At 64.8% G+C, this 461,373-nt stretch carries 417 protein-coding genes, 4 tRNA genes, 7 pseudogenes and 1 riboswitch (2 of these 429 only partly in view); of the genes and pseudogenes, 170 read left to right on the forward strand and 258 right to left on the reverse strand.

What is annotated here, in order from left to right:
- A protein-coding gene (locus tag LJ362_RS12565; RefSeq protein WP_264799387.1) for a glycosyltransferase family 4 protein crosses the window boundary here: on the forward strand, window positions 1-1,143 show its 3' portion. Its footprint begins 39 nt before the window's first position; the window shows 1,143 of its 1,182 coding nt (coding positions 40-1,182); the start codon falls outside the window, past its left edge; its stop codon occupies window positions 1,141-1,143.
- A gap of 33 nt (window positions 1,144-1,176) precedes the next feature.
- Here LJ362_RS12565 and LJ362_RS12570 read toward each other — a convergent pair whose 3' ends face one another.
- The 9 genes from LJ362_RS12570 to LJ362_RS12610 all read right to left on the reverse strand — a co-directional run bounded on the left by LJ362_RS12570 (window position 1,177) and on the right by LJ362_RS12610 (window position 9,457).
- A complete protein-coding gene (locus LJ362_RS12570) occupies window positions 1,177-1,743 on the reverse strand; it encodes a cysteine hydrolase family protein (protein WP_167198327.1) in 567 nt (188 codons plus the stop codon).
- 195 nt (window positions 1,744-1,938) lie between these two features.
- A complete protein-coding gene (locus tag LJ362_RS12575) occupies window positions 1,939-2,589 on the reverse strand; it encodes an energy-coupling factor transporter transmembrane component T family protein (protein ID WP_264799390.1) in 651 nt (216 codons plus the stop codon).
- The gene (locus tag LJ362_RS12580) at window positions 2,586-3,314 is read right to left on the reverse strand and encodes an energy-coupling factor ABC transporter ATP-binding protein (RefSeq protein WP_413774209.1); all 729 of its coding nucleotides are present in this window, start codon (window positions 3,312-3,314) and stop codon (window positions 2,586-2,588) included. The genes LJ362_RS12575 and LJ362_RS12580 overlap by 4 nt, the downstream gene beginning before the upstream one ends.
- The gene (locus LJ362_RS12585) at window positions 3,311-3,967 is read right to left on the reverse strand and encodes a biotin transporter BioY (RefSeq protein ID WP_167198333.1); all 657 of its coding nucleotides are present in this window, start codon (window positions 3,965-3,967) and stop codon (window positions 3,311-3,313) included. The genes LJ362_RS12580 and LJ362_RS12585 overlap by 4 nt, the downstream gene beginning before the upstream one ends.
- A gap of 183 nt (window positions 3,968-4,150) precedes the next feature.
- A complete protein-coding gene (gene guaA / locus LJ362_RS12590; RefSeq protein ID WP_264799393.1) occupies window positions 4,151-5,734 on the reverse strand; it encodes a glutamine-hydrolyzing GMP synthase in 1,584 nt (527 codons plus the stop codon).
- 108 nt (window positions 5,735-5,842) lie between these two features.
- On the reverse strand, window positions 5,843-6,280 hold the full coding sequence (locus tag LJ362_RS12595; RefSeq protein WP_264799394.1) for a DUF3817 domain-containing protein: 438 nt from the start codon (window positions 6,278-6,280) through the stop codon (window positions 5,843-5,845).
- A gap of 2 nt (window positions 6,281-6,282) precedes the next feature.
- A complete protein-coding gene (locus LJ362_RS12600) occupies window positions 6,283-7,227 on the reverse strand; it encodes an SURF1 family protein (RefSeq protein WP_264799395.1) in 945 nt (314 codons plus the stop codon).
- Between the two features lie 55 nt (window positions 7,228-7,282).
- Entirely contained in the window at window positions 7,283-8,416 is a 1,134-nt protein-coding gene (locus LJ362_RS12605; protein ID WP_264799396.1) for a GuaB3 family IMP dehydrogenase-related protein, read from the reverse strand.
- 135 nt (window positions 8,417-8,551) lie between these two features.
- Entirely contained in the window at window positions 8,552-9,457 is a 906-nt protein-coding gene (locus LJ362_RS12610) for a LysR family transcriptional regulator (protein ID WP_264799397.1), read from the reverse strand.
- Between the two features lie 190 nt (window positions 9,458-9,647).
- On the opposite strand from LJ362_RS12610, the gene LJ362_RS12615 reads away from it, so the two are divergent.
- The gene (locus LJ362_RS12615; RefSeq protein ID WP_264799398.1) at window positions 9,648-10,373 is read left to right on the forward strand and encodes a LysE family translocator; all 726 of its coding nucleotides are present in this window, start codon (window positions 9,648-9,650) and stop codon (window positions 10,371-10,373) included.
- Between the two features lie 74 nt (window positions 10,374-10,447).
- Here the strand turns inward: LJ362_RS12615 and panC are convergent, their stop codons facing one another.
- Together panC and panB are read right to left on the reverse strand one after the other, a co-directional pair.
- Window positions 10,448-11,359, reverse strand: coding sequence for a pantoate--beta-alanine ligase (gene panC / locus LJ362_RS12620; RefSeq protein ID WP_264799399.1), 912 nt, complete (start codon window positions 11,357-11,359; stop codon window positions 10,448-10,450).
- On the reverse strand, window positions 11,359-12,309 hold the full coding sequence (gene panB / locus LJ362_RS12625; RefSeq protein ID WP_264799400.1) for a 3-methyl-2-oxobutanoate hydroxymethyltransferase: 951 nt from the start codon (window positions 12,307-12,309) through the stop codon (window positions 11,359-11,361). The genes panC and panB overlap by 1 nt, the downstream gene beginning before the upstream one ends.
- 316 nt (window positions 12,310-12,625) lie before the next feature.
- Here panB and nadA point away from each other — a divergent pair, with 316 nt between their 5' ends.
- The 5 genes from nadA to LJ362_RS12650 all read left to right on the forward strand — a co-directional run bounded on the left by nadA (window position 12,626) and on the right by LJ362_RS12650 (window position 18,008).
- A complete protein-coding gene (nadA, locus tag LJ362_RS12630; protein ID WP_264799401.1) occupies window positions 12,626-13,909 on the forward strand; it encodes a quinolinate synthase NadA in 1,284 nt (427 codons plus the stop codon).
- On the forward strand, window positions 13,909-15,600 hold the full coding sequence (gene nadB / locus LJ362_RS12635; protein ID WP_264799403.1) for an L-aspartate oxidase: 1,692 nt from the start codon (window positions 13,909-13,911) through the stop codon (window positions 15,598-15,600). Before nadA ends, nadB begins: the two co-directional genes overlap by 1 nt.
- Window positions 15,594-16,445 carry a carboxylating nicotinate-nucleotide diphosphorylase gene (nadC, locus tag LJ362_RS12640; RefSeq protein WP_264799404.1) on the forward strand — a complete coding sequence of 284 codons (852 nt, stop codon included), beginning with the start codon at window positions 15,594-15,596 and terminating at the stop codon, window positions 16,443-16,445. Before nadB ends, nadC begins: the two co-directional genes overlap by 7 nt.
- A gap of 1 nt (window position 16,446) precedes the next feature.
- Window positions 16,447-17,664 carry a cysteine desulfurase family protein gene (locus LJ362_RS12645; RefSeq protein ID WP_264799405.1) on the forward strand — a complete coding sequence of 406 codons (1,218 nt, stop codon included), beginning with the start codon at window positions 16,447-16,449 and terminating at the stop codon, window positions 17,662-17,664.
- Window positions 17,665-17,792: 128 nt separating this feature from the next.
- On the forward strand, window positions 17,793-18,008 hold the full coding sequence (locus LJ362_RS12650) for a hypothetical protein (RefSeq protein ID WP_264799406.1): 216 nt from the start codon (window positions 17,793-17,795) through the stop codon (window positions 18,006-18,008).
- Window positions 18,009-18,093: 85 nt separating this feature from the next.
- On the opposite strand, the gene LJ362_RS12655 is transcribed toward LJ362_RS12650, so the two are convergent.
- From LJ362_RS12655 to LJ362_RS12725, 16 genes are all read right to left on the reverse strand, one after another.
- Window positions 18,094-18,834 carry a TenA family protein gene (locus LJ362_RS12655; protein ID WP_264799407.1) on the reverse strand — a complete coding sequence of 247 codons (741 nt, stop codon included), beginning with the start codon at window positions 18,832-18,834 and terminating at the stop codon, window positions 18,094-18,096.
- A gap of 101 nt (window positions 18,835-18,935) precedes the next feature.
- Window positions 18,936-19,805 carry a bifunctional hydroxymethylpyrimidine kinase/phosphomethylpyrimidine kinase gene (gene thiD / locus LJ362_RS12660; RefSeq protein WP_264799408.1) on the reverse strand — a complete coding sequence of 290 codons (870 nt, stop codon included), beginning with the start codon at window positions 19,803-19,805 and terminating at the stop codon, window positions 18,936-18,938.
- Entirely contained in the window at window positions 19,802-20,560 is a 759-nt protein-coding gene (thiE, locus tag LJ362_RS12665) for a thiamine phosphate synthase (RefSeq protein WP_264799409.1), read from the reverse strand. Before thiE ends, thiD begins: the two co-directional genes overlap by 4 nt.
- Window positions 20,557-21,471 carry a hydroxyethylthiazole kinase gene (locus LJ362_RS12670; RefSeq protein ID WP_264799410.1) on the reverse strand — a complete coding sequence of 305 codons (915 nt, stop codon included), beginning with the start codon at window positions 21,469-21,471 and terminating at the stop codon, window positions 20,557-20,559. Before LJ362_RS12670 ends, thiE begins: the two co-directional genes overlap by 4 nt.
- Window positions 21,459-21,577, reverse strand: a riboswitch (TPP riboswitch). It overlaps the preceding gene by 13 nt.
- A gap of 137 nt (window positions 21,578-21,714) precedes the next feature.
- Window positions 21,715-22,926 carry a sugar ABC transporter permease gene (locus LJ362_RS12675; RefSeq protein WP_264799412.1) on the reverse strand — a complete coding sequence of 404 codons (1,212 nt, stop codon included), beginning with the start codon at window positions 22,924-22,926 and terminating at the stop codon, window positions 21,715-21,717.
- Window positions 22,923-23,747: an ATP-binding cassette domain-containing protein gene (locus LJ362_RS12680; protein ID WP_264799414.1), complete on the reverse strand. Its 825-nt coding sequence runs from the start codon at window positions 23,745-23,747 to the stop codon at window positions 22,923-22,925. The genes LJ362_RS12675 and LJ362_RS12680 overlap by 4 nt, the downstream gene beginning before the upstream one ends.
- Window positions 23,748-23,850: 103 nt before the next feature.
- Window positions 23,851-24,939 carry a substrate-binding domain-containing protein gene (locus LJ362_RS12685; protein WP_413774210.1) on the reverse strand — a complete coding sequence of 363 codons (1,089 nt, stop codon included), beginning with the start codon at window positions 24,937-24,939 and terminating at the stop codon, window positions 23,851-23,853.
- A gap of 92 nt (window positions 24,940-25,031) precedes the next feature.
- Complete coding sequence (locus LJ362_RS12690; protein WP_264799415.1) at window positions 25,032-26,150, reverse strand: LacI family DNA-binding transcriptional regulator; 1,119 nt, start codon at window positions 26,148-26,150, stop codon at window positions 25,032-25,034.
- Window positions 26,151-26,260: 110 nt separating this feature from the next.
- Window positions 26,261-26,662: a hypothetical protein gene (locus LJ362_RS12695; protein ID WP_264799416.1), complete on the reverse strand. Its 402-nt coding sequence runs from the start codon at window positions 26,660-26,662 to the stop codon at window positions 26,261-26,263.
- Window positions 26,663-27,032: 370 nt separating this feature from the next.
- On the reverse strand, window positions 27,033-28,100 hold the full coding sequence (locus LJ362_RS16965) for an IucA/IucC family protein (protein ID WP_320109124.1): 1,068 nt from the start codon (window positions 28,098-28,100) through the stop codon (window positions 27,033-27,035).
- Window positions 28,016-29,662 (reverse strand): GNAT family N-acetyltransferase, encoded by a 1,647-nt coding sequence (locus LJ362_RS16970; protein WP_320109125.1) that lies wholly within the window; start codon window positions 29,660-29,662, stop codon window positions 28,016-28,018. Before LJ362_RS16970 ends, LJ362_RS16965 begins: the two co-directional genes overlap by 85 nt.
- Window positions 29,659-31,092: a lysine N(6)-hydroxylase/L-ornithine N(5)-oxygenase family protein gene (locus tag LJ362_RS12705; RefSeq protein WP_264799417.1), complete on the reverse strand. Its 1,434-nt coding sequence runs from the start codon at window positions 31,090-31,092 to the stop codon at window positions 29,659-29,661. The genes LJ362_RS16970 and LJ362_RS12705 overlap by 4 nt, the downstream gene beginning before the upstream one ends.
- On the reverse strand, window positions 31,089-32,741 hold the full coding sequence (locus tag LJ362_RS12710; RefSeq protein WP_413774211.1) for a pyridoxal phosphate-dependent decarboxylase family protein: 1,653 nt from the start codon (window positions 32,739-32,741) through the stop codon (window positions 31,089-31,091). Before LJ362_RS12710 ends, LJ362_RS12705 begins: the two co-directional genes overlap by 4 nt.
- Before the next feature lie 499 nt (window positions 32,742-33,240).
- Window positions 33,241-34,767 carry an IMP dehydrogenase gene (guaB, locus tag LJ362_RS12715; protein ID WP_264799418.1) on the reverse strand — a complete coding sequence of 509 codons (1,527 nt, stop codon included), beginning with the start codon at window positions 34,765-34,767 and terminating at the stop codon, window positions 33,241-33,243.
- A 134-nt stretch (window positions 34,768-34,901) separates the two neighbouring features.
- Window positions 34,902-35,564, reverse strand: a complete 663-nt coding sequence (locus tag LJ362_RS12720; protein ID WP_025776861.1) for a GntR family transcriptional regulator — start codon at window positions 35,562-35,564, stop codon at window positions 34,902-34,904.
- 9 nt (window positions 35,565-35,573) lie between these two features.
- Window positions 35,574-36,680, reverse strand: coding sequence for a pseudouridine synthase (locus LJ362_RS12725; protein ID WP_264799420.1), 1,107 nt, complete (start codon window positions 36,678-36,680; stop codon window positions 35,574-35,576).
- A 210-nt stretch (window positions 36,681-36,890) separates the two neighbouring features.
- Between LJ362_RS12725 and LJ362_RS12730 the strand changes: the two genes are divergently transcribed.
- Window positions 36,891-37,343: a hypothetical protein gene (locus LJ362_RS12730; protein ID WP_264799421.1), complete on the forward strand. Its 453-nt coding sequence runs from the start codon at window positions 36,891-36,893 to the stop codon at window positions 37,341-37,343.
- Window positions 37,344-37,487: 144 nt separating this feature from the next.
- Here LJ362_RS12730 and LJ362_RS12735 read toward each other — a convergent pair whose 3' ends face one another.
- Together LJ362_RS12735 and LJ362_RS12740 are read right to left on the reverse strand one after the other, a co-directional pair.
- A complete protein-coding gene (locus tag LJ362_RS12735) occupies window positions 37,488-39,209 on the reverse strand; it encodes an acyl-CoA dehydrogenase family protein (protein WP_264799422.1) in 1,722 nt (573 codons plus the stop codon).
- Window positions 39,206-39,808: a TetR/AcrR family transcriptional regulator gene (locus LJ362_RS12740; RefSeq protein ID WP_264799423.1), complete on the reverse strand. Its 603-nt coding sequence runs from the start codon at window positions 39,806-39,808 to the stop codon at window positions 39,206-39,208. Before LJ362_RS12740 ends, LJ362_RS12735 begins: the two co-directional genes overlap by 4 nt.
- 183 nt (window positions 39,809-39,991) lie before the next feature.
- Here LJ362_RS12740 and LJ362_RS12745 point away from each other — a divergent pair, with 183 nt between their 5' ends.
- The 3 genes from LJ362_RS12745 (at window position 39,992) to LJ362_RS12755 (ending at window position 45,689) form a co-directional block, all read left to right on the forward strand.
- Window positions 39,992-41,509 (forward strand): class I adenylate-forming enzyme family protein, encoded by a 1,518-nt coding sequence (locus LJ362_RS12745; RefSeq protein ID WP_264799425.1) that lies wholly within the window; start codon window positions 39,992-39,994, stop codon window positions 41,507-41,509.
- A 102-nt stretch (window positions 41,510-41,611) separates the two neighbouring features.
- A complete protein-coding gene (locus LJ362_RS12750) occupies window positions 41,612-42,826 on the forward strand; it encodes a hypothetical protein (protein ID WP_264799426.1) in 1,215 nt (404 codons plus the stop codon).
- Window positions 42,827-42,935: 109 nt separating this feature from the next.
- Window positions 42,936-45,689 carry a PEP/pyruvate-binding domain-containing protein gene (locus tag LJ362_RS12755; protein WP_264799427.1) on the forward strand — a complete coding sequence of 918 codons (2,754 nt, stop codon included), beginning with the start codon at window positions 42,936-42,938 and terminating at the stop codon, window positions 45,687-45,689.
- A gap of 168 nt (window positions 45,690-45,857) precedes the next feature.
- On the opposite strand, the gene LJ362_RS12760 is transcribed toward LJ362_RS12755, so the two are convergent.
- Complete coding sequence (locus LJ362_RS12760; RefSeq protein WP_264799429.1) at window positions 45,858-47,279, reverse strand: FtsX-like permease family protein; 1,422 nt, start codon at window positions 47,277-47,279, stop codon at window positions 45,858-45,860.
- Window positions 47,276-48,052: an ABC transporter ATP-binding protein gene (locus LJ362_RS12765; RefSeq protein ID WP_264799431.1), complete on the reverse strand. Its 777-nt coding sequence runs from the start codon at window positions 48,050-48,052 to the stop codon at window positions 47,276-47,278. The genes LJ362_RS12760 and LJ362_RS12765 overlap by 4 nt, the downstream gene beginning before the upstream one ends.
- Before the next feature lie 209 nt (window positions 48,053-48,261).
- On the opposite strand from LJ362_RS12765, the gene LJ362_RS12770 reads away from it, so the two are divergent.
- Entirely contained in the window at window positions 48,262-48,687 is a 426-nt protein-coding gene (locus LJ362_RS12770; protein ID WP_264799432.1) for an SRPBCC family protein, read from the forward strand.
- Window positions 48,688-48,836: 149 nt separating this feature from the next.
- Here LJ362_RS12770 and groL (LJ362_RS12775) read toward each other — a convergent pair whose 3' ends face one another.
- The 10 genes from groL (LJ362_RS12775) to LJ362_RS12820 all read right to left on the reverse strand — a co-directional run bounded on the left by groL (LJ362_RS12775) (window position 48,837) and on the right by LJ362_RS12820 (window position 59,855).
- Window positions 48,837-50,429, reverse strand: a complete 1,593-nt coding sequence (gene groL / locus LJ362_RS12775; protein WP_264799433.1) for a chaperonin GroEL — start codon at window positions 50,427-50,429, stop codon at window positions 48,837-48,839.
- Window positions 50,430-50,465: 36 nt separating this feature from the next.
- Window positions 50,466-50,759 (reverse strand): co-chaperone GroES, encoded by a 294-nt coding sequence (gene groES / locus LJ362_RS12780; protein ID WP_039209993.1) that lies wholly within the window; start codon window positions 50,757-50,759, stop codon window positions 50,466-50,468.
- Between the two features lie 389 nt (window positions 50,760-51,148).
- On the reverse strand, window positions 51,149-52,387 hold the full coding sequence (locus tag LJ362_RS12785; protein ID WP_264799435.1) for a resuscitation-promoting factor: 1,239 nt from the start codon (window positions 52,385-52,387) through the stop codon (window positions 51,149-51,151).
- Between the two features lie 245 nt (window positions 52,388-52,632).
- The gene (locus LJ362_RS12790; RefSeq protein WP_264799436.1) at window positions 52,633-53,634 is read right to left on the reverse strand and encodes a TatD family hydrolase; all 1,002 of its coding nucleotides are present in this window, start codon (window positions 53,632-53,634) and stop codon (window positions 52,633-52,635) included.
- Window positions 53,634-55,349 (reverse strand): methionine--tRNA ligase, encoded by a 1,716-nt coding sequence (metG, locus tag LJ362_RS12795; RefSeq protein ID WP_264799437.1) that lies wholly within the window; start codon window positions 55,347-55,349, stop codon window positions 53,634-53,636. The genes LJ362_RS12790 and metG overlap by 1 nt, the downstream gene beginning before the upstream one ends.
- A gap of 194 nt (window positions 55,350-55,543) precedes the next feature.
- A complete protein-coding gene (locus LJ362_RS12800) occupies window positions 55,544-56,644 on the reverse strand; it encodes a hypothetical protein (protein ID WP_264799439.1) in 1,101 nt (366 codons plus the stop codon).
- Between the two features lie 271 nt (window positions 56,645-56,915).
- Window positions 56,916-57,917, reverse strand: coding sequence for a 16S rRNA (cytidine(1402)-2'-O)-methyltransferase (rsmI, locus tag LJ362_RS12805; protein ID WP_413774254.1), 1,002 nt, complete (start codon window positions 57,915-57,917; stop codon window positions 56,916-56,918).
- Window positions 57,917-58,348: a DUF4190 domain-containing protein gene (locus LJ362_RS12810; RefSeq protein WP_264799440.1), complete on the reverse strand. Its 432-nt coding sequence runs from the start codon at window positions 58,346-58,348 to the stop codon at window positions 57,917-57,919. The genes rsmI and LJ362_RS12810 overlap by 1 nt, the downstream gene beginning before the upstream one ends.
- Window positions 58,349-58,504: 156 nt before the next feature.
- Complete coding sequence (locus tag LJ362_RS12815) at window positions 58,505-58,948, reverse strand: DUF4190 domain-containing protein (protein ID WP_264799441.1); 444 nt, start codon at window positions 58,946-58,948, stop codon at window positions 58,505-58,507.
- A gap of 223 nt (window positions 58,949-59,171) precedes the next feature.
- The gene (locus tag LJ362_RS12820; protein WP_264799443.1) at window positions 59,172-59,855 is read right to left on the reverse strand and encodes a DUF4190 domain-containing protein; all 684 of its coding nucleotides are present in this window, start codon (window positions 59,853-59,855) and stop codon (window positions 59,172-59,174) included.
- Between the two features lie 186 nt (window positions 59,856-60,041).
- Here LJ362_RS12820 and LJ362_RS12825 point away from each other — a divergent pair, with 186 nt between their 5' ends.
- The 3 genes from LJ362_RS12825 to LJ362_RS12835 all read left to right on the forward strand — a co-directional run bounded on the left by LJ362_RS12825 (window position 60,042) and on the right by LJ362_RS12835 (window position 64,706).
- Window positions 60,042-61,952, forward strand: a complete 1,911-nt coding sequence (locus LJ362_RS12825; protein ID WP_264799444.1) for a dolichyl-phosphate-mannose--protein mannosyltransferase — start codon at window positions 60,042-60,044, stop codon at window positions 61,950-61,952.
- A 355-nt stretch (window positions 61,953-62,307) separates the two neighbouring features.
- Window positions 62,308-63,822, forward strand: coding sequence for an acylneuraminate cytidylyltransferase (locus tag LJ362_RS12830; protein ID WP_264799445.1), 1,515 nt, complete (start codon window positions 62,308-62,310; stop codon window positions 63,820-63,822).
- Window positions 63,819-64,706: an N-acetylneuraminate synthase family protein gene (locus LJ362_RS12835; protein ID WP_264799446.1), complete on the forward strand. Its 888-nt coding sequence runs from the start codon at window positions 63,819-63,821 to the stop codon at window positions 64,704-64,706. Before LJ362_RS12830 ends, LJ362_RS12835 begins: the two co-directional genes overlap by 4 nt.
- Window positions 64,707-64,844: 138 nt before the next feature.
- Here LJ362_RS12835 and LJ362_RS12840 read toward each other — a convergent pair whose 3' ends face one another.
- Entirely contained in the window at window positions 64,845-66,554 is a 1,710-nt protein-coding gene (locus LJ362_RS12840; protein ID WP_264799447.1) for a polysaccharide pyruvyl transferase family protein, read from the reverse strand.
- A 143-nt stretch (window positions 66,555-66,697) separates the two neighbouring features.
- On the opposite strand from LJ362_RS12840, the gene LJ362_RS12845 reads away from it, so the two are divergent.
- From LJ362_RS12845 to LJ362_RS12860, 4 genes are read left to right on the forward strand one after another with little or no spacing between them, the layout of a single operon-like run.
- Entirely contained in the window at window positions 66,698-67,669 is a 972-nt protein-coding gene (locus tag LJ362_RS12845) for a glycosyltransferase family 2 protein (protein WP_264799449.1), read from the forward strand.
- Window positions 67,669-69,123, forward strand: coding sequence for an alpha-2,8-polysialyltransferase family protein (locus LJ362_RS12850; RefSeq protein WP_264799450.1), 1,455 nt, complete (start codon window positions 67,669-67,671; stop codon window positions 69,121-69,123). The genes LJ362_RS12845 and LJ362_RS12850 overlap by 1 nt, the downstream gene beginning before the upstream one ends.
- Window positions 69,116-70,231, forward strand: coding sequence for an alpha-2,8-polysialyltransferase family protein (locus tag LJ362_RS12855; RefSeq protein ID WP_264799451.1), 1,116 nt, complete (start codon window positions 69,116-69,118; stop codon window positions 70,229-70,231). The genes LJ362_RS12850 and LJ362_RS12855 overlap by 8 nt, the downstream gene beginning before the upstream one ends.
- A gap of 31 nt (window positions 70,232-70,262) precedes the next feature.
- Complete coding sequence (locus LJ362_RS12860; protein ID WP_264799453.1) at window positions 70,263-71,588, forward strand: DUF6716 putative glycosyltransferase; 1,326 nt, start codon at window positions 70,263-70,265, stop codon at window positions 71,586-71,588.
- Window positions 71,589-71,917: 329 nt separating this feature from the next.
- Here the strand turns inward: LJ362_RS12860 and LJ362_RS12865 are convergent, their stop codons facing one another.
- Genes LJ362_RS12865 through LJ362_RS12875 form a run of 3 tightly spaced genes read right to left on the reverse strand, consistent with a single transcriptional unit; the run spans window position 71,918 to window position 75,096 of the window.
- Window positions 71,918-72,430: a GtrA family protein gene (locus tag LJ362_RS12865; protein WP_264799454.1), complete on the reverse strand. Its 513-nt coding sequence runs from the start codon at window positions 72,428-72,430 to the stop codon at window positions 71,918-71,920.
- Window positions 72,431-72,451: 21 nt separating this feature from the next.
- The gene (locus LJ362_RS12870) at window positions 72,452-74,029 is read right to left on the reverse strand and encodes a hypothetical protein (protein WP_264799455.1); all 1,578 of its coding nucleotides are present in this window, start codon (window positions 74,027-74,029) and stop codon (window positions 72,452-72,454) included.
- Window positions 74,026-75,096, reverse strand: a complete 1,071-nt coding sequence (locus LJ362_RS12875) for a glycosyltransferase (protein ID WP_264799456.1) — start codon at window positions 75,094-75,096, stop codon at window positions 74,026-74,028. Before LJ362_RS12875 ends, LJ362_RS12870 begins: the two co-directional genes overlap by 4 nt.
- 385 nt (window positions 75,097-75,481) lie before the next feature.
- Here LJ362_RS12875 and LJ362_RS12880 point away from each other — a divergent pair, with 385 nt between their 5' ends.
- From LJ362_RS12880 to LJ362_RS12900, 5 genes are all read left to right on the forward strand, one after another.
- Window positions 75,482-76,450: a methionine ABC transporter ATP-binding protein gene (locus tag LJ362_RS12880; protein ID WP_264799457.1), complete on the forward strand. Its 969-nt coding sequence runs from the start codon at window positions 75,482-75,484 to the stop codon at window positions 76,448-76,450.
- Complete coding sequence (locus tag LJ362_RS12885) at window positions 76,450-77,124, forward strand: methionine ABC transporter permease (RefSeq protein WP_264799458.1); 675 nt, start codon at window positions 76,450-76,452, stop codon at window positions 77,122-77,124. Before LJ362_RS12880 ends, LJ362_RS12885 begins: the two co-directional genes overlap by 1 nt.
- A 161-nt stretch (window positions 77,125-77,285) precedes the next feature.
- Complete coding sequence (locus LJ362_RS12890; RefSeq protein ID WP_264799459.1) at window positions 77,286-78,122, forward strand: MetQ/NlpA family ABC transporter substrate-binding protein; 837 nt, start codon at window positions 77,286-77,288, stop codon at window positions 78,120-78,122.
- Window positions 78,123-78,377: 255 nt separating this feature from the next.
- Window positions 78,378-79,178 carry an NAD(P)-binding domain-containing protein gene (locus LJ362_RS12895; RefSeq protein WP_264799460.1) on the forward strand — a complete coding sequence of 267 codons (801 nt, stop codon included), beginning with the start codon at window positions 78,378-78,380 and terminating at the stop codon, window positions 79,176-79,178.
- Window positions 79,179-79,240: 62 nt separating this feature from the next.
- Window positions 79,241-79,804 carry an antibiotic biosynthesis monooxygenase gene (locus LJ362_RS12900; protein ID WP_264799462.1) on the forward strand — a complete coding sequence of 188 codons (564 nt, stop codon included), beginning with the start codon at window positions 79,241-79,243 and terminating at the stop codon, window positions 79,802-79,804.
- Window positions 79,805-79,901: 97 nt separating this feature from the next.
- Here LJ362_RS12900 and LJ362_RS12905 read toward each other — a convergent pair whose 3' ends face one another.
- The gene (locus tag LJ362_RS12905) at window positions 79,902-81,671 is read right to left on the reverse strand and encodes a formate--tetrahydrofolate ligase (RefSeq protein ID WP_264799463.1); all 1,770 of its coding nucleotides are present in this window, start codon (window positions 81,669-81,671) and stop codon (window positions 79,902-79,904) included.
- A gap of 159 nt (window positions 81,672-81,830) precedes the next feature.
- Here LJ362_RS12905 and LJ362_RS12910 point away from each other — a divergent pair, with 159 nt between their 5' ends.
- On the forward strand, window positions 81,831-82,580 hold the full coding sequence (locus LJ362_RS12910) for a class I SAM-dependent methyltransferase (RefSeq protein WP_264799464.1): 750 nt from the start codon (window positions 81,831-81,833) through the stop codon (window positions 82,578-82,580).
- Window positions 82,581-82,626: 46 nt separating this feature from the next.
- Here the strand turns inward: LJ362_RS12910 and LJ362_RS12915 are convergent, their stop codons facing one another.
- Window positions 82,627-83,775: an FAD-dependent oxidoreductase gene (locus tag LJ362_RS12915; protein WP_264799466.1), complete on the reverse strand. Its 1,149-nt coding sequence runs from the start codon at window positions 83,773-83,775 to the stop codon at window positions 82,627-82,629.
- 51 nt (window positions 83,776-83,826) lie between these two features.
- A complete protein-coding gene (locus LJ362_RS12920) occupies window positions 83,827-84,489 on the reverse strand; it encodes a CueP family metal-binding protein (RefSeq protein WP_264799467.1) in 663 nt (220 codons plus the stop codon).
- Between the two features lie 117 nt (window positions 84,490-84,606).
- Here LJ362_RS12920 and LJ362_RS12925 point away from each other — a divergent pair, with 117 nt between their 5' ends.
- Window positions 84,607-85,251: a YdhK family protein gene (locus tag LJ362_RS12925; protein ID WP_264799468.1), complete on the forward strand. Its 645-nt coding sequence runs from the start codon at window positions 84,607-84,609 to the stop codon at window positions 85,249-85,251.
- 6 nt (window positions 85,252-85,257) lie between these two features.
- Here the strand turns inward: LJ362_RS12925 and galE are convergent, their stop codons facing one another.
- Window positions 85,258-86,250 carry a UDP-glucose 4-epimerase GalE gene (gene galE, locus LJ362_RS12930; RefSeq protein WP_264799469.1) on the reverse strand — a complete coding sequence of 331 codons (993 nt, stop codon included), beginning with the start codon at window positions 86,248-86,250 and terminating at the stop codon, window positions 85,258-85,260.
- A 266-nt stretch (window positions 86,251-86,516) separates the two neighbouring features.
- Here galE and LJ362_RS12935 point away from each other — a divergent pair, with 266 nt between their 5' ends.
- Both LJ362_RS12935 and LJ362_RS12940 read left to right on the forward strand, forming a co-directional pair.
- Window positions 86,517-86,657: a hypothetical protein gene (locus LJ362_RS12935; RefSeq protein WP_264799470.1), complete on the forward strand. Its 141-nt coding sequence runs from the start codon at window positions 86,517-86,519 to the stop codon at window positions 86,655-86,657.
- An 86-nt stretch (window positions 86,658-86,743) separates the two neighbouring features.
- Entirely contained in the window at window positions 86,744-87,268 is a 525-nt protein-coding gene (locus LJ362_RS12940; RefSeq protein WP_264799471.1) for a Dps family protein, read from the forward strand.
- 96 nt (window positions 87,269-87,364) lie between these two features.
- On the opposite strand, the gene lhgO is transcribed toward LJ362_RS12940, so the two are convergent.
- On the reverse strand, window positions 87,365-88,576 hold the full coding sequence (gene lhgO / locus LJ362_RS12945) for an L-2-hydroxyglutarate oxidase (protein ID WP_264799472.1): 1,212 nt from the start codon (window positions 88,574-88,576) through the stop codon (window positions 87,365-87,367).
- A 478-nt stretch (window positions 88,577-89,054) separates the two neighbouring features.
- Here lhgO and LJ362_RS12950 point away from each other — a divergent pair, with 478 nt between their 5' ends.
- Window positions 89,055-92,759, forward strand: a complete 3,705-nt coding sequence (locus tag LJ362_RS12950) for a choice-of-anchor G family protein (protein WP_264799473.1) — start codon at window positions 89,055-89,057, stop codon at window positions 92,757-92,759.
- A 165-nt stretch (window positions 92,760-92,924) separates the two neighbouring features.
- Here the strand turns inward: LJ362_RS12950 and LJ362_RS12955 are convergent, their stop codons facing one another.
- Complete coding sequence (locus LJ362_RS12955; protein WP_264799474.1) at window positions 92,925-94,454, reverse strand: deoxyguanosinetriphosphate triphosphohydrolase family protein; 1,530 nt, start codon at window positions 94,452-94,454, stop codon at window positions 92,925-92,927.
- A 165-nt stretch (window positions 94,455-94,619) separates the two neighbouring features.
- Here LJ362_RS12955 and LJ362_RS12960 point away from each other — a divergent pair, with 165 nt between their 5' ends.
- Window positions 94,620-94,799 carry a hypothetical protein gene (locus LJ362_RS12960; protein WP_264799475.1) on the forward strand — a complete coding sequence of 60 codons (180 nt, stop codon included), beginning with the start codon at window positions 94,620-94,622 and terminating at the stop codon, window positions 94,797-94,799.
- A gap of 93 nt (window positions 94,800-94,892) precedes the next feature.
- Here the strand turns inward: LJ362_RS12960 and LJ362_RS12965 are convergent, their stop codons facing one another.
- Window positions 94,893-95,582 carry a peptidyl-tRNA hydrolase gene (locus LJ362_RS12965; RefSeq protein WP_264799476.1) on the reverse strand — a complete coding sequence of 230 codons (690 nt, stop codon included), beginning with the start codon at window positions 95,580-95,582 and terminating at the stop codon, window positions 94,893-94,895.
- A gap of 182 nt (window positions 95,583-95,764) precedes the next feature.
- Here LJ362_RS12965 and LJ362_RS12970 point away from each other — a divergent pair, with 182 nt between their 5' ends.
- Window positions 95,765-96,826 (forward strand): alpha/beta hydrolase fold domain-containing protein, encoded by a 1,062-nt coding sequence (locus LJ362_RS12970; protein ID WP_264799477.1) that lies wholly within the window; start codon window positions 95,765-95,767, stop codon window positions 96,824-96,826.
- Window positions 96,827-96,872: 46 nt separating this feature from the next.
- On the opposite strand, the gene LJ362_RS12975 is transcribed toward LJ362_RS12970, so the two are convergent.
- Window positions 96,873-97,856: a YihY/virulence factor BrkB family protein gene (locus LJ362_RS12975; RefSeq protein ID WP_264799478.1), complete on the reverse strand. Its 984-nt coding sequence runs from the start codon at window positions 97,854-97,856 to the stop codon at window positions 96,873-96,875.
- Between the two features lie 26 nt (window positions 97,857-97,882).
- The gene (locus LJ362_RS12980; RefSeq protein WP_264799479.1) at window positions 97,883-98,968 is read right to left on the reverse strand and encodes an AI-2E family transporter; all 1,086 of its coding nucleotides are present in this window, start codon (window positions 98,966-98,968) and stop codon (window positions 97,883-97,885) included.
- A gap of 142 nt (window positions 98,969-99,110) precedes the next feature.
- Between LJ362_RS12980 and LJ362_RS12985 the strand changes: the two genes are divergently transcribed.
- The 4 genes from LJ362_RS12985 (at window position 99,111) to LJ362_RS13000 (ending at window position 104,543) form a co-directional block, all read left to right on the forward strand.
- Window positions 99,111-100,196 (forward strand): phosphatase PAP2 family protein, encoded by a 1,086-nt coding sequence (locus tag LJ362_RS12985; RefSeq protein ID WP_264799480.1) that lies wholly within the window; start codon window positions 99,111-99,113, stop codon window positions 100,194-100,196.
- 130 nt (window positions 100,197-100,326) lie between these two features.
- Window positions 100,327-102,126, forward strand: coding sequence for a DEAD/DEAH box helicase (locus LJ362_RS12990; RefSeq protein ID WP_264799481.1), 1,800 nt, complete (start codon window positions 100,327-100,329; stop codon window positions 102,124-102,126).
- A gap of 87 nt (window positions 102,127-102,213) precedes the next feature.
- Window positions 102,214-103,680, forward strand: coding sequence for a cryptochrome/photolyase family protein (locus tag LJ362_RS12995; protein WP_264799482.1), 1,467 nt, complete (start codon window positions 102,214-102,216; stop codon window positions 103,678-103,680).
- Complete coding sequence (locus tag LJ362_RS13000) at window positions 103,677-104,543, forward strand: hypothetical protein (RefSeq protein ID WP_039206977.1); 867 nt, start codon at window positions 103,677-103,679, stop codon at window positions 104,541-104,543. Before LJ362_RS12995 ends, LJ362_RS13000 begins: the two co-directional genes overlap by 4 nt.
- A 22-nt stretch (window positions 104,544-104,565) precedes the next feature.
- Here the strand turns inward: LJ362_RS13000 and LJ362_RS13005 are convergent, their stop codons facing one another.
- Together LJ362_RS13005 and LJ362_RS13010 are read right to left on the reverse strand one after the other, a co-directional pair.
- Window positions 104,566-106,110, reverse strand: coding sequence for an SDR family oxidoreductase (locus LJ362_RS13005; RefSeq protein WP_264799483.1), 1,545 nt, complete (start codon window positions 106,108-106,110; stop codon window positions 104,566-104,568).
- 94 nt (window positions 106,111-106,204) lie between these two features.
- Window positions 106,205-107,245 carry a Vms1/Ankzf1 family peptidyl-tRNA hydrolase gene (locus tag LJ362_RS13010; RefSeq protein ID WP_264799484.1) on the reverse strand — a complete coding sequence of 347 codons (1,041 nt, stop codon included), beginning with the start codon at window positions 107,243-107,245 and terminating at the stop codon, window positions 106,205-106,207.
- Between the two features lie 181 nt (window positions 107,246-107,426).
- Here LJ362_RS13010 and LJ362_RS13015 point away from each other — a divergent pair, with 181 nt between their 5' ends.
- Window positions 107,427-108,392: an NADP-dependent oxidoreductase gene (locus LJ362_RS13015; protein ID WP_264799485.1), complete on the forward strand. Its 966-nt coding sequence runs from the start codon at window positions 107,427-107,429 to the stop codon at window positions 108,390-108,392.
- Window positions 108,393-108,499: 107 nt separating this feature from the next.
- On the opposite strand, the gene LJ362_RS13020 is transcribed toward LJ362_RS13015, so the two are convergent.
- Window positions 108,500-108,673 carry a hypothetical protein gene (locus LJ362_RS13020; protein WP_264799486.1) on the reverse strand — a complete coding sequence of 58 codons (174 nt, stop codon included), beginning with the start codon at window positions 108,671-108,673 and terminating at the stop codon, window positions 108,500-108,502.
- 167 nt (window positions 108,674-108,840) lie between these two features.
- Here LJ362_RS13020 and LJ362_RS13025 point away from each other — a divergent pair, with 167 nt between their 5' ends.
- Window positions 108,841-109,071, forward strand: a complete 231-nt coding sequence (locus LJ362_RS13025; protein WP_264799487.1) for a hypothetical protein — start codon at window positions 108,841-108,843, stop codon at window positions 109,069-109,071.
- 94 nt (window positions 109,072-109,165) lie between these two features.
- Here the strand turns inward: LJ362_RS13025 and LJ362_RS13030 are convergent, their stop codons facing one another.
- The 5 genes from LJ362_RS13030 to LJ362_RS13050 are packed head-to-tail and all read right to left on the reverse strand — an operon-like array spanning window position 109,166 to window position 115,414.
- Complete coding sequence (locus tag LJ362_RS13030) at window positions 109,166-110,953, reverse strand: ABC transporter ATP-binding protein (RefSeq protein WP_264799488.1); 1,788 nt, start codon at window positions 110,951-110,953, stop codon at window positions 109,166-109,168.
- Window positions 110,953-111,870 carry an ABC transporter permease gene (locus LJ362_RS13035; RefSeq protein ID WP_264799489.1) on the reverse strand — a complete coding sequence of 306 codons (918 nt, stop codon included), beginning with the start codon at window positions 111,868-111,870 and terminating at the stop codon, window positions 110,953-110,955. Before LJ362_RS13035 ends, LJ362_RS13030 begins: the two co-directional genes overlap by 1 nt.
- Window positions 111,867-112,820 (reverse strand): ABC transporter permease, encoded by a 954-nt coding sequence (locus tag LJ362_RS13040; RefSeq protein WP_264799490.1) that lies wholly within the window; start codon window positions 112,818-112,820, stop codon window positions 111,867-111,869. Before LJ362_RS13040 ends, LJ362_RS13035 begins: the two co-directional genes overlap by 4 nt.
- Window positions 112,821-112,862: 42 nt before the next feature.
- Window positions 112,863-114,368, reverse strand: a complete 1,506-nt coding sequence (locus LJ362_RS13045) for an ABC transporter substrate-binding protein (RefSeq protein ID WP_264799491.1) — start codon at window positions 114,366-114,368, stop codon at window positions 112,863-112,865.
- 11 nt (window positions 114,369-114,379) lie between these two features.
- A complete protein-coding gene (locus LJ362_RS13050) occupies window positions 114,380-115,414 on the reverse strand; it encodes a TetR/AcrR family transcriptional regulator (protein WP_264799492.1) in 1,035 nt (344 codons plus the stop codon).
- A 232-nt stretch (window positions 115,415-115,646) separates the two neighbouring features.
- Here LJ362_RS13050 and LJ362_RS13055 point away from each other — a divergent pair, with 232 nt between their 5' ends.
- From LJ362_RS13055 to LJ362_RS13075, 5 genes and pseudogenes are all read left to right on the forward strand, one after another.
- Window positions 115,647-117,464 (forward strand): glycosyltransferase family 2 protein, encoded by a 1,818-nt coding sequence (locus tag LJ362_RS13055; protein ID WP_264799493.1) that lies wholly within the window; start codon window positions 115,647-115,649, stop codon window positions 117,462-117,464.
- A gap of 396 nt (window positions 117,465-117,860) precedes the next feature.
- Window positions 117,861-118,471, forward strand: a pseudogene (locus LJ362_RS13060) (ISL3 family transposase); the annotation flags it as partial.
- Between the two features lie 158 nt (window positions 118,472-118,629).
- Window positions 118,630-120,183: an IS21 family transposase gene (gene istA / locus LJ362_RS13065; protein ID WP_264798992.1), complete on the forward strand. Its 1,554-nt coding sequence runs from the start codon at window positions 118,630-118,632 to the stop codon at window positions 120,181-120,183.
- Window positions 120,180-120,926: an ATP-binding protein gene (locus LJ362_RS13070; protein ID WP_283255771.1), complete on the forward strand. Its 747-nt coding sequence runs from the start codon at window positions 120,180-120,182 to the stop codon at window positions 120,924-120,926. Before istA ends, LJ362_RS13070 begins: the two co-directional genes overlap by 4 nt.
- A 115-nt stretch (window positions 120,927-121,041) precedes the next feature.
- Window positions 121,042-121,782, forward strand: a pseudogene (locus tag LJ362_RS13075) (ISL3 family transposase); the annotation flags it as partial.
- A 3-nt stretch (window positions 121,783-121,785) separates the two neighbouring features.
- Here the strand turns inward: LJ362_RS13075 and LJ362_RS13080 are convergent.
- From LJ362_RS13080 to rfbA, 5 genes are all read right to left on the reverse strand, one after another.
- The gene (locus tag LJ362_RS13080) at window positions 121,786-122,052 is read right to left on the reverse strand and encodes a hypothetical protein (RefSeq protein WP_264799494.1); all 267 of its coding nucleotides are present in this window, start codon (window positions 122,050-122,052) and stop codon (window positions 121,786-121,788) included.
- A 510-nt stretch (window positions 122,053-122,562) separates the two neighbouring features.
- Window positions 122,563-124,449 carry a glycosyltransferase family 2 protein gene (locus LJ362_RS13085; protein ID WP_264799495.1) on the reverse strand — a complete coding sequence of 629 codons (1,887 nt, stop codon included), beginning with the start codon at window positions 124,447-124,449 and terminating at the stop codon, window positions 122,563-122,565.
- A gap of 29 nt (window positions 124,450-124,478) precedes the next feature.
- A complete protein-coding gene (locus tag LJ362_RS13090; RefSeq protein WP_413774255.1) occupies window positions 124,479-125,834 on the reverse strand; it encodes a sugar nucleotide-binding protein in 1,356 nt (451 codons plus the stop codon).
- A 62-nt stretch (window positions 125,835-125,896) separates the two neighbouring features.
- Window positions 125,897-126,898, reverse strand: coding sequence for a dTDP-glucose 4,6-dehydratase (gene rfbB / locus LJ362_RS13095; protein ID WP_264799497.1), 1,002 nt, complete (start codon window positions 126,896-126,898; stop codon window positions 125,897-125,899).
- 97 nt (window positions 126,899-126,995) lie between these two features.
- Window positions 126,996-127,859 carry a glucose-1-phosphate thymidylyltransferase RfbA gene (gene rfbA, locus LJ362_RS13100; RefSeq protein ID WP_264799498.1) on the reverse strand — a complete coding sequence of 288 codons (864 nt, stop codon included), beginning with the start codon at window positions 127,857-127,859 and terminating at the stop codon, window positions 126,996-126,998.
- Window positions 127,860-128,097: 238 nt separating this feature from the next.
- Between rfbA and LJ362_RS13105 the strand changes: the two genes are divergently transcribed.
- The 5 genes from LJ362_RS13105 (at window position 128,098) to LJ362_RS13125 (ending at window position 134,880) form a co-directional block, all read left to right on the forward strand.
- Entirely contained in the window at window positions 128,098-129,798 is a 1,701-nt protein-coding gene (locus LJ362_RS13105) for a CDP-glycerol glycerophosphotransferase family protein (RefSeq protein ID WP_264799499.1), read from the forward strand.
- Window positions 129,780-130,502 carry an IspD/TarI family cytidylyltransferase gene (locus LJ362_RS13110; RefSeq protein WP_101595632.1) on the forward strand — a complete coding sequence of 241 codons (723 nt, stop codon included), beginning with the start codon at window positions 129,780-129,782 and terminating at the stop codon, window positions 130,500-130,502. Before LJ362_RS13105 ends, LJ362_RS13110 begins: the two co-directional genes overlap by 19 nt.
- Window positions 130,492-131,553 carry an NAD-dependent epimerase/dehydratase family protein gene (locus LJ362_RS13115; protein WP_264799500.1) on the forward strand — a complete coding sequence of 354 codons (1,062 nt, stop codon included), beginning with the start codon at window positions 130,492-130,494 and terminating at the stop codon, window positions 131,551-131,553. Before LJ362_RS13110 ends, LJ362_RS13115 begins: the two co-directional genes overlap by 11 nt.
- Window positions 131,554-131,561: 8 nt before the next feature.
- Window positions 131,562-132,941 carry a polysaccharide pyruvyl transferase family protein gene (locus LJ362_RS13120; RefSeq protein ID WP_264799501.1) on the forward strand — a complete coding sequence of 460 codons (1,380 nt, stop codon included), beginning with the start codon at window positions 131,562-131,564 and terminating at the stop codon, window positions 132,939-132,941.
- A 661-nt stretch (window positions 132,942-133,602) separates the two neighbouring features.
- On the forward strand, window positions 133,603-134,880 hold the full coding sequence (locus tag LJ362_RS13125; protein ID WP_264799502.1) for a CDP-glycerol glycerophosphotransferase family protein: 1,278 nt from the start codon (window positions 133,603-133,605) through the stop codon (window positions 134,878-134,880).
- Window positions 134,881-134,956: 76 nt separating this feature from the next.
- Here LJ362_RS13125 and LJ362_RS13130 read toward each other — a convergent pair whose 3' ends face one another.
- From LJ362_RS13130 to LJ362_RS13180, 11 genes are all read right to left on the reverse strand, one after another.
- Complete coding sequence (locus LJ362_RS13130; protein WP_264799503.1) at window positions 134,957-136,486, reverse strand: glycosyltransferase; 1,530 nt, start codon at window positions 136,484-136,486, stop codon at window positions 134,957-134,959.
- A gap of 397 nt (window positions 136,487-136,883) precedes the next feature.
- A complete protein-coding gene (locus LJ362_RS13135; RefSeq protein WP_264799504.1) occupies window positions 136,884-139,535 on the reverse strand; it encodes a polysaccharide pyruvyl transferase family protein in 2,652 nt (883 codons plus the stop codon).
- A 130-nt stretch (window positions 139,536-139,665) separates the two neighbouring features.
- Window positions 139,666-141,786 carry an acyltransferase family protein gene (locus LJ362_RS13140; RefSeq protein ID WP_264799505.1) on the reverse strand — a complete coding sequence of 707 codons (2,121 nt, stop codon included), beginning with the start codon at window positions 141,784-141,786 and terminating at the stop codon, window positions 139,666-139,668.
- Window positions 141,787-141,891: 105 nt separating this feature from the next.
- Window positions 141,892-142,815: a glycosyltransferase family 2 protein gene (locus LJ362_RS13145; protein ID WP_264799506.1), complete on the reverse strand. Its 924-nt coding sequence runs from the start codon at window positions 142,813-142,815 to the stop codon at window positions 141,892-141,894.
- A complete protein-coding gene (locus LJ362_RS13150) occupies window positions 142,812-143,663 on the reverse strand; it encodes a CDP-alcohol phosphatidyltransferase family protein (protein ID WP_264799507.1) in 852 nt (283 codons plus the stop codon). Before LJ362_RS13150 ends, LJ362_RS13145 begins: the two co-directional genes overlap by 4 nt.
- A gap of 44 nt (window positions 143,664-143,707) precedes the next feature.
- Window positions 143,708-144,097, reverse strand: coding sequence for a glycerol-3-phosphate cytidylyltransferase (tagD, locus tag LJ362_RS13155; protein ID WP_264799508.1), 390 nt, complete (start codon window positions 144,095-144,097; stop codon window positions 143,708-143,710).
- 103 nt (window positions 144,098-144,200) lie between these two features.
- Entirely contained in the window at window positions 144,201-145,469 is a 1,269-nt protein-coding gene (locus LJ362_RS13160) for a CDP-glycerol glycerophosphotransferase family protein (RefSeq protein ID WP_264799509.1), read from the reverse strand.
- A 166-nt stretch (window positions 145,470-145,635) separates the two neighbouring features.
- A complete protein-coding gene (locus tag LJ362_RS13165) occupies window positions 145,636-146,019 on the reverse strand; it encodes a DUF2267 domain-containing protein (protein ID WP_264799510.1) in 384 nt (127 codons plus the stop codon).
- Window positions 146,020-146,079: 60 nt separating this feature from the next.
- On the reverse strand, window positions 146,080-146,304 hold the full coding sequence (locus LJ362_RS13170; RefSeq protein WP_127364806.1) for a DUF2795 domain-containing protein: 225 nt from the start codon (window positions 146,302-146,304) through the stop codon (window positions 146,080-146,082).
- Window positions 146,305-146,317: 13 nt separating this feature from the next.
- Window positions 146,318-146,497, reverse strand: coding sequence for an aldo/keto reductase (locus LJ362_RS13175; RefSeq protein ID WP_264799511.1), 180 nt, complete (start codon window positions 146,495-146,497; stop codon window positions 146,318-146,320).
- 53 nt (window positions 146,498-146,550) lie between these two features.
- Entirely contained in the window at window positions 146,551-147,744 is a 1,194-nt protein-coding gene (locus LJ362_RS13180; protein ID WP_264801848.1) for a dicarboxylate/amino acid:cation symporter, read from the reverse strand.
- A gap of 292 nt (window positions 147,745-148,036) precedes the next feature.
- Between LJ362_RS13180 and LJ362_RS13185 the strand changes: the two genes are divergently transcribed.
- From LJ362_RS13185 to LJ362_RS13210, 6 genes are all read left to right on the forward strand, one after another.
- Complete coding sequence (locus LJ362_RS13185) at window positions 148,037-149,167, forward strand: magnesium and cobalt transport protein CorA (RefSeq protein ID WP_264799512.1); 1,131 nt, start codon at window positions 148,037-148,039, stop codon at window positions 149,165-149,167.
- Window positions 149,168-149,280: 113 nt separating this feature from the next.
- Entirely contained in the window at window positions 149,281-149,886 is a 606-nt protein-coding gene (locus LJ362_RS13190; protein WP_264799513.1) for an HdeD family acid-resistance protein, read from the forward strand.
- A 162-nt stretch (window positions 149,887-150,048) separates the two neighbouring features.
- A complete protein-coding gene (locus LJ362_RS13195) occupies window positions 150,049-150,924 on the forward strand; it encodes a glycerophosphodiester phosphodiesterase (protein WP_264799514.1) in 876 nt (291 codons plus the stop codon).
- Between the two features lie 91 nt (window positions 150,925-151,015).
- Entirely contained in the window at window positions 151,016-151,777 is a 762-nt protein-coding gene (locus tag LJ362_RS13200) for a pyrimidine reductase family protein (protein ID WP_264799515.1), read from the forward strand.
- Window positions 151,774-152,283, forward strand: coding sequence for a flavin reductase family protein (locus LJ362_RS13205; RefSeq protein ID WP_264799516.1), 510 nt, complete (start codon window positions 151,774-151,776; stop codon window positions 152,281-152,283). The genes LJ362_RS13200 and LJ362_RS13205 overlap by 4 nt, the downstream gene beginning before the upstream one ends.
- A 341-nt stretch (window positions 152,284-152,624) precedes the next feature.
- Window positions 152,625-154,073 (forward strand): MFS transporter, encoded by a 1,449-nt coding sequence (locus LJ362_RS13210; protein ID WP_264799517.1) that lies wholly within the window; start codon window positions 152,625-152,627, stop codon window positions 154,071-154,073.
- Window positions 154,074-154,142: 69 nt separating this feature from the next.
- On the opposite strand, the gene LJ362_RS13215 is transcribed toward LJ362_RS13210, so the two are convergent.
- Window positions 154,143-156,683, reverse strand: a complete 2,541-nt coding sequence (locus LJ362_RS13215; protein WP_264799518.1) for an ATP-dependent DNA ligase — start codon at window positions 156,681-156,683, stop codon at window positions 154,143-154,145.
- 183 nt (window positions 156,684-156,866) lie between these two features.
- Here LJ362_RS13215 and LJ362_RS13220 point away from each other — a divergent pair, with 183 nt between their 5' ends.
- The 4 genes from LJ362_RS13220 to LJ362_RS13235 are packed head-to-tail and all read left to right on the forward strand — an operon-like array spanning window position 156,867 to window position 161,131.
- On the forward strand, window positions 156,867-157,379 hold the full coding sequence (locus LJ362_RS13220) for a (2Fe-2S)-binding protein (RefSeq protein WP_082819431.1): 513 nt from the start codon (window positions 156,867-156,869) through the stop codon (window positions 157,377-157,379).
- Window positions 157,376-158,410, forward strand: coding sequence for an FAD binding domain-containing protein (locus LJ362_RS13225; RefSeq protein WP_264799519.1), 1,035 nt, complete (start codon window positions 157,376-157,378; stop codon window positions 158,408-158,410). The genes LJ362_RS13220 and LJ362_RS13225 overlap by 4 nt, the downstream gene beginning before the upstream one ends.
- Window positions 158,403-160,475, forward strand: a complete 2,073-nt coding sequence (locus LJ362_RS13230) for a xanthine dehydrogenase family protein molybdopterin-binding subunit (RefSeq protein ID WP_264799520.1) — start codon at window positions 158,403-158,405, stop codon at window positions 160,473-160,475. Before LJ362_RS13225 ends, LJ362_RS13230 begins: the two co-directional genes overlap by 8 nt.
- Window positions 160,472-161,131 carry an NTP transferase domain-containing protein gene (locus LJ362_RS13235; RefSeq protein WP_264799521.1) on the forward strand — a complete coding sequence of 220 codons (660 nt, stop codon included), beginning with the start codon at window positions 160,472-160,474 and terminating at the stop codon, window positions 161,129-161,131. Before LJ362_RS13230 ends, LJ362_RS13235 begins: the two co-directional genes overlap by 4 nt.
- Window positions 161,132-161,194: 63 nt before the next feature.
- On the opposite strand, the gene LJ362_RS13240 is transcribed toward LJ362_RS13235, so the two are convergent.
- From LJ362_RS13240 to LJ362_RS13255, 4 genes are read right to left on the reverse strand one after another with little or no spacing between them, the layout of a single operon-like run.
- On the reverse strand, window positions 161,195-161,893 hold the full coding sequence (locus LJ362_RS13240; protein WP_264799522.1) for a glycosyltransferase: 699 nt from the start codon (window positions 161,891-161,893) through the stop codon (window positions 161,195-161,197).
- An 8-nt stretch (window positions 161,894-161,901) separates the two neighbouring features.
- Complete coding sequence (locus tag LJ362_RS13245; RefSeq protein WP_264799523.1) at window positions 161,902-163,332, reverse strand: bifunctional PIG-L family deacetylase/class I SAM-dependent methyltransferase; 1,431 nt, start codon at window positions 163,330-163,332, stop codon at window positions 161,902-161,904.
- Entirely contained in the window at window positions 163,304-164,362 is a 1,059-nt protein-coding gene (locus tag LJ362_RS13250) for a hypothetical protein (RefSeq protein WP_264799524.1), read from the reverse strand. Before LJ362_RS13250 ends, LJ362_RS13245 begins: the two co-directional genes overlap by 29 nt.
- A gap of 56 nt (window positions 164,363-164,418) precedes the next feature.
- On the reverse strand, window positions 164,419-165,507 hold the full coding sequence (locus LJ362_RS13255) for a hypothetical protein (protein WP_264799525.1): 1,089 nt from the start codon (window positions 165,505-165,507) through the stop codon (window positions 164,419-164,421).
- Window positions 165,508-165,751: 244 nt separating this feature from the next.
- On the opposite strand from LJ362_RS13255, the gene LJ362_RS13260 reads away from it, so the two are divergent.
- Window positions 165,752-166,030 (forward strand): DUF3263 domain-containing protein, encoded by a 279-nt coding sequence (locus LJ362_RS13260; RefSeq protein ID WP_039207045.1) that lies wholly within the window; start codon window positions 165,752-165,754, stop codon window positions 166,028-166,030.
- 33 nt (window positions 166,031-166,063) lie between these two features.
- Here LJ362_RS13260 and LJ362_RS13265 read toward each other — a convergent pair whose 3' ends face one another.
- Together LJ362_RS13265 and LJ362_RS13270 are read right to left on the reverse strand one after the other, a co-directional pair.
- The gene (locus LJ362_RS13265; protein WP_062862288.1) at window positions 166,064-166,258 is read right to left on the reverse strand and encodes a hypothetical protein; all 195 of its coding nucleotides are present in this window, start codon (window positions 166,256-166,258) and stop codon (window positions 166,064-166,066) included.
- A complete protein-coding gene (locus LJ362_RS13270) occupies window positions 166,255-166,551 on the reverse strand; it encodes a MerR family transcriptional regulator (protein WP_052239733.1) in 297 nt (98 codons plus the stop codon). The genes LJ362_RS13265 and LJ362_RS13270 overlap by 4 nt, the downstream gene beginning before the upstream one ends.
- A 121-nt stretch (window positions 166,552-166,672) precedes the next feature.
- On the opposite strand from LJ362_RS13270, the gene LJ362_RS13275 reads away from it, so the two are divergent.
- Window positions 166,673-167,104: an Hsp20/alpha crystallin family protein gene (locus tag LJ362_RS13275; protein ID WP_264801849.1), complete on the forward strand. Its 432-nt coding sequence runs from the start codon at window positions 166,673-166,675 to the stop codon at window positions 167,102-167,104.
- 813 nt (window positions 167,105-167,917) lie between these two features.
- Here LJ362_RS13275 and LJ362_RS13280 read toward each other — a convergent pair.
- From LJ362_RS13280 to LJ362_RS13295, 4 genes are all read right to left on the reverse strand, one after another.
- Entirely contained in the window at window positions 167,918-169,057 is a 1,140-nt protein-coding gene (locus tag LJ362_RS13280; protein WP_264799526.1) for an XdhC family protein, read from the reverse strand.
- 54 nt (window positions 169,058-169,111) lie between these two features.
- Entirely contained in the window at window positions 169,112-169,522 is a 411-nt protein-coding gene (locus tag LJ362_RS13285; protein ID WP_264799527.1) for a DUF3224 domain-containing protein, read from the reverse strand.
- Window positions 169,523-169,625: 103 nt separating this feature from the next.
- Window positions 169,626-170,882: a phospholipase D-like domain-containing protein gene (locus LJ362_RS13290; protein ID WP_264799528.1), complete on the reverse strand. Its 1,257-nt coding sequence runs from the start codon at window positions 170,880-170,882 to the stop codon at window positions 169,626-169,628.
- Between the two features lie 36 nt (window positions 170,883-170,918).
- The gene (locus tag LJ362_RS13295) at window positions 170,919-171,062 is read right to left on the reverse strand and encodes a GPGG-motif small membrane protein (protein WP_162835617.1); all 144 of its coding nucleotides are present in this window, start codon (window positions 171,060-171,062) and stop codon (window positions 170,919-170,921) included.
- Between the two features lie 266 nt (window positions 171,063-171,328).
- Here LJ362_RS13295 and LJ362_RS13300 point away from each other — a divergent pair, with 266 nt between their 5' ends.
- From LJ362_RS13300 to LJ362_RS13310, 3 genes are all read left to right on the forward strand, one after another.
- A complete protein-coding gene (locus LJ362_RS13300) occupies window positions 171,329-172,204 on the forward strand; it encodes a Ku protein (RefSeq protein ID WP_264799529.1) in 876 nt (291 codons plus the stop codon).
- 118 nt (window positions 172,205-172,322) lie between these two features.
- The gene (locus tag LJ362_RS13305) at window positions 172,323-172,739 is read left to right on the forward strand and encodes a ChaB family protein (protein ID WP_139468251.1); all 417 of its coding nucleotides are present in this window, start codon (window positions 172,323-172,325) and stop codon (window positions 172,737-172,739) included.
- A 61-nt stretch (window positions 172,740-172,800) separates the two neighbouring features.
- On the forward strand, window positions 172,801-173,694 hold the full coding sequence (locus LJ362_RS13310) for an SDR family oxidoreductase (protein ID WP_264799530.1): 894 nt from the start codon (window positions 172,801-172,803) through the stop codon (window positions 173,692-173,694).
- A 65-nt stretch (window positions 173,695-173,759) separates the two neighbouring features.
- Here LJ362_RS13310 and LJ362_RS13315 read toward each other — a convergent pair whose 3' ends face one another.
- Complete coding sequence (locus tag LJ362_RS13315; protein ID WP_264799531.1) at window positions 173,760-174,335, reverse strand: MarR family winged helix-turn-helix transcriptional regulator; 576 nt, start codon at window positions 174,333-174,335, stop codon at window positions 173,760-173,762.
- A gap of 53 nt (window positions 174,336-174,388) precedes the next feature.
- Here LJ362_RS13315 and LJ362_RS13320 point away from each other — a divergent pair, with 53 nt between their 5' ends.
- From LJ362_RS13320 to LJ362_RS13340, 5 genes are read left to right on the forward strand one after another with little or no spacing between them, the layout of a single operon-like run.
- The gene (locus LJ362_RS13320; protein ID WP_264799532.1) at window positions 174,389-175,429 is read left to right on the forward strand and encodes a polyprenyl synthetase family protein; all 1,041 of its coding nucleotides are present in this window, start codon (window positions 174,389-174,391) and stop codon (window positions 175,427-175,429) included.
- Window positions 175,426-176,676 carry a cytochrome P450 gene (locus LJ362_RS13325; RefSeq protein WP_264799533.1) on the forward strand — a complete coding sequence of 417 codons (1,251 nt, stop codon included), beginning with the start codon at window positions 175,426-175,428 and terminating at the stop codon, window positions 176,674-176,676. The genes LJ362_RS13320 and LJ362_RS13325 overlap by 4 nt, the downstream gene beginning before the upstream one ends.
- Complete coding sequence (locus LJ362_RS13330) at window positions 176,673-177,104, forward strand: lycopene cyclase domain-containing protein (protein WP_264799534.1); 432 nt, start codon at window positions 176,673-176,675, stop codon at window positions 177,102-177,104. The genes LJ362_RS13325 and LJ362_RS13330 overlap by 4 nt, the downstream gene beginning before the upstream one ends.
- Window positions 177,101-177,448 carry a lycopene cyclase domain-containing protein gene (locus LJ362_RS13335; protein WP_264799535.1) on the forward strand — a complete coding sequence of 116 codons (348 nt, stop codon included), beginning with the start codon at window positions 177,101-177,103 and terminating at the stop codon, window positions 177,446-177,448. The genes LJ362_RS13330 and LJ362_RS13335 overlap by 4 nt, the downstream gene beginning before the upstream one ends.
- A complete protein-coding gene (locus LJ362_RS13340; RefSeq protein ID WP_264799536.1) occupies window positions 177,445-179,115 on the forward strand; it encodes an FAD-dependent oxidoreductase in 1,671 nt (556 codons plus the stop codon). Before LJ362_RS13335 ends, LJ362_RS13340 begins: the two co-directional genes overlap by 4 nt.
- A gap of 28 nt (window positions 179,116-179,143) precedes the next feature.
- Here LJ362_RS13340 and crtI read toward each other — a convergent pair whose 3' ends face one another.
- Window positions 179,144-180,802, reverse strand: coding sequence for a phytoene desaturase family protein (gene crtI, locus LJ362_RS13345; protein ID WP_264799537.1), 1,659 nt, complete (start codon window positions 180,800-180,802; stop codon window positions 179,144-179,146).
- Window positions 180,799-181,731, reverse strand: coding sequence for a phytoene/squalene synthase family protein (locus tag LJ362_RS13350; RefSeq protein WP_264799538.1), 933 nt, complete (start codon window positions 181,729-181,731; stop codon window positions 180,799-180,801). Before LJ362_RS13350 ends, crtI begins: the two co-directional genes overlap by 4 nt.
- Window positions 181,732-181,954: 223 nt before the next feature.
- Here LJ362_RS13350 and LJ362_RS13355 point away from each other — a divergent pair, with 223 nt between their 5' ends.
- The 7 genes from LJ362_RS13355 to LJ362_RS13385 all read left to right on the forward strand — a co-directional run bounded on the left by LJ362_RS13355 (window position 181,955) and on the right by LJ362_RS13385 (window position 189,310).
- Window positions 181,955-183,091, forward strand: coding sequence for a hypothetical protein (locus tag LJ362_RS13355; protein ID WP_264799539.1), 1,137 nt, complete (start codon window positions 181,955-181,957; stop codon window positions 183,089-183,091).
- A gap of 140 nt (window positions 183,092-183,231) precedes the next feature.
- Window positions 183,232-183,651: an ANTAR domain-containing protein gene (locus LJ362_RS13360; RefSeq protein WP_264799540.1), complete on the forward strand. Its 420-nt coding sequence runs from the start codon at window positions 183,232-183,234 to the stop codon at window positions 183,649-183,651.
- Window positions 183,652-184,105: 454 nt separating this feature from the next.
- Window positions 184,106-184,252, forward strand: a complete 147-nt coding sequence (locus LJ362_RS13365; RefSeq protein ID WP_264799541.1) for a hypothetical protein — start codon at window positions 184,106-184,108, stop codon at window positions 184,250-184,252.
- A gap of 247 nt (window positions 184,253-184,499) precedes the next feature.
- Window positions 184,500-185,603 carry an iron-containing redox enzyme family protein gene (locus LJ362_RS13370; RefSeq protein WP_264799542.1) on the forward strand — a complete coding sequence of 368 codons (1,104 nt, stop codon included), beginning with the start codon at window positions 184,500-184,502 and terminating at the stop codon, window positions 185,601-185,603.
- Window positions 185,596-185,826 carry a CDGSH iron-sulfur domain-containing protein gene (locus LJ362_RS13375; RefSeq protein WP_264799543.1) on the forward strand — a complete coding sequence of 77 codons (231 nt, stop codon included), beginning with the start codon at window positions 185,596-185,598 and terminating at the stop codon, window positions 185,824-185,826. The genes LJ362_RS13370 and LJ362_RS13375 overlap by 8 nt, the downstream gene beginning before the upstream one ends.
- Before the next feature lie 45 nt (window positions 185,827-185,871).
- The gene (locus LJ362_RS13380; protein ID WP_264799544.1) at window positions 185,872-187,056 is read left to right on the forward strand and encodes a zinc-dependent alcohol dehydrogenase; all 1,185 of its coding nucleotides are present in this window, start codon (window positions 185,872-185,874) and stop codon (window positions 187,054-187,056) included.
- A gap of 106 nt (window positions 187,057-187,162) precedes the next feature.
- Entirely contained in the window at window positions 187,163-189,310 is a 2,148-nt protein-coding gene (locus LJ362_RS13385) for a catalase (protein ID WP_264799545.1), read from the forward strand.
- A 120-nt stretch (window positions 189,311-189,430) separates the two neighbouring features.
- On the opposite strand, the gene LJ362_RS13390 is transcribed toward LJ362_RS13385, so the two are convergent.
- From LJ362_RS13390 to LJ362_RS13445, 12 genes are all read right to left on the reverse strand, one after another.
- On the reverse strand, window positions 189,431-191,077 hold the full coding sequence (locus LJ362_RS13390) for an NAD-dependent epimerase/dehydratase family protein (protein WP_264799546.1): 1,647 nt from the start codon (window positions 191,075-191,077) through the stop codon (window positions 189,431-189,433).
- On the reverse strand, window positions 191,074-191,922 hold the full coding sequence (locus LJ362_RS13395) for a GvpL/GvpF family gas vesicle protein (protein ID WP_264799547.1): 849 nt from the start codon (window positions 191,920-191,922) through the stop codon (window positions 191,074-191,076). Before LJ362_RS13395 ends, LJ362_RS13390 begins: the two co-directional genes overlap by 4 nt.
- Entirely contained in the window at window positions 191,919-192,242 is a 324-nt protein-coding gene (locus LJ362_RS13400) for a gas vesicle protein K (RefSeq protein WP_039206888.1), read from the reverse strand. The genes LJ362_RS13395 and LJ362_RS13400 overlap by 4 nt, the downstream gene beginning before the upstream one ends.
- On the reverse strand, window positions 192,233-193,234 hold the full coding sequence (locus LJ362_RS13405) for a gas vesicle protein (protein WP_264799548.1): 1,002 nt from the start codon (window positions 193,232-193,234) through the stop codon (window positions 192,233-192,235). The genes LJ362_RS13400 and LJ362_RS13405 overlap by 10 nt, the downstream gene beginning before the upstream one ends.
- A gap of 7 nt (window positions 193,235-193,241) precedes the next feature.
- On the reverse strand, window positions 193,242-193,640 hold the full coding sequence (locus LJ362_RS16975; protein ID WP_320109127.1) for a gas vesicle protein: 399 nt from the start codon (window positions 193,638-193,640) through the stop codon (window positions 193,242-193,244).
- Between the two features lie 22 nt (window positions 193,641-193,662).
- The gene (locus LJ362_RS13415; protein ID WP_264799549.1) at window positions 193,663-194,175 is read right to left on the reverse strand and encodes a gas vesicle protein; all 513 of its coding nucleotides are present in this window, start codon (window positions 194,173-194,175) and stop codon (window positions 193,663-193,665) included.
- On the reverse strand, window positions 194,172-194,423 hold the full coding sequence (locus LJ362_RS13420; RefSeq protein ID WP_039206887.1) for a gas vesicle protein GvpG: 252 nt from the start codon (window positions 194,421-194,423) through the stop codon (window positions 194,172-194,174). The genes LJ362_RS13415 and LJ362_RS13420 overlap by 4 nt, the downstream gene beginning before the upstream one ends.
- Window positions 194,424-194,431: 8 nt before the next feature.
- Complete coding sequence (locus LJ362_RS13425) at window positions 194,432-195,184, reverse strand: GvpL/GvpF family gas vesicle protein (protein WP_264799550.1); 753 nt, start codon at window positions 195,182-195,184, stop codon at window positions 194,432-194,434.
- Window positions 195,181-195,615, reverse strand: a complete 435-nt coding sequence (gene gvpJ / locus LJ362_RS13430) for a gas vesicle protein GvpJ (RefSeq protein ID WP_264799551.1) — start codon at window positions 195,613-195,615, stop codon at window positions 195,181-195,183. Before gvpJ ends, LJ362_RS13425 begins: the two co-directional genes overlap by 4 nt.
- Before the next feature lie 31 nt (window positions 195,616-195,646).
- The gene (locus LJ362_RS13435; protein ID WP_264799552.1) at window positions 195,647-196,747 is read right to left on the reverse strand and encodes an SRPBCC family protein; all 1,101 of its coding nucleotides are present in this window, start codon (window positions 196,745-196,747) and stop codon (window positions 195,647-195,649) included.
- Entirely contained in the window at window positions 196,740-197,420 is a 681-nt protein-coding gene (locus LJ362_RS13440; protein ID WP_264799553.1) for a hypothetical protein, read from the reverse strand. Before LJ362_RS13440 ends, LJ362_RS13435 begins: the two co-directional genes overlap by 8 nt.
- A gap of 293 nt (window positions 197,421-197,713) precedes the next feature.
- Complete coding sequence (locus tag LJ362_RS13445) at window positions 197,714-198,832, reverse strand: YbdK family carboxylate-amine ligase (RefSeq protein ID WP_264799554.1); 1,119 nt, start codon at window positions 198,830-198,832, stop codon at window positions 197,714-197,716.
- 307 nt (window positions 198,833-199,139) lie between these two features.
- Between LJ362_RS13445 and LJ362_RS13450 the strand changes: the two genes are divergently transcribed.
- Window positions 199,140-199,448 (forward strand): hypothetical protein, encoded by a 309-nt coding sequence (locus LJ362_RS13450; protein WP_264799555.1) that lies wholly within the window; start codon window positions 199,140-199,142, stop codon window positions 199,446-199,448.
- On the opposite strand, the gene LJ362_RS13455 is transcribed toward LJ362_RS13450, so the two are convergent.
- From LJ362_RS13455 to LJ362_RS13480, 6 genes are all read right to left on the reverse strand, one after another.
- Window positions 199,443-201,266 carry an MFS transporter gene (locus LJ362_RS13455; protein ID WP_264799556.1) on the reverse strand — a complete coding sequence of 608 codons (1,824 nt, stop codon included), beginning with the start codon at window positions 201,264-201,266 and terminating at the stop codon, window positions 199,443-199,445. The genes LJ362_RS13450 and LJ362_RS13455 overlap by 6 nt on opposite strands.
- Window positions 201,267-201,388: 122 nt before the next feature.
- Window positions 201,389-201,829, reverse strand: coding sequence for an aldehyde dehydrogenase family protein (locus tag LJ362_RS13460; RefSeq protein ID WP_264799557.1), 441 nt, complete (start codon window positions 201,827-201,829; stop codon window positions 201,389-201,391).
- Window positions 201,830-202,029: 200 nt separating this feature from the next.
- The gene (locus LJ362_RS13465; protein ID WP_264799558.1) at window positions 202,030-202,389 is read right to left on the reverse strand and encodes a hypothetical protein; all 360 of its coding nucleotides are present in this window, start codon (window positions 202,387-202,389) and stop codon (window positions 202,030-202,032) included.
- Window positions 202,390-202,523: 134 nt separating this feature from the next.
- Complete coding sequence (locus tag LJ362_RS13470; RefSeq protein ID WP_264799559.1) at window positions 202,524-203,819, reverse strand: MFS transporter; 1,296 nt, start codon at window positions 203,817-203,819, stop codon at window positions 202,524-202,526.
- 97 nt (window positions 203,820-203,916) lie between these two features.
- The gene (fdhD, locus tag LJ362_RS13475) at window positions 203,917-204,798 is read right to left on the reverse strand and encodes a formate dehydrogenase accessory sulfurtransferase FdhD (RefSeq protein WP_264799560.1); all 882 of its coding nucleotides are present in this window, start codon (window positions 204,796-204,798) and stop codon (window positions 203,917-203,919) included.
- Window positions 204,799-204,813: 15 nt separating this feature from the next.
- Window positions 204,814-205,347, reverse strand: coding sequence for a MogA/MoaB family molybdenum cofactor biosynthesis protein (locus LJ362_RS13480; RefSeq protein ID WP_264799561.1), 534 nt, complete (start codon window positions 205,345-205,347; stop codon window positions 204,814-204,816).
- 331 nt (window positions 205,348-205,678) lie between these two features.
- On the opposite strand from LJ362_RS13480, the gene LJ362_RS13485 reads away from it, so the two are divergent.
- From LJ362_RS13485 to LJ362_RS13500, 4 genes are all read left to right on the forward strand, one after another.
- Window positions 205,679-206,125 (forward strand): MarR family winged helix-turn-helix transcriptional regulator, encoded by a 447-nt coding sequence (locus LJ362_RS13485; protein ID WP_264799562.1) that lies wholly within the window; start codon window positions 205,679-205,681, stop codon window positions 206,123-206,125.
- Window positions 206,126-206,187: 62 nt separating this feature from the next.
- A complete protein-coding gene (locus LJ362_RS13490; RefSeq protein ID WP_264799563.1) occupies window positions 206,188-207,414 on the forward strand; it encodes an LLM class flavin-dependent oxidoreductase in 1,227 nt (408 codons plus the stop codon).
- Window positions 207,411-207,977 carry an NADPH-dependent FMN reductase gene (locus LJ362_RS13495; protein WP_264799564.1) on the forward strand — a complete coding sequence of 189 codons (567 nt, stop codon included), beginning with the start codon at window positions 207,411-207,413 and terminating at the stop codon, window positions 207,975-207,977. Before LJ362_RS13490 ends, LJ362_RS13495 begins: the two co-directional genes overlap by 4 nt.
- A gap of 252 nt (window positions 207,978-208,229) precedes the next feature.
- Window positions 208,230-209,459, forward strand: coding sequence for a calcium:proton antiporter (locus LJ362_RS13500; protein ID WP_264799565.1), 1,230 nt, complete (start codon window positions 208,230-208,232; stop codon window positions 209,457-209,459).
- A 156-nt stretch (window positions 209,460-209,615) separates the two neighbouring features.
- On the opposite strand, the gene LJ362_RS13505 is transcribed toward LJ362_RS13500, so the two are convergent.
- Window positions 209,616-211,217 carry an AMP-binding protein gene (locus LJ362_RS13505; protein WP_264799566.1) on the reverse strand — a complete coding sequence of 534 codons (1,602 nt, stop codon included), beginning with the start codon at window positions 211,215-211,217 and terminating at the stop codon, window positions 209,616-209,618.
- A gap of 185 nt (window positions 211,218-211,402) precedes the next feature.
- Window positions 211,403-212,500, reverse strand: coding sequence for a DUF1524 domain-containing protein (locus LJ362_RS13510; protein ID WP_264799567.1), 1,098 nt, complete (start codon window positions 212,498-212,500; stop codon window positions 211,403-211,405).
- A gap of 318 nt (window positions 212,501-212,818) precedes the next feature.
- Here LJ362_RS13510 and LJ362_RS13515 point away from each other — a divergent pair, with 318 nt between their 5' ends.
- A complete protein-coding gene (locus tag LJ362_RS13515) occupies window positions 212,819-213,022 on the forward strand; it encodes a DUF5808 domain-containing protein (protein WP_264799568.1) in 204 nt (67 codons plus the stop codon).
- A gap of 153 nt (window positions 213,023-213,175) precedes the next feature.
- Window positions 213,176-213,856 carry a hypothetical protein gene (locus LJ362_RS13520; RefSeq protein ID WP_264799569.1) on the forward strand — a complete coding sequence of 227 codons (681 nt, stop codon included), beginning with the start codon at window positions 213,176-213,178 and terminating at the stop codon, window positions 213,854-213,856.
- Between the two features lie 216 nt (window positions 213,857-214,072).
- Here LJ362_RS13520 and LJ362_RS13525 read toward each other — a convergent pair whose 3' ends face one another.
- From LJ362_RS13525 to LJ362_RS13540, 4 genes are all read right to left on the reverse strand, one after another.
- A complete protein-coding gene (locus LJ362_RS13525) occupies window positions 214,073-214,828 on the reverse strand; it encodes a sulfite exporter TauE/SafE family protein (protein WP_264799570.1) in 756 nt (251 codons plus the stop codon).
- Window positions 214,829-214,840: 12 nt separating this feature from the next.
- A complete protein-coding gene (locus LJ362_RS13530) occupies window positions 214,841-215,647 on the reverse strand; it encodes a thioesterase family protein (RefSeq protein WP_264799571.1) in 807 nt (268 codons plus the stop codon).
- A gap of 33 nt (window positions 215,648-215,680) precedes the next feature.
- Window positions 215,681-215,857: a hypothetical protein gene (locus tag LJ362_RS13535; RefSeq protein ID WP_264799572.1), complete on the reverse strand. Its 177-nt coding sequence runs from the start codon at window positions 215,855-215,857 to the stop codon at window positions 215,681-215,683.
- A 190-nt stretch (window positions 215,858-216,047) separates the two neighbouring features.
- On the reverse strand, window positions 216,048-216,149 hold the full coding sequence (locus LJ362_RS13540; protein ID WP_264799573.1) for a hypothetical protein: 102 nt from the start codon (window positions 216,147-216,149) through the stop codon (window positions 216,048-216,050).
- Between the two features lie 285 nt (window positions 216,150-216,434).
- Here LJ362_RS13540 and LJ362_RS13545 point away from each other — a divergent pair, with 285 nt between their 5' ends.
- The 4 genes from LJ362_RS13545 to LJ362_RS13560 all read left to right on the forward strand — a co-directional run bounded on the left by LJ362_RS13545 (window position 216,435) and on the right by LJ362_RS13560 (window position 221,452).
- Complete coding sequence (locus tag LJ362_RS13545) at window positions 216,435-217,853, forward strand: MFS transporter (protein WP_264799574.1); 1,419 nt, start codon at window positions 216,435-216,437, stop codon at window positions 217,851-217,853.
- Window positions 217,850-218,491, forward strand: a complete 642-nt coding sequence (locus LJ362_RS13550) for a GntR family transcriptional regulator (protein ID WP_264799575.1) — start codon at window positions 217,850-217,852, stop codon at window positions 218,489-218,491. The genes LJ362_RS13545 and LJ362_RS13550 overlap by 4 nt, the downstream gene beginning before the upstream one ends.
- Window positions 218,492-218,694: 203 nt before the next feature.
- The gene (locus tag LJ362_RS13555) at window positions 218,695-219,702 is read left to right on the forward strand and encodes an aldo/keto reductase family protein (protein WP_264799576.1); all 1,008 of its coding nucleotides are present in this window, start codon (window positions 218,695-218,697) and stop codon (window positions 219,700-219,702) included.
- Between the two features lie 304 nt (window positions 219,703-220,006).
- Complete coding sequence (locus tag LJ362_RS13560; RefSeq protein WP_264799577.1) at window positions 220,007-221,452, forward strand: MDR family MFS transporter; 1,446 nt, start codon at window positions 220,007-220,009, stop codon at window positions 221,450-221,452.
- A gap of 67 nt (window positions 221,453-221,519) precedes the next feature.
- Here LJ362_RS13560 and LJ362_RS13565 read toward each other — a convergent pair whose 3' ends face one another.
- Entirely contained in the window at window positions 221,520-222,752 is a 1,233-nt protein-coding gene (locus LJ362_RS13565) for an MFS transporter (RefSeq protein WP_264799578.1), read from the reverse strand.
- Between the two features lie 110 nt (window positions 222,753-222,862).
- Between LJ362_RS13565 and LJ362_RS13570 the strand changes: the two genes are divergently transcribed.
- Entirely contained in the window at window positions 222,863-223,426 is a 564-nt protein-coding gene (locus tag LJ362_RS13570) for a hypothetical protein (protein ID WP_264799579.1), read from the forward strand.
- Here LJ362_RS13570 and LJ362_RS13575 read toward each other — a convergent pair.
- Window positions 223,395-223,877 (reverse strand): NUDIX hydrolase, encoded by a 483-nt coding sequence (locus tag LJ362_RS13575; protein ID WP_264799580.1) that lies wholly within the window; start codon window positions 223,875-223,877, stop codon window positions 223,395-223,397. The two genes, LJ362_RS13570 and LJ362_RS13575, sit on opposite strands and share 32 nt — an antisense overlap.
- The gene (locus LJ362_RS13580; protein WP_264799581.1) at window positions 223,874-224,494 is read right to left on the reverse strand and encodes a DNA-3-methyladenine glycosylase I; all 621 of its coding nucleotides are present in this window, start codon (window positions 224,492-224,494) and stop codon (window positions 223,874-223,876) included. The genes LJ362_RS13575 and LJ362_RS13580 overlap by 4 nt, the downstream gene beginning before the upstream one ends.
- A 117-nt stretch (window positions 224,495-224,611) precedes the next feature.
- On the opposite strand from LJ362_RS13580, the gene LJ362_RS13585 reads away from it, so the two are divergent.
- Together LJ362_RS13585 and LJ362_RS13590 are read left to right on the forward strand one after the other, a co-directional pair.
- Complete coding sequence (locus LJ362_RS13585; RefSeq protein WP_264799582.1) at window positions 224,612-225,022, forward strand: hypothetical protein; 411 nt, start codon at window positions 224,612-224,614, stop codon at window positions 225,020-225,022.
- Window positions 225,019-225,570 carry an aspartate dehydrogenase domain-containing protein gene (locus LJ362_RS13590; protein ID WP_264799583.1) on the forward strand — a complete coding sequence of 184 codons (552 nt, stop codon included), beginning with the start codon at window positions 225,019-225,021 and terminating at the stop codon, window positions 225,568-225,570. Before LJ362_RS13585 ends, LJ362_RS13590 begins: the two co-directional genes overlap by 4 nt.
- Window positions 225,571-225,713: 143 nt before the next feature.
- Here LJ362_RS13590 and LJ362_RS13595 read toward each other — a convergent pair whose 3' ends face one another.
- The 5 genes from LJ362_RS13595 to aztD form a co-directional block, all read right to left on the reverse strand.
- Entirely contained in the window at window positions 225,714-227,012 is a 1,299-nt protein-coding gene (locus tag LJ362_RS13595) for a BCCT family transporter (RefSeq protein WP_264799584.1), read from the reverse strand.
- Window positions 226,940-227,794, reverse strand: a complete 855-nt coding sequence (locus LJ362_RS13600; RefSeq protein ID WP_264799585.1) for a BCCT family transporter — start codon at window positions 227,792-227,794, stop codon at window positions 226,940-226,942. The genes LJ362_RS13595 and LJ362_RS13600 overlap by 73 nt, the downstream gene beginning before the upstream one ends.
- Before the next feature lie 220 nt (window positions 227,795-228,014).
- Window positions 228,015-229,394, reverse strand: coding sequence for a short-chain fatty acid transporter (locus tag LJ362_RS13605; protein WP_264799586.1), 1,380 nt, complete (start codon window positions 229,392-229,394; stop codon window positions 228,015-228,017).
- 205 nt (window positions 229,395-229,599) lie between these two features.
- Window positions 229,600-230,979 (reverse strand): NAD-dependent succinate-semialdehyde dehydrogenase, encoded by a 1,380-nt coding sequence (locus tag LJ362_RS13610; protein WP_264799587.1) that lies wholly within the window; start codon window positions 230,977-230,979, stop codon window positions 229,600-229,602.
- Window positions 230,980-231,248: 269 nt separating this feature from the next.
- Entirely contained in the window at window positions 231,249-232,508 is a 1,260-nt protein-coding gene (gene aztD, locus LJ362_RS13615) for a zinc metallochaperone AztD (RefSeq protein WP_264799588.1), read from the reverse strand.
- A 203-nt stretch (window positions 232,509-232,711) separates the two neighbouring features.
- On the opposite strand from aztD, the gene LJ362_RS13620 reads away from it, so the two are divergent.
- The gene (locus LJ362_RS13620; protein WP_264799589.1) at window positions 232,712-233,065 is read left to right on the forward strand and encodes a nuclear transport factor 2 family protein; all 354 of its coding nucleotides are present in this window, start codon (window positions 232,712-232,714) and stop codon (window positions 233,063-233,065) included.
- 89 nt (window positions 233,066-233,154) lie between these two features.
- On the opposite strand, the gene LJ362_RS13625 is transcribed toward LJ362_RS13620, so the two are convergent.
- Complete coding sequence (locus tag LJ362_RS13625) at window positions 233,155-234,075, reverse strand: 3-hydroxyacyl-CoA dehydrogenase NAD-binding domain-containing protein (RefSeq protein ID WP_264799590.1); 921 nt, start codon at window positions 234,073-234,075, stop codon at window positions 233,155-233,157.
- A gap of 164 nt (window positions 234,076-234,239) precedes the next feature.
- Between LJ362_RS13625 and LJ362_RS13630 the strand changes: the two genes are divergently transcribed.
- Both LJ362_RS13630 and chrA read left to right on the forward strand, forming a co-directional pair.
- Window positions 234,240-235,103, forward strand: coding sequence for a hypothetical protein (locus tag LJ362_RS13630; protein WP_264799591.1), 864 nt, complete (start codon window positions 234,240-234,242; stop codon window positions 235,101-235,103).
- A gap of 109 nt (window positions 235,104-235,212) precedes the next feature.
- Window positions 235,213-236,553 carry a chromate efflux transporter gene (gene chrA, locus LJ362_RS13635; RefSeq protein ID WP_264799592.1) on the forward strand — a complete coding sequence of 447 codons (1,341 nt, stop codon included), beginning with the start codon at window positions 235,213-235,215 and terminating at the stop codon, window positions 236,551-236,553.
- A gap of 49 nt (window positions 236,554-236,602) precedes the next feature.
- Here chrA and LJ362_RS13640 read toward each other — a convergent pair whose 3' ends face one another.
- The 5 genes from LJ362_RS13640 to LJ362_RS13660 all read right to left on the reverse strand — a co-directional run bounded on the left by LJ362_RS13640 (window position 236,603) and on the right by LJ362_RS13660 (window position 241,941).
- On the reverse strand, window positions 236,603-238,234 hold the full coding sequence (locus LJ362_RS13640) for a long-chain-fatty-acid--CoA ligase (RefSeq protein ID WP_264799593.1): 1,632 nt from the start codon (window positions 238,232-238,234) through the stop codon (window positions 236,603-236,605).
- Window positions 238,235-238,419: 185 nt separating this feature from the next.
- The gene (locus tag LJ362_RS13645) at window positions 238,420-239,181 is read right to left on the reverse strand and encodes an enoyl-CoA hydratase-related protein (RefSeq protein WP_264799594.1); all 762 of its coding nucleotides are present in this window, start codon (window positions 239,179-239,181) and stop codon (window positions 238,420-238,422) included.
- Between the two features lie 257 nt (window positions 239,182-239,438).
- A complete protein-coding gene (locus LJ362_RS13650; protein ID WP_264799595.1) occupies window positions 239,439-239,645 on the reverse strand; it encodes a hypothetical protein in 207 nt (68 codons plus the stop codon).
- Window positions 239,645-240,889, reverse strand: coding sequence for a trans-sulfuration enzyme family protein (locus LJ362_RS13655; RefSeq protein ID WP_264799596.1), 1,245 nt, complete (start codon window positions 240,887-240,889; stop codon window positions 239,645-239,647). The genes LJ362_RS13650 and LJ362_RS13655 overlap by 1 nt, the downstream gene beginning before the upstream one ends.
- Window positions 240,890-241,023: 134 nt before the next feature.
- Entirely contained in the window at window positions 241,024-241,941 is a 918-nt protein-coding gene (locus LJ362_RS13660; protein WP_264799597.1) for a LysR family transcriptional regulator, read from the reverse strand.
- 86 nt (window positions 241,942-242,027) lie between these two features.
- Here LJ362_RS13660 and LJ362_RS13665 point away from each other — a divergent pair, with 86 nt between their 5' ends.
- Entirely contained in the window at window positions 242,028-243,164 is a 1,137-nt protein-coding gene (locus LJ362_RS13665; protein WP_264799598.1) for a YeiH family protein, read from the forward strand.
- A 217-nt stretch (window positions 243,165-243,381) separates the two neighbouring features.
- Window positions 243,382-244,755: an SLC13 family permease gene (locus tag LJ362_RS13670; RefSeq protein ID WP_264799599.1), complete on the forward strand. Its 1,374-nt coding sequence runs from the start codon at window positions 243,382-243,384 to the stop codon at window positions 244,753-244,755.
- A gap of 165 nt (window positions 244,756-244,920) precedes the next feature.
- On the opposite strand, the gene LJ362_RS13675 is transcribed toward LJ362_RS13670, so the two are convergent.
- Complete coding sequence (locus LJ362_RS13675) at window positions 244,921-245,508, reverse strand: GNAT family N-acetyltransferase (protein ID WP_264799600.1); 588 nt, start codon at window positions 245,506-245,508, stop codon at window positions 244,921-244,923.
- A gap of 165 nt (window positions 245,509-245,673) precedes the next feature.
- Here LJ362_RS13675 and LJ362_RS13680 point away from each other — a divergent pair, with 165 nt between their 5' ends.
- On the forward strand, window positions 245,674-246,000 hold the full coding sequence (locus LJ362_RS13680; RefSeq protein WP_264799601.1) for a GNAT family N-acetyltransferase: 327 nt from the start codon (window positions 245,674-245,676) through the stop codon (window positions 245,998-246,000).
- A gap of 173 nt (window positions 246,001-246,173) precedes the next feature.
- On the opposite strand, the gene shiA is transcribed toward LJ362_RS13680, so the two are convergent.
- Window positions 246,174-247,499, reverse strand: coding sequence for a shikimate transporter (gene shiA, locus LJ362_RS13685; protein ID WP_264799602.1), 1,326 nt, complete (start codon window positions 247,497-247,499; stop codon window positions 246,174-246,176).
- 285 nt (window positions 247,500-247,784) lie between these two features.
- Here shiA and LJ362_RS13690 point away from each other — a divergent pair, with 285 nt between their 5' ends.
- Window positions 247,785-248,264, forward strand: coding sequence for a putative immunity protein (locus LJ362_RS13690; RefSeq protein WP_264799603.1), 480 nt, complete (start codon window positions 247,785-247,787; stop codon window positions 248,262-248,264).
- Between the two features lie 193 nt (window positions 248,265-248,457).
- Here the strand turns inward: LJ362_RS13690 and LJ362_RS13695 are convergent, their stop codons facing one another.
- The 3 genes from LJ362_RS13695 to galU all read right to left on the reverse strand — a co-directional run bounded on the left by LJ362_RS13695 (window position 248,458) and on the right by galU (window position 252,256).
- Window positions 248,458-250,557: a hypothetical protein gene (locus tag LJ362_RS13695; RefSeq protein WP_264799604.1), complete on the reverse strand. Its 2,100-nt coding sequence runs from the start codon at window positions 250,555-250,557 to the stop codon at window positions 248,458-248,460.
- Between the two features lie 116 nt (window positions 250,558-250,673).
- Complete coding sequence (locus LJ362_RS13700; RefSeq protein ID WP_264801850.1) at window positions 250,674-251,270, reverse strand: GNAT family N-acetyltransferase; 597 nt, start codon at window positions 251,268-251,270, stop codon at window positions 250,674-250,676.
- Between the two features lie 83 nt (window positions 251,271-251,353).
- Entirely contained in the window at window positions 251,354-252,256 is a 903-nt protein-coding gene (gene galU / locus LJ362_RS13705) for a UTP--glucose-1-phosphate uridylyltransferase GalU (RefSeq protein WP_264799605.1), read from the reverse strand.
- Between the two features lie 45 nt (window positions 252,257-252,301).
- Here galU and LJ362_RS13710 point away from each other — a divergent pair, with 45 nt between their 5' ends.
- From LJ362_RS13710 to mscL, 4 genes are all read left to right on the forward strand, one after another.
- Window positions 252,302-253,045 carry a 5-formyltetrahydrofolate cyclo-ligase gene (locus LJ362_RS13710; RefSeq protein ID WP_264799606.1) on the forward strand — a complete coding sequence of 248 codons (744 nt, stop codon included), beginning with the start codon at window positions 252,302-252,304 and terminating at the stop codon, window positions 253,043-253,045.
- Between the two features lie 123 nt (window positions 253,046-253,168).
- Entirely contained in the window at window positions 253,169-253,486 is a 318-nt protein-coding gene (locus LJ362_RS13715; RefSeq protein WP_264801852.1) for an FmdB family zinc ribbon protein, read from the forward strand.
- Between the two features lie 205 nt (window positions 253,487-253,691).
- Window positions 253,692-254,321, forward strand: a complete 630-nt coding sequence (locus LJ362_RS13720; RefSeq protein WP_264799607.1) for an SAF domain-containing protein — start codon at window positions 253,692-253,694, stop codon at window positions 254,319-254,321.
- Between the two features lie 249 nt (window positions 254,322-254,570).
- Window positions 254,571-255,032 carry a large conductance mechanosensitive channel protein MscL gene (gene mscL / locus LJ362_RS13725; protein ID WP_264799608.1) on the forward strand — a complete coding sequence of 154 codons (462 nt, stop codon included), beginning with the start codon at window positions 254,571-254,573 and terminating at the stop codon, window positions 255,030-255,032.
- Window positions 255,033-255,505: 473 nt separating this feature from the next.
- Here mscL and LJ362_RS13730 read toward each other — a convergent pair whose 3' ends face one another.
- Entirely contained in the window at window positions 255,506-260,488 is a 4,983-nt protein-coding gene (locus tag LJ362_RS13730) for a DUF4011 domain-containing protein (protein ID WP_264799609.1), read from the reverse strand.
- 107 nt (window positions 260,489-260,595) lie between these two features.
- Between LJ362_RS13730 and LJ362_RS13735 the strand changes: the two genes are divergently transcribed.
- A tRNA-Arg gene (locus tag LJ362_RS13735) sits at window positions 260,596-260,668 on the forward strand.
- Window positions 260,669-260,823: 155 nt separating this feature from the next.
- Here LJ362_RS13735 and LJ362_RS13740 read toward each other — a convergent pair.
- The 7 genes from LJ362_RS13740 to LJ362_RS13770 all read right to left on the reverse strand — a co-directional run bounded on the left by LJ362_RS13740 (window position 260,824) and on the right by LJ362_RS13770 (window position 267,573).
- Window positions 260,824-261,888: a universal stress protein gene (locus LJ362_RS13740; protein ID WP_264799610.1), complete on the reverse strand. Its 1,065-nt coding sequence runs from the start codon at window positions 261,886-261,888 to the stop codon at window positions 260,824-260,826.
- A 182-nt stretch (window positions 261,889-262,070) separates the two neighbouring features.
- Entirely contained in the window at window positions 262,071-262,571 is a 501-nt protein-coding gene (locus tag LJ362_RS13745; protein ID WP_139468172.1) for an HNH endonuclease, read from the reverse strand.
- A gap of 271 nt (window positions 262,572-262,842) precedes the next feature.
- Window positions 262,843-263,877: a C40 family peptidase gene (locus LJ362_RS13750; protein ID WP_264799611.1), complete on the reverse strand. Its 1,035-nt coding sequence runs from the start codon at window positions 263,875-263,877 to the stop codon at window positions 262,843-262,845.
- Between the two features lie 459 nt (window positions 263,878-264,336).
- The gene (locus tag LJ362_RS13755; RefSeq protein WP_139908932.1) at window positions 264,337-265,023 is read right to left on the reverse strand and encodes a metal-dependent transcriptional regulator; all 687 of its coding nucleotides are present in this window, start codon (window positions 265,021-265,023) and stop codon (window positions 264,337-264,339) included.
- 263 nt (window positions 265,024-265,286) lie between these two features.
- A complete protein-coding gene (locus LJ362_RS13760) occupies window positions 265,287-266,759 on the reverse strand; it encodes an aldehyde dehydrogenase family protein (RefSeq protein WP_264799612.1) in 1,473 nt (490 codons plus the stop codon).
- Between the two features lie 143 nt (window positions 266,760-266,902).
- On the reverse strand, window positions 266,903-267,271 hold the full coding sequence (locus LJ362_RS13765; protein ID WP_264799613.1) for a pyridoxal 5'-phosphate synthase: 369 nt from the start codon (window positions 267,269-267,271) through the stop codon (window positions 266,903-266,905).
- A gap of 17 nt (window positions 267,272-267,288) precedes the next feature.
- On the reverse strand, window positions 267,289-267,573 hold the full coding sequence (locus LJ362_RS13770) for a pyridoxamine 5'-phosphate oxidase family protein (protein ID WP_264799614.1): 285 nt from the start codon (window positions 267,571-267,573) through the stop codon (window positions 267,289-267,291).
- A 177-nt stretch (window positions 267,574-267,750) separates the two neighbouring features.
- Between LJ362_RS13770 and serC the strand changes: the two genes are divergently transcribed.
- Together serC and LJ362_RS13780 are read left to right on the forward strand one after the other, a co-directional pair.
- Entirely contained in the window at window positions 267,751-268,932 is a 1,182-nt protein-coding gene (gene serC, locus LJ362_RS13775) for a phosphoserine transaminase (RefSeq protein ID WP_264799615.1), read from the forward strand.
- Window positions 268,933-268,942: 10 nt separating this feature from the next.
- Complete coding sequence (locus LJ362_RS13780; RefSeq protein WP_025780337.1) at window positions 268,943-270,073, forward strand: NAD(P)/FAD-dependent oxidoreductase; 1,131 nt, start codon at window positions 268,943-268,945, stop codon at window positions 270,071-270,073.
- 40 nt (window positions 270,074-270,113) lie between these two features.
- Here the strand turns inward: LJ362_RS13780 and LJ362_RS13785 are convergent, their stop codons facing one another.
- From LJ362_RS13785 to LJ362_RS13805, 5 genes are all read right to left on the reverse strand, one after another.
- Window positions 270,114-270,611, reverse strand: coding sequence for a DUF456 domain-containing protein (locus tag LJ362_RS13785; protein WP_264799616.1), 498 nt, complete (start codon window positions 270,609-270,611; stop codon window positions 270,114-270,116).
- A 111-nt stretch (window positions 270,612-270,722) separates the two neighbouring features.
- Window positions 270,723-272,000 (reverse strand): MFS transporter, encoded by a 1,278-nt coding sequence (locus LJ362_RS13790; protein ID WP_264799617.1) that lies wholly within the window; start codon window positions 271,998-272,000, stop codon window positions 270,723-270,725.
- An 8-nt stretch (window positions 272,001-272,008) separates the two neighbouring features.
- Window positions 272,009-272,968, reverse strand: a complete 960-nt coding sequence (locus LJ362_RS13795; protein WP_264799618.1) for a DUF3027 domain-containing protein — start codon at window positions 272,966-272,968, stop codon at window positions 272,009-272,011.
- A complete protein-coding gene (locus LJ362_RS13800; protein WP_101543626.1) occupies window positions 272,968-273,348 on the reverse strand; it encodes a cold-shock protein in 381 nt (126 codons plus the stop codon). The genes LJ362_RS13795 and LJ362_RS13800 overlap by 1 nt, the downstream gene beginning before the upstream one ends.
- Window positions 273,349-273,753: 405 nt before the next feature.
- On the reverse strand, window positions 273,754-273,984 hold the full coding sequence (locus LJ362_RS13805) for a hypothetical protein (protein WP_101543627.1): 231 nt from the start codon (window positions 273,982-273,984) through the stop codon (window positions 273,754-273,756).
- A gap of 73 nt (window positions 273,985-274,057) precedes the next feature.
- Here LJ362_RS13805 and LJ362_RS13810 point away from each other — a divergent pair, with 73 nt between their 5' ends.
- Window positions 274,058-276,139, forward strand: coding sequence for a helicase-associated domain-containing protein (locus tag LJ362_RS13810; protein ID WP_264799619.1), 2,082 nt, complete (start codon window positions 274,058-274,060; stop codon window positions 276,137-276,139).
- A gap of 136 nt (window positions 276,140-276,275) precedes the next feature.
- On the forward strand, window positions 276,276-277,910 hold the full coding sequence (locus tag LJ362_RS13815; RefSeq protein ID WP_264799620.1) for a DNA repair helicase XPB: 1,635 nt from the start codon (window positions 276,276-276,278) through the stop codon (window positions 277,908-277,910).
- A gap of 63 nt (window positions 277,911-277,973) precedes the next feature.
- Here LJ362_RS13815 and LJ362_RS13820 read toward each other — a convergent pair whose 3' ends face one another.
- Window positions 277,974-278,945 (reverse strand): EamA family transporter, encoded by a 972-nt coding sequence (locus LJ362_RS13820; protein ID WP_264799621.1) that lies wholly within the window; start codon window positions 278,943-278,945, stop codon window positions 277,974-277,976.
- Between the two features lie 260 nt (window positions 278,946-279,205).
- Between LJ362_RS13820 and LJ362_RS13825 the strand changes: the two genes are divergently transcribed.
- From LJ362_RS13825 to pspAB, 10 genes are all read left to right on the forward strand, one after another.
- Complete coding sequence (locus tag LJ362_RS13825) at window positions 279,206-279,805, forward strand: CGNR zinc finger domain-containing protein (protein ID WP_264799622.1); 600 nt, start codon at window positions 279,206-279,208, stop codon at window positions 279,803-279,805.
- 15 nt (window positions 279,806-279,820) lie between these two features.
- Window positions 279,821-280,597: a hypothetical protein gene (locus tag LJ362_RS13830; protein ID WP_264799623.1), complete on the forward strand. Its 777-nt coding sequence runs from the start codon at window positions 279,821-279,823 to the stop codon at window positions 280,595-280,597.
- Window positions 280,598-280,813: 216 nt separating this feature from the next.
- Complete coding sequence (locus LJ362_RS13835; RefSeq protein ID WP_101543636.1) at window positions 280,814-281,572, forward strand: response regulator transcription factor; 759 nt, start codon at window positions 280,814-280,816, stop codon at window positions 281,570-281,572.
- A 30-nt stretch (window positions 281,573-281,602) separates the two neighbouring features.
- On the forward strand, window positions 281,603-283,681 hold the full coding sequence (locus LJ362_RS13840; RefSeq protein WP_264799624.1) for a sensor histidine kinase: 2,079 nt from the start codon (window positions 281,603-281,605) through the stop codon (window positions 283,679-283,681).
- Window positions 283,678-285,879 (forward strand): trypsin-like peptidase domain-containing protein, encoded by a 2,202-nt coding sequence (locus LJ362_RS13845; protein WP_264799625.1) that lies wholly within the window; start codon window positions 283,678-283,680, stop codon window positions 285,877-285,879. Before LJ362_RS13840 ends, LJ362_RS13845 begins: the two co-directional genes overlap by 4 nt.
- A gap of 228 nt (window positions 285,880-286,107) precedes the next feature.
- Window positions 286,108-286,395, forward strand: coding sequence for a WXG100 family type VII secretion target (locus tag LJ362_RS13850; protein ID WP_035321190.1), 288 nt, complete (start codon window positions 286,108-286,110; stop codon window positions 286,393-286,395).
- Between the two features lie 222 nt (window positions 286,396-286,617).
- Window positions 286,618-287,367 carry a PspA/IM30 family protein gene (locus tag LJ362_RS13855; RefSeq protein ID WP_039208503.1) on the forward strand — a complete coding sequence of 250 codons (750 nt, stop codon included), beginning with the start codon at window positions 286,618-286,620 and terminating at the stop codon, window positions 287,365-287,367.
- A complete protein-coding gene (gene pspAA / locus LJ362_RS13860) occupies window positions 287,364-287,648 on the forward strand; it encodes a PspA-associated protein PspAA (RefSeq protein WP_264799626.1) in 285 nt (94 codons plus the stop codon). The genes LJ362_RS13855 and pspAA overlap by 4 nt, the downstream gene beginning before the upstream one ends.
- A 79-nt stretch (window positions 287,649-287,727) precedes the next feature.
- Entirely contained in the window at window positions 287,728-288,639 is a 912-nt protein-coding gene (htpX, locus tag LJ362_RS13865; RefSeq protein WP_264799627.1) for a zinc metalloprotease HtpX, read from the forward strand.
- Window positions 288,640-288,686: 47 nt separating this feature from the next.
- Window positions 288,687-289,277: a PspA-associated protein PspAB gene (gene pspAB / locus LJ362_RS13870; RefSeq protein ID WP_264799628.1), complete on the forward strand. Its 591-nt coding sequence runs from the start codon at window positions 288,687-288,689 to the stop codon at window positions 289,275-289,277.
- Between the two features lie 123 nt (window positions 289,278-289,400).
- Here the strand turns inward: pspAB and LJ362_RS13875 are convergent, their stop codons facing one another.
- From LJ362_RS13875 to LJ362_RS13885, 3 genes are all read right to left on the reverse strand, one after another.
- Window positions 289,401-289,619, reverse strand: a complete 219-nt coding sequence (locus LJ362_RS13875) for an RNA-binding S4 domain-containing protein (protein WP_264799629.1) — start codon at window positions 289,617-289,619, stop codon at window positions 289,401-289,403.
- Window positions 289,619-290,428, reverse strand: a complete 810-nt coding sequence (locus LJ362_RS13880; protein WP_264799630.1) for a hypothetical protein — start codon at window positions 290,426-290,428, stop codon at window positions 289,619-289,621. The genes LJ362_RS13875 and LJ362_RS13880 overlap by 1 nt, the downstream gene beginning before the upstream one ends.
- Before the next feature lie 228 nt (window positions 290,429-290,656).
- Entirely contained in the window at window positions 290,657-291,406 is a 750-nt protein-coding gene (locus LJ362_RS13885) for a sulfite exporter TauE/SafE family protein (RefSeq protein ID WP_264799631.1), read from the reverse strand.
- 76 nt (window positions 291,407-291,482) lie between these two features.
- On the opposite strand from LJ362_RS13885, the gene LJ362_RS13890 reads away from it, so the two are divergent.
- Window positions 291,483-292,337 (forward strand): DUF1707 domain-containing protein, encoded by an 855-nt coding sequence (locus LJ362_RS13890; RefSeq protein WP_264799632.1) that lies wholly within the window; start codon window positions 291,483-291,485, stop codon window positions 292,335-292,337.
- Here the strand turns inward: LJ362_RS13890 and LJ362_RS13895 are convergent.
- From LJ362_RS13895 to LJ362_RS13920, 6 genes are all read right to left on the reverse strand, one after another.
- On the reverse strand, window positions 292,285-292,662 hold the full coding sequence (locus tag LJ362_RS13895) for a hypothetical protein (protein WP_264799633.1): 378 nt from the start codon (window positions 292,660-292,662) through the stop codon (window positions 292,285-292,287). The two genes, LJ362_RS13890 and LJ362_RS13895, sit on opposite strands and share 53 nt — an antisense overlap.
- Window positions 292,663-292,864: 202 nt before the next feature.
- Window positions 292,865-294,499, reverse strand: coding sequence for a chaperonin GroEL (groL, locus tag LJ362_RS13900; RefSeq protein WP_264799634.1), 1,635 nt, complete (start codon window positions 294,497-294,499; stop codon window positions 292,865-292,867).
- Between the two features lie 493 nt (window positions 294,500-294,992).
- Window positions 294,993-295,196 (reverse strand): cold-shock protein, encoded by a 204-nt coding sequence (locus LJ362_RS13905; protein ID WP_025780447.1) that lies wholly within the window; start codon window positions 295,194-295,196, stop codon window positions 294,993-294,995.
- Window positions 295,197-295,645: 449 nt separating this feature from the next.
- Complete coding sequence (locus tag LJ362_RS13910; RefSeq protein WP_264799635.1) at window positions 295,646-296,209, reverse strand: LytR C-terminal domain-containing protein; 564 nt, start codon at window positions 296,207-296,209, stop codon at window positions 295,646-295,648.
- Between the two features lie 2 nt (window positions 296,210-296,211).
- Window positions 296,212-296,478: a DUF3263 domain-containing protein gene (locus tag LJ362_RS13915; RefSeq protein WP_025780444.1), complete on the reverse strand. Its 267-nt coding sequence runs from the start codon at window positions 296,476-296,478 to the stop codon at window positions 296,212-296,214.
- Window positions 296,479-296,808: 330 nt separating this feature from the next.
- Window positions 296,809-298,275, reverse strand: a complete 1,467-nt coding sequence (locus LJ362_RS13920; protein ID WP_264799636.1) for an aldehyde dehydrogenase family protein — start codon at window positions 298,273-298,275, stop codon at window positions 296,809-296,811.
- A 462-nt stretch (window positions 298,276-298,737) separates the two neighbouring features.
- On the opposite strand from LJ362_RS13920, the gene LJ362_RS13925 reads away from it, so the two are divergent.
- On the forward strand, window positions 298,738-299,439 hold the full coding sequence (locus LJ362_RS13925) for a uracil-DNA glycosylase (RefSeq protein WP_264799637.1): 702 nt from the start codon (window positions 298,738-298,740) through the stop codon (window positions 299,437-299,439).
- Window positions 299,440-299,497: 58 nt separating this feature from the next.
- On the opposite strand, the gene LJ362_RS13930 is transcribed toward LJ362_RS13925, so the two are convergent.
- Window positions 299,498-301,435 carry a threonine/serine ThrE exporter family protein gene (locus tag LJ362_RS13930; RefSeq protein WP_264799638.1) on the reverse strand — a complete coding sequence of 646 codons (1,938 nt, stop codon included), beginning with the start codon at window positions 301,433-301,435 and terminating at the stop codon, window positions 299,498-299,500.
- The gene (locus tag LJ362_RS13935; protein WP_264799639.1) at window positions 301,432-302,712 is read right to left on the reverse strand and encodes an amidohydrolase; all 1,281 of its coding nucleotides are present in this window, start codon (window positions 302,710-302,712) and stop codon (window positions 301,432-301,434) included. Before LJ362_RS13935 ends, LJ362_RS13930 begins: the two co-directional genes overlap by 4 nt.
- A gap of 286 nt (window positions 302,713-302,998) precedes the next feature.
- Here LJ362_RS13935 and LJ362_RS13940 point away from each other — a divergent pair, with 286 nt between their 5' ends.
- Both LJ362_RS13940 and LJ362_RS13945 read left to right on the forward strand, forming a co-directional pair.
- Window positions 302,999-303,961 carry an SGNH/GDSL hydrolase family protein gene (locus tag LJ362_RS13940; RefSeq protein WP_264799640.1) on the forward strand — a complete coding sequence of 321 codons (963 nt, stop codon included), beginning with the start codon at window positions 302,999-303,001 and terminating at the stop codon, window positions 303,959-303,961.
- On the forward strand, window positions 303,958-304,722 hold the full coding sequence (locus LJ362_RS13945) for an alpha/beta hydrolase (RefSeq protein WP_264799641.1): 765 nt from the start codon (window positions 303,958-303,960) through the stop codon (window positions 304,720-304,722). Before LJ362_RS13940 ends, LJ362_RS13945 begins: the two co-directional genes overlap by 4 nt.
- A gap of 9 nt (window positions 304,723-304,731) precedes the next feature.
- Here LJ362_RS13945 and LJ362_RS13950 read toward each other — a convergent pair whose 3' ends face one another.
- Genes LJ362_RS13950 through LJ362_RS13960 form a run of 3 tightly spaced genes read right to left on the reverse strand, consistent with a single transcriptional unit; the run spans window position 304,732 to window position 307,117 of the window.
- Window positions 304,732-305,652 (reverse strand): tryptophan 2,3-dioxygenase, encoded by a 921-nt coding sequence (locus LJ362_RS13950; protein ID WP_264799642.1) that lies wholly within the window; start codon window positions 305,650-305,652, stop codon window positions 304,732-304,734.
- A gap of 17 nt (window positions 305,653-305,669) precedes the next feature.
- A complete protein-coding gene (locus LJ362_RS13955; protein ID WP_264799643.1) occupies window positions 305,670-305,996 on the reverse strand; it encodes a protealysin inhibitor emfourin in 327 nt (108 codons plus the stop codon).
- The gene (locus LJ362_RS13960) at window positions 305,993-307,117 is read right to left on the reverse strand and encodes a M4 family metallopeptidase (RefSeq protein WP_264799644.1); all 1,125 of its coding nucleotides are present in this window, start codon (window positions 307,115-307,117) and stop codon (window positions 305,993-305,995) included. The genes LJ362_RS13955 and LJ362_RS13960 overlap by 4 nt, the downstream gene beginning before the upstream one ends.
- 92 nt (window positions 307,118-307,209) lie before the next feature.
- Between LJ362_RS13960 and LJ362_RS13965 the strand changes: the two genes are divergently transcribed.
- The 4 genes from LJ362_RS13965 (at window position 307,210) to LJ362_RS13980 (ending at window position 311,546) form a co-directional block, all read left to right on the forward strand.
- Window positions 307,210-308,292, forward strand: a complete 1,083-nt coding sequence (locus tag LJ362_RS13965; RefSeq protein WP_264799645.1) for an MFS transporter — start codon at window positions 307,210-307,212, stop codon at window positions 308,290-308,292.
- Window positions 308,211-308,528 carry a hypothetical protein gene (locus LJ362_RS13970; protein WP_264799646.1) on the forward strand — a complete coding sequence of 106 codons (318 nt, stop codon included), beginning with the start codon at window positions 308,211-308,213 and terminating at the stop codon, window positions 308,526-308,528. Before LJ362_RS13965 ends, LJ362_RS13970 begins: the two co-directional genes overlap by 82 nt.
- A gap of 155 nt (window positions 308,529-308,683) precedes the next feature.
- Window positions 308,684-309,277 (forward strand): hypothetical protein, encoded by a 594-nt coding sequence (locus LJ362_RS13975; RefSeq protein ID WP_264799647.1) that lies wholly within the window; start codon window positions 308,684-308,686, stop codon window positions 309,275-309,277.
- Window positions 309,278-309,533: 256 nt separating this feature from the next.
- A complete protein-coding gene (locus tag LJ362_RS13980; RefSeq protein ID WP_264799648.1) occupies window positions 309,534-311,546 on the forward strand; it encodes an ABC1 kinase family protein in 2,013 nt (670 codons plus the stop codon).
- Window positions 311,547-311,811: 265 nt separating this feature from the next.
- Here LJ362_RS13980 and LJ362_RS13985 read toward each other — a convergent pair.
- The 3 genes from LJ362_RS13985 to LJ362_RS13995 all read right to left on the reverse strand — a co-directional run bounded on the left by LJ362_RS13985 (window position 311,812) and on the right by LJ362_RS13995 (window position 315,300).
- Window positions 311,812-311,887, reverse strand: a tRNA-Thr gene (locus LJ362_RS13985).
- 146 nt (window positions 311,888-312,033) lie between these two features.
- Window positions 312,034-312,894, reverse strand: a complete 861-nt coding sequence (locus LJ362_RS13990; protein WP_264799649.1) for a DsbA family protein — start codon at window positions 312,892-312,894, stop codon at window positions 312,034-312,036.
- 300 nt (window positions 312,895-313,194) lie between these two features.
- Window positions 313,195-315,300 carry a serine/threonine-protein kinase gene (locus LJ362_RS13995; protein WP_264801853.1) on the reverse strand — a complete coding sequence of 702 codons (2,106 nt, stop codon included), beginning with the start codon at window positions 315,298-315,300 and terminating at the stop codon, window positions 313,195-313,197.
- 65 nt (window positions 315,301-315,365) lie between these two features.
- Here LJ362_RS13995 and LJ362_RS14000 point away from each other — a divergent pair, with 65 nt between their 5' ends.
- A complete protein-coding gene (locus LJ362_RS14000; RefSeq protein ID WP_264799650.1) occupies window positions 315,366-316,955 on the forward strand; it encodes an alpha,alpha-trehalose-phosphate synthase (UDP-forming) in 1,590 nt (529 codons plus the stop codon).
- 10 nt (window positions 316,956-316,965) lie between these two features.
- Window positions 316,966-317,946 (forward strand): trehalose-phosphatase, encoded by a 981-nt coding sequence (locus LJ362_RS14005; protein WP_264799651.1) that lies wholly within the window; start codon window positions 316,966-316,968, stop codon window positions 317,944-317,946.
- 143 nt (window positions 317,947-318,089) lie between these two features.
- Here LJ362_RS14005 and LJ362_RS14010 read toward each other — a convergent pair whose 3' ends face one another.
- Genes LJ362_RS14010 through LJ362_RS14020 form a run of 3 tightly spaced genes read right to left on the reverse strand, consistent with a single transcriptional unit; the run spans window position 318,090 to window position 320,160 of the window.
- Window positions 318,090-319,181: a LacI family DNA-binding transcriptional regulator gene (locus LJ362_RS14010; RefSeq protein WP_264799652.1), complete on the reverse strand. Its 1,092-nt coding sequence runs from the start codon at window positions 319,179-319,181 to the stop codon at window positions 318,090-318,092.
- On the reverse strand, window positions 319,178-319,810 hold the full coding sequence (locus tag LJ362_RS14015; RefSeq protein WP_264799653.1) for a substrate-binding domain-containing protein: 633 nt from the start codon (window positions 319,808-319,810) through the stop codon (window positions 319,178-319,180). Before LJ362_RS14015 ends, LJ362_RS14010 begins: the two co-directional genes overlap by 4 nt.
- 8 nt (window positions 319,811-319,818) lie before the next feature.
- Window positions 319,819-320,160: a LacI family DNA-binding transcriptional regulator gene (locus LJ362_RS14020; protein WP_264799654.1), complete on the reverse strand. Its 342-nt coding sequence runs from the start codon at window positions 320,158-320,160 to the stop codon at window positions 319,819-319,821.
- A 227-nt stretch (window positions 320,161-320,387) separates the two neighbouring features.
- Between LJ362_RS14020 and LJ362_RS14025 the strand changes: the two genes are divergently transcribed.
- The 4 genes from LJ362_RS14025 (at window position 320,388) to LJ362_RS14040 (ending at window position 325,115) form a co-directional block, all read left to right on the forward strand.
- On the forward strand, window positions 320,388-321,095 hold the full coding sequence (locus LJ362_RS14025; protein ID WP_264799655.1) for an ABC transporter ATP-binding protein: 708 nt from the start codon (window positions 320,388-320,390) through the stop codon (window positions 321,093-321,095).
- Between the two features lie 3 nt (window positions 321,096-321,098).
- Entirely contained in the window at window positions 321,099-322,499 is a 1,401-nt protein-coding gene (locus tag LJ362_RS14030; protein ID WP_264799656.1) for a DUF4032 domain-containing protein, read from the forward strand.
- A gap of 59 nt (window positions 322,500-322,558) precedes the next feature.
- Window positions 322,559-323,446 carry an SDR family NAD(P)-dependent oxidoreductase gene (locus tag LJ362_RS14035; RefSeq protein WP_264799657.1) on the forward strand — a complete coding sequence of 296 codons (888 nt, stop codon included), beginning with the start codon at window positions 322,559-322,561 and terminating at the stop codon, window positions 323,444-323,446.
- Between the two features lie 169 nt (window positions 323,447-323,615).
- Complete coding sequence (locus LJ362_RS14040) at window positions 323,616-325,115, forward strand: amino acid permease (protein WP_264799658.1); 1,500 nt, start codon at window positions 323,616-323,618, stop codon at window positions 325,113-325,115.
- Window positions 325,116-325,183: 68 nt separating this feature from the next.
- Here LJ362_RS14040 and rlmB read toward each other — a convergent pair whose 3' ends face one another.
- Together rlmB and cysS are read right to left on the reverse strand one after the other, a co-directional pair.
- Entirely contained in the window at window positions 325,184-326,122 is a 939-nt protein-coding gene (rlmB, locus tag LJ362_RS14045) for a 23S rRNA (guanosine(2251)-2'-O)-methyltransferase RlmB (RefSeq protein WP_264799659.1), read from the reverse strand.
- A gap of 60 nt (window positions 326,123-326,182) precedes the next feature.
- Window positions 326,183-327,634, reverse strand: coding sequence for a cysteine--tRNA ligase (gene cysS / locus LJ362_RS14050; RefSeq protein ID WP_264799660.1), 1,452 nt, complete (start codon window positions 327,632-327,634; stop codon window positions 326,183-326,185).
- A 248-nt stretch (window positions 327,635-327,882) separates the two neighbouring features.
- Here cysS and LJ362_RS14055 point away from each other — a divergent pair, with 248 nt between their 5' ends.
- The 6 genes and pseudogenes from LJ362_RS14055 to LJ362_RS14080 all read left to right on the forward strand — a co-directional run bounded on the left by LJ362_RS14055 (window position 327,883) and on the right by LJ362_RS14080 (window position 333,230).
- Entirely contained in the window at window positions 327,883-329,442 is a 1,560-nt protein-coding gene (locus tag LJ362_RS14055; protein WP_264799661.1) for a sodium-dependent transporter, read from the forward strand.
- 1 nt (window position 329,443) lies between these two features.
- Window positions 329,444-329,557 carry a methionine/alanine import family NSS transporter small subunit gene (locus tag LJ362_RS14060; RefSeq protein WP_264799662.1) on the forward strand — a complete coding sequence of 38 codons (114 nt, stop codon included), beginning with the start codon at window positions 329,444-329,446 and terminating at the stop codon, window positions 329,555-329,557.
- 309 nt (window positions 329,558-329,866) lie between these two features.
- Window positions 329,867-330,958: an S-(hydroxymethyl)mycothiol dehydrogenase gene (locus LJ362_RS14065; protein ID WP_264799663.1), complete on the forward strand. Its 1,092-nt coding sequence runs from the start codon at window positions 329,867-329,869 to the stop codon at window positions 330,956-330,958.
- Window positions 330,958-331,625 (forward strand): annotated as a pseudogene (locus LJ362_RS14070) (MBL fold metallo-hydrolase). Before LJ362_RS14065 ends, LJ362_RS14070 begins: the two are co-directional and overlap by 1 nt.
- Before the next feature lie 193 nt (window positions 331,626-331,818).
- Entirely contained in the window at window positions 331,819-333,105 is a 1,287-nt protein-coding gene (locus LJ362_RS14075) for an amino acid permease (protein WP_264799664.1), read from the forward strand.
- Complete coding sequence (locus LJ362_RS14080) at window positions 333,102-333,230, forward strand: hypothetical protein (protein WP_264799665.1); 129 nt, start codon at window positions 333,102-333,104, stop codon at window positions 333,228-333,230. The genes LJ362_RS14075 and LJ362_RS14080 overlap by 4 nt, the downstream gene beginning before the upstream one ends.
- A gap of 194 nt (window positions 333,231-333,424) precedes the next feature.
- Here LJ362_RS14080 and LJ362_RS14085 read toward each other — a convergent pair whose 3' ends face one another.
- The 4 genes from LJ362_RS14085 to LJ362_RS14100 form a co-directional block, all read right to left on the reverse strand.
- Window positions 333,425-334,546, reverse strand: a complete 1,122-nt coding sequence (locus LJ362_RS14085; RefSeq protein WP_264799666.1) for a hypothetical protein — start codon at window positions 334,544-334,546, stop codon at window positions 333,425-333,427.
- 100 nt (window positions 334,547-334,646) lie between these two features.
- On the reverse strand, window positions 334,647-335,132 hold the full coding sequence (gene ispF, locus LJ362_RS14090; protein WP_264799667.1) for a 2-C-methyl-D-erythritol 2,4-cyclodiphosphate synthase: 486 nt from the start codon (window positions 335,130-335,132) through the stop codon (window positions 334,647-334,649).
- On the reverse strand, window positions 335,129-336,148 hold the full coding sequence (locus LJ362_RS14095; RefSeq protein WP_320109176.1) for an IspD/TarI family cytidylyltransferase: 1,020 nt from the start codon (window positions 336,146-336,148) through the stop codon (window positions 335,129-335,131). The genes ispF and LJ362_RS14095 overlap by 4 nt, the downstream gene beginning before the upstream one ends.
- The gene (locus LJ362_RS14100) at window positions 336,142-336,624 is read right to left on the reverse strand and encodes a CarD family transcriptional regulator (protein ID WP_264799668.1); all 483 of its coding nucleotides are present in this window, start codon (window positions 336,622-336,624) and stop codon (window positions 336,142-336,144) included. The genes LJ362_RS14095 and LJ362_RS14100 overlap by 7 nt, the downstream gene beginning before the upstream one ends.
- Before the next feature lie 351 nt (window positions 336,625-336,975).
- On the opposite strand from LJ362_RS14100, the gene LJ362_RS14105 reads away from it, so the two are divergent.
- Entirely contained in the window at window positions 336,976-337,539 is a 564-nt protein-coding gene (locus LJ362_RS14105; RefSeq protein WP_264799669.1) for a hypothetical protein, read from the forward strand.
- Window positions 337,540-337,753: 214 nt separating this feature from the next.
- On the opposite strand, the gene LJ362_RS14110 is transcribed toward LJ362_RS14105, so the two are convergent.
- Window positions 337,754-338,437, reverse strand: a complete 684-nt coding sequence (locus tag LJ362_RS14110) for a response regulator transcription factor (RefSeq protein WP_264799670.1) — start codon at window positions 338,435-338,437, stop codon at window positions 337,754-337,756.
- A 31-nt stretch (window positions 338,438-338,468) separates the two neighbouring features.
- The gene (locus tag LJ362_RS14115; protein WP_264799671.1) at window positions 338,469-339,791 is read right to left on the reverse strand and encodes a sensor histidine kinase; all 1,323 of its coding nucleotides are present in this window, start codon (window positions 339,789-339,791) and stop codon (window positions 338,469-338,471) included.
- Window positions 339,792-340,058: 267 nt separating this feature from the next.
- Between LJ362_RS14115 and phoU the strand changes: the two genes are divergently transcribed.
- Window positions 340,059-340,721 (forward strand): phosphate signaling complex protein PhoU, encoded by a 663-nt coding sequence (gene phoU / locus LJ362_RS14120; protein WP_264799672.1) that lies wholly within the window; start codon window positions 340,059-340,061, stop codon window positions 340,719-340,721.
- A 61-nt stretch (window positions 340,722-340,782) separates the two neighbouring features.
- Here phoU and LJ362_RS14125 read toward each other — a convergent pair whose 3' ends face one another.
- On the reverse strand, window positions 340,783-341,319 hold the full coding sequence (locus tag LJ362_RS14125) for an EamA family transporter (RefSeq protein WP_413774256.1): 537 nt from the start codon (window positions 341,317-341,319) through the stop codon (window positions 340,783-340,785).
- Between LJ362_RS14125 and LJ362_RS14130 the strand changes: the two are divergent.
- A pseudogene (locus LJ362_RS14130) lies at window positions 341,242-341,979 on the forward strand (LysR substrate-binding domain-containing protein). The gene LJ362_RS14125 and the pseudogene LJ362_RS14130 overlap by 78 nt on opposite strands.
- Window positions 341,980-342,062: 83 nt before the next feature.
- Here LJ362_RS14130 and LJ362_RS14135 read toward each other — a convergent pair.
- Window positions 342,063-342,806, reverse strand: a complete 744-nt coding sequence (locus LJ362_RS14135; RefSeq protein ID WP_139468119.1) for a phosphoglyceromutase — start codon at window positions 342,804-342,806, stop codon at window positions 342,063-342,065.
- Between the two features lie 167 nt (window positions 342,807-342,973).
- Between LJ362_RS14135 and LJ362_RS14140 the strand changes: the two genes are divergently transcribed.
- Window positions 342,974-344,017, forward strand: coding sequence for a bile acid:sodium symporter family protein (locus tag LJ362_RS14140; protein WP_264799674.1), 1,044 nt, complete (start codon window positions 342,974-342,976; stop codon window positions 344,015-344,017).
- Window positions 344,014-344,754 carry a GNAT family N-acetyltransferase gene (locus LJ362_RS14145; protein WP_264799675.1) on the forward strand — a complete coding sequence of 247 codons (741 nt, stop codon included), beginning with the start codon at window positions 344,014-344,016 and terminating at the stop codon, window positions 344,752-344,754. The genes LJ362_RS14140 and LJ362_RS14145 overlap by 4 nt, the downstream gene beginning before the upstream one ends.
- A 13-nt stretch (window positions 344,755-344,767) precedes the next feature.
- On the opposite strand, the gene LJ362_RS14150 is transcribed toward LJ362_RS14145, so the two are convergent.
- The 7 genes from LJ362_RS14150 to LJ362_RS14180 all read right to left on the reverse strand — a co-directional run bounded on the left by LJ362_RS14150 (window position 344,768) and on the right by LJ362_RS14180 (window position 349,973).
- Window positions 344,768-345,148, reverse strand: coding sequence for an iron chaperone (locus LJ362_RS14150; RefSeq protein WP_264799676.1), 381 nt, complete (start codon window positions 345,146-345,148; stop codon window positions 344,768-344,770).
- Window positions 345,145-345,726, reverse strand: coding sequence for a YbjN domain-containing protein (locus LJ362_RS14155; protein WP_264799677.1), 582 nt, complete (start codon window positions 345,724-345,726; stop codon window positions 345,145-345,147). The genes LJ362_RS14150 and LJ362_RS14155 overlap by 4 nt, the downstream gene beginning before the upstream one ends.
- Window positions 345,727-345,776: 50 nt before the next feature.
- Window positions 345,777-347,213 (reverse strand): glycosyltransferase, encoded by a 1,437-nt coding sequence (locus LJ362_RS14160; protein WP_264799678.1) that lies wholly within the window; start codon window positions 347,211-347,213, stop codon window positions 345,777-345,779.
- Between the two features lie 119 nt (window positions 347,214-347,332).
- The gene (locus LJ362_RS14165; RefSeq protein WP_264799679.1) at window positions 347,333-348,142 is read right to left on the reverse strand and encodes an alpha/beta fold hydrolase; all 810 of its coding nucleotides are present in this window, start codon (window positions 348,140-348,142) and stop codon (window positions 347,333-347,335) included.
- A gap of 73 nt (window positions 348,143-348,215) precedes the next feature.
- The gene (locus LJ362_RS14170) at window positions 348,216-348,527 is read right to left on the reverse strand and encodes a DUF2516 family protein (protein ID WP_092010787.1); all 312 of its coding nucleotides are present in this window, start codon (window positions 348,525-348,527) and stop codon (window positions 348,216-348,218) included.
- A gap of 190 nt (window positions 348,528-348,717) precedes the next feature.
- Entirely contained in the window at window positions 348,718-349,200 is a 483-nt protein-coding gene (locus LJ362_RS14175; protein ID WP_264799680.1) for an AzlD domain-containing protein, read from the reverse strand.
- Window positions 349,197-349,973 carry an AzlC family ABC transporter permease gene (locus LJ362_RS14180; protein WP_264799681.1) on the reverse strand — a complete coding sequence of 259 codons (777 nt, stop codon included), beginning with the start codon at window positions 349,971-349,973 and terminating at the stop codon, window positions 349,197-349,199. Before LJ362_RS14180 ends, LJ362_RS14175 begins: the two co-directional genes overlap by 4 nt.
- A gap of 66 nt (window positions 349,974-350,039) precedes the next feature.
- Between LJ362_RS14180 and LJ362_RS14185 the strand changes: the two genes are divergently transcribed.
- The gene (locus tag LJ362_RS14185; RefSeq protein ID WP_264799682.1) at window positions 350,040-350,735 is read left to right on the forward strand and encodes a helix-turn-helix domain-containing protein; all 696 of its coding nucleotides are present in this window, start codon (window positions 350,040-350,042) and stop codon (window positions 350,733-350,735) included.
- Between the two features lie 74 nt (window positions 350,736-350,809).
- On the opposite strand, the gene LJ362_RS14190 is transcribed toward LJ362_RS14185, so the two are convergent.
- Window positions 350,810-351,958, reverse strand: coding sequence for an FUSC family protein (locus LJ362_RS14190; RefSeq protein ID WP_264799683.1), 1,149 nt, complete (start codon window positions 351,956-351,958; stop codon window positions 350,810-350,812).
- Window positions 351,959-352,043: 85 nt separating this feature from the next.
- On the opposite strand from LJ362_RS14190, the gene pepN reads away from it, so the two are divergent.
- Entirely contained in the window at window positions 352,044-355,154 is a 3,111-nt protein-coding gene (pepN, locus tag LJ362_RS14195; protein WP_264799684.1) for an aminopeptidase N, read from the forward strand.
- Window positions 355,155-355,510: 356 nt separating this feature from the next.
- On the opposite strand, the gene LJ362_RS14200 is transcribed toward pepN, so the two are convergent.
- From LJ362_RS14200 to LJ362_RS14215, 4 genes are all read right to left on the reverse strand, one after another.
- The gene (locus LJ362_RS14200; protein ID WP_264799685.1) at window positions 355,511-356,599 is read right to left on the reverse strand and encodes a C40 family peptidase; all 1,089 of its coding nucleotides are present in this window, start codon (window positions 356,597-356,599) and stop codon (window positions 355,511-355,513) included.
- 318 nt (window positions 356,600-356,917) lie between these two features.
- Complete coding sequence (locus LJ362_RS14205; protein WP_264799686.1) at window positions 356,918-358,033, reverse strand: LLM class flavin-dependent oxidoreductase; 1,116 nt, start codon at window positions 358,031-358,033, stop codon at window positions 356,918-356,920.
- Between the two features lie 163 nt (window positions 358,034-358,196).
- Window positions 358,197-359,675, reverse strand: a complete 1,479-nt coding sequence (locus LJ362_RS14210; protein ID WP_264799687.1) for an HNH endonuclease signature motif containing protein — start codon at window positions 359,673-359,675, stop codon at window positions 358,197-358,199.
- 23 nt (window positions 359,676-359,698) lie between these two features.
- Complete coding sequence (locus tag LJ362_RS14215) at window positions 359,699-360,148, reverse strand: hypothetical protein (protein ID WP_264799688.1); 450 nt, start codon at window positions 360,146-360,148, stop codon at window positions 359,699-359,701.
- 90 nt (window positions 360,149-360,238) lie between these two features.
- Between LJ362_RS14215 and LJ362_RS14220 the strand changes: the two genes are divergently transcribed.
- Window positions 360,239-360,511 carry a hypothetical protein gene (locus tag LJ362_RS14220; RefSeq protein WP_264799689.1) on the forward strand — a complete coding sequence of 91 codons (273 nt, stop codon included), beginning with the start codon at window positions 360,239-360,241 and terminating at the stop codon, window positions 360,509-360,511.
- Between the two features lie 491 nt (window positions 360,512-361,002).
- Here LJ362_RS14220 and LJ362_RS14225 read toward each other — a convergent pair whose 3' ends face one another.
- Window positions 361,003-361,662 (reverse strand): helix-turn-helix domain-containing protein, encoded by a 660-nt coding sequence (locus tag LJ362_RS14225; protein ID WP_229663978.1) that lies wholly within the window; start codon window positions 361,660-361,662, stop codon window positions 361,003-361,005.
- A 109-nt stretch (window positions 361,663-361,771) separates the two neighbouring features.
- On the opposite strand from LJ362_RS14225, the gene LJ362_RS14230 reads away from it, so the two are divergent.
- The gene (locus LJ362_RS14230; protein ID WP_264799690.1) at window positions 361,772-362,800 is read left to right on the forward strand and encodes an NAD(P)/FAD-dependent oxidoreductase; all 1,029 of its coding nucleotides are present in this window, start codon (window positions 361,772-361,774) and stop codon (window positions 362,798-362,800) included.
- A 301-nt stretch (window positions 362,801-363,101) separates the two neighbouring features.
- Here the strand turns inward: LJ362_RS14230 and LJ362_RS14235 are convergent, their stop codons facing one another.
- The 21 genes from LJ362_RS14235 to LJ362_RS14335 form a co-directional block, all read right to left on the reverse strand.
- Window positions 363,102-363,497: a universal stress protein gene (locus LJ362_RS14235; protein ID WP_101543775.1), complete on the reverse strand. Its 396-nt coding sequence runs from the start codon at window positions 363,495-363,497 to the stop codon at window positions 363,102-363,104.
- 133 nt (window positions 363,498-363,630) lie between these two features.
- Window positions 363,631-365,064 carry an APC family permease gene (locus LJ362_RS14240; RefSeq protein ID WP_264799691.1) on the reverse strand — a complete coding sequence of 478 codons (1,434 nt, stop codon included), beginning with the start codon at window positions 365,062-365,064 and terminating at the stop codon, window positions 363,631-363,633.
- Between the two features lie 105 nt (window positions 365,065-365,169).
- Complete coding sequence (locus LJ362_RS14245; RefSeq protein WP_264799692.1) at window positions 365,170-365,871, reverse strand: type 1 glutamine amidotransferase; 702 nt, start codon at window positions 365,869-365,871, stop codon at window positions 365,170-365,172.
- Entirely contained in the window at window positions 365,868-367,073 is a 1,206-nt protein-coding gene (locus LJ362_RS14250; RefSeq protein ID WP_264799693.1) for a dipeptidase, read from the reverse strand. The genes LJ362_RS14245 and LJ362_RS14250 overlap by 4 nt, the downstream gene beginning before the upstream one ends.
- 114 nt (window positions 367,074-367,187) lie before the next feature.
- On the reverse strand, window positions 367,188-368,345 hold the full coding sequence (locus LJ362_RS14255) for a DUF819 domain-containing protein (protein ID WP_264801857.1): 1,158 nt from the start codon (window positions 368,343-368,345) through the stop codon (window positions 367,188-367,190).
- Between the two features lie 220 nt (window positions 368,346-368,565).
- The gene (locus LJ362_RS14260; protein WP_139468103.1) at window positions 368,566-368,874 is read right to left on the reverse strand and encodes a DUF3870 domain-containing protein; all 309 of its coding nucleotides are present in this window, start codon (window positions 368,872-368,874) and stop codon (window positions 368,566-368,568) included.
- Between the two features lie 58 nt (window positions 368,875-368,932).
- Window positions 368,933-369,733 carry a serine hydrolase gene (locus LJ362_RS14265; protein WP_264799694.1) on the reverse strand — a complete coding sequence of 267 codons (801 nt, stop codon included), beginning with the start codon at window positions 369,731-369,733 and terminating at the stop codon, window positions 368,933-368,935.
- Between the two features lie 28 nt (window positions 369,734-369,761).
- Window positions 369,762-370,772, reverse strand: coding sequence for a S66 peptidase family protein (locus tag LJ362_RS14270; RefSeq protein WP_264799695.1), 1,011 nt, complete (start codon window positions 370,770-370,772; stop codon window positions 369,762-369,764).
- Window positions 370,765-372,420 (reverse strand): ATP-binding cassette domain-containing protein, encoded by a 1,656-nt coding sequence (locus LJ362_RS14275; protein WP_264799696.1) that lies wholly within the window; start codon window positions 372,418-372,420, stop codon window positions 370,765-370,767. The genes LJ362_RS14270 and LJ362_RS14275 overlap by 8 nt, the downstream gene beginning before the upstream one ends.
- Complete coding sequence (locus LJ362_RS14280) at window positions 372,420-373,403, reverse strand: ABC transporter permease (RefSeq protein ID WP_264799697.1); 984 nt, start codon at window positions 373,401-373,403, stop codon at window positions 372,420-372,422. Before LJ362_RS14280 ends, LJ362_RS14275 begins: the two co-directional genes overlap by 1 nt.
- Window positions 373,403-374,563: an ABC transporter permease gene (locus tag LJ362_RS14285; protein WP_264799698.1), complete on the reverse strand. Its 1,161-nt coding sequence runs from the start codon at window positions 374,561-374,563 to the stop codon at window positions 373,403-373,405. The genes LJ362_RS14280 and LJ362_RS14285 overlap by 1 nt, the downstream gene beginning before the upstream one ends.
- Before the next feature lie 90 nt (window positions 374,564-374,653).
- A complete protein-coding gene (locus LJ362_RS14290; protein ID WP_264799699.1) occupies window positions 374,654-376,474 on the reverse strand; it encodes an ABC transporter substrate-binding protein in 1,821 nt (606 codons plus the stop codon).
- A 183-nt stretch (window positions 376,475-376,657) separates the two neighbouring features.
- The gene (locus tag LJ362_RS14295; RefSeq protein WP_264801858.1) at window positions 376,658-377,560 is read right to left on the reverse strand and encodes a hypothetical protein; all 903 of its coding nucleotides are present in this window, start codon (window positions 377,558-377,560) and stop codon (window positions 376,658-376,660) included.
- Complete coding sequence (locus LJ362_RS14300) at window positions 377,530-378,210, reverse strand: hypothetical protein (RefSeq protein WP_264799700.1); 681 nt, start codon at window positions 378,208-378,210, stop codon at window positions 377,530-377,532. The genes LJ362_RS14295 and LJ362_RS14300 overlap by 31 nt, the downstream gene beginning before the upstream one ends.
- A 167-nt stretch (window positions 378,211-378,377) precedes the next feature.
- Complete coding sequence (locus tag LJ362_RS14305; RefSeq protein ID WP_264799701.1) at window positions 378,378-380,198, reverse strand: PucR family transcriptional regulator; 1,821 nt, start codon at window positions 380,196-380,198, stop codon at window positions 378,378-378,380.
- Window positions 380,199-380,347: 149 nt separating this feature from the next.
- Window positions 380,348-381,106, reverse strand: a complete 759-nt coding sequence (locus LJ362_RS14310; protein WP_264799702.1) for a response regulator transcription factor — start codon at window positions 381,104-381,106, stop codon at window positions 380,348-380,350.
- Window positions 381,106-382,566, reverse strand: coding sequence for a histidine kinase (locus LJ362_RS14315; RefSeq protein WP_264799703.1), 1,461 nt, complete (start codon window positions 382,564-382,566; stop codon window positions 381,106-381,108). The genes LJ362_RS14310 and LJ362_RS14315 overlap by 1 nt, the downstream gene beginning before the upstream one ends.
- Before the next feature lie 104 nt (window positions 382,567-382,670).
- The gene (gabT, locus tag LJ362_RS14320) at window positions 382,671-384,035 is read right to left on the reverse strand and encodes a 4-aminobutyrate--2-oxoglutarate transaminase (RefSeq protein WP_173151177.1); all 1,365 of its coding nucleotides are present in this window, start codon (window positions 384,033-384,035) and stop codon (window positions 382,671-382,673) included.
- Between the two features lie 207 nt (window positions 384,036-384,242).
- Window positions 384,243-385,454, reverse strand: a complete 1,212-nt coding sequence (locus LJ362_RS14325) for a YgfZ/GcvT domain-containing protein (RefSeq protein WP_264799704.1) — start codon at window positions 385,452-385,454, stop codon at window positions 384,243-384,245.
- 1 nt (window position 385,455) lies between these two features.
- Complete coding sequence (locus LJ362_RS14330) at window positions 385,456-386,055, reverse strand: FABP family protein (protein ID WP_264801860.1); 600 nt, start codon at window positions 386,053-386,055, stop codon at window positions 385,456-385,458.
- A gap of 173 nt (window positions 386,056-386,228) precedes the next feature.
- A complete protein-coding gene (locus LJ362_RS14335; RefSeq protein WP_264799705.1) occupies window positions 386,229-387,032 on the reverse strand; it encodes an ammonia permease in 804 nt (267 codons plus the stop codon).
- Between the two features lie 130 nt (window positions 387,033-387,162).
- Between LJ362_RS14335 and LJ362_RS16980 the strand changes: the two genes are divergently transcribed.
- The 8 genes from LJ362_RS16980 (at window position 387,163) to pstB (ending at window position 396,690) form a co-directional block, all read left to right on the forward strand.
- A complete protein-coding gene (locus LJ362_RS16980; RefSeq protein WP_320109129.1) occupies window positions 387,163-388,068 on the forward strand; it encodes a winged helix-turn-helix domain-containing protein in 906 nt (301 codons plus the stop codon).
- Entirely contained in the window at window positions 388,065-389,039 is a 975-nt protein-coding gene (gene mshD / locus LJ362_RS14345; protein ID WP_264799706.1) for a mycothiol synthase, read from the forward strand. Before LJ362_RS16980 ends, mshD begins: the two co-directional genes overlap by 4 nt.
- Window positions 389,040-389,043: 4 nt before the next feature.
- Window positions 389,044-391,188: an RNA degradosome polyphosphate kinase gene (locus LJ362_RS14350; protein ID WP_264799707.1), complete on the forward strand. Its 2,145-nt coding sequence runs from the start codon at window positions 389,044-389,046 to the stop codon at window positions 391,186-391,188.
- Window positions 391,185-392,159: an NUDIX hydrolase gene (locus LJ362_RS14355; protein ID WP_264799708.1), complete on the forward strand. Its 975-nt coding sequence runs from the start codon at window positions 391,185-391,187 to the stop codon at window positions 392,157-392,159. Before LJ362_RS14350 ends, LJ362_RS14355 begins: the two co-directional genes overlap by 4 nt.
- A 306-nt stretch (window positions 392,160-392,465) precedes the next feature.
- Window positions 392,466-393,566, forward strand: coding sequence for a phosphate ABC transporter substrate-binding protein PstS (gene pstS / locus LJ362_RS14360; RefSeq protein WP_413774257.1), 1,101 nt, complete (start codon window positions 392,466-392,468; stop codon window positions 393,564-393,566).
- 244 nt (window positions 393,567-393,810) lie between these two features.
- A complete protein-coding gene (gene pstC / locus LJ362_RS14365; RefSeq protein WP_264801861.1) occupies window positions 393,811-394,701 on the forward strand; it encodes a phosphate ABC transporter permease subunit PstC in 891 nt (296 codons plus the stop codon).
- Between the two features lie 5 nt (window positions 394,702-394,706).
- Window positions 394,707-395,855, forward strand: coding sequence for a phosphate ABC transporter permease PstA (pstA, locus tag LJ362_RS14370; RefSeq protein WP_264799711.1), 1,149 nt, complete (start codon window positions 394,707-394,709; stop codon window positions 395,853-395,855).
- Window positions 395,856-395,910: 55 nt separating this feature from the next.
- Window positions 395,911-396,690 carry a phosphate ABC transporter ATP-binding protein PstB gene (pstB, locus tag LJ362_RS14375; protein WP_264799712.1) on the forward strand — a complete coding sequence of 260 codons (780 nt, stop codon included), beginning with the start codon at window positions 395,911-395,913 and terminating at the stop codon, window positions 396,688-396,690.
- A 347-nt stretch (window positions 396,691-397,037) separates the two neighbouring features.
- On the opposite strand, the gene LJ362_RS14380 is transcribed toward pstB, so the two are convergent.
- Complete coding sequence (locus tag LJ362_RS14380; protein ID WP_264799713.1) at window positions 397,038-397,691, reverse strand: winged helix-turn-helix transcriptional regulator; 654 nt, start codon at window positions 397,689-397,691, stop codon at window positions 397,038-397,040.
- Between the two features lie 165 nt (window positions 397,692-397,856).
- Here LJ362_RS14380 and LJ362_RS14385 point away from each other — a divergent pair, with 165 nt between their 5' ends.
- Entirely contained in the window at window positions 397,857-398,417 is a 561-nt protein-coding gene (locus LJ362_RS14385; protein ID WP_264799714.1) for a dihydrofolate reductase family protein, read from the forward strand.
- Between the two features lie 182 nt (window positions 398,418-398,599).
- Entirely contained in the window at window positions 398,600-399,058 is a 459-nt protein-coding gene (locus LJ362_RS14390; RefSeq protein WP_264799715.1) for a DUF4383 domain-containing protein, read from the forward strand.
- A 4-nt stretch (window positions 399,059-399,062) separates the two neighbouring features.
- Here LJ362_RS14390 and LJ362_RS14395 read toward each other — a convergent pair whose 3' ends face one another.
- The 3 genes from LJ362_RS14395 to LJ362_RS14405 form a co-directional block, all read right to left on the reverse strand.
- Window positions 399,063-400,076: an inorganic phosphate transporter gene (locus LJ362_RS14395; RefSeq protein WP_264799716.1), complete on the reverse strand. Its 1,014-nt coding sequence runs from the start codon at window positions 400,074-400,076 to the stop codon at window positions 399,063-399,065.
- A gap of 3 nt (window positions 400,077-400,079) precedes the next feature.
- Complete coding sequence (locus LJ362_RS14400) at window positions 400,080-400,700, reverse strand: DUF47 domain-containing protein (RefSeq protein ID WP_101543807.1); 621 nt, start codon at window positions 400,698-400,700, stop codon at window positions 400,080-400,082.
- A gap of 340 nt (window positions 400,701-401,040) precedes the next feature.
- Entirely contained in the window at window positions 401,041-401,628 is a 588-nt protein-coding gene (locus tag LJ362_RS14405; protein ID WP_264799717.1) for a hypothetical protein, read from the reverse strand.
- Between the two features lie 175 nt (window positions 401,629-401,803).
- On the opposite strand from LJ362_RS14405, the gene LJ362_RS14410 reads away from it, so the two are divergent.
- Both LJ362_RS14410 and LJ362_RS14415 read left to right on the forward strand, forming a co-directional pair.
- A complete protein-coding gene (locus LJ362_RS14410) occupies window positions 401,804-402,742 on the forward strand; it encodes a hypothetical protein (RefSeq protein WP_264799718.1) in 939 nt (312 codons plus the stop codon).
- A 142-nt stretch (window positions 402,743-402,884) separates the two neighbouring features.
- Window positions 402,885-402,957: transfer RNA gene (locus LJ362_RS14415), tRNA-Lys, on the forward strand.
- A 410-nt stretch (window positions 402,958-403,367) separates the two neighbouring features.
- Here LJ362_RS14415 and LJ362_RS16985 read toward each other — a convergent pair.
- A complete protein-coding gene (locus tag LJ362_RS16985; RefSeq protein ID WP_320109177.1) occupies window positions 403,368-403,604 on the reverse strand; it encodes an LOG family protein in 237 nt (78 codons plus the stop codon).
- A gap of 583 nt (window positions 403,605-404,187) precedes the next feature.
- Between LJ362_RS16985 and LJ362_RS14420 the strand changes: the two genes are divergently transcribed.
- Window positions 404,188-404,457, forward strand: a complete 270-nt coding sequence (locus tag LJ362_RS14420) for a hypothetical protein (RefSeq protein ID WP_264799719.1) — start codon at window positions 404,188-404,190, stop codon at window positions 404,455-404,457.
- Window positions 404,458-404,666: 209 nt separating this feature from the next.
- Complete coding sequence (locus LJ362_RS14425) at window positions 404,667-405,146, forward strand: RDD family protein (RefSeq protein WP_264799720.1); 480 nt, start codon at window positions 404,667-404,669, stop codon at window positions 405,144-405,146.
- 198 nt (window positions 405,147-405,344) lie between these two features.
- On the opposite strand, the gene LJ362_RS14430 is transcribed toward LJ362_RS14425, so the two are convergent.
- The 4 genes from LJ362_RS14430 to LJ362_RS14445 form a co-directional block, all read right to left on the reverse strand.
- Window positions 405,345-405,596 carry a PspC domain-containing protein gene (locus LJ362_RS14430; protein WP_264799721.1) on the reverse strand — a complete coding sequence of 84 codons (252 nt, stop codon included), beginning with the start codon at window positions 405,594-405,596 and terminating at the stop codon, window positions 405,345-405,347.
- A 10-nt stretch (window positions 405,597-405,606) separates the two neighbouring features.
- Window positions 405,607-406,113: a GNAT family N-acetyltransferase gene (locus tag LJ362_RS16990; protein ID WP_320109130.1), complete on the reverse strand. Its 507-nt coding sequence runs from the start codon at window positions 406,111-406,113 to the stop codon at window positions 405,607-405,609.
- Window positions 406,114-406,173: 60 nt separating this feature from the next.
- Window positions 406,174-407,451 (reverse strand): FAD-dependent oxidoreductase, encoded by a 1,278-nt coding sequence (locus LJ362_RS14440; RefSeq protein ID WP_264799723.1) that lies wholly within the window; start codon window positions 407,449-407,451, stop codon window positions 406,174-406,176.
- A 156-nt stretch (window positions 407,452-407,607) separates the two neighbouring features.
- Window positions 407,608-409,251 (reverse strand): hypothetical protein, encoded by a 1,644-nt coding sequence (locus LJ362_RS14445; RefSeq protein WP_264799724.1) that lies wholly within the window; start codon window positions 409,249-409,251, stop codon window positions 407,608-407,610.
- A gap of 244 nt (window positions 409,252-409,495) precedes the next feature.
- Between LJ362_RS14445 and LJ362_RS14450 the strand changes: the two genes are divergently transcribed.
- On the forward strand, window positions 409,496-410,053 hold the full coding sequence (locus tag LJ362_RS14450) for a GNAT family N-acetyltransferase (RefSeq protein WP_264799725.1): 558 nt from the start codon (window positions 409,496-409,498) through the stop codon (window positions 410,051-410,053).
- 80 nt (window positions 410,054-410,133) lie between these two features.
- Here LJ362_RS14450 and LJ362_RS14455 read toward each other — a convergent pair whose 3' ends face one another.
- The 5 genes from LJ362_RS14455 to LJ362_RS14475 all read right to left on the reverse strand — a co-directional run bounded on the left by LJ362_RS14455 (window position 410,134) and on the right by LJ362_RS14475 (window position 415,863).
- On the reverse strand, window positions 410,134-411,228 hold the full coding sequence (locus tag LJ362_RS14455; RefSeq protein ID WP_264799726.1) for a BadF/BadG/BcrA/BcrD ATPase family protein: 1,095 nt from the start codon (window positions 411,226-411,228) through the stop codon (window positions 410,134-410,136).
- Window positions 411,225-412,259 (reverse strand): N-acetylmuramic acid 6-phosphate etherase, encoded by a 1,035-nt coding sequence (gene murQ / locus LJ362_RS14460; protein WP_264799727.1) that lies wholly within the window; start codon window positions 412,257-412,259, stop codon window positions 411,225-411,227. The genes LJ362_RS14455 and murQ overlap by 4 nt, the downstream gene beginning before the upstream one ends.
- Window positions 412,256-413,764 carry a sodium:solute symporter gene (locus LJ362_RS14465; RefSeq protein WP_264799728.1) on the reverse strand — a complete coding sequence of 503 codons (1,509 nt, stop codon included), beginning with the start codon at window positions 413,762-413,764 and terminating at the stop codon, window positions 412,256-412,258. Before LJ362_RS14465 ends, murQ begins: the two co-directional genes overlap by 4 nt.
- A 102-nt stretch (window positions 413,765-413,866) precedes the next feature.
- Window positions 413,867-415,090 carry an anhydro-N-acetylmuramic acid kinase gene (locus LJ362_RS14470; protein ID WP_264799729.1) on the reverse strand — a complete coding sequence of 408 codons (1,224 nt, stop codon included), beginning with the start codon at window positions 415,088-415,090 and terminating at the stop codon, window positions 413,867-413,869.
- The gene (locus LJ362_RS14475) at window positions 415,087-415,863 is read right to left on the reverse strand and encodes a GntR family transcriptional regulator (protein ID WP_264799730.1); all 777 of its coding nucleotides are present in this window, start codon (window positions 415,861-415,863) and stop codon (window positions 415,087-415,089) included. The genes LJ362_RS14470 and LJ362_RS14475 overlap by 4 nt, the downstream gene beginning before the upstream one ends.
- Window positions 415,864-416,164: 301 nt before the next feature.
- On the opposite strand from LJ362_RS14475, the gene LJ362_RS14480 reads away from it, so the two are divergent.
- Together LJ362_RS14480 and mgrA are read left to right on the forward strand one after the other, a co-directional pair.
- On the forward strand, window positions 416,165-416,827 hold the full coding sequence (locus LJ362_RS14480) for a VOC family protein (protein ID WP_264799731.1): 663 nt from the start codon (window positions 416,165-416,167) through the stop codon (window positions 416,825-416,827).
- Between the two features lie 41 nt (window positions 416,828-416,868).
- On the forward strand, window positions 416,869-417,909 hold the full coding sequence (gene mgrA / locus LJ362_RS14485; RefSeq protein WP_264799732.1) for an L-glyceraldehyde 3-phosphate reductase: 1,041 nt from the start codon (window positions 416,869-416,871) through the stop codon (window positions 417,907-417,909).
- A 2-nt stretch (window positions 417,910-417,911) separates the two neighbouring features.
- Here mgrA and LJ362_RS14490 read toward each other — a convergent pair whose 3' ends face one another.
- From LJ362_RS14490 to LJ362_RS14535, 10 genes are all read right to left on the reverse strand, one after another.
- Complete coding sequence (locus LJ362_RS14490) at window positions 417,912-419,015, reverse strand: phosphotransferase (protein WP_264799733.1); 1,104 nt, start codon at window positions 419,013-419,015, stop codon at window positions 417,912-417,914.
- 17 nt (window positions 419,016-419,032) lie between these two features.
- Complete coding sequence (locus LJ362_RS14495) at window positions 419,033-419,782, reverse strand: phosphotransferase (RefSeq protein ID WP_264799734.1); 750 nt, start codon at window positions 419,780-419,782, stop codon at window positions 419,033-419,035.
- Complete coding sequence (locus LJ362_RS14500; RefSeq protein WP_264799735.1) at window positions 419,689-420,327, reverse strand: hypothetical protein; 639 nt, start codon at window positions 420,325-420,327, stop codon at window positions 419,689-419,691. The genes LJ362_RS14495 and LJ362_RS14500 overlap by 94 nt, the downstream gene beginning before the upstream one ends.
- A complete protein-coding gene (locus LJ362_RS14505; protein ID WP_264799736.1) occupies window positions 420,324-422,249 on the reverse strand; it encodes an ABC transporter ATP-binding protein in 1,926 nt (641 codons plus the stop codon). The genes LJ362_RS14500 and LJ362_RS14505 overlap by 4 nt, the downstream gene beginning before the upstream one ends.
- Window positions 422,246-423,565 (reverse strand): glycosyltransferase family 4 protein, encoded by a 1,320-nt coding sequence (locus tag LJ362_RS14510; protein WP_264799737.1) that lies wholly within the window; start codon window positions 423,563-423,565, stop codon window positions 422,246-422,248. The genes LJ362_RS14505 and LJ362_RS14510 overlap by 4 nt, the downstream gene beginning before the upstream one ends.
- On the reverse strand, window positions 423,562-425,013 hold the full coding sequence (locus LJ362_RS14515) for a glycosyltransferase family 4 protein (protein ID WP_264799738.1): 1,452 nt from the start codon (window positions 425,011-425,013) through the stop codon (window positions 423,562-423,564). Before LJ362_RS14515 ends, LJ362_RS14510 begins: the two co-directional genes overlap by 4 nt.
- Window positions 425,003-426,316: a glycosyltransferase family protein gene (locus LJ362_RS14520; protein WP_264799739.1), complete on the reverse strand. Its 1,314-nt coding sequence runs from the start codon at window positions 426,314-426,316 to the stop codon at window positions 425,003-425,005. Before LJ362_RS14520 ends, LJ362_RS14515 begins: the two co-directional genes overlap by 11 nt.
- A gap of 75 nt (window positions 426,317-426,391) precedes the next feature.
- On the reverse strand, window positions 426,392-427,051 hold the full coding sequence (locus LJ362_RS14525; protein WP_264799740.1) for a response regulator transcription factor: 660 nt from the start codon (window positions 427,049-427,051) through the stop codon (window positions 426,392-426,394).
- Window positions 427,048-428,628, reverse strand: coding sequence for a sensor histidine kinase (locus tag LJ362_RS14530; RefSeq protein ID WP_264799741.1), 1,581 nt, complete (start codon window positions 428,626-428,628; stop codon window positions 427,048-427,050). Before LJ362_RS14530 ends, LJ362_RS14525 begins: the two co-directional genes overlap by 4 nt.
- Complete coding sequence (locus LJ362_RS14535) at window positions 428,537-428,950, reverse strand: hypothetical protein (RefSeq protein ID WP_264799742.1); 414 nt, start codon at window positions 428,948-428,950, stop codon at window positions 428,537-428,539. The genes LJ362_RS14530 and LJ362_RS14535 overlap by 92 nt, the downstream gene beginning before the upstream one ends.
- A gap of 129 nt (window positions 428,951-429,079) precedes the next feature.
- On the opposite strand from LJ362_RS14535, the gene LJ362_RS14540 reads away from it, so the two are divergent.
- Window positions 429,080-429,910 carry a DedA family protein gene (locus LJ362_RS14540; RefSeq protein WP_264799743.1) on the forward strand — a complete coding sequence of 277 codons (831 nt, stop codon included), beginning with the start codon at window positions 429,080-429,082 and terminating at the stop codon, window positions 429,908-429,910.
- Between the two features lie 3 nt (window positions 429,911-429,913).
- On the opposite strand, the gene LJ362_RS14545 is transcribed toward LJ362_RS14540, so the two are convergent.
- The 3 genes from LJ362_RS14545 to LJ362_RS14555 are packed head-to-tail and all read right to left on the reverse strand — an operon-like array spanning window position 429,914 to window position 431,993.
- On the reverse strand, window positions 429,914-430,774 hold the full coding sequence (locus LJ362_RS14545) for a shikimate dehydrogenase (RefSeq protein ID WP_264799744.1): 861 nt from the start codon (window positions 430,772-430,774) through the stop codon (window positions 429,914-429,916).
- Window positions 430,771-431,241, reverse strand: a complete 471-nt coding sequence (gene aroQ / locus LJ362_RS14550; protein WP_264799745.1) for a type II 3-dehydroquinate dehydratase — start codon at window positions 431,239-431,241, stop codon at window positions 430,771-430,773. The genes LJ362_RS14545 and aroQ overlap by 4 nt, the downstream gene beginning before the upstream one ends.
- Window positions 431,242-431,243: 2 nt before the next feature.
- Window positions 431,244-431,993, reverse strand: a complete 750-nt coding sequence (locus tag LJ362_RS14555) for an IclR family transcriptional regulator (protein WP_264799746.1) — start codon at window positions 431,991-431,993, stop codon at window positions 431,244-431,246.
- A gap of 243 nt (window positions 431,994-432,236) precedes the next feature.
- On the opposite strand from LJ362_RS14555, the gene LJ362_RS14560 reads away from it, so the two are divergent.
- Together LJ362_RS14560 and LJ362_RS14565 are read left to right on the forward strand one after the other, a co-directional pair.
- On the forward strand, window positions 432,237-433,562 hold the full coding sequence (locus tag LJ362_RS14560) for an MFS transporter (protein ID WP_264799747.1): 1,326 nt from the start codon (window positions 432,237-432,239) through the stop codon (window positions 433,560-433,562).
- Window positions 433,559-435,499 carry a bifunctional sugar phosphate isomerase/epimerase/4-hydroxyphenylpyruvate dioxygenase family protein gene (locus LJ362_RS14565; RefSeq protein WP_264799748.1) on the forward strand — a complete coding sequence of 647 codons (1,941 nt, stop codon included), beginning with the start codon at window positions 433,559-433,561 and terminating at the stop codon, window positions 435,497-435,499. The genes LJ362_RS14560 and LJ362_RS14565 overlap by 4 nt, the downstream gene beginning before the upstream one ends.
- Window positions 435,500-435,504: 5 nt before the next feature.
- Here the strand turns inward: LJ362_RS14565 and LJ362_RS14570 are convergent, their stop codons facing one another.
- Entirely contained in the window at window positions 435,505-436,365 is an 861-nt protein-coding gene (locus LJ362_RS14570) for a hypothetical protein (RefSeq protein ID WP_264799749.1), read from the reverse strand.
- Between the two features lie 258 nt (window positions 436,366-436,623).
- Between LJ362_RS14570 and LJ362_RS14575 the strand changes: the two genes are divergently transcribed.
- Window positions 436,624-436,941 (forward strand): XRE family transcriptional regulator, encoded by a 318-nt coding sequence (locus tag LJ362_RS14575; protein WP_264799750.1) that lies wholly within the window; start codon window positions 436,624-436,626, stop codon window positions 436,939-436,941.
- Between the two features lie 213 nt (window positions 436,942-437,154).
- On the opposite strand, the gene gap is transcribed toward LJ362_RS14575, so the two are convergent.
- The 11 genes from gap to LJ362_RS14630 form a co-directional block, all read right to left on the reverse strand.
- Window positions 437,155-438,150, reverse strand: coding sequence for a type I glyceraldehyde-3-phosphate dehydrogenase (gene gap, locus LJ362_RS14580; protein WP_264799751.1), 996 nt, complete (start codon window positions 438,148-438,150; stop codon window positions 437,155-437,157).
- Window positions 438,151-438,395: 245 nt separating this feature from the next.
- Window positions 438,396-439,493 (reverse strand): GlxA family transcriptional regulator, encoded by a 1,098-nt coding sequence (locus LJ362_RS14585; RefSeq protein WP_264799752.1) that lies wholly within the window; start codon window positions 439,491-439,493, stop codon window positions 438,396-438,398.
- Between the two features lie 38 nt (window positions 439,494-439,531).
- Window positions 439,532-439,873: a carboxymuconolactone decarboxylase family protein gene (locus tag LJ362_RS14590; RefSeq protein ID WP_264799753.1), complete on the reverse strand. Its 342-nt coding sequence runs from the start codon at window positions 439,871-439,873 to the stop codon at window positions 439,532-439,534.
- Window positions 439,874-440,089: 216 nt separating this feature from the next.
- Complete coding sequence (locus LJ362_RS14595) at window positions 440,090-442,039, reverse strand: serine hydrolase domain-containing protein (protein WP_264799754.1); 1,950 nt, start codon at window positions 442,037-442,039, stop codon at window positions 440,090-440,092.
- 188 nt (window positions 442,040-442,227) lie between these two features.
- Complete coding sequence (locus LJ362_RS14600; RefSeq protein ID WP_264799755.1) at window positions 442,228-443,769, reverse strand: hypothetical protein; 1,542 nt, start codon at window positions 443,767-443,769, stop codon at window positions 442,228-442,230.
- Between the two features lie 194 nt (window positions 443,770-443,963).
- Window positions 443,964-444,584, reverse strand: coding sequence for a response regulator (locus LJ362_RS14605; RefSeq protein WP_264799756.1), 621 nt, complete (start codon window positions 444,582-444,584; stop codon window positions 443,964-443,966).
- A complete protein-coding gene (locus tag LJ362_RS14610; RefSeq protein WP_264799757.1) occupies window positions 444,581-445,957 on the reverse strand; it encodes a sensor histidine kinase in 1,377 nt (458 codons plus the stop codon). The genes LJ362_RS14605 and LJ362_RS14610 overlap by 4 nt, the downstream gene beginning before the upstream one ends.
- 177 nt (window positions 445,958-446,134) lie before the next feature.
- A complete protein-coding gene (locus tag LJ362_RS14615; RefSeq protein WP_264799758.1) occupies window positions 446,135-448,516 on the reverse strand; it encodes an MMPL family transporter in 2,382 nt (793 codons plus the stop codon).
- Window positions 448,517-448,654: 138 nt separating this feature from the next.
- Window positions 448,655-449,221, reverse strand: a complete 567-nt coding sequence (locus tag LJ362_RS14620; protein ID WP_264799759.1) for an isochorismatase family protein — start codon at window positions 449,219-449,221, stop codon at window positions 448,655-448,657.
- Window positions 449,222-449,409: 188 nt separating this feature from the next.
- Complete coding sequence (locus LJ362_RS14625; RefSeq protein ID WP_264799760.1) at window positions 449,410-449,874, reverse strand: DoxX family protein; 465 nt, start codon at window positions 449,872-449,874, stop codon at window positions 449,410-449,412.
- A gap of 75 nt (window positions 449,875-449,949) precedes the next feature.
- Window positions 449,950-451,107 carry a CPBP family intramembrane glutamic endopeptidase gene (locus LJ362_RS14630; RefSeq protein WP_264799761.1) on the reverse strand — a complete coding sequence of 386 codons (1,158 nt, stop codon included), beginning with the start codon at window positions 451,105-451,107 and terminating at the stop codon, window positions 449,950-449,952.
- A 256-nt stretch (window positions 451,108-451,363) separates the two neighbouring features.
- On the opposite strand from LJ362_RS14630, the gene LJ362_RS14635 reads away from it, so the two are divergent.
- A complete protein-coding gene (locus tag LJ362_RS14635; RefSeq protein WP_264799762.1) occupies window positions 451,364-452,911 on the forward strand; it encodes an APC family permease in 1,548 nt (515 codons plus the stop codon).
- 60 nt (window positions 452,912-452,971) lie between these two features.
- Here LJ362_RS14635 and LJ362_RS14640 read toward each other — a convergent pair whose 3' ends face one another.
- A complete protein-coding gene (locus LJ362_RS14640) occupies window positions 452,972-453,424 on the reverse strand; it encodes a GNAT family N-acetyltransferase (RefSeq protein WP_264799763.1) in 453 nt (150 codons plus the stop codon).
- Between the two features lie 111 nt (window positions 453,425-453,535).
- Here LJ362_RS14640 and argG point away from each other — a divergent pair, with 111 nt between their 5' ends.
- The 4 genes and pseudogenes from argG (at window position 453,536) to LJ362_RS17125 (ending at window position 456,019) form a co-directional block, all read left to right on the forward strand.
- Window positions 453,536-454,957: an argininosuccinate synthase gene (gene argG / locus LJ362_RS14645; protein ID WP_264799764.1), complete on the forward strand. Its 1,422-nt coding sequence runs from the start codon at window positions 453,536-453,538 to the stop codon at window positions 454,955-454,957.
- 253 nt (window positions 454,958-455,210) lie between these two features.
- Window positions 455,211-455,381: pseudogene (locus LJ362_RS17115) on the forward strand (DNA alkylation repair protein); the annotation flags it as partial.
- A 169-nt stretch (window positions 455,382-455,550) separates the two neighbouring features.
- Window positions 455,551-455,796, forward strand: a pseudogene (locus LJ362_RS17120) (DNA alkylation repair protein); the annotation flags it as partial.
- A gap of 25 nt (window positions 455,797-455,821) precedes the next feature.
- Window positions 455,822-456,019 carry a DNA alkylation repair protein gene (locus LJ362_RS17125; protein ID WP_413774258.1) on the forward strand — a complete coding sequence of 66 codons (198 nt, stop codon included), beginning with the start codon at window positions 455,822-455,824 and terminating at the stop codon, window positions 456,017-456,019.
- Window positions 456,020-456,053: 34 nt separating this feature from the next.
- Here LJ362_RS17125 and LJ362_RS14655 read toward each other — a convergent pair whose 3' ends face one another.
- Window positions 456,054-456,767: a hypothetical protein gene (locus LJ362_RS14655; protein ID WP_264799766.1), complete on the reverse strand. Its 714-nt coding sequence runs from the start codon at window positions 456,765-456,767 to the stop codon at window positions 456,054-456,056.
- 113 nt (window positions 456,768-456,880) lie between these two features.
- Window positions 456,881-456,953, reverse strand: a tRNA-Arg gene (locus LJ362_RS14660).
- A gap of 374 nt (window positions 456,954-457,327) precedes the next feature.
- Here LJ362_RS14660 and LJ362_RS14665 point away from each other — a divergent pair.
- Window positions 457,328-459,160, forward strand: coding sequence for a phosphoenolpyruvate carboxykinase (GTP) (locus tag LJ362_RS14665; RefSeq protein ID WP_264799767.1), 1,833 nt, complete (start codon window positions 457,328-457,330; stop codon window positions 459,158-459,160).
- Window positions 459,161-459,362: 202 nt separating this feature from the next.
- Here the strand turns inward: LJ362_RS14665 and LJ362_RS14670 are convergent, their stop codons facing one another.
- The 3 genes and pseudogenes from LJ362_RS14670 to LJ362_RS14680 form a co-directional block, all read right to left on the reverse strand.
- Window positions 459,363-460,025, reverse strand: a complete 663-nt coding sequence (locus LJ362_RS14670) for a hypothetical protein (RefSeq protein ID WP_264799768.1) — start codon at window positions 460,023-460,025, stop codon at window positions 459,363-459,365.
- A gap of 467 nt (window positions 460,026-460,492) precedes the next feature.
- Window positions 460,493-460,726 (reverse strand): hypothetical protein, encoded by a 234-nt coding sequence (locus LJ362_RS14675; RefSeq protein ID WP_101554535.1) that lies wholly within the window; start codon window positions 460,724-460,726, stop codon window positions 460,493-460,495.
- Window positions 460,723-461,373 (reverse strand): annotated as a pseudogene (locus LJ362_RS14680) (inorganic phosphate transporter); it runs 776 nt beyond the window's last position. The gene LJ362_RS14675 and the pseudogene LJ362_RS14680 overlap by 4 nt, the downstream one beginning before the upstream one ends.

A 461,373-nucleotide genomic window follows, 5' to 3' on the forward strand; every position in this document is an offset into this window, starting at 1 on the left:
ATGAATGGGGTCACCCACTCACTCCTGCGGGTCCTCGACCATCTGGCCGACCGCGGCGACGAGGTCCTCGTCATCGCTCCGGGCACGCGCAGGGACGGTCCGAAGGAGGTCGCCGGCGCCCGCATCGTCCGGGTCCCCTCGATCGCCTTGCCGAAGTATCGGCGCATCCGAGTCGCTCCCGGCGGCGTCACCCGGATCCGCCGGCTGCTGCAGCGCTTCGCCCCGGACGTCGTCCATCTGGCCAGCCCGTTCGTCCTCGGTTGGCGCGGGGTCCTCGCCGCCCAGGCACTCAATCTGCCGACCGTGGCGATCTACCAGACCGAGGTTCCCGCTTATGCCGCCCGGTACGGAATGCACGGCATCGAGGCCATGCTGTGGAACCACGTCCGCAATATCCACCAGCATTCCTCCCTGACGCTTGCCCCATCGTCGTACACGATCGATCAGCTGCAGGGACTCGGTGTCGCCGAGGTGGCCCTGTGGGCCCGTGGGGTCGATTCCTCCCGCTTCGACCCGGGTCACCGTTCGGAGGCCTGGCGTCGAAGCGTTGCCCCGAATGGCGAGAAGATCATCGGCTTCGTCGGCAGGTTGGCCGCGGAGAAGCAGGTCGAAGACCTGGCCGCGCTCACCGATCTGCCCGGGGCGAAGGTCGTCATCGTCGGCGACGGTCCCTGGCGGACACGTCTGCAGCGGCTGCTGCCGGAGGCTCACTTCACCGGGTTCCTCGGCGGGGATGCCCTGGCACAGGCGGTGGCGAGCTTCGACCTCATGGTCGCCCCTGGTGAGCTCGAGACCTTCTGTCAGACGATTCAGGAGGCCATGGCCTCCGAGGTGCCGGTCATCGCTCCCGCCCGAGGCGGCCCGCTCGACCTCGTCGACTCCTCACGCACCGGGTGGCTCTACACCCCGAAGGACCTCGGTGCCATGCGAGCGCACGCGGCAGACCTCCTCGGCGACGAGGCGAAACGGCGGGCCTTCGGAGTCGCCGGTCGTGAGCAGGTGCAGGCCAGGAGCTGGAAGAGCGTGTGCTCACAGCTCGTCGGCCACTATTCGCGGGCGATCGAGAATCCCGCCCCGCAGGTGCTCGGCCGCGGATTCAGCTCGATGGTCAGCTCCGGACTGGAGAATCCACTCCCCTACTGAGGTGACGGCACGGCCGCGACCGCGCTGCCGGACTCAGGCGAGGCTTGTCGTCCAGTCGGCGACAGTGAGCACTGTCGCCTGCTTGGGGAACACTTTCTCGGTGAGCACGGTGTGCACTTCGGGGTCGCGGTCGGCGCAGGCGTCGGAGAGCACCGTGAGTTCGAAGTCGAGGTCAGCGGCCTGACGCACCGTCGAGAGCACGACTCCGCTCGTGGCGACTCCGGCGAGCACGAGAGACGATGCCCCATAGCCGCGCAGCAGCACTTCGAGGTCGCTGCCGGTGAAGGCGCTGATGCGACGCTTGGTCACGATCGGCTCGCCCTGATGGCGGTCGAGGGTTTCATGGATGCTCGTCGAGGCGTGGGTCTCGTCGACGTCGCCATGAGCGGCGATCTGCGCGAACGATGCCGTTGCGGCCAGTTCCGGATGACCTTCGCGCAGGGCCACTCGCACCCAGACGACGGGGATGTCGTGGCTGCGGGCTGCGGCGACGGCGTCACGCGCGCGTTCGAGCACACCGGTCGAGGCGAAGGCGTCGTCTCCGGCGATGCCGTTCTGGAAGTCCATGGCCAACAGGACTGTATTCTCGGTGCCGGTCATCATGTCTCCTTCGATTCGGGCAGGGTTGGTCCCCTCTGTCGCCGAGGCTACTCCTCTCACCAGTTGTTCCGCTGAGTCCCGGCTCACAACCGGCTCAGACTCTCGGAATCGAATCGCCGACCGCTCACGTCAGCGTCGCCGCATCAAGCTATGCGATGAGCGATCGACGGCAACTCGAGCGGTCGATCGAGACGGTCAGTCCACGATGCCGCGGGCGTCGAGTGCCCGGCCGGTGTCCTGTGCGTACTTGACCGACCGAAGGATCGCCGGGACGACCCGAGCCTTGATGCTCGAGTCGAGTCCCCTGGCCCGCGCGGCACGTTCAGCCTCCCCGAGCAGGCCGGAGATATGCGAGATCGCCCGGACCATGAGGCCCGCGGTCAACGCGATCGCTTCCGTATTCACCCCGAAGAACCGCAGCGGTGAGACGATCACGGTGAACGCGTCGAGCAGCTGCCCCACCGAGGTGGTCAGAGTGAGCATCAACGCCGCCTGCACACACGCGAAGATGGTCCCAGCGACCGCCAGGCCCGAGCCCGTGGATCCGAAGAAGAACTGCAGCCCCATGATGAGCGCCACGAGCACCGCGACGTAGATCCACGTGAGCAGGAAGTTTCGGAGCCGCAGCCGAGCCGTGAATCCGATGACGACGAGGACTGCGAACATCGACCAGTTGACCGTCGCGTCCCGGAATATGAGCGCCACGATGCCGATGATCCCGATCACCGACAGTTTCACCCCGGTCGGCACATCATGCAGCCATCCCCGAGGATGGGCCACCTTTCCGAAGAGCTGCGGGCGGGATTTGATGCCCGCCTTCTTCCGCCACGCCTCCTGCTGGGTCATGGCGTATCGCTCATGATGATGTTCCGGTAGATGGCGACCGCCTCGGCGGGGGTGGAATCGGCTGCGATTCGACCGTCTTCGACGACGACGGCGCGCTGGGCGATCTGTGCGAACTCCAGATCATGGGTGGTGAGGATGATCCGCACTCCGCGCCGCGTGACGAGTTCCTGCAGATGGAGGCGCAGGCGCTCCTTGTTGCGCAGATCGAGCAGAGTCGTCGGCTCGTCGAGGACGAGGATCTGCGGGTCGACGGCGAGCACAGCGGCCAAGGCCACGAGCTGCCGCTGACCGCCGGAGAGTTCGTAGACACTGCGATCGGCGAGGTCGGCGATGCCGAGCTCATCGAGGACCGCCAGCGCCGCGGCCCGACGTTCCCTCTTGGGCACAGATTTGCGCAGGGACAGTTCGATGTCCTCGATCGCGGTCGGCATGACCAACTGCGCGGCCGGATCGGTGAAGACGAAACCGACGCGCGATCGCACCTTCGCTGCCTGGCGGCGCGGGTCGAAGCCGTCGACGAGGACTTCGCCCGCATTCGCTGTGACCAGACCGTTGAACAGCTGCAGCAGGGTCGACTTGCCCGAGCCGTTCGCGCCGATGACGGCGACGATGTCTTCGGTGAGGGTGAGGTTGACGTCTTGGAGAATCGGGCGCACGACATCGCCGTCGGGTCCTTCGTCGAGGACTCCGACGCCGACGTCGTTCAGCCGGATCTCCCGTGTCACTTGGCGTCCTGCTCCTGACGCACCGACACCGATTCCACGCTGACGCCGCGACGACGCAGGATGTCCGGGAACGCACGGTGGATGAGCAGAGCCACCGAGGCGGCCAGGATGTTCTTCACAATGTCACCGGGCCAGTAGATGAGGTCCGCGGCCGCTGCCGCACTCAGCGGCAGGTCGCCGTTGATCGACATGCCGAGGATGCCCAGGGGGTGGTTGAGCAGGATGCTGCCGCCGAATCCGCCGACGAACAGTGCCACGCCGAGCCTCATCCCCTTGAAGCGACGCACGGCCCAGTGAGCGGCAAGTCCGGCGACGAGGGCGTAGAGGGCGAACGAGACGATGTAGCCGGCGCTCGGCCCGGCGAGGATGCCGATTCCGCCGCGCATCCCCGAGAAGATCGGCAGGCCGACGAGCCCGAGCACAACGTAGAGCAGGGTGGCCGCGAATCCGCGCCACGGCCCGAGCACCATTCCACACAGAGCGATCGAGAAGGTCTGCAGAGTGATCGGCACACCGAGGGGCCCGACCGGGACCGGGGGCATCATCGCAAAGGCCGCGATCAGCGCAGCGAAGACCGCAATGAGAGCGATATCCGTGCCGGCAGAGCGGGGGCGGGTGATTCCCGCCGAGGTTGTGCTGTGAGTCGGTGTCATGAGTACTCCATTGTTCGTGGTTCGTCCGGCTCCGGACCGGGGAACGCTCGAGGCGGCCTCGAGCGCCCCTCAACTGTAGCTGAACGGTGTTCAGGAGCGGTATTCGGGGTCGCGGTCGAGGCCGCCTCGGTGAGGGTGTCCCCACGTTTCCGTGCGCAGGAGCCCCTCAACGGTCGCGGAGGATCACTCCCATTCGATGGTGCCCGGAGGCTTCGAAGTGACGTCGAGGACGACGCGGTTGATGTCGTCGACCTCGTTGGTGATGCGGTTGGAGATCACGGAGAGGACGTCATAGGGGATGCGCGTCCAGTCCGCGGTCATCGCGTCCTCGCTCGAGACCGGGCGCAGCACGACGGGGTGGCCGTAGGTGCGGCCGTCGCCCTGGACGCCGACGGAGCGGACGTCGGCCAGGAGCACGACCGGGCACTGCCAGATCTCTCCGTCGAGGCCGGCCTTCGTCAGCTCTTCGCGGGCGATCGCATCGGCCTGGCGCAGGATGTTCAGGCGCTCCTCGGTGACCTCGCCGATGATGCGGATGCCGAGCCCCGGTCCGGGGAACGGCTGGCGGGAGACGATGACCTCGGGCACGCCGAGTTCGCGGCCGATGGCGCGGACTTCGTCCTTGAACAGGGCGCGCAGGGGTTCGATGAGCTGGAACTGGATGTCATCGGGCAGGCCGCCGACGTTGTGGTGGCTCTTGATGTTCGCGGTGCCCGATCCGCCACCGGATTCAACGACGTCCGGGTAGAGGGTGCCCTGGACGAGGAACGCGATCTCTTCGCCCTCGCCTTCCTGAGCCTCGAGCACGAGGTCGGCGGCAGCGGTCTCGAAGGTGCGGATGAACTCGCGCCCGATGATCTTGCGCTTCTCCTCCGGGTCGGTGACCCCGGCGAGCTGAGAGAGGAACTGCTCACGCGCATCGACGGTGACCAGGCGGACGCCGATCGAGTCGACGTAGTCCTTCTCGACCTGGACGCGTTCGTCCTGGCGCAACAGCCCATGATCGACGAACACGCAGGTGAGCTGGTCGCCGATGGCCTTGTGGACGAGAGCTGCGGCCACGGAGGAGTCGACTCCGCCGGAGAGGCCGCAGATGACCTTCTTGTTCCCGACGCGGGCGCGGATGAGTTCGACCTGCTCGTCGATGACGGATTCGTTCGTCCAGTCGGCGGTGAGGCCGGCGACGTTGAACAGGAAGTTCTCGAGGATCTTCTGCCCGTTCTCCGAGTGGAGGACCTCGGGGTGCCACTGCACGCCGGCGAACTTCTTCGCTGCGCACTCGAAGGCGGCGACCGGGGTGTCCGGGGTGGAGGCGAGGACGTCGAAGCCTGCGGGTGCTTCGGCCACGGAGTCCCCGTGGGACATCCAGACTTTGTAGGCCTCAGGGGTGTCGGCGAGCAGCGAGCCGGTCTGGGACACGGAGACCGGGGTCGACCCGTATTCGCGCTTGTCGGTCTTGGCCACGCGGCCGCCGAGTGCGGTCGACATGAGCTGGAAGCCGTAGCAGATGCCCATCGTCGGCACGCCGAGATCGAACACGGACGTGTCGAAGCTCGGGGCCGCGGCGTCGTTGACGCTCGAGGGTCCGCCGGAGAGCACGATGGCCAAGGGGTTCTTCGCGGCGAACTCGGACGCCGGGGCGTCGTGGGCGATGATCTCTGAGTACAGGCCGGCTTCGCGGATGCGGCGCGCGATGAGCTGGGCGTACTGGGCGCCGAAATCGACGACGAGGACAGGGGGCACCTGCGTGCTCTGGGTTTGCGTCATGCTCCAATTCTATGCGTCGGCGACGAGAGCCTCGAATCGGCCCACCCGACCGCGAGGGGACGGGTGCGCACGGACCGTGCGGCCGCCTCGGGGAGGGTGGGTTCTGTCTTAGGACTTGGGGGCGACGACGACGGCGGCTTCGAGCTCCGCGTCAACCTGGCGGTGGATGCGGCGCTCGAGGATGAACGACATCACGGGCACGACGCCGGCGAGCGCGAGGATGAGGTAGCGGCCGAGCGTCCAGCGCATCTGCTGGTTGAGCCAGAAGCAGCCGATGAGGTAGACGACGTAGCACCAGCCGTGGCAGATCGCGATGGCCGCGGCGAGGTTGAAGCCGCCGAAGTTCAGGGCCGTGGACGGGTCGGCGGCGATGAGGTACTTGTAGATCATCTCGACCGTGAGGATGAGCAGCATCGTGCCGGTGATGGACGCCATCACGCGGTAGAACTTCAGCGCGTTGCGTGCGGAGGTGAAGCGTTTGACGCTCCACACGTTGTTCTCGTCGAAGTCGGGGCGGGAGTCCAAGGACTCGTGTTCTTCGCTCACGCTCAGTTTCCTCCGGTCGTGGAAGTGTCGGTCGGTTCGGATGTCTTTCCGGGCGTGTTCCCGGCCTTCTTTCCGGGTGTCTTCCCCGGCTTCTTCCCACCGTGACGATGGGCCGGCAGTCCGGTCAGTCCGGACATCACCTCGGGGTCGATGGTCGCATCACCGGCGGGTTTGACGACAACATACTCGACGCGCTTCTCCGAATCCTGGGAGTCCTCGTCGAGGCGGCGCCGGACGAAGTCGTCACGCAGCAGCTGGAACCACATGTAGAGGGCCATGGCTGCGAAGATGATCCATTCGAGGGCGTAGACCGCCGATTGCAGATCGAATCCGCCCTCATCGCGCGTGGTCGTCGTCGGTACCTGTTCGAGGCCGTCGGTGCCCACCGAGGCGGCCGCGCCGTCGGCGGTTTCGGGGATGAGGAATCCGGAGTAGGTGAGCAGGTCGGGGAACAGGTTGATGATCTGCGAGGTCGAGACCGTGTGCACCTGCCCCTCGGGCAGGTCATTGCCCTCGACGGGGCCTTCGATGGGTCCGATCCGCGCGGTCAGTTCGACCTGACCGTCCCGGGCCTCGGAGGTCATCGCCGTATCCTCGTCGGTGGTGAAACCGCGGACGACGGGGATCGCGATCGTCTTCTCATCGGCGTTCGCGACCTTGACACCCTCACCGAGGTGGCCCCCGTCCGGGGCGAACATCGTCACGACCCAATATCCGGAGTCCCCGTCCTGGACGCGTCCGGGGATGACCACCTGAGCGTCGGGGATCCAGTGTCCTGACAGGCTGACCCGCTGGTCGGCGAGGATGCCGGGCATCGGGGCCTGGGCGTCCATGACGTCGTTGAAGTCCTTGAACTCATCGACTTCAGCGGATTCCGTGACGTCGTTCTTGTGCTGGGCTCGGTCGACCTGCCACGCGGAGAGTCCGACGAAGCAGGTGACGAGCACCAGGACGAGGAGCAGGGACCCCAGCCATTTGGGGGTCAGTGCCAGGCGGAACAGATCAGACCACCGAACCAGTCTGGTAGGGCGAGACGGTGACGTCGACGCGTTGGAATTCCTTGAGGTCGAGATAGCCGGTGGTGGCCAGCGCCCGACGCAGTGCGCCAGCGAGGTTGAGTTCGCCGATCGCGGTGCGGCCGGGGCCGAAGAGCACCTGCTCGAGGCTGCCGACGGTGCCCAGTTCCACGCGGTGGCCGCGCGGCAGATCCGGGTGATGAGCTTCGGCGCCCCAGTGCATTCCGCGACCGGGAGCTTCGGTCGACCGGGCCAGGGCGGTGCCGAGCATGACGGCGTCGGCGCCGACGCCGAAGGCCTTGACGATGTCGCCGCTGGTGCCGAGTCCGCCATCGGCGATGACATGGACGTAGCGGCCGCCGGATTCGTCCATGTAATCCCGCCGGGCGGCGTGGACGTCGGCGACGGCGGTGGCCATCGGGGCGTGGATGCCCAGGGTCTTCCGCGTCGTGGCCGCCGCTCCCCCGCCGAAGCCGACGAGGACGCCGGCGGCACCGGTGCGCATGAGATGCAGGGCCGCGGTGTAGGTGGCGGCTCCGCCGACGATGACGGGCACATCGAGTTCGTAGATGAACTGCTTGAGGTTGAGCGGTTCGGTGTGGGTCGAGACGTGCTCGGCCGAGACCGTGGTGCCGCGGATGACGAAGATGTCGACTCCGGCGTCGATGACGGTCTTGTAGAACTCCTGAGTCCGCTGCGGAGTCAGGGCACCTGCCACGGTGACTCCGGCTTCACGGATCTGCTCGAGGCGAGCGGTGATGAGTTCGGCTTGGATGGGTGCGGAGTAGAGCTCCTGCATCCGGGAGGTCGCCATCTCGGCCGGCAGCTGGGCGATTTCGGCCAGCTGCGGGGTGGGGTCCTCGTACCGGGTCCACAGTCCTTCGAGGTCGAGGACGCCTAGGCCGCCGAACTTGCCGAGCGAAATGACGGTCTCCGGCGACATGGCCGAGTCCATGGGGGCGCCGATGAACGGCAGCTCGAACTGGTAGGCGTCGATCTGCCAGGTCAGGGACACGTCTTCGGGGTCGCGGGTGCGCCGAGCGGGGACGATGGCGATGTCGTCGAGCGAATAGGCGCGACGGCCGCGCTTGCCTCTGCCGATTTCGATTTCAGAACTCACCCCAACAGCCTATCCCACCACCGTTCTCCACTGGTCTCAGCCCACTATGAGGAACGGCGCATCTCCCCTCCCAGGACTACCCGACGGCGGCCCAGCAACCTGGCGCCAGGTTGCTGGGCCGCCGTCGGGTAGCAATTAGGGGTGGGTGAGGTGGGTTGCTACTGCCTCCTCCGCTGCGGTGGCGAAGGCGCGGACGTGCGGGAGGTGGGCGTCCTTCTCCCGGACGTGCATGACGACTCGGCGCTGGGGGACGGGGTCGGTGAGGTCGACAGCGACGAGGCCGGGCGGCAGCTGCAGAGTCGAGAGCCGCGGGAGGACCGTGATGCCCATACCCGAGGCGACGAGAGCCAGTGCCGCGAAGTCGTCCTCACAGGCGGCGAAGCTCCTGCGTTCGAATCCGGCCGCGGCACACGCATGGTCGACGACCTTGCTCGAGGGTCCGGCCCACATGTCGTAGTCGACCCAGTGCTCGTCCTCGAGGTCGATGAATGGCACGGACTCACGGTCTGCGAACCGGTGCCCCTCGGGGACCACGACCCGATAGTCATCATCGAAGAGCGGGATGCGCGTCATCTCCGGCAGATGGTTCTCCCCGTCCTGCGGAGCCTCGGCGCGGATCTCGATGAGGCAGTGCCCGCGGCGGTTCTTCGCCGGTTCGTTGAGCTGGATGTCGAAACGCAGATCCGGGTGATCCAGGGCCACAGCATCGATGATGCCCGGCAGCAGACGGGCATTGAACGAAGTGAACGCCGCGATCCGCAGCCGGGGTCTGCTGACATTGCGGAAGCCCTCGACCAGATCGTCGAGGCGGCCGACCGCGGTGAATACCTCCGCCGAATCCTCGGCCAGACGCCGGCCGAGCTCGGTGATCTCAATGCCGCGCCCCGACCGCCGGTAGAGCGGCGCCCCGACGGCCTTCTGCAGGGTGGTGATGTGCTGACTGACGGTCGCCGGAGTGTAGTTGAGGTTCTTCGCCGCGGCGACCACGGAACCGGTGGCCGCGACGGCCCGCCAGACCCGCAGACGATTGAGATCCCACATACCCTCAAGAATAGCCCCCGGCCACCCGACAAATCATCAGGCACTGCCTGATGATCATTCGTGATCAATTGCTTTTCACGATTGATCTGTTCCGGCAGAATGGTGTTCGTTCCCGATGCCATCGAACGATGCCCCGACTTCCCTGTGCACCATCCCCGCTGACCGTTCCCATCACCCCCGAAGGAGTGCCGTGACCGGACCCGAGATCCTCACCATCACCGGAGCTGCGGCCGCGCTTGCCGTCACCCCCGGACCCGAGACGATCCTGACGATCCGCCTGTCCTCGCTGCGCCGCAAAGCCGGACTCGTCTATGCACTCGGCACAGCCACGGGCACCGTGATCTGGATGGTCCTCGCGCTCACCGGCGTCTCCGCACTGCTGACCGTCTATCCGGCTGCCGTGCAGGTGCTCAAGATCGGCGGGGGCCTCTATCTGTGCCTCCTCGGCGTCCTCGCCGGTCGGCAGGCGCTTCGCCTGCGCCGGGAGCTGAAGGCCGCCGAGGCGACCGACGGCCCCACCGCGAACGCCACCCCCACCCCATCGACCGCCCCCGATTTCCCAGACGGGCCCGTGACCGAGATCGCCCACGTCATGGAGTCGACCTCGTGGGGCCACTTGCGCTCGTTCGTTTCCTATCGCCGCGGCATCATCTCTTCGCTGTCCAACCCGAAGGTCGGCCTGTTCTTCCTCGCGATCCTGCCGACCCTCGTCCCCGCATCCCCGACCGGCACCGACTACACTTTGCTCGTCGCGCTGATCCTCGGCGTGCTCCTGTCGTACCAGCTTGTCCTCGCATGCCTGGCCAGCCTCGCAGCGTCGGCGATGGCCCACCGCAGCGCTGATTTCTTCATCGAGGCCGCCTCCACGCTCATCCTGCTCATCATCGGCATCGCCGTCATCGCGATCCCCATCTGAGCCACTCCGAACAACGAAAGGCCGGATGCCGAGGCTGATCGTCGCCCGGTGCGTTCAGAGGCGCACCTGCGTGATCAGAATTCCAGCGGCAGATTGTCGATGAGATGAGTCCCACCGACCGTCGCGGAGACGAGCAGCAGAGCCGGTCCCGTGAAGTCCGGTGGGCACGGCCGAAGGGTCGCGGCCTCGACGAGGCTGCAGTAGACGATCTCGAGATCCCCACGTTCAGCGGCCGGCTCCAACTCGGCGAGCGCGGCCGCCTCGACGGCAGCGGGCAAGCCAGCAGAAACATCACTGGTGCCGGCCCCAGAGTCAGAACTGCCACCGATGCCGGACTCCGCCGTCTCACGGCCTCGCTCGGCCACCTCGGAGGCGGCCGTGAGAGCCCGCGGAATCGCCAGAGCACGGGCACGGTCGTCCGGCGCCAGGTAGGAGTTGCGGCTCGACATGGCCAAACCGTCGGCATCCCGGACGACGGGCAGGCCGATGAGTTCGATATCGAAGTTGAGGTCGGCGATCATGCGTTTGACCAGGACGAACTGCTGAATGTCCTTGAGCCCGAATACCGTGACGTCGGGGGCGATGAGGGTGAAGAGCTTCGCCACGACGGTGAGCACGCCGTCGAAGTGCCCGGGCCTGGCCGCGCCTTCGAACACGGCCCCCATGCGCCCGGCGACGACCCGCACTTCGGGTGCGGACGGGTACATCTCGGCCAGCGCCGGGGCGAAGACGAAGTCGACGCCGGCCTCTTCGCACTTCCTCAGATCCTCTTCGATAGGCCGCGGGTACTGGACGAAGTCCTCGTCGGCACCGAACTGGAGAGGATTGACGAAGATCGAGGCCACGACGAGATCGGACTCTGCGCGGACACGCGTCATCAGCGCCTGATGCCCGGAGTGCAGGGCGCCCATCGTCGGGACGAGACCGACACGGCCCGACTGCTCGGCCCGCCACCGGCGCAGTGCCTGGATGCCTCCGACCTCCATCAGTCGAAGCTCCTCTCAGGTTCGGGGAAGACCCCGGACTTCACTTCGTCGACATAGGTGCCGACCGCCTCGGTGAGCACGGAATGCAGGTCGGCGTAGCGCTTGACGAAGCGCGGGGCCCTCCCGGTGCGCAGGCCGGCCATGTCCTGCCATACGAGGACCTGGGCGTCGCAGTCCGCACCGGCGCCGATTCCGACGGTGGGGATCGTCAGTTCGGATGTGACCTGGCCGGCCAGCCCGGAGGGCACCATCTCCATGACCACGGAGAAGGCCCCGGCTTCGGCCACGGCGCGGGCATCGTCGAGCAGGGCGCTGCCTGCGTCGCCGCGGCCCTGGACCTTGTAACCGCCGAGGTTGTGCTCGGCCTGCGGGGTGAAGCCGATGTGCGCCATGACCGGGATCCCCGCCGTCGTGATCGCCTTGATCCGCGAGGCCATCCGCGCCCCGCCTTCGAGTTTGACCGCGTGGACTCCGGCTTCCTTCATGAACCGCACGGCCGTGGCCACGGCCTGTTCATCGGAGATCTCGTAGCTGCCGAATGGAAGGTCTGCGACGATGAGTGCCCGGCTCGTCGCCGAGGCGACGGCCCGGGCCAGCGGGATGAGTTCGTCGACGGTGACCGGCAGGGTGGTCGCGTGGCCATAGACATTGTTCGCCGCCGAATCGCCGACGAGCAGGGCCTCGACACCGGCCTGTTCGAACAGGGCCGACGTGTACTGGTCGTAGCTGGTCAGCATCGCCCACCGCCGGCCTTCGGCCTTGGCCTTGATGAGGTCGAGGGTCCGGATTCGCCGAGGCGGCGCTGCCGGTTCGGACACCGGACCGCCGTACGGGGCCGGTTGTTCCGCCGAGGCGGCCCCCGCCGTGGCGTTGCCACCGCCAGTGCCGTTGTCGGGTGCGTTGGTGCTGGAAGTAGACGTGAACTGGTTCGAGTGTGCCGCTTCGGGCATGAGAATCCTTCGGATTTGCGATGTCGTCGGTGCCGGCGCGGGCGGGGCGAGACCGACGCTCCGGTCTGAAGCCTCGGCGTCTCTCACGGGGCGCCCACCGCAGTGCGCATCGACTCGGATTGCGAGCCAGACCACAGCCTATTGCATCTCGTGGGCGCAGAGCCATCGCCGGCGAGTTGTACATTGCCCACCCTCGGGATTAAGCTCAAATCTGCGCAAAGAAATAAACGCACAACTGCGTAAAAGATTTCGGGCGGCTCTCACCACATGCGAGGCACTTCAGGCACGGGTCCCGCCCACCGAGCGAAGGACGACGATGACCACAACAGCTTCGATCGAACTCACCCTCAAGGACATCTCTGCCTCGGGAGCGAACGACGATATGTGCTCGACGGACCTCCTCGATGCCCCGTGGGACGTCGACGAACGCCCCGGCTACGGTCCCGGTTCCTCGATGGCCGACCCGATTCCGGTCGCTGCCCCGCGTCAGGGCGATATCCCCGAGGAGTACAAGCAGGCCGCCCCTGAAGAGCTCGATGCCCGCATCCGGGCTGCCAAGGCCACCCTCGGCAATCGTGTCGTCATGCTCGGCCACCACTACCAGCGAGTCGAGGTCGTCGAACACGCCGACTACATCGGCGACTCGTTCATGCTCGCCCAGGCCGCCCAGAAGCATCCGGAGGCCGAGGCCATCGTCTTCTGCGGCGTTCACTTCATGGCCGAGACCGCCGACCTGCTGTCGAAGCCGGAGCAGTCGGTCATCCTCCCCAACCTCGCCGCTGGCTGTTCGATGGCCGATATGGCCAGCATCGATCAGGTCGAGGACTGCTGGGAGCAGCTCGCCGAGGTCTTCGGCACCGAAGCCGACGCCGACGGTCGCGTCCCGGTCATCCCCGTCACCTACATGAACTCCTCGGCCGCGATCAAGGGCTTCTGCGGTCGCAACGGCGGAATCGTGTGCACCTCGTCGAACGCCGAGGTGGTTCTGGAATGGGCGTTCGAACGCGGGCAGCGGGTCCTCTTCTTCCCCGACCAGCACCTGGGCCGCAACACCGCGGTGAACATGGGCATCGGTCTGGACGAGATGCCGCTGTGGAACCCCGCCAGGCCGCTGGGCAACAACGACGAGCAGACTCTGCGTGATGCTCGGGTCATCCTGTGGCAGGGATTCTGCTCCGTGCACAAGCGCTTCACCCCCGCCCAGATCGACAAGGCCCGAGCTGAACACTCCGACGTGCGCGTGATCGTTCACCCCGAATGCCCGCGTGAGACCGTCGAGACCGCCGATGAGGCTGGGTCGACCGCCTACATCACGAAGGCCATCGCCGAGGCGACCGAGCCGACAACGTTCGCCATTGGCACCGAGATCAACCTCGTCCAGCGGCTGGCCGCCGAGCATCCGCAGCACGAGATCTTCTGCCTCGACCCCGTCATCTGCCCGTGCTCGACGATGTACCGCATCCACCCCGGCTACATCGCATGGGTTCTCGAATCGCTCATAGACGGTCAGGTCGTCAATCAGATCTCCGTCGACGCCGAGGTGGCCGAACCTGCCCGCGTGTCCCTGGAGCGGATGCTCGCCGCGAAGCCGCGGATCTGATGAGCCGCGTCATCGTCGCAGGCTCCGGGATCGCGGGGCTGACTGCGGCACTGCGCCTGTCCGGCCGTCACTCGGTGACCCTCGTGACGAAGGGCCGCCTCGGCGAGTCGAACACCGAGTGGGCGCAGGGCGGCATCGCCGGTGTCATCGGCCCCGACGACACGGTCGATTCCCATATCGCCGATACGCTCACCGCTGGCGCCGGGCACTGTGATCAGGAGGCCGTGCGCACCCTGTGCGAAGCCGGTGAGGACGCGATCGTCTCCCTCACCGAGGCGGGGGTGGACTTCGACACAGATCCGACCGGAACCTGGGTCAGGGGTATGGAAGGGGCACATTCCTATCCGCGCATCTTCCATTCCGGAGGGGATGCGACCGGCCGGGCGATCAGCACCTCCCTGGCGCAGAAGCTGCGCACCGAGGTCGCCGCAGGACGAGTCACCCTGATCGAGGACACGATGCTCGTCGACATCCTCACCGACACCCGCGATCGTCGACCGGCTCGAGCCACCGCCCTCGCCGAAGCCACCGGAGTCACCGTGCTCCGCGACGGCCGCGTCGAGGCTCTGCCTGCCGATGCGATCGTGTTGGCCACCGGCGGAGCTGGCCAGCTCTTCGCGCACACGACGAACCCGCAGGCTGCCACCGGTGACGGACTGGCCGCTTCCATCCGCGCTGGCGCCGAAGTCTCCGACCTCGAGTTCTTCCAGTTCCATCCCACGGCCCTGGTGGGGCCCGGCTTCCTCATCTCCGAGGCCGTCCGCGGGGCCGGTGCCCTCCTCCTCGACGAGTCGGGCCACCGGTTCATGACTGACATCGACGATCGCGCCGAGCTCGCCTCCCGTGACGTCGTCGCCCTCGCGCTGCACCGCCGCCAAGCGGCTCAGGACGGACGTCCCTGCTTCCTCGATGCACGGGCCGTGCCGGATGCGGCGGCGAAGTTCCCGAGCATCACCGCGGGGCTTGCTGCTCGCGGCCTCGATCTGTCCCGAGACCTCATTCCCGTCACCCCAGCCGCCCACTACTTCATGGGCGGGGTGGCCACGGATCGCGATGGTCGCACGAGCATCGCGGGGCTCTTCGCCGTCGGCGAAGTCGCGTGCACCGGAGTGCATGGAGCCAATCGGCTGGCCTCGAATTCGCTGCTCGAGGGCGCGGTCTTCGCCGCCCGCGCCGCGGCAGCGATCGACGCACTGCCGGCCGACGCATCCGCAGCCGGCCTCTCCGCACACCGTGCAGACCTCGCCGTCGAGGATTCGAATCCAGTGAGTCATGACCTCCCACTCCCCCAGTTCGGTTCATTCCACCAGACGGCACTGACACGAACCGAGCTGCAGGCTCTGACCTGGGCTCATCTGGGTGTGGAGCGCACGGCCGAGGGCCTGCGGACTCTGCTCGACCGCCTCGACGACGGTGCCCACACACACGCCGCCCACGACGACGGCTCCACCGGCGACCTCACCAATGACGAGGAATTCAACGCCGACCATTCCGTACCCGGCATCAAGCCACTCGAGACCGCGAATCTCGCTCTCATCGCCGAACACATGGCTCGGCATGCGTTGGCCCGGGAGCACAGCCTCGGCGCGCATACCCGCACCGACACCGCCGCCGACGACCGCACCGACGTTCGCACCGCCACCGCGCTCACTTCGCCCACCGCTCTGCTTCAGGAGGCCACCGCATGCTGACCGCTTCAACCATCGATTCCGCACTGCGCACAGCCCTCGACGAAGACGCTCCCTGGGGCGATCTCACCGGCGAAGTCTTCATCCCCGCCGCAGCCTCGGCGACGGCCGATCTGCGTGCCCGCGAAGACGGGGTGCTCGCCGGGATCGAGGTCTTCGCCCGTGCCTTCACACTCGTCGACCAGAGCGTCACGGTCGACCTCGCCGCCGCCGACGGAGACGCTTTCACTGCAGGTCAGGTGCTTGCCACGGTCGCCGGCCCCGCTCGGGCGGTGCTGCAGGCCGAACGGATCGCGTTGAACTTCTGCCAGCGCATGAGCGGAATCGCCACTCAGACTCACGCCTTTGTCGAGGCCGCCGCCGGGCGGGCACGCATCGTCGACACCCGCAAGACGACTCCAGGGCTGCGCGCGTTCGAGAAGCATGCCGTGGTCTGCGGCGGCGGACACAACCACCGCCTGGGCCTCTCCGACGCGGTCATGGCCAAGGACAATCACCTCGCCGTGCTCACCGCTGCCGGATTCAGCGTCGCCGAGGCAATCCGCACCGCCCGTGCCCGTCTGCCGCATACGACGACGATCGAGGTCGAAGTCGACCGTCTCGACCAGGTGCCCGCGGTGCTCGACGGCGGCGCCGATATCATCATGCTCGACAACTTCACCCCGGCTCAACTGCGCGAAGGCGTCGAACTCGTGGGCGGCCGCGCCGTCGTCGAAGCCAGCGGCAACGTCACCCTGGAGACGATTCCGGAGATCGCCGCCACCGGCGTCGACGTCATCTCCTCGGGCGCGCTGACCCACAGTGTCCGTGCTATCGACCTCGGTCTCGACCTCTCCCTCGAGGCCTGAGATGACCGGGCGCCTCTACTTCGACACCGCGGCCGCGGCCCCCGTGCGCAGGGAAGCCCTCGAGGCCGCTTGGCCGTATCTGGCAGGGGCGTTCGGCAACCCGTCGAGCCACCACGAATTCGGGCGCGGACCCGCCGAAGCCCTCGCCGATGCCCGTGCTCGCGTGGCGAAGGTGCTCGGCATGCGCGCCACGGACATCACGTTCACCAGCGGAGGCACCGAGGCGGACAACCTCGCAATCATCGGCATGGCCCTCGGCGCTCGGACTCAGAGTCGAGCTCAGGCCCAGGGCCGGGCTGGGACCGTGGCGCCGCCTCGGCGACATATCGTCACTTCCCCCATCGAACACGAAGCCGTACTCGCCTCGGTGGAGTTCCTGACCCGCGTCCACGGTTTCACCGTCACCGAGGTGGCCCCGGCCTCCGATGGGACAGTGACCCCCGAAGCCCTCACAGCGGCAATCCGGGCCGACACCGTGCTCGTGAGCTTGGGATATGCGAACAATGAGATCGGCACCGTTGCGGACATTCCGACCCTGGCCGGACTCGCCCATGAGGACGGTGTCCTCTTCCATACAGACGCCGTGCAGGCGGCCGGGTGGCTGCCGCTGAGCGGGTTGGGCGTCGATGCGCTCAGCCTGGCCGGGCACAAGGTCGGAGCGCCGAAAGGCATCGGTGTGGCCGCGATCCGCGCCCGCGTCCCCGTCGAACCGCTCATCCACGGTGGCGGTCAGGAGTCGGGCCGACGCTCGGGCACGGAGAACGTGGCGTTGGCCGTCGCATTCGCCACGGCCCTCGAACTCGTCGAGGCGGAGCGGCATGAGGCCGCCGATCGTGTCCGGGCCATCCGTGATGAGTTCATCGCCACGGTGCTCAGCCACGTCCCCGGGGCGTTTCTGACCGGCGCGGCGGGCACGGCCGGCCCGGATGGCCGGACGACGCGGACTCCGAATCACGCGTCGTTCTGCTTCTCGAACGCCTCCGGCGAGGCAGTTCTGCTCGAGCTCGAACGACTCGGGGTGACGGCCTCGAGCGGTTCGGCCTGCGCGGTCGGCTCCGATGAGCCCTCCCATGTGCTCACAGCCTTAGGAGTCGCGGCCGAGGTCGCCCAGACGAGTGTGCGCTTCACCTTCCCGTCCTCGATCAGCTACGACCAGGGACGCGCGGCCGCCCGGGCCGTCATCAGCGCTGCCGAGAGCCTCGCTTCGTCCTTTGCGTGAACGGCGTCTCACGCCCGAGTTGATTTTGATCACCTTCACGCTCGCCAGGTGGGATAGCCCTATCTTTCTCTGTATTTTGGGGCGAGACTGAAAGAGAGGCATTCGTATCAGGGTGTGAGGGGGCCGCCATGGATCTGCTGATTCTGTTCATGATCGCAGTGATGTTCGCAACGATCGTCTTCTTCGTGGGACGATTCGCCTGCCCGAAGCATGACCGGGTGCCCCTCATCGAGGTCGATCACGTCCTCCTGTGGACCACCCTGCGCCGTGGCTGGCATGCGCTCGGATCGTTCGGTCCGCTCACTCATTACCCGGATGGTCCATCCGGAGCGTCTCGCGCCTGAGGCGGGAACGCTTCCGCCCGCCGACCGAGGTGACCGACTCAAGGTCAGGGCCACCTCGGCGAGGGGGATCCGATGCTCCCTGGAATCAGACGGTGACTACCTGGGGCAGGAACACGGAGACGTCCCAGTTCTGCATGGCGTGGGCAGAGGCCCAGAAGTGGAGTTCGAAGACGCAGGCCTGTTCGAAGGCCGCGCGCATGCGGGCGGCTTCCTCGCTCGGGGCCTTCGCGAGTTCCTGTTCGAGGATCTGCACGGCCTGGCGGGTCGATTCGTCGAAGTCGGGAGAGTCGTAGGTCTGCACCCAGGTGCGGTAGGGGTGGTCGTCGGCCATCTGCCCGGCCCGGTCGACAAGCACCTTGCCCATATGGGCGTACACCCAGAAGCACGGCAGCACTGAGGCCACGCCTTCGCCGTAGGATCGGCTGGCGGCGTTGGCGACGAGGAAGGACACGTATCCCAGCGTCGTCGGGGAGGCCTCGAAACGGGAGCCTTCCGCGGTGAGTTCTTCCAGCGCCGAGGCGAGTCGGGCGTCGGCGAGCAGCTCTGCGTGCATCTCCTCTTCGACGGTGATCGCCTCGGCGGCAGATCCGGCCCAGAATCGGGATTCGTCACGGTCGACGGTCTTCGCGGCCAGGAACGACATGGCTTTGGCATATCCGTTCAGGTAGAGGCTGTCCTGCGAGATGTAATTGACGAAGGCCTTCGGATCGAGGCTGCCGTCGGCGAGCTGGGCGAGGAACGGCAGCTCTTCTATCTGCTTGACGATGGGACCGACGCGGTCCCACAGCTGGGTGGTCAGTGGGCCGGCGGTAAAGGTGACGGTCATGGGAACTCCTTTGTGCTGGTGTGACGTGGTGATTCGTATGATGTGGTGGTTCGAGTGAGTTGGCGGTTGCGGTGAGGTGGTGGTCAGACGGGCTGGATACCTCAGGAGTGTCGACCGCGGACGATGTCGACCTGGTGGTCGACCGGTCCGTGGGCGCCCTCCGGATCTAGGCTCAGCTGCCAGTCCGCAGCCGAGGTGAGAGCGCGAGCAAGATAGTCGAGGGCATTGCCGACGGCCTCGCCGAGGATGTCCGATCCGATCTCTGTGTGTTCGCGGCCGAGGACGGCCACCTCGGCGGTGATCGCGGCTGACAGGGTGCACCCAGTTCCGTGCGTGTTCATCGTCGCCACGCGGGGGTGGGTGAACTCGCGAACCTGGCCGTCGGCGGTGGCGAGGATATCGATGACTTCGTCATCGCTGCCGTGTCCGCCCTTGAGCAGGACCGCTCCGGGCCCGCGTTCGAGCAGGCGCCGGGCCTGGTCACGCATGGCTTCAGTCGTCTGCGCTTCAGGTTCGTCGTCGGAGATCAGCAGGGCCGCCTCGGGGAGGTTGGGGGTGATGAGGTCGGCGACGGGCAGCAGGTGGGTGCGCACGGCGTCGACGGCATCGGTCTCGAGGAGGCGGTGGCCGGAGGTCGCGATCATCACAGGGTCGACGGTATAGAAGCCGAGCCGACCTTCGGCGGCGCGATCGACGACGAGTTCGACGAGGTCACGGCTGCCGAGCATTCCCGATTTCGTCGCATCGACGGGCAGGTCGCCGAGCACGGACTCGAACTGATCGGCGACGAAATCGACGTCGATCGGATAGACCCGGGACACACCGTGCGTGTTCTGCGCGACGAGAGCAGTGATGACGGTCGTGCCCATGGTCTTCCGCGCGGTGAAGGTCTTGAGGTCGGCATGGATTCCGGCGCCGCCCGAGGGATCGGTGCCGGCGATGGACAGGGTGATCGGCGGGCGGGTCGTCACTGTGCACTCCCGGTGAAAGCGGCGAGCAGCTCCTCGGCCGCAGTCTTCGGATCGTCAGCCATGCAGATCGCCGAGACCACGCAGATCCCGATCAGCCCACGTCCCTTCAGGTCAGGGGCACGATCGGCGTTGATGCCGCCGATCGCGACCGCGGGGATGCCCGCTTCTGCCACCAGTTCGCGGAGATGGTCCGGTCCGATTCCGTCGGGGGCGTCTGCTTTCGTGGAAGTGTCAAAGACCGGCCCGATGCCGACGAGGTCGACGACTCCGGAGTCGCGGGCGGCGGCGAATTCGTCGCTGTTCGCGGCCGAGAGACCGATGAGCGGTTCCGCACCCAGGGCGGCGCGCACCTCGGCGACGGTGGTGTCAGTTTGGCCGACGTGGATGTGCACGTTCTCGCCTTCGTCGATGAGGCGGCGGGCCACCTCGACGCGGTCGTTGAGGACGACGGGAACCGTGCGGTCGGTGTCGCGGGCGGCGGCTTCGACGGCGGCGATGACTTGGCGGGTGAGCGAGTAGAAGTCACCGTCGTCGATGTCTTTGTCGCGGACCTGGACGATGCCCACTCCCCCGGCGACGGCGGCCTGCACGGTCTCGGCGACGCTGCGACCGGCGGCCTCGCATTGCGCCGAGTCGGTGACTAGGTAGAGGCGCGTGTCGATTCCGGCGAAGCGGTCGGTCGAGCCGTCTCGGTCGTTCACGGTCGCGCCGTCGTCGGCCGAGTTGTCAGCGATGTGGGCGGATCCGGCGGTCATGCCTGGACGCCTTCGCCGGCGGTGAGCGTGTCGAGGCCGATTCTCGCCTGCGCGAGTCGGTCACCGTCGACGGTGTGGAGCGCGTCGAGGAAGTTCACCGAGTAGCTGCCCGGACCCTTCGCACCATCGGCGGCGAGTTCCCCGGCGACCGCGAAGTGGGCGTGGGCGGCGACGACGGCTTCGAACTTCGCCGAGGCGGCCCCTCCGTTCGCGGACTGCTCGGGGGCGCTGATTGCTGAGACGTCGGCGTCGGGGTCGGCCAGTCCGGCACGGGCGGCGGCCAGGTATGCGACGGTGACGGCGCCGAGTGAGCAGCCGGTGCCGATGACCAGCGGCATGAATTCGTGTCCGCCGGAGATCCGGGCGACGTGATCGGTGCCGTCGATGTGGGCGACGACGGCGTCGGTGGGTCCGGAGACCGCGACGATTGCGCCGGTCTTTCGCGACAGTTGAGCCGCGGCGGGAAGGACGGCATCGACTTCATCGGTGGATTCGACTCCACGACCACCGAGTCCGACTCCGGCGAGTGCTGCGATCTCGGAGGCGTTGCCGCGGATGGCAGTCGGTTGATCGGCGGCGGCACGGCGGATGCGGGCGGTGCGGAAGTCGACGGCGCCGACGCTCACGGGGTCGAGGACCCAGGGCTTGCTGGCGGCGTTCGCGACGTCGATGGCTGCGTCGGCGGCGAGCAGCTGATGGTTCGAGGCGGTTCCGAAGTTGACGAGGATTCCGCTGGCGATTCCGGCGAACTGTCCGGCGTCGGCTTCGTGGTCGAGCATCGCCGGGGAGGCGCCGATGGCCAGGAGCACGTTCGCGCTGAACTGCTGCACCACGGTGTTCGTGATGCACTGGATGAGTGGATTGCTTGCGCGCAGTCGCGCATTGGCAGAACGCAGGTCGAAGTCAACCATGACGATCCCTTCGCTAGTATGGCCCAGATCAGGTTCGATGGGTGTCCTCTCAGCCTCGCCGATCTCCGCCTGAGCGGATCGTCATGAGGCACCCCATGTCATTGGCTCCGACTGTATCAGCCCGGTCGGACACGGGCGACTCCTCCATCCAGCAGAACCGCCGAGCGGACCCCGTCGCGGCGAAACCACCTCCGGTTCAGGGTGGTTTCGCCGCAACGGGGTCCGCTGAGGGAAGAGCAGCCGCTACCCCCGCCCGACGTACCTCTGGCCGCGGCGGCTCAGCGCATCGATGACGACGGCGGTGAGCAAGACGAGTGCGGTGATGATCTGCTGTGCATCGGAGTTGAAGCCGATGAGGTAGAGACCGTTGTTGATCGCACCGACGACCAGGGCACCGAGCACGGCTGCCCAAGCAGTACCGCGACCGCCGAACAACGAGGTGCCGCCGATGACCGCCGCGGCGATCGCATTGAGCAGATCCTGCGTGCTCACCAGCGTCGATCCCGCGTTCGTCGTCACACCGGTCTTGATGAAACCGAACAGCGCGGCCAACACACCTGCGGCCATGAACACGCTGATGCGCACCCAGGTCACGCGGATACCGGCTCGCCGGGCGGCCTCGACCTTGCCGCCGACGGCGTAGATCGAACGACCGTAGCGGGTCTTGCGCAACACGAGGTCGATGACGATCGCGATGACGATCATGAGGAAGAACGGCATCGCCAGACCGAAGTCCTGGTTGACGAGGATGAGGAAGCCGAACACGATCGCGGCCAGCAGCACGATGCGCACGATCACCGACGCCCAGCTCGGGGCGCTGAGGCCTTCGCGGTGGCGACGCATCTTCGAATAGATGATGCCGCCGCCGAAGCCGATGATCGCGACGGCACCGAAGATGTAGGCCCAGATCGCCGGGAAGTAGAAGCTCGCGAAGTCGAAGGCGAAGGTGTCCGACATCGACAGGTTCTTCTGCGTGCCGAGAGTCGTCAGGGTCAGACCGGTGAACGCGAGCAGACCGGCCAAGGTGACGACGAACGCCGGGATGCCGACGACGGCGAAGAACCAACCTTGGATCGCGCCGACGACCAGGCCGAGCAGCAGCATGATGATCAGCGCCAGGGCCGGCGGCACACCTTGTCTCACCACCAGAACTCCGAGCAGCGAGGCAGCCAGACCTCCCAACTGCGCCAGAGACAGATCGATCTCGCCGAGGAGCAGGATGAGGTTGATGCCGAGAGCCAGGATCGCGAGGAACGCGACCTGAGTGGAGAGATTGACGAGGTTGGCCGGAGAGATGAAGTTCGAGTCGGCCGACTGGAACACGATGACGATGACGATGAGGGCGAGGATGACCGGGAACGACCCCAACTGCCCCTCTTTGACCCGGCGGACGAAGGTGCCGATGACGCCTTCGGACGAGATCCGCTCATCGGTGATGAAGGAATTGCGGGTCATCGGCGCTCACCCCTCCGTGCGGCGCGTTTGGTCACGACGTTGTCGCTGGCTCCGGTGATCGCGGCGACCAGCACGTCGGTGCGCTCGTCACCAGGGAAGTCACCGGCATCCTTGCCCAGTCGCAGCACGTGCACGCGGTCGCACACCGCCTGCACATCGGCCATATTGTGGCTGACGAGCAGCACCCCGAGGTCGCGCTCCTTGAGCCGTTCGATGAGGTTGAGCACCTCGGCCGTCTGGGCGACGCCGAGCGCCGCCGTCGGTTCGTCGAGCATGACCAGTGATGGTTCGCCGAGGAGGGACCGGGCGATCGCGACCGTCTGACGCTGACCGCCGGACAGGGCCGCGATCGGTACGCGCACGCTCGGGATCTTTGCCGAGAGGCTGCGCAGCAGCTCCCAGGATTTGGCTTCCATCGTCACTTCGTCGAGGACGCCGCCGCGGGTCTTCTCGTGTCCGAGGAACAGGTTGGCCACCACGTCGAGGTTCTCGCACAGGGACAGATCCTGGAACACTGTGGCCACTCCGGCTTTCTGGGCATCCTTCGGGGAGGAGAATCTCTGCGCCGTGCCGTTCATGATGAGTTCGCCGTCATCGGCGGCGTGGACTCCGGCGATGACCTTGATCAGGGTCGATTTGCCGGCGCCGTTGTCGCCGACGAGGCCGACGACTTCGCCGCGGCCGACGCTGAGATGGATGTCGGTCAGGGCTTGGACTGCACCGAACCGTTTGTTGATTCCGCGCAGTTCGAGCACCGGCTCGCTGTCGCTGCCCGGCGTCCACGTCGTTGCGGGTGCCGGGTCGGGTGTCTCTGGTGTCATCTGTTCCTACTTGTCACAGTCGTTGACCCCGGCAGCCGGCGACCGGTGGTGGTCGCCGGCTAGAGGTCGGTCACGTCAGATTGTGAACGCCCACGCGCTCACTTCACGCCGGCATCGGCACAGAGCTTCTCCACCTTGCCGGTGCAGATGTCCTCGGCCTTGATCTGGTCACCGACGATGTCTTTGATGGTGTCGGTGGTGACGACCTTGGCTTCGACGAAGTCCGTGGGGGTGTCCTTGTAGGTCGTCCCTGCATCGACGTCCTCGCCTGCGGCCAGAGCCACGGCGGCCTTGGCGGCGAACTCGGCCTGCGGCGGGATCGACTTGTAGATAGTGGCGTACTGGTCACCCTTGAGGATGTTCTGCAGTCCGTCGACCTCGGCGTCCTGACCGGTGACGACGGGTTCGACCTTGGCTTTCTTCGTCGCAGCGATGACACCGCCGGCGTGCCGTCGTTGGCCGAGTAGATCGCGATCGGCTTCTCGCCCTTGCCCTGCAGCTGACCTTCGACCCACTGGCGGGCGTCGTCGGGGTTCCAGTCCAGGGTGTCGTGGCTGGCGGCGATGTCGACGCCTGCGCCCTTGAGGGTCTCTTCCGCGCCGGCCTTGAAGTCCGCGGCGTTCGGGTCCTTCGGGTCGCCGTTGACCATCCAGACAGGTCCCGACTTCGGGTCGACTCCGGCGTCCTTGAGTCCGTCGAGGACGGCCTGGCCCTGCAGGTTGCCGATCTTCTTGTTGTCGAACGAAGTGTAGTAGTCGGCACCTTCGAAGAAGCGGTCGTAGGAGATGACCGGGATCTTCTTCGACTCGGCCTTCGACAGCGCGGAGGAGACTGCGGAAGCGTCGACGGGGTCGAGGACGATGGCGTCGACGCCTTCGGTCACGGCCGCCTCGACCTGTTGCTGCTGCTGAGTCGCGTCCTGATTGGCGTTGCGGTATTCGACCTTCGCGTCTGGGTTGGCCTCTTTGACGTACTTCTCGAAGTTCGGCTTGTCGAGCGACTCGTACCGGGTGGTCTTCGACTCGGGCAGCAGCAGTGCGATCGTGACATCTCCGTCACCGCCGGATCCGCTGTCGGCCTCGTCGTTTCCCTGGCCTTTCTGGTTGCCGCAGCCGCTGAGTGCAAGAGCACCGATCGCGACCGAGGCACCGAGGAGCGCCAGCTTCTTGTGGGACTTAAGGTTGTGCCTCATTGTGAACCTTTCAATCTTTCTGACAACGTTGTCAGGCTGTTGAATATGATTCGCCGAACGTCGCCTGCTGTCAACTGTTTCGTCAAAAGTTTTCAGTGGGTGTCGGGAGGCTCTTCGCCGCTGCCCCGAGCGATGACGCACACTGCATTGTCGAAATCCGGCCCCTTGCCACCGTTATTGCCGTCCCTTGCAGTCACGTTCTCACCAGGATGTGTCCCCTCGCCGAGGCGGCCCCCACCGTCCCCGGAAATGCTGGGTCGGCCCCCGGAGACGCTGGAATCCGCGCTGGCACGGAGTCGTCGGACCGCCTCGGCGGCGAGGGATTCGACGTTGCGATCGACGACGGTGACATCGAGGAGTTCGGCCGTGGGGAAATCGTCGATGCCGACCAGTGCCGGCCATTCGCCGAGGCGGCGGCAGGCGTCGATGGCACCTTGGGTCACTGTGGCGGACAGGGTGATGAGGGCTCCGGGTGCGCTGCGGGAACCGAGCCAGGCGGCGACGACGTTCTTCGCGCTGGCTTCGTCGTGGGCGTCTTCGCGCATATAGGCGCGCCAGCCGACGCCGCGGCGGCCGGCGATGGCGTCCTGGATTCCCTGCAGTCGGCGGGTGGTGATGAGGCTGGGCGAATGGTCGCCGATGACGCCGAGTGCCATGTGCCCGTGAGCGAGCAGCTGTTCGGCCGCGAGGCGTCCCGCCTCACGATCGTCGCCTGCGACGATGCTGATTCCAGGGCCTTCGACCGCTGGGTCGAGGGAGACGATTCGAGTGCCCGGCGCCGAGGCGGCTCGTGCGTAGGTCTCGGCCGCCTCGGGGTGGGCGCGGATGACGATGAGCCCGGTCAGGTCGTTGGCGAGGCATTCGTCGAGGAAGGCTTCCTCCCGGTCGGGGTCGTCTCCGACCACGGTCACCACCGGGCGCAGGTCGAGGGTTGCGAGCTCGGCTTCCACTGCTGCGAACGCACGGGCTTGGAAGGCATCACCGGCGTCGGAGAGGACGACGCCGATATAGGGTGAACGGCCTCCGGCACGCAAGCGCCTGGCCGTGGGGTTGAGGCGGAATCCGAGCTCTTCGGCGGCAGCTTCGACCTTCTCCGCCGTCGAGGCGGCAACGTGCTTTTCGCCGTTGAGGACGCGGGAGGCGGTTTTGATGCTCACGCCGGCACGCGCAGCGACCGTGGCCAGGGTCGGCCGATCGTTCTGCTTCGCCATGCGCACACCTTTGAGTCTGAGAACCGGTTCGTGAATCTGCGCATCGGCGCACAGGCAACCGTTGGAATGATACTAACCGCTCGCGCGGCGGACTCAGTTGTGCTGGCCTGTCACCGCCCGGTCGCCTTGGATGTGACAAGTTCAGCGACCAGTGTGCCCAATGCCACCAGAACGGCGGCCACCGACAAGAGGCCGAGCATGGGCAACCCGAACATGACGGTGATGATTCCGAGATAGCCCGAGTCATCGGAATACGGAATCGACCAGGCGGCCACGGCTATCGACAGACCGACGACAAGGGCAAGGCCCCCTGTTGACTTTACAGCAACGCTCGCCGCTGATATCTGAGGCAGTGCCGCAATGATGAGCGTGCTGGCGATCAATGCGAAAGCCGCGCACATCGAATGGTAGGAGTTGACGGTTCCGGCCTCGAAATCGGAGCTGTCGAACAGAACATAGGCAGCATAGACGGCACCGCCCGAGGCGAGGGCCGCACTCAGTCTGAGCATCATCGTCACCTTCTTGCATGCGCACGAAGTACCGTACTAAAGGACTGTCTGAATGGACTGACCGACGCCGCAGTTGACCGACAGAATCGGGCTGTTCCTCTGGTTACTCTAAGCGCGTTCTCCCTGTTTCCACAGATGCGCACTGCAACGATCAGGTCTCAATACGCATCGCCGAGGCGGGACCCCTTTCCGGAGCCCCGCCTCGGCGAGTGGCGTGTTCCGCTGCGTCGATTCATCGACAGCACAGCGCAGCGGCGAGCGCACGCACTGGCTCAGTCATCCTTCACTGAGCGCTCGAGTTGCCGTCGCTGTATCAAGTTATGCGACGAGCGGTCGGCGCTGAGGTGAGCGGTCGGCGTGGCCCCCCTATGGCTCAGCGGGCCACGGGGTTGGGCATAGTGCCCGCATAGAGGAGCGATCCGGCTTGGTTGCCGATGTCGACCATCTGCTTCGTGTTCTTCAGCTGCAGCCGGTTGAGGCACGAATGGGCGAAGTGTTCGCCACGCAGGTCCACGTCGCCGCTGACACCGTGCGCCGCATCCGGGTGTTCTGCTTCGTAGTCGTCTAGGGTCTCGGCGACGATCGCCCAGAACCTCTCGGCCGGCAGCAGTCCGTCGCCGTCGAGGATGCCCGACAGGTGCCGCAGGACCCCATCGAACATATCGGTGAACACCGACAGCGCCTTCTCCTCCCCCGGCACTACGGCGCGGATGCGTTCGACGTCGGCGGGCAGTTCGCGATGGCCGAGCACGGCGACCTCCTCACCGATGTCCTTCATGAATGCCCCTGTCACCACATGTTCGTCGAGAACGAGGATGAGGTTCTCCCCGTGCGGCATGAACACGAGATCGTGGGCGAGCAGCGCATGCACAAGTGGTTTCAGGTAGGCCCGCAGGTAGCTGCGCACCCATGCCCCGGAACCCAAGCCAGATGCGCTGATGAGCTCGCTGGCCAGCGACACCCCTTGGTGATCCCGGTGCAGCAGGGCTGCCATGGTGACGAGCTTCTGACCTGGTTCGATCTGCTCGACAGGGTTCTCCCGCCACAGGGCAGCCAGCATCTTCCGGTGTGGGTTCGTCTCCTTCGTCTGGTGGTAGACGTCCCCCGTGTAGCCGAGCGCGGCACGCTCCCGCAGCACTCGGAATCCCGCCTCGGCGAAGGTCGGGTCGGATCCGACCAAGCCAGCGACCCAGTCGTTGATAGCCGGGGTGTCACGCATGTACTTCGGCGACAGGCCACGCAGGAATCCCATGTTCTGCACGGCGAGCGCAACCTTCACATACGGAGCTCCGGCCCGCGAATGGTTGAAGAACGTCCGCAGGGACTGCTGCGCCTGGTGCTTGTCGAGTCCAACACCTAACGGCAGAAGATCACCTCGGGCGATATCCGCAGCGAAGGTGATCGGCAGCCGGTGGTCGGCCTGCCAGGGGTGGATCGGCATGAGGTGGAAGTCAGCCGGGTCCTGTCCGGCCGCCGGATCCGGGCGCCGAAGAGGTCCCGTTCGGCTTCGCTGAGCGCCTCACCGAGGTGGCTCTCCTCGTCGAGTCCATCGCCTAGGGAGAGATGGCTGAGTTCGCGCCTCACCGCTACCCATTCGATGCGGTTCAACTCGCCGTTCTCCGGTGCCCACTTGCGGAAGTCTCTGAGGCCGAAGCCGATGCGACCGTTGTTAGCGAGGAACCCCGGGTGCCCCTCGGTCATGGCCGCCTCGGTGGTCTGGAAATCCGCCTCGACGAGTGCACGTGCATCGGGTCTGCGTCCGACTCGAGCGTCTTCGAGTTTGAACGCGGCCCCGGCCAGGGTCGAGGCGAGTTCCTCGAGGTAGGTGGAGATGAGGTCCTCCGGGATGGAGAGTGCGTCTTGGAGTTCGACGACGAGTTCCTGCGCGTCGAGCGGAACCTCGGTACCGTCGCGCCACCGGGTGATGCTGGCCTCGCCGATGACCCAGTGCTCGAGCGGCAGCACGCGCGCGGTGAATGTGTACCGGCTGGCCCCGTCGATGCTCAGTTCCCAGGTTTGGCCTTCACCATTCGCCGAGGCGACTCCCCCATTCACATCGGCACTGCCGTTCGCGGCGGCTCGCTCGCCTTCGCCCACGTTCACCGGTCCGATGAGTCGTTCGTGGGCGAATTCGGACAGGGCTTTGGCGACGAGGTGGCGCTGCACGACGGCGAACGCATCCCCGTTGAGGTGGGCGTACGGTGCTGGTGGGGTTGCGAATGTCCGGACTGTGCGTGATTTGGTGGACCTCCGGTCACTGTCCGACTCGCCGGTCTCAGCCACGCGCGACTCCCGAGCACCGGCCGTGACGAACGGAGCCAGCGCGCTGGCCTCGAAATCCGAGCGAAGGCACACACTGACGAGCGCCGGTTTCTCGATCTCGCCCATCATGATGGTCGCCTCGGTGATGGGGGTGAAACCAGCAGCTCGGTTCTTCTCTATGATCGCGTCGTTCCTGGCATCGGGTTCGACGACGACACGTTCACCTCCGCGTCCTCCCTGGTCAACCGGCTTCAGGCAGAAGTCGATGACCTCCGCCATGATGCGGTCGGTGAGGCCATGCACGGCCGGTCCTGCCGGCGGTGCGACGAGCAGGTGCATCCCGATGTCGCCGGGCCCGGTGGCCAGAACGTTCTGCGGGATGAGGGTGTCCGGAGTGTAGGTCTCGACGTAGAAGCAGTCGGTGCCGTCGACGGAGCCAACCCAACCGGCGTCGTCCGCGGAGTCGCGAATGCCATCCAAGTAGGTCCGGACCTCGTTCTCGTCGAGGTCGGTCATCATCCAGTAGTGAGCGCGCGGGTGGGTCAGCCACTCGTGGATCCGGGCGGTGTCCCGGTCGACGTCGAGCGGACGGATGGTCACTGTCGCCGAGGCGGCCGTGAGCTTCACGTCCGAACCGCGGTCCGTGCGCATACAGGTGGCGTTCGCATCAACCGCAGAATCGGTCGGATCGGTTTCGTCCGCCTCGGTGGTGGTCAGGCTGGTGATGAGTTCGGTGGTCATGCGTGTGACATCTCCTTGGAGTCGTCGAGTGCGAGGGCGGCATCGGGCACGGCATCGGATTCGTCGGCCGGCACCCCGAAGGTCTGGAAGGCGATGGTCCGTTCGATCGGATAGGGTTCCCGGCCGGTCACTGCGGCCAGCACCACCGAGGCCCGCCACGGGCCGAAGCCGAGGTCAGGTGCGGTCACGCCGTGGGTGTGCTCTTCGCCGCCTAGGACGTGGATGGTTCCTTCGTCGTTGATCGTGTAGTGGCGGCTGACGTCGAGACGGCCTCGGGAGTCCAGTCGGATGTCGTCGCCGAGGGGGCTGAGGAAGTCGGGGACCTGCGATTTGTATCCGGTGGCGGCGACCACGGACCCGGATCTCCTGGTGAACGTCTTGTCCAGTGCCGTGTTGCGGAAGCCGAGCAGATATTCGCCGCTGATCGGATCGATCTCGGCGGTTTCGAGTTCGGCTTCGGAGACGAGGTTCGTTTGCAGCTGCCGCCCGCCGCGGCTGAGCCGGTAGAGAGTGTCGTGGATGTCGTCGACGAGGTCCGCGGAAATGCCCTTGTACAGCGTGCGCTGTTCCCGGCCGACGCGTTCGCGCAGCTCATCGGGCAGAGCCCGGAAGTGGTCGGTGTACTCCGGGGAGGTCATCTCAAGTGTGAGCTTCGTGTATTCCATCGGGAAGAACCGCGGCGACCGGGTCACCCAGTCCAGGCGCGCTCCGCGGTCTTCGGCGTCGTCGAGGAGGTCACGGTAGATCTCGGCGGCGGACTGGCCGCTGCCGATGATCGTGATCGCTCCGGAGTCGAGCAGCGCTTCCCGGTTCTCGAGATAGTCGGCGGTGTGGATGAGCGGGCCGGCGACGGGCAAGCCGACGGCACCGTCCCGGCCGGCAGCGGGCGAGTCGGCGGCTCCTCCCCCGAGCCCTTGCAGTGCAGGTGGCAGCACTGGCTGCGTTCCCACCCCGAGGACGAGATGCCGAGCCCGGTAGATCTCGGTCGTCAGGATCGAACCGGAGGCATCGACCACCTCGGCGAGGGCGGTGAACACATCGTCGTCCCTGGTCACGGACACGACGCGACGGTTCCATCGCAGCGTTTCCAGCTGGGCGGCGACCCACCGGCAGTATTCGTCGAATTCGGCGCGCAGGGGGTAGAACGATTCGCGGATGTAGAACGGGTAGAGCCGCTTGCGCTCCTTGAGGAAGTTGAGGAATGAGTACGGCGAGGTGGGGTCGGCCATGGTGACGAGGTCGGCCAGGAACGGCACCTGGATGGTCGAGCCTTCGATCATCATGCCCGGGTGCCAACGGAATTCGGGGCGCTGATCGAGGAAGATCGCGTCGACGTCGTCGAGCGGTTCCGACAGTGCGGCCAGGCCGAGTCCGAACGGTCCGATGCCGACGCCGAGGATGTCGTGGATGGGCGTGGAATCTGCGCTCATGCTGCGCCTCCTTCTGTCGCTGCATCCTCGAGCTCCCGGCCGGCGAGGATGCCGTGCCCGGTGGCACGGACGAGGTCGAGCACGGCGGTGACGTCGTCGATGCGGGTGTCGGGGTTGAGCAGGGTGAGTTTGAGCCACGGCGTGCCGTCGATGACGGTGCGGGCGATGGCGGCGCGGCCGGAGCGGAAGAGGACTCGGCGGATGAGCGGGACGAGTTCGTCGCAGGTGACCTGGTCCGCGGTCGCCGGGGTGAATCTGAAGAGCACCGTGGACAGGTCCGAGGCGCCGAGCACTTCGAAGTCCGCCTGGTCCTCGAGCAGCGCCCGGACGTCGGTCGCGAGGTCGCAGACGGCGTCGAGCATCGATCCGATCTCCCCTGCTCCGCGGGCGCGCAGCGTCGTCCAGAGCTTGAGCGCGTCGAAGCGGCGGGTGGTCTGCAGGGACTTGTCGACCTGGTTCGGTTCGGCGTCGGCTTCTTGCGCTTCGGCTTCGGGATTGAGGTAGTCGTGGTGGTGGATCGTCGGCGCGAACAGGCTCGCGTCCCTGGTGAGCAGGGCCGATGAGGACACGGGCTGGAAGAACGTCTTATGGAAGTCGATGGTCACCGAGGTGGCCCTGGAGATCCCGTCGAGCAGGTGGGCGCGTTGTGGGGCCCAGAGCAGTCCGCCGCCGTATGCGGCGTCGACGTGCAGCCACACGTTCGCTGATTCGCAGACCTCGGCGATGGTCTCGAGCGGGTCGATGACACCGAGGTCGGTGGTTCCGGCGGTGGCGACGACGGCCATGGGGATCTGGTCGTTCGCCTCGATCGCGAGCAGGCTGGCGTTGAGCGCTTCGGCATCCATGCGACCGGACCCGTCGGTCGGGACGGTCACGACCGCCTCGGCGTCGAGGCCGAGGAGGAACGCAGCGCGGGACACTGAGAAGTGGGCCTGGTCGGTGGCAAGGATCCGCAGCCGGGACAGCAGGTCGCGGCGGTTGGGCGCGCCCAGGTCAGGGCCGCCTCGGCGAGATTCGGCGTCATCGGCCTCAACGTGTCCCGCCGCCTCGGCGAGGACGTTTTCGCGGGCGAGGAACAGTGCCTGGAGGTTCGACTGGGTGCCTCCGGAGGTGAATATTCCATCGCCGCCGGCGAAGCCGAGGTGGGCGCAGGTCCAGTCGATGAGGCGGCGTTCCATGAGGGTGGCGACTTCGGATTGGTCGTAGGTGTCGACCGAGGTGTTGATGGCGGCGAGCATCGCTTCGGCGGCGACGGCGGGCACGGCGACGGGGCAGTTGAGGTGGGCGACGTAGCTGGGGTGGTGGAACCACACGGCATTGTCGGCGTAGAGGGCGTCGACTTCGCGCAGAGCTTCGGCGTTGCCGACGCCTGCGGTGTCGAGGTCGACAGCGTCGACGGCGGCCTGGAGTCCGGAGCGATCCTTCGCCGAGGCGGCGCGCTCAGTTGTGCGGAACCGTTCGCCGAGTGCGTCGACGACGTCGTGCATGAGCGATGTGTACTCGTCTGCGCTGTGGGCGCCGAGGAGGGCATCAGTGTGGGCGTCACGATCGCTGACGGTGCCAACGGCGTCCGGGTGGGGGATTTCGGGGGTCTGAAGGGGTGCTGAGGTGGGTGTCGCTTCGGTGTCGTAGAGCAGAGAAGTCGTCACTGTGAGGTTTCCTCCTTCGATGATGCGCACCGCGAAGCGCGGCTTGCATTAGGGAAACCTACCCTAAGTTATTGCGTTTCCGAAGAGCCTCCGGGCGGATCCGATGACTACGGAAGTAGACCCCTCACCAAGGCCGATGCCGCCGCTGCCCAGCGTTCGCACGGCAAGGCGGCCGTTCGCACTACGGGAGCATCGGCCGGAAAATGGGCGAGTGGCATTCGTCACATCGGGGTGTGTCATCTAGCATCGTGAGACCAAGTGCGGTCCAGTGACCGCGATTTGTTGGGTCGATCCACGGTGGTTTCAGACCGGAAAACACCGTGGATCGACCCATCAATTTCGTCAGGCGCTGCAGAGCCACTGCTTCCCGTTGAGCAGCCAGGAGTTCTCCCCACACCCTCAGCTGACCCCACACACAAAAAGCCGCAGCCTCCGCGCAAATGCGGAAACTGCGGCTTCCCACTGACCAGAGGCACACCGTCAGATGTGCCTGCCTACGTCACTTCACGACGTAGTTCGGGGCCTCGACGGTCATCTGGATATCGTGCGGGTGGCTTTCCTTCAGCCCTGCCGTGGTCAGGCGGACGAACTTGCCCTTGGCCTTGAGCTCGCCGACGGTGCGCGCGCCGACGTAGAACATCGTCTGGCGCAGGCCTCCGGTGAGTTGGTGGGCGACCTGCTTGAGGTGACCGCGGTAGGCGACTCGGCCTTCGATGCCCTCGGGGATGAGGTCGGTGTCGGTGGCGATATCGGCCTGGAAGTAGCGGTCCTTCGAATACGACTTGCCCTTGCGCGGGGCCATCGCGCCCAGTGAGCCCATGCCGCGGTAAGCCTTGTACTGCTTGCCGTTGACGAAGATGAGTTCGCCCGGCGACTCATTGCATCCGGCCAGCAGGGAGCCGAGCATGACGGTGTCGGCACCGGCGACCAGGGCCTTGCCGATGTCACCGGAGTACTGGAGTCCGCCATCGGCGATGACCGGAACTCCGGCAGCCTGAGCGGCCTGCGCGGCGAGGTGGACCGCCGTGACCTGCGGGACGCCGACACCGGCGACGACGCGGGTGGTGCAGATCGATCCGGGACCCACGCCGACCTTGACGGCGTCGACTCCGGCCTCGACGAGCGCCTGCGCGCCTTCCTTCGTAGCGACGTTTCCGCCGATGATCTGCACGGCGGAGAACGCCGGGTCGGACTTGATCTTCTTGATCATGTCCGTGACTCCGCGGGCGTGGCCGTTCGCGGTGTCGACGACGAGGACGTCGGCTCCCGCCTCGGCGAGCATTCCGGCACGTTCGTAGGCGTCGCCGTAGAATCCGACGGCGGCACCGACGCGCAGGCGACCTTCGTCGTCCTTGGTGGCCAGCGGGTATTCCTCGGTCTTGACGAAGTCCTTGACGGTGATGAGGCCCTGGATGACGTTGTTGTCGTCGACGAGGGGCAGCTTCTCGACCTTGTGTTCGGCGAGCAGCTCGAAGGCCTTCTCGGCGGCCACGCCGACGGGTGCGGTGACCAGCGGCATCTTCGTCATCGTCTCGGCGACGGTGCGTGTGGGGAATTCGCTGCGGGTGACGAAGCGCAGGTCGCGGTTGGTCACGATGCCGACGAGCACGTTGTTCTCATCGACGACGGGCAGTCCGGAGATGCGGTACTTTCCGCAGATCTCATCGAGCTCTTCCAGAGTCTTGTCCGGAGTGATCGTCAGCGGGTCGTTGATCATGCCCGATTCGGAGCGCTTGACGTAGTCGACCTGCTTCGCCTGATCCTCGGCGGAGAGGTTGCGGTGGATGATGCCCAGACCGCCGATGCGGGCCATGGCGATCGCCATCCGGGATTCGGTCACGGTGTCCATCGCTGCGGAGACGAGCGGGATGTTGAGCTCGATCTCCTTGGTCAGCCGGGAGGCGGTGGAGGCTTCGGAAGGGATGACATCGGTGTCGCCTGGCAGGAGGAGGACATCGTCATACGTGAGTCCCGTCAGCGAGAACGGATCGTTTGCGGCCTGTGATTCCTGCTCAGGGTTTCCCATGAAGACAGCCTTTCGACGCGAAGATACGGTGGCTCAATGCTATCGGAGCGAGAGAGTCGACCGCTATGGGTTCAAGCACCGGGCACTGTGAGACTGGCTACACAGGAAATGCTGTCGGATTCGCGCGGGAAACCCTAGCGCCCCTCCCCCACTGACCGTGCGAGGTCGAGGGTCGAGGCCTCGGAGTCGTCGAGGTGGATGCGCAGCAGTCCTTCGGCTCCCTGCCGGTCCCCGGATTTCATCTTCTCGAGGATGTCCCGGTGCGGGTTCGCCCAGTGCGAGTGGTATTTGCCGGGTTCGGGCGAGCGCGAGAACGTCGTCGACAGCCGGGCCATGAGGTTGAGGTAGAACTCGTCGAGCAGCGGTGACCCGAGGAGGCCGACGATCGCGCGGTGGAACGATGCCGAGTGTTCCTGCGCGTCGGCCCAGGTTTCGTTCTTCGGTGCGGTTTCGGCCCTGACCACGGAGGCTTCGACGGCGGCCATCGCCTCGTCGGTGGCGTCTTGGGATTCCTGGACGGCGCGGATCTCGAAGACCCGGCGGGCGCGGTAGAGGTCCTTGAGTTCGTCGATTCCGAAGGTGGAGACGAAGAAGCCCCGGTTGGGTTCCTGAGTGAGCAGCCCGGCGTGGCGAAGCAGGCTCAGCGATTCGCGGGCGGTGTTGCGCGAAACGTTGAATTCCTTGGCCAAGGCACCATCGCGGACCGGGCTTCCTGCCGGGTATTCACCGTCGGTGATGCGGGTGCGGACAAGGGCGACGATGGCCTCTGATGTGCATCCGGGGGCGTGTGGACTCATAACACCAGGCTACCGGGTTTCGCCTGGATCGGAGCTGACCGCGCCTGGATCGGAGCTGACTGCGGCGGGTTCGAGTTCGAGTCCGCTCTCGAATCGCCGGCTCAGCCCGTTCAGCGGATCATCGAAGGCGATCTCCGCGGCCAACAGCTGCAGCGGTGATGAGAAGTCGTAGGGGTCCGGGGCGAGGTCGACCGGGTATACCGGATCACCGAGGATGGGAAGCCCGAGCGCGTTCATGTGCACCCGCAGCTGGTGCGTCTTGCCCGTGACCGGACTCAGCTCGTATTCGGCAATCGCATCAATTCGCCGAGGTGGTGCTCCGTTTCCGTCCCCCGCCCGTTCGGACGGGGCACCGTCAGCTTCACCTCGCCGAGGTGGCGGCAAGGTATCCGTGTCACCTCGCGATGGCTGGCCGTCCGGTGGGGTGATGGTCCGAAGCAGTCGGATCCGACTGACCGCATTCGGCTCCCCTGCGACTTCGTGCACCTGGCGTCCGCCGACGGGTTTGACCAGGCGCGATTCGCGGACGAGCGGGAATCCGAGTTCTGGCGGCGGGGCCGGCGCCAGGGCACGGTAGGTTTTGCTGACTCGTCGGTCTTGGAACAGGCGCTGGTAACGGCCGCGCGTCTCGGGCCGTTTCGAAAGGACCAACAGTCCGGCGGTGATCCGGTCGAGGCGGTGGATGGCGACGAGATCGGGCTGGCCGAGGTCGACGCGCAGACGAGTGACGACGCATTCGCGGACGAATCGTCCGTTCGGGGTACTGGCGAGGAAGTGGGGTTTGTCGACGACGAGGAGGTCATCGTCCTCGAAGACGATCCCGACCTCAAACGGGATTCGCTCTTCGGGCGGGACCGGACGGTGGAAGAAGTAGAACCCGCCGGGAATGACCGGATCGTCCCAGGTCACCGGGAGCCCCGCCTCGTCGCACATGTCCCCATCTGTCAGCAGCGCCCGTCGGGAATCGGGGGCCGCCTCGGGGAATTCGGATTCGAGCCACTGACCGATCGAATCGGGAACGGGCAGGTGATTCTTCGCATGGGTGGCCTTGCCGCCGGGGGCGCGCAGCGCGGTCGCCGAGATTCCTTCTCGGGGCGGGAGCGGACTGCGGGGCATGGGGTCAAGTCTATGCGGTGCCATCTCCGTCCCAGTCTTTGCGGTGTCGTCTCCGTCCCAGTCTTTGCGGTGCCCTGTCGTCGTCGCGGTCGCGGAAGCATTGGCGTGGAACCGCACGAAGTCTGCCGCATACCGCAGATCCGCCGCGGTTTCCGCAAAACTCCGAGACGCCTTCGAACTCCCGACGACTGAGCACATATGGTGGGACACATGGACCGCATCGAACTCACGCAGGATGTCCTCTGCGAGAAGGTCGTCACTCCGATCGTTCTCGCGATGTTCGCCGATCACGAGTGGGACAGCATCGCGTTGCTTCGCGACAGCGACGATGAAAGGCGGCTCATTGCGCGGATCGTCGTCGCCGGGGAGGCTATTGAAGTCCTCCTCGACTTCCCCGGAAATGATGAGAGCCTCTATGACATGCAGGAGCGGCTGGTCGAGGAATTCCGGGCGTTCATCGAAACCTCTGAGTTCGGTGCGCGACGCACCCCTGAGTGGGAGGCCGATTCATTCGCCTTCGAGCACAAACCTGCTGTCGTCACCCGCACTCCGCGACCGGATTTCGACGGACCGCCGGACTGCGTTCAGCGTCGCCTGCGCAACCACGGAAGGGTCATGCGCGTCGACCGCCGCCGCTGCGTCTCCGCGCACCGCCGCAGCTGAACAACCGCTCCGCTGCACCCTGCCCCCACCGCACTCGGCTGCGCGCCGCAGGCCCCGCGTCGCGGCACAGTTTGAGTTGAATAGCCCAGTTTCAAACATGTGCTGCTCACCTCAGACTGGGCTGTTCGGCGCGCAGTCGCCCGCTCACGCCCGGTTGATGAGGAAGTCGATGTCGACTCCGTCCGGCAGGGCGCCGTATTCGCGGCCCCGGTCGGCACCGAGTCGGGCCGCGGCAAAACTGGCCGCCACCTCGTCCGGGGCGGATTCGAACAGGATCGCCGCCTGCATGAGCAGCGCCATCTTCTCCACGAGAGCTCGGCCTCTGGCCTGCAGCGACGCCTGTGCTGCCGCATCTCCGGAGCCCAGATCCTGCGCCGCGTCCTGCAATGACCGGGCCAGCGACTCGTAAGCCGCGTCGAAATCAGCGTGTTTGCCCAAACCGGTCTCGAGGAATCCGAGGAACGTCTTCGCACTCCGCGGCTCGCGAGCCAAGGCTCGCAGCACGTCGAGGACGATGACGTTGCCTGAGCCTTCCCACACCGCCATCACCGGCTGCTCCCGGTAGCGGCGGGCCAACGGGAAGGACTCTGTGTAGCCGTTGCCGCCGAGGCATTCGAGCGCCTCGTAGGCATGTTCGGGGCCGCGTTTGCAGATCCAATACTTGCCGACGGCCGTCGCCAGGCGGCGGAAGTCGGCCGCCTCGGCGCTGTCGTCATCATAGGCCGCGGCTAGGTGCAGCGCGGTGAAGGTGGCTGCCTCCGCCTCCAGTTGGAGGTCGGCGATGACGGCGCGCATGAGCGGCTGGTCGATGAGCCTGGCGCCGAAGGCCGCGCGCCCACGGGCGTGCCAGACCGCCTCGGCGACGCACTGGCGCATCCCCGCCGTGGAACCGAGGACGCAGTCGAGTCGAGTCTGAGCCACCATTTCGATGATCGTGCGCACCCCCTTGCCGGCCTGCCCGAGCAGCCACCCCTGGGTGGCGTCGAACTCGACTTCAGAGGAGGCGTTGGATCTGTTCCCCAGCTTGTCCTTGAGCCGCTGGATGCGCACCGAATTGAGGCCACCGCCGGGCAGCACACGAGGCACGACGAAGCAGCTCGGCCCCTCATCGAGTTGGGCGATGACGAGGAATGCGTCCGACTGCGGAGCCGAACAGAACCACTTGTGGCCGGTGATGAGGTAGTGGTCGCCGGACGGGACCGCAGTGGTGGTGTTCGCGCGGATGTCCGATCCGCCCTGCTTCTCCGTCATCGCCATGCCGAAGGTCACTGCGGACTTCGTCGCCGGGTCGACCCTCCGCGGATCGTACCCGGCGGCGGTGGCACGCGGCACCCAGAAATCGGCGAGAGCGGAGTCGGTGCGCAGGGACGGCACGACCGCGTGCGTCATCGACACGGGGCAGGCATGGCCGGGTTCGATCTGGGAGAAGAGCATGAACCGCGCGGCACGCTCGACGTTGGCTCCCGGCCCGGGATGAGTCCAGGCATACGAGTGCGCCTCCGCGTCGAGTGCATCGCCAATGATCCGGTGGTAGGCCGGGTGGAACTCGATCTCGTCGACGCGATTGCCCCAGTCGTCGTGACTGCGCAGCACCGGCCCGTGGACGTTGGCCAGGCGTGCATCGTTGATGAAGTCGGCGCTGCCGACGAGCGCCCCGATGCGCTCGAGCTCATCGTGCGAGGCACCCGGCGCATAGTGAGCGAGCGCGTCTTTCAGGGCCGTATTCAGCGAGAACTCGTTGAGATCTCGCCGAGGCGGCGCTTGGTTGAACACGGTGTGCGTCGTCCGTGGGACGGAGGGTTCCGACGCGGGTTCTGCGGAACGTGTGACTGCAGTGTTCGCGGTGGTGTCGGGCGTGGTGGTCATGGTTCTCCTAAAGCGGATCGGGTGAACGTGGTCAGTGCCCTGATGAGAGTCTCGATCTCCGCCGGGCTCGGATTCGGGGCGGTCGGGTCAAGGATGTCGACGAGGTTCTCTCCGACGCTTCCGACGATCGAACGGGCGACCACCTCGGCGGGGATCTGCGTGCCGCCCACCCGGTCCAGGGCTGCCCCGATGGCGGCGACATATCCGCGGCGCAGCCGCAGCCGTTCGCTCTGAACCGGTTCGGGAACCTCTTCGAGCAGCAGAGCGTGGGAGAGCCTGCGGCCAGCCACGGCGCGACGGACGAAGACCTCGACGGTCGACTCCGCGACCTCAGCGGCAGTGGCCGCCTCGGCGACGGTGCCGGCGATGACCTCCAGCTCGTGGCCTGCCGCCTGCGCGAAGACCAGCCGCAGCAGCTCGTCTCGGCTGCTGAAGTACGTGTAGATCGACCCGGCACTGCAATCGGCCTCGACGGCAACCGCGGCCACACTCGCCGAGGCGAATCCTCCGCGGGCAATGACATGTCGAGTGGCGCGTTCGATGCCGGCCCGACGCGCCTCGGCATTGGCCCGAGTGCGCTGGGTTTCGCGATACGCCATCCTCACCTCGGATCGTCAGAAGGTCTGTCACCGGCAGATGACCACCGAAGGGACACCAGCGGCGGACGGTCCCGGAAGTCATCGGCTTCTTCCACGTTTCATCACTGTGGTGACGTCGCTTCCACAAAGAAATGAATCGTGGTTCAATTGTTCTCAGTATGACACTCGTCACAAGGAGAAGCAATGAAGCTCGGAACCATGCTCGACACCACCGTCCTGCGGAACCCGGACAAGGAAGCCCTGGTCTATGAGGATCAGCGCTTCACCTACGCCCAGCTGCGGCACCGGGCGCTCAAGGCGGCGCAGGTGCTCAGCGACAACGGAATCCGGCCCGGCGACGCCGTGGGCATCATGACGGTGAATGTCCCGGGGTTCGTCTTCGCAGCTTTCGGCGCGTGGTACCTCGGCGCGACCGTCGTACCGGTCAATCACAAGTTCCAGCCCCCAGAGGTCAAGTACACGATCGAGCATTCGGGAGCGAAGCTCGGCATCGTCAGCACCGAGCTCGCCGAAGTCGCGCGGGCCGGGGCACCGGACATCACCTGGTTGGAGACAGAACCCAGCGCCCCGGGCAGCTTCGATGTCGAGCTCGATGCCGCAACCGAGGCCGAGCCCGGCGACTTCACCGATGAGCAGGTCGCGCAGGTCCTCTACACCTCCGGCACGACGAGCTCACCGAAGGGATGCGTGCATTCGCACCGCAATATCTTCCAAGTCGGCACTCTCATCAACCTCAACATGGATTACCGCGACGACGACCGCTACCTCATCTGCATGCCGATCTGGCATTCGGCGCCGCTGAACATCGCACTCATCCCCACCATCCAGATGGGCGGCACCGTCGTCCTCCAGCGGGCTTACCACCCGGTGGACTCGATGCAGATCATCGCCACGGAGGAGATCACGACGTTCTTCGGACCCACTGTCGCCTATGTCGCGCCGATCATGACTGCGAAGAAGCTCGGCTTCGACTTCGGTGATTACGACTTCTCCTCCATTCGCCGGTGGAACTACGGCGGTGCCCCGATCGACCGGGCGACGGCAGCAATGCTCATCGACGCCTACGGGACCAACCAGTTCTACAACCTCTTCGGTATGTCCGAGATGGGTCCGACCGGATGCCTTCTCGGGCCCGAGGATCAGCTGCGCAAGGCGGGTTCCATCGGTCGGCACGCGATGGTCGGCAACGCGATGCGAGTCGTCACGGCCGACGGCGCTGAGGCGGGTCCCGGCGAGACCGGCGAGATCTGGTTCGCCGGTGACACCAGGATGCGCGAATATCTCGGCAATCCCCAAGCCACCGAGGCGGCCTTCGAGGGAGAGTGGTACAAGACCGGTGATCTCGCCCGGATTGATGAGGACGGGTATCTCTATATCGTCGACCGTTCGAAGGACGTCATCATCGTCGGCGGCGAGAACGTGTTTTCCCTCGAGGTCGAGGAGGCCATCATCGCCCACGAGCGGGTCGCCGATGTCGCGGTGGTGGCGAAGCCGGATCCGCAGTGGGGCGAGCAGGTCGTCGCCTTCATCACGACCACCGATGGTATGGACTTCGGCGTCGACGAGCTGCGCGACCACCTGGCCGACAAGCTCGCCCGATACAAACTGCCGCGCGAAGTCTTTGTCATTGACGAGCTGCCGCGCAACCCGTCGGGCAAGCTGCTCAAGCACAAACTGCGCAGCGAGGTGGCTGCCGACTGACGACGGCAGCCAACACGCCGAGAACTGCAGCCGTCCCGGCCGACCGCCGAATTCACGGTCGGGACCGCCCCACCTCGGCCGAACATGTGGTGGACTGGAGTCATGAGCGATGCCTCACTGAGCCTGCGCCACCGGATCATCAACGCGGCCATGCGCACCGTGTACTTCGGCCGCATCCGCGTGCTCGACCTCAGCACGAACCCTGATTCCCAGCCGCCGAAGTCGGCATCATCTCCCGCCGAGGCGGCTCCCACCTCAGGTGCCGACCGTCCCGCCGCATCCGCTGACTCTCCTTCCGCGCCCGGTGGACGTCCCGCCCGGCGACCGCGTCTGATCATCGCCAGCCACCGCAATGGCGCGATCGACGGCCACCAGGTGCTCGCAGCGTTCCCCCACGCTCAGTTCCTCGTCTCGATCCAACTGCTGCGCCACTGGTTCCTCCGGCTCTTCATCGCCGGCATCCCCGTGGTCCGCCCCAAGGACGTCGAGCGCTACGGACTCGATCCCGCTTCAGTGGCCAGCCCCGTCGAGGCGGGACTCGCCCACCTGCGCCGAGGCGGTGACCTCGGTATCTTTCCCGAGGCAAGCAGCGAGTGGGGCCACCGTCCGCAGCCGTACAAGTCCGGCGCCGCCCGGATCGCGTGCTCCCTCATCGCCGACGGCATCGACGTCGAGGTCATCCCTGTGGGCCTGTTCTATTCGACCCCGGATCGGTTCCGCTCCCGCGCCGAGATGGTCCGCGGTCCCGCGGTCACGATTCCCGACCGCGACGGCAGGGCGGACAATGAATGGGAGGCGGCGGTCGCCTCGGCGATGGGTGTCGCCCTTGACGATGTGTCGGTGAACTGCCCGGACGAAGCGACATTCACCGCTGTCGAAGCCCGCGCCCTCGATCGGGCGCGGAGGACTCCGGGCGGCTCGGCAAGCTATGCGCAGGCGTTTCTCGAACTGCAGAACGCGGCCGGCTCGGTCGCTCCCAAAGAAGACGGCCCCACCTCGGCAGGCCAGCCTGAGGGCAGCCCCACCTCGGCGAATACCGTCGCCAGACCGCGGACCTATCCCCTCATCAGGTGGATCGGATTCTTGGCTCTGTGGCTCTTCGCCCCGATCCTCGTGGCCGCCGCGGTCGCCGGATCACGCGCGGACGGTCGCAATACTGTCACATTCTTTCGCCTCCTCGCGGGCTTCGCAGCGGTTATGGTCTGGATACCGGTGCTGATCATCGCGGCGTTCTTCTGGCCCGCGGTCATCGGTGCCGGCGTCCTCAGCGGGGCGCTCGGCTGGCTGCTGCTGGGGGTCCGCCGCATCCGGCTGTGAACCGCCCTTGCTCGACGAACCGCACCGACCCTGCAACCCCACCCCCACTCGACGAACCGCACCACACCTGCCGAACAGTCTCGTGAACCGCAGATCCGAAGGAGCCCCGATGAGCCTCACACTCCGCTTCACCGATCCCCTCGCCACAGAGCTGGCCCGCAGCGGCGGCAAGGGCGCCAGCCTGGCGAAGTCCGCGCAGAACCTGCCCGTACCCGGCGGCTTCATCGTCACCGCCGACGCCTATTCCCAGTTCATCGCACCGCTCCAGTCACGGATCACCGAGCTCATCGGCACCGACTCCCCCGCCGAGGCGATCGCCGACCTCATCCATGCCACCCCCATCCCCGATGCGTGGCTGTCCGAATTCGACGAAGCCGTCGCCGAGGCGGGCCTGACCGGGCAGGCCGTGGGCGTGCGGTCCTCGGGCACGATGGAGGACCTGCCGGGAGCCGCGTTCGCCGGGCAGCACGACACCTACCTCGGCGTGCGCGGAACCGCCGCCATCGCCGAGGCGGTGCGCGACTGCTATGCCTCCCTGTGGAACGAGCACGCCTTCCGCTACCGCCGGCAGCTCGGCGTCGATCAACTTGAGGCGAAGATGGCCGTCGTCGTCCAGCTCATGGTCTCCGTCGGCGCGAACGAAGCCGCAGGCGTCGCGTTCTCCGTCGACCCGGTGCGCGGCAACACCGATGAGGTGCTCATCAACGCAGCCTTCGGCCTCGGTGAGACGGTTGTCGGCGGAGAGGAACCCGTCGACGAATTCCGCGTCCGCCGGGACACCGGCGAGCAGGTCGCAGCCGAGATCGCCGAGAAGCCCACCGCACTCATCATGAGCGGCGGTGGGAACCGCGATGGCGACGGGGCCGGCCACGACGTCGGGGGCGACAGCCTCGGTGAGGCTGACGGTCGGGGTGGCAGCCGCCTCGGTGAGAGTGACGGTGCGCGGACGACGGTCGTCGACCTCAGCGCGGAGCAGCGCACGCGTCCGGCACTGTCAACGGCGCAGGCAAAGGAGGTCGCCGAGCTCGCGGTGGCCGCGGAGAACCATTTCGGTTTCGCTCAAGACATCGAATGGGCGCTGCACGACGGCGATCTCTACCTGCTGCAGTCGCGGCCGATCACGCGGGTGGCTCCGCGGTGGACCCGCGATGAGTCCGCCGAACGCTTCCCCACCCCAGTGACTCCGCTGACCTGGGATCTCGTGGAGGCCGGGTTCCACCATTCGCTCAATCACAGTTTCGATCTCATGGGGCTGCCGCCGTTCGACGACAAATGGTTCGTCATACGCGATTTCTATATCTACGGCAATCAGACCGCGGTCGATCTCTACGCCGGTCGGCTGCCGACGAACATGCTCTCCAGTGTCGAGACGATCACCGAGTCGCTGCCCCAGATCGCTCGGCAGTTCGGATGGGTGCAGGAACTGCCGGTGCAGTGGATGCGCGATCTCGACACGTATCTCATCGGGATCGGTCGCCTGTCGAACGAGCCGTTGGAAGACAAATCGCTGGCACAGGTATGGGATCACGTCATTGCGATCAGTGACCTCGGCACCGAATATTTCCGTCCGAACATCGCGATTTCGCTGACCCAGGGCACGCTCTATGCGGCTCTGCAGCACATGCTCTCGCTCGCTCTCGACGAGGATCAGGCACAGGATGTGTTCGAACGCCTCATGGCATCGACGGAGACGAAGACATCGCAGGTCAACGCCGAGCTGCGAGAACTCTCGCGGCTTGTCGCCGCCGATGCCGATCTGCTCACTGCGCTGGAGGCCCACCATGGTGAGGCCGGGGTCGCGGAGCTGGAGAGGTTCCCGCAGTTCAAGGCATCCTTCGACCGGTTCCTCGAGCAGCACGGACACCGTGAACTCGACTTCGATGCCTACCATCCGACGTGGGTCGAGGCTCCGCACATCGTGCTCGACCAGATCCGTCTGCTCGCCGCCCGGACCGCGGCCGAGGCAGAGGCAAAGGCAGAGGCATCTGAGCCCGGACCGGGCACAGGGTCCGCGTCCGCACCGATGACGGATATGGAGCGCAAGATCGTGCAGGCAGAGACCGAACTCGCCGTCGTCAATGCGGCACCGGAGAAGCTGCGCTACCTCGTCCAGGAAGTCATCCGCCTGGCCCGCACCTACACGGCACTCGACGACCTCGAGCATTATCAGACGACGCGGCTGACCCTGCCGATGCGGCGTGCGTTGAAGGAGCTCGGCGGCAGGCTCGTCGATGCCGGCGTCCTCGTGGAGGCCTCGGACGTCTACTTCATCGACTTCGAGAGTCTCGACGCAGCGATCCGTGCCGACGCCGAGAACCGCGACCTGGGCGCCACCTACACCGCGGCCGCGAACCGCGAGGTGGGCACCGCCGACGCAACCCGCGCCTCAACCAGCGCGGCCGCGGACTCCACGGAAGCAGGAACCGCCTTGGCCGATCTGACCGAGATCGCCGCACAGAACAAGGCCGCCTACGAAGCAGCGGTCGATCGCACACCCGAATGGGAGTACGGCAAAGCAACAGCCGCAGTCGACGCTGACACCGACCACATCACCGGCACCGCAGGCAGCCCGGGGACCGTCGAAGGTGAGGTCTTCGTCGTCCACTCCCCCGCTGATTTCTCATCATTCCCCGACAGAGCGATTCTCGTCGCACGCACCACGAACCCGGCCTGGACGGCTCTGTTCTACCAGGCCGGCGGGGTGATCACCGAAAGCGGCGGAGCACTCTCGCACGGAGCGGTCACCGCTCGTGAGCTCGGGCTGCCCGCCGTCATGGCTGTGCGCGACGCGACCAGCCGCTTCACCTCCGGCCAGCGCGTCCGCGTCGACGGATCGAACGGAACCGTCGTGGAACTCGACTGACCCGCGGATCCCGGTCCCGCCTCGGCGAGGATCCCACCTCAGCGGGGAATCCGTCAGGTCACGAAATCAAGCACCGGGCACGGCCCAGTTTGAGTTGAATAGCCCAGTTTCTAACGTGGGCTTCTCAACTCAAACTGGGCCGTCAGCATCACCAGCCCGCACCGCACCTCACACGGCTTCGAGCGCCTCGACGGGACTGATCGAGGTGGCCGCGCGGGCGGGTTCGCGGCTCGCGACGAACACGGCGATGAGGGTGCCGGCGATGACGGCGATGACGACCGTCCAGGGCACGCTCGGTGCGAAGAGGCCGAGCAGGGGCGAGAGCAGGGTCAGTGCGCCGACCCACCCGAAGCCGATGCCCAGCGGGACGGCGACCGCGCAGGCGGTCAGGCTCAGTTGCAGGCCTTCGGCGGTGATCATCCGCCGCACGCGCTTCGGGGTTTGGCCCAGTGCCATGAGCAGGCCGATCTCCTGAGTGCGCTGCCGCACGGAGAGCATGAGCGTGTTCGCGACGCCGATGACGGCGATGATCACGGAGAACAGGATGAGGGCCAGCGCGAACAGCATCGACTTGTCGATGACCGTGGCCAACGCGTCTTCGAGGCCGCCCCACCCCTCTTCGCCGAGCGACCTGGCATACCGCAGCAGCTGATCGCGGAAGGTCGTCATGGCGGTGGCGAACATGACGATGAGCGTGATGCCGATGACGAGACCGATGACCGTGCGCGCGTTCCGGGTGGGATGGCGGGCGATCGTCGAGGCGGCCAACCGGGACACTGCGGTGCGCCCGCACAGCCAGCCGATCGCCGCCTGCAGGGGCGGCAGGATCCACGGGTGGCCGATGATGACGCCGATGAAGGTCAGGCTTGAGCCGAATGCGGTCAGCACCACGCTGATCACGCTGATCCGATGGTCGGCGGCCCCGATCACGGAGTTGACGAGGAACGTAAGCCCCATCGACAGCAGAATCAGCGAGGCGGTGAGTCCGCCGAGTGAGGCGCGGGCGTCCTCGGGCCGGAGCTCCACCGCCTGCGAGGTCGCCTCGATCGGTGAGATCCCCGTGATGCGGCGCGCACCCAGGTACGCCGAAGCCCAAGTCACGATGATCGTGGCGAGAGCGGGGACGGCCATGGTCGGGGTGAGGAGGGCGACCTCCTCGGTGATGGCGTTGCCGAGGAAATTCTGAGCCGCTCGCGCCAGCCCGGTCGACGCGGCGAAGGCGAGCACCGCGGCGGGGACGGAGATGATCAGTCCCTCCACCGAGGCGGCCCTGCGCAGCCGTTTCGACGACGCACCGATGAGGCGCAGCAGAGCCAGCTGGCGGCTGCGACCGGCGATGATGATCGAGAACGTGTTCGCGATGACGATCGCGGAGACGAAGAGGGCGATGAGGAAGAAGGTGACACCGATCATCGAGAGGAAGTTCTGCGCGGACTCGGATTCGGCGATGATCTTCTCTGACGACAGCCACGCGGTCAGGATCGCGATGCCCTGCATGATCGCGCTGCCGAAGAGGGCGGCGATGAAGACGACGAGGACGCTGGGGAAGAACTGCCGCGGGTTGGTCCTGATTTCGCGCAGCGGGTTCATCGGCTCACCGCGGATTCGGCGCGTTCGTCGATGTCGAGCATGGTCGAGGCGATCGCTTCGGCGGTGATGGTGTCGTTCAGTTCCGTCACCGGGGTGCCGTCAGCGATGAAGACGACGCGGTCGGCGTGGGCGGCGACGATCGGGTCGTGGGTGACGAGCACGATCGATTGCCCGAAGTCGCGGACGGCCTCGACCATGATCGCCATGACTTCGCGACCGGACTTCGCGTCGAGGTTGCCGGTCGGTTCGTCGGCGAAGAGGATGTCCGGGCGGGTCGCGAGTGCCCGGGCGATTGCGGTGCGCTGCTGTTGGCCGCCGGAGAGTTCGTTGGGGCGGTGTTTGAGTCGGTCTTCCAACCCCAGGCGGTGAACGACCGTGGAGATCCAGGCACGTTCGTCGGCACCCGGCCGACGGTCGTCGAGTTCGAAGGGCAAGCGGATGTTCTCTTTGACGGTGAGCGTAGGCACGAGGTTGAACGCTTGGAAGACGAATCCGATCCGGCGGCGGCGCAGGGCGGTGAGATCGTCGTCGCGCAGCTTCGTGATCTCCTCTTCGCCCAGGTGGACCGTGCCCGAGGTGGGACGATCGAGTCCGGCGAGGACGTGCATGAGTGTTGACTTCCCGGATCCCGAGGGCCCCATCACCGCGGTCAGCTTGGCCGGTGCGATGTCGAGGCTGACCCCGCTGAGAGCCGTGACCGCTGCCCCTTTCGGATCGAAGACCTTCGAAACGTCGCGAAGTCGGGCGATGGGCATCGTCGGGCCGGTGGTCATAGATTCCTCATGCGTCGGTGCAAGCTGTCATTTCCAGACTAACGAGGATCGCCACTCAGAAACATGAAAAGCGACTGGCCAGTAGGTGTGAGCCAGCTGTGTACGGTCTGCTGCGAGCGGCACGAGGGACGGCACTCTTTGTCGGCCCGCGCGCCATGGAGCGCTCCCTTTCCCTGGCCGCGCTGCTTCTCTTATGGTCCAGTTGGGGGATGACGAATCCAGCGCTCCACCTCTCGACTCCCATCAACGTCTCCCCCGCCGAGGTGGCCGCCTTCGCCGGCGATCCCGCGAACCTTCCGGCCTGGGCCGCGGGACTGAGCAACGGAATTCGCGAGGAGGCCGGCCGCTGGATCACGGACTCCCCGATGGGTGAGGTCGAGGTCCGCTTCGGCCCGCATACGGATCTGGGCATCCTCGGTCACGACGTGATCTTCCCCGACGGCACGGTCGTGCTAAATCCCCTGCGGGTGCTCACCAACGGCACCGGCGCCGAGGTGGTCTTCACCCTCTTCCGTCTGCCGGGAGTCGATCTCGCCGAGTTCGACCGCGACGCCGACATGGTCCGCGCCGACCTCGCCCGCCTGCGAGCCCAGCTCGAGAGCGCTCACGGCTGCGGCACCGTCTCAGACGAATAGCACTGTTTCAAACATGTGCCACTCGACTTCTCCTGTGCCGCACGCAAACCGGGGTGGCCGCCTCGGTGACGGTGAATGCGGCAGTGGCCCGGAACGTGATGTTCCGGGCCACTGTCGTGGTCAGAGATGACTCAGTCCGAGCGAATGGCTCAGTCCTCGTCCTCCTCGTCCTTCTTCTCGACGACCAGGGTCTCGGTGGTGAGAACCAGGGCGGCGATCGAAGCGGCGTTGCGCAGCGCCGAACGGGTGACCTTGACGGGGTCGATGATTCCGGCGCCGATGAGGTCGCCGTATTCGTCGATGGCGGCGTTGTAGCCCTGTCCGGACTCGAGGTCCTGGACCTTGGCGACGACGACGTAGCCGTCCTGGCCCGCGTTGGCGGCGATCCAGCGCAGCGGCTGGACGACTCCGCGCTTGACGATCTCGGCGCCGGTGAGTGCGTCACCGGACAGTCCGAGGTCGTTGCCGTCGAGGACCTTCGCAGCGTGGATCAGAGCCGATCCACCGCCGGCGACGACACCCTCTTCGATGGCGGCTCGAGTAGCGGACACGGCGTCTTCGACGCGGTGCTTGCGCTCCTTGAGCTCCACCTCGGTGGCGGCGCCGACCTTGATGACGGCGACTCCGCCGGAGAGCTTGGCCAAGCGCTCCTGCAGCTTCTCGCGGTCCCAGTCGGAATCGGTGTTCTCGACCTCGGCGCGGATCTGAGCGACACGACCGGCAACAGCATCGTCGGCACCGGCACCATCGATGATGGTGGTGTTGTCCTTGGTGACGGTGATGGTGCGGGCGTTGCCGAGCTCTTCCAGGGTGACCTGATCGAGCTTCATGCCCATATCCGGGGTGACGACCTGGCCTCCGGTGAGGACGGCGAGGTCCTCGAGGATGGCCTTGCGGCGGTCACCGAAGCCGGGAGCCTTGACGGCGGCGACGTTGATGATTCCGCGCAGCTTGTTGACGACCAGGGTCGACAGAGCTTCTCCCTCGATGTCCTCGGCGATGATGAACAGCGGCTTGCCTGCCTGCTGCACCTTCTCGAGGACGGGCAGGAGCTCCTGGATGTTGGAGATCTTGCCCTGGTTGATGAGGATGAGAGCGTCGGAGAGCACAGCCTCCTGACGATCGGCGTCGGTCACGAAGTGCGGCGACAGGAAGCCCTTGTCGAACTGCATTCCTTCGGTGATCTCGAGCTCGACGGACGCGGCCTGCGACTCGTCGATTGTGATGACGCCATCCTTGCCGACCTTGTCGAAGGCATCGGCGATGAGCTTGCCGATCTCGGGCGACTGAGCCGACAGACCGGCGACGTGTGCGATCTCCGAGGAGTCGGCGACGTCGCGGGCGATCGTGCCCAGCTGCTGCGAGACGGCCTCGACGGCGGTCTCGATGCCGCGCTTGAGCTGTCCGGGTGCGGCACCGGCGGCAACGTTGCGCAGTCCTTCGTTGACGAAGGCCTGAGCGAGCACGGTCGCGGTGGTGGTTCCGTCACCGGCGATGTCGTTGGTCTTGGTGGCGACTTCCTTGGCCAGCTGTGCGCCGAGGTTCTCGTAAGGATCGTCGACCTCGACCTCACGGGCGATGGTCACACCATCGTTCGTGATCGTGGGAGCGCCCCACTTCTTATCGAGCACGACGTTGCGGCCCTTGGGTCCCAGCGTAACCTTGACGGTGTCGGCCAGGGTGTTGACACCCTTTTCGAGTGCACGACGAGCTTCGTCGTTGAATTCCAGAGTCTTAGGCATTCGTCCTCCTGTCAGTGAAGTAGTTGTTCAGGGGATTCAGCCGATGACGGCGAGCACGTCGCGAGCCGAGAGCACGAGGAACTCTTCGCCTGCGTACTTGACTTCGGTGCCTCCGTACTTGGAGTAGATGACCTTGTCGCCGACGGCGACGTCGACCGGCACACGGTTTCCGTTGTCAGCAACGCGGCCCGGGCCCACTGCGACAACTTCGCCTTCCTGAGGCTTTTCCTTGGCGGTTTCGGGAATGACCAGACCACTGGCGGTAGTCTGTTCTGCTTCGACCTGACGGATGACAATCCGATCTTCGAGTGGCTTGATGGAGACCGACATATCGGGCCCTCTCCCTTCGCTGGGTTCTATTTCATCGAGTCAGACGGCGGCTGCTGCCATGAACCTCTCGTCGTCGCGGGTGCCGAGCGATTCGACCGTCTCATGAAACTGGCACTCAATGAGTGCTAGTGCTAATTCGACTCTAGAACGCTCTTAGCACTCGGTCAACTTGAGTGCCAACAATTCGTCATGCTCTGGGCGAAAGTTCAGATTGGGCCCGGAAGTCGGGGCAGCGGGGCACCGAAAAGCGTGGGCCCCGAGGATCTCTCCTCGGGGCCCACGCTCCTTGCTGACCGCCTCAGCTCAGTTGTCGATATCTGTTGTCAATGGCGGCCAGAGTTCTTGGCCTTTGCAGGCGCTCAGTCGGCGACTCCACACCTGATCTCAGATCAGGCGCAGGCCCACTGTCCCCAGCCGGCTGCAGCCTGGAGCTTCTTGGCGCGCTCGAACTGCTCACGCGGGCTGGCGTCGACCGGGTTGCCGCTGCCGCCCATGGACTGCCAGGTGGCGAGCTTGAACTGGAACAGGCCGAAGTGTGCGTTGTTCGACTTGTTCACCGCACGAGGGTTGAAGTTCGATTCGCACTTGGCAACCTGGTACCACTTGGATCCAGGTCCGCCGAGCATCGCCTTGATCTCTTCGGTGCTCATATCGCCGCCACCGGAGCCGGCGTCGCTGCCGCCGGTGGACGAGTCACCGGAGTCACCGGAATCGCCCGAGTCGCCCGAACCGGAATCGCCGGAGTCACCCGAGTCGGAGCCGCCGGTGTCGGCCGGTGCTTCCTTCTTCTTGGTGCCCTGGATGACGACCTTGGTCTTGGGTTCGGAGATGACCTGCTCGTCCTTCTTCTCCTTCTTGACCTCTTCGCCATTGATCGTCTTGACCTTGTAGGTGACCTGCTTCTCGCCGTCCTTGCCTTGCGCTTCGACCTTGGTCTCACCCTCGTAGAGGGAATCGGACTTCTTGGTCTCCACCTTGGCCTTGATGGCCTGCTTGTCCTTGACGGTGTCGTTCTTCACGCGGTTGACGGTCAGCACCTGGCCGTCGGAGACCTCGGCGGACATCGGCACGGACAGGAAGTCGTCCTTGTCGAGCTTGACGCCCGTGTCCTTGAGGGCTTCCTTAGCGGTGCCCACAGCGGCCGAGACCTTGTGGTCCTTGCCGTCGGCGACGACGGTGAGGTCCTTCGCCGTGGTCACCTCGATGTCATTGCCCTCGTCCTTCAGACGCTGGCTGGCCTTAGCGTTGAGGTCGGCGCCCTTCGCGTCGACGCCGAGGTCGGCCAGAGCCTGACCCACGGTGTTCGCGTTGGTCCATTCGTTCGTTTCCTTGCCATCGACGGACAGCGCAACCTTCTTGGCCGTGTTGACGGTGATCGTCATGTCACGGTCAACCTTGGTGCCCACACCGGGCTTGACCTGGTCGCGCTTATCGACATCGATTTCGTGGCTGTCGAGGATGTCCCCGACCGTTCCACCGAAGGTTCGGATCTCTTCGGCCTGTCCGTTGACCTCCAAGGTCACGGGCTTGTTCATGGTCACAACTGCGCCCGTGCCACCGACGAGCCCGGTGATCACGACCGCCTGTGCAGCGATCTGAACCTTGCGGTTCTTCAGAAAATCAATCACAAAAATATCCCTGAGCAGAGTTTATCGACCTGTTCACTGTAACCGATTCGTTACACGGTTCGCAAAATATCACGGAAATGTAACGGTGTGAGTTTCCTGAGGGCGTGTCTGACCTGGAGTTCCCCGAGTTTCAGGGCATTCTCGATCGTGATATTTCCTCGCCGAGGCGGCCGCACGTTCCGTTATCTCGCTCACAGAACGACAGGCTGAGCTCTGCTCAATCAGAACGACGGGCTGAGCTCTGCTCAATCCCAGCTGCCGAGGGCCCGCTCCGCGTTGTTCCATACGGCCGCGCACAGATCCTCTTCGCTCATCCCACGCACCTCGGCGAGCTTCCGCGCTGTGAGCGCCGTGAGGTAGGGGCCTCCCGGCTTACCGCGATGCGGGTGCGGGGTGAGGAAGGGCGCGTCGGTCTCCGTCAGCAGCAGCTCCAACGGAGCGGCCGCCGCTGCCCGCCGCAGCTCGTCGGCGTTCTTGAACGTGAGGTTGCCGGCGAAGGACATGTAGTAGCCCTCGGCAGCACATTCACGGGCCATCGCCTCGTCACCGGAGTAGCAGTGGAAGATCGTGACATCGGGGGCGCCTTCCTCCTTGAGAATGCGCAGCACATCGGCATGTGCCTCCCGATCGTGGATCTGCAGTGCACGTCCGGTGCGCTTGGCGATCTCGATATGAGCTCGGAAGGAGCGCTCCTGTTCGGCGACTCCCTCTTCCGCCGTGCGGAAGTAGTCGAGACCGGTCTCCCCCACCACACGCATGCGCTCGTGCGAGCTCACGAGCGATTCGATCTCGGTGAGAGCGTCATCGAGCAGGCCGCGTTCGGCCAGCCGTGGGGCTTCGTTCGGGTGGAGGGCGGCTCCGCCGATCATCCATGCCCGCCCCCCGGCAGGAGGGGCGGGCACGGTGCGGGGGTCGGCCGCCTCGGCGAGGGATCCCACCTCCGTGGCCGCCTCGGCGGGGGTGCCTGAATACTGGGAAGCCACGAGCGCAGTCGTCCACCGGGCTGCCGGAAGGTCGCAGCCGATCTGGACGATGCGACGGACTCCCGCCTCGGCGGCGGTGTCATGGAAGAAATCCAGCGACGGGAACTCTTCGTCCGTCTCCGGGGTCACCTCGGGTTCGGGTTCACCAGCACTTAGCGGCAGCCGCACACCCGTGCAGATGTCGAGGTGGGTGTGGGTGTCGACGATGGGATGAGCGAGCGGTTCGGGCACCGGTGGATAGGTTCCGGCGGCGCGCGAGGCCATTATTCGGTCTCCTCCACGAACTTCGGGAACACGGGTTCGGGCTTCGGCAGGGGCGTGCCCGGCTCGAGCGGGAACTCGACGGCCGCGAACGACCGGGGATCCGCCTCGGCGGCGGCGATGCCATCGGCAGCGGCCTCGGCGACATTCGGCGCCAGGGCGGCCGACGCGTAGGCGGCACCGGCGGCAACACCGATGGCCGCACTCGCGGATACGGCCCCCATCGCCTCGGCGCCGGACCCGGAATCGACGGCGGTCGGCAGGACCTTCGCGCCGGCCTCACCGACTCCGGTGGGCACACCGAGGAGGTCGAGGATCTTGCCCGCGGAATCCGGCATGACCGGCTGGATGAGGATGGAGATGATGCGCACGACCTCGATCGTCACCCACAGCACGGTGGTCATGCGATCGGGATCGGTCTTCTTCAGCTTCCACGGTTCCTGCGCGGAGAAGTAGCGGTTGGCCTCGGACAGCACCTTCCAGCAGGCCTCGACATAGAGGTGGAGGGCCTGGGTGTCGACGTGGCGTCGGGCGGTGTCGGGCACGGCGCGGGCGAGGGCGAGGAGCTTCTCGTCCGCCTCGGTGAGTTCGCCTGGCTGCGGCACCTGGGCGTCGCAGTTCTTCTGGATCATCGACAGCGAGCGCTGGGCGAGGTTGCCGTACTCGTTGGCGAGGTCGGAGTTCTTCCGGGTGATGATCGAGTCCTTCGTGTACGAACCGTCGTGGCCGTAGGAGAACTCGCGGAAGAGGAAGAAGCGCAGGGTGTCCAAGCCGAAGGCGTCGACGAGGTCGAGGGGGTCGACGACGTTGCCGACGGACTTCGACATCTTCTCGCCGGAGTTGAAGAGGAAGCCGTGGGCGTGGACGCGCCCCGGCAGCTCGATGCCGGCGCTCATGAGGAAGGCGGGCCAGTAGACCGAGTGGAAGCGGATGATGTCCTTGCCGATGATGTGGACATCGGCGGGCCACCACTTGCTGAGGCGCTCCTGGTCATCGGGGTAGCCGGCCGCGGTGATGTAGTTCGTCAGGGCGTCGATCCACACGTACATCACGTGCTTGTCGTTGCCGGGAACCGGCACACCCCAGTCGAAGGTGGTGCGGGAGATGGAGAGGTCCTTGAGCCCGGATGCGACGAACGAGGCGATCTCGTTGCGGCGGGAGTCGGGGCCGATGAATTCGGGGTGGTTCTTGTACAGCTCGAGCAGCTTGTCCTGGTACTTCGAGAGGCGGAAGAAGTAGGACTCCTCTTCCGTCCAGGTCACCTCGGTGCGGGTCTCCTTGGACAGGCGCACGCCGTCGACGACCTCGGTCTCGTCGTCGGTGTAGAACGCCTCGTCGCGCACGGAGTACCAGCCGGAGTACGTGTCGAGGTAGATATCGCCGGCCTCTTCGAGCTTGCGCCAGATGGCCTGCGAGGCGGCGTAGTGGTCTTCGTCGGTGGTGCGGATGAACCGGTCGAAGGTCGAGCCGAGGGCGAGCTGGGTGTCGCGGAAGTTCTTCGCGTTGTCGTCAGCGAGTTCTTTGGGGGTGATGCCGAGCTTGTTCGCCGCCTGCAGCATCTTCAGTCCGTGCTCGTCGGTGCCGGTGCAGAAGAAGACATCATGATTGTCCAGTCGCTTGAACCGGGCGATCGTGTCGGCCGCAATGTACTCATAGGCATGCCCGATGTGAATGGCCCCGTTGGGGTAGGCAATCGCTGTCGTCAAGTAGTAACCCATAGGGAACTCAGTCTAAGGGACGCGGCGCGGCGGGCGCGCATGGGCAGGTGCGGTTGGGATGTGGGTGGGACCGCGAGTGAGGATTCGCTAGTGGCACGGTTTGAGTCAAGAAGCACCCGTTTGAACAAGTGCCAAGCGTCTCAAACTGTGCCGTCACCGTTCCCGGCCCCATGAAACACTTCGGCGAGGACGAGTCAGAGAATCAGCCTGTTGCTGCAACGGCTTCGCAGCTCGGGCGCCTGGTGAAACAGTTTCTCGCTGAACAGCTTCGGCGAGTGAACTTCGCTGAATTGGAAACGAACGACTTTGTACCCCATAGCCAGCAGACGATTGTGCTGTCGGCTCTCCTTGCTCATGACGTCGAAGCCTCCATCGACATACTTCTGCGTCCCATCGACATAGAGAGCAATTCTGTCCTCCCGGAAAAGGAAATCGAGTCTCGTCAGCCGTCGACCTCGGTCGATGATGTCGACCTGCTGGGCAAAGTCGTGCAACCCGAGCAGGTGCAGATTGAACGCCGCTTGGCTTTCCGCATAGCTTTCGGACAGAGGTGAGGCGAGTCTTGCTAGTCTCGACGCAATCATCTTTCCCTTGGCCAGTCGTCTGATCGGCGATAGAAAGAGGTCGATCTGTGCTCGGGGTACATCGTCAAGCAGGTGCGGCGGATAGCCGAGCTTGAAAATGCGGTCCTCGTCGTCGCCAAGCATATGTCGCCGAAGCACCTGCTCCATCGCCGCAAAACCGGCGGCGTTACCGAGTTCGCTACGAAGATCCAGCACGGTTCGAGCCGGCGTTGTCACTCGCAGCCCCTCAACAGTGCAGATGTCTTCTTCCGCGATCAACCTGCGTCGACGCACCAGTTCGCTTGTCCGCGTACTCGCTGCCGGATGGAACACCGACACTGATGTATCCGGCTCATTGAACATCCCGATCCTATGCAAGCGTGCAGCGGAGACTCCGCAGATGATGTCCTCCGGGCGAAAGTGCGGATAGTGGACGATCCGCAGATGTTTCAGATGTTCTTCATACCTGCGTGCATGAGGAGGTTCGCTGCTCAGGCCCGCTTCATGCTGCTCGAGCCAGGGCACGTCCGTTGCGAAGGCGGAGAACCGCCTGTGTGCTCGGACGTCGCACCTTCGGATCACCGAATACACGCCTCGAGACAATCGCTTCAGACAGCAATCCAAGGCTCCCCGGATCTCCGTTGTTGAGACTCCGACATTGCGCAGGTCCTGGAAGTAGACAATATTGCTCTTCATTTCGCCACCATGTCGAAACGAGGTCAACAGCGACAAGACCTGATTCGAAGCTGTGGATACGGCCTGACCATCCACAGACGGGAGGAGGACGAGTCCGCGGAGACCCTGCATGCCACTGCGTCTGAGTCGTGACGATGTACTGGCGCCCGGGTCTTCGCCTCAAGTCAAGCCGAACCCAGCCCCTAGCTGCTGACGGCCCCAATTGAGTTGGAAAGCCCCTGTTTGAAACCGTGCTTTCTGACTTCGAGTGTGCCGTAGCCATCCACAGCGGGAGGCGTACGAGTCGCAGCCGGCGAGGGCCTACCACTCACTCGCGGTGGAGCCAGGCCTCGTAGACGTCGCGCTTCGACAGGCCGAACTTCTTCGCCACCTGTCCGGCCGCATCCTTGGCACGCATACCGGAGTCGACCAGTCCGCTGACCTCGCCGAGGTGGTCCTCAGGAGCCGTTTCGACCTCCGTGGCACCGGCGAGCACCAGGGTCAGTTCCCCGCGCAGTCCTTCGGCGGCCTGATCGCGCAATGAACCGACGGTTCCGCGCACAGTCTCCTCGTAGGTCTTCGTCAGCTCGCGGCTGATGGCCATGGGCCGGTCGGCGCCGATGATCTCGGCGAAGTCGTCCATCGCATCGGCGATGCGGTGCGGACTTTCGAAGAAGACCATCGTCCGCTTCTCGGCCTTGAGATCGGTCAGCAGGGTCTTGCGCTGCCCGGACTTGCGCGGCAGGAACCCTTCGAAGCTGAACCGGTCGCTCGGCAGTCCCGAGACCGCGAGAGCCATGAGCACTGCGGACGGGCCCGGCGTCGACGTGATCGGAAGTCCCGCCTCGGCGCAGGCCTTGACCACGCGGTAGCCGGGGTCAGAGACGGCGGGCATTCCCGCGTCGGAGAGCAGGACAACGGTCTCACCGGCGGCGATGATGCCGACGATTTCGGGCGCTCGGTGGCCCTCATTATGGTCGAAGACGCTGATGACCCGTTTCGTATGCGTGAGGTCGAGTCGCTGCGCCAGTGATAGGAACCGCCGCGTGTCCTCGGCGGCGATGACATCGGCCGTTTCGATGGCCTCCCGCATCCGCGGGCTCGCATCGCCGAGGTTGCCGATCGGAGTGCCGACCAGGATCAGTCGACCGCCTGTGAGTTTCGGACCGGACCTCAGCCCCGCGTCATCGGTCTGGTCGATGTCACCGGAAGGGGCCGCCTCGGTGAGGTTGTCATCGTCACCGTGGCCGGTCCCCTCGGTGGGGTCCTTGTCCGAGGCCGGGTCCGCGTCTGCGGTGGACTCAGAGTTCGGATTCGAGGAATCCTCGATCACGAAGCGCCTTCAGCCGCGAAGAGCACGGCGAACATCCCGACGTAGAGAAGGATCATGAAGACCCAGAAGAGGATCCAGAGGATGGTGCCGATGTAGCCGACCCACAGAGCCGCGATCGCCATGCCGTCGCCGCGCTCACCGCGTTCCTTGATCTGCTTGCGGGCGATGTGGCCCATTATGATGCCAGCGATGCCGCCGATGAAGACCGACGAGATGACACCGAAGATCGAGGCGCACATCCCGACGATAGCCAGCACGTTCGTCGGCGGAAGCTGCTGGTACCCATAACCGGGACCGCCGGCGTACTGCGCATTGGCCGCGTAGGCGTTGTTCTGGCTGTACGACTGGGCACTGTATGAGCTGCCCGCGTTCGACTGGGGCTGCTGGTAGTACATGTCCGGATTGTTCCAGTTATTCTGGCTGCTCATAGCGAAGTCTCCTTGTGGTTGCCTTCAACGGTACAGAGTCGTCGGTGGCGGCAAAAGGTGGGGCGGTTACAGGTCAATCACAGTTGGGGATGCGGGCCGTGGGATGGGATGCCGGTTCTGCCTTGCCGGGGCGGGCTCCCCCGAAGGGTTGCGGCATCAGCTGACGGTTCCTCCTCCAGCGGTGATCGCCGCGCCGATCATGAGGGCGATGACGCCGAAGTAGATCAGCCAGAACGCGACCCAGAAGAGCACGCTCAGATAGCTCAACCACAGCCCGGCCACGGCCATTCCGTTGCCGCGTTCTCCGCGAGCTTTGATCTGCGAGCGGGCGATATGGCCGAAGATGATGCCGACGATGCCGAGGAAGAAGAACGATGAGATGAACGAAATGAGGCCGAGCACCAGTGCGACGATCGACGAGGAATTCGTCGGCGCCACCTGCTGGTAGACGACGACAGGTGCCCGGTTCCCGTACGTCATGGGAGCAGGGACCAGGGCCGGAGTGTGGACCGGCGCGGGGGCGTGGACCGCGACGGGGGCGTGGACCGAACCGTTCGATCCGGTGTAGGTGTTCCCGAGGGGCAGTACGCGAGTGTTCATGTCCGTTCCGTTCCGCTGGCTGTCGTTGATCGTCAGGGCTGTTCCAGGCCGTCCTCGACGGTCGTCCCGATGTCTGAGATCAACGCTACCCACCTGCGGCGAGCGCGGCGGCCGAATCGTGTTGCAGTCCTGCACCACAGGTTGCAGAATCCCCTCGTCGAGGCGGCCCGACCGTCCCGTATCCGCGTGACCTCGGTCGTCCGCCGAGGTCACCTGGGACAGCTCAGTAGCTGCTCATCATGCCCAGGAAGCCGATCCCGAGGATGCCGATCATAACGATCGCCATGATGAGCCCCAGGGCGATGGTCACGTAGCCGATGATGAGCCCGGCGATCGCCGGTCCGCGGCCTTCTTCGCCGGTGCGCTTGATCTGGCCGAGGCCGATGTGGCCGAAGATGACGGCGAGCACCGGTGCGATCCACAGGAACATCGCGATGATGCTGAAGATGATGCCGATGACCGGAATCATCGAGAGCAGACCGCAGACGAATCCGCCGCCGATTCCGGCGATGCCCATCCACATCGACCACACGGCCATCTTGTTGGGTGCGGGCCGGACGAAGACCGGCTGCGCGCCGTAGGTCATCGGCTGGCTGTACGCGCCCGGCTGGCCGTAGGCATCGTACGCGTTCGGCTGGCTGTAGGCACCTGACTGTCCGTACCCGTTCTGCTGACCGTAGGGGTCGGATTGCCCATAGGAGTTCTGCTGCCCATACGGCTGTCCCTGCGAGTGCTGTCCCGCACCGGAACCATACTGACCTGCGCCCGAACCATACTGGCCAGCACCCGATCCGTACTGACCGGACTGTCCCTGGCCGTACTGCGGCTGGGATCCGTAGTTGTTGTTGAACTGCTGCGAGCCGACCTGGGGCGGATCGCTCGGGCGGTAGTTGGGGTTGTTCGACACGTTGTGCACCATTCGCTCTGACTCCGTCTGTCTCTCACTACTCTAGTGATGCACGGTGGCGAATGCCCAAGAATCCCGCCCAAGGTGCCGAACCTCATGCCGCAGCGCCCCCTCCGACCAACGCGCAGCCCTTCCCTGCGGGTCGCATGAGAGCCCCGCCCGCCGAGATCTCTAAACTGGACTCCGATGACACACACCGCAGACTCCCCGGCCCCAACCAGGCGCATCGCCCGCGAGCGCCTGGCGAGGAAACGCGAAAAAGTGCGTGCCGGCGCCGCTGCGATGCGCCGCGAAACCTTCCACGCCGGCATGTGGGCCACCCGCGCACCGCTGTGGATGTGGCCGGCCCTGCTCGTCATCACCGGAATCGGTGCGGCCCTGCGACTCTTCCGCCTCGATTTCCCACACCGCCTGATCTTCGACGAGACCTACTACGTCAAGGACGGCTACTCGGTCTTCAACTTCGGCTACGAACGCTCCTGGCCCGAGAACGCCGACGATTCCTTCAACGCCGGTGACCCCAGCGTCATCGAACCCACCCCCGAATACGTCGTCCACCCGCCCCTGGGCAAATGGCTCATCGGGTGGGGCATCGGCCTCTTCGGCGCCGACGATTCGTTCGGCTGGCGCTTCACCGTGGCGATCATCGGCACCCTGACGATCTTCCTCCTCGGCGTCATCGCCTGGAAGCTCTTCCGCTCGGCGTTCTTCGCCTGCGTCGCCGCCGGCCTGCTCGCCATCGACGGCGAGCACTTCGTCCACTCCCGCACGAGCCTGCTCGACATCGTGCTCATGGCCTTCGTCCTCCTCGCCTTCTTCTTCATCCTCCTCGACCGCGAGCAGGTGACGAAGCGTCTGGCCGCTTGGACCCAGGGCACCGTGGAGATCGACAGCTCCGCTCCCTCCCGCACACTGCAGAATCCAGATCCCCTCCCCGAGGCGGCCGCTTCCTCCCCATCCGACCCCGATGAGGTCCCCCGAACCTTCCCGACCGAACTCAACGAGTCGATCACCTCCGCCGCCCCACTCCCCGAGGCGGCCCCGCCCACCGCGGAAGCCCGGCGTAGGCGTCGGACGAAGTCCAGGGACGTGATCAACTTCGGGCCCCGCCTCGGCGCGCGTCCCTGGATCTTCGCCGCGGGCATCAGCCTGGGCCTGGCTACGGGAGTGAAGTGGTCGGGTCTGTATGCGCTGGCGGCGTTCGGGATTCTGCTCGTTCTGTGGGATGTGCATTCGCGGTATCGGGCCGGGGTCGTGCATCCGTGGCTGGGCATGTTCATCCGCGACAGCATTCCCTCGTTCTTCAAGCTCGTGCCGATCGCGCTCGTGACCTATGTGGCGTGCTGGACCGGGTGGATCCGTTCGGATGACGCGTGGGACCGACAGTGGGCAGCGGAGAATTTCGGCTGGTGGCGTGCGCTGCCGGAGTGGTTGGACTGGCTGCCGTCGCTGGCGCACTACCACTACACGGCGTACTCGTTCCACGTCGGGCTGGACTCGGAGCATCCGTACATGTCGAACCCGTGGGGTTGGATCGTGCAGTGGCGGCCGACGTCGTTCTACTACGAGTCCTACGACCGGGGCGATATGGGATGCACGGTCGCGAAGTGCTCCTCGGCGATCACCTCGGTGGGCAACCCTGTGATCTGGGGCTTGGCCGCCTTGGCTGTGCTCGTCTGCCTCATCGTGTGGATCATCCGGCGGGACGTCCGACCAGCCGTCATCCTCGCCGGCCTGGCGGCGACCTGGCTGCCGTGGTTCGCCTACCAGGAACGGACGATCTTCACCTTCTACACCATCGTCATGGTGCCCTTCGTCGTGCTGGCCGTGACATACTGCCTGACGCTCGTCTGGGGTCGGGTGCCTGTTGGCGGGCAAGCGTCGTCGGGGCCGGAGGCCGTGCGGGCGTCGCCGGGGCCTGCGAGGAAGCAGCGTTTCGCTCGGATCTCGGCGGCACTGTTCGCCAGGCGACTGAGCGTCGGCCTGTTCCTCGTTGCAGCGATCCTCGCCTTCGCCTACTTCTGGCCCGTCTACACCGGTGAGGTCATCCCGTTCTCGGCCTGGAACAACCGCATGTGGAACGTCACCTGGCGCTGAGTCGCTGACGTTGGCGCGCACCCACGCGCTGCACTGGAACCGCCAAACCACGTCGCTGACGGCTTCGCGCTGCGCGTCATCGAGTTCTGTTCCAATCGTCATCGGGTTCTGTCCCGCCCCACATCGCATTCTGATCAGATACTCGTGTTCGAACCGGATCATCTGTCCAAAAGTCGATGAGACGTTTTCGCGCACCTGCACAGAAGTCGATGAGGCTCCCACCGGTTCTGCCCGCTCAGCTCCCACTGCCCGCGGCCCACCGGCGCATCGGTCACGGGTTCGCCATCGAAGGGTCGCCTCGGCGACATGGCGTGTTCACCTTGAGGTAACACCCCGTCGTTAGCGTCGAATCATTGTGAATGACCAATCGACGACCTACGAGCCCGACGCAACCGAGCTTCAGTCGGAAATGAAGCCGGATGCGCGCACCACCGTGGCCGCGAACCAGGCGGCAGAAAGCACCACCGCACCAACCAGCACCACCTCCCCCACTCCCCACCGCACCGTTGCGATCATCCCCGCGCGCGGAGGGTCCAAGGGCATCCCACTGAAGAACCTGCAGAAGGTCGCCGGAATCTCCCTGCTCGCCCGCGCCATCAACGCCGCCCAGGCCAGCCCCAGCATCGACCGTGTCATCGTCTCGACCGACCACGACGGAATCGCAGCCGAAGCCCTGCGCGCCGGCGCCGAGGTGGCCCACCGCCCCGCCGAGATCGCCGGTGACACCGCCACCAGCGAATCCGCGCTCATCCACACGCTGTCGACCCTCGACGAGGACTTCGACATCACCGTGTTCATGCAGTGCACCTCCCCCTTCATCGACTCCGCTTCGATCGAGAACGCGGTGCGCACGGTCCGTGCCGACGACGCCGATGTCGTCTTCTCCGCCGTCGAAGACCATTCCTTCCTGTGGCGCCTCGACGACGACACCCAGGCAGTGGCCGTCGGACACGAAGCCAGCTTCCGGCCGCGCCGCCAGGACCGCGCCAAGCACTTCAACGAAACCGGTGCGTTCTACGTCATGCGCACCTCCGGCCTCATCGAGCACGAGCACCGCTTCTTCGGCCGCATCGGCATCGAGGAAGTCCCGCCCGAGCACGCCCGTGAGATCGACGACATGTCCGACCTCACTCTCGTCCGCGCCATCGCAGCATCCCAGACCCAGGAAACCGCGCAGGTCATCGACGTCGACGCCCTCGTCACCGATTTCGACGGCGTCCACACCGACGACGGCGCCTACGTCGACGAGGACGGAAACGAACAGGTCCGCGTCCACCGCGGCGACGGCATGGGCATCTCCCGACTCGTGAAGTCCGGCGTGCCCGTGATGATCCTGTCGAAGGAACGCAACCCCGTCGTCACCCGCCGCGCGGAGAAGCTGCGCGTCGACGTCGCCCAGGGCATCGACAACAAGGCAAGCATCCTCGACGCGTGGATCACCGCCAACGACCTCGACCCGGCCCGCGTCGCCTACGTCGGCAACGACATCAACGACCTCGAGGCCTTCGACGTCGTCGGCTGGCCCATCGCCGTCGCCGACGCCCACCCGCGAGTCCTCGCCGCCGCCCGCGTCATCCTCGACCGGCCCGGCGGACGGGGTGCGGTGCGTGAGGTCTGCGACCTCATTCCCATCCCCGCCGAGGCGGCCGAACCCCTTCCGAATCCGACCCTGACCTCGCTGCGGTCGCCCACCGGACACCCATCGACCTTGGCAGGCCACCAGTCAGGACACCTGGCCGACCACCAGTCGGCGGCCATGTCCGGCCACGCGTCCGCCTTCCCCGACCAGCAACCGTCCGTCCCGCGGCACCAGCCGCAGTTCACCAACCGCGCGGAGATTTCGCGTGCCAACCGAAAGCAGGTTTCATGACTGATCAACTCGCCCCCGTGGCCATCGGAGAGCACCTCGTCGGCCCGAACCAGCCCGTGTACATGATCGGTGAGATCGGCATCAACCACAACGGCGACGTCGACATCGCCAAGCAGCTCATGGATGTCGCCGTCACCGCCGGTGCGCAGGCAGTGAAGTTCCAGAAGCGCAACCCCGAGGTGGCCGTTCCCGAACACCAGAAGTCGAAGATGCGCTCGACCCCGTGGGGCGAGATGACCTACATCGACTACAAGCACCGCGTCGAGTTCGGCATCGACGAATACACTGAGATCGACCGCTATGCCAAGGAAGTCGGACTGCAGTGGTTCGCCTCCCCATGGGACACCGACTCCGTCGACTTCCTCGAGAACCAATTCGATGCTCTGACCTACAAGGTGGCCTCGGCCTCGCTGACGGACTTCGAACTGCTGCGCGCGATCGCCGCCACCGGAAAGCCCGTCCTGTGCTCCTCGGGCATGTCCGATTGGGAGACCCTGGACACGGCCGTCGAGGTCTTCGACCGCGACAGGCTCGTGCTCATGCACGCCACCTCGACCTACCCGCTGCCGGCCGAAGAGGTCAACCTCAAGGCCATCCCGGCCATGCGCGAACGCTACGGAGTTCCCGTCGGCTACTCCGGGCACGAACTCGGCCTCGAGATCTCGTTCGCCGCAGCCGCACTGGGTGCCGTGACCATCGAACGTCACATCACCCTGGATTCCTCCATGTGGGGATCCGACCAGTCCGCCTCGATGGAACCGCGCGAGTTCGCCTCCCTCGTCAAGGGCGTCCGCGTCCTCGAAACCGCATTCGGCGACGGAGTCAAGCGCGTCATGCCGGGCGAGGAGTCGAAGATCGATTCCCTGCGCAAGGTCACTGCCTGACCCACAGCAGTCACCCGGTCCGGACCCGAACCTGAGCGTTGATTCGGCGCCATCACCTCACCGAGGTGGTGGCGCCGTTCCGCATTCCCTCACCGAGGCAGTTTCATCCGGATCCTTCGCCGAGGCGCCGTTTCGCTGTCAGCGGCGACGTTTGAGGCGGCGGACCCTCCACCAGATTCCGTGCCGAACCTTCTCGGCGAGCACGCGTGCTTCTTCACCGGCAGTGCGGTTGTGCACGGCCTCAAGCGCTCGATTGCTTCGCACCGTCTCGTCGGACAGTCGAGCGATCCGTGCGTCCAGCTCCGCAGTTTCGCTGCGCTGGCGTTCGGCCTCGGCCTGTGCATCGTCACGCTGGGTTTCGAGCGCCTTCATCTTCGTCTCTGCTCGCGCTTCGACCTCACCGATGGCTCGTTTGCGGTCCTGATGGGCCTTGGCGAGGTCCCGACCGGACCGAACCAGTGCGCGGGTCTGCTGGGCCGCGACCTCGTCGGATTCGGCGATGGCCGCCACATGGAACTCTTCGGCACGGATATCCTCTGCAGTGCGCAGGCGCTCGTCCCCTGTCCGGCGTTCGGTGCCGTCGGCTCTCCAAGACCCGTCATCGGTCGGAGGACTGGTCGAGCCGGCCCCTGCATGCGGCCGCGCCGAATCGCTGATACCCGTCCGAGTGCGCGACCGCACCGAGACTCCGACGCCGGCGAGATTCTCCGCAGTGATGTCGGCGAATCGTGCACGGGTCTCGGCCAGGTCGGCCTGTAGGTCAGCACCGCGCGCATACGCATCTTCAAGTGCCGCGACCATCCTGTCCGCCAGGGCGTCGGCCGCTTGGCTGCGGTCCCCGTCGGACTCCACAACGTCGGCGTCCACACTCATGCCTTCCTCACCGACGGGCACCACGAACTCCGGATGCCCGATGTCGGCGGCGAAATAGCCGAGCTTCGCATGCAGATCCACGGAGATCGGAATCGACCCGACCCCGAACGGAATCATCTGCGCATGCCCGCGCCCACCGAGCACATACGGCACGGACGAGAAGAACTCGACACCGGAGAAGAACCTGACGTCATGACCGTACAGTCGCACCTCTTCGCCTCCGGCCACCTCGGTGACAAGCCGACGCGAGACCTCCGCATCGTCCGGGTGGAACGGAGTGCTCAGCACCCTCCACCCCTTTCCCACGAGGATCCGAGCGGCACGCACGGTCGCCTCGTGGATGGTGTCGGCATCGAATCCTGCGGCGATCTGCCGGGGGTGGACGAGCATCTGAATGGCCACGGTCTTCTGCTTCGGGTCCGGTCGCCGGTCGGCCAGCGGTTCGTACAGGTGGTCAAGAATCGTCGTCGGGCAGGGCTGGTACGCGATGCGATCCGGTTGGCCCAGAAGCGCGCCGATCGTCGTCATGCTCCCGGTGTTTCGCAGCCCGAAGAACGCCGACTGATCGAGCACCTGCCCCACATGGGAGCGCATGAGGTCATCGAACTCGGGTTGTCCGGGGAACCTGTTGTCCCCGAGCGCGTAGACGATGAGGGGCACCTCGAGTGCGGCGAGCGCCTCGGGCGAGATCTTCCACTGCCACCCGGACAGGCGGTTCGGGTTCGTGTCCTGGAGGAACAGTCCTCCCCCGCCGATCACGACGGCATCGGCGGTGGCGTTGATCCGGGCCACAGCCGCCTCGTCGACTTCGCGCCGCAGCGCCGCCGCCGAGGCGAACGTGAAGTTCGGCTCCCCACCAATCGTGCCCGTACCGCCCAGGACCCGGAAGGCATCCCTGACGACCGGGAACAGGGCCTTGTCGCCGAAGTTGCCCCAGGTCGGGATGTCGAAATGGAAGAGTCGCAGGCTTCTCATCGGCCAAGACTAGAGGCGGCGGACGAACCCCAGATGAACGTCAGCGAACATTTCCGGACACCTGCGCGCAACTTTCTGTTCTCCTCCCACCCCTACGATCGATCGGACGCGTACAGCAACCGAGAAGACCGCGGAAGGACCACATGCCCAAACCAGTCGTCAGCGTCGTCATCGCGGCGAAGAACGCCGAGGAGACGATCGGCGGAAGCCTCAAGGGTCTGGTCAACCAGAATTTCGCCGCCAACGAACTCGAGGTCATCGTCGTCAACGACGGTTCGACCGATGACACGGCCGGGGTGATCGCCGACTATTCCGATCGGCTCAATCTCATCGAGATCCACAACGCCGAATCGCGCGGGGTCTCCACCGCCCGCAATGCGGCCCTCGAAGCCTCGACCGGTGCGAACATCACCTACCTCGATGCCGACGACTGGTACGCCCCGGGCCACCTGCGCTCGCTCACCGACGCCATCACCGGACTCGGCGTCGACTTCGTGAAGACGAACTACCTCATCGTCAACGGCTTCAACCGGAAGCTGCGCCGCGCACCATGCGCGAAGCACAACACGGCGCTCAACCCACGGGACCACATCCTGCCCCACGACGCCTCGACGATGGTCGACTTCCCGGAATGCTGGACGGGCATCTACTCCCGGTCCATGGCCGATCGCGGACTGCTCGAATTCAACCCTCTGCTGCGCACCTGTGAGGACCGCCCCTGGACGTGGCGCCACCATCTCGAGGCCGATTCCTTCGCCGTCGTCGACACGGCGGGTCTGTGCTACCGGAAGGGCAGCACCACCTCGTTGACGGCGATCTTCGACGAGCGCCAGCTCGACTTCATCCCCGCCTTCCGGTCGGTCTTCGCGATGCTCGAGGCGAACCCGGAGTTCCGCCGCTTCGAACAGAAGGCCGTGCGCAACTTCCTCTCCATCCTCTACTTCCAGATCTTCAACCGGGGATCGTCGATGTCGCGGACCGTGCGCGAACAACTCAACCTCGGCGCGGTCAACACCCTGAAGAACATCGACAACGACGTCATCGACCTCGCGCTGACGAACTACGGCGAACGCCGACTGCCCGTGATCGAACCGATCGTCAGGAGGGCCCGCTGATGACTCAGATCATCGAGATCTCCACCCAGTACCAGCTCGCGAACATCTCCGCTCTCATCCGCGCGGGCCGCCTCGGCGAGCCTAATCAGCGGCGGATCCTCGTCGTCGCGAACAATTCCTTCGCCCCCGAACTCACTCCGGCCGCCGATGCCATGCCCGGGTCGACCGGGCTGCTGGCCGACTTCGATGCGATTGTCGACTGGAACGCCACGATCTGGCCCAACCATCCGAAGGCCTTCGGCATCTCCGGTGAGCGCGCCCCGATCATGGAACGCGCCCTGCGCCGGGAGTGGGACCTCGCCGATCACGAGGAGCTCGAGCTCATCGTCGAGTCCCTGCCCAGTCATCCCGCCGGAGCGCTCACGCAGATCTTCGCCACCGCTGATATCAGCGTCCATTCCGATGGGCTGATGAGCTACGGACCGATCCGCAATCCGCTCACACTGCCGCAGTGGCAGCGGCTGAAGTCGATCTACTATACGGATCTGCTGCCCGGCATCACCCCACGTCAGCTGGCCGAACACAATCCGGAACGAGTGGTCCTGCCGACCGCCGATCTCGCCGGGGTCATCGACGAGATGACCGCCGAGGTGGCCGATGAGCTGGCCAGCGCGCATCTCGATGCCCCCATCGAGGGCAGTGCGCTCGTGCTCGGGCAATACCTCGCCCAGCTCGACCTCATCACGGCCGAGGAAGAGCTCGATCTGCACTTCCAGATGCTCGATCAGGTCAAAGCCGCGGGTCTGACCACGGTGATCTTCAAACCGCATCCCACCTCGGCGCGGACCACGACCGGACCGCTGCGCCGACGCAGCGAGGTACTCGGCCTCGACTTCGTCCTCGCCGATGTTCCCCTGCTAGCCGAGATCGTCGTCTCCGCCACCCGACCCGAGCTCGTCGTCTCCTGCTTCTCGACCGGGCTTGCGACCGCCAAGGGTCTCTACGGGTGTGCGACCGCTGCCGTCGGGACCACGAAGCTGCTGGCCGCGCTCGCTCCGTATCAGAACAGCAACCGCATCCCGCTGACCATCGTCGATGCCCTCCACTCGGGTCGGTATGTCCTACCGGGCGACCTCGCCGAGGCGGTGACGTCGTCCCGTGCGACTGTCGGGTCGGGTGGGGCGTCGCGTGGGACTGTCGGGTCGGGTGCGGCGCGGGACCTCAATCCACTCATCGACGCGGTCACGTACTGCATGCAGTCGGACTCCGCCTCGGACCTGCGGCAGAACGCGATCGATTTCCTTTCAGGAGCGGTCGGCGGTCCCGATATGAAGTACTTCAAGCGCAAACGCCTGACCAAGCTCGATCTGCCGGGACAGCAGGAGATCCCCCTGCACAGGAAGACCCTCAGCATCGCCAAGCAGCGGCTGGTCTCGAAGGCGAAGCGCACCCAACATGTGCTCAAGGACTACGGCATCACCGTCGATCCATCGAAGCTGAGAAAGAATGGCTGAATTGCTGATGGCTGAGAAGACCAAGGCGAACCCGAAGAAGGCCAAGAAGTCGGGTGACAAGGCCGTCAAGAACGAGGCGGCCAAGAGCGGCGGCGCGAAGAGCGGATCGGGGAAGAAGAGCACCCGAATGGCCTCGGTGGCCTTCGTCGAATCCCCGCTGCAGTTCCTCTCTGCACTCGAATCCCATGAGCCCACGGAGGATCTGCTCATTCGGGCTCGGGCGAGCGCGAAGGGGATGACATCCTTCCTCGACGCATTCGACCCGGCCTGGCTGCCGAAGAACGTCCGTCTCGAACGGGACGGGGCCAAACCGGGACTTCTGCGCAAGCACACCTTCGATCGGATCTACCTCGGCGATGCCTGTTCGGGTGAGGTCCACAAGGCATTGGCCCTGGCGTATCTCGAGCGGCGCATGCCCGAGGTCGTCATCCTCGACGACGGCCTGGCCACGTATTCGGCGATCGAGATCCTCACCGCCAAGCGCGGCCCGCTCGTCCGCCCCCGACAGAAGCTCAAGGCTTCGCGCACGGTCATGGCCGCGCACGTCGCCGACCGGCTTCGACACCTCGCCACCGTGGGCAAGCTGCGCTGGCACACGGCGCTGCCGGTGGCGAAACCGCTGCGCAAGGCGTTCCTCAAGTCCGGCGGCGAGATCACCCGCCACCAGTTCGAACACCTGCAGACTCTGCCCACCGGCGGCAGCCACCCGCGGGACAACCCGGTCATCGGTTCGTCCCTGGCCGCCGACGGACTCATCGACGCCTTCGCCTACCGGGCGTGGGTCGATGACATCATCGATACTCACGGATCGATCACCTATTACCCGCATCGGCGTGAGACCGAGGAGTTCCTCGCCGATCTCGCCCAGGACGAGCGCGTCAGGATCAAACATCTCGGCCTGCCCATCGAGCTGCGTCTGATCAACCTGCCGCCGGACTCTACGATCCGCAGCCTGCCGTCGACGGCGGCGGTGTCCCTGGCCGTGCTCAATCCGGACGTGACCATCGATGTCACCGAGATCCCCGCGAAGTGGTGGACCGGGGCCTCACCCGATAGTCTGCGAAAGTCCCTCAACGCCCAGTCGGTCAAGGCAGATGACGATTCCTGAACCAGGCGATCCCCACTACAGTGGGCCGATCATGCCGCCGCCTCTCTCCGTCGCGCCGCCACGGCCCTCACACCTGACCGAGCGCACCCGCGCGGACGGTCAGTCGTCGCAGTCGACCCACCCGGACGGGCCGGTGCTGCCGCCTCGGCGATCGGCTGGGCTGGCTCCTGTCCGCATCCTCTCGGTCTCCGACAGCGAGTCGTATCTCAAATGGGCGACGCAGCTGCTGAGCAGTCTGCCGGATGTCGAGGGGCGAGTGTTCCTCGTCGACAATCCGATTCTGCCGACCGATGAGCAGATCGCCAACGCCGTCGCCGGCACCGATTGGGAACACCGCGAGGTTCCCGTCATCGCGCGAGCCGACCTCGCGCAGGTCATCGCCGATCACTCCCCCGATATCGTCCTCGGCGCCGCCACCGGCCCGATCGTCGCCCAGGTCTTCCTCACCGCGCACACCCGCACCGACCGGCCGGCGTTGGTCTCGGGACTGCCCGGAATGGGTCTGCCGGCCAGCGGAAAGGGGATGAATTATCGCAGGCTGATGGACGCGTTCATCGCCCATTCCTCCGCCGAGGTGGCCGCCTACACCCAGGCGAGCGCACGATCGCAGGTGCCCTGCGAAGTTCTGTTGGCGCGCCTGCCGATGCTGCGTTCGGAAGGCATTCCGCAGCTGCAGAACTCTGGCCCGGAGGCGGTACCTGACACTCTCGTCTTCGCCCCGCAGGCGAAGGTTCCGGCCGAGCGAGTCGACCGTGAGGCGATCATTGCGGCCCTGGCCGAGTTCGCCGACAGGCACCCGGATTCGACGGCGGTCATCAAGATGCGGTCGCGTCCCGGTGAGTTCGAGACTCACCACGAACAGCATTCCTACTTCGAGATCCTGGACGACTTCCGCACCCGCCGAGTGCCTGGAGCGGAACGCATCGAGCTCGGGTATGGTCCCCTCAGCGACTTCCTCGCCGACGGCTCGGCCCTGGTCACTGTGTCCTCGACTGCGGCGCTCGAGTCCATCGATCGGGGCATTCCGACCCTGCTCATCTCGGATTTCGGCTTCAATGCCGAGCTGCTCAACGAGGTCTTCGAAGGCTCGGGCGCCACCGGCACATTGGCCGATGTCGCTGCCGGGTCCATCGGGTTCCCTGACCCGAAATGGCTGGCAGAGAACTACTTCCACGCGCAAGATGGACAGCTGCGCCGAGACCTCGGGCTGTTGGCCACCCGCGCACAGGCCGGTCAGCTGCCGAATCGTCGGTCCGCACTGTTCAAGCAGAAGCGGATGCTCATTCGAGCCGAACTGCGTACCGTCACACCGGCGCCCGTCGTCAGCGCCTATCGCAAGCTGCGCCGCACCCGCTGACAGCGCGAAAGCTCGGCCGCACCCGCTGGCAGACTCGCGCCCGCGCCGATGCAAAAGACTGATCTTCGAACCTAGGTCGTTATCGGATACGCCCGCTCAAACATAGGTCACTATCAGATACTTCTGGCGCCGGAGACTATCCGATGCTGACCTAGATTTTTGACCAGCGGCGAGCAGTTGCGGATCGGCGTCCTTAAGTGATCCAAATGGTCACAGAAAACTCAGGCGGACGTGACCATTCATCCCACCCAAGCGGAGGTCGAGGAGGCGGGCAAGCACCCAAGCCGCCGGAAGAGAGGCAAGCTAGCGGCGCGAGAGGCCGGTGACGCTCAATCCCGGTCGTCGGGGACTCGGCTCGTCTCCTCCATGGGAACGACCACCTCGGTGTCGGGGGCCTGGTCCTTGAACACCCAGGTGCGGTAGGCGTAGAAGCGGAAGATCATCGCCAGTCCGATGCCGATGACATTCGTCGAGATGTTGTAGGTGAGCTGGTCGCGCATATCGAGCAGGTACCACGTCACACCGAGGGGGATGACGGTGATGATCATGCCGGCGAGGTTGACCACGATGAACAGGACGATGCCGCGCATGTTCGAGTTCGTGGTCCGGTCGCCGTAGGTCCAGAGCTTGTTGCCCATCCACACGACGATCATCGACAGAATCGTCGAGATGATCTTCGACTTGATCGGGCTGCCCTCGAGGAGGGCTGGGATCGGACCGAACCCGTAGGCCAGAAGGTTCGACAGGCCGACGTCGACGATATAGCCGAGCCCGCCGACGGTGAGGAACTTGAAGGCTTCCACCGCCAGGCGCCGGAGACGGTCCGAGAATGACTCTTTCATAACTGGCACCAGTCTATGGCCCTAGGATTCGGACTTACTGGATGCCGCGCTCGACGACGTCGCCGCGTCACGGTCGGGGCCGGTTCCGCTACGTGCGGATCTGCTCATGGTCCGGTTCCGCCGCCACATGGCGATCGCGAGCACGACGGCCAGGGTCAGTCCCAACGCCGGCCAGAACGTGTACCGGAAATGGTTCGCCGGCACGATCGGGAAGTACCCGAAGACGTAGCACAGCGCCGAGGCGGCCAACGTCGTGATCTCGGGCCAGAAGGATCGTCTGTTGACCGTTTCCCCTCGCCGCTGTCGGTGTGCCCGATAGCCGAGGCCGAGCACCACGACGGCCACCAGCGTCCAGAACCAGGGAGCGAACAGCATCGGGAACGAGCCGAGAGCGAAGTCTTCGACATAGGGACGGACGATGTAGTCGGCCTTGGGATCGCCCTGTTCGATGCCGGCACTTGATGCTTCGCCATGCCATTCGGCCGGCCAGTACTCGACTCCGGAGGTGAAGAAATAGTAGGAGAATACGGCGGCGCGGTACTCGGCGTAGCGCAGCGGGTGAGTGATGACATGGTGAAGCCACAGCTGCTTGAGCGCGTCCTGGTGAGCGATCGGCGAGAAGTTCTCTCCGCTCTCGCCTTTGCCGTAGCAGTTCCAATACGAGTCCCAGATCTCGCCCTTCTCCAGGCACTTCTCGCGAGCCGAACTGATGTGGTCGGTGAGTTCCTTCGGAGCCCCGGACTTCTTGAGTTCGGCGTCCGGCACGGAGAACATCACGTCGTCGAGGAAGATCTGTGAGATCTGGCCGGTCTTCGTCACTCCCAACTGCGCATCGATGACCACATCGGTGACTTTGACGCCTCCGCCGATGAGTCCGAGCACGATCAGCGACGAAACCGCCGTCAGCAGAAGCGGGCGTCCCTTCCTCGCGGAAGATGCTGTCGGCTCTGAAGTCTCAGGTGACTCGGAGACCGTCGTGGCTGAGTCTCCCGAACGTCCTCGACGGTTCCGCCACAGCCGCATCAGGCACCATCCGCCGTACACGGCGATCGGCACGACCGCGAACACCGCGTTCTTCCGCACTCCCACCGCGTAGACGAGGAGGGCCAGCGCCGGAAGCCACAGCAGCCATGCCTTCGGGACGAAGCGGGTGATCATGATGAGGACGACGGCGAGCAGGATGGCCACGGCCATCTGCGTGTCCTTCCACAGTGTCGTCATCTGGGACACGACCCAAGGCGTGATCATGATGGTCGGTCCCAAAAGCGACACCCACCTCGGCGCTCCGGACCGGTGGACGAGCACGCCGATCCCCCACGCGGCCGCGGCCAGCAGGCCGACCTGCAGCAGGAGCAGACTGCCCGGATCTCCAGTGATGTCGATGAGGATTCGCCACACCGCACTCATCACCGGCGGATGCCAATCGGAGTACGGGATCTTCCCGGTGGCCTGCAGGTACTGATTGGCGATATCGACGTTGACCCGACCGGGCCAGAACAGGCGCAGGAAGACAAATGACCATGCGACGGTGAAGAGAGCGAGCAGCAGGTCCCATGCCAGCGGGGACGTCAGCCACCTGCGAATAGCAGAACGACTCATGAAGCGAAGCGTGCCCGCACCTGCCGGCTCGGCTTCATCCGTGCTGCGTCGGCAAAGATCTCTGCCGCCGGAGCCGAGAACTCTTCGTCCGCGGGACCGGTCTGTCGCGGAGCCTGACGCTGAGTGACGGGTCGACCGGTTACGGCCGGCAGGCTGAGGTAGACCAGCCGGGAGGTCTCGCGACGAGCCCTGCGCAGACCGTCCAAGGTCAGGCCGACGCTGCCGAGCAGGAACGCCAAGCCCATGAGCGCGGTGGCGAGGATTGCGGTCGGGAACCTCGGTACGAGCCCGGTCTGCCAGAATTCCCACACCACGGGCAGACCGAAGATCAACGACAGGGCGGCGAGCACGGCAGTGAGCGTGCCGTAGAACAGGCGGGGTCGTTCGTGGCGGACGAGCGCGGAGATGAGCCCGAGGATGCGGAACCCGTCCTTGAAAGTCGAGAGTTTCGACTCGCTTCCGTCGGGTCGGTCACGGAAGTCCACGGCCACCTCGGTGGTGGGAAGGCGCAGCGACATCGTGTGCACGGTCAGCTCAGTTTCGATCTCGAACCGGCGGCTGATCGCGGGGAATGACTTGACGAAACGGCGGGAGAACACGCGGTAGCCCGAGAGCATGTCGGAGACTTCGGATCCGAAGAGCCATCCGGTCAGCCGGTTGAACATCTTGTTCCCGGCTTCGTGGCCGGGACGGTAGGACGTGGTCTCCTGATTGTCCTGGCGAACACCGAGCACGTGGTCGTACGGGCCGGAGATCAGGGTGTCGATCATGTCGGGAAGGTGGGCCGCCTCGTAGGTGTCGTCGCCGTCGATCATCACGTAGATGTCGGCGTCGATGTCGGCGAAGGCGCGGCGGACGACGTTGCCCTTACCGGGGACGTTCTCCCTGCGCACGATGGCACCGGCTTCGGCAGCGCGCTGGGAGGTGCGATCGCTCGAGCAGTTGTCGTAGACGTAGACCGTGATGCCCGGGACGGCGGCCTTGAGGTCGCCGACGACCTTGGCGACGGTGATCTCCTCGTTGTGGCAGGGAACGATCGCCGCGATCCTGCTCGATTCTTCGTACATTCACCGGTCCCGTCGTGGAGCTCGTCCGCCCGCCGGATACACCGGGCAAGCGAACCTATTGATCACCCACTGCTACGCCCCGGACATGGACATCGGGTTACGTCGGAGGAAAATGCTGCTGGATTCTGCCCCGACTTCGACCGCCGTTCACCGTCTCGTCACCCCCTGTCGCCGAGGCGGTCATCGGCTTCCGCCCCACGCCCCCAGTGAGTTCTTCGTCACGATCGACTGCCTATGCGTCCTTTTATGACATCCCATGACGACGCCGAGGCGGTTCCTTGTCATCCTGAATCGTCGGCCCTACTGGACCGTAGACCGACCCATCCCCAAATCTCTGCCGTCCACCACCGTGCGCGGCATTCGTCAACCACACGAGGAGGCGCCTGTGATCGAACTGCGCGCACTGCGGAAGGTGTTCGGACAGACCGTCGCCCTGGAGGAGATCGACCTCTCGGTCCCCGCCGGAGAGATCCACGGCATCGTCGGCCGCTCCGGCGCAGGCAAGTCCACGCTCATCCGCTGCCTGACGGGGCTCGAGTCCCCCACCTCCGGGACGGTGTCGATCAACGGCGTCGACCTCACGAACCAGTCCGGTGCCGGATTGCGCGAAGCCCGTCGCAGCATCGGCATGGTCTTCCAGCACGTCAACCTCCTCGACTCGAGCACGGCGCTGAAGAACGTCGCCCACCCGCTCAAGATCGCCGGTGCGCCGAAGGCCGAACGCCTGGACAAGGCCCGTGAGCTCCTCGAGTTCGTCGGCCTCGGCGACCGCGTCGACAACTACCCCTCCCAGCTCTCGGGCGGGCAGAAGCAGCGCGTCGGCATCGCCCGAGCCCTGGCCGCAGAGCCGAAGGTGCTGCTGTGCGATGAGCCCACCTCGGCGCTGGATTCGACGACGACGGATCAGATCCTCGGTCTCATCCGCTCGCTGCGCGACCGTCTGGGCATCACCGTCCTCATCATCACACACGAGATGTCCGTCATCCGCGAGATCTGCGACTCCGTGACGCTGCTCGCCGACGGCCGCGTGGCCAAGACCGGGAAACTCGCCGAGGTCATCGCCGAGCCCGGATCGGTCCTGGCCAAGGATCTCGTCCCCCTGCCTCCGGTCAGCATCGATGACGGGGCGAGCCGCCTCGTCGAAGTGTCCCTGGCCGGCACTGATCTGCCTACCGTGCTCACCGCCGCACGGAATGCCGGAGCGAGCGCCGAGGCGATCCTCGCCGGTGCCGTGGAGACGATCGAAGGCCGCCAGGTCGGTCGGCTGCGCTTCTCCGTCGACTCGGCCGAGCAGGCGAAAGAGCTGATCAGCGCTCTGAAAGCCGATGGAATCTATGCGGAGGAGGCTGCCTGATGAACGATCCCACATGGTTCGACAACCCGGCGATCACCGATCAGATGTGGCCGGCAACCATCGAGACTCTGCTCATGACGGCCTGGTCGACCGGACTCGCCGTGCTCTTCGGACTGCCCTTGGGCATCTGGCTGTTCACCGCTTCGAAGGGCGGGCTGAACTCGAACCCGGTCGTCTATCGGGTGCTGTCCTTCATCGTCGACATCACGCGCTCGATCCCCTTCATCATCCTCATCATCGCGCTCATCCCCTTCGCCCGATTCGTCGTCGGCTCAGCACTGGGCTGGCAGGCGACCGTGGTGTCGCTGACGATCGGCGCGATCCCCTTCTACGCCCGTCTGGTCGAGAACTCGCTGCGCGAGGTCTCCGAAGGCAAGATCGAAGCCGCTCTGATGATGGGGGCCTCAAATGGGCAGGTCGTCCGCCAGGTCTACGTTCCCGAAGCGATGCCCGGTCTCATCGGAGCAGCCACGGTCACCTCGGTGACATTGGTGTCCTACACCGCGATGGCCGGTGCCGTGGGCGGCGGCGGCCTGGGAGCGTTGGCGATCTCCTACGGATACAACCGTTATCAGGGCGACACGATGATCGCGTGCATCATCGTCCTCGTCCTCATCGTCACGCTCATCCAGATCATCGGCGATCGGCTGGCCCGCGCGGTCGACCACCGGTGAGCCGCCTCGGCGGCGTCGATCACGTCCGGCGCGGCGACGGAACTCCGAGTTAAGTGTGCTCAGATTGTCCGAATCGGCGACGAAACCGGCAATCTGCGCACACTTAACGGCCACCATTGCTCATCCCTTTGCACAGCACACATCACACATCAAGGAGAATCATGAAGACCAAGCTCATTGCGATCGCGGCCAGCGCGACCCTGCTGCTCTCGGGCTGCGGACTCGTCGGCGGCGGCACCGATTCCGTCGGTGAGAAGGACGGCGACATCACCAAGCTCACCGTGGGTGCGACCCCGGTGCCGCAGGGCGACATCCTGCGCTACGTGGATGAGAACCTCGCCGAGGATGCCGGCCTCGACATCGAGGTCACCGAGTACACGGACTACACGCTGCCGAACAAGGCGCTCAACGATGGCGACATCGACGCGAACTACTTCCAGCACAAGCCGTACCTCGATTCCGAGGTCGAGGGCCAGGGTTACGAGATCACCGGCTTCAAGCCCATCAACCTCGAGCCCTTCGCGCTGTTCTCGAAGGACATCAAGGACGTGGGTGACATCCCGAAGAACGCGAAGATCGGCATCAACAACGACCCGTCGAACCAGGGTCGCGCGCTGAAGATGCTCGAAGACGCGAAGCTCATCACCCTCAAGGACGGCGTGGACGCGGTCGATGCGAAGCTCTCTGACGTCGAGGACAACCCGAAGAACGTGAAGTTCGTCGAGGCCGACGCCGCACAGCTGGCTCGCACCCTCGAAGACGTCGATGCTTCGGTCATCAACGGCAACAACGCCCTGGAAGCCGGTCTGAGCCCGGCCAAGGACGGCATCCTGCTGGAGAAGGCCGAGGACAACCCGTACGGCAACTTCCTCGCCGTGCGTACGGAGAACAAGGACGACGAGAACATCAAGAAGCTCGACGAGCTCCTCCACTCCCCCGAGGTGAAGAAGTTCATCGAGAAGAAGTGGGCCGACGGCTCCGTCCTCCCCTCCTTCTGACCCTCTATTGCTACCTGACGGCGGCCCAGCAACCTCGCGCGAGGTTGCTGGGCCGCCGTCAGGTAGTTTGGGGCGGAGTTGGTGGGTGTGCGCCACCGATCAACGACGTCCGAGCCCGACGACGGACGACACTTCTTGCAACTCGGCGAAGAGCTTCTTCACAGTCACGAGCCAGACCGCTGACGCTTCGTCCAACAGACGATGACACAATGCGAACAGACGGAAGAACTCGCCTCGTCACTCAAGGGGGAGAACATGAGCACGATCGGAGTCATCGGTGTCGGCGAGATCGCCTCGGCGATGGTCGAAGGGTTGAGCACGGGCACTGCGGCAACAGAGAACGGCGGTGGGCCCGAAACCGGACTGCGGTTCGTGCTCTCCCCGCGCAATGCCGAGCGGGCACGGCATCTTGCCGACACGATTGAGACCGCCGAGGTGGCCGAGAGCAACCAGGAGGTCGTCGATCGCAGCGACCTCATCGTCCTTGCCGTCCTCCCTCGGCAGGCTGCAGGCGTCCTCGGCGCCCTCGACATTCCGGCAGAGAAGACGTTGGTCAGCGCAGTTGCCGGGATTCCGACGGGCGAGCTCTCAGCGCTCCTCCCCCACGATCCGGACATTGTGCGGATCATCCCGCTCCCGGCCGTCCGTGAGCGCAAGGGAGTGACGGCGATGTTCCCCGCCGACGGCGATGTCGAGGCCCTCCTCGACCTCCTCGGCGGATCGGTCACGGCCGCCGACGAGACGAAGTTCAGCACCCTGTCAGCGGTGACGGCAACGATGTCGGCACACTTCGCGTTTCTGCAGACGATCACCGCATGGCTGGTCGACCGGGGGTGGGAGCAGGCCGATGCCGACCACTTCATCCGAGGCCAGTTCGTCGGTCTCGGCACCACGCTCGACCAGTCCGAGGCTCCGATCGCCGATCTCGTCGCCGCGCATGAGACTCCGGGCGGACTCAATGAGCAGGTCAACCGGGACTGGATGGACGACACGAACCGCGCGAACCTAGCAGCCGCACTCGACCGAGTCTTCATTCGGGTGACCGGGGACGCCTGAATTCGGCGCGGCAGTTCCAGGCGGCTGCTGGCGCTCGCGAGCGGGTCTCTATACTCTCCCTTATGCTGCGAACGTCTCCGATCACCGTCTCTATCACCCGCACCGTTCAGCCCGGTCAGCACCGCCGGTTCACCGCCTGGGCCCAGGCCGGGCAGGAACTGGCTCGCGAACGCGAGGGCTACCTCGGATCGGGTTGGGTGCGGACGAGCCCGGACTCCGATGAGTGGCATCTGCTCTATCGTTTCGCCGATGAGAAGACCCTGCGGGCCTGGGATGATTCCGAGGACCGCCGTTGGTGGATCGAAAGCGCCGCCGGACTCGTCGAGACCACCCGCGTCGAACACCGCACCGGTATCGAGGGCTGGTTCGAACCGCAGGGTGAGGAGACCCGGACGATTCCCGAATCCGTCGTCCCACCTCGGTGGAAACAGGCCGTGAGCATCTTCTTGCCGTTCTTCCCCCTCAGCCTGCTCTCGACGTTTCTCCTCATGCCCCATTTGCACAGTTGGCCGACGGTGCTCGCTGTGTTGCTGAACATCTGCATCCTCACACCGCTGATGACCTACATCTTCTTGCCGATGAGCACCCGTCTACTCCGTCCATGGCTGCAGAAACCACGACGCTAGGCACGACAGACCCGCCCATCTGCTACCTGACGGCGGCCCAGCAACCTCGCGCGAGGTTGCTGGGCCGCCGTCAGGTAGTAATTGAGATCGCAAAGGGTCAGAAGAGGCCGGTGATGTTGCCGTCGTCGGTGACGTCGATCTTCAGTGCAGAGGGTTCCTTGGGCAGGCCGGGCATCGTCATGATGTCGCCGGCGATGACGACGACGAAGCCGGCGCCGGCCGACAGCCGCACGTCCTTGACCTCGATGATGTGGTCGGTCGGCGCCCCGCGCAGGCTCGCGTCCGTCGACAGCGAGTACTGGGTCTTCGCAATGCAGATCGGCGCGTCCCCGTAGCCCTCGTCGGCGAACTGCGTGAGCTTTCGTTTCACCGCGGTCGGCAGGTCGACGTCTTTCGCCTGGTAGATCCGCTGGGCGATCGTGCGGATCTTGTCCTCCAAGGGGTCATTGAGCTCGTAAGAGTAGCGCGGCACCGCCCGCTGAGGGCGAGTTCCGGACGAATCGTGCGGTTCTTCGGCTCGATTCTCATCACGAATCGTCCGGAACTCGCCGTCAACACCGGCGGCGGCCTCGACCACTGCCTCGGCCAGAGCCAAAGCGCCCTTGCCGCCGTCGGCCCAGTGCGTCGATTCGACGGCCGCAACCCCAAGACTGTCCAAGTGCGCGATCGCCGCGGCCATCTCCTCGTCGGTGTCCGTGGGGAATCGATTGAAGCACACCACCGGAGTCAGTCCGTAGATCTCACGCAGGTTCCGACAGTGCAGCTCGAGATTGCTCATCCCCTCCAGCACCGCACCAACATCAGTCGAGTTCACATCCTTCACGTCGACCCCACCGTGGTACTTCAGGGCCCTCAGGGTCGCGACGACGACCACGGCCGAGGGCCAGATCCCGGCGGTGCGGCACTTGATGTCGAGGAACTTCTCGGCTCCGAGGTCGGCACCGAATCCGGCTTCCGTGACGACCCAGTCCCCCAGCGCCAGCCCGGCCTTCGTGGCCAGCAGACTGTTGCAGCCGTGGGCGATGTTCGCGAACGGTCCGCCGTGGATGAAGGCCGGCGAATGTTCCAAGGTCTGCACGAGGTTCGGTGCCAGAGCGTTGCGCAACAGCGCAGTCATCGCGCCCGCCGCCCCGATGTCGGCCACGGTGATCGGTTCCCGCCCCCTACTGTGGGCGAGCACGATCCGTCCCAACCGTTCTTTGAGGTCGGCCAACGAGGTGGCAAGGCAGAACACAGCCATGACCTCGCTGGCGACGACGATGTCGAAGGCATCCTCGCGGGGCACTCCTCCGTTGAGTCCGCCGAGTCCGACGACAACTCCCCGCAGTGCTCGATCGTTGAGGTCGACGACGCGGCGGAGATGGATGCGCCGCGGGTCGACGTCGAGGTCGTTGCCGAAGTGGATGTGGTTATCGAGCATGGTCGCGGCGAGGTTGTTCGCCGCCGCGATGGCCGCGAAGTCGCCGGTGAAGTGGAGGTTGATATCTTCCATCGGCACGACCTGCGCGTATCCGCCGCCGGCCGCCCCGCCCTTCATTCCGAAGACCGGACCCATGCTCGGCTCCCGCAGCGCGAGCACGGCCTTGCCGACCTCGGGCTTCGACCGCGCGAGTTCGTTGAGTCCGTCGGCCAGGCCGATGCTCGTCGTGGTCTTTCCCTCGCCGGCAGGGGTCGGGCTCATAGCGGTGACGAGGATGAGTTTGCCATCTGTGGCGGTTTCGGCCGCCTGGTCGAGGATGTCGATGGGCACCTTCGCCTTCGTCCATCCGTGGGGAATGATGTCCTTCGCGTCGAGACCCAGCCCAGCGGCGATGTCGACGATGGGATCGAGCTCGGCGCTGAGCGCAATATCCATATCTGTGGTCATAAGGCCATCATGCCCGTTCCGCGAGATTTTGTGACCATCACCGACCCGAGAATTCGCGCAATGTGCACTCAGTTCCGCCCACCGCAACATCAACCTCGCCGAGGCGGCCCGCCGCCTCATCGCTCGACGGGTGAGAGTCGTGTGCGCGAGGATGGACACATGCGCGCATTCGACGAGCTCGTCACCGAAGCACAGTCCGCCGATGTCACTGGCTGGGGATTCGACTGGCTCGACGGACGCGCCACCGAGGAGCGTCCTGCGTGGAGGTACTCGACGCTGCTCGCCAGGCGGCTGTCGACCGCGACCGCGGCCCTCGACATCGACACCGGCGGCGGTGAGGTCATCGACGAGGCTCCGGTGCTGCCGCCGCGCATGGCGGCGACCGAATCGCACCGCCCCAACATCGCCGTGGCCCGCCATCGGCTCGGTCCGCGTGGCGTCGACGTCGTCGAAGCCGGACCGCACAGGCTGCCGTTCGCCAACGGCAGCTTCGACCTCGTTACCTCTCGACATCCCGTGAGTCCCACGTGGTCGGAGATCAGCCGTGTGCTCGTTCCCGGCGGCACCTACCTCGCCCAGCACGTCGGTCCGGCATCGGCGTTCGAACTCATCGAGTTCTTCCTCGGGCCGCTGCCCGAGAACCGCCGAGCCCGGCATCCCCAGACCGAAAATGATGCCGCCGAGGCGGCCGGGCTCGCGGTCGAAACGCTGCGCAGCGCACGCTGCCGCATGGAGTTCTTCGACGTCGGTGCGATCGTGTGGATCCTGCGCAAGTGCCCGTGGTGGGTGCCCGATTTCGCGGTCGCCGACTACCTTCCGCAGCTGCGTGAACTCGACACTCAGATGCGCGGGGGCGAGTCCTTCGTCGCTCACTCGACGCGGCACCTCATCATCGCATCAAAGCGCTGAGGCAGCCCCGCGCTAAGACACCGAGTCCCCGAGGCGCCCCGCTCGATCACGAAGTCGAAGCGCCACCCACTCGGAAGCGTTCCGGCACCTCGCCGGCCCCTGTCGCGAGGTCGGCCGCGAACTCGCCGAGCAGCGGTGCGAACTTCGCCCCGTGCCCCGAACAGGCCGAGACGATGACGAGACCGTCGACCTCGTCGATGACGAAATCCTCGTTCGGGGTGTTCGTGAACAGGCACGTCGTCTCCGCATACGGTTCCGGAATGAGTCCCGGCAGGTTCCGCTTCGCATAGTCGATCATCCGGGTCCGCATCTCCTCGGTGATCTGTCCGTCCTGGTCAAGAGCCGAATCGATGACCTTGCCACCGTTGAACTGCGCGAACTTCTGCCCCGCGAAGCCGGCATCCCGCCCGCCGGGCAGTCCGTAGGTGAACAACTCACCGGATTTGTGGATGAACGTCGGCCACGGCGTGCTCGGCCGACCGTCCTCATCGGCATCGCGGTAGGGCATGTGGAACGCCTGCTCCTGCCGCACTTCGAATGTCGGCAGCGCCTCAAGAAACGCTTGCGGAAGACCAAGATCGCCGAGGAGGTCGGGCAGCCACCCGCCCGCCGCGACGATGACGCGGTCACCTTCGACAACGTCCCCCGTCGCCGAGGTGACACTGAAGCCGCCCGCGCAACGTCGGGCCACCTCGGTGACCGTCCAATCGGTGAGTATCCGAGCCCGACCGGTGTCCACCGCTCGGTCGAGCATGGTCGTCACCGAGGTCTCGGCATCGATGACGCCGGCGTCGGGGTGCCACAGAACTTCGGTATCGAAGGCGAACTGCGGCCACCGTTCTGCGGCGCGTGCGGGATCGAGGATCTCGTACTCAACGCCGACCTCATCGAAGATCTCGGCGAGCAGATCAGTATGCCGAGCGTCGCCGAAGTCGAGCGCCCCCGTGCGAGTGATCAGCTCAACTCCCGATTTCGACTCGAGCTCATCCCACAGCTCACGAGCGCGCACCACGAGTTCGGTGTACAGACGATCCGGGTAGGCGTAGCGGAAGATGCGGGCCGAACCATGGGAGCTGCCGCGGTCGTTGGCCGGAGTGTGCCGTTCGAGCACCGTGACGTCCTCGCCGCGCGCGGTCAGGGAATATGCGGCTGCGGCACCGGTCAAGCCCGCTCCGATGACGATGTGGTGGGTCATAGCAATGCTCCTGTCGAGTGGGTGACGACGGTCGGCCCGGCTTCCTCGTAACTACTTCAACTTGAGGTCGGTCACGCAGGTGGGCCCATCGCTTCTCGTGGAGAAATCGGTCGTACCGGTCTTGCCCTCGGCGGTGACCTCGATGGTACCGGTGATGCCGGACGGCACCCAGAAGCCGACGAACCCGTTATCGAAGGTCGCCGTCGACTCATCCACCACTGCTTCGCCCGTCTTTGAGTCTGTGATCACCACATCGACGTCCTTCCCGCTCAACTCACCGAGACAGGTCGTGAGGCTGTGGTAGAAGCAGTCGTGCGTCTCATCGACGAAAGGAGCGATGGAGACGTAGCTCTTCCCTTCCGGCAGTGCCATCGTCGCCGCTTGCTGTCCATCGGTGAGAACAAGTTCGTCACGCTGGACCGAGGCCATGAGGTCGGTGGGCCTCTCGTCGACAGGCAGGCGATCGAGTTGATCGATGACTCCTGTGACGTCTTCGTCGGCCAGATCGAGACCCGCAAGCAGCGCTTCGGCCGAACCCGGCTGCACCGCCGCGGACTCTCCTGATGCAGCGGATGACCCGCTACCCGGCCCTGGAGCCGAACACCCGGTCAGTGCTAGAGCCAAAGCCGTCGCACCCAACACGAATTGCGTCGTTCTCATATATCTCCCCATGTCACTACGGGTGCAGAGCACCTCTGTCGTCTTGGCAAGCATACCCTCAAGGGGTATAGGGTGATCGTGGCGGGCCCAAGGAATGGGATGCCCTCAAATGCTCTCATCTTCCGCCGAGCGAATCCGACGCGATCGTCTCACAGAATCAGGAGACCACTCATGAAGAAGCTCACTCCGACCATTCGATTCACTGCAGTCGCCGCAGCACTCGGACTGGCACTGGCGGGTTGCTCAACTGCGAATGACGACACCCGAGGATCCGGCGGCGAGGACTCCCACGGCCATCACGAATCCGCCTCGAATGAAGCAGGCGGGGCCGACCACGAAGATACGGACAGCAGCGAATCCGGACACGAATCGGGTGGCCATAAAGGGCACGCCGCCGACGGCGGCGACCCACCGGAGGGCATCAAGAAAGCCGCCGACCCGAAGTTCGATGTCGGCGACACAGTCGTCCTCTCCGCCGACCACATGCCGGGAATGAAGGGCGCCGAGGCAACAGTCTCCGGCGCCTTCGACACCACGACCTACTCAATCAGCTACACGCCGACCGACGGCGGCGACCCGGTCAAGGATCACAAGTGGGTCGTCCACGAAGAGCTCAAGGACCCGGGCAAGGCACCGCTGAAGAAGGGCGACAAGGCCACCGTCAACGCCGATCATATGCCCGGAATGAAGGGTGCCGAGACGACGATCGACTCAGCGACGGACGAGACCGTCTACATGGTCGACATCAAGACCGATGAGATGGAGATGAAGAACCACAAGTGGATGACCGAGAGCGAGCTGAAGGCCGCAGACTGACGGGGTCTACTTCTGCTCCGGCAGCATCCCGGCCGCATCGACAGCGCTGCGGACGATCTCATCGAGCCCGTACTCGGCCTTCCAACTCAGGAGGGCCGAGATCCGGGTGACGTCGGCGACCAGCGCCGGCGGGTCACCGGCGCGACGCTCGCCCATTTCGGGGACGATGACACGGCCGGTCACCTCGGCGATGGTGTCGATGACTTCCTTCACCGAGGCGCCGGTCCCGGTGCCGACGTTGAACACGGTCTCCGTGGTGCCGCCGGCCTTCATGTAGTCGAGGGCGGCGATATGCGCCTCGGCGAGGTCCTTGACGTGAACGTAATCGCGGATGCACGTGCCGTCAGGGGTGTCGTAGTCGTCGCCGAAGATGATCGGCGCCTTGCCGTCCTTCAGCCGCCCGAGCACGATCGGGATGAGGTTCATGACGGCGGTGTCGGCGAGTTCGCTCCAGCCGGCACCGGCGACGTTGAAGTAGCGCAGCTTCACGGCGTTGAACGTGGTGCCCCGCATCTGCGAGGCGGTGATCTGGTTGTCGATCATCCACTCGCCGATGAGCTTCGTCTGGCCGTACGGGTTGATGGGGCGGCAGTCGAGATCCTCAGGCACCATGTCGACATCGGGCATGCCGTAGGTCGCGGCTGAGGAGGAGAAGACGAGCGATTCGATGCCGGTCGCCTCGACGGCGGCGAGGATGTTCGTCAGTGCCCCGATGTTCTGCCGGTAGTACATGACCGGCTCCTCGACGGATTCGCCGACCTGCTTCTTCGCCGCGAAGTGGATGATCGAGTCGACGCCGTGTTCCTTGATCGCGGATACCAAGCGTTCCTCGGCGTCGGCTGCGGCGAGGTCGAGGTTAACTACGGGCAGGCCCTCGACGCGAGCGTCGATGCCGGTGGAGAAGTCGTCGACGACGAGCACATCGTCTCCGCGTTCGGTGAGCAGTCGCACCACGTGCGAACCGATGTAACCTGCCCCTCCGGTCACCAGAACTGCCATTGACCGCGTCCTCCTTCGTCTCGTCGACACGTCGGTATCAGAATACGCGTTCAGGGGTCCGAGATCAGATTCGGCCTGAAAATCCAGTGGACAAAGCGTCGGAATTCGCCTTCGCCCTGGCCAGACCGAAACCGGCACTGTCACAGTGGGAACGCTTTGCTGGTCATCGGCATCCTCGCCGGAGGGCTCATCGTCATCGACCCCGAGTTCATGGCCCTGATGATCCACCGGCCCGAAGCCCGGCTGACGAACTACCTCGACATCGGTTGAGCGCAGCGATGGGCGTCGTCGCCGGCGCACTCGGCTCAAGCTTCGACAGCGACATCGACCTCAAAACTCTCACGCACGCCCAGCGGCTGCGTTCCCGCGTCTATATCGCCCAGGACGATGAGTCAGGCACATCCTGACGGGGGTTACGCGTCATCTGCGGCAGCGTTATGGTGGTCATAGACTCCGGGTCAACGCGAAACCGGAGAGAACAGGAGCAGAAATCATGACACAGTCAGTGACAGTTCCCGACCCCCACGGCTCAGAGAAGACCACTCGCGAGAACGCCGAGCGCGGCTTCATCGCCTCCGACGCCCTGACCAAGAACCTCCAAACGGTTCTGGTCGACTTCATCGCTCTGAGCCTGACCGCCAAGCAGGCGCATTGGAATATCGTGGGCACGAACTTCCGAGACCTGCACCTCAACCTCGACGAAGTCACGGACATCGCCCGTGCAGGCAGCGATGAGATCGCTGAACGCATGCGTGCCCTCCACTCCGCTCCGGACGGTCGCCCCGCGGTGATCGCCGAACAGACAGGGCTGCCGGAGTTCCCGAACGGAGAGATCAGCACCCACGACGCCATCGACCACATGGTCGCGTCGATCGAGGCAACCGTAGCGTCGATGCGTGACTGCCATGACGAGGTCGACTCGGCGGATCCGACGACCGCCGACATCTTCCACAGCTACATCGCTCAGCTCGAGCAGCAGGCCTGGTTCATCAGCGCAGAGACCCGCACTCCCAAGTGAGTCGGTGCGACTGAGCAGCCGCTCTGGTCTTCGGGCCGCCTCCCCTTCCTCACGGTCGGGCAGGCGGCCCTTCGTCGTCGAGGCCCGCCACCGGCATCATCGCCCGTCGATGATGCCGACGAGGTGTTCGGCAATGGCCAGCGCCGAGGTGGCTCCCGGGGACGGCGCGTTCCTGACGAACAGTGTGGCTCCCGCCCGATCGATGACGAAATCATCAACGAGTGTTCCATCCCGATTCATGGCCTGCGCGCGGATTCCGCGGGTGGCGCGGTGACCGTCGGCTGCGGCGAGCGAGGGAACGTAGCGGGCCGCCTCGGCGACGAATCTCTCGATCGAGAGCACCCCGGGCAGCTCACGGGCAGCGGTGGCCATATTGGCTGCTGCGAAGCGCCAGAATCCGAGGTCGGCGGCCACGGCCAGGGAGTCGGGGATATTGAGGCCGAGACCTCGGTAGCCTTCGCGGGAGAACGAGAGGAAGGCATTGGGGCCGATCATCAGACCGCCATCGATACGTCGGGTGACGTGGACGCCGAGGAAGGGATATTTCGGGTCCGGGACGGGGTAGATGAGTCCGTTGACCGTGTTGCTGTATGCCTCGTCGAGGATGAAGTACTGCCCGAAGAACGGCACCACGGTGGGAGTGCGCTCCTGTCCGGAGCGAGCGGCGAGGCGGTCGGACTGGAGCCCGGCGCAGACGATGACGTGGTCGAATTCCTGGGCGTCGACCGGGGTGCGGACGATGGCGGTGTCACGGGTGGGGCCGCCTCGGTGATCGATGTTCTTGACCGGGGTGGAGAAGCGGACGCGGCCGCCGTGGGCGCGAAAGTCGGCGACGAGGGCGTCGGTGAGGCCGGGGTAGTCGATGATCGCGGTGTGAGGTGAGTGGAGGGCTGCGAGGCCTTCGGCGTTCGGTTCGATATCACGCAGGCCGTCGCGGTCGAGCAGGGCGATGTCGGGGACGCCGTTGGCCAGGGCACGATCACGGATGGCTTGAAGAAGTTCGACTTCTGTGTCGTCGGTGGCGACGACGACCTTGCCGCATTCGTCGAAGGCGACATTGTGGTCGTTTGCGAAGTCGGTCAGGAGCGAGACGCCCCGGCGGCAGAGCGTGGCTTTGAGGCTGCCTGGCTCGTAGTAGAGACCGGCGTGGACGACTCCGGAATTGTGGCCGGTCTGGTGGGCGGCGGGGTGGTCTTCTTTTTCGAAGAGGGTGACGTCGGCGGAGTCGTGGCGGCCCTGGATCTCGCGCGCGACGGCGGCTCCAATGATGCCGGCCCCGACAACTGCCCATCGTATCTTCTTCGCCATGCCTCAACTCCTTCGTCGAATGCCGTCTCTCCTGTCGGTTGAGTCGACTTTAGGCGAGGGCGAGGTGTCTTGCGCGCCCCGTCCACACCGCGGGAGTCGTGACCCTGCCTGTCACCGTACGGTCACGGACGGATTTAGCAGTCACCCGACCGTGTCTCAATCCATGACATAAACGGGCGTACGCAGTGACTCAACTATGACTATGGCAAATTTCAGTTCGTCAGATTGTGCTTCTCCTAGCAAGCCTTTCACCTGCAGATTCATAGAATCACGCAGAAACGAGTCTTGCCGCTGCGGACATCCGTACCAGCCATCAGAACCTACCTCGGCGTAACTATAACGACGAGGTAACTTTTCGTGTGATCTACTGATTACTTTTTGATTACTCCGTAACGTTGTGAGCGTCCTGTCAGGAAACTGCCTGTTTCCGTCCAGGCGGCGCCTGGGCCTGATCAGGGTCTGAACGATCTGGAGAACCATGAGAATACTGAGAGGCCGGCCCGGAACCGGTCGAAAGGTTGCAGTAGGCACAGTCGCCGCCGCGTCGGCGCTGGCTCTGACTGCAATGACCGTGTCCCCTGCGGCGGCCGCTGGCCGACCCGACAACGGCCCCCAACAAGACGCTGAGGCGTGGGGCCAGCTGATCCAGTCCGAGCTTCTTGGCGGACAGCTCGCCGACGTGGCTTCTGCCTACAGCAGCTCGCCGGGCAGCACCGAGGCCTCCTCGACCCCGCTCGACGTCGAAGCGCTCAACGCACTGCGGCTCGACCTCGGCGAGGGCCTTTCACTTCCGCTGGTTAGTGACGCAGACGGTGGCGGATTGCTGCACCTCGGCAACGCCGGTGCCCTGAATGCCTACGGTCACGCACCGCAGTACAACGACGCGAAGGCCAGCGCCGGCGCCGTGGGGTCTGACGGTTCCCTCAACCTCGACGACATCAACAATGGCGACTACGGCAATGCAAATGTCGACCTGACTGCGGTCCTCGGGCAGCTCGGACTGGACGGAGTCACCGATCAGGTCGTCGACGACCTCAGCCTCGAGCTCGGCGCGATCGCGTCGACTGCCAACAGTAACGGCACGGACTACACTCCGGAGTACGTCGTTGCTGACGGCACGCTGACCGTTTCGAGCCCTGCTGTCGAAGGCATCTCCGACGCACTCGATACCGTCGTCGACGGAACAGGCGGCACCCTCGAAGAAGTCATCGGAGACGAAGGCCTCCTCAATCAGCTCGCCAGCATCGGACTCGATGTCGACCTCGGCCGAGTGGGCCGAATCGCCATCGGCGGCGACAATGCAAAGGTCTCGGTTGAAGTCCGCGACGCGCTCAACAGCGTTGTCGAAAACGTCGTCAAGGAGAAGCTCGAAGACAAGTCCGGAATCGTCTCGATCGATCTGGCCTCGGGCAAGATCGCTATCGACCTGGCCAAGGTCGTCGAAGGTGGCAACGGCGAAGACCTCAACGGACTGGATCCGAACACGCAGGTACTGACTTCGGATACGATCTCAAAGATCACAACCGCGGTCGCCGACGCACTCGGGGAGCTGACAGGTACTCTCACCGACACCCTCACCGATGCGCTCAACAATGTGCATCTCAAGATCGAGCTGCCAGCAGAGATTCGAGCCCTCCTGCCGCTCGCCAAGGGCGAGATCGTCATCGACGCCACGCTTGGTCAACTGGCTGGCACTGATGACACTGATCCAAAGATCTCGACCACGCTGGATCTGCTCGGCATCATTCCGTTGGGCGAACTCCTGAATCTCATCACCGAGCCGGTACTTGACGCTGTTCTCGGGATCACAAAGCCGGTCATCGGCGGAATCCTCGAATCCACTGCCGAAGAGGTCTCGGGGGCCGTCACTGGCGTCATCGACCCGGTCCTCAGCTCGCTCGATCCGGTTTTCGAAGCCCTCAATGAGGTCGTCGATCTCACGATCAACGAGCAGTCACCAGTGCCAGCCAAACCGGAGGGCGCTAGCGCTCAGTCTGCGCTTGACAACAGCTACGTCGACGGCGAAAACGGCGACGGTTTCACCGTCAACGCCGTGAGCCTGGAACTGCTTCCTGCAGCGAATGCCATCGACATCAACCTCGCGTCGTCCTCGGTGCGTGCAACCGCTGAGGCTCCCGAGGAACCAGGCGATGACGATGTGAACACCAACGCAGCAGCTTCTGCAGCCGCATCAGCGACCGCTGATGACGACAGCAATGCCGCCGCTGAAGCAGCATCGGAAGCCGCCGCAATGGCGGATGCCACCACGGCGGCCTCCGCAGCAGCAGAGGTTGACGCGACCGCTGCCGCCGATTCGGCTGCGACAAAAACGGCCTCCTCCGACACCACGGCAGACGCCAGCTCCGATGAGAACGCTTCGTCGACCGCAGCGTCAGAAGCCGCCGCCAATGCCGACAATTCGGATTCGACGAATGCTGACACTTCAGCGGCCGCCGATGCGGACCCTGCGGCAGCAGCAGCCGTCGCATCCAACGCAACTTCGTCTAGCGATGCTTCGGTAGCGGCAGCCGCCGATGCCGATGCTGGCACCGACCCCGACGCCGCGACCGACCCGGATGCTTCGGCAGCCGAGGAAGCCGACACGAACACCAACGCGTCAGCTTCCGCAGCAGCTTCGGCCCAGGCGGATGACGACAACAACGCAGCAGCCGAGGCGGCAGCAGTAGCCGCTGCCGACGCTGACGCGAACGACACCGCATCCGCAGCAGCCAACGAAAACGCTGAAGCTGCCGCAGAAGCAGCAGCCGAACAAGAAGCCTCCACGACGACATCAGCCGATGCCACCGAAGAGGCCAACTCATCCGCACAGGCAGCAGCCACAGCAGCCGCCAAGGCAGACAACTCGGACGACACTAACGCCGCCGCAACTGCAGAAGCGGACGCCGATCCTGCCGCATCTGCCAGCACGGCAGCCACGGCAGACTCGTCCAGCGAGGCTTCTGCAGAGGCAGCCGCTAACGCCGATGATTCGACGATTGCCGATGCGTCTCAGGACACCACGGCTGATGCGAATGCCTCCGCATCTGCTGCGGCTTCGGCTCAGGCGGATGACGACAACAACGCAGCAGCCGAGGCGGCAGCAGTAGCCGCTGCCGACGCTGACGCGAACGACACCGCATCCGCAGCAGCCAACGAAAACGCTGAAGCTGCCGCAGAAGCAGCAGCCGAAGAAGAAGCCTCGACCACGGCATCGGCAGATGCCACCGAAGAGGCCAACTCATCCGCACAGGCCGCAGCCACTGCAGCCGCCGATGCGACTGACGAAGATACCGCCAACGCCGACACCACAGCGGCAGCCAATGCCGACTCGGCAGCAGCCGCATCGGTTGCAGCGAACGCGGATTCCTCGAATGACGCGTCAGCTGAAGCAGCAGCGGAAGCCGATGCTTCGGCAGCCGAGGAAGCAGACGCGAACACCAACGCGTCGGCCTCCGCAGCAGCTTCGGCAGATGCTGATGAGGACAACAACGCAGCAGCCGAGGCAGCGGCAGCAGCCGCCGCGGACGCTGACGCCAACGACACCGCTTCTGCAGCGGCCAACGAAAATGCTGAAGCCGCCGCAGAAGCAGCAGCTGAAGAGGAAGCCTCGACCACGGCATCGGCAGATGCCACCGAAGAGGCAAACGCATCGGCACAGGCTGCCGCTACCGCAGCGGCCGATGCCACCGATGAGGCCTCGGCAAGCGCTGACACCACCGCAGCGGCAGACGCCGACACTGCGGCGGCCGCAACCGCGGCCGCCAACGCTGAAGCGTCGAGCGCAGCCTCGGCGGAAGCCGCTGCCAACGCCGACGGAGCTGAGGCCAGCGCTTCCACCGACGGTGACGAAGCAAACGCTTCGGCCGACGGCGGCGCAGCCAGCGCTTCGGCTGACGGTGACGAAGCAAACGCCAGCGCTTCGAGCGATTCCGAGAAGGCCGCCTCGGCGAACTCCTCAGCTTCGTCGAACGCCGGATCGTCGTCCGACAGCGGATCACATGCCGGTTCAAGCACCTCGGCCGGTTCGAGCACGAACGCCTCGGGCAATGCCGGTGGCGACCTGCCGCGGACGGGTGCCGACGGCCTCCCGGCCATGGTCGGATTCGCCGCACTGCTCCTCGCCGGCGGCGCAGCAGCGGTGTGGGCAACCCGCCGTTACCGCTCCTCGGGCGGTAAGCACTGAGGGTGACCCAGCTCAGTCACTGAGCTGACGCCACAACGGCGGGGTCGGAGTGAGAACTCCGGCCCCGCCGTTTGCATGCCCGTCGTTTCCTGACCGCTGACAACGGGCTGCGGCTTCGACCGCAGGTCAGGGATCGCGGGGAGCCCCGACCCCAACGCACGAGACCTACAACCCGCGCCCGGCCTCCCACGGCTCTTCCGAGGCACCGGTGATCAGGGCGTTGACCGACATCGCCTGCGCATCGGTGAACGAGGCGATGTAGTCGACAACCGCCCGTGCTCGACCACGCCTTACGATCCCGGCCGCGCCCTCCTCCCCCAGCGCTTCGGGGTTGCGCGCGTACAGATCCGAATACTCCTGCGTGGCCGCCTCGACGGAATCGACCAGACGCCGGGGAATCCGCGTGACTTCATCCGGGTCGAGCAGCCACTCGTGGAATCCCTCGACCAAGGACGCGATGATCCGCGTCTGCCCACGCTGATACACGGCCAGGTCAGACCGTTCGAGCACGAACCGCGAATGCACGAACTTCAGCACCACGACATCGTGCCAAGCCTCCTGGCTCAGCCGCACGTGACCGCTGCGGATATGCGGATCCGGGTCGACGACGATGGAGGCCTGCAACCGGTCGATCCACCGCCGGGTGAACCCGGTGACCGCCCGGTCCGCTTCCAATCCCCCGTCGTAGGGGACGCCGAGGAGTCCCTCGACGAGATCCCGGTTGACCCGCTCCACCGACTCCCGGAACGCCTCCTCCGAGGCAATCCACGGGTCCTTCTCCCCGATGTGTCGCCGTATTGCTTCGAGGGCATGGCCGGGACGGCGCCGATCCAGCTCGGACGAATCGAGCGCCGCCAACTCGCGATGATCGCGCAGCCACCGCCCAAGCTCAGCGGACACAGCCGTGTACTGCAGCACGTTCGACCGGTAGAAGTCGTCCAGGTCGTGCACCGCGTAGGCAATGTCGTCAGCGACGTCCATGACCGCGCACTCGAGCGTCTGCTGATACTTCCCGATCGCCGGGAACGCCGAGAGCACGTCCGCCATCTCTTCGACCTCAGTGTCGTAGGCGGAGAATTTCATGGCGCCCTCACTGACATCGTCGCCGACTCCGCGTGGCATCCGTGCCGCCGACGACGCCCGGTCGCCGGTCCATTCCCCGCGCTCCCACGGGTATTTGAGCACCGCGGCCCGAATCGCACGTGTGAGGTTGAGACCGCGCGCCGTGGCCTCGCAGCTGTCGAGGGCGGTGAGGATCCGAAACGTCTGCGCATTCCCCTCGAACCCGTCCTCGAGGCGCAGCACCTGCCGCGACACCCGGTCGAGTTCCTTCTCGCCGAGGTGGCCGAACGGAGGGTGCCCCAGATCGTGGGCGGCCGCGGCCGCCTGGACGACAACCGGATCACACCCGCCTAGGCGGTTGACCGTTTCCCGAGTCCCTTCGTCAGCGTTGTTCAACGTGATCGCGATCGACCGGGCCACCGCGGAGACCTTGAGCGAATGCGTCAGCCGGTTGTGGATGACGGTACCGGAACCGGCCTGCGGAATGACCTGGGTGACCGAAGCCAGGCGGGAGAAGAACGGGGAGAACCGGATCCGTTCGATATCGACGCGGAACTCGTCCTCTCCGGGGCGGGCCTCCTCGGCGACATTGCGATCGCGACCTCCGGACAAGTGAAATCTCTGTCGTTCCATGAACTCAGACTACCGATTCCGCACCCTGAAGACCCTCTATTGCTACCTGACGGCGGCCCAGCAACCTGGCGCCAGGTTGCTGGGCCGCCGTCAGGTAGCAATAGGGGCCCTTGAGACTCAGTTCACAGCATCGTATGGTGAGGATACCTGTAGGAGGTGGTCACGATGACCGGAGTCAATGAAGATTTCTACCAGCCAGCGACCCAACCTGGTGACATCATCGAAGTCAAGGACGAAGAGACCGGCGAGATGGTCAAACACATCATCTACCTCGACGAGTTCGGCAACGGCACGAAGACGCGACCGCTGACCGAGGACGAGCTCAAAGACCTCGACAACGTCTGAGTCACCCCTCGCCGAGGCGGCTCCCCCACTTACCGTCCCACCGCCGATTCGTGTGGTGCAGGGCAGGGTGAGCCGCCCGGCGAGCGGGCTGGTTCACCACCGGGCGCGGACGGTTTCGGTCGGCCCATCGACTTCCGTGAAGCCGGCGTCGACGACGCTGACCTGCTGGTCGTTCGCCGCCCACGCGTCCTTCGTCGCAGTCTGCACGCGCAGGCTGAAACCGGACTCGCGCCAGCGCTCTCGCACGTCGTCGGGCATCTGCTCGAACGCCAGCTGCGCGGCGTGTCCGCATTGCGCGGCGGCCTTCCCGGTCGTCAGCGTCAGCTCGGGTGAGAGTTCGATGGTCACGACCGCCTCGGCGGCGGGGATCGAGGATTCGCCCTCATCCGGGAATTCGGTGCCGCCGACCTGCAGCTTCTTCAGCTCATGCGGCAGGGGTTCGACGGGGCCGGGTGCGAAGACGAACGCCTCGGCGGGAGCGAAATCGTCGGTGCCGCCGAAGGTCACGCTCACGCACCCGAGTGCCCGTGCGTCCTCGAGTTTCTTCCCGTCGCCACGGCGCACGACCTTGCGGATCGCTCCGTCACGCCAGTATTCGACGGCCTCATTCCAGTCCCCGCCCGGCTGTGAGCGCGGATCGTCGAGGAAGGTCACGACAGCACGAGAGGTGGCCTCGAGGACATCGATGTGGCGAGCGATGGCGGTCTTGGACCGGCGCACGACGATCGGCAGTGACCAAGGGATTTCGTGGTCGGTCTCGTGCCTGCGCATGTGTTCGGTCAAGGGTTGGCTCCTACAATGTCTTCGGCGGTGAAGGACTGGTGTCACAGTCCCCCTGTCATAACAGCGTCGAGCGGCGGATATTCCGGATCTTCGCAGGTGAGTCCTACCGTGGCCGCCGCCGCTGGCCTCGCTAAGCTGGGAATCAATGCCGCCGACCAAGAATGAGGCTGATGATTCCCGGCGTGACCGTCGACCCCGCGCTCACCGAAGCGCTGCTGGCCACCATCCCTGCCGACATCGTGGCATCGATGTCGCCACAGATGCGCGAGGTCATGGCCGTCCAGGCCACTCGGGCCGACGAGTGCCGCCGAGCCGGCGAGGCCTGCGCCGCTGCCGCCGGTGACCTCTCCCCTGCCGCTCGATCCTTGGCCGCCAAACGCGCCGAATACCGGACCGAACGCACGCTGTGGAACGAAGGTGGCCCAACCATGGCCCGCACGGATGATCACCACATCCGCACCGCCGGGATCGACGTTCCGATCCGCATCCATCGCCCCACCTCCGAGGCGGTCCTTCCCGGGCTCGTGTTCCTCCACGGCGGTGGGTTCAGCCTCGGCGACCTCGATACACATGACCGGATCATGCGCGTGCTCGCCGCGGCCGGCGGCTTCGCCGTGATCGGAGTCGACTATTCGCTGTCGCCGGAGGTGAAGTTCCCGCAGGCACTGCACGAGTGCGCCGGGGTCGTTGACCACCTCGCCGGCCACGGTGAGGATTTCGGCATCGACGGCGCACGCCTGGCCATCTCCGGGGATTCGGCTGGGGCGGTTCTCACCCTCGGCGCAGGTCTGCTTCTGCGCGATGAACCGGAGACCATCGGGGCGAGTCCCGCGAGCTTCTCGGCTCTGCGCGCCCTCCTGCCCATCTACGGCAGCCACGGTCTCATCGACTCGGCCAGTCGCAGGCTCTACGGCGGCGACTGGGACGGCATGGGCATCCACGACCTCAGCAACCTCCTCGACGACTACCTGCCGACCCCGGAGGACGAACGTTCACCGTTCGTCGCGCACCTCACCGCCGATCTCTCCGGTCTGCCCCCGGTGTTCGTCGCGGCCGCCGGGCTCGATCCGCTGCGCGATGACAGCCGGGCATTGGCCAGGACCCTGCAGCGGGCAGGCAACGACGTCCGCTTCGAGGAGTATCCGGATGTGCTCCATTCGTTCCTCCACTTCGGTCGGATCCTCGACGACACAACCACGGTGCTCCACAACGCTGCGGCTTTCGCTGCACACCATCTGAACTGATTCGTGCGGTCGGCGCCCAGCGGGCGCGGACGAAACGGGTTTCCGGTCAGCGGCCCGTGACCTGGTTCCTTCGCCCAGGGCTGCCGTGAGTGCCGTCACCAGGGTGGCCCTGGCTGCTGTGACTGCTGTCAGCAGGACGCTCCTGGCTGCCGCGATCCGAACGACCGCCTCCCCTCGGCCGTCGGAACAGCACGTCTGCGTCACCGTCGGACTGCCGTTGCCGCTCGCGTTCGATCTCGGCGTCGAACTCGGCGCCGAGGAGCAGCGAGAGGTTGACCATCCACACCCAGGCGAGCCCGACGATCACTCCCCCGATCGACCCATAGGTGACGTTGTAGCTGCTGAAATTGTTGATGTAGAGCACGAAGCAGGCCGACACGGCAAGCAGCACGAGCAGCGCGACGAACGCACCGAGGCTGACCCACCGGAACCTCGGCTGCCTGACGTTCGGGGTCACGTAGTAGAGCAGGGCGATGAGCAGCATGACGAAGAAGACGAAGACCGGCCATCTGACCACGTTCCAGATCAGCAGGGCAACCGCGCCCATTCCGATGAGCTCGCCGAGCGTTTCGGCGATGGGCCCGGACAGCACGAGCAGCAGCCCCAGAGCGGCCAGGACGGTAAGCGTGACCACGGTCATCAGGAGCATGAGCGGCTTGAACTTCCAATACGGTCTGGTCTCCTCGACCCGGTAGACAGCGTTCAGGGCACGACCGAGCGCGCCGATGTATTTCGACGACGACCAGATCGCCAGCAGCAGGCTGCCGATGAGGGTGACTCCGGCCGCAGACGACTCGGTGAGTTCGACGATGAGCGGGCGGATCGCCGTGGCCGCCTCGGCCGAGACTCCGTGGACCAGGGAGAGCACCGCCTTCGTGGTCGACTCGGCTTCCCCGACCACGCCGAGCAGCGACACCATGGCGAGGATCGCCGGGGCAGCAGAGAGCAGAGCGTAGAAGCTCAGCCCGGCTGCTCTGTCGAGGCACTCGTCGTCGAGCAGACGCCGAAGAGCGCCCTTGACGATTCGCACTCGATTCAACCGTGGCCCGGCCCGTCTCAACGCTGTCCCACTCTGTAGTCCTTGGCCGCGTGGATCATCGCATTGAGAGTCGCGATGACCGGCACGGAGAAGAAGGCCCCGGCGATGCCCGCCACCGCTGCTCCCGCTGTCACCCCGAGGATCACAGCCAGGGGGTGGATCTTCACTGTGGGCCCTGTCAGCCACGGCTGCAGAACGTGGCTTTCGAGCTGTTGGACGACGACGACGATCGCGAGCATGATCAGGCCGTGCACCCACCCGTTGAAGAGCAGCGCCAAGCCGACCGCGACCGCTCCGCCCACGATCGCTCCGACGAACGGCACGAAGGCACCGAGGAAGACCACCATGGCGATCGGCACCGCCAAGGGGACGCCGAGGATCAGAGCACCCACTCCGATTCCGATCGCATCGCTGGCCGCGACGACCAGCTGGATCCGAATGAAGTTCGTCAGCGTCTTCCAACCGGCCTCACCGGCCGCGAAGATCCGCGCATGCGCCTTCTTCGGCCAGATGTTGACGACCCAGGTCCAGATGCCGCGCCCGTCGATGAGCGCGAAGAGGGTGACGAACAGGATGATGATGACGCCTTCGATGACATGAGCCGCCGTCGTGCCCACCTCGGCGGCACCGGAGCCGAGACCGGCGGCGTTGTCCTGCAGCCACTTCCCCGAGGAATCGACGAGGTCGTTGAGTTTGGCTTCGGTGATTCCGAACGGCTGCGTGGCCAAGAGCTGCTTCGCCGCGTCCAGGGTCGTCGCCACCTGCTTCTGGATCTCAGGTATCTCACTTCTGATCTGAAAGGTGATGAGGAGGACGAGCCCGGCCAACAGGCCCAGGACGACCACCCACACGGTGACCACCGCCAACCATTTCGGCCACCGATGCCGCTGCAGGAACGTCGACATGGGGACCAGGAGGGCAGAGAGCACGAGCCCGGCCAGGAATGGAACGACGATCTGTGCGACCTGCAGTGCCACGAAGATCGCGACTGTGATTCCCGCGATGATCACCAGCAGGTATCCGGTGAAGCGGGCACCGAGTCTGAGTCCCTCGGGTATCGGGTCATCGCGATTCGGAGGCGCGTTCAATGGACCTTCTGTCATGGACCAACACTAATGCCGCGAGCCGCACAGTGGGTGGACCATTCTGTTCTGGCCCGCCGGCGCGGGCGAGAACGGGGCTCCGGTCAGCCGCCTCCGAGGAAAATCCGAAGATGTACTAAAAGTGAATTACTACGGTATTCCGATGACCAGATTGCGACGTTGGCCCTACACCTTTGCCATGGCGCTCGCCCTCCTCGTCGGAGCGGCCGCCGTGTTCTCGTCCCTCTTCCTCGACCTCCCGCTGCGGGACCCCGACGGCTTCCTCGGTCCCTCATACATCCGTCTGCCTCTGCTGATTCTCGGATTCATCGGCGCCGGGCTGATCGTGGAAACGGTGAGGCGAAACGGGTGGCGAAATCTGCCGACGTCGGTCGTCGACATCGCAAAGAAGGAGTGGAATGCCCACCGGCTGCTGTGCATCGGTGCCGGGCTGCTGAGTTTCTACGTCTGCTACGTCGCCTACCGCAATCTCAAGAGCGTGCTGCCGGTCTACCGCGAGGGCACCCTCTTCGATGAGCAGCTGTTCCGCCTCGACCATTGGCTCGTGGGCGGGAACACTCCGGCCGTGCTCCTGCACGAACTTCTGGGCACCGGCATCGCGGCGAACCTGCTGTCGATCGCCTACCTCGCCTACCTGCCGCTCATTCCGATCAGCCTCGGCGCGGTCCTCGTGCTCAATCGCAGACTCGCCATCGGCGCTTGGTATACGACGATGTTGAGCCTCAATTGGGTGCTCGGCACCGTCAGCTACTATCTCCTGCCGTCGGTCGGTCCCGTGTTCAGCCACGCCGAGGTCTTCCGGGCGCTGCCCGACACCGGAGTCAGTGAGCTCCAGGAATCCCTCATCGACACTCGCCTCGACTACCTCAGCAACCCGATCGGAAGCGATTCCATCCAGGGTGTCGCTGCGTTCGCTTCGCTTCACGTCTCCGTCACCTTCGCCGCAGCACTGTTCATGACGCTGACGAAACAGCATCGCGCCGTCCAGGTGTTCACCTGGATCTTCTTCGGTGTGACGGTCGTGGCCACCATCTACTTCGGATGGCATTACATCCTCGACGACATCGCGGGCATCGGCATCGGCTGGGCGTCGGTGGCGCTCTCCGCATGGGTGACCGGGCACCGCCGAGTTCGCCGACGGCCGGTCGCCGCAGCCTCCGAGCCTGATTCCGCGCCCGCCGCGAAGCCCGCGGATTCTGTCTCACGCGCCGCCGGGGCTATACTGTAATCACCTGCGAACCCGATTTCGGGTTCCCTGCGTCGTCAGGACGCCTCGTCTCTGCAGCTGGGTGATAGCACCCGCGCATTTCCGAAGCCGTTTTCTCTCGGCGATCGAGAGCGCCGACAGCGCTCATTCCATGACCGGAAGCGGCTGCCTGCCACCTATTCACGGCACCGGCACGCCCTCCGGCACGTCGAAGGGCCATCCCATCACTACTTCACAGACACGCACCAATCCCCGCAGCACCCGCACCCACGGAGGCAGCAACCGGAACACCAACACAAGCAGCACCGGCAATCGCGCGAAGAAAGCCGCCTCGGCGCCCACCTCGTTCGCCGACCTCGGTGTTCCCGCCAAGCTCGTCGACTCCCTCGACCGTGAAGGCAAGACCCAGGCCTTCCCCATCCAGCAGGACACTCTGCCCGACACGCTGGCCGGCCGTGATGTGCTCGGCCGCGGAAAGACCGGGTCCGGCAAGACCCTGGCGTTCTCCATTCCGCTCGTCGCTCGCCTGTCCGAATCCGGCAAGGGTTCGCAGAAGTTCCGCCATCCGCGCGGGCTCGTCCTGGCTCCCACCCGTGAGCTCGCCACGCAGATCACCGAGGTCATCGATCCGTTGGCCAAGGCCGTGGGCCTGCGGACGACGACGATCTTCGGCGGCGTCAAGCAGCGTCGCCAGGAGGTCGCACTCAAGGCCGGAGTCGATATCGTCGTGGCCTGCCCGGGTCGCCTCGAGGACCTGCTCCAGCAGGACATCCTCACGCTCGAGAACATCGAGGTCACCATCCTCGACGAGGCCGACCACATGGCTGACCTCGGGTTCCTGCCCGGAGTCACCCGAATCCTCAACCAGACCCCGGCTGAGGGACAGCGGATGTTCTTCTCCGCCACCTTGGACAACGACGTCGACAAACTCGTCCGTCGTTTCCTCCACAACGAGGTCCTCCACTCCGTCGATGAGGCGACCTCCCACGTATCGGCCATGACCCACCACGTGTTCGAGGTGTCGGTCGACGACAAGAACGAACTCGTACACAAGCTCGCCTCCGGCACGGGCCGCCGCATCCTCTTCACCCGCACGAAGCACCGGGCCAAGCGCTTCGCCCGCCAACTCACGGCAGCCGGTATCCCCGCTGTCGACCTGCACGGCAATCTGTCGCAGGGTGCGCGCGACCGCAACCTCGCCGCGTTCACCGATGGTGAGGCGAAGGTGCTCGTGGCCACAGACATCGCCGCCCGCGGCGTCCACGTCGACTCCGTCGAGCTCGTCGTCCACGTCGATCCCCCGACCGAGCACAAGGCGTACCTGCACCGCTCCGGTCGCACCGCACGTGCCGGCAGCGCCGGTGACGTCGTCACGGTGATGACCGCCGAAGAACGCAAGGACACTCAGATCCTCCTGCGCAAGGCCGCCATCAAGGCGACCCCGCAGAAGGTCAACGCAGAGTCCCCCGAGGTGACCGAGCTCGTCGGTGAGATCGCCGAGTTCGTCGCCCCGCAGCCGAAGGAACCCGTCCAGCCGCGCAGGAAGACCGAACCTTCCACGTCGAATGGTCGTTCATCCCGCCGTCGCCGAGGTGGCCGTGGCGGACGCGGCGGAAGCTCGGGTCGCGGTGACGCCGGCAACGGCGGCAGCGACCGCAGCCGTGAGAACTCGGGCGCCACCGGTGGCGGTCGCAGCGGCGAATCGCGTCGCAGCGAGAGCGGCGGCCGCGGCCGGGGCGCCGGGCACACCGGCGAAAGAAATCGTCGTCGCGAGAACTCCCGCGGCGGCCGCTCCGGCAATGGCCGCTCGGGCGGTCAGCGCGCGGAATCTTCGGGTCGTCAGCCGAGCAGCCACCGCGCGTCCGAATCCCGCGGCACCAGTCCCGAGACTCGTCGCCGCAACCGCACCCGTGCCGGAGGCTCGCAGCAGGTCTACTCGACCAGCAGCTGACGTCCTCACAATCCAGTAACCCTGCTTGGCTACTACACTTTGGTGTAAATGCCGACTGGGCGAACCAGCTGTGAGAGGAGTCTGCCGATGAGCCACGACCGCGAGTCCCTCACCCTCGTCTGGTTCCGCGACGACCTGCGCGTCGAGGACCACGAGGCCCTGACAGCGGCCTGCGGCGACGGGCAGGTGATCGGCCTCTGGATCAGAGAGTGCCGCAGCGACGACGGCCTGGGCCCACGCCCGTTAGGCGGGGCGGCCCGGTGGTGGGCGCACGAATCGCTGCGCGTCCTGGAGACCGAACTCGCACAGCTCGGCATCCCGCTGCTCTTCGCAGCAGGCTCGGCCGCCGACATCGTCCCGCAGGCGGCTGCGGACCTGAAAGTCGATGCTGTGCGCTGGTCGCGCCGTTATGCGCCGGCTGCACGTCGCCTCGACGCGCAGATCAAGACGGACCTGGCTGATGCCGGTCGTGCCGTGCACTCCCATACCGGCGCGCTGCTCGTCGAGCCTTGGACGGTCAGCCCTCAGGGCGGTGACTTCTACAAGGTCTTCACGCCGTTCTTCAACGCTGTGCGCGATCGCAGCGTCGGCGACAGCCTCCCGGCGCCGCGCACACAGAGTTCTCCGACGAAGGCCCAGCGACAGGCTTTCGCCGGGCACTCCTGGGTGCGCGACCTCGACGATCTCGGTCTTCTCGACGGGACCGACACGGGCTCGGGCAGCTTCGCCTCGGCGAGGACTCCACAGTGGTGGCGGACGACCGTGGCCGGGCATTGGAACCCCGGGTGCAGGGAAGCGGCCCGTGAGCTCGACTGCTTGAGCGACGGGCTCGACGGCTACGCAGATTCTCACGATGTCCCCGCAGACCCTGACAGCACGTCAGGCCTGTCGCCGCGACTGCGCTTCGGCGAACTCTCCCCCCGCCAGCTGCTGGCAGCGGCCCTGGACATACCGGAGGTGAGGGACGATGATCGGCAGGCTTGGATCCGGCAGCTCTACTGGCGGGAGTTCTCCTGGCACCTGACCTATCACCTGCCGGCCGTCGAATCCGAACCGATGCGACCTGAATTCGCGTCCTTCCCCTATGAGGACGACCCCGAGGCACTCGACCACTGGTGCAGCGGCACGACCGGGATCGACCTCGTCGATGCCGGCATGGCTCAGCTGTGGCAGACCGGATGGATGCACAATCGAGTGCGGATGGCCACGGCGAGCTTTCTCACGAAGAATCTGCTGATCCACTGGTGGCACGGCGAGCAGTGGTTCTGGGACACGCTGGTCGACGCCGATGAAGCCAACAACCCGGTCTCGTGGCAATGGGTGGCCGGGTGCGGAGCCGATGCGGCTCCATATTTTCGGATCTTCAATCCCGAACGCCAACGTGAGCGTTTCGATCCCGACTACGAGTACGTGGGCAGGTGGTTGGGCCGCGGTCCGGGCGGTCTCTCTCGGGCGGAACGCTCGCAGGGTGATCTCGAGCCGATCGTCGATCTCAAGGCATCGCGCCAGGCGGCATTGGCCGCCTATGACCGGATGAAGAGTGGGGCGAAATGAGCACGACGAACGGACGCAGGATTCTCATGGCCGGGTGCGGAGACCTGGGCACACGGCTGGGCCTGCGACTGGTCGACCAGGGGCACCGGGTGATCGGACTGCGCCGACGCGTCGCCGAACTGCCCGACGCCTTTGAGACGATCAGTATGGACCTCTCCGGATTCGGAGCTCCCGGCCGCGATAGGGTCGATGCCGCGGACCGCAGCGATCCGCGACTGGACGCACTCGATGCGGTCGTGATCACTCTGACTTCGGACGAACCGACTCGGACCGGATACGAACGGGCCTACCTCCACGGGCTGAGAGGTCTCGCCCGCGTGCTCGGGTCACAGCCGGGCCGAGTCGTCCTGGTTTCCTCCACGCGTGTCCTTGCAGAGGACCCGACGCGTGTGATCACCGAAGACGCTCCACTTGCCCCAGGGTCCGGGCCGGGTGAGGTCCTCGCTGCGGCCGAGTCCGAGGCGGCCGAGCTCTTCGACCACCTCACGATCGTCCGCCCGGCTGGTATCTACGGACCTGGCCGCACCCGCCTCATCGACTCCGTGCGACGCGGCCAGCGGTTCAACCATCAGCGGTGGACGAATCGCATCCACCGAGACGACCTCGTTCGCGGCCTCGAGCGCTTGGCACTTGGCTCGGAACCGCCGGACCTGGTCCACGCTGTCGATTCGCTTCCTGCTCAGATGGGCGACGTCGCCGCCTTCATCGCCGGCCGCCTCGGCGTGCCCGTCCCCGGCCATGCCGACGACGAGAAGCCGAGCGGCAAACGGATCGACGGAACTCGCTTCGGCTCGCTCATGGGCGAACTCGGCTACCCCACGTACAGGCACGGCTTCGCTTCGATGCTGACGACAGCCCCCTGATCATCACCAAAACCGGGAAAGTTCAGGCTCGGCGCCGCGCCTCGGCTGCGATGTTCTTCGCCATGGCGGGAAAGATGAAGCGATGAAACGGGGCGACGAGGGCCCAGTAGATGCGGCCTCGCACTCCAGTGGGGATGAAGGTCGCCGTCTGGTGATACTCACAGCCTTCGACTGAGTCTGTCAGAGCGAATTCGAGCCACGCGTGACCGGAGACCTTCATCTCGGCGCGCAACAGAAGACGAGAGTTCGGCTCCAGCTGTTCGACTCGCCACCAGTCGACGGGATCGCCGATGCGCAGGCTGTCGGGCAGCCGTCGGCCCCGGTTGAGGCCAGCGCCTCCGACTGCTTTGTCCCAGATCCCACGAATCTTCCATGCCAGCGGCCACGAGTACCAGCCGTTGGTCCCACCGATCCCCTCGATCACAGGCCACACCTCGGCGGCGCTGACACCGCTGATCGTCGTCGACCGTTCATCGGTGTAGATGCGCCGGCCGGACCACTTCGGATCGCTGGGCGACGGCTGGGCCGCCTCGTCGAGCTCTCCGGCGTCGGCGTCCCAGTTCGTATCCACGGCACCTTCGATTTCACGGCGCAGGGCGAGTCGGACGGCGTCTGCGAACCCGATGAGCCCGGACTCGGGCGGCGGAATGACCGCATCGACGTCCTGATCCGAGGCCACAGCATCCTCCTGCAAGGATTGCACGAGCGGCAAGGTGAGGCTGAACGGCAGCGGGGTGACCAACCCGACCCAGATGCCTGACAGCGTCGGTGCGGGAAGAGGCAAAGCGATGACGTGGCGGGGCTTGAGCCCTGCGACGGCAGCAAAGGTACGCATCACGTTCGCATAAGTGAGGATCTGACGTGAACCGATGTCGAAGGACCGGTTGACCGCCTCCTGCACATCGGCCGCGGAGAGAAGATAGTAGAGAGCGTCACGAACCGACAGCGGCTCGACGCGGTTGGACACCCAGTCCGGTGCCGGCATCCAGCGCAGGGTCGTGGCGAGGTGGCGGATCATCTCGAACGAAGCCGATCCGGAGCCGATGATGATGCCGGCGTTGAAGACGATCGCGTCGACTTCGGAGTCGAGCAGAATCCGTCCGACGTTCGCTCGTGAACGCATGTGCTTCGAGAGCTCACGTCCTTCCGGATGGAGCCCTCCGAGGTAGACGATGCGGCGTACGCCGGCAGATGCGGCCGCGCTGGCGAAGCGCCTGGCCGCCTCGGCTTCGGCTGCCTCGAAGTCCCCGCCGGAGCCCATGGAATGCACCAGGTAATAGACGGTATCGATGCCGCCGAGGCTGTCATCGAGACCGCCACCGGTGTCGAGGTCGACGGTTCTCACGTCGACATCGGCTGCCCATGGAACCTGCTTGAGCTTCTCCGGTCGCCGCACCCCGACCCGAACCTGGTGCCCAGCCTGCAGCAGTCGGGGCACAAGGCGACCGCCGATGTAACCGGTCGCCCCGAGCACGAGCACGCGCCGCGGGGTGCGGCTTCGGCGGATGACTTCGTCGCCGAGCGACTTCGGGTCGGGCGGGGTCGAGCGTTTCGTCGGGCGATTCATCAGGGGATCCTTCCGGCCTGCCGAGATCGGCTGTCACGGACCAACCATACACATGTAACCCATTGAATCCTGCCGACCATCGTATAGCTGCTGCTCAGTCCGCCAGCGCAGCGCCGACGTCGTAGCGGAGGATCGCAGCAATGCCGTCGCTCATCGGATCGTGGCTGAGACCGATCTCAGCTGAGGACAGGATAGCCGCGGAGACGATCTCCGCTTCTCCTGCTGAGGCCTCGGCATCATCGAGCAGAAGGACCGCCACCGCTCCGCGTTCCACTGCCTTTTCGACTTCTGCTCGCCCTTCGACCGCACGGCCGTGAGCTTTGCTTTCGCCCAGACGCTCCGAGTTCTCAGCCTCTCGTTCTTCGGCGAGCCTCGTCACCAACGTCCTGATGGCCACGTCAATCGCCTCTTCGGCACCTTCGTCTTCATCGCCGCCCTCGGAGATCTCGTGAAGCATCTCCTCGGCTCGTGCCGACAGCTCAGCCTTGACGGCGGTTCTGCCCTGCACCTCTCCGGCCAGAACGAGTGCGTCCGACGCGTGGTCTGTGATGAGACGGTCGACGAAGTCGGCGACGCTACGTGCATTGTCCTTGATGATCTCGTCGACACGGCGCCGGATCTGGTTGTGCGAGTATGCTCCTCGCCGCGGCTTGTTGATGTCTTCGTCGTTGTCGCCGGTGACGTGGACCGACTCTTTCTCGGTGCGTTCGCGATCCGGGGTTACGCTCAGCTCACGAATGGCCGCTCCGTCCTGGCCGGCGATGACGAGGACGACATCGAACTGTCTGCACTCCTGTCGGAGGAAGGCTCCAAGCTCCGGCGCCTCGCCGTAGTGGGCCGAATCTCCTTCTCCCAGCGCCGCGTCCCAGTGTTCGTCCAGCAGAACTCCTTGTGAGTTCGCGACGATGGTCCGACCGTCTGTGTGCACCTCGGTGGGTTCGTCGGCGAGGACGATCGCATCGATGGACTCGAGGAGAGACTCCTCTGCCCCGCTTTCGGACAGCTGGTCTCGCAGCTCCGACCACCGCAGGCGCAGCTGCGTATCGGCATCGGCTGATGGGGTTCGTCCTTCAAGGTAGACGGTGGCATATGGCCCGCCGCTCTCGACGACCGTGCGCAAGTGATTGTGGTTCATCCCCTGTTCCTCCTCAGCGTCTGTGGCTGTCTGACCTGCCCCGCGGGCTCGCCGCGCTGAACGCGGTGTTCTCAGCGTGGCATTGTGGGGAGACCGCTGTAAACAGTCTTGACAAACCGGGGTCGGGCACTTATGGAAAAAGTCAGGCCAGCTCCGGCTTCTCAAGTGACACAATGGGAATATGAACACCGATAAGAACACCGAAACGATGATGCGCGCCGTCAGTCAGCAGACTTTTGGAAGCGCCGACGTCCTCGGAATCACCGAGATCCCACGACCGAAGCCCCGCACGAACGAAATCCTTGTGAAAGTCCACGCTGCGGGTCTCAACCCGACCGATTGGAAGCACCGTTCCGGCCACGGCTTCGTCGACGATCTGCCATTGGTGCTCGGCTGGGACGTCTCGGGAGTAGTCGAAGCCGTCGGCATCGGCGTCGCGACGTTCGCGCCCGGAGACGAGGTGTTCGGCATGCTGTCGTATCCGTTCGGACTCGGCTCCCACGCCGAATACGTCGCCGCCCCGGCCAGATTCTTCGCGTCGAAACCCCGATCGGTCGACCATGTGCAGGCGGGAGCACTCCCCCTCGCCTCTCTGACCGCTTGGCAGGCGCTCGTCGACAACGCCGGCTTACAGTCCGGACAGCGTGTGCTGATTCACGCGGCCGCAGGCGGCGTCGGGCACATAGCCGTACAGATCGCGAAATCGCTGGGCGCATACGTGATCGGAACCGCGAGTGCGGCGAAGCACGGCTTCCTGCGCGAGCTCGGCGTCGATGAGGTCGTCGACTACCGTACCGAGGACCTAACCGAGCGAGTGCAAGACGTCGACGCGGTGCTCGACACGATCGGCGGTGACACGGCAATGCGCTCCCTGCACACGCTTCGGAAGGGCGGCTCTCTCGTGTCGCTCATCCCTGTCGGCTCCGCTGATCTCCTTCGCGAAGCAGATCAGCTCGGAGTGCGAGCAGTTCGAATGCTCGTGGACTCCTCGCGCAGCACACTGGAAACCATCTCCGGGCTCGTCGACGACGGTTCACTGCGTGCCGTAATCGCCGGCACTTTCCCACTCTCGAAGGCAGCAGAAGCCCATCGAGAGGGCGAGACCAACCGCACCACCGGCAAACTCGTACTCACAATGGACGAGTAGGCCAAGCGCAATCGGGTCAGTTCCTCAGTCGAAGCGGCACTGTGCTCACTGCCGCGACGCAGGGCCCGGCACCTGTGCATCGGTGTCGGGCCCTGCGATCACGGAAGTCAGTAGTGTGCTGGCGGATCGCTCGCGGGGAAGGACTCTTCCTCCCACTCATCGACCAATTCGTCCTCTTTCTCCTTCGACGCGGACTCCGTGCCGGGCTTTTCCGCAACATCATCCCTGGCTCCCTCGGGGGCCGCTTTCGGATCCTTCTCGTCTTCGCTGAAATCGCTCATCACGCTAATCCCTTCTCTATCGAGTGTACGAACCTATGCTGACACTCTTTGGGCCAACTGGGTAGGGGTGCGGGCATATTGGCATGAGGCATTACGGGGGTGCCGCTCGGCAGAGGCCCCACGTAGACTGATCACCTATCCGCGCTCTCCAGCGAAAGGTGACCAGAATGCCAACCGACGACAACAGCACCGAAGGCAACACATCAGACAGCATGCGCAAAGCTGCGGAGAACCTCGATCACGAGGCCGGAGGTGCACCGTCATCCGAGTACCTCGACAAGGTCGATCCCGACGACTTCGGCCGCAACGATGAAACCGGCGAGGATGAGGACCGCGACGAGGATGGAGCCTCCGACGATAACGCATCAACGATCGACTCGCCCTCAACGGATCGCTGACGACCTTCAGAGCATCGTCGGCTCACAACACAGTTTGGGGCGGATAGCACCTGTTTGAACAGGCGCTATCCGCCCCAACCTGTGCCACAAGCCCTCAGAACTTCGGCACGTCGGCGATCAGCGCCCGCGTGTATTCGTGCGATGGATCCTCGAGCACCGAGGCGGTCGGCCCGTAGTCGACGATCTTGCCCTTGTTGAGCACGGCAAGATTGTCCGCGATATGCCGCGACAGCGCGATGTTGTGCGTGACGAAGAGCATCGCCAGCTGCCGTTCCTCCCGCAGGCTCCGCAGCAGCGCCACGATCGAGGCCTGCACGCTGACGTCGAGCGCCGAGGTGATCTCGTCACAGACCATGACCGATGGCGCGTTGACCAGCGCACGTGCGATCGCTGCCCTCTGCCGTTCACCGCCGGAGAGGTCACCGGGACGTCGGTGATAGAACGTCCGTCCCAGCCGCACGGAATCGAGTGCTTCCTCGACGGTGGCTTTCCGGCTCGCGGCTGTCCCCTGACCGCTCATCTCCAAGGGCACCGTCAGCGACTGCCCGATCGACCGCCGCGGATTGAGCGAGGAGAACGGCGACTGGAACACGTACTGGATGCCCACGCGCTGCTCGTTCGTGCGTTTGCGCGTCGACCGTGCCAGTTCCGTGCCGCGCAGTCGAACAGATCCCTTGTAGTCGTCGTTGAGCCCGGCCACGCACTGCGACAGGGTCGTCTTGCCCGATCCCGATTCGCCGAGCAGCATCGTGCACTCCCCCGGCTCCAGGGTCAGGTTGATCCCGTCGAGGATCTGCGCCTTCCCGTAGGCGAGCGCCACATCCTTGACCTCGAGCAGGGGGGCATTCGCGGCACCTTCGTCCCGCTCCCCCGCCGAGGCGGCTTCCCCGTCCCGTGCGTCACCGTCGGATCCGTGCTCGCCCGAATCAGCGGATGCGCCGGGCTCCCCCGTCGACACGAGGATATGTGTCTTCTCGTCGGCCTCGGCGACGGCTTTCGCTTCCGCGGCCCCGTCGCCGATTGTCTTGCGTCCGGCAAGATCGGGCACAGCCGCCATGAGCATCTTCGTGTAGTCGTGCTGCGGACGTTCGAGCACTGCCGACACCGGGCCCTCTTCGACGAGGTCGCCGCGCAGCATCACAGCCACTCGGTCGGAGATGTCCTTGATCACCGCCAGATCGTGGGTGATGTAGAGACCGGCGACATTGTTCGCCACCGTCATCTGTCGGATCGTGTCGAGCACGACCGACTGCGTGGACACGTCCAGGCCAGTCGTCGGTTCGTCGAGGATGAGTACATCAGGGTACATGGCGAAGGCCATGGCGATGCCGATGCGCTGCTGCTGACCGCCGGAGAGCTGATGGGGCCAGCGTCGCTGATAGGCACGATCCCCGGGCAAGCCGACGTCAACGAGCACCTCTGAAACGCGATCAGCTCGCTCACGATCCGAGGCTCCGAAGTCGTGGATGTCGAGGACCTCCCGGATCTGCTCGCCCACACGCATGGCCGGGTTGAGCGAGAGCGCGGGATCCTGGGGGATGTATGCGATCCGGGATCCGCGCAGATCGCGCAGGGCCACCTCGTCGAGCTCGCCGACCTCGAGGTGGGTGGCGTCCCCGCGCGGCCAGATGCTTACGGACCCGGATCCGAACTTCAGGCCCTCCCGGAAGTGTCCCATGCAGGCCAGGCCAGCCGTAGTCTTACCGGAACCGGACTCGCCGACGAGTCCGAGGATCTCTCCCCGGGACAGGGCGAAGTCGACTCCGTGAAGGATCTCGTCGCCGGCGTTCGTGAGCACACGCAGGTCGGACACGCGCAGGACGATCTTCTCGTTCGGTTCGTTTGCATCATCATGGCGAACGGTCTCTGTCTTCTTGCTCATCAGGCCTCCACTGATGTCGATGCGGTGGCTCGGGCGAAGGAGTCCGCGAGCAGGTTGGTGCCGATCGTCAGCAGTGCGATCGCGATGACCGGCAGCAGCACACCCCAGGGTTGGATGGACAGGGCGATGCGGTTCTCGTTGATCATCAGACCCCAGTCGGCCGCGGGCGGCTGCAGACCGAGTCCGAGGAACGACAGGGAGGCGATGTAGCCGATCGAGTAGGTCAGGCGCAGTCCCGCCTCCACGCTCAACGGCCCGGTGATATTGGGCAGGAGCTCACGGAAGAGCACCTTCCACCGCGGCATCGCGTACATCTCCGCCGCCTTGATGTAGTCCTCGGTGATGACGCCCAGAGTCGCCGACCGTGCCACGCGGGCGATGCGCGGGGCGTGGGTGAGGCCGATGACCGTCACGAGCACCCACCCCTGCGGTCCCAGAACTGTGATTGCCAGGAGTGCGAACACGAGCTGCGGGATGGCGAGGAAGACGTCGTTGATGCGCATGATCACAGCGTCGAACGTCCCGCCGACGTACGCGGCGAGCATACCGATGATCGCACCGACGACCATGCCCAGTGCTGTGGCCAGCGCACCGTAGATGATGAGGGTGAGGCCACCGGCAAGGAACCGGGAGAACACATCGCGGCCGAGGTTGTCCGAGCCGAACAGCCCATAGGGACTGAACGGCTTCGTGACGAATTCGGTGGCGGTGTTGCCCGTCGCCCAGGGCAGCAGCAGCGGTCCGCACAGGGCGAGCGCGACGACGACCACGGTGATGATCAGGCCGATCTTGCCCTGTTTCTGCGCGAGCACCCGCTTGTAGAAGGGAACGTAGGTGGTGGCGGATTCCTTGGGCACCTCAGCGGCATCGGTGGCCGCGGACTTGAGGTCATCAAGACTGTTGGCGTCGGTGCTCATGCTGCGCTCCTGAGTTTCGGGTTGGTGAGGATGCCGACGACATCAGCCGCCAGGTTCACCACGACGTAGACGGCGGCGACGAGCATGGAGATCGCTTGGACGACCTGCACGTCACGGTAGGTCACCGCATCGATGAGTGCTTGGCCGAGTCCCGGATAGCGGAAGAGGAACTCGACGACGACCACGCCGCCGGCCAGCCAGGCCAGCTGGATAGCGACGACCTGAGCGACCGGTCCGAGAGCGTGCGGCACGGCGTGGCGTACGATCACGCGTTTTTCCGGGACGCCCTTGAGCCGCGCCATTTCGACGAATCCGGAGTCGAGGACTTCGATCATCGTCGCCCGCATCATCCGAACGATGTAGGGGGTGACCACGAGGATGAGCGTCAAGGTCGGCAGGATCACCTGTTCCGGCCGGTTCCACACAGGTTCTCCCGGCGGGGCCAGGGTCACGGCAGGCAGGATCTGGAACACCGAGGTCGCGAAGATCGCGATGAGGCCGATGCCGATGACGAACTCGGGCATGGCCGCCAGCACCAGCGAGATTCCGGTCATGGCCTGGTCGCGACGCTTCCCGCGGTGCAGGGCCTGGTAGACGCCGAGGCCGATGCCCAAGGGCACGGAGATGATCGCAGCCAGTCCCATGAGGATGAAGGAAGCCCCGATCCGATCGCCGAGGAGGGCCCCGACCGATCCTCCCGTCGCCGAGGAGGTTCCGAAGTCCCCGACGAAGAGTCCTCCCAGCCACGTGAAGTACCGCTGCCAGGCGGGTTGGTCGAGTCCCAGCTGTTCGTTCAGTGCCGCGATGCGCTCCGGGGTGGCTTGTTGGCCGAGGATCGCCCGTGCGGCATCGCCGGGCAACAGCAGGGTGGCCCCGAAGACGAGCAGGGAGACGGCGATGAGGATGAACGCGGAGAAGAGAAGCCGCTTTCCGATCACTTTTCCGAACATGTCAGACCTCTCCGATCCATACGCGGTCGAATCTCCAACCGCTCAGGGACGTCCCGTGGAGTTGGGGACGAGCCCTCCGACGTATTTCTGGAAGGCGTCGACCTGGTTGGCGAAGCCCCATACGATGTATCCGCCCTCGTCGTAGAGCATCTTCTGCAGCTCGTGCTCAAGGTCTCGCCGCTCACCGGCGTCGGGAATGGCTCGAGATTTGTCGAAGACCTTGTTGAACTGCGGGTCGTCCCAGTGGGTTTCGTTGAACGGCGATTCGTCCAGGGCGCAGGAGATGACCTGCGGCATGAAGTCGCGGGTGTACCAGAAGTCCTGGGCGAAATCCCATTTGAGGTAGCCGTCGCCGAAGAACGTGGTGGCGTCGACCTTGCGGATCTTGACTCGGATTCCGGCGTCGGCGGCCTGCTGGGCGAAGACCTGGGCGGCTTCGACGGCTCCGGATTGGATGGGGGCGGTGACGAGTTCGACGTCGAGTCCGTCGGGGTAGCCCGCCTCGGCGAGGAGCTTCTTCGCTTTGTCGAGGTCCTGTTTGCGCTGCGGGAACTTCGGGTAGTTCTCGCTCAACGGCCCGAACATGTCGTTGCCGACGGTGCCATAGCCCGAGAGCACCTGTTCGATCATCTGTTCGCGGTCGACGACGAGGCGGAAGGCCTGCCGGACCTTGACGTCGTCGAAGGGCTTCTTGTCCACCCGCATGGTGAAGGGCAGCCACATGCCGGTCTTCGAGTTGAGGATGGACATGCGCTCATCGGCGTCGATGACTTCGACGAGGGCGAGTGGGATTCCGGCGATCGCGTCGACCTGGGTGGACAGGAGGGCATTGATGAGGGCGTCATCGTCGTTGAAGTTGAGGATCTCAACCTCGTCGAGGTACATCTTGTCGAAGTCGAAGTAGTGCTCGTTGGGCACGAGCACCGTCGACTGGGCGGCGGTGAAGGATTTGAGTTTGAACGGTCCCGAGCACACCGGGTTCTCCGGGTCGTAGCCGACGGGGACGATGGCGGCGGTGTACTCGGCGACAGCGTCTTTGAACAGGCCGTTGGGTTCGCTGAGTCGGAACTCGACGGTGCGATCGTCCTTCGCGACGACTTTCTCCAGCATGGAGAAGTTCGCTGCCGCGGTCTTCGGGTCGTCGGGATCGTTGATCCTCTCGAACGTGAACACGACGTCTTCGGGGGTGATCGGTTTGCCGTCGGAGAATTTGAGGCCCTCTTTCAGTGTGCACGTCCACACGGTGGAGTCGGAGTTGGCCTTGATCGATTCGGCCAGCAGGGGCACGACTTGGGCGTCGTCGTCCCAGCCGTAGAGGGCATTGTAGAGGTTGACTGCGCGGCAGACGTCGCCGTTGTTGACGGGGATGTGGGCGTCGACGGTATCGGCTGAGTTGCCGCCGGTGATCCCGACGCGCAGGGTTCCGCCTTTGACGGGGTCCCCGGCATCGGCGGCGCCGACCGTTCCGCCGCCGCAGGCGCTCAAGCCCGCGACGCCGGCCACGGCCAGGCCTGCCCCCAGCGCTTGTCTTCGGTTCGGTGTACTCATGTGCCTTCTTCCTAGGACGTCGATTCGGGTCGGCCGGCAGCGGCGAGCCGATCTGACTTCGGGTGTCGGGTGTCGTCGGTGGACGCGTCATTGTTGAGGATGTGAGCGGCGAGGTAGTTCTCGAGCATGGTCAGTGCCTCGTCATCGGTGATGGGCATGTGCTCGGTGGTGCGGGCAACGCCGAGGCCGTCGATGAAGATCGACAGGGATTTCACCATCAGTGGGATGTTGCCTTCCCGGATCTTTCCCATGCGCTGGCCGCCGTCGATGACGGTGGTGATCATGTCCATCCATTCGCCGTAGACGGCGGTGAGGTTCGCACGGGCGCTTTCGTCGGTGGCTGCACGGGCCCAGCATTGGAGCCAGATCGACCACACTCTCCGGATCTTCGGGTCAACTCCGGCATGGATGCGTGCGAAGTGGCGGAGCACACCGATGGGGTCGGCGGAATCGTTGAGGTGGCGGGTCTCGGCGATGACATCGAGGGAGTGGCGCAGGGCCGCCTGCAGCAGCTGGTCCTTCGTCCGGAAGTGATAATTCACCGCCGAGGCGGTCATGCCGGATGCGCGGGCGACGTCGTCGGTGCGCACTTTGGCGATGCCGAGGTCGGCGTAGAGCTCCCAGGCCGCGGCGATGATCGTCACCCGACTGCGGGTGCCCTTCGACATCCAGTCCTGCGTGGGTGCGACCGTGCGTGGTTTTACGGTGTCGTTCTGCCCGGGAATCGTCGGAATATCGTCGTCGGCGGGCGAATCGGAGACAGGAACGATCCCTGAGGTGGGTGCGCTCCTCCCTCGCCGAGGCGGCCCTGCCGTTCTCCCGGTCGTGAGCCAATCGGTGCTGACCTCGGTCAGTTCGGCAATCCGTGAGATCTCTTCGACCCGGAACTTCCGCACTCCGGCCAGGGATTTCGAGAGTTTGCTGGCGTCGAGCCCGATCTGTCGGGCGATTTCGCTGTGGTTGATACCCGCGCTTTGGATTGCGTCACGGACACGGTCGGCCAGGGATGCCAGTGTGCTGTCAGCACCGTTACTTTTCGTGACCACCACTACAGTTTGCACTTAAGTTGCGATTTCGGCAATAGACACTGACGGATTTGATAGTTTCGAGTGGCTCAGCCACAGGGGCAGCCAGAAGCGAACGTTCGATTTGGGCCATCGACCAGGGCCCTCACATTTTCAGAATCCACGCGCCTCCACAGATTCACACAACGGCAGATGTAGCATAGTAGCTTGCGCGAGTTGCCCCGCGACATGTGAACACTGCTCTGGAGCCAAGATGACTGAATTGCCCGCAAAGACAGTCCCCAACCCAACCGGGATTGATGTCAGCGTGGTCATCCCTGTGTACAACTGCGAAAAGTACATCCAGGAAACGGTCGAATCCGTAAGAGCCCAGGACATGCACGCCGGATCACTAGAAATTATTGCTGTGGACGACGGGTCGACAGACGATTCACTGAACATCCTCAACAAACTGGCTGCGGACTGCACCGACCTTCACGTCCACTCGACCCCCAACAGCGGGTCTGCTGCTGCGCCCCGTAACTTTGGACTCGAACGAGCCCGTGGCCGCTACGTTTTCTTCCTCGACGCGGATGACAAATTCTCCCCAAATGCACTCTCCCGGCTGACCGAGGTCGCGGACAGCACAGGCTCAGGGGTCGTACTCGGCAAGATGGGACTGTTCGGCGAGAAGAGGGCCGGCAACGTACCTTCGACTGCTTTCGGTAAGACACTGTTAGCCGTCGATTTCATCGATTCCAAGGCACATTCGACGCTCGGAGCATGGAAACTTTTTCGCAGGTCGATCTTGATGGATAATGACATCCGATTCCCGCTCGGCTACAAGATAGGCGAGGATCAACCGTTCACGATGAAGGCCTATCTTCACAGCCCGCACATTTCGATACTGGCTGACCAGGTCTATTATTGGCTCCGAGGCAGAGACGACGGAACTAATATCACCGCAACTGGTCAGCCTCCGCGTAAGCATCTCTGCCGAATCCTCACGCTCATTAAGACGATCGTCGACAATACCGAGCCAGGCGAGCGTCGTGACCATCTACTCCGGCGTCCGATCATCGGAGCAGCCGGGGTCAAGTCTGTGTTCGGAAAGAAGATGCTTACCGCTCACGACCGAGCTGAACGTGAAGCCATGGTGAAGGAATTCCGCGAAGTAGTCGCGCCCCTTTGGAGCTCAAACATCCGTGACCACGGCGTGCCCGAGTCACAGATCCTGGTGGATCTTGCCGTTCGCGGCGACATCGACGAAATTGAGACCGTCAGTCGTCTTTTGGCGCACAAGAAGACAGTCCCTCTCAGTTTCGATGAGGAACACGCACAAATGGTCTACCAACCCCGCGCTGGTGACAGTGTGGGCGACCTGCGAGCCAGGCTCCACCAATCACTCGAGTCGATTACTTCGACGGCAGACGGGATCATTATCCGGGGCGAGTTCGGAGTCGCCGGCTTAGACCGCGCTCCTGACAGCGCCCACATCATCTTTCGCCACCGTAAGCTAGGAACAAAGATCACGTCTAAGATCGACACGTCTCGGGCATACACTCGAAGTTTCGGTACCCGAGTGAGATTCTCGACCGATGTTCAGATTTCGAGATTGGCCGACTCCGGTATCTGGGAAATATTCATTAAAGCGAAGTGGTCATCAATGGTGGTCCGTGAACGTCTCGGGATAGCCCGGGCAGCAGGGATGGATACTGCTCCGATCATAATCGGCGACCCGCTCGAAGGCGTCGTGTTCTTCGATCAATCTGACGGACTTTCCGTCGACCTGGGGCCCACTGAGAAGCATCTCGATCCCGTCAAGAGACATGAGCTGCACGTCGTTGATCAGTTCGAAGTCGGACGTTCAGTGGTCTGCGTGATCAGCGGCCCGGTTTCGAACATGAAGGCCGCGTCCTATCAAGCAGACAACAAGTCCAAGTCAAAACCTGCCAGATTCATCGTCCATTCAACTGACCAAGCGTCAATAGTCATCCCTCGCTCAGCTGCAAAAAAGCAGGGCTGCACGATCGAGTTGAAAGATGCAGAAGGGAATTCAGTCGAAATAGCACTAACTGAGCTCAGAGACTGAGAACGCAATCTTCTGAGGACGAATCAGCTCCTGAACAGAACTGGCCGCAACCACCCGTTTACGCATCGGCCGTCGTCTGCGCTGTCTGCCAAATCTCGGGACGCACTATCGCTTCAATCCACGCTTCAGTCGAGTCCTCACACTTCGCAGGAGCGACTGCGGCTGTGTACGACCGGACTGTTTAACGGACGGTTTCACTGCGTTTGCGGCAATCTTGTCCTAGTAGAAGCCATACGATCGACGAAGCTTACGTCGCATGTTCTCTTGGTATTGCGGCTCTTCGTAATTGAGAGTGTAGATCGATGATTCCAGGACACGGCGAGTCGCTGCGCGGATAGACGCCGAGGTCTTCCGATGATGGGAAGTTCTCACACAATCCATCCGAAAGACCTCGACGTGGCCAAGCCTACTTTCTCGACCCCTGACCTCACGACATTCTGCCGACTCGACACCCTCGATCTGACCTGCACCGGCCAAAACATCACCGGGCACAAGGCGATTCTGGAATGCCGGCCCAACACCGCCGATGACTGGTGCCGTCGGTGCGGTGGCCACGGGATCGTTCGCGATACCGCCGTCCGCCGTCTGGCACACGAACCTTTCGGCTACCGACCAACCACGCTTCATCTTCGCCGACTCTACAAATGCGTCGAGTGTGGCCGCGTCTGGCGTCAAGACGCCACAGCCGCGGGGCACCACCACGAGCGAAGATCTCGCGAACCAGCCTCGACTGGGCGTTGGGTGCCCTCGTCATCGATCACGACACCGTCTCCGTCATCGCAGCGAAACTCGCAGTTTCCTGACACACCGCGAACTCCGCCGTCCTCGCTGAAGGCCACCGACTGTTGATCAACGACCCAGCCCGGTTCGACGGGGTCAGCGTCATTGGTGTCGACGAGCACGTGTGGCGGCATACCCGGCGTGGTGACAAGTACGTCACCGTCATCATCGACCTCACCCCAATCCGCGAGGGAACAGGCTCGGCACGTCTGCTCGACATGGTTGAATATCCGCTTTATTGGGGGCCGTCAATCGTGGGTTCGGGGGCCGGACGCCTGATCAGATAATCGTGTGGTTCGGGGCCAGCTATGGCGTGCATGGGGGCCACTGACGTATAAGCTCCTTCCGCCGCGTGTATAGGGCACGCGGCAGAAGGAGAATATTCATGGTACGCAAGATCAGAGCGAAGCTGGTTCTACAGCTTCGGGCCGAGGGGCTCTCGGGAAGAGCTATTGCATCGTCTCAGGCGATGTCCCGTAAGTCTGTCACCCAAGTCCTCGATGCCGCGAATGCTGCCGGCCTGAGTTGGGATGATGTCAAAGACTGCCCCGATGGTGAGGTGTACAGTCTGTTGTTCCCGGGCCGCGGCGACCATCACAGTGTGTTCGCCCAACCCGACTGGGAACGAATCCATAAGGAGATGGCTCGGGTCGGGGTGACGCTGAAGCTCCTCCATGGCGAGTATGTCGATGCATGCGCTGCTGCTGGTGATGCGGCGATGAGCTACGACCGGTTCTGCCGCACCTATCAACGTCATGTGCTGGTCACTGGCGCCGCTTCCCGAGTCGGTCACAAGGCCGCGCAGACGATCGAAGTCGATTGGTCGGGGCCGACGATGCGACTGTATCCGTCGGGGGCGAGTCAGCCTGTGACCGTGTATCTGTTCGTCGCGTGTCTGCCATTCAGCCGGTACGCGTTCGTGTATCCGAGTCTGGATATGAGCCAGGATTCCTGGTTGCGGGCGCATGTGGCAATGTTCACCGCTTTCGACGGATCGACGCCGAGGATCGTGCCGGACAACCTCAAAACCGGAGTGATCGCTCATCCCCGCGATGGTGAGGTCGTGCTCAACGATGCTTATCGGGAAATGGCTGCCCACTATTCGGCGGCAGTGCTTCCGGGCCGGATCAGAGCACCGAAAGACAAGGCGAGTGTGGAGAACACTGTCGGGCATGTGGCCACGTGGGTGATCGCGGGACTTCGGGACCGACGGTTTGCTTCGCTGCCGGAACTGGCATCGGCGATCGAGGAGCGAGTCGCAGCCTATAACGCCGAGCCCTTCCAGAAGCGGCCAGGTTCCAGACTCAGCGTCTTCACCACCGATGAGCAGCCACTGCTGAGGCGATTGCCGCAGGTTGCCTACGAGATCAGCCGGTGGGTCTACGGGCGCCGGGTGGCCAGGAATGGGCATGTCAGTTGGGCGCGGAACTATTATTCAGTGCCGTTTGCCCATATCGGCGCCAAGGTTGATCTGCGAATCACCGATCGCAGTCTTGAGGTCTATTCCGGCCATGAGAGGATCACGACGCACCTGCTGCTACCGGTAACGGCAGCGAATGAGTATCGGACGAATGAGGCCGACCTGCCGGTCGGCGAGAAGTACCAGCTGTGGGACAAACCGCGAGCCCGCCAGTGGGCCGAGCGGATCGGTCCATCGGCACTGGTTGTCATCGATCGCATTTTCGAGTCTGTTCCCATCGACGAGCAAGGACTCAACCCGGCCCTGGCGGTGTTGAGGCTGGCCCGCCGTTACTCTGCTGAAAGGGTCGAGGCGGCCTGCCGGATCGCTTTGGCCGGTCCGGTGAGGTCCCCACGCTATGCGCATGTGAACCCGATCCTGGTCACAGGGCAAGACCACACCAGAGCCGACGAGGCTCAGCCTGTCGAGCACGGCGGTTACGTTCGTGGAGCCTCCTACTATGCAGGAGGCCGACAGTGACGGCGATCGATACAGAAACCAAGCGCAAGCTGCGCGAGATGGGTGCGACACCTTTGCTGGAGGCACTCGAGTCCCAGGACGAGGACCTGACTATGGGAATGAGCTTCGATGAACGCCTGCAGTTGATCGTCGACGAAGCCCACTCGAGGTTCAACCATGCCAAAGTTGAAGGACTCATCCGCCGGGCCGGACTACGATACCCGGCAGCGGACCTGCGGCAACTGTCCCGCGTCGATGAGAGAGGACTGGATCAGAACGTGATCGCGCAGCTAGGAACCTGCGGCTTCATCGACCGCGGCCAGAACGTCGTGTTCCAAGGATTCACCGGTTCGGGAAAGTCCTATCTGGGATGTGCTCTAGCAAAACGAGCCTGTCAGCACCGGATCCGAGCTCACTACATTCGCATGCCTGATCTGGAAGAGGCCTGGGCACTAGCAAAGGACAAACCGCTGGGCACGACGAAGTTATTGAAGAAATACGCCGCGTTCACCGTCCTCGTCATCGACGAATGGTTACTCGATCCTCCCGATGAGGCTATGCGCAGTATGCTGCTGGAACTGCTCGAGCGCCGCTACGACACGGCATCGACGGTGTTCTGTACCCAGTATGCGAAGAAGGACTGGCATCAACGACTGGGGTCTGGAGTCCACGCGGATGCGATCATGGACCGAATCGTGCACAACACGATCTGGGTCGAGACTGGCAGTCATAACATGCGTGAACATGCTGCTCTGAATTCGTGAGAAACCGTCGGTGGGTGGCTGGTGGACCCGATAGTCCCGGCTGCTGGCCCCCACCGGCAATATCGGTGGCTCCCAAACGCACGATCGACTGGTCCCCAAAGCTTCAAATACTCACATGGTGGCTGGCCGTTCGAAGCAGGTGTTCAAACAATGGTTGAAAGACCGACCGAAAGACTGGCGTGAGGGCATCGCCGTCGTCGCGATGAACGGATTCTCCGGCTTCAAAACAGCCTCAGCTGAGGAACTGCCCGACGCTGTCGAAGTCATGGACCCCTTCCACGTCGTCAAACTCGCCGGTGATGCCCTCGACGAGGTACATCGCCGAGTTCAGCAAGAGACAACCGGCCATCGCGGACGAGCAAAGGACCCGTTGTACCGGGCAAGAAGAACTCTGCACACGGGCAGCAGCCTACTCACGACCAAGCAGCAGGAAAGAATCGCGAAGCCCTTCGCTGACCCGAACTTCACCGAAGTCGAAGTCACCTGGGCCGTCTACCAAGACATTGTCAGCGCCTACCGAACCGCGGACCGCAACGAGGGCAAGAGACTCTTGCAAACGGTCATCGACGCCCTGACAACGAATCTGCCATCCGAACTTGTCGAGCTCAAACGGTTAGGACGGACCTTGAAGCGTCGAGCTGCAGATGTGGTCGCGCTCTTCACCCGACCGGGTACGTCCAATCGCCCGACTGAAGAGATCAACCGCAGACTCGAACATCTCCGCGGGTCCGCGCTGGGATTCCGCAACCTCACGCACTACATCGCGAGGTGTCTGCTCGAGTCCGGCGGATTCAGGCCGGTTCTACACTCTCAATCACGATGGGCCACTTTAGAGTCCCGGAAGCCGAGCCGGTAGTCGCTAAGCCGCGCGTTCTCTCCCTGCCCGGAAATCTCGGGGTCGAAGTTGATGGCCTGTCCACCCACTCGCCCGGAGGAACGTATTGCGGTGGACGACGTCGACTCCGAGCTCGTCGAGTTCTCGCACGCTATCGGATTTCGAAGCGGGTTCGACCAGTCGGGCAGCGACGAGTTGGAAGAAGACTTCGTCATCGACGATGACGAATCCGAGGCGAGTGTAAACACGACGGATCGTGTCGATGAGGCTCCCAGACCGGCTGGACTTCACGACTGCTGATGTCAGACGGGGCGTGTCTGCTGTGCCGAAGTCGAGTGTGCCCTGCCCAGCGTCTCGGAGTTTGGTCTTGCCAGCTTCGACGAAGGCCGGATCACGACGAACTGGAAACAGGCCCTGGCTCGACTGACCGTGGTCTATCCGAACCGGACGAATCCCTACTTGTAAATCATGCCCGAACACAAACAATTTGACAGGCTCACCAGACGCGGTAAGTACCTTGCGGACGAATGGGCTCATTTCTCCATGAAACGGCGCCATATATTTGCGCAATCCTGAGGGCTTCAACTAACTGACCATCTTTAAAATCAGTCCTGACCCTGAAAACAACCCTCACTTAAGTCAGGAGCTCCCGTTAGGCACTCTCAGCCTCTGCAATCAGGCTTGGTTGACTGCAAGTGAAGATTGGGAGTGCAGAAACAATCCACAAATGCACGGTGTTCGTTCTCAGTCTTGCCCTAAGCTCAAGAGGCTCGCAGTTCGAAATAGCCGCAGCACCCGAGCTCACCCCGACTGCTCCGCATGCTCGTATTCCGCAGCCGTCCTGATCTTAGGGAGTTGCCCCACATTCATGGCAACACGGTCCTCGGAGATGAACAACGTCCAGAACGGCGGCCGCAGGCCCGCATGGTCGCCAATTCGCACACGCATGACGGACCCGGTTTTGCGGAAATGCAGAGACGCCCTCCCAGCCGATACGCGCAAGAGAGCCGGGTGACCGGTGAAAGTGTTCTTCTTCGCACTGGTTGATGTGTCCAGCCCGAGAGTGCAGGTGACCTCGCCTTCGCCGTCGTGGACTCCAGCCAAATCCACCTTAATGAGCCCGTCAGCATCGTAGCTCACTCGAACTGGTGTGAGCCGTCGTATTGCCTCTTGTTGGCCTCTGGGAACAAGTGTGGCCGTGCCACCGTCATTTGGATACAGCACGTGAAGTTGACCGTCTGCGACTGTTAGCGAGGCGGCTACGCTGGACCGAACGTTCCTGTGCGTTACCGCACTGCCCAACGCAATTCGGACTTGCACGTCCCAATATCCATCATCCAGCCGCGACCCGAATGCGATGCCTGCGGGATCAATCGAAGCTCGCACACGACCGCTAAGCACCGGCGACCCGTCAATGTGATCATATACCGACGTCGACAATGTTGTGTCGGCCAGGTAAGTCAGTTTGCTCGACCGCGATCTAACCGCAACGTCGCCTGTCGCACCAGCGATTTCGTTGGTCATCGATAGCTGCTCGACAGAAAACACTGATTCGAGCTCTGGCGACAAGACCTTGTCGATCTGACCGCCTCTATGCCCCAGTGACAATCGGCGACCATGCGCACTAGTCCACTCAACACTCGCCTCAACGTTTAATACGCCATTTTCCCAAGAGACAGTCTCGGTGGTCCCCCACCCCGCAATGGTCACGTCTTCTTCACACAATCGCTCGAGCAGATCCAGTCGGCCGAGGCCTAGCAGTGCAGCACGCAACGCCACGGAAACACTCAAAGATTCGTCGAATCGCTCAAGCCCAAAGTCTTCACGGATCTGGCGTGATTCGGCAAAGATCATCCGGCGACTGTCTTTGGACCGGTTGAGGAATCCTACGTTGAAAGCCCCTAGGACACGTGCACTGTACTGCGTTCGCAGGATCTGCTCGCGCTGGTCCTTCAATCCCGGACTGCTGAGATGTCGGACTGCTGACTCACATACCTCGCGGAGCATCTCCCAGTAATGCTTGGTGTCTTTGTCGAACTGACTCGTGCCACTTCCTTCAACGGTTACCCAGTGGTAGAAGGGAACACTGGCCATGCGCGACATTACTTTGGCATGTTTGGCGACTTCGATGTTGAACAGGACGTCTTCCCAAAACACCATTCGGCCTTCAGGAAATCCAATCTTGTGCTTACGGAGAAGCTGTCGCCTATAAAGTTTATGAGGATTCATCGGAATCAAAGCGTGTGGGCCATTTCCGCCCAGCACCTGCGGCTGGTCCTCGCGGTAGACATCGACGCCCCAGGTCGGATCATCCGTGCGGGACTCCTTGCCAGACAGCACATCCGAATTGTTGCGCACCGCAAATTCGTAACCTGCTCGCAGCGCATCCGGGTAAAGCTCATCGTCATGGTCCATAAAGAGCACGTACTCGCCCTTAGCCATTTTGATCCCGATATTACGTGGCTTGGATGGCCAGCCGCTGTTTTCGATCCTTGTCACCGAGACATTCGATCTTTTGGTCTTTTCAGACTGCAGTCGCTCAAACGTATTGTCGGGTGACCCGTCATCCACAAAGATGATCTCGAATTCGTCGGCCGAGAGCGTTTGCGCATCCAACGACTGCAACAGTCGACTCAGACCTTGGGGATCGGTCTTATACGTTGGAATAATAATGGAGACTTTATACACATTTGAAAGCATAGAGGCCGTGGCTCCCTTTAATCTTGAGTCGCGTCTTGAAGATAATCCCGCAACGCATCGTCGGCATCTCGCGGAACGAACCCGGTCGCCGCAATCTTCTCAAGAGATAGCCGACTGTTCAGCGGGCGGGGTGCTGCATGCTTGCCAGCAAAATACTCTGCGGTGGAAACGCCCGTTACGCGCCCAGGATCGTGCCCGGTGATTTCGAACACACGCCTCGCGATTTCAGCCCAAGAGACATGAGGGCCCCCATTCGTCAGATTGTAGATTCCGTATTCAGGCCGAACAGATAGTAGATGCATGATGCCAGCTGCGATGTCGGCAGTAAATGTGAGTCTTCCGATCTGGTCCTGTACAACCGACGGATCAACACCGCGGCCGGCGAGCGACGACATCGTGCGCACGAAATTATCGCCGTCGCCAATCACCCAGCTCGTGCGCAGAATGAAGTGACGCGGAACCTGGGCAACCACAGACTCGCCCGCAGCCTTTGTGTGTCCATACACTCCCAACGGCGCCGGCGCATCGGTCTCAGTCCAAGGCAAACTTCCGGAACCATCGAACACGTAGTCGCTTGAGACATGCACCAAGGTTATGCGATGTTCGCGAGCCACGCTCGCAAGGCGCGACAAACCCGTGACGTTTGAGTCCCAACAAGCCGCCCGCCCCCCGGAAGTCTCGGCCTTATCCACAGCTGTGTACGCAGCAGCGTTGATCACGGTATCGTATTCACTCCAGCTAACAGCATCAAGAGTTTCCGGTTTCGTCAGGTCAATACGTGAACGATCGGCAAAGTCGGCGTCGGGCAGTGCTTCACGAATCGCACACCCCAGCTGTCCATTCGCGCCAATCACCAGAGTACGAAGTGGTTTGAATGGGGAGACGTCTGCGAGTCGCGGGTGAGTCAAATCTTTTGCCGATCGTTCCGACTCTGCAAGTGGGATCGGCCACTCAATGGCAACGGTCTCGTCCTCAAGATTCAAGAACGTGTAGGCCGCGTTCGGACTCCAATGGTCGTTCACTAGATAAACGTACGCCGTATCATCTTTTAGAGTCTGGTAAGAGTTGCCTACGCCGCGCGGGACGAAGATTGCAGTGTCCGGTCCGATTTCAGCGGTGAACACGGTGCCAAACGACGGCCCTGCACGCAGATCCACCCATGCACCAAAAATGCTACCGGTAGCGACCGAAACGTACTTGTCCCAGGGTTCCGCATGGATGCCGCGAGTAGCGCCACGCTTATCATTGAACGAGATGTTGTTCTGCACCGGTCCGAAGTCCGGAAGCCCCAGCGACATCATCTTCTCTCGTTGCCAGTTCTCCTTGAACCAACCACGATTATCGCCGTGGAGCGGTAGGTCGATCAGGACCATACCCGGGATGGTCGTCTCACGAACGGCCAGCTGTTTAGGCACGGGCCACTCCACTGTGTCGCTCATTGCCCCTGTCCCCTGTACCTAGCCTCAGTCGCCCTCTTTTGGGGCTCCCACCAAGCGACGTTTGCCCGGTACCATTCGATCGTCGCTGAAATCCCATGCTCAAAGTCCTGGAATGAAGGCTGCCATCCCAATTCCGTTCGCAACTTAGTCCAATCGATGGCGTAGCGAAGATCGTGGCCCGGCCGATCCACCACGTGGTCGTATTCGTCAGAGGGTTTGCCCATCGTCGTCAGGATCAGCTCGAGGACCTCTTTGTTATTCTCCTCGCCGTCGGCACCGATCAGGTAAGTCTCGCCGATACGGCCAGCTTCCAGAATCCGCAGAACCGCGGATGAGTGGTCATCCGCGTGAATCCAGTCGCGGACATTGAGACCTGCTCCATATAGTTTGGGACGATCACCCACGAGGATATTCGTAATCTGCCTGGGAATGAACTTTTCCACATGCTGTCGAGGCCCGTAATTGTTGGAGCAATTCGAAATCGTGGCACGCACATCAAATGACCTCACCCACGCGCGAACCAGCATGTCGCTACTCGCCTTGGATGACGAATATGGAGACGATGGCGCATACGGAGTCGTCTCTGTGAACCGAGTCGGATCGTCGAGTTCCAGGTCGCCGTATACCTCGTCAGTGGAGATGTGGTGGTAGCGCGTCTCGTGGCGGCGCACCGCTTCAAGCAGCGTGTACGTACCGACAATATTTGTGTCGAGAAACGGCCTCGGGTCGTGCAAGGAATTGTCGTTATGCGATTCGGCGGCATAGTGCACAACCGCATCGTTCCGACCCACTAGCTGATCGACAAGATCGGCATCACAGACATCACCATGCACCACGCTCACACGGTCAGCCGGAAGTCCGTCCAACGATGCGGCATTCCCTGCATACGTGAACTTGTCGAGCACAGTCACAATGCAGTCGGTCTCGCGAACTAGATAGTGCACGAAGTTCGAACCGATGAATCCGGCTCCTCCAGTAACGAGAATCCTACGGGCCAAACTATGCCTCCTAGTACATTAATTGCGACTTGGCTGTGCGCCGAAAGTTCATGAACGCAGACTGTTCCGTGATCCCGAGTCTACCGAGCGTGGATAGCTATACTTCCAACAACTGATTGAGATAAGTGCCATACCCGCTTTTAACGAGAGGCTGCGCTAATTGCGCCAATTGCTCGCTGGAGATCCAGCCGTTGCGCCAAGCCAATTCCTCGACGCAGCCAACCTTGAATCCTTGTCGTGCCTCGATGATGCGCACATATTCCGCCGCCTCCATCATTGAGATGAATGTACCGGTGTCCAGCCAAGCTGTGCCTCGGTCCAGCACCTTGACCTGCAAAGTTCCACGACGCAGGTACGCATCGTTGACAGACGAAATCTCGAGTTCTCCACGAGCCGACGGTTCGACAGTCTTCGCTATCTCCACTACGTCTTGATCATAGAAATACAGGCCCGGTACCGCATACTTACTCTTAGGGTGCGGGGGCTTTTCCTCGATCGACAAAACCTTGCCGCCAGAGTCGAATTCGACAACACCATAAGCAGTTGGATCTGCTACGGGATAGGCGAACACTTGAGCGCCAATGATGTCGTGGTTCTTTTTCAAAGCGGTGCCAAGCCCAGTCCCGTGGAACAAGTTATCGCCCAGAACTAGAGCCACGGACTCTCCACGGATAAACTTCTCGCCGATGATGAACGCCTGAGCAAGACCGTCCGGGGAAGGCTGCTCCGCATAGTCAATTGACATCCCCCACGAAGAGCCGTCGCCTAAGAGCGCCCTGAACTGTGCATTGTGCTCGGGTGTCGTGATGATGAGGACGTCGCGGATTCCAGCTGCCATGAGAGTCGCCAGTGGATAATAGATCATGGGCTTGTCGTAAATCGGCATGAGTTGCTTCGAGATGCCTTTAGTAATCGGCCACAGGCGCGTGCCCGAGCCTCCAGCAAGGATGATTCCACGCATGGCTCTCCCGTTCATCGGGTAGTCAGTACCACTCTGTCTTTACATCACGGTATCGTACTCAAGAGTTCACGAAGATTTGAACTAGTCGACACATCGCCGATGTCGGCCCAAGCGGCGACTGGAGGCAAGCGCGACGACCGGACATCGATCGGGAGATTACGGGCATGTATTATTTCAAGGGTTGTTCGCTCACCGTTAACCAGCTGTCCGCCTGATAGATCTAACGCTAGGAGTTTACGTGGCCCAACCGTTGCTCGTGACGCACCTGTCGTGGGAACGGGTTCTCCTGCATATCGATATCGAAGCAGTTGGAGCCGACCCAAACGAGTTCTACCTCACCCCGAACAATCGCCCATACAAGGTGCTCTATCCGGTTTCGGCCGAAAAGACGGGGGACGATCAGTATCGACTGACTATCAATATCACGCAGTTCAACGGGCGACGCCAAGTGCCCAACGGCACCTATCACGTCGTCAATGGTCCGGTTCCCAACGAATATATCGGCCGTGAATCAGAGTTCGAATCGGAACTTGAACCCGAGTACGACGTCGCGGGCGACATAGCTTATTATCCTTTGGAACGAATTCTCGAGCTCGATGACGCCTCGCGTTCGTTTCTGTACAACAACAATCGATCGTCCTACGCAGTCAACTTCGCAGTCTCAGACAACGAAGACGCTCCGGGTTTCATCATACGAACCTATGCGTTTGCCCGTGGAGGCGCGAAGCCGTCCGGGTTCCGAGCACGGACCTCATCCAAGTTGAAGAAGCGTTGGACAAAGCTCAAACGGAAGACGCTCAAACGCGTATACAAGGCGGGCCAGTCATTCCGTAAGGACGATGGCAATCGGATTCTGTTCGCTTCTGAGGCCCGTCCCAATATGCAGGGCAACCTCAAAGCAGTACATGACAGAATGGTTGAGCGTGGCCTTAAAGAACAGTTTGAGTTCGACTATTCGTTCAGGACCCAGCACTCTGCCACTCGCCAAAATGCGCTTGCGCTGGCATGGAAGGTCGGTCGAGCAAACACCGTCCTCATTGACGACTACTTTGCAATCCTCATGGACATCGGTGATCGGAAGAGTCAGCGCATCATTCAGTTGTGGCATGCCGGCAGCGGGTTCAAGTCAGTGGGATTCTCCCGGTTCGGTAATTATGGCTCTCCAAAGTTCAACAACGCGCACCGAAAATACACCTATGCGATCTGTGGCTCACAGCACCTTCGCGACGTATACAGCGAAGTCTTCGGCATGGAACGCGAATCGATCATCTCTACGGGGTTGCCTAGAATCGACTACTTCCTCGAAGAGGGTCGCGCCGACAACGTAAGCAAAGTGTTCGACAGCGATTACCCTGCAGCTGTCGGCAAACGCAAGATTCTGTTCGCGCCGACCTTCCGAGGTCGCGGCGCTGGTGACGCACACTATGACTACTCGCAGTTCGACTTCGACAAACTCTACGAAGCGATGGGGAACGATTCTGTATTTCTTTTCCGGCAGCACCACTTTATCGTGGACCCGGCGCCTATACCGGACGAATACACCGATAGGCTCATCGACGTCTCCGCTTTCCCGGATTCCAACGACCTACTGTTGATATCGGACCTGCTGGTCACGGACTATTCGTCGATCGTGTACGAGTACTCACTCTTGGAGCGGCCGATCGTATTGTTCGCATACGACCTGGAGCTCTATTCCGCAACACGGGGAATGCACAAGGACTACCGTGTGGCGGCTCCGGGCCCAGTTGCTGAGAACTTCGATCAGTTCCTAGCACTAATTAATGATCGTCACTTGGACGCCGGTGCGACAGAAGAGTACATGCACGAAAATTTTGATTTCGCTGACACACACAATTCGGACCGAGTAATCGATAATCTAATTCTTGGCACCCCGACACCGGAAGGATCCATCGAACAAACATGGCAAACATCGCAGTAATCTTCGCCGGAGGTGTCGGTTCGCGCATGCAACGAACCACCCGTCCCAAGCAGTTCCTCGAGATCCACGGTCGACCAGTCATCGCACACACCCTGGAGAAGTTTCAGGACCATCCGGATATCGATGCGATTGCCGTGGCGATCTTGCCGGAGTACGGCGAGTATATGCAACACATTATCGACAGGTACGACCTGGACAAGGTGCGTTGGATCGTCGACGGCGGCGCAACAGGACAGGAGTCTCGGCACAGGGCACTTCAGGTTGTCGCCGAAAACTTTGACTCCGACGACCTCGTCCTTATCCACGACGGCGTCCGGCCACTCATCGATGAGGATCTCATCACTCAAAACATCGCCGCCGGTCGCCAGTTCGGATCCGCTATCACCTGTACGAAGATGACGGAAACCGTGACGGTGGCCAAGGGAGACGGCGTCGGAGACGTTATCCCGAGAGATCCCTTGTGGAGCGCTCAGGCCCCACAAACGTTCAAGCTGGGCGAGGTTCTCGCAGCCTATGATCGCGCGGTTGCGGATGGTCAGAACGATTCGATTGACAGTTGCACCCTGATGCACGGCTACGGCCACTTTCTTCATCGTGTCGAGGGACCCCGCACGAACATCAAGATCACCACGGCGTCTGACTACTACATCTGCCGAACTTTCCTCACCCTTATCGAGGACAGGGAGGCCTTCGGTGGCGAATGATGTGACCGTCTTCGACCTGGACGTGTTTCAGAACGATGTGAGAACGATCGCATCCTCACCGCTGGAGTGGGAACAGTACCGAGGGCAGAACATCGTCGTCACAGGAGCTGCAGGGATGCTCCCAATCTATATTGTGGGCACACTTCTCGCCGCCAACGATCTACATGGGCTAGATTTGAATGTCACCGGTATGGTAAGGAGCCCTGATAAAGCCAGGCTTAGATTGGGCACTGCGCTCGATCGTCCGGACTTCGAGTTGCAAACAGTCGATGTCATCGATCGGATTCAGTTCGACAAACAGTTCCACACCGTTTTCCACGGCGCCTCACCCGCGCGGCCTGCTCTGCACAAAGGTTCACCCGTTACAACGCTCAAGGCAAATACGTTGGGCACGATTAACCTTCTAGATGCCCAAGCCGCAAAGGGCGGCGGTTCGTTCGTCTTGTTGTCCTCGTCGGAAGTGTACGGCTCGGTAGCTGAGGAAGGGCTCATCAGCGAAGACTCATTGGGGACTCTACAGCACTTCAACCCACGAGCTAGCTATTCTGAAGGCAAGCGCATCGCAGAGACTGCGCTTGCGGCCTACCAAGAGGAGTACGGAATTCGGGCGCTAACCCTCAGGTTCGGCCATATATTCGGTCCGGGCCTCGCATTGGATGACGGCAGAGTCCAGGCGGACTTCTTAGCCGACGTCGTCCACGGTAGAAACGTTCGCATGATGAGTTCCGGCGCCGCCATGCGTACATATACATACGTGGCTGATGCTGTACTCGGCCTCTTCTTCGCGCATCTAATCGGTGACGATCACGCATACAACGTTGCCAATCCCGCCGGAAATATCACGATTCGACAGCTTGCAGAAGCCTTCGCTGCAGCCCGTCCTGAGAAAAGTCTAAACTTGGAATTCGCCAATCCCGATGACGATCGTGCATATTCTCCCGTAACATCGCTCGGTCTATCATCTCAGCGTTTGAGCGCCCTCGGCTGGATCCCGCAACACTCACTAGCGGAAGGCATCAATCGGACGATCGCCTCCTACGAGGAAAGTTGAGCTGATCAATGGCAAAGTTCCGAATCCTGTTACTGACCAATCGCGACTCAGACAATGTCGGCGATCAGATCATCGAGGGCAGCGTTCTCTCGATCATCAAGGGAATCATGTCCAACCTTGGCCTGACCCCTGACGAGTATTCGATCAACAGTCGAGCCGCGGGCATAGTCAGCAAGAAATTCTTGAAGACTGGCGATCCGAAACTGCTTGAAGACGCTAAAAAAGCCATTTCCAATGCGGATCTCATCATTTTCGGTGGAGCTCCGCTGTTCAATTACAAGTACCAGAGCTTTTACCGTCGCACTATCACGACACTCGAGTTGGCAAATGAGTACAATGTTCCAGTTATCTTCTCGAGCATCGGAGTAGAGTCTTACGATCCTGACAATCCCAAATCTCAAGCGCTCAAGGCCGCTCTGGAATTGCCCTGCGTTCGTCAGATCACCACGCGCGATGATCTGGAGTCACTACGGAAGTACACTGAAAGCACAGATATTCCAGTCGCACGAGTAGCTGATCCAGCTGTTCTCGCGGATATTGTGTATCGGGATGTCGCAACTCCTCGCACGCTACCGGCCGTGGGCCGTGCCAAGACCATTGGATTGGTTGTGACCCGTGCTGGGATATTCGCAGACAACGGCATCTCCTGGAACGAGAGCAAACAGCGCCGCTTCTGGCTCGACATAATCGCACAACTGACTGAGCGTGGATACGACTACCGCCTTTTCACTACAGGCCATTTTTCAGATGAAGTATTTCTTGACGCGCTGTTCCGCAAAAAGAAGATTCCCGCTCGCAACGTAGTCTTCACCGTCAATACTCCTGACGAATTGGTCCAGGAGCTAAACGAATGTGATGGGGTCATTGCGTTCCGTCTGCACGCCTCTATCACTTCTTTCGCCTACTCGGTACCCTCCATCGGGCTATCTTGGAACTTTAAAGTCCCTTACTTTTACGATTCAATCGGATATTCCGAACGTGCTTTTCCGCCGGAGCAATGGAACGCCGAAGCAGTCATCCCTGCTCTCGAACGAGCTATGGTATCCGGGATCGATCGGGACGAGGAATTCCTCACGTCCGTGTACAACACGTTGTTTGAAGGGATCAAGAGCGTCATCGCACCGGACAGTTCTTTCGAACCGTACAGCTATGAGCAGCTGAAGACAAAGCTCCCGCCTCAGCCGGCCACGACCGCCGCTCAGTACAAACTCCGCAGTCAGATCAAATTCCGCCGGACCTACGAGAACTACCAGCGCTACTACAGGTACTACTTGGCTGCGGAGCGGCGAAGGCGCGAGCAGGTGTCGCTCCGGCGCCGGCTCTCACAATCCGTCATCGGACTGAGTTACAGGCGGGTTCGAAGGCTTTTCCGCAAGCTATTCGCGTAGAACTTCGATTCGGGCGGCGTTGCTATACCGCGAGGCGTCAGGGCATAGGCAGTGCCTCGGTTACTGAACCAGTCTGTGATTGCTAGGGAACGGTATGAGCATTTCTGGTATTCATTGGGGTTATTGACGAGATGGCCAACAATATCCGCGATATCCGGCTATGTGGACGATCAACTTCTCACGACGATCTGCTCGGGCCGATCCGCGATCGTTCTCTTGAGGAGGTCACACGTTTGCCGTCATCTGGGTGTACGCTCGTACGCATCATGACAGCTACTGGCTGCCAGACACTTCGACGTTTCAGATCTAGAATGACAATTTCTATAAGACAATCTCGGCAGTACTTCGTCGGCGATAGCCTGATTTCGAGCTCGCCTATTCCTCGAATTTTGCGACCAACCCCGTCGACTGCGCAAAGCCCATCTGATCTGTGTTTCAGCAGGGCCTTCTCAATATGAACCCAAAACGTGCTGAGGTGACAAGAGAGTCTGTCGAATGGGAGAACGCGGGACCAAGTGCTCGTTCGGATCGAGAACCCTTCAGTATTAAATTTCACATATGTCACCGTTCTCTTCTCCACGCTACATGCCCGTAGTATTGACTCGAGAGTCACACTAAAGCTTGCTCAATGGTTTGCCTCAGCCTCGAAAGGGACATCGAAATGAGCCTGATCCGAAAGACTGCTCTATGGGCTCTGAAATCATCCGCTTGGAAGAATACAAGCAAGTGGATCAGAGGCACAGAACGATGGAACCGCCTCGAAGACGAATATGACGGCAGCTATGTCAAAGCCGAAGTCGTCGTCTACTTCGGCGACCGCAGCTCGAAATTCTACCAACTCGAACAGTGGATCCCGGTCCTCGAGGAGCTCCATAAGGAGCACAGGGTCGTCATCGTCGTGCGAAAAGGTTCAGCCTTGACCAGCGTGCTGGAAACCACTCACCTCCCCGTGGTGTTCAAACGAAGGTTCGATCCCCTGCAGACCTTCTACCACGCCAATGACTTCAAGCTCGCTCTGTACGTCAACAACGGAATGACGAATTTCCAGTCGCTCAGCTTTGCTCCGATGGTCCATGTCCACGTCAATCATGGTGAGTCCGACAAGCTGAGCATGGTGTCCAATCAGGCCAAGGCCTATGACAAAGTCTTCATTGCCGGCGAGGCCGCTGTGGAACGACACCGCAGGGCTCTCATCGACTTTGATGAATCCCAGCTAGTCCGAGTCGGCCGGCCCCAATTGGATATCGAAAGGCCGCTCGAGCTCGAACCTTCGTCGGCCAGGACGATCATGTACGCGCCCACATGGGAGGGCGAAAACGATGCGAACAACTACACTTCGGTCGACCTCTTCGGTCCGCAGATCGTCGAGGCCGTGCTCCGAATCCCCGATGCGCGTCTGATCTACAAACCCCATCCGCGGGTCGAAACGTCCAAAGACCCGGAAATGGTCGAAGCGAATGCGCGGATCCTCGAACTCATCGAGGCAGCCAACTCGCCCATTGTCGACGGGACTCTGCAACACCAAGTGCTCATGCAGGGAGACATCCTCGGCATGTTCGACACTGTCGACCTGCTCATCACCGATATCTCCAGCGTCGGACTCGACTTCCTCTACCTCCACCCGAACAAGCCGCTTGTGCTCACCGATCGCCGCAATGACTCCGAAACGCTCAATGCCGAGGCGCCGATCAGCCGTGCCACTCCCCTGATCAATGAATCGACGATCGACAGAGTCGAGTCGCTGATCAGCGAGATGCTCAACCATGATTCGTCTGTCGAAGTTCGGCACGAACTCCGCCGCCACTATTTCGGTGACGGCGAGCCAGGTTCGTCGTCCGTCCTGTTCACCGAGGCAGTGTCCAGGCTGATCGCCGATCGAACCGTCGCTCTTGAGAGCTTCCACACTGAAAGCGTCAACGCCGAAGCCGACGACGAATAGCCGCGATCGGACTCAGCCAGCGGGTCATCGCCGCGGTCAGCGCGTCACCAGAACAGGCAGACGCCTGAAGCTCGAATTACTTCCGAGCTCTGACCGAGAGGTTCCCGTGCTTCGTCGAATACCATTCGCGAGCCGCCGCAGACGTGGCACGGAATCGCTTCGGAGTGCTGATCCTCCGCTTCGACGTCCACAGGTCCTGAGACCGCCGGAGAAAGACGTCGAACGTCTCATCCGCAGACTCGGAGAAGCTCTCATCGTCTACATCGAAGGCGAGCACCGTTCTGTGCCCGAATCTGCGGAATGAGATCTCAGACAGTTCATTGATGAAGAACGTGCTGAGTTTCCTACCGGCCGCGACCAGTTCCAGCGTCTCTGCAATCGACTGATGAATACCGTCGATTTCGAGCTCAATTCTGGTGCCACCCGCGATCGGGGTGCAGGTGAGTTTCTTGGCTTCGATCGACTGAGCCGACTTCGTGTCAGCGCTGTCCGGCAGGTTCGTCAACCGCAGCTCTCCGAGCGCCTTCTGCCAACGTCGGTACCCGGCCTCGGGGAGATAGCGGTCGACGGACTTCACCGCTGCACGACGCATGGGTTCGACTTCGCCGGATTCCAGAGAGACGAACCTTTCGATCTGGTCGGCCAGTGCGTCAATATCGCTCCACGGAGTGATGAAGCCGTTAACGCCCTGGTCGATGAGGTCTCGCGGACCGTAGGTGATGTCGTAGACGATTGGGACACACCCGGCGCCCATCGCCTCCAGCAGGGACAGCGGCAGGCCCTCGCTCGTGCTGGTCAGTGTGGAGAACGATGCCGATGTCAGTTGTTCGTGTACATTGATGACGTACCCCGGCAGTTGGACGCGATCGTTGAGGTCGAGTTCATCGATGAGAGCTTCCAGCTTTGGTCTCGCGGGTCCCTCCCCGAGCACGGTCAGGGAGACTGCGATTCCACGGTCTCGTAGCTTTGCGACAGCTCGGATCGGGTGCTCAATGCGTTTGAGGTCGATGAGGTTCGCGACCATTACTGCGTTCCCCATGTCTCTCTCCATCGGCGGATCAGAGACGACTGATCCTTGCGGGAGTTCCCCTGTCAGCAGTCTGATGTTCTCGCCAGAGAAGCCCATGGCGCGAATAGCTTCGGCCTGCTGCTGTGTCTGCACTCCGACGATGTCGAATCGGTCGAAGTTGCGCATCGTATCTGTACGGGCCCTCAGGGGCTGCCCGTGATTACCGTTCCATGGGTGGCTGAGATGGCTTCCGTGGAGGAAGAGGATGAGTGCGAAGTCGCGGTCCGAGATTTCGTGGATGAATTCGCTGACCTTCTTGTCATCGACGATGACAACTGCCGGCGACGTCGTCACGGTCGCTGTGATCCACGCATTGTAGAAATCGCGCGGCCGGCGCCACTCGACCATCGGCTCCCCCGCCGGAGAATGCAGGATGAATCGTCGGCCCAGTTTCGGATCCTCGATGTCAGCGAGCAGCAGGCTTCCGTCGCCTCGCAAATAGTTGCGCCGGATGACTCGACCGGTACGCGAGTTGCGGAACACGTCGTAGAAAGGGGTGATGTTCTCGAGCTCGCCGTCCTCGTCGGGGATCGGCATCCTCGGTGGCTCACTCTCAAGGCGGGCCAGTTCGGCTTCGCTTCGTCCTCGAAGATCCTGCCAGATATTGACCAGTTCAACGTCCTCTCGCATCTTCCCCTGTGCGATCAGACGATCCCTGATCTCATCTGTGTCCATGCGCGGACTGAACGTGAGAATGGTCTGTGACAGCGGGTTGCCAAAGTTCTGGAAGCTCCGAATCCGACGCAGCGCAGCCGTCGTCATGCCGCCCATGGACTCCGGAATGCCCCACAGCACGTTGTATACGTGGACTGCGTCGGTCCCAAATGCGGGATCGTCTGGTTCAACGTCCCGGCCGTTGCCGTTTGGGTTCGTTCGGGCTCGCAATCTCACAAGTGGTACCTTTCCTCAGCGCTCATCGACGACAAACGGGCAATCAGCGCGTCAGCGCCATACGGCCGAAGTGGCGAGCCTGACGGCGCCAATTGACGATCTTGGGAACGTCCGCTGCCTCCCACTGGGCTTGGATGTTCCAGTCACCGTCGAGGTCGGCATATCGGTCTTTCACGATCATCTGCATCGCATCGATATAGCTGAGCCCATTCTGCTGCACGAGACCGAGGACTCGTTCCACGACACCTTCGCTGCGCAGTCGAGCCAGATTGAGCACTGCAATCTGCGGATCGAACGGCACGAAGTCTTCGCTCATCCCCGCGTGGCTGGCGAAGACGAAGTCGAGGGCGCCCGTGTGATCGTCACCGAACGAGCTCGCGATCCGCCGCATCAATGTGAGACCGCTGGATCGATTCTTCCTGACGTCATGTTTCGCAGCCACCAGTGCGTCTCCGAACTCGACGGTCGAGAGCTCGGTGATGTCTGCAGAAACCTCGGCGGTTGCGGGCACGACGATGAGACGCTCGTGGTCCGCAAACAGCGCAGGCAGAACAGCCGACAGCACTTCAGACGTGTTCTTCTCGTCTCCCAATTCGACCGACGGAAGGATGTCGATACTCCCCTGGATGAGCTCGCCTCGGATCTCGTCGACCTCGCTTGACGTCAACACACCGTTCGGCAGCCACACTCGGTATGCGGCTCCTGTGTGGGTCTCGAGAGTGCGGAGCGCCTTCCCGACCAAAGTCCCTTCGCCTTTCTCAACGGTCATGACGACGTCGGTGACCTGCGCGTCAGGTGCGGGGCGTTCGATTCCGCTCAGTGCCGAGGCAACGGTCTCTCTGTCCGCGACGGGTAGTTGGGCAGAGGCCAGGTACTCGTCAGCAAATGCCATCGCATCTGCCGTGATCTCGACCCACTTCGCGTAGATCTCGTCTTCGGATGCGCCCGTTGCGATGAGGGGCAGCAGCACAGCGAGCTTGTCGAGGATTCCATTGCGAATGGCATCGAACTCGGCTGCGTCGATGCCGATGAGTCCGCCGAACCGGGAATCGGACTTGTTCTTGGGTTCGAAGTCGACGTCGGCCCCGACCGATCGTGCCGGCAGATTCGCGTGCAGGCGGGAAGTGAGGACGTGCTTGTACTTGTAGGCGTAGTCAGCGACCCAGTTGCGTGCGAGTTCGAGGTTCTCCGGGAACGATTTATCGCGGATCGCGGTGACGGTCTGCTTCTTCTTCGGTCCCTTGTTGTCTTTCGTCCAGTCGACGCGCAGCGTCCCTGAGCGACGGTCGGGTGAGGGCGCGGGGAAGAGAGTATCGACCGTCGTCGTCAGGCAGCCGGAGAAGAATGCGGGCACACCGACTGCGCGCAGCACGGCGACGGACTGCCAGTCACGGCAACCGACCGGTCCGTACTTCTTGAGGTAGGCGATGGCTTCGGGGGTGAGCATCTCGGGGTAGCGCACGAACACGGACAGCAGGATCGGGCGCAGATTCGGGTGGAACGGGATGTTGAAAGACTTCCCGAAGATGTCGTGCATGTACCAGCCGAAGGCGATGTACCAGGTGTCCTCTGGGATGTCCTGATAGACGTTGCCGTCACGGTAGACCTCGACCAGGTTGAGTTCGGCCTGTGGTCCCGCGTACTTTCGTTCCTCTTTGACTGACTTGCGGAACTTCTTGAAGAGTGCTGTCAGTCCTTCGTCGCCGGAGAACGTGAGGTTCTCATACCGGAGGAGGTGACCAATCGAGGCAATCGTCTGGATGTAGTCGCCGATGTTGCGTGACCGGATCCCCGGCTGATCGTAACTGAGGACACCGAAGTTGCGCTTTCCGGCTGTCGTCGGCAGAGCCTCGAGGTGCTTTCCTCCCGGGAGCCAGTCGCGCATGCGGTTGAGTTCGTAACGCACGGCCGAATCGGCGTCGTCCTCCATCTGGTCGAGACGAGCTTCGACCAGAGTCCGGACCTGGTCGAAGGCATCGATGCAGAAAGCCGATTCGGCGGTGCGCAGCACTGCCTTCGCACTCCACTTGTCGGTCTCCCCCGCTTTGTCCGCAGTCTCCAAAAGCGGCAGTGCCTCGTGTCCGAGCGTGTCGATCGCGGTCGGGTAGTACTCCTCGGCGGCGGCGACGATGATCTCCCGGTCTTCGATCTTCTCGAACTGTGCCCATGCGACCTCGGGGTCCGATGACCGCTGGTAGGCCAAGCCTAAGAGAACCCTTCCGGCTTCCTCGGTGGAGGCATTGCTGCGGAGGTTGAGCCCGACCGACACGGTGTCTGCCAGGTGTCCGGCGGCGACGAGAGACCGTCCGGCCTTCACGACAGCGGGACCGAACGACGATCCGTGGGTCAGGGCTTCGGATAGTGCCGCGTGAGACTTGAGGCGTGCCAGCTGCCGTGCCTTGGCGTCGACCTCGCGTGTCGATGGGGCAACAGTCCATCCATCGGTGTTCTCTGCTGTCGCACCGTGCAGTCCCGTTGCCAGTTTCCGGTAGGCACGAGCGGTTTCGGTCGCGATCTTTTTCGGTTTGCCGGACGACTTGCCGGTGCCGCCGGTTGCGCGCTCGCGCACGTACTTCGTCCCGGAGGCCCGCTCGACCACGGGCAGTGCACGACGGGCGATCCCGTGGACAACTGGTTTCACCAGTTCTCTTCCCTTGCTGAGGTAGCGGTCCGCGGCATTTCGTCCAGTTGTCACTCGTTTCGTCCTTTGCAGAGATTTCGGTGAACGGTCGTGGGATCAGGTGTGAGGCTCGGAGTCGATCAGCCACACGATATCGAACTTCACTGTCAGTTCGATGAATCGGTGACCGATTTCCTTCCGAAGGTCAGCCGAAGGTGTCCAAACCTGTCCGGCTGAGTCTCGATCCGAGTTGAGGTGCGAGGGTTTCCGCATAGGTCGCAGTGATGTGTGCGGTATCGAAGTAGGTGATGACGCCGCCGATGACAGGCTCGCAGCGCCCCTCGGGGCAGAACCAGTCCTCGGGATAGATGACAGAGAGCCGTTTCGAATCGATCGATTTCGCCGAGGCTGCCAAGGGGTCCATCCAGTGCCATTCCTCCGGAGCTCCGGAACAGGCAGCGAGATCATCTTCATGTTTGGCTACACAGTCCGGCACATTGATGTCCTGCCCACCCGGGTACGGGGTGTCCCGGATGACGACGACATCGAGTTCCGCATCGATCCAGCGTTGCAGGATCTCCCTGTGCCCTTCGGGAGCCTTCGCTTCGGTTTCGTCCCAGTCCATCCCGTCCAACGGCGTCGACTGGCGTTCCGAGGTGATCACGGCGTCGAAGCCGCCTTGGGTCGTCCGCTCGGTGACCCAATCAGCGTAGTGCTGACATCCTTTGGTCTCGTCGGAAGTCGAGAGATCCTGCGGCAGGGTCGAAATGCTGCAGTTCGAAGCGAGGAACGTGGTGATGGTCAGGTCTTTCTCCTCGGCCAACCGTTCGAGCGCCGGCAGCCAATGACCGGCATGCGAATTGCCGACCAAGGCGACATGCTTCGAGCCGTCTCCGTAGGTGCACTCGGGTTTGCTCGCGTAAGGGGCGCTGGCCCAGCAGCCGTCCGCGTAAGCCTTGGACTTGTCCTTCTTCGCCGCTGCCGGTTCCATCTGGAGGGACTCCATTCCCTCGCAATTGGGATTGTCCTTCGCGTTGGGCAGGAGGATCCTGCCGCCGAGGCAGGAGTCCGGGTCATCCAGCCGGGCTTGGAGTTCGTCCTCATTCTGCTCGACGAGGTTGTTCGCGACGACCATCTGGCTGAGACCGAGGGCAACAACGAGCGCCATAGCCACAGCTGCGAAGCCAAAGGTCTTCTTTGAACTGCTGAAGAACGCTGATTTGCGGAATCGGTTCTCCACCCAGGCCGTCGACGCCCAGGCGGCGACGATCGAGACCAGGATGATGGCGATGTTGTCGATCACGCCGAGGCTCTCTGAACGGCCCAGCTTGACCGAGGCGTAGGGCACAAGGACGATGAGCGGCCAGTGCCAGAGATAGACGGAGTACGAGATATCGCCGAGGAAGCGCACCGGTCGCAGCGACAGCAGCGGAAGTACAGACGTGCGTCCGCGGGAGTCGGCGAGGATGACGAGAGCTGTCGACAGCACCGGGACGAGCGCAATGTATCCGGGGAAGGGCATGTCCGCGCGAATGAGAAATGTGGCGGCCACGATGCCAGCGAGACCGATCCATCCGAGCAATGAGCTGAACGGCAGTCGTTCGGGTCGAATATAGAGCACGAAGATGGCGACAAGGCCCCCGGCAGCCAGCTCCCACATCCTCGTCGGGGTGATGAAGTAGGCCATTGCGGGTTCTGCGGCCGTGTACCAGATGGAGAAGACGAACGAGGCGAGGAAGATCCCGAGGACGGTGAACCCGACGATTCTCTTCGATCGACCGAGCTTTGTTCCGATGAGGAATGCCAGGCCGATGATCATGGGCCAGACGAAGTAGAACTGCTCTTCGACTGACAGCGACCAGAAATGCTGTACCGGTGATGGAGCATTGTCTGCGGCGAGGTAGTCGACGCTGGAGACAGCGAAGTCCCAGTTGACGACGTAGAGGCCAGCAGAGAGGATCTGCCGCCCGGTATCGGCCCACACCGACTGCGGAGCGACGAGGAAGGTGGCGATGCCGACGAGGAAGAGGACGAGCAGGGATGCCGGCAGCAGTCGCCGGACACGTCGTGCCCAGAACTTGGCTACGTCCGACCAGCTTCGCGGAGGGGACTTGATGAGGTGGGTGGTGATGAGGAAGCCGGAGATGACGAAGAAGATGTCGACTCCGACGAATCCGCCGTCGAATGTAGTCGGCCACAGGTGGTACAGCAGCACGATCCCCACGGCCAGTGCACGCAGCCCCTGGATATCGGAGCGGAAGCCGGAGGGCTGAGGTGCGCTGTTCGCGTGGGGAGAGCTTTCAGCAACGTACGCTGATGACGACATGAAGCGGCTCCACTCGGTTTCTCAGTCGGTGAGGTCGGACCCGACCGCGGTCCCCTCTTTGTTCTCGGTGCGATCTCTCGCGCGCCGGGCGGATAATCCTGGCGTTCACACGATCGGGGGGCGTCCGTGCCGGGACATTCGAAGTACACCTCGTCTTGACAGCTTCTGCCTGTCTTCGTCTTGGCCCCACGGGTCGAGACGCCAGCCGGCCCGCCATCCTTCCATCCAGGCCTTGAGCTGATGTGGCTTGTTGGCCCATTTGATGAACTGCATCAAGGTCCAGGAGCCCACATAGGCCCAGCTGAACGGCCACGGCAGGTTGCGTCGGGCCAGCCAGACTCTGTTTCTCGCATTCATGTAGAAGTATTCGTCGTGGCGCCTCGGGTCGATCACTGGGTGAGCGACGGCGAGGTCGCCCATGTACCAGACGATGTAGCCGGCGTCCCATACCCTCCACGCGAGTTCGATTCCCTCGTGTGCGTACCAGAAGGGGGCTGGCCATCCGCCGCACGCGTCGAAGGCCCGGCGCTGCATGCAGACTGCGCCTTCCCACACAGAGAACACATTCGATGAATGGTCGGCGCTTCCCTTCTTCAGTCTGGGAATCCACCGTTTCGGTGCATCCGGCCCACCGGGCTCCTCAACCCTTGGCTGGATCAGTCCGATCTGCGGTTTAGTCCGCATCAGTTGTGCCATGCGCATCAGCGACGTGTCATCCGGCAGCCATGCGTCATCGTCAAGGAAGAACAGGAACTCGCCGTCGACGTGGGGGACTCCGGCGTTGCGTCCGGCCGGAATGCCGAGGTTCTCCGGCAGACCGAGCTTCTTGACCTGGTCCGGGATTCCTTCCGGTTCCCACCCGTTGCCCACGCAGACGATGTCGAGGTCGACGCCCTTCTGCGCGAGAAGTGATTCGAATCCGCGGTTGAGGTCGTCGAGTCGCTTTCCCTGGCTCAGGACGACGACGCCGAATGTGTACCGGCGATTCTCTTCGAACCGCTGGGAGAGGATCCTCGAAGCATCGCTCATGACAGCCTCTTCGATGCCATGATCGACAGGAAATGTCCGATGACCGAGAGCAGGCACAAGGGCGCCATGATGAGAACGAGCCATCGCTCTCCGAACAGCGGTCCGGCCCCTGGTACCACAGCAATCGCTGTCACGATGCTCGAGAGCAGCGCCATAAGCGACATCTCCACAGAATGGAAGATCCGGTGGAAGGGCACGAAGCGGGCGATACGTTTGAGGGTGGCGACGAGACCCGGGTTGACCTCGGTGGCCGCCTTGGAATCAGCGAGTTTGTCGAGGCCGTTGAACGCGCGGGAGACGTGGACCATGTCGTTGAGCGCCTTGTTGAGCAGGACCAGTGCGGCCAACGCGGTGCCGGCGAGGAGAAGAGGGTAGGAACCGGTCGGATCTTCGACGAGGTTGTTCCACTCCCCCACGGCCCGCACACCGAGGGCAACCGCGACCAGGCCCTCTGTGGTGTAGTGGCCGACCTTATCGAGGAAGACGCCCTTGGCTCCGCTGGTGCCTCTCCAGCGAGCGACTTCACCGTCGCAGCAGTCGATGTACATCTGCACTTGGGAGAAGAAGACGGCAAGCACAGCGCCCCAGATTCCGGGGATCAAGAGGCTTCCGGCGACGCACCACCCAGCCAGGATCATCAGACCGGTGACGCCGTTGGCGCTGATTCTGGTGCGCACGAGCAGCATCGTGAAGTAGATCGAGATGTGCCGGAGGTAGAGCTGCGCGGTCCAGTGCTCCGCGTTCTTGCGGCTGCGGACTTCGATCGGCTGTGCCTTGGCCCGAAGCTCCGACAGCGTCGGATGTTTCGCCGGGGACTCTTCGGGCACGTCCGTTCCTCTCTGATTCATGGATGGTATCCAGCCACGATAGCGCGAAGCCCGCGCCGGTTCGGTCAGGACTTGCCCAGCTCGGTCTTGATCCGCGTCGTCGAGATCTCGGGTGTGCGGGGGAGGTAGACGACCTCGCACTTGTCTTTGAGGAAGTCGAACTCGCCTTCCCAGTCGTCGCCCATTACGAACGTGTCGATGTGGTACTTGTCGACATCAGTCGACTTCTGCTCCCAGTTGTCTTCAGGAATGACGAGGTCGACGTAGCGGATCGCCTCGAGCATGTGCTTGCGCTCTTCGTAGCTGAAGTACGACTTCTTGCCCTTGCCTGCGTTGAACTCGTCGCTGGAGAGAGCAACCACCAAGTAGTCGCCCTGGTCCTTGCACCGCTGGAGCAGGCGGATATGCCCGTAGTGGAGCAGGTCGAAGGTTCCGTAAGTGATGACTCGTCGCATTGCTGTTTCCGTCCAGTGATCGGAGCCCAGGTGGTGGGCCGCGGAATTGGTCCGGCGTTATTTTACCATTCTGTAATTTCGAGTTAAGAAATTGTCATATGCTTCACACGAGATGCTTTAACCGATGCTCCTCGACCCGCTGGGCGATCACCTGCTCGCTTGACCGGATGAAACGGGCCATCTGCGCCCCTGGGCTCGTGTCACCGAGATAGAGCTGGGCGATCGCCGCAACAGACCCGGCTTGCGCGACTGCCTCGGCGATGGCGTCGACGACATCGGCTTCACCGGTGGATCCGACTGTCGGACACAGATCCATCAGGCCGCCTTCGAGCACCTCTGCCTGAGGTTCGTGAGGCTGGACCATCACGAGGGGTTTTCCAGAGGCAAGCCAGTCGAAGGCGACCGACGTCATCTCGACCACGGCCAGGTCGGCCTCGTCCAACTGCCACGACACGTCTGGACTCTTGTCGAGGAACCCACGCCGATCGGACTCGACGATCTCCGCCACGTCTTCGACAGCCTTCTCAAATTCGTGGCACATCACCCCCGTGCGCGGGTGCGGGCGGAAGATCACTCGGTATCCGGCTTCCAGCAGCGAAGTGACGAGCTGCGTTCCGTTGTAGGCGATGGTGCCGTACGCCATCGACGGAGAGTCACCCTCCCACGTGGGCGCATAGAATACGGCTTGCCCATCCGGGGACGCCTCTTTGAATTTCTTCCACTCGTGCGGAACCGAACGGGGGCGGTCGAGCTGCGGTCGTCCGACGTCGAACATGCGATCGTCGCTCATTCCGTAAAGAGCCTGCTGGACGCGTTCCCTTGCAGCCCGGCCGGCGGTGAAGACATAGTCGTACCCCTTGAGCTGGTTGGAAATCATCGAGATCTTCTCGCTCTCGCCGTGGCTGAGGTGCACGTGAGCGGGCTCGGGGTAGCGCAGCGCTTGGAAATTGCTGGTTCCCTGGTTGACATAGAAGACGGCACGGAGACTCGGGGACTGCATGAACTTGTCGAGGCCGCTGGTCAGGCGTGAGAACCGCACCGGGAACGAGGTGATGCTCTTCAGGTACTCCGCCACCGGGGCATTGCGGACAATGATCCCGAAAGGCTGATCCCCATGACCGGCTTCCTTGAGCCGCGCTTCGAGTTGCTTGAAGGGCCAGAACCACTGCTCGAGCTGGTAAACCGAGGTGAGGTCACCGGCGAAGTAGCCGGCTGCGACGAAATGGTCATCGTCCTGCGGAGAGAATTCGTCTGGCAGTCGCGATTCACGGACGCGTTCCCGCAGTCTCTGAGCCACGAGTTTGGCGACCGACTGCGCGAAATTGGCGCCGCGAACAGCGGTGTGCGGCAGATCTGCCGGTAGGAAGGTCATGGAGACTATTGTGCATGCCTATCTGTGTCCGACCTGAACTCGACCTCCGTTCCTGCTTGATCGTGGTGAGCTCTCACGCGATATGGTCGGCGTCGCCAAGAGCATCCTCACAGCATGCACCTCGCACCTCGCGTTCTTCTCGCGTGAGGGGTACGCCCCGAAGAGATCAGTCTTCGAACAGCGGTGCGAAGCCTGCGGGCAGCTGTGAGCGGAGATCGTCGACCTCGCCTTCGGAGACTGCGGCGTCAAGCGTCGAGATCACCGCACGCGCGTAGGCGCGGGCGGTATCAGGATCGATCCCCTCGCCTAGCTGATCAGCCAGACGACGGAGGAAATCATCGACGTCGTCGGTCAGCGGCGCCTTCGAGCCGTGCCGTTGGAGCGGCTCTTGCAGTTCGGCAGGAAGCTGGGCGGCCAGATCCGCCGCCTCGCCGCCCTTGAGCTGTTTGCCGAGGTTATCCAATACCGTCCGGGTCACGACGGCAGCGCTTTCAGGATCGCCGGGCCCGCCGGTTTCGGTGACGTTTTTGAGGAACTCATCGCTGCGCATGTTCAAACACCTTCTTCCGATTCGCAGTCTTCTGTCACGTCGTCGGTGCACCGGCCGATCTCATCGGTGGACCCCTCCGGGGGCGTCGCCTTCGGGCTCCTGTGGGACTGCTTCGACGACATCGTCCTTGTTCTCGAACTGTCGATCCGGCAGAGCTTGCAGGGCCTGAAGTGTCTTCGCGGTGGCCGAGCGTTCGGTCGCGTAGTCGATGAGCTCGGTCTTCGAGGCGGGGAATTCCATCCCCTGCAGGGCCTTCTCTGCACGAAGTTCGTCACGTGTGGTCATCGGTGTTTCTCCTTCATCTGTGATTCGTATCTGAGGTGAGGATGACTTCATCGCGTTTGTCGCCCATGATCTCGCCGAGGACTCTTTCCGCGTCCCCGGCCGAGTAGAGGTTGGCTGTATCGATGAAGTTCACTCCACGGTCCAGAGCCTCGCCACGTCGTCGGGTGAGCACGTGTGCGGACTGTGCCCTCACGCTCTCAGAATGACGAAGCCTTCGCTACCCCTCCCGTGATTCGAGTGAAAGGGCTACAATCCTCGGCTGCCCTCGCTGATCCGCTTCTCACTCTTGTCGATGAGGTGGACTCCGACGAGGTCGCCGGTGATGTTGATCATCGTCGCCCCCATTCCGAGCAGAACGTCGACACCGGCGACCAGAGCGACGGTCTCAAGCGGGAGACCGGCTTGCTGAAGCAGGATCGTCAATCCTATGAGTCCGGCGCCGGGGACTCCTGCGGTGCCGATCGAGACGAACGTGGCCGTGAGGACGATCGCGCCGAGTTCGAGCACGGACATGTCATGGCCGACGATGTTGGCAGCCAGCACCACCGACGCCCCCAGACGGATGACCGCCCCGTCCATGTTGATGGTCGCACCCAATGGGATGACGAAGCCTGCGACCTCTTGGCGGATATTTGCTTTCCTAGTCGCCTCCAGCGACACAGGGATCGTCCCTGAGCTGCTCTGAGTCGTGAACGCCGTGGCCATCGGCGCACCGGCGACGCGGAAGAATCCGCCGACCGGAATTCGATTGAGCAGCAGCAGCGGAATATAGACGAGGAGTATCTGCGCTGCCAGACCGGCATAGACGACGCCGGTCAGTTTGCCCAGGGCCGCCAGGGCATCGATTCCTTGGCTGCCGATATCGCTCGCCACCAGGGCTGCGATACCGAACGGCGCAAATTGGAGTATCCCTCCAAGGATGCGGAACGTCATCTCCTTGGCCGCAAGTACGAGGTCGTACACGAGCTTCCCGAAGCCGGAGATCGTCGAATCGGACGAGCGGCGCATACCTGCCATCGTGAGACCGACGATCATGGCCACGAAGATCAGAGCGAGGATGTTGCCGTCGACCAGAGCCTTGAAGATGTTCTCGGGGAATATGCCGACGAGCTGGTCGACGAATGAGGGGGCCTCGGGTGTCTCTGCGCCTTTCTCAGGGCGTTGGAGACCGGTCCCCGGTTTGACCAGAAGGGCCAGGGACAGACTGATGACGACGGCGGCGATCGTCGTGAGGATGTAGAAGGCGAAGGTCTTGAAGGCGACCCTGACGAGGTTTCCGGGGCGCGTGCTGTTGACCGCGTCGATCAGCGTCACCATGATGATCGGGATGACGATCAGCTGGAGGAGGTTGAGCAGGATGTCACCGATCGGTGACAGCACCTGCGCCTTCTCTCCGAAGACGAAGGCAACGATGAGTCCGAGGACGAACCCGGCCGTCATCTTCAAGAAGAGTGCTGTATCCCGGTAGCGGCGCCAAAGGCGGGAGAATATTCGTGGCATGGTCTACGGCTCCGTGCTCTCATGCTCCTCGTGGTGGGCTTCCGGTCCGCGACGATGCCGACCGGTTGCCACTCTAACCCCATCTGCGCACAAGCGCAGTCAGAGATTTGGCGCAGGCACCGCACCCGGTCTGAGAATTCGACGATAAAGTATTTCGCTCCCACTTGCTGCGTCCTGAGGCCGACAGAGGTGTGCAGTACCGTTGAGGAGCTGTCAGAGGAAAGGGAGCACAATGGCAAGAGTCCGCAGAGACAAGCCCGAACGACCGTCACTGCGCAAGCGACCGGCGGTGGGGTCAGAAGCGAAGTCCACCGAGTCACCGACGCTGTTCAGCCGCCGCATCATCGACAGCGAACCGCGGGAGATGAACGTCGTCCGGTCCTTCGCCGACGCGCTGTCTGCACATGACCCGGACGGCTCCGGCTCGTCCGTTCCCGGTTCGATCACGCAGATCGTCATCCCCAGGCCCGCTCCCGGGCTGTTCGCGGAGGTCGCCTCGACGTGGGACCTGCATCCGGTTCTCGTCGATGACCTCTTCCACGCGAACCAGCGGGCCAAGGTCGAGCGATACGGTGATGTGCTCTTCGTCGTCCTCAAATCAGCGGTCTATATCGACGCGAAAGAAGAAGTCGAGTTCAACGAGTTCCACCTTCTCATGAAGGATGATGTGCTCGTCATCATCTGTCAGGGAGACCGCTTCATCGACGGCACACCGATTCCGGCGGACACCAGCGGAGTCCAGGAGTACTTCACGAACGAGAAGCGCAGCTGGGCGAAAGACCGCGAACTTCTCGCACTCGGACCAGAAGCGCTCATGTTCCGCCTGCTCGACACCGTGGTCGACGGGTACTTCCCTGTTCTCGATGGACTGCAGGACGACAAAGACGGGATTGAGAGGCAGGTCTTCAGTGGGGACACTGCCGCCGCCGAGCGCATCTATCTCCTCAGCCAGGAAGTGATCGATGTCCTCCACAACTCCACCCACCTCAACCGACTGACGCAGGCACTCGGAAACGGGGCCGCCAAGTACGCGATCCCCGATGACCTGCGCGCCTACCTCGATGACGTCACCGACCACCTCACCCGGGTTCTCGCCGAGGCGGGCGAACTCCGTGAGGCCCTGTCGCAGATCCTCAACGTCAATTCCACCCTCGTCGCGCAGCGGCAGAACGAGGACATGAAGAAGATCTCCGGCTGGGCAGCGATCCTCTTCGCCCCCACCCTCGTCGGAGCGATCTACGGCATGAACTTCGACGATATGCCCGAACTCCACTGGGCTTTCGGCTATCCGATGGCGTTGGGGCTCATGCTTGGGTTGGGAGTCGTTCTCTACGTCGTCTTCCGAGTCAAGAAGTGGATGTGAGTGGGGAAACCTGTGGGGATGGGACCACGGCCATGCCACCCACCCCACCCTTCTCCCACCGCAGCACAGGGCTAGGCTGAAAGTAACCCAAAGACATGTCAGAAAGAGGAGTCATGGCTACACCACAGAATCCCACGAACCCCACAGGCGCCGTCCGCTCCCTGATGACCGAGCTCGGCAAAGGCGCCTTTTGGGCGGTGCTGATCCGCGGCATCCTCGCCGTCCTCTTCGGAATCCTCCTCCTCGCCGCACCCGCTGCAATGGCAGTGGCTCTGGGAATCTGGGTGGGCGCTTGGCTCATCGTCGACGGCGCCCTCGAGATCACCCATGCACTGCACGCTCGCAGGCAGAACCTCTCGTGGGGTTGGGAGCTGGGCGCAGGCATCGCCTACGTCATCGGCGGCGTCATCATCATGATCATGCCGCTGTCGTTCGCCGTCATGGGCGGCACCGTCATCCTGCTGATGATGGCGTCGGGAATGCTCATCCGCGGCATCCTCAGCGTCGCGTCGAAATCATTCAAAGGATGGTCGAAGGCCGTCGGCGTCCTCGACATGATCTTCGCCGTCATCATGTTCATCGTCGTCTTCTCCAACCCGGGAGCTGCATTGCTCGCGCTGGTTTGGATCATCGCGATCTACACGATCATCTTGGGCATCTTCCTCATCATCATGGCCTCCGTCGGCCGCTCGCATACGAAGCAGGCCTTCGGAAACTGACTAACCCACGGTTCGTGTCGGCCGTTCGATGAAGGGCCGACCGTACGGGCCCGGGCGGCCGCCTCGGCGAGGTCAATCATCTCCCAGCCGTTCGCCCACTCTGCGAAGAACGTTCACGGCGGCTTCGCCACAATATAACCTGTCCTCCATAGCGTCGGGGGCGTGAATACACAGAGAGCAACATCCCAGCGCACCCGTCCATTCACCATCCTCGCCACCGCGGTCCTCACTGCCTCGGCCACCTTCGGCGTCGGCCTCGCCCCCGCGGCAGCCGCCGGGCTCGGCTCCGCCGGCGACGCACCAGGACTCGGCTCCGCCAGCGATTTCACCGCCCCTGATAAGGTCGCCGACATCGAATTCACGACCACGATCTCCCACCGAGGCGGCGCCGACGTCTATCCGGAAGAATCCATGGAAGGATTCACCGCCTCGGCGAAGGACGGATTCCTCCCCGAGATGGACATCCAGTTCCTCGAAGACGGCACCCCCGTTCTCATCCACGACGACACCGCCGACCGCACCCTCAACGGCGTGACCGGACCCATCCGGGACCTCAGCCGGGAGGAATGGGACGCAGCCACGATCAAGCACCCGGCCGGCGGAGAAGAAGCCGCCACCGTCACCCTCGACGAACTCCTCGACGAGATGGGCGGCGAGGTCGTCCTCGTGCCCGAGATCAAACCCGGGGCCACCCCCGAGGAGGTCGACCGGGTTCTCGACGAATTCGACGAACGCGGGTTGAAGGACTCCCTCGTCGTCCAGTCCTTCGACTTCGAAGCGGCGAAGACGATCGCCGACCGCGGATACACCTCGCTCTACCTCATGGGCTCGACCATGCCGAAGGAATCACCGGCAGAGATCAAGGACGCCGGCATCGAATGGGTGGGACCGAGCAAGAACCTGCCGACGAACAAGATGCGCGAACTCGACAAGGCCGGCTTCCACGTCGCCCCGTACACACTGGCGACCGCGAAGGACGGTCACCGTCTGCCCGGGTTCATCGACGGCTATTTCACCGACGACGCTTGGACGGACTGACTTTCTCGCGTCAGTGAACAGTCAGCGGGGTCCGGGTGATGGTCGGAAAGTCGTCGCCGCGAGTGCCTGCGAGGTTCAGTAGACTGCACATATGGAGCCACTCGGACGCGGTGCCCCGATCCCGGATCCGCTGACACCCTATCTCGAGGTCGAACGCACCCAGCCGCGGCACGAATGCTGGGTGACCGGTCACATGGTCGCCGGTCTCGACGGAACCGCCGCCATTCACGGACGCGTCGGTGCTCTGTCGACAGAACCCGATCAGGACCTGTTCCGACGGATGCGACAGATCGCCGATGTCGTCATGGTCGGCGCGCAGACAGTGCGCAGCGAAGGCTACGCGCCGATGCGGCTGAGCGAGTCCGCCCGAGCGCAGCGTCAAACACGGGGACAGTCCGAGATGCCACCCGTGGCGGTCGTCAGTCGCAGCCTCGACCTCGACTGGTCCTCACAGGTCTTCACCGCAGCACCCGAGCACGCGCGCACCATCGTCATCACGTGCGCAAAGGCCGATCCGGAGCGGCTGGCGGCCGCCGAACAGGCGGCCACGGTCATCATCGCCGGCGAGGAGCGGGTCGAACCAGCCGCCGCTCTGCAGGCCCTTGCCGGTCTCGGCTACCAAGTCGTCCTGTGCGAAGGCGGACCCCGGTGGCTCGGGGAGCTCGTCGCCGCAGACCGCCTCGACGAGCTGTGCCTGTCGATCTCACCGATGATGGGCGGCGATGCGCTGCCCGTCAGCGTCGCGCCGCCGGGCGCCGGCATCGCACAGTTCTCGCTGAAGTCGACGATGGTCGCCGATGACACTCTCTTCCTCCGATACGAAGCGAAGCCGGCGGCGGAGGGACGATCATGAGCACCTCCGGGCTCGACGACCTCATGGGTTCGGTCGATTCCCCGCTCATCGTCGTCACCACCTCGGCGGAGGGCGAACGGGCCGGCTGTCTGGTCGGCTTCCATTCCCAGGCGAGCATCGATCCGGAGCACTACTGCTTCTGGCTGTCGAAGGCCAACCACACCTACCGGGTGGCGCTGCGTTCCGAGCGCTTCGCGGTGCACTTCCTCACTGACGTCGACCGCGAGTCGGCACGGCACTTCGGATCACTTTCCGGAATGGAGACGGACAAGTTCGCCGGTCTTGACTTCACCGACACCGAGGACGGGGTGCCGCTGCTCGCGGACCTGCCCAACCGTCTCATCGTCGAACGCATCGCGATGCTCGACGACGGGAGCGATCACGTCTGCCTCACTGCACGTGTGATCGCGACCGAGACCGGGCAAAGCTTCACTCCCCTACGGCCTTCTCAGCTGGGGGACCTCAAGCCCGGGCATGGCAGCGACGAACGGGCAATCCGCCCTTAAGCCGGCCGGCAGGGCACGAGAGGCACCTCCAGCAGAGGACTTCGTTCTGGCGCGCAGTGCACCGCCGGTCCCGCATCGCTCTCAGACGGCGACGACTTCGACCGGGATGTCGCCTCGGGCGGCCTTCGAGTACGGGCAGAGTTCGTGCGTGCCACCGCACGATAGCGCAGTTGCCCTGTGTTCGTAAGGGGGCGGACACAACGCTCCTGCTCAGTGGTAACGTGCCCAGCACACGCCGACCATGCCCCAGGTATGGTCTCGGGCCGAGGCGGTCCGACTCAGTTGGGCGACACCCAGAGGGTGCGACAACGCACCCGGTGACAGTCTGGAGGTTGAGAAACTTGAGCGAGTCCTCGCGCGACGAGAAGATTCCCACCCCGGACGGCATCGACATGAGCAGGATGCCGCCGGAGGACAAACGCACTCTCAAGCGCGCCATCGGAGGGTCCGCGTTGGGCAACGCCGTCGAATGGTTCGACTACGGCGTGTACTCCTACGTGTCGGTCTACATCGCCAATGCGTTCTTCCCCGGCGAATGGGGTGTGGCGCTGACCTTCGCCACTCTCGCGCTGTCTTTCGTCTTCCGGCCTCTCGGCGGATTCGTCCTCGGGCCCTTGGGCGACAAGATCGGACGTCAGCACGTCATGGTCCTGACGATCATCATGATGACGATTCCGACGACGCTGATCGGCGTCCTGCCCACCTATGCCACCCTCGGCGCCTTGGCGCCGATCCTGCTGCTCCTGTGCCGGATGGTCCAAGGCTTCTCCACGGGCGGGGAGTACGGCGGCGCGGCCGTGTACATGGCGGAATCGGCACCCGACAAGCGGCGCGGGTTCTGCGGTTCGTTCCTCGAGCTCGGCACCGTCGCCGGGACCGCCACGGCAGCTCTGGTCTGCACTATCCTCCTCGTGCTCGTCGGCAGCGATGGGATGGACGCCGGCTGGTGGCGCCTTCCGTTCCTCCTCACCCTGCCGCTGGGCGCGGTGGCGCTGTGGCTGCGCATGAAGCTCGATGAACCGGAGGCTTTCTCCGCAGCGACGTCACGGCAGAAGACGACGAAGAAGCCTTTCCGGGAACTGTTCCGCGGATACTCGAAGCAGATCACCATGCTCATGGCGTTCGTCGTTCTGCTCAACATCGGCCAGTACATGGTGCTGACGTACATGCCGACCTATCTGGCCGAAACGCTGGGGCATTCGGAGGTCGAGAGCAACTTCATGCTCATCGGCCTGCTCGCGGCGATGATGATCGTCATCACGCCGTTGGGGCGGCTGACGGATTCCATCGGGCGCAAACCGGTTCTCTACACCTCGGCGATCGGCTTCATCCTCCTCTCCGTGCCGGCGTTCATGCTCATGCACGCCGAGGCAGCCGGCTGGCAGATCGTGGGCCTGGCCATCATCGCCCTGCTGCAGGTCATGCTCCAGTCCTGCGTCTCGGCGACGCTGCCGGCCATCTTCCCCACGCAGGTGCGGTTCTCCGGCTTCGCCATCGGCTACAACATCTCCACGGCTATCTTCGGCGGCACGACCGCAGCGGTGAACACCTTCGTCATCCAGAAGACCGGTTTCGAACTCTTCCCCGCAATCTACTTGGTCGCGGCCGGAGTCATCGGGCTCATCGGCATCCACTTCTTCAACGAGACTGCCGGCCGGCCCATCGACGGTACGACACCACCCGGTTCCGAGGACGAGAAACTCGCCGAGATGGGCTATGACCTCATCGGCTTCAATGCCAACTCCACCGACGGCCGCTCCGGCATCGGTGGCAAGCACACCTCAGGCTGAGGTACCCCTCGATTCCCGAACGCCGAAGAAAGGTCCTTGAGGATCGGAGCAGAATCAGCGTCGATTGGTTCAGACTCGGACGTCCTCTGCGTCGATGTCGGAGCGCAGGCCGCGCCAGACCGGGTGCCGCAGGCGTCCGGCCTCGGTCAGGCCAGAGAACCGGACCTCCCCGACGAGGTCGGGTCGCACCCAGTGGGCATCTCGCGACTCGTCGGCCGGCACGGTGAGCGCCGGCGTCTTCCGCGACCGGCGATCGAGGCTGGAGCGCAGACTCCGCAGGGCCGCCTCGTCGAACCCGGTGCCCACGCGACCGAGGTAGTGGAGCCCTTCGTCGTCATGGGCGGCGACCAATAGCGAGGCGAAGCTGGATGAGCGTTCTCCTTCGCCGGTCCGCCAGCCGACGATGATGACATCGCGGGTCGAGGCGTGCTTGAGCTTGGTCCAGGTGCGGGTGCGCTTTCCGGGCAGATAGACGCTGTCGGTCCGCTTCGCCAGCACTCCTTCGAGTCGAAGCTTCCGGCTGGACTCGAAGGCGGCGTCGACGCTTCCTTCGAAGGCCTCGGGCACATGGATGTGCTCGCTCTCGGTCACGAGTTCGAACAGACGTTCGCGCCGTTCCGTATAGGGGGTGCGCAGCAACGACGATCCGTCCGCGTGGAGGACATCGAAGAGCATGAGGTAGACAGGGGTGCGTCGCTGTTCCCGTTCGATATCGCTGTCCCGGCTCAGCCCCATTCTGCGCTGGAGGCGTCCGAAGTCCGGTCGGCTGCCCTGCCCGAGGGCGACGATCTCACCGTCGAGGATGCAGTCGACATCGATACACTCGACCAGTTCGTGAAGCTCCGGGTACGTGTTCGTCATGTCATGGCCGTTGCGGCTGGTCAGCTCGATGCTGCCGGTGCGCTCCCCGTCACCGGGCTCCACCCTCGCCAGCGCACGGATGCCGTCCCATTTCATCTCGAAGGCCCAGTCCTCGGCCTCCCGCCGGAGGGAGCCGATGTCGCCGATGCTCGCGAGCATCGGGGACAGATCCGCCGGCAGAGCCTCTTTCTTCGCAGCTCGCTTCTTGGAGGTACGCCCGGTCGGCGTGCCCTTCTTCGATGAGTCGTCCGCTGCCGCCGACTGCTTCTTCGGCTCGTCCTCCATGAGGTGGATCATCCAGTTCTTCTCGCGCTCCTTGTTCGGTCCGTGGTCACCGGTGTTGAACAGGGCGAACCGCCGCACTCCCCCGAGACCGCCGTCCTCGCGCCCGTGGAGGACCGCGATGATCTCCTTGCCTTCTTGCCACTTCTCGACCTCGATGGTGCCTGCGTCCCAGATCTCGACGTCGCCGGCCCCGTACTCCCCTTTCGGAATCGTGCCTTCGAAACTGCCGTATTCGAGGGGGTGATCCTCGGTCTGGACCGCCAGGTGGTTCTTCCCGGGGTAGGTCGGCGGTCCCTTCGGCAACGCCCAGGACACCAATACCCCATCGTGTTCGAGTCGGAAGTCCCAGTGGAGGCTCCTCGCATGGTGTTCCTGGATGACGAAGGTCAGCTCGTCCCCGCTCGTTCCCTGTTTCCCTGGCACGGGTTCGCTCGTGCGCTTCGGATCCCGTTTGGACCGGTAGGCCTCCAGTCGGTCGCGCTCGGCTTTCGGGGCATCGTCCGACTTCGGGTCGGCTTGGGACTCCGGGGCCGAAGCGGTTCCTCCGACCGCCTCGGCGAGGGGCTCGAGGAGGTCCCCGACCTCATCGACCCGGTCGAGGACCTCTTCGAAGCGCACCTGCTCGACGGCGGCCGGGTCGTCGAATTCGTCCCACCTGCGCGGTGCGGCGACCAACGGGGTGAAGCGTCCGCGCAGCGAATACGGGGCGACCGTGGTCTTCGACGCCGAATTCTGCGACCAGTCGATGAGTACCTTGTTCTCCCGCAGCGTCTTCTTCATCGCAGAGACGATGAGGTTCGTGTGGTCGGCCTCCAGGCTGCGGGCGAGCTCATGGGCGACATCGGAGACCTGCTGCGAGCTCACCGACCCGTCCAGCGGCGCATAGAGGTGGACGCCTTTCGATCCGCTGGTTACCGGGTAGACCTCCAGGTCCATGCCCTCGAGAAGTTCGCGCACGAGCTGGGCCACCTCGATGCAGTCGGCGAGGCCGCGTCCGGGGCCCGGGTCCAGGTCGAAGACCATGCGGTCGGGGCAGCGGGTCTCCGCGTCGATTGTGCCGGGGTCCTTCGCTCCGGCGCTCACCCTCCACTGGGGCACATGGATCTCGAGCGCGGCCATCTGCGTGAGATAGGTCAGGGTCGCGAGATCGTTGACCAGGGGATAGCGTTTGGTGCCGGTGGAGTGCCGAATCGCCCGTGTTCGGATCCACGACGGTGCGGATTCCGGGAGGTTCTTCTCGAAGAACACGTCCCCGGGGTCATCGGCAGTGCCGACGCCGTCGACCCAGCGTTTTCGGGTGGCGATCCGGTCCCGGGCATGGCGGATGAGGTGCGGGGCGATCCTGGCGCAGTAGTCGAGGATCTCCCCCTTCGTCGTGCCGGTCTCCGGGTAGAGAACCTTGTCCAGATTGCTCAATGTCAGTCGATGACCCTCCACCGTGACCTTCTGCTCATGACCTGCCACTGAGCACCTCCTCGCGTGCACCGTTCGTGCTGGATAGTCCTTTCACCGTACTTCGCGCCGATCACGTGCAACAGGGGGTGCGGGACCGGCCGAACGCCCTCGGCGCCGGTGAACCCCCTTGTCGCGGCTTCCGAACGGGGTTAGGTTTGACGGACGTCGACAATGCTGTCTGGAGGCTCTCACATGGGACATTCGCTGCACCTCACCGTCGACGGCCAGGAGCACACTCTGGTCGTGGATTCCAGAACCACTCTTCTCGATGCGCTGCGGGACCGGCTGGGGGTGATGTCCGCGAAGAAGGGCTGCGACCACGGCCAATGCGGGGCCTGCACCGTCCTCGTCGACGGTCGTCGGCTCAACTCCTGCCTGGCGCTCGCGCTCACCCACGACGGTGCCGAGGTCATGACCGCCGACGGTCTGGCCCCCGAGGGTGAACTCTCTACCCTGCATCGGGCATTTCTCGCCCACGACGCGTTCCAGTGCGGGTACTGCACACCGGGCCAAGTCTGTTCGGCCGCAGGCATGCTGGCCGAAGCCGCCGACAACGCACCGAGCGTGGTCACCGAAGACCTCGAGGGACCGGTGGAGCTGTCCGAGGAGGAGATCCGCGAGCGAATGAGCGGCAACCTCTGCCGCTGCGGAGCCTATGTCAACATCGTCGCGGCCGTGCGCCGAGCCGCAGAGGAGTCACGATGAATCCCTTCGACTACGAACGCGCCGCCGATGCCGCCGGAGCCGTCACGACTGTCACCGATCGTCCCGATGCGGTGTTCCTGGCCGGAGGTACGAACCTCGTCGATCATCTCAAACTGGGCGTCGCAGAACCAGGTCTCGTCGTCGACATCAATCGTCTCGAGCTCACGGAGGTCGAGGCACTCGACGACGGGGGCCTGCGGATCGGTGCGATGGTGCGCAACAGCGACGCCGCCGCCGACCCGCGCATCCGACGCGACTACCCGATGCTTGCACGTGCCCTGCTCTCCGGTGCCTCCGGTCAGCTGCGCAACGCGGCCACGATGGGCGGGAATCTGCTGCAGCGCACCCGGTGCGTGTACTTCCAGGACACCTCGACCCCCTGCAACAAACGCGAACCCGGTGCCGGCTGCTCGGCCATCGGCGGCTACACCCGCTACCACGCGATCCTCGGTGCCTCAGCGGACTGCGTGGCCACGCATCCCTCCGATATGGCCGTCGCTCTGGCCGCACTCGATGCCACGGTCGTCGTCCTCGGTGCGACCGGTGAGCGCCGGATCCCGGTCACCGAGCTTCACCGGCTGCCCGGGGATCGCCCTGAGCAGGACACCGTCCTCGAGCATGGCGAACTCATCACGGCGCTCGAGCTCCCTCCCCCGCGGCCCGGCGCCTCGACGTACCGGAAGATCCGCGACCGCGCCTCCTACGCCTTCGCTCTCGTCTCCGTCGCGGCCCGAGTCGACGTCGACACCGCAGGGCGAGCGCCGGTCATCCGTGAAGCCGCGATCGCCCTCGGCGGCGTCGCCCACAAACCCTGGCGTGCCCGCGCCGCCGAGGCGGTGCTTCGGGGGGCGGAACCGACTGCCGAGACGTTCCTGGCAGCAGCCGACGCCGAGCTCGAGGCGGCGGAACCCCTCGACGGCAACCGTTTCAAGGTCCAGATGACTCGCGGCGCCATCTGCACCCTGCTCGCCGAGCTCACCGGAGTCCCGGAAGCTCTGCCGGAATCGACCACGGAGGACACCCATGAGTGACCTGTTCACGACCACAGCCGTCGGTACCCATCAGGTCCGCCTCGACGGCCCGGCCAAGGTCCGCGGCCTCGCCCCCTACGCCTACGAACACCCCCTCGACGATCCGCTCTTCCTCTACCCCCTGCAGGCGCAGATCGCCCGTGGGCGGGCAACGCACATCGACCCTTCCGCAGCCGAATCCGCGGAGGGAGTCGTGCATGTGCTCACCCACGACAACGCCCCCAAGCTGGCGGACACGGATGACGGTGAGCTCGCGATCCTGCGCTCTGCCGAGATCGGATTCCGAGGCCAGTACCTCGGTGCCGTCATCGCCACCACCCCCGAGCAGGCCCGCCACGCGGCGAGCCTCATCGAGATCACCTATGTGCAGGACGATCACGACGTCGAGCTGCGCGAGGACCACCCGGCCGCCCGGGAACCGGAGTCGGGCGGCGGGGATGTGCGCACAGGCGATGTCGACACAACCCTCGCTGAGGCGGCCGTATCCATCGATGAGCGCTACAGCACCCCCATGGAGCACAACAATCCCATGGAACCGCATACCACCGTCGCCCTCTGGGACGGAGACGAACTGACCCTGTGGACCTCGACGCAGGGCGTGCACCCCGCACGCGCGACATTGGCGCCGATCCTCGGGGTGGAGCAGGAGAAGATCCGCATCATCTCACCGCACGTCGGCGGCGGCTTCGGCTCCAAGGGCCTCCCTCACGCGGATATGATGCTCACTGCCCTCGCGGCACAGGCGGTGCCGGGGCGACCCGTGAAATATGCCGTGACCCGGCAGCAGATGTTCTCGATCACCGGCTATCGAGCTCCGACCCTGCAGCACATCCGTCTGGGCGCGAGAGCCGACGGCACGCTCACGGCCTTCGCTTATGATGCGATCTCCATGTCCTCGCAGACCAAGGAGTTCCCCGAGGAGTCGACGAAGCCGGGCCGCATGATGTACGCAGGCGACAACCGCCGCCTCACCCAGCGAGTGGTTCCGCTCGACGTGCCGGTGCCCTCCTGGATGCGTGCTCCCGGCGAGGCTTCAGGCATGGTCGGACTCGAAATCGCCATGGACGAACTCGCAGTGGCCGCCGGCCTCGACCCCATCGAGCTGCGGGTGCGCAATGACCCGACCACGGACCCGGACACCGGGCTGCCGTTCAACCAGCGCCGCCTCGTCGACTGTCTGCGAGAAGGAGCAGACCGTTTCGGCTGGGAGAAGCGGAATCCGCAGCCGCGCGCCCGGCGGGAGAACGGCTGGTTCATCGGCATGGGCGTGGCCTCTGCGACCTACCCGGCAGGCAGGCAGCCGGGCTCTGTCGCGCGGATCCGCCGCACTCCCGAAGGCTTTGAGGTCTCGATCGGTGCCGCCGATCTGGGCACCGGGACGTGGACCGTCCTGTCTCAGACTGCCGCGGACGCTCTCGGCGTTCCCATCGGGCAAGTAGATCTGCGAATCGGCGACACCGCGCTGCCGAACGCGACCGTGGCCGGCGGATCCACGGGTTTGGCGAGTTGGAGCACCGCGATCGTCTCCGCAGCCCAGGAGCTCCGTTCCGAGCACGGAGCCGATCCTGCCGTCGGAGCCGAGGCCCACGGTGAGGCCGAGGCCAATCCCGCGGCGGAGAAGTTCGCTCTGCACTCTTTCGGCGCCCATTTCGCCGAGGTCCGCATCCAGCCGACCACCGGTGAGATCCGACTCGACCGCATGTTCGGCATGTTCTCCGCCGGGCGGATCGTCAACCCGAGCACCGCACGCTCACAGCTCATCGGCGGCATGACCATGGGCGTCGGGATGGCTCTGCATGAGAAGGGCGAGCTCGACCCGCGCTTCGGTCACGTAGTCAACCACGACCTCGCGGAGTATCACGTTCCCGTCAACGCAGACATCACCGACATCGAGGCAGATTGGCTCGACGAGAAGGACCCGCAGGCCGGTCCCCTCGGCGCGCGCGGCGTCGGTGAGATCGGCATCGTCGGTGCCGCAGCCGCGGTCGCGAACGCCGCCTTCAACGCCACCGGAGTCCGAGTCCGCGATCTGCCGATCTTCGGCGACGCGTTCCTGCCGGCGTGAGCGGCGAGACCGGGTCGACTCCTCCCAAACGACCCGTCCCCGGTCCCCCGAGAGGACTCATCCTCGCCGCCGGAGCCGGACGACGCCTCGGCCGAGGGCCGAAGGCACTGCTGACGCGGGAGGACGGGCTCACCCTGGTGGAGTCGATGGTCCTCGCCCTGCTCGACGGTGGCTGCCGGGACGTCACAGTCGTCACCGGAGCCTGCAGCGAGCAGGTCGCGAGCCTGCTGGCCGGGTGTGACCGCGTGTCCGTCGCGTTCAACCCTGACTGGTCTTCGGGTATGGGTTCCTCGCTGCGCCGCGGCCTGCAGGCGATCGGCCCCGGACCCGACGTCATGGTCACACCTGTGGACCGTCCCGGAATCTGTGCGGCGGAAGTCGCTCGTCTCATCGCCGCCCATCGTCCCCGTGCGATCACTGCTGCGGGCCACTGTGATGCGAATGGGTCGCTGCACCGCGGTCACCCTGTGCTCTTCGATGAGAACTGGACGAGCCAGGCGGCGGCTGCCGCGCACGGCGACGTCGGTGCCCGCGACCTGCTCGAGACGCGCAGAGCTGTCGTCGACCTCGTCGACTGCTCCGACCTCGACGACGGGGCCGATGTCGATGTGCCCGAGGATCTGCACAGGCTGACAGTCGTCAGTTCTCGCGATTAGCTTGGGGTTGTCGGGAACAACTCGGCCTGAGCCGCCCTGAAGTGCTGTGAGCAGAGTCGGGTCTCAAAGAAGGCTCTGCATAAAGCTGCTGAAGCCTCCCTCCGCGCGTCCCTCCAGACGGGCCGAGGTGAGAACCCGGCAGGTATCTGTGCGTCTCACGTTTCCTCCGGCGGCGAGCACTGCAGCAACGGTTGCGGCATCTTCGCCAAGTGGCAGCTGAGGCATGCCGCCGATGATGTTGAGATACGAGCCTCGAATGCCCAGGTTCGCGCCGAACACGTGGGGATGGTCCTCTAGTAACGTGTGGTGAGAGTGCCATTTCGCGATCAGCGCTGCCGACCCGGTATCAGGTCGAGGCGACACTGTGCCGACCAGGCAGTCGCTTCCGGCTTCCGCCATGGCAAGATGCGTCGTCAGCCAGTGGGTGGGAACTCTGCTGTCCGCATCGGTGAACGCAATCCATGTCAGGTCGAAGTTGACATCACGATCAGCTTCAGCCATCTGCTTGAAGTGATTCCAGGCGACATTCCGGGCACTGCCCACGTTCTTGAACGACGTCTCAAGTATCGTGACTTGTGGATGCTGTTCGGCGAAGTCTGCGACGCGGCACACCGTTTCGTCGGTACAGGCGTCGGCCACGACGAGGATTCGAGTGGACAATGGCACGAGCCCATCAGGGACCTGAGCACACGCTTGGGCCACCGAGTCGAGACAGCCGAGGATCTCGTCTTGTTCATTGTGAGCCGGGATGACGATGCCCAAGTGCGTGATCACTCAACGGCTTCCGCAGGGAGGAAATCGTCAGTTTTGTCCACCGTCACGATATCGAGACGATACTCGGCCTCGGAGCGAAAATCGGTCCGCAGTCGGGGCCAGTAGTCCAGGCACGCGTCATGGACTTCATCGGCGGTCAGAGGCCAATCTTCGATGTCACCCTTCCAATGACAGAGAACGAGCACAAAGCGCGATGGGGTTGATTCATCAATGCGTTCCAACGTTCGTTGCAGCTGTGCACGTGTCAGATAGAAGCCGGTCTCTGAGAGGACGACGCAGTCGAAATGCCCTTCGGGCCACTCGTATGGGACAGTGGCGTGCAGGAAGGCTATTTCGGTTGCGGTGGTCGTGTGCAGACGTTTCGCTGTTTTCAGCGCCTCGCAGCTGGCATCGACAGCTGTCACTCTGACGCTGTAAGCGGCAAGCTCTCGAGTCAAAGCGCCGACTGAACAACCGATCTCGAGAATGTGGGAGAACGAGGTCGACGGGAGGTGGGACACAAGGGTCTCGCGTTTGGCGATTTCGTATTCGGACTCCCACACCGTCCACGGATCGCTCCGTTCTCTGTGCACATCATCGAACACCGCCGACGCAGTGGACGCATCATTGATCCGCGAGCCTATTCCCTCCTGACCAGAGCTCGGCGATGCCTCACCGGATCTGAAATCCGTGATCACGAAGGTATCGTGGCTCCGGATGAAGTGTTCCAAATGGGCGCTGGTGAGGATCGCTTCGTCCCCGTGCTGATCCGACAGCGCTTCTGTCTGCGACGGGTAACACGCGAGCAGAGCGTTTCGATCAAGACCTTGAGGGTCAGGTAAGACTGCCCAGGACTGCCACCGAGGGTCTGTGGGAGCAGCCCAGTGCCAGAACCAAATGGGATATTCGAGCACTACGGCATGATGTGATCGCCCGATGTCCAGCGCCGCGGCGCCCACCGCCTCGTGATCACAGTGCCCATCCCGGCTGTAAGGGGCAACGAGTGTCACCGGCCCATCTGCTCGTGCGATCTCCTGTCGGATCACGTCTCGGATCTGGCTTGCATATTCGGGCAGCTGCCCGTCGGGCAGATCGAGAAAACGACTGGAGTGCGCCTTGTCGAAGGTGCTCAGCGCACGATCGAACTCCGCCAGACGGATGCTTTTGAGCTGATCGCCGGTATACGTCGGCGACTCAGGGTGCGATTTCTCGCCTGCGCTGAAGAGTAGGACTTTCAGCTGGCAGCTCCACTCATCGGCACGTGCGAGCAGCGCAGCGGCTCCCAGCGCTTCATCGTCCGGGTGTGCGGCAAGGACGATGATGGTTCCGCCTGTGGCGATTGTGCTCTCCGGAACCGCCGGAAGGTCAAGGGCACCCGCCTGCACCCAGGCATCTTCTCCGGTGCTGCGGTCCTGGTGGCTAAACCTCATCGACATCTGACTCTGCACCGATATTCTCGCCCAAAGCAGCTTCGTCCCGAGGCCCGTGATGCTGACTGAGGTAGACGGTGAGATCAGCGTCAGCTTTGGCAAATGCCGCATCACTCGTCAGAACCGCGGGACCGGCCAGCTCCCTGCTCAGAAGCTGGATCCGTTGGGCACTGCGATATATGTTGTTGCGAACTCTCAGAGCCAGTCTCCACGCGTGTTCTCGCGAGAACTTCTCATCCCCATCCGCTGCAGCAGCAGTTTGCGCCAACATGGTGCGGACCGCGAAGATCTCAGCATCAAGCTGCCCGAGCTGCATCTCTCCCATCGGCGAGCGCCCAGCCCTGTTCAGGTGGGTTTGGGCTGCACGCCGGGCCAGTCCCAGAGCTCCACCGAACCAGCAGGCTGCCACGCGAATCCCGCCCCAAGCGAAAGAGGGGCGGTCAAGGTACCAATTCGGGGGGCCGACACTCGTCGCCGGTGCTCCGTCGAAGACGACTGAGCCGCTCGGGATTTCTCTGAGACCCAGACTCGGCCAAGCACCTGTCTGAGGTCGTACACGAGGGTGCCGAAGATTCACCGCGTAGGCTCGGTTCCCGTCGCTGCCGCTGGCGATGACGATCGCGTCGGTGAGTTCCGCGGCCAAAGAGCACCACGCTTTCGTGCCGGTGAGAAGGTTTTCCGCACCGGCATCGATCACGTTCACGCGATGTGTGGGCAGGTCAGCCGCGTACACGCCCCAGGCCGAATCGGGGTCAGGTGGTTCGTGTCCGGCCTCGGCGAGGATGCCCAGAGCGTCGACGTGGGGTTCAAGCATACGAGCGACGCCGATGTCGATCGCAGCCAGTTGAAGCAGCCTTTCCCATTGATCGATCTGAGGTGAACACCCTGTGAGCTGCAGAAGACGGGCAAGGGCGGTGATCTTGTCGACAATGGACGCACTGCTCGTGACGACCTCGGAGAGATCATCCCTGAAGTCTGGAGTCTCCCACCACGGTTCGAACGGTGTGGCGATGATCCGAGACGAGGTTGAGTCGAACAGGGTTTCCATTTCACGTCCTTCAGGCAGAACATCTTGTCGGAACTCGGATGCTTGGCAGATCTCAGTCAACTGCTCTCCACCGTGTCGTCGGTATCTGTGCTGTTGTCTGTATAGACTCGTTGCCGCATCCGCTGACCATGAGTCACTTTCTGCACGTCGGCATCAGTGTCGAAACTGGCACCGATGCCGCCGGCGACCACACCCATGGCTGCGCTGAGCCACGCGATATCGAGGTAGTTGGTGAACGACGCCTCTTGCTGAATCTGTTGGGTCATAAATGCCGGATCGATAACGACGAGGCCGCCCAGGAGAATGAGGACGACCAGCGTCACGTAGAGAGCGATCACAGTGATCAGCAGTGTGAGGACCGTGGAGAGGTTGTAGTACATGACCACCGTGGCCAGACGTTCGGTGACCGGTCGATCCCAGAGTTTGTGACTGGCGATCAACCAGGCGACCATCACTACGATAGCGAGCGCGCCGATTGAGAGCAGCCGGAGGGTGGACAGGTAGGTCGACATCTGCCAGATCGAACTGTAGAAGATGCCGAAAGCTCCGGTTGCCGAGGCTGCTGCGAGGGCTCCTGAGAGTTTCGGAGCCGTGCGCCAAGGTTCGTTGGCAATCGTCATCCCCATAATCAGGCGTGGGCCTCCGGTGATGGTGTGGGCATGCAGAGACTGATGGCTGGAGTCTTCGTTGTTCGACCAGTTCGACCATCCGAGCAGAAATTTGCGCGTCGTGTCTTCGGGGTCCCACGGGACCAACTTGTTCACTGAGCTCATCATGACTTTGATGATGCGGCGCTTGGTGGCCCACGCGCCGAGTGTGGGGCATGAGATGACCGCAAGGTTGCGGTCCGAGTAGACTTCGGCGATCAGAGGGTCGCCCTGGGTGTGCCGTGGGATCTCTGTGAGGATGAGGATGATGTCGACGTCGGGGTAATCAGCGCGGAGGTCTTCGACTGCGTCTAGAGCCAGCTCGCGCTCGGGTGTCAGATAGATCGTGTCGGTGTGAGTGTGCAGCGTCGTTGTCACCCCATACGCCTCACGCAGATACCGCTCTAACGAGGAGTGGATGGAAGCCGCTCGCCTGCTGGGCAGACCTGGGTCGGCTACGACCAGCACTTGGAGAGCCTGGGATGAGGTGGTGGGCATAAAGTCCTCCGCTACTCGACCAGCGAGTTGTATAGAAGATTGTTCTGGTTCCGAAGTCTAGTGAGCGTAATCACTATGGGGTAGTCCTACACGTCGGCTTCGCTGTCTGAAGTTTTATCGCCAGCGCAGCCGCGGACAACTGCGTCGGACTGGCCGGCGAGCGGTCCCCCTGAATCGAGGTGACCAAGACAGAGTGAGCAGCGACATACGCGGTGTCGAATTCTGCTGTGTCACAATGGTCTCCATGGTCCCCGGCACTGTGCACGAACTGTCCGAGCATGATCGGTTGATCCTCGACTTCGAGAAGACTGCGTCTACTGCGGCGGGGCGACACGAGTTGTGCCAGCGAATCGAACTTCCAGCAGAGAGGTACGCCATCGTGCTCGAGGGGATCGTGGATACGGACGCCGCATACGGTTACGCCCCGGACGTTGTGGAGCGGGTGAGGCGGTTGCGAGCGGAACGGTTCGCATTCGAACGCCGGCAAGGCCGATGGAAGAAGCACAGCAGCTTCCCCCTATAGCCCGATATGCCGCCATCAGAGCAGCGCGGCTTATCACCCGTCTTCATCATCAACCGCTACAACGATGGATTGATCGGCAACATCACCCACATCCGCTTCGCGGATTGCTCCCCAGTGAGGCTCAGCCTCCTCGTAACCGTCGTCGATATGCGTTGCGGCGTCGACGAGCTGTTCGTTCCAATCCGGCCCGGGCACTTCGACGCCAGGGCGGACACTGTCTGCCATCATTGCATCCTCCTCAATTCGTACCGAAGCGAGGTGTTCTCATCCTGGAGATCGAGAATGATTCCGATGCTAGCGAGATTCGCGCCCACGTCAACCAGCTCCCGCACACGCCGCAGACGAGCAATATCCTCGCGACTGAACCGCCGCGTCCCGCCTTCACTTCGCATAGGCGTCACGAGGCCGCGAGCCTCGTACTGCCGCAATGACTGCACCCCAACACCGGTCAACTCCGCAACACGCGAAATCGAGAACAAGCGCCCCCCAGACTCTGAAGTCGCCGTCTCCCCATGTCCCAAAATTCCTCCTGAAACAGTGTTGACATTCGCACTCTGATCGACTAAATCATATGTCTATCAGATGATGTAGATCCTATCATCTGCACGAGTTCACCATCCAGCAAAGGAGGTTTCACCAATGATCATGATGCGCACAGACCCATTCCGCGAAGTCGAACGCCTGAGCAGAGAAATCTTCGGAGCCACCGGCACAACGGCTCGCCCCGTGATGATGCCGATGGACGCCTGGCGCGACGGCGATACTTTCCGCGTCGAACTCGACCTGCCAGGAATTGATCCTGACAACATCGACCTCGACGTCGAGAACAACGTCGTCACCGTCAAAGCTGAACGGCCCGCCCTCGACCACGGGGAGTCTTCGGTCGCGGCAGAGCGGCCCCGCGGGACCTTCAGCCGACAACTCGTCCTCGGCGACAACCTCGACACCAGCAACATCACGGCGAACTACGACGCCGGTGTGCTCACACTCAGCATCCCGGTCGCGGAATCAGCGAAACCCCGCAAGATCGCCATCAACTCAGGCTCTGCTGAACCGGCAGCCATCAGCGCCTGACCACAACTGGTGGGGTGTTCCCATGCAGACGTGTGCAACAGACGTCCAGCTGGGTATCGATGCTGCGTTCTGGGCGATCATCCTCAGCGACCGTGAACTGCGCGACCTCGTCACGAGTCACCACACAGATGATGAACCGCGAGCTTTGAATCACTGCGAGTGCCGGACCTTCAGGCACTCCTCACCGTGGCTGCTGTTCCGGTCTCCCGGTCTCTCGGCAACCCAGGTTATCGCCCACCGAATCCTCGCTTGTCAGCGCTCTCCTCCCCGGTTCAAACGGCGCTGACATCTTCGATGAAAGGAGGTGAGACGTTTCCGCACCCAGGATGAGCTACACAGCCGTGTGGTCGCGTCCGCAATTCTTTCTACCAGTGTGCTCGACGCAAGATGCGCGGCAGTGACGTCACAATGACGACTAAGTGATGCGGGCCCGTCCACGGCTTCCCCTCCTGGCCCCGGGCTATCCCCCGGGGCCAGACCATGTTCGGTTGAGATCAGAAACGAGGAGAACATGTTCGTCAGCTTCTTGGAGAAACTTTTGATTGTCTGGCCCTGGCACGCTCGAGCACTCGCTCGCGCACTTATCGGCAAGACTGCCACAGTCCGCCAACGCCCATGACTGCGCGATCATCGCATATGAATGCTTCCTAGCGCTCGTCATGAGTTGTAGTCCTGAAGGTGAGGTCGTATCGCACGGCAGGGGCAGGCACTACGAGGAACAACAGAATGCTATGACTGACATATCGAAGTCGAATGCGAAGATGCAGCCAGCGACTGGCGACTCCTTTCGCCTCAGTGAAGACTCCTTTCGCCTCAGTGAAGAGGCGAATCTTCCCGTTCGTCGCTGAGGGGAACGACCTGCCGGCGGCCACCGCGTACAGCGAGGATCTCTGCGAGGATCGACACAGCCACCTCGGCGGGGGTGAACGTCTCCAGATGGAGACCGATCGGCGAATGCAACCGTGCCAGTGCTGGGCTCGCCACTCCCGCTTCGCGCAGCGCGGCGCGGCGGTCGCGGTCGCTGCGCCGCGAGCCCATCGCCCCGACGTAGGCCACGTCGAGGTCGAGTGCGACGGCCAGGGTGGGGATGTCGACCTTCGGGTCGTGGCTGAGGACGCAGATCATGCTCCGGGTGTCGAACTCACCGGTGGCGGCCGCTTCGGTGAGAAATCGGTGCGGCCAGGCCCGAACCACCTCGGCGCCGGGAAACGATGTCTGGTCGGCGAAGGACGGACGGGGGTCGCAGACGGTAATGCGCAGTCCCAAGGGTCTGGCCGCTTCGACGAGGGCGAGACTGAAGGCGTTGGCTCCGACGACCAGCAGATGGGCCGGCTCGATGCGGGTCTCGACGAAGAGCTCGATCGGCTCGCTCCCGCCCTCCGGGGGCGCAAGGCGGATGCTGCCGGTGCGGCCGCTGCGGATAAAGGCCCCGACGCGCTGCGCGGCGGTCTCGACCACGGCTTCGGGCACCAGAGGATCGAGGCTGACAGCCAGAGCGTCGGTGCTCGGCCCCGTGCTCTCATCCACAGCGCTGGCCGAGACAGCTGCCGCTGGGGCACAGTCGTCATCGGCGGAAGGCAGGCGCATCACCACGGCTGTCGGTCCACTGTCCGATCGCAGACTGGGACAGCCTGAGCGGAAGGGCTGGATGAGCACGTCGATGCGGCCACCGCACATGAGTCCGACGGAAAAAGCATCCTCGTCGCTGTAGCCGAACTCCTGCACCGAGGCCTCGCCGGTGGCGAGCGCGTCCTGACACGCCTCGAGTACGGCTCCTTCCACACATCCCCCGGTGAGAGAGCCGACGATCCCTCCGGCGGCATCCACGAGCATCGATGTGCCGGCTGGGCGCGGAACCGATCCTTCGGTCGCGATGATCGTCGCGACGGCGACGTCCTGCGGCTCCTGCGAATCGAAGAGCCGCGTCACGGCAGCGGGAAGGACATCAAGCATGGACCGAGACTATACCGTCGGGAACGTCAGCGACAGAGCCTTGACGCGAACGGACTATTCCGGCAGTTCGTACGTCAGCCAGACACGATGGGTGCCGTCGGCTTCGTTCCTCAGTCCGCCGGTCCCAGTGATCCCGGCCAGGTCTCCGGTGCCGCTCGACGGGATGATGACGAACGATTCGTTGTCCCGGTCCTCACCGGTGGTCGTCGCCGAATGGGTGAAGTTGAAGGTGCCCGTGCGTTCGTGCAGCTTCCCTGCGAACGACTCCATGGCGACATAGCCGCCGACGTCGGTCGAATGGTCCACAGCGAAGGTGAACAACGTCGTCGAGTGCCCGCTGACTTCGCCGGTGAAATGCTTCTCCATCCGCGCGAGGCCGACCGGAGTGGCCGTGGTCGGCGTCTCCTCTCGCGGAAGACCGACGGGGGTGAACGTTTCGACGGTGAATTCTCCTGATGCGTCCATGCATCGGCCCTCTCTGCTGGCAGGTCCTCTCGTCCACGCTACCCTGAAAGTGATCGGGATGGGAGCGCACACGAAGACAGGTGCGAAGAGCGAGGAAATCTTCTCAGAGCCAGGGACGCATCGGCACCAGGGCACGTTCGGCGAGTTTCGTCAGGCGACGACGGTTGAGCCAGTCCGAACCGAGTTCGACACAGTGTGTGGAGTCGCTGTCGAACACCTTCTCCATCTCGGCGGCGAACGCCCGGTCGATGACTTCGACATTCGTCTCGTAGTTGTAGGACAGTGACAGTCGATCGATGTTCGCCGTGCCCACCGTCGACCATTCGCCGTCGACCGTCGCGACCTTCGAATGGATCATGCTCGCGGTGTAGAGCAGAACCGTGACCTTCGAATTGATCATCTGCTCGAAGAATCCTCGGGAGAGCCAATCGCCTAGGATGTGGTTCGACTCCTGCGGGACCATAACGCGCACATCCACGCCGCGCTCGGCCGCCTCGATGAGAGAGCGCAGCAGCTGTTGATCGGGGATGAAATAGGGAGTGGTCAGCCAGATCCGCTTCCGCGCACGGGCGAAGGCGTTGAGATACATGCTGCGAATCGGATAGACGAGGTGGATCGGGAGGTTCGCTGAGACCCGCAGCTTCGACTCCCAAGCGGCGGGCGGAACCCAGGCGATCTGTTCGCCGGTGTCGTGGAATTCGTTCCACCCTTCCGCGATGGTCTGTCGCAGGCCCCAGGTCCCGGGACCGACCGATCGCAGATGGGTATCGCGCCAGTGCCGGGCGTAGAGAGAGCCGATGTTGAACCCGCCGACGAAGGCCACATCGTCATCGATGACGAGGATCTTCGAATGGTTGAATCCCGAATGACGCAGAGGTCCTCTCCAGAACTTACGCCTCAGAGTCGGCATCCGGAGCACGTGGATGTCCGCCGAGAGCTGACGGTAGAAGGAGATGGGCACCGACAGGTTGGCGAAGCCGTCGTAGATGAGATGGATCTCCACACCGCGGGCAGAGGCGGCGTTGAACGCGTTGATGAATCGCTGCCCCACCTCGTCGTTCTTCCAGATGAACGTCTCCATGAGGATCGATTCACGTGCAGAACCGATCGCATCGAGCATGTCCTCGTAGAGAGTGGCGCCATCGGTGTAGATGTCGAGTTGTGACTGTTCGACCGTCGAACTGAACGTTCCCGGTCGCGGCGCGGGGCGCGACTTCCGCCCTCGTTTCTGGACGAGGTCGACAGCCATCGAGACGGCGACGGTCGCCGGCACCGCACTGACGAGGCCGGCGACCGCCCAGGGCACGATTCGCCGCAGACTGTCGGCTTGGCGGAGGGCAGGATTTCTCAGAGGAGACATCCGCTCACTCTATCTTGTCCGTCCTCTCCGCCTGTCTCAGCCGAAGATGCTCACTCCCCCGGGCCCGACGAGGCAACCGACGACGATGAGTACGACTCCCCAGAGAATCTGTTTCCTGAAGATGGCGAAGATTCCTGAGATGACGAGGATCGCTGCGAGGATCCAGAGAATGACTGCCATGGGTAGTACTCCTTCATTCGGTGATTGCGAAAGCTGCTTACCGGCAACCGGTTCGCCTTCGAACCGCCAATCTAACACCGCTGCGCTGCACTGACGGAATCGGTAGCCGGACGGTGGTGCCTCACCAGTAGGTCCGGAGGTGATCACTACGGGTGACGTCCAACGCGAATCAACTGAGTGCCTCCGGCGGCCGAAAGTCGCCCCCGACCCGCTGCAGATCGCCAAGGGGTCTAGCCAGTGTTCGAAACCTGCGTTTCAATGGGGTCATGAGAGCTATCTGGACCGGATCCATCGCCTTCGGCCTCGTGAATGTGCCCGTGAAGCTGTATTCGGCCACGGAGAACCACGACGTGAGAATGCACCAGGTCCACGCGAAGGACGGCGGGCGGATCCGCAATCAGCATCGGTGCGAGAACTGCGGGAAGACCGTCGAGTACGACGACATCGACAAGGCCCATGACGACGGCGAGCATCGCGTCGTCCTCACCGACGAAGACCTCGAGGCCCTTCCCGCAGAGGACAACGACGACATCGACGTCCTCCAGTTCGTGCCCAGTGACGAAATCGACCCCATCATGCTGGAGAAGTCCTATTTCCTCGAGCCGACGTCGAAGACGCCGAAAGCCTACCTTTTGCTGCGCCAGACGCTTGAGGACACGGAGCGGACCGCGATCGTCAAACTCACCCTGCGCACCAGGACGCGCCTGGCCGTGTTGCGAGTGTGCGGAAAAGTCCTCATGATTCAGACCCTGCGCTGGGCCGATGAGATCCGTGACGTCGACTTCAAGGGCGTGAACTCGAAGGCGAAGATTTCGGACAAAGAGCTCGAGATGTCAAAGAAGCTCGTGGAATCGTATTCCGAGGACTTCACCCCCGAGGAGTTCAGCGACGACTACCAGGTCGAACTGCGCAAACTCATCGACGCGAAGATCGAATCGGGAGAGAGTTTCGATGTGGAGAAGACCTTCGCCGAGGACGACGCCGAGGAGGACTCCGGAGGCGACGTCATCGACCTTATGGAGGCCCTGCGGAAGTCCGTGGACAGTTCTCGATCATCGAAGCAGGGAACCTCAGGCAAGAAGTCGAGCGCAAAGAAGACCTCATCGAAGAAGTCGTCAGCCGCGAAGAAACGCACCGGATGAGGAGACTCTCACGAGGAAGCTGCAGGAGGATACCCCGTGCATCCGTCCAGAGACTCCCCGCAGAGACACCACCAGTCTGACCGAAACTGCGAACCGACCACGAAGGAGCTGTTCCACTGTGCCGAAGACGACGAAGACAGGAAAGCCGAAGGAGAGCGAGCTGCCCTCGACGCTGGAGAAGTCGAGCAAGAAGGCACAGCGGACCTTCGCGAAGGCCTACGACTCGGCCATCGACGAATACGGGGACGAGAAGCGCGCCCACCAGGTCGCCTACGCCGCCCTCAAACACAGCTATGAGAAGGTCGGCGACAAGTGGGAGGCGAAGGACTCCTCCGGCCCGTCAGATACTCAAAGCTCCGGCGGCAAGAACACCGACCGCCCGACCGCGGGCGGAGTCGACGCGAACGCCTCGAAGGATCACCTTTACGAACAGGCGAAGAAGCTCGACATCTCGGGACGCTCGTCGATGACGAAGAAGGAACTGATCGACGCGCTCGAGAAGGAGAGCAAGCGGAAGACGAAGCAGAATTCCTGACACCGCCCCGAAGCGGCGAAACCGAAGCGGAAACGACCGCCAACGATAAAGGAGGAAGACGATGAGCGACCAGCTGACCTTCCAGGACCCCACCACCCGCTTTCCCGACATCACGCCGCCGAAGCAGGATCAACCCGAACCGGGCCTCGACGCGGAACTCATCCCCGGCACAGATCGCGGTGAGGACAGCTACACCGGCACAGGCAGGCTCCGCGGCCGCAGGGCACTCATCACCGGCTCGGACTCCGGCATCGGAGCCGCGGTTGCGATCGCCTTCGCCCGAGAGGGAGCCGACGTCGCCCTGTCCTATCTGCCCGCCGAGGACGAAGACGCCCAGCACGTATGCGAGATCATCCGAGGCGCCGGCCGCAAGGCCGTGCCTCTCCCGGGAGACCTGTCCGATCCCGAGTACTGCCGCGAAGTGGTCCGCCGGGCGGCAGAAGAACTGGGCGGACTCGACGCTCTGGTCAACAACGCCGGCCGACAGATCGCCGTCGAAGACATCGCCGACCTCACGGACGAGCAGTGGGAGAACACGTTCCGGACGAACATCCACGCAATGTTCCGGGTCTCCCAAGCCGCGCTCGAGTACCTCGAGCCCGGATCGACGATCGTCAACAGCACCTCCGTGCAAGCGTATTCGCCGTCCGCCCACCTCATCGACTATGCGTCGACGAAAGCGGCAATCAACAACTTCACGAAGGGGCTGGCAACTCAGCTGGCACCGAAGGGCATCCGAGTGAATTCCGTGGCACCGGGGCCGATCTGGACCCCGCTGCAGGTCTCGGACGGGCAGCCGAAGGACGCCCTGCCGTACTTCGGCAAGAACACTCCGCTGGGACGGGCAGGGCAGCCGACCGAGCTCGCACCCGCGTACGTCTTCCTGACCTCGTCGGAGTCGAGCTATGTCATCGGTGAGACCCTCAATGTCAACGGCGGCCAGCCCACCCCGTGAGCAATCGCTCCAGGGACGATCGTCGAAACGGTGGGACCGGAGGCGAGAGGAGCGCCGTCTTGATCCTAGGCCCTGTCCTGACCCGGTCGGCTGAACCCGTCATCAGCCAGCACGCCCTGCGGGCGGTCGGCTTCGGTCATGGCAGAGAGGAACCGCAGCACAGTCGCACGCTCCCGGCTGTTCAGGGCCGCGATCGCCTCGAAGCGACGGGCATGCTGGCGACCCACCGACTCGTGCGCTGCCTGCGCGGTCTCCTCTGTCACCTCGATGCTGGTGGTGCGCCTGTCGTGGGGGTGGGGAACCCGGATCAGGTGCCCACCGGCGACGAGGCGATCGACGAGCTTCGTCGTCGAGGCGCTGGAGATTCCGACGGCAGCAGCGATGTCCTTGGGAGTGACGACGAGCCCCTGCCGCTGCGCGCGGACGAGCAGGCGGATGGTGCGCATATCACTGTCGTTGAGCTGCATATACCGCCGCGACGCCTCGGCGAGGACGCGTTCGGCCTCATGCCACTGCCGCAGGGCCTCCATCAGCGCGGTGCACTCCGCGATCTCGGATTCGGACAGGGCCGAACGATCGGAGAACTCCGATTCGGTCGAGAAGTAGGTCAGCCCAGCTGCCTTCGAGTCTGCGGACGGCACGCTGACAGCATACCGCTGACGTGTTAGATTGAACTCTCGCCTGGCTAAAGAAATTGGAGAGCGTCCTGACCGTCGAATCCCGCCTCGTCGAAGTCCTCGCCGCTGCTCGGCGACGCTCTCGAATCCGCACTCAGCAGTATGCGCAGCTCTGGGAAGCGCTGTCGAGGATGGCGTTGGGCGGAAAGATGATCAGGCCCCGCCTGCTCATCGATGCCCATGAGGATCTCGCAGGGACGGCGACGTCGGCCGCGATCGACGCCGCCGGCGCGATGCAGCTGCTGCACATCGGCCTGATCATCCACGATGATGTCATCGACAACGACACCGTGCGTCGAGGGGAGATGAACATCACCGGTCAGTTCTCCTCCGAGGCCATGCTCCTCGGTGCCACGAGCGCCGCAGCGCAGACCTGGGGAACCTCCTCGTCCCTGCTCGCTGGTGACCTCATGCTCAACGAGGCCCAGTCCCTCCTGGCGCGCCTCGACCTCGACGCCCCGCGTCGGCTCGCCGTGCTCGACATCTACGATGAGACGATCGCGGAGAGCGTCGCCGGAGAACAGTCCGACGTGTGGCTGAGCCTCCACCTCGACGAGGCCGACTCCGGTGACGTGCTCACGATGATCGGATGCAAGACCGCCGCCTACTCGTTCGAAGCCCCGCTGGCCATCGCCGCTGTCCTCGCCGGAAGCGATGCCAGCCTGGTCGAGCGGCTGCGCGCCATCGGCCGCCGCATCGGCATCGTCTACCAGCTCAGAGACGATGTCCTCGGAGTCTTCGGCGATGAGCAGGAGACCGGCAAATCCGTACTCGGCGACCTCCGCGAAGGCAAGGAGACCCTGCTCGTCAACACGGCTCGAGCCCATTCGGCCTGGTCCCAGGTCGCCCATCTCTTCGGCGACCGGGGCCTCGACGCCGAGGGTGGCCTCCGGCTGCGGCAGGTCATCGAGGAGACCGGGGCGAGGGCGTACGTCGAATCGATGATCGCCGAGCACTGCGAGACCATCGCCGGGCTCATCGCCGAGGCGGAGCTTCCGCAGGCGCTTGCGGGCAGACTCGCGGACCTCACGTCCGCCTGCAGTCTGAGGTGCGCATGAGCGGGGCCGATCGGTGCCGGCCGAGCCGACGGGCGGTGCCCGGCGATGAGCCGGCCGGTCCCCCGGTCGAGCAGGTGCTTCTCGATCACGGTCCCGACCTTTGGCGCATCCGCTCCTTCGACGCCGCCCGCCAGGTGCTGCGGGCCCGACACCTTACGAAGCAGGCCGGATTCACCGCAGAGCGGATCCCACGCGGCGTCTTCCGCCGACACCCGATCCTCATATCCGACGGGGAGCCCCATGACTTGCAGCGCCGAGAGCTCGCCCGCTTCTTCGCCCCCGCTGTGATCGCCGACAGGTACGGCGAGCGCATCGATGCTCTCGCGCAGGACACGGTCGACCGGATTGCCGCGGCCGGCCGGTGCCGTCTCGACGAGGTGGCTCTGCACTTCTCCGTGGCCGTGACCTCCGAAGTCGTGGGACTGACCGAATCCCCCATCGTGGGCATGTCGCGGCGGCTCGAGGGATTCTTCACCCAGCCGCCGGTCGACCTCACCGCCCCCGGTTGGGGACGGACCCGGAAGCAGTGGCTGCAGGCTGCGATCAACGGTCTTGTCCCGATCGCTCGGTTCTATCTCGCCGACGTTCGTCCGGCGATCCGGGCCCGGCGCCGCAGGCAGCGCGATGACGTCCTGTCCCATCTCATCGGGACCGGACACAGCACGTCGGACATGCTCGTTGAGTGCGTCACCTACGGCACAGCCGGGATGGTCACCACCCGCGAATTCATCACTATGGCGTGCTGGCATCTGCTCTCAGATGACGAACTCGGGGCGGAGTACCTCGCAGCCGACCAGTCGCGGCGGTTGGAGATCCTCGAGGAGATCATTCGTCTCGAACCCGTCGTCGGCCACCTGTTCCGACGCGCGCAGACCGACATCGAGGTGACGGCACCGGATCGCACCGTGACGATCCCTGCCGGGGACCTCATCGACGTCTGCGTCCGCGCGACTAACACCGATGAAGAGGCGATGGGGCCCGAGGGGCATTCCCTGTGCCCCATGCGACACACCACCGGAGCCGTCCCGGCCGTCGGCATGAGCTTCAGCGACGGGGCGCACAAGTGCCCGGGGCAGTCGCTGGCGCTGTTCGAGACCGATGCGCTCGTCCACCGCCTGCTTCGCCGCGGACCGCGACTGGTTGCCGAACCGGAGATCGGCTGGGACAGCGTCATCTCTGGCTATCGGCTGCGCGGATTCCAACTGGCCTTCGACGAGGGCTCCTGCCCGGAGAGGAGACTGTCGTGAGCGCCTTCGAGTATCTGCTCCTCATGGGTGCCTGCGTCCTCATCACCCTGCCCCTGGAGCTGTTCTTCCGGGCTCGGGTGTACCGCCGGTGGAGAACCGTGCTGTGGGCGCTCGTGCCCGTCATCGTCGTCTTCTGTCTCTGGGACGTCGTGGCCATCGCCCGCGACCATTGGGTGTATAACCCGCGGTTCGTCACCGGCATCCACCTCGGCAATCTGCCGCTCGAGGAGCTCGTGTTCTTCATCGTCATCCCTCTGTGCGCCCTGCTCAGCTATGAGGCGGTCGGCACCGTGCTCACAGCTGTACGCAAGCGCGTCAGGCCCGAAAGTCCGCCCCGCCCAGACAGTTCGCCCCGGCCCGCCGGACAGCCCCGGCCACAGGAGCACGCTGACAGGCGCTCCGAGTCCGGAGGAGGTGACGAACGATGAGTATCCCCGAATACACGATCATGACCGTCGCCGGAATGATCCTCATCGTCGGCCTCGAGCTGTTCGTCTTCCGCTCAGGCATATTCCGCCGGGCGAAGTACTGGGCGGCGCTGAGCATCTGCCTGGTCTTCCAGTGCTTCGTCGACGGCTGGCTGACGAAGCTTTCGGATCCCATCGTCATCTACAATCCGGAGGGGCTGAGCGGCATCCGGTTCCCGTGGGACATCCCGATCGAGGACTTCGGCTTCGGCTTCGCCATGATCACTGCCGTCCTCATGCTCTGGCAGTGGCGCCTCAACCGACAGACTGTTTCAATGTCGGCCACCGGAGAGGAGAACACATGAGCCGTCCTGCCTCCCAGCCGCGCCCCCGCGACCGGCACGCGATCCTCACGCCCTCCCACCCGGGGCGTCCGCGACTGCTGCGGCCCAAGCGAGTGACCGTCGTCGGCGGAGGCATCGCCGGACTGGCCGCGGCCACGGTCCTCGCCGAGCACGGGGCCACTGTGCACCTGGTCGAAGCCGAGTCCAGCCTCGGCGGACGAGTCCGGGCCTGGAGCCTCGACGGGGGCCGGACTATGAGCCGCGGATTCCATGCCTTCTTCCGTCAGTACTACAACCTCCGCAGCCTGCTCGCACGCACCGACCCCAGCCTCGACCGGCTGGTCCCGGTCACGGACTATCCGCTCGTGGGTCGGGACGGTCTGCGCGACTCCTTCGCCCGGATTCCGCGGACTCCCCCGCTCAGTCTCGCGGGATTCGCGCTCACCAGCCCGTCCTTCCCGCTGCGCGGTCTGGCCGACGTCGACCTGACGACGGCGTTCGAACTCATCGACGTCGACTTCCCGGACTCCTATCGACGCTACGACGGAGAGTCGGCCGAGCAGTTCCTCGACCGACTGCGGTTCCCGGTCGGGGCGCGGCATCTCGCGCTCGAGGTCTTCGCCCGCTCGTTCTTCGCCCACCCCGCGGACTTCTCCGCCGGGGAGCTCGTCGCGATGTTCCACACATACTTCACTGGCTCCGCCGAAGGGCTGCTCTTCGACGTCCCCGACGACGACTACGACACCGCACTGTGGTCTCCCCTGAGCGAATACCTCGCCGAGGCGGGGGTGCGGATCGAGACCGATACCGCGGTCACCGCGCTCCGCTCTCCGGGCAGAGCGGGCCGCACCGGGTGGCGCGTCGAGACGACGAGCGGGACGCTCGAGAGCGATGCTCTCGTGCTCGCCACCGATCCGCGGAGCACTCGAACGCTGCTGGCCGGACTCGAGGACTCGGTCGACACCGACGCGCTCGGACACGCGCCCGGCTCACCGGCCGCAGGCACGGGAGCTCGCGAGCGGTGGCTGAACAGCGTCACCTCGCAGCGGAACGCCCCGCCGTTCGCGGTGCTCAGACTGTGGCTGGAAGACGAGGTGGATCCGAGCCGACCGGCTTTCCTCGGCACGACCGGCTATGCGCTGCTCGACAACATCTCGGTCCTCGAACGCTTCGAGGCCGGGGCGGAGAGGTGGCGGCATACGCACAGCGGCTCTGTCGTCGAACTCCACGCCTATGCGCTCGGCACCGCTCATCGGGGCGGCGCGCGAGCGATGTTCGAGTCCGAAGACGTCGACCGGGAAGCCGTGACACGCCAACTGCTGGCCGACCTCCAGGCTGTCTACCCAGAGACAGCCGACATCGCCATCACCGCCCAGGAGCTGCTCATCGCCGACGACTGCGCTCTCGCCGACACGCGGGCGTACAGCGACCGCCCCGGCGTCACCACCGCGTTTCCGGGACTGGTGCTCGCCGGCGACGCCGTCGCCTGCGAGGCGCCCGTGGCGCTCATGGAACGCGCGGCGACGACGGGGTTCATGGCCGCGAACGAACTGCTCGCCGGTTGGCGGGTGGAGGGAACCGAGATCTGGTCACCGCCTCGGCGCGGTCTGCTCCGGCGGGGTCTCCTCGGCGCACTGCGCGGACGCAGGGCAACGAGGCACAGGCGTGGAGCACCGGCCGAGGGCTGACTGCCGGTCGCGAAGCCCCGTCACCGGCTCAGGTCGGCAGCGGTCCCGGGCTGGAGTCTCCGCGGAGGCGTTTGAGGACGAGCTCGGCGCTGATGAGGCACATCGGCACACCGACGCCGGGCGTCGTGGTGGCGCCGGCATAGAACAGCCCGTCGACAGTCTTCGAGGCGTTCTGCCGTCGGAACATCGCGCTCTGTCGCAGTGTGTGCGCAGGTCCGAGCATTCCGCCGAGCCAGGAGTTGAATCCTTCGGCGAAGTCTGTCGGGCCCTGGGTTCTGCGCACTCTGATCCGTCGGCGCAGGTCTGGGATGTCGGCCCACCGGGCGATCTGGTCGATCGCACGGTCGGCGGCCGTCTCGATCCGCGGGTCGCCTCCACCGTCGTCTCCCCCGGCCCCGAGTCCAGCATCGGCGGGGACGGGGATGAGGAGGAAGAGGTTCTCGTGCCCGGGCGGAGCGACAGTGGGATCGGTGGCGCTGGGACGACAGACATAGATCGATGCCGGTGAGGGGATCTTCTGCCTGGACCCGAAGATCGCGTCGAAGTTCGCCGCCCAGTCCTCGGTGAAGAACAGCGAATGGTGCGGCAGCGCCTCGAGTTCGCCTTCGATGCCGAGGAAGACGAGCACCGCGCCGGGACCGCTCGTCACCGACGTCCAGGTGCGTTCAGGGAAGCTCTGGTCCTCGGGAGAGAGCAGTCTCGTCTCCGTGTGGTGGAGGTCGGCGGCGGAGACGACGACATCGGCAGAATGCGTGTGTGCGCGTCCGTCCTCGTCGGTCCAGTTCAGGCCGGTGACTCGACGTCTGGTTCGGCCGCGCCCGGCTGGTCCGCGCTCGGCTCGGCCGCGCCCTGCTGCCTCGGTGTCGATGTGCGTGACATCGGCTCCCGTGTGCAGACGCACCCCGGAGCGTTCGGCCAACCGGACCAGGGCGTCGATGATCGTATGGAACCCTCCCATGGGGTAACTGACACCTTGGGCGAGGTCGAGCGTGCTCATGAGGTGGTAGATCGCCGGTGCCCGCCTCGGGTCGGCGCCGAGGAAGATCGCGGGGTACTGGAGGATCTGGCGCAGCACCGGGTCGCTGAACGAGGATTCAGAGAAGCCGGCCAGCGACGTCCCCATCTGCCGGACCAGTTTCGGGAGGCCGCCGAGGATGTCCTGATGGAGCAGGGACCGCGGCGAGGTGAAGGGGTTGTAGAGGAAGTGAGCGAGCGCGAGCTCCTTCGTGTGCTCGGCCGAGACGAGATAGTCGTCGAGCGCGCCTCCCGCGCCTCGCTCGACGCTTTCGAAGGTCGCCCGCACCCGGGACCTGCCCTGCGGGATCGTCAGTTCTCGCGTGCGCCCCGGGCCTCCCGTGCTCTCATCGACCGGCCCCGGTGGGCTGAATACGGTGTAGCCGGGATCGAGCGTGCGGAGGTCGAGTTCGGCCTCGGCGCTGGTGCCGGCGAGAGCGAAGAAGTGTTCGAAGACCTCGGGCATGAGATACCAGGAGGGCCCGGTGTCGAAACGGAAGCCCTCACGCTCGAACACGCCGATGCGCCCACCGAGTTCGGTGTTCTTCTCGAACAGGTCGACCGAGTGCCCTTCGCGGGCGAGGAGGATAGCTGTGGCCAGCCCGGCGGCTCCCCCGCCGATGATGCCGGTGCGCGGGCTGCTGACGGCACCGGAGCCGCTCCGCCGGTTCACTTCCGACCTTCGCGGGCTGAAGTCATGACTGCGTGGGCTGTCAGTCGAGCCTTCACGGCGCTCGGGACCCGCACCCGCTGGCGGTAGAGCTCGGCGACGGGAGTAGAGGCGATCCTCTCGGTGAGCGCGGTGAAGAGCGCGCAGGCGCAGCGGACCGCAGTGCGCGCGTCCTTCGGCAGTCCGGTGATGGCATCCTGGGCGGCGTCGAGCTGCTCCCGGATCGTGTTCACCCATTCGGCTTTCTCAGCCTCGGTGAGTCGGTGTCCGGAGGTGAGGTAGCTGCGGCCGAGGCGCTGATCATCATCGGCCAGGTCGCGCAGGAAGTTGACATTCTGGAACGCCGCTCCCAGCTGCCGTGCGCCGTACTCGAGCCGGGCGACCTCGGCGGGGGTGCGGTCGAGATCGATGAGGAAGACCTTGAGGCACATGAGTCCGACGACCTCGGCGGACCCGAAGACGTACTCGGCATGTTCGTTCGCATTGAAGCCGCGGACCGGCGTCGTCATCCCCGCATCGGTCGCAAGACCGGAACCAGTATCCGCGGGATCGAGGTCTGCTCGCATCGAGGCGAAGAACGGGTCGATGAGCTCGGCGTCGATGCCTGCTGCGCGAGCGGTCCGGGCGAAGGCATGGATGACGAGGTTGTCACTGATGCCGGTGCGCAAAGCCGCGTGGGTGGCGGATGCGAATCGGTCCAGCATCTCCCGCTGCTCGGCCTCGTCAAGCCCTGCTTCGAGGGCCAGGCCATCGACAATCTCATCGGCAATGCGGACCAGGGCGTAGATATTGCGGATATGGTGCCGGTTTCTGGCTCCGAGCAGTCTGACCGCAAGACCGAAAGAGGTCGAATAGCTCGCGATCACGGCCCTGGACGCATCCTCGGCGGTGCGCGTGTAGAGCTCATCGATGGTGCTGCTTCGCCTCGTCATGTTCGTTAGCTTAGCTAATGAAATACCCGAGGGGCGAATCTCCCTACAGAACCGCGCCTGGCGGTTGCGGTGCGAGAGGAAGAGGGCCTCGGAGGTCAAGGCAACCCAATAGACGAACCCTGCGGATCTGTAAAGACCCTTCCGCACGAACTTTGCCCTCAATAGCGTGATTGCCAGCACGGGAACCCCTGCGGCTCCTCGAACCGATTCGGAGGAAGACGTCATGACTTCACCCATCCAACTCGCCCGCACCTACGCGCGCTCCTATGAGGCGTCGTCGCGCACGGACAAGGGCACGATCCTCGACACGCTCACCGAGGCGACCGGCTGGACTCGCGATCACGCGCGCCACCAGCTGCGCAGCCAGTTCAATCAGATCAGGGCCGGAGTCTCTCTCGACGCCGTCGTCGACCGCCGTCGTCTCAAGCCGAAGAAGTTCTCCCCCCGCGCCCAGCTAGCTCTCGAACTGGTGTGGAAATCCGTCGGCCGCCCCTGCGGTAAGTACCTTGAGGCGGGGATGTCCGCCTGTCTGGACTCCCTGGAGAGGCACGGCCACCTCTGCGAGGAACGGGACGGCTATTCGTCCTCGGTCCGAAAGGAACTCCTCAATATCTCCGCGGCGACGATCGATCGGTACCTTCGCGGTGCCAAGGCCGGCGACCACGACGATTCGTGGCTGACCGGCACCGGGGCGGGGATGCGCGCTTCGTTCCCGCGGCAGCGCATGCGTTCGCTTCTCGAGCCCGAGCCCGGCTATTTCCTCGTCGAACTGCTGACGATCAAGACACCGACGGGCGAGGACTGCGTCACAGTAACATTCACCGACGTCGAGATCGGGTGGGTACAGACGAAGACCTTCGCTCCCGGCACGCAGGTCGTCGACATGCTCGCGCAGATGGCCCGCGGGGTGCCTTTCGTCGTCACCGGAGTCCTGCTGCCGCCAGCGGTTCGGGACAGCGCCATCACTACATGGGCGGAGGCGAACCTCATCGAGATCCACTGCACAAGCGATCTCCGACAGGGGCCCCGCGTGCCCGATCGGACGTTCAGCGGCCTTGACCTTGCGCTCGGCACACCGCACGCCACCGATGCCGCGATCATCAGAGTCAACGGTCTGTGGTCGGCCTTGGCCGACCGGCTCAATTACTTCATGCCCGTGAAGAACCCGGTGGGCTGGCGCCTCACGCCTTCAGGAGTGCGTCGACGCGAATATGACAAACCGCGCACACCGGTCTCCCGCCTCATCGCATCCGGCATCCTCTGTCCCGAGCAGACTCGTGAACTGCATGAGAAGAGTCGGGGCCTTGACATCGCCGGGCTCACCGCACGCATCGCAGAGCTGAAGTCGACTCTGCAGTGAAGAGAAAGTTCACCGCGGGGCCCGGCGGGCAACGACGGAAAACCACCGTCGGGAGCCATTGGCGGGCCCTGGCGCGGACCAATATTGAAGACAGCAAGCCCAGGGTCGGCACCTGGGACACGATTGGAGCGGCATCTCCGGTGGACGGGACCTCAGCAGTATCGACCGATGACATACCCCGCGACGCGGCTGCTGTTCCCGCGCCCACCGTTACCGATGACGAACGGCATCGACTTACTGCGCAGATCGGCGCGCTCAACTTGTGCTCGAAGACGCCCCGCCCCGTCGACCAGGAATCGGAGGACATCGGAAGCGGGGTGGCCGCCTATGACTCTCTGGCTCTGGCGAATGCGCAGAAGCAGGGTCAGCTCTACGAAGCAGTGGCCTCGCGGGATCTCATCGGCCAGGCCAAAGGAATTCACCTGGAACGGGACAAGATCAGCGGACACGAGGCGTTCCTGCTGCTCACGAAGGTGAGCGCGAAGACGAACACGAATCTTCGTGAGGTCGCCGAGGGCTTTGTCCGCACCGGTGTGCTGCCGAGCACGATCACCGACTGATCGTCCACGTCCGTCTTCTCACTCTCTTCGACCTGCCACTTGTTGTCCCGTGCGGCACTGGGTCAATCTGAGAATCGGTCAAGCAGATGGCCTCCGTCCTGGACTCAAGGGCACCACTGTGTCGCCGGATCCCCATCACCGTCTCGTGTCCGATCGCGCGCAAGCATATCGACAGCGACCCGGTCATCGGTGCCCACATGCAGACTCTGCCCAAGAACGTGGGGCATAAGCACGAGAACTCCGTCGAATAAGACAGCGACCGCATCTGTCACACCTCTTGCGCCTCGGCATCGGTCTCGACATCCTGGGGCGACGAGAAACATCGTGCTCGTCGATCTCAGCGGTGAGGAAATTCTGAGGAAGGGCGCCAACAGAGGATCAGCTGTCCGCCGTCGCCGGCAACGACAACATCCGAGACGTCGCCGGACACGACATCAGCGCGAAGGACCTGCGCATGTGGCGGGCGACCGTCGTCGCCGCTCACGAGCTGCCATGGGCCGAGGCGCGGTTCGTGCCCGCCGATGTGCTGTCGTCATCTTCATCGTCTCCTCGTGGCAGTGTGCGTGTCGTCTGCTCCCCCGCAGCGGGAACGGTCGGATGACCCGCTCTCCGGGTGCGGGACGCTCATCATGCTGAGTGCTCCCGAGCACTGTCCAGGGGGCCGCCGCCCCCGGCGGGTGCCTCAGACACCGTTGCCGTTCCATGCCGCAGATGGAGCCGGAGTCTTGGTTGGGGCGCTGCGCAACCCCTCAGCGGCGATGAAATGTGAGTCTCGTACAGCCGCTGACATCGGCGCTGCACTTTGTCACGCTGTCAGTTCAGCCACCACGACGACAAGGAAACAGCGGATGACACAGACAGGTGCGATCGACGAACTGAACAGCCCTGCACCGCTCACTGCGCCGGAGCGCGGGCTAGCGCCTCGACCGAGGGGCGAGGTCACCTCACTGCTGCTCAGCGTGCTCACATCTGACGGCGCAGAAGCTGCTGAGCTGCTGCCCGAACTCACCTCGGCGGTATCATCTGCGCTGGTGTCGAGCGAGGACATGTTCTGCGACGAGGATCTGCAGCTGGCGCTCCACCTTCTTTACACTCTGCACACCGGCCCTGCCGATTACGCGCTCGGAGACTGGGAATGGGACCCCTCGCTGATCGGGATCCGCGGCTTGATCGAGCGCCGCTTCGAGGCCGCACTGCGAGCATTCGCGTCAGTGCCGGACCTCATTCCGCGCTCCGGCGCAGAGCTCGCCGAGACGCTGTTCTCCATGACGAGCGAGGTGGCGCAGCCGGAACTGGCCACGTGGGCGGCGCGGCACGCCTCAGTCGATCAGCTCCGAGAATTCCTCATCCACAAGTCGATCTACACCCTCCGCGAAGCAGATCCCCATTCCTGGGCGATCCCCCGATTCCGCGGGCGGGCGAAGGCAGCTCTCGTCGAGATCCAGGCCGACGAGTACGGAGGCGGCAGACCCGACCACGTCCACGCCGAGATCTTCGCCGGAACGCTGCGCGGGTTCGGCCTCGACGACAGGCCTGACCATTACCTCGACGACGTCCCCGCGATCACTCTCGCTTCCGTGAACGCGATGAATCTCTTCGGCCTCAACCGGCGCCTGCGAGGTGCCGCGATCGGGCATCTGGCCGCATTCGAGATGACCTCGTCCATTCCCAACGGCCTCTACTCCCGCGCTTTCAGCAGAAGCGGCTTCGGCCGGGACGTCACATGGTACTTCGATGAGCATGTCGAGGCCGATGCCGTGCACGAGCAGATCGCGGCGCACGACCTCGCGGGAGGAGCGGCAGATGATGAGCCCGGCCTCATCCCCGACATCCTCTTCGGTGCCGCCTCCTGCCTCCGCCTCGACGACATCAGCGGTTCCCACATGCTCCAAGCCTGGTCAGCAGGAGAGACCTCGCTGAGGAAGACCCCGAAGGAGGCTGTCTGTGGATAGCGAGCCGGTCACCATTACCCCCTGCCCCGACGGGCCCCTGCTCGTCCGCGGGGACTTCACCGTCCTCACGGCGCCGGGGCGGGAGGAGACGGCAACCGATCGCCGGGTGGTTGCCCTGTGCCGGTGCGGCAAGACCGGCATTCCTCCGTTGTGCGACGGTTCCCACCGCGCAGTCGGATTCCGTGCCCCCGCACCGTCGCCGGCGGAACCTTCGGAGGACTGATAGCCCGAGCGAACGAACACACTGTCGTTTGAGAAGGAGAGAGCAATGCGAGCAGTCACCTGGCAAGGCAAACGAAACATCTCGGTGGAGACGGTCGCCGACCCGATCCGCCATAAGCCCAATGACGCGATCATCGAAGTCACTTCCACCGCCATCTGCGGGTCCGACCTCCACCTCTACGAGGTGTTGGGACCATTCATGGACCGCGGAGACATCGTCGGGCACGAGACGATGGGTAGAGTCGTCGAGGCGGGCCCCGAATCCGGTTTGTCGACCGACGATCGGGTGGTCGTGCCGTTTCCCATCTCCTGCGGCCGCTGCTGGATGTGCGAACAGGGGCTGTATTCCCAATGCGAGACCACACAGGTGAGGCAGTACGGGTCCGGGGCACAGCTGTTCGGCTACTCTCGTCTCTACGGGTCCGTGCCAGGCGGGCAGGCAGAATATCTCCGTGTCCCCTATGCCGACGTCGGACCGATCAAGGTCGGTGCCGATCTTCCCGACCACCGCTACCTCTTCCTCAGCGACATCCTCCCCACGGCCTGGCAGGCAGTGAAATACGCGGGGATCAGAGAAGGAGACTCGCTGGCCGTCTACGGCCTGGGTCCTGTCGGCCAGTTCGCCGCCCGCATCGGCAGACACCTCGGCGCGCAGGTCTTCGCTCTCGACCCGGTCCCCGAACGTCGTGACATGGCCGCTCGCCACGGGATCGAGGTCTTCGACTTCGACGAGGACGCACATTCGGCCATCAGGGAGGCCACCTCCGGGCGTGGGCCCGACGCGGTTGTCGACGCCGTGGGGATGGAAGCACATGGGTCCCCGCTGGCCTCGGCCGCACAGCAGGCGATCGGTCTGCTCCCGCCCCCGGCCGCGCGGAAGCTCATGGAGACAGGCGGCATCGACAGAACAGCGGTTCTCCACGCGGCGATCGATCTGGTTCGCCGGGGCGGGACTCTCTCGCTCAGCGGAGTCTATGGAGGGATGCAGTCCCCCATGCCGATGCTCACCCTCTTCGACAAGCAGATCCAGATGCGGATGGGACAGTGCAATGTTCGCACCTGGACCGACGACCTTCTGCCACTGGTCGAGGACTCCGCAGATCCGCTGGGGGTCGACGACCTCGTCACCCACCGGCTGCCCCTCGAGTCCGCTCCCGAGGCCTATGAGATGTTCCAGCAGAAGAAGGACGGCTGCATCAAGGTCGTCCTCGACCCGAACGCGGAATCATAAAGCGGTCCCGCTTCAGCACACGGAGCTCTACGAGTGCGCGGATCGCCTCTACCGTCAGAACATTCCAACGCAGGAATGAGAGTCCTGTCATCAGTGAGGAGACATCATGAGAGAACGTCCAACAATTCCCGGCAAACCCGGTGCGCGCACTCCGGACTTCGAAGAACCGACGACACCGCGTGAACCGCTGCCGCCGAAGCAGGACCAGGGCGGACCGCGTCCCACGACGCCGACCGGGGCACCCAGCAACGACTCTCGGGAAGATCAGGCCCAGCAGGGCAGCTGGCTGACCACGGCTCAGGGCGCCCGGCTCTATGACACGGACCATTCGCTCAAGGCAGGATCGCGGGGACCGACCCTCCTCCAAGATCATCACCTGCGAGAGAAGATCACTCACTTCGATCACGAGCGCATCCCTGAACGAGTCGTCCACGCCCGCGGATCGGCTGCCCACGGCACCTTCGTATCCTACGGTTCCGCCTCGGGGATCACGAAGGCCGCCTTCCTCGCCCCCGAGGTGGAAACGGAGGTATTCACACGCTTCTCCTCCGTTGTCGGCTCGCGAGGGTCTGCAGATTCCGTTCGCGATACCAGGGGCTTTGCGACGAAGTTCTATACGAGGGACGGGGTGTTGGACCTCGTCGGCAACAACATCCCGGTCTTCTTCATCCAGGATGCGGTCAAGTTCCCCGACATCGTCCATGCGGCCAAACCCCACCCGGACCGTGAGATCCCGCAGGCGCAGAGCGCCCATGACACCTTCTGGGACTTCGTATCCCTGCACACCGAGGCGACCCACCACACGATGTGGCAGATGTCCGACCGCGGTATCCCACGCTCCTTCCGAATGATGGAGGGCTTCGGAGTCCACACCTTCAGGGTCGAAAATGCCGCTGGTAAGACCTCCCTGGTGAAATTCCATTGGAAGCCGAAGGCCGGAGTCCACTCGCTCATCTGGGAAGAGGCGCAGATGGTCAACGGTGTCGACCCCGACTTTCATCGCCGAGACCTCGCAGACGCCATCGAAGCCGGAGCATGCCCGCAGTGGGAACTCGGCGTCCAGGTCTTCCCCGACGACCCCGGTGAGACCTTCGAGGGAATCGATCTGCTCGACCCCACAAAGATCGTGCCCGAGGAGCTCGCACCCGTGCAGCCGCTGGGAATGCTCACACTCGACCGGAACCCCAGCAACTTCTTCGACGAGACCGAGCAGGTGGCGTTCCACCCCGGCCACCTCGTGCCCGGCATCGACATCACCAATGACCCGCTGCTGCAAGGGCGGCTGTTCTCCTATCTCGACACTCAGCTCACCCGACTGGGCGGACCGAACTTCTCGCAGCTGCCGATCAACCGTCCGCGCTGCCCGGTCAATGACATGTTCCGCGACGGCATGCACCAGACTGCCGACCATCGCGGCACCGCACCGTACAAGCCGAATTCGCTCGACGGCGGCAACCCCTTCCCTGCTGAGCAGACCGACGATCATACGTTCGTCGAAATCGCCCACGAGATTCCGGCGTCGAAGAAGGAGCGCCGTTCGCCGGAGTCCTTCGACGACCACTATTCCCAGCCGCGCATGTTCTGGCTCAGCCTCACCCCCGTCGAACAGCAGCACCTCGCCGATGCCTTCACCTTCGAGCTCGGCAAATGCTACGAGGAGACGATCCGGGAGCGCGAGGTCGCTGTGCTCGCCTCCGTGGACTCGGAGCTTGCCCGCATGGTCGCCGAGGGGCTGGGCCTCGAGGCCCCAGTGGCTCAGACGCCGCCGCGCACCGATATCGAACCGAGCCCGGCACTGTCCCAGGTGGGGAAGCGCTGGCCGGTCGACGGGCGCAAGATCGGCATCGTCACCGGCAGGGGGACCGACGCCGAGCAGGTCATCCGCGCCTACGACCGCATCGCCGAGGCGGGAATGGTCCCCATCACGATCGCTCCGGTGGGCGGACGCATCACCTCCGGCGAGCGGAGCGTCGCCGTCGAACGGACATACCTGACCGTGGCCTCGAGCGAACTCGACGCCTTCTTCTTCGCCGATGGTGCCGGACTGACCACCGAGATCGAGCTCCTGATCACGGAAGCGTGGCGTCATCTCAAGTTCATCGCCGCCAGCGGAGACTCCTGCACCATGATGGAGAAGTACGGCATCACGGCCGACGACCCCGGAGTCTACTGCAAAGATGACCTCGAAACGGCGCTCTCGCAGCTGCAGGAGGGTCTGAGCGAGCACCGAGCTTGGGCCCGGGTCGAGGCCTGAGACACTGCATGTGCCATTGCCGAAGAAAGGTGACGTCGCCGGCAGCGGAAGCCCGGGAAGCCGGCTCACAGCTCGTCGATGCGCCCGGAGGCATCGAGGACCGGAGCAGGATACGGTGTCTCAGTCGCCCCGCACAGGGCTGACTCCCGAGGCCTGATCGTAGACAGCCCGATCCCGGCGGAACGCGCGGCTCCGAGCATAGCTGTGTACAGTGTCGAGCACTTCGCGTTGGTGTTCTGCCTTCTGCGCTAACCCACGGAACTGTTCGGCATCCAGGCCGAGTGCCTCGGCGTTGCCCTCAAGCGTCTGCCACATTCCCAGCTTGCCGATGACCGCGCTGCGCATCAGCTCGGCTTCGAGCACGAGGGTCATGGGCGAGCGCTTGAGCAGCGAGCCGTTGCTCTTGAGCCTGCCGACCCGTTCGCCGACCCACGACAACGCCTCGGCGACGGGACGGCGCCGGAGACCGAGCTCGCCGATGAGGTGCCGAACGTAAAGATGCTCTCCGCGGATCTCCGCGGCCAACTCGGACAGAGCCGCGAAGACGGGCGTATCGACGAAGTCGGCCGCCATCCGTTCGATCCTCTCCGCCCCGGCGGTGGCCCCGGTGAGATGGTCGCTGAGATAGAGACCCAGGAGGTCCATGTCGACCTCGCTGTGCTCCCCGCCCGCATCCGATGCTTCGTGTCCGGTGCTCGTGTCGTCGGTCGTCCGCAGCTGCGGCTGCTCGGGATCGCGCGGACGCAGCGGGACGGAGGCGGCACCCTCGCCGTCAGCCATGCCCTTGAGCAGTTCGCGCGCGGAGTCCATGGCGCTGTACTCGGGCTCCCAGCCGAGTTCTCGGCGCGCGCGGCTGTTGTCCATCAGCGGCACGTTGAGGCCCATGTCCAGCCATCCTTCATCGGCGGCGACCAGTGAGCTGCTGTGGCCCATGCTCAGTGCCGCGCGCACTGCGCCGTTCGGCACCGGGATGTGCCTGCCGTGGTCGAGCAGTTCGGCCAGATCCTTCGGATGGAGGACATCATCGGCGCAGATGTTGAAGGCTCCCGAACGGCGACGGAGGACACTGGCGACATAGGCACGGGCGACATCGGTCGAGTGGACGGCTTGGACGCCGCGCAGTCCCGCAGGCAGCGGAAGGAACGGCAGTCGGCCCGCGCGCAGCAGCTGGACGGGCATCCAGGTTCCCAGGAAATAGCGCTGGATCTCCGAGGCGGCAGGGGCACCGAAGATGAGCGCGGGACGCAGTCGAGTCACGGTGATCTCGGGGTGGTCGGCGCAGAAGTCGTCGAGCACGCGTTCCTGGGCGGCTTTGTCCACACTGTAGTGGGAAGAGCGGATCCCGTCGGTCGGCCATGCCTCATCGCGCTTGTCCATGCTGTCGTCGGGAGAGTAGGCGCCGACCGAGGACGCCACGACGAGATGCGGAATGCCGGCCGCCGCGACGGCTGCGGCCACACGGGCCGTGCCGTCGACGTTGACCCGTCGGAGCAGGCCCCGGTCGCTGTTGGGCTGGATCAGCCAGGCCAGATGGATGACGGCGTCGGCACCGGTCAGCGCTTCTGTGAGATCCCGGTGCGCCGTGTCCTGGCTGCTCGCGGCGGCGATGTCGATCGATCTCCATTCGCATCCGGAATACGGTTCGGCCTCGGTGTCGGGCATCCGTCTGGAGATTCCCAGCACCGAGGTGATGTCGGACGTGCGCCCGAGCACGTCGAGGACCGCTGTGCCGACGTTGCCGGTGGCTCCGATGACTGCGACTCTCATGTTCGCTCCCCCTGCGGGTTCGGCGTCGGTGCGTCCGGTGCAGAGCCGTTCGGGTTTCCCTCCTTGCCGATGGAGACGTCGGCGAAGGAATACGGCGGCCACGGGCCGAGGAAGCGGATGGACAGAGCAGGCTGAGCCTTCTTGAGCGCGGTGAGCTCGGCTCCAAGCGCCGTGATCTCTGTGCCTCTCACCAGGCACGAGGCCATGATCACCGGTGTCAATCCACTCTCGCGGCTCGTGGAGCGGTGTTCCTCGATGTCGAGGCAGTGGGCGGCGATCCTGGCCCTGATCTCCGGATAGATCCTGTCGGCCGCTCGATCGATGATCTCCTTCTCCGTCTTCTCCAGTCGCTTCTCGAGCAGTCGGCGCACTCCTGCAGGACGGCTCTCCATCTCCGTCCTCATGTCGCCGACTTCTGCGTAGACCTCCTCGAGCAGGCTTCCGTCCAGGGACAGTTCGACGCGCAGCTCGGAGGTGTCGCGCAGCTCCTCGAGCCGTCTCGACAGCGTCTCCGCGGAGTCGTCGAGCCAATGTTCGAGCTGTTGGGTCGCCGTCGCCTCGGTCTCCGGGTCCGAGCGGACGATGACGTTGAAGGAGACCGGGAGGAGGGCCGGTGAGTTCTGCCAAGCATCATCGATGACTTCGCTGTGTTCGAGCACCCACCGACGTACGGAATCGTCCGGCCCGTCGAAGGGGCCTCGGGTGTGGCGGTGGACCACGGCCCTCGGTCCCGTGTCGCGTCCGACCATGTGGAGCGCGGAACCCTCGATGCCCGTGACGGCAGGAGTGTAATCGCCGCCGGCGACGACGGCGTAGACGTAGAGCATGTCACCCTCGGCGTTCATTCGACTCCCTTTCCGTTCTCCTCGGCCCATCTTGCCGGATTGATGAGCTTGTCGACGACTTCATCGACGACGTCGTCGAGACCCCGATGCAGATCGTCGACGGAGCCGGTGATTCCGTGCTGGTCCTTGATCTGGTCCATCGCCTCATCGAGTTCGAGGAGGGCCTCGCCGAGGCGGTTCTGCTCGTCCTCGGTGAGGTCCCCGCCTTCCATCCGGCGCACGGCTTGGGTCTCGAGGGCCTCTTGGATCACCTCGACGAGCGTGACGACGAGGGTGAGCACTCCGTGTTTGAGGCTCTCCTCATTGACGTTCAGCGCCATGGTGCTGCTCCTTCTCCGACACGGTCGTCGGGGTTGCGGCCTGGTGACATGGTGGCCTCGAGCGGCGCGGAACGCCTGTCACCGGGCCCGGTCCGCCACTTGTCGAGTCCGGCGAACCACGCGCCGGCGTCGTCTGCGGCCAGGGTGATGGTCGAGTCCGCGGTCTCGAGGATGAGGACCCGCCGTTCGTCGGTCGGGTTGCTGCGCTCCTCGCGGCGGATGTCTAGCAGCTGCTCGGGTGAGATCCTCACTCGTGCGCGCCCGTCCATCGGCGACCTCCAGGTCAGTTCCGTGTTCGAAAGCTGCGCCTGCCCGCCGCGCCACGTGCTCCCGGTCGACAGAGTCTCGAGAAACCACATCCGACCCTCTCGCAGAGGCCGATCCTCCGCCGTCGCCTCCGGAGTCGAGGATGAGGCGCCCTCGGCCCGGCCGAGCCGAGCCTGGACCAGGGAGATGAGGCGATCGGGCTCGAGGGCCGAAAGGACCGCCTCGCTGCCGTCCTTGAGCCCGACGAGGATGCGCGTGCGCTCTTCGCCTCCGATGGAGGACTCGCGAAGCGGGGAGACCGAGGCGATCGCGTCCAGGCGCGTCTGCCACAGTGTCTCCGCAGGGTCACGTCGATGGATGATGAGACGCTGGGTGGTGAGATAGGCGCTGCCGGGCCGCCACGTTCGATAGAAGTTGTCCTGATAGTGCCCTCCGGCCATCTTGGCGAGGATCTCCTCGTCCGCGGCCAGCGGCAGATGTGTGCGGACCGCTCTCTGCACCCACTCCCTGGTGTCGCGGTCCCACTGTTGCATCATCCCGTACTCGATCATCGTCTCGATTCCCGCGATCGTGGCGCGCAGGTTGACTCCGATGAGCGGGATGTCCGCGACCGAGATGATGAGGTCGAGGTTGAGATGGACCCCCTTGTTGAGGAGCACTTCGATGAGATCGGGCAAGGTTGCCCGCGGGTCCCGGGTGGGCTGCATGCTCGCGTCTCCGGTCATGGTCGCCTCAGCTGTCGTCGTCGGAGTCCAACTGGGCCGGCTCCCCGGCCTCGATCCGCTTCGACCGCGCGCTCTGCCAACCGCACCAGGGGCAGTAGTCGTTCATCAGCTGTGCGAGCTCGGAGCGCTTCCCGCACTCCGGACAGGTGTCCTTCTGCTCGACCGCTTCCTTCCACGCGACGGTCTCCCGATCCGTGCCCGCTGGGAAGTCCAGTCCATAGCGGGCCGCGGTTTCGAAGGAGGCGAGGGCGGCTCTGATCCGGATGCCCAGCAGCTCGACACCGGCCACGGAGACCATGATGTCCGCGTTGAGGACCAGACCTTTGTCCAGCAGCGTCTCCACGACGTGCAGCAGCGTGCCCTCCTGGCTGCGCTGCGGCTGCATCGCATCGTTCGGCTGATTCATGATGCTCATATCGCCCTTTCGGTCACTCGCTCGGCCGGCCGCGGACGTAGCGATCCTTCCTGTCATAGGCCATGAGCTCGCCATCCGCATCGAGCTCGACCTCGTATTCGGCCAGCAGATCCGCGCTGTCGGGAATCCGTCGCGATTCCACGACCTCCAGACGCACGGACCAGTGGTCGTCCTTCCACCTCGTGCCGACCACGGACTCGGGAGGCCTGCCCGTGAGGGTGCCGAACTGCTCGATCGCCTTCTTCACCGCTCTGACCGCAGAGATCCTCTTGCCGGTCGCGCCCTGAGAGCCGCTCTCCGAGCGCGAGGACGCCTTCGGCCTCTCCCGTGCCGATGACGCCGACTTCTCGTGCGATGACGATGTCGGCTTCTCGTGTGATGACGATGCCGACTTCTCACGTGCCGCTGATGTCGAGGCGGACGAGCGGCGGGACGACCCCTCCGTCACGTTCTCGCTCGATTTCCGGTCACGCTTCTCGCTCGCGTCTGTCGCAGATTTCCCATCTGCTCTGGGTTCTTCGCTCATCGGTCCTCCTCGGTTCTGCGCCGACGGCCCTCGAGCAGTCGTCCGACGAGCTCACGCTCGAGGGCATCGGCTTCGTCATCACTGATCGATCCGCGTTCACGTGCCCCAGCGACCTCTTCCAGCTGGCGCCGGATGGCACCGGGATCGAAATAGCGCTTCTCGGCTTCTCCTCTGACCTGCTCGGCGACCCATACGGTTCCCTTGAGCGGTGCCAAGGGAGCACCGAAGACTGCTGACAGAAGTCCCATGACGTCACCTACATCTCGGGGACGAAGTCGTAGGGTGCCTGCGGTCCGATCAGCCGGAATCTCATCCGCTCCCGGTTCGCCTCCGCCAACTCCTCGATGACGGAGTCGAATTCGTCGATGGCGTCCCTGCGAACCAGCACCGCCACCTCGGCGACGTCCTCGGCCTGGCCGACTTCCCGCATCGCCGTCTCGACTGTCGCGGAGCGGATCTGCTCGAGTATCGGAGGAGCTTCGGTCCTTCTCCAGCTCTCCATCGTCGTGACCACGATCTCTCCGAGCCGGATACGTTCGTTCCTCGTCTCGTCTTCGCTCGTGCCGCTGATCCTCTCCCTCAGCTCGGCGACCTCGGGGTTACCGCTGACGATCTCCCGCAGTATCGCGTCTCGATCGAAGGTGATCCTCAGGGTGAACTGCGTGCATCCGGACAGCTGTTCGAGCGCCTCGGCGAAGGCCTCCGCCTGCGGAGCGAGAACCTCCTCGGCGATATCGGTGTCTCCCGGCACCACGGTGCCGAATGCGAGCGGCAACACCGGTTGCTTCTCGGCCAGCTCGTCGAGGACGACGCTGTGGTTCTGCAGAGCTTCGGGAGTGCCCAGCATCCCACTGTCCGCGAGTTCCGTGACCACGGCCGCAACTGCCCCGGACTCGACGATAGCGAGGGCATTGCCCTGCACCCCGTCGGGCCCGGTCGGCAGCTCGGCACCGGCGCGTACGATCCCGTACAGATACCGATCTGCCGAGGGTGCGCCTTCTTCACTCATTCGGACTCCGAGGAGCTGCGCGCCGGGCGTTTGGTCCGGCGACGTGATTTCTCCTGACTCGAACTCTCGCCCGAGTCGTCATCGGAGTCGTCCGAGGTGAGGGCGTCCTTGATGCCTTCCACAGCTCCCTGGGTCTTGCCCTTAGAGCCGTTCTCCATCATTCCGCCCATCATCTCCGGTAGGTCGCGTCCGCCCTGCTGTGTCAGATCGAGCCGGTTCGTCGCCTCGGCGAAGCGCAGATAGGTGTCCACGCTGGCGATGACGATGCGTGCGTCGATCGTGAGGACCTCGATCCCCACCAGGGAGACGCGTACGTATGCATCGATGACCAGGCCCTTGTCGAGGATGATCTCGATGACGTCTGCAAGCGAACTCGACGACGGACGGTCGACGTAGCTGCCGCGTGATCGTTCAACAGTGCTGGTGCTCATTGTCCTTGCCTACTTCCCAATCGGAGGACGCTCAGCGGCGTTCCTCGTCTTCTGGTTCTTCGGATTCCTCGTATTCCACGGGCTCGTCAGCGGCTTCCGGTTCCTCCTCGTAGTCCTCTGCGGGCTCCGCGTCGTCTGCCTCGGCCGGTTCCTCGTCCTCGTAGTCCTCTGCCGGTTCCTCCTCATACTCCTCTTCGGCTTCGCCCTCGGCGGGCTCGAGATCGGACTCCTCCGCCTCCGAATCGTCGGGATCTGTCTCGTCCGCACCGGAGTCGACATCCGCGTCCTGATCCTCGGCGGACTCATCCTCGCTGCCTTCAGCTTGCTCCTGCTCCTCCTCGAGGCCGTCCTCGTGGGAGGTGACGAGCTCACCGTCGCGGATCTCTCCGCGCCAGCCCTCGACGCTGTCGGGATCGAGCATGATCTGACGCATCACGTGGTGGACGAAGAACTTCAGTTCGAGGCGGAAACGGCGGGGAACGGTGAACCACAGGGCACCGACGCCTTCCACGAAGCCCTGCTTGTGGTACTCGCCCACCGCAATGATCCGGGTCAGCCTGGGTGCGACTTCGTGGAAGGAGATGCTGCCGCTGATGTAGCCCTTCTCGCCGGTCGATTCCCATACGATATGGGAGTCGGGAACCTGCTCGGTGATCGTGGCTTCCCAGGTTCGATGCGACCAGACCGCCTGGCCCTTGATGCTGAGGGTGACATCATCGGTGCGTTCGACGTTCTCGACCTTCTTCATGAAATCGGGCCAGTCCTCGAACATCGTGAACGCGTTGTAGGCCACGTTCAGCGGGACACCGACCTCTGCGGTCTCCACGATGTTGGAGAACTTGAAATCACCGGAGCCGCCCGAACCGCTCGAGCCGCCTCCGAACAGACCCTTGACTTTCTCCTTGACGCCGGTCGTCGCCGCAGACAGTGCCGCTTTCGCCGGTGACTCGCCCTCAGCGATCTCCTCCGCACCAGCCTGGGCCGCAGGCGCTGCACCATCGCCCATACCGTCGAGACGGTCTGCGAACTTCTCGACCCTGTCCCCGACGGAGTTGACCGCCTTGCGTCCGAGGGTCTTGGCGAAGTCTCCGGCCTGCTGCCTGAGGCCGCTGAAGATCGAATCATCACTCATCTTCGGCCTCCTCGGGCTTGGCAGCGGCGCGAGATGAGGTCTTCTTCGCAGTCGTCGATCGCTTGGAGCCCGACTTCGTGCGCGAGCCGCGCGAACTGGTCGAAGACTTCGACGAACGCGTGCCCTTCGCGGAGCGGTTCGCTGTCGAGGAGCGCTTGGCTGCCGGCTTCTTCGGAGCTTCCTCCTCAGCCTGCGGCTCTTCGTCGATCTCCTGCGGCTCGTCGGCCGTCTCCGCCTCGCCGGTCTCGGAACCCTCCGACGGCTCGGGAGCGTTCTCGGCCTCCGACTCGGGCGCGTTCTCTTCGTCGTCCGCGCCTTCGCTGTCATCGACGCTGGGATCGATCGCGTCGGCGGTGTCATCGAGAGTCGCCTTCATCTTCTCGGTCTGCTCCTGAAGCTTGGCGCTGAGCTGATCGACTCCCTTCGCTGCCACGGCCTTGGCGGCGTTCTTGCCGGAGTCGGCCAGACGGCCGGTGATCTTCTCCTGGAGATTCTTGAGCTCGGGGGAAGAATCAGCGAAATCCTTGAGTCCGCCCAGAAGCTGGTCGCGATTCTTCGCGGCGGTCGTCCCGGCGACAGCCGAGGCGACCGTGAGCGCCAGGCCGAACTTCTTGGTTCTGCCGAGCATGTAGCCCGCCAGTATCAGGCCGGTGATTTTCATCTTGTTGTTCATGATTGCCTCCGTCTCCGCGCTGATGGGCACGGACCGAGATGGGAATTCGAAGACTGTCCCCTGGCCGGGATTGCCGTTCCACGGGGTACAGCTCCACTGTGCTGATCAATGATTCGAGGGTCACCGCCTCATGACAACGACGGCGGGAATCGTCTCCGCCCGGCGTCCGAGGCTGTCGCAGATTCCTGACCGCATCTGCGGGCTTCCTGCGTCCCGGAAGCCAAGAGCACTCTGCCCTTTTCACTATCATCTGTTCAACCACCCCTGATCCGTCAAGGGGGGTCAGAAACGCCTCAGGGGGCCATTGGCGATTGCTCGAATACATCCTGAGAACTGTCTGTCAATCTGTGTGCGGCGTATTCCAACAGGCCTCCTACCCCCTTTCTCGCTGCGATCCGGCGCTGCTTCTCGGAACCGGTGCCCTGGTTGACCAGACGGCGGAGTCCTTGGTGAACATGGGGAATGTCCTGGGTTCGTGTGAGGGCCGGTCGTGCGCGTTGGAACGCCTTTCGGACTACCTTTGCAGCCGGGACACTCGTATGTGTGTCGGGGTCCATGAGCATTCCCGTCAGTCCGAAGCGTGCAGCCTGCCAATGAGCGATGTTCAGCAGATTCGCAGGGACCGCGTCCGTGTCCGGGTCGTCCATCGCGACATCCGCGAGCGCACGAATGAGCAGTGCGATGGTCACAGTGGCCGCGGTGTCCAGCTGCACGTCACAGGTCCGGACTTCGACGGTCCTGTGCGTGGGTGAGAGCCGGACCAGCCAACCCAGAGTCGCCTCGTCGAACACCACGTCCGATCGCAGCGCAGCAGCGATCTGCGCATCGTAGTCGTCGAGGTCGTGGAAGTGAGGCGGAATGCCGAAGACGACCCACCGCCGGTAGTGGATGGAACGCCAGCTGGCGAAGCCGCTGTCGGCTCCGCGCCAGAGAGGAGAATTCGCGCTCAACGCGGTGAGCACGGGAATCCATCTGCGCAGGCCGTTGAGTGCCCTCAGTCCTGCTTCCCGGTCGGGGATGTCGACATGGACATGCATGCCGTTGACGTACTGATCGGCTGCGATCCCGGGCGCCAGGTCCGCGAACTCACGGTAGCGACTGCCATCACTGACGCCTGCCGGGGCGCCCGAGATCTGAGGCGCTGTGCCGAGGCCGACAGCGAACAGATCGCGCACCCGAGACGCTGTCGAGAGGCTGCGGCGAAAAGCGTGCAGCGATTCGACCGCCTCGTCAGCCGTGGTCAGGACGGGAGTGGCGAACTCGATCTGCCCGGGCAGCCATTCGGCACAGGCTTCTCCGCTGTTCGGGCTCACCGCGTCCTCTACCTCCTGCAAGCTGCTCTTCGATCGAGCAGGCAGAAGTGAATGTCGATCGACGAGGAGGAATTCCTCCTCGATGCCGAATTCGCTCATCGTCACCTCATTCCGTTTCTGACCCGCTCACGCTATTGGACCGGCCGCGGATGCGACAGCAGATGTGGGACCTCACTGAAATACCTGCGTAGAGGCTCCTTCGGCAGGTGCAGGCGGTGGGCGCTCGCGGCGATTTAGAAGCGGCAGACGGATCGCCCACAGCCCCTAGCACTGCTCGAGAAGCAGAACGTACACTGCGGGAAGATTCGAGACACACATAAGCGAGCAGGACTGGGTCCCGAATCGCTGGCACACCGGGCAGGACAGATCTCCTGCTGCGAAAGTCACGAGGCGAATCAGCAGACGTATGGATGACCAGAACCCGAAGCGCATCGACACCAACTCCGGCGGCTCGTTCTCGGACGAGCGCGCAATCATCAGGCGGAGGCAGCTCATTGAGGCCGTTGACTTCTGGAACATATCGGTTGCCGGAGCGTGGCTCCACTACGCCAGCCTGGGCGGTGAGCTCACCGAATACGAGCTCGATGCCTACCTCCACGAGGCCTACTTCCTGGAGCCCTATCAGCACGACACCCTGGCCGCGGCCGTCAATGAGCTCATCGATATGCTCCCTCCGCCCCCGCGAGCCCCGCTGACCGACGGACCCGGTCTATGACCGGTCACCTCGGTATTCCAGCCTCCCGCGACGGTTGCGATGGACGGCTCCCTGCCGAATCGCTTCTCGCACCGCCGCACGGAAGCGCCCCGGGCCCCATCGCCGAGCCCCGATCGCACGGTAGAGTTCCACCTCTCCGACGGGTTCCATGTCGCGGACGAAATCGATGATGCCGTTGACCTCGTTGGCCGAGACCTCGGGCGGGACCTCGCGTGAGGACACCGAAGGCCACGGCGCATAGACGCCGGCCGATCCCGGGCCCGGACGCAGACGGCGGCGCCCAGGGCCTGCCTCGGCCCCCATCGTTGTCTCTCTTGCGCTGGCGGGCTCAGTCTGCTCGGGACCGCTTTCCGCAGCGCTTTCGGCACCCTCAGCGTCCTCGGCCGTCAGGGGGCGGGCGATGTCTTCGAGGTCGGCACCTTCCGCCTTGACTCCGAAGAGCAGTTCGGCGACTCCGCCGAGCGCCATGACCGCTGCCCCGATGCAGAACGCCCAGGCCACTTGGGAGCGGTCACCGGACTCGATCATGCCGCCGAAGAGCAGCGGACCGGCGATGCCTCCGGCGGCCGTACCGACGGCGTAGAAGAACGCGATGGCCAGTGCTCGAGTCTCCATCGGAAAGATCTCGCTGACCGTGAGATAGGCTGCGCTGGCACCGGACGACGCGAGGAAGAAGCACACGACGAGGATCAGGAGAAAGAGCCATTCGCCGCCGACTTCACCATTGAAGACGAAGGCGAGGACGACTGCGACGACCGCCGATCCAAGGTAGCTGAACGAGATCATCGGCTTCCGACCGATCGTGTCGAAGAGCCTGCCGAGGACGACGGGGCCGGCGAAGTTGCTCAGCGACCACAGAATGATGAAGATCGGCACCGAGGCTGCGGCGACTCCGTAGAAACCGCTGAAGATCGTGCCGAGGTTGAAGGTGATGCCGTTGTAGAGGAACGCCTGACCGACGAAGAGGACGAGGCAGAGGATCGCGCGTTTGGGATAGATCGTGAAAGCGACCTTCATGATCTCGACGAACGAGATCGTCTTCCGCTGCCGGACGGTGATGGTCTTCTTCGGCGCCGGCAGAGTCTGCGAGGTCTCCGCTTCGATGCCGTCTTCGATCTCGCCGACGATGCGTTCGGCCTCGTCGTTCCGACCGTGGATGAACAGCCACCTCGGACTCTCCGGAACGTTCTTGCGCACGACGAAGACGAAGATCGCCAGCAGCATGCCGACGGCGAAGGCCAGGCGCCAGCCGATCATCTTCGGCAGGATATCGGTGTTGAGGAAGAGCAGCGTCGTCGCCGCCCCACCGGCGGCACCGAGCCAGTAGGAGCCGTTGATGATGAGGTCGATGCGGCCCCGCATGCGGGCGGGGATGAGTTCGTCGATGGCCGAGTTGACGGCCGCGTATTCCCCGCCGATGCCGGCACCGGTGAGAAAGCGGACGAGGAAGAAGTACCAGGCGGAGAACGAGAACGCCGTGGCGACGGTGGCGACGAGATAGAGCACGAGAGTGATGAGGAAGAGCTTGCGTCGGCCGAATCGGTCCGTGAGCTGGCCGAAGACGATCGCACCGACGCAAGCACCGAGCACGTAGATTGCTCCGGCCGTGCCGATCTGCCCTGCAGTCATGTCGATGCCGCTGCCCTCTTCGGTCATCCGAGCCGCGACATTGCCGACCATCGTGACCTCGAGACCATCGAGGATCCACACACTGCCGAGCCCGACGACGACCATCCAGTGGAACCGGGCCCACGGCAGCCGATCCAACCGTGCCGGCACGTCGGTCTTGACCGTCCCGAGTTCAACTTTCTCACTCATCACACGCCTCCTGGACAATTCCTGGACAGAGTCTTCTGATTGCCAGGAAGTCTAAGCACACGCTGCGGGGCCGACAAGGTATGGCGCGAAATCTCTCGTCCGCGATGATCGTCTGGCTCTGATCATTGGCGGCGAAGACGTTGCGATAGCAGTCGGACGGCAGCACCGCATCGTTCATGACCTGTTCGAAGGCCAGAGCCGACTGCGGACAGTTCGATGCGTGCTTGACCTATGAGCTCGTACTTCATCACCGCGCTGCCTCCGCTGGACGATGCGAGCACTTCGTCGGAGAGCAGCAGGGGCCCCTCTTCGGCGTAGCAGCGCAGAATCCTCGCTGCCAGTTCGACCTCTGCTTCGGCCTCGGCGCGCAGTCTGCCCATTTCGGGTGTGAGGAGATCAGCGAGGTCCCACCTGCGCTCGTCCATGAGATCCGCCGCTCGGGCGAGCGGTGCAGAACGCTCCCGCTCGGTCAGGAGCTCTCCGAGGCCTTTCAGGGTTCCGCCGGTGCCGACCACTTCGTCGGTGCTCTCCGCATCGTGAGCGAAGACGTGCTGGGCCGTCATCGGCACGGCGGGTGATGTCAGGCCGGAAGGCGACTCAGGCAGGCACGCCGCCCAGCATGGTGGCGATCAGCCCCAGTACCGCCAAGGCCGCGATGACGATCACGATCACACGTTTGCGCATGTTCCGAATTCTACTGCGACCCACCCGCCGGATGTCCAAGGCGCCCGACTGCGGGCCATCGTCACCACAGAGTCGTCCGTCACCACGGGTTGGCCTCCAGCCAGCGGGTGAACCAATAACGGTCGCCCTGGTAGTGCGACTTCTCCGGCTTGCACCCTTTGAGATCCGAATGCTCGCCCAGCCACGTCCGCACCAGCGGCATGACCTCGTCCAGACGATCGACCCAGTCATCGAGTGGCAGCAGCAGAACCGAACCGTCATCGGAGTCCAGTCGGCATGAATAGTTCGGCAGTCCCTCGGTGATCTGCGAATGCGTATACCTGATCTGATCGCAGCCGGTGGTGAGATAGAAGCGGATGAACTCACCGCAGACGTAGGAGCACAGCGTTTTGAAGTTCCGGTAGCGGATCATCCACGCCGGAGGATCATATTCAGACATGAGTTCTATTGTAGGCGCACGTCGCCCCGATCGTCGGTCCCGATCTCACACGGGCCGCCTCGGCGCCGGGAAGGCACTGGGGACGAGACCCCTCGCTCTGGCTGAACGGTGGGTCAACTGTGGTCGACGGCTTCTCAGCTGCGGCGGGAGCTTGAGCGGATGAGGATGATCGCGAGAATCACGCACAGCAGATAGGTGGTACCTACGGCGATCCAGCCGAGTTCGAACCCGCCGGGCGAGCCGACGATGACACCCATGAGCAGTGGCCCGAGCGCGAAGCCGAAGAACATTCCGGCCGTCACCACCCCGCTGGCCGAGGCCATCGAAGCAGCGGGAATAGCCCGCATGAGTGCGGCCATGAGCACCACCGAGACGCCGAGAGCCGAGATCCCGTGGAAGGCCACGGCGACCCAGACGAGCAGTCCCCACCCGGCCGTGTCGGCGATGAGGAACAGCACCGCTCCAGCCAGGGCGATGAGGGCGAGGACCAGCAGCAGGTGCGGCCCCGAGGCGCCTTTGGCCATGCGTCTGGCCCAGGTGACGCGGGCGATGACGCCGATGACGCCGGCCAGTGCGGCCGTGGCGCCGCCGAGGACGAGGCTGAAGCTCATCTCGCGCACGGCGAAGAGGGGCATGTACACGTTCGTCGCCTGCACGCCGATGCCGTTGATCAGCCCGAACAGTGCCAGGGCCCACACCATGCCGGGGTGCCTGGCCGGACGGGTGGGTGACGGTCCCGGGTCGGGTCGGGCCGCCTCGGCGGGAGTGTCGGTCTCGGCGATGTCAGGGTTGAGGTCGGCCGCCTCGGCGGGGGTATCGCTTGAGGTTTTCGGAGCGGTCAGCAGCGGGGTGGTGCGCAGGGAATACCAGGTCATCGCAAGCAGGATGAGCGGGATGATCGTGACGGTCAGGGCTGCGCCGCGCCAGCCGATGCCGAGCGCGAGGACGGGGAAGGCAAGGCTGGCGACGAGCTGGCTGACCTGGACCCCGGACTGCTTGATGCCGACCCAGCCGATGCGTTTGATGTCGGGGACGCGTTCGAGCAGGATCCGGTTGGTCACCCCGTTGGGGAAGGACTGGGCGATGCCGGACAGGCCGGCGGCGAGCAGCAGCATCCCGAACCCGTCCGGCACGGCCACCAGAAGCAGTGCGAGCGCGGAGAGAACGAAGATGAACGCCATGAGCGAGAGGTCGGAGTGCCTGTCGGCGAGCCTGCCCAGGGTGGCGCTGCCGACGGCTGCGGCACCGAAGCAGGTGGTGGCCAGCAGTCCGAAGTGGGCTTCGGAGATGCCGAGCTCGGCGATGATCGAATCGCTCGTGGCACTGAGCCCGTAGAGCAGGATGGGCCCGGCGGCGACGGCACCGAGGAGAACAGTGAGCAGACCGATGCCAGGGGGCTTCTGGTCCAGTTTCCGGCCGTGGTCGGCCATCACTCACCTCCTGTCGAGGGCATACTTCAACTCAGCATGCTAGCCGGAGGCCGACGGCAAGTGTGGAGATGTCTCAGGCGCGGCTGCAGCGTCGAAGTCACGCCACGCGTTCGGGGTACGAGTACGCGTTGAACTTGCCCCTGCGGTTGAAGCCGATGACGCTCACGCCGACGTCCTTGCCGTAGTCGACGGCCATCGCCGAGGGGGCGCTGACGGCGGACATCATCGGGATGCCGGCCATCGCGCACTTCTGGACGAGTTCGAACGATGCCCGCGCGGACACCTGCAGGACGGTCGATCGCAGCGGCAGGCCACGGTTGGCCATGGCCCAGCCGATGACCTTGTCGACGGCATTGTGCCGGCCGACGTCCTCGCGACCGACGAGCAGTTCGGGTTCTGCGTTCGGATCGTCTCCGACAGCGAAGAGCGCCGCGGCATGGACCCCGCCGGTCTTGTCGAAGATCTCCTGCGTCTGCCGCAGTCGATCGGGCAGCTCACCGATCCGAGCGGCGGAGAGCAGCCGCGGGAACTCGTACTCCCCCTGGTCCTCGACATGAAAAGCGGCAGGAATGAGAGGGAATGCGGAGGTCTTCGTCACCGCATCGGCGGCCGCGGTTCCGCAGATTCCACACGACGATGAGGTGTAGACGTTGCGGGCCGGCGCCGTCTCGGGATTCCAGATCCCAGGAGCCAGTCGCACTTGGGCGACGTTGTAGTTCCGGCTGCCATCGGGGGCGAGCCCGGCGGAGAAGTTGACCTCTTCGATGTCGTCCATCGAGGTCACGACAGCCTCGGAGAGCAGGTATCCGGCGATGAGTTCGACGTCGTGTCCGGCGGTGCGCATGGTCACGGTGTACTGCTCACCGTCGAGCTGGATCTCCAGCGGCTCCTCCCCTGCCAGGGAATCCGGACCGGCCGAGATCTCACCAGTGGCGTCGAACTTATAGACCCGGGCTCGCACGGCCTTGCGCATCTGCATGGTCTCGTTCCTCTCTCAGGCCCGGGGTCCGTGGTCGGTGGTGTCCTCGACGGAGGTCTGAATGTGCTCGAGGAGGTCATCGATGACGGTGATTCCGTCCTTGACCCCTCCCTTCGAGCCGGGGAAGTTGATGACGAAGCTGCGTCCGCGCACTCCCGCGACCCCGCGGCTCATCACCGCCGAGGATGTTGATTCGAGACCCTTGCGCCACATCGCATAGATGAGGCCCGGCGACTGGCGTTCGAGGAGTTCGGCAGTGAACTCCGGAGTGCGATCATCGGGAGCGAGCCCGGTGCCGCCGCTGGTGACGATGATCCGAGGACGGCCGGCTTCCGGAGTGTCGACGAGAAGAGTCCTCAAGGCCTCACCGACAGGTTCGCCGTCACGGACGACGACGGCATCGGGAGTCTCATAACCGCGGCCGCGCAGCCAATCGACGAGGATCGGACCCGTCGTGTCCGCGGCCTCTCCCCGAGCCGCCGAGGTGGAGGCGATGATGACCGCAGCCTTGCGTCCCGCTCCGAGGAGCTCGCTGTTCTCTTCGCTCACCTATCTGCCCTCTTCCCACATCAGTTTCAATCGCACCCGCAGGCAGCGCGTCTGGCACGTGCGCCTGCTCGCGACCCCTGCGCTCACCTACGAGGCACGGTCTTTGTCACCATTGTCCCACTCCGGTCGGGGAAGACCAGAGACGGCACGACCCCGGGCGGCTTTCCGAGACGACCTCCGTTTCACCCGTCTGGTGCCACTTGTTCAACCACCACAGACATTCACCTTCAAGACTGCCCACATCTCACCCCGTGCAGCCCAGGTAATGTGAGGGCGAAACACGTCGCCCACAACGTCAGCGGCCACTACGCAGTCAGGAGAAGGAGAAGCCGTGGAAGATCTGAGCCTGAGCACGCTTATCTGGCTGCGCATGGCCCGCTTCGTCCAGAACAGCAACCAACTCTCCAATGAGCACCTGCGCCGATTCGGGCTCACCGTCGCCCAGTTCGAAGCCCTTGCCCATATCCGCAATTTCGAACCGATCACGCAGTCCGCTCTCGCCGAGGGCCTGACCGTCAGCGGCGGCGGGATCTCCCGCATGCTCGCTCGACTCGAGTCCGAGGGCCTGATCTCCCGCGAACAGGACTGGAAGACCAAACATATCTCGCTGACGCCCAAGGGCCGCGAACTCCTCGAGCGCGCGTTTCCCTCGCAGCAGAGACAGCAGGCGTCTCTGTTCGACGATTCCTTGAGCGAGGACGAGAAAGTGCAGCTGCACGCACTGATGAAGAAGCTCTACGACACCAGCAGGGAGCGCGGCCAGAACTCGCGGGAATAATCCCGCGGCCGTATCAGTTGACATGGCAAATGACATTTTCGTCGCCGTCACGAGGAGAGACCTTGAGCGAGTCCGCGCAGCCGCACACCACCCCGGAGCAGCATTCCGAAACGACTGATCCCCAGCCGTCACAGCAGCCGAACTACATGCACGAATTCGGCCTCGACAAAGGCCAGGGACTGCAGTTCGGGATCTACAGCCTCGGCGATCATCTGCCTGACCCGCACGACGGATCACGCGTCGACGCAGGACAGCGCATCCACGAATTCATCGGCTATGCCCAAGCCGCCGAGGCAGCAGGACTCGACTTCTTCAGCCTCGGCGAGAGCCATCAGGAGTTCTTCGCCTCGCAGGCCCATGCCGTCATCCTCGGCGCGATCGCCCAGGCCACGGACACGATCCGCATCGGCAGCTCCTCGACGATCCTGTCGACCTCGGATCCGGTCCGCGTGTTCGAGAACTTCGCGACCATCGACCTCATCTCCGGCGGCCGCGCCGAACTCGTCGCCGGTCGCGCCTCCCGGGTCGGCCTGTTCGAACTCCTCGGTTACGATCTGCGCGACTACGAAGAGCTGTATGAGGAGAAGCTCGATCTGCTGCTGACAATCAACCGTGACAAGCAGGTGACCTGGTCCGGTCAGTTCCGGGCACCGCTCAACGACGCCGAGGTCCTCCCCCGCCCCACCGGACAGGCGCTGCGCATCTGGCGTGCCGTCGGCGGAGCGCCGGCGAGCGCGGTGAAGGCGGGACTGGCCGGGGTTCCCATGGTCATGGCCCACCTCGGCGGGACCACCTCGGTGTTCAAGGGCACCGTCGACGCCTACCGTCGCGCGGCTGCTCATGCCGGATTCGATCCGGCCACCCTGCCCATCGCCACGGCGGGATTCTTCCATGCCGCAGAGACCTCGCAGGAGGCGCTGCGGGCGATGTATCCGCACATCAACGAGGGGATGAAGCGCACGAACGGGCAGGGCATGCCCAAGCAGCACTTCGCGCAGAGCGTCCATCCGGCGTCGATTGCGAACATCGGCAGCCCGCAGCAGATCATCGAGAAGATCCTCCACCAGCATGAGGTCTTCGGTCACCAGCGCTACCTCGCGCAGGTCGACTTCGGCGGGATGGCCTATGCCGACGTGATGAACCAGATCGACATCATCGGCACCGAAATCCTGCCCGCCGTCAAGAAGTACACCGGTGCCACGCCCGCGGATTCTGTCTCCGAATCCGCCGGTCCCGCATCCGGCACTGCCGGCTCCGCGTTCGATTCCGCCGAGGAGGCCCTGTCATGAAGCTGATTCTGCTGTCAGGGTCGAACGTCGGTACGAAGACTCGGACCGTGATCGATCACCTCGCCGAGGCGGTCGCCGCCTACGACCCCACCATCGACGTGAGCGTCATCGACCTCGCCGAGGTGGACATGATCTTCGCCGACGGTCGGAGCTTCACCGAGTACACCGGTGATACCGGTCGGGTGGCCCGGGAGCTCATGGACGCCGATGCGATCATCATCGGCACCCCGATCTTCCAGGCCTCGATCCCGGCGGCACTGAAGAACGTCTTCGACTTGCTGCCGATCAGCGCATTCCTCGACAAGGTCGTCGGCGTCATCGCCACGGCCGGTTCGTCGAAGCACTACCTCATTCCGGCCCAGCACCTGCTGCCGATACTGAGCTACATGAAGGCACAGGTAGTCCAGCCGTATGTGTTCGTCGAGGAAAGCGACCTGCACCGCGGCGAGATCGTCAGCCACGACGTCCTGCAGCGACTCGACCGCCTCGTCGAGGACACGATCGTGCTCACCCGCACGTTTGCCTCGATCCGGGAGGAGCGGGACGCCGCCTACGGGTTCTGATTTCGGGTTCTGAAGCGCCAGCCCTTCTTGAAGTGACCGCACCCGGCCAAAACGGCACTGGTTAAGTTGAATAGCACCGTTTCAAACATGGGCTATCCAACTCAAACTGTGCCGTTGCGGCCGGTGCCCCAGATCACCCGATTTGCCGGGCCAGGCGGGCCTGGATAGCCTGAAAGTGGAAGGAACCGGCCGGGACGGCCCGGCTGAGTGAGATTCACAGTGAGGACGGCCTCAGAGACAGGAAGACCTTTCATGACCGCCGCCCTCCGTTCAATCATCACGCCGACCGCAATCCTGCGACTCGTCCTCGGCTGGGGCGTGTTCATCGCCCTGCAATTCACGAGCTCCCTGCTCGCACCGCCTGTGCCCGCGCCGCTGCTTGTGACTGCACTTCTCGTCATCATCGCGGTCATTCTCATCTGCGCCTTCGGAGTCGTCACCGAAGCCGAACACTTAGCGAACCGCCTCGGCGATCCCTACGGCTCACTCGTGCTCACGATCTCGATCTGCCTCATCGAGGTCATCCTCATCGCCGCGGTCCTGCTCGGCCCCGGCGATCACGCGACGATCGCCCGCGATTCGGTGATGGCGGTGTCGATGATCATCCTCAACGCCGTCATCGGCCTGTGCCTGCTGGTCGGCGGACTGCGCCACGGCGCACTCACCCACAATCGCACCGGCGTCTCGAACTACCTGGTCATGATCGTCGTCTTCGCCGCTCTCGCCTTCGCCGTGCCCGCCCTCATCGGCACCCCCGACGGCGCCTACGAGATCTGGCAGGAGATCCCGATCATCGTCGTCACCGTCGGCGCCTACGCCTTCTTCCTCTATCGGCAGATGGGGCCCCAGGCCAACGAATTCACCGAGGTGGCCCCCGTCGGTGCGGTCTCCGTTGACGCCTCATCGACTGTCGGAAAGACACACCCCTCCCCCGCCGAGGCGGCCCACCAGGCCGAATCGCGCCGACCAGAGGCGAGCGCCCACCCTGACGACGCACCTCAGGGTATCGTCGAGATCCTCTCATCCCACCGCGTGGAGATCGTCCTCCGGCTGATCCTCCTCGTTGCCACGGTGCTTCCGATCGTCCTGCTCTCCCACGATATGGCCACGCTGCTCGATGACGGCTTGGCCCGCCTCGGCGCTCCCGTTGCTTTATCCGGAGTGGTCATCGCGATGATCGTATTCCTGCCCGAGACCCTCACCTCGTTGCGAGCGGCGTGGAACGGGGAGATCCAACGCGTGAGCAACCTCTGCCACGGCGCTCAGGTGTCAACGGTCGGTCTGACGATTCCGACGGTGCTGGTCATCGGCATGCTCACCGATCAGCAGATCGTACTCGCCGAGTCGCCGATCAACCTCGCGCTGCTGGCGATCACGCTCCTGGTCTCTGTCATCGGTTTTTCCGCCAAGAAGGTCACGGCTGTCCAGGGGGCCGCTCATCTCATCATCTTCGTCGTGTTCGGTCTCGCGCTCTTCGCGTGAACTGCCGGCACAACGCCGGAGTGGGCCGGCGCGGACGGCGGGCACTGACGGGTAGGCTGAGCTCCGAACATTCGATCAGCTTCCGATTCCGCCCCGCACGAAGGAGATCCCGGTGGGCCTCACCGCCCACTTCGCGCACGGAGTCGGCAGAACGCCTCAACTCCCCGCCATCTCCCGCAGGGCGTTCTTGCGGATCTTGCCGGTCGAGGTCGTCGGCAGCTCATCGACGAACTCGATCCCGGCCGGTGCCTTGTAGGAGGCGATTCGGGTCTTGACGAATGCGATGAGGTCGGCTTCGGTCACCTCAGTGCCGGGCTTGAGCACGACGTAGGCCAACGGCCGCTGTCCCCACTTCTCATCGGGCATTCCGACCACGGCCGCCTCGGCGACGGATTCGTAGGCGACGAGGGCCTGCTCGACCTCGATCGTGGAGATGTTCTCGCCGCCGGAGATGACGATGTCCTTGGCACGGTCGAGGATCTGGACGTACCCGTCCTCGTGCATCACGGCAAGGTCGCCGGTATGGAACCAGCCGCCGCGGAATGCCTCGGCGGTGGCTTCGGGAGCGTTGAGGTAGCCCTTCATGACGTTGTTGCCGCGCATGACGATCTCGCCCATCGTCACCCCGTCGCGGGGCACGTCGGTGAGCACATCATCGGCGCGCAGCTCGACCACGCGCATGAGTTCGGCGCTGATCATGCCGATTCCCTGCCGGGATTTCAGCTTCGCGCGCTCCTCCACCGGCAGGCCGGTCCATTCGGGCTGCGGTTCGCACGAGGAGTACGGGCCGTAGGATTCGGTGAGTCCGTAGACGTGGATGACCTCGATGCCGAGGCCTTCGAGCAGGGCGATCGTCGTCGGCGACGGCGGGGCGCCGGCCGTGGTGATGGACAGCGAACCGCCCAGGTCGTGGGCTTCCTTGGCCCCGGCGATGGTGTTGAGCACGACGGGAGCACCGGCCATCCGCGTGACCTTCTCGTCGTCGATGAGCCGCCAGGCCTCTGGTCCGCGCACCGCTCGGATGCACACGTGCGTGCCCGACACCGCCGTCAGCGCCCAGGTCGTGCACCAGCCGTTGCAGTGGAACATCGGCAGCGTCCACAGGTACCGAGTCAGCGCCGCAAAATCCTGCGTGACGACCTCGCCGAGCGAGTTCAGATACGCCCCACGGTGGGTGTACATGACGCCCTTCGGCCGCCCCGTCGTGCCCGAGGTGTAGTTGACGGTGATCGTCGCGGTCTCGTCCTCGACTTCGTAGGCTCGCGGTGATTCCGGTGCCGAGGCGGACCAGTCGGCATACGCTTCCACGTTGAGATCCGTCGCGGTGACCTTGCCAGGGGTTCCGTCTTCGTCGGGGTGGACGACGATGGTTTCGACCGTGTTCGCGGCTCCTGCGTCGATGACCGGCTGGAGGAGTCCGGCATCGCCGAAGAGGAACTTCACCTCGCTGTGGCCGAGGATGTATTCGACCTCGGGCGGCGCCAGTCGGGTGTTGAGCATGACGAGCACGCCGCCGGCCAACGGGACCGCGTAGTGGGCGATGAGCGCCTCGGCGCTGTTGGGGGCGAGCACCGCAACCGTGTCCCCGGGCTTCAGGCCATTGCGGACGAGTCCTTCGGCGAGGTTCTGCACGGTCTCGGCCATCTGCCTGTAGGTGAAGCGACGGGGGCCGTCGACGATCGCCTCCCGGTTCGGGTGAGCTTCGAGCGAGCGCTCGAGGAAGCGCAGCGGAGTCAGGGCGGTATCGAGTCCGGACATGGGAATCTCCTCATCGTCGATGATCGTGGCGGCCGTCGCCAGTAACAGCTGCGACGGTGTTCGGCTTCAGACTACCGAGCGAGTGTGACCGCGTGCACACCGCCTCCGCCGAGGCGGCCGAACGTCAGGGCGACCGTTCCCTGTCCGCGCTTCGGCTCCATGCTCCGGTGAGCGCGACGTCACCGCTATTCGCAGGCGATTCCGTCACCGTCGCGGTCGAGGTGGGACCCGTATCCGGGGTCGCCTCGGCGAACGGGTGCGGCACCTGCTTCGCGGGCGGCCGTGCAGTTCTCGAAGAACGTCGACGAGCCCGACGAGCTGCTGGACGATCCGCTCGCTGTTCCGCTCGACGACGACCCCGACCCTGTCGATCCGGAGCTGGACGAACGCGAACTCGCAGACTTCTGACCAGCCGGGCGGGTCTCTTCCTTCGTGGTGACATTGTCACCCTCGCCTGGACCCGGCCAGTCGACATCCTCGGCGAAGGCGGGCTGATCGTCGCACTTCGCCAGCACGCGTTCCATGGCGGCCTTCTCGGCGGGGACCACCCACAGCTCGTATTTGTGCTTCACGGCGATCTGTCGGGCGACGTATTCGCAGCGAAAGCTCTTGTTCGGCGGCAGCCAGGTCGCGGCGTCGCCGTCGCCCTTCTGCCGGTTGAGGCTCGAGCTGACGGCGAGCAGGTTGAGCGGGTCGTTGCCGAACTCCTTCAGCGTCTCCTCGTCGAACTTGAAGGCCCCGGTCTGCCAGGCGTTCGACCGGGCGACGACGTGGTCGATATCGACGGCGTTCGCGCTCCGGTCGAAGTCGGAGGTCTCGCCGGCATAGGGGTCGTCAAGCGTTCCGGCCAGCACGATGCATCCTTGGGTTCCGGCCTTGAGGGTGATGGTCGTGAGGTCGCGGCGGAGCACGTCGTTGCGGGTGTCGCAGCCGTTGTGGTCGGTGTCCGAACGCCATTTGAACAGGTCGCCGTCGTAGCCGGTCTTCGGTGCCCGGCCTTTGACCGTGAGTTCGTCCAACATCGCCGAGGCGGTCCCCGTCGCCGCGCTGCCCGCACGGCCTTCATCCTCTTCCCCGGCCGCGTCGGTGTCATCGCTCGTCGCCGATGCCGCAGGACCGGAGCTCGGCTCCGGGGCCTCACGAGTCGGCGTGGGGTCGGCGGTGCTGGAGGCGGCGGTGTCGACGGTCGGCTGGGCATCCTCGGCGCATCCGGAGAGGAGGCAGAGGGACAGGACTGCGGCAAGTGCCGCGAGTGTGAGGCGTGAGGAAGAGTGCAAGGGCATGGGCTTTCGGACGTGCAGGCTCGCCAGTGGGGCGAGATGGTTCAGACGTGGTCGTGGACCGAGCCGGCACGAATGCCGCTGCTCGATCCACTCCGATCAGTGTAGGACGGGAGAGCGCCGGCGGCACTCGGTCGGCCGGAACGTATCCCATTCGTTAGATACGCGGACGACCTTGGTGAGATTCGAGGATAACCTGGTCGGAGGACCGCCAGATCGTGAGCGTGGAAACTGTCCAGACAGCAGCCGTGGGGCAAGCGGACCACGGGCGTAGACTGCCAACAGAGCTTGTCTTCGAAACTGCGAAAGCCGTGATACTCAATGAGCGAGGATCCCGATGTTGAGGCCCTCCGCCAGGACGATTCCAACTGGAAGCTCGGTCTCTTCTACGCGTCCATGAAGGACCCCGCTCCGCTGGTGCCGAAGCGCCACGGCTGGGGATGGACCCTCAATTTCGGCAGCCCCTGGGTCGGGTTGGCCGGAGTCATTCTCGTCATTGTGGTCGTCTGGGGTGTGTTCTTCTGACTCATCGTTCGAGGGCGCGGACCTGCTAGTCCATGGGCTGGGCCCCGCTTTCGGCGCGCTCTGGCTCATCTTCCCGTCACTTCGCCTCGCCCACCGGCGGGTGGGTGCATGATGGGAGGGAACGGCGGGCAGCCTCGGCGAGGAGGATATTCGATGCGACACGATGAGGAGCGCCCGCGCACCAGCGAGTTCTTGGCAGGCGGAACGGCTCCAGGGCACTGGACGCAGGTGCTCGGGTCGATGCGTGCGAATCCGTTCACGCATCTTTCACTGGATGAGGTGCGCGCCGAGGCGGCCCACCTCCTCATCGTCACGCCCTCCCCCGAGGTGGCCCGTGCGTGCTTTGGGGAAATGCTCGATGCGTTCGGGGACTCGGTTGAAATCGCCGCCGTCGACGAGCTTGTTCCCAAACACGTCCCCGCGGGGACATGGGTGTTTCTGCCGCATCGGCAGGACGGGTGGACGGAACTCGAGGACGCCTCGACGAAGGTGCGGGCAGCATCGGTCAAGGAGAATTCGTCTCGCGAGGCCGGCAGCAAGCTGGTCCTCATGGAGTACGGGATCAACCTGTGGATGTGGGCCGAACCGCCGTCGAGCGGAGGCGACCCCGTCTGCCACGCCGGTGAGCTCATCAGCTGGGAAAGCGCCTGGGCGCTAGGGGCGGAGGCTGGCTGCGGCACCTGCAGTGCGGACGGCTTGGGCGACGCTCACTCTGGCGATGTGCCCACCGAAGACTCGACTACTCCGGAGCCTTCACCGCCGACTGCCTCGGCCCGCCCGCCGATCTATTTCGGCCTGCCGCCTATCCTGCGCCAGCGCCGTTGGGACGGCTGAACATGTTCTCTGGCCCACCCTCATCGACCACTCGAGTTAGCCTCGAGCGTACAAACTATGCGGCGAGCGCTCGACGCTAAAGCAAGCTGTCGGTGTGAACTTACGTGGCCGAGTTGAGCGCTCGGCGCTGACATGAGCGCTCGGCGGGCGCAAATATCTGATCGCCTGCACACGCGCTGCTGGACCGGCTCACCAATTCGCCAAACGGCCGAGGCACTATGCCACGGCTACGACCACTCCGGCCGCCACGAGCAGCACGAAGTAGCCCCAGGCATGGAGTATCTCGGGGATCTTCGGCACTCGGCGGCGCAGGAACACGATGATCGGAAGTCCGCCGATGAGCAGCGCCGCGGCCGCCACCAGGTCGAGTGATCCCATAATGCCCGGGGCTTCGATCGCCGCCGGGGTCAGGATCGTCACGAGCACGGCCGGGCTCATGATCACCAAAGTCAGCGGGTTGGCCAGGGTCGTGGCCACGGTCATCGTCGCCCCGGACCGACGCATCATCGGCACCGTCATCACCGACCCTCCGACACCGAGGAAAGAGGCCAACCCACCGATCGGCACACCCCAGACAGCGGCGATTCCTCGGCCTCCCCCGCTGACTTTGCCAACGTTATCGACGACCGCGGCCTTGCGCCGGAAGAATCCGGGCCGGGCGAGCAGATCGATGGCCGTGGCCGCGATGTACGCGACGAACCCCCACTGCAGCAGCGCGTCCGGTGCGAATCGTCCTGCGAACGCACCCAATCCCCCGCCCAGCGCGAGCAGCCCGAGCAACCACCACCTCCCCCGCAGGTGGGCGAGCGTGGAGCGTTTCGTCGACACCGTCGCGACGATCGCGTTGACGAGCATCACCAGCGCCGAGGTGGCCGCCGCCACCCGCGCCGTGTCGAAGCCGCCGCCGAACCCGAAGAGCACGGTGGTCAGGCCGACGAGGCATCCGATGAGAACGAGCCCGAGGAACTCCATACTTTCAGGATCTCAGAGTCGGGCGATGAGCAGCGGTTGGGTCACAGCTCCGACGTAGCCGATCTCATCAGCCAGGTCGCCGTCGGCGACGCCGCGCCCGTCGGGGCCGACATGGGTGCGGACATTCATATTCAGCCATTCGGACCTCGGTTCCCGTGCGAAGGTCAACGACAGCGACGGAGGGATGAACGTCCACTCGCCAAACGGCAGGGCCGCCGAGACACCGTTGGCCGAATCCGCCACGATGACGAATCGCTGAATCGGGCTGGTTCGTTCACCCGCGACGAGCGGGATGCGCGGGCGTACCCAGACGTCGGCAGCTCCGAGCTCCTGGAGCCCGCCGGAGACGAAGCGCCATTCGATGGCACGCCCGTATCCCCAGTCAGGGCTGATGCCGGGGAAGTACTTCTGCTCCTGCGGTTCCGGCACCGCCGAGGTGTCGAAGGTCGAGGCCACCTCGGCGCTGGAGTCCGGTGTCGATCGCATCCGCCACGCAGTCGCGGTGACGGCGAGACGGTCCTCGGCCCAGAGCTTGGCTTCGACGAGTTCGATGCGCTTTCCGGGTCTCACGATCGTCGCCTCGGTGCGGATGCGGCCCTGCGGGATGGGGCCGAGCATGTCGATCGTCAGCCGCCCGATGCTCATCGCCTCGTCCTCGCGGACGCGTTCGACGGCCCTGGCGAGCAGCGCTGCGGGCGGCCCGCCGTGCTGCATCCGTTCGTCCCAGGGGCTCGTCGTGGCCCGGGTCGAGTCGAATTCGTTCTCACCGCGAGGGAGATAGAAAGCCTCGGGCAGTGGTGTGACCTCGTTGTCTGTCACGTATCCTCCTCAATCGTTCGTTAAGTTCTCAGGCTATAGTCTCTCGGCCTTCGCGGCGAAGGCGAGCGCGAATTCCTTCTGACTGTCGGCGATCGCCTCGGCTTCGAAGGTGTTCTTCCACGTCCGCAGCAGTCGCTTCTGCTGCGCGATGACGGCGCGGCTGGCCTGCGTGGTGTCGCACAGGAGGGCGAGTGCGCGCTCTTCGACCACGGTCCTTCCACCCACCGGGGCGGAAATCTGCGGCCGCGGCGATCTCGGCAGCCCCGCCGATGCAGTAGCCGTCGATCGCCACGGCGACCGGAAGTGCGCAGTTCTTAATGGCTTCGCAGGCCTCGCCGAGGCGACTGATCGTCTCGTACGGCTGCGAGGCACTCGTGTGTGCGAACTGCGCCGTGTCCATTCATGCCGAGAAACCCCGTCCGCAGGCCGAGGTGAGGAGAACCGCGCGCAGTTCCTCGTCTGCGCTCGCTTCGATGAACGCGTCGATGAGCTGGCCGAGCATCTCTTCGGTCAGCGCGTTCGCCTGGTCCCGGTTATCGATGGTGATGGTGAGAACGTCGTCGGTACCGTCTTGCCTGATCGTGCGGGACTCCTGAGCTTGTGCTGCTCCCGGCAGATCTGGATCACCGTGGCGACGCCGGGCACGGATGTGGATTCGTTCTCAGCAACCTACTCGACTCGCTCCCGCCCCTGTCCAGGCATCCCGCCCTGCGACCATCTGTTGTATCCAAGATGGATGCAAGTTAATGTGAGTGAGTCCTGACCACCACGACGACGTGAGACCACCATGACCAGCCACATCCGCGAACAGGCCAAACTCATCACCGCCCAGCTCCTCTCCGGAGCCGGCATCGCCTCCGGGTATGCCGTCGGCGGACTGCTCGCCGAAGAGATCACCGGGCAGACCTCAATGGCCGGATTCGCGCAGATGAGCGTCATCCTCGGCGCCGGTCTCATCGCCTATCCCCTCGCCGTGCTCGCCGGTCGCTCCGGCCGTCGCAAGGCGCTGACCTTGGGCTTCGGCATCGGCACGCTCGGCGCCGTGGTCGTCCTCATCGGCGTCGCCCTGCATTTCCTTCCCCTGTTCATGCTCGGGATGATGATGTGCGGGTCCTCCACCGCCTCCGGCCTGCAGGCCCGCTACGCCGCCGTCGACCTCGCCGACCCGGCCGCCGCTGGTCGCGCGATGTCCCTGGTCGTGTGGGCCACGACCGTCGGCTCCGTCCTCGGCCCCAGCTTCACCGCCCCGGGCGCCCACCTCGGCGAAACGCTGGGCATGAACGGATTGGCCGGGCCCTACCTCATCTCCATGGTCGCGTTCGCCCTGGCGACGCTGTCGGCCTCGACGCTGACGAAAACGGTGGCCGCCGGAACCGACCACGCCGGTGAACCCGGGGTCGACGATCCCGGCCACGACGGTGAAGGCACGACCGACAACAACGACGGGGCCGCCTCGGCGAAGGAAACCGCTGCGACCAACAGATCCACCACCACCGAGGCGACCGCCCCTCCCCCGATGAAACTCGGCGAAGCGCTGCGCTTCGCCCTTGCCCGCCCGGTGCCTCTGTTCGCGATGATCACGATCATCGCGGGGCAGATGATGATGACCAACGTCATGGTCATGACCCCGGTGCACATGGACCACCAGGAGTTCAGCCTCGGCGCAATCGGCATCGTGGTGAGCATCCACATTGCCGGTATGTACGCCCTGTCCCCAGTATTCGGATGGATGGCCGACCGGTGGGGTTCGGGCGTCGTCATCGCAGGTGGGGCCGGTATCTTCGTTCTCACGATCGCCCTCGGAGTCATCGATGCAGTGGCCCCGGAGTCGTCGATGGTGCTGCTGTCGACCGCACTGTCGCTGCTCGGAATCGGGTGGTCGATGTTCCTCATCGGCGGTTCGTCTCTGCTGACCGCCTCGGTGCCGGCGCATGCGAAGGTGCCGCTGCAGGGCGCCTCGGATTCGGCGATGAACCTGGGCGGTGCGCTCATGGCGGCGATGGCCGGAGCCGTGCTCGGCGCGGGCGGGTTCCTCTGGATCAACCTCATGGCCACATTCGTCCTCGTCATCGCCGTCGGATTCTCGATCCGGGCGATCCCGCTGATGAAATGGCCCGGACGCGAAGGCACGGTCGATCACCCTCGACGCGCAGCCGCGAGCGATCAGGCAGGCACTGCCAGCGATCGGGCGGGAGCCGTGGAATGAGCGGCCGGACGGAGTCGCTGAGTGCGGCCGAACGCGCCTACCAGGTCATCCGCTGCCAGATCCTCGAGGGCGGGCATGCGCCGGGGACGATGCTCGGCGAGGCGGCTCTGGCCACCGAGATCGGCGTCAGTCGCACCCCGGTGCGCGTGGCCATGGCCAGGCTGCAGGACGAGGGGTGGATCCGCATCTATCCCAAACGCGGAGCCGTCGTCCAAGGTGTTGACGAGCGGACCATCGCCGAGCTCGCCGACGCCCGCTATCTCCTCGAGACCACCGCGGTCGACCGTGCGCCCGAGGCCCTGCGGCACCGGTTGGCCGCCGATCTCGATGATCTGATCGCACAGCAGCGGGACGCATTCGCCGAGGCGGACATCGCCCGATTCATCGAGCTGACCTTGGACTTCCACCGCGGTTTCGTCGAGGCCGGTGACAGTCAGGTGATGCTCGAGATGTATTCGCTGCTGTCCGACCGGCACCGCTTCATTCTGTTCATGAACAGTCGTCATCTGCTCGGTCGCTGCGATGAGATCATCGCCGAACACGAGGAGCTGGTGGATCACCTGCGCGCGGGCGATTCCGCTGCATTCGCGGCGACCCTGCGGGGGCATATTGCGGAGAACGCCGGCCCGGCGCGCTGAGGCGGGAGATGCGAATCCCGTGCACTGAGTGAGCCCACTGTTTGGGACAGGATTTCGGTACACCCTTCTCTGAGGTGACCACTTTCTTCAGTGTGCAATCCAGAGAAAGGTGTACCGAACCGGCGAGGCGCAGCGGTGCATCGGCGCCACTGCAGCCTCGGCGAGGGGTTCCGCACTCCCGCGCCCGGTCGTAGGCTGAGGTCATGGAACACAGATACCTGGGAAACAGCGGACTCAAGATCTCCGAGATCACCTACGGCAATTGGCTCACGCACGGCTCGCAGGTGGAGAACGACACCGCCACGAAGTGCGTCCACGCCGCCCTGGACGCGGGAATCTCCACCTTCGACACCGCCGACGTCTATGCGAACACCGTCGCCGAACAGGTCCTCGGCGATGCGCTCAAGGGCCAAAGGCGCGAATCGCTCGAAATCTTCACGAAGGTCTACTTCCCCACCGGACCTAAGGGACACAACGACACCGGCCTGTCGCGCAAGCACATGATGGAGTCGATCAACGGCTCGCTGCGCCGACTCGGCACCGACTACGTCGACCTCTACCAAGCCCATCGCTACGACTACGAAACCCCACTGGAAGAGACGATGCAGGCCTTCGCCGACATCGTCCGCTCCGGCAAAGCTCTCTACATCGGCGTGAGCGAATGGAACGCCGATCAGCTGCGCGCCGCCCACCACCTGGCCCGCGACCTCGGCATCCAGCTCGTGTCGAACCAACCGCAGTACAACATGCTCTGGCGCGTCATCGAGGAACGGGTCGTCCCGACGTCGAAGGAACTCGGCATCTCGCAGATCGTCTGGTCCCCGATCGCCCAGGGCGCACTGACCGGCAAATACAAGCCCGGCCAACCGGTGCCCGAGGGATCGCGGGCGACCGACGAGAAAGGCGGTGCCGACTTCATCAAGAGCCGCTACCTCCACGACGATATGCTCACCGCGATTGCCGGTCTCGAACCCATCGCCGCCGAGCTCAACCTGACGATGGCGCAGCTGGCGATCGCCTGGGTGCTGGCCAACGACAACGTCGCCACTGCCCTCGTCGGCGCTTCCCGCCCCGAGCAGATCGCCTCGAACGCCGAGGCGGCCGGGGTCACCCTCGACACAGACGTGCTCGACCGCATCGACGACATCCTCGGCGATCTGCCGGAGACCGATCCGAACAAGACCCAGTCGCCTGCCACCCGCCTGACCTGATCCCCCACCGAGGCGATCGACTGTCCGTCCTGAGCCCGACCGCGGCCCCGCTGTGGGACCGCGGTCGGAATCATTCACACATGCGGCAGGTGGCTGGCACCCGGCCGGCAGATGAACTCGATGAGTCTCACACCGACCCGGGGCCACCTCGGCGAGGGCGGTGCGTTAAACTGCATAAAGCGGTTATATAACCGAGGAATTTATCTCCCGGCGCGAAGAGGGGCCGACTCAGCACACCGCCCCAGGCGGACTGTCGCTGGAAGATGAGAAGTAACGCAGACGACGAACAGATGAAGGGATGCCATTGGCGAACGGAGACGACATTCAGAAGGACCCGTCAGAAGGCGCACCGATCAATCGGAACCTCGTTCTCGCCGTCCTCGTCTCCGGCGCCTTCGTCATCATCCTCAATCAGACGCTGCTCAATACGGCCCTGCCGCACTTCATGTCCTACTTCGACATCACCTCCGGTGCCGCACAGTGGGTGACGACGAGCTTCATGCTCGTCAACGGCATCATGATTCCGGTGACCGCGTTCCTCATCGAGAAGTTCACGACGAGGGGCCTGTTCTTCACCGCCATGGGCCTGTTCATCCTCGGCACTCTCGTCTGCGCCATCGCCCCCGTCTATCCGGTGATGCTCATCGGCAGGGTCATCCAAGCCTCGGCCGGCGGCATCATCATGCCCCTCATGCAGACGATCCTGTTCGCGATCTTCCCCGTAGAGAAGCGCGGATCAGCCATGGGCACCTTCGGCCTCGTCATCGCCTTCGCCCCGGCCATCGGCCCCAGCCTCTCGGGCTGGATCGTCGACCATCTGCCGTGGCAGACGCTGTTCTACATGATGCTGCCGATCGCGATCATCGATCTCATCGTCGCCTATTTTCTGCTCAAGAACGTCACCGAACGGACTTTCCCCCGACTCGATGTCCTCTCGATCATCCTCTCCACACTCGGCTTCGGCGGACTGCTGTTCGGCTTCGGCACCGCCGGTGATGCCGGCTGGCTCAGCGCCGAGGTGCTCATCCCGCTGGTCATCGGCGCGATCACGCTGACGTTCTTCATCACCCGTCAGTTCAAGCTCGAACAGCCGATCCTCGAGTTCCGCATCCTCCGCTACCGCATGTTCACGCTCAATACCCTGTTGGGCATGTGCGTGTTCATCGTCATGGTCGGCGGCATGATGGTCCTGCCGCTGTACATGCAGAACATGAATGACTTCTCGGCCATGGAGTCGGGTCTGGTCCTGCTTCCCGGTGCCGCGGTGATGGGACTGATGTCGCCGGTGACCGGTCGCGTGTTCGACGCCGTGGGCGCGAAATGGCTCGCGATCGCCGGCTTCGTCCTGCTCACCGGAACCACGTTCCTCTTCGCCCGGCTGGAACCGGACACGTCGTTCGTCTACCTCGCCGTCGTCAACACGGTCCGCATGTTCGGTGTCGCCATGGTGATGATGCCGGTGACCACGGCCGCGCTCAACCAGCTGCCCTCGCACCTCATCCCCCATGGCACTGCCCTGAACAACACGCTGCGCCAGATCGCGGCGTCGGTCGGCACCGCGGCGCTCGTGACGATCATGGTCTCGGCCGCGCGGAACCCGGAGACCTACGGCATGGCGGGCCTGGTCCACGGCGCGAACGTCGCGTTCTTCGTCGCCGCCTGCGTCGGCATCCTCGGCGTCATCGGTGCGTTCTTCATCAAGAACTCCCACGGACTCGAACCGGGACAGCAGAAGACGACCGGAAAGTGATCCCGGGGCACTTCAGGTGCCGATCCGGTCCCTCGACAGCTCCGGACCCTGCCCAGCGCTGACTGCTTCAGCCGTGCCCGTCGTTCCGCGTCTGCAGGGTCCGCGCGATCCATGACAGGGCACCGGTGAACAACAGAAGCAGAGCACACACCAGGAAGGTCGACGACGATCCGAGATAGGTGAAGCCGAGCCCGCCGACCACGCCGGCGACGGCCAGCCCGATATCGAAGTTCATGTTCCAGGCGACGCTGGCGCGGCTCGGCGAACTGACTGAAGCGAAGGCCATGACGAGGCTCGCCGACTGCATGGCGCCCAATCCCAGTCCGATGATGAGCATCGAGATGAACAGCGTCCCACCATAGGAGACGACGGCGCAGACCAGCCCGATCGCCGTCAGGACGAGTCCCAAGATGTTGAGGGCGAACGGCGGGAAGCTGTCCGAAACGGCCCCGACGACGAAGCGACCGATGACCGCTGATATCTGCATCCCGGCGATGAACATTGCCGCCACGGCGACGTCCTCGCCCGGACCGAAGCCGACGATGATCCCGAAGACGATCATGCCGACGAGGAACGGAGAGAGCGTGAGAACGAGCCCGAGGGCCTCCCCCGCCCGGCGTCCCACCTTCCGCAGGCTCCGCCTCTCATTGCGACCGGACCGAACCCCGACAGTATCGCGGCCGTTGACCGGTTCTCCCGGATCGCCTTTTCCTCGCCGAGGCGGCCGACCGGGTACGTATTTGAGCACAGTGGGGATGGCCAAGAGGAGACAGGCGCAGACGATGACGCGGAAGATCCAGATCGGGATCGACTCGACCAGCCACAGTCCCAGCGGAGCTCCGACTGCCGCTGCCAGGGAGGTGATCCCACCGAAGAAGCCCAGCGCCTTGCCGATCCGCCCCGGCGAGGTCGTCCCCGGGACCGCTGCGTTGGCGAGGACGACGAAGAGGCCGAACCCGACGCCTCCGCAGAGTCCGGCGAGGACGAGAGCCAGCAGAGGCGGAGCTACGAAGAGGCCGAGGAGTTGGCCGATGAATTGCAGCAGGAGAGCCAGCATGAGCGAAGCCTTGAAACCGAAGACCCGACCGGCCCACGGAGCGAAGGGCTGAGCGACGATGACGCCGATCATCATCGTCGTCAGCACGGTCCCGCCGGTGACGGTCGACAGTCCGTCCGTCGACGCAATCGTCACCATCGTCGAATAGCTGAAAAAGAAGGCGGAGAACCCGAACATCGCCGTCCACACCAAGCCCAGCAGGGCCGGGGTGTACGTCGCCTGAGACGGCTGTTCGGGGTTCATAGTCCGAGGTTACGACATCGGCACTGCATCTGCCGTATCAGAATCGTCTGCCTCTCCTGCAGCGGAGAAGTGTTCACCTGCGCGTCAGAAACGTCGCCTATCATCGGTTCATGAACTCATCGGAACTCAGCTCGGACCTCAAGCGCGACGCTCCCAGCGGCACCATCGACACCGCCTTCGTCCTCAAGTTCGAACCGCTCTATGTCCTCACTGATCTCGAGTCAGAGATCTTCAGCGACATCGGCCCGAAGACGAAAGTCCGCGAATCGTTCAAACGCAAGCACTTCCTCAAAGTCGCCGAGTGGAAGGCCATCGGCGTCCTGCCGAGTCTTGAGGAGATCCCATCCGATGACATCGACTTCGTCACAGGCGTCGCCCTCGATGACGACACACCCAACCGGTTCCGGCTGCCGATGCTGCAGATGCTGCCCGGAGTGGGAGTCCCGATGGCGAGCACGTTGCTCACCGTCGTCAATCCGAAGAAGTTCTCCGTCATGGACTCCCGGGCGCTGACCGTGCTGCACGAGTACGCTCTCGTCCCCACGGACAACCCTGCGCAGATGGACTACCAGACCTACCGCAAACTCATGAAGTCCCTGGCCAAGGGCGCCAATTGCGCGCCGATCGATCTGTACCGGGCCCTCATCGCCTATTCGCGGCAGAAGAGACTCTGAGCCGGTCACCGGAAGCCGATCTCCCCGCGGCCTGCAGCGCCGGGATGACCTCGTTGCGGGTCAGCGGCGCGAACTGACGGATATCGGTGTCCGCGGGCAGCGGGTCGATGGGAAACCATCCGGCTTCGGCGATCTCGGCCAGATGCGCGATGTTCTCCACATCGAGTGCCGCCGGCAGACCGTCATAGCAGAACACGTCACCGATGACACGGTGATCGGCTTCGTTCGCCGCCTCGGCAGAGAAAGTGCCCAAAGCGTGCAGTCGGTGACGGTCCAGATCGAGTCCGAGCTCCTCGGCGATCTCACGGACGATGGTGTCCTCAGCGGTCTCCCCCTCTTCGGGTTTGCCGCCGGGCAGCATGAAGGAACTGGTCCCGGCCTTGCGCACCATGAGCAGTTCCCGGCGTTGCGGGTGGAGGAGGACGAGTGCGGAGACGCGGATGTCATTCATTCCGACCACACTCCGGACGCTCCTCGGCGGTGGGAATCGAGCAGGTGCGTATCGACCATGCCGACGGCCTCCATCAGCGCATACATCGTCGTCGGACCGACGAAGCGGAACCCCTTCTTCTTCAGCGCCTTCGACAGCGCCACGGATTCCGGTCCGGTCGTCGGGATCTCGGCAATGGTACGCGGTCGCGGGGTCTGCGCAGGTTGGAACGACCACAGGAACGCATCGAGTCCGCCGTCTTCACGCAGTTCGATCACGCGAGCGGCATTTTTGATGCAGGCTTCGATCTTGCCGCGGTGGCGGATGATCCCGGAATCGGTCAGCAGCTGCTCGATCTCGCTTTCGCCGAAGCGGGCCACGGCGTCGGGATCGAATCCCGCGAAGACCTCACGGAACCGTTCCCGCTTCTTCAGAATCGTCAGCCACGACAGTCCTGCTTGGAATCCCTCGAGGCTCATCCGCTCGAACAGCCCCGCCTCGTCGTGGACGGGCAGACCCCACTCGCTGTCGTAGTAGTCCAGCAGCATCGGGTCACCGTACGCCCACGGGGTGCGGGCAAGTCCGTCGTCACCGGTGACGGCTCCCCCGGATGCACTCGGCTGTGATTCGTCGTCCATCCTGCAACCGTATCGCGTCGCACTGACATTGCCCGCGCACCCCCGCACTCCGGCCTCCCGCAGCTGTGATCTCACCGCTGTGAGCCTAGTGTCAGCCGTCTCCGATAGGGTGCGGCCATGCCTTCAGTGCTCCTCCTCGGCTTCGGTGCCATCGGCCGCCACGTCGCTCGGCTGCTCTCTCCCGAGCTCGAAGCCGGGGCGTTCAACCTGACCGCCCTGGTCTCGGATCGGACCAACCACAGAGGTCGCCCGAATCACGGCGCCGAGGTGGTCGACCTCCCCACGCTCACCACCCCGGTTCACGAACCGGCCCCGTCGTTGCCTGTTCCGTCGTCGACGCAATCACCGTCGCCGAGGATGTTCGACCGCTTCGATGTCATCGTCGAATGCGCTGGGGTTCCCGCTGCTGCCCGACTCGGCCCCGCCGTCATCGCGGCCGGTCGCCCTCTCGTGCTCACCAGTGTCGGAGCCATGGCCAGTCCCGACACCCGCGCGGTCTGCTCGGCGGACCCGGCCACCTGCATGTGACCAATGGGGCGATCGGCGGACTCGATGTGCTCGAGGCGGCGGCTCAGGCCGATGGCCTCGACAGCGTCGAAATCACCACCTCGAAGGAGGCGAGCGGACTCATCCGCCCGTGGATGTCTGAGTCCGAAGCCGAGCGTCTGCGCGGCCTCCGCCCCGAGGACGGCCCTCTGACGGTGTTTGAGGGCAATCCCGCCGAGGCGATCGAGAAGTTCCCAGCCAATGTCAATATCGCCGTCGCCCTCGCTTGGGCCACCCGCGGACTGGGCTCTGCTGCACCGGCCTCAGACTCAGGAGCCAGAGCGGCGTCGACCGAGACCGCACCCGAACATACCGATGCCGACTTACTCGGTGCCTCGTTGGAGAGGGTGCGGGTCGTGCTCCATGCGGTTGCCGGTCAAACCCAGTCCGCCCACCGAATCCGGGCGTCGGGGTCGGCAGGGGAATTCGCGTTCGACATCCGGTCGACGCCCAGCCCGGAGAACCCTGCCACCAGCGGGCTGACGGCCCTGTCCGTCGCCCGGACCCTGCGCAACGTGTTGACGGAGTGATCGCCAGACCGTCCTTCAGCTCACTACGCGGCCTCTCGCCGTCTCAGGGCGAGAAATGACGGCGCCCGGGATCCCCGACCAACAGGCCGGAGATCCCGGGCGCCGCACTCACCCGCCGGATTCAGTCATCCGGACATCGCGATTCAGTCATCGCGGTGGGTGATGTTCTCCTGGAGTTGGAGGAATTCGACGTGGCGTTCGTACTGGTCGAGCACGTCATCGATGATCTGCTCCTTCGAGAAGCCCATGATGTCGTAGCCCTGACCGGTGCCGCCGTCGAGGTAGACCTCCATCCGGTAGTAGTCCTCGCCGGTTCCGCGTGGGACCATTCCGCCGAATGACGGCACGCTGACCTTGTGCGGCCACACCTGATAGCGGAACGGGTACTCCCCGTCTCCGTCGACTTCGAACTGGAAGAGTTCGCCGTCGTCGACGAACACGCCTTCGGAGTCGACGCGACCGCAGCGTGACGAGATTCCGCGGCCCTCCATCTCTTCGGCCACCTCGTGGAGGGTGGGGATGAGGACCTTCTGCTCGAACTCCTCGGCACGTGACTTGTTGGGGAAGGACAGCACCCGTCCGAGCTGACGCTGCCAGGTCTCGTGGCCGGGGCCGCGGGAGCGGCGGGCCAGAGAGCCGGGCAGGGTCGTATCGACGCTGTCGACGCGGTTCGCCTCGACTCGCAGGGCCTTGTACAGGCCGATCATGACGAGGATGACGACGAAGGCGAAGGGCAGACCCATGATCACCGTCGCGCTCTGCAGCGCGCCGATGCCCCCGACGAGCAGCATCGCCACCGTCAGGGCTCCGGTCGACAGAGCCCAGAAGATGCGCAGTCCGGCGCGTCCGTCTTCGGCGGGATTGCGCAGGTTCGACGACAGGTTCGCCATCACCAGAGCCGCGGAATCAGCGGTGGTGACGTAGAACAGCAGCGCCGTGATCGTAGCCAGAGCGGCGATGACGGCGAACGCCGGGTAGCGTGAGAGCAGGTCGTAGAACCCGCCCTCAGGGCTGAGCATGACCGACTCGCCGAACTTCTTGTCTCCGCTGCGGATGATGTCCAGGGCAGAGTTTCCGTAGATCGAGATCCACATGAAGATGTAGATGAACGGAATCGTCAGGGTGCCCAGCACGAACTGGCGGATGGTGCGTCCGCGGGAGATGCGGGCGAGGAAGAGTCCGACGAACGAGGCGAAGGCGATCCACCAGGCCCAGAAGAACAGGGTCCAGTCGGTCATCCAGGTTCCGGTGTCTTCGAAGGCGAAGGTCTGACCGGCCATGTTCGGAAACAGACGAACGAAATCCGTGACGTTGAGGACGAAGGCATTGAGCAGGAACTTCGTGTTTCCGGCCACGAGCACCCAGAGGCTCAGCACGATCGCGAGGACGACGTTGAGGATGGACAGGAACTTGATTCCCTTGTCCACACCTGAGACTGCCAAGGCACCGTGGCGACACCGACACCGACGACGACGATGCCGACCTGGGTGGCGGTGCCGATCGGAATCCCGAAGACGGTGTTGAGGCCGACGTTGACCATGACGACGCCGATGCCCAACGAGGTGGCCACACCGAAGATAGTGCCCAGCAGGGCAGCGAAGTCGACCGTTTCACCCAGAGCACCGTGGACACGTTTGCCGAAGATCGGGGCCAGTGCCGAGCGGATCGCCAGGGGCATGTTCATCCGGTAGGCGAAGTAGGCCAGGGCCATGCCCATGAGTGCATAGAGGCCCCAACCGCTCAAGCCGTAGTGGAAGAGAGCCCACACGGTGGATTCGCGCGCGGCGTTGACTGTTTCAGGGTCGGTGCTCGGCGGAGCGAGGTACATCGTGACCGGCTCGGCAACGGCGAAGAACATGAGGTCGGTGCTGATGCCGGCGGCGAACAGCATCGACGCCCACGCGACGAGGCCGAATTCGGGCTTCGAATGCTCGGGGCCGAGCTTCGTGTTGCCGTATCGGGACGCCGCGAGGTAGATGACGAAGACGAGGACCGCGAGGACGAGGAGGACGTAGAACCAACCGAACCAATCAGAGGTCCAGCCGACGACTGCGCCGAGGACCGCCTCGGCGTTGGTCGGTGAGATGAGCGCCCACACGGTGATGGCCAGTGCCACCAGAGCTGCCGCGATGAAGACCCGTTTGTTCACAGGAGGCAGCGACGGCCTCTTTCCCTTCGCATCTCCCTTCGAATCACCCGGCGGGGTGTCGACTGTTGCTGACATGGTTCTGCTCCTTATCCGGACGCTGTCGCGTCATGGCATCGGACCCGGTCGAACAACGTGCTCAACCGAGCATAATCAACTGCTGTTGTGAAATGAGATTCCGTCCTCGCCGCGTTCCCTCATCCGGAGACCGGCCAACAAAGGAGGTTACCACATCGACACTTACGGTCACTTGTTCGGGTATGCCACGCGAATCTGCAGATCAGCGGTTCGTTGGGACTCACAGGGAGACGAGGAGCAGCGCGGCAGCCATCACCACCCCTGCGCCGAGGAACGTGATGACGGTGTAGCCGAGGATGTCGCGCATCTTCAGTCCGGCGATCGCGAGCACCGGCAGCGCCCAGAACGGCTGGAGCATATTCGTCCACTGATCACCATAGGACACGGCCATGATCGCAATCGACGGGTCGACGCCGAGCTGGTTGGCGGCATCGAGCATGATCGGTCCCTGCACCGCGAACTGTCCGCCGCCGGAGGGGACGAAGAAGTTGACGAGGCCGGCCGAGAGCAGGGCGAGGACGCCGAAGGTCGTGGTGTTCGAGATCGAGACGAAGGCATCGGAGAACACGGCGATGAGTCCGGTCGAGGACATGATGCCGAGGATTCCGGCGTAGAGCGGGAACTGCAGGAGGATCTCGCCGACGTTCGACGCGGCTTCCTTCGTCAGGTGGATGAGCTCGAACGGGTTGCGCACGAGCAGCAGGATGAGGGCGAGGAACGACCAGTTGACGATGTCGAGGGTCAGTCCGCCGCCTTGGGCGAAGTGAATGACGAGGTAGGCGACGAGGGCAAGGCCGACGACGAGAGTGAGGATCCGGGAGGCGTCGATGCGATCGGCGGGAGTGACGACTTCATCGTCGATCTGCGACTGTTCCTCCGAGCTCACCGAGGCGGGCAGTTCGTAGACGGGTGCGCCCGACTTGGGTGCGACGAGGAAGAACAGGAGGGCGCAGACGATGATGACGCCGGCGATGGCCAACAGGTTCCAGCCGGCGAAGATCGTCTCGGACACGGGGATCGTCTTCCCGCCGAGGGATTCGGCGAGGAAGGAGTCCGGGGTGGCCGCGGTCAGCGGGCCGGATCCCGAATAGCCCATATGCCAGACGACGAATCCGGAGTAGCCGGCGGCGACGAGCAGCGGGAAGTGGACCTTGATTCCGCGTTCGCGTGACTGCACGGCGATCTCGCGGGCCAGCAGGGCACCGACGACGAGGCCGAGTCCCCAGGTGATGAGGCTGGCCAGTGCTGCGACGACGAAGACGAAGACGTAGGCGAAGGTGGCGTTGCCCGGGACGCGGGCCAGCCAGGCCAGCAGCTTCCGCACGGGGCCGGTGTTGGCGAGGATGTGGCCGAGCAGGAGGATCAGACACATCTGCGTCATGAACTCGAGCAGTCCGGCCAGACCTTCACCCCAGCCGGTGATGACATCGATGGGTCCGGCATCGGTGAAGATGAACGCGAGGACCGCGACGATGAGGGTGAGGACGATGGCGAAGGTCAGTGCCGACGGTATCCACTGTTCGAGGAATCGGTTGACCGGCCGCATGATCCCTTTTGAGGCTGCTGCGTTGACCTGGGTTGACGGCTTCGGTGCCGACATGGGGAGACCTCCCGCTGGGAATTATGAGAATCAGCTGTGTGTGTTCTCAGCATACAATCAGGGCGCTGTCCGCTGGTAGGAGACAGCGCCCTGAGTGCGATCACAACCCGGTCACGATCGGCGTTCGAATCCTCAGGCCCCGAGTTCGCAGAGCCTGTGCTCTCGGAGCCCCAATCATCAAGCCCCGAACGCAGGGCCGCAGGGGTCAGTCCTGTTTGTACACGAGCTGCTTGTTGACGAATTCGTCCATCGCCAACGGTCCGAGCTCACGGCCGACGCCGGAGCGCTTGACTCCGCCGAAGGGCAGGTATTCGCGGGTGCCTTCGGGAGCGTTGAGGAAGACCATGCCCGAATCGATCTGGTCACCGACCCGCTCGGCCCGCTTGATATCGGTGGAGAACACGGCAGCGCCGAGGCCGAACGGAGTGTCGTTGGCGAGCTCGACGGCTTCTTCTTCGCTGCTGACCTTGTAGACGATAACGGCGGGACCGAAGAGCTCTTCGTAGTAGCCGCGCATGCCCTTCTGCACATCGGTGAGGACGACGGGTTCGACATAGGCTCCGCCGCCGTCGTACTTCTTGCCGCCGGCGAGCAGGGTCGCACCCTGGCTGACGGTGTCCTGGACCTGCTCGACGAAGCGATCGGCCGCAGCCACCGAGGACAGCGGGGACAGGCGGGAGCCTTCCTCACCCGGCGTCTCCGGGGTGACCTTCGTGGCCGCCTCGGTGATGGAGGCGACGAAGTCGTCATAGAGGTCATCCATGACGATCATCCGCTTGGGCGAGTTGCAGGCCTGGCCGGTGTTGCCCATGCGGGTGTTGAAGAAGGTCTTCGCGGACTTCTGGACATCGTCGGTGTCGAGCAGGATGTACGGGTCGGATCCCCCGAGCTCGAGCACGACCTTCTTGAGGTTCTTGCCGGCCTCAGCGGCGACGGCGGCACCGGCACGTTCCGAGCCGGTCAGGGACACACCGTGGTTGCGGGGGTCGGGCAGGATGATGTCGGCGACCTGCTCGTTGCTCGCGTAGATGTTGATGTACGCGTCCTTGGGCAGGCCGGCGTTGATGAAGATCTCCTCCATGAGCTTCGCCGAGCGGGGGCACTGGGGAGCGTGCTTGAGCAGGATCGTGTTGCCCAGTGCCAGGTTCGGCGCGGCGAAGCGGGCGACCTGGTAGTAGGGGAAGTTCCACGGCATGATGCCCAGCAGCGAACCGACGGGCTTGCGGCGGATCATGGCGGTGGCGTCCTTGGGTCCGCGCAGGGGCTCATCGGCCATGAACGCTTCGGCGTTGTCGGCGAAGTACTTGTAGATCATCGAGCTCAGCTGGACTTCGCCCTTGCCTTCGGGCACGGACTTGCCCATTTCGAGCTGGATGGCTTCGGCGAGCTCCTCGGCGCGTTCGGTGTAGATCTCGGAGACGCGGGTCAGCAGCTTGGCGCGTTCGGCAATGGGCGTCTGGCTCCACTCGGTGAAGGCGTTCGACGAACGGTCGAGGGCCGCGAGGATCTCGGAATCGGTGGCGGTGGGGAATTCTTCGGCGACTTCGCCGGTCGCCGGGTTGGTCACGCGATACATGGTGGTCATCACTGTCCTCTTTCACTTCGACGGGGTTGAGGCGATCACCGATGGTGTGATCGCAGGTCCATCCCCCACGGTATGGCCGAACGCCGGCGTCGGCAACGGGGGGCTCATTTCCTGGGCGGATTCCCAGCCATCACCGAGGCGGCCGACCCGACCGACGGAACATCCTCATCCGCCGGTCGGGTGCGACCCGCACCTGTTCCTTGGAGGCCCAGCCCCCATTGATGGAACCCCGGCTCTCAGCGCTGGAGATCCGGGCACAGCCCGGCGCCTTAGCCGGCGACGCCGGTGAGTTCGTTCGGAGCGTGCGGCAGCGTGGTTTCGGCCATCACTTCACCGGATTCGAGGTCGACGATGTGGATCTTCTTCTTGTCCGGTTCGCTGACATAGGCGACCTCGTCCTGGACGAAGAGCGTCGGCCGGGCCTCCTGCCATTCGACGGGCTCTTCCCATTCGTCGATGACCGGGTATTCCTCCGTCACCGAGGCGGTCTTGGGGTCGATGATCTTCAGCTTCCCATCCGTAGTGAGCACGACGCCCTCCCCTTCCGGACCGCGTCCCAGCGAGCGGAAGCTGTAGGAGGCGCCGAGGTCGACCAGTGAGAGCTCGTTCGTCTTCGTGTCAGTCACGCTCACGCGCTCGGGGCGTTCGAGTTCGACATCCTTCTCGACCTTGTAATCGCCGAGGATGTACTGCGAGTCCTCGTGTCCGGACTGGTTGCCGATGCGGCCGAAGGAATCCGGTGCATCGATCTTCTCGAACGTCCCGTCCTTGAACAGCAGGATCCCGTCTTCGCAGCCGAGAGCGATGACGTCGTCCTTCGCGGCTGCTTCCCCGTGGACGCCGGGGCAGTCCTCGCTGCGCGCGGTCTCTTTGCCCGCCTTGTCGACGACCTTCGCTCCCACGCGCTCATCCTCGGTGCCGATCGTGTGCAGCATCGATTCATCGGCGAGCTTCACGGCGACTCCGTGGTGGGGTTCATCGGCTTCAGCGACCTGGGGCTTCGGGTCTCCGTCAGCGAAGTCTTCTGTGTCGAAGGTCTGGATCTTGCCGTCACCGTCACCGAAGAGCACGGTGGACTCCCCGTGGTGGACGACGTGACCGGGCAGTTCGGTGTCGAAGACGGTGTCCGTCAGCTCCGGATCGGCGGCGTAGCTGTGAGTGTGGTCGCCATGTGGCTGAGTCCAGACTCCGGCGTCGAAGAGGCGGAAGCCATCGGCCACGGAGACCACGAGGTGGCGGCCGTCACCGACGGGATTGAGCCGGTTGAAGCCCTCGATCTTCGTATCGGCGATGACGTCAAGGGTCGTGGCGTCGAGGGTGACGATGCCGCCGTCGTAGGTGGTCACGATCCGCGGCTGCGCGGCGGCGAGCTCCTGGGCGTGCCCTTTCGCATCGGTGTCGTCGGCGGCAGCGGACTTCTCATCCTTTCCGACCGCGTCATAGTCCGTGGCCTCGTCGGCCGCCTGGCAGCCGGTGAGCAGCAGCGCCGAGGCGACCACCGCCGATCCGAGCATGTGTCGTTTCATCATTCGCACTCTCTAGTTAGTGAGATTCATTATCATTAGCAGGTCGATACTAACCCGATGCAAGTTGAGAATGCGAAATAGATGACGCGAATGCGAAATCAGATGACGACGATCAGGCGTCGAGCGCAGGTGAGGTCGGCCCGCAGCGTCGGTGGGATGCGAGGGTGAGCCCTGGCTGTGTTGTGAGTCACTGCTACGGTATTGGCATGCCCAGTGTGAATGAACTTGTGAAGCGCTACTACACTACCGTCGATGCCGGAGATGCGGACGCCACTTCGGCGCTGTTCGCCGCCGACGCCAGCTATGATCGCCCCGGATATCCGACGATGGTCGGCCAGCAGATCACTGATTTCTACCATGGCGAGCGCGTCATCGAATCCGGTGCGCATTCGCTGCAGGAGATCCTCATCGACGGTGACCGTGCCTCGAGCCGCGGAGTCTTCAACGGTCGGCTCAAAGACGGCACGGAGACCTCCGTGGGCTTCGCCGACTTCTTCCTCTTCGACAGCGAGGGCCTCATCGCCGAACGCACCACGTACTTCTACCAGGCAGCAGTCTGAGCCGCTGCCTCCTCGAAGATAGGTCACTATCGGACACTTCTGAGCCCGGGAGATATCCGATAGTGACCTTTATTTGGGACGAAGGCGCCTCAGCGCCCCTGACCGCGGGCCTCGAGCACCGCCTTCTGGATCCGATCGCGGGCGGCCGCTGCCTGTGGAGTCGGGGTCGGGCCATAAGCTTCTTCGACCTGTTCGAAGACGTCTTCCATGCCTGCGGGATCGAGATCGACCGGCAGGTCCTCGATGGCGGCGAAGGCCGGACCGATATGGTCCATGAACCCGCGGATCCCGGCCTCACCCCCACCGAAGTGCATGCCTTCGAACTGGCCGATGGCCGCCCACCGCAGGCCCAGAGAATTCTTCATCACCGTGTCGAGCTGGTCGACCGTGACGATTCCGTTCTGGACGAGTGAGATCGCTTCTTTCATCAGTGCGTTCTGCAGCCGGTTGCCGACGAATCCGCGGATCTCGCGCCCCAGCACCACCGGTTCGCGCCCGCAGCTGCGATAGAACTCGACCGTGGCCTCCACTGTCTGCCCCGATGTCTGCGGTGAGGGCACAACCTCGACTAGCGGCATAAGGTGGGGCGGGTTGAACGGGTGGCCGACGATGACACGGGCAGCCGCCTCCGGCTCCAACGCGGTCGCGATCAACGAGGCCGGGATCGTCGACGACGAGGTGGCGAACACGGCTTCGGTCGGAGCCGCCTCGGCGAACTGGGCGAACAGCTTCGGCTTCGCTTCCGCGTCTTCGGGACCGGATTCCTGGACGAAGACGACGCCGTCCACTGCGGCCTCGACGGTGTCGGCGACCTCGACGGCGCCGACCTGCGAGCCCAGCTCGTTCCGGGCGGACGCATCAGCGGTGACGTCGGCCTGCAAGCCGGCGACCACCTCGGCGAGGTCGGAACGCGGGTCGAAGACCCGCACCGTGTACCCGCTGCGGGCGAAGAGGAAGGCGAACGATCGGCCAATGGTTCCGGCGCCGATGACGGCGACTGTTGAGCTCATGCGACCAGGTTATACCCGCCCCACCTGCTCGAGCAGCGGAGTTCACTGGGGCGTGCCAGGACATTCACCCAAGCGCGCAGCGGCAGACATCGGCCCGCTCGCCATAGTCGAATCGTTGCCGTGCGCTTCCCGCCCGGGCCACGACCTGGTGGCACAATGTCATCATGAGCGCGAACCCAGAGCTGAGAACTGTCGACTCGGAGATCATTGCCCTGGCGGAGGACGAATACGCCGCCGCGGCAGAGACCGCCCGCATCGAAGTCCGCGAGATCCACACCGCCGACGAGGCGGCCCAGGCCTCGCTGCTGCTCGACGAAGTCTGGAACGTCGACGAGACCGGCACGAATGTGTTCGAACCCAGTCTCATCATCGCCTTCGCCCACGCCGGCAACTATGTCTCCGCTGCGTACAGCGTCGACGAGCCCGACGAGATGATCGGTGTGACCATCGGCTTCTTCGGTCAGCCTTTGGGTTCGGTCATGCATTCGCACATCGCCGGAGTCCGCCATCAAATCATCGGCCGCGGTGCCGGCTCCGCGATGAAGCTGCACCAGCGTCTGTGGTGCCTCAACCTCGGCATCACCGAGATGACCTGGACTTTCGACCCGCTCATCGCGCGCAACGCGTACTTCAACTTCCAGCGCCTGGGCGTCAACATGGTCGAATACCTCGAGGACTTCTACGGGCAGATGCGCGATGGAGTGAACTCCGGTCAGGCCAGTGACCGGATGATGGTGTCGTGGCCGCTCGACCGTCCGGCAAGATCATCGGCCGTCGACCCGGGTTCGGCATTCCCCTGCCTGCGTGCCGATGACGATGGGGAACCGCTGCTCAGCGAAGTGCCGAAGGAAACCGAGGTCGTCTCCCTCGACTTCCCCTCCGATATCGAAGACCTGCGCGGCCAGGATGCCGAGCTCGCCAGCCGCTGGCGGATGGCCCTGCGCGACTCGCTCACCGGGCTCGTCGGCGATGGGTGGGTCGTCGACACCTGCCTCAAGGGCGGCACATACCTCCTCCACCACCCTTGAGGATTCAGCACTGAGCGTTCGGCCCTGAGCGAGCCTCTGCTGCCCCGTTCACCTCTGCGTCACCTGCGGCGTGTTCACTGAGGTGTTCACCTGACGATGCGGAGGATCGATGATCAGTGATGCGGCGGCCCCTCTCAAGCCCCGTCGGACACCTTTGGCCGAGGTCACCGGTGCCTTCCTGCGGCTGGGTCTGACGTCGTTCGGCGGCCCCGTCGCCCACCTCGGGTATTTCCGCAATGCCTTCGTCGATCAGCGGAAATGGCTCGATGACCGCGAATACGCCGACCTCGTGGCCTTGTGCCAGATGCTGCCCGGACCGGCCTCGAGCCAGGTCGGAATGGGGCTCGGCATGCGGCGTGCCGGCCTGCCTGGGCTCTTTGCCGCGTGGGTGACGTTCACCCTGCCGTCGGCGATTGTGCTCACTCTCTTCGCGCTGGGTCTCTCTGCCATCGGCAGCGTCGGAGACGCCGGATGGCTGCTCGGACTGAAGGCCGCCGCGGTCGCTGTCGTCGCCGGTGCGGTGAAGTCGATGGCGCAGTCGCTCACCCCCGACCCGACGCGAGCGAGCATCGCCGGTCTCGCGCTCATCCTCCTGCTCATCGTTCCTGGTTCGCTCGTTCCCACCGCGGTGGTGCAGGTGGCGGCGATCGTCCTCGGCGCGGTCGCCGGGCTTCTGTGGCTGCGCCCCAAACCCTCCCCCGCCGGGCAGGCCGCCGCCGAAGTCTCGACCGCGCAGTCCGAGCCCGCTCCTACAGAGCCCAGCGCCGATGCCGCCCATACCGGGTCGAGCGCTCCGGCGGCCGTTCCCTCCACCGCGACCGCCAAGCTGGGCTCGCGCGCTTCGCGCCGACTCGGCGTGAGCGCGCTCATCGCCTTCATCGTCCTGCTTCTCGGTCTGCCGACGCTGGCCGCGGCGACCGGGGATGCGACCATTCGCCTCATCGATATCTTCTATCGGGCAGGGGCCCTGGTCTTCGGCGGCGGTCATGTCGTTCTGCCCCTGCTCGAGGCCGAACTCGTCCCCACAGGGCTCGTCGACCATGACACGTTCCTCGCCGGCTACGGAGCCGCTCAGGCAGTGCCCGGTCCGCTGTTCACCTTCGCGGCGTTCCTCGGAGCGTCGATGACGACGGGACCGACCGGCATCCTCGGTGCCGGCATCGCACTGCTCGCGATCTTCCTGCCGGCGGGCCTTCTCGTGGTGGGCATTCTGCCGTTCTGGGAACGGCTGCGGGCCTGGGAACCGGCGACGGCGGCACTGACCGGAGTCAATGCCGCCGTTGTGGGGCTGCTGGGGGCCGCGCTCTACGATCCAGTGTTCGCCGAGGGGATCACCTCACCGGCGACCTTGGCGCTGGCGGTCGCCGCCTTCATCGCCGGGACCATTTGGGAGGTCCCGGCGTGGGCGACGGTGATCGGCGCCGGGGTGCTCGGCTGGCTGCTGCTGTGATCGGTCGGGCCCGAGGGTCGACCGATCGTTGCTCGGGTCAGCCTTGCGATCAGGACTGTTCCCAGTCCTTGCGCAGCAGCTTCTTGTCGAGTTTGCCCACCGAGGTGCGCGGCATCTCGTCGACAACCTTGACCTCATCGGGCATCTGCCACTTGGCGAAACGAGAACTCAGCGTTTCGACGATCGACTCGCGGGTCACCTCGGCGCCGGGATTGGCCACGACGTAGGCGATCGGGCGCTCATCCCATTTCTCGTCGGGGACGCCGATGACGGCGGCCTCGCTGACGTCGGGGTTGTCGAGGATCGCGTTCTCCATGTCGATCGACGAGATCCACTCGCCTCCGGACTTGATGACGTCCTTGAGACGGTCGGTGATCTTCAGGTAGCCGTACTGGTCGATGGTGCCGACATCGCCCGAACGCCACCATCCGTCGAGGAAGCGATCGGCGTTGTCGGGCAGCTGGTAGTAGGACTCGGTGATCCACGGTCCGCGCATGAGCAGCTCGCCCATGGACTTTCCGTCGCGTGGCAGCTCATTGCCCTCGGGGTCGACGGTCTTCATTTCGACACCGATGATCGGCAGGCCCTGCGAGCGCTTGAGGTCCCACTTCTCTTCCTCGTCGAGGTCGAGACCGGGACGGATCTTCCAGTTCGTCGACGCCAGCGGGGTGGTTTCGGTAGCACCGTAGCCGTGGATGACGTCGGCCCCGGTGACTTCCTTGAACCCGCGCATCATCGACAGCGGCGGCTCGGACGATCCGGACACCAGACGGACACCGCTGAGGTCCGGGGCCTGCGGCATCTTCTTCATCATCTGCAGCATCGGCCCGAAGATGGCGGGGGCGCCGTTGGCCAGGGTGACCTTCTCCTCGACGAATGCCTGGGCGATGGCGCCGAACTCCTCGGCGGCGAACTTGCCCGGCAGGACGAGTTTGGCACCGGCGGCCACCGCGTTCTGCGGGAATCCCCACGACAGCACATGGAACATCGGCGTGATGGGCATGACGCAGTCGTCGAAGCCCGCGTGGAGTGCTGCCAGACCGCCCATGGTGTGCAGGTAGATCGAGCGGTGCGAGTAGTACACGCCCTTGGGCCGGCCGGTGGTGCCGGTGGTGTATCCGGCGTAGGCGGCGGTCTTCTCGTCGACGACCGGCCAGTCGAAGGTCTCGGGCTTGTCGGCGATGAGATCTTCGTAGGAGACGACGTTGTTCAGGCTCGTCTCGATCTCGGCGATCGGTTTGTCGGTCATGACGACCCAGCCCTTGACGTCGAGCTTCGGGGCCAGCGATTCGGCGACGGGCAGCAGCGATTCGTCGACGAAGATCCAGTCCGACTTCGAGTGGCTGACGACGTAGGCGAGGTCCTCGGGAGCCAGACGCAGGTTGAGCTGGAGCATGGTCGCGGCCACACCGGGGACGCCGAAGTAGAGCTCGAGGTGGCGGCGGGAGTTCCAGTCGAGGACTCCGACCGTGGAGCCGGCGCCGACGCCGAGGTCGGCGAGGCCCTGGGCGAGCTGCGCCATGCGCTTGAATTCGTCGGCGTAGTTCGACCGGCCCCAGGAGCCGTCCGAACGGCGGTAGACGACCTCGACATCACCGAAGACGGTGGCTGCGTGGCGGATGAGGCTGGTGGTGTTGAGCTGGTAGCTGTCGCCCAGGGTGGACGGAATTCCTGTCAGCATGAGACTCCTTCGTTCGTGCTCCGGTCCCGTCGCGACGTTGTGGCTGCGACGGGAGAAGTATCGTGATCGCCGGTTTCGTGGTGGGCGGTCGTCACCATCACATCAGCTGTGGAGGCGGCGCGGATGAAGATGCACTGATTCGTGGTCAAACAGTTATCAACCGGTCCGACTGCGCCGCTCTTCGCTCATTCCCCGGTGAAGCCGGGTGCCCGCTTGCCGAGGAAGGCTGCGACTCCCTCAGCGAAGTCCTTGCTCGTGCGCAGAGCATCCTGTCCTTCGACCTCACGGTCGAAAGTCGCGTCGATCTCGGCCAGGCTGGCTCGATTGATCGCCCGCTTCGAGGCGGCCAGGGCCCGGGTGGGCCCCTGTGCGAAGGCGGCGGCGACTTCGCCGGCACGGTCCAGATGGTTTCCGGCCGGAACGACTTCACTGGCCAGTCCCCAGTCGAGAGCATCGGCGGCCTGCAGCTTCTCACCCGTCAGCGCCAGACGCAGGGCCCGGTGGCGTCCCGCCGAAGCCGCGACCAGAGCGGTCGACCCTCCGTCGGGCATGAGGCCGATCTTCGTGAAGGGCAGCATGAGGTAGGACGTCTCGCTCATCACCAGGTAGTCACACGCCAAGGCAAGGGAGCATCCGATGCCGGCCGCCGGTCCGGACACCGCTGCGATCGTGGGGATGGGCAGGTCGAGGATCTTGCCGATGATCCTGTTCGCGCCGGCAAGGTCGATGTTCTCGCTCGAGGCCGCCTCGCCACGCAGGTCGGCACCGGAGCTGAAGGCGCGTTCGCTGCCGGTGAGGATGACGGCACGGGTATGTGCGGCCGCCTCGGCGAAGGCTGCGCCGATGGCTTGGAACGTCTCCTCGTTGAGCGCATTGAGGCTTTCCGGGCGGTTGATGGTGACGGTCGTGACATCGCCGCTGACTTCGGTGAGAACGCTGGTGGACAATGCGACTCCTTCGTACGAATCCGATGATCCGGGTAGCTTTCGGGGCTTCTGCTTCCGCCGGCTGTCGGTGCCGGAGGAAGCATCTACAGTCACTTTAACGTACGTTAAGTTGATCTGCGTCACATGTCCGAGCGGAGTCGGCGTTGCCCGTATCCTGTGGGTGGATCCGCCCCGAAATCTACTGAGTTATCGAGGCGGATCCACCCACAGGAGACACGTTCCGAAGTGAGGCCTGGGCCGGAGAGAGCCTCCCCGTCTCAGGCCAATCTCGCGCCGAGCTGGGCGGCGGTGAGTCCCCGGTCGGCGAAGACCAGTCGGACGAGGATCGCTTCGGCCTCTTCCTCATCGGTCAGGCGTCCGCTGGGCAGGTGCGTCCAGACCCGCGGGTCGGAGACGATGGAGAAGAACTGGTCGAGATCGTCCACGCTGGGACGGTCGAGCACACAGTCGGGCGTCTGCCTCATCAGGCCAGGGCCGCCTCGAGGTCGGCCCACAGGTCGTCGAGGTTCTCGATGCCGACGCTCAACCGGATGAGTCCCTCGGGCACGGTCGCCGGTTCCGACGGGTGTCGGCGGCGACGTTCGATGAGGGATTCCACCCCGCCCAGGGAGGTCGCCGGCGTCCACAGTCGGACCGCCTCGGCGATGGCGGTGGCCTTCTCCGCGGATTCGGCGGTGAAGGAGATGATGGCGCCGAATCCGTTCATCTGCGCGGCCGCGCGGGCGTGGCCGGGGTCGTCCGGCAGGCCCGGGTAGCGGGTTTCGACGACGGCCGGGTGGGCAGCGAGGCGCTCGGCGATGACCTGGGCGTTGGCCTGCGCGCGGTCGAGGCGCACGGCCAGGGTGCGCAGTCCGCGCAGAGCCAGCCAGACCTCGAAGGGACCGGCGATTCCGCCGCGCATAGATCGTTCCGTGTGCAGCTCTTCGCGCAGTCCGATGCTGCTGGTCACGACCGCGCCGAGAACGACATCGGAGTGCCCGGCGAGGTATTTCGTCACCGAGTGCACGACGATATCGGCGCCCAGGTCGAGCGGGGTCTGCAGCAGCGGGGTGGCGAAGGTGTTGTCGACGGAGACGAGGAATCCGCGGTCCTTGGCAGCCGCGGTCAGCGCGGGAACGTCGGCGACCTCGAGCATCGGGTTCGTCGGCGATTCGATCCACAGCATCCCAGGCGCCGTCGCCGAGGCGGTCCTTCCGTCAGCGTCCCCCGCCGAGGCGGCCGCCCCCTCCGCTGGGACCCGGCCCGCCGTCGACTGCCCCGCTTCATCGAGGGCGGCGATGACCGCCTCGGTGTCGGCGATGTCGACGGTGACGAGGTCGAAGTTCTGCCGCCCGGCGATCTGTTCGGCTGAGGCGAGCGCTCCCTGGTAGCTGTGGGTGGGGATGATCAGGGTGCCTCCGGCGGGCACGAGGCTGATCACGGCCGAAATCGCCGCCAAGCCGGAGCCGAAGACCAGCCCGGGCAGGCTCGCATGCTCGAGCTGACCGAGCGCCTCTTCGAAGGGCGTCCATGCAGGAGTGTCGAAGCGGGCATAGGCAAAGGGCGAATTCGAGATGTCGCCCGCGCTCACGAAGGTCGACGACAGATCGATCGGCGGGTTCACCGAGGCGCCGTCGACGCGCTGAGGTCGTCCGGTCTCGACGACGATGGTGTCCGGACCGAACTCAGGATGACGGGCGGGTGAGGAGGCTGGCTCAGGCTGTGTCATGACCCCAATATATGCCTCACCGCGTCACACGGAATCGACAGCGATATTTCGGACACGTTTTCCGCAATTCTGAAGGGTTCGCCCGGTGTCCGCGGCTTCGGCCGGCGCGCAGATTACGGCCCGCTCGGGCTCCGTCACTCGAGGTTGTCGACCATGTGCTCAAGCAGCAGACGTGCCCCGGGTGACTGTCGCCGGGTCCGCGCCCATACGGCGTGGAGTTCACGGGTGAGGTCGACGTCGTCGGCCACCGGCAACGGCACCAGACGTCCCGCCCGGAAGTCATCACGCAGAGCGAGTTCGGACAGAACGGCCGGAGCCACGGATGTGGCGGCGGCGATGCGCAGGGCGGAGTTCGATCCGTACTCCCCCGCCACGCGCACTCCCCCCGCTCCGACCAGTGCCGCGTCGATGACCTCCCTCGTGCCCGACCCGATCTCACGCACCAGCAGCGGCACCTGCGCCAGCTCCTCGGCGGCGATCGGCTTCGTCCAGGCGTGGGCGAAGTCCGGGGCACAGGCGATCATGAGTCGGTCACGGCCGACCACCTCGGCGTTGAGGTCCTGCGGCAGGGACACGGATTCGATGAGCCCGAGGTCGCTGGTCTGCCGGCGCACCCGGTCGATGACGGTCGCGGAGTTCTCCACCGACAGACCGATGTCGATTGTCGGGTGCGCGGCGCGGAAGGTCGTGAGGTGATGGGGCATGAGGTACTCGGCGACCGTCAGCGAAGCGCTGACCTTGACGGTTCCGGCGCGGGCGTCCTGGATCGCGCGGGCCCCGGCGTAGAGCGTGTCGTAGGCTTCGATGACCTTCGACGCCCATTCGGCGACGGCGCGGCCCTCAACGGTGAGTTCGGTACCCCGCGGCGAGCGCCGCAGCAGCGGGACCTTGAGATCGCGTTCGAGGTTGCGCAGACTGCGTGAGGCATTCGGCTGGGCGAGATCGAGTTTCGCCGCGGCCTGGCCGATCGACCTGGCGTTGCCGCTGAGGGCCACCAGCAGCCCCAGAGCCTGGAGCTCGGGCCAGTTCTTCATATTCCCGAGATCGTGCATATGCTCATCATGACATATCAGATCCATATGGGTTGCGAAGAAATCACCGTCTACTGCAACCGAGCAGGCGTTGACAGACTGAAGTCATGAACCGCTTTGTCTCCCTCTTACCCGGACTCGCCGTCGCCGCTGTGGCCACGGCCGTCGCGTGGCCGATCTCCATGCTCGCCCCCGTACTCTCACCGCTGCTCGTGGCGATCGTGCTCGGCATCCTTCTGGGCAATCTCGTGCCCAACCTGCCCGAGGCGTTCATGCCCGGACTCAACTTCGCCGCGAAGCCGCTGCTGCGCCTGGGCATCGTCGCTCTCGGCGCGCAGGTGGTGCTCGGCGACATCCTCGACCTCGGGTGGCTCGTTCTCGTGCTTGCCGCCGTCATCGTCGCCGCCGGCATCCTCTCGGCCCTGGCCCTGGCGGGACCGCTCAAGGTCGACCGTCCCCTGGCCGTGCTCATCGGCAGCGGATTCGGCATCTGCGGTGCCGCCGCCGTCGCCGGAGTCGAGTCGACCCTGAAGTCGAAGAAGGAGGATGTGGCCGCCGCGATCGGCCTCGTCGTCCTCTTCGGCACCCTGATGATCGCAATCGTGCCCGGACTCTCGACCGCCCTGGGCCTGTCCCCGGAGACCGCAGGAATGTGGGGAGGTGCCGCCACCCATGAGGTCGCCCAGGTCGTGGCGATCGGCGGAATCATCGGCCCTGCGGCCCTCGAGATCGCCGTCCTCGTCAAACTCGCCCGTGTCATCATGCTCGCGCCCACCGTCGCAGTGTTCAGCTACGCAGTGCGCCGCAGCGAGGACAAGGCACTGACGAACACCGACACCGAGGCGGCCGCCGGTTCCGCCGAGACCTCCGCAGCCGCGGGGTCGGGCGGAGAGAACAACGCGTCGGATGCATCGGCCGCGGGGGCGGTATCGGCCGGTGGGTCGGTGTCGACTGCGACGAAGCAGACTCCGGCGCACGGCAAGCGTCCGCCGATCGTTCCGCTCTTCGTCGTCGGCTTCCTCGTCATGGCGGCTCTGCGCACCTTCGGCCTGCTGCCGGAGTTTGCGGTCACCGGACTCAACTGGATTCAGACCGTGTGCCTGGCGATGGCGATGTTCGCCCTCGGCCGCGGAGTGCAGTGGCGGTCGCTGAAGAACCTCGGTGCCCGACCGATCGCCCTGGCCGCCCTGGTCACGATCATCGTCGCCCTCATCGCCTTAGGCGGAGCCCTCCTCCTCACCTAACCCTCCCCAATTACTACCTGACGGCGGCCCAGCAACCTCGCGCGAGGTTGCTGGGCCGCCGTCAGGTAGTTCTGAGGTCGACTCGGGAGGATTTTCCGACTATCGGGACTTTCCGACGGATCGGACACGCCTCAGCTGTACCCGCCGGTAACACTGGTAGTCTCTCAGCGAATCAGCCAGCGATGCTCAGTGTCGCTTCAGCCTTCGCAAGGACATCATGCTCACTCAGATCATTGCTCTGCTCATATTCGTCGCCCTCTTCGCCATCGGCGCTGTCCGCGGTGTGCAGATCGGCGTGCTCATGCTCGTCGGCGCGGCCGGAACCGGGCTCATCTTCACCGATATGGCCGTCGACGACATCATCGCCGAGTTCCCCCTGGACATCATGATCCTGCTGGCCGGGGTCACCTATTTCTTCGCGATCGCACAAGAGAACGGGACCGTCGACAAGATCATCGACTGGGCCCTCGAACGCGTCGGATCCTCGGCGGTGCTGCTGCCCGCGGTGTTCTTCGTCATCACGGGCTGCATTGCGGCCATGGGCGCACCGTTGGCGGGCCTCGTCATGATGCCGGTGGGCATGCAGGTCGCCCGCAAGTACGGCGTCGACTACGCGCTCATGGGACTGGCGATCTGCTTCGCCATCGGCGCCGGCGGCTTCGCCCCGACCAGCCTCTACGGAATCGTCACGTACTCGACCGCCCATGATGCCGGAATCGACCTCTCCCCATTCCTGCTCTTCGGCATCGCCGTGGCCGTCTACCTCGTCATGCTCGTCGTCGCCTACTTCATGTACGGTCGGTCGCTGCTCTCGAAGACGACTGTGGCGGCCGCCGAACATGCTTCAGCCGGAAGTGCCCAGTCGAAGATCTCCCGCGGCTCCGCCTCGGCGTCGAGTGTCGCCTTCGGTGAGGACGATGAGGACGAAGCCCTCTTCGACTCCTCCACCACCGACGAGGCGGGGGAATCCAAGCCGTTCACCTTCGTCCAGATCCTCACCGTAATCTTCATGATCGGGCTCATCGTCACCGTGGTCGTGCTCGCGGCCCTCGGTCAGGAACCGGACATCGGCCTGCTGTGCTTCATGTTCGGAGCGATCCTCGCACTCGTCGATCCGAAGACGGGCAAGGCCGCGATCCCGAAGATCGACTGGCCGACCGTGCTGCTCGTCGGCGGCATCATCACCTTCGTCGGCGTGCTGCAGAACATGGGAGCCGTCGACCTGCTCGGTGAGGGTGCCGAGTCGATCGGTTCGCCGCTCATCGCTGCTTTCGTCCTCTGCATCGTCGGCGGCCTGGTCTCGGCCTTCGCGTCGACGACGGGCATCCTCGCTGCGCTCGTGCCGCTGGCTCTGCCTCTCATCGCAGCGGGCGGGGTGCCCGGTTGGGCACTCATCGCGGCTCTGGGCGTGTGCTCGGCGGTCGTCGACGTCTCACCGTTCTCGACGCTGGGTGCCACGGTCGTCGCAACCGCCCCTGTCGAGGACAAGCCGCGCCTGACCCGCATCCTCGTGAAGTTCGGCATGTCGATGGTCGTCATCGGGCCGGTCGCCCTCGTCGGCGGCCTGGTTGTGCCCGCCATGATGTTCTGAGGCCGGTCTCTCGGGCCTGGCTCTCGGCCCTGTGTCCCAGCCCGGGGCCCAGGGCATCCAAGAATAGGTCAGCATCGGACACTTTTCTCCAACAGGAGTGTCCGATGCTGACCTATATTGCGACTGCAGCCCGTTTTCCGCCTGCAGCCTCGATTCGGCCGCCCCTCAGCTCAAGGGTTTGGCCAGGAGCACGAATTCGAGGTCGTTGACCTTCGGCAGACCGAAACGTTCGTCGCCGTAGGGGAAGGGCTCGATTTCGCCGGTGCGCACGTAGCCGCGGCGCTCGTAGTAGGCGATGAGTTCGTCACGCTTGTTGATCACGCTCATCCGCATCGACGTTGCGCCCCAATGTTCGGCCACCCACGACTCGGCGAGGCTGATGAGCAAGGACCCCACTCCTTTGCCCTGTCCTAGCGGAGAGACGGCGAGCACCCCGAGGTAGGAGGCTCCGTCTTCGGGTTTGCGCACATAGACGCTGGCCACGGCGCTCCCTTGTCCATCGCGGGCGAGCAGGATCTGGGAGTCCGCCTCGGCGAGCATGTCCTCAGCCATGGGACCGTCGAGCCGTTGTCCCCCGAGGAGGTCCGCCTCGGTGGTCCATCCCTGTTTCGATCCCTCGCCGCGGTAGGCCGAGGACACGAGCTCGACGTAGTCGGGGATGTCGGCGGACGTCAGTTCGGTGACCTCGAATCCGGCTGCGCGCAGCTTCTGGCGGTGCGCGTCGACCAGGGGCGCCGAGGGGTGTGCGGTCATAGGTGGGACTCCTTCAAGATCTTCCGTGCGGCTGCGTCTGACCAGGCTAGTCGCTTCCTCAGGAACAGAACTATAGTGTCAATTGTCAGGACAGCGACGATCGTCGATCGATCGCCGACGACCATCGCGCAGTGCCGCCGGCACGGACATTCGGGAGGAATGACCATGGACATCGACATCTCGGGAGAGACCTTCACCATCGCCGAGGATGCTGCGGCCAAACGCTTCACCGTCTCTCACGCGGGCAAGGTCATCGGTCTCGTCGATTACATCGACCGTGAAACGAGCGCCGATGACACCGCCGACGGTCCGGTGCGCATCTTCACCCACACCGAGGTGTCGCCCGAGTGGGGCGGTCGCGGATTGGCGGCCAAGCTGGTGCGCTATGCACTGGAGACCAGCGCCGAGGCGGGGCTGAAGTTCCGGACCACGTGCTCCTATGTGCAGAATTTCCTGGCCAAGAACGACGAGTTCGACAAGTTCGTCGCCTGAGCGTCCGGCCCATGAGCAGTGTGCGCTCCCGGCGATGAGGTCGCGCGGCCGCGATGACCGAGTGGCCGCCGCACCCCACACCGTTCCTGCCACAACCACCTCGGCCTTACCAATTGCTCTCGGCCTGACGTAACACACCGGGGCAACAGTGCCGTCAGTCAGCACCGAGGCGATCAGGCACCGGCGGTGCGGCGTCCCTTCTTCGCGAGGTAGGCGGCGACGGAGATCGACACCAGACAGCCCGCAGCGAGGTAAGCACCGACAAGGTACCAGCTGCCGTCGCCGACTCCGACGAGGTAGGTGGCGATGAACGGAGTGAAGCCGCCTGCCAGCGCGCTGGCCAGCTGGTAGCCGACGCCCGCTCCGCTGTAACGGAATTCGGGGCTGAACATTTCGGCGAACAGCGGCTGCTGGACGCTGACGACCGCGTCGTGGGCGATATTGACCAGCAGCACGGCGAAGATCACGATGGCAATCGTGCTTCCCGATTCCAGAGCGAAGAAGAACGGGATCGCGCTGAGCAGTCCGACGACTCCGCCGGTGAGGTAGACGCGCAGACGTCCGTACCGATCAGAAAGGTAGGCGAACGCAGGAATCGTGACGATTCCCAGTCCGCCGACGAGCAGCGTGATGTTGAGCATGAACTGCCTGTCGAAACCGAGTTCGTCCGTCGCATACGACAGCGCGAAGGTGGTGACGATGTACATAGTCAGAAGCTCGATGAACCGCAGTCCGACGATTTGCGCGATCTGTGCGGGGAATCGCTTGAAGGCCTCGAGGATCGGCAGCTTGGCAACCTTGTCCTCGTCCGCGTTCTTCACTCGCTCCACATACTCTTCGGATTCGGCGACACCGGAACGGATCCACAGCCCGACCAGGACGAGGCCGGCGCTGGCGAGGAACGGGATCCGCCACCCCCAAGCCAGGAAGCCTTCGGAGGTCAGTCCGCCGCTGAGGATGGCGACGAGTCCGGTCGCCAGCAGCAGTCCGACCGAGTAGCCGACTTGAACCCCGCTGGAGTAGAAGGCGCGCAGCTTCGGCGGTGCGCTTTCGACGGCCATGAGCGCGGCGCCTCCCCATTCTCCGCCGACCGCCACGCCCTGGATGCAGCGCAGCAGAACGAGCAGTGCCGGTGCCAGCCAGCCGATCGTCTGGTAGGTCGGCAGACAGCCGATGAGGGCGGTGGCCACGCCCATGATCGTCATCGTCCAGATGAGCATGGATTTGCGCCCGAGGCGGTCGCCGAAGTGGCCGAAGATGATTCCGCCGAGCGGGCGGAAGATGAATCCGACGCCGAAGGTCGCGAACGCCGCGAGCGTGCCCGCCCGGTCACTGTAACCGGGGAAGAAGAGCTCGCCGAAGACCAGAGCTGCGACGATCCCGTAGAGCAGGAAGTCATACCATTCGACGACGGCGCCGATGAACGACCCGGCCGCCGCACGGCGTGCACGCCGTGCCACGTCAGGTTCAGCTCTCACCTGGTCTTCGATATCGGCCATCGGATTCTCCCCTGAACTCGTCTTCGGCCTCCTGTTGGCCGCCCTCGCGTGATCGACGCTGAGCAATCTAGCACGGCCGATGACAGCTGGGCGGCCCGAGTCCACCAGGGAAAACGCACGTCGCCGGTCAGTCTCCGTCCACGGTTGCCGATGCGCTCAAGTCAGGCACCGACCGGAGGGGCGACTACAATCGGCAACTGTGAACGCCTGCTCGCTTCGTCGCTCGCGACCGCTGTCGATTCTCGGTCGGCTCCTGTGATCCTGCCGGAGGTCCGTGATCCCCGGATGATCACGATTCGCCGAGGCGGCTCCCTCACCGATGTCGACCACCACCTTCTCGCGCTGTGGGCCACCGACTGCGCCGAACACGCCCTGGCCTTCTTCGAATTCGCCTGCCCCGAGGATGAACGACCTCGCGACGCCATTGCCGCCGCCCGAGCGTGGGCCGCCGGTGAGATGTCGATGATGGAGGCTCGCGCCCTCGGCGGTCATGCCATGGGTGCGGCACGACCTCTGCATGGGCCTGCCCGGTTCGCCGCTTATGCGGCGGGGCAAGCGGCCTGTGTCGGACACGTCGCCGAGCACAACCTCGGGGCGGCGGCCTACGCGATCAAAGCGGCCCGAGGGGCATCAGGGAAGGACCTTGCCGCCGGTCGTGCCGAACGCGACTGGCAGCACGACCAACTGCCGAATGAAGTCCGCGAACTCGTGCTGGAAGATCAGGCACGCCGCGATTCGATCTGCTGGTCGGTTTTCAGCGCCTGATTGCTGGCGGCACCCTCCACGACAGACAGCGGGCTTTCAAACGGGTGCTAACCGTGGTGAACTTGGCTGTCAGCGACAAACCCTCGTGGACACCGTAACCCCGGCGCGCAGAAGCCCCGCACGGGTTGTACGGGGCTTCTGCGTCGGCATCGCGAAATCCTCTTGCGGACCTCGCTTCAGTGGCTTCAGGGCTTCACGCGCGCCGGCGAGCGAGAACGTCGTTGACGGCGCCGAGGTCGGCGGCCTTCGTCGTCCGGATCGCCTTGCGCCCGTGGCCGAGCGGTCCGTCCTCGCGGGCGGAGTCGCTGAGTTCCGGACGGTAGCCGAGCTCTTCGGCGAACCGAGCCGCGATGTCTTCACGACTGCGGGCCTCGGTTTCATACGAGCTGGCATCGGCCGCCGATGCCGAGGGCACCGGATGCTCGGCTTCGGGTGCATCGACGTAGCTGGGTACCGGCAGCGGGGTCGGCGACCAGCCGTCACGCGATTTCAGTCGCTGCATGAACGGGTCATCGACCGTGCGAGCCGCCGCATCAAGTGCAGCGTGCACATCCGCATCCGCTTCCTTTCGACCGGCCGCAGCTGAGACAGTGTCGGTCTCAGCGAGGAGGTCGGCTCCGAGCGAGACCGGGGTCTTGGTGGATTCGGTCCGGGCCTTCTCTGCAGACGTCGCCGAGGCGGCGTCGGCATCGTTCTCGCGGTCGACCGTGGTATCCGTCGAGGCGGACGCGGAGTCGGCGACCACCTCGGCGGAAGTCGCGTCACCGTCTGCGGTGGCGTTCTCCTTCACGACCGGGATCGGTCCGGTGAGGAGGACCTGGCGCGTGGTGTGGCCCTCGGCGGCTTCCTTGCGGATGCGCACGAGCGGGATCTCTCCGGTGTCGGCCTCTTCGCGGGACTTCTTCGCCGCGGCGGAGCGGTTCATCGCAGCGCGAGCCTGCGCGGCCTTCGCCGCCGCGCTTGTGCCCTGGGCGGCCGCGGCGATCCGGGCAGCGGTTCCGCTCGAGGTCGATGCCGGGGCCGTGCGAGGCTGCTGTTTGACCGGAACGGTCTGCGACTTCGCGGACTTCGCGCCCGTGCGAGCTGGCTGCGATCCAGCTACGGGCTGAGCATCAGTCGTCCTGGCTGTGGCAGTCTGTCGTGCCGTGGCAGTCGACGGTTCGGCCGACTTCGGCTCGGCGGCACGCTCGACCTTGGCGGCGTGCTCCGGAGCAGTGTCACGCTTCGGCTGGCCCGCTGACCGTGACCGTGCGGTCTCCTGCAGACGTCGCAGCTTCTTCTTCGTCTCCCGCTTGCGCAGATTGAGCGTGCGCACGAGGAAGAGAGTGACTACCGCGAGCCCGAGGAAGACACCGGCCAAGGCGATGTGCACGACCGAGAAGGCCGCGAGCACACTCGACACAAGGATGCCGAGAACCGAGGCGAGGAAGACCAGGGAGAAGCCCCTGACCATGGTGTTCAGCGACTTCAGTGACTCCCGCAGGGTCGTGGCTTGCTCGGTCATCGCATGTTCCTCATCGGTTCCGATGGTCGGATTGGAAATCTGTCGGTTCTGTCCATCTGTGCCGGCCATCCCCTCGCCGAGGTGGCCGCCGCGTCCCGTCCGGGACTGGCCTTCACGTGGTCCGCCGCGTTGAGGGGCTGGACCGGCGCCGCCCGAAACCGTCCGGCTCGTCGACGCCTTATGGCCGGCGCCGGTCGGATGCGGCGGATGGGCCTGCGGCGAACGACTCTGTCTGTCCGACTGCCCGACGGAGCGGCCGCCGTCGTTGAAGACTGCATGGACCGCGGGTTGGAGCAGTCGCACATTGTCAGCGGCAGCGCCTGCACGAACGCCTGTGTCAGTGCCGACGCCTACGCTGGAACCGACGACGCGACCGACGGCCGCATGGTCGGCGGACAGGGAGGCGTAGGTTTCACCGACTGCAACTGGAAGGACGTTGAGCTGGGCGTGCTCGGCGGCCTCGGTGATGGTGTGTGCTTCGGCGTGACCGTCGATGACGGCGAATTCGGGAGTGGAGGCCGAGAGACTCAGCTTCGGGGCCTCGACTTCCTGTGAGACGTCCGGGGTCGGCACCGACGGCACCTTCCGGGGTTTGTCGTGGAAGACCTGGATGCGCTCCGAATGGTCGTGCCCGGGGATGGCTGTCTCGGCGGAGACGACGGCCGCATTGTCCGGAACCGTGTCGATTTCGACGCGCGAGAGATCCGTCGCGGACTTCCGAATCATTGCGGGCACAGCAACGGCGAAGACCACGACGATGGCGATGACGACGATGATGCTGGTGTCCACAATGCCACCCTAAGTTGCAGGCATCAGGGAAGTCGTGAAGACGAGAGGTGTGTCGATCAAACTGGGGCGAAGTTCACCGAATTCCCAGGTGGCGGCTGGACGTTCCCGATTCGCGCCTACCACCCGCCGGTGCCGTGCCGGTATGCGGCCAGCAGACCCTGCGGGACCTCCTCGGCGAGGAGGGCGAAGGTGCGGTGGTCGCACCACTGCCCATCGATGTGCATGTACTTCTCGCGCACACCCTCATCGCGTAGGCCCAACTTCTCGACCACGCGCAGGCTCGCGGTGTTCTCCGGGCGGATGTTGATCTCGATGCGGTGGAGTCCGAGGGCGAAGAAGCAGTGGTCGGCGGCCATCGCCACGGCGACCGGGGTGATACCGCGCCCGGCCACGCGCGAGTCGATCCAGTAACCGATCTGCCCGGACAGGATCGAACCCCAGCTCAGTCCCGATACGGTGATCTGTCCGCGGAAGTTCCGGTCGACCTCGATGGCGAACGGCACGGTCTGCCCGCGTTTGGCCTGTTTGTCCTGCATCCGCACCATCGTGCGGAACCCCGGCAGCTCTTGGCCCGGCGCGGGCAGGGTCGCGTCCCACGGGCGCAGCCAGTCGCGGTTGAATCGGCGGACCTCTCGCCAGGCCTCTTCGTCGCGGCGGCGCAGCGGTCGCAGCACGATATCGGACTGTCGATCAGTCAGGATGACAGGCCACACGCGGCTGCCCTCGCTCTCGGGATCAAGGTCGGTCTGCCCGGATGGGCTGAACCAGGACGGTCGGCTCGGAGCCGTGTCGGCGCTCAGTCCAGAGTCGGCACGAATTCGCGCAGCCACGCTTTGAGATCGTCGCCGAGGTCCTCCCGGTCGCATGCGATCTGCACAACGGCCTTGAGATAGTCGAGCTTGTCTCCCGTGTCGTAGCGAGCGCCCTTGAACACGACTCCGTAGACGCCGTGGCCCTCGTCGTCTCCGGCGAGCTCCTGCAGGGCATCGGTGAGCTGGATCTCGTTGCCGCGTCCCGGCTTCGTCGTCTCGAGGACATCGAAGATCTCCGGCGCCAGCACGTAGCGGCCGATGATGGCGAGATTCGACGGAGCATCCTCGGTGGCGGGCTTCTCGACGAGGTCGGTGACCCTGACGACCTCGTCGTCAGCAGTGGACTCGACGGCGGCACAGCCGTAGAGGTGGATCGCCTCGGGCGGAACCTCCATGAGGGCGACGACACTGCCGCCGGTCTTCTCCGCGACCTCGATCATCTTCGGCAGGATCGGGCTGCGCTCATCGATGAGGTCATCACCGAGCAGGACCGCGAACGGCTCATTGCCCACATGCTGACGCCCCTTGAGCACGGCATGGCCGAGTCCCTTGGGGTCGCCCTGGCGCACATAGTGGATATCAGCGAGTTCCGAGGGATGGCGCACCGCGGCGAGCTTCTTGTCGTCGCCCTTCTGCGCGAGCGCTGCCTCGAGCCCGTCAACCCGGTCGAAATGATCCTCCAGCGGCCGCTTGTTCCGACCGGTGATCATGAGAACGTCCTGCAGACCGGCATCGACGGCTTCCTCGATGACGTACTGGATCGCCGGCTTGTCGACGACCGGGAGCATCTCTTTGGGGGTGGCTTTCGTGGCGGGGAGGAACCGAGTTCCGAGACCGGCGACGGGGATCACGGCCTTGCGAACGGTGCGCTGCGCTTCATCACTCATGAAGTCATCTTAACGAATCCGCCCACCCCAGTTAGTCTGAAATGCGTGGACCCACAAACTTCGAAGGCGCAGCTGCGGTCCTGCATCCGCGCCGCTCGCGCAGACCGCTCCCTCACCGAGGCAGCTCCGGGTACGCCAGGGGCCGCGGGGACTGTGGCGGCCGCCGCGTGGGACCTCATCCGAGAAACACCGGTTCGTTCCCTTCTTGCCTATGCGGCGCTGCCCGGAGAACCGGACCTCGACCCGGCTCTCGATAAGTTTCTCGCCTCCGGCTGCTCCGTCTACCTGCCCGTCGTCACCAAGGTGGGCGCACCCTTGATGTTCGGCCAGGTCACTGAATCGATGGCCACCCTGAGACCGCAGGGCCGATGGGGAATCCGCGAACCGGCCCGGGATGGGGAGCTGCTCACCGCCGCCCAGCTGCTCTCCCCTACGATCGGCCTCGACCTCGTCTTCGTCCCCGCCCTGGGGTTCGGCGCCGATGGTGCTCGACTGGGAAACGGGGGCGGCTTCTACGACAGGACCTTCGGCCCCCACGGGGCGGAGCCTCTCGGCTCGGGCGTTCTCGGATGGGGACGTTTTGGTTCCGAGTCCCCTGGTTCAGAGTCCTCTGGTCCCGAGTCCCGTGGTTCGGAACGGAATGGTTCGGCAGCTCCTGGTTCGGGTCCCCGCGTTGTCGGGGTGTGCTTCGCCGACGAGCTCAACCTCAAGGGTCTCGCCGCAGAAGCCTGGGACCTGCGCATCCCGGAGGCCGTCACCGACGACGGAACTCACGTCTTCACGGCCTGATCGTCGGGAATCAGTACCCACTCGCGCGTGTTGATATGTGGATAACCTTGTGCATATCGCGGACCGGTGCCCCGGGGAGGAACTGAGATGCACTATAATCTTGTCGTCGAAGAAAGGTCTCGAATGCCCGTCTACTCCTACGCCTGCAAGAGCTGTGGTCACGCCTTTGATATTCATCAGGACTTCAGCGATGACTCGCTCACCGTCTGCCCGGAATGCCAGGGCCGCCTGAAGAAGGTCTTCGGTGCCGTGGGTATCAGCTTCAAGGGATCCGGCTTCTACGCCACCGACTCCCGCTCGAGCAAGTCGAGCACCGTCAGCTCCTCGAGTTCAGACTCCTCCACGAAGGAGTCCTCGGGCTCGTCGTCGAAGGAAGCCTCCAGCTCGTTGACTTCGTCATCGAGCAGCTCCTCGACCGCGAGCACCCCAGCCGCCGGTTGAGCAACGCCGGTCGCCGGCGCACCTTCGCTGCCGCCAGCTGGCAGCCTGCACCTTCAGGGCGATTCACCTCAACCGCCAGCTGACCGGATGCCACGAGGGACCGGCTCTCGTCACTCAGACACCGCTCGCCTGTGGACGGAACGAACTGTCCACAGGCGAGTTCCATACCCTTGCCGCTGGCCGCGCAGCGCCGCAGGCTCGGTGCATGGGCATCTTCCACCGCATCCGGTCCACGTCTTCCGGCCAGTCACGGCTGTCTCGCATTCGGCCTCAGCGCATCCTCGCCGCCGTCTGCCTCGCGTGCGCCTGCGCTCTTGCCGTCTGGTTGCTCACGCCGAGCAGCACAGGAACGGCGATCGTCGTCGCGAAGTCGGACCTGGCACCCGGAACCGAGCTCAAGGCCCAGGACCTCACTCTCACTCAGTTCCCTTCCAACCTCGTCCCCGACAAGGCATTCAGGTCCGTTGAAGAGGTGCAGGGACGGGCCACCTCGGCGGGGTTATCGAAGGGGTCACCCCTGACCTCGTCGATCGTCCTCGATCAGCAGGCGCTGCCGAAGGGCAGTCGCGATCTGCTCATGCCGATCCGTCTGGCCGATGATGCCTCGGCGGCACTGCTCCAACCGGGGCAGAAGATCCGTCTCTTCTCGTCTCTGCCCGACGGCGGGTCGGAAGTCGTCGTCGAGAAAGTGACGATCGCCCGCCTCGTCGACAAACCCGAAGGAATTGCCGCGGAGTCAGGACAACTTGTTTCCGTGATCCTCTCCGCCGATGATGCCGGGCGTGTCGCCGAGTTCGCCGGATTCCCCATCAGCTTTGCGATCCTCCCTCGCTGAACCATGTCATCGCCGGGCTGTCCGCCCCTCTGATCTGCGGTGGTCGGAGACGTCTGTGTTCACCCGACCGACGCTCATCACTGCAAACCGATTACCCGGAGTATCACAACGATTACCCGGAACGTCAATACGATGATCGGACTCGCAGATCATTTCTGCTGACAATGAGTTACCCATGTGTACTATTGAAACGTAATTGAACAATTCACAGCCGCATTGCAGTGAACACACACCGAAAGGGTTTCTCTAATGCTTAAAGGCTTCAGAGACTTCATTCTCCAGGGGAATGTCGTCGAACTCGCAACCGCGGTCATCATCGGCGGTGCCTTCACCGCGATCGTCACTGCGTTCTCCGACAAGATCATCAACCCCCTCATCGCTGCCGTCGGCGGCGCCGAGGGTCCTGCTCTGTCGTTCCAGATCAAGCCGAACGTCCCGGAGACGACCATCGATTTGGGCGCGGTCATCACCGCGGCCATCAACTTCCTCATCGTCGCCGCTATCGTCTACTTCATCATCATCGTGCCGATGAACAAGCTCAACGAGCTGCGTAAGCGCGGAGCGCCCGAGGAAGAGGTTCCTCCGACCACCGAGGATCTGCTCGGCGACATCCGCGAGATCCTGCGCAACCAGACCGCTGCTGCCGCCGGACCTGCTGAGGGTCCGGCCACCGACGGTCCGATCGATCCGAACCAGCTTCCGCGGCACTGATCACCAGCCGATCGCACAGAAGGCCCGCTCTCATCCGAGAGCGGGCCTTCTTCATGTCTGTAACCTATCGGGCTATCTGAGACCGATCGGGCGCTGTTGACCGACCGTAAAGGGCGGGTTCGACGTCCGGACAGATCGAAGCCACTAGACGGAACAGTAGCTATGACCAGTGTGGGGGCTTCTGCGAACGGTAGTAGTCCTCGGTGAAGCCGCCGCCACCGGAGTCGGCTTCATTGCGCAGAGTCGCTCGATATCGGCGCTTCGCCGCTTCGATCCGGGCCCTCCGAGACTCATCAGTTTCGGCATCGCCGTCGCAATGTGATGGCTGTACCGGCTCAGCGCCGGACTCGCCGTCGCCGTGCGGTGGCTCGTCCAGTTCAGTGTTCAACCCGCTGACGCTGGGATCAACCGTTTCTCGGTCGCTGCCGCTCGTTCCTCGGTCGCAATCAGCATCCTCGGTGCCGGTGGGCCGCTCAGGCATCGTCGTTCTTCGACCCCGACTTCGCCGAGGCGGTCCCGTCCATCCCGGATTCAGCCGACTCCGACTCGGACTCCCCCGACTCCGCCTCGGCCGAATCCGACCCGCCAAAGTCAGCGGCGGTCGAATCCTCGTCGGCCGAATCCGAGTCTGCGGACTCGGCCCCAACTGCACCGGCTGCTGCAGCGTCACGCGGTCCAGCTGCCTTCGCGGACGAACCTGCACCGTCGTCCCCGGCACTGTCGGACCCCGCACCGACCGAATCGCTGTGGACGGACTCGTCGGCCGCCTCGGGGACCTGCTCGTTGCTTGCGGTCTGCACGAGGCCGGCTGACCGGAGCTCGTCGGCACGGATCTTGCCGGTGTCGAAGGTCGGCAGGATCTCGTCTTCGACGGGTCCAGTCGAGTTGGACCGTGGGATGAACACCTCGGCGCCGGTGACCTTCTTCGCCTGCGCATGGCGTTCCCGGTAACGGTCCACGGCGGCCTGCAGCTGGGAATCGCCGCGGCTCGAGTTGCCCTTCTGCGCCAGGGCGGTGCGCAGCAGATCCTTGATCTCACCGTCGCCGCGCACGACCGCATCCGACTGGATCCAGTCGATCATCTGATCGAGGCCCTCGGCGGAGTACTTGTGCATCGGCAGACCGGGCACGAGCTTCGGTCGGCTGCCGGTGCGGCCGACGACCACCGAGGCGGCACGCGCCGCATTGAGCACGGCCTGCGGGCTCATCGTCTCCACGGTGGCACGCCAGGCCTCGAAGATCTTCTCGGTCTCGGACTGCGGGTCGACGAACGCATCGGTCGACCACACGCGCATGAACTTCCAGCCTCGGCGGCTCAGCTGTTCGGGCAGCACCCGGTCCCGCTGGCGCAGGCTGCGCATCGACGCGTATTCGGGTCCGTCACCGGCGACGGCGATGATCATTCCGTGCTCGTCCTCGGTGGAGTTCGCCACGGCCAGGTCGATGCCGTTGTAGTGCTCGTGAGCAACGACGCCGAGCTGCAGCAGCCGGTCGGCGATGTCGTTGAACAGCGGATCGTAGATCTCGCCGTGCGGTCCGGGCTGGTGGACGCCGCCGGTCGCGACCTCCTCGAGCAGCTGCGGGAGCATGACCGCTCCCCCGTTGAGTTTGCTGCGATCGAAGTCCTCGGCCTCGATGCTCGAGACCAGAGTCAGCCGCTTCCGGGCCCGCGTCATCGTGGCCGCGAGGATGCGACGACCGTCCGCCCCGGACAGCGGACCGAAGTCATGGATGACGCGACCGTGGACGGTGCGGCCGTAGCCGAGGGTGAAGATCACGGCATCGCGCGACATGCCCTGGACGCGTTCGGCGTCGGTGACGACGAACGGCTCCTTCGATGAGTCGTTGAAGAACGCCGCCACATACGGCAGATCCTTCATCGCCCGCGAGATCGCCGTCGCCACTCGCTGAGCGTGATGTGGGGTGAGCGCGACGACGGCCAGCGACTCTCGCGACCGGTTCCGCGCGTGTTTGAGCACCAGATCGACGACGCGCTTGACCTCGGCGTCGGGACTCTCGACCCGACCGGTGCCGATGTCTGTTGGGCCTCTGCCGTCGGCGACATAGGAGAATTCGAGGCCGCTGCCCTCACCGGTGTGCGCGGTCGGCAGCGTCGAAATCGTCGAATCGTAGAAGTGCCGGTTGGCCAGGTCGATGAGCCCGACCGGGGACAGTCGGTAGGAGTTCGACAGCCGCATCCGCGGCAGGAACTCGCCGAGGCGGTCCTGCACAGAGCGCGGATGTTTCCCATCGTCCATACCGAAGCGATCGACCGCGATCGAGAACGGCCGCGGTCCGAGCAGTCGGGAGTCACCGAGGGAGATGACCTGGCGGGCTCGGGTGATTCCGGGGACGACATCGGCCACCGAGAGCCGTCCGGCATCGGCGATGACGACCGCATCGAAGAGAGGCAGGGCGGAGAAGAGTTCGGGCACCGTGTACGGGCTGCCCATCCAGACCGGGGCCAGAGTCGTCAGCAGTTCGGGTGCCTGAGTGGAGATCCGCTTCGTCGAGGTGTGCTTCGACAGCAGCTCCTGTTTGATGACTCCGGCGGCGATCGGATCGGATTCGATTCCGCGCTTCCAAGCCTGCGCATGGTTGAAGCGCAGGCGGGAGGCGCCGGCGGCGACGAAGGCGCGGTCGTTCTCGCGGAAGCCTTCGGCGACCTGGTGGAGAGCGGCACCGTCGTGGCGGCCGATCGCGGGATCTTCACCGGCCATGGTCTGCAGCACGGAGGCCCAGTAGGCGAGGTCGAATTCGGGGCCGACGAGTGACTCGTCGACCTTGCGTCGGCGCAGATCGGCCATGAGGTCGCCGAGGCCCTCGCCGTCGAGCTCACGCTGCAGGCGGGAGCGTTCGGGCAGATCGGCGAGATTCTCCGAGTCGCTGCCCATCGCCTCGGCGCGTGCCTGGAGTTCCTCGATGAGCATCGATCCGAGGTCCCCGCCGTCCGGGGTCGTCTCGAGGATCGGGGCGAGCTTGGCCATATCGGCTTCGACGCTCTGGAGGATCTCGTCGGCTTCGAGGACGCCGCGCGGGATCTGCGGGCGGCCGTCGTGTCCGGCGAGGTCCGAGAGGATGACCCGCTGGGCGCGGACGTCGATGAGGGCCTCGTGGAGGTCAGTCACCTCGGCGCCGGGGCGGAGGAATTCCGCGGCCGACTTCTTCAGCCGACGGCGCTGCATCATGCCCATCTCGACGCCGACATCGGCCCGGTATTCGGGTGTGCCCGTGGCGGCGATGAGGTCGTCGAGGCGGTGATCGTAGATGTCGGGAGCGAAGTTGTCGAGCGTCTTGCGCACGCGCAGGAGCACGCGGATGGCGCGGGACCAGTCGTCGACATTGCGGCGCGGGTTGAGTTTCGCCTTCTGCAGCACCGGTTCGGTGGCTGCGACGAGGTCGGGGATCGTCCGGCCGATGCGTTCGGCCACGGTGCGTGCGGCTTCGGCTTCTTCGACGGACTTGAGGTCGGCCCCGAACCAGACGGTGTCTTCGACGTCGAGGGTGAAAGCACCCAGTCCGGCGAGTTCACCGAGTTTGCCGCGCAGGATGTTCCGGCGGTCGTCACTGGCACCGAGGATGTCATCGTCGAAGCGCACCGGGGTCTGCGGGGAGTCATCACCGGAGGTCAGTTCGGCGAGGTGCTGCATGGTTTCGTAGACGGAGACGTCCCACGGCTTGCGCCGGCGGTGCAGGGAGGAGACATGGTCGGCCAGGGTCGCCCGCTGTTCGTTGAGTTCGGTCAGCAGGTGGGAGAGGTCCGGGCGTTCGGATTTCTCTGCCGAGGCGATGAGACCGATGAGCTGTTTGCGGATGTCTTCCGAGCCGGCGCGGGTGTCGACAGCGAAGTCGGAGAGTCCGACCTCGCCGAGGCGGGCGGAGAAATCGTCGAGCGCATCGGAGGTCTGCGCGAGGAAGAGCACGCTCTTGCCGGTGTGTGCCAGTGTGGTGGCCACAGCGACGGCAACCTGAGTGGCACCGGTTCCGGGCGGGGTGTCGACGACGACGGAGTGACCGGACACGGCAGCGTCGACGACGGCCTGCTGGTCACCGTCGACATCGATGACGAGGAATTCTTCCTGCGGCTTCCGATCCGGAAGCGGGGTGATCGGCTCCTGAAGCGCAGCCGGTACGACGTCCTCGCCGTCGGCTTCAGCTTCGGGTGCTGTCTTCTCAGACTTGGTCGCCGATACGGCTTCAGCGTCGGTCGACGTCTTCTCGTCGACTGTGGTCGTGTCATCGGCCGAATCGGCGGCAGTGACCGGCTTCGCGGCGCCCAGTGGTTCGTCGGTGATCGGCACGGTCGGCTGACCGTAGTCCTCATCGTCATCCGCCTCCGCTGCGGCAGCTGTACCGGCAGCTGCCTCGGACGAAGACTTCGCGGACGAAGGCTTCTCTGGCGCAGACTTATCACCGGTCTTCTCGCCGCCGGTCGCCGACTCATCAGCGGACTCAACAGCATCCTCGGCGGTGTCGCTCTCTGCCGTTTCCGCAGTCTTCGTCTCGGCTCCGGACTTCACTGCGTCCGCGGAGGTCGCTTCAGGTGCTGGCTTCTCATCGCCTGCGGGTTCGGTGTCTTTGTCGTCGGACTCGGCGGCGGTCTCCGCCTCAACAACACCGGCGACCCTCTTGGCTTCGGCTCGCTTCTGCTCGGCTTCGGCCTTCTCTGCCGCAGCGATCTTCTCGTCCGGGAGGACACCCGGCTGCGGCACATACGAAGGCCCACCGAGGGAGGCGCGCACGTCCTCGTCGCCGGCCAGCGCACGCAGAACGGGGTGTTGGGTAGGCAGGTAGTCGGTGGAGAACGGGCTCGCGATGTTCGCGAACGTCGAGATGATCAGGCGGTGGTTGATCCGCAGACCGGGCACGTTCTGCCCCAGATCGCGCAGACGGTCGAGAGCCGGACCCGGATCGAATCCGTGCGGTCCACCGGTCGCGTCGACCCATTCGTCGACGGGCACGTCGAGGTCGTATTCCTCGCGCAGGTGCTGGACGAGTGCGGGGTTGATCGTGATCTCGTTGTCGAGCACGATCTCGTAGTCCTCGACGCGGGACCCGCGAGGCACCAGTGTGATGTGGCGCATGACGACGGGGGCGTTGAACTTGAACTTCGCGTCCTTTTCCGTCCACGAAGCGAATCCGAGCGCCAGGTGAGCGGTGCGGATGCCGCGTTCGTTGTCGAGCTGCTCTGCCTTCGACCGGATGGATTTCGCACGCCGGCGGGCATCCGTGAGGATGTCGTGGTCGCGGATGAGGCTGGAGAGTCGAGTGGCGCGACCGGCCAGCAGCTGCGCCAGGCCGGAGGGGTGGGCGCCGGAGAGGTCGATGCTGCCGTCACGCGAGTCCCGGAAATGAAGCATGGTGTCGCGACCGCCCAGATGGGCAGCCTGCTTCTTCCACTCGGCGAAGACATCTCCGAGTTCTGGGAACTGTTCGTCTCTAACGGAATCCGACACAATTCGACCCTAACGAGAATCTGTCCATAATAGGTGCTGGCACACCGTGGAACAGTGAGGTTTCTTCTACGCTACACTGGGTGTTCGTGGTTGAGGACGACCACCTGGCCCCCGTAGCTCAGGGGATAGAGCACCGCTCTCCTAAAGCGGGTGTCGGCAGTTCGAATCTGCCCGGGGGCGCCGGAACCACCTGACTGAGCAAGTTCCACTTGCCGATGTCGCCCAGACCCACCATCACCGAGGCGGCCGATCGTATCGATCGGCCGCCTCGGTGATCGTCTTCCGGCCTGAAGGATTCGAGCCTCGTGATCGGGGTTCTCGGACTCAGGACGGTTCTAGAGGCCAGGCTCTGCCGAGGCCTCGTTGGTCTTGCGTCGCCCGTGATCACGGGCGACGCGGACGACCATCGTCGGGCACTGCGAGTACGGCAGCACCGACTGCGAGGTCGAACCGAGCAGGAGCCCGGCGAATCCACCGCGGCCCCGCGATCCGATGACGAGCACTTCGGCCGTGTCAGAGGCGCGGACGAGCACCTCGGCGGGCTGGCCGTCAAATAGCGTCCACGTGACGTCGAGATCGGGGAACTCCTCGGCCAGGCGCTGCTTGGCGACGACGAGCTTGTCCGCACCCTCGTTGACGAGGCGTTCGAGATCGGCGGTGCTCGGCAGCCACTCGGGACCGATGACCGTTGTGGTGATCACGGCGACGATGTGCAGCGGTGAGCCACGGCGCACAGCCAGTCGGGCCGCCTTCCACAGCGCCGGGGATTCGGCGCCGAGCGAGTCGACGCCGACGACGACCTTCCCGTCGAAGCGCAGACCTTCGATCGACTCGGCATTCGGGTCGTGGGTTTCGACATCGACCCCGTCCTGTCGGATCGGCCGCGACGAGGTCGGGTGCGCGGGGCGCTCGGCCTGATCGTCCCAGCAGGAGGGGACGACGACCGTCGGGCACGCGGAGTGCGCCGGCAGAGCGCTCGAGACCGTGCCGAGGAGACGACCGGCGAAGCCGCCGCGCCCGCGAGAGCCGACAACGGTGAGGCAGCCGGTCTTCGATTCGTCGATGAGCACACCGGCGGCGTCTCCGATCTCGATGACCGCCTCGACGGGAACACCGGCGGCTTTGACCTCGGCAGCTGCTTCCTTGAGCGTGTTCGTCACGGCCGCGCGGATCGAGCTGTCGTCGATCGGCACATAGGACACGTCGATGGCGGCTGCGGCCACGCTCGGGATGGTGTAGGCGCCGACGAGGCGGATCGGACGGTTCAGGGAGCGAGCCTCTTGGATCGCCCAGGCCAGGGCGTTGCGGCTCGGCGGCGAACCGTCGATTCCGACGATGACGGCTTCGGGCTCACCGGCCGGGGCCGGGTCGGGGTTCTGTGGGCGATCCTGCTCACTCATCGCAAGCTCCTTGGGTCGAAGCGAACTTCTGTTTCGTCCACCCTAGAGCACATTGACGGTGAGAACTTCACCTATGTCACATCGTTATCCGAATTGCACCAACATTCGGACAACACCGTCCCCTATCTGGGACGATGCCGAATCTCGGCCGTGGAAGCCGGAGTCCGGAACCGCCTCGGCGATCAGGCGGCGCTGGAGTACTCGAGGAATGGTCGCCACTTCTCGACGGGTTTGTCGATCCCACGCATCCACAGCTGACCGAGGCGGGGCTCCTGCGGAAGGAAGCTGAGCTTCCATCCGATCTCACTGAGGGTGCGATTGCCCTTGCGATTGTTGCATTCGCGGCAGCACGCGACGAGATTCTCCCACGTGTTGGCTCCTCCGCGGGACCGTGGGACGACGTGGTCGACGGTGTACGCCGGTTTCGAGCAGTAGGCGCAGCGGTGGCCGTCCCGCCGCAGGACTCCGCGACGGGAGAGCGAGACGCGGCGGTTGCTCGGCGGGCGCACATAGCGGGTGAGCAGGATGACGGAGGGCTGATCGAGACTCATGTGCTCGGATCTCACCGGAATGTCCTCTGCGGCCAGGACTGTCGCCTTTCCGGTCAGCACGAGCACCACGGCTCGTGTGAACGGAACGATCGACAACGGTTCATAACCGGCGTTCAGCACGAGAGTCTTCATATCTCGCCCCTCATCTTCTTCTCTACTGGGCCGAAACCGGCTGCCCCGGCCCCAGGGAACACAAAAGGCGCCGTGCTCATGGGCACGACGCCTGGGAAAGAGGGCACGGAGACAGATATGTACTCCGCACCAGAGACTGGAGCGGCTATTCGAATTATTCGACTATGCCCCATCTGCTTTCCTTCGCATCAGCGGTTGACACCACTTGGTGTCCACCATTTATGGAACTCAATCTTCTCCAGAGTAACGCCGCGCGCGCCCGTGACCCAATTCATACGGCTCGCGTCACGGAAACTTCGGTTTCCGTTAACCGAATCTGGTAAGTGCGCGCGGGAGCACGGGCACCTGGACAGCTCCGATGAGTCGCCTCGGCGAGCTTGCAGGGCCGAACAGCGGGCGCCCGAAGTCTCCGGACATACGAATGCTCCCCGTACGACTCGAGGACCGTCGAGTCGTACGGGGAGCATTCGGAAAGAGAATCAGAGAACGCGGATGAAGGTGACGTTGCCCATCCAGCTGTAGCTGCGCTTCGAGGTTCCCGAGCTCGCGAACCGGCATCGTACATCTGTCCGCCACCGGCGTAGATGCCGACGTGGCCGGGGTGCCAGATGAGGTCACCGGGCTTGGCTTCGGACTGCGAGACGATCTGTCCTGCACCCTTCTGAGCACCGGAGGTGCGGGGCAGGTTCACGCCGACGTGGCTGTAGACCCACGAGGTGTAGCCGGAGCAGTCCCAGCCGCTCTGGCTGGTTCCGCCCAGGACGTAGGGGGTTCCGACGCCCTTGGCCGCCCAGGCGAGGACCTGCTCGGCCTTGGATCCGTCGATGGATCCCGAGTCCTTGGAGTCGGACTCGCCCGAGTCGGACGATCCGCTGTTGGCGGTGTCGTCGGAGGTTCCGGCTGGCTCATCGGAGTCAGCGGAGGAGGTTTCAGCGGGCTTCGGCTTGGGCTTGGGCTTCGGAGCAGCCTCAGCGGTGATGGCCTTGCTCTCGACACCGAAGGAATCGGACTTCTCGTCGTCCTTCTTGTCCTTCTTGCTGTTCGAGTCGTCGCCGATGGTGACGGTCTGGTTCTCGAAGTCGACCTTCTGGGTGGTCTCGGCTTCTGCGGAGACCTTGCTCTGGTCGTCGGCTCCCTGGCCGGCGGCCGGCATCACTGCGGCGGTCAGCAGACCACCGCTGGCAGCGACAACTGCTGCACGACGGCCGAAGACGCCTGAGTTGGCGTTCAGAAGTTCAGTGAGTTCGGTCAGTGGAGTCTTGACCTTGGCATCGGCGGCGCGGCGGCCATGCTGCTTAGTTGCCACGTTTTCCCTCTCGTCCCTATTGGCTGCTCTCAGCCAACCGCCACTATCGGTCCTTGGTATCCCACAGCGAGCGCGGCGTTCGGTTCTCGCTGTGCAGTCGTCATTGCGTGAACGACCTCCACAACTGTAACCAATCGGTGACTGATTGTCACGTTTTTGTCACAACCACCGGAGGAGAACCGTGATGTTTTCCATAAAACCGCAGGTCAGAGGCCCTAAACGGCGTAGAATATTCGTAACATTTCCTCGTTATACGACGTGACCCAGGGGTGGAAAATCCACTCCCTGGGTCAGAGATCACAGTCATTTGTAACGAATCGGGGTTCGGGCACCCGCTCTTTCGTTACCGTTGCTCGGTCTCGTCGTTATCCAGACACAGTCCTGCGGTTACCGAGACGCAGTCCCGTCCCGTTACCGAGACGCAGTCTCGTCGCTATCGGGCGGAGGCTTCTGGGCGTCTCAGCTTCGGTAGGCGAAGACGTGCGAGGCGGTCTCGACCGGCAGGTCGAGTACGTCCTGCGCGCCGGGCACCTGCACGGTGATGTATTCGCCGTTGCGTGAGATCTCGACGTCGCTTCCCGGCAGGACGCCGGCGACCTGGAACTGCTGAAGCAGATGGATATCGACCTGCAGCGGTTCGGCCAGCCAGGCGATCGTCAGCTTCTTCGCACCGTCCCGGCCGACTGCCGTGGCGAGGTCGATGACGTCGGTGGTCTTCGAGGCTTCGCCGCCGATGACGTCGAGTCCGGGGATCGGGTTGCCGTAGGGCCCGGTGGAGGTTTCGGAGAGCAGCGTCACCAGCTTGCGCTCGACCTGCTCGCTCATCACGTGCTCCCAGCGGCAGGCCTCGTCGTGGACGAGTTCCCATTCGAGTCCGACGACATCGGAGAGGAGACGCTCGGCCAGACGGTGCTTGCGCATGACGTCGGTGGCGATCCGTCGGCCCTCCGGCGTGAGCTCGAGATGGCGGTCGTTGCCGACGTGGAGCAGTCCGTCGCGCTCCATCCGCGCCACCGTCTGTGACACGGTGGGGCCGGAGTGATCCAGGCGCTCGGCGATGCGGGCACGCAATGGAACGATCGACTGTTCCTCGAGCTCTATGATCGATTTGAGGTACATCTCGGTTGTATCAATGAGGTCGTTCACTTCTGACCAGCCACTCCACTCTTCGTCTTCAGGTCGTTTCGACCGTTTCAGGCGTTGTCACCATTTCGGGTCGTTCCGACCCTGCCCCGCCCCGCACAGGCGAACCCGTTCGCAGCCGTTGCGATCTGCCCCAATCCTATCGTGCGTTCAGCAAATCCCGTGAGTCGAGGAATCGCCCCGTCCCGGACGCGGCCTCGGTCGGCCCCCGACGGCTCGACCGGGGTGTGCATCTGCCCGCTCGGGAAGAATTCGCACCGACCTGCTCAGCCCGCATTCGTGTAGGTCGTCTTGTGCACTGTGAAGAATTCGCGTGCCGCCCGAGCCTGTTCGCGGGGACCATAGCTAGACCCTTTCCGTCCGCCGAAGGAGACATGATAGTCCACTCCTGCCGTCGGGGCATTGACCATGACCATTCCGGCTTCGGCGTAACGCTTGAAGTGGGTCGAATATTTCAGGGAGGTCGTGAAGATGCCCGAGGACAGTCCGAACTCGGTGTCATTGGCCACGGCCAGCGCTTCGTTGTAGTCGGCAACCTCGATCACCGAGGCGACCGGACCGAAGACCTCTTCGACGTTGATCGTGTCGCCCGGTTTCGTGCCCGTGACGAGCGCGGGGGCGAGGAAGTACCCGTCCGTGTCCGAGTCGACGAGCTCACCGCCGGTGACCTCCCCGCCTTCGACTCGCGCCTTGGCGATGTAGTCGAGGTCCTGGTCGAGCTGGGTCCGGGAGACCACGGGTCCGATGGCGATGCCCTCGGCGCGGGCGTCTCCGACGGTCAGCGCCGCCATCTTCTCCTTGAGCAGCGCGACGAATTCGTCGTGCACATCGGAGGTGACGATGAGGCGGGAGGACGCGGTGCAGCGCTGACCGGTGGAGAAGAAGGCTCCGTTGATCGCGGCCTCGGCGGCCGCTTCGAGGTCGGCGTCGCCGAGCACGACGAGCGGATTCTTCCCGCCCATCTCGCACTGCACCCTGATCTGGTGGGCCGCAGCCGATGCGATGACGGACCGTCCGACGGCGACGGATCCGGTGAAAGTCACGGCGTCGACCTTCGCCGAGGTGGACAGTGCGTCCCCGACCACGGAGCCCGGCCCCATGACGAGGTTGAGGACCCCATCGGGCAGTCCCGCCTCGGCGAGGATGTCGGTGAGTGCATAGGCGCTGGCGGGGGCGAGTTCGGCCGGTTTGAACACGATCGTATTGCCGAAAGCCAGGGCCGGGGCGATCTTCCAGGCCGGGATGGCGATGGGGAAGTTCCACGGGGTGATGATGCCGATGACGCCGATGGGCTCGTGCGTCATCTCGGCGATGAGCCCGGGGCGGACCGAGTCGACAACCTCACCGGTGTTGCGGATGGTCTCGCCGGCGAAGAACTTGAAGATCTGGGAGGCGCGCAGCACCTCGCCCTTGGCTTCGGCGAGCTGTTTGCCCTCTTCCCGGGCGAGCAGATCGCCGAGTTCGTCGGCGCGTTCGGCGATGAGGCTGCCGGCCTTGTCGAGGATTGCGAATCGCTGCTGTGAGCCGAGGTCCGCCCAGGCGGGGGCGGCAGCGCGGGCGGTATCGATCGCCGAGGCGACCGTGGCGGCATCCGCGCGGGCGTAGCGGCCGATCACATCGGAAGGATCGGACGGGTTCGTATTCGTCGACCGGTCCTCACTGGGCACCCGTGCGCCGCCGATGAGGTTGTCGAACACGGCGTCGGGTCCGTACTGGGTAATGCCTACTGGGGGTGTCATGGGTGCTCCTTTGCATCGACTGCGCCCGGTTGCGGTGCGCATGTAGTGACCATTGTGCTGGGTGGCCGGCACCCTGTGCCGATTCATTCTGCAACACGGAAAGCCAGTGCCCTGGGGCTGCGCCTCAGGGGTAGGGCAGAGCCTCAGGGGTAGAGACGGACGACCTCCCAGGCCGAGGAGTCGTCGAGGTCAGCTGCTTCGTGGCTGCCGTCGGCACGGCGGAAGACCCACCGGTCGTGGAACCGGTTCTGCTGGCCCTGCCAGAATTCGATCTCGAAGACGCGCACGCGGAATCCGCCCCAATGGTCGGGCCGCGGAACGTCCTGGCCCTCGAGCTCGGCCGTCGCGGCATCGTATTCGGCCTGCATCTGTTCGCGGCTGGTCACCGGTTGGGACTGCTTGGACACGGTCGCCCCGATCTGCGATCCACGGGGGCGCACGGCGAAGTACGCGTCCGAGTCCTCGGGGGCGGCCACCTCGGCGAGGCCGCGGATGCGGACCTGTCGTTCCATGTCCTGCCAGGGAAAGTTCACGGCGATGCGGGGGTCGCCTGCAGCTGCCGGCCCTTCGCGGAGTCGTAGTCGGTGAAGAACAGGAGTCCGCGTTCGTCGAGGCCTTTGAGCAGGACGATGCGCGAGCTCGGGCCCCATTCATCCAGGGTAGAGACGGTCATCGCATTCGGTTCGCGGACATGATCGGCCGCCTCGTCGTACCACCGGCGCAGCAGATCTAGGGGTGCTGCGTCGGGGTGTTCGAAGACGGCTGAGTCGTAGGACTTGCGGGTCTGCGGGAGACGATCGACGGGCTCACTCATGTCTTCACTCTACGACGCGGCACGGACACGAGTCAGCCAGGTCCCGCCTCGGTGGGGGCGATCGAGCCGGGACCCGCCTCGGCGGGTGTGGTCGAGACTGGGAATGTCGAGGCGGCACGTCCGTCACATGACGGACCGGTCCCGGGCGCCGGGCGGGCCCGCCGTAGAATGTCGAGCGTGACTGCGACGAATATTGAGATCCCGAAGAACCTCCTGCCCGCCGACGGACGCTTCGGGTCCGGCCCGGCCCGCATCCGCCCCGCCCAGATCGAGGCGCTGACCTCGGCCGCGACCGAGGTGCTCGGCACCAGCCACCGCCAGGCGCCGGTGAAGAACCTCGTCGGCCGCATCCGCTCCGGACTGGCCGAGCTGTTCAGCCTGCCCGAGGGCTACGAAGTGGTGCTCGGCAACGGCGGGTCCACCGTGTTCTGGGACGTCGCGGCATTCGGCCTCGTCCGCGAACGGGCCGCCCATGCAACGTTTGGCGAGTTCGGTCAGAAGTTCGCAAAGGCCACCGACACCGCCCCACACCTGAAGTCCTCCCTTATCCTGGGCGCCGAACCCGGCACCGCTGCGATCCCGTCGCCGGAGGCCCTGGCTGCTGCTGGTCTTGTGAACTCCCCCGCCGAGGCGGCCACCGGCGAGAACGCCGCCGACGTCTTCGCCTGGCCCCACAATGAGACGTCGACCGGCGTCGCCACCCGAATCGCACGTCCGGCCGGGATCGCCGAGGATGCCCTCGTCGTCATCGACGCCACCTCCGGAGCGGGCGGGCTGGCCGTCGACATCGCCGAGACCGACGTCTATTACTTCGCCCCGCAGAAGAACATGGGCTCCGACGGCGGCCTGTGGGTGGCGATCATGTCGCCGCGAGCGATCGCCCGCGCGCAGGAGATCAAGGACTCCGGGCGCTGGATCCCGACCTCGCTCGCTCTGGTCACCGCGATCGAGAACTCGGCCAAGGACCAGACCTACAACACCCCGGCGGTGGCGACCCTGCTGCTGCTCGCCGAGCAGATCGAGTGGATCAACGGCAACGGCGGACTGTCGTGGGCGGCCGAGCGGACCGCGGAGTCCTCCGGGCTCGTCTACGACTGGGCTGAATCCGCCGAGGCGGCCCACCCCTATGTCGCCGAGCCGGCCGACCGCTCATCGGTCGTCGCCACCGTCGACTTCGATGAGTCGGTGGATGCTGCGGCCGTGGCCAAGGTGCTGCGGGCGAACGGCGTCGTCGACGTGGAGCCCTACCGCAAGCTCGGCCGCAATCAGCTGCGCATCGCGACCTTCGTCTCCGTCGACCCCGACGATGTGCGGGCACTGCTGAGCTGCATCGACTTCGTCGTCGACGCTCTCAAGTAACGCGACCGACATGCCTGCACACACCGTCGACAGCTCCGCCCGCGTCGGCATCATCGGCAGCGGAATCGCCGGGGCCAGTGTTGCCTTCGGCCTCGCCTCCCGCGGGGTCGACGTCACCATCGTCGACGATGCCATGGCCGGGCAGGCGACAGCTGCCAGCGCGGGGATCATCGCACCATGGGTGTCGACGAGCACCGGTGCCTACTACGAGACGTACGCGGCGGGAGGGAACTTCTATCCGGCGTTCCTCGAGGCGCTGCGTACGCTCGGCATCCCCGACCTCGGCTATCGCAGGTCCGGTGCCCTCGTCGTCAACAACGACCCGGGGACCCTCGCCGAGGCGGCTGCGACCATCCGTTCTCGTGTCGCGCCCGCGGGGACCGTCGCGGGCGAGGTCCATGACCTCGATGCTGCGGAGCTTCGCGAGATCTTTCCGCCGATCGCTCCGGACATGACCGGACTCCTCATCACCGGAGGCGGCCGTGTCGACGGGCGGGTTCTGCGCGATGCGATCCTCACCGGAGCGCGCCTGCATGGCGCCAGAACGGTCGCAGATTCTGCACAGGATGTCACCGCATCGAGCGCGGGCACATGGTCGGTACGCACCACCTCGGCGACGGAGGACTTCGACGCCCTCGTCATCGCAGGTGGGGCGCGGAGTGCCGAGCTCCTCGGACGACTCGGCCACGCTGTGGGGATCGTCCCTCAACGTGGTCAGCTGCTCCATCTGGAGCTGCGCGGAGTCAACACATCGCCGTGGCCGACGATTCACCCTCTCGACCATCACTACATCACACCCTTCGACGGAGGCCGCATCGTCGCAGGCGCCACCAGGGAGGACGGGGTCGGCTTCGACGTCCGCGCCACTGCCGCCGGAACGCAGCAGGTCCTCGACGACGCGCTGCGGATCGCCCCGGGCCTCGCACAGGCTACCGTTCTCGAGACCCGCGTCGGAGTGCGCCCCATGTCGACGCGCGAGGGGGCACTGCCGTACGCGGGTGCGGTGCAGGGCGCGGACGGACTGTGGCTGGCTTCGGGATTCGGCGCCGGCGGACTCACGATGGGCCCACTCATCGGCGATGGTGTGGCCAGACTGATCCTCGGCGAAGAAGCACCGGAGATCGCCCACCTGGCTCCGTGAGCGGTGCTCTGCCGGTGATAGTGAAGGGTCCCAGCTGCCCTCAGCCGAAGAAGTGGATGAGCACGCCGATGCCGAAGGTGATGGCGGCGAGCATGGCGAGGATGAACTCGATGGCAGCGCCGAGGCCGATCGCCTTGATCGATTCCCAGCTGGAGTTCCACGCCGTCTTCCCGTCCTTGAGGCGGGCATACACGGCGAGGTAGAGGCCGCCGACGAAGCCGATGGGCAGGCCGAGCACGGGGATGACGAAGAAGCCGATGATGGCGAGCACCCCGCCCAGCAGCACCGAGGAGTTCGGCACCTGCATGGACTTGAGTTTGCGACCGGTGAGCACGAGTGAGGCGCTCATTCCGGCAGCGACGAACACCGCGACGATGGCGAAGATGATCCACGCGGCCGGTCCGCCGATGATGATCGCCCAGACGAGCACCGCGATGGCGATGAGGATCGACCCGGGAAGCACCGGCACGATGATGCCCAGGCAGCCGACGAGGATCGCCAGGCCCACGAGCGCCGAGGTGATGATGTCAGTTGTCACAGTCCGTCCGTTTCCTTTGGGCGACCCTCGAATCCCTCGCCGAGGCGGTCGACCGAAATTCTATGACACGAACCTCCGGGCCCGCCGAGTGCGGAATCTCGCTCGAGCTCGTCAGTGCCCGGTGCCGCCCGGTGGCCTGCCCTGATAGCTCATGTGCAGCCGGATCCGCGACTTCGGGTCCCGGTGGAGGCGCAGATCCTTGGCCGTGATCATCCACAGCAGCCCCACCGCGAAGGCGATGATCCCCGAGGCGGCTCCGACGACGAGTGCCATCCGCGGCCCGAAGGCATCGGCGACCCAGCCGGCCAGCGGTGCCCCGATCGGGGTGCCGCCCATGACGACGGCCGCGTAGATGGCCATGACTCGACCGCGGTAGTTCGGCGCGGTGGTCGTCTGCACATAGGCGTTCGCCGAAGTCATCATCGTCAGCGATGCGAAGCCGACGAACATCAGCGAGGCGGCGAAGAGATAGTAGTTGGGCATCAGCGATGCCACGCCGACGGCGATACCGAATCCGCCGGCGGCGCCGAAGATGAAGCGCAGGCGGGGCTTCTCCCGCCTGGCCGAGGCGAGTGCCCCGGTCACGGACCCGATGGCCATGACGGAGTTGAGCAGACCGAAGCCGCTGGCGTCCTTGCCGAACTCGATCTTCGCCATCGTCGCCGTGTAGATGTTGAAGTTGAATCCGAAGGTCGCGACGATGAACAGCACAACGAGCACGACCGTGATGTCCGGGCGTCTGCGCAGATATTTCAGTCCGCCGAGGACTCCGCCCTTGCCGCGTCGACCGGAAGGATGCAGCTTCGACTTGTCGAGCCGGAGGAGCACCGTGAGCGTCGCTGCGAAGCCGAGGCCGCTGATGAGGAAGACGGGACCGGGGCCGATGACGGCGGTGAGCACACCGGCCACGGCGGGTCCGATCATGCGTGCGCCGTTGAAGGACGCCGAGTTGAGGCTGACGGCGTTCGGCAGCAGCTTCTCACCGACGAGTTCGGAGACGAAGGCCTGCCTGGCCGGGTTGTCCAGGGTCGTGAGCATCCCGAGCGTGAACGCAAGTACGTAGACGTGCCAGAGGACGATGACGTCGGTGATGGTGAGGACGAAGAGGACGAGTCCGATGAATCCCAGCAGCGCCTGAGTGACCATGAGCAGACGCCGTTTGTCGAACTTGTCGACGAGGTTTCCCGCGAACGGGAACATGATCAGCTGCGGTCCCAGCTGCAGCGCCATGGTGAGGCCGAGCGCCGAAGCGTTGTTGTCCGTGAGCATGGTCAGGACGATCCAGTCCTGCGCCGTGCGCTGCATCCATGTCCCGGTGTTGGAGATCAGGGCACCGGCGAACCAGTGCCGGTAGTTCGGCTCCGACAGCGACCGGAACATCTGGGACATCGAGTGGTTCAGCCCTCCTGGAACTCGAGCTCGCCGGAGTAGTCGTCGACGACGGCTTCAGCAGGCTCGTTGTTCGGCCGTCTCACATCGGTCTCCGAATGCGCACCGCATCCGGATTCGAGTCCGACCACGCGACCGTCGAACGGCGACCACGCATTGGCGCAGACCCCGAACTTCTGGCGCAGCGATCCGGCGATCGGCATGAGGTAGCCGCAGCTGCCGCAGTGTCCGGCCGCGCGTGAGGCGAACTCGCTGTCGGGTCCGGCATCGGATTCCGACCATCGGCTCGCGGCCGCGCTCAGCCCGTCGGAGGAGAGCACGCGTTCACGACCGAGACCGAATTCGAAGTTCTGGATCTGGTCGATGTTGTCCGCCGAGTTGTCCTCGGTCTGTTGGAAGCCCGGCTGCAGGTTCGGGTCCTGGTCGAGCTTCGGCAGGGTGTCCCGCGGGCCCATATCGCCGGGTTCGAGTCGTTCCTCCCACGGCACCCATTCGGGGGCGACGAGAGCATCGGGACCGGGCAGCAGCGCGGTTTCGCAGACCGTGACCTTCTTCGCGCGCGGAGCGCGGGCGAGCACGGCCACCCACCGCCAACCGCGGTAGGTCGGGTCGGTGCACACGAAGTAGTGGGTGACGAGGCGGGTCGCCTCGGCCACCGCGCCCAGGTGTTCGCCGACGACGGCAGTGCCGGCCACCTCGGTGATGGCGGTGCGGGCGATGTCGATCGCCGCGGCCAGCTGGGTGTCGAGGACGACCTTCTCCGTGCCCGATCGCGGACGACCAGTCTTCGATGCCTTCGCCGAGGCGGCCGTGCCGGAATCCGCGGCGACCGCACTTCCAGCGGCGGTCGATTCGCCCGCAGCGGCGGGCGCATCGCTGCCCGGGGCCGCCTCGGTGGTCTGTTCGGCGTCGTTCTCGGCGGGCGCGGCGGTCTGCCGGGCCAGCCAATCACTGAACAGTGATGACATCAGGACTCCAAATCGTCGGCAATCGCCCGCAGCAGGCTGGCGACCTTGTTCCCATGGGTGGGGTCCGGGTAACGGCCGTGCTGCAGTCCGTTGTTGAGGTCATCCAAAACTTTGATGACATCTTCAACCATAACTGCCATGTCCACGGCCGGACGTCGGCGGGCCTTGGCGACTTTGCCGGGAGTGGTGATCGGGCGGGCCTTGAGCACCTGCGCTCCGCGGCGGGAATCGACGACATCGTATTCGAGCCGGGTGCCCTTGGTGACTTCGACTCCCTCGGGCAGCACGGAGGAATGGAGGAAGGCCTGCGAGCCGTCCTCGGCGATGACGAAGCCGAAGCCCTTGTCGGCATCGAACCATTTCACGCGTCCGGTGGGCATGATGTCCTTTCTGTCTGTTCGTACCCGCTGAGGCGGGCTGATCGTACGGTGCCCGCAGGTGCGGGCTGTGTGTCGGTCGGCTGCGGAGTCGGATTCCGCGGCCGGGAAGCTGGTCGGGTGGTGTGGTCGCTGTGCTCGTTCGTCCTCATCGCCGTCGGTCGGACCATGCCGGCTGCGGGACCGAGGGCATCGAATCGGCGCTATGATCCCTGACTCTCACCGATCTGTGAAGGTCACGTGCACGGTGGCGGCGAGCGCCTAGTCGGCGGCGGGAGATCACGGGTGCGTGCACAACTGGGTGGTCGGCCGCCTCGGCGAGGTGGGGATCCGCGCCCTTCGATCACACTGTGCGGGTGGGACTCATGCCCGTACCCGAACCTGCGGGGTGAGGCATGAGTGATGGTTTCAGCGGTGGCCCACCCCGGTCTGTCTGCGTCGGATGGCGGCTCGGATCATGGCCACGCAGGCGAGGATGACGGCGATGGGCACGAGGATCATGGGCAGGTAGGTCAGCAGCGGACTGGGGGTGAGTCCCATCCAGGCCTGGCCGAGGACGCCGATGAGGCCGAGCGCCCCGATGGCTGCGGCGGCAACCGCGGCGACGACGATGGTCGTGTCGACTCGAGTGGCTGACAATGCGCGTCCTTCCGTCCGATCTCTGATCCTTCTCTGCACCTCCATTGTACCCCTCGCGATAGACTGATCTGCGATGTCAATGACCTTCAGCCAGTGGCTGTCCCACAGTGCAGATGCCGACTTCGAGTCCTTCGTCCGGACCCGTCGCGACCTCCTCCAACCCGAGTCCCCGACGATGGCGGCGCTGGCCGCGGCCGCGTCCTCGCGCATCGGGGTCTCCCGCGGCATCGAAGCTCTCGATGCGCAGTCGCTCGAGGTCTTCATCGCCTTGGCCAAGGCGGCCCGGACGACGCCGGAGATCAAGATCACGGGCAATCCGCATATCGATCCCGCCCTCGCCGAGGCGGCCCTGCCCCGACTGCGCGACCTCGGCCTGGCATGGCCGGCAGGTGGGGATGGGAACTGGCGGATCCAGTCCGAGGCCATCACCCTGCTGCCGACTTCGGCGGCCGAATCCGCCCGGGCCTACCCGTGGCAGATCGACGGGTCCGCGATCGATTCGTCCACGGCCACGATCGGCCAGCCGCTCATCCACAACAGCGAACAGGCCGCCGTGGCCGAGGGGATCTCGTCCCTGCGCGGACTCGTCGATGAACTCGCCGCCTCCCCGATCTCCCGGCTGACCAGCGGCGGCATCTCGAAACGGGACGTCTCCCGACTCGCCCGCACCCTCGAACTGGGACTCGAGCAGACGATCACCCTGCTGCAGGCGGCGAAGTCGCTGCACCTCATCGGAGTCCTCGACGATGCCCTCGATCCGCAATGGACGGCCGCCGATGACGCCGATTCCGCCCTCGCCGGAGACCGTGCCGAACTGTGGGCGGCACTAGTCGGGGCATGGCTGCGCGAACTGCTCGACGTCACGCAGCTGGCGGCGGGGACGAGCGAGAACGAACGCCTCACCGTGCTCGCCACCCCGAAGAAGTCCCTGTTCAAAGGGTACGGGCTGTCGGTGCCGGCGATGCCGCTCCTTCGCTTCGCCGTGCTCTCCGTCCTCCACGACATCGGTCTGGGCTCGGCACGGTCGGCCGGGTGGATCCATGCCGAGGTGCTGCGTCGGCATCCGCTGCTGCCGGCGCACGAATTCGCAATGACCGAGGCCGTTCTCCACACCTGTGTGAGCTTCGGGTTGGCGACGACTCCGCTGCAGGAGCCGGATCATTTCGGCCCGAGCCGGTTCGGACTCCGACTGGCCGCCGGACTGGATCGGGCGATGGCCGAGCATGCCGAGCAGGACCCCTCGATCCTGCCCCTGGGCGTGTCCGTCGAGGCCCTGACCGTGCCCGGGGATGTCATCGCCGCAGTCACCGAGGGGCTGGGGGCCGAGGTCGACACAGTGCTCATCCAGTCCGATCTCACCGCCGTGGCCACCGGACCGATCGAACCGCGGGTCCACCATATTCTGCGCAAGTACGCCGTCGTCGAGGCCCGCGGTCAGGGCACCGTCTACCGCATCGACGCCGAGACCATCGAGGACACGATGCAGGCCGGGCTCACCCCGGAGGAGGCGTTGGCCGAACTCGCCGAGATCAGTGCCGAAGAGCTGCCGTCGACGCTGGAGTTCCTCGTGCAGAACACGGCTTCGAAGCTGCGTCGAGTGCGGGTGGCAGGTGCCAGGGCGGTGCTCATCGTCGACGACCCGGTCGACCTCGATGTCATCCTCTCCGATCAGGCCATGATGCCGGCCGGTCTCGAACGTCTGGCTCCGACCGTGGCGATCGCTCAGCTGGGCCCGGAGCGAACGATGCACCTGCTCGAGGCCGGGGATCACCATGCTCTGCTGCATGCGGCGGCCGGACCCGTGCGCAAACGCCGGGTGATCACCGAATCGGAACCCGAGGTCAGCGTGAGGCGACGTCCGCGGGTCAGTGACGGCCACCTCGGCGAATATATTCGGATCCTGCGGTCCGCACCGGCGGCGGCCGCCCAGGTGAGCACGGATGAGCCTTTGGGGCATATGGATCGGCTGCGGGAAGCGGCGGAGGCGAAGCGTCGCGTGCTCATTCGGATCGCGGATTCCCACGGCAAGGAACGGACGATCGAGATGCTGCCGGCCACCCTCAACGCCGGCCGCGTCCGCGGAGTGGTGACGACCACCGGCGCCGAGGCCTCCCTGTCCGTCGCCCGCATCGTCTCCGTCGACCCCTCCCCCTAATTGCTACCTGACGGCGTCCCAGCTACCTGGCGCCAGGTTGCTGCGCCCCCGACAGGTAGCTCGGAGCGGGAACAATCGGGGTGATGGACGTGTTGTGTCCTCTGGTGTCATCACACTTCGGGAAGGGAAGTATTGAATGAATGGTCCGTTGATCGTGCAGTCCGATCGGACTGTGCTGCTGGAATCGGGACATCCCCTGGCCGTCGAGGCGGCCGTGGCGATCGCCCCGTTCGCGCAGCTGTCGCGGACCCCGGAGTACATCCACACCTATGAGATCACTCCGCTGGGGCTGTGGAACGCTCGCGCCAGCGGCCATGATGCCGAATCCGTCGTCGACGTGCTCCTCGAATTCGCGAAGTACCCGGTCCCGCACGAACTCCTCGTCGACATCGTCGACATCATGGACCGTTTCGGTGTGCTCACGCTCATCGACCATCCGATCCACGGTCTGACCCTGACGTCAACGGAGACGGGACTGCTCGATGAGCTTGTCGGTCAGCCCGATCTCGTCGGCAAGTTCGGCAAACGCATCGATGCCGAATCCGTCCTCGTCCATCCTTCCGAACGTGGTGAGCTGAAACACGCACTGCTGCAACTGGGACACCCGGTGTCCGACCACGCCGGCTATGTCGACGGCGAAGCCCACGAGATCTCACTGTCCGATGATGCCCACGGCGGTCAATGGCACCTGCGCGACTACCAGAGGCAGGCGATCGACCAGTCGCTGTCCGGTGAGTCCGGGGTCGTCGTTCTGCCGTGCGGTGCCGGGAAGACAGTCGTCGGTGTGGCCACCATGTCGCGGGTGCAGACGACGACGCTCATCCTCGTGACGAACTCGGTCTCGGCGAAGCAGTGGAAGGACGAGATCCTGCGCCGCACCACCCTGACCGAAGACGAAGTCGGCGAATATTCGGGATCGACGAAGGAAATCCGCCCGATCACCATCGCCACCTACCAGGTGCTCACCACCCGGAGGAAGGGCTCGTACCTCCACCTTGAACTCCTCGATGCCAAGGACTGGGGCCTGGTCATCTACGACGAGGTGCACCTCTTGCCAGCACCGATCTTCCGGCTGACCGCAAGCCTCCAGGCACGTCGTCGCCTCGGCCTGACCGCGACGCTGGTGCGTGAGGACGGACGCGAGGACGAGGTGTTCTCCCTCATCGGACCCAAGCAGTACGAAGTGCCGTGGAAGGAACTCGAACGGCTCGGGTATATCGCCTCGGCCTCCTGTCATGAAGTCCGCGTCCGCCTCGACGGCGGAACCCGAACCGCGTATGCCCGCGCCGACGGCGAGGACCGATACCGGCTGGCCGCGACATCGGATGCGAAGCTGCCGATCGTCTCCGAACTCGTCGCCGATCATCCGGATGCGCAGATCCTCGTCATCGGTCAGTATCTCGATCAGCTCGAGGAGATCGGAGCCGAACTCGGTGCGCCCGTGCTCACCGGGCAGACCCCGGAATCGGTGCGCCAGGAGCTCTTCCGCGAGTTCCGGTCCGGGGAGATTCCCGTGCTTGTGGTCTCGAAGGTCGCGAACTTCTCCGTCGATCTGCCGGCCGCCTCGGTGGCGATCCAGGTCTCCGGAGCCTTCGGGTCCCGGCAGGAGGAGGCCCAGCGCCTCGGACGGATTCTGCGTCCGAAGGAAGACCAGGGTTCGGCCACGTTCTACACGGTCGTCGCCGCCGATACCGTCGATGAGCATTTTGCCGCTCAGCGCCGCCGCTTCCTCACCGAGCAGGGCTACAGCTACAGCATCGAAGTCCGCTGACACTCCCCTCAATTGCTACCTGACGGCGGCTCAGCAACCTGGCGCCAGGTTGCTGAGCCGCCGTCAGGTAGTAATTAGGGAAGTTGTGTTTGCGTCGGACTTGGCGACTACCTCGCGGCGGGCGACGCGGCGTGCCAGGCGGGACTCGCCCCACTTGATGAAGCCGACGCCGCCGAGGATGAAGACTCCGCCGAAGAGCTGGATCGGGGCGGGCATCTCGAAGAGAACCAGCCAGGCGACGATGACGGAGAACGGGACCTCGACGAGGTTGACGAACGATCCGACCGTCGCCCCGACATAGCGCAGACCGAGGATCCCGGTGATGTAGGCGCCGACCGTGAAGACGACGATCATCGCCATCGGCACGACCCACGACATCGGCACCCCGCCGAAGTCGACATCCGCCGTCACCGCGTTCCACGGCATGATGCCGGCGAGCACGATGGCCGACATCGCCAGCGCCCCGATGCCCATGCCCAGACCGGTCAGCGCCACCGGCGGGATCGTGATCGTGTCCTTCGCAGAGACGAGGAAGTAGCTGGCCAGGCAGACCGCGGCAGCCATGGCCATGACCACGCCGAAGATGCTGATCGACGATCCGCGCAGATTGAGCACGAGCAGGAGGCCGATCATGGAGACGATGACACCGATGAATGTCACGGTCGCCGGCCGGGTCCGGGTCCGCGCCCAGATCCAGAAGACGATGAGCATCGGCGCGGTCATCTCCAGCAGCAGCGCCACGGCCACGGTGAGGTGTTCGACGGCGACGAAGTAGAACCCCTGAACGCCGGCCATCGAGACCAGGCCGTAGGTGACGACGGTGCGCCAGTGCGTGAGCACTTCGCCCCAGCGTCCGCGCAGGGCGATGAGGGTGGGGATGAGCAGCAGGACTGCGGATCCGGCCAAGCGGATGAGCACCACCGCGCCGGGCGTCCACCCGATCGCATACATCGTCTTCGCGATCGGCCCCGACACCGCGAAGAAGAACGCGGAGGCAAGAGTGAGCAGGAACCCTGCGATGACGGTGCGATTCATTCCTGACCTCCTGATGTGGTGAAACGTTGAGTGGCGTACAAGGACAGACGTCCCCGAGGTGGTGGTGCGGTGTTGAGTCGGTGGAGCGACGCTGAGTGGATGTTGCGGTGGCGGATCATCCCCTCGCCGAGGCGGTCCGACGATTGCCGGTTCCCCTCGCCGAGGCGCTCCGATGGCTGCCGGTTTCAGTATCGGCCCTGAAATTGAAATGGGTCAAGTGCATTTTGGTCCTTACATCCTGTGGCAGAATGTTATTCACCATGGCTTTCATCTACGACATTCGCGCGAACCTCACGATGCTCGTCGACCTGCTCAACACCTCCGGTGACATCACGGACGGCGGCGACGAGCTGACGACAACCGCAAAACTCCGCGAATTTGCGGCCCGGCACGACTTCTCCGGACCCTTGACCGCCACCAGAAGCGACGTCGACGAGACCCTGGAGCTGCGCCGCAGATTCGCCGCAGCACTGGACGCGAGCATCGACGCCGAGACGGATGATGAGGTCGAAGCGGGGGCGGTCGCGGTCGTCGATGAGATCAATCTCACACTGAGCGACTCGGGTTCCGTGCCGCAATTGGTCAAACATGACAACTGGGACTGGCACCTGCACGCCACCGGCGCTCAAGCCAGCCTCGCGGATCGAGTTGCCGCCGATGTCGCCCTGGTCCTCATCGACCTCATCCGCTCCGGCGACCTCGACCGGCTCGGGCGCTGCGCCGCCGAGGACTGCCGCGCCTACCTCGCCGACTTCAGCCGCAATCGTTCGAAGCGCTTCTGCGATACCGGCAGCTGCGCCACCCGCACTCATGTTGCGGCGTTCCGCGCCCGCCATTCCGACGCCGACTCCCACAACTGACCCGAGGAGCCGCCCATGTCACTTCAGCCCTTGCACATCACCGCCGGACGCAAGCTCGCCGCCGGCCTAGCAGGCATCATCACCATGTCCGTCACGCTGACATCTGGGTTCGCCATTGCGGCGCTGGCTTTGCTTCCTGCGGGCCCCGGAGGATTGCTGAGCGAAAAGACGCTCTTCAGCGCCATCGCGGTCATTGTGGCCATCGCCTCTGTCACCGCCAGTTTTCTGCTCGTGCTCGCAGCCCTCGGCCGCTTCCGCACCGGCGGCAGCCTCTCTCGCTTTTTCCGATACCAACTGGCAGCGCTCGGATCCGGCGGCGGGCTCGGCCTCGGCTTCGCTCCAGCCATGACGGACGCGGCTCCCGTCTGGTGGGTGGTTGCGATCGCCGCCGGTGTCGGACTCATCGCCGTCTCCCTGCTCGCATTCCGCAAGGCCCGTTATCCGATCCTCGACCGCCCACCCCACCCCAATGTCGCCCTCGCAGAGGGAAGAGTCATCGACTACTCGGCACAGGCCCAGTCGAGGGGCCCAACCCTGACCGTTGTTCATTTCGTCGACAACAACGGCAGGGACCGCTGGGCCCGTCACCTCGTCCAGCAGGACCCGTCGATGCGGGGCACTGTCGGCCAGGTGGTCTATGACCGCCAACGCCCTGAGCGGGTTCGGCGTTTCGCCGTCACCCAGCAGCTCTTCGACCTCCGCCCACCTCGTGAGATCCGCGAGAATCCGACATCCCGGTCGGGCACCGTCTTCCCGATGCCTCCCGGACCCCGCCCGCCGCGCCCACTGTGAGCTGAACCCATCCACCCACCGCCGCGTCGGCGAGCATTTCTGAACGCAAGCTGGTCACAGCCACATCTTTCACTGAAATCGCGCTTTCGTTCCTGAGAACGAATGCCCGACCCAGGACCCAAAAGGACTTTCCTGAGAGTTCTCCAGTGACGCATGACACATTCGCATTCAGCTGACCTCCAGCCCACTCCCAGAAATGGGTCTCAGACTGGAGCCATGACTACAGCACAGAACGACACCGACATCGAAGCCACCCTGCTCGTTGTCGATGATGAGCCCAATATCCGCGAACTCCTGTCCACCAGTCTCCGCTTCGCCGGCTTCGACGTCGTCTCTGCCGCAAACGGCGCCGAGGCGCTGCGCCTGGCCGAGCAGACCGAGGTCGACCTCCTCGTCCTCGACGTCATGCTCCCGGACATGGACGGCTTCACCGTCACCCGCCGTCTGCGCCAGATCGGGATGAACGCCCCCGTCGTGTTCCTCACCGCCCGCGACGACACCTCGGACAAGATCACCGGCCTGACCGTCGGCGGTGACGACTATGTGACGAAGCCCTTCAGCCTCGAAGAGGTCGTCGCCCGCATCCGCGCCGTCCTCCGCCGCACCCGCAACCTCGAAGACGAGGAGAACGCCGTCATCGTGGCAGGCGACCTCGAACTCGACGACGATACCCACGAGGTCCGCCGCTCCGGCATCCTCATCGACCTCTCCCCCACCGAGTTCAAGCTGCTGCGCTACCTCATGCTGAATACGAACCGCGTGCTGTCGAAGTCGCAGATCCTCGACCACGTGTGGGAATACGACTTCGGCGGAGACACCGGAATCGTGGAGTCCTATATCTCCTACCTGCGCCGCAAGATCGACGTCACCCCGGAGACGGATGCCGCCGGCCACCCCGTCGAGATGGAGTGGACGCCGATGATCCAGACCAAGCGCGGGGTCGGCTACATGCTGCGCACACCGGAATCCAAGTAGTCGTCCATGCAAGGACGATAGATTACATACGTGGCAATAGAATCCCGTCCCTCCCGTCCCGGCTTCTGGGAAGAATGGTCTCTGACCACCAAGCTGCTGGCCATCATGATGCTGCTCATGCTGCTCGTCCTCACGGGGACGAGCGCTTGGGTGTTGGAGAACCTGCGCGACAGCCTCGTCCAGCGCACCGATGAACGACTCATCAGCGCCTCCGAGACCCTGGCGAAGCAGGCCTACCAAGATGTGTTCCAGAAGGCCGAACTCCAGTCCGGGGACGACGACGCCGAGGATGCGCCGTCGTCGACGACGATCGATTCGAATTCCTGGGATCAGCTCAAGAGCCTCCTGCCGGGTGGATTCTATGTGCAGTTCTACAACACGGACGGGGATCCGATCCGCGACCCCGTCGCCCCGGAGCCGCAGAACCATCCGATCCTGCCGAAGATCAACGAGAAGGAAGTCTATTCCCGAGGCGGCGAGCCCTTCACCGTCGCCGGAACGAGCTCGCAGTGGCGAGCACGAGCGATGAAGGTGAAGAACACCGACGTGCTCGTGTCCATCGCGGTGCCCTTCGACCGCGAGGTCGACAACATCAACGAGCGGGCCCGGAACACGATGATCGGCATCGGCCTGTTGGCCCTGGCGATGGTCGCCGGAGTCGGCTATTGGGCGATCAACAACACGTTCCGGCCGCTGCGCGATATCGAGAAGACCGCCTCCCGCATCGCCGCCGGCGACCTGTCCCAACGTGTGCCCAGCTATCCGCGCAACACCGAGCTCGGGCGGCTGTCGGCGGCGCTGAATACGATGCTTGGACGCATCGAGGACTCCTTCGACGGGCAGACCCGCTCGGAGAAGCGCATCCGCCAGTTCGTCTCCGACGCCTCGCACGAGCTGCGCACGCCTCTGGTCACGATCCGCGGTTATGCGGAGCTGTACCGGCAGGGTGCGATCACGAAGTCCGAGGACGTGGCCAATGCGATGGAGCGGATGGAGTCCGAGGCCAAGCGCATGGGCGTCCTCGTCGACGATCTCGTCGTCCTGGCCAGGCTCGACGAGCAGCGTGCCGCCGAGATCGGTCCGGTCGATCTGCACAAGGTCGTCCGCGATGCCGCCGCCGATGCCGCGGCACAGGCCCCGGACCGCGATATCAGCTTCATCGGACTCGACGGTGAGGATGCCCAACCCGTGCCGATGATCCGCGGATCCGAATCGAAGATCCGCCAGGTCATCGTCAACCTTGCCGGCAACGCCGTGCGGCACACCCCCGAGCATGCGGCGATCGAATTTGCCGTCGGCGTCGTCGGTCTCCCCGAGTCGGTCGACCCCGATTCCGCAGACACCGGCGAGATCCGTGAGAGCGGCGCCCGCGGCCAGAACGGTCGCAATGGTGCGAAGAACGGGGCGAAGGACAAACCCCGTGAACGCGGGTTCGTCACCGGTGGGGTCCGCATCTTCCGCCGAGGCGACTCTGCCGGACACGACCAAGCCGACACCCAGCCAAACCCCCGGACCGCCGCTCAGTCCCCGGCCAAGCCCGACCGTCAGGTCGGGCCCGAGAGTCAGGCGCCGAATGCGGAGCAGGGAGAGGGGCAGCACAACGGGCAGCTCAGGACACCGTCCGGATCGCAGTCGGCGCAACCCTCCGATTCTCAGAATTCCGAACCGCAGAATGGTGCAGCGGCCGACTCCCAGACTGCGGCGCAGTCCGCATCACCAGCCGAGTCCCAATCCGGGCCTCAGTCCAAGGCTCCCGAGCCGGCGAACATCGTCCCCGATGTCACTGCGGCCGGATCGATCACGGTCGATGAGTCACTGCGAGGATTCCCCAACGGCAGGGTCCGCTTCGAGGTCAGGGACCACGGCGACGGCATCGACCCCGAGGTGGTTCCGCGCATCTTCGAGCGCTTCTACCGCCTCGACGTGTCCCGGACCAGGGACACCGGCGGATCCGGACTCGGGCTGTCGATCGTCAAGGCGATCGTGGAGAACCACCATGGTGCGATCTCCGTCCACGAAACTCCGGGCGGCGGTGCGACGTTCCGCATCGACCTGCCCATCTCCGACAACGGCGAAACCACTGCGGACACGCGAAAGGATGAGCGATGAACGAGAACACCGACCCTCAGAATCCGGATGAGGTGTCCCGCAGCTCCCGATCGGATGATCAGACACCGCGTCCGTCGGGAAATCAGGGCAGCGGTTCCGCCGCCGGGGGACGTCGCAGCCCATCGGCCGGTGGCTACCGCGGGTCCGGAGCCGAGGTTCCGCGCACCTTCCCGTCCCAGCCCAACGGCCCTGCACGCGTCAGTCCACCGGTCGCACCGCCCGAGAGACGCCCCGACGTTCCGTCGACTCAGGCGCAGAGCCCTGTGGACGGATCCCCTCACCGAGGCGGCTCCCCCTCCCAGCAGCCGTCCCCCTACCAGCCCGGTGGGCAGCAGGACGGATACGCCGGCGAACGACACGACGGACAGTCGGGTCAGCCAGCCGACCAACAGGGACGCCCCCAGCAGTCGTCGCCGTATCAGCCGAACGGGCAGCAGCACTCTTCGCACCAGCCGGGCAGCCAACGGCAGGGCGGTCAGCCGGGCTATCCAGGACACCAGAGCGCCCAGGGCGATTTCGGCAATCAGCCGCAGCCTGATCGGCAGAACGTCCAGCCGAATCAGCCTCATCCCCGTACCCCGTACGGTCAGCCCCAGCAGAATGGGCCTCAGTCGCATCAGGGCCAGAACAACGCCAGACAGAACAGCACTGGCTCGACTGCTGGCGGAACCGGAGCCGCAGCAGGAACCGGAGCCGCAGCAGGAGCTGGCGCCGCGGCAGGAGCCGGAGCAGCAGCTGCCGGCGCTGGGTCCTATCACGCCGGAGCGAACTCTCAGCAGACAGGTTCCGCCGGCTACCCGGGCGCTCCCGGCAACCCGAACGATCCCCAGAACCCCCAAGGTCCCGGGTACCCGAACGCTCCGGGCCAACAGCCTGGTTCTGTTCAGCAGGTCGCTTCGAACCAGCACAACGCTCCCGGCCAGCCCACCGGCTCCAACGCCTATTCGGCCGCACATGGCTCGGGCCCCTATTCCTCGGAATTCTCAGCCGTCGGTTCCCAGCCCGGGCCCGGTGGCCCGGGAGATCCCAACGGACCCGGTGGTCCGGTCGGGCCGGACGGGTTCGGTCCGTACGGAGCTCAGCAGCCGGCTCGGCGAGAGAAGAAAGGACCCGGCTGGGGTGCGACGATCGCGATCGGCCTGGTGGCCGCGCTCCTCGGTGGGGCTCTCGCGTTCGGAGGGAACTATGCGCTCTCGGCGCTGCAGCAGGACGAACCGCGCAAGGTCGCCGAGGAGACGATCGAGACCCCCGATTGGACGCAGGTCGCAGAGAAGACCTCGGACAGTGTGATGTCGATCCAGGTCGGCACTCGAGGCCAGGTCCAGGGGCTCGGCTCGGGTGCGCTGTACGACGATCAGGGCCACGTCATCACGAACAACCACGTCGTCGCACCGGCGGACACCCCCGACGGCGAGATCGCCGTGACCATGAAGAACGGCGAGACGACGGAGGCGAAGATCGTCGGCCGCGATCCCTCGACCGATATCGCCGTCATCAAGCTCGAACAGGTGCCCGACGGGGTGAAACCACTGGTCATCGGCGATTCGAAAAAGCTGACCGTGGGCGATCCAGTGATGGCCCTGGGCAACCCCCTCGGTCTGGCCAACACCGTGACCACCGGCATCGTCTCCGCCCTCGACCGTCCGGTGTCGACGGAGAACATCGGCGAGGATGCCTCCTCGCAGGAGAAGGAGATGACGATCACGAACGCCATCCAGACCGATGCGGCGATCAACCCCGGCAACTCGGGCGGACCGCTGGTCAATGGTGATGGTCAGTTCATCGGCGTGAACTCGGCGGCGGCATCGCTGAGCCAGGGCGAGGGAGGTCAGTCCGGATCGATCGGCATCGGATTCGCGATCCCCGCGAACCAGGCCGTGATGATCGCCGACCAGCTCATCTCCTCCGGCAAGGCCCAGCACCCGTTCCTCGGCATCACTCTCACCGACGGGCACATCAACAGCGGCGGGATCAGCCGCGGCAGCGCCAAGGTGCAGTCCGTGGCAAGCGGATCCCCTGCGGCCAAGGCCGGAATCAAGGACGGAGACGACATCATCGAGGTGGCCGGAACCAAGGTGAACAACGCCATCGCCCTGCGCGCTCTCGTCCGCGCCCAGCCGGTGAACACTCCGGTCGAGGTCACCGTGGTCCGGGGAGGAAAGGAACAGAAGCTCGACGTCACGCTCGTGCTGCAGTAGGCAAGTCGCCGAGGCGGTTCTCTGCTGCAGCGGTCAGCCGCCCGAACGTCCACCACTCAAGCGTCCGCGCTTGGGGATCCGGTCGTGACTGAGCCACCTGGAGGGTGTGGACAGCAGAACGCTGTCCACACCCTCAGTTTCTGCTCTTCCCCTCCTCTGCCGCGTCAGCCGACACTGATGTCGTCTCGCCCGACCGCGGCGGAACGTCTCTGACCAAGAGGAGCGATGATGAGTTTCGAAGTCGACGCCGAACGCGTCCAGTCCGCTGCCACAGCCGCCGCGAACACCTCCCGCAATCTCGTGTCCGAATCCGACACGATGATGCGCAATCTGCTCGCCCTACAAGAATGCTGGCGCGGCAGTGCGGCCCAGAATTTCCAAGCCGTCGTCAACCAATGGGAGCGTGCGCAGAAGCAGCTCATGGAATCGCTCAACTCCGTCCACGGAGCACTCCACACAGCGGCCCGGCAGTACTCCGAAGTCGAGGCGGCGAACTCGCGTCTCTTCGCCCCCTGAACCGACCGAGTCCCACCCGCCAAGTGTCACAGACTCCGGCTGCGGATCCCGAGATACCGCGGCCGGGATCTGTTCGTACTCGTAGTCGGCGTCTGGCAAACTATCAGCCTTTCTCAGTAGACTTGAGAACGATAGTTCGCGGCGGTGTTGGCCAAGAATCTCCGGACCGGAGTGGATCGGGTTGGCAGCGTCGGGTCAAACCAATGCAGGAGTCGACTACGGATGAGTATCTTCCAACGGATCGCGACGATCTTCGGTGCCAAGGCCAACAAAGCTCTGGACAAGGCCGAAAACCCCAACGAAACCCTTGACTATTCGTACCAGAAGCAGCTGGAGCTGCTGCAGAAGGTCCGTCGTGGTGTTGCGGATGTCGCCACCAGCCGCAAGCGCCTCGAGCTGCAGATCAACCAGCTCGAACAGCAGCAGAACAAGCTCTCCGGTCAGGCCGAGAAAGCCATGCAGATCGGTCGCGAAGACCTCGCTCGCGAGGCACTGACCCGCAAGTCCGGGCTGACCCAGCAGATCACCGACCTGCAGACCCAGCACGAAGGACTGCAGGGTGAGGAGCAGAAGCTCACTCTCGCCTCGCAGCGCCTGCAGGCCAAGGTCGACGCCTTCCGCACGAAGAAGGAGACGCTGAAGGCCACCTACAACGCCGCCGACGCGCAGACCAAGATCGGCGAGGCGTTCTCGGGCATCTCGGAAGAGCTCGGCGACGTCGGACTCGCCGTCCAGCGCGCCGAAGACAAGACCGCGTCGCTGCAGGCCCGCGCCGGTGCCGTCGATGAGCTCCTCGCTTCAGGTGCCCTCGACGACGTCACGGGAACCCAGAAGGACGACATCACGGCCCAGCTCGACTCCCTCTCCAGCGAGAACGACGTCGAGATGGAACTCCAGCGGATGCGTGAGTCCCTGCCTGCCGGGTCCGAGAAGCAGGACCAGAAGTCGCTCGAAGGTGAGGATCAGCAATGATCATCCGCATCATGGGCGAAGGACAGTTCGACGTCAAGAACGTCGACCAGGACCTGCTCCAGAAGTACGACAACCAGGTCGAAGATGCCGTCAACGCCGGCAACGAGGAAGCCGCCCGCACCGCGCTGAACTCCCTGCACGACTACGTCACGGCCAATGGTCAGCCGGTCGCCGATGACTACCTCGGATCCTCCGATGTCGTCATCCCCTTCGTCGACGCCACCTTGGCCGAGATCGCCGAACTGCTCACCGGCGAGGGCTTCATCCCGGACCCGGCCTGAAACCACAGAGCACCGAAATGCACCCGGCCCATTGTCTTCGACAGTGGGCCGGTTCTGCCACTGCCAGAGAGGAAACCCGATGAAGAATCGCTTCGTCAAAGACAACGGACTGACCATGCGGATGGGATGGACGATCTTCCTCAACGGCCTCATCTATGTCGTGCTCATCCTCGCGATCTGGCTGATCATCGGCCAGAGCGTCGGCGGCGTCATCATCGCCGTCCTCATCAGCGCCGGCGCGTTCTTCTTCCAGTGGTACTTCTCCGACAAGATCGCCATGCGTGCGATGGGCGGACGGGAAGTCTCCCCCGAGGAGGCTCCCGAGCTGCATACGATCATCGACCGACTCTGCCAGCTGGCCGATTCGACGAAGCCCCGCGTGGCCGTTTCGAACTCTCCGATCCCCAATGCCTTCGCCACCGGCCGCTCCCCCGGGCGCTCGGTTGTGTGCGTGACCCGCGGTCTGCTCGAGAAGCTCGACCGTGATGAGGTCGAGGTCGTTCTCGCTCACGAACTCTCACACGTCGCTCACCGGGATGTCACGGTGATGACCGTTGCCGGCGTCACCGGAGTCGTCGCCGCACTGATGATGCGCGCCGGTTACTACATGAGCTTCGGACGGTCGAACAACAATAACAACGGCATCCCGATCCAGCTGCTCTTCATCCTCGTCGGAGCCGTCGTCTACGGGCTCTCGTTCGTTCTCATCCGTGCCCTCTCCCGGTATCGCGAGTTGGCCGCCGACCGCGCCGCAGCCATCCTCACCGGTGCACCGTCCACCCTGGCGTCGGCGCTGACGAAGCTCAGCGGAGACATGTCCAAGATCCCGGAGAAGGATCTGCGGTCCTCCGCCTCGGCGAACCACCTCGCCCTCATCCCCGCCATCAGCGGAAAGGCCGCCTTCGGCCAGCTCTTCTCCACGCACCCCTCACTCGAGAAGCGACTGGAGCAGCTGGCACAGATCTCCGCCCAGCTCTCTCGTCCCGAGTGAGCACCCACCGCACCCTTTGAACTGCGCACCACCGAAATAGGAGCTCCATGGGATTCTTCGACGCACTGCTCGGCCGGTCCAAACCGAAACGGGCCAACCTCGACGACCTCTTCGCCCTGCCGCCGGCGGCACTGACGCTGCAGGCCGCAACCGGCTTCACCCCCACCGGCGTCGGAGCCGTCGCCTTCCGTCAGGTCGAGGGAGCCGCGTTCCAAACCGCTGAGTCCGAAAGCGTCGCCCTCATCGGCTCCGACCCGGCCGCCTCGGTGAGGCAGGAGAACGACGGCTTCGGATTCACGTGGCAGGTCGTTGCCGATGAGAACGCCGAGGTGGTCAACCTCGTCACGAACATCCACGCCGTGAACTCGGCGCTGGTCAGCCAGGGCTTCGACACGATGCTGCTATGCACCACCGTATACTTCGTCCACCCCGACGGGCGTCGGATGGCGTTGGTCTACCAGTACAAGCGCGGAACCTTCTACCCGTTCGTGCAATTGGGCCCGAAGCAGCGGGACAATCCCCTGGAGATCCAGGTCAAGGGCATCCTCTCCAACGAGCTGCCGTTCGAAGAGGACACCTCGAACTGGTCGGCACTGTGGGACGCCCCGGGCATGAACGACACCCCGGGGAGCTCCTGAATTTCAGTAGGGAGCTCAGCCCGAACAGAGAACAGTTCAGTCTGAACAGACAGCGTTTCAATCCGATCAGACAGATGGAGGGCGTCCCCGCGAGGACGCCCTCCATCTCATATCTGAAAACTCTCAGCCTTCCTCGGCGGCCACCTCGATGACTTCGCCGAGAGCTTCGATGCGGTCGCCGGGACGGATCGTGGCACCGCGGCGGGTCTCGACCTCACCGTTGACGCTGACCTCACCGTCGGCGATCATGTCCTTGGCCATGGCACCGTGTTCGGCGATTCCGTGGAGTTTGAGCAGCTGACCGAGCCTGATCGAATCGCCGCGGATCTCGATCGTGTCCATCAGAACATGTCTCCGAATCCGTCGAACAGGCCGCCGCCGTCACCGCCGTCGCCTCCGAAGAAGCCACCGCCGTCACCGCCGCCCATATCGCCACCGGCGTCACCCATATCGCCGCCGTAGGCGCCGTCCCAGCCGCCGCCCATTCCGCCGAACATCATGGCGCCCATGAGGACGCCGGGCAGCAGGCCGGAGCCGGCATATGAGTTGAAGTAGCCGCGGTTGTATTCGGCGTAAGCGGGTCCGGCCTCCCAGTAGGCACGACGGGTGTGTCCGTCACCGGTGACAACCTTGCGCACCAGCGGATCGGCACCGACGGCGACGCGTTCGGCATCGGCGGCGCACACCGGAACGGGGCGCAGCTGGCCGCCGGCCGGGGCCCAGTCGATGTCTTCGACCGAAGGGCCGTGCTGCGGGTTGAAGAAGCAGGGCGGGCGACGCACCGGCAGAGACTTGCCTTCGACCCGGGCGCGAACGCATTTGGCGGCGTAGCGGCCGTCTTCGAGAGCCTCGGTGACGTGGCGGATGTCAGTGGGTTCGGAGACCTTTTCGAGCGTCTCTTTCGCGACGTCGTACGAGTCGAGCGCCTGCTTGTAGTCCTGCGCTCCGCCCGTGTCGAGCTCGACGCCCGCGGTGATGACGTCGAGTTCGGCGACTTCCTCACCGAATGCGGTGACGTCCTCTTCAGCAGTCTTCTTCACCTGCTGAAGTTCAGCGGCGTGCAATTCCTGCTGCCGCTTCTTCTCCTTGCGGTGGCCGATGAAGAAAACGGCCCCGAGAACTACGAGCAGCAACAGAAATACTTCAGTCACGATCCATGCCTCCCAGGCTAGCTTTGTCCTCGAACAGTATGCCCGATGAAACTGACAGCCGTCTGAGCCTGTGCCCCACATCCGCTCAGTCCCTGACCGCCGATGATGGCTCGGACCCGGCGGTGGAAGACAGCTGCACGAGATCATGCGACACCGGTGTGCGCAGGTCAGACGGCACCGGTCATCGCCCCGCGTACCACCGTCTCAGACGGCCCATGCGCCACCGCATCAGACGAGCGCCAGGAGGCCCTTGACCAAGGCCGCGATTCCGCCGCCGAAGGCGAGGACGAGCATCCCGATCCGCGCGATGCCCACGTCGATGTGACGGGCCAGCCGATCACCGCCGACAAGGCCTGCCACGAGGACGAGACCGAGCCCGATCCAGACTCCGAACTCCAGATGCGGCCAGGCCCCTCCGTGGACGATCACCTTCATCACCACCGCCGAGGCGGTCCCGACGGCGAGGAAGGGCTGCAGAGTGGCCGCGAACGACCGCTGTTCCCAATTCGTCAGCACAGCGTAGGCGCTCACCGCCGGTCCCCCGGCGCCGGCTGCCGCCGACATCGCCCCGGAGAAGAGCCCGGCCGTCATCCGTGTGCCGAGGTTCGCGGGGATTGATCGGCCCAGCTTTCCCAAGGTCAGCGAGCTGATGAGGGAGACGATGATGAGTGCGCCGATGAGGATCTGCAGCGGTGGGGTGGGCATCGATGACGAGAGAAGCGCGCCGGGGACGGTGCCGATCACCGCGCCCAAGGCAAGATGTCGGAACGGCGGCCATTCCACCTCGGCGAAGGTGCGGACGAAGACGGAGAATGAGGCGACGATTCCGCAGATGTTGACGAGGATGACGCCGCTGAACGGGTCGAGGAGGAGGACGAGAAATGGACCGCTGACCAGGCCGAATCCCATCCCGGTGACGCGCTGGGACAATGCGCCGAGGAACACGGCGAAGAGGATGAGCACGACGACGGGTTCCACACGGTCGAGTCTAGTACAGCCCGATTCCCGGCTGATCCGCAGGCTCACCGCTGACCGCGGGGTTAGAGTATTCACCATGAACGCCAGTCCCCTCTGGTCGCGGTTCAGCGCAGATCCCCGATCGTATGGGCAGGTCCGGGCCTCAGATGCCGATCGCGTGGTCGTCAGTGATGTCCTCTCGGAGGGTTATGCCCTCGGTCAGCTCGACGTTGAGGAGTTCGATGAACGCACCGAGGCGGCCACGAAGATCAAGACGCTCGGTGAAGTACCAGCACTGATCGAGGATCTCGTCCTCGCTGATCCCGCCGAAGTCGAGCCTGGCAGGCTCGATGATGCGGGCCGCGCGCAGGCGCTGGCTCGCCTCGAGGCAGACCGGGTGCCGATCACGCCGGAGCAGATCGATGCCGCGGCGCAGAAGTACTACCGGGACCGGGTGCGCCGGTCACTGCTGGGTGCAGTCGCCGGGCCGGTCGGGATCGTGCTGGCGATCTGGGCGATCTCGTCGATCGCTTCTGGAGGGTTCATCTTCTTCTGGCCGATCTTCGTCATCATTCCCTCGCTGCTCGGCGGTTTGGGGCACATCGCACGTAAGGACGAGATCATCCGCAATCGGAAGAAGGAGCTCACCCGCAGGGCTCGGGCCCAGCTCGGTGATGCTGAGGCCAAGCGACAGCTCGAAGAGGGCAAAGCTCCCGAGCGGGATTATGAAGCCGACTTCGGTACGGGCCTGCAGCCGCCGCATCCTTCCCATCCGCCGTACTCTCCCGGACAGATCTCACGCCGGGAAGAGCGGGACCGGCGCCGTCGCATCGCCGCCATAACCGCGATAACCCCTGGGACTGAGGGCACGGCTCCGGTCCAGCGGACCCTGTTCTGGCTCAGACTTGAAAGATCCGGATCTGCCCGAAGTCTTGAGCTTTGTGCGTGGTGAACCACATCGTGTGCGAGAAGTGCCGCAGGTCGTCGGCCTCGGCCTGCCGGTATCCCCATGCGGCTGCGGCCTTGCCGTGGGTGATCGCCGCTTCGAGGTGGCCGACCTCGCGAGACTGGCCGGACAATGTCAACAGCGCCTCGAGGACGGCGTCCCGGCCGGTGTGGGTTTCGACGTCGGAGGCGTGGACGATATGGAGCACGCAGTCGTCGGCGATCACCTCGTTGAGTGCTTCTCTGCCGCCGTTGAAGAGATTCTCCTCGAACGTCGCGACGAAGACGTTCTTCGGACTGTTTCCGCAGGAATCGGTTCCGGTGAAAGTCATGGGTCCAGCCTATGCGGGGCGAGGCTGCGGAACAACGGGTCGACGGGCCGCCTCGGCGATGATGGTCGCCGACTCACGACGAGCGGACACGTCCGCGTGAACGATCTGGCCATCGGGCCGGGATCCGGGAGCCGCAGCACGAAAACGGCCGTGCCGGCACCCTTGCGGGCACCGGCACGGCCGATCGAACAAGCGGTGGCTATCAGAACCCCATGCCGCCCATTCCGTCCATACCGGCAGCTGCGTCTGCACCTGCGGCGGCCTTCTCGGGCTTGTCGGCGACAACCGACTCGGTGGTGAGGAACAGACCGGCGATCGAGGCGGCGTTCTGCAGAGCAGAGCGGGTCACCTTGACCGGGTCGTTGATGCCGGCGGCCAGCAGGTCCTCGTACTCACCGGTTGCGGCGTTGAGACCGAATCCGGCTTCGAGGTTGGCGACCTTGTCGGCAACCACACCGGCTTCGAGGCCGGCGTTCGTGGCGATCTGCTTCAGCGGGGCTTCGATGGCAACCTTGACGATGTTGGCACCGGTGGCCTCGTCTCCCTCGAGTGCGAGGTCGGCAAATGCAGCCTTGCCAGCCTGGATGAGCGAGACGCCGCCACCGGCGACGATTCCCTCTTCCACGGCAGCCTTGGCGTTGCGCACGGCATCTTCGATGCGGTGCTTGGTTTCCTTGAGCTCAACCTCGGTGGCGGCTCCGGCCTTGATGACTGCAACACCGCCGGCCAGCTTGGCCAGACGTTCCTGCAGCTTCTCACGGTCGTAGTCGGAGTCCGAGTTCTCGATCTCAGCGCGGATCTGAGCGACCCGTCCGGCGATCTCCTCGGCGTCTCCGGCGCCCTCGACGATGGTGGTCTCGTCCTTGGTGATGACGACCTTGCGGGCGGTGCCCAGCAGATCGGTGGTCACGCTGTCGAGCTTGAGCCCGACTTCCTCGGACACGACCTGGCCACCGGTGAGGATGGCGATGTCGGCGAGCTGAGCCTTGCGACGGTCACCGAAGCCCGGAGCCTTGACGGCCACGGACTTGAAGGTGCCCTTGAGCTTGTTCAGCACCAGGACGGCCAGGGCTTCGCCCTCGACGTCTTCGGCGATGATGAACAGCGGCTTGTTGGACTGCTGGACCTTCTCGAGGACGGGCAGCAGGTCCTTCACGTTCGAGATCTTGGAGTTGACGATGAGGATGTAGGGATCCTCAAGGACAGCTTCCTGGCGATCGGTGTCGGTGACGAAGTAACCGGAGATGTAGCCCTTGTCAAAGCGCATACCCTCGGTCAGTTCGAGCTCGAGTCCGAAGGTGTTGGACTCCTCGACGGTGACGACGCCTTCCTTGCCGACCTTGTCGATGGCCTCGGCGATCAGTTCGCCGATTGCAGGATCTCCGGCGGAGATGCCAGCGGTGGCGGCGATCTGTTCCTTGGTCTCGATGTCGATGGCGTTGTTCAGCAGCACGTTCGTGACGGCCTCGACGGCCTTCTCGATGCCGCGCTTCAGGCTGAGCGGATCAGCACCGGCTGCCACGTTGCGCAGGCCTTCGCGGACGAGAGCCTGTGCGAGCACGGTAGCGGTGGTGGTTCCGTCGCCTGCGACGTCGTCAGTCTTCTTGGCGACTTCCTTGACGAGTTCGGCGCCGATCTTCTCGTAGGGGTCCTCGAGTTCGATCTCCTTGGCAATGGAGACGCCATCGTTGGTGATGGTCGGTGCGCCCCACTGCTTTTCGAGCACGACATTGCGACCGCGGGGTCCAAGGGTCACCTTGACCGCGTCCGCAAGCTGGTTGAGGCCAGCTTCGAGTCCTCGACGAGCTTCTTCGTCGAATGCAATCATCTTTGCCATAGCGGCTTAGATCCTCCCTGATGGAGTGGAGTGGGAATCCAGAGCAGTCATCAACGCCCGCGACGGCAGAGAGTGTGTCCGCATGTTCCATTCCACATATGGACCACGCTCTCGAGACGACTGGTGGGAATCCATCGGTTTTCACCAGTACTAGATTTAGCACTCTCCCCATGCGAGTGCAAATAATTGTCGCCCGCCAAGACGGGTGAGGGCGACTGCGATCCGCGAATTGTCGGCGCGCGGTGAAGGTGCGGAGGGCAGTTCGGCCCAGCGCGAAACGCCCTACTGCCCCGAGCATTTCGCATCAACGGCTTCAAGATTCATAGGAGGTGATCTTGAGCGGCGCATATGCATTTCGAAGCCGCGGGCACTGAAAAGCGCCGAGCAGTTGCCTGCTCGGCGCTTCCCCCGTGCGATTGGTGCCTGTCGGCCCGAAAGCCGTTCCGACGCCCTGCCGCAGCGGATCAGAAAACTGTGCTGACAGCAGCCAGTCTCAGAGGAGGGTGACGGACTCCGCCTGAGGACCCTTTTGTCCTTCTCCAACTTCGAACTGAACCTGCTGGCCCTCTTCGAGAGAGCGGTAGCCGTCCATCTGGATTGCGCTCCAGTGAACGAACACGTCCTGGTTGTCGCCTTCGAGGGTGATGAATCCATAGCCCTTTTCAGCGTTGAACCACTTGACGGTACCTTGTGCCATTACTTCTCCATACAGTGCAGTGCCATTGAAATCCCGCATCGCAGCCGCGATCAGATGACCCCACCCGAGATACGGAAGCTAGTAAAACTCAACTGACCCCGCGACTTCCCTCATTGACCTCTAGAGAATAATCTCGGTGAAGCACGAATAGAACACAAGGTGCTGTGCTTGCCTAGCTGTTGCAACTCTACCGCAGGCACGCATCCCGCCTAGAGTGGTTCAGCACTGTTATAGATTCGTTATCTAAGGGTTCCTGCCCAGTTCACAGCGGGGATCGCGACGCATGAAATCAGACCGTTCGGTCAGAAATTCGCCGAGGCGGCCGACACGGTCACGCGCGCGCCGCAACCGAGGAGTCCCGCCGACTCATGCCCTCATAACCGAAGCGGCCGAGCCCGAACCGATCCCGCCGACTCAGCTGCGCTGCTGCGCCACCGAATCGCTTCGGATCACTCTGAGTCCCCGCCTTCGCTGGGTTCAGGACCGCGATCGGCGATGTCCGAACAGATGACGACGGTGACGTCGGCCTCGAAGTCGGACGAGGCCTCCGTGGCAGAGACTCCCAGCGACTTGGCGACGAGCTTGGCCTGGGACGCGTTCTCTTCGCCGTTGTAGTACACGGTCGAATCAGTGAGGTTCGTCGAATAGTTGCCGACCTGCCCGAGCTTCCAGCCCTTCTCCTCGACCGCCTCGGAGAACTTCTTCGCAGCACCGGAGACGCCGGAGCCGTTGAGCACGTCGACGGTGATCGAGTCGTCTGCGACGCTGACTTCGCTTTCACTCGGCGAGGGTTCGGCCGACGACGATTCGGACGCCGGAGGGTCGGCGATCTTCGACTCGGGATTGCCCATCGAGGAGAAGATGATGTTGATGGCGGCCACGACCAGCAGAACGGCGACCAGGGCGAGGATGATGACCAGCGAGATGGCACCGATGTTCGACGACGCCGCGGACTCCTGTCGATGGGCACCGCTGCGCCGGCCGGGCTCGATCTCGTCGAATTCGTCGGTCATGTCTACCTCGAGACGCGGGCTTGGGCGCGTTCGCTCTGCCGCGTGCTGCGGATTCGGCGAAGGCGCTTGACCAGCATGGGGTCGCTGGCCAGAGCTGCAGGGTTGTCGAGAAGCGAGTTGAGGATCTGGAAGTAGCTGGTGGCAGACATGTCGAAGCGCTCACGGATCGCGTGGTCCTTGGCGCCTCCGTATTTCCACCACCGCCGCTCGAACTCCAAAACGGCCACCTCGAGCTCGCTCAGTTCTGAGGTGTCGTCGTTCGGCGGCATAGAGGTTGTGCTCCTTCGAGAGGTGTCTGTGCTTCTATCCTATCGCCGGATCGGCGGTACCGAAATTTCCGGCGCGCCGCCGAGGCTGTGAGGTCGGTCCCGATCGGGGCACGGCTCGCGGGACGGCAGCTCGCACATGCCCGGCGGCCGCTGCGCCCACAACCGCATCACCCCGTCGACACGGCACCGGATCGGTGACCGTGTCGACGGGGTGAAGGGAACGACTTTCGCCGAGGCGGGGCCGCCTCGGCGAACCGGGTGACCCGATCACGAGGATCGGATCGACCCCACATTCGACCGCGCGGGCAGACCCGCCTCGGCGAGATCGGATCAGCGGATGCGGATGTTGACCTGCTTGATCTGGGTGAATCCTTCGAGCATTCCTTCCAGCGATGCCTCTCGTCCGAATCCGGAGGTCTTCATGCCGCCGTAGGACTGGCCGGCCAGCTGGCCGCCGCCCTGGTTGACCTGGACCCAGCCGGATTCGATCCGGTTGGCCATGGTCAGGGCCGCGTCGACGTCCTTGGTGAAGACGAAGGCCGCGAGGCCGAAGTCGGAGTCGTTGGCCATGTCGATGACCTCGTCGATGTCCTTCCACGGGATGACCGAGAGGACGGGGCCGAAGATCTCTTCACGGCTGGTCTGCCAGTCGTTCTTCGCCTTCGAGAAGATCACGGGCGCGTGGTAGAAGCCGGGTTCGCCGACTTCCAGCGAATCGGAGCCGTCATAGGCGATCTCGACGCCGTCCATCGACTTGCCCATCTCGATGTAGCTGGCGACCTGGTCGTACTGCTTCTGGTTGATGATGCAGCCGATGTCGGTGGACTCATCGCGGGGGTCGCCGACCGTCATCTTCGACACCGCGTCGACGAGCTTGGACAGGAAATCGTCGTAGATGTCTTCGTGGAGGAACAGACGCGAGCCCATGGTGCACGACTGGCCCTGGCGGGCGAAGCGGGTCGACAGCAGCACCTGCTCGAGGGTGTCGTCGTCGTTCGAGTCCGGGAAGATGATGTTCGGGGACTTGCCGCCGAGCTCCATCGACGAATGTGCGAGTCGACCACCGGCCAGCTCGGCGACGTGACGGCCGACGCTCGTCGATCCGGTGAATGAGACCTTGTCGACGTCGGGGTGGACGTTGAGGGCCTCACCGATGACCGAGCCCTTGCCTGTGACGACGTTGAGCACACCGGCAGGGAGGATATCGGCGATGATCTCGGCCATCTTGAGGATAGTCAGCGGTGCATCCTCGGCGCATTTGAGGACGATCGTGTTGCCGGCGGCGATCGCGGCAGGGGTCTTGAACGCGGCGATCATCAGCGGCGAGTTCCACGGCAGGATGCCGGCGACGACACCCAGGGGCACGCGCTTGGTGTACTGGAGCTGCTTGTCTCCGGCGGGCAGGGTGTTGCCCTTGACTTCGCCCGCGACGCCGCCCATGTAGCGGAACAGGTCGGCCAAGATGATCGTCTCCGGGCGAGCCTGGGTGCGGATCGCGTTGCCGGTGTCGAGAGCGGTCAGCTGGGCGAGCTCCTCCGAAGCGGCTTCGAGCGCATCGGCACAGGCCAGAAGCTTCTTCTGGCGTTCTTTGAACGGAAGAGCCGCCCACTCGGGGAAGGCCTTCCGTGCGGCTTTGACGGCGCGGTCGGCGTCGGCCTCTTTGCCGTTGGGCACCTTGGCGATGACGACGTTGCGGTCGATCGGGGTGATGACATCGGTGGTGTCGCCGTCAGCGGCGTCGACCCACTGACCGCCGATGAGCATCTTCCAGTTCTTGGCCTCTGGGAATTCCGACATTTCGGTCCTTTCGTTCAACGATGAACTCCTTAGGCCGAGCATAACGCGTAGCGCCGAACGGCAATACACCGGTTCGGTAGGCGATCGCGCACACCCGATCTGCGCTTGGTGCACATGCACGCAGGTCGATTCCCACCCTCGCCGAGGCGGTGCCGACGTTTTCGTCTGCGCTCGCCGGGGTGGCGCCGAGATCCTCGTGCACCCTCACCGAGGCGGTGCCGACGTTTGCACCGTTCCCCTCCCTCCTCTGAGCGGGGATGGAGGATTGTTGGGTCGATCCACGGTGGTTTCAGTGAGGAAACCACCGTGGATCGACCCAACAATCATGTCCGTGGTGGCTTCCCGCCCCCGCTTCCCCTCCGCTGGCGACAGCACCGCCGTTCCTGCGCCGCCCATTCCTTGGAAGCTGACACCACTGTCCCAGCGCGACCTCGTCCGCCGAGCATCGCTAAACTCGTGCCCATGACGTCGACGCCTCCGATGACCGAGACCATGTCCCCCGACTGGGCGACCGCTCTGGCCGGAGTGGAGGAGCGCATCCATTCGATGGGCGACTTCCTCCGCGACGAGATCGCCGCCGGCCGCGCCTACCTGCCTTCCGGGGAATTCGTCTTCCGCGCCTTCGCCGAACCGCTGTCCGAGGTCAAGGTGCTCATCGTCGGCCAGGACCCCTACCCCACGCCCGGCCACGCCATCGGCCTGTCATTCGCCGTCGATCCCGATGTCCGCCCTCTGCCGCGGTCGCTGGGCAACATCTATAAGGAGCTCGAGTCCGACCTCGGCATCCCGCCGGCCCCGCACGGGGACCTGCGTGCCTGGTCGCGTCAGGGGGTCATGCTGCTCAACCGCGCCCTGACCGTCTCTCCCGGCGAACCCGCGTCCCACCGCGGCAAGGGCTGGGAGGAGATCACGGAGCGGGCGATCACCGCGCTGATCGAACGCGATCAGCCGCTTGTGGCCATCCTCTGGGGCCGCGATGCCCGGAACCTCGCTCCCCTGCTGACATCAGGGAACGCCGAGGTGGCCATCATCGAATCCGCGCATCCCTCACCTCTGTCGGCACGGCGGGGATTCTTCGGCTCGCGACCGTTCTCGCGCACGAATGAATTGCTCGCCCAGAAGGGCATCGATCCGATCGATTGGGCCCTGCCGGATCAGGCCTGAGCCCGGATCAGAGCTTGGCCCGGATCAAGGGTGAGCCCCGGTCCGATCTGAGTCCGGATCAGATCTGAATCGGACCGGTCGCGGTCTCCTCTGAGGATCCCGTTCCTCCGGCCCCATTCGGCTGAGGCTTCGCTCCTCCGGTCTCGCCCGATTGAGCCTTCTCTCCCCCGGCCTCTTCCGACTGAATCCTCGAACCTGCAGACCCGCTCGACTGGGTCTTCGCGCCACCGGGCTGCACCGAGTCGATGACAGCGGTCGATGTCTCGCCGCTGCGCACCTCTTCGACCTTCTCCTCAGCCGAGCTCTGACTCTTGAGGTTCTTCAACGGCAGCGCCAGATAGCTGCCGAGCACAGCGCCGACAGCGAGCGCCGCGTTCGCCAGGATCGCGGTGAACAGCGAGGACAGCCCCACAGCGAAGGAGACGTTCTCCGATTCCGACGCGATCTGATAGACAGCGGTGAAGATCGACAGCCCCTGCAGCAGGGTGTAGATGCCGGGAATCATCAGCACGATCGCCGGAGCTCCCAGCCGCAGCGCCAGCGGCCGCGACAGGAAACCGGTGACGGTGGCCGCCAGCAGACTGGCAAGCACATTGTCGACGTCCAACAGCGTCAGCGACATCATCGTGATGTGCGAAGCAAGGCCGACCAGCGCCGCAGGCAGGATGAACCGGCGCCTGGCCGACATCGCCACCGCACCGGACATCGCCACCACGGCCGCCGCGACCATCGACAGGATCGCCGTGACCACATGCGGGCTCGACTTCGGCACGAGCACTTCGATATGACTGAGCCCGATGGCCTGACCGCACACGATTCCCAGGGCAATGCCCGAGACGATGCCGGCCAGAGTCATGAATACCCCGACCACCCGCCCGGCCGCGGTCAGCGGGAAGTTCGTCAGCGCATCCTGAACCGCCGAATACAGCGACTGCGTCGGCAGCAGCAGAACGATTCCGGCAGCCACGAGGTACTGCGGTGAGGCGATGATTCCCACGTCGCCGGCGATGGTGGCGATGAGCGTCGCCGAGGCTGCCTGAATCGCCGTGGTGAAGAACGACGGCAGGTGGGTGCGGCCGAGCAGCTTGCCGAACTGGAACACGACGATGGCCATCGTGATGCCCAGGGGAATCGCGATCGGGCCTCCTCCGAGCAGCAGGACGAGGGCACCGACCATGAAGCCCCAGGCACCGGTGGTGAACCATTCGGGGAACGGTCGCCGCTGCGTGCGTATCGCGTCGAGACGACTGCGTGCCTCATGGAATTCGAGACGCCCGTCGACGAGGTCGGTGACGAGCTTGTGCACCGAGGCGAGCTTCGCGTAATGCGTGGACTCACCGCGGTTGACCCGCATCACCGTCAGCAGACGTCCGTCCGAGGTCGAATAGTGCACGACCAGGGTGTTCGATGTCAGATCGACCTCGACGGTGGCCAGACCGCACGCGGTGCACGCAGCGATGACGGAGACCTCGACATCGCTGGTGCCGGCACCGGCGCGCATCATCATCGCCGCGATATCGGCGGCGAGGTCGAGGATCATCCGGGCTTCGTCTTCGCTCGGCTCGTTCGCCTGCACTGGCGCCTGATACGGGGTGCCCTTGAGGGCGGTGACGATCGGCACCGGCTGCGTGTTCTCCGTCGTACCCGAGACGAGTCTGCCCACGGTGCGCCGAGCGACCTTCTGAGCGATGCGCTGAGACGCACCGAGGTGGTCGGTGCGGGATTTCGACCGCCCGCCGCTGCGTTCGGACTTCGCAGCCTTCGCCGCCGCGGCCTTAGCGATGTCCTCAGGTTGGGGCTCCGGTGAGGAGTCCCGCAGTTCGGCAAGTCGCTGCAGTCGGGTGCGCTCGAGCAGCTCGCGCAGGGCCTGGGATCCGGCCTCCGGATTGCCGCCGGAGACCGGGGCCGGGGACGAACCGCGGACAGGACCCGGTTCGGTCGGGTCCTCGACCCGAACCTCGGTGGTGGTGACGTCCTCGAGTTCTCTGTCGCTCACGGCTCGCTGATGAGTGTCGGGCCGAGCGGGTCGGCGATGTGCGCGGTTCCTGACGCGGCGTCGTAGTCGAAGACGCGCCGGCCGGAGACGAAGACGGTCTCGGCGCGGGAGTTCAGATCGAGCGGATCGCCGGACCAGATGACGATATCGGCGTCACGGCCCACGGCCAAGGAGCCGAGCCGGTCCTCGAGGCCGAAGATCGCGGCCGGATTGATCGTCAGCGCTTCGATCGCGACGATCGGGTCGAGGCCTTCCTTCACGGCCAGCGAGGCTTCGTGGATGAGAAAGTTGATCGGGATGACCGGATGGTCGGTGGTCAGAGCGATGCGCACCCCCGCCTCGGCCAGCGAGGCCGCGGTGGCCAGGGTGCGGTCGCGCAGTTCGACCTTCGACCGGGAGGTCATCAGGGGCCCGAGGATGACGTCGATGCCCTTGGCGGCGATGAAGTCGGCGATCTTGTGGCCTTCGGTCCCGTGGTTGATGACGAGGCGGTAGCCGAATTCCTCGGACAGGCGGATGGCGGTGGCGATATCGTCGGCGCGGTGGCAGTGCTGGTCCCATGCGAGCTTGCCGTCGAGGACGTCGGCCAGGGTCTCCTTGACCAGGTCGCGGTCGAATGGGGTGCCGTCGGCTTCCGCTTGTGCACGTTTGGCCTGATAGTTCCGCGCTTCGACGAAGGCGTCGCGGATGATCTTGACGGTGCCCATCCTCGTCGATGGGGTGACCTTCTTCTCCCCGTAAACGCGTTTCGGGTTCTCGCCGAGGGCGGACTTCACGGACAGATCCTGCGTCACGAGCATTTCGTCGACGATCCGTCCCCAGGTCTTGAGGAAGGCGGTGCGACCACCGATGGGATTGCCGGAGCCGGGTTTGATGAGCGCCGAGGTGACACCCCCGCGCAGCGCATCCTTGAATCCGAGGTCGGTGGGGTCGATGCTGTCGAGCGCGCGCAGGCCCGCCCCGTTGGGATCGGTCATCTCGTTCGTATCGTCACCGGACCAGCCTTCACCGTCCTCATGCACGCCGAGGTGGCCGTGGGCTTCGATGAAGCCGGGCAGGACCCAGCGTCCGCCGGCATCGATGACCTCGGTGTCCGCGGGGAGGGATGAGGTGTCGACGGAGCCGGGGGCCACCTCGGTGATGCGGCCGTCCTTGACTGTCAGCGTGCCGGATTCGATCGCCTCGGCACGGGTCCCGGACGCGTCGGCCACGGGCACGATCCGCGCGTTCGTGATGACGAAATCTGTGGCTGCGGGGACCGGGACTGACCGATACATTCTGCTCCTAGCGAGGGGGTCGGCGACGACGTCTGTGCGGTCACGAGTCTACGCCACTCGGTGATTCCACTCGGTGACCTCACGGCCGTTCGCCGAGTTGGCCGAAGGCCTCCGGCGGGGAGAGTATTCTCCCCCTTCCCTGCCAATTGCTACCTGACGGCGGCCCAGCAACCTCGCGCCAGGTTGCTGGGCCGCCGTCAGGTAGTACTGGTGGCTACTGCGGGGTAGGCCGTGTCTGTCCCGGCGTATAGTCTGGATGCATCGCACAAAGAGAGAAGGACCCCTGATGCTTGAGCCGATCACCTCATACGTCGCAATCGGAGACTCGTTCAGTGAGGGTCTGATGGATCCCGACCCCAGGGTCGAGGATCGGTACCGCGGCTGGACCGACCGGCTCGCGCTCATGCTCACCGAATCGTCGGTGGGCAGCCCGGACCTGTCCTATGCCAATCTGGCCATCCGAGGTCGGCTGCTCGACCGCATCGTCGATGACCAGATCCCGCAGGTCCTCGAAATGAAGCCGGACCTCGTGAGCCTCTGCGCCGGGGGCAACGACTGCCTGCGTCCGAAGGCCGATATCGATGCCCTGGCCGCGAAGTTCGAACGTGCCGTGATCGCGATGCGTGAGGCCGGCATCGAGGTGCTCATGTGCAACGGCTTCGATACCGAGTTCAGCACCCCGCTCATCCGTGCGGTGCGGCCCCGCGTGGGGATCTACAACGCCCATCTGTGGTCGATCGCGCAGCGGCACGGCTGCCATATGGTCGACCTGTGGGGCCTGCGGTCGCTCTACGCCGCGCAGATGTGGGCCGATGACCGCATCCACCTGTCGACGGAGGGCCACCACCTCGTCGCCGAACAGGCTCTGGCGACCCTGGAGAGCGGTCGTTCCCTGCCGGTCAAGGGCTTCGGCCTTCCGGCACGTCCGACGCGGGCGATCCGCGAGGTGATGAGCGAGGAGTCGCGGTGGGCCCGTGAGTACCTGGCCCCATGGGTCGGTCGCCGACTGCGTGGACAGTCCTCCGGTGACACGCTCGACCCGAAGCTGCCCGAACTCACCCGCGTCCGCGACCTCGTCGAACGCTCGCGCGAGGTCGACCGCGCACGTGGGGTCGGCGGGACCGACGTGCCTGGCGCGGCGGACGCTGCCGGCCGGTCGGAGGCCGCCGATCTGACCGACTCAGGCGGAACTCGCGCCGACGAAACCGGCATCGGCGGGGTGAATGCACCTCGGGGTTCCGAAGGATGAGCGTCGAGTCCGTGCGCATTCCCGAACTCTCAGCTGCCGGGGCCGCCATGGTGCCGTCCTTCCGGCACGTCTACGGGGACTCCCCCGAGCAGTTCGTCGAGGTCTTCGGTGACCCGGCGGCCGCCTCGGCGACGGTGGTCTTCGTCCACGGCGGCTACTTCCGGCCCCGCACCGACCTGGCCCATGCCCGGCCGTTGGCTCGGGCGTTGGCGGAGGCCGAGGTGCTCGTCGCCTCCGTCGAGTATCGACGACTCGGCGGTCAGCCGCTCCTGCTCGACGATGTCACCGCGGGCATCGATTCGGTGTGTGCCGAACTTCCGAGCTGGGGCGTCAGCGAACACGCGAGGCAGAATCTGATCGTCTCTGGCCACTCGGCCGGTGGCTGCCTCGTCCTCGCTTGGGCCTCGCATCTGCCCGCGGAGGGACCGCGGATCCGTCTGCGCCCTCTGGCACCGGTGACCGATCTGCTGCGGGAAGTCGAGGGCAACCTCGGCGATGGGGCAGTCCTCGACTATATGGGTGTGCGGCCAGAGGACGACCTGGAGGTGTATCTGCGCCACGATCCGCGGTCACGGGCGGCCCTCATCCCGCCACGGGTCGACATGCATTCGATCCACGGAGATGCCGATGCCACCGTCGACGTCGAATTCTCCCGTGTCTTTCCCGCCGCCCTGACCGAGCTGCCGGGGGCGAACCATGCCGATGTCATCGACCCCGACTCCCCGTTCTTCCCGCAGGTGAGGAACCTGCTGCTCGGCTGAAGGTGCTGCTCAGATCCCTTCTGGACTGATGCCGGGTCCGTTCTCGATGCCGGTGCGGATGTCGAAGAGCTCGGGGAAGAACGTGAGATCGAGCGCCTTCTGCAGGAATCCGACCCCGCTCGAACCGCCTGTTCCGCGTTTCATGCCGATGATCCGCAGCACCGTGCGCATGTGCCGGTAGCGCCAGATCTGGAAGTTCTCCTCGAGGTCGACGAGTTCTTCGCAGCTCTCATATTCCTGCCAGTACTTCTGCGGGTTCTCGTAGATGATGCGGAAGGCATCGCACAGTTCCTCGTCGAAGGTGTGAGCGACCGACTTGTCTCGGTCGAGGAGCCGCTGCGGCACCGGTAGACCGCGGCGGGCCAGGCAGGCGAGGAACTCGTCGTAGATGCTCGGTTCCTCAAGGTACTGCTCCAGGGCTGCATGTGCTTCGGGCTCCCCGTCGAAGACCGGGAGCATGGCGCGGTTCTTGTTGCCGAGCAGGAACTCCACGGCCCGGTACTGCCAGGACTGGAAGCCGGAGGCTCGGCCGAGCTGATCGCGGAACCCGACGTATTCGCTCGGCGTCAGCGTAGCGAGCACCGACCACTGCTCGGTCAAGGTCTTCTGGATGTGTTTGACGCGGGCGATGCGTTTGAGCGCGGTCTGCAGCTCATCGTCGGCGATAAGGCGGCGGGCATCGAGGAGCTCGTGGATGACGAGCCTGAACCACAGCTCCGTGGTCTGGTGCTGGATGATGAAGAGCAGCTCGTCGTGATGTTCGGGACTGCTGACGGGGTGCTGGGCGCCCAGGAGCCGGTCGAGGTCGAGATACGACCCGTAGGTCATCGACTCCTTGAGGTCGGTGTGGACTCCGGCTTCGAGGTCGCGTTCGTTCTTCTCGGCCGTCGTCCGAGCGTCGCTGCCCGGGTCATGGTTGGAGTCGGTCATGACCTCCAGCATAGGGGTCAGCCGGGTTGTCGCCTCTGTGGTTCGGCGACTTCCCGCACATCATCGACCAGCTGCTTCCATTCCGGCGGCATCTGGGCCTCGCCGAAGCGCACTCGCCCGAATCGGCTTTCGATGAGATAAGCGAAACGGTCAGCCCCCGTGGACTGCGGCGCATCATCACTCTGCCCGCCGTCGGACCAGGGAAGATCGGCGATGCGCGGGCCGAGGTCATCGCGCCGACTGCTCGCGTCGATGTCGACTTCCCAGACGAGCAGCATCCCGCCGATCCCGCCCGAGCGTTCGACGAGCAGACGCCCGAAGCCTTCGGCCGACTTCTCGTTCACCAGCTGCTCCCCTGGTTTCCGCGCGCCGAACCTGCGTGGGAGATGCCCACGGTATCCCACCCGGACACGATCGCATCGTGGATGTCGGATCCGGCTCCGAACTGGTCGGCCGCCTCGGCGATGGTGAGTTCTGCGAACTCCGCGAAATCGGTGCGCTGCGTGATCTCGGACCCGGTGAGGACGGAGTACCAGACCTGTCCGACGCTCTCCCAGGCCGGACCGCCGACGGCGGTGGCGGCGAGCGCGAAGGCGCGGTTCGGGATCCCGGAATTGAGGTGGACCCCGCCGTTGTCGGAGTCGGTGGTGACGAAGTCATTCATGTGCGCCGGCTGCGGATCCTTGCCGAGGACGTCGTCGTCATAGGCTGTGCCGGGTTCGATCATCGACCGCAGGGCACGTCCGGTCACCTCGGGGGTGAAGATTCCGGCGCCGATGAGCCAGTCGGCGTCCTCGGCATTCTGTCCCGCGTCGTGCTGTTGGGTCAGGGCGCCGAAGACATCGGCGCAGTGCTCGTTGAGTGCTCCCGGCTGGCCGAAGTATTCGAGGTCGGCGGTGTGGCTGATGACGCCGTGGGAGAGCTCGTGGCCGATGATCGACAGCGAACCGGTGAACCCGGTGAACACTTCGTCGTCGCCGTCGCCGAAGACCATGAGGCGGCCGTCGAAGAAGGCATTGTCGTAGTCCTTGCCGTAGTGGACGCTGGCCATGAGCGGCATTCCCGCGCCGTCGAGCGAATCGCGCCCGAACACCTCGGAGAACAGCGAATACGAAGCACCGAGCCCGTCATAGGCTTCGTTGACCGGCTCATCGTCGACGGACTCTTCGCCCTCGGAGCGGACGAGTTCGCCGGGCAGCACCTCGGTGTTCTGCGCATCGTGGATGAGACGCTGCACCCCTGCCGATCCGGGGGCGGCGAGCGCGGTTTCGTCCTTGCCGAGATCGGCCGGCGGTGTGTACCTCAGACCCGCCAGGCGCAGGTTTCGGCAGCTCTCATCGGACATCCGACAGTTGGCCGCGGCGGCCGCGGCCTTCGGGAACCGCTCGGTGCCGCGCTCGGCGATCGCATCGAGGAGATAGGGCGGGACGACACTGTGAAATGGGACGACGCTGTGAGAGACCATGACTCCAGCGTGCCACTTCCGGCGACGAACCGATAGGGAACCCGGCACATCCGCGGCGGACGGCCCGCCGCGACCTCAACTAAACTTGTCACGTGCTCAAACCGATCCTGTGGCCGGTGCTCGTGCCGTTCGCCCTCTTCGCCGTCGGCCTGGGTGCGATCATGCCGATCCTCGTGCTCGGGGCGCTCTCGCTGGGGTCGACGCAGGCCTTCGCCGCCGCCATCGTCGGCATCATGGGGGCCGTGTCGCTGATGGCCACGGTACCGGCGGGGATCCTCATCGACCGCCTCGGCGATTTCCGGGCCATGTTCGTGGCCACGTTCGCCGCGATCATCGTGCTCGGCTCCATCGTCGCCGCCTTCATCTGGGATTCGCCGTACTCGCTGCTCGTCTATACGGTCGCGCTCATGGTCTTCGGTCCGGTCTCCGATGTGTGGAGCCTGGCAAGGCAGGCCGTCGTCGCCGAGGTGATGCCGCCGGCCGACCTCGCGAAGGCGATGACCGCGCTCGGCGGCACGCAACGGGTCGGCAACCTCGTCGGGCCGATGATCGGCGCCGGCCTCATGCTCGTCTTTCCCATCTGGTCCGTGTTCGTCTTCTCCGGCCTCACCGCCGTCGCCGCGATCGCGATCATGACCCTGCCGATCGCGCAGATCCCCGGTTTCGACGACCATCCCCATCGCGCCGAGGCGGCCCCGACCTCACGTGCGGACGGTCCCTCCCCCGCCGATGCTCCCAACCCCACCGAGGCGGCCGACCCCGCCGCGACGAACGATCCGGCACATCGTGACGTCGTCCCTCCTCGGCGGGGGAAGAAGGATCGTCGGCCGCCGCTGGACGTGCGGTGGAAATCGGTCATCCTCACCGGCGTCACGATCATCGCACTGGCGGCGGCCCGTGCCGCCCAGCCGGTCGTCGTCCAGCTGTGGGGCGTCGAGATCGGTCTGCACAAGTCCTCGATCTCGCTCATCATCGCCTTCGGAGCCGGACTCGAACTCACCGTCATGTTCCTCGGCGCGTACATCAAGGATCGCCTCGGTCGGGTCGCGACCTCGTCGCGTGCCTGTCCGTCTTCGGCACCGGATTCGTCATCATGGTCGCGAAACCGGACCTCGCAGGGATGGTCATCGCCGCCGCGGTCATGGCCTTCGGCAACGGCCTCGGCGCGGGCGTGAATATGACGATCGGCGCGGACCTCTCCCCCGCGGTCGGACGGCCGCGGTTCCTCGGCATCTGGGCGATCTTCAACAACGGCGGCAAGCTCGGCGGGCCGACGCTGCTGTCCCTCATCATCACCGTGACCACCCTGCGATTCGGGGTGCTCTTCCCGGGACTGCTCGCCTTCCTCGGCGCGGTGTGGATCCTCATCTGGGCCCGTCAGGTGGGTCTGCCCGGCCGCCGCCGACCCTGAGCTTCGACGTTTCGGTCCATGACCGCCCCGCCCCATCGTGCCGTGGATCACACAACTCCCCCTCCGAGCCGAGGCAACAGGATGTTATCGTTTTTCGTGATATCGATAAACGATATGTCGTTGATCGTCGCCGACAGACATCGAGAGGATGCCACATGCTCAACCAGAGCCGTAAGAACCAGGTCAGCACATTCACCGGAGGCCTCTTCGCTGCCGGCGCCGTCGCCGCCGGCTTCGAGATCCTCAAGCCGCTGCTGACACTGATTTCCGACCACAGAGTCACGATTCGCCTGCACGACGGCACTGCGCACGACGATCTCTCGGAAGCGGCGCACGTAATGAGCACGGAACTGACCACAGCCATCGACGCCTCAGCCCTGCCGACTTGGATTGTCGTGGCCTATGCCGTCGGCTCCGTGCTGACGGCTCTAGGACTGCTCAGCCTCATCGTCGGATACGCCTCATTCATCGCATCTTCCGGGGCCCACGTGATCTCCTCGAACCGTTGGCCACTGACGATCACGACTGCCGGGTTGCTCGGGCTGATCGGCGGAGTCAGTGGTGGATGGCTGACCAACTGGACAATCGACCAAGCAGCGTTCGACCAGGGACTGCCGCACCTCGGCTATAACGTCGCCGATCAGTCCACCTTCTTCATCACGGTGGTCGCGAGCGCTGTGCTCACCCTGCTCGGCCTCACCGCCTCACACACTCATGAGCTCGAGGAAGAGACGTCAGGCCTGGTCTGAGGGCCGCGGGATGCCCCCTCGAACGCCGAGGACCGCGGGAATGTCCCGCGGACGCCGAGAGTCGTGGGCCCCACCCCGCGGACGCCGAGTGCCGCAGGCCCACCCCTCGGTCGCCGAGCACTGCGGGTCATCCGAATCCGCGCTCCGCAGCCGCTGGAAGGTCCGTGCCGACCGACTAGGCTGATGGTGACCGATTCGAAAATGGTCAGCCGAGTCTCGGACGCTGGCAGCCCGAACAGGATCAGGAGAGTCATCGATGGAAGCACTGGACGTCGGTGGGTACGTGCTGGTGAGCCTGGCTGCGCTCGTCTTCCTCTTCCTGCAGTCATGGTTCGCCGCCACCGTGGTCCGTCGCGTCGTCGGGGTACCCACCGGCTGGCCGCGCTCGCTGGCCGTCGGTCTCGTCATGAGCGCCGTCGTTGCCGTGACCGTCCAATACCTCTACCGGGCCGGCACCGGGCAGAACGTCGACGGTCTCGACGTCTCCCCCGGAGTGGCGGTGCTGTTCATGGTGCTCGCCCTCGGGTGGATCTTCGCCCTGGGCGTCGGTGCCCTCGTCATGCTCGAAGCGGCCTTCCCGACCGGATCCCTGCCGAGCCCGCAGTCGCTGTTCTTCGGGTGGAAGTCCCGTCGTCGCCGCGGCCGCCGCTACGCCCAGGTCGTGTCCATCGCCGTGCGGCACGGGCTCGGCTCACAGCTGCGCGGCTTCGGAGGGGATTCGCCGGGCCGCGACGTCAAGACCGCACGAGCGCTCAAGGAATCCCTCGCCGAGGCGGGGGTTACCTTCGTCAAGCTCGGACAGATGCTCTCCACCCGCAGAGACATCCTCCCGCCGGTGTTCGTCCGTGAGCTCGAAACCCTACAGACACAGGTCACGCCCGAGCCCTGGTCGGTCATCGAACCGGCCATCGCCGAGCGGCTCGGTCGACCCATCGGAGAGGTGTTCGCACGGATCGGCTCCACGCCGCTGGCGGCCGCCTCGGTGGCGCAGGTCCACGAGGCGACCCTGCTCGACGGCACGGAAGTCATCGTCAAGGTGCAGCGGCCGAAGGCGCTCAATCAGGTCACGCAGGACCTCGACATCATCCTGCGGTTGGCGGGCTGGCTGAACAAAACCACGACCTGGGGCAGGGATCTGGGTGTGCAGTCACTGGCCGCAGGCTTCGCGAACACGCTCGAGGAGGAACTCGACTATCGGATCGAGCTGGACAATATGGCCAGCATCGAGGCCTCTCTCAAACGGTCGGGGAAATTCGACGTCACCGTTCCACACGGCTACCCGGGCCTCAGCGGCGAACGCCTGCTGGTCATGGATCGACTGCCCGGACAGCCGGTGTCACGGGCGGGGGCGCTGCTGACCGAGCTCAGCGATGCCGAACGGTCCCGGTTGGCCACCACACTGTTGGGTGCCACGCTCGAGCAGATCATCGGTGACGGGATCTTCCACGCCGATCTGCATGCCGGCAACATCTTCATCACTCCCGAGGGGAAGCTGGGGCTGCTCGACTTCGGTGCGGTCGGCCGACTCGATCCGGGCACGCAGACCTCGCTGGGACTCATGCTCTACTCGATCGACCAGAACGACAGCGCCGGGGCCACCGATGCCCTCATCGAACTCCTCGGGCGTCCCGACGGGCTCGACGATCGGGAGGTCGAACGGGCCGTCGGCGAACTCCTGCTGCGCTACGGCGGCGGCACCCGCGCGGCACAGGAGCAGAAGCTCTTCGATGATCTGTTCAATCTCGTGCTCGCTCATCGCTTCTCCGTGCCGGCGCCGATCAGTGCCGCCTTCCGGGCGATGGCCTCCGTGGAGGGTGCGCTGCTGACGATCGATCCGAACTTCGATGTCGTCGCCGTGTCCCGGCGGGAGGGCAACAGGCTCGTGAGGTCGAAGCTCAAGGGCACGAAGATCACCGATGAGCTTCAGCGTCGGGCCCTGCAGCTGATGCCGATGATCGACCGCATGCCGCGCCGGATCAACAAGATCACCGAGGATCTCGAGCACGGTCGGTTCTCGATGAACATGCGCGTGCTCGAGAACCCGTCCGACCGCAGCTTCCTCACCAGTCTGTTCCAACAGCTCATCGTCGCCGTCCTCGCCGGGGCCGCCGTGGTGGGAGCGATCATGCTCATCACCAGCGATGAGGGTCCGCTGCTGACGAAGGACATCCATCTGTACTCGTTCTTCGGCTTCGTGCTGCTCTTCGGCGGGTTCGTGCTGAGCATGCGCTCCCTCATGCTCGTGTTCCGACGCGACGGCCAGACCTAGCGGGTCGCCCGAGCCCGACGGCTCGCCTCCGCCACTCGTCCGCAGCGCTCGCGTCCTCTGCCTCATTCAAGGCTGAGCGCACTTTTCGCGCCGTGTACGCATCGATAACCGCGCCTCGCCTTGAACGAGAGAAGTTTGCGCTTGAACGAGTAGCTTGTACTTGAACGAGCACGGCCTGTAACCCCCTAGGCCGTCTCCATCGTCTGCCCGTCCATGAAGAAGCCCCACGCTCGCTGTTTCCAGCGATGCGCGGGGCTGTCCCGAGTGGAGCCCCCTGTCAGACTCGAACTGACGACCTTCGCTTTACAAGAGCGGTGCTCTACCAACTGAGCTAAGGAGGCGTGGTGCGCACCGAGCGTGCGCGCCTACACGATAGTAGTCCATGGCCGGGCCCGGCCACAAAACCGCGGGGCACGGAGAAGGCCGGACCCCACCTCGGCGGGACCCGGCCTACTCACACGGCGACGGTTGGGAGGTCCTCAGGCGATCAACCCTTGAACTCTCCGGTGGCCTTGAGGATCTCGGTCGCCAGGGCCTGCGAGTCGCTGGTCTTGTCCGTGCGCTTGCCGTTGATGAGCACCCACGGGGTGGCTTCGACACCGTCGTCGAGAGCGGTCTGGCTCGACTGTTCGACGAACTTGTCGAAAGTGCGGTCCGTGACGCAGGACTTCACGGTCTGCTCGGGATCGGCCTTGAGCTTCTTCGAGGTGTCGACGCCGGCTTCTTCAGCCACCTTGAGCAGCTCCTCATCGGTACGGCCCTCGCCGCCTTCCTCCGGCTGCTGAGCGAAGAGTGCATCGAACAGATCGACGGCGACCTCGGGCTGGCTGTCGACGACGCAGGCGGCGAGGTTGGCCGAGCGGGTCGAGTACTCGTTGCCGCTGGACATGCGGTCGAGGAACGACACCGGCTTATAGTTGACGACGATCGAACCCTCATTGGCGAGCTTGCGCAGCATGCTCGCATTGCCTTCCTCGAAGGCCTTGCACCCGGGGCACTGGAAGTCGAGGTAGACGGTGACCGTGGCGGCGCCTTTCTTCGCACCCTCCTCGGTCGGAGCCGGCAGATCCGATTCCTCGCCTTCGGGCATCTTCAGCGGCTGCACGAGCGTGTTGTCCTTGCCCACGGTGATTCCGTCGGAGACATAGTTCGAGGGGCTGACAGCGGGTTTGCTCTGCTGGAACACGAGCACACCGACCACGGCGAGCACGGCGACGACGACCACTGCGATCCCGGTGTAGAGGATCGTCTTCGCGGTCTTCTCCTTCTTCGCCTGATTCGCCGCGATCTGGCGGGCGTTCTCGCGTGCGCGGTTCCGCTTGTCGTCCGCGGAGTTGTTCTTCGCCATTGTTCCTCACGTTGGATCGTCTGACATCGGTGCGGCCTGTGGCCCGAAAGGTGCGGGACGGCTTCCGCGACCCGACGGCACCACTGTACCGAAACAGGTGCTGCGCCGACTCCCAGAAACATTCAAGGTTCAACTACAATGTTCAACTACCTCGGACTCGTCCGGCGCTCAGTTCGGACTCCTGCGGCACTCAGTGCGGATCGAATCACACGGTCACACGGTCGCACAGGCGCACTCTCACATTCCCGCCCGCATCGAACCGACCTGCCCGCACCAGACCGAACAGTCAGTCCGACCTGCTCACACCGGTCCGGGCAGGTAGTCGAAGGGGTTGATCGTCAGCGGCCACCAAGACATGGCCGCCCCCGACTGGATGACCATGACGGCGAGGATGACGAGCAGCGCGATCACCGCCAAGGCGATGAGGCGCCCGAGCTGATTGCGAGTGGCTCCAGAGACGAGCAGACGTGAGCCGAAGCGCAGGCTCGAGGCTCCCGGCCCGACCCACAGCACCAGCGAACCCGCGGCGCCGGCCGCCCACACCGACCATTGTTCGGACGACCCGCTGGGCACGATCCCGGCGATGTCGAGCCGGGTGAGCACGAGCGCGGCGGCGGCCGCGATCGCCGGCAGGATGAGCGAGGCCACCGACGTCAGGATCGAGGCCAGCACGGCCCCCGGCGCCGAGGCGAGCGCCCGGAAGAATCCACCCGAATTCGTTCCGCGGTCGAACCGGTATCGCTGGACCTTCCGATCCAGACGGGTGCCGGTGCGGGCGAACACCGACCAGATCAGTGCGACGACACTGATGACCAGCGGGCCGAGCGGCATGACGGCGACGGCCAAGACGACGAGTCCGAAGACGACCCAGCCGCCCGACTGAACCCGTCGGTATCCCATCGGGGTCCATGGCTGGCCGGCGGGCTGCATCTGCTGACCGCCCTGCTGCATCGGCTGGCCGCCGGGACCCATGAGCTGACCGCCGGGACCGGACTGGTCGCCCCACTGTCCCTGGGCGATCTGGCCGTGCGGTCCGCCGGGACCGCTCGGTCCGATGAGGTTCTGTCCATGACCGGGTTGGACGAAGCCGGATCGGCCGAGGTCGGCACCGGCCATCGGGGAGCCCGGGCCTGCTTGGATGCCGCCGTTGGGGTTGTTGATCGGCGGCGCGGTCGCCTGCTGCGGGGGCCCGTGCATCTGCCCGGGACCATAGCCCGAACCCTGGTTGGGCCCGGCACCGTGACCGGAACCGGAATGATTGGTCGGTCGGCTGGACCCGGGGTACTGCGGCTGCCCGTTGCCGGTCGGGCCGGCTCCCGGATACCCCGTACCTGCAAAATCTCCCCGCGGACCACCCTGACCGACGGAGCCGCCGTTCGCGGCAGCATCTCCACGACCCGCAGCGCCGGCTGCGCCGAATCCAGCGGCAGCTCCCGCCGCGCCGCCCAGAGCCGCACCCCCGAGCGCAGACCCAGCCGCCCCGGCACCACCGTGACCTGAACCGCCGTGACCATTGCCGCCGTCGTCGACGGCAGGCATGACTGCGGTTCCGCTCGATGCCCGCTGCAGACCACCCGAGCCGGCCCCGCCGCTAGGACCGGAACCGAGCTGCGGCATCCGCCCGGACTCGATGTCGACGAGAGCGTCGAGGATCATCTGCCCCGACGGACGACGTTCGGGTTTCGGATCGAGGCAGGCGGAGATGAGCGGAGCGAAGTTCTTCGGCGCCCCGTCGAGGTCGAATTTGCCCATGGCCACACGACCGAGAACGGCTTCCAAGGGTCCGGAACCATAGGGGTTGCGACCGGTGGCGGCGAACGCCATGGTCGCGGCCCATCCCCACCAGTCGGTCTTCTCACTCGACGTCTTGCCGTCGGCGATCTCCGGGGAGAGATAGCCGGGGGTGCCCATGACCAGCCCGGTGGCGGTCACGCGCACTTCGTCGGCGACCTGGGCGATGCCGAAGTCGATGACCATCGGCTCACCGTCCATGATCATCACGTTGGCGGGTTTGAGGTCGCGGTGGATGACGCCGGCATCGTGGACGGCGTTGAGAGCATCGAGGAGTGCGTGGCCGAAATGGACGAGCTCATCCTCGGCGAAGGGGCCGTTGTCGCGGACGTCATCGGACAGGGTCTGCCCGTCGACGAATTCGGTGATGATGAACGGCTGCGCGGAATCGAGTTCGGCGTCGAGCACCTCGGCGATGCGGGGATGGCGGATCCGGCGCAGGGTGCGGGTTTCGCGGGCGAGACGCTTCCTGGCGGTCTCGTCATTGGCGATATGCGGATGGAGGACCTTGACCGCGACCGGGTTGTTTCCGCCGTCGACACCGAGGTAGACGACACCCATGCCGCCCGAGCCGAGCTCCTCGATGAGGCGGTAGCCTCCCAGTTCCTGATCCATCACCTGGCCAAGCCTAGTCGAGCGAGTACAGTTCATTCCAAGGACCGACACAGGAGGAGGCGCAGATGAGCACCGTCGACTCTGCCGAGCTCAGCACCGAGATCCCCTACGGCGACAGCGATTTCGTCGTCGTGGCAAACCGCCTGCCCGTCGACCGCGATCCCGACGACGCGAATCGCGGATGGCGCACCTCACCTGGGGGTTTGGTCACTGCGGTGGCTCCCGTGATGAAGGCCCAGGAGGGTGCCTGGATCGGGTGGACGGGCGTCGCCGACGAGGATTTCGAACCCTTCACCATCGACGGCATGCACCTGACCCCGGTGACTCTGACAAGTGAGGATGTCCTCAGGTACTACGAAGGGTTTTCCAACGCCACACTGTGGCCGCTCTATCACGATGTCATCGTCCCTCCCGAGTACCACCGCACCTGGTGGGATGCGTATGTGCGGGTCAATGAGCGCTTCGCGGCCAAGGTCGCCGAGGTGTCTGCGCAGTCCGCGACCGTGTGGGTTCACGATTATCAGCTCCAGTTGGTTCCGCAGATGGTCCGACGTCTGCGCCCTGACCTCGCGATCGGGTTCTTCAATCACATTCCCTTCCCTCCTTACGAGCTCTTCGCTCAGCTGCCGTGGCGCGACGAGATCCTCCGCGGGCTCCTCGGCGCCGATCTCATCGGGTTCCAACGGCCGGCGGACGCAGCGAACTTCCGCCGTGCCGTCCGCGGGCGTCTGGGATACGCGACGAAGGGGTCGACCGTCTCGGTCCCGCCGGGTGACTTCCTCCCGGCCCACCTCGTCCGCGCCGAGTCGTTCCCCATCTCGATCGACACCCCTTACCTCGAGGAACTCGCCCGCGATCCGAAGATCATCGAACGGGCGAAGCAGATCCGCGAAGAGGTCGGCAATCCGCGGGTGGTCATGCTCGGCGTCGATCGGATGGACTATACGAAGGGCATCCGCCACCGGCTCAAGGCGTTCGGAGAGCTGCTCGCCGAAGGCCGACTCGACGTCGAGGATGTTGTGCTCATTCAGATCGCGACCCCGTCGCGGGAGAGGCTCGAGCAGTACAAGATCATCCGCCACGACGTCGAACTGGCCGTCGGTCGGATCAACGGCGAGCAGGTCGATGTCGGATCGATTCCCGTGCGCTATCTCCACCATTCCTATCCGCGCGATGAGATGACGGCATTCTTCCTCGCCGCCGATGTCATGCTCGTGACCGCTCTGCGCGACGGAATGAACCTCGTCGCCAAGGAGTATGCGGCGTGTCGAAGGCGGGACGACGGAGCCCTCGTGCTCTCCGAATTCACCGGGGCTGCCGAACAGCTCAAGGGCGCGGTGATGGTCAATCCCCACGACATCGCCGACCTCAAGGCGGGCATCCTCGAAGCCGTGCAGATGGACGAGAAGACTCGCACACGTCGGATGAAGCAGATGCGCAAGAGGGTCGCCACGGACACCGTGAGCCGGTGGTCGAAGAACTTCCTCGCCGAACTCGAGCACATCAAACACAATCCCGAGGTCATCGTCCCCGAACGACCCGTGGTGCAGAAGAACCGCAGCGCACCGCCGCCGGATGTGCCGGCAGCCCCATCAGATCGCGCCGACCGACCTGATGATGCCGAGTGGACAGACGATATCTCCACCGCCCGCTAGGAGAAGCCCAGTGACATCGAAGCCGACCGCGCTCGGTCCTGCCCGCTCCGCCCCCGCCGAGGTGGTCCTGCGTGACCTCGCCATCGCCGATTCGCTGCTGCTGGCCCTGGATTTCGATGGGGTGCTCGCACCTCTTCAGGACGATCCGTCGACCTCCCGGATGGTCCCCGAATCGGCTGCGGCCATCGCGGCGCTCGCCGGCCTGCCGCGCACGCGGGTGGCGCTGGTGTCCGGTCGCGATATCGCGACCCTGCGACGGCTGTCCGCAGCCCCGGACTCGGCGTGGCTGATCGGTTCGCACGGCGCGGAGGCCGAACTCGGCAGCGACGCTGCTCGTGATCCTGACTCCGCCGTAGGCCGGTCTCCCGAGCTCACTCCGGACGAGGCGGAGATGCTCGCCGCCATCGACACACACCTCGACGCTTTCGAACACACTCTTCCGGGCGCTGATGAACGCCCCGGTTCGTCCGCGGCGACCACAGGTGCGGCTGCGGCCACGATGGGTTCGGCCGCAACGATTGGCGCGAACGACTCGGGCAATGCCGACGGCCCCTCGGATTTCCTCATCGAGCGCAAACCCTATTCGCGGACGGTCCACACTCGCGGACTCGCCCCCGAGGCCGCTGCGGCCCTCCATGAACACGCCCTCGACGTAGTCGAGGAGTTCCCGGATATCCGTGTCATCGAAGGCCACGACATCACCGAACTCGCGGTGAAACAGGCGACGAAAGGCGATGGCATCCGGCTGCTCGCCCGTGCCGGAGAACCGACGGCAATGGGCTACCTCGGGGACGATGTCACCGATGAGGACGCCTTCGCGGCCCTCGACGAACTCACGGACTCCCGCGCTCTGGACTCTGGTCTCACCGTCAAGGTCGGGTCCGCCCCGACTCGCGCTTCATGGCGGATCGCCGATCCAGCGGCCGTGGCCGAACTGCTCGGCCGCCTCGTCGTCGAACGCACGGAATTCCTCCGCACCGTCCACGGCTGAGGTCGAGCCGCCTCGTCGAGGATGGTCCGGTTCGCGACCGGCATCGGACCGCCTCGGCGCACTCCGGTCGATCCGACTCACCGGTCGGATCCACGTCACGGCAGGACCGCCTCTGCGAGGATGATTGTGATCGAAACCCGAGATCAGCGGCGTTGCGGGGGCACGGCGCTGGCCCGGAGGACGAGATCCGGGTCAACCGTGTAGTCGACATGTACGCGCGCGTCACCGGCGGCGATCATCGCGCGGATCTCGTCGATCGCCGACTGCGCCACGGTCGCCCAGTCGTAGACGACCTGCGACAGGGGCGGTTGGACGACATCGGCGTCGGGGACGTCGCCGACCGTGAGCAGGGACAGGTCCCTGGGCACGTCGAGTCGCAGCCGCTGGGCGGCCTCGAGCATGCCGAAGGACAGGGACGGGGCGCAGGCGATGACGGCGGTGCAACGCAGATCGAGCAGCTCCTCGGCGGCAGCGACTCCGGCCATGGCTCCGCCGGCAGCCTCGACGACGGGGGCCTGATCACGGGTCGCGGGAATGTGGAGGATTCCTGCCATCGATCTGCGGAAGCCGGCGATGCGGGCCGGGGCAGCCGAATCGCGCAGCACGGCGAGCCCGATGCGTTTGTGGCCGAGGTGGACCAGGTGGGCCACGGCGGTCTCGATTCCGCCGGTCGCGTCGAGGTAGATGCGCGAGATCCCGTCGTCGTGGCGGGCATTCGAAATGCGGATGAGCGGCAGCCCACGTTCGGCGAGCATCCCCGCAAGCACACCGGCGGCACCGCCGCCGACGACGATGGCTCCGGAGATCGTGGGCCCGCCGTGTTCGCTGCCGAGGATCGTCTCGAGGAGGGCCTCATTGCGTTCGGCAATGGCCTCGATGTGGACGACGGCGATGCCGAGCCCGAACATCCGGTTCGTCAAGATCTCCGCAAGCCGCGAATACGGGTCCACGTTGCCTGCTGACACCGCAGGTTTGATGAGCGCGATGAGCGACGAGGCGGCTCCTGCACCGGGCCCTCCCCCGGCACCTGATCCTTCCCGTGCCCCGGATTCGGCGTACGGGGCCTGCCCGGCAGCGCCGAGGATCGCCAACGCCTGCCGCACCTTCGCCAACGAGGCGGCCGACACCGATTCGGGATCACGCAGAGCTCGTGAGGCGGTGGCTTTCGAGACCCCGGCGGTGCCGGCGATCTCTGCGAGACGGACGTGCCGGTGCTCGGGCAGGTGTTCGCTCATTGGCGAGCCGCCGTCGTCGAGGTTCGGGCGACGAGTCGAGGACGGAACACCGGAGGCACCGAGGGCAGACCCGTCGTCGAGATCCGCAGGGTCTGCAGCGTCGCATCGATGAGGGCATTCGACAGCCCTTCGACGTCGAGGCCGAGGACCGTGGCCGGCGGGCCCGTGAACTTCATCGTCGGGGAATCGCCGAACCCCACGACCGACATGTCCCGCGGCACCTGCAGATGCCGATTCCGCAGACCGTGGAGGGCACCGTGCAGCTGCAGAGCGGACTGGACGATCACCGCTGTGCACGTCGCATCCTTGAGCTCGAGCACCGCACGCGATCCGCCGGAGAACGACTTCGGCACCCGTGAGATCCAGTCCTCGAGGTTGAGCCCGAGGTTTCTGGCCGGATGTTCGTCGAGGAAGCGGCGGATGAGCTGAACGGCCAGTTCACCGCTGTCGTTGCAGATCAGCCCGATGCGCCGGTGTCCGATCGCCCGCAGATGCTCGAAGGCCGTGGTCATCCCGCCGCCGAGGTCGAGGCGCGCGGCGATGACCTCCGTACCGGCTTCGGAGACCTCCTCGGTGGCGGACTGTTCGGCGACGCGGATGCAGGGGATCTCCGTATTCAGACTCGTCATCGTCGTGGTCACCAGGGCGACGGCGCCGCGTCGATCGCGGTCTGCAGCGGTTCCGGGTCGGTCTCGACGAGCGGGCGGGTGACGAGGAGATCATGATCCTGCAGGGCCTTGGCCACGCGGGTGCAGACCTGGACCTGCCAATGTTCGGGATTGCCGGGAGCGCTGACGGCCACGAGCCGCCTCGGCGCATCATGGAGCAGGGTCGAGCGCGAATAGCCGAGCTCGCTCATCGCCTCCAGCACCTTCGCCCGTGTCGATTCGGCGACTGCACCGCGGCGACCGAGCACCCGGGAGACCGTGGCCAGGGAGACTCCGGCCCGGGCGGCGACCTCGTCCAACGTGACCTTCATACGAGTCAGTCTACTTTCGCGCCGTGGTCTGCGTCGGCGCATCCGGCGGGGTGGACGGCGCGGTATGCGTCGGCGCACAGCCATCGTGCTGAGAATCACTCTACGCTTTGTCGAATTCACAGAGCACCCCAACCATCCACCCCTTAGGATGAGAGTGACTGAGCATCCCTGCCGGGTCACCGACGACCAGCTGCTCACGGAGTTATTCAGAAGTTTTAGGAGGACTTATGTCAACGGTGTCGTTGAATGGCCTCAGTCATGTCTACGAGAACACGACGTCCGAATCCGTTCACCCCTTCAATCTCTTCGTCGATGACGGCGAGTTCCTTGTCCTCTACGGCCCCACCGCCTCGGGCAAGTCGACGATCCTGCGGATGCTGCACGGACTGGAGACCCCGAAGTCCGGAACGATCCTCATCGACGGCGCGGACATCACCCACGCCGCCGTCAACGACCGCGATGTCACCCTGGCGCTGGAGAGCTACGCGCTCTACCCGCATATGAGTGTGCGCGACAATCTCGGCTTCGCGCTGCGCGTCGACGGCCTGCCCGCCGACGAGATCACCGAACGCGTCGAATCCGTGATGGACAAGATCGGGCTGAGCGACATCCTCGATTCGGTTCCCGGCGACCTCACCCAGCTGCAGCGCCAGACCGTGGCCCTGGCGCGTGCCGTGGTGCGCCGGCCCAAGGTGCTCATCATGGACGAGCCCGTGGTCAATCTCGTCCCCGAGCAGCAGGCGGAGACTCTTGCGCTCATCAAGCAGCTGCAGCAGGAATTCGGACTGACGACGATCTACGCCACCTCCGATCTCGAGGATGCGAAGGTCCTCGGCGACCGGATCGCCTTCCTCGATCACGGACGGCTCATCGGCGTGGAGACACCCGACCTCGCCGAGGCGCTCGTGGCCTCGGTCTCCGACGCGGACTCCTGAGCCGTGTCGGGAACCCTGCCCCCGCCGGACCCGTCAGCACAGGCTTCACTGTCGGCGACGACGCCGAACAGCGCTGCCACGCCGGTCGGCGCGGCCGTTCCCGCACCGGAGATCCACACGGTCCGCAACGCCGATCATGCGGCCCTGGCCGAACTCCCCTGGCACCTGCCCCTGGCCGAGTGGCCGGAGAAGCTCCTCGGCGGTCTGCCCCGCGGAATCTCCCGCCACGTCGTGCGCTACGTCGAGATCGGAGACGAAGTTCTCGCGATCAAGGAGACCGACGACGCGCAGGCCACGCGTGAGTTCGACATCCTCGGTGCGCTCGGCAACCTCGACGTCCCCCTCGTCGAAGCCCGCGCCGTCGTCGGAGGTCGCAGGACCGGATCGGGCCAGGCACTCAAGGGCGCTCTCATCACCGCCTACCTCGAATTCTCCCTGCCCTACCGTGCGCTGTTCTCCCGGGACCTGGCCGAGGACACCGGCGGCCGCCTCGTCGACGCTCTGGCCGTGCTGCTCGTCCGCCTCCACCTCGTCGGCTTCTACTGGGGAGACGTATCCCTGTCGAACACGCTCTTCCGCCGCGATGCCGATGCCTACGCCGCCTACGTCGTCGACGCCGAGACCGGCGAGCTGCACGACCAGCTCTCCGACGGTCAGCGGAACATGGACCTGCGGATCGCGCGGATGAACATCGCCGGAGACTTCCTCGACCTGCAGGCCGCGGGCCTCGTCGCCCCCGAGACCGATCCGCTGGCGGCCGGTGAGCGGCTCTGCGAGTCGTACAACGCGCTGTGGGCGGAGCTGACCCGGGTCGAGGAATTCAGTGTCAACGAACGCTGGCGCATCGACGAACGCATCCGTCGCCTCAACGACCTGGGCTTCGACCTCGGCGAACTGACCGTGACGACCGATATCGACGGCATCAGCCTCCTCGTGTCCCCGAAGGTCGTCGAACCCAACCACCACTCACGGCGTCTGCTGCGCCTGACCGGGATCGGCGCGAACGAGAATCAGGCCCGAGCGATGCTCAACGACCTCGATTCGTTCCGCTCGGCTCCCGAGATCGCCGAATTCGACGAACTCGACGAATCCCAAGCCGCCCGCCGCTGGCTCGACGAAGTGTACAAACCCCTCATCCAGGCGATCCCGGAGAATCTCACCCGCAAGCTCGAACCCGGGCAGGTCTTCTACGAATTCGCCGAGCACCGCCGCACCATGGCGCGCGCCGCCAGCGCGACATCCCCACGATGGAGGCCATCGCCTACTTCATCGTCGACTACCTGGCGAACCTCCCCGACGAGATCCGCTACGTCGACAGCAAGAAATTCTGACACCCTGACCTCAGCCGATGTTCCACAAGGTGAAACGGGGACGGCGGGGCCGCCTCGGCGGGCATACCTTTGAAGTCCACGGAGCGACACCGGTGTCGCTCCGGAACCGAACCCCGCCCGGAAGGATTCCCGATGTCGACGAACGAGCCGATGCCCACGAACGAGAACAACCCGTCGATCCCGTCCCTGTTCGACCTCAGCGGGCGCACGGCCGTCGTCGTCGGGGCCGGCTCCGGACTGGGGCAGGCCAGCGCGATCGGGCTCGCCGATGCGGGGGCGCACGTCGTCGTCGCCGACCTCAACCTCACCGGCGCCGAGGAGACCGCCGCCCTCATCGCCGCTCGCAGCGGCGGGTCGGCCGCCCACTCATCGGCACAGGGTTCGGCAGCAGACGGATCGGCCGTGTCGGGAACGGACGGAACGGCCACGGCCGCTGCCGTCGACATCACGGACACCGCCTCCGTCGATGCCCTCGTGGACGCCTGGGCCGATGCCGAGATCCTCGTCATCACACCGGGAGCGAACGTACGCAAACGCCTCGTCGACACCACCGATGACGAATTCGATCGGGTCATCGACATCAACCTCAAGGGCACGTACCGGCTGATGCGCGGCTTCGGCCGTGAGATGGGTGAGCGCGGTCGCGGATCGATCGTCACCTACGCCTCATTCCGGGCTCTGGCCATCGAACCCGGCCAGGGAATCTATGCGGCCGCGAAAGCCGGTGTCGTACAGCTGACGAAGACGATGGCCAGCGAGCTCGGGGGCAAGGGCGTGCGCGTCAACGCGATCCTGCCCGGCCCCTTCGACACTCCCCTGACGCAGCAGATCAAGGCCGACGGGAAATGGTGGGATGCGTATGCGGACAAGACCGCTCTGGGCCGCTGGGGTCGCCTGCACGAGATCGCCGGGCCCGTTCTGTTCCTCGCCTCGGACGCCTCGAGCTATGTCACCGGGCACTCGCAGCTCGTCGACGGAGGCTGGATGGCCCAGGACGGCCGGTTCACCCCCGACGTGTGAGCACGGCGGCCTCCGGGCGGCTGGAGCGGCTCGTCATCCCTGACATCGCAGCCGTGGCGGCGGATCTCCGCCGACGCCGTGTGAGATCGGCGACGCTGCGGGGCGTCATCGCCAGTGATCAAGGGGAGGCCCGGCGAGACAATATTCATGACCATGCAAGAATATTCAGATGACCGTTTCGCACACTCCGTCCGCTCCGCCGGCGCACACTCCCACAGGCGTGCTGCGGCAGCTGGGGCGACGCAAGTCGATCAGCGCCATGACCGCCGAGGCCCACACCGATGCGCAGTCCGCGCAGCAGGGTGGACTGCGGCGGACATTCGGTGTCTTCCAGCTGACGATGATCAGCGTCGGTGCCACCTTGGGCACGGGAATCCTCGTCATCCTCGGCGAGGCGGTGCCTGTGGCCGGCCCCGCCGTGTGGCTTGCCTTCGTTCTCGCCGGAATCACCGCGCTGCTGTCGGCGGTCAGCTACGCCGAGATGGCCGGAATGGTGCCGGTGTCCGGGTCGAGCTACTCGTATTCCTACGCCACCCTGGGTGAGGGCGTCGCCTGGGTCTGCGGCTGGTGTCTCGTCCTCGAATACGCGGTCTCGGTCGCGGCGGTCGCTGTCGGCGCCGCCGACTACGTCAATGAGACCCTGCGCGTCTTCGGTCTCGAGCTGCCCGCGTCGCTGACCACGGGGCCGGGCCTGGCGGATAATCCGGACGGAATCATCAACGCCTCGGCCCTTGTCGTCGTGGCGTTGGCGACCGTGCTGCTCATGCGCGGGGCTCGTGAATCCGGTGTCGTCAACACCATTCTCGTGTTCGTCAAGATCGGCATCCTCGTCTTCTTCGCCGTCGTCGCGTTCACCGCGTTCAAGGCCGGCAATTTCGCGCCGATGCTGCCGATGGGTGCCGCCGGCGTCACCGCGGCCGCCTCGAGCGTGTTCTTCTCGTATATCGGCTTCGATGCGGCGTCCACGGCCGGTGAGGAAGCGAAGAATCCGCGCCGGGATCTGCCGCGGGCGATCATCTTCTCGATGCTCATCGTCACCTCGATGTACGTCCTCGTCGCCGTCACGGCGATCGGGGCACGGCAGTGGCAGTGGTTCGAAGGCGCTCATGCCCCGCTGGTGCAGATCGTCGAGGAGATCACCGGGTCGAATATCGCGGTCCTGCTCTTCGCGGTGGCCGCGGTGCTCGCGATCTTCTCCGTCGTCATCACCGTGCTCTACGGTCAGTCGCGGATCCTGCTGACGATGGCCAGGGACGGAATGGTGCCGAAGATCTTCGGCCGCGTCTCCCAGCGCACCGGCACTCCTTTGGTCGGCACTCTCATCGTCGGCGGCCTCGTGGCCATCACCGCCGCGTTCATACCGCTCGGCGAACTCGCCGACGCCACGAGCATCGGCACCCTGTTCGCGTTCTGCCTGGTCAACATCGCAGTCATCTACCTGCGGTTCAAACGCCCGGACCTCGAGCGCTCATTCAAGGTTCCGTTCGGGCCGGTCGTGCCCGCGCTGGGTGCCGTGGCGTGCGCATTCCTCATGGTCAACCTCGGCGGACGGACGTGGATCGTCTTCGGGGCGTGGATGGTCGTCGGCGCCATCGTCTACTTCACTTACAGCCGCCGCCACTCGACGGTCGGGGCCATGGACGAGGCAACCTACCGCACCTCCCTCTAATTACTACCTGACGGCGGCCCAGCAACCTGGCGCGAGGTTGCTGGGCCGCCGTCAGGTAGTAAGAGGGGTCAGGGGCGGCGGGCTCTTGCCACCTCGTAGAGGGTCACGGCCGCGGCGATGCCGGCGTTGAGCGATTCGGTGGTCGCGGCGATCGGGATCGACACGATCTGATCGCACTTCTCCGCGATGAGCCGTGAGAGCCCCTTGCCTTCGGAGCCGACGACGATGCACAGCGGGTCGCGGGTGAAGGTCAATTCGGGCAGCTCGACGTCGCCGTCCATGTCGAGGCCGACGACGAAGACGTTCTGCTTCTTCAGCTCGTCGATCGCCCTGGCCAGGTTGACCACCTGTGCCACGCGGATGCGCGATGCGGCACCGGCCGAGGTCTTCCACGCGGCGGCAGTCATCGAGGCGGCGCGACGTTCGGGGATGATCACACCGTGGCCGCCGAAGGCCGCCGTCGACCGGACGATGGCACCGAGGTTGCGCGGATCCGTGATCCCGTCGAGGGCCACGAGCAGCGGCGTCTCCGCACGTTCGGCCGCGAACTCGAGCAGATCGGAGGGGTCGGCGTAGTCGTAGGGCGGGACCTGCAGGGCGATGCCCTGGTGGATCGCGTCATCGGTGAGCCGGTCGAGGTCGGGCTTGCTCGCCTCGAGCATCGAGATGCCGCGCTGAGTCGCCAGAGTGATGGATTCGCGGACCCGATCGTCGGAGTCGATGCGTCCGGAGACGTACATCGCGGTGGCGGGAACGCCCTCCCGCAGAGCCTCGAGGACCGAATTGCGCCCGGCGACCATATTCGGGCCGAGCTCCTTCTTCTTCCGCTTCGCCTGCGCCGAGGCGTTCGAGCTCTTGCGCTGCTGTGCGGCCTTGTGCGCCTTGTGGTAGACGCGGTCCTCGGCCTTCGGCGTCGGCCCCTTACCGCGCAGGCCGCGCTTGTTCTTACCGCCCGACCCCTTGGTCGGGCCCTTCTTCGAACCGCCGGAGCGGGGATTGGAAGCCATCTGATTCCTTCAAATACGTTGGGGCCGCGAGCTCGTGCCCGTGGCCGAAATTCGTCGCCCTCAGCTCTCGCCGAGGTGGTAGCGGTATCCGTCGGCCGTGTCCTCGATGACGACGCCGGCCGCAGCCAGTTCGTCCCGTAGAGCATCCGCGGTGGCGAAGTCCTTCTCCGCCTTCGCCTCGGCCCGTCGCTTGGCCATGGCGGCCACGAGGGAGTCGAGCGCCGACTCCGCCTTGGCATCGGCGGCCGAACCGGCCCAGACCGCAGCGCTGGGATTGACACCGAGGATGTCGAGCATGAGCTCCACCTCGGCGACGATCCGCGCCAGGCTCTCCCGATCGCTGCCGGAATCGAGGAGCTTCGCACCCTCGCTCACCGAGGCGAAGACCACGGACAGGGCACGAGGCACACCGAGGTCGTCGTCGAGAGCGGCGGCGAATTCGGCGGGCACGTCGACGCCGCGTGAAGCGTAGGAATCGCTGACGTCCGGCAGCGCCGGCGCGTCCGCGCCGAGTGCCTGGCGGGCTCGCTGGAGGAAGTTCTTCAGCCGCTCGAGCGAGGCCGCGGAGCGTTCCATCGCCTCGTTCGAGAAGTCGAGGATCGACCGATAGCTGGCACCGGTGAGGAAGTAGCGCACGGCCAGCGGGCTGAACGTGGCGAACAGGTCGGAGGCGAAGACCGAGTTGCCCAGAGACTTCGACATCTTGTCCCCGCCCACATTGAGCAGACCGGAATGCATCCAGATGTTCGCGAACTGATCCCCTGCGGCACGGGACTGCGCCAGCTCGTTCTCATGGTGCGGGAAGCGCAGGTCGAGTCCGCCGCCGTGGATGTCGAAGTTCGACCCCAGGTACTTCGTCGACATGGCCGAGCACTCGATGTGCCAGCCCGGTCGGCCCCGCCCCCAGGGCGAAGGCCACGAGGCGGTGATCGGCTCGGCGTCCTTGTGCGCCTTCCACAGCGCGAAGTCCCGGGCGTCCTTCTTTCCGCGCAGCTCGGCGCCCTCGGAGAGCTCCATGTCATCGAGCTTCTGGTTCGTCAGTGCCCCGTAGTCGCTCCACGAGGCGGCGTCGAAGTAGACATCGGCGCTGCCGTCGAGCGCGGGGTAGGCATGTCCGGCTTCGATGAGGCGGGAGATGAGTTCGATCATCTCCGTGATGTGCCCGGTCGCGCGAGGTTCACTGCTCGGCGGCAGAACGTCGAGCGCGTCGTAGGCGGCGGTGAAGGCGCGTTCGTACTTATACGCGTGAGCGAACCACTCCCGTCCTTCTTCGACGGACTTCGACAGGATCTTGTCGTCGATGTCAGTGACGTTGCGGACCATGGTCACCCGGTAGCCGGTGTAGAGCAGCCAGCGGCGAAGGGTATCGAACACCGAAGCTGACCGCAGGTGGCCGATATGCGGTTCGCCCTGCACCGTGGCGCCACAGACGTAGATACCGACCTGACCGTCATTGACGGGGCGCAGTTCTTCGGTCGTGCGGCTGGCGGTGTTATAGAGCGAGATAGTCACGCCCTCAAGTCTACCGGGCCTGGGGCTTTTCGCGGTTTCCGCGAATTCGATACTAGACTGTTATGCGGCTCACGTGATGCGCGGCACATCGCACAGTGAATTCCCAGTAAAATGGGATCAAGCAACGAAGCTCGACTCGAGAGTCATTCTCGCTATTCGGACTTCACTCCGGGCCACCGGTCTCACAGACGAAACTCCGGTGGCCCCGTTCGGTCGCGACGATCCGCGACCGGTCAAGAAAGGACATCATGTCACCCAAGTCATCACCCCAGAGGGAGGTCTTCGTCTCCCGCGGCGCGTTCATCTTCGCGGCCATCGGGTCGGCGGTCGGCCTCGGCAACATCTGGCGCTTCCCCTATGTCACGTATGACAACGGCGGCGGCGCGTTCATCATCCCCTACCTCGTCGCGCTGCTGACGGCAGGCATTCCGCTGCTGTTCTTCTACTACGCGATGGGGCACCGTTCGCGCGGATCGGCACCGCTGGCCCACAGAATGGCTCATAAGGGCGCCGAGCCCATCGGCTGGTTCGCCACCGGTGTCGCGATCATCATCGGCATCTACTACGCCGCGATCATCGCCTGGGCCGGCTCCTATATGTTCTTCTCGCTGACCGAGGCCTGGGGGGACGATTCGGAGGGCTTCTTCTTCGGCGAATACCTCAAGATGGGCGACCCGGGAATCTCGCTCGATTTCGTACCCGGCGTGCTCATCCCGATCATCATCGTCTGGGTCGTCGTCCTCGCCATTCTGCTCCTCGGTGTGCAGAACGGCATCGCGAACTTCTCGAAGATCTTCATTCCGCTGCTCATCATCCTCTTCCTCGCTCTCGTCGTCCGGTCGCTGTTCCTGCCCGGCGCCGCCGAGGGACTCAATGCGCTGTTCACTCCGGACTTCAAGGCGCTGACGGATCCGAGCGTGTGGATCGCGGCCTATGGGCAGATCTTCTTCTCGCTGTCGATCGCATTCGGCATCATGATCACCTACGCCTCGTACTTGAAGAAGAAGACGAACCTCACCGGTTCGGGTCTCGTCGTCGGCTTCTCGAACTCCGCGTTCGAGATCCTCGCCGGCATCGGCATCTTCGCCGCACTCGGCTTCATGGCCACCGCGCAGGGCGTCGAGGTCGCCGATGTGGCCTCCTCGGGCATCGGTCTGGCCTTCGTCGGCTTCCCGACCCTGATCTCGGAGATGCCGGGAGGAGCGATCTTCGGATTCGTCTTCTTCCTCTGCCTCGTCTTCGCCGGAATCACCTCGCTGATCTCGATCATCCAGGTGCCGATCCAGGCGCTGCGCGACAAGTTCCGCGTCGGCAACAAAGCCTCGACCGCGTGGATCGTCGGCAGCATGGCTGTCGTCTCCATCCTGCTCATGCCCACCATCACCGGTCTGTACGCACTGGACACGATGGATGCCTTCGCGAACAACATCGGCATCGTCGGTTCGGCCATCATGTCGATCGTGGTCGTCGGCTGGGCCATGCGGAAGCTGCCGGTCTTCAGTCGTCACCTCAACGCGGTCTCGAGCTTCAAGCTCGGACCGATCTGGATGACGCTCATCTCGATCACCGGCGTCGTGCTCGTGTACATGCTCATCACCCAGATCCTCACCTATATCAACGACGGCTACGAGGGCTACCCGCCGCTCATCCTCGGAGTCTACGGCTGGGGCATGATCGGACTCCTCATCATCGGATCCATCATCCTCACCCTGGTCCGCTGGCCGAAGGCGACGATCGATGAGATGAACGCGGCCGTCGCCGATTCCGTCGCAGAAGAGAACCTCCGCACCGAGAACAAGGGAGTCTGACATGGGCACATCAGCAATCGTCATGATGGTCATCGCAATGGTCACCGTCTGGGGCGGCCTCATCGCGGCGCTTCTGCACCTGCGCAAGCACCCCGACGAAGACGTCGCCGACTGATCGCTGCGAGGTGAACCCCACCCCGTGATCACGTCCGGCTGAGTCGGATCCGCAGCGCCGCCTCGGCGACGTGGATCGTTTCTCCCTCACCGAGGCGGCCCGATGCAACTCAAGCATCGGGCCGCCTTCGTCGTTCCACCCTCACCCCACCCAGGTCGAACGCATCGTCTCACTCCTGAATCACCCACTGGTCGCGGACGTCCGGCCTGGTTAGGGTGGGGGGTGCGAGCACCCCTGCCGAGGTGCATCAGGTCCACTTCGGGTTCCGTATCCGCGGACACCCGCCACCGAAGACATTTAGGAGACGCAATGCCACAGACCGTCAAGGGCGTCATCTCCCGCAGCAAGGGAGCCCCCGTCGAACTCACCGACATCGTCATTCCGGATCCGGGCCCGGGCGAGGTCGTCGTCGATGTGAAGTCGTGCGGCGTCTGCCACACGGACTTCCACTACCGCGAAGGCGGAATCAGCGACGACTACCCATTCCTGCTCGGCCACGAGTCCGCCGGAGTCGTCTCCGAGGTCGGCGACGGGGTCACCGAGGTCGCGGTCGGGGATTTCGTCATCCTCAATTGGCGCGCCATCTGCGGCGACTGCCGTGCCTGCAAGCGCGGCGAGCCCTGGTACTGCTTCGACACCCACAACGCTTCGCAGAAGATGACCCTGCCCGACGGCACCGAGCTCGAAGCCGCTCTGGGCATCGGTTCGTTCGCCGAGAAGACGCTCGTCGCCGCCGGCCAGTGCACCAAGGTCCCCGAGTCGGACCCGGCGGTCGTGGGTCTGCTCGGCTGCGGAATGATGGCTGGGATCGGCGCCGCCATCAACACCGGTGAGGTCACCCGCGGCAAGTCCGTGGCCGTGATCGGTGCCGGCGGTGTCGGCTGCGCGGCGATCGCCGGTTCGGCTCTGGCCGGAGCGAACACGATCATCGCTCTCGACATCGATGAGAAGAAGCTGTCCTGGGCCACCGACTTCGGTGCCACGCACACCGTGTCGACGAAGGGCATGAACGAGGACGAGGTCGTCGCCGCGATCCAGGAGCGCACCGGAGGCTTCGGCGCCGATGTCGTCATCGACGCCGTCGGACTCCCCGCCACGTGGCGGCAGGCCTTCTACGGCCGTGACCTCGCCGGCACCGTCGTCCTCGTCGGTGTGCCGACCCCGGAGATGGAGCTCACGGTTCCGCTGCTCGACGTGTTCGGCCGCGGCGGCAAGCTCAAGTCCTCGTGGTACGGCGACTGCCTGCCCGACCGCGACTTCCCGATGCTCGTCGACCTCTACCAGCAGGGACGTTTCCCGCTCGAAAAGTTCGTGTCCGAACGCATCGGCATCGGCGATGTCGAATCCGCATTCGAGAAGATGGCCAAGGGCGAAGTCCTGCGATCGGTGGTGGAACTGTAATGACAGCTATTGAGCATCTCGTCACGTCGGGTACGTTCTCCCTGGATGGGGAGACGCACAACGTCGACAACAATGTGTGGATCATCGGTGATGATTCCGAGGTCATCGTCATCGACCCGGCCCATGATGTCGATGCGATCGCCGAGGCGGTCGGATCCAGAGAGGTCAAGGCCATTCTGCTCACGCACGGTCATGACGATCATGTCGGAGTCGTCCGCGACTTCGCACAGCGGGTGGGCAATCCGACCGTGTACCTCAATCCCGATGACTATGTGCTGTGGGATATGACCTATGAGAACTACCGTCCCGACGGACAGATCGCCCACGGCAACACCTGGACCGTCGGCGGAGTCAGGCTCAAGGCCCTGCACACTCCCGGCCACTCCCCCGGTTCGACGTGCTTCTTCGTCGAGACCGGTCTGCCGGCTCCGGCATCGGCCGGTGCCGGTCGGGCCGTCGGTCCCGTGCTGTTCTCCGGAGACACTCTGTTCAAGGGCGGCCCGGGCACGGGCGGTCGCATTCGAGCTTCGAGACGATCATCGAATCGATCCGGGACGTGCTCTTCCGGCTGCCCGAGGCGACCGTCGTGCTCACCGGGCACGGTGACTCGACGTCGATCGGCGCCGAGAGTCCGGCCCTCGAGGACTGGATCAAGCGCGGCCACTGAGCCGCCGCAGGACGACGACTGATCGGCAGCTGATCCGGCTCTGACCGCTCGCCGGCGAACACGCAGATCGCATCGCCGACCGGCATACGATCGGTCTCTGACCGACCAGTGCCACTCGCAGACGCGGGTCGCGACCCACAGGGGTCCGCGACCCGCGTCTGCGCTTTCCGAGACTGACGGATAGACTCGTCGGGTGCCTGAATCACAGTCTTCGCAGCCCGCCGAGTCAGCGTCCGCCTCGGCCTCCGGCTCTTCTGATACCTCGTCCAACGGTCTCAAGGTGGGGATGAAGCCCCGCCATCTGGTGATGATGAGCCTCGGTTCGGCGATCGGCGCCGGTCTCTTCGTCGGTTCTGGCGCCGGGGTGCAGGCGGCCGGTCCCGCCGTGCTCATCTCCTACGTCGTCGCGGGCCTCATCGTCATCTTCGTCATGCGGGCCCTGGGCGAACTCGTCGCCGCCGATCCGAATCCGGGCGCGTTCTCGCACTATGCGGGCAAGGCCATGGGCCCGGCAGCGGCCTTCGCCGTCGGTGCTCTGTGGTGGGTTCAGCTGTGCCTCGTCGTCGCCGCCGAGGCCACCGCCGCCGCGCAGATCGCCGCCTCCTATATTCCGGCGGTCCCACAGTGGGTCATCGCCTTGGCGATCATGCTCGTCTTCACAGCCATCAACCTCACCACCTCGGGCAGCTTCGGTGAGTTCGAGTTCTGGTTCTCGCTCATCAAGGTCGCCTTCGTCGTCCTCTTCGTCGTCCTCGGTGCCGCGTACCTGTTCGGGTGGACCCCGGCCGAACCGCCCACTCAGATCTTCGCCGACGGGTTCATGCCCACCGGCATCTCCGGAATCGCCGCCGGCCTGCTCGTCGTCGCGTTCGCCTTCGGCGGCATCGAGATCGTGGCGGTCGCCGCGGCCGAGACCGCGAACCCCGAACGCAGCGTCTCCCAGGCGATCAAGACGATCGTGTGGCGTATCCTGTTCCTCTACATCGGGTCCGTGGCGATCATCGTCCTCGTCCTGCCGTGGACGGACGGCCGCCTGGCCGAATCCCCGTTCGTGGCCGTTCTCGAGACCGCCGGACTCCCGTTCATCGCCTCGCTGCTGGCCGCGGTCATCGTCATCGCGCTGCTGTCGTCGATGAACGCGAACATCTACGGAGCGTCCCGGATGTCGTTCTCGATGTCGCAGCGGTCCATGCTGCCGCGCGGGCTCGGCCGCACCAACCGCCGCGGTGTGCCCGTGGCAGCGGTGCTGGCCACCTCGGCGTTCGGCTTCGTCGCCGTCGCACTCAACTATTTCTGGGCTGCCGAGGTCCTCGGGGTCCTGCTCAACATCGTCGGCTCGACGCTCATCGTCACGTGGTCGCGACCCTCGTATCGCAGATCGTTCTGCGTCGTCGCGCCGAGGCGGCCGGTCAGTCCCTGCCGCTGCGCATGTGGGGCTACCCCTGGCTGTCGTATGTCACACTCGCCGGAATCGCTGTGATCATCGGACTCGGCCTCACCGTCCAATCCGTGCGCTTCCAGATCGTCGGCACGCTCATCTTCGTCGTCGCGCTCTACCTCGTCGGAGTCATCGTCACGAAGCGTCACCCGAACGCGAAGGTCTGAGCCCGCCGTTCACCGCCACCGAGGCGACTGTCGGCTTCCGTGCCCGGACCGCGGAGGCACCCGCGGCCGGACCGCGGCAGTGCCCCACCGCCGGGCCGCGGCGATCCCGCGCGACCGGACCGCTGCGATCTCCCTCGCGGCCGGTTGCTCAGTCGCAGCCTTCGTCCAATGCGGGCATCTGAACTCGTCGAGCCTCAATCGTCAAGTGCGTCCAATGCGGCAACGAGCTCCCGCAGAGCGTGGGCTGAATCTGCCGTTTCCGCCCAGCCGGCGAGCATGTCCCGGGTCTGGCCCACGTGACGGTTGAAGTGCCTGCCCGCATAGCTCGTCACGTCGATCGGCACGATCCTCTCGACTGCTTCGAGCACGAAGTACGCGGCGGAACCGAACACGGGAACCTGCACCCCGAGGCGGGTCCGCACTGCTTCGCTCGCTGCCTTCGCGGGGCGGTCAAGGTGTGATTTCAGTGCGGCCCAGCTGCCCTCGCGGACGCTGAGTTCGGCGACGAAGGGAATGAACACCGTCGGCGGCAGAATCACGACCTCCATCGGCACCGGCAGCACGAGACGACCCAGCCTGCTGACAAGCGCACGCACCACGGTCGACGGTCCTGCGAGGAAGAACCGGGGCGCACCTGCAGGTGCCCAGAACGTCACTTCTCGCCCCGGTTCGGCCCTTCTGCCGACCACTCCGTCGAGACCGCCGGTTGTGAGCACACCTCCGTCGGCCTCCCCGGCACGGCTACCTTCAGCGTGCACGACCTCAGCCGGAGCGCCTGGGTCCAAGCGTTCGGAGAGGAACGCGGGTCCGAATATGACTGCCCGACTACCAGGGAAGACTGCTTGTGCTCGCTCGAGGTCTCGCTCGACCTGGCTCGTCGTCGCAATGAACGCAGGCGAGATATCCCGAATCGCCGAGACCACCTCTGCATCGAGATCATCCGGCCGAGTCGTGAGTACGATGAGGTCCCAGCGTCCATGCGCGGCAGCAGCGGCCCAGTCTGTGATCACCACCCGCCGAGTCGCGGCCACTCTGGTCACCGACCAGCCATTGCCCGTGCTCGCACGTCCGCCTTCAGCTCCCCCGATCTCGCCCTCGCTGCTGCCTCCGGCACGCCCGCGCCCTTCCCTGCAGCTGCCGTCTCCAACTCCCACCTTGCGCGAATGGGTCGGGTCGAACACGCTCACGCGCCGCGGAAAGGACGCCCGCCTATGAGGACCAGCAGCGCGGGAGACGACGGCGACCTCGTGGTCATCGGTGAAGAGCGCGGCCCCTGCGATGCCGATGGCGCCGGCCCCTTGGAAGAGGACTTTCATTGCTGGCTCTCCTCACTCAGCTCGTGTGACTCGGTTCGAGCAGATCATTGCGAATGAACAGGTGCGGGTGATTCAGAGCTCTTGAGATAGTTCGAATACTTCAATTCAGGTGGATCAGTGCGGTGGCGATGGCGGCGACTCCTTCGCCGCGACCGGTCAGGCCGAGACCGTCAGAGGTGGTGCCCGAGACCGTCACCGGTGCTCCGGCAGCAGCCGACAGCGCCTGTTGAGCCTCAGCACGGCGCGCGCCGACCTTCGGTCGATTGCCGATCACCTGAACGGAGATGTTTCCGATCTCGAAGCCTGCCTTGCGGACGATGCGGGCCGCCTCGGCGAGCAGCACCGACCCGGAGGCGCCGGCGAATTCCGGACGGTCGACGCCGAAGTGCTCACCGAGGTCGCCGAGTCCCGCGGCGGAGAACAGGGCGTCGCAGCAGGCGTGGGCGGCCACATCGGAGTCCGAGTGTCCTTCGAGTCCTCGTTCGCCCGGCCACAGCAGTCCCGCAACCCACAGCTCACGTGCGGGATCGGCGGCGAAGGCATGGACATCGACGCCGGTGCCGATGCGGGGAATGACCTGATTCATCGTGGCTCCTTCGCCGAATCCGGCGCACCCGGTCCAGGGGCGACGGCTCCGTCACGCATTCGGGCGAGCTGTTCTGCGAGGACGAGGTCGAGCGGATAGGTGATCTTCAGCGCCTCGTCGTCACCGTCGACGGCGACGACGTCGACGCCGAGGCGCTCGACGAGCCCCGCATCGTCCGTCGGCAGAGCACTGCCCTGCCGGTCGCTCCCAGTCGTCGAGCCCGCACCCTCGATCAGGCCTGCACCATCTGCGGAGCCAGCCCCACCGGTCGGACCAACACCATGAGTAAATATTGGGCCGTCGGCGGCAAACTCGTCATGGGCCCGCCGGAGCACCTCGGCGCGGAACCCCTGAGGCGTCTGGACCCGTCGCAGCACGGCCCTGTCGAGGTCGCCCCGCACCACTTCACGCGTGCCGGCGCCCACAGCGACGGCAAGATCCGGATTGTTGGGTCGATCCGCGGTGGTTTCAGCGCCAGAATCGCCGTGGATCGACCCAACAATTCCGTGGGAAGCGCCCTCCGCGCCCGTGCCTGCCCCTGCGTTCGGTTCCGCACCGACGGCTGCGTGCGGAACGACCCTCCGCACGGTATCGACCATCGGCAGAACCGGAACGACCGCCTCGGCGCCGGAATGCAGCGCGGCGACCACTCGAGTGAACACATCGGACGGGGTCAGACACCTCGCCGCATCATGAACGAGAACGTATTCCGCATCGCGCTTAAGTTTCAAGGCAGTTTGCACCGAGGAATTGCGATCATTGCCACCCGCTACGGCTGTAATTGAAATTTCGCATTTCATCCGCGTAGCTGCTTCAGCGATTTCTTCTTGCGCCTGCAAAAGAAAATCCTCGGGAGCGGCCACCACGATTGCGGAGGCGACTCCCGAGGAGATGATCGTCTCGAGGCTGCGGGCCAGAAGGGTCCGTCCGTTCACACGGACGAAAGCCTTCGGCTCATTGCAACCCAGACGGGATCCCGACCCTGCAGCCGGGATGATGACACAGGTGCTCAGGATGCGAGCACTTCGTCCAGCAGAGCTTCTGCTTCGGACTCTTCCTTCTTCTCGGCCAGTGCGAGTTCGGAGACGAGGATCTGGCGAGCCTTCGAGAGCATGCGCTTCTCACCGGTCGACAGGCCACGGTCCTGCTCTCGGCGCCAGAGGTCACGGACGACCTCTGCTACCTTGATGACGTCACCGGACTGGAGCTTCTCGACATTGGCCTTGTACCGACGGGACCAGTTCGCGGGCTCTTCGACGAATTCGGCACGCAGGACGTTGAAGACCTTCTCGACGCCTTCTTCACCGACGACATCTCGCACACCGACCAGATCGCAGTTATCTGCCGGAACTTCGATCACGAGATCGCCATGGGCGACCTGGAGCTTGAGATACAGCTTCTCCTCACCTTTGATGGCACGTTTCTTGATTTCTTGGATTGTCGCTGCACCGTGATGTGGATAGACAACAGTGTCGCCGACCTGGAAACTCATATTCTCTTCAAACCCCTTTCGCGGAATACCAGTTTACCATGAGGCTCGCCACAGAAATCGTTCAGGGTAGCGAATCTTCATGCTAGGCTCCGCCTCTGCCGCACGCCGTGATGACCCCGGCTGACGCCTCTGCCAGCGAGAACATCGGAGAGGGCGCATTGCCACGAGGCTCGGCATTCAACCTCGACCGAACGCGATGCGGGCCGATCTTCGCCGCCTCTTCACCGAAACTTCAACCGCGACGCGCCCGAGCGTCGCGGAACCTCGTCCACTCCGACCACCCGGTTCTACAGCGGGTCAAAAACCGGGTAGTATACAGACTGATCTTGTATTGCCACTTCAAGGAGCATAATGAAACGGCACAACCGCGCGGCTCTCGCCGTTGCCGCACTCGCTCTCGTTATCCCCGTCAGCGGATGTGCAAGCCTGCTGTCTCCCCATCAGACCGCCGAATACCACTACAACGGCGGCGATGGAGCCTCGGGAGCCGTCGGCGACGTCGAGGTCCGTGGGCTCATGCTCATCACGGACGAGGAAGGCTCCGGTCCGGCGCAGCTGTTCTTCACCCTCATCAACAAGGGTGACTCCACCGCCAAGGTGTCCATCGAGGTCGCCGACACCACGGTGAGCGAATCGATCAAGGCCGGCGACACCTTCGTCCAGGACCCGAAGAGCCCCGAGACCTCGTCCAAGGAAGTCGTCACCGTCGACAGCCTCAAGGCGAAGCCCGGCGACCTCGTCGACATCACCGTCAAGAACGGCGGCGACGAGAAGGTCGTCCAAACCCAGCTCCTCACCGATACCCTGCCGTACTACAACGAGTACGTGCCCTCGGAATCGCCGTCCGAGTCCCCGTCGGACATGCCGACCGAGGACGCCGGCGCAGCAGAGGGAACCGCAACAGCCAACGGCTGATCCGTCTTCCTCAAGCACCGGGACCAGTCCCGCGCGAGAGCACAGAAGGAGCCGCTCACTTCAAGTGAGCGGCTCCTTCTGCATTCACGTCCGGCCAGCCGATTCCGATCTCACGAACCCGGCCTCACGAACCTGGCCGGCATCCACCGACCTCGCCGATCAGAATCCCCGGGCTTCGCCGGATGGCGTCCTCAGGCTTCGCCGGATCGCGCCCTCAAGCTTCGAACTTGTATCCGAGGCCCCGCACCGTGGTGAGCAGACGCGGCTCCGAGGGGTCCTCCTCGATCTTCGCGCGCAGTCGCTTGACGTGGACGTCGAGCGTCTTCGTATCGCCTACGTAGTCTTCGCCCCAGATCCGGTCGATGAGCTGACCACGGGTCATCACGCGGCCGGAGTTGCGCACGAGGATTTCGAGCAGTTCGAACTCCTTGAGCGGCATGGACTGCTCTTCACCACGCACGGACACGACGTGGCGCTCGACGTCGATGCGCACTCCCCCGGCCTCGAGCACGGACTCGTCCTCGAATTCCTCAGTCTCGACATTGCGGCGCAGCACCGCCCGCACGCGAGCCAGCAGCTCACGTGAGGAGTACGGCTTCGTCACATAGTCATCGGCGCCGAGTTCGAGCCCCACTACCTTGTCGATCTCCGAATCCTTGGCCGTGAGCATAATGATCGGCACATTGGACTTCGCCCGCAGCTCGCGGCACACCTCGGTGCCGGAGGCGCCGGGCAGCATGAGGTCGAGCAGGACCAGATCGGCGCCGGTGCGGTCGAACTCCGCCAGAGCCTTGAGCCCGTCATCGGCGACCGTCACCTCGTACCCTTCCTTACCGAGCAGGTACGACAGCGGGTCCGAGAACGAATCTTCGTCCTCGACAAGCAGAATACGAGTCACGTTGTGAGCTTCCTTTGTTCGCTTTCTTCGGTCAGATCCTTGGGTGAGTCGGCGGTCGCCCCGCCGCCTCCATTATCACCGGAGGACGCGTCGTTGTCGCCGACCGGGTCGTCCGCGCCGGACGCGGCGGTTCCGCGCCCGTCGTCATCCGCCGAGGCGGTCCCGGTCGAATCCGCGGAATGTTCGATGAGGACCCGGCCGGGGCCGAATCGGTGGCGGAGGCATCGGTCGCAGTTCCCGCCAACGGGAGCACGATCGTGAACGTCGATCCCTTGTTCAACCGGCTCCACACACGCACTTCTCCGCCGTGGGTGGCGACGATGTGCTTGACGATGCTCAGCCCCAGCCCTGTGCCGCCGGTGATCCGGGAGCGTGCCGGGTCCACGCGGTAGAAGCGTTCGAAGACGCGCTCGGTGTCCTGGGCGGTCATGCCGATGCCCTGATCGGTCACGGCGATCTCGATGCGCTCGTCGACGAGGTCGACCCCGACTCCGACGCGGGTTCCCTCCGGCGAATAATTCACAGCATTGTCGATGAGGTTGCGGACCGCGTTGACGAGCAGTTCGTAGTTGCCCTCGATGAGCAGATCGCTCGGCGGGGAGACCTCGATATGGATGTTCTTGCCTTCCGCCCCGGTCCGGGCACGGTCAGCGGCATCGTCGACCACCTCGGCGACGGAGATGTTCTCGGTCGTCGCGGGAGCGGCGTGGTCCTGGACGCGGGAGAGGTCGATGATCTCCTGCACGAGCTGGGTCAGCCGCTTCGACTCCCGCTGCATCCGCCCGCCGAAGCGTTCGACCGCGGCCGGATCGTCGGCGAAGTCGGTGACCGCCTCGGCGAGCAGGGCCATCGCACCGATCGGAGTCTTGAGCTCATGGGAGACGTTGGCGACGAAGTCCCGGCGGACGGCGTCGACGCGCTTGGATTCGGTCTGATCGTCACAGAGGACGAGGACGAAGGAGGTGCCCAAGGGAGCGACGCGGGCGTGGAGGTAGCGGAGCACGGAATCGGAGTTCTCCCGTGTCTGCTCGAGGTCGATCTCTTCGATGAGACCGCGTGCACGAACGCGGCCGACGACACGCAGCATCTCGGGCGATGCCAGGGAATGACCTCTGACCAGGCCGAACGTATATGCGGCCGGGGACGCCTTGACGACATCGTCACCGGCGTCGATGACGATCGCGGCCGAGGGCAGGACGGCCAGCACCTCGGCGATGCCTTCGGGCAGGTCGTCTTCGGAATGCAGATCGGCAGCATCGCGGGAGCGTTCGCTGAATCGGAACGCAAGAATTCCCGCTATACCCAGGCCCAGGCCGACGACGCCGGTCAGGACCGCCACTACTAAGAGATCCACAGCCTCAAGCTTAGGCGGTGTCTACCGTCCCGGCGCACCGAATTCACTTCTGCTGGCAGTATTTGCCGAGGAATTCACCTTCTCGTCTGGAGTAGTTCACTCGATCGTGCGATGCTGACGTCTGTGTGCCTGCGTTCCCCGTCGTTCCCACCTTCCGCTTTCCCCCGCTGAGAGTGCGGACCGGAAGCGCCGGCACTCCTCAAGACACCAAGCACCGCCGACAGTCACTCCAGATTGTCACAATCGAGAGTTAAGGAACCGCAGTTCATGCGCGAAGTCTTCAGAAACGAATTGGACGACCTGGCCACCCAGCTGGTCGGCATGTCCACCAAGGTCCTCGACGCCATCCGCCTGGCCAACCAGGCGCTGCATTCGAATGATCTCGAGCTGGCCGAGAAGGTCATCGAGGCCGACTCCGTCATCGACAATATGCAGTTCGCCCTCGATCAGCAGGCCGCCGAGATGCTCGCCCTGCAGGCTCCGGTGGCCGCAGATCTGCGCGCCGTCATCGGCTCACTGCGGATGTCCGCATCCCTCGAGCGCATGGGCGACCTCGCCCGTCATATCGCACAGCAGGTGCGCATCCGCTATCCGGAGTCCGCGATCCCCGAGGCCTTCGAATCGGTGTTCGCACGGATGGGCGAGTCCGGTGAGAAGATCGCCGAGGCGACGCAGAGCCTGCTCTCGAATCCCGGCCTGTCCGATGTGCCCACGATCAACTCCATCGACGAGGAGCTCGACGAACTCCACCTGAGCGTGTTCGGGAAGCTCGGCGAAGCTCCCGCCGGTTCGCTGGCTCCCCGTCATATCGCCGATGTCACCCTGCTCTCGCGCTACTACGAGCGTTTCGGTGATCACGCAGTGTCCGTGTCGCAGAAGGTCGAGTACCTTCTCACCGGAAACTGGGAACCCTACCTGTCGAAGAAGTAGGGATCGGGCTCTACGAAGCACGAATCCACCGAAGCGCCCCGACACTGTCGGGGCGCTTCGCCTATCTGGAGGCCGAGACCTCTTTCGGCAGCTGACTGACGACGACCTTGCGGCGTGGTCTGGGCCCGTTCTTGATACCGCGGGCCAGGGTCTTGAGCACTCCCGTGGTCACGGCGACGCCGAGGAGCAGCAGGACTCCGCCGATGAGTTCTGCGATGCTCGGGCGGTCTCCGAGCACGATCCAGGCGGAGATCACCCCGATCGGCGGGACGAGCAGGGAGAACGGCGCAACCTGCGAAGCCGGGAAGCGAGCGAGCAGCGAGTTCCAGATGACATAGCCGACCAGCGATGCCAAGCCGGCGGTGTAGACGACCGAGGCCACGACACCGCAGCTCGGGTGCGTGAGTGCGTTGGCCACCTCGGTGGGTCCGTCGATGAGCATCGACAGTGCGACCATCGGAATCGGAACGACGAGGGCCGACCAACTGAGCGGACGGGCCGCGGCATCGCGCTGACACCGGTGGGCCGGGAGCTCAGCCGACGCGGGTCCGGGCTGCTGGAGGAGCTGGAGAGTCTGGAGACCGCGGCCCGAGCGCAGTCAGGTGAGCCGCGGGGGCGGATCACGGTCGGCGGGTTCTCGACGGGGATCCGCGGACTGCTCGTACCCGCGCTGCCGCGGTTGGCCGCCTCGGCGCCGGAGCTGACGGTGTCGAACTTCGAGGAGGAGCCGGATGAGCTCATCGAAATGGTCACGGCCGGCAGGATCGACGCCTCCCTCGTCTTCGGCTGGGATTCGTCCTCGCTCCACCTGCCCGCGACGCTGATCTCGGAGACGATCACCGTGGATCGGGCCGATATCGTCATGCACCGGGATCATCATCTGGCCGCCTGCACCGAGGTGACCCGCAGCGATCTGCTCGGCTAGATGTTCGTGTCGGCTCCGCGCAATGCCGTGTGCCATCGCTGGCTGACAGCGCTGTTCGAGGAGCTGGGCAGCAAGCCGCAGATCGACTATTGGGCCATCGAATACGACACGCAGATCGAATTCGTCCGAGCCGTCGGGGTGTTGGCCCTCGTGCCGCGATTGGGCAGGCCGCACCTGCCTGCCGATGTCGTGGCGGTGCCGCTCGATGATCCGAGCATTGCCCGCGGGATCTCACTGGTCTGGCGGAAATCGATGTCGCCCTCCCCCGCCATCGCCTTTCTGCTCGAAGAGATGAAGGCGATCGCTGGGAAGGCCGACACGATCAGTGCCTGAGTGGGGCCGGGATTCGGTGTCCGAGTTCTGTCTCGACGCCCGAGTCCGAACGGATCCCGCCCCGTCTGCGGTGGGGCCGGGGCTCAGCGTCCCTGGTTGGCGACTTGGCCGATCGCTGCCGCGGCCGCCTCGGCGTCGAGGTAGGTGCCGCCGGGAGTGACCGGGGTGAAATCCTCGGTGAGTTCGTAGTGCAGCGGAATGCCGGTGGGGATATTCAGCCCCGTGATGTCGGCATCGGAGATCCCGTCGAGGTGCTTGACCAGTGCGCGCAGCGAGTTGCCGTGGGCGGCCACGAGCACGGTCTTGCCGACGGTGAGTTCGGGCACGAGGGTGTCGTACCAGTAGGGCAGGAGGCGGTCGATGACGTCGGCGAGGCATTCGGTGCGGGGCAGCGCATCACCGAGGTTGGCGTAGCGGGCTTCACCGGCCTGCGAGAATTCCGAGCTGTCGGCCAGGGCCGGAGGCGGGGTGTCGAAGGAGCGGCGCCAGGTCATGAACTGCTCTTCACCGAACTCGTCGCGGATCTCCTTCTTGTTCTTGCCCTGCAGTGCGCCGTAGTGGCGTTCATTGAGGCGCCAGCTGCGGTGGACGTCGAGCCAGGACAGATCCGCTGCCTCGAGTGCGATGTTTGCGGTCAGGATCGCACGCTTGAGCCGCGAGGTGTAGACGACATCGGGGATGAGGTCTTTCTCGCGCAGCAGTTCGCCGGCACGCTTGCCTTCGGCACGGCCTTTGTCCGTGAGGGTCACGTCGACCCAACCGGTGAACAGATTCTTCTGGTTCCATTCGCTTTCGCCGTGGCGCAGCAGGATGAGGTTATACGTCATGGCTCCATTTTGACACGACCGTTCAGCCGGAGCCGCCGATGCCCGTCATCGCCACTGGCCTCCTCCTGCGATGGCCCGCCGACGCCCCGCCGCTCCTCATCGCCGATCGGGTCTCAATTTGTGGGCATGTGTCTCAAATGACAAAATCGTCGGAGTAGCCTGGACCTATGTCACATACGCCAGCACATCAGGCTTCCGGAGGCACAGCCGCCCCCGCTGCCGATCGCAGTTCGATCATCGCCGTCACGGCTCTGCCGGTCCTCGTCGTCATTGCGGGAGTGCTCGGGTTCCTGCTGCCCGATGCCTTCACTCCTCTGGCTCCGTCGATCACGTGGGCGCTCGGCGTGGTCATGTTCTTCATGGGCCTGACCCTGACGCTGCCCGACTTCGCCCGCATCGCGAAGCGGCCGTGGATCGCGGTGCTCGGAGTCGTCACTCAGTTCGTGGCGATGCCGCTGCTCGGCCTCCTCGTCGTGACCGTGTACTCGCTTCCGACCGAGATCGCCGTCGGCGTCATCCTCGTCGGCTGCGCGCCCGGCGGCACTGCGTCGAATGTCGTGACCTATCTGGCCAAGGGAGACACGGCGCTGTCGGTGTCGATCACGACCCTGTCGACGCTGCTCGCTCCGGTTCTCACCCCGCTGCTGACTCTGTGGTTGGCTGGTTCGTATATGGACGTGCCGTTCTGGTCGATGTTCGTCTCGATCTGCCAGACCGTGCTCGTGCCGGTCATCGTCGGCGTCCTCGTCCGTGTGTTCGCGTCGAAGTTCGTCGACAAGATCTCGCCGGTGCTGCCGTGGCTGGCCTCGATCGCCATCGCCTATATCGTCTCGATCGTCGTGGCCGGATCCGCGGGTTCGATCGCCACTGCCGGTGTGCTCGTTCTGCTGGCCGTCGTCACGCACAATCTGCTCGGGCTCGGGGTCGGCTACGGTGTGGCCGCGGCCTGCCGTCTCGACACCCCAACCCGTCGCGCGATGGCCTTCGAGGTCGGACTCCAGAACTCCGGTCTGGCATCGACCCTGGCCACCACGTACTTCTCGCCGCTGGCAGCACTGCCCGGAGCAGTCTTCAGCGTGTGGCACAACGTCTCCGGGGCCCTGTTGGCCTCGCTCTTCGCTCGTCGTCCCTATGGAAAGCCGCCGGTCGATGCGGCGGGCCGTGAGCCGGCAGCTGCCGGAGCGACCTCCGCTGGGACCGCGAGCAGATGACCACCGAGGCAGCCCCGGGCGAGGACGAATCGGATCAGGCCGAATCAGGTCAGGCCGAATCGGGCCGAGGCTTCGACGGGTTCTCCCCTCAGACCCTGGACCTGGCGGGCCGGACGTTCGTCATCCGCCGCGCGACCGAGGCCGATGTGTCGGCCATTGTTGCGCTCCTGCGTGACGACGTGCTCGGGGCCGCCCGTGAGGCCGACGTCGAAGTGGTCGACCGTGCGGACCCTGTCGCAGCCGGCGCCGCACCTGCCATCCCCGACGCCGAGGATGCGGCCCCCTATTCTCGTGCGTTCGCGCTCATCGACGCCGATCCCAATCAGCTCCTCGTCGCCATCACCGAAGCAGCAGGACAGGCTGACACGCCAGGCCGGGCCGAGTCAGCCGAACAGGCCGAGTCGGCCGAACAGGCCGAGTCAGCCGAGCAGTCCCCATCAGCAGACCAGACTCACGACGGCTCGACCGTCGTCGGGACCCTGCAATTGAGTCTGCTGCCCAGCCTGTCTCGCCGCGGCACGCTCCGCCTGCAGATCGAGGCGGTGCGAGTCAGCCCCTCGGCTCAGGGCATCGGGCTCGGCACCGCGATCTTCGAATGGGCTCACGAATGCGGTCGCCGCTTCGGCGCCGGACTCGTTCAGCTCACCACCGATAAGTCGCGCACCGGTGCTCAGCGTTTCTATGATCGGCTCGGCTATGTCGCCAGCCATGAGGGAATGAAGCTGCCGCTCGACTGAGACCGGCGCGCCCTCACATCCACTTCACTCCGTCGACCTCGAACTCGCGGATCCTGTGGGTGATCATCTCGGTCAGCAGCTCGGTCGGAACCTCTCCGTCATACGGCAGTTTGATCGAGCCCTTACCGGTGTCGAAGTCCTGCAGACGGTCGGCGAAGGAGTCTTTCGTACTCGGAGTGAATACGACATTCGCGTGCTTCTTGTACCCGGCGAACACGAACAGGATCGAGCCGAGGGCGTAGGCGGGGCTGCCCCATTTGAGGCTCTCCTCGGCCTGCGGTGCGGCGGCACGACTGAGATCGCGCAGCCGGGTGAGGAAGGCTCGGTGTCGCTCGTCGTCGAATGAGGCGATGTATTCGTCGACGCTCGCCGGCTTGGAGGCGGCCGCACTCATGGGCGCGGGCCCTCGCTCGCACGATCGACCGACACCGCCGGAGGTTCGGAATCGGCGTCGCCGAAGGTGCCGAGGAATTCGTTGTCATCCCCGCTGAGCACCTTCTCGAAGGCCGCGAGATTGCGCGTCGACTCACCCCGGCCGACCCTCCAGGCCCACTCCTTCTTCATGCCGGTGAGGAACCCGATCTGGAGGAGTTCGTTGAAAGAGGAGTCCGCCGTGGCGAGCATCGCCCCGAGAAGTCCGTCGAGGTCATCGAGCAGATGCTCTCGGGGCACGCTCGCACGCAGATAGACATCGCCGAGGCTGTCGATCGCAAACGCCACCGGCCCGGGTTTGAGGTTCTTCTGCAGCAGCCACCGATTGAATGCGGCCGAATTCTCGTCGGGATGACGGATGACGAAGGCCTGCAGGTGGGCAGTGCGAGCGAAGACGCTGATCGCCACGTTCGTCTTGAGCTTCTTCTCCCCCGGAAGGGTGACGACGATCTCCGCATCCTCGATCGAATCGACGGGAACGTCGTTGTTCTCGGCCCAGGTGCGCACTCCGGACAGGATCGCCTCGGTGTCGGTGCTCATGCTCTCACGCCTTTCGCTCGGCTCTCGTGCTCACTGCCGACTCTAGTCGTTCAGCACGCTCGCAGCGCTTCCGAGCGCCGCGCAGATATGCCGGAGATGTCCGGCACAGCGTCGAGCACGGCTGCGACGGTGTGGCCCCAGTCGAAGCGTTCGGCACGGTCGACGGCATGGCCGGCGAGTTCGGCTCGCAGCTGCGTGTCAGTGAGCAGCGTTTCGATCGCCGTCGCCCAGTGGTGGGGGTTGTGGTCGGCGATGAGCAGTCCCGAATATCCGTGTTCGACGATCTCCGGAAGTCCTCCCACCGCCGAGGCGATCGCGGGAAGGCCGGAGGCGGCCGCTTCGGCGGCCACGAGTCCGAATGATTCGCTGCGGGAGGGAACGATGAGCACGTCCGCAGCCCGGTAGTAGTCGACGAGGATGTGGGAGGGAACGGGCGGGCGGACCTCGACGCTGGGTTCGCTCGCGATCGCCGCGGTCAGCTCCCGCAGATACGCCGAGAACGGTCGGACCGCTCCCCCGCCTGCTTCGACGCCTGCCCCCGAGGCGGCTCCGAGGAGGATACCGCGGGTCCGGGAGGCCAGGTGCGGGTTGCGTTCCCGCAGGTCGGCCAGGGCGTCGACGGCGACATCCGTGCCTTTGATGAACTGCATCCGCCCGACGTAGAGAACGATCGCCTCGTCCGAGTCGAATCCCAGACGCTTGCGCGCGTCCGACTGTGAGTCCGATGTGTAGAGCGCGTGATCGACACCCGGTCGGGCGACGACGACCGAGTCGGGGTCGGCGCGGAGTTCCGACACGAGGTCGCGACGTTCGGCAGGGGTGGCGGCGACGAGCAGGTCGGCCTCGGCGGCGATGCGCTCTTCGGCTTCGAGTCGTTGGGGTCGTTCGTGGCTGGTGTCGGAATCGCGGTTCTTCACGGCCCCGATCGTGTGCATGCTCACCGCGATCGGAGCCTGCGCCGCACGGTCCTGCCCGACGCCGACAACGGCGTCGGCACCGCAGTCTCCGGACTCGGTACCGCTGTCTCCGGATTCGGCGTCGTTGTCGACGGCGTTGTCACGGGCGCGTAGGGCCGCCTCGGCGGAGATCCAATAGTGGCTCCAGATGAGATCGGCGGCGCGGAAGTCCGGGCGGGCATTGAGCAGGTCGGCGAGTTCGTCGATCGCGTCGGCGAGCTCGTCCTTCGTCGCGGCGCCGACCGGCAGGTGGTGGAGGGTGATGGATTCGGTGATCTCCAGCCTCGCGCTCCGACCTACGGAAGGGCCCGCGCCGCGTCCCCGACCAGCGCCGGTTCCGTCGACAGCGACTTCTGCGCTGCCTCCCGTGCCGTCGAGCCCGCCGGGGTCAGCGGTGAACACGTCGACTCGGTGTCCGGCGGCGGCGAGCGCGCGCACGGTTTGGTCGACGTAGACGTTCATTCCTCCAGCGTCGCCCTGGCCAGGCTGGGCGACGGGCGAGGTGTGGAGGGAGAGGACGGAGATGCGCACGGAGACAGTCTAGCCAACGACCTCGGTCGGGTGACCAGCCGAAGCCAGCGCTGAACCGAATCCAGAACCTAACCGAAGAACGTGACCAACCGAAGCCGGTGCCTAATGGAAGCCGGTGCCTAACCGAAGAACTCGCCGAGGATGCGCCGCACGTCGTGACGGCCGCGCCACAGGATCGATCCGGCAGGGAGCACCTCGAGGCGGGAGTTCGGAATCGCACGGTGGATATCTTCGGCGATGGGGACCGGATGTGCCGGGTCGTCTTCGTGGGTGAGAACGAGGACGTCGCCGGGGAAGGAACGCAGGTTCTCGGCTGCCTCATCGGTCTCCGCGACAGCGATTTCGAGGGCGAGTCCGAGTCCGTCGGACATGTCCGTGCGGACGAGGTTCTCGGCCTTCGCCTTCGTCCAGGCTCGCGCGGGAAGCATCTGGGCCACCTCGGCGGGTTCGCGCGAGAGCATGAGTTCGACGATGCCGTCGATGTCCTCATCGGCGACGAGGCGGCGCAGTCTCTCCAGGTAGGAGCGGTTGGCGGCGGCCGCCTCGGCGGGGAATCCGGTGAAGGAGGCGGGGAGAACGAGGGCGACCTTGTCGAGGCCGCGGGTCACGGGGTGGGCGATGCTCAGCAGGTGGAGGAGTCCTCCGGCGGACATCGAAACACCGAGCGCTCGGCTCGCCGAGGTGGTGCTCACGGCGTCGGCGAGCACCTCGGCGATCTGCGGGTAGGTCCAGCCGGGGCCGGGTGAGGGGCGGCCGCCGTGGCCGGGCAGGTGGAGGAAGTGGCGGGTGCCGGTGATGCCGGTGCCGAAGGGTCGGGTATCGCGGATCGCGCCGGCGAATCCGTGGCCGAAGAGGGTGTGCGGCTCGCCGCTTCCGAACGTGGCGATGAAGCCGGATTCGGGACCCGGCAGGTTGAGGTCGGTGCTCATAGGGTGAGTCTAGTCAGCGTGTGCTGGGCGCATGCCGATCGGGTCCGCGAATGCAGTTACGGCGTCAAGTCGGTCAGCGGTTGCGGTAGCGCGGGTCGACGGCGCGGACCTTCGGGCGCACATCGGTGAGGTAGACGATGCCGGCGACGAGGGCGATGATGTTGAGGAAGATCATGCTCATGCCCATCGGCGGCAGGGCAATGAGGGCGAGCGCGAGTCCGACGCCGAGGAGGATGACCCAGAACTTCTTGCTCTGCTTGTCCACGGCGCGGTAGTTCTCGTCCTTGAAGCGGAGGCAGTCGATGAATGCCCAGAGCTGGACGACGAATGCGGCCACCGTCAGGGCAAGAAAGACGAGACGCTGAAAGCCCGCGATGTATTCCATGGTCCCAGCCTAGCAATCTCGGGCCTTCGGGGCAGTTCCGGGCGGGAGATCCTCGGCAATTGCCCACCCGCATCCCACGGCTTTCACAGTGGGTGCGTGCCGTCCCGAGGCCGTAGCCGATAGGCGGCGGCCAATGTTTGCGGTGGCGGTTCGCTGCCTCGGGACTGCGGTCAGTGCGTGCCGCCCCTGCTCAGAGGATCCCGGTGGTGCGGATGAGCGCGCACACGCCCATGCCGATGACGACGGCGAGCAGCATCGGCACGCGCAGAATCGAGGCGAGAACGCCGGCACCGACGCCGATGAGGCGGGCCGGATCGGCGATGTCAGTGCCGTCGAAGACCGCGGTGGTGGCGAAGACGGCGCCGATGAGCACGACCGTGGCCCGGTCCATCCACATCGTCACACGCGCGGTCGAGTCGGCCGAATCACCTGCTCCCGCCGAGGCGGCTGCGCCCTGTCCGTCGACCCCTGCAGGGGCGGCTGCGCCCCGTCCGCCCACACCTGCGGAGGCGTCAGCCCCCACAGAGGAGTCAGCCCCCACCGAGGCGGTCGCCGGGGTCCGCCGGCGTCCCTTCGTGGCGATGGCCGCTCCCACCTTCACACCGGCGAAGCGCATGAGATAGGTTCCTAGGCTCAGCCCGGCAAGGGCGATGAGGAAGCTGACGGCGCTCATCGGCGGCTCTCCTCTCGAGTTGAGTGCTGCGAGTGGGCGGCATCGTGCGGGTCTGCGCTGTTGTCGCCGGCTCGGCGGCGACGGATGAACCAGCGCACACCCCAGCCGGCGGCGACGAAGACGAAGACGGACAGCGAGGTCACGGCACCCAGCCCGAGGGGCAGCAGCGGGGTCAGGCCCACGGCGATGAGGATGCCGATGACGGTCAGCGAGAGTGTGACCCGGTTCTTCAGGTCCCCGCGGATGAGGCAGAAGAGGATGATCGGGAAGGCCGCGTCGAGTCCGAGCAGGTCCGCGTTGATGACATTGCCCAGCCACTGTCCGACCATGGCACCGCTGGGCCACATGATGGCGATTGCGGCGCCCATGAGCAGGAAAGCATGCCATTTCGCCCGGTCGTTGTGCCCAAGGCGCGAGATCGCAGTGGATTCGTCGTTGATCCAGTGGGATGCGATGAGAGCTCGCCAGTCCTGTGGGAAGAAAGGGCCGACCGCGACTCCGAAGGCGAAGTTCCGGGAGTTGACGAGGAGACCCGCGAGCACCGCGAGGATCGGGGCACCGCCCGCGGCGATGACGCCGACGAAGGTGAATTCGGCGGCGCCGCCGAGGGCGAACATCGCCAGCAGCAGAGTCTGCCACCAGGCGAATCCGGAGACCGCGGAGATCGCCCCGTACGACAGCGCGACTGCGATGATCGTGATGGTGACGATGGCGACCGCACGATAGGTCGAGCCGGGGAGCACCCGATCAGCCGTGCGAAATAATGAACCCATGTTCTATACAGTGCACCCTCGGCAATCGTTCGTCAAACCGAACGGCCTGACCGCTATAGTGAACCCATGACTTCTCGAAGCAACGACGATTCGCTGAATGACGCTCGGGGCGGCTCTGACCCCGATTCGCCCGCCGAGGCGGTCATCGAGCACACCGCCGGCACTGCCAACGACCCCGCCCCCGATCAGGCAGCCGCCGCCGCTCCCGACTCAGCGCTCTCGCCGAGTCAGCAGATCGCGGCGGCACTGAAAAGAGAACGACTGCGCGCCGGGCTCTCCCTCTCCGAGGTCGCCAGGCGAGCCGGCATCGGCAAGTCGACGATGTCCGGGCTTGAGACCGGAAGCGGAAATCCGAGCCTGGAGACGATGTGGGCTCTGGCCGCTGCGCTCGACATCCCACTTGCCCGCCTGCTCGACCCGCCCCCGCACGAGGTCGCCTTCCAGCACGTCGGCGATATGCCGAGCCTGCCGTCGACCACCGCGAACTATGTGGCTACCCTGCTCTCACCGTCTCCGACGAATGCCCGACGCGATGTCTACTTCATCCAGGCCGAACCGGGCGAGCCCAGGGAGTCTCAGCCGCACCCGCAGGGCACGATCGAACATGTCATCCTCGGCCGCGGGGCCGCACGCATCGAGGTGCTCGGGAAGTCCTACGACTTGGGTGTCGGCGACTATCTCACCCATCCGGGCGATCAGCCTCATCGCTTCACGGCTCTGGAACCGGGCACGAACGCCGTCTTCGTCGTCGAAAGCAGCTGACCGCCTCGGGGACGCCCCGTTCGACGCACACCGCAGCCGGCGTTCTCTCCGCAGCACGCGCGAAGCTTCGACTGCTATTCGACGGCCGGCCCGTCGTCCTCATCGGCGTTCACGGCCAGCGGTGGAAGCCGGGACTGAGCTTCCTCACGGGTGAGTCCCGCGGCCTGCAGCAGGTCGACGGCGACTGTCCGCAGGAGCAGGACCATCGATTCGTCGTGGATGTCCCAATCGGGTTTCGCCCGCGGGTCCAAGGTTCCCGCCGCTTCGGACAGGGCCGCCTCGGCGAGGGAACGGTCGGTGCCGCGGCGCAGAGCGATCTCGAGCTTCTTCGCACCGTCGGCCAAGGATCCGACGTAATCGGCGATGACGGGTTTGGCGACGCCGAGCTCGGTGATGCCGACGACGCGGCGGGCGATGACACGCATGGTCCGCATCGCGCGGTCGGAGAAGGTGTGGGCACGGGACAGGCGGGTGACTTCGGCCGCATGCCGGCGGGCACGTGCGTTGATCTTCGCGGCTTCGCGGGAGATCCGTAGGGATGAGCCCCAGGAGTCGATGATGTCCTGGGTTTCGCGAGCGCGCTCGAGGGCTCGGCCAGCCACCGTCACATCGGCTTCGCGCAGGGCTCGTTTCATCATCCTGAGGACGGCGTCGACCTCCTCGAGCATGTCTGCGGCCAGGCGCCGCGGGACCTTGCGAGCGTCGCGCGGGATGAGCAGGGCCAGCAGAATCGCGCAGACGGATCCGGTGAGAGCGTCGAGGGTGCGCGGGAACGGCATGGTGGTGGCGGTGGCAGGGACAACGACGACGTAGACGGATTGGACGGCGATCTGGGTGATGAAGATGCCGCCGGAGTTCAGTATCGTGCCGATCGTCAGGCCGATGATCAGGGTCAGGGCGAGCTGCCAGGTGCCGGAGCCGTATAAATTGACGAGTATCTCGCCCACGAGCACCCCGAACGTCGCTCCGATGCCGATCTCGAGAGCCCGGCGCAGCCGACGGTCGACGACAGGGCCGATGCCGACGGCGGAGGCGACCGCGGCGAGGAACGGATACGGGTGGCCGAGCACGTAGACGCAGAAAGCGTAGGCGGCGGTCGCGGCGATGGGGATCTGGATCAGCTGTCCGGAGTTCACCCACACCCGCTTGAGTCCTAAGCGCAGGCGGTGGGCGACGACGTTGAACCCCTGCCGAGGCAGTTCGCTGACCCGTTTGTCCGCCATCAGTCCCCTCTGCCGTTCGCTGGTGCTGTACTCAGGATACCGGAAGTGTGGCATGCTAAAGTTTGTCCGCCGAGGAGGCTATTGAATGACAACGAATCTCACCCGAAGCGAAGCGCAGAGTCGAACACAGCTGCTCGAGGTCGATTCCTACTCAGTCCATATCGACGTCAGCAACGCCGAAACCGAAGCCGACACGTACCTGTCTCGCACTGTCGTCGACTTCTCCGCTCGCTTCGTCGATTCGACATTCATCGACCTCATCGCCGATTCCGTGACCTCCGTTCTGATCAATGGTGAGAGCCTCTCCCCCGCCGAGGTCTTCGACGGGGCCCGAGTCACGTTCCCCGTCCGCGCCGGCCGCAATTCCCTGACGATCGAGGCGCAGGCCCGCTATTCCACCTCGGGCGAGGGCCTGCACCGGTTCACGGATCCGGCCGACGGCAAGACCTATCTCTATACGCAGTACGAACCCACCGATGCCCGTCGCGTCTTCGCGAATTTCGACCAGCCCGATCTCAAGGCCGAGTTCATCTTCACGGTCACCGCTCCCGCACATTTCCACGTCCTGTCGAACCGGGCCGAGGCGCGGACGGAACCGGCCGATGGTTCGGCGGGGGCCGCCTCGGCGAACGGATACGCCTCGGCGGGATTCGAGCCTGCGAACGGATACGAGTCGTCTGCCGCGGTCACCCATCACTTCGAACCGACGCTCAAGCAGTCGAGCTACATCACCTGCATCACCGCGGGCCCCTACGAGGGGGCGACGGATTCGTGGACGGATCCGCGCACCGGGCAGACCGTGCAGCTGGGCGCGTGGACACGCGCGAGCCTCGTCGACCACCTCGACGCGGAGGATATCTTCGGTGTCACGAAGGCGGGCCTCGACTTCTTCACCTCCGAATTCGACTACCCCTACCCGTGGGGCAAGTACGATCAGATCTTCGTTCCCGAGTACAACCTCGGCGCGATGGAGAACCCCGGCCTGGTGACGTTCACGGACAATCTGATCTTCCGGGACAAAGTCACGGACGCGAACTACGAGTCACGCGCCAATGTCATCCTGCACGAGATGGCGCACATGTGGTTCGGCGATCTCGTCACGATGAAGTGGTGGGATGACCTGTGGCTCAAGGAGTCCTTCGCCGATTTCATGGGCGGGCTCGCGCTGGCCGAGGCGACGCGGTTCACCGATGGGTGGGTCACTTTCGCGCTGCGCCGCAAGGCGTGGGCGTACACGCAGGATCTGTATCCGACGACGCACCCGATCGTCGCCGACATCCCCGATGTCGAGGCTGCGAAGCTCAACTTCGACGGCATCACCTATGCCAAGGGCGCATCCGTGCTCAAGCAGCTTGTCGCGTTCGTCGGCCGGGAGGCGTTCTTCGCCGGTTCGCGGCTGTACTTCAGACGGTTCGAGTACGGCAATACCGAGCTCGCCGATTTCCTCGAATGCCTCGCCGAGGCGGCTCCCGACCGGGACATCGCGAACTGGGCGGCCGCGTGGCTGGGGACGTCAGGAGTCTCGGAGCTGTCCCTGCAGCTCACGACGGCAGACGGTTCGTCTGGGTCCCCGGATGGTTCGGCCGGATCCGCGGTCGGGTCGGCCGCGTTCTCGCAGGGTGGGGCCGGAATCGGCACCGAAGGAACTTCGGCCAGTTCCGACGTCGCAGGGCAGAGCGCGGGACGCGGGAGGCTCGTGGCTTCGAGCTCGGGCGCGAGGCTGCGCAGCCCGGATGCGGTCGACGACGGTTTCGACGGGACTGCCGGAGCCGCTCACGAGGCAGGATCCGGGTCGAACGGCAGGGCAGAGGCGCCTCGGCGACGGTCCGGTTCGGAAAAGGTCACGGGTGCCACGATCACTCAGTCCGATTCGGCCGAGGGCACGGCCCTGCTGCGGCCGCACACGATCGAAATCGCCACGCTCGGGCGGTCGGGGCGGGCGATCGTTCCCCTCGATTCCTTCCGTTTCGAGTTCTCGACCGAGTCGGCCGACGTCGAGCAGCTGATCGGTCGCAGCGCCGGCGTGATCACTCTGCTCAATTACAACGACCTGGACTATGCGCGGGTGCGCCTCGATCCGGAGTCGACGGAGGCGGCGGTCACCTCGGCGTCGCGGATCACGGATCCGCTGTCACGGGCACTGGTGTGGTCGGCGTTGGACAATGCGGTGCGCGACGGGCTCATGCCGGTGCAGAAGTACCTCACTGCCTATGCCCGCAGCCTGGGCAAGGAGAGTCATGCGGGGATCATGGCGGGGCTCAGTCAGACCGCTCTGACCTGCATCGATCAGTGGGTGGCGGATCGGAATTTCGATGCCGCGATCATGGGGCTTCTGGGAGCCGCGTTGGATGCGTTGGCGGCGGCGAAGGCGGGTTCGGATGCGCAGCTGCATCTGGCCAACCTCGTGTTGGCGCTGACGTCGCGGACGGCTCGCTGTGCCGCCGGCAGCTCCGCGGTGGCTATGGGTCGTGGGTTCGCCAGCCAGATCCTGGCGGTACCGGTCGGCGAGGAGATCGACCGGATGTATGCCGGAGCTCCCGGGCATGCCGATTCGGCTGGGCAGGCTGGTTCGGTTGGGCAGGCTGGTTCGGTGAGTCAGTCGGCCGAAGCTTCCGGTGGTGCCCGCACGGGTCGAGGCGCCGAGCATTCGACTGCGACGCTGCCGTTCCGGGGTCTCATCAATGATCATGCGCTGCGGTGGAATGCGCTTACGGCGCTCGTCTGCCTCGGATGGGCGGATCAGACGGATATCGCGCGGGAGAATCATTCGGATCCCAGCTCTTCGGGTCGACTTCACGCCGAGACGGCCAGTGCCGCACTGCCTCTGCCGATCGTCAAGATCCGTGCCTGGGAGGCGATCCGCGAGGCTGGAGCGCTGAGCAACGATGTTCTGTCGGCGATCATCGCCGGGTTCATCGCGCCGAGTGCGATGCCGCTCATCGAAGAGTATGTCGATGAGTACTTCGATGGTCTGCTCGGGTTCTGGACGGACAATTCGATTGAGATCGCCCGCCGCCTGGTGCTCGGCCTCTATCCCCGATGGTCCGTCGACGAGGAGGCTGTGGTCGAGAAGACCGACGCATGGTTGGCCGCCAACGACGATGCACCTGCGGCTCTGCGCCGGCTGGTCATTGAACGTCGGGATGATCTGGCCCGTGCCATCTTCCTGAAATCCACTCAGAGCTCGCGGCACTGACCGGCGGTTGTCTCGGGGAAACCATACGACGGTCGCCTCGGTTGGTGAGTTTCGATGAAATCGGGTCGCTGGTCATTCCGGTCGACTCTGCTCGATAGCCGCTTCGGCGGGCGCCACTGACCTGGCGAGACCCTCCCCTGGCTAGGCCTCTCGACAATCGCCATGCTCAGCAAACTTGGCGAGGCTCCCCGGCTAGAGCCGTGCTCAGCGACCTTGGCGATGTTCCCAGCTAGGCCCTACTGAAATCACTGATGGCCGGTCCCCTATTGGGGCACCGGCCATCAGTGTTTCGGCTGGTCATTCGACAGACTTGGTCAGATCCTGGTTGGAATCGGAACCATCTGACTCGATCCAGGTCAGAGGATGCGGCGGGCTCCGGAGAATTCGTTTCCGGTGTCCCACTTCTTCCAGTCGGTGACGTAGACATCTTTCGACGCGTTCGGCGAGTGGATCATCTTGCCGTCGCCGACGTACATTCCGACGTGGTGGACCGTTCCCGAGCTGGTCGAGAAGAACAGCAGGTCTCCGGGCTTGAGGTTCGACGAGGAGACTGCCTTGCCGGCCTTCGCCTGTTCTCCCGAGTCGCGAGGCAGTTCGATGCCGTGGGCTTTGTAGATGGAGTAGGTGAATCCGGAGCAGTCGAATCCGTAGGCGGAGACTCCGGCCCACAGGTAGCGCAGACCCTCGAACTGCTTCGCGGTCTTCACGAGGTCTTTGCCGCTGGGCTTCTCGGGTTTGTCGCCGACATCATAGACATCCACGTCATCGATGTCGATCCAGGCGGCTCCGCCTCCGGGGAGGGCGACGCGGACATCGTCGACGTCCTGTGCGATGAGCGGCAGGTCAACGTTGAAGCTGACGTCGGCACCGGTGTCCTTGGTGAATTCGATGCCTTCGAGTTCGCTCTTGGGCTTCGTGACCATTGCGCGGGGCTGTTCTTCGGCGAGCTTTCCGAAACGGTCGTTTTCGACCAGCTGCTTCTTGGGCAGCCAGCCCGGGTAGCCCTTCTTGTTCTTCGGGGTCTTCTGGTCGGTCACGGCGACCTTGGCCCAGCTGCCCTTGGTTTCGAGGACGGAGACTTCCGAACCGTAGGTTGCCTGTGTCTCGGCTTTTCCAGTCAGGCCCCGGCGCACATCGGTGGATTCGAGGTTCTTGTTCCACTTCTTGAGGTCGACGGGGTGCTGGAGCGCGGGCTTGTCGACCTTGCGAGGGGCCTTCGGGTCGGTCCACAGTGTCGCGACCGTGACATCGACGTAGGCGGTCTCGCCCTTTTCGATCTTGCCGTCGGTGATTCGTTCGAGTTCTTGGCCGGGCACGACATCAGCGGAGATGCCGGACGTTTTTGCGGCGTCGGTCGACGACAGATTGCTCGACAGTGCGGGAGCACCGGCGCCGAAAACCAGTCCGACCCCAAGTGCTGCCGAAACAGCAATTTTGGTACGCATTATTTCTCTTTCGGTCTGCAGGCCGGGGCCCGCGTGGGGGAAGTCTCCGAAGGTGCGCGAGCGCATTCGGCGTACAGTATTCGCTTCCGTTTCGACCTCTCCGCAAGGAGCGGCCTCGAAGTAGACGAGGTTCTGCACGGTGTCGATTCTACTGGCTGTCACACGACTGTCAGCTTTCATGACACTGTGACAGGATAACGCGGACTGGTCGTGGATTGAAGTCCACTTGCCCGAATCGATGCTGAGCTGAGACTTCGGCCCGGCGCCGATGGCCGATATCTGCCCTGACCGGAATCGGAAACAGACCTCAGCCAGGTGTCACATATCGGTGCCTGCACCAGCGACGCCGGAAGCCCCGGTGGAGCCGAGGAATTCCGCGGCAAGCAGGTTGATCGTCTGGATCCGTCCCGGGTCTTCGCGTACGTCTTCGCCTTCCATGGCACCCGCAATCGGCTGGATCATGATCTCGTCGACGGCGAAGCGCTCGGAGAGTTCCTCGAGCTGCGCGGACACGGATTTCGTGTCGCCGATGATCCAGTTGCCGGAGAGCTCTTCGCCGACCATACGCTCTTGGTCGGTCATCACCGAGCGCACGTCGTCGCCGGCCAGGTGCAGCTTCTCCATCGGTCCGCCGGTGCGCATTCTGGCCATCTGCAGCATGAAGGGCTCCGCGCGTAGCCGCGCTTCCTCCTCGGTGGGTGCTGCGACGACGTTGGCCGTGACAAAGGTCTGCGGTTTGTCACCATAGGCGCCAGGCGTGAAATTGTCGCGGTAGATCTTCATTCCGGTGGTGGCACCCGACGCGAAGTGGTTGGCGAAGACATAGGGCATGCCGAGTTCAGCTGCCAGCCTGGCCGAGTAACCGGATGAACCGAGCAGCCACGGCAGCGGCTGCGTTTCCGGAGCTGCCGCGGGAGTCGCCTTGAGCACATGTTCGCGTCCACCGTGAAGCGGAACTCGCATCCCCTCGGGCCGCATGAGGCTGAGAGTGTCGATCACGTGCTGGGGGAACTGCTCGACGGGATCGATTGCCCGCCCTTCACGGTCGACCATCCGTCCTTCACCGAGGTGGCCGCGCATTGCCGCCGAAGTGATCGGGTCCGTCCCCGGTGCGCGACCGATTCCCAGATCGATGCGGTCGCCGTAGACAGCGGAGAGCAGAGCGAACAGCTCTGCGACCGCCAGCGGAGCATGATTGGGAAGCATGACTCCACCGGAACCGAGGCGGATCTGCTGTGTTCCCTGGCCGAGGTGCATGAGTTCGGGTCCAGGCATCGTCGATGCGATCGAGGGCATGTTGTGGTGCTCGGCGACCCAATAGCGGGTGAATCCGAGCTTGTCAGCCGTGTCGATGATCTGCTTAGAGGCGGCGAAGGAGTCTGCTGTCGTCTGTCCTGTACGAACGGGAACGAGGTCTAGGATCGAAAACTTCATAACAAGGCAACAGTGCATGTGAGAAGAACATTCCGTTCCCCGCGGACCACGCCGCCGATGAACCGCACCATCGGTCTCGGCCACGTGTCCCGCGAAAAACAGTCACATTGCCGGGGTTTTGCCAGCTGAACCAAAGTGCTTGCCAACCGAACCCAAGTGCCCGTCAGCCGAAGAGAGTCTCTCCGATTTCCCGCGCGATGAACCGTGCGTGGAGCACCGGTTCTTGTGCTGGGTCGATGGTCGCCGGTGGCACCCACGCGGGCCGACCGTCGATGAGCATTCTGCAGTCCCAATCGGTGTAATCAAGCAGGTGGTGATGCGCTGAACAGGCCAAAGTGAGATTGTTGACGTCGGTCTTGCCGTTCTGCGCCCATGGGACGATATGGTGCGCTTCGCACCAGCCGGGAGGAGTGTCGCATCCGGGGAAAGTGCATCCCTGGTCACGGCTGGCGAGAATTGCCAGCTGCTTCTCTGTGGCCAACCGTCGTTCTGTCGCGAGTGCCAACGATTTCGCTTTCTCGCCCATGAGGTGGAAGAAGACCGATCCGTTCAGTCCTTCCAGAGCAGCGGAATCGATCGGGAACGGCGTTTCGACTTCCGTGACGGCCTTGCCGGTCCGGTTCGCCAGGTCTTCTGCCTTGGCTGTGACGACCAGTGCGTAGGCCGCTCCGGCCTTGATGCGGTTCATTTCGATGCTGCCGATGACGCTGGAGAAACGCTCGTAGATGCGACGCCGGACACTCGGCTGCTCAGCGGCCATCGCCACCAGTGAGCCGTCCTGCCTCACCCCGGCTCCCTGCGGGATCTCACCATTCGCGCCGACCTGCGGCGGGGTGAAGTCGAGCGAGGGGTCGAGACAGTCCGCGCGGTCGCCGCGCAGAACCTCCGTATAGGCGTCGACGACTTCCTGATCGAGGTCGCTCACACTGTCACCGCCGCCTTCGGCTGCGGAGCGGGCGTCGTCGGCAGATCGGGTATCGTCGGTGGCGCTCGCTCCGTCGATCGGGCGTTCGCCATCCGCGGGAGCGGCATCGATTCCTGCCGCGTTCGCGCAGTTGTCCTCGTCCGACTGAGAATCGGTTTTGATGCGCGAAGTCAGCAGGCCGTTGAGGATCTCACCGGTCTCCTCGTCGAGGCGACCTTTGAGAGTCCACGTTCCGTCCTTCGCCTGGCGCAGGTTGACAGCGAAGCTGTCCCGGTCTGCCGCTTCTTTCGGTTCTTGGCCGTCGGGATCGATCCAGCCCAGGATCTCTTCGAAGAGTGCATGGATATCGCAGACGCGAACCGCCTGAGCCTTTTCGACAAGCAGACTTTCAGCCTTGATCTTGTCGTCCTCCGATACGTTCACAGGCAGGCTCTTCAAGCATTTGGAGATCGTCGACGCCTGGTTTGCCGAGAGCACTCCTTCACGAAGGGCAGCTGCGAGAATCGGAAACTGCGCCTCGATCGATTCCCCGCTCATGCTGGTCCGCTTTCCCAGGCACTCAGCGAGCTGAGTGCGGCGATAGGCCTCTTGTGCAGACAGGTTGAGCCGATGTTGGACCAGCGCCTTCGTCGTCTTCGCCCCGTAGTCGCGGGGCGTGCCGACACGTTCGAACACGGAGAGGGTCACGACCGACAGGGACTCTGTCAGACGGTTCAAGGTCTCAAGACCATCGAGAAGAGTCACCGCGTCATCGGGCCCCATGGGCGAGTGAAGTCGTGGAGCCCGTCGAGCAGGCCCTGCAGAGCGCAGATGCTTTCTGTGACTTCTGGGGCTGCGTGCTTCAAGTCTGACCAGCGAAACTCGTCGAGCAGGGGATGCGCGTCAGCTTCGGAGTCATAGCGTCCGGCGAGTGCCTTGTGTCGCTCCGCGCGTTCCGCCTCAGCGATACGTTCAGCTTCTTCTTGCGCGCGCTTCTTCGCCTCGTACCGCTCAACGTGGGCGTTCCACTCCGCTCTTTCACGCGCGAGCGCTTCGTCCTCTGCACGGGCCTGCGGGTTCTTCTTCAGGAACTCCTCACGCTCCGCAGCTCGCTGTGCCTCACGTTCTTCGCGCTTTGCCTTCATCCACGCACTTTGGCGTGCTTCGATCTCTTTGATGCAGGCCTGGACCTCAGCCTCGGTCTCCGGCATCGTCGTCCTGCTCGACCACGGCCCATGCCCGGCGTGGATATCGCCACCCGGAAGAGCAGGCGCCGCTGCGTCAGCCTCGACAGCAGCTGCTTGACTGCTGCCTTCCGCAGCTACGACTCCGTCGACGACTGCATCGCTGCCGTCCTCGACGGCGTCATCCTGGCCGTCACCAGCTTGGTCGGCGACCGCCTCGCCGTCGGCCAGATTGTCGGCGATCCCGTCGAATCTGTCGGCGAGAGGATGACCGGTCAGATCGAATCCGGCCTCAGCGAGCAGCTCCCGGTAAGTCGACCTGGAGGAGTCACTGTCGACAGACCGGGCAGAAGAGCCGGCCGCAGCTGGAGAGAGGTCACTGGGCGGTGAACCTTGAAGGGGTGGTGCCGGCGAAGCGTTTCCCGCTTCGCAATCATCGTGCTCGTCGTACCTTCGGTCGGGGATGAGAGCCATCTTCTTCGTATCCGTTCATCATCGTTGATGTCTTCGGCTTGGCTCCATTCTAATCCAGGAATAGAACAGAGTCGATAGTTCTGTACGATTTTTTTGAGATAATTTCCCTGTCTTACTATTTTGTACTATTTGCACTGGTCAATGGGAGATCTCACTCGGAGTGCGATGTTTGACAATGATCGCTGGCGGCGACCAGAAGAAGGGGCTCTCACCTACGGTGTCGACGAAGTGGGCCAAGACTACTTCTCGCCACTGACGCGACCAGGCAGGACCAGGACCCCGCCACAGCCACGCAGGCAGCACCCCGCCACAGTCACGCTTGCAGAACTCACTTCCCGCCACAGTCAAGCGCGCACAACCGACGCCCCGTCGCAGCCACAAGCGCCCGCGCCGGCCCGCAGCTCCACTCAACTCTTCATATGAACGCGCTGCCCTTCGGGCCCGAACAGGCTGAGATACTCGACCCCGCCGTCATCGGCTCCCCCGAACCAGTGCGGAGTGCGCGTATCGAACTCCGCAGCCTCTCCAGCACTGAGGACCATCGTCCGATCGCCGAGGATGAGGGTGAGTCGACCACGGATCACATAGACCCATTCGAATCCCGGGTGAGTCTTCAGCGCACCGAGCTTCGGTGTCTGCCGACCATCGACGATGTGCTTGAAGGCCTGCACTCCGATCGCTCCGCGGCTGAGCGGCAGGATCGTCTGATCATGGAACTTCCGCGGTGAGATATGAATGCGCGGATCCCCGATCGGCGGAGTCCCCACAAGCTCATCGAGCGGGAGCCCATAGACCCCAGCCAGCGGCAACAGCAGCTCCAAACTCGGCTTGCGCTTCCCGGATTCCAAGCGCGACAGTGTGCTCGTCGACATTCCGGCAAGCTCAGCCACCTCGTCGAGTGTGCGCCCCTGCTCCTGCCGCAGCCCTCGCAGGCGAGCGCCGACACCCGCCAAGGACTGCCGGATGGCCTCCTGCGCCTCGACCGGAGCGGACCCATCGGAGAGGATCTCCGACATCCGACCCGTCGCATGAGCGGCACGCTCCCCTGACTCTCTTGGCTCTTCCATGCCCTCAGCATGACACAATTTGCTATTTCTGCAAACACGTTTGCACTTTTACACGGGCTAGGAACACACTCGAATAGACGCCGACCATCCATCAGCACACAGGAGAATCATGACCACCCAATCTTCACCCGTAAACTCCCAGCCAACTGCGCCCGATTCGTCGGCCGAATCCGCGCAGGACTCCTTCGATGTCGCCGTCATCGGCGGTGGGGCAGGCGGCCTCGCCGCATCGATCGCCTTGGCCCGTTCGCTCCGATCCGTCGTCGTCATCGACGCCGGCCAGCTGCGCAATGCCTCGAGCGCGCACGCGCATAACGTCCTCGGCCACGAAGGCATCCGGCCCCAGGATCTCGTGGCGAAAGGCCGCGCCGAGGCCGAGGAGTACGGCGTCACCTTCATCGACGCGACCGTGCAGAAAGCACGCACGATCGATTCGGAACCCAACCCCGCCGAGGCGGCTCCGCGGCATCGGTTCGAACTGACCACCTCGGCGGGGGTCATTGTCAGGGTCCGACGCATCATCATCGCCACCGGTTTGAGCGACGAACTTCCGGACATCCCGGGTCTCGCGGAAGGCTGGGGCGACACCGTCCTGCACTGCCCCTACTGCCACGGCTTCGAGGTGCGCGGACAGCGCATCGGAGTCGTCGGCACAACGGCCATGTCATACCACCAGGCGATGCTGTTCTCCCAGCTCAGCGACCGCGTCACCTTCGTCCGGCACAACGCTCCCGCCCCTGATCCCGAACAGACGGCAATGCTCGATACGCTCGGCATCGGGTTCATCGATTCCACCGTCACCGAGGTGGCCCGCACCGAGTCCGACACCGTCGTTTCACTGGCGGCCGCCGAATCCGCGGACGGAGCGGAATCTCTTACCTTCGATGCGCTCACCGTCGGTGCATATGGTCGAGCGAATGCCGACCTGTTCGCCCAGCTCGGAGGCGAGGTCGTCGCTCACCCGAGCGGGATGGGCACCTATATTCCGACGCAGATGGCCGGACAGACCGATGTGCCCGGCGTCTGGGCGGTCGGCAACAGCGCAGACGTCTCAGCGATGGTCGTGGCCAGCACAGCCAGCGGGGTGATGGCCGGCGCTCATGTCAACGCCGATCTCATCATGGAGCGGCTCGGCTGAGGCGTGCGTGAGGCGGGTGCATGACAGCCCAGCAAGCCTCGTTGCGTGCGCGCTGCGGACGCGCCCGCAGCAATGCAATCGCGGGCGCCCCGCGGCGAAGCGAGCCGGGGGTGCGGGTGCGTCCACTCGTACCCGCGACCAGGGAAGCGCAGGCGTCACGAATTTGCGGGGCGGCCCTTTACGCGGGCCACCGCCGCAGTTGTCGCGCTGTTGCGGCGCGGCCTGCCTCCGCCGGCCACGCAGATATCACGCATGCACAACTTGCCCCGCCGCGGGCCGTCACGTCGCCGCGGTCAAGCCCTCAGTGCGCGGCTTTGACGCACAGCACCGGGGCTTCGGCGTCGAGGATGACCTTCTGAATCGTCGACCCGAGCAGGAATTTTCCGACCGGGGTGCGCTTCCGGGTTCCGAGTACGATCAGTTCGGCTCCCACCTCGTTGGCGGTGTCGAGGATCTGTTCGGCAGGGTCGTATTCGCTGCCCAAGGTCAGCACGCGAAACTCGACGTCCGCCCTGGTCAGGTAGTTGTTGACGGATTTGAGCTCCCCCTCGCCGAGGCGGTAGGAGTCGCTGCGCTGCGCCGACCGTGACGCATTGACGACGACAAGCTCCTTGCCGTCCTTCTTCGCCTGCGCGATGCCGGCATCGAGAGCAGCGTGTCCGGCGGGATTGTTGACGTAACCGACGAGTACTGTCATTTTTCACCTTCGTTGGATTGAGCTGTACAAAACCGAGCGCGCAGGCCGGGAACCCACCGTCCCAGCATATCGAGCGATGCAGACATGAGTCCGCGGGCGGCCCCGGCCGCACCGCCTCGGCGAGGGGATGAGCTCACGACAGCTCTTCGGGATTGCGGAATCGGGTGCTCGTGCCCTTCGTCGAACGGTTCCAGAACCAGGTCACGGCCCACAGGACGACACCGATGCCGACGAGCGCCGCTGCGATCTGATACTGGATGAGCTCATCGAGGCGGGCCCACGGACCGACGAGGAACACGCAGGTGATGACGCCGATCCACGGCAGAATCGTCGGTGCCTTGAAGTGATCGGCGTTGCCGGACTTGTCCTTGCGCAGGATGAGCACGGCGACGTTGACGACGGCGAACACCGCCAGGAGCAGCAGCGAAGTGGTGCCGCCGAGGGAGGCCGTGACGGATTCGGGCAGAACCGTCGAGACGAAGAAGATGAGCGCGAAGGCGATCAGCGTCGTGAAGATGATCGACACCCACGGCGAGCGACGGCCGGCCAAGACCTTCGCGAACACGGGCGGGAGCACGTTCTGCTTGGCCATTCCGTAGAGCAGACGGCTGGCCATGAGCATGTTGATCAAGGCCGAGTTCGCCACGGCGAACATCGTCATGAACGGGAATATCGTATCGATCGGAAGGCCCGGAGCACCCTCGCGGACGACTTCGAGCAGCGGCGTCTCGCTCTCGGTGAGCACGCCGATCGGCACGGCCGCGACGGTGACGAGGGAGACCAGCACATAGATGATGCCGGTGATCGTCAGGCCGGAGAGCATGATCTTCGGGAAGACCCGCGGGTCCTTCGTCTCCTCGACCATGTTGACCGAATCCTCGAAGCCGACCATGGAGAAGAAGGCGAGCGCAGTGGCACCGGTGACAGCGAGGAAGACGCTCTTATCGCCTTCGGTCTCGAAGATCATCACACGCGAGAAGTCGGCGTCACCCGAACCGAGTGCGAAGAAGCCGACGACGATGACCAGCAGCAGACCGCTCAGCTCGATGAGGGTGAGGACGACGTTGAACCATACGCTCTCGCCGACTCCGCGGAGGTTGATGAGCGCAATGAGAGTGAGGAACGCCAGCGCAATCCACATCACCCCTGTGCCGGAGACGTCCCAACCGAAGCCGGCCACAAGGTTGGCAGCGAAGACATTCGACGCCGTCGATGCCGAGGTGATTCCGGAGCTGAGGACGGCGAAGGCGACGAGGAACGTCACGAAGTGGATCCCGAACGCCTTGTGCGTATACAGCGCGGCACCCGCGGCCTGCGGATACTTCGTCACGAGTTCCATATAGGAGAATGCGGTGATCAGCGCGATGAGGAAAGCGAGGATCACCGGCGCCCAACCGGCACCGCCGACCTGCCCGGCCACCTTGCCGGTCAGAGCATAGACGCCGGTTCCGAGGATGTCACCGACGATGAACAGAAGCAGCAGCTTCGGCCCCATGACCCGCCTCAGAGTCTCGGGCTGGTGTCCGTGACCGGGGTCGAATGTCGTCGTGGGTTCTTTGTCGCTCACGATTCCTCCGTGTCCAATGCGGCGGCTGTGCCGCATACCTGGCAACCCTGACTGTGGTCAGAGCCTCGCCTAGTATGCCTCAGTCACGAGCCTGACACACAAGCTTCAGTTCCGAACCACAGTGAGAAACGCCGAGAACAGGGCCTTCGAATCACGTTCGCTCTCGGGCCCGAGCTCCATCGCTTCTTCCAACAGGGTATCTTTATCGAACCCCAAAGTCTGCAGTTTCTCCGCATCCCAGCGCTCGATGTTCGCCCGCGTCGACTCCGGATGGAACTGCGTGCCCCATGCCCGGCCGACTCGGAACGCCTGGAATTCGCAGGCCTCGCTCGTAGCCAGCAGCGTCGCTTCCTCGGGGAGGGCGACGATGCGGTCGACATGGCTTTCGACGAACGAGGTCCGCGGCCGGATCGCTGAGAACACCGGGTCCGCGGCCGCCTCGGCGGTGGTGTCGATCCGCGTGTATCCCTTCTCCGGTGCTCCGGTCCGAGCCCTCACATCGCCCCCGATGACGTGGGCGATGAGTTGCCCGCCGAGGCAGATCCCGAACTGCGGCAGATCCGTGGCCATGGCATGGCGGACGAGTTCGGCCTCATCGGCCAACCACGGGGCACGATCCGTCTCGTCGGGCATGTATCCGCCGCCGAGCAAGATGAGCCCGTCATAGGCCTCGAGTTCCGAGGGCACCGGCAGGGGTGAAACCCCGCCGATGCGCAGATCGAATTCGACGTTCTCGCTGATCATCCACCGTGTCAGCAGCCCCGGCTGAGATTCGATGTCGTTGACGATGACGAGCAGCCGAGTCATGATTCCGCCCCCGCCGAGGCGGCCATGCCGTTGGCTGCGGAACCGGCGTTGCCTGCGGCGCCGCCGCCCCCCGCCGAGGCAGCCGTTCCTGTGGCCGCGGACGGTGCGGCATCTGCGGCGCCGAGGAACGCCGTGTACGCGTCCTCGTGTCCGTCGAGGACGCGCATCGCATTGGCGAAGCCGATCTTGCGCAGGTCGGTCTGCGACCAGCCGCGCGAGGCGAGCTCGGCGAACAGGTTCGGATACTGGCCGGCGTCGCCGAGTCCGGTCGGCAGCTCATCGACTCCGCAGATGTCGCCGCCGAGGCCGATGTAATCGATGCCGATCCGTTCGCGGACGTAATCGCAGTGGTCGGCGACCTGGGCCACTGTCACCTCGGGGGCGGTTCCCTGTTCTCCGGCGTCGACCCATTCGCGGCGGGCGTTCGAGACGAATGAGGGCACGAACGTCATCATCGCCACTCCCCCGTTGTCGGGCACGCGGTCCAAGACGTCGTCCGGGATGTTGCGCGGGTGCGGGTTGAGACCGTACGCGCAGGAGTGGGTGAAGAGGACCGGCAGGGTGCTCTGGTCCAGCGACTGGTGCATGACGGTGGGCGCGACGTGGGAGAGGTCGAGGATCATGCCGATCCGGTTCATCTCCGCCACGACCTCACGGCCGAAGTCGCTCAGGCCTCCGTGGACCGGTTCGTCGGTGGCTGAGTCTGCCCACGAATGGGTCGTCGACCAGGTGAGAGTCATATAGCGGGCCCCGGCGCGGGCGAAGGACCGCAGCACGGCCAGGGACTCGTCGATCTGCTGACCGCCCTCGACTCCCATGAGGGAGGCGACCTTGCCGGCGGTGCGGGCGGCACGGACATCGGCGGCGGTGCGGGCGAAGGCGAGTCGTTCAGGGTAGGCGGTGACGAAACGCTGGACCGCGTCGATCTGCTCCCACGTGGCCTTGATCGCGTCCGCGCCGGTGATCGAGGAATGGACGTAGACGGACCAGTACTGTGCGGCCACATGGCCGGCCGCCAGCTGATCCATTGTGGTGAACGGCGACACGGCCGGATCGTTGAGCCCCTCCACGCTGTAGTCGCGTTCCTCGCGCAGGTACCAGGCAAGGTCGTTGTGTCCGTCGAAGACGTCGACCGCGGGTGCGGATGCTGTGGCTGCTGTGGCTGCTGTGGCTGCTGTCGATTCGGTGTTGGGGGCGGTCATGGTCGGGTCCTTCCGGTCGGGCGGATTGGTTCGGTGCAGGGGTGGACGGATGCGGAACGGTACTCCCGCGGTGGGGTGGTCGGCCGCCTCGGCGAGGTGGGGTCGGTTCGTTCATCATGCCAGCCCGGACAGGATCTGGGCCGACCACAGGCCGAGGAACGTGCCGAGGAACGTTCCCATCAGCGCGAACAGCACACCGACGGGGACGAGCTGCCGGTTGAAGGCTCCCGCGACGACCGGCGCCGAGGCGATTCCGCCGATGTTCGCGGTGCTGGCCACGGCGATGCTGAAGAGCTCGGTGCGGGTGAGCTTCGCGTAGATGAACATGATGGCGATGTGGACGAGAAGGACGATGATGCCGGCCACCAGGTAGAGCGGCGCTTCGGCCAGGGAGGTGAAGTCCGAGCCCGAGGCGATGATGCCGATGATGAGGTAGAGCAGGATCGTCGCGAGCTCATTGGATCCGGCGGTCTTGCCGAACCGAGTCGATCCGATAGCCAGGCCGAGGACGCTGACGATGAGGATCGTCCACGCGGTGCCGTCGATGACCGCTCCGACCTCGGGCAGCAGTTCGCCGAGGCGGATCGCCAGGGCCGAGGCCAAAAGTGCGAATCCGATGAGTCCGAAGATCGACGACAGCGTCATCGGCTTCTCCTCCTCGGCCGAGACTCTGTCGGTGAAGTCGAGCTTCGACATATCGGCCCTCGTCCACTTGTCGAACTTGTCGGAGACAGTGACGGAGGAGAAGACGAGCAGCAGCCAGAAGGAGTAGAGCACTGTGTCGACGATGAGGACGTAGCCGAACACGTTTTCGGGTGCCTGGAGGACCTCCTGCACCGCGACCATGTTCGCCGAACCACCCGTCCACGAGGCGTTGAGAGCGCCGAGGGCCTTCCACGCTTCCGGGTCGAGGCTGGAGTGCAGGATGAGGTAGCTGATGATGAAGCCGACAATGATGCTCGCCGCGGTCACCGCAAAGGTGAGCAGCAGCTTCGGGCCGAGCTTGATGATCTGCCGGATATCGCACTTGAACAGCATGAGCAGGATCATCGCCGGCAGCATCACCTCGCGCAGGGTATCGCCGACCGCGGTGATGTCTCCACCGTCGTGGTCGAAGACGCCGAAGGTGTTGAGCAGCGCCGCCACGATGTAGAGGATGACGAAGCCGGGCACATATTTGAAGAGCTTGAAGCGCCCGCTCCGGTCCGCGACGACGAGTACAGCGGAGATAGCCAGAAGCAGGCTGATGAATAGAAAACCGTCCGTGATCACTGACGACACTTCCTCATTGAATACGTCCATCCCGGCAGAGGCAGAGCCGACGGTGCCGCAGCTGGCTGCGCCGCACGGCGCGGATGGCAGCAGCACCGGTTGGGCCAGTGGCAGAGCCACGGGCGGCACCGAGGATGCCTCCGGGGTGGAGCAATGTGCAGTTGTCGATCGGATCCGGTCCGGTGAGGGCCCGGGCAATCGGGGTGGTCGAAGGCGCTGCCTAAGCGGTGACCTCGCGGTACTTCTTCGCGGCGTTGTTCACTGCTGTGATCAGCGCCTTCTGCGAGGATCCGTGGTAGCGGCGCTGGATGCGCTCTATCAGTCGACCGGGGTCCGTGATGTCGGCATCGACGAACAGGCTCCGAATGAAGTTCCGGGTCAGAGCCAACGTCGCCGTGCAGTCCACATCGAGGATTCGGTGGGTGTCCGGCTGGATCTCGAACGCCACGTAGAACAGACCGAACTGGTTGGTGATCGGGTTGTTCGACGGAGCCTTCGCTTCGCCTGTGAGGTAGATCGTATCGGACATCGCCCACCAGACTACCCCACGACTCTCCGCGCCGAGGGGTCTTGGGAATCAAGCAACGTCAGAGGAACCGGTGGATCGCGTTGCCGGCTTCGCGCATCACCGGCATGACGTCGACGACGCGGTCGGTGCCCGGTTCCCAGTTCGCGAACACCGCATAGGCGACGCGACGCGTAGGCGTCATCACGATCCCGGCATCGGCCCGGATCGTCCCGTTCGTGCCGGTCTTGTTCCACACCCACACGTCCCGCTGGTAGTTGTAGTGGGCGAGCGGGTCCAGATCGAACGCCGAGGCGACCATCGAGGTGTCCGCGCCGGCTCCCAACCAGCGCCGGAAGACCTCGTTCGTCGACTCGTCCCAGAACTCGTCCTTGGCGTGCCTGGCCATGAAATCACTGAGCTCCGCGGCCGTGCCCGTCGACAGTGTCCGCGGTGCCTTGGCCGGGCGCGGCCAGCGCAGAAAGTCGTGCAGACCCGAGTTCCGGTACCCGAGCTTCTCCACCTGATCCGCAACATTCTCCAGCCCGACCCTGCGGATGAGCACGTTCGTGGCGAAGTTGTCGCTGAACGCCCCGATGAGCAGAGCGACGTCGAAGATGCTCAGGTCATCCTGCTCCATGAGGTACCAGATCCCCGACTCGTCGACCCTCTCCGAAGGCCGTCGGTGCAGACGTTCTTCCAGGTCAAGCGTGCCGTCCTTAGACATCTGCAAGGCAGTGTGGAGGAGGAATACCTTGCCCATGCTGGCCGTGTCGAGTTCGTCGTTCTCATTGTGGGCGAACACCCGTTCCCCACTGTCGACGTCGAAGGCCAGAGCGCTGAAGCGCACCCCGGGCAGTCCATCGAATTTCAAATCGCTCATCATCATGCTCCTGTCAGTCTCGTTTCGTTCATGCCTGCCCACTCGCGCGATCCACCCACAGCCGCGGCCGTTCCCCGGGCTCCGCCTCGAGCGAGACGTCGACGCCGAGTGGGGCACTCGGCGCATCGGGATCGTGGCCGAAGCCCATCTCCGACACGATCGGTATTCCCAGACTGCCGAGGTAGTCGATCATCAGCGCCTCCACCTCGTGGACGGGCGCGCAGTCCTCCCATGAGCCGAGCACCACCGCATCCGCCGAGGTGAACCACCCGCCGCGGACCAGCTGCACCATGAGATTGTCGAGCCGGTACAGCTCTTCGTCGACGTCTTCGAGCATGAGGATGTTCGGACCCCGACGGTCGCGTCGTTCCCGCACGTCGATGAGCTCGGGACTGCCCATCCCAGCGGCGATGAGACTGAGATTTCCCCCGCCGAGGCGGCCCTTCGCCGACCCCGGAACCAACGTCTGGGCCCGGCTGAGCGGGCGGGCTGCGTCTACTGCGGGGAAGCCGAGTTCGCGGCCGCCCCAGGGACGGAACAGCCAGGAGGCCACCTCGTCGGGGACGACCGTCGAATTCTTGAACGGGTCGTTGCCGACCATCGGGCAGAACAGGGTCGCGACACCGAGGTGATGGTCCCAGGCCTGGTGGAGTGCGGTGATGTCCGAGGAGCCGGTGAGCAGCTTGGGACGGCCGTCGCGGCGCAGCATGTGCCGGCGCATGAGGTCGAAGTCGATGCCGTCGAGCAGGCGCATGGCTCCGAACCCTCCGCGGAGCGCGATGACCGCATCCGTGTCCGGATCGCACCAGGCGTCGTCGAGGTCGGCCCGGCGCTCGGCGTCCGTGCCGGCCAGATACTTCACCCGCGGATGGCGGGCGCGGATGTGCTCACCGGGCACAACGCGCAGCCCCCAGGATTCGAGCTGAGCGATGGCTCGTTGCAGCGATTCCTCGTCGGTGGGTCCCGACGGCGCGATGAGGCGAACGTTGTCGCCGGCGGCCAAGGGTGCCGTTTCGAGGTAGGGGCTCGGCTTAATCATTCCTCACCAGACTCTGACTTCCCAGTCGGGGAACCGCGGCGAGCAGCTCCTGCGTGTATTCGTGCTGCGGATCGGACAGCACCTCATCGACCTCACCGTATTCGACGATCTCCCCTCTTCTCATCACGGCCACCGTATCTGCGATGTTCCAGGCCAGGCCGAGGTCATGGGTGATGATGAGCGCACTCATTCCTAGGTTCTTCTTCAGTGCGAGGAACAGCGAGAGGATCTCCCCGCGCACGGAGGCGTCCAGCGACGCCACCGGCTCATCGGCGATGAGCACCTGCGGGTCGAGCGCCAGTGCGCCGGCGATGACGACGCGCTGCCGCTGTCCACCGGAGAGCTCCTGCGGAATCGATTCGAGGTAGTCCTCGGCCGGGGTGAGTTCGGCGGCTTCGAGCGCGCCGACGACCCGCTCGTACTCCCGATCCTTGATTCCCTGTACTTTCAAGCCCTCAACCACGGCTTCGTACACGCTGCGCTTGGGATTGAGCGATCCGGCCGGGTCCTGCAGAATCATCTGCACCTGCCGCCGAAACGTCCGCCGCTTGTTCGCCTTCTTCGGCAGAGCCTTGCCCGCGAACGACAGCTGCGAACCCGCTTCCACCTCCTGCAGACCGAGCAGCGACCGTGCCAGAGTCGTCTTCCCCGAACCGGACTGGCCGACGACGGCGAGGATCTCCGCCTTCCGCAGCTGCAGATCCACACCGCGCACCGCACGTTCTCGGCCCCGGCGGGTGTCGAAGGAGACGCTGAGGTTCTTCGCCTCGAGCACCACCTCATCCGTCATGGTGAACGGTTCGGACAGGGCCACCTCGGCGGGTTTGAGTGTTCGGGGGTTCAGCCGGGATTCGAGGTCCCCGATCTGCGGAAACGCACCGGCGAGCTGCTTCGTGTAATCCTCCTGCGGAGACAGGCACACTTCGTCGCTGGGACCGTATTCGACGAGGCGGCCGTGGCGCATGATCGCAAGATTCGCGCACACGGCGGAGAGTACGGCGAGGTCGTGGCTGATCATCAGCAGCGAGATCCCACGTTCGGCGACGAGGCGGGCCAGACCGGACAGGATCTGCTTCTGCACGATGACGTCGAGAGCCGTCGTCGGCTCGTCGGCGATGATGATATCGGGTTCGCAGGCGAGCGCCATCGCGATCATGATCCGCTGCTTCTGCCCGCCGGAGAGCTCGTGCGGATACGCGCTCGACTTCGATGCCTCGAGGTTGACCTCGGCGAGGAGTTCGAACATCCGGTCCCGGCGCTTCTGCGGAGTCGTCCACGTGCCCTTCGAGTGATGTTCGAGGGCTTCGATGATCTGGCTTCCCACCTCGCGGACGGGATTGAGAGAGTGCAGAGCGCCCTGGAAGACGATCGAGGCCTGAGCCCACCTGACAGCGCGGATCTGGCCGAAGCTCAGCTCCCGGATGTCCTGCCCGCCGAGGAGGACCCGCCCCTCGAGGCGAGCCGACTTCGGCAGCAGGCGCAGGGCCGACATGATCAGGGTCGATTTCCCCGACCCGGACTCGCCCGCAATGCCCAGAGTGGCACCGGCGGGCAGGTCGAGGCTGACGTCTTCCACGGCGACGACATCGCCGCGGTCGGATGAGGAGCGGTAGGTGATCGAGACGTTTTCGAAATGCAGATCGGTCATCAGCGGCTCCTCAGGGCGGGGTTGATGATGGCCTCGAAAGCGCGCCCGACCATCGTGAACGCGAGCACGACGAGCAGGATCGCGATTCCTGGGGTGAGCACGTACCACCAGTAGCCGGAGGTCGCCGCGGACACGTCCATCGAGTTCTTCAGGATCGTGCCCCACGATTCCTTCGACGTGTCCCCGAGGCCGAGGAACGACAGTGTGGATTCGGCGATGATCGCCCCACCGACGGTCAGCGTCGTGTTCGCGAGCACGAGCGGCATCACCGCCGGCAGCAGGTGCCGGAACAGGATGTGGGAATGACCGGCACCGAGGATGCGCGCCCGTTCGATGTAGAGCCGAGATTCGACGCTCAACGTCTGCGACCGCACGATCCGTGCGGTCGACGCCCATGAGGTCAGTCCGATGGCGACGACGATCGTGAAGACTCCGCGTTCGAGGACGGAGGAGAGCACGATCGCGAGCAGCAGGGACGGCAGGACGATGAAGAAGTCGACGATGCGCATGATGATTCCGCCGAACAGTCCCGTGAAGTGACCGGCGGCCAGGCCCATGATGGTGCCGATGACCATCGACATCACGGTCGCTGCGACGCCGACGAGGATCGACACTCGCGCTCCCCAGAGGATGCGCACCCACAGCTCCCGTCCCAGGTCGTCGGTGCCCAGGGGGTGGTCGAGGCTGGGCGGGGCGTAGCGGGGCACGTCGAGCTGCTTCGTGACATCGAGCATCGAGGCCGGGGCGATGAGCGGGGCGGCGATCGCGATGACGATGAAGAAGAGGAGCACGACGGCGCCGATGAGAGCCGGGACGTCGGAGCGGAAGAGTGCCCAGTTCTTCTTCGCGTTGTTCAGTCGACGTTCGCGCACGAGCTTCGCGCCGTCGACGGCGGGGGTCGATCCCCGTGTCACCGAACCACGCGGATTCGGTTCGTTCGATGAGGGGCCGGGGGCCGCCTCGGCGGGGGTGTTCGCGCTCATCAGGCCCTCCTGACGCGGGGATCGAGGAATCGGTAGACGATGTCGGCAGCGAGGTTCATCACGATGATGATCGCCGAGAACACGACGAAGGTGCCCTGCAGCAGCGGCAGGTCGGGGCCGCGGATGGCTTCGAAGGTGAGTTTGCCCAGTCCCGGCCACGAGAACACTGCTTCGACGGTGACGGCGCCGGCGATGAGTCCGCCGATGTGGAGGAAGACGACGGTGACGGTCGGCAGCAGCGCATTGGGCACGGCGTGACGGCGGCGGACCTCATCCTCGGTGAGTCCTTTCGCGCGGGCGGTCGTGAGGTAGTCCTCGTTCATCTCCTCGAGCAGGGAGGCGCGCATGATCATGAGGAACTGTGCATAGACGACTGCGACGAGCGAGACGACGGGGAGGATGAGGTGTTTGATGACGTCGATGATTCCGGCCGGTGACCACGGGTCGAGGCCGGGGGTGATCATGCCGCCGGTGGGCAGCCATTGGAGGGTGCCGCCGAAGATCATGAGCAGGATGAGGCCGAGCCAGAACGTCGGCACGGACCAGAAGATCAGCGAGGTCGAGGACGCGAGCTTGTCGAACAGGGAATTGCGGCGCCAGGCCGAGATCTGTCCGAGCCACAGGCCCAGGACGATGGCGATGACGGCCGCGGTGGCGGTGAGCAGCAGGGTCGGGCCGAGGTATTCGCCGATGAGCGCCGACACGGATTTCCGGTACACATAGGATTCGCCGAGGTCGCCGGTGACGATGCCGACGAGGTAGTCCCAGAACTGGACAATGACGGGTTTGTCGAGTCCGTACTGGCTGCGCAGCTCGGCGATCTGCGCCGGGGACATCGGCCGTTCCTTCGCGATCTTGAGCACGGGATCGCCGGGCAGCATCCGGAACGCGAAGAAGCCGAGCACGATGACGAGGACCATCGAGGTCGCGGCCCCGCCGAGCTTGCGCAGGAAGTAGCGGGTGAACGATCCGCCGGCCGGTGGTTCGTCCATATCGACGGCGGCGGGGTTCGCCGGGTCGGCGGGGTTCTCGTCGGCAGTTGCCGCGGATCCCCTCGCCGAGGCGGGACTGGGGTTCGTGGGGCCGGTGCCCGGGTTCGCCGTGCCCGTCCCGCGGTCAGGGCGATCCCCGGAATGGGGATCGTGGGTGGGTGTGCTCACTGTGGTGCTCCAGGTGGTGGGGACGGGACCGTGGGCCCGGGTGCCGCAGGTGGTGCGGGTGGTGCGGCACCCGGACTGTGGGTGTGGGGACTATTCGCGGTCGTCGGACTTCTTGCGACGGCTGAGCAGCCAGCCGCCTCCGCCGAGGACGACGATGACCGCGGCCGCGATGCCGATCCAGCCGCCGGCGCCCATTCCGCCGCCGGTGGCTTCCTCTTCGCTGACGGGTTCGACCGAGGAATATCCCCAGTAGCCGACCTGGTTGGCGATAGCACCGCCGTCGCTGGGCTGTTTGGTGAAGTTGTCGAACCGGTCGGAGCGGTAGGCCTCGAGCTGGTTCGGGTACCACAGCGTCACCGAGGGGGCTTCCTCGTAGTGGATGGCCTGGGCCTTCTGCACGAGGTCCTGACGCTTGGCCTGGTCGAGCTCGACGTGCTGAGCCTGATAGAGCTTGTCGAATTCCTTGTTGCACCAGCCGTCCTGGCTGGTGCCGCCGTTGCCGTCGGCGTCGGGGCGCTGACCGCAGGTGTTGATGCTCAGCTGGTAGTCGGGATCGGGATTGATCGACCAGCCGGAGAAGTACATATCGTAGTCGCCCTTGGTGGTGCGTTCGGACACCGTGTCGACGTCAGAGGACTCGTTCTTCAGGTCGATGCCGATGTCCTTCATCCACGGTTTGAGGAACTTCGCTGTGCTCTGCTCGATCGGCGCGTCGGCGTCGGTGAGGAAGCGCAGCTGCAGCTTCTCACCGTCTTTCTCGCGGATGCCGCCGGATCCTTCCTTCCAGCCGGCGTCGTCGAGGAGCTTCTTCGCCTCGGCCACGTCGAATCCGCTGATGACGGAGTTGTCGGATTTGAGTGCCCAGTCCGGGTAGACGGCGGGAATGAAGCTCGTGGCCGGCTGCGCATAGTCCTGCATGACCTGTTTGCGCAGGGTCTCGGTGTCGATGCCGGCACGGATGGCCTGCCGGACCTTCTTGTCCCCCAGCGCCTCATTGCCGGTGCCGAATTCCTTGCCCTTGGCGTCGGCGACTCCCGGGTTGATGGAGATTCCGTTGAAGCGGCGGCCGTTGCCCTCGTTGAGTTCGACGTTGTCCGCGTTCTCCAGCGCCGTGAACTGGTCGGGGCTGAGCCCAGTGATGAAGTCGACTTCGCCGGAGCGGATCGCCTGCACCTGCGCATCGGAATTCGTGTAGTAGCGGTACTGGATCTCGTCGAGCTTCGGCTTGCCGCGCCAGAAGTTCGGATTCGCTTTGAGCGTGATCGACTTGTTCGCCTCGTAGCTCTCGAGCTGGAAGGGTCCCGAGCCGACGGACTTCTCATCGTTCTTGAATTCGCCGGGCTTGTCGATCTTCGACCAGACATGCTCGGGCACGACGGGGATCTCTTGGCCGGGGTTGTTCGCCTGCGGCTTCTTCAGGGTGATCTTGACGGTGCCGTCGTCGGGGGCCTCGACCTTGTCGAAGTTCTCGACGAGGCTGCCGTTCGCCACCGCCATCTCTTCCTTCTCCATCATCTGGTTGTAGGTCCAGGCGACGTCTTTCGAGGTCAGCGGTTCACCGTCGGACCATTTCATGTCCGGACGGATCGTGTAGGTCCAGACCTTGCCCTCGGAGTCCGTGTTCCATTCGGTGGCGAGTCCCTCGGTGATCGAACCGTCCTTGGCGTCGTTGGCCACGAGGTTCTCGTACATGTACCGGAAGGTGTTCGTCGGCACGAGGTAGAAGGACGTGAACGGGTTGAAGGAGTCGATGAAACCGTCGGTGGCGATCCGCAGCACGTTCTCGGAGGCCGGAGCCTCCGAGGTGGCGGCCTGCGCCGGGGAGGTGGCCATCGATCCGGCAAGGGCGAGTGCTGCGACGCCGGCCAGGCACCGTTGCCAGCCTCTGCGCAGTGAGTGTGAAGTGAACATCTTCGTCTTTCTTCTCGTGCGGTGATTCACTTGTCCTCCCCTGACCCGGGTGAATCGGGGTGTTCTCCCGGGTCAGAGCAGATGTGTCCTCCATCACTCTACGTTCGAAGTGACGTGAAAACGGCACAACAACACACAAATATGCCAGCCGGTCACTGTGCAGATGCCACAGGCGACTCGAAATCAGCTGCCGTGGGCGAGGGGGTCGGCAACGGTTTCGCGGTTATCCGAACTCAGCGGGCGGCCGTCCGGGCTCAGCCCGCGGTTCGCCTGGCTCAGCCCGCGGCCGTCCGGACTGAGCGCAGGGTTGTCCGGACTCAGCGAGCGCAGCTCGGCCTCGCCCGCCTCGGCGAGGATTTCAGCGATCGTCTGCCCGCGGCGGATGATGCTGAACGCGATGCCGCCGTCGGGAGCAGTGCGGTAGCCGAAGATCGGCACCCGCGGGAGCAGATTGTAGGAGAACGGATTCGAGAAGTAATAGGCACCCGTCTCGGGCACGGCGACGAGGTCACCCGCGTCGAGACGCGGCAGCATCCGATCCCGGGCCAGGAGGTCGCCGGAGAAGCAGGCGGGTCCGGCGACGTCGGTCGGGACGACCTCGGTGTCGGCCTCTTCGGCGGTCTTGGGGTTCCCGTCCGAGGTGAACGGCAGGATCCGCAGGGGCCAGTCGTTCGGGGCATAGGCGGTGCGGGTGGCGACCTGGACGCCGGCCTGGGTCATGACGATGCGGCGCCCGCCGGTGGTCTTCGCGTATTCGACGCGGGTGAGGATGGTGCCGGCCTTGGCGAGGAGGGCGCGGCCGAATTCGGTGACGATGTCGAAGCCGAACAGGCCCGGCACCTCCTCCTCGAGCACCGAGCGATAGTCGGCGAAGGTCGGGTTGATGTCCTCACCGTCGAAGTTCACCGACAGTCCCCCGCCGATGTCGATGCGCGTGATCTGCCTGGTCGAGGCACGGGAGTTGATCTCCTCGGCGAGGTCGACGGCGGCGCGGATTCCGACGGCGGCCTTGTCGAGGCTGATGCCCTGCGAACCGGAGTGGACGTGGATCTGGCTCAGCCAGGGGCGAGCGAGGTAAGCCTCGATAAGGGCCTCGCGGCGCCCGGGTCGGCGAGTCCGATACCGAACTTCGAGGTTTCGGTGGCGGTGCTCAGGGCGCCGATCGCACCCGTGCCCGACTGCGGATTGATGCGGATTCCGATTTGGGCCGAGGCGGGCGCGGCGTCCGTGACGGCCGTGCTGTTCCGATCCGCCAGGATCGTGTCGAGGCGGGAGAGTTCGTCGAAGTTGTCGACATTGATCGAGACGCCGAGGTCGACGGCCCGGCACAGTTCGGCCCAGGTCTTGGCCGGGGAGTCGAAGACGATGCGGTCGGGTGCGAACCCGGCCGAGAGGGCGAGTTCGAGTTCGCCGGGGCTGGCGACCTCGCAGCCGGCTCCCGCTTCGGCGAACCGGCGCAGCAACGACGGCAGCGGCACCGCCTTGCACGCCACTGCGTGGAGCACCTCGCGATCTGATGCGAATGCCGAGGTCAGCCGGTCGAAGGCGGTGTCGACCCAATCAAGATCCATGAGTCCGAGCACAGCCGCCTCATCGGTCAGCGCCGGGACGGAGTCCGATTGCGCGGAAGCGTTTGCCGGCAGTGGGGGCACCGAATCCGATTGTGCAGGAGCCGAATCCGACTGCGCGGAGGCATGTGCCGACTGTGCCTGAGCGGCTGCGCTGTGAGGCGACACGCTGTTCTCCGCGATCGTTCGGATTGCTCGGGCGCGACGGTTCGGAATCGCATGGTGATGACTGGGCATAACGTCCTTCGTTCGAGATCTGTTGTCACTTTAGGACGGCTGACCTCGAAGAACGCACGATAATTCGCCAATGTTCGCAGAAGCTGATTGTAGGTTTCTCACGACCGGTCGTGAGCGAGCACGGAGAGTTCGAGCCAGAGCCGCTCGGCCGGTTCCGCCGTTGAGAGTCCGGTGATCTCCTCGATGCGGCCGAGACGGTGTCGCAGCGAATTCGTGTGCACATGAAGTCGGCGAGATGCCTCGGCCGAGTTTCCGACTGTGGCGAAGTAGACGCGCAGGGTCTCGAGCAGGCTGCCGTTGTGCTGAGAGTCGTGAGCTGCCAGTGCCTGCGCCGGACCGAGTACTCCTGCGCCCGACTGAGCCCGCTGGCCGGTGGGTGCTCGTCCGTCGGCCGGTCCGGGCCCTCCGCCGATCACGCGCTCATCTGCGGCCAGCAGCGTATCGGCGACCTGCAGACCCACGACCCTCGCTGCCACGTCGCGGATGGTCGCCCCGACGATTCGGCCGTGAGTACTCGAACGTCGATGCGTAACCGAACTCTTCTGTGGGGGCGGGTCCACGTCCTCGTCGTCCGCGCCAGGCCCCGCCTCGGTGACAGCCTGCACAGCGTCGACGACGTATGCGGCTTCGGTCCACGACCGGTGCACGGCATCGAGGCGATCGACCGGGGTGCCGGCTCCGAAGCACAGGGTCTCCGACTTCGGCAGGGACCTGCGCAGAGCGGCGATGACGTGATCGCGCACCTGTTCGGCGTTCATCGGCTCGCTCATCTGCACCAATGCCGCGAGGTGGACCCGCTCCCCGGTTCCGGATCGACCCATGCTGACATCTGCCGGGCCGACAGGGACAGAACCATGTCCGGCGTGTGCGGCACCGGCAGAGCTCACCTGCGCGAGCACGGCATCGGCAAAGGCAGCCCGCAGATGGAACCGCAGGACGGGCTCTCGGTCGGGGGCCACCTCGGTGAAGGCAAGGACGCAGAAGCTGCCCGAGAACGGCAGCGACAGCAGGGTCGCCGACGGCCCGAGATCGGCCGAACCGGCGAGGATCCCGCCGAGAGCCTCCCGGCGGATGCGCTTCTCGAACGGTGACCGGCGCAGGGTCCGCAGCATCACGGGCAGGGCCGCGCGGGCGGCGTCGCGCAGCACCTCGCGCAGCGGTTCGGGGTCGACCTCGGCCGGGTAGGCCGCCCAGATCGTCCCGATGAGTTCGCCCTCGCTGCGCAGGGCGATGACCGATCGAGCCGGTGATGTGCCTTCGGCGGGACGTTCGACGACATCGGTGGAACGACGGATCGTGTCGAGGAACCCGGATTCCTCGAGTTCGGCGATCCGCCAGTCGGGAATGGCCCCGGACAGGATCGTCTCGCGACGGATCTCATCGAGTTCGTCGCCGAGGTTCGCATGCGCGAGCACTCGCGAGGCCGGGTCCTCGATCGTGATCGACGCGCCCGTGGTTTCGGCGATGACGGCGGCCAGGGCGCTGAGGTCGTCGACATCAGGCCAGGCCAGGGCGCTCGTCGCCCCTTCGATGAGCTGTCGCAGATGGACGAGGATCTCCGACCACGTCACATGCGGCGATCGTTCGAGGAGGACCGGAGCCCGGCCCGCACTCCCCCGCAGGTCGGCCCCGTCACCGAGGTGGCTGTGCGTTCCGGGCGGGACTACAAGAGCGGCGGCTCCCGCATAGTCGGTCAGCACGGAATCGAGCCCGGCAGGGCTGCGCACCGGCTCGGTGACGAGGACGACTGTGCCGTTCAAGGAGCCGTGGCCGGCCGCCTCGGTGGAAGCGGCTGGCAGGTCGAAGCCGAATTCGACTCGCGCGACCGCGACGTCGTCGGCCACCTCCGTCAGCGGCAGGAGGAACCCCTCCGTATCCCGGATCAAGCGGGACAGTCGCGGACTCGAGGTGTCGGTCATGCTCCCACTGTAGTCAACGACCGACCGTGGTCGGGAGGATCTGCGTCAACGGAACCGATCGCCTCGGCGGGTGGGATGAACCGGACGGGTCAGCCGCCTCGGCGGGGTGGGGTTGAGTCGAATCAGCCAGCCGCCTCGGCGGGGGCAGATCATTCCGGAGAGAAGAATTTGAACTGGAGGGCGCGGACGACGAGCTGGGCGAGATTGCGCGCCCCCAGTTTGAGGCGCAGGTTGCGGGCGTGCGACTTCATGGTGGACATGGCCACCGATTGGTCGGCGGCGATCTCCTCGTAGCTGTGGCCCTGGCAGAGCAGGGTGAGCAGCTCCATCTCGCGGGCGGTCAGCTGCGGTGCCGCGTCGGGGGCGTCGGGCAGGGGATCTCCGCTGATGACGATGTCCTCGGCCAGCCCTCTGAGCAGTTCGGGGCACTCCCCCGCCGAGGCAGCCCGCACGATCGAGACAAGCTCCCGCTCCCCGGCCGTTTTGTTGACCACCGCGAGTGCGCCGGCCTCGAGTCCGCGGGCGATTCCCGGCCCGGGAGACACGGTCGTCAGCAGCACGACGCGAGCGTCGGGGTCGAGGTCCATGATCGCCGCCGTCGCATCGACGCCGCTCATTCCCGGCGGCATGTTGACGTCCATGAGGACGAGGTCGGGACGCTCGGCGTCGAAGGCGGCGATGGCTTCCTCCCCGGAGTGGACGGGGTCGAGCACAAGAAAGGAACCCGCATCATCGAGCGCCTGAGCCACTGCTCGCGTCGTCCACGAATCGTCATCGACGACGAGCACGGAGGTGCGCGCGGAGGTGCGCTCGGCGGGGTCCGAAGTGTCGTCCCGATCGAGCGATGGGCTGGTTGTCGGGGTCGACTCCGCACCCGTGGATGGGGCCGGCTGGTGGTGCGCAGTCATCAGGCGTCGACCTTTTTGCGGTCGCCCTTCTTGCGGCGACCTCGGCTGCCGAGGCCCGTCGCCCCGCTTGTATCCGGCACGGAGTCACCGCTGCGATCGGTGGCGGGTGCACCGGCAGACCGTGCCTCTGCAAGTGGCGACTCAGCACCAGCAGCCGCGGCATTTGGTGCTTCGGTACGTGACGCCACTGCACTGGTCTCGAAGTCGTCATCGACGACGTCGATCATATCGGCGGCAGAGGTGGCCTGCGCGGACGGGGAGACGAAACGGACCGGCAGGGCCACCTCGACGACGGTTCTCCTCCGTTCATCCTCGTCCACCCGACAGACGCCGCCCACGGCCGTGGCCCGGCGGGACAGCGACCTCGGCGCCTTGGTCAGGGTGGTCGGGGATTCGTTCGTGCTGCGGCAGAGCAGTTCGGCCCGGTCACCGCGCTCACCTCGCATTTCGACGGCGAGGGTGGCGGGGGTGCCCGGAACGGAGTGGCGGATGACGTTCGTGGCGAGCTCGAGCATCACGGCCCTGAAATGGTGTGACAAGGTGCCGGTCGCGTGGGTCGGCAACGGGGAGAGCTCGGTGGTCAGCGGAACGGAACCGGCCGCGCACCCGTCCTCGATCGCGGTCGTCAGCTGCTCCGCCTCGGCGCGGAACCGGACCCGGGAGGTGGCGGAGTCCCCGGAGCAGGCCTCGGTCTCCCACCTGCTCAGGCTCGTCACCAGCTGTCGGAGCCGTTTCGTGGCTTCGGCGTTGACCAGGGCCAACTCGGCGAGGAGGCGGTCCGCGCTCTCGGAATCGGTTTCCTTCGCCAGGGTGCGGATGATCGCGGATTCGGTGGTCAGCGAATGTGAGATGGTGTCGTGCATGTCGCTGGTGAACCGGGCGCGCATGGCGTCGAGTGATTTCTGGTGGTCGACGGCGGCGCGTTCGCGGCGGTCGATCTCACTGCGGATTCGGGCCTCGACGAACGACGCGCACAGGCCGAGGATCGAATATGTCAGCCAGCCGTAGCCGAGGTCGGTGAGACCTTCGAAGCCGGCATCATAGGATCCGAGTCGGGTCGATGCGCCGAGGTAGACGGCCAGTCCGACGGTGCCCAGCGCGAAGCCGACCCAGCGGCGGCGGCTGATCAGGACCGCGGTGGCGAGGATGAGCGCCTCGGGGAACATGTTCTCCAGGTCCGGATAGAGCGTGGAGAACGCGATGCCCAGTCCGGTCGACGCGATGACGATGCTCAGCGGCAGGAAGCCGGCTAAGACGATGAGTCCGTAGGCGAGGATGAGCAGGCCTGCGTAGCGGGGTTCGGTGATCTCGAAGGACCCGGGCACCAGGATCGTCAGACCCATGATGAAGGCCAGCAGACGGATCGGCAGATCGATGAAGCGCGGCCCCCGAAGGAAGTGCCACACTCGGGCCGGAACGCTCGCTGACGTGCCGGTCGCGCTGTCGATCTCTGAAGTCATGGGCTCTATTGTGCTACAACTGCCTCCCCCGAACTACCTGACGGCGGCCCAGCAACCTCGCGCGAGGTTGCTGGGCCGCCGTCAGGTAGCAATTGGGAGGAGGGTCAGCCGAGGAGTTCGGCGAGGGCTGCCTCGATGACGTCGAAGGCATCGCCCAGAAGCTCGTCGGAGATCGTCAGCGGCGGCAGGAAGCGCAGGATGTTGCTGAAGGTTCCCGTGGTGAGCACGAGGACGCCGTTCTTCGCGCAGTAGTCCGCGATCTTCTTCACGAGATCCGCGTTCGGCTCGATCGAATCGTGCTCGACGAACTCGGCGGCGATCATAGCACCGCGGCCGCGGATGTCGCCGACCTCGGGGTACTTCGACTGCAGCTTCGTCAGGCGGTCGACGATGATCTCACCGATAGCCAGGGCACGCTCCGGCAGTCCGTCCTCTTCGTATGAGGCGATGGCGCCGAGCGCTGCGGCACAAGCGGCGGGGTTGCCGCCGTAGGTTCCGCCGAGGCGGCCCGGTCCGACCGAGTCCATGATGTCCGCGCGACCGGTCACGGCCGACAGCGGCAGACCGCCCGCGATGCCCTTGGCCGTGGTGATGAGGTCGGGCACGATGCCCTCCCACTCGGAGGCGAACATCTTGCCGGTGCGGGCGAATCCGGCCTGCACCTCGTCGGCGACGAAGACGATGCCCTTCTCGCGGGCGTAGTCGACGAGCGTGGGCAGGAAGCCCTCGGCCGGGACGATGAAGCCGCCCTCACCCTGGATGGGTTCGATGACGATCGCGGCGACGTATTCGGAGCCGATCTGCTTCTCGATCATCGTGATGACGCGCTTGGCTGCGTCCTCACCGCTGATCTTCGTGCCGGCCGCATCGTTGTCGCGGTACGGGTAGGACATGGGTGCGCGGTAGACCTCACCGGCGAAGGGACCGAAGCCGGCCTTATAGGGCGCTGCCTTCGCAGTCATCGCCATGGTCAGGTTGGTCCGACCGTGGTAGGCGTGGTCGAAGACGACGACGGCGTCGCGACCGGTGTGGGCGCGAGCGATCTTCACAGCGTTCTCGACGGCCTCGGCACCGGAGTTGAGCAGCACGGTGCGCTTCTCGTGGTCACCCGGAGTGAGGCGGTTGAGGGCTTCGGCGACCTCGACGTAGCTCTCGTAGGGGTTGACCATGAAGCAGGTGTGGGTGAAGGCCTCGAGCTGAGCCTTCGCGGCCTCGACCACGCGGGGGTTCGAGTTGCCGGCCGTGGTCACGGCGATGCCCGAGCCGAGGTCGATGAGCTGGTTGCCGTCGGCGTCCTTGAGGATGCCGCCGCCGGCCGCGACCACGTAGGCGGGCAGGCTCGAACCGACACCAGTCGCCACGGCTGACTTGCGACGTTCCTCGATCTCACGGGACTTCGGTCCCGGAATCTCGGTGACGATCTTACGTTCCTGCGGCAGAGCTTCGCCGCCAATTTCCAAAGCTGTCATAAGGGGAAGAATAGGGGTTACCGACGCTTTTTGTCACTTGCCGTCCGAGGGCTGGGCAGAAGCGCCCGCAATGGAGAGACGAACGCACGGATTCGGACCAGTTCGGGTACGAAATCCGCAGCCGTTCATCGACCGTCGAATCCCCGAGTCGGACCGTCGACACCGAAGGCAGAAGCAGCCCCTGGCCGCGCCCAAGACTCGCTGTGATCAGCGGTTCTGACTGCGGGCGTCGACGTCCCTGTTCCGTTCCGGAAGCACGCGCTCGTGCTCGCGCATCGGCACGACGATCGTCTCCTGAGCACCGATGACGCGTTCGCCGTCGCCGATTTCGAAGCTCAGCTGCACCTCGGGGGCGAGGTTCCGTTTGACCACGGCCAGACCGATCGGCCCGAGCTCCCAGTGCACGGTCACCGAGGTCAGCGTGCCCACGGATCGTTCGGATCCGCGGACCTCGGCAAGCACCTCGGTGCCGGGATCCGGGGCGATGTGCCCGGACCCGTCGAGATGGACAAAGGTCAGACGCCTGGGCGGCTGACCGAGATTGTGGACGCGTGCCACCGCTTCCTGACCGCGGTAGCAGCCCTTGGCCAGGTGCACGGCCGTGCGCAGCAGGTCGAGTTCGCCGACGAGGGCCTTGTGATCGATTTCGTTCCGGCCAGGTCGCCAGGCGGCGATCCGCAGGGCTTCCCAGGCGTCGAAGCCGGCCATGTCGAAGCTGTTCGCCGACAGGCCCTGCAGGTCGGAGCGCTTGACGATGCCGATGACGAACGGAGTCTCGAGACCCGGGTGGTCGGTTCCGGCGACGTCGTGCCCGATGTCGATCTGCGCGTAAGAGGCCGAACCGCTTCCGATGTGCGGCCACGGATCGGACCAGGTCCGGGTGACGGGCAAGGTCTCCGGCAGAGCGGTGATGGCGCCGAAGCACTGATAGTCGTCGCTGAGGTCCTCGATCTCGACGCGCATCATGAAGACCATCTTGCGCAGGAAGTCCAGTGTCGCGTCGGTGTTGAGGTCGCTGATCGCCCACAGCGCCTCACCGTCGTCGACGAGCTTCAGCCAGCCTTCGATGCGACCGTTCGGATCGAGCACGAGGGTTTCGGTGGACACTCCGGGGGCCAGGGTGTCGATCTTCTGCGTGGTGATCGAGTTCAGCCAGGTCAGACGGTCGGGTCCGCTCAGACGCAACACGCGGTGATGAGCGAGGTCGACGAGACCGTCCTTCTCCTCGAGCACGCGCTGCTCTCGCAGAGGAGCTCCGTAGTGGATGGGAGTCTCGGCGAGGTCGCCGGCCCCGAGCACCGCGGTCGAGCTCAGTCCGCGGGCCAGCGACGAGCGCCGAACCGCCTCGGTGGGGGTGTCGGTGTTCTCCGGCGACGGCGAATCGTTGAAGTCAGAATTCGGCGACACGGGATCAGTCATCTTAAGACAGCTTCTTCAATCTGGCAGAGGAGTGGGAGGCGAGTTCGTGGCCCATGGCTGCCATGTCCCAGGCCCACATGAGTTCGCCGCCGACGAGGCCGTACATCCGCGTCGAGGCGGTGTACTCCTTCGCGGTGTTGGTCCTGGCCACCACATCGGTGGCCAGATCGATGCGCGGTCCCTTGACGGTGCCGGCGTAGAGTTCCATGACTCCGTGCGGGTGGACGATCTCGGCTTCGATCTCGAAGGCGTCGTCGTTCGTGCGCAGCGTTTCGACCGCTGCGGCCGAGGTGAAGGACTGCGGTTCGGTCGGCACCATCATCCCCGGGCCGACGTCGCCGTCGTCGTGCTGACGCACGAGCTGCCAGATTCCGGTCTCGAGAGTCAGGGTCGACTCGAGATCACCGGACTCGCTGAGCAGCCACGCATGCGCGGTGTACTGGAGGAAGGGCGTACCCTCATGCGCGACGAAGTCGATGCGCTGGCCGAACTGCTTCTCAGGAGTGTCCGCATAGCCGACAACACCGACGCCTTCCCACGACCCGATCAGCCAGGACAGCGGGACGAGCTCGGGATGGACCGAGGCATCGAGTTCGATCACCATCAGGGATCAGCGGTTGTCTTTGAACAGCGCCGTGACGACCTTGACCCCGACACCCAGGGCGCCGAGTGCGGCAATGCCGACGAGGCTGGAGAAGACGATTTCGAGAGCAACAAGATTTTCCATGCTCCCAGTCTACAGTTCCTGACAAAGTGATGTGCATTCAGCCCAGGTCAGGAGGCGACGCGTTCGAGTGCGTAGACGACGACTCCGCCGAGAGCGATCGGAGCGGCACCGAGGGCGAGCTGAACGGCGAAGCTGCGAGCCTTCTCGACGTTCTTCTTCACCTCGATGTTCTGTGAGGCCTCGAGGTTGGCGGCCTGGAACTTCGCATAGGCGACGAGCCCGAGCATCCGATCGACCGCTGCCACGAGCAGGCCCATGATGACACCGAGGATGAGCGCCATGGCCAAGGAGATCGCCGGTGCGAACACGAGCACAGACAGGATCCCCGCCACGGCCGTGGACATGGCGATGGCCAACGGCGAGGTGTAGATCGCCGGCCACGGCAGCGCGGTCATGCACTGCGCCACGATGAGCGAGGCGAGGCCGATGACGATGGCCTCCTTGTCACCGGGGACCGTGATCGCCGCAACCCAGGTGCTCGCGGACAGGACGATGACGAGACCGGAGACCTGCGCGGACACGTTCGCCACCGCATAGGAGGCACCGATTCCGCGGGTGAGGTTCTGCACGAAGGTCCACAGCAGACCGAGTCCCGCGAGCACGGGCAGCCAGTCGAGGTAGGGAGCCGTTGAGTCCTGCCAGGCGGCGTAGAGTCCGCCGACGCCGAAGAGGGCGAGCATGATCGAGGTCGCCCGCGGCTGCGGGGAGTCCGTCAGACGCGGCCAACCATAGGCGACGCCGAAGACGATGAGCCCGGTCGCCAGCAGGAACAGCGTATAGCCCCAGTACACGGAGGCACTGAGGGCCAACACCAGCACCAGGGCGACGGCTACTCGAATCCATCTGATCACAGCACTATCGTGCCTTATCCGGCGACACCCACGGTAACCACCGGCGGCAGCGCGTCGGAGCTGCCCCGGCCGGGGCCTCGCTATACTCTTCCTCAGAGGACGGGCGAGACAACGGGCGCCGAGGAGGTGGATGCAGCACATGCGGATTCTGCACATCTGCCCCACGGCCAGGCTCGACGCCCCGCTCGCTCCCGAATCTCTGCAGTACCTCGGTCACCAGATCGACCGCTGCGCCGCCGAGGACCTGCCCAGCCGCCGGGCCGAATCCGCCGCGGTCGACGTCGTCATCGCCGACGCCTGCCTCGATCTGTCCCTGGCCCCGCGCATCTCCGACTTGCTCGCCGAGGCGCGGATCACCGCCCCCGTCATCGTCGTCCTCGGGGAGGGCGGACTGGCGACCGCCTCGGCGAAATGGAACGTGTCCGACCTCATCCTCACCACTGCCGGCCCCGCCGAGGTGGAAGCGCGGCTGCGCGTGGCCCGTGACCGTCACGCCGCATCCTCGTCAGCTCATTCCGGCAGCGGATTCCCCGGCGGATTGCATGCCGGGTCCGGCCCGCTCGGCGCGAAGGGCGACGCCGGGGGCCGGGGACCGGTTCGCACCGGACGCGGCCCCGTCGGCACCGCCCGAGGAGGCGGACCCGGAACGTCTGGCCGCCTCGGCGACACGGGCGAGGAAATGTGGAATGCCGATGGCGAACCGATGGTCGTCGTCACCGGGGATCTGCGCATCGACGAGACGGCGTTCACCGCCGAGCTCGGCGGACGCAGCCTCGACCTCACCTACCGCGAGTTCGCCCTGCTGAAGTTCTTCGCCATGCACCCCGAACGCGTCTTCACCCGCGACGACATCCTGCTCGCCGTGTGGGGCGACGACTACTTCGGCGGCACCCGCACCGTTGACGTGCATGTTCGCCGCCTCCGTGCGAAACTCGGCAAAGACCTTGAGAACGCCATCCACACCGTGCGCAACGTCGGCTACCGCTTCAGCGCCGACAGCGTCACAGACACAGATTCAGAGGACGTGACGGCATGAGAATCCAGGCCAGCGGAGCAATCACCTCCACCCCGATCGACACCCTCACCGAGGATGAGCTGAAGTTCCTCGATGACGTGGCGGCCACCGATGGCGCCCCCGAGATCTCCGGCGGGCTCATGGCCGTTGCCACCGGTGAGGACACCGCCCACGAGGCGCAGACCGCCTCGAGCGTCTGGCGCGTGTTCGACGGTGAGACTCTCATCGGGTTCGGAATCCGCGCCCTGCAGGGCGATCGTCACGCGGCCGAATTCCTCATCGCCCCCGACCATCGCGGTCAGGGCCTGGGCGAACAGCTGCTGAGAACGATCCTCGACGAAGAGCCCGAAGCCTGGTGCTGGTCGCACGGTGACCATCCGGCTGCTGCCCACCTCGCGCAGAAGTACGGTCTCGGCCGTGACCGGGTGCTCTATCAGATGCGCACGGACACCGGGCTGAGTCTCGACGCCCTCCCCGAGACGCGGAGCCCCGAAGGGGTCGAGATCCGCTCCTTCGCTCCCGGCGACGAGGACGGCTGGCTGACCGTGAACAACGCCGCTTTCGACTGGCATCCCGAACAGGGCGGCCAGACCCGCGCCGATATCGATGCCGTCGTCACCGCTGCGGACTTCGACCCGACCACCTTCATCATCGCCGCCCGCGATGGCGAGGTCATCGGATTCCACCAGACGAAGATCACGGACACGGATGATGAGGGCCGCCTCGGCGAGGTCTATGTCGTCGGGGTCGATCCGCGCATCCACGCCAAGGGCGTGGGCAAGGCGCTGACGGTCGAGGGAATGCGGCGGATGGTGACCGCCGGCGCCGAGACGATCGAACTCTACGTCGAATCGGACAACGCCCCGGCGCTAGGCTTGTACGAGCGACTGGGTTTCCATGTCGCGGTCGCGCACGTGGCCTATGCACCGGCCTCCGCAAAGGTCACCGGCACTGATTCTGCGAGCACGGCGTCGACGGACGAGAAGGAGTAGAGCGTTGTACGACATCGCGGCTTCGGGTAAGGAGCTGGGACTGCCCGACCCGGCAGATCGCTTCCTCGATCGTGAACTCAGCTGGCTGGCCTTCAACGAACGCGTCCTCGATCTCGCCTCGGATCCGGAGATCCCGCTGCTCGAACGCGTCCGATTCCTCTCGATCTTCGCGACCAACCTCGACGAGTTCTTCATGGTCCGCGTCGCCGGTCTCAAACGCCGCATCAACACCGGTCTCGCCGTGCCCAGCGTCACCGGCCGCATGCCCGCGCAGGTCATGCACGATATCGGGGTGCGCGCATTCGAGCTGATGAGCCGGCATGCCGCCCTGCTCAAGGACGATATCGGTCCCCGCCTCGACGCGGAATCGATCACGAAGGTCCAGGTCGAGGACCTCACCGAGGGTGAGCGCCACCGCGTCGACGAATTCTTCTTCGGCCACGTCTACCCCGTCCTCACCCCGCTGGCCGTCGATCCGGCGCACCCGTTCCCGTACATCTCGGGTCTCTCGCTCAACCTCGGCGTGCTCCTGCGGTCGCCGGAGACGGGCAAGGAGTTCTTCGCCCGCGTCAAGGTTCCCCCGCGCCTGCCGCGGTTCTTCAATGTCGCCGAGGCGACCGACCGACCCGCCGGACGCGACGTCCCCGCCCGCTTCGTCGCCCTCGAGGACATCATCGCCGAACACCTCGGGACTCTGTTCGACGGCATGGAGATCGTCCACCATTCGACCTTCCGCGTGACCCGCAATGAGGACCTCGAGGTCGAAGAGGACGATGCGGAGAACCTGCTCAAGGCTCTGGAGAAGGAGCTGCTGCGCAGGCGTTTCGGTCCGGCCGTGCGGATGGAGATCACAGAGAACATCCACCCCCGCGTCCTCGAGATGCTCAAGGACGAACTGGGCATCCACGACTCGGAGATCTACCACCTGCCGAGCCCGCTGGACCTGTCCGGCATGTCCGATATCGCCGATGTGCCGCGCGATGACCTGCACTATCCGAAGATGGTTCCACAGATGAACAAGGACCTGTCGCTGCGGGAATCCAGCGACCAGGTCGACGTCTTCGACGCGGTGGCCAGCCGGGACATCCTCCTGCACCACCCCTACGATTCGTTCTCCACGAGCGTGCAGGCCTTCCTCGAACAGGCGGCGTCGGACAAGAACGTGCTGGCGATCAAGCAGACGCTCTACCGCACCTCCGGGGATTCGCCGATCATCGACGCCCTCGTCGATGCCGCACAGGCCGGCATCCAGGTGCTCGCCGTCGTCGAGATCAAGGCCCGGTTCGACGAGGAGGCCAACATCACCTGGGCCCGCAAGCTCGAGCGCGCCGGCGTCCATGTCGTCTACGGAATCGTCGGGCTCAAGACCCATGCGAAGCTCTCCCTCGTCGTCCGTCAGGAGGCTGACGGGCTGGCCCGGTACTGTCACGTCGGCACCGGCAACTACCACCCGAAGACCGCCCGCGGCTATGAGGACTTCGGGCTGCTGACACGTGATCGGGCCGTCGCCGATGATCTGACGAAGCTGTTCAACCAGCTCTCCGGCTATGCGCCGAAGTCCGAATATTCACGGTTCCTCGTCGCCCCCAGCAATGTGCGCACCGGACTCATCGACCTCATCGACTCCGAGATCGCGATCGCACAGTCCGGCGGAGCGGGGCAGGTGCGGATCAAGGTCAACTCGATCGTCGACGAAGCCATCATCGACGCCCTCTACCGGGCATCCCAGGCCGGGGTCGCCGTCGAAGTCTTCGTCCGCGGAATCTGCGCTCTGCGCCCGGGCATCGAAGGTCTGAGCGAGAACATCACCGTGCGTTCCGTGCTCGGACGCTTCCTCGAACACTCCCGCGCCTTCGTCTTCGGCAACAACGGCGACCCGATCGTCTACATCGGTTCGGCAGATATGATGCACCGCAACCTCGACCGTCGGGTCGAAGCGCTCGTGCAGATCGTCGATGACGGTCACCGGGCGGAGATCATCGAACTCTTCGATCTTGTCTTCGCCCCGACCACCTCGGCATTCGATCTGTCCAGTGACGGCAGATGGACCCGGCGGACTCACGACGACGAGGGCGGCATCCTCGCCGACTATCAGACGGAGCTCATCCGTCGGCACCGGAATCGTCGGCGAATCGGGGATGAGGCGTGAGTCAGTCCGAGGTCGCCTCGGCACAGGCGTCATCGCGCGTCACCGCCGATGTCCTGGCCGCCGGGGCCGTCTGCTGGAGACACGGCCCGAAAGGTCTCGAGGTGGTGCTCATCCACCGCCCGAAGTACAACGACTGGTCGTGGCCCAAGGGCAAGGTCGACCCGGGTGAGACGCTGCCGGAGGCCGCGATCCGCGAAGTGAAGGAGGAGACGGGGTTCGACATCCACCTCGGCATCCCTCTGCCGTCGGCCGAGTACACGGTCGGCAAGAACACGCTGAAGAAGGTCTTCTACTGGTCGGCCGAGGTCAAGGACGAGGCGGACTTCGCCCCGGTGAACAAGCGAGAGGTCGACACGGCCGGCTGGTTCCCTGTCAACAAGGCCCGGTCGAAGCTGACGTCGTTCGCGGACCGGGAACAGCTCGACGCGCTGGAGAAGTTCGCTGAGACGGAGGCCCTGCGGGCGTGGCCGCTCATCCTCGTCCGCCACGGGAAGGCGTTCCCGCGGGCGAAGTGGTACGAAACCGAGCATGTGCGGCCCCTGCTCAAACTCGGCACCCGACAGGCCATGGCACTGACCGGGCTGCTGGGAGCCTGGGGCGTCCGCAAGCTCGTCTCGAGTCCGTGGAAGCGCTGCATGGCGACGCTGACTCCGCTGTCGGCGGCGACGGGCAAGTCGATCAAGAAGGTGTCGACGCTCAGCGAGAAGGCCACCGCTGCGAACCCGGACAAGACCGCCCGCTATATCGAGAAGCTGCTGGCGAAGGGCAAACCAGTCATCTACTGCACGCACCGGCCGGTGCTGCCCACGATCTTCTCCGTCTATGCCGCCCATGCCCCGAAACGGGTGGAGGCGAAGCTGCCCAAGGACGATCCGTATCTCAAACCCGGTGAGGTCCTCATCGCCTATGTGCGACCCGGTCCGGTGCCGCGCATCGTCGAGATCGAACGCGTCCGCCCCATCGACAGCTGACCGCGGCGCACGACCCACGAGCGAGCCGATTCTCAAGGTCGAGCATGCGCACTGGGTGGGCCGCCTCGACGGTCGAGCACGCGCGTTGGCCGGGCCGCCTCAGCGGGGGAATGCCGGTCCCGACAACGATCCTTTCATGAAACCGACGAAATCTGTGATCGAGCACTCACGACGGTTCCAACCCTTCGCCCCTCATTCACCTTCCATTCACGTTTCAACTCCTTGCACTTCACGCGTGATCCTTAGCGTGGATGACGAGCAATCGAGAACTCTCGAGCTGTGTCCACAAACATGAAAGGCATCTTCGTGAAGATGAAGCATCTCGCCCCCTCCGCTGCGATCCTCGCGGTCGGCGCCATCACCCTCTCGGCTTGCGGCGGCCAGTCCGCCACCGGTGAAGAGGCCTCCGGCGGCAGCAGTGACCTGCAGGGCACCCTGACCGGCATCGGCGCCTCCTCGCAGAAGGCAGCCATGGATGCCTGGACAGCGGACTTCACCTCGCAGAACTCCGGTGTGACCGTCAATTACTCCCCCGACGGATCGGGTGCCGGCCGTGAGCAGTTCCTCGCCGGAAACGCTCAGTTCGCCGGTTCCGATGCCCACCTCGACGATGAAGAGGTCAAGGCCGGAGAGGAAGCCTGCGGCGCCGACGGAGCCTATGAGTTCCCTGTCTACATCTCCCCCATCGCTGTGACCTTCAACGTCGAGGGCGTTGACGAGCTCAACCTCTCCCCCGCAACGATCGCGAAGATCTTCAAGGGCGACATCACCAACTGGAACGACGAGGCCATCAAGGCCGACAACCCGGACGCTGACCTCCCGGACCTCAAGATCACCGCCGTTCACCGCGCCGATGACTCGGGCACCACCGAGAACTTCACCGAGTACCTCAAGGCCACCGCCGAGAAGGACTGGGACGCCGAGGTCGACGGCAACTTCCCGAAGGAGTACGGCGGCGAGGCTGCGCAGGGCACCGACGGAATCATCCAGACCGTCTCCGACACCGACGGAGCCATCGGCTACGCGGATGCTTCGGCCGTCGGTGAACTCTCCACCGCCAAGGTCAAGGTCGGTGAAGAGTTCGTCGAGCTCTCCCCCGAGGCCGCTTCGAAGGTCGTCGACGCCTCCGAGAAGGTCGAAGGCCGCAGCGAAGGTGACCTCGCCTTCGACCTGGCCCGCGACACCACCGAGTCCGGCGCCTACCCGATCGTGCTCGTGTCCTACCACCTCGTCTGCTCGTCCTACGAGGACCAGGAGACCGTGGACATGGTCAAGGCCTGGGAGAAGTTCGTGGTCTCGGAAGAGGGACAGAAGTCCGCTGCCGATTCCGCCGGATCCGCACCTCTGTCGGACGACCTGCGCAAGCAGATCGAAGAAGTCATCGACTCGATCAAGGTTGCAGGCTGATTTCAGCCTTTGACCTGGAGAAATAGCCAGTCGGGAGCGGCGCAGGAGCCCTGCGCCGCTTTTCCGCGCCTATGGAACCACCCTGGTTCCACCACAAGTCACATGAGGAGTACTTGTGCCGATCAGCACAGAGACCACTGAGTCGGGCCCCGCAGGGCCGGGCTCCACGCCCGAGTCCGGGCAGAAGCCGCCGCAGACCCCGGCAGCTCGGCAGCCGAAGGCCGTCGTCCGGCCCGGCGACCGCATCTTCTCCGCCGCCACGCTCATCGCCGGCATCCTGATCCTCGTGATACTCGCCGGAGTCGCCCTGTTCCTTCTGGCCCAGTCGAAGGACACCATCACGGCGCAGATCAGCGATCCCTCCCAGATCACCGGCGGCAAGGGCTTCTTCTCCTACGTCTGGCCGCTGGTCATCGGCACGCTCATCTCCGCGGCCATCGCGCTGATCGTCGCGACTCCCTTCTCGCTGGGCATCGCGCTGTTCACCACGCATATGGCCCCGCGCAGGCTCGCTCCGATGCTCGGGTACGTCATCGACCTGCTCGCTGCCATCCCCTCGGTCGTCTACGGCCTGTGGGGCATCGCGCTGGCCGGCAACCTCACCGGTTTCTACCTGTGGCTGTCGAAGTGGTTCGGCTGGATTCCGATCTTCGCACCGGCCGAGGACGGATCCGTGTCGCAGACGGGCCGCACACTCCTCACCGCTTCGCTCGTGCTCTCGATCATGATCCTGCCGATCATCACCTCCCTGACCCGAGAGATCTTCCTCCAGACCCCGCGTCTGCAGGAAGAGGCGGCACTGGCCCTCGGCGCCACCCGCTGGGAGATGATCCGCATGGCTGTGCTGCCCTTCGGCAAGTCCGGGATCGTCTCGGCCACGATGCTCGGCCTCGGCCGCGCCCTCGGTGAGACCATGGCCGTGGCCATGATCCTCTCGCCCGGCGTCCTCACCGCCTCGCTCGTGGTCAGCGGCAACCAGACCATCGCGTCCGAGATCGCGCAGAACTTCCCCGAGGCCGCAGGGCTGCGCCTGTCCGAGCTCATCACCGTCGGCCTCGTGCTCTTCGTCATCACCCTGCTGGTGAACATGGGAGCCCGCGCCATTGTCGCCCGCACCTCGGTGAAGGGAAGTTGAGAACCATGCCCACCACGAACACCACCACCGAGGCGGCCGTGTCGAAACCGGCGAAGCTCACCTCCAAACAGCTCCCGAAGGCCACCCCGTGGATCGTCGCCGTCGCCTCGATCATCGTGGCGATCGTCATCAGCTTCATCGCCTTCGGCGGCTTCAACATCCCCGTCGTCGCCGTCCTCGCCGGCCTCATCAACGCGATCGCCGTCTTCGCGGTCTCCGCGTCCTACGAAGGCCGCCGCAAGGCCGTCGACCGGATCGCGACCACCATCGTCACCTCGACGTTCGTCCTCGCATGCGTTCCCCTCATCTCGCTGCTGTGGCTGACCGTGTCCAAGGGAGGGGCCGCCATCAGCGGCGACCTGCTCACCCGCACCATGCTCGGCATGAAGGGCGTCCTCGATCAGCAGTACGTCGCCGGTGAGGCCACTCTGGCCGGCGGCTTCTACCACGCCATCGTCGGCACCGTGCTCATCACGCTCGCCGCCTGCGTGATCTCGATTCCGATCGGCGTCCTCACCGCCATCTACCTCGTCGAGTACTCGAACAAGAACCGCCTGGGCAAGGCGATCACCTTCCTCGTCGACGTGATGACCGGTATCCCCTCGATCGTCGCCGGTCTCTTCGCCTTCGCTCTGTTCTCCACGATCGCGAATGTGCTCATGCCCGGTTCTGCGGGAATCGCCAAAACCGGTTTCACCGCCGCCGTGGCACTGTCGGTGCTGATGATTCCGATCGTCGTGCGCAACACGGAGGAGATCCTCCGCCTGGTGCCGATGGACCTGCGCGAGGCCTCCTACGCACTCGGCGTGCCGAAGTGGAAGACGATCGTGAAGATCGTTCTGCCCACCTCGGTGTCGGGAATCCTCTCCGGTGTCACCATCGCCATCGCCCGCGTCATCGGTGAGACGGCACCCATCATGGTCACCGCCGGGTTCGCCAAGACGCTCAACTGGAACCTCTTCTCCGGTTGGATGTCGACGCTGCCGACGTTCATCTACGACTCGCAGCTGCGCCCGGTCTCGCCGGGAGCCGCCGCCCTGGCCAGCTCGGAACGCGCCTGGGCCGCAGCCCTTGTGCTCGTCGCCCTCGTCATGGTGCTCAACCTGCTCGCCCGCATCATCGCGAAGGTGCTCGCACCGAAGGCCGGACGCTGACCGGCGACTGCCCACAGACCTCCAGACTCACCCATTTCCACGGATAGGAAACACAATGTCCAAGCAGATCGACATCAAGGATCTCGACATCTTCTACGGCGACTTCCGCGCCGTCGACGGAGTGCAGATGCAGATCAAGCCGCGCTCCGTCACCGCCTTCATCGGCCCCTCGGGCTGCGGCAAGTCCACGGTGCTGCGCACGCTGAACCGCATGCACGAAGTCATCCCCGGCGCAAGCGTCTCCGGTGAGGTCCTCATGGACGGCAATGACATCTACGGTGCCGGCGTCGACCCAGTCAACGTCCGCCGCGAGGTGGGCATGGTCTTCCAGCGGGCGAACCCGTTCCCGACGATGAGCATCAAGGAGAACGTGCTCGCCGGTGTGCGCCTGAACAACAAGCGCATGTCGAAGACCGAAGCCGACGATCTCACCGAACGTGCCCTGCGCGGCGCGAACCTCTGGAACGAGGTCAAGGATCGCCTCAACCTGCCCGGCTCGGGTCTCTCCGGCGGTCAGCAGCAGCGTCTGTGCATCGCCCGCGCGATCGCCGTCGAACCCGAGGTCCTGCTCATGGACGAACCGTGCTCGGCTCTCGACCCGATCTCGACCCTGGCGATCGAGGACCTGATCAACGACCTCAAGGACAAGTACACGGTCGTCATCGTCACTCACAACATGCAACAGGCGGCTCGTGTGTCCGACAAGACTGCGTTCTTCAACATCGCCGGCACCGGCAAGCCCGGAAAGCTCATCGAGTTCAACGAGACCTCGACGATCTTCTCGAACCCGGACAAGGAAGAGACCGAGAACTACATCTCCGGTCGCTTCGGATGATCTGAAGGCGCGCCCACCCGGCGGGTTCTGTCTCCGCCTTGACGTGAAGGTGCGGGTTGCCGCCGCCTCGGCGCAAGGAGAGCCGAAGCGCCTCGCCGAAATAATGCGCGTCACTCGGTGGTCGTTTTGGTCACGCTCTGCTCAGCGGAACGTGACCAAAACGACCACTTTGCGTTGGGGCGATCCGGTGCGCGATCCGGCAGGCGCCGGCGGGATTCGTCCGTGACATGTCATTGTTTGGTCGATCCGCGGCGTTCTGAGCTCCACAATCACCGCGGATCGACCAGAGAATGCACCCTCCCGGACGATCCGCCCCGCGGTTCTCTCACCGCAGGAGCCATCGGTGCCTATTTCTCTCGCGCCGCGTTGCCGTTATCGTCATCGAGAGGTGCGCGGAAGGCGCGAACGAACTCAGTCAGCAGCGACTCGTCCCCGTCGACGGATACCGTCCCGGCAGCCACGGCCGTCTCCGCATCACCATCAGCAAGGAGGCCCCGCAGACCCTGGCCGCTGATGAACAGCTGCGCGGTCGGATCGGCGCCTTCGGCCACGTTCACGCCCGACTCATCCACTTCAGCATGAGCGACCGCTGGGCAGGCCGTCACTTCCACCTTGAAAGCCCGCACCTTCGCCTCGGTGCGAGAGGTGAGCAACGCGGCGGCCAAGGAACTGTCGGTCGGAATCTCACCCTCACGTGCCTCAAGCATGCGCCGTGATCCCCAGCGACCGAGTTCGATGAGCACCGGACCGAGTTCCGAACCGTAGTCGCTGAGGCAGTAGACCACACTGCGCCCGTCGATGCTGCGCTCGAGAATTCCTGCTGCTTCGAGTTCGCGCAATCGCGTGGTCAGGAGGTTCGAGGGAATTCCGGGGTTTCCCTGCCGAAGCTCGTTGAAGCGCTTGGAACCGACGAGGAGATCGCGGAGGATGATGAGCGACCATCGCTCCCCCAGCACCTCGGCTGCCCGAGCAAGACCGCAGAACTGTCCGTACGATTTCATGCTTGACAGCATAGCAATGTGAGTTCACTATTGAAACCACAGTTCACTTTCTGAACTTAAACGGATATCGGGATTCACGGCCCGCACGAAACACATGAGCCCACATAGAGCGCAATGGTCCGCATGAAGCTCAAACCCCGCCCGACACTCAATGAGGAGATCGCCATGCCACGCACAGTCATCGCCGCACTGTTCCAGTCACTCGACGGGATCGCATCCGATCCGTTCAACTTCCAATTCGACTCCTTCGACCAGGAGATGGGCGAATGGATGACCACGGCCATCGGAGGAGTCGACGACTGCATCCTCGGCCGGGTCACCTACCAGGAGTGGGAGAACCACTGGCCGAACCACACGGAAGGCGAGGACGCACCGTTCGCGAACTTCATCAACTCGACTCCCAAGCACATCGCCTCGACGACGCTGTCGCAGCCTGACCTCAAGTGGGAGAACTCGACACTCATCCGGTGCGACCTCGTTGACTTCGTCCGCGATCTCAAAGCCGGCGAAGGCGGCAAGATCGCCATCGAGGGTTCGATGTCGATCGTCCGTCAGATCGTCGAAGCGAACCTCGTCGACGAACTGACGGTGGCCATCCACCCGGTCGTCGCCGGCAGCGGTCGGTCCCTCTTCGAGGGCGGAACGACGACGAGGCTGGCGCTCAAAGACGTGCAGCGCACCAGCAAGGGCAACCTGTTGGCTACGTACGGTCCGTTCGCCGGCTGATCCTGTGGGTGGATCCTCCTCGACATCGATGCCGTTGTCCAGGTGGATCCACCCACAGGAGACATCACGGATACCGAAGGGACCGTTCAGGAAGGCGCTGCCGAAATACTTCGCCCGTCGGCCATCCGAATCGGCATCTGCTCCGAATCACCGATACCAGCCACCTTTGGGAAAGGAACGTCATGAATATCTCGATGTCGTCACAGTCGCCCGCCGCTGCACGCGGTGCGCGTTCGCAGGTGCAGATGGTCTCCGGGCTCTTCGGTGCAGTGTTCCTGCTCGTGGGCATACTCGGATTCGTCCCGGGCATCACCGCGAATCTCAGCTCGATCAGCTTCGCCGGACACCACACCGACGCGGCGCTGCTCGGCCTCTTCCAGGTCACAGTGCTCCACAACATCGTCCACCTGCTCTTCGGAGTCGTCGGGATGCTCGGACTGCGGTCGCGTGCACTGGCGAAGAACTACCTCGTCGTCGGCGGAATCATCTATGCGGTGCTGTGGATCTACGGAATGGTGATTCCGATGGAGTCGATGGGCAACTTCGTCGGGCTCAACACCGCCGACAACTGGCTGCACTTCGTCCTCGCCGCGGCCATGATCACCACCGGCATCGTCTTCGGGCGGAAGCCTCGGGGCTGAATCGTCAGAGTCCGACGGAGGCCTTGACGATCCACCCGAGCACCACGGCCAACAGCGCGGCGGCCGGGATCGTCAGGAGCCAGACGGCGAACATCGGCACGAAGTACCGGGCCCTGGCGTGGCCCTTGCGCCCGGCGTATTGGGTGCCGAGGATCGATGATCCGAGGACGAAGGTCAGCGACACCGGGACCCTCATGATCAGGGCCGCGGTGTACATGAGGATTGTGGCCGCGCCGTCGGCGATGGAGGATTTGAGCGGGTCGAGGCGGACCATGCGCACGGACAGCGTCTGGACCACTCGCCACCCGCTCAGTCCCGTGCCCAGAGCCAGTGCCGCGGCGATGAGGAGGCGCACCGGCCAGGAGATCTCGACTATGGACAGCCCATCGTGCGGAGTCGCCTCGACGGCGAGGATCCCGACCATGACCAAGGCCGCCACCTTCTGCGCGTCCTGGACTCCGTGGACGAGCGACAGGGCCGCCGTGAGCACCGAATCGACCATCCGCGCACCGCGGAACAGCGGTTTCGGCGGGGTGGACGCGAGAGTCTTCGACAGGATGAGCGTGAGCACCCACGCCAGGATGAACCCCAGGATGGGTGAGAGAACCAGCGGCCACACCACGGAGTCCATCGCCTCACCGGTGTTGACCGAGAAGCCGAATACGATTCCCGCGCCGAGCAGCCCGCCGATGAGACAGTGGGTCGACGACACCGGCAGGGCCAGATAGTAGGTGAACAGGCTCCACGCCGTCGCCGCCACGAAAGCGATGATGAGGCTGGTGAGGATGAGATCGGCAGACCCGGAGAAGAGCACGATCTGGTTGGCCACGACGATGGCGATGCCCTCACCGAGGAGCGCGCCGATGAAGTTGAAGATGACGGCCAGGCTGAGCGCCCAGCCCGGACGCATCGCTCGTCCGACGACCGCGTTGCCGACGGTCAGGGCGGCGTCGTGGAATCCGTTCGAGCCGGCGAAGATCACCGCGGCGATGACGACTGCCGCCAGGAGCAGCTCCACGGACTACGACTCCTTGATTGCGATGGCTGCGACGACCTTGCCGAGTTCGGTGAACCCGTGGGCGGCCCGGACGAAAGCCTGCCCGAGTTGGGACACGGCCGCCATATAGGTCAGTCCCCGTTTGGAGTTCGGCACCGCGTCCGACATCCGCCACTGCAGGCTCTCGACCTGGTAAGTCAGCCGGTTGATCGCGTCGACGTAGTCCCACTGGTCGAGCTTGCCCGGCAGCCGGGTGATCATCCGCGAGGTGTGATCAGTCTGATTCGACAGTACGGCCAGGGTCTCGGGAACGCCGGAGGGCAGCGGGTCGAAGGCTCCGGAGGCGAGAACGTAACCGACTCCGTGCAGCCGGTGGCAGATATCGCGCATATGGTGGCTGAGCAGGTACAGGTCGTTGCGGTCGAACGGGGTGATGTAGTTCTCGCGCAGTGCGCGGAGCATCGCGCCCATGTCCTCATCGGCTCTGTCCCCGATTTCGCGGAGGCGGTCGGCGACGTCGCGTCGTTCGCTGATTTCGATTCCGGAGAGTTCAGCGAGCACCAGGTTGCACTGGCGCATCTGAGAGACGAGATCGGACAACCGCTCATAGAACACCTTGTCCTGCGGTACCCGCTTGAGCCGCATGCTCTCCTCCTGCCCGGGGCCCGGACAAGCCGGACGAATATGCATGATGCCTCAATGATATGTGCCGGACGCTGAACCGAGAGCGCCTCTCGGCGGAAGGCCGCTCGAAGCGGCTGAATTTGGAGCCCGGGGCTTCAGCGATCCAGCGTCCGGTGGCCCGAAGGCCACCCCCTACGATACTCGGTCATGTTCATGAATCCACCGCCGAGGCGGCTCTTCGTCCGTTGAGAATCTCACAGTCGATCACGTGGTCGGGTGGGAATAACCGGTCCCGACGGGGACCGCGCTCATTCGATCGGGTGGGGCCGCCTCGGCGAATGAATTGCCTGTGGACCGAAGATCAGTCGAGGCTGCCTCGGCGATGGGCGACCGCGGCGTCGGAGAGGTCTTGGGAGAGCTGCCGCAGGCGGGCGGCGGTGTCGCGGTCGTCGGTGCCGGATGCGCAGATGCCGACGAAGGCGGCGGCCCGCAGCAAGGCGATGACGACGTCGCCGCGGAAGGCCCCGACGAGGATCTCATCGATCGCGTGGGCCACCTCGTCGGGCCCGGCGGGCAGTTCGACTCCGGCGAGGATCTCGTCGTAGCCGATGCCTTCGGTGATGCGGCGTTGTCCGTCGGCGAACATTTCGGAGAGTTCGCGGGGTGCGGTTCTGATCCACTGGCGCAGGGCGTAGAGGCGCCACAGTGCGCCGGGCGCGGAGACGGCGGGAGCGGCGGACCACATTTCGGCGATGATCTCGAAGCCGATGTCATCGGCGAGTTCGACGAATCGCCTGGTGGCCGCCTCGTCGCGGTTGCCGTCTGCATCACCGAGGAGCAGTGCCGCGGTGGCGTGCGAGGTCTCCGAGCGGGCGACGGGGTCGTCGGCGGCACCGACGGCATCGAGGTCGGCCAGGGGAACGGGACGATGGAATGCGCGCTGTGACATGGTCTGGGCAGTCTAGTCCCCCGGGGCATGCGGGGACTAGGACGTGGAGCACATTCGGGCTTTCGCCGCACGGTCAGCTTCTGCTCCCCGGACTCACAACGGGGGCTATTAAACTGGCCGAAGATTCGTGTCTGCGACCCGCAGTCGCGAGTGACCGAAACGAGGAGGAACTCTCGTGGCAAAATCATCAGTGGCGAAGAAGGGCCTCGACAAGGCTGCGAAGCTGGCAGTCAATGACGATGGCACCCTCAATCCCCGCGCCCAGTCGATGTTGTCGCGTCTGCTGTCCGTGCAGCGGCCCGTCGCGCTGGCATATGTGCGCAGTCTGCGCCGCCGGCATCCGGATGCGACCCCCGAAGAGCTCATCAAGATCATTCGTCGGCACTATCTGACCCTGACGACCTCGGGCGGTGCCGCAGTCGGTGCGACCGCTGCCGTCCCTGGCCTGGGCACGACCGCGGCACTGGGTGTCGCCGGTGTTGAGACCGCTGGATTCCTGGAGGGAACCGCGCTGTTCGCGCAGGCGATCTCGGAGATCCACGGACTGCCGGTCGCCGATGCCAAACGGGCGAATGCCCTGGTGCTCGGCCTGATGCTGGGCAAGGACGGGAAGAACCTCGTCCAGAAGTTCAGCAAGCAGAACGGCGGAGTGGAGTCGATGTTCGGCAGCTGGGGTGCCACCGTGACCAAGCAGCTGCCCGCTCCCCTGGTCGATCTGCTGGTGCGCAAGCTGCGCAAGACCTTCATCCGCAAGTTCGCCACCCGTGTCGGCGGTTCGCTGGTCGGACGTCTGCTGCCCTTCGGCGTCGGTGCCGTCATCGGTGCCATCGTCAACGGGCAGATGGCCCGCAAGGTCGCAGCGGAGTCGACAGAGGCCTTCGGTGCCGCGCCGACGATCTTCCCGATCGAGACCGACCCCGAATACGTTGCCCCGAAGAAGGACCACAAGCTGCTGTCGAACCTGAAATACGTTTCGGCGCTGCTCGGTAAGCTGAAGAAGAACAAGGCGATCGAGTCCTCTGTCATCGAACCCACGGATCCCGAGGAGCTTGAGGCCCCGGACGGTCTGCCTCGTACGTACACCGCTGAGGATCGGCGCGGACTGGAGAAGTGAGCCGCGGGGCTTCGCCGGGACGGAGTCGACGGGCTCCTCTCGACGGCAGGCCCTGGTTTGAGTAATTCGGCCGCGAAGCTCTACTATTGGTTCGTCTCCATCATGCGTCAGCAGGCCTGTGTCCTGCGCTTGTGATGGGGCGGGGCCTCTAGCTCAGTTGGTAGAGCAGCGGACTTTTAATCCGCGGGTCGTGGGTTCGATCCCCACGGGGCCCACCCAGCCTGAACAGGAATGATGCACCCCCGAAGCTCACCGCTTCGGGGGTGTGTCATTTCTGACAGGCAATCAGCTGCAGCCGTGCACCGAGAGTGGAGCGGTTATCGCTATAACCCTGGCCGACCAGAGACCACCGCCTCAGTGACAACTACCTCACGGCCAACAACAGCTGAGTGGCAACGTCAGGCAACCGTCGACACGTCGGCGAACTGGTCTATTCCTCGCCGACTGAGCCAACCACTTCGGAGTTTGCGGTCGCCAATGTGCCATCTCCTTGAGGAGGAAACCGGGTTCTTCGCTGACGATGAGTGATTCGTGAAACCGCAATGAGATGAAGCCGCTCGCTACCATCTGATCGACCATCGCCAACGGCCGCCAGAAACCGCCTACGTCATATAAGGCGATGGGCTTAGCATGCAGGCCCAGTTGCTACCTCGAAAAGTTCTTCAAACGTCCCCGCACCACCGGGCAGGGCAACGAAACCATCGGCCAGTTCCGCCATCCGGCTCTTGCGAGCGTGCATGTCGGCAACGACGTCGAGCCGCGTGAGTCCCGAATGTTCGATCTCGCCGTCGACAAGGCTTTGGGGAATCACTCCGTGGACAGAGCCTCCAGCAGCCAGCGCAGAGTCAGCCACGCCTCCCATCAATCGGTGCCCCGCTTCCGGACGGTGAGAATACGGCCGGATTCGTCACGGAAGACGACCGCACTGACGAGGACCGGATCGGACACGAGTCTCCTTACCTAAGTAGACGCCTGTGCATGTGAAATCGAGATTCGAGACTACGATTGCCGACTAGGTCGAACCGACTGGGGCCTTGATTCTTCGCTGCCGCTGATTCGGCCTCAATGCCCGTCCCTCGCCCCTGGAGACTCAGACGAGTGTCAAGGCTGTCGTCGGTCACGCTTCAGTCGGCAATGTCTTTCGCATTTCGTCATCAGCATCACCTGTAGGTCTCCAGGTGATGCCAAAAGAGTTCTTATCTAAGGAGTCGTCCAATCCTGAACAGCCGCTCAGACAGGGATTGAGTCGCATAATAGGTGCCACTACCACCTACTGCTAGAGACTGACGGGCGAAACATTGAGTGTCGAGGATGTGCAGGTGTTTATCTGAATCCTCAACGCGATTGCCGATCCGACCCGACCGCGGCTGAGGGTCCCGCAGCAGTGTTTCCGAACGACCGCCAGTCGGATCAACACCCAGACAAAGACAAGTCCAGCAATACCTGTGATCGACTACTTAGACACCATCGAGCCCGACACTGACCACTCAGAAACAGAAGTTCACATCGTCCCCGAACTTGGCGATCTCACCCAGAAGATCAAAGAATCAAAAGAGGCGACCGCACGAGCGATAGAGCTCCAGGCTGAGGCCGGTTTGAAGAATCGGGAAATTGTGCGGGAACTTCGCGCTCAACACCTAAACGTCTCTGACGTTGCGGCAGTGCTCGAAATTTCGCGGGGCAGAGTGGCCCAACTCGAACACGCCCAGGGATAAGAAGAAGCCCCTCGCCCACAGTCAATGCGGTGAGGGGGTTCTTCCACATTCGTCGAACGCGTCCACGATCCTTCTCTGTCCGTTGAGGGAAGTTGAGGGCGGCTGTACCGGGACTGACACAGGATGTTTCCTGACGAGCACCCCCTGCAGACGGGCGACCGCATAGAGTCGGAGTCGTCGACCGGACAGCAGCGAGAAGGATATACACAATGAGTTCGAACTACCGCGCCCAGGCTGGGCCCGCCATCCACGGCCCAGGGCCCTGGCGCAACCGCGGTCAGCTGACTCCAGCGCCGTCGGGCAGGCGCTGGTGGGCGAGGATCCTCGACGCGATCTTCGTCCTCTACTGCACCGGCACGGTCGTCGGTGTCGCCATTGCCCTCGCCGGGATCAACATCATCTCGCTCGATGCTGCTACCGGAGCTGCTCTCGCCAGCTATCCGCTGATGGCGCTGGTGTTCGGAGCCCTCTACGGCTGCACGGTCTCCCCCGGCCAGGCGCTGTGCGGAGTCGTCTCGCTCAAGCACAGCGGCAGACGCGTCGGATTCTGGAGGGGCATGTGGAGCTACCTCGGCGTCGCTTTCTTCCCCATCACGATCGTCCTCCTCATCTGGACGTTTTTCGACGCTCCGACGTTCGACCTGGATCCGGTCGACGTCTACTACCGCAGATCGCCGCAGGTCTGGTAGTTCCGGCTCCAGGGTGCGGAATTCGAGGACGCGTTTCGCACCGGCGATCTTCACCAGGAGCCCGAGGAACTCTCCGTGGTTGGCTGCGACCTCGGCACGGGCATAGACGTCGAAGCACCTGACCGGCGCGCTGCGATGAGTACGTCGTCTACACCGACGAGAGTGTCAGTGAAGTATCTGCCGACCGCCGACCCGCTGTCACTGAATCGAGCGACCGCCGAAGACCTGCTGCAGCGGGATCGAATTGTCCTGCCACGGGGTGAGGATCCACGCGACGAGGTAAGCGCCGATTCCGAGTACGGGGAGGAGGAACGAGGCGAAGACGATGAGCCGCATGATCCAGACGTTGATGCCGGTCACCTCGGCGAGGCCCCCGGCGATACCACCGAGGATGCGGTCGGGACCGCGACGGAAACCGATTCTGCGGATGGAGTCGAATAGTGAATTCATGTCTTCGACTCTACGGATCCGCCGTCGCAGAGGCACTAGTGCTGACCGTCGAGGCCGATTGAGGAAAACCGGAATCCGCGCCGATCCAGTAACGCCGCTTCGGCGGTCCGTCACTGCTTCCGCGCACGTCCTCGAGGATTCCCCCGCACCGTTCGATCACACTTGCCGAGGCGATGTTCGTAACATCGCACGTGACGAGCACGCTCTCGACCCCGGCCGAGCGAAGACGTTCGACCGAACGTGACAGGATCTGCTGGGCGTATCCTCGGCGACGGAACTCCCGGGGCGACCGCATAGCCGACGTGCCCGCCGAGATCGAACAGGAAGTCGTTGAGTTCGTAACGAATGGAGGTGCGGCCGACGGGGCGACCGTCCGCCTCGGCGACGAGGAATTCCGCGCGCACTCGTCCCGGTGGGAGATCGATTCCGCGGGCCTCGCGCTCGTGGGTGGCGATGATGTCGTCCCACGTGCCCTCGGCTTGGAGGAATGCGAAGTCGTCGGCCCGCAGCTGCTCATGGAAGTCCCGCATCACCGCTTCATCGGCGGGAGCCAAGGGGCGCAGTCGGAGGATCTGGCTCATCCTGCTCCTTCGAATGCCGGTTCCTCGCGTCGCGCAAAATCCGGGGCGCGTTCTGCGGTGATTCCCATGCCGAGGATACGCGCCGGCACCACGGTGAGCGCGGGGAAGGTCCTCAGCAGCCATTCCAACGGCGCCGGCGGGCGAACGTCGCCACCGTGGTGGACGACGGGTTCGATCATCCGGTGGATGCCGCCCTGCAGCAGTTCGACGGCCTTCGTCGTCAACAGGCGTCTGCGTTGGACCCGTCGCAGCTGCCGAATCGGCACTTCGCCGGCGCGGAGCGAATCGGCAAGCAGCTGAGCCGTGGCCAGGCCGTCCTGGACGGCGAGGTTGACGCCGACTCCGCCGAGTGGACTCATCGCGTGCACCGCGTCTCCGATGCACAGCAGACCGTCGACGAACCACCTCGGTGCCTCATTTCGACGCACGTCGAGCAGCTTCACCTCGTCCATCTCGATTCCTTCGACATCCGCGGCGAGGGCTGGGAAGGTTCCGGCTACCGCGTTGCGCAGCGCTTCGACACCCTCCGCCCTGAATCGTGCGTCCTCACCCTTCGGAATGAGCCGGGCGATCTGCACGTGCCCGTCCCGCGGAATCGCAACGAAGACGCTGCCGTCGTGTGAGCGGGGTGCCACGGAGTCGGGAAGCTCCGCCTCGGTGTCGATCCGGAACCACCACACGTCGATCCCGGAATGCAGTTCGCGGACCGGAAGTCGTGCCTCCTCCCGCGCCTTCGACCAGCGGCCGTCGGCGGCCACGACGAGTGGGGCCCGGAATTCGGTCTCGCCGTCGGCCCCGACCGCGCGGACGCCGATGACACGGTCGCCGTCCCAGATCAGGGACGACATCTCTGTGCCCATCCGCAGGTCGAATCCCGGTTCGTCCTCGCCCGCCTCGGCGAGCAGGTTGAGGAAGTCCCACTGCGGGGCGATGGTCATATAAGGGTGCGCGGTGTTCAGTCGCGACAGGTCGCCGAGGACGAAATCCTCGCCGTTCCGATCCTGGAGGCTGATATGGCTCACTCGACGGTGGGTGATTCGGGCGAACCGATGGTAGAGGCCCAGCTCGTCGAGGAGGCGCAGAGTGGACGGATGGATGGTGTCGCCGCGGAAGTCGCGGAAGAAGTCCTCGTGCTTCTCGAGAATGACGACTCTCACCCCGCCACGGGCCAGCAGCAGGCCGGCCACGATTCCGGCGGGGCCGCCTCCGCTGATGATGCAGTCGAAATGCTCAGTTTCGTGTCGGGCGGCTCGCGTGCTGTCGGTGTCGGCCATGACACTCTCCTCGGCTGGACGGCACTGCGGCTCCGGGAACCGGCAGCACCGTTGACTCTGTGAACGCTGGGGCTCAGTTCCCAGCGTAGACCTCGAACCGGGCGACGGAAATGGGGTACGTGCTCCGGTCAGTCAACTGACTGCCTCGGCGACGCGTCAGTTGGAGCGTCCGCCGGTCATCTTCTCGGTGACGTCGAAGCGTTCGCGGTAGCGGCCGGTGAGCAGGCACCACTGCGAGTACAGCGCGGTCGAGGAATTGAACAGCAGCAGCGTGAGCGGATAGAGCAGCCACTGTAGCCACATCGTCACGCGGCGTTCGCGCGGGACGTGGATCGGGCGAGGCGGCAGCAGCGCATTGAACACGGCGATCGAGACGATGAGGCCGACCATGCCGACCTGCTGAATGATGCCCACAGTCATCGGCATGCGCTCGACCAACGAGGTGGCCTGCCCCGTCTGTGTGGCCACGACGAAGGGGATCCAGCCACCGATGGCGATGATGATCGAGATCGAGGCGAGACTGACGTGTCCCTCGAGCAGGGAGAGGAAGCGGATGACTCCGGCCCAGAACGGTGCGCGGGCTCCGGGAGCGAACACTCGGACCCCGACATAGGGAACGTCAGAGGCGCCGTACGACCAGCGGCTGAGCTGTTTGAACTGAGCGACCATGGTCGTCCTGAACGTCTCCGCCTGCACCGCGTCCTGGAAGATCGGGACGTGGATGGGTACGACCCGGTAGTCCCCCTCGAAGTGGAACCAGCTGCGCCAGTACTGATGACCGTCTTCGACGATGGTCCGCTTCGACCAGAAGTCCATTTCGACCAGAGCGGTCAGCGGCTGCGCGTGGGAGGCGAAGTTGTGCAGTGCGAGCCTGCGGACAGTGGTCGTGAGATTCCAGAAGCAGTTGGCGCTGGCGACCACTCGCGATGGTGCGGGCACGTCCCAGATGTTCGTGATGTAAAGGCTGATCGGCTGGAACGACAGCCGTTCCCGGTCGGGCGCGACCGCATATTCGTAGGCGACACAGTCGAAGTAGGACTCGTGCGGAATGTTGTCGCAGTCGAGGCTCGTGACGATGACCCGGCGTGGGTCGATGGCCTGCTCACGGACCCATTCGGCCAGGCGGTGACCGGCGTACGTGATGTTCGCGCCCTTGCCGGCGATCTCGTCGGGCAGTCCGACCGGATGCTCGACGAGGACGAAGGCCCCGAACCGGTGGCCGTACTCGGCTTCGAGCCGCCGAGCGGTCTCAGCCATCGCCGGTCCTCCCCGTTCCTCATGGGCGAAGAAGACGAGGAGCTGTTCGGGTCTCGTCGAGGTGTGCAACAGGGTGCGGATGGTGTCGGCGATGACCGGATAGGGCTCGTTGTACGCAGCCACGACGACCGCGTGGAGCAGGGTCGATGGCCGCATGACCGAGGTCGGATCGGCACTGACTTGAGCGACGAGGGCGGCGTGGTCAGCGGCCCGGAACCCGCCGCGCGGGTGCGCCAGTGAGGGACGTCCGTCCAGGGCTCGCTCCAGGTCCGTCAGGCGTGCCGCCCAGTCGACGCGAGCGCTGCGTCGGTAGCGGAGGAACCCGCGGGCGACGTCGATCGCGCCGAGCATGGCGCGGACGAACATCAGCCCGACGATCGAGAGCACATAGACCGCTCCGAGCATTGCGTCGACGAACGGCAGAATGAATACGAGCCCGACCGCAGTGAAGCTGATCGCCGCCGGCAGGGCTTCGAAGAAGCGGTACAGCCGAGTACGCGGGCCCATCGGCAGCTCGAGGTCGGTGGGCGATGGTGCTGCCACCGGCTCGAATGCGACGGCTCCCCCACCGGTGTTCCGAGGACCGGGTGGTGACGGCCGGAGCGGTTGAGGAAGTGGGTGGCCCGAGGTTGGTGATTCGACGGCGGTGACTGGTTCGCGGTTCGCTCTCACTCTCTCGATCCTGGGTGCCCCGGCTGGACAGCTGTTTGTCGGCAGGTGCAGGTCAGGTGAATATTTCGTGCCGGAGAACGATCCTCCTGGCCGCGTCGGCCGGTAGCATCCAGTCATGACCCACGCAGTTCGCCCGCCCGAGCCCGCCGATGCTGCAGCCATGGCGCGCGTCCACGTCGACACCTGGCTCGAGACCTACCGCGGGATCATGCCCGACGAACTCCTCGATGCCCCCGACCTCATTGATCGACGCCGCCAGATGTGGACGCAAATCCTCGCCGAGGCGGCTCCGTCGAAGTTCACCTGCGCCGTCGCCGAATCCGACGGGGAGATCGTCGGCATCGCCATGGCTGGCCCGCCCGAGAATACGGAATCTGCCGAGGACGACATCGACGCGGGTGGCGAACACGGTAGCACCCGGGCAGCGCGTCCTGAGGACCGGCACCTCTACGTGCTCTACGCCTATCGCTCCATGCACGGCACGGGCGTCGGCCAGGACCTCCTCGACGCAGTCATCGATCCGTCCGTGACGACTGCACTGTGGGTGGCGGATCCGAATCCGCGTGCCCAAGCGTTCTACTCGAAGAACGGGTTCGTAGCCGACGGCACAGTGAAGACCGACGACTACGACGGAGTGCGCGAAGTGCGGATGGTGCGACAGGCAGCAGGGTGAGTTCGCCTCAGTCAACGCGGAGCTCGAAAAAGTCGTCTCCAGCGACGACGATTTCGAGCTTCGCGTTGATTGACACCTTGTCAGGTCCAGATGACCCGGTCCTGCGCGCTGAGTCTCCCACCGGCACCGAGGTGGCCCAGAGTGAGTGCCCCATCGAGCGGTCCGCCTGCGGGCTCGACGACGGTGATGGTCGGATCAAGTCGTGCGGCTTCGGTGCGGAATCCCTCGACGAGGTGGCTCCCCGCGGCCGCGACTCCCCCGGTGAGCGTGATGTGTACGGGCTTATCAGTGGCTCGGTTATCCGCACCTGTGGCGTCAGAGCGCGGGACAGCGTCAGCGGGAGCCGAGGTCAACGAAGCGTCGACACGGTGAGCTGCTCGCGCGGCGACGGCGCTGCGCGCGGCTTCTCTTCCCGCACTGCGGAGCAGGTCGGCCGATGCTGTGTCGCCGGAGCGGGCAGTCTCGGCGATGTCGACAGCGAATTCGGCGAGGAGTCCGGCCCGGTCGCTGCGGGTATAGAACTGACCCGGCCACGAGGCGGGTGGGCCGAATCGTCTGGTGGCCGCGAAGAGCAGCGCACGACCTCGTTCGTCGATGCCGTCGCGAGTGCGCAGAGCGAGTTCGAGACCATGGCGTCCCAGCCACGCTCCTCCCCCGCGATCGCCGAAGAGGTGTCCCCAACCATCGGCTCTTGACCATTCGGCTGACCAGTGGCCAGCCGCGTCCGGCCCGGGGTGGGCGATGGCGATCGCTCCGGTGCCGAGCACGGTGATCGCCCCGCCACTCCCACCGAGGGCGCCGAGATGAGCTGTCACGGCATCGATGGCGGCGACCGCCGGCACGCCGTACTCGGCCGAGATCTCGGGGAGGACTTCGGCAGGATCCTCGGCGAGAGAGGCGATCCCGGTCGCACCGATGCCGATGCCGCTGACCTCGGAGAAGCGATCGGGCCACGTCTCTGCGGCAGATTTCACGAGATCGCGAACGACGGACATGACGTTGCTGCCGCTCGGCCCGATCTCGATGCGCGGTCCGGCGATCTGGTCGACGATGCGTAGGCTGGGGAGCGCGTCGGAAGGGCCGTGTTCGCGGCGATGGTCGCTCGCTTCATCGACCTCGCCGAGCGCGCCACGGCTGCCGGTGCCGCCGATGTCGATGCCGAGGATCAGGCTCATGCGCCCACGGTACCCGGGCCGGAACCTTCCGAGTCCGTTCCGTCGTCCGAGCCATCCGGCGTCTTCGTCCCCACAAGCTCGGCGATCGCGTCCCTGACCGATCCGTCATGGGACTCCAGGGTCGACACAGCCAGGGCGGGGGCCGCCTCGGTGAAGGAGACGACGATGGCGGTCTTGAGATCGCCATCGCAGCGCTCGAGCAGAGCTCGCGCGTCGGCATCGCCCAGGTCAGCGGCCTCGCGGAGGATGCGCACAGTGCGTTCGCGCAGCTTCGCGTTCGTGGCGACAACCGAGACCATGAGGTTGTCCCAGGTGCGTCCGAGGGCGACCATGAGCGCAGTCGAGAACCCGTTGAGGGTGAGCTTCTGCGCGGTGCCGGCCTTGAGCCTGGTCGATCCGGTGATCACCTCGGGGCCGGTGTCGAGCACGATGTGGTCATCAGCTTTGTCGGCCAGAGTGGCGTGCGGGTTGTTCGAGATGAGCACAGCGTGGGCGCCGTTGGCTCGCGCCGCGTCGAGCGCCCCGCCGACGTACGGGGTCGACCCGCTCGCGGCGATGCCGATGGCCACATCGTCGGGTCCGAGCTCGGCACCGGCCGCGGATCCGTCAGCCCCGGAGTCCTCGGCGTTCTCCACCGCATTGACCAAAGCAGCCTGACCGCCGGCGATGTGCCCGATGACCCGCCCTGGTTCGAGATTGAACGTCGGCAGGAGCTCGCTGGCATCGAGGACGCCCAACCTCCCCGAGGTACCTGCGCCGAAGTAGTGGACGCGGCCGCCTCGGCGCATGCGGTCAGCGGCAATGTCGACGAGTTCGGCCAGCTGCGGCAGGGCTGCGGCCACCGCGTCGATGACGGCGTGATCTTCGGCGTTGAGGACCCGCAAGACCCCGAGCGTGTCGAGGTCGTCGAGTCCGGAGCTCGCCGAATTGCGCTGTTCGGTCGGGGACAGCGGTCGTCCAGCCGACGTCGGCGGTGCCGTTTCCGACGTCGGCGAGGTCGGGCGGGCTGAGCCCGGCTGGGAGGAAGTCATGGACGGGGGCTTCCTTCCACCTCGGCGATGGTGGGCTCTTCGACTTTGGTCGTGTGGCGAAGACCGAGCAGGCCGCCGACGATGAAGGTGACGATGACGCCGAGCAGCGGGTACCACTGCCACGCCACCCACACCTCGCCGGTGACGTACTTCTCCATGACGAAGAAGAACGTGTTGACGGCCACGGCCAGGGCGAAGGCGATGTTCGCGTCGACGGCACGGGCTCGTTTGTTGACGATGCCGAAGACGAACGCGCCAAGCAGACCGCCGTACGTGATGCCGGCGATGCCGAGGGCGAGGATGACGATGTTGCCGGAGTCGGATTCGAAGATCGTGGCGGGCAGGATGAACGCGATACCCCAGCCGATCGTCGCCCAGCGGCCGACTTTGAATCCCTGTTCGTCGGTCATCGGGGTGCGCTTGAGCTTCGCGTAGACGTCGTTGACCGTCGAGGACGACAGGGCCGACAGCGACGAGGACAGCGTCGACATCGCTGCCGCGAGGATGCCGGCCAGCAGCAGTCCGGAGATTCCTGTGGGCAGGCCCTCGATGATGAACAGCGGGAAGATCTCGTCGTCGCGGGTCAGGCCGAGGTCGGCAGGCAGCGCATGGTCGTAGTACGCCCAGAGAGCCAGGCCGACGAAGAGGAAGATCGCGAACTGGACGACCACGACGAATCCGGAGGTGATGAGGGCCTTCTGCGCCTCGAGCTTCGACCGGCACGACAGCAGGCGCTGCACGATGAGCTGATCGGAACCGTGGGAGGCCATCGCGAACACGGCGCCGCCGAGCACCGACGGAATGAACGAGTTCGCAGCGTTGATCGGGTTACCCTCGAAGACGAAGAGGTTCGTCTTTCCGGCGTCGACCGCCTCGGCGAACCACCCGCCGCCGATCGACGCGGAGACGATGATGATCGCGAGGATCCCGCCGAGGACATAGAGGATCATCTGTGCCACGTCGACCCAGACGACTGCCTTGATGCCGCCGATGAACGTATACACGATCGTGACGAGCGAAAGGACGACGATGATGACGAAGTAGTTCGTGTGGATGCCGAGTCCGTCGAGGATGACCTTGAGCGGGATGGCCGCGGCGAGCACTCGGATGCCGTCGGCGAGCAGGCGGGTGAAGAGGAACGTCACGCCGGCCGTGGTCTGCGTCGACTGGCCGAAGCGCTTGCCCAGGTAGGCGTAGGCGGTGATCATCTCACCGTCGTAGTAGCGCGGGAGCATGAAGTAGGCGACGATGACGCGTCCGACGATGTAGCCGAGTCCCAGCTGAAGGTAGTTGAGGTCGCCGAGGTAGCTCATGACGGGGATGCCGATGACGGTGAGCGCGCTCGTCTCGGTGGCGACGACGGACAGGCAGACGGCCCACCACGGCAGGTCGCGCCCGCCGAGGAAGTAGCCCTTGAGGCTGCTCTGCTTTCCGCTCAGTGCCAGTCCCAGCCACGCCGTTGCGACGAGATAGGCGACGATCACCAGGAGGTCGATGATCTGCATTGGTTTCTCCTTGTTGGGGGTGTGGAGTGTGTCGGGTGGTCGGTGGTCAGGAGGTGCGTTTGTTCGTGTGGCCGGGCGGGCGTTGCCGGTGGCGGCCGCGGTTCAGTCGGCCAGTCTCAGTCGGGTGGGTCGTCGGTGGAGGGGTTCGGGCAGACGGAGCGGTCCCTCGCCGGGAGTGAACCGGCCCGCGATGCGCGGTCCGATCGCCCCGGTCAGACTGGGCTGCGTGCCGTCGAGTCCGTGCCAGCTCAGCCACCCGATGAGCGCCATGAGGAGCGCTTCCTTGCTGCCTTCCGGCAGACCGAAAGCCTCATCCGTGCTGGTGAGAACGATGCCCTCATCCAATTCCTCGCCGAGGCGGCGCATCAGCTCCGGGTTCCTCGTCCCACCTCCCGAGGCGATGACGGTGGTGGCATCGTGCTCGCGGACCGCCTCGGCGATGGTGCGCGCGGTCAGCTCGGTGACCGTGGCGATCTGATCATGCTCGCCGAGGTGGGGGTGGGATTCGAGGTACGAGTCGAGATAGGCGGCGTGGAAGAGTTCCTTGCCCGTCGATTTCGGGGCGGGCCGTGCGTAGAAGGGTTCGGTGAGGAGCTCGGTGAGCAGGTCCGCGTCGACGGTGCCTGCAGCGGCGAGCGCGCCGTCGCGGTCATAGCTCTGCCGGCCGTCGGTGATGCGGCGGGCGAGAATATCGATGAGGGCGTTGGCCGGGCCCGTATCGAAGGCGATCGGGTCCTGGCCGGGAGTGATGACGGTGATGTTCGCGATTCCGCCGAGGTTGAGCACCGCGGTCGGAGCCTCGGCCTCGGAGAGCAGGAGGCAGTCGAGCAGCCCGACGAGTGGTGCGCCCTGTCCCCCTGCAGCGACATCGCGGGAGCGGACATCGGAGAGCACGGGAACACCGAGTCGTTCTGCTATGAAAGCCGGCTGTCCCAGCTGGAGGGTCGAAGTGACCTGGCCGTCGGTGATGTCGTGGCGGACGGTCTGTCCGTGGGAGACGACGAGGTCAGGGGTCAAGTCGTGGTCGGCGCAGAGTTCGGACAGGGCGTCGGCGCAGAATCGGCCGAGCCGGGCGTCGACGCTGCTGACCAGTGACAACGGCAGATCTGCCGGTTCGAGGAGGCGAAGGATGTCGGCGGAGAGCTGGTCGTCGAATGGGGTTTCGCGTTCGGCGAGGATCCGCACGGTCAGGGTGGTGGGGTCCGCGCCGACGAGGTCGAAGCTGGGGGTGGGTTCCGTGTCGCTGATGGGGTCGGGCATGAACTCGGCGATGACGAGGTCGAGGCCGTCGGCGGAGGTTCCGGTCATGAGTCCGGCGATGATCATGGCTGCGTTCCTCCTGTGTGGTCGGTGACGGTGGCGGGAGCGGTGCCGGTGGGGGCGGCCCCGGATGCGGCCGGAGCGGGGACGGTGAGTTCGGTGCGGACTTTGTAGCGGTCGCCGCGGTAGACCGAGCGAACGAACTCGAAGGGGCGGTCATCGGCACCGCGGGAGATGCGTTCGAACAGCAGGGCAGGTGAGAGTTCTTCGACGCCGAGGTGGTGAGCTTCGCCGGCGTCGAGGAGGGTGGGCTCGATCGTCTGCACGCTGTGGTTGAGGCTAATGCCGAAGTTCCGGCGCAGCAGATCGTAGAAGGACTGGTCCTCGAGGTCGCCTGGGCTCAGACCCGGGACGAGAGCCGAGGGGACGTGGAGTTCCTCGAGAGCGATCGGTTCGTCATCGGCCAGGCGCATGCGCAGGATCGCGATGACGTCATCGCCTTCGGAGATGTGGAGTCGACGAGCGATGTGCGCGCCCGCCTCGGCGACGTCGAAGCTGAGGATATGGGATCCGGGACGCATTCCGCGGGCGAGCATATCCTCGGTGAAAGAGCTCGCGGCCAGCGGTTGGTCGAGTTTCGGCCCAAGCGCGAAGACGCCCGTGCCGTGTCGCCTGCGGACCATGCCCTTGGCGACGAGTTCGTCGATGGCGCGGCGCAGGGTCATCCGCGAGATGCCGAGCGTCTCGGCGAGCTGGCGTTCCGGCGGGAACTGCTCACCGGCGGCCATGTCCTCGAGGCGGTCGAGGAGCTGGTCGCGGATGGCATGGAATTTCGTCACACCACCATTGAGGCACAGGACACACCACTAAATCAAGACCACTGGTCTATTTTGCGGTGCCCGTCCCCTCGGTCAGCATCGCTCTCGCGCCCTCGCTCAAGCGCTCGCTCACTTTCAAGCGCTCCCTTCCCTCGATCAAGCGACGCCGCGAATATGACGTCGTCGACCACGACATATCTGCGCCCCGGCTTGAACGGCGGGAGTAAAGCGTTCGTCCGAGATCGGGCAACGTTGCGCCCCTGCCCGCGGGTATCGGGAACGAGGGGTTCACGCAGGAGGGAGAAGTCCCTAGCATGAAGCCATGACTGCATATACCGGACAGAAGCTGCTCGACGCACTCGACTCCCAAGGGCTCAGTGACTGGCAGGGGCTGCCGGACTGCATCGGCGCCCGGTTCCTCACCGGCGACTTCGCCACCGGGCTTGATCTCGTGGCTGAGATCGGGTCCCTCGCCGAGGCGGCCGGCCACCATCCCGATGTCACGCTCACTTTCCCTCACGTCGGCATCCGCCTGACCAGCCACGACACCGGTGCGGTGACCGAACGCGACCTCAACCTCGCCGGGCAGATCAGCGAGGCGGCCGCCTCGGCGGGGGTGAAGGCGGACCCGACCATCCCGACACTGCTCGAACTCGGCCTCGACACCGCGAACCAGGACGCCATCGCCCCGTTCTGGGCGGCGCTCCTGACCGGGGAAGCGAGCAACGTCTCCGGACCCGACGTCGTCGACCCCTCCGGTCAGATGCCGCTTCTGTGGTTCCAGGACTGCGAGGAACACGAGGTTCCGCACCAGCGTCTGCACGTCGATGTCTCCGTACCCGCGGCGGTCGCGCCGGAGCGGATCAAGGCCGCGGTCGACGCCGGAGGCACGATCGTCGACGAGTCCCAGGCGCCGTCATTCACCGTCCTCGCCGACGCCGACGGCAATCGCGCCTGCGTGTGCACGCTGGCCGCACGCCCGTAAGCTGGGCATCGACCTCTTCCACTCACCCCCAGGGAGTCCGTGTGTACCTAGCCGCCGAGAACCGCTACGACTCGATGACCTTCCGCCCCGTCGGCCGATCCGGGCTCGTCCTGCCTGCGTTGTCACTGGGACTGTGGCATAACTTCGGCGACGATGTCGCCTTCCAGAACCAGCGCGATATCGTTCGTCGCGCCTTCGACATGGGCATCACGCACTTCGACCTGGCGAACAACTACGGTCCTCCCCCAGGATCGGCGGAGACGAATTTCGGTCGGCTGCTGCGCGAAGACCTCCACCCCTACCGCGATGAGCTCATCATCTCGACGAAGGCCGGCTGGAACATGCACCCCGGCCCGTACGGCGGCCCCGGCGGCAGTCGCAAATACCTCCTGGCCAGCCTCGATGCGTCACTGCGCCGACTCGGCCTCGACTATGTCGACATCTTCTACTCACACCGCCCCGATGCCTCGACGCCGCTCGAGGAGACCATCGGCGCACTCGACACCGCAGTGCGCTCCGGTCGCGCGCTCTACGCCGGGATCTCCTCATACTCCGCCGCCGATACGGCCCGGGCCTCGCAGATCGCCCGCGACCTGGGCACTCCCCTGCTCATCCACCAACCGTCGTACTCGATGTTCAACCGGTGGATCGAAGACGACGGGCTGCTCGAGACCACGAACGACGAAGGACTCGGCGTCATCTGCTTCTCCCCGCTGGCGCAGGGCCTGCTCACGGACAAGTACCTCGGTGGGGTTCCCGACGATTCGCGCGCAGGCAAGTCGAAGCCGTCGTTCAAGGACGGGTTCCTAAGCGCAGACAACCTCGCCCGGATTCGGTCGCTGAACGACATCGCTTCTGCCCGCGGTCAGTCCCTGGCGCAGCTGGCTCTGGCCTGGGCGCTGCGCGATGAGCGGGTGTCCTCGCTGGTCATCGGGGCCAGCCGCGTCGAACAGCTCGAGCACAATGTCGCGGCTCTCGACGCGGCGCCGTTGAGCGATGAAGAGCTCGCGGCAATCGACGAGTTCGCCGTCGACTCCGGTGTCGATATCTGGGGAGACGCACGCCGCAGCACCGCGGAGTGAGGTCACCGCGCCGCAGCGAGCAGCCACCCGATCCGGTTGCTCCAAGCGGGCCGGAAAGCATAGACACAGGCGAGCCGAATGAGGGTGGCCTGTTCGTATGCGCTGACCCTGGCCGGGTCGATCCCCACCGCCGAGGCGACCCGGGCGATCTCATCGATGACCACGGCCGCCTCGGCGGAGGTCCACAGTCCCTGCTCGATACGCCACCGGGCATGCGCGCGCAGGTTGCCGAGATCGAGCGCCCGTTCGCCCCGGCACGCCGTATCGACGTCGAGCAGCCCCGGTCCGGAGACCGGATCCCACATGATCTGCTTGTCGTGCAGGTCCCGGTGGATGAGCCCGATCATTCCGTCCCTCGGCGAAGCGGCCCCGTCGTCGAGTGCGACCGTGACCTCTGCGATGAGTTCGTCCACCTCGGCGAGCAGAGTCTCCCCCCGCCCATTCCGCGCGGTCTCGAGCAGGGGACGGGCGCGCTCACGCCATGTTCGGAGCACCTCGAACTCCTCCGCGGCCCGATGAAACGGCATCGGGGTCGCCAAATCCGTCGCAGCCGCTGTCACGGTATTGGTCGGATATGACTCTGCCTGAGCCCAGGCGTCGAGGGACTCGGCCCAGGCGCGTGACCAATCCGCGCCGAGCCTCGCAGGATCGTGGAGTTCGACTCCGGGCACCACGCTGAGCACGACGGTCGAAGAATCCGAACTGAGCACCTGCGGGAGGGTGAAACCGGGAAGGAACCCTACCGCTCGACGCTGTCCCGCGATGACGCCGGAAGCCTTTCCTTCGCGCACGCATTTGGCGAAGCTGCCGTCGGGCAGACAGACGACGGCGCGTTTGCCCGGACGGTGGGAGACCAGTCGGCCTCCGTCTGCGAGCAGCCTGGAGAGTCCCGGCAGCTTCGGGTCACGGTCAGCGTCGAGGACCGTCACCCCGTGTTGCTCGAGATAGCCGACCCGGATCCCCTGGCCAGGAAGAGAAGCCTCCCACGCGATACGGCCGTCTCCTGCCGGCCAGGCTCGGCGCACCGTCCAGTCCTGTCCGTCGATCGTGACCGCGTCGGGGATATGCAGGGTCGCGCCCCACTTCGTCGCAGCCTGTTCCGTCACGATCTGCTTCGCCACTGTCATGGTGCGACCCCCATCGTCGGGGAGTCCTCACGCAGTGCGGAGCCCGCGAGGTCGATGATCCGCATCGTCTCGTCCCTCCAAGTCACGGAGCAGCTGCGCCAGGGTTCGAGTCCGGCCACGAGCATCGCCCACGCCGTCCAGGCGCCGAGGTCGGTCTCCTCGCCGCCGGAGGAACGATAACCAGCGATGAAAGGTCGCTCTAGTTGGTGCACCCGGGGATCGAAGCGGCAGGCAGCGATCCACCGCCCCAGGTCCATCCCGATCGGTCCCCACCCTGACCGGTCCAGATCGATGATCCGGCACTCGGAATTCGCCAGAAGCACCTGGTCAGGGCTGAGGTCCCCGTGGATCTCCCGCAGTTCCCTGTCCGGTTCGAATCCCCGGCTCGGCCCGAATCCCCGGCTAGGCCCGAGGCGGCCGCTCAGTTCGGCGAGGAGTCCGGAGATGTCAGCCTCTCGTTCCGGGAGCAGACGAACCAGCGACCGGCTGATGGTCTCGAGTTGGTCGAGCGGAGAGCCGAGCGCGCGGTCCGCCTCCGCCGAAGCGCCCACCTCGCCTGCCGGGCCGCCGACGTTGTCAGGCACACCGCTTCTGTGCAGTTCGGCGATGATCACGCCGACCTCTTCAGCGACGTTCGGATCCGGGTGATCGCTCAGGTCACCGGTCCCCCACCACGGCGAACGAGTGCAGTCCCACGTCCGCCGACGAACTCGACCGGCAGGCTCGGCAGCTGCGTGCGCTGCCAACGGTCGGCCGCCTCGGCGAGGTGGATCTGGGATTCGGCGGTGATCCGCACGAATTCCGGCGCCCCGTCGACGGGGGTGTGCTTGAGCAGCAGCCGCCTGGCGGGGTTGTATCCGATGATCGTCAGGTCCCCGCCGAGGTGGTCGAGCGTCCGCGCAATCTGTTTGCCGATCCTGGGGTCGGCCAGCACGCTGCCGCTGACCAGCAAGGCACCGGTCGCGGCGGGCGAACGCGGGTCGGCCGCCTCGTGGACGATCAGTTCCTGCCCGTGCCGGGCGGCCCGCCGCCGTGCATTGGCGAGCTTGTCCGGACTCGTCATCACCGCGGTGAATCCCCAATCATCGAACTCGCCGAGGCGTCCGGGCTCCTCCCGCTGCCACGCAACGATGGCGCTCCGCCCCGGTTTGACGCGGATTCGATGGGGCCGGACCGCGAAGCCGAGGCGCAGGGAGAGCCGTTCGGCCGATCGCAGCTCATCGATATAGGGCAGCAGGGCGAACCTCGTGTCTGCGAGGTCGTTCACGAGGTCGGACATCGCTGTGGTCATGATGAGGCTCCTGCATAGTTCGGCACGCTGCCGACGGTGGGCGGCTCTGTCGGACGGGGATCTGCGACGACAGGCGTCTCGGACGCAGCTGGCGCCGCTTCCGCCGTTCGCCCCGGCACGCTATCGGCTTCGTCGGCCTGCGAACGGATCCACCGGGCGAAGCGCGAGTCCGCGGCAGCGGCCAGCTCGCTCGGCGCACCGTCCTCGACGATCCGACCATCCTCGAGCCACACCACGCGGTCGAGTCCGCGGATCATCGCCACGTCGTGGCTGATGACGATGCTTGTCCGACCCTGTGTCAGCGCGGACACTGAGTCGGCCACCTCGGCGCGGGTCTGTGGATCGAGTCCGGTCGTCGCTTCGTCGAAGACGACGACCGGGGCGTCGCGGACAAGCGCCCGAGCGATGGCCAGGCGCTGCCGCTGCCCGCCGGAGAGAGTGTCCCCGCGGTTGCCGAGCGAGGTGTCGTAGCCGTCGGGAAGGGAGCGGATGAACTCGTCGGCACGGGCAGCGCGGGCGGCGGCGACCACCTCGGCGTCGGTGGCGTCGAGCCTGCCGTAGCGGATGTTCTCGCGCACGCTCGCGGCGAAGAGCACGGACTCTTGGAGGAGGACGGACACGTTCTGCCGTAGGGAGGCACGGGTGACGTTGTGGGTGTCGTAGCCGTCAAGGTAGATCGACCCGGAGTCCGGCTGCGACAGCCTCAGCAGGTAACTCATCAGGGTCGATTTTCCGGCTCCGGAGGCACCGAGGATGCCGACCTTCTGTCCGGCCGGAATGAGCAGGTCTAGTTCGTCGAACAGTGGCCTGCCGTGCCCGTCGGCCGAGGTGATGCGGTTGAAGACGACGTCGCCGCAGACCGGGCCCATGGACACGGCGTCGGGGGCGTCGGCGATCTCGACGGGTTCGTCGAGGAGGTCGGCGATCCTCTCCCCCGAGGCGGCCGCGCGGGCGATGCGGCCGGTGTATTTGGCCATGTCCCGCAGCGGTTTCATCGCGATCTTGAGGTAGAGGAGGAAGAGGACGAGGTCGCCGGGGGACATCGCTCCGCGCAGCACCTGCCACCCTCCGAAGGCGAGAACGAGAGCCTGCGAGATGCCGACGAGAACATCCGTGGAGCGCTCGAGCCCGGCGGCCAGACGGCGTGCCCGCACCCCGGCTCTGAGTGCGCGTTCGTTGCCGTCGGCGAAATCGCGGGCGACGGTCTTCTCGAGTCCGTAGGCCTGGACGACGCGGATGGCTCCGAGCGCCTCGGCCGCGGATCCGACCAGTCGGCCCTCGCCCTTGCGGGTGGACCGGGAGGCCTTCGTGATCTTCGGGGTCGCCACCTTCGACAGCAGTCCGTAGACCGCAGCCGTGACGAGCACGATGGCGCTGAGCACCGGGTCGAGGACGACCATGACGACGAGCAGGACGGCGAGCGTGATGACATTGCCGACCAGGGGCAGCCCTGCGGTGACGGCGACTTCCTGCAGCCGTCCGATGTCACCGACGAGCCGTTGTGAGGTGTCACCGATCGAGGCTTTCGAGTGGTAGCGCAGCGACAGGGATTGGACGTGATCGAACACCCGTGAGCGCAGCTGGGTGGCCACGCGGGCGCCGACGAGGGCGAAGCAGATCGTCGAGGCGTAGTTCGCCGCTGCCCGTCCGCCGACGATGACGGCCAGGCCGATGGCCACGACCGCGAGCGTTGTGCCGACTCCGGCGTCAAGGCCGAAGGTCGGGGCGATCTGGGCGCCCAGGGCCGCGGTGACGGCGTCGACGGCGATCTTGATCGGCCACGGTTCGAGGATGCGGAAGACGACATCGGCCAGCAGCGCGGCCATCCCGCCGATGATCAGCCACGTGTGCCGGCGCAGGTGCGGGCGGATGATGCGCAGGGTCCGCTTCAGCGCAGAGGCCGTGAGCTTCTTGCCGCTCATGAGATCACCGCCGAGGCGGGGCGCCGTCCCGATCCGGACGTTCCCTCGGCGATGGGACCGGCACCGGTTTCGCCGGCGGCTGTGTCGCCGTCAGTTCCGGTCACCGGTGCGAGGATCTGTTGGCACCGACGCATCCAGGAGTGGTTGGTCAGTGCCTCGGCCCGGGCGCATGCTCCCATCGTCGCGCGCAGTTCGGCGTCATCGATGAGTCTCTGCAGGGCGCGGGTGAGATCTGCGGAGTCGGCCGGATCGGTGAGGATTGCGGCCCCGGTTCCTGCGAGCACGCCGGGGATCGCGCCGACCCTCGATGCAACGACGGGCAGTCCGGCGGCCAGGTATTCGTAGACCTTCAACGGTGAGAAGTAGTTCTCCCCCGCCGGGTACGGGGCCACAGCGATGTCGAATTCGCGCAGCGCCTCCGGCACGGCTTCGGGCGCCAGAGCACCGTGGAAGCGCACACGCCCACCCAACCCGAGCATGCGCACCTGGTGCTCCAGGGCCTCGGATTCGGGGCCGTGGCCGACGATGTCGACGCTGAAGTCCCCAACCAGTCCGGCGCAGGCGGCGATGAGCCGGCCCGTGCCGTGCCAGGGTTTGAGCGTGCCGACGAACCCGATCCGCACCGGACCGTGAGAACTCGGAGGTCCCGCACCGAGGCGGTCCTCCAGTATCGCGCGACCGCTGGGGGCTCCATTCCCTTGCCCGCCGAGGCGGCCGTGATCTGACCGTGGAGTGATCCGTTCCGTGTTCACTCCGTTCGGGACGACGCTGACGTCGTCGAGGCCGGGATAGTCGGTGCGGACCCAGTCGGCGACGAGTTCGCTCACGCACACGATGCGTTCGGCGCCGGCGAAGCTTGCCGCCGTGGCACGGGCAGCATGTTCCGCGTGAACGAGTCCACGGTGTGTCCGCTGCTCCTCCAGCAGGGGCGCATTGACCTCCATGACCAGCGGCACATCGAGGCGCTGACTGATCCGGGCACCGGCGGTGGAGAACAGCGAATACCGTTCGTAGACGAGGTCGAACCCTTGCCCCGAGGCGGCCACCGTGTCGGTGACCAGGTCGGCGAGCATATCGGACAGCCGCAGCAGAGCGATCTCACGCTGGGAGCGGTCGAGTCCGCGCGGCACCTCGAGTCGGGTGACATCGAGGTCGGCGAGGTCGGCGGGCACGTCGTCATCGGTGCGGGTGCAGAAGACGCTGACCTCATGGCCGAGTGTTCGGAAGGTGCGCACGACTTCCTGGACGTGGACGCTGGCACCTTTGGTGCCGAAGACCCCGATGCCGGGGTCGAGAAGGACATAGGCGATTCTCATGACACTGACTCCATTTCACGGGCGGTCGCGATGGCGGTGGCCGCGGACTCGCTCGGTGGGGTCGCGACATCTGTCGCAACGGTGGCCCGATCTGCGGCACGGTCGCCGACGCGGGCTGTGGCGCGGTCGGTCGCTCGCTCAGCGGCTGCGGCGGCCAGTCGGCCGAGCTGCCCGGCCTGGACGGTCGAGTCGTGCAGCCGGTACACCCGGTCACGGGCGGCATCGGTGACGGCACGGATTGCGGTCGGATCATCGCTGAGGGCGGCGGCCACCTCGGCGATGGTGGAGGCGATGTTCGCCTCATCGGAGCCGTCGACGAGCCACCCGGTCCGGCCGTGGTCGATGACCTCGGGCACGGCGGTGACGGCCCCGGCGATGCAGGGAATTCCGGTGGCCATGCCCTCGAGCAGCACGGTGGGCAGTCCGTCGGCGTTGCCGTCGGAGCCGATGACGAACGGGGAGACGAGGAGGTCGTGGTCGGTGAGCATGTCGCGGACCTCGGCCTGGGTCAGCGCTCCGTGGAAGGCGACGAGACCGTCGAGTCCGAGCGTGCGGGACTGGGTCCTCAGCTCCTCCTCGAGGGGGCCGGTGCCCACGAGGTCCAGACGGCAGGTCGCGCCCTCGCTGCGCAGGCGGGCGAGCGCATTGAGGAGGTGGGCGAAACCCTTCTTCTCGACGAGGCGGCCGACGGCCAGCAGCGAGGGAACCTCTCCCGTCACGCCCCGCTTGGGCCGGTAGGGGAAGCGGTCGATCTCGAGGCCGTTGCGCACGACGACGATCCGGTCGGCCAGCTCAGGGCCTAGCACCCGCGACAGGTAGCGGCGATTGAAATCGCTGATCGCGATGACGTGGTCGGCGTCCGCAGTCTTGCGGGCCAGATCGGTGAGCACGACATCCTCGTGGAAGATGTCCTTCGCATGCGTGGTGAAGGAGTACGGGATCCCTGTCAGCGCCGAGGCGGCCCGGGCCACGGTCGTCGACACCGACGCGAAGTGCGCGTGCAGGTGGGTGACCTCGTGGTCGAGGGCCAACCGGGCGAGGGTGAGAGCTTGGATCGCATCATCGTGGCCGAGTTCCATGAGCTCGCCGAGGTGGTCCGGCACTGCCGCGGCCACGCGCGGTTCCGCTGCCGCCTCGGCGAAGGTCTGCCAGAAGCTGCGGGCACTCGAGGGTCGGTCGATGTGGATGACCTCGGCGCGGACGCGGGCGAGTTCGGGGTGGAAGCGGGCATCCGTGCTCGGGCGCAGGGAGAAGATCACAAGGTCTTCACCGGCGGCTTCGCGGGCGAGGATCTCGGAGACGATGAAGGTCTCGGAGAACCGCGGGTACATCTTGAGCACGTAGGCGCGGCGGCCGGGATGTCTTTCCGTCGGAGCGGTCGGGGTTGCCGGTGGGTGCGGAGTCGGCGTGGCCGGTGTCGAATTGGTTGATGTCTGTTCAGACAGCATGGCTGGTCTCCTCGAGTGCGGTGGGGAAACTGGTGGTCGTTCCGGCGGTCGCAGCGGTCGCGGGAGTCGGTTCAGTCGTGAGGTCGGCAACCGTCGCGTGTCGTTCGGAGCGGGCCTCAGCGATGAGCTCAGCGGCCAGGCGGGGAACGGTCGAGAGTCCGGTGAGATCGATATGGGAGCGGTCGGCGAGACGTCCGCCCTGGCCGGCGAACCATTCGCTGAGAACATCGGCGTCGAGGTTGTCGATCGTCAGAGCGTCGACCGCTCCGGCCGCGGCGAGGGCGAATGCCCGCCGGGGCTGTTCGGCCCGGTGTCCCTTGCGGGGGACGACGAGTGCGGGGGTATCGGTGGCCATGAGCTCGGCCAGAGTGTTGTAACCGCCCATGCACACGACCGCGTCGGCAGCGGCGACGAGTCCTGGGATGTCATCGCAGTGACGGATGACTGTGGTGGCCGCACCGGCACGGGCACGCAGCCGTTCGAACTCCTCGGTGTCCATCTGCGGACCGGTGACGACGAGGTGACGGTGACCATCGGGCGGTTCGGCGTCCACAGCGATCGAGGCGAGGCTGCCACCATCGGATCCCCCGCCGAGGCAGGTGAGGACGAAGGGCTGGGTTCCGGTCCCTGCCGACTCGACGTCTGCCGTCAGGTCACTCGCCGCCTCGGTGCCTGCCGCCAGAACGCCGCCGTCATCGGGGCGGTCCTGAGACAGGTAGCCGGTGGTCATGGCTTTGGCTGCCAGGGCCGCGGGCACTTCGCCGGTGGAGCGGGGATCGTAGACGTCCGGGTCCCCGTAGATCCAGACTTCGTCGAAGGATTCGGCCACCCGTGCGGACCCTCCGACCTTCTCCCATTCGGCAGCGATGACGGATGGGGTGTCGAGGACTTCGCGTAGGCCGAGGACCGTGCGGCAGCCGTGGCCGCGGACCTGGTCGATGGCCTCGGCGAGCTCACCGCCGATGCCGAAGGGGTGCCGGTCGACGATGAAGAGCTCAGGTCGCTGCTGGTCGAGGATTGCCGAGATCGCCGCCGCCCGCAGCGCCCGCAGTCCCTGCATCGAGGAAGCGAGTGACCGCGGGACGTAACCGCCGGGGGCAGGGGTGACTCCGGGCAGGATCACCCAGTCCCATCCGTCAGGCAGGTCGAATCGCGTGGCCTCGGGACTGCTGGCGATGAGCAGACCGGAGACCTCGCGGCCGGTCAGCGCCGGCAGGTCCCGGGCCACGGCGAAGGCCAGAGCCCGGTTGCGGCGGATGTGGCCCAGTCCCAGCGAGTCGTGGGAGAACAGTGCGATTCTCAATCGTCGTCTCATACATCTCAGCTTGTCGGCTGTGATTAAGATGAGATTAAGACGCGGATGAGAAAGATCTTAGGTTCAGTCCACGCGGTATCCGAAGCCCCGCACGGTGGTGACGAAATCGGAGCCGAGCTTCTTGCGCAGATACCCGATGTAGACGTCGACGACGTTCGAGCCTGGGTCGAAGTCGAATCCCCACACATGAGAGAGCAGCTGTTCGCGGGAGAGGACGTTGCCTCGGTTGCGCAGCAGGATCTCGGCCAAGGACAGTTCCCGGGCCGAGAGTTCGACGAGACGGTCTCTGACCCACACCTGCCGCTTGAGCAGGTCGATGCGCACCTCATCGCGGATGAGCTCCGTGACCTCCTGCTCCTGCGGGCTCTCCTTGAGCCGCAGCCGGACCCGAGCCAGCAGCTCCGCGAACCGGAAGGGCTTGATCATATAGTCGACCGCCCCGGACTCGAGAGCGTAGATCGTGTCGTCCGGGTTGTCCCGGGCAGTGAGCACGAGCACCGGCAGTTCGGGTCGCCGCTCACGCAGCTGCCCGAGTACGGTGAAGCCGTCGAGGACGGGCAGACCGATGTCGAGGATGACAAGCGCGAAGTCCCCGGTCAATGCCAGATCTCGACCGGTGAGGCCGTCGGCGGCGATCTGCGGATTGAACCCGGCGGCGGTCAGGCCCTTCGAGATGAAGGCGGAGATCCGCGCCTCGTCCTCGATCACGAGAATGCTCTTCACTTCTGTCCTTTCGGCAGGATCATGCGGAACTGTGCACCGATGGTGGTCTGGTCGAGCACGACCGTGCCTCCGTGCGCCTCGGCGATGGCGGAGATGATCGACAGCCCCAGACCGAAGCCGGCCCCGTCGGTCGACCCACGGCAGAAACGGTCGAAGATGTCCTCGGCGATATCGTCGGGCACCCCCTTGCCTTCGTCGCGGACCCAGATGTGCACGGATTCGGAGTCATCCCGGGCACCGAAGACGATCTTCTGACCCTCCTCGGTGTGCTCGACGGCATTGGACGCCAGCTGCAGAAGCGCCTGCGTCAGGCGCTGTCGATCCCCGCGGAAGCTCAGCGATTCGGGAACCTCGAGACCCCATTCGCGGTCTCCCAGTCCCTTGGCCTTCGCCAGGGAGTCGGACACTACCCCGCTGAGGTGCACCTCGGCGAAGCGCACGAAATCAGGACGTCGGGCACGTGCCAGCAGGAGCAGCTCCTCGACGAGGCGACCCATCCGATCCGTCTCATCGAGCAGCATCGCCCGAGTCTCCTCGACGTCTCCGACGTCCTCTGCATTCATCGTCTCGAGGTGACCGCCGAGGATGGTCAGCGGGGTGCGCAGCTCGTGCCCGACGTCGTCGAGGAAGCGCCGTTGAGCTTCGAAGGCCGACTCGAGGCGGTCGAGCATCTCGTTGAAGGTGTGCCCGAGTTCGGCGATGTCATCGTGGCCCTTCGTCTCCAGGCGACTGCTGAGGTCACCGCCGGATATCGACTGCGCCGTCCGCCTCAGCTCGGTCACGGGTGACAGCAGGCGGCGCGCCAGGAGCGAGGAGAGCCCCGCGATGAGCAGGGCGGCGGCGAGCGCGACGACGACGTAGATCTGCATGAACTGCACGAGGTCGGAGTGACTGGCGGAGACGTTGTGGACGACGACGAAGGCGCCCGCCCCGTTCGTCGCGGCCGCTCCGCCCGCCACCTCGCTGACGCCCTTCGTCCGGCTCGTCGAATCGGTGGGCGCGGTCTGGGTGTCCGTGGTCGTGCCCGCCCCCGCCTCGGTGCCGGTGATGGGCAGAACGAATCCTTCGTGCTCGACGCCGTCGACCGTCAGACTGATCTCCCCGCCGGTCTCGGCGGCACCGGCAACGGCCTTCTCGAATTCGCCCGAACTCCCGAGCAGCCCTTCCGGTTCGCCCTGATAGAGCACGCGGCCGTCGGTGAGGAACGCGAACAGCACCTCGTCCTCATCTGGCCTGTTCTGGGCGAGGAAATTGCTGAGGATCTCATCGACGGAGGTGAACGGCTTACCGGTCTGCGGATCGATCCCGTTCTCCGAGAAGGTCCGCATCTCGTCGACCTCTTGGGACATCGAGGCGGTGATCCGACTGGAGACGTTGCTCGACTCGACGGTGTAGAGGATGAGTCCGACGATGGAGAGGGTGAGCACGGACAGTGCGGCGACGGTGATGGTCAACCGGTTCTGAACGGTCAGCCCGACGCGCCGTTCAGTCGTCATCGTCGTCCCCATCATCGCCGTCGTCGTCCCCGTCATCATCGTCGTCGCCGTCGCCGTCGTCATCGGCGGCAGGGACTTCACGAGGCGGATTGGGCACCGGTTCGTAGGAGTGCTCGATCTCCTCAGGTTCTCGCGAATCCTCGTTTGCGGAGTCGGCGGCATCTGAGTCGGCGGCATCTGAGGCGCCGTCGTCGGAGGAGTCAGTCGAGTCTTCGTCGGCAGAGCTGTCGGCGTCTGAATCTGAGGTCTTGGAGGTCTCCGTCGGTTCGGGGGTGACTTCCACCGGACTGAGGTCCGGCTGCTCCGGTTGAGTGGTGTTGCGCACGATGAGCACGGTCAGCAGTGCGAGCATGACGACGAGACCGGCCACAATCCAGCCGATGATCTTCGATCGTCCACCCATACCGTCCACATTGCCCAAGGCCTGCGGCAATGTCGAGCCGGAGGCGATGAGAGTCTTCTTAGGTGGAGTGTTCGGGCGCCTGTGATACCGTAAGCGCCGACCGCCACGACGACCCGCAGGAGCCCACCGATGAGCGACGATCGCGCGGACCGCGACGAGGCTGAGCCCGTAACCGCAGACTCCTCATCGACGACGCCCGAGTCCACCGAGCCGAACGACGGTTCCGCGCAGGCAGACGCTTCCGCGACCACCGAGCCGGATGCCAGCTCCGCGGCCGAGTCCAAGGAGAATCCGTGGGCGGCGATCAAACCTTGGCAGGGCAAGGCTGCCGGCCTTGACAAGCTGCTGCTGTTCATCATCATCGGCGTCCCGCTCATCTACCTCGGCCTCATGCCGCTGCGACCGTGGATGCTCGTCAATGCCCCGGTCGTCCAGGAATTCATCAACGGCGCGAAGACCTCGATCGTCGCTGCCGCCGCCTATGCCAGGGTCGGTGAGATCCCGCTGTGGCTGGTCATCGTCGCCGGCTTCATCGGCATGGCCAAACTCGATTGGGCGTTCTGGCTGGCCGGTCGCTGGTGGGGCGACGGTGTGCTGCGGCTCTTCGCGCAGAACGAACGCCAGCTCAAACGCATCAACCAGCTGAAGAAGATCCCGAACTGGGCGCTGTTCCTCATGACGCTGATCTCGCGCTGCCCGGGCATCCCGGGCACCCTCGTCTACCTCGTCGCCGGGTGGACGCGGATGCGGCTGTCGCTGTTCCTTGTCGCCGACCTCCTCGGCTGCCTCATCTTCACGCTCATCTGGACCTTCCTGGGCTACCAGCTCGGAGAGGCCGCCGTCGACATCCTCAAGATCATCGACAAGTACGCCCTGTGGCTGACGCTGGCCCTCATCGTCGGCATCTTCGCCATCAGCTTCTTCAAGGAATACCGCAAGCAGAAGAAGGAACAGGTCTGAGCATCAGGCTCCGAAGGACAGGAAAGTATCGCGCATGCGCTGCGGGTTCGCCTTCCGGCCGCTGAAGAGCTCGAACGCGTCGATGGCCTGATTGACCGCCATCCCCGATCCGTCGAGCGTGCGGCAGCCCTTCGCTCTGGCTTCGGCGAGCAGCTGCGTCTCGAGTGGGAAGTACACGACGTCGGCCACCCAGGTATCCGACCCGAACACGGAAGTGTCGACCGGAGTTCCCGGATACGCCTTCATCCCCACCGGGGTGGCGTTGACGATCCCCTGCGCCGAGGCGGCCGCCCCTTCCAGCTCATCGAGCCCGATCGCTCGCGCCCGAGTTCCGACCGCTGACGTTTCTACGATGTCCGCGGCGAGTCCTTCGGCACGCTGCACATCGGTGTCGGCGATGATGAGGTCGCCGATCCCGAGTTCGGCAAGGGCGAACCCGACCGCACGGCCGGCACCGCCCGCACCGATCTGCACGACCGCCTCGGTGGCGGCACCGTCCAACCCGGCATGGAATCCGGCGGCGAAACCGGTGACGTCGGTGTTGTATCCCGTCGTCCGTCCGGCATCGTCGATGACGACTGTGTTGACCGAGTTGATGCGCGCGGCCACGGGATCGACCTCATCGAGGAGGCCGATGACCTGCTGCTTGAACGGGTGGGTGATGTTGAGCCCGTCGAAACCGAGGCGAATCGCTGCGGTGAGCAGCTCCGTCAGTGTCGCCTCGGCGAGGTGGGGGCTGCTGATGTCGATGGTGCGGTAGATCGTGAGGATGGAGTGCGCGGCACCTTCGTTCTCGTGCATCCGCGGGGTGCGGGATGCGGAGATGCCGTCGCCGATGAGGCCGAGGAGGAGGGATGAGGTCATAGTCTCGCTTTCGCGTTCGTGAGGAGGTCGATGAGGATCTCGACCGCGTGGACGTAGCCTTGTGCACCGGCTCCGGCGATGACGGCCGCGGCCACGGGTGAGAGGTAGGAGTGGTGGCGCACGGCCTCCCGCGCATGCGGGTTGCTCAGGTGCACCTCGATGATCGGGTGGTCGTAGGATTTGAGCGCATCGTGCAGGGCCAGGGAGGTGTGCGTGTACGCGCCGGCGTTGATGATCGCACCGACAGTGGAGTGCCGGGCTTCATGGACGGCATCGATGAGCCCGCCCTCATGGTTGCTCTGGATGCAGCGGACGCCCAGCCCCGCCTCGGCGGCGGTGTCGGCACACATGGCCTCGATATCGGCCAGCGTGGTGCGGCCGTAGATCTTCGGTTCGCGTTCCCCGAGCAGGTTGAGGTTGGGGCCGTTGAGGACGAGGATTTCGGGCTCGATGTGCGGTTCAACCATGGTCACCTCGGGAATCGGGCGGCGATCAAGGCCGCGGTTTCGTTCAGTCGGGGGACGAAATCGATGAGCTCGTCGAGGCTGCGGCGGAAAACGGGTGCGGCGAGCGCGAGTGAGGCCAGCAGGGTGCCGTCGAGGTCGAAGACGGGTACGGCCAGGGCATTCATGCCGATGTCGTTCTCTTCGGACTGTCCCGCCCAGCCGTCGGTGCGGATCTGTTCGAGGCGCCTGAGCATCTGTGCCGGGTCGGTGATCGAGTTCGGAGTGCGGGCGACGAGGTCGAGGGAGGCGACCGTGGCATCGACCTGCGGATCATGGGCGAGCAGAGCTTGACCGATCGCCGAGGTGTGCAACGGTGATTCGTCCCCAGGGTCGGTGGTCGTACGGAACTGCGGGCCGTCGACGGTGAGCACGGTGAGAGCGGCATTGCCGCGACGGACGGCGAGGATGCTCGATTCGCCGGTGGACTTCGTCAGCTCCTGGAGCAGGTCCTTCGTCGCTCCGGACAGCCCTTGCCGGTGCGCGACCTTCTGCGCCAAGCGGAAGACCTCCATCCCGAGGGTGTAGATCTTCGTACGCGCCTCGAAGCTGGCATACCCGGATTCGACGAGCCCTCCGAGGAGGCGGTAGGCGGTCGAGAAGGGGTAGCCGGTCGTCTCGACGGCCTGAGCCGCGCTGATCCCCTCGGGTGATTCCCCGAGGAGTTCGAGCATCTCGAAGGTCTTCGTCACCGAGTTCGAGCCCTTGGGCGGCATGCTTCGCCTCCTTGCGTTGCTGTGGCAGTTCGGTGGTACTGGGGCAGTGTGTGTGCAGGTAGTTCATGAGTCCGGAAAGCAGAATTCCCGCGTTCCACGTTGACAGGCTATGTCATCTCAATCACACTGTAAACCACAATGTAACAATAATTGCCACACTATGGCAATACAGTGTCGGTCCGATGAACGCTCGACAGCGCCGAGGCCGTCGATAAGTCCTGAGAGTGAGAAATGCGAGGAAGCATGAGCAACGCGATCGAGGAAGCTCGCCCCACGAAGAAGACACCGCTGCGCGCGGCCCTGTCGAGTTGGACGGGCTCGGCCCTGGAGTACTACGACTTTGCGGTCTACGGGACCGCGGCGGCACTGGTGCTCAACACTCTGTTCTTCCCCGAGACCACCGCACCGGGGATCGCCATTCTGCTGGCGATGGGCACGGTCGGGGTCGCCTATGTCGTGCGTCCGCTGGGCGCGCTCATCATGGGACCGCTCGGTGACCGCTTCGGTCGCAAGTTCGTCCTCATGCTCACCCTGTTCATGATGGGCGTGTCGACCTTCATCGTCGGCTGCCTGCCGACCTACGACCAGGTCGGGATGTTGGCTCCGATCCTGCTCGTGCTCTGCCGCATCATCCAGGGCCTGTCGGCCTCGGGTGAGCAGGCGAGCGCGATCTCAGTCTCCCTCGAACATTCGGACGAGGAGAAGCGGTCGTGGACGACGAGCTGGACCTTGCACGGCACTCAGGCCGGCACTCTGCTGGCCACAGCCGTGTTCATTCCCTTCACTGCCTTCCTCCCCGACGAAGCACTCTTCAGCTGGGGCTGGCGCGTACCGTTCTGGCTGTCGGCACTGGTCGTGCTCACCGCCTGGCTCATCCGTCGCGGGCTCGAGGAGCCGCCGGCATTCAAGGAGGCGCGGGTTGAGAACCCACCGCTCATGCAGGTCTTCCGGTGGCACAAGGCCGCGGTCGTCCGCGTGGCCGTGTGCGCCATGGTCAACACCGTGAATATGGTCTTCACCGTCTGGTCGCTGTCGTTCGCCACGTCGATCGTCGGACTCGAACGTTCAACCATGCTGCTCGTCTCGGTCATCGCCAACGGTGTCGCTCTGTTCGCGATCCCGACGGCCGCGCTGCTCTCCGACCGATTCGGCCGGAAGCCGGTCTTCATCACCGGTGCCGTCGGATCGGGTCTGATGATGTTCCCGTACCTGGGTGCGGTCTCGGCCGGGAACTGGCCGCTCATCTTCGTCTTCGGCGCCATCATGTCCGGCTGCGCGTACTCGCTGGCCAATTCCATCTGGCCCTCGTTCTACGCCGAGATGTTCCCGACGACGGCACGAGTGACAGGGCTGGCCCTGGGCACACAGGTCGGATTCGCGGTCTCCGGCGGTCTGGCTCCGGTCCTCGCTTCCGCTGTCGCCGGTGCCGGAGGAGAGAATTGGGTCTCGGTCGCCGCGTTCACCGCGGGCGTCTGCATCGTCGTCGGCCTGGTCGCCATGACGGCGAAGGAGACAAAGGGGCTGAGCCTGGAAGAGATCGATGTCGTCCATGAGGAAAGGTCACGATGAGAACCTCGATTGCCACGGTGTGCCTGTCAGGCACGCTCGAGGAGAAGCTGCAGGCTGCCGCAACGGCAGGATTCGATGGGGTCGAGATCTTCGAACAGGATCTCATCGTCTCCCCCAACTCCCCCGAAGCGACCGCCGCACTGGCCGCAGGCCTCGGACTGAGTCTTGACCTCTATCAGCCCTTCCGTGATTTCGAAGGCGTCGATGAGGAGCAGTTCGCTGCCAATCTGACCCGGGCCGAGGCGAAGTTCCAGCTGATGAGTCGAATGGGAATGACCACGGTCCTGCTGTGCTCGAACGTCGCCACCGCAACCATCGACGATGATGCGGTCGTCATCGATCAGCTGCGCCGCCTCGGCGATCTGGCAGAGAGATACTGCATCGATGTCGCCTACGAGGCGTTGGCCTGGGGCCGGTTCGTCTCCGAATACGATCGCGCCTGGGACCTCGTCAAGGCAGCCGACCATCCGCGCATCGGCACCTGCCTCGACAGCTTCCATATCCTCTCCCGCGGCACGGACCTGTCACGCATCGCCGAGATCCCGGGCGAGAAGATCTTCTTCCTCCAGCTCGCCGACGCTCCGGCCCTGTCGATGGATGTGCTCAGCTGGTCCCGTCACCACCGAGTCTTCCCCGGCGAAGGCTCGTGGGACCTCACCGACTTCCTCGCTCGCGTCGCCGGGACCGGTTATGCCGGACCGGTGTCGCTCGAAGTCTTCAACGACTCCTTCCGACAGGCCGACACCCAGCGCACCGCCGTCGACGGACTGCGTTCCCTGCGGTGGCTCGAAGCGAATGTGTCCGCGACCTTTGACGACCGTGCGTCTGGCGCTGACTGGGGAAGAGATCGCCTACAGCTAGACCTGCAGCCGCTGCCGCGGGTCGCGGAGCCGCGAGGCATCGACTACGTCGAACTGAACACCGATGACCTGGGCGCACTCACCCGGCAGATCCACCAGCTCGGGTTCCGGTTCGTCGGCTTCCACCGCACGAAACCACATGTGCAGCTGTGGCGACGCGGTCAGGCGCGAATCGTCCTCACCGAGCCCATCGAACCGGAGTACGCGCCGATCGTGCCGGCTGACGAATCCACCGTCGCGCTTGCGGTGTCCACTCCGGATGCACATTCCACTGCGTCCGGAACTTATCTGCGAGGCATCGGATTCGCCGTCGCAGATGCCGATGCCGCAATGGAACGCGCCCTCCTGCTCTCGACGACCGAGGTCCCTCGCGAACAGGCTCACGACGAGAAGGTGCTGCGTGGGGTCTTCGCCCCCGACGGGTCAGAGGTCTTCTTCGGCGACGGAGATGGTGAGGATCCGCAGTGGACCGACGAGTTCGGCACCGTCCCGGACGACCGACAGTCGGCTATCGACCACATCAACCTCGCTCAGCCGGCCCATCACTACGACGAGGCAGTGCTCTTCTACACCTCCCTGCTTGCTCTGACCGCACTGCCGTCCCAGGACGTGCCGAGCCCCTCCGGCCTCGTGCGCTCCCAAGTAATGTCCAGCGCCGATGGGGCAGTGAGGATGCCTCTCAACGTCTCCCCCGATCACAGCCCCAACGCGTTGAGCCGAGGTGCCGGCTCACCTGCTGCGACTTACCCGGAGCATGTGGCCATCGCCTGCGATGACATCTTCACCGCGGCGACAACCGCGGTCGCGCGAGGTCTGAAGTTCTTGGCAGTGCCGCAGAACTACTATGAGGACCTTGCCGCACGCTTCGACCTCGCACCGGAGCTGCTGGATCGGCTGCGCGAGCACAACATCCTCTACGACCATGACGCCGAGGGCGAGTTCCTCCATTTCTACACGTCGACGATCGGCTCGGTCTTCTTCGAGATGGTCGAACGCCGTACCGGCTATCGCGGCTTCGGCGCTCCGAACGCACCGGTGCGGTTGGCAGCCCAGCATCGGCGCAACACGGAGAGCTGAACCGGTCAGAAAGGAGCAGCGTTCCCGCGTGAATCGACGTATTCCCCACCAGACCAGTCGTTCGAGCTGATCGCCGAACCTTCGAAGCCGAAGGACGACTCCCACGACTCATAGTCGACGTCCTCGCCTGCCTCGAGCTCGACGCCGTACGGCCAAGGGCACCTCTCGCGTCGAGGATTCGGCCGAAGCCGACTGCGCGAGATCTGCCAGACGATTCGCCGGATCTCGTGCTCCTCAACACCGAGGAAATCGGCGGCAGCGCCGATCAGTTCAAGCACATACTCGTCCGTGGCTATGGGGTACCACCCGACAATCTGATTGAAATAGCCCTTCACGCGGTAGTCGATATCGAAGTGCGGGGAGCCGGCGATCATGAGCAGGTTGCGCCATGAGAACCCCGATCTCTGACTGGGAAGCGCCCTCCAAGCTTTTGCCACCACATTGGCTTGAGGCCCAATACACGGTTCTTCTCCGACGGCGGCGAGCAGCTGCTCAACGGTGTCTATGCCATGATCTGCCATCACTCGTGTGGCACGGTCGACAACCTCGGCCCTGAGCACGGCACCCGGCTGCACATTGGCAGGCTTGACATTGCAGATCACCTCCCGTGCCCATACCTCGGGCCCGCCGGCCTCTGCGATCGAATACCGCAGAGATTTCGCCCCATCGGATTCTCCGTGCCGTTCGATATAGCGATCGGTGACGTTGTCGACCGCAGTCGGGTGCGAACCCGTCGAATAGAGCGCGTCGAGAATACACAGAGCGAGACTGCCCGGATAGCTGATTGATCGCGGCTCCCCTCGGTCATCGAGGAACTCCTCACAGCTCCACGCCAATTCTCTGATGCTGCTGGTCGTGATCTCCATTGTTCTGACCTTCCGTCATGCATCGCACCCTGCGATGCGTCACCCCCGACTCCGATGTCGAAGGCATGAAGAAACATTATCCGGAGGCACTGACACATATTGATCGGAGACGAATAGAACGAATCATTCATATGAATGCGTGAGAGGTGCATTTCTCTGGACCGCATCCAGCCACGCACCGTCTCACCAGGGGAAACCGCCACCCCAGAAGAGACCCTCTGCCTTGGCACACCATCAGGCCTCTGGCATGGTTGGACCATGAGCACAGAAGAGATCGTCATCGATGGCCCGCTGGCACGCGCAACGCGGATCCTCTGCCAGGTTTCAGCCAAGCACGTGGCAGACAAAGCTGAGATCGACAAGTCCGAACTCAAGGACTACGAAAAGGGGACAGCGGACCTGACTGCTGAGCAGGAGCGGCGACTCATCCTCGCCCTCGAACAGTACGGCGCGCGGTTCATTCCCGACGGCTCAGAGGGCGGTTACGGCGTGCGTCTGAAGTTCAGCCGCGCAAAGGTCCGCGCCATCGAACGCTGGGAAGACGAAGGCGGCACCCCCGGCGCCGACGACGTCTGAGCTCTCCGCTAAAGGATGCTGAGCGACCAGGCGTCGTCAGTGAAGTTCCGGCGGCTGAGTCACCACAAGGGCGGCTGAGTCATCACAAGGCTGTGGCCTCGAATCCGCATTGAGCGGATTCGAGGCCACAGGTGCATCCGTTGACTCCGAGGGACCACCTCGGCGCCGAAAATGTCGCCGGCGACGAGCGCCGGGAAACATCAGCGGAGAACGTCAGTTCTTGCCGATGAACTCGAGGTTGTCGACGACACGATTGGAGAAGCCCCACTCGTTGTCATACCAGGCAACGACCTTGACGTGGTTGCCAACGACGCGGGTGAGTGCGGAGTCGAAGATCGACGAAGCGGGCTGACCGACGATATCGGAGGAGACGATGGGCTCGTCCTCGTACTCGAGGATTCCTTTGAGTTCGCCCTCCGAGGCCTTCTTGTAGGCGTCGAGCACCTCGTCGCGGGTGACCTCGCGGGACACGGTCGTGTTGATCTCGACGATCGAGCCGACCGGGACGGGCACGCGGATGGCGTCGCCGGACAGCTTTCCGTCGAGCTGCGGGAGGACGAGGCCGATGGCCTTGGCCGCACCCGTCGAAGTGGGGATGATGTTTTCGGCAGCGGCACGGGCACGACGGGGATCCTTGTGCGGGCCGTCCTGAACCATCTGGTCACCGGTGTAGGCGTGGACGGTGGTCATGAAGCCCTGCTCGATTCCGGCGAGGTCATCGAGGACCTTGGCCAGCGGAGCCAGGGCGTTCGTCGTGCACGAGGCGTTGGAGATGACGGTGTGCTCGGGCTTGTACGCCTCGCTGTTCACACCATAGGCGAGGGTGACGTCGGCACCCTTCGAGGGAGCGGAGACGAGGACCTTCTTCGCGCCGGCAGTGATGTGGGCGCTGGCCTTGTCGGCCTTGGTGAAGCGGCCGGTCGATTCGAGGGCGATGTCGATGCCGAGCTCGCCCCAGGGCAGCTTGGCCGGATCCTTCTCGGCGAAGACTTTGATGGCCTTGCCGTCGATGATGAGGGAATCCTCGGTGGCCTCGACGTCGTGATTGAAGCGTCCGAGGGTGGTGTCGAACTTCAGCAGCCGAGCGAGATCGTCGACGGCGCCGAGGTCGTTGATGGCCACAACCTCGAGCTCGCTGCCGCGCTCGATCAGGGCCCGCAGGGTGCTGCGTCCGATGCGACCGAAACCATTGATGGCGATGCGAGTCAATGTCACTCCTTGTAGATGTTGAACACGGGATTCGTCTTGATATCTCCATCATGGGCGATTTCCACAAACGTCAACAGTGGCCAACCAGACAATCTACGCAAGATTATCGCCAGTTGTATTGCCAAAGGTCGAAAGTTTCTAGCCAGCCTCATGTTCGTGTGATCCGGGTCGCTGAAAGCCGGCGATGCAACTGTGGAATTGCCGATGTAGGACGACGCGGGAAGTCGTCGAGAAGAGGGCTCTTCTCAGCCCTGGAAGGAGTGGCGGTAGTCGTTCGGGGAGGTCGAGAGGATGCGCTGAAAATGCATCCGCAGATTCGCACCCGATCCGAGGCCCACCTGGTCAGCGATCTGTTCGATGCCCAGGTCGGAGTTCTCCAAGAGCTCGCGAGCCAGGTCGACCCGAGCTCTGAGCACCCACTGCATGGGTGTGTAGCCGGTGTCTTCGACGAAGCGGCGGGAGAAGGTGCGCACGGAGACTCCGGCGTTGGCGGCGAGATCGTGCAGGGTGATCTTCTCGCCGATGTGCTGAAGCGCCCATTCGCGGGTGTCGGCGAAGTCGTCGCCGAGGGGGTCCGGCACGCTGCGCGGCACGTACTGCGCCTGGCCTGCGCTTCGATAGGCGGCCGCGACGAGGCGGCGGGCGACCTGATTGGACAGTCCGACACCGTGATCGCTGCGGATGAGGTGAAGGCACAGATCGATCGCCGAGGCGGCTCCGGCGGAGGTCAGCAGCTGCCCTTCGTCGATGAAGAGGACGTTTTCGTCGACCTTGATCGAGGGGAACCGTCGGGCGAGCTCCTTCGCCGTCGACCAGTGCGTGGTGGCGCGTCGTCCGACGAGCAGTCCCGTGCGCGCGAGGACGAAGGTGCCGGTGGAGATGGCAGCGATCCGCGCGCCGCGTTCGAATGCCGAGAGGAGCGCCCCGATGACCGAGGCCGGAGGTTCTTCTGCCACCGCCGAGGTAGCACCCGGCAGGATGATCGTGTCCGCGGTCTCCAGGGCGTGAAGTCCCTGGTCGACGGAATAGTCGAGCCCGTCCGAACCGGTCACCTTTCCTGCGGTGATGCCACAGACCTCGACTTCATAGGGCCAGTTGCCTGCGGGCACGGTCGTCGGCCGTCCGCTGGGCACGGCGGAAGCCGCCTCACCGCTCGGATTCGGCTGGGAGCGTGGGGCCGCCTCGGCGCGGGTGCGGTCTGTGGCTGCGTTCGACTCCCGCCCGAAGACCTGGACGGGGACGCCGAGATCCATGGCAGACACCCCGTCCAGTGCCAGCACGAGGATGCGGTGCGGGCGGAAACGGGGTGTTCTGCGTGGAAGCGTGCGGGGGTCGTCAATCATGATCGCATCTCAGTCTAGGCAATCGGGACTCGGCGGACTCAGTGCTCGTGGACCCCGGTGAGCTTGAAGCCGAGACGGCCGTGGGCGTAGGCTCCGCCGGCACGGAGCGCCGAGGCAGTCCAGGCGGTCTCGGCCAGTTCGGTCTCCGTGGCGCCGGCCTTGACGGCGGCATTCGAATGCGCATCGATGCAGTAGGCACACTGGGTGGTCAAGCCGACGGCGCAGGCGATCAGCTCGCGGTATTTCAGCGGGATCTCACGGCCCTCGGAAGCGAAGACGGCGTTGTTGAACTCGCCGAAGGCCTTGAGGATGTCGGGAGTGGTCTCTTTGTAGGCCCTGTCGTACTTGCCGTCGGTCTCGCGGTCGAAGAAATCGGTCATGGTCGCATCTCCTGTGATCGGTGTCATTCCGATCCTCACGCTACCGAGTCCCCGCACCAATCGCTACGGAATTGTCACCTAAGAGGCGGATCGACACGTACACAGCTACGCCGGACGGGACTGCGGTCGGTGTGCCTCCTGTGGGTGGATCCGCTTCGAGTATCCGCACTGTTTCGAGGTGGATCCGCCCGCAGGAGACACGCGAACCGCTCGGGCTCAGTACAGCGTGTTCTGGCCGATGAGAGGGGCAGGCTGCGCTCCCGGCAGAGGCGGTTCCTGAGGTGCGGCTGCGGCAGGCGTGACCTCAGGAGGTGCAACCGCTGCTTCATCCAGCGCAGACACGGGCGCTGCAGATACAGGATCCGCAGCTGCTGGAATCGGGTCTGCCGGAGCCGGCGCCACGGGGGCGTCCTCCGCCGGGGCGGGCAAAGTCTGCGCAGGGACCGATTCGACGGATTCCGCAGCCGCCTGCACCGCTTCGGCCGGTGCCGCAACAGCTGGCACGGACTCCGCGGCCAAAGCTTCGGCGCTCTCCGTCTCGGGGATGCCGATTCTCGGATCGGCGGGAGCAGCCGCCGACGGCGCGGCGGGAACAGCTGCGTTCGGCGCTGCGGGCGCCACGGGCGCGGTGCCCGCTGCAGCGTTTCGGGGAGCCGCCTCGGTGGGGGCAGGAGAAGTCGGCTCGGACGGAATCGGTGGGACCGCCTCGGCGATGGCCTCGAACATGGCCAAGGTGCCGTGCTGGGCGGCGAGGCTCACCGGTTCGGGGTCGCTCGAGAGCTTGATGCCGACGGTCTGCGTGGCGCGGTCGATGTAGAGCATCTGGCCATGGATGCCGATGCCGATGACGACGTCCCGGCTGGCCGACGGCAGCCAGAACTGGCTGCGGTACATGCCGCCCGGATAGGAACGCCCCGACGGGGATACGGCGAAGATCTTCGCCGAGTCCTCGGCACCGGTGAAGATGTCGTCGACCCATTCCGCCGACAGCACCCGTTCTCCGTTTTCGGTGGTGCCGCCGCGGGCGATCATCTCGCCGAAGCGGGCGAGGTCGCGCAAGGTCGCGCTGATGGCGCCGTCGGCGATCGATCCGCCCCACCGGTCCTGGCAGACCTGGGCAGCGTGGGCGGCGCCGATCTTCGACCACACGTATTCGCTGGTGACGATGGAGAACGGCTGGCCGGTGACCGCCTCGGCGATCCAGGCGAGCACATCGGTCTCGCAGCTGCGGTAGACGAAAGCCGATCCGTGGTCACGCTCGCTGGTCAGTCCGGTGAGGAAGTTCTTGATCCCCTTCGCCGAGGCGGCTGTCCGCGGCGCGAAATCAACGGCTTCGAACAGGGCACGGATCTCCGAATCCTTCTCGAGGTATTCCTCGGAGAACTTGATTCCCGAGCGCATGTCAAGCAGGTCGCGGATGGTTGCCCCCGCGTAGCCGCTCTTCGCCAGAGCGGGCACATGCGTGGTGACGAGGTCGGTGGGGCGCAGCAGCCCGGCGTCGGCGAGCGCTCCGATGACGGTGGCCACGATGGACTTGCTCACGGAGAAGAGCATGTGTTGGCGGGCGGGCTTCATCGGCCAGGCGTATTCCTCGGCCAGTGCCACCCCGTTGCGGGTGACGAGCCAGGCGTCGGTGTGGGTGTTGGCCAGGACGTCGCCGACAGTGGTCCAATCTTCGTCGATCGCCGGCCACTTCTCGCGGTCGATGGTCAGCGGGCGGAAGTCGTTGTCGTCGGTGACGTATTCGCGCACAGGTCCGATGCCGCGCGGGATGCCGCCGGTCGGGAAGATCTCCTGCATCCGGGTAAGCGCAAAGGCGAAGAACTCGGGCCATTTCCAGGTATCGAGGTCGATGCTCTCAAGCACCGCTTCGGAGGGGTCGACGATGGCGTCTTCGCTGGCCGATTCGAGTTCCCCGACGTGAGGAAGGGTGATGTCCAACGCCGAGGCGTCCACGTCGTCATCGGCGTCCCCGGACTGCGCGGTTGCAGGGTCTTTGGGGACCAGGGGCTGCTGGGAGTCAGCTTCCGCGGATCGGCCGGGAGCTGCCTCGGTGGCGGTGCCTGTGGACGTGCTGATGCCCTTGGTATTGCCGGACAATGCACCGATGCGGCGGTTCGGCGGGGTCACCGGGCGGGGCGGAAACGTCTCGTCTTCGCCTGCCATGTCACCTCCGCTGTCTCGACCTGGACTGCGCCGCACGAGCGCGCGGCTGTCCGGATGTGCAGGGAACAGACTACCGGTAGGAAGTGAAACTCCGTAGTTGAGACGGGCCGATTCGGGCGTTGCGGCGTTCTCCACCCCGAGCGTCTGCGCCTCTCACCTGGTGTGACAGCAAGGTGATTACCTATCAGTTATTCATCTGACAGTCGGATAGGACGTCGGTGGGGCCACCCGCCCAACGCTGTTATTTGTCGATGACAGCCCACATCGTGCTCGTGTCCTCGTCCGTCGCGATCGCGAATCGCCCGCTCGAAGTCAGTTCGGCGTAGTCCCCGGCCGATGGTCGCTGACAGGCTTGCCGGTCTTCGCATTGAAGAACGTCGTCTTCTTGTTATCGGTGACGACGACCAACCCGACGTCGGGAAGTACGCCCTGCCCACCCCAGCTTCCCGTTTCGCCTTCTTCACGCAGTTTGGGCCCGCCGGTCGTCCACACTGGTTTGCCAGTCGCAGCATCCAATGCGGCGATCCCGCTATCTGCTGCGGGAACGACGACGAGCGTCTGATCTCCGTGGTCGACGGGCTCCCACTGTGGACCGCCAAGACCGCCGATCCTGGCGACCGCGGCTTCCGGAGCGTCGGAATACCATCCGTCGACGCGCCGTCGGATCCTTGGTACTTCACCGCCGAAGCGAACAGCTGAGTCTGCAGACACGCTGCTTTGCCGTCTGCGGTGAAGCTCAATGCAGTGCTGCAGACGGCGTCGAAAGTATCTTCCATACTCACTCTTGCGGACTGTTCGGTGGTAGCCAGCGTGGCCGAATCGGACGGCTTCACAACCGCAGGAATACTCAACTTCGCCGCTCGCGTCACTGTCGAGCTCATCGGATCGTCACCGTCCATCGACCCGTAGACGTAAGTGAGGCTGGCAGGATCGTCCGTCGGATACACGGTGAAGTAGTCGGCTCCCGTGTCGTCGATCTCGCGGGCTTCGGTGATGGGAATGGACGTGTGCGAGCCGTCGTCGAGTTCCACCCGCGTGACCATCGACTCGTCCCCGTCCATCCACGACATGACCCCGGATTTGCGGTCGGGTGCCAGTTCGATGAGGCGACCGCCGAAGGTCTGCCCGCCCTCACCCAGCGACAGCGCCGGCCAGGCTTCCTTCCCCGTCTTCGGGTCGAGCGCGTAGAGGACGGTGTTCCCGTCGGCCGACGGCTCGCAGTTCTCCTCTGCGTCCATCCAAATGTTCTCGATCAGAATGAGGTCCCCCTCGCCGAGGCGGCTGTTCCCGCTCGTCGACTGCGACCCAAAGGATTGGACGGGGCGGCAGGAACCGGCAGTGCTTGGGAGGTCGAAGGACCAGGCTTTCTGCCCATCGGTCCACGAATAGGCCGTCGTTGCACCGGAGTAGTCGTGGACGATGACGTTCTCACCTGCCGAATAGGCCTCAGTGCCACCTCCGTCGTCTTCATTGCCGTTGGAGTCGATGCTCCACTTCTCGTCGCCCTTGGCGTCGACGACTCGCAGCTTCTGGCTCATCCAGTCCCCGACGAGGGCCAGATCTGATCCGTTGTCGGTGATCACTGACGCGTAGTAGTCAAGCTCGACTGGCTCGGCCAGGGTCGGGGTGGTCGTCGGCGACGGTATCCCCGCTGGCTCACCGTTGTCATTGCTGCACCCGCTCAGTGCTACAAAGCCAGTTGCCACGACCGCTGCCCACATCCGCTTCATGATGCGTTTCTCCTGCTCATACCCCGATCCATAGCTTGATCATATGCGGCGGCATTCACATTGGCACTTCGGGTGTGGTGCTCCTAGAACCGCGCACTCGCCGAAAAACGGGCTGCGTGTCGAGAAACGGGGGTGCACACGCGTTTCTCGACGCTCAGCCCGTTTTTCGGCGGAGGTTGCGAGAAGCACGACCCCTACACGAGCCCTTGGTCCTCGGCGACGCGGATGGCGCGGGCGCGAGAGTCCACCCCGAGCTTCGTGAACACGTTGACGAGGTGGCTCTTCACCGTCGCCTCGGTGACGAAGAGCTCCTGAGCGATCTGCGCGTTCGACGCTCCCGTAGCCAAGAGTCTGACGACGTCACGTTCACGCCGAGTGAGCTTCGGGCTGGGATTGCGCATCGCAGCGAAGACCTTCGACGAGATCTCCGGAGGCATATATGTCTCACCTTTCGCTGCCTTCTCGATCGCCGTCGAGATGTCCCCCGGGTCGATGTCCTTGAGCAGGTAGCCCGAGGCCCCGGCATTGATCGCGGCAATGATCTCTGAATCGAGGTCGAAGGTGGTGAGGATGAGCACCGCCGGCGGATTCGACTTCGCGCGCAGTCGCTTCGTCACCTCGATGCCGTCGATCCCCTCCCCCAGCCGCAGGTCGCAGAGGACGACGTCGGGGTCGAGTTCGTCGACGATCGTCAGCGCCTCCTCTCCGCTGCCGGCCTCGCCGATCACAGCGATGTGGTCGGGGGCGTCGATGACGGACTTCAGGCCCGCCCGAACGACCGGGTGATCGTCGACAAGGATGACTCGAATGCTCATGCGTTCTCTCCTGGATCGCGTGTCTCACCTGTGTTGCGTTCACCCTCGCCGAGGCGGCCGGCCGAATCCACGCCCGTTCTCTCGGCGGCGGTGCTGAGTCCCTCGCCCCGGGTGTGCAGCTTGGATTGGCTGGGCAGGGTCGCGGAGATGGCGAAGCCGGATCCCTGACTCGACTCGATGACGAGCTCACCGCCGAGTTCGCGCATCCTCGAACCGATGAAGTCGAGACCGAAACCCGAATCCGGATTCCGCTGTCGATTGTGCGGATCGGCCATTCCGACCCCGTCGTCGACGATGTCCATTCTGATCGCCCCGTCGAGATCCATGAGGCTGACCATCACTCGTGTGGCCTGCGAATGCTGTCGAACGTTGGCCAGCGCCGACTGAGCGGTCCGCAGCAGCGCCACCTCCGCCTCGGCGGACAGGGTCGGCAAGGTCTCGTCGACGTCGAGGCGGCCCGTGATCGAACTGTCCTCCTCCAACCTGGCGAGCAGCCGGCGGATCGCCGCGGTCAGCGCCCCGTCCTCAAGCTCGGCCGGGGCAAGGGCGGCGATGATGCGGCGGACGTCCCGGGAGCTCTGTGCGGCGAGGTCCTCGACCTGGGCGAGCACCTGCCCGGCGTGGTGATCGGTGGTGCGCTCCGCCTCGGCGTGGGCGATGAGACGGATCGACGAGATCGACTGCGCGATCGTGTCGTGGATGTCGCGGGAGACGCGGGTGCGCTCTTGGATCTCACCGGCATGCCGCTGGGTCAGCGCCAGCTCATCCTGGAGGTCGAGCAGATTCTGGTGGGCGAGTTCCAGGGAGCGCAGCAGCTCCTCCCGGTGACGGCCCTCGCGCAGCAGTTCAATATAGCCGCGCGAAAGCCCGAGTGCGAAGACGGCGCCGATGAGAGAGCCGATGATGCTCGGGGTCGGCACCTGCCCGTAGTGCGCGAGCGGGGCGACGATCGTCGCGACATAGGTGAGTGCGGTGAAGACGATGGCGATGCGGAGGGAGAAGAGGTGGCCGGCGAGCAGCCAGAGGAGGAAGGCGACCCAGATGAACTCGGCGGAGACGAGCAGCGTGCACAACCAGGATACCGCGAGGACGATGAGCCACCATTTCGCCAGCACCAGCGCACCGGACCGTGCCGCACGCACGGCGCCCAAGGCGTACCAAGCGAGGAAGACGATGCTCACTGCCACGGCGGCGAGCATCGGCGCACCGGTGGAGACTGCGCGGATGCAGGAGATGAGCATGAGGACGAGGGCGATGGCGTGCTGGCCGAACTCCATCGTCCGCTCTGTCCATCTGCGTGCGCCCACGCTGCCACCTTCCTGCAGATCGGCCCCGGCGACAAATGCGCCGAAGCGGTGATCCTGTGCTGTCATGATCTCCCTGCCAACTCAATCACATCCGGAACCCCGGTGGTGTGACATCTGCGCCGTCCGATGCGGAAACCGAGCGGGCCCGGGCGACGATCTGCGTCGTCGCCCGGGCCTGTTCAACTCACTCTGACCGGTGGTCTGCTTGCGTATGCCTGCTCGGCTCGCGCCAGGCGGTTCAGCTCAGTGCTTGCCGTGGTGAGCACCGGAGCCCATGTCCGCGAACTTACTTTCGGCGAGCAGGTGAGTGGAGTGCTCACCGTGTCCGGTCGCATCCGCTCCGGCGACCTCGGCCGATCCTGCGGCAGAACCGCTGCCCGCGCTTGCCGATCCGTTATCCGACGCCTCTGCCGTGCCGGCACCAGCCGCACCAGCTGCCGCACGCTCGTGGAAGTGCGTGATGGCCTTGTTGGGCCACCACATCCTGTCGCCCATGAGTCCGAAGATCGAGGGCACGATGACGGTGCGCACGAGGATCGTATCGACGAGCACGCCGACTCCGACGATGAGGCCGAGCTGGCCGAGCACCATGAGCGGCAGCATGCCGAGTGCCGCGAACACTCCGGCGAGGACGATGCCGGCACTCGTGATGACGCCGCCGGTGTGGGCGACGGCTTCGACCATGCCCTGGCGTCCGCCGTGGAAGACGGACTCCTTCTTCGCCCGGTGGGCGAGGAAGATCGAGTAGTCGATGCCGAGCGCCACCAGGAAGAGGAACGCGAGAATCGGCACCTGTGCATCGAGGGCGGACTGTCCGAAGATCGTCCGTGACAGGAATGCTCCGAGACCGATCGCCGCCGCGGAGGAGACCACGTTGACCAGCAGCAGGGTGAACGCCGCGATGGGTGCACGGAGGATGACGAGCAGGATGATGAAGCTGATTGCCAGGACCATCGGGACGATCGTGAAGAAGTCCGTCTGGTTGCCGTCGCGGGCGTCGAGTTCCGTGGCCGCGGCACCGCCCACCTGAGCGTTCGCTCCGTCGATAGCGTGGACATCGGTGCGGATGTCCTTGACGAGGTCGAGTCCCTTTGCGCTGTCGGGTTCGTACTCGCCGGTGACCATGATCTTCGTGACGGAAGCGCCGTCGATTGTCGTGTCCTCGATCGCCGAGGCGCGCACGACGCCGTTCATATCGCTGACCGAATCGGCGACCTCATCGGCATGGTCGGTATCGGCGACGATCCAGATCGGCTGGGATTCGCCGGGCGGGAAGTGGTCGGCGAGGACGTCGAGTCCCTGCGCCGATTCGGACTGGACCCGGAACTTCTCGGTCTGATCGAGACCGATCGACGATCCGATGAAACCGGTGGCCATGACACCGAGGATGACGATTCCGGCACCGAGGTGGAGCCCCGGTTTGCGCACTACGCGGGTGGCGATGGTCCGCCAGATCGAGGGCCTCGCCGCACCTCGCGGTGCGGTTCCACCGTCTCGCGCACCTGTCGGTGCGGTTCCATGGTTCGTGGCGGCCGCCTCGGTGGGGGTGAGCTCTTCGTCCGCGGTGTCTTCGCCCTTCGGGATGAAGGGCCAGAACATCTTCTTGCCGCAGATGGCAAGCACGGGCGGCAGCGCGAAGAGGACGGCGGCTGCGGAGATGAGCAGGCCGACGGCCGCGGTGATGCCCAGGCCGCGGGTGCCGGGGATGATCGCGAAGACGAGGCTGAGCAGGGACAACACGACGGTGAGGTTCGAGGCGAGGATCGTCGACGCGGTGTGCATCCAGGCTTCGGCGAGAGCGACGCGGTGATCGCTGAAACGGCGCAGCTCCTCGCGGTAGCGGGAGATGAACAGCAGCGCGTAGTTCGCGCCGGCTCCGAAGACGAGGACGCTGATGATGCCCGCATCGAACTGCAGGTTCAGCCAGTCGCCGACGGCCGCGGTCACGGTCGAGGCGAGTCCGTCGGCGGTGCCGATGACGATGAGCGGCAGCAGCCACAGGATCGGCGAGCGATAGGTGATGATGAGCAGCAGCGCCACGATGACGATGGTGACGATAAGCAGGGTGAAGTCTGCGCCGTTGAACGCCGAGGCGATATCGGCGCCGATAGCGGGACCACCCGTGACCAGCAGTGACATGCCATCATCAGTGAGTCCGGTGGCGGTCGGGTCATCGGCGATGGCGGTGCGCAGATCGTCGACGGTCTCGGCGGTGTCGGAGTTCGTCAGGCCGACCGCGATGGGCACCATGAGCAGCGCGGCCTGTTTGTCGTCGCTGAGGATCGGTCCGGTCACGGTCTCGGTGGATTCTTCGCCGACGGAATCGCCGAGCGAGGTGCCGAGCTCCTTCAGCTGCGCCTGGTCGTCGGCGGAGAGTTCGGATCCGTCCTCGTTCGAGGCCACGACCATGACGGACTGCTTGTCCGCCTCGGGGAACTTGTCGAGGATCTTCTGTGCCTGAGTCGATTCGGAGTCGGCCGGAGCGGTTTCGTTGGGCCGGTCCTCCCCTGACCCGGACAGGAGTCCGAACAGCAGAGCGACGAGGACGACGATCCCGCCGAGGACGAGCCACGAACCGCGCTTCGATGTCAGCGTGTGTGCGGTTTTCGCCAGTGGTGAGTTCATGACTCCAGTCCATCAATCTAAGGAGTCACACACATCGCCTGTGAGTTCAGATTCGATCTGCAACTTTCGATGGAGAAAACGCGCTGACCTGGGGCGATAGTTCTTCTGAGGGTGGAGTTTCCGCGGAGAGTCAGCGAGTCAGTCGAGTATGGCCCCCGCTTTCTCGACCTCCGCGAGGGCGGCCCTGCTCGACTCGTCTCCGACGCCCGCGACGAGGTCGGTGAGCACGCGAACGCTCAGCCCCGCGCTCAGCGCGTCGAGTGCGGAAGCGCGTACGCAGTGGTCGGTGGCGATGCCGACGACGTCCACCTCGGTGATGGTGAGATCGCCAAGAAGCTCGCCGAGGCGGCTCCCCGTGTCCGTGATCCCCTGGAAAGCCGAATAGTCGGGTTTGCCTTGGCCCTTGCGGACCTCGTGGGTGATGGCCGCGGTATCGAGCAACGGATCGAAAGCCGCACCGTCGGTGCCTGCGACGCAGTGGACGGGCCAGGAATCGATGAAGTCCGGGGAGTCACTGAAGTGGCCGCCGTTGTCATTGTCGGCATCGTGCCAGTCGCGGGAAGCGATGATCGCGTCGTAGTCGCCGGCATGTGCGGCGAGGTGAGCGGTGATGCCTTCGGCGACGGCGTCACCGCCGGTCACGCCGAGCGCGCCGCCTTCGGTGAAGTCATTCTGGACATCGACGATGAGGAGTGCCTTGGCCATGCCTCGAGCATAGGCGCTTCCCGGCCGATTTCCAGGGGTGCGGCGGATTCGCTTGAAGGCTGGTGCGACTGGTGGTGGGCGCGTCAGGCGATGGGCGAACGCCGAGATGCGGACGATCTGTGCTGAAATTCACCGGGTTTGCCCGCACGGATAGTCCGCAACTTCGAGCACACAGACCATCACTGAACTCAGGCTTGCTTGAGGGCGCGCTTCTCGGCCTTCTTCGCGGCCTTCTCGATGGCCTTGGCGTTGTCACTGTCCCCGGCGATGAGGAGCAGTCCGCCGAGGGCCGCGAGGTTCTTCGAGAACTGGGTCTGGTGGGCCTTCGCGTCGCCGCCCTCCATCTCCCAGAAGGAGTGTCCGGCCAGCGTGGTCGGGATGAGGGAGCCTGCAAACGCCAGTGCCGAGAGTCGCGGCTTGATGCCGAGCAGGAGGGTGGCACCGGCGAGGATCTGCACGCCGCCGTTGATGCGCACGAGCAGTTCGTTGTCGTCGGGAAGTCCGGGCACGTATTCGCGGATGGAGTCCAGGGTCGATTCAGCCACCGCCGCCTTCCCTGCGGGATCCTTCACAGCCGAGAGCCCGCCGGTGATGAAGATCGGTGCGGTGAGCATGCGTCCTGCCGTCTGCAGCAGCGATGGTCCGAAAAGCATAGTGCTCCTAAGAGGTTTGAGGATTCCCGTCGTTCGGGTTTTGAGCCTAACGGACGCCGGGGCCGAGCCTCAATTTCAGAGGCCGGCCTCGGTGCCGATCTTCGGCTTCTTGATTCCCAGTTCCGGCTGCTTGCGGAACTGGCCGGCGAGGACGAGGACGACGATGACAACGGCAGAGACAATCCATCCGGCCACCCCGAGGAAGGCGACGAGGGCAGGGTCCGGCGTCTGCGCCCCGGCGTCGACGAACAACCCGAGAAGCATGGCCCCGCATCCGTTGAGTGCGGCGTGCGCGAAGACCGCTGGCCAGACCGAACCCGTGCGGAGGCGCAGCCAGCCGAAGAGGATGCCGACTGCGATGCACCCGCCGACCATGAAGCCCACGCCGGTGATGTCGGGGCGGCCGAAGTTGTAGCCGAGCAGGATCAGCGGTGAGTGCCACAGGCCCCAGACGGCACCGACGATGAGCAGCGCCGGCCAGGTTCCTAAGGGGCGCAGGCTGGTGAGCAGCCAGCCCCTCCAACCGAACTCCTCACCGATGGTGACGAAGATGTTGCCCAACGAACTGATGAGCATCAGCCCCAGATAGACGGCGATGGCGCCCGCGGTCGGCACCGAGTCCATGCCGGGCAGTGTGGCTGCCTGCGCCTTGAACCCGGACAGCCCGGTGAGATCAAGGCTCAGCCACCCGAGGGCCGCACTGAGGAGATAGCCGAGGATGATGAGCACCATGATTCCGAAGAAGGCGGCCACCGTCATCCACATGACCCGCCCGAAGGCGCGCAGCGGCCAGAAGCCGAAGTAGCGCGGAGCACTGGCCAGGACCTCTCCCCTGGCACGGGCGCGGCGGCGCTGGACGATGGAGGCGATGATGCTCGCGATGAGCGGAGTGAACATCATGGCGCTGCCGCAGGCCAGAAGCAGAACGGGATCGCCGATCCCCTCCGCGGAGAACCACAGCGGCAGGCAGGCAATCCAAGCGAGCCCGAATGCGGTGACGGCGAAGATTCCGATCTCGAGCCACGGGACCCGAGCGGGCACGACGGCGAGCGGCCGTCCTTTCGCGTCGACATCCTCGGCGGGGGTGTGCGATCCATCCATCGCCGAGGCGGTCGGACCGGACATGGAATCCGTCGTTCCGGGCGGGTGGGGTTGGATGGCGGGCTGAGGTGATGGCTCGGCCGGGCCGGTCGCCTCGGCGAATCCGGATTGACTGTGCGTCTGCGTGTTCACGGTTCCTCCTCGTTCCTGCACTGTGTCCACCGGTTCGGCGGTGGTCCGTGCCTGTGATTCCACGCTATGACTCGCCGTCGTCGGGCACCTCCGCCGTGCGGATGAAATCGCGCTCAGCCGCACGGGCGAGGATTTTCGGAAGGAGAGTCAGGGCCGGCGAGACGCGCAGCCGCCGATCGGTTCCGAAGAGGGGATTCGGCGATACGATGTCGAACAGAAACGGAATCAACGACGATTCGAATGAAGGAACATCACCATGTCCGATCTCCCCTCGAATGCCCACCATCCCGCGGGCACTCACACCTCCGCCGGCAATCGTGCCGGTGGCCATCTCTCCGACTCCGACCACCTTGCTGTCCTCGGCTACGGTGACTCGTTCGAGCGGTCGATGAGCCCGTGGGCGAACTTCGCTCTCGGCTTCACCTATCTCTCACCGCTCGTCGGCGTCTATTCGCTGCTGGCCGTCGCACTGTCGACCGGTGGTCCGCCCTCGATCTGGTGGATCGTCATCGTCGCCTGCGGGCAGCTGCTCGTCGCCCTCGTCTTCGGGGAGGTCGTCTCCCAGTTCCCCATCGCCGGTGGGATCTACCCATGGGCGAGACGACTGTGGAGCAAGCGGTATGCGTGGATGGCCGCCTGGATCTACATCTGCGCACTCATCGTCACGATCACCTCGGTGGCGGAGTTCGGGGCCGGATTCCTCGCGAGCCTGTTCGGGCTCGAGCTCAACCGCACCACCACTCTCGTTCTCGCTCTGGTTCTGCTCGTGCTTGCTCTGGCGATCAACTTCTCGGGCACGAAGTGGTTGGCCCGAATCGCCCGCATCGGGCTCTTCGCCGAGCTCATCGGAGTCATCGGCCTCGGCCTGTTCCTGCTCATCTTCGAACGCAAGCACAGCTTCTCAGTCTTCTTCGACACCATGGGCACCGCCGGTGACGGCAGCTATCTGCCCGTGTTCCTGGGTGCCGCCGTCGCCGGGCTCTTCCTCTTCTACGGCTTCGAAGCCTGCGGCGACGTCGCCGAGGAGGTTTCGAACCCGGCTCGAGGAATCCCGAAGGCCATGCTCATGACGATCTTCGTCGGCGCGATCTCGGCCCTGTTCTCCTTCGGCGGGTATGTGCTGGCGGCTCCGAACCTCGATGAGATCGTCGCCGGTGAAGTCGCCGACCCGATCCCTGCGATCCTCGCCGGCAGCCTCGGCGATGTCGGTGCGAAGATCTTCCTGCTCGTTGCGATCCTCGCGTTCATCTCCTGCGTGCTCAGCTTGCAGGCCGCCGCATCGAGGCTGATCTTCAGCTTCGCCCGCGACGGAATGATGCCCGGGCACACGTGGTTGTCCATGGTCACCGACGGGACGAAGATCCCACACAACGCTCTCATCGTCGCCTGCACGGCACCCGCTCTCATCTGCGTGCTCATCTGGTTCAACGACGGAATCCTCGTCGCCGTGACCTCGTTTGCCATCCTCGGCATCTACCTCGCCTTCCAGATGGTCGTCCTCGGGGCGCTGCGGCAGAGAGTCAAGGGGTGGAAGCCGGCGGGGCCGTGGTCGCTGGGAAGCTGGGGTATCGTCGTCAACATCGCGGCCCTTGCTTACGGAGTTTTCGCGATGATCCTGTTGTCGCTGCCCGGCGACTCCGGGTCGTTCTTTGCCGACTGGATCGTGCTCATCGGCCTCGTCGTCGTGTTGGCGGTCGGGTTCATCTATCTCTTCACGGCACGTCCGGATCGGAAGTCCGACGCTCCCGAAGGTGACGCCATCGCCGTCGCCGACGCGATCCGCGCCCACCGGGCGAAGCTGTAGGTGGCGCGGGGTCGGGCGTGGATCTTTCCGGCGAACGGGGTGAGGCGCGGCGGCCCCGGATCAGACCCCGAACTCTGGCGCGAAGGCCAGGGCACCCGCAGGCACCTCTCCGGCCAACGACATCGCCATGAGCGCCTCGTCGGGAACCTCGACGTGCAGGGTGATGCCGAATCCCGAGGCCGGCGTGAACCCGAAGCGTGGGTAGTACTCGGGGTGACCGAGCACGACGGCGAATGCCTCACCGCTGCGGGCCGCCTCGGCGAGGAGCGCCTCGATGACGGGGGTGCCGGCGCCGGTGCGCTGATGCTCGGGCCACACGGAACAGGGCGCGAGGCAGACTCCGGGCGCCTCTCCGACGAAGCACCGGGAGAGCATGGCGTGGGCGAAGACCTCACCGTCGAGGACGCCGACGAACGACAGGCCCTCGATTCCGTAGCCGGATGCGTGGATGGCATCGATGTCACCGGATGTCTCAGTGCGGATGGTGAACTGAGGTGCGAGAGGATTCGTCACCTGTTCACGATAACAATCGGCGGAGCCGCCTCACCCATCCCACACACATAAAAATACATTCCTATGCATAACAATTCGACATTCGGCGGGGAATGACGTTACGCTGGTGCCATGTCGAAAGTACTGTCTTCGCTCCCAGTCGGTGAGCACGTTGGAATCGCCTTCTCCGGCGGACTGGACACCTCCTGCGCGGTCGCATGGATGCGCCACAAGGGTGCCATCCCGTGCACGTACACGGCCGATATCGGCCAGTACGACGAACCCGACCTCGAATCGGTGACCGATCGCGCCAAGGAATACGGCGCCGAGATCGCCCGCTTCGTCGACGCCAAGCGCCTGCTCGTCGAGGAGGGCTTCGTCGCCCTGCAGTGTGGCGCGTTCAACGTCCGCTCCGGCGGCAAGACCTACTTCAACACCACTCCCCTGGGCCGCGCGGTCACCGGCACCATGCTGGTCCGCGCCATGAAGGAAGACGGCGTCGACATCTGGGGCGACGGCTCGACCTACAAGGGCAACGACATCGAGCGGTTCTACCGCTACGGCCTCATGGCCAACCCGAAGCTGCGCATCTACAAGCCGTGGCTCGACTCGGAGTTCGTCGACGAGCTCGGCGGCCGGCAGGAGATGAGCGAATGGCTCGTCGAGCACGGCTACCCCTACCGCGACTCGGCCGAGAAGGCCTACTCCACAGATGCGAACATCTGGGGCGCCACGCACGAGGCGAAGACCCTCGAGTTCCTCGACGCCGGACTCGACATCGTCGAACCGATCATGGGCGTCGCCGCCTGGCGCGATGACATCGAGGTCAAGTCGGAAGAGGTCTCGGTCCGCTTCGAGGCCGGACGGCCGGTCGCCATCAACGGTGAAGAATTCGACGACCCCGTTGCCCTGGTCTTCAAGGCCAACGAGATCGGTGGCCGCCACGGACTCGGCGTGTCCGACCAGATCGAGAACCGCATCATCGAGGCGAAGTCCCGCGGAATCTACGAGGCCCCGGGCATGGCGCTGCTGCACGTGACGTACGAACGTCTGCTCAACGCCATCCACAACGAGGACACCATCGCCCTCTACCACGAAGAGGGCCGCCGCCTCGGTCGCCGGATGTACGAGGGCCGCTGGCTCGACCCGCAGTCGCTCATGCTGCGCGAATCCATGCAGCGGTGGGTCGCCTCGGCGATCACCGGCGAGGTCACCCTGCGCCTGCGCCGCGGCGACGACTACACGATCGTCAACACCGAGGGCCCGAACCTGTCCTACCACCCGGAGAAGCTGTCGATGGAGCGTGTGGGCGATGCCGCCTTCGGCCCCGAGGACCGCATCGGCCAGATGACCATGCGCAACCTCGACATCGCCGACTCGCGCGCCCGTCTCGAGCAGTACGCGGCCATGGGCATCGTATCCGGGCCGACCTCGGAACTCGTGGGCTCACTGGAGGCCGGCGGCGCCGAGGAGATCGCGAACTCCACTGTCGACGTCGACGAGGCCAGCGACCGCGCAGGCCTGTCCGCCGCCTTCGACGCAGGAACGGACTGAGGTCACGCGCCCGACGCCGGTGCCGGTCGGGCTGAGCCCCGTCCGCGCCGGATGGTGAAAGACTTCCGGAGACACTGCGCAGCATGAGACTCGCGGCCTCCGGTTGAGAACAGAGAACGGCCGGCAGGCGCACTCCCCGATCAATGTGATCGACGGAGTCCGCCTGCCGGCCGTTTCGCATTCACCGCGAGCTGCAGCGCGCGCGTCCGCACGATGCCGTGCGGTGCGGTGCGACCGTGGAATGATTCGTTCCATGACCTCCGATTCCCGGTACAACGCCCAGACCCTCGCCGAGGCGGTCGACCGAGATCTGCGCGCCCGTGGCAGCAGCGAACGCGCCCAGAAGGAGAAGGCCTACCTCAAGAGCGAACTCCTCCATTACGGGGTGAGCGTGCCCGATACTCGTGCCGTCGTTCGCACCGCTCTGCGCACAGCGAAGCTCAGCCACGATGAGGTCATCGATCTCGCCCGAACCCTCTGGGCCGCGCCGACGTCGTCGGACGACTCGGCCGGCAACGCTGAACCAAACGGACACAGGCGCCGGGCCAGCAGGGCACCCCACACCCGTCCACGAGCGACGCGCCGCGGCCACAATGGTGCTCATCCAGTCGAAGGACCGCCTCGGCGGCGGGGATGCGGATTTCATCGGGGGCCTACTCCGCGAGGCGATGACCTGGGCGCTCGTCGACCCTCTGGCCGGGGACCTCATCGGGCCGTTCAGCGAACGGGATGCCGCTTTCGACCCCGTCCTGGAGCGCTGGGCGAGCGATGAGGATTTCTGGATTCGCCGCTCGGCCCTATTGGCGCACCTGGTCCCGCTGCGACACGGCCGCGGCGACTTCGACAGGTTCTCTCGATTCGCCGATGCGATGCTCGAGGAGAAGGAATTCTTCGTCCGCAAAGGCCATCGGCTGGGTTCTGCACGATTCCTCGCGCAAACGCCCCGACCTCGTCTTCGACTGGATCCTCCCGCGTGCCCACCGTGCCTCGGGAGTGACGATCAGGGAGGCCGTCAAACGCCTGTCGACGGAACAGCGTGAGGCCGTTCTCGCCGCCAGATGACTCGACGCCCGGCCGCAGGTGGGCCAAGTCCCAGCTATCTGACTCCACCCCTGCCGACCGGAGGGTGGCCGGGCAGTTGTCGTGCTGCGTCCTCGGGGTTGCCGGTCAGCTCGACGACTCCGCGATCGAGCGCGACCTGAGCCAGCTGCGCATACCCCGCCGCCGAGGCGGCCCGAGCGATGGCCTCGACCGCCGCGCCTGCGGGTCGTCGGCCGGTCCCCGCGAACCAGATCCAGCGACCGTCGATCGACCGTGGAATCGGGTCGAGCGCCAGTGTGAAACGTCTGCGTCCGCGCCTGGCGTCCTCGGCCGAGCAGGCGACGAAGTGGACACCGTTCTTCGTCCACCACGACGCTCGCAGAGTCGACTGCGCGATCTGCCCCTGCAGTCCGACCTCTTTGAGATATCTGTTCGCACCGGCGACCCCGGCAATGCTGCCGGGCGTGATCTGCTGATAGGGAATGGCGTAGGGACGAATCCCCGGCGCAATGGAGCCGACAAGGATCCCGCGCTCGCACACGATGAGCCGCTCACCTGAGAGATAGAGAAGGATCAGACCGAACATCACCGCGAAGATGACACCCGGAGCAATCGCCAGCAATGGCGTCTCCCCCGGGTTGATAAATGTCAGAACTGTGAAGAGCACCCACCCGAGGACGAACCCCGTCACTGTTTTCGGTCCTGGGCGGTCGGCGAACACCTCGATGACCTCACCGAGCTCTTCACGATGGCGACTGGCTTTCCGCATCTCAGCACCCAACAGAACCCCAACCTTCGGATCTACGCCCAGATCGGCCTGACTCCGGGCAAACGAAAAAGTCCCTCACCGGCAATCGTGCCAGGTGAGGGACTCTCTTTCTGTGCGCCACGAGGGATTCGAACCCCCAACCTTCTGATCCGTAGTCAGATGCTCTATCCGTTGAGCTAGTGGCGCATGTCGCTCGGACTCACGCCCTGCAACTCGAACAACTATACACACCAGTTTCGCCGAAGCTCAAATCGCACCGACGTGCGCTTCGCCACATTCGCACTTACGGTCAGAGCCGCCTCGGCGACAGGGGTTGAAATCGTCGATTTCAGCCGTCGGTCATCGGTGAAACAAACCGCCAATCATTTGAAACAACACGTCAGTCAGTTGCTGCATTCGCGTCAACGACCCGCCGGCTGTGATCCAATGCACATCTTCGAGTGACCGAAACGCGCGTATTTCGCTTCCGCCCCCATCCTACGGTGGATGTGTACCAACCGCTCGACGGACGCCAGCCGCCGGACACCTAACCCCATTCTCGATTGACCAGGAGACCACTCATGACTGTCCTCGACCATGATGTCGTCGCTGACCAGCTGAAGAACGCACCGACCGAAAACAAGTCGGTGCTCTCGTTCGTCAGCCGGATCGCCGCCCTGACCACCCCGGACGACATCGTCTGGATCGATGGTTCCGAAGCACAGAAGAACGAGATCGCTGAGAAGCTCGTCGAGGCCGGCACCATCCAGCGTGTCAACGGCACCAAGGACTCCTACTACGCGGCCTCCGACCCCGAGGACGTCGCCCGTGTCGAGGGCCGGACCTACATCTGCTCCGAGGACGAGAAGGATGCCGGTCCGCTCAACAACTGGGTGGCTCCCGCGGAGATGAAGGAGACCCTCAACCCGCTGTTCGAGGGTGCGATGCGCGGACGCACCATGTACGTCATCCCCTTCGTCATGGGCCACGCCGAGGCGGACCAGCCGATGTTCGGCATCGAGGTCACCGATTCGGCCTACGTCGTGCTCTCCATGCTCGTCATGGCTCGCTCGGGCAAGTACGCCCTCGATGCGATCGACGCCCAGGACGCGAAGTTCGTCGAGTGCGTCCACTCCGTCGGCGCTCCGCTGGAAGAGGGACAAGAAGACGTCGCCTGGCCCTGCAACACCACCAAGTACATCACCCACTTCCCCGAGGATCGCGCCATCTGGTCCTTCGGCTCCGGCTACGGCGGCAACGCTCTGCTGGGCAAGAAGTGCTACGCGCTGCGCATCGCCTCCGCAATCGCCCGCGACGAAGGCTGGCTGGCCGAGCACATGCTCATCCTCAAGCTGACGAGCCCGGAAGGCGTCGTCAAGTACGTCGCCGCGGCGTTCCCCTCTGCCTGCGGCAAGACCAACCTCGCCATGATCGAGCCGACCATCCCCGGGTGGAAGGCCGAGACCCTCGGTGACGACATCGCGTGGATGCGCTTCGGCGAGGACGGCCAGCTCTACGCCGTCAACCCCGAGTTCGGTCTCTTCGGCGTCGCCCCGGGCACCGGCTACACGACGAACCCGACCGCGATGCGCGCCATCGAGGCCGGCGGCAACATCTTCACCAACGTCGCTCTGACCGACGACGGTGACGTGTGGTGGGAAGGCAAGACCGACGAGGCGCCTGCTCACCTCACCGACTGGAGGGGCAACGACTGGACTCCCGAGTCCGACACCCCCGCCGCTCACCCGAACTCGCGTTTCTGCACCCCGATCGCGAACGTGCCGACCCTGGCTCCCGAGTGGACCAACCCGAACGGTGTGCCGATCTCGGCTATCCTCTTCGGCGGTCGCCGCAAGACCACGATGCCTCTGGTCACCGAGACCAAGGACTGGACCCACGGCGTGTTCATGGGCTCGGTGCTCTCCTCGGAGACCACCGCTGCTGCCACCGGTGCCGTCGGCGTCGTCCGCCGCGATCCCATGGCGATGCGCCCGTTCATCGGCTACAACGTCGGTGACTACCTGCAGCACTGGATCAACATCGGCAACACCGAGGGTGCCCAGCTGCCGAAGATCTTCTACGTCAACTGGTTCCGCCGCGACGATGACAACTCGTTCCTGTGGCCCGGATTCTCCGAGAACTCACGCGTTCTCAAGTGGGTCTTCGAACGCGTCACCGGCACCGCCGATGCCCAGGAATCCCCGCTCGGCCTCACCCCGGTCGAAGGCGGCCTCGACACCGAAGGCCTCGATTTCACCGACGAGCAGCTGCGCAAGGCTCTCGCCATCAAGCCCGAAGAGTGGGAGACCGAACTCGGCCTCATCGAGGAATGGTATGCCGAGCTCGGCGATTCGGTTCCGGCCGAACTCCGCGCCGAGGTGGACAACCTCCGCGAGCGCCTCGGCCTCGCTTGAGCCGTTCGGCTGAGTTGCCGACGGCCTCAGCCGCTCGGCTTCATCGCTGACAGTCTGAGCCGCCCGTTCATCGACAATCCCCCAACCGCCGCCGAGGTGGTTGGGGGATTGTCGTATTTCGCTGAGGGCGCGCGTTCGGCCGTTTGAAGCTCGCCGTTGATTCGTCAGTGCTTTCGGGCCCTAGTGCCGAAGCCGCGCAGACTCAGCAATGCGCCGCCTGCGCCCTGTGAACCTCACGGAGAAATACCAAGACATCACGCGGTTTCGCTTTGAGCTCCCTCAATACGCGATAGGTGACTTCCTCAGGCTTCCTTGGCTTGCCGATCAGTGCGTTCTGATGAGCGGTCGCCCCGCGGGCGGTGATCGTCACGAACAGGGCGTCCGGAAGCGGATACTTCCTCCACTCGAACTCTCCCCCGATGTCGACGACGCCTGACCACGGCGTTGCGAACTGCATGACCCGCCCTCCAGGCTTCCACCATGAGGACTCCACGCCCCATCTCGACACGACAAACTGTGGTCGCGCAAAGGGAAAGACAAAAGTCCACAACAGCGCTCCGACGCCGAACAACGCCAAACCGATGGCGAAGACCACAAGGAGGAAGAACACCAGCCACCCGCCGAAGCCAGGGGACTTCGGGTTCCACGTCGAGGCGGGGGTGACGGCGAAGGTGAGGATGATCGCTCCGACGAACAGCCAGCTAACGAGTGCAAGGGCGAACGTCTTAGCTAGGTTCGTTCGCAGCACGACTCGCCCTTCGCGCCGCATCGCTGCATGCCAGTGCTCGATGCGCCGGCGATCTGCTTTGGCGATCTCTTTCTGCAGATCGGCGGTATGTCGAGGATTGTGCGGTGGAGTTCTCACAGGTCGAGTCTAAGCCGAGGCGCCAGGGTCTCAGGAAAGCTACCCGCAGCTGCTTTCACTGAGCCGCCCCGACTCCACCGCTTGGGTATCACGCACTGTCAGCGGCATAACCACCTGGCAGTGGCGCTTCCTCTCGTGACGCGGGGATGTTCCATGCACATAGCCCGGAGCATCCCTCACCGCTGCTGTCGCTAGGCACCAGTGGGAGCAAAACACCGTCGCGGCGGCACGTTGCACCGTTGCAAATGTAGGCACAGCAACTAAGGGCGAGGGCTGGTGCTCTAGAGGTTGTCCGTGACGCTACCGGTACGTGATCGCCGCACGAAGAAGCCGCGGCGTCACGCGGGGATCACCCAGAGAGCTCAGGCGAGCACTTCAGACACGACACGTGGCCCGCAGCACGGCGGCGTCAGGCGGTCGCCGCGTCAAGCGCCATCGGAATCGTCAGGCGGTCGGCGCCCGAAGTGTCAGGCGCCGTGGAGAGCCGGGACGATGAGATAGACGCCGAGCAGCACGACTGCTCCGCAGACTCCGAAGACCGTCCAGTAGGCGACCTGCAGCCCTGAGCTGCTGCGGCCCTCGTCGACCCGGTCGAGATGTGTCGCGCGCATGCGCACGGCAACCGAGAACAGCGTGATGACGATGATGGCCGAGACCCATGTCGCGGCAGCCACGATGGCGAAGGAACTCCATTCGATCATTTCGCGTCTCCCTGATCGCTCGCATCGGCCCGACTCGCATCGGCTCCGGTGTTCGATGCACGCCCCGAATCGGCTCCGGACCTCGATCCGGACGCCGAACCGGTCGTCGAGCCGGTCGACGATCCTGTCGTCGCCTCGACGGGAGCCGCCCCGTTCTTCTTGGCGTCACGGTGTGCCCGGCGCTTCTCTTTGGCCGCCTGCTTCTCGGCCCAGGCTTCGTAGCGGGCTTTCCGCTTCTCCTGAGCGCGTTTGCGGTTGCGGTCCTTGCGCAGCTTGCGCTTGCGGCCGCGGATGTTGACGGCCTCGCCGACGGTGTCGAAGTTCGAGATGTCCGTCTCCTCGACCCGGCGGGAGCTGAGGTAGATCCACAGCACCACGATGACGGCGACGATCGTGTCGACGACGACGCCGATCGTGCCCAGGTGAGCGATGCCGGCGGCCAGCCCGCCGACGATCGCGGCGGCCGGAATCGTCAGCAGCCAACCGGAGGCGATCCGTCCGGCCGTCGACCACTGGACATCGGCGCCCTTACGGCCCAGTCCCGAACCGAGCACGGAACCGGAGGCGACCTGCGTCGTCGACAGAGCAAAGCCGAGGTGGGAGGAGGCGAGGATGGCCGCGGCGTCGACGTCTCGGCCGACAGGCCC

It is taken from the genome of Brevibacterium sp. JSBI002 (assembly GCF_026013965.1).
Taxonomy (GTDB): Bacteria; Actinomycetota; Actinomycetes; order Actinomycetales; family Brevibacteriaceae; genus Brevibacterium.

Bases quoted from the DNA above. Each gene is read 5' to 3' on its own strand.
- LJ362_RS12570 (WP_167198327.1), bottom strand. From the start codon at position 1,743: ATGACCGGCACCGAGAATACAGTCCTGTTGGCCATGGACTTCCAGAAC.
- LJ362_RS12575 (WP_264799390.1), bottom strand. From the start codon at position 2,589: ATGACCCAGCAGGAGGCGTGGCGGAAGAAGGCGGGCATCAAATCCCGC.
- LJ362_RS12585 (WP_167198333.1), bottom strand. From the start codon at position 3,967: ATGACACCGACTCACAGCACAACCTCGGCGGGAATCACCCGCCCCCGC.
- guaA (WP_264799393.1), bottom strand. From the start codon at position 5,734: ATGACGCAAACCCAGAGCACGCAGGTGCCCCCTGTCCTCGTCGTCGAT.
- LJ362_RS12610 (WP_264799397.1), bottom strand. From the start codon at position 9,457: ATGTGGGATCTCAATCGTCTGCGGGTCTGGCGGGCCGTCGCGGCCACC.
- panC (WP_264799399.1), bottom strand. From the start codon at position 11,359: ATGGAGGTCGGAGGCATCCAGGCACTGCGCCGGTGGCGGGCCGAGCAG.
- panB (WP_264799400.1), bottom strand. From the start codon at position 12,309: ATGCCCGAAGCGGCACACTCGAACCAGTTCACGTCTACTTCCAGCACC.
- nadA (WP_264799401.1), top strand. From the start codon at position 12,626: ATGACCACAACAGCTTCGATCGAACTCACCCTCAAGGACATCTCTGCC.
- nadB (WP_264799403.1), top strand. From the start codon at position 13,909: ATGAGCCGCGTCATCGTCGCAGGCTCCGGGATCGCGGGGCTGACTGCG.
- nadC (WP_264799404.1), top strand. From the start codon at position 15,594: ATGCTGACCGCTTCAACCATCGATTCCGCACTGCGCACAGCCCTCGAC.
- LJ362_RS12645 (WP_264799405.1), top strand. From the start codon at position 16,447: ATGACCGGGCGCCTCTACTTCGACACCGCGGCCGCGGCCCCCGTGCGC.
- LJ362_RS12650 (WP_264799406.1), top strand. From the start codon at position 17,793: ATGGATCTGCTGATTCTGTTCATGATCGCAGTGATGTTCGCAACGATC.
- LJ362_RS12655 (WP_264799407.1), bottom strand. From the start codon at position 18,834: ATGACCGTCACCTTTACCGCCGGCCCACTGACCACCCAGCTGTGGGAC.
- thiE (WP_264799409.1), bottom strand. From the start codon at position 20,560: ATGACCGCCGGATCCGCCCACATCGCTGACAACTCGGCCGACGACGGC.
- LJ362_RS12670 (WP_264799410.1), bottom strand. From the start codon at position 21,471: ATGGTTGACTTCGACCTGCGTTCTGCCAATGCGCGACTGCGCGCAAGC.
- LJ362_RS12675 (WP_264799412.1), bottom strand. From the start codon at position 22,926: ATGACCCGCAATTCCTTCATCACCGATGAGCGGATCTCGTCCGAAGGC.
- LJ362_RS12680 (WP_264799414.1), bottom strand. From the start codon at position 23,747: ATGACACCAGAGACACCCGACCCGGCACCCGCAACGACGTGGACGCCG.
- LJ362_RS12685 (WP_413774210.1), bottom strand. From the start codon at position 24,939: ATGAGGCACAACCTTAAGTCCCACAAGAAGCTGGCGCTCCTCGGTGCC.
- LJ362_RS12690 (WP_264799415.1), bottom strand. From the start codon at position 26,150: ATGGCGAAGCAGAACGATCGGCCGACCCTGGCCACGGTCGCTGCGCGT.
- LJ362_RS12695 (WP_264799416.1), bottom strand. From the start codon at position 26,662: ATGATGCTCAGACTGAGTGCGGCCCTCGCCTCGGGCGGTGCCGTCTAT.
- LJ362_RS16965 (WP_320109124.1), bottom strand. From the start codon at position 28,100: ATGCCGATCCACCCCTGGCAGGCCGACCACCGGCTGCCGATCACCTTC.
- LJ362_RS16970 (WP_320109125.1), bottom strand. From the start codon at position 29,662: ATGACCACCGAACTCATCACCAGCCTGACCACCACCGAGGCGGACGAA.
- LJ362_RS12705 (WP_264799417.1), bottom strand. From the start codon at position 31,092: ATGAGCGCAGATTCCACGCCCATCCACGACATCCTCGGCGTCGGCATC.
- guaB (WP_264799418.1), bottom strand. From the start codon at position 34,767: ATGGGAAACCCTGAGCAGGAATCACAGGCCGCAAACGATCCGTTCTCG.
- LJ362_RS12720 (WP_025776861.1), bottom strand. From the start codon at position 35,564: ATGAGTCCACACGCCCCCGGATGCACATCAGAGGCCATCGTCGCCCTT.
- LJ362_RS12725 (WP_264799420.1), bottom strand. From the start codon at position 36,680: ATGCCCCGCAGTCCGCTCCCGCCCCGAGAAGGAATCTCGGCGACCGCG.
- LJ362_RS12730 (WP_264799421.1), top strand. From the start codon at position 36,891: ATGGACCGCATCGAACTCACGCAGGATGTCCTCTGCGAGAAGGTCGTC.
- LJ362_RS12735 (WP_264799422.1), bottom strand. From the start codon at position 39,209: ATGACCACCACGCCCGACACCACCGCGAACACTGCAGTCACACGTTCC.
- LJ362_RS12740 (WP_264799423.1), bottom strand. From the start codon at position 39,808: ATGGCGTATCGCGAAACCCAGCGCACTCGGGCCAATGCCGAGGCGCGT.
- LJ362_RS12745 (WP_264799425.1), top strand. From the start codon at position 39,992: ATGAAGCTCGGAACCATGCTCGACACCACCGTCCTGCGGAACCCGGAC.
- LJ362_RS12750 (WP_264799426.1), top strand. From the start codon at position 41,612: ATGAGCGATGCCTCACTGAGCCTGCGCCACCGGATCATCAACGCGGCC.
- LJ362_RS12755 (WP_264799427.1), top strand. From the start codon at position 42,936: ATGAGCCTCACACTCCGCTTCACCGATCCCCTCGCCACAGAGCTGGCC.
- LJ362_RS12760 (WP_264799429.1), bottom strand. From the start codon at position 47,279: ATGAACCCGCTGCGCGAAATCAGGACCAACCCGCGGCAGTTCTTCCCC.
- LJ362_RS12765 (WP_264799431.1), bottom strand. From the start codon at position 48,052: ATGACCACCGGCCCGACGATGCCCATCGCCCGACTTCGCGACGTTTCG.
- LJ362_RS12770 (WP_264799432.1), top strand. From the start codon at position 48,262: ATGACGAATCCAGCGCTCCACCTCTCGACTCCCATCAACGTCTCCCCC.
- groL (WP_264799433.1), bottom strand. From the start codon at position 50,429: ATGCCTAAGACTCTGGAATTCAACGACGAAGCTCGTCGTGCACTCGAA.
- groES (WP_039209993.1), bottom strand. From the start codon at position 50,759: ATGTCGGTCTCCATCAAGCCACTCGAAGATCGGATTGTCATCCGTCAG.
- LJ362_RS12790 (WP_264799436.1), bottom strand. From the start codon at position 53,634: ATGGCCTCGCGCGCCGCCGGAACCTATCCACCGGTGCCCGAACCGCTC.
- metG (WP_264799437.1), bottom strand. From the start codon at position 55,349: ATGGGTTACTACTTGACGACAGCGATTGCCTACCCCAACGGGGCCATT.
- LJ362_RS12810 (WP_264799440.1), bottom strand. From the start codon at position 58,348: ATGAGCAGCCAGAATAACTGGAACAATCCGGACATGTACTACCAGCAG.
- LJ362_RS12815 (WP_264799441.1), bottom strand. From the start codon at position 58,948: ATGAACACTCGCGTACTGCCCCTCGGGAACACCTACACCGGATCGAAC.
- LJ362_RS12825 (WP_264799444.1), top strand. From the start codon at position 60,042: ATGACACACACCGCAGACTCCCCGGCCCCAACCAGGCGCATCGCCCGC.
- LJ362_RS12835 (WP_264799446.1), top strand. From the start codon at position 63,819: ATGACTGATCAACTCGCCCCCGTGGCCATCGGAGAGCACCTCGTCGGC.
- LJ362_RS12840 (WP_264799447.1), bottom strand. From the start codon at position 66,554: ATGAGAAGCCTGCGACTCTTCCATTTCGACATCCCGACCTGGGGCAAC.
- LJ362_RS12845 (WP_264799449.1), top strand. From the start codon at position 66,698: ATGCCCAAACCAGTCGTCAGCGTCGTCATCGCGGCGAAGAACGCCGAG.
- LJ362_RS12850 (WP_264799450.1), top strand. From the start codon at position 67,669: ATGACTCAGATCATCGAGATCTCCACCCAGTACCAGCTCGCGAACATC.
- LJ362_RS12855 (WP_264799451.1), top strand. From the start codon at position 69,116: ATGGCTGAATTGCTGATGGCTGAGAAGACCAAGGCGAACCCGAAGAAG.
- LJ362_RS12860 (WP_264799453.1), top strand. From the start codon at position 70,263: ATGCCGCCGCCTCTCTCCGTCGCGCCGCCACGGCCCTCACACCTGACC.
- LJ362_RS12865 (WP_264799454.1), bottom strand. From the start codon at position 72,430: ATGAAAGAGTCATTCTCGGACCGTCTCCGGCGCCTGGCGGTGGAAGCC.
- LJ362_RS12870 (WP_264799455.1), bottom strand. From the start codon at position 74,029: ATGAGTCGTTCTGCTATTCGCAGGTGGCTGACGTCCCCGCTGGCATGG.
- LJ362_RS12875 (WP_264799456.1), bottom strand. From the start codon at position 75,096: ATGTACGAAGAATCGAGCAGGATCGCGGCGATCGTTCCCTGCCACAAC.
- LJ362_RS12885 (WP_264799458.1), top strand. From the start codon at position 76,450: ATGAACGATCCCACATGGTTCGACAACCCGGCGATCACCGATCAGATG.
- LJ362_RS12890 (WP_264799459.1), top strand. From the start codon at position 77,286: ATGAAGACCAAGCTCATTGCGATCGCGGCCAGCGCGACCCTGCTGCTC.
- LJ362_RS12895 (WP_264799460.1), top strand. From the start codon at position 78,378: ATGAGCACGATCGGAGTCATCGGTGTCGGCGAGATCGCCTCGGCGATG.
- LJ362_RS12900 (WP_264799462.1), top strand. From the start codon at position 79,241: ATGCTGCGAACGTCTCCGATCACCGTCTCTATCACCCGCACCGTTCAG.
- LJ362_RS12905 (WP_264799463.1), bottom strand. From the start codon at position 81,671: ATGACCACAGATATGGATATTGCGCTCAGCGCCGAGCTCGATCCCATC.
- LJ362_RS12910 (WP_264799464.1), top strand. From the start codon at position 81,831: ATGCGCGCATTCGACGAGCTCGTCACCGAAGCACAGTCCGCCGATGTC.
- LJ362_RS12915 (WP_264799466.1), bottom strand. From the start codon at position 83,775: ATGACCCACCACATCGTCATCGGAGCGGGCTTGACCGGTGCCGCAGCC.
- LJ362_RS12920 (WP_264799467.1), bottom strand. From the start codon at position 84,489: ATGCTTGCCAAGACGACAGAGGTGCTCTGCACCCGTAGTGACATGGGG.
- LJ362_RS12925 (WP_264799468.1), top strand. From the start codon at position 84,607: ATGAAGAAGCTCACTCCGACCATTCGATTCACTGCAGTCGCCGCAGCA.
- galE (WP_264799469.1), bottom strand. From the start codon at position 86,250: ATGGCAGTTCTGGTGACCGGAGGGGCAGGTTACATCGGTTCGCACGTG.
- LJ362_RS12940 (WP_264799471.1), top strand. From the start codon at position 86,744: ATGACACAGTCAGTGACAGTTCCCGACCCCCACGGCTCAGAGAAGACC.
- lhgO (WP_264799472.1), bottom strand. From the start codon at position 88,576: ATGGCGAAGAAGATACGATGGGCAGTTGTCGGGGCCGGCATCATTGGA.
- LJ362_RS12950 (WP_264799473.1), top strand. From the start codon at position 89,055: ATGAGAATACTGAGAGGCCGGCCCGGAACCGGTCGAAAGGTTGCAGTA.
- LJ362_RS12955 (WP_264799474.1), bottom strand. From the start codon at position 94,454: ATGGAACGACAGAGATTTCACTTGTCCGGAGGTCGCGATCGCAATGTC.
- LJ362_RS12960 (WP_264799475.1), top strand. From the start codon at position 94,620: ATGACCGGAGTCAATGAAGATTTCTACCAGCCAGCGACCCAACCTGGT.
- LJ362_RS12980 (WP_264799479.1), bottom strand. From the start codon at position 98,968: ATGACAGAAGGTCCATTGAACGCGCCTCCGAATCGCGATGACCCGATA.
- LJ362_RS12985 (WP_264799480.1), top strand. From the start codon at position 99,111: ATGACCAGATTGCGACGTTGGCCCTACACCTTTGCCATGGCGCTCGCC.
- LJ362_RS12990 (WP_264799481.1), top strand. From the start codon at position 100,327: ATGACCGGAAGCGGCTGCCTGCCACCTATTCACGGCACCGGCACGCCC.
- LJ362_RS12995 (WP_264799482.1), top strand. From the start codon at position 102,214: ATGAGCCACGACCGCGAGTCCCTCACCCTCGTCTGGTTCCGCGACGAC.
- LJ362_RS13000 (WP_039206977.1), top strand. From the start codon at position 103,677: ATGAGCACGACGAACGGACGCAGGATTCTCATGGCCGGGTGCGGAGAC.
- LJ362_RS13005 (WP_264799483.1), bottom strand. From the start codon at position 106,110: ATGAATCGCCCGACGAAACGCTCGACCCCGCCCGACCCGAAGTCGCTC.
- LJ362_RS13010 (WP_264799484.1), bottom strand. From the start codon at position 107,245: ATGAACCACAATCACTTGCGCACGGTCGTCGAGAGCGGCGGGCCATAT.
- LJ362_RS13015 (WP_264799485.1), top strand. From the start codon at position 107,427: ATGAACACCGATAAGAACACCGAAACGATGATGCGCGCCGTCAGTCAG.
- LJ362_RS13020 (WP_264799486.1), bottom strand. From the start codon at position 108,673: ATGAGCGATTTCAGCGAAGACGAGAAGGATCCGAAAGCGGCCCCCGAG.
- LJ362_RS13025 (WP_264799487.1), top strand. From the start codon at position 108,841: ATGCCAACCGACGACAACAGCACCGAAGGCAACACATCAGACAGCATG.
- LJ362_RS13030 (WP_264799488.1), bottom strand. From the start codon at position 110,953: ATGAGCAAGAAGACAGAGACCGTTCGCCATGATGATGCAAACGAACCG.
- LJ362_RS13035 (WP_264799489.1), bottom strand. From the start codon at position 111,870: ATGAGCACCGACGCCAACAGTCTTGATGACCTCAAGTCCGCGGCCACC.
- LJ362_RS13040 (WP_264799490.1), bottom strand. From the start codon at position 112,820: ATGTTCGGAAAAGTGATCGGAAAGCGGCTTCTCTTCTCCGCGTTCATC.
- LJ362_RS13045 (WP_264799491.1), bottom strand. From the start codon at position 114,368: ATGAGTACACCGAACCGAAGACAAGCGCTGGGGGCAGGCCTGGCCGTG.
- LJ362_RS13055 (WP_264799493.1), top strand. From the start codon at position 115,647: ATGACTGAATTGCCCGCAAAGACAGTCCCCAACCCAACCGGGATTGAT.
- istA (WP_264798992.1), top strand. From the start codon at position 118,630: ATGGTACGCAAGATCAGAGCGAAGCTGGTTCTACAGCTTCGGGCCGAG.
- LJ362_RS13090 (WP_413774255.1), bottom strand. From the start codon at position 125,834: ATGGTCCTGATCGACCTACCGCTCCACGGCGATAATCGTGGTTGGTTC.
- rfbA (WP_264799498.1), bottom strand. From the start codon at position 127,859: ATGCGTGGAATCATCCTTGCTGGAGGCTCGGGCACGCGCCTGTGGCCG.
- LJ362_RS13110 (WP_101595632.1), top strand. From the start codon at position 129,780: ATGGCAAACATCGCAGTAATCTTCGCCGGAGGTGTCGGTTCGCGCATG.
- LJ362_RS13120 (WP_264799501.1), top strand. From the start codon at position 131,562: ATGGCAAAGTTCCGAATCCTGTTACTGACCAATCGCGACTCAGACAAT.
- LJ362_RS13125 (WP_264799502.1), top strand. From the start codon at position 133,603: ATGAGCCTGATCCGAAAGACTGCTCTATGGGCTCTGAAATCATCCGCT.
- LJ362_RS13130 (WP_264799503.1), bottom strand. From the start codon at position 136,486: ATGCCGATCCCCGACGAGGACGGCGAGCTCGAGAACATCACCCCTTTC.
- LJ362_RS13140 (WP_264799505.1), bottom strand. From the start codon at position 141,786: ATGTCGTCATCAGCGTACGTTGCTGAAAGCTCTCCCCACGCGAACAGC.
- LJ362_RS13145 (WP_264799506.1), bottom strand. From the start codon at position 142,815: ATGAGCGATGCTTCGAGGATCCTCTCCCAGCGGTTCGAAGAGAATCGC.
- LJ362_RS13150 (WP_264799507.1), bottom strand. From the start codon at position 143,663: ATGAATCAGAGAGGAACGGACGTGCCCGAAGAGTCCCCGGCGAAACAT.
- tagD (WP_264799508.1), bottom strand. From the start codon at position 144,097: ATGCGACGAGTCATCACTTACGGAACCTTCGACCTGCTCCACTACGGG.
- LJ362_RS13160 (WP_264799509.1), bottom strand. From the start codon at position 145,469: ATGACCTTCCTACCGGCAGATCTGCCGCACACCGCTGTTCGCGGCGCC.
- LJ362_RS13165 (WP_264799510.1), bottom strand. From the start codon at position 146,019: ATGCGCAGCGATGAGTTCCTCAAAAACGTCACCGAAACCGGCGGGCCC.
- LJ362_RS13170 (WP_127364806.1), bottom strand. From the start codon at position 146,304: ATGACCACACGTGACGAACTTCGTGCAGAGAAGGCCCTGCAGGGGATG.
- LJ362_RS13180 (WP_264801848.1), bottom strand. From the start codon at position 147,744: ATGACGGCCGGGTTCGTCCTCGGACTCATCGTTGCCTTCGTCTTCGGA.
- LJ362_RS13185 (WP_264799512.1), top strand. From the start codon at position 148,037: ATGGCAAGAGTCCGCAGAGACAAGCCCGAACGACCGTCACTGCGCAAG.
- LJ362_RS13190 (WP_264799513.1), top strand. From the start codon at position 149,281: ATGGCTACACCACAGAATCCCACGAACCCCACAGGCGCCGTCCGCTCC.
- LJ362_RS13200 (WP_264799515.1), top strand. From the start codon at position 151,016: ATGGAGCCACTCGGACGCGGTGCCCCGATCCCGGATCCGCTGACACCC.
- LJ362_RS13205 (WP_264799516.1), top strand. From the start codon at position 151,774: ATGAGCACCTCCGGGCTCGACGACCTCATGGGTTCGGTCGATTCCCCG.
- LJ362_RS13220 (WP_082819431.1), top strand. From the start codon at position 156,867: ATGGGACATTCGCTGCACCTCACCGTCGACGGCCAGGAGCACACTCTG.
- LJ362_RS13225 (WP_264799519.1), top strand. From the start codon at position 157,376: ATGAATCCCTTCGACTACGAACGCGCCGCCGATGCCGCCGGAGCCGTC.
- LJ362_RS13230 (WP_264799520.1), top strand. From the start codon at position 158,403: ATGAGTGACCTGTTCACGACCACAGCCGTCGGTACCCATCAGGTCCGC.
- LJ362_RS13250 (WP_264799524.1), bottom strand. From the start codon at position 164,362: ATGGAAACCCTGTTCGACTCAACCTCGTCTCGGATCATCGCCACACCG.
- LJ362_RS13255 (WP_264799525.1), bottom strand. From the start codon at position 165,507: ATGCCCACCACCTCATCCCAGGCTCTCCAAGTGCTGGTCGTAGCCGAC.
- LJ362_RS13260 (WP_039207045.1), top strand. From the start codon at position 165,752: ATGGTCCCCGGCACTGTGCACGAACTGTCCGAGCATGATCGGTTGATC.
- LJ362_RS13265 (WP_062862288.1), bottom strand. From the start codon at position 166,258: ATGATGGCAGACAGTGTCCGCCCTGGCGTCGAAGTGCCCGGGCCGGAT.
- LJ362_RS13280 (WP_264799526.1), bottom strand. From the start codon at position 169,057: ATGCTTGATGTCCTTCCCGCTGCCGTGACGCGGCTCTTCGATTCGCAG.
- LJ362_RS13285 (WP_264799527.1), bottom strand. From the start codon at position 169,522: ATGGACGCATCAGGAGAATTCACCGTCGAAACGTTCACCCCCGTCGGT.
- LJ362_RS13290 (WP_264799528.1), bottom strand. From the start codon at position 170,882: ATGTCTCCTCTGAGAAATCCTGCCCTCCGCCAAGCCGACAGTCTGCGG.
- LJ362_RS13295 (WP_162835617.1), bottom strand. From the start codon at position 171,062: ATGGCAGTCATTCTCTGGATCCTCGCAGCGATCCTCGTCATCTCAGGA.
- LJ362_RS13300 (WP_264799529.1), top strand. From the start codon at position 171,329: ATGAGAGCTATCTGGACCGGATCCATCGCCTTCGGCCTCGTGAATGTG.
- LJ362_RS13310 (WP_264799530.1), top strand. From the start codon at position 172,801: ATGAGCGACCAGCTGACCTTCCAGGACCCCACCACCCGCTTTCCCGAC.
- LJ362_RS13325 (WP_264799533.1), top strand. From the start codon at position 175,426: ATGAGCGGGGCCGATCGGTGCCGGCCGAGCCGACGGGCGGTGCCCGGC.
- LJ362_RS13335 (WP_264799535.1), top strand. From the start codon at position 177,101: ATGAGTATCCCCGAATACACGATCATGACCGTCGCCGGAATGATCCTC.
- LJ362_RS13340 (WP_264799536.1), top strand. From the start codon at position 177,445: ATGAGCCGTCCTGCCTCCCAGCCGCGCCCCCGCGACCGGCACGCGATC.
- LJ362_RS13350 (WP_264799538.1), bottom strand. From the start codon at position 181,731: ATGACGAGGCGAAGCAGCACCATCGATGAGCTCTACACGCGCACCGCC.
- LJ362_RS13355 (WP_264799539.1), top strand. From the start codon at position 181,955: ATGACTTCACCCATCCAACTCGCCCGCACCTACGCGCGCTCCTATGAG.
- LJ362_RS13365 (WP_264799541.1), top strand. From the start codon at position 184,106: ATGTGGCGGGCGACCGTCGTCGCCGCTCACGAGCTGCCATGGGCCGAG.
- LJ362_RS13370 (WP_264799542.1), top strand. From the start codon at position 184,500: ATGACACAGACAGGTGCGATCGACGAACTGAACAGCCCTGCACCGCTC.
- LJ362_RS13380 (WP_264799544.1), top strand. From the start codon at position 185,872: ATGCGAGCAGTCACCTGGCAAGGCAAACGAAACATCTCGGTGGAGACG.
- LJ362_RS13385 (WP_264799545.1), top strand. From the start codon at position 187,163: ATGAGAGAACGTCCAACAATTCCCGGCAAACCCGGTGCGCGCACTCCG.
- LJ362_RS13390 (WP_264799546.1), bottom strand. From the start codon at position 191,077: ATGAGAGTCGCAGTCATCGGAGCCACCGGCAACGTCGGCACAGCGGTC.
- LJ362_RS13395 (WP_264799547.1), bottom strand. From the start codon at position 191,922: ATGAACGCCGAGGGTGACATGCTCTACGTCTACGCCGTCGTCGCCGGC.
- LJ362_RS13400 (WP_039206888.1), bottom strand. From the start codon at position 192,242: ATGGCGCTGAACGTCAATGAGGAGAGCCTCAAACACGGAGTGCTCACC.
- LJ362_RS13405 (WP_264799548.1), bottom strand. From the start codon at position 193,234: ATGACCGGAGACGCGAGCATGCAGCCCACCCGGGACCCGCGGGCAACC.
- LJ362_RS16975 (WP_320109127.1), bottom strand. From the start codon at position 193,640: ATGAATCAGCCGAACGATGCGATGCAGCCGCAGCGCAGCCAGGAGGGC.
- LJ362_RS13415 (WP_264799549.1), bottom strand. From the start codon at position 194,175: ATGAGCGAAGAACCCAGAGCAGATGGGAAATCTGCGACAGACGCGAGC.
- LJ362_RS13420 (WP_039206887.1), bottom strand. From the start codon at position 194,423: ATGGGACTTCTGTCAGCAGTCTTCGGTGCTCCCTTGGCACCGCTCAAG.
- LJ362_RS13425 (WP_264799550.1), bottom strand. From the start codon at position 195,184: ATGAGTGAAGAAGGCGCACCCTCGGCAGATCGGTATCTGTACGGGATC.
- gvpJ (WP_264799551.1), bottom strand. From the start codon at position 195,615: ATGAGCACCAGCACTGTTGAACGATCACGCGGCAGCTACGTCGACCGT.
- LJ362_RS13435 (WP_264799552.1), bottom strand. From the start codon at position 196,747: ATGAGTGATGATTCGATCTTCAGCGGCCTCAGGCAGCAGGCCGGAGAC.
- LJ362_RS13440 (WP_264799553.1), bottom strand. From the start codon at position 197,420: ATGAACAACAAGATGAAAATCACCGGCCTGATACTGGCGGGCTACATG.
- LJ362_RS13445 (WP_264799554.1), bottom strand. From the start codon at position 198,832: ATGAGCGAATTCGGCATCGAGGAGGAATTCCTCCTCGTCGATCGACAT.
- LJ362_RS13450 (WP_264799555.1), top strand. From the start codon at position 199,140: ATGGATGACCAGAACCCGAAGCGCATCGACACCAACTCCGGCGGCTCG.
- LJ362_RS13455 (WP_264799556.1), bottom strand. From the start codon at position 201,266: ATGAGTGAGAAAGTTGAACTCGGGACGGTCAAGACCGACGTGCCGGCA.
- LJ362_RS13460 (WP_264799557.1), bottom strand. From the start codon at position 201,829: ATGACGGCCCAGCACGTCTTCGCTCACGATGCGGAGAGCACCGACGAA.
- LJ362_RS13465 (WP_264799558.1), bottom strand. From the start codon at position 202,389: ATGTCTGAATATGATCCTCCGGCGTGGATGATCCGCTACCGGAACTTC.
- LJ362_RS13470 (WP_264799559.1), bottom strand. From the start codon at position 203,819: ATGGCCGACCACGGCCGGAAACTGGACCAGAAGCCCCCTGGCATCGGT.
- fdhD (WP_264799560.1), bottom strand. From the start codon at position 204,798: ATGCAGATGCGCAAGGCCGTGCGAGCCCGGGTCTATAAGTTCGACGCC.
- LJ362_RS13495 (WP_264799564.1), top strand. From the start codon at position 207,411: ATGAAGCTGATTCTGCTGTCAGGGTCGAACGTCGGTACGAAGACTCGG.
- LJ362_RS13500 (WP_264799565.1), top strand. From the start codon at position 208,230: ATGACCGCCGCCCTCCGTTCAATCATCACGCCGACCGCAATCCTGCGA.
- LJ362_RS13505 (WP_264799566.1), bottom strand. From the start codon at position 211,217: ATGTCCGGACTCGATACCGCCCTGACTCCGCTGCGCTTCCTCGAGCGC.
- LJ362_RS13510 (WP_264799567.1), bottom strand. From the start codon at position 212,500: ATGCCCTTGCACTCTTCCTCACGCCTCACACTCGCGGCACTTGCCGCA.
- LJ362_RS13515 (WP_264799568.1), top strand. From the start codon at position 212,819: ATGAGCGAGGATCCCGATGTTGAGGCCCTCCGCCAGGACGATTCCAAC.
- LJ362_RS13520 (WP_264799569.1), top strand. From the start codon at position 213,176: ATGCGACACGATGAGGAGCGCCCGCGCACCAGCGAGTTCTTGGCAGGC.
- LJ362_RS13525 (WP_264799570.1), bottom strand. From the start codon at position 214,828: ATGGAGTTCCTCGGGCTCGTTCTCATCGGATGCCTCGTCGGCCTGACC.
- LJ362_RS13540 (WP_264799573.1), bottom strand. From the start codon at position 216,149: ATGCTCGGCCAGCTCATCGACGCGTTCATCGAAGCGAGCGCAGACGAG.
- LJ362_RS13545 (WP_264799574.1), top strand. From the start codon at position 216,435: ATGACCAGCCACATCCGCGAACAGGCCAAACTCATCACCGCCCAGCTC.
- LJ362_RS13550 (WP_264799575.1), top strand. From the start codon at position 217,850: ATGAGCGGCCGGACGGAGTCGCTGAGTGCGGCCGAACGCGCCTACCAG.
- LJ362_RS13555 (WP_264799576.1), top strand. From the start codon at position 218,695: ATGGAACACAGATACCTGGGAAACAGCGGACTCAAGATCTCCGAGATC.
- LJ362_RS13565 (WP_264799578.1), bottom strand. From the start codon at position 222,752: ATGAACCCCGAACAGCCGTCTCAGGCGACGTACACCCCGGCCCTGCTG.
- LJ362_RS13570 (WP_264799579.1), top strand. From the start codon at position 222,863: ATGAACTCATCGGAACTCAGCTCGGACCTCAAGCGCGACGCTCCCAGC.
- LJ362_RS13575 (WP_264799580.1), bottom strand. From the start codon at position 223,877: ATGAATGACATCCGCGTCTCCGCACTCGTCCTCCTCCACCCGCAACGC.
- LJ362_RS13580 (WP_264799581.1), bottom strand. From the start codon at position 224,494: ATGGACGACGAATCACAGCCGAGTGCATCCGGGGGAGCCGTCACCGGT.
- LJ362_RS13585 (WP_264799582.1), top strand. From the start codon at position 224,612: ATGCCTTCAGTGCTCCTCCTCGGCTTCGGTGCCATCGGCCGCCACGTC.
- LJ362_RS13600 (WP_264799585.1), bottom strand. From the start codon at position 227,794: ATGTCAGCAACAGTCGACACCCCGCCGGGTGATTCGAAGGGAGATGCG.
- LJ362_RS13605 (WP_264799586.1), bottom strand. From the start codon at position 229,394: ATGTCGGCACCGAAGCCGTCAACCCAGGTCAACGCAGCAGCCTCAAAA.
- LJ362_RS13610 (WP_264799587.1), bottom strand. From the start codon at position 230,979: ATGACCACCATGTATCGCGTGACCAACCCGGCGACCGGCGAAGTCGCC.
- aztD (WP_264799588.1), bottom strand. From the start codon at position 232,508: ATGATGAAACGACACATGCTCGGATCGGCGGTGGTCGCCTCGGCGCTG.
- LJ362_RS13620 (WP_264799589.1), top strand. From the start codon at position 232,712: ATGCCCAGTGTGAATGAACTTGTGAAGCGCTACTACACTACCGTCGAT.
- LJ362_RS13625 (WP_264799590.1), bottom strand. From the start codon at position 234,075: ATGAGCTCAACAGTCGCCGTCATCGGCGCCGGAACCATTGGCCGATCG.
- LJ362_RS13630 (WP_264799591.1), top strand. From the start codon at position 234,240: ATGAGCGCGAACCCAGAGCTGAGAACTGTCGACTCGGAGATCATTGCC.
- chrA (WP_264799592.1), top strand. From the start codon at position 235,213: ATGATCAGTGATGCGGCGGCCCCTCTCAAGCCCCGTCGGACACCTTTG.
- LJ362_RS13640 (WP_264799593.1), bottom strand. From the start codon at position 238,234: ATGCTGACAGGAATTCCGTCCACCCTGGGCGACAGCTACCAGCTCAAC.
- LJ362_RS13650 (WP_264799595.1), bottom strand. From the start codon at position 239,645: ATGAGGCAGACGCCCGACTGTGTGCTCGACCGTCCCAGCGTGGACGAT.
- LJ362_RS13655 (WP_264799596.1), bottom strand. From the start codon at position 240,889: ATGACACAGCCTGAGCCAGCCTCCTCACCCGCCCGTCATCCTGAGTTC.
- LJ362_RS13660 (WP_264799597.1), bottom strand. From the start codon at position 241,941: ATGCACGATCTCGGGAATATGAAGAACTGGCCCGAGCTCCAGGCTCTG.
- LJ362_RS13665 (WP_264799598.1), top strand. From the start codon at position 242,028: ATGAACCGCTTTGTCTCCCTCTTACCCGGACTCGCCGTCGCCGCTGTG.
- LJ362_RS13670 (WP_264799599.1), top strand. From the start codon at position 243,382: ATGCTCACTCAGATCATTGCTCTGCTCATATTCGTCGCCCTCTTCGCC.
- LJ362_RS13675 (WP_264799600.1), bottom strand. From the start codon at position 245,508: ATGACCGCACACCCCTCGGCGCCCCTGGTCGACGCGCACCGCCAGAAG.
- LJ362_RS13680 (WP_264799601.1), top strand. From the start codon at position 245,674: ATGGACATCGACATCTCGGGAGAGACCTTCACCATCGCCGAGGATGCT.
- shiA (WP_264799602.1), bottom strand. From the start codon at position 247,499: ATGGCCGATATCGAAGACCAGGTGAGAGCTGAACCTGACGTGGCACGG.
- LJ362_RS13690 (WP_264799603.1), top strand. From the start codon at position 247,785: ATGATCACGATTCGCCGAGGCGGCTCCCTCACCGATGTCGACCACCAC.
- galU (WP_264799605.1), bottom strand. From the start codon at position 252,256: ATGAGTGATGAAGCGCAGCGCACCGTTCGCAAGGCCGTGATCCCCGTC.
- LJ362_RS13715 (WP_264801852.1), top strand. From the start codon at position 253,169: ATGCCCGTCTACTCCTACGCCTGCAAGAGCTGTGGTCACGCCTTTGAT.
- LJ362_RS13720 (WP_264799607.1), top strand. From the start codon at position 253,692: ATGGGCATCTTCCACCGCATCCGGTCCACGTCTTCCGGCCAGTCACGG.
- mscL (WP_264799608.1), top strand. From the start codon at position 254,571: ATGCTTAAAGGCTTCAGAGACTTCATTCTCCAGGGGAATGTCGTCGAA.
- LJ362_RS13740 (WP_264799610.1), bottom strand. From the start codon at position 261,888: ATGAGTGAGCAGGATCGCCCACAGAACCCCGACCCGGCCCCGGCCGGT.
- LJ362_RS13745 (WP_139468172.1), bottom strand. From the start codon at position 262,571: ATGAAGACTCTCGTGCTGAACGCCGGTTATGAACCGTTGTCGATCGTT.
- LJ362_RS13760 (WP_264799612.1), bottom strand. From the start codon at position 266,759: ATGACACCCCCAGTAGGCATTACCCAGTACGGACCCGACGCCGTGTTC.
- LJ362_RS13765 (WP_264799613.1), bottom strand. From the start codon at position 267,271: ATGGAACGACAGGTCCGCATCCGCGGCCTCGCCGAGGTGGCCGCCCCC.
- LJ362_RS13770 (WP_264799614.1), bottom strand. From the start codon at position 267,573: ATGAGTGAGCCCGTCGATCGTCTCCCGCAGACCCGCAAGTCCTACGAC.
- LJ362_RS13780 (WP_025780337.1), top strand. From the start codon at position 268,943: ATGCCTGCACACACCGTCGACAGCTCCGCCCGCGTCGGCATCATCGGC.
- LJ362_RS13790 (WP_264799617.1), bottom strand. From the start codon at position 272,000: ATGTCCCAGATGTTCCGGTCGCTGTCGGAGCCGAACTACCGGCACTGG.
- LJ362_RS13795 (WP_264799618.1), bottom strand. From the start codon at position 272,968: ATGTCATCACTGTTCAGTGATTGGCTGGCCCGGCAGACCGCCGCGCCC.
- LJ362_RS13800 (WP_101543626.1), bottom strand. From the start codon at position 273,348: ATGCCCACCGGACGCGTGAAATGGTTCGATGCCGACAAGGGCTTCGGC.
- LJ362_RS13810 (WP_264799619.1), top strand. From the start codon at position 274,058: ATGTCAATGACCTTCAGCCAGTGGCTGTCCCACAGTGCAGATGCCGAC.
- LJ362_RS13815 (WP_264799620.1), top strand. From the start codon at position 276,276: ATGAATGGTCCGTTGATCGTGCAGTCCGATCGGACTGTGCTGCTGGAA.
- LJ362_RS13820 (WP_264799621.1), bottom strand. From the start codon at position 278,945: ATGAATCGCACCGTCATCGCAGGGTTCCTGCTCACTCTTGCCTCCGCG.
- LJ362_RS13825 (WP_264799622.1), top strand. From the start codon at position 279,206: ATGGCTTTCATCTACGACATTCGCGCGAACCTCACGATGCTCGTCGAC.
- LJ362_RS13830 (WP_264799623.1), top strand. From the start codon at position 279,821: ATGTCACTTCAGCCCTTGCACATCACCGCCGGACGCAAGCTCGCCGCC.
- LJ362_RS13835 (WP_101543636.1), top strand. From the start codon at position 280,814: ATGACTACAGCACAGAACGACACCGACATCGAAGCCACCCTGCTCGTT.
- LJ362_RS13845 (WP_264799625.1), top strand. From the start codon at position 283,678: ATGAACGAGAACACCGACCCTCAGAATCCGGATGAGGTGTCCCGCAGC.
- LJ362_RS13850 (WP_035321190.1), top strand. From the start codon at position 286,108: ATGAGTTTCGAAGTCGACGCCGAACGCGTCCAGTCCGCTGCCACAGCC.
- LJ362_RS13855 (WP_039208503.1), top strand. From the start codon at position 286,618: ATGAGTATCTTCCAACGGATCGCGACGATCTTCGGTGCCAAGGCCAAC.
- pspAA (WP_264799626.1), top strand. From the start codon at position 287,364: ATGATCATCCGCATCATGGGCGAAGGACAGTTCGACGTCAAGAACGTC.
- htpX (WP_264799627.1), top strand. From the start codon at position 287,728: ATGAAGAATCGCTTCGTCAAAGACAACGGACTGACCATGCGGATGGGA.
- pspAB (WP_264799628.1), top strand. From the start codon at position 288,687: ATGGGATTCTTCGACGCACTGCTCGGCCGGTCCAAACCGAAACGGGCC.
- LJ362_RS13875 (WP_264799629.1), bottom strand. From the start codon at position 289,619: ATGGACACGATCGAGATCCGCGGCGATTCGATCAGGCTCGGTCAGCTG.
- LJ362_RS13890 (WP_264799632.1), top strand. From the start codon at position 291,483: ATGAACGCCAGTCCCCTCTGGTCGCGGTTCAGCGCAGATCCCCGATCG.
- LJ362_RS13895 (WP_264799633.1), bottom strand. From the start codon at position 292,662: ATGACTTTCACCGGAACCGATTCCTGCGGAAACAGTCCGAAGAACGTC.
- groL (WP_264799634.1), bottom strand. From the start codon at position 294,499: ATGGCAAAGATGATTGCATTCGACGAAGAAGCTCGTCGAGGACTCGAA.
- LJ362_RS13905 (WP_025780447.1), bottom strand. From the start codon at position 295,196: ATGGCACAAGGTACCGTCAAGTGGTTCAACGCTGAAAAGGGCTATGGA.
- LJ362_RS13910 (WP_264799635.1), bottom strand. From the start codon at position 296,209: ATGACCGACGAATTCGACGAGATCGAGCCCGGCCGGCGCAGCGGTGCC.
- LJ362_RS13915 (WP_025780444.1), bottom strand. From the start codon at position 296,478: ATGCCGCCGAACGACGACACCTCAGAACTGAGCGAGCTCGAGGTGGCC.
- LJ362_RS13920 (WP_264799636.1), bottom strand. From the start codon at position 298,275: ATGTCGGAATTCCCAGAGGCCAAGAACTGGAAGATGCTCATCGGCGGT.
- LJ362_RS13925 (WP_264799637.1), top strand. From the start codon at position 298,738: ATGACGTCGACGCCTCCGATGACCGAGACCATGTCCCCCGACTGGGCG.
- LJ362_RS13935 (WP_264799639.1), bottom strand. From the start codon at position 302,712: ATGTATCGGTCAGTCCCGGTCCCCGCAGCCACAGATTTCGTCATCACG.
- LJ362_RS13940 (WP_264799640.1), top strand. From the start codon at position 302,999: ATGCTTGAGCCGATCACCTCATACGTCGCAATCGGAGACTCGTTCAGT.
- LJ362_RS13945 (WP_264799641.1), top strand. From the start codon at position 303,958: ATGAGCGTCGAGTCCGTGCGCATTCCCGAACTCTCAGCTGCCGGGGCC.
- LJ362_RS13950 (WP_264799642.1), bottom strand. From the start codon at position 305,652: ATGACCGACTCCAACCATGACCCGGGCAGCGACGCTCGGACGACGGCC.
- LJ362_RS13960 (WP_264799644.1), bottom strand. From the start codon at position 307,117: ATGGTCTCTCACAGCGTCGTCCCATTTCACAGTGTCGTCCCGCCCTAT.
- LJ362_RS13970 (WP_264799646.1), top strand. From the start codon at position 308,211: ATGGTCGCGAAACCGGACCTCGCAGGGATGGTCATCGCCGCCGCGGTC.
- LJ362_RS13975 (WP_264799647.1), top strand. From the start codon at position 308,684: ATGCTCAACCAGAGCCGTAAGAACCAGGTCAGCACATTCACCGGAGGC.
- LJ362_RS13980 (WP_264799648.1), top strand. From the start codon at position 309,534: ATGGAAGCACTGGACGTCGGTGGGTACGTGCTGGTGAGCCTGGCTGCG.
- LJ362_RS13990 (WP_264799649.1), bottom strand. From the start codon at position 312,894: ATGGCGAAGAACAACTCCGCGGACGACAAGCGGAACCGCGCACGCGAG.
- LJ362_RS13995 (WP_264801853.1), bottom strand. From the start codon at position 315,300: ATGGATCAGGAACTGGGAGGCTACCGCCTCATCGAGGAGCTCGGCTCG.
- LJ362_RS14000 (WP_264799650.1), top strand. From the start codon at position 315,366: ATGAGCACCGTCGACTCTGCCGAGCTCAGCACCGAGATCCCCTACGGC.
- LJ362_RS14010 (WP_264799652.1), bottom strand. From the start codon at position 319,181: ATGAGCGAACACCTGCCCGAGCACCGGCACGTCCGTCTCGCAGAGATC.
- LJ362_RS14015 (WP_264799653.1), bottom strand. From the start codon at position 319,810: ATGACGAGTCTGAATACGGAGATCCCCTGCATCCGCGTCGCCGAACAG.
- LJ362_RS14020 (WP_264799654.1), bottom strand. From the start codon at position 320,160: ATGAAGGTCACGTTGGACGAGGTCGCCGCCCGGGCCGGAGTCTCCCTG.
- LJ362_RS14025 (WP_264799655.1), top strand. From the start codon at position 320,388: ATGTCAACGGTGTCGTTGAATGGCCTCAGTCATGTCTACGAGAACACG.
- LJ362_RS14035 (WP_264799657.1), top strand. From the start codon at position 322,559: ATGTCGACGAACGAGCCGATGCCCACGAACGAGAACAACCCGTCGATC.
- LJ362_RS14040 (WP_264799658.1), top strand. From the start codon at position 323,616: ATGACCGTTTCGCACACTCCGTCCGCTCCGCCGGCGCACACTCCCACA.
- rlmB (WP_264799659.1), bottom strand. From the start codon at position 326,122: ATGGCTTCCAATCCCCGCTCCGGCGGTTCGAAGAAGGGCCCGACCAAG.
- LJ362_RS14055 (WP_264799661.1), top strand. From the start codon at position 327,883: ATGTCACCCAAGTCATCACCCCAGAGGGAGGTCTTCGTCTCCCGCGGC.
- LJ362_RS14060 (WP_264799662.1), top strand. From the start codon at position 329,444: ATGGGCACATCAGCAATCGTCATGATGGTCATCGCAATGGTCACCGTC.
- LJ362_RS14065 (WP_264799663.1), top strand. From the start codon at position 329,867: ATGCCACAGACCGTCAAGGGCGTCATCTCCCGCAGCAAGGGAGCCCCC.
- LJ362_RS14085 (WP_264799666.1), bottom strand. From the start codon at position 334,546: ATGAAAGTCCTCTTCCAAGGGGCCGGCGCCATCGGCATCGCAGGGGCC.
- ispF (WP_264799667.1), bottom strand. From the start codon at position 335,132: ATGAATCAGGTCATTCCCCGCATCGGCACCGGCGTCGATGTCCATGCC.
- LJ362_RS14100 (WP_264799668.1), bottom strand. From the start codon at position 336,624: ATGAGTTTCCAGGTCGGCGACACTGTTGTCTATCCACATCACGGTGCA.
- LJ362_RS14105 (WP_264799669.1), top strand. From the start codon at position 336,976: ATGAAACGGCACAACCGCGCGGCTCTCGCCGTTGCCGCACTCGCTCTC.
- phoU (WP_264799672.1), top strand. From the start codon at position 340,059: ATGCGCGAAGTCTTCAGAAACGAATTGGACGACCTGGCCACCCAGCTG.
- LJ362_RS14135 (WP_139468119.1), bottom strand. From the start codon at position 342,806: ATGACGTATAACCTCATCCTGCTGCGCCACGGCGAAAGCGAATGGAAC.
- LJ362_RS14140 (WP_264799674.1), top strand. From the start codon at position 342,974: ATGTCACATACGCCAGCACATCAGGCTTCCGGAGGCACAGCCGCCCCC.
- LJ362_RS14145 (WP_264799675.1), top strand. From the start codon at position 344,014: ATGACCACCGAGGCAGCCCCGGGCGAGGACGAATCGGATCAGGCCGAA.
- LJ362_RS14150 (WP_264799676.1), bottom strand. From the start codon at position 345,148: ATGAGTGCGGCCGCCTCCAAGCCGGCGAGCGTCGACGAATACATCGCC.
- LJ362_RS14155 (WP_264799677.1), bottom strand. From the start codon at position 345,726: ATGAGCACCGACACCGAGGCGATCCTGTCCGGAGTGCGCACCTGGGCC.
- LJ362_RS14165 (WP_264799679.1), bottom strand. From the start codon at position 348,142: ATGAGCACCGACCTCAACCTGCCGGGTCCCGAATCCGGCTTCATCGCC.
- LJ362_RS14170 (WP_092010787.1), bottom strand. From the start codon at position 348,527: ATGGAATACATCGCGGGCTTTCAGCGTCTCGTCTTTCTTGCCCTGACG.
- LJ362_RS14175 (WP_264799680.1), bottom strand. From the start codon at position 349,200: ATGAGCGCCGTCAGCTTCCTCATCGCCCTTGCCGGGCTGAGCCTAGGA.
- LJ362_RS14180 (WP_264799681.1), bottom strand. From the start codon at position 349,973: ATGGGTTCATTATTTCGCACGGCTGATCGGGTGCTCCCCGGCTCGACC.
- LJ362_RS14185 (WP_264799682.1), top strand. From the start codon at position 350,040: ATGACTTCTCGAAGCAACGACGATTCGCTGAATGACGCTCGGGGCGGC.
- LJ362_RS14190 (WP_264799683.1), bottom strand. From the start codon at position 351,958: ATGGCGGACAAACGGGTCAGCGAACTGCCTCGGCAGGGGTTCAACGTC.
- pepN (WP_264799684.1), top strand. From the start codon at position 352,044: ATGACAACGAATCTCACCCGAAGCGAAGCGCAGAGTCGAACACAGCTG.
- LJ362_RS14200 (WP_264799685.1), bottom strand. From the start codon at position 356,599: ATGCGTACCAAAATTGCTGTTTCGGCAGCACTTGGGGTCGGACTGGTT.
- LJ362_RS14205 (WP_264799686.1), bottom strand. From the start codon at position 358,033: ATGAAGTTTTCGATCCTAGACCTCGTTCCCGTTCGTACAGGACAGACG.
- LJ362_RS14215 (WP_264799688.1), bottom strand. From the start codon at position 360,148: ATGCCGGAGACCGAGGCTGAGGTCCAGGCCTGCATCAAAGAGATCGAA.
- LJ362_RS14225 (WP_229663978.1), bottom strand. From the start codon at position 361,662: ATGGAAGAGCCAAGAGAGTCAGGGGAGCGTGCCGCTCATGCGACGGGT.
- LJ362_RS14230 (WP_264799690.1), top strand. From the start codon at position 361,772: ATGACCACCCAATCTTCACCCGTAAACTCCCAGCCAACTGCGCCCGAT.
- LJ362_RS14235 (WP_101543775.1), bottom strand. From the start codon at position 363,497: ATGACAGTACTCGTCGGTTACGTCAACAATCCCGCCGGACACGCTGCT.
- LJ362_RS14245 (WP_264799692.1), bottom strand. From the start codon at position 365,871: ATGACTCGGCTGCTCGTCATCGTCAACGACATCGAATCTCAGCCGGGG.
- LJ362_RS14250 (WP_264799693.1), bottom strand. From the start codon at position 367,073: ATGACCGCCCCCAACACCGAATCGACAGCAGCCACAGCAGCCACAGCA.
- LJ362_RS14260 (WP_139468103.1), bottom strand. From the start codon at position 368,874: ATGTCCGATACGATCTACCTCACAGGCGAAGCGAAGGCTCCGTCGAAC.
- LJ362_RS14265 (WP_264799694.1), bottom strand. From the start codon at position 369,733: ATGAGCGATTTGAAATTCGATGGACTGCCCGGGGTGCGCTTCAGCGCT.
- LJ362_RS14270 (WP_264799695.1), bottom strand. From the start codon at position 370,772: ATGATTAAGCCGAGCCCCTACCTCGAAACGGCACCCTTGGCCGCCGGC.
- LJ362_RS14275 (WP_264799696.1), bottom strand. From the start codon at position 372,420: ATGACCGATCTGCATTTCGAAAACGTCTCGATCACCTACCGCTCCTCA.
- LJ362_RS14280 (WP_264799697.1), bottom strand. From the start codon at position 373,403: ATGAGCGCGAACACCCCCGCCGAGGCGGCCCCCGGCCCCTCATCGAAC.
- LJ362_RS14290 (WP_264799699.1), bottom strand. From the start codon at position 376,474: ATGTTCACTTCACACTCACTGCGCAGAGGCTGGCAACGGTGCCTGGCC.
- LJ362_RS14305 (WP_264799701.1), bottom strand. From the start codon at position 380,198: ATGACCGACACCTCGAGTCCGCGACTGTCCCGCTTGATCCGGGATACG.
- LJ362_RS14310 (WP_264799702.1), bottom strand. From the start codon at position 381,106: ATGACTGCGCACCACCAGCCGGCCCCATCCACGGGTGCGGAGTCGACC.
- LJ362_RS14315 (WP_264799703.1), bottom strand. From the start codon at position 382,566: ATGACTTCAGAGATCGACAGCGCGACCGGCACGTCAGCGAGCGTTCCG.
- gabT (WP_173151177.1), bottom strand. From the start codon at position 384,035: ATGACAGCTTTGGAAATTGGCGGCGAAGCTCTGCCGCAGGAACGTAAG.
- LJ362_RS14325 (WP_264799704.1), bottom strand. From the start codon at position 385,454: ATGACTGATCCCGTGTCGCCGAATTCTGACTTCAACGATTCGCCGTCG.
- LJ362_RS16980 (WP_320109129.1), top strand. From the start codon at position 387,163: ATGCAGCACATGCGGATTCTGCACATCTGCCCCACGGCCAGGCTCGAC.
- mshD (WP_264799706.1), top strand. From the start codon at position 388,065: ATGAGAATCCAGGCCAGCGGAGCAATCACCTCCACCCCGATCGACACC.
- pstA (WP_264799711.1), top strand. From the start codon at position 394,707: ATGCCCACCACGAACACCACCACCGAGGCGGCCGTGTCGAAACCGGCG.
- pstB (WP_264799712.1), top strand. From the start codon at position 395,911: ATGTCCAAGCAGATCGACATCAAGGATCTCGACATCTTCTACGGCGAC.
- LJ362_RS14380 (WP_264799713.1), bottom strand. From the start codon at position 397,691: ATGAAATCGTACGGACAGTTCTGCGGTCTTGCTCGGGCAGCCGAGGTG.
- LJ362_RS14385 (WP_264799714.1), top strand. From the start codon at position 397,857: ATGCCACGCACAGTCATCGCCGCACTGTTCCAGTCACTCGACGGGATC.
- LJ362_RS14390 (WP_264799715.1), top strand. From the start codon at position 398,600: ATGAATATCTCGATGTCGTCACAGTCGCCCGCCGCTGCACGCGGTGCG.
- LJ362_RS14400 (WP_101543807.1), bottom strand. From the start codon at position 400,700: ATGCGGCTCAAGCGGGTACCGCAGGACAAGGTGTTCTATGAGCGGTTG.
- LJ362_RS14405 (WP_264799717.1), bottom strand. From the start codon at position 401,628: ATGTCACAGCGCGCATTCCATCGTCCCGTTCCCCTGGCCGACCTCGAT.
- LJ362_RS16985 (WP_320109177.1), bottom strand. From the start codon at position 403,604: ATGGGAGGCGTGGCTGACTCTGCGCTGGCTGCTGGAGGCTCTGTCCAC.
- LJ362_RS14425 (WP_264799720.1), top strand. From the start codon at position 404,667: ATGAGTTCGAACTACCGCGCCCAGGCTGGGCCCGCCATCCACGGCCCA.
- LJ362_RS14430 (WP_264799721.1), bottom strand. From the start codon at position 405,596: ATGAATTCACTATTCGACTCCATCCGCAGAATCGGTTTCCGTCGCGGT.
- LJ362_RS16990 (WP_320109130.1), bottom strand. From the start codon at position 406,113: ATGAGCAGCTGCGGGCCGACGACTTCGCATTCCTCCAAGCCGAGGGCA.
- LJ362_RS14440 (WP_264799723.1), bottom strand. From the start codon at position 407,451: ATGGCCGACACCGACAGCACGCGAGCCGCCCGACACGAAACTGAGCAT.
- LJ362_RS14450 (WP_264799725.1), top strand. From the start codon at position 409,496: ATGACCCACGCAGTTCGCCCGCCCGAGCCCGCCGATGCTGCAGCCATG.
- LJ362_RS14455 (WP_264799726.1), bottom strand. From the start codon at position 411,228: ATGAGCCTGATCCTCGGCATCGACATCGGCGGCACCGGCAGCCGTGGC.
- murQ (WP_264799727.1), bottom strand. From the start codon at position 412,259: ATGACTTCCTCCCAGCCGGGCTCAGCCCGCCCGACCTCGCCGACGTCG.
- LJ362_RS14465 (WP_264799728.1), bottom strand. From the start codon at position 413,764: ATGCAGATCATCGACCTCCTGGTGATCGTCGCCTATCTCGTCGCAACG.
- LJ362_RS14470 (WP_264799729.1), bottom strand. From the start codon at position 415,090: ATGATCATCGCCGGACTCATGACCGGAACCTCCGCCGACGGCCTCGAC.
- LJ362_RS14480 (WP_264799731.1), top strand. From the start codon at position 416,165: ATGACTGCATATACCGGACAGAAGCTGCTCGACGCACTCGACTCCCAA.
- LJ362_RS14500 (WP_264799735.1), bottom strand. From the start codon at position 420,327: ATGACCACAGCGATGTCCGACCTCGTGAACGACCTCGCAGACACGAGG.
- LJ362_RS14505 (WP_264799736.1), bottom strand. From the start codon at position 422,249: ATGAGCGGCAAGAAGCTCACGGCCTCTGCGCTGAAGCGGACCCTGCGC.
- LJ362_RS14510 (WP_264799737.1), bottom strand. From the start codon at position 423,565: ATGAGAATCGCCTATGTCCTTCTCGACCCCGGCATCGGGGTCTTCGGC.
- LJ362_RS14515 (WP_264799738.1), bottom strand. From the start codon at position 425,013: ATGCTGTCTGAACAGACATCAACCAATTCGACACCGGCCACGCCGACT.
- LJ362_RS14535 (WP_264799742.1), bottom strand. From the start codon at position 428,950: ATGGGTGGACGATCGAAGATCATCGGCTGGATTGTGGCCGGTCTCGTC.
- LJ362_RS14540 (WP_264799743.1), top strand. From the start codon at position 429,080: ATGAGCGACGATCGCGCGGACCGCGACGAGGCTGAGCCCGTAACCGCA.
- LJ362_RS14545 (WP_264799744.1), bottom strand. From the start codon at position 430,774: ATGACCTCATCCCTCCTCCTCGGCCTCATCGGCGACGGCATCTCCGCA.
- aroQ (WP_264799745.1), bottom strand. From the start codon at position 431,241: ATGGTTGAACCGCACATCGAGCCCGAAATCCTCGTCCTCAACGGCCCC.
- LJ362_RS14555 (WP_264799746.1), bottom strand. From the start codon at position 431,993: ATGCCGCCCAAGGGCTCGAACTCGGTGACGAAGACCTTCGAGATGCTC.
- LJ362_RS14560 (WP_264799747.1), top strand. From the start codon at position 432,237: ATGAGCAACGCGATCGAGGAAGCTCGCCCCACGAAGAAGACACCGCTG.
- LJ362_RS14565 (WP_264799748.1), top strand. From the start codon at position 433,559: ATGAGAACCTCGATTGCCACGGTGTGCCTGTCAGGCACGCTCGAGGAG.
- LJ362_RS14570 (WP_264799749.1), bottom strand. From the start codon at position 436,365: ATGGAGATCACGACCAGCAGCATCAGAGAATTGGCGTGGAGCTGTGAG.
- LJ362_RS14575 (WP_264799750.1), top strand. From the start codon at position 436,624: ATGAGCACAGAAGAGATCGTCATCGATGGCCCGCTGGCACGCGCAACG.
- LJ362_RS14585 (WP_264799752.1), bottom strand. From the start codon at position 439,493: ATGATTGACGACCCCCGCACGCTTCCACGCAGAACACCCCGTTTCCGC.
- LJ362_RS14590 (WP_264799753.1), bottom strand. From the start codon at position 439,873: ATGACCGATTTCTTCGACCGCGAGACCGACGGCAAGTACGACAGGGCC.
- LJ362_RS14595 (WP_264799754.1), bottom strand. From the start codon at position 442,039: ATGGCAGGCGAAGACGAGACGTTTCCGCCCCGCCCGGTGACCCCGCCG.
- LJ362_RS14600 (WP_264799755.1), bottom strand. From the start codon at position 443,769: ATGAAGCGGATGTGGGCAGCGGTCGTGGCAACTGGCTTTGTAGCACTG.
- LJ362_RS14605 (WP_264799756.1), bottom strand. From the start codon at position 444,584: ATGAGCATTCGAGTCATCCTTGTCGACGATCACCCGGTCGTTCGGGCG.
- LJ362_RS14610 (WP_264799757.1), bottom strand. From the start codon at position 445,957: ATGACAGCACAGGATCACCGCTTCGGCGCATTTGTCGCCGGGGCCGAT.
- LJ362_RS14615 (WP_264799758.1), bottom strand. From the start codon at position 448,516: ATGAACTCACCACTGGCGAAAACCGCACACACGCTGACATCGAAGCGC.
- LJ362_RS14620 (WP_264799759.1), bottom strand. From the start codon at position 449,221: ATGGCCAAGGCACTCCTCATCGTCGATGTCCAGAATGACTTCACCGAA.
- LJ362_RS14625 (WP_264799760.1), bottom strand. From the start codon at position 449,874: ATGCTTTTCGGACCATCGCTGCTGCAGACGGCAGGACGCATGCTCACC.
- LJ362_RS14635 (WP_264799762.1), top strand. From the start codon at position 451,364: ATGTCCGATCTCCCCTCGAATGCCCACCATCCCGCGGGCACTCACACC.
- argG (WP_264799764.1), top strand. From the start codon at position 453,536: ATGTCGAAAGTACTGTCTTCGCTCCCAGTCGGTGAGCACGTTGGAATC.
- LJ362_RS17125 (WP_413774258.1), top strand. From the start codon at position 455,822: ATGCGATGCTCGAGGAGAAGGAATTCTTCGTCCGCAAAGGCCATCGGC.
- LJ362_RS14655 (WP_264799766.1), bottom strand. From the start codon at position 456,767: ATGCGGAAAGCCAGTCGCCATCGTGAAGAGCTCGGTGAGGTCATCGAG.
- LJ362_RS14665 (WP_264799767.1), top strand. From the start codon at position 457,328: ATGACTGTCCTCGACCATGATGTCGTCGCTGACCAGCTGAAGAACGCA.
- LJ362_RS14675 (WP_101554535.1), bottom strand. From the start codon at position 460,726: ATGATCGAATGGAGTTCCTTCGCCATCGTGGCTGCCGCGACATGGGTC.